At 64.9% G+C, this 457,226-nt stretch carries 402 protein-coding genes, 2 tRNA genes, 19 pseudogenes, 1 CRISPR repeat array, 4 riboswitches and 1 other annotated feature (2 of these 429 running past the window's edge); of the genes and pseudogenes, 261 read left to right on the forward strand and 162 right to left on the reverse strand.

Features of this window, described 5'->3' with window-relative positions:
- The 3 genes from AC6IW9_RS07620 to AC6IW9_RS07630 form a co-directional block, all read right to left on the reverse strand.
- A protein-coding gene (locus AC6IW9_RS07620) for a sensor histidine kinase (protein WP_497772464.1) crosses the window boundary here: on the reverse strand, positions 1-1,182 show its 5' portion. It extends 378 nt beyond the left edge of the window; the window shows 1,182 of its 1,560 coding nt (coding positions 1-1,182); its start codon is at positions 1,180-1,182; its stop codon lies off the left edge, out of view.
- A 71-nt stretch (positions 1,183-1,253) separates the two neighbouring features.
- The gene (locus AC6IW9_RS07625) at positions 1,254-1,949 is read right to left on the reverse strand and encodes a response regulator (RefSeq protein WP_497770957.1); all 696 of its coding nucleotides are present in this window, start codon (positions 1,947-1,949) and stop codon (positions 1,254-1,256) included.
- A 10-nt stretch (positions 1,950-1,959) separates the two neighbouring features.
- Positions 1,960-3,480, reverse strand: coding sequence for a DUF4153 domain-containing protein (locus tag AC6IW9_RS07630; RefSeq protein ID WP_497770960.1), 1,521 nt, complete (start codon positions 3,478-3,480; stop codon positions 1,960-1,962).
- A 664-nt stretch (positions 3,481-4,144) separates the two neighbouring features.
- Here AC6IW9_RS07630 and AC6IW9_RS07635 point away from each other — a divergent pair.
- From AC6IW9_RS07635 to AC6IW9_RS07660, 6 genes and pseudogenes are all read left to right on the forward strand, one after another.
- On the forward strand, positions 4,145-5,701 hold the full coding sequence (locus AC6IW9_RS07635) for a nitrogenase component 1 (protein WP_497770963.1): 1,557 nt from the start codon (positions 4,145-4,147) through the stop codon (positions 5,699-5,701).
- A gap of 150 nt (positions 5,702-5,851) precedes the next feature.
- Positions 5,852-8,056 (forward strand): TonB-dependent siderophore receptor, encoded by a 2,205-nt coding sequence (locus AC6IW9_RS07640; protein WP_497770966.1) that lies wholly within the window; start codon positions 5,852-5,854, stop codon positions 8,054-8,056.
- Positions 8,057-8,107: 51 nt separating this feature from the next.
- Entirely contained in the window at positions 8,108-9,193 is a 1,086-nt protein-coding gene (locus AC6IW9_RS07645; protein ID WP_497770970.1) for an AAA family ATPase, read from the forward strand.
- Positions 9,194-9,268: 75 nt separating this feature from the next.
- Entirely contained in the window at positions 9,269-10,411 is a 1,143-nt protein-coding gene (locus AC6IW9_RS07650) for an ABC transporter substrate-binding protein (RefSeq protein ID WP_497770973.1), read from the forward strand.
- A 14-nt stretch (positions 10,412-10,425) separates the two neighbouring features.
- A complete protein-coding gene (locus AC6IW9_RS07655) occupies positions 10,426-11,220 on the forward strand; it encodes an iron chelate uptake ABC transporter family permease subunit (protein WP_497770976.1) in 795 nt (264 codons plus the stop codon).
- Between the two features lie 63 nt (positions 11,221-11,283).
- Positions 11,284-11,888 (forward strand): annotated as a pseudogene (locus tag AC6IW9_RS07660) (transposase); the annotation flags it as partial.
- Here the strand turns inward: AC6IW9_RS07660 and tnpB (AC6IW9_RS07665) are convergent.
- Both tnpB (AC6IW9_RS07665) and tnpA (AC6IW9_RS07670) read right to left on the reverse strand, forming a co-directional pair.
- On the reverse strand, positions 11,884-12,123 hold the full coding sequence (gene tnpB / locus AC6IW9_RS07665; RefSeq protein WP_497770979.1) for an IS66 family insertion sequence element accessory protein TnpB: 240 nt from the start codon (positions 12,121-12,123) through the stop codon (positions 11,884-11,886). The pseudogene AC6IW9_RS07660 and the gene tnpB (AC6IW9_RS07665) sit on opposite strands and share 5 nt — an antisense overlap.
- A complete protein-coding gene (gene tnpA, locus AC6IW9_RS07670) occupies positions 12,120-12,548 on the reverse strand; it encodes an IS66-like element accessory protein TnpA (protein ID WP_497770982.1) in 429 nt (142 codons plus the stop codon). The genes tnpB (AC6IW9_RS07665) and tnpA (AC6IW9_RS07670) overlap by 4 nt, the downstream gene beginning before the upstream one ends.
- 99 nt (positions 12,549-12,647) lie before the next feature.
- On the opposite strand from tnpA (AC6IW9_RS07670), the pseudogene AC6IW9_RS07675 reads away from it, so the two are divergent.
- From AC6IW9_RS07675 to istB, 4 pseudogenes are all read left to right on the forward strand, one after another.
- A pseudogene (locus tag AC6IW9_RS07675) lies at positions 12,648-12,862 on the forward strand (transposase); the annotation flags it as partial.
- 126 nt (positions 12,863-12,988) lie between these two features.
- Positions 12,989-13,772 (forward strand): annotated as a pseudogene (locus AC6IW9_RS07680) (integrase core domain-containing protein); the annotation flags it as partial.
- Positions 13,275-13,391, forward strand: a sequence feature (AL1L pseudoknot). It overlaps the preceding pseudogene by 117 nt.
- Before the next feature lie 38 nt (positions 13,773-13,810).
- Positions 13,811-14,671 (forward strand): annotated as a pseudogene (locus AC6IW9_RS07685) (Mu transposase domain-containing protein); the annotation flags it as partial.
- 2 nt (positions 14,672-14,673) lie between these two features.
- Positions 14,674-15,401: pseudogene (gene istB / locus AC6IW9_RS07690) on the forward strand (IS21-like element helper ATPase IstB).
- A 172-nt stretch (positions 15,402-15,573) separates the two neighbouring features.
- On the opposite strand, the pseudogene AC6IW9_RS07695 reads toward istB, so the two are convergent.
- From AC6IW9_RS07695 to AC6IW9_RS07705, 3 genes and pseudogenes are all read right to left on the reverse strand, one after another.
- Positions 15,574-15,828, reverse strand: a pseudogene (locus AC6IW9_RS07695) (hypothetical protein); the annotation flags it as partial.
- 144 nt (positions 15,829-15,972) lie between these two features.
- Entirely contained in the window at positions 15,973-17,088 is a 1,116-nt protein-coding gene (locus tag AC6IW9_RS07700; RefSeq protein WP_497770985.1) for a ribonucleotide-diphosphate reductase subunit beta, read from the reverse strand.
- On the reverse strand, positions 17,079-18,983 hold the full coding sequence (locus AC6IW9_RS07705; protein WP_497770988.1) for a ribonucleoside-diphosphate reductase subunit alpha: 1,905 nt from the start codon (positions 18,981-18,983) through the stop codon (positions 17,079-17,081). Before AC6IW9_RS07705 ends, AC6IW9_RS07700 begins: the two co-directional genes overlap by 10 nt.
- Before the next feature lie 100 nt (positions 18,984-19,083).
- Positions 19,084-19,283, reverse strand: a riboswitch (cobalamin riboswitch).
- 101 nt (positions 19,284-19,384) lie between these two features.
- Positions 19,385-19,592: riboswitch (cobalamin riboswitch) on the forward strand.
- A gap of 130 nt (positions 19,593-19,722) precedes the next feature.
- Here AC6IW9_RS07705 and AC6IW9_RS07710 point away from each other — a divergent pair.
- The 6 genes from AC6IW9_RS07710 to AC6IW9_RS07735 all read left to right on the forward strand — a co-directional run bounded on the left by AC6IW9_RS07710 (position 19,723) and on the right by AC6IW9_RS07735 (position 25,190).
- Positions 19,723-21,762 carry a TonB-dependent receptor plug domain-containing protein gene (locus AC6IW9_RS07710; RefSeq protein ID WP_497770991.1) on the forward strand — a complete coding sequence of 680 codons (2,040 nt, stop codon included), beginning with the start codon at positions 19,723-19,725 and terminating at the stop codon, positions 21,760-21,762.
- A gap of 133 nt (positions 21,763-21,895) precedes the next feature.
- Positions 21,896-22,444, forward strand: coding sequence for a hypothetical protein (locus tag AC6IW9_RS07715; protein WP_497770994.1), 549 nt, complete (start codon positions 21,896-21,898; stop codon positions 22,442-22,444).
- 68 nt (positions 22,445-22,512) lie between these two features.
- Positions 22,513-23,082, forward strand: a complete 570-nt coding sequence (locus AC6IW9_RS07720) for a DUF7676 family protein (RefSeq protein WP_497770997.1) — start codon at positions 22,513-22,515, stop codon at positions 23,080-23,082.
- A 133-nt stretch (positions 23,083-23,215) separates the two neighbouring features.
- A complete protein-coding gene (locus AC6IW9_RS07725) occupies positions 23,216-23,797 on the forward strand; it encodes a DUF7676 family protein (RefSeq protein WP_497771000.1) in 582 nt (193 codons plus the stop codon).
- Positions 23,798-24,118: 321 nt separating this feature from the next.
- Positions 24,119-24,436 (forward strand): hypothetical protein, encoded by a 318-nt coding sequence (locus AC6IW9_RS07730; protein WP_497771002.1) that lies wholly within the window; start codon positions 24,119-24,121, stop codon positions 24,434-24,436.
- Between the two features lie 67 nt (positions 24,437-24,503).
- A complete protein-coding gene (locus tag AC6IW9_RS07735; protein ID WP_497771006.1) occupies positions 24,504-25,190 on the forward strand; it encodes an adenosylcobinamide amidohydrolase in 687 nt (228 codons plus the stop codon).
- Positions 25,191-25,214: 24 nt separating this feature from the next.
- On the opposite strand, the gene rraA is transcribed toward AC6IW9_RS07735, so the two are convergent.
- Both rraA and AC6IW9_RS07745 read right to left on the reverse strand, forming a co-directional pair.
- Positions 25,215-25,730: a ribonuclease E activity regulator RraA gene (gene rraA, locus AC6IW9_RS07740; protein WP_497771015.1), complete on the reverse strand. Its 516-nt coding sequence runs from the start codon at positions 25,728-25,730 to the stop codon at positions 25,215-25,217.
- A gap of 18 nt (positions 25,731-25,748) precedes the next feature.
- Positions 25,749-27,179 carry a short-chain fatty acyl-CoA regulator family protein gene (locus AC6IW9_RS07745; RefSeq protein ID WP_497771019.1) on the reverse strand — a complete coding sequence of 477 codons (1,431 nt, stop codon included), beginning with the start codon at positions 27,177-27,179 and terminating at the stop codon, positions 25,749-25,751.
- Positions 27,180-27,340: 161 nt separating this feature from the next.
- On the opposite strand from AC6IW9_RS07745, the gene aceA reads away from it, so the two are divergent.
- The 8 genes from aceA to AC6IW9_RS07785 all read left to right on the forward strand — a co-directional run bounded on the left by aceA (position 27,341) and on the right by AC6IW9_RS07785 (position 37,121).
- Positions 27,341-28,639 carry an isocitrate lyase gene (gene aceA / locus AC6IW9_RS07750; protein WP_497771022.1) on the forward strand — a complete coding sequence of 433 codons (1,299 nt, stop codon included), beginning with the start codon at positions 27,341-27,343 and terminating at the stop codon, positions 28,637-28,639.
- Position 28,640: 1 nt separating this feature from the next.
- A complete protein-coding gene (locus AC6IW9_RS07755; protein WP_497771025.1) occupies positions 28,641-28,964 on the forward strand; it encodes a hypothetical protein in 324 nt (107 codons plus the stop codon).
- Complete coding sequence (locus tag AC6IW9_RS07760; protein ID WP_497771028.1) at positions 28,961-30,520, forward strand: MmgE/PrpD family protein; 1,560 nt, start codon at positions 28,961-28,963, stop codon at positions 30,518-30,520. The genes AC6IW9_RS07755 and AC6IW9_RS07760 overlap by 4 nt, the downstream gene beginning before the upstream one ends.
- Before the next feature lie 10 nt (positions 30,521-30,530).
- Positions 30,531-31,703: a bifunctional 2-methylcitrate synthase/citrate synthase gene (gene prpC, locus AC6IW9_RS07765; RefSeq protein ID WP_497771031.1), complete on the forward strand. Its 1,173-nt coding sequence runs from the start codon at positions 30,531-30,533 to the stop codon at positions 31,701-31,703.
- A 29-nt stretch (positions 31,704-31,732) separates the two neighbouring features.
- Entirely contained in the window at positions 31,733-32,143 is a 411-nt protein-coding gene (locus tag AC6IW9_RS07770) for a GlcG/HbpS family heme-binding protein (protein WP_497771034.1), read from the forward strand.
- An 84-nt stretch (positions 32,144-32,227) separates the two neighbouring features.
- Positions 32,228-32,439: riboswitch (cobalamin riboswitch) on the forward strand.
- Positions 32,440-32,552: 113 nt separating this feature from the next.
- Complete coding sequence (gene metE / locus AC6IW9_RS07775) at positions 32,553-34,913, forward strand: 5-methyltetrahydropteroyltriglutamate--homocysteine S-methyltransferase (RefSeq protein WP_497771037.1); 2,361 nt, start codon at positions 32,553-32,555, stop codon at positions 34,911-34,913.
- Positions 34,913-35,695 (forward strand): acyl-CoA thioesterase, encoded by a 783-nt coding sequence (locus tag AC6IW9_RS07780; RefSeq protein WP_497771040.1) that lies wholly within the window; start codon positions 34,913-34,915, stop codon positions 35,693-35,695. Before metE ends, AC6IW9_RS07780 begins: the two co-directional genes overlap by 1 nt.
- 7 nt (positions 35,696-35,702) lie before the next feature.
- The gene (locus tag AC6IW9_RS07785) at positions 35,703-37,121 is read left to right on the forward strand and encodes a DUF6513 domain-containing protein (protein ID WP_497771043.1); all 1,419 of its coding nucleotides are present in this window, start codon (positions 35,703-35,705) and stop codon (positions 37,119-37,121) included.
- A gap of 96 nt (positions 37,122-37,217) precedes the next feature.
- On the opposite strand, the gene AC6IW9_RS07790 is transcribed toward AC6IW9_RS07785, so the two are convergent.
- The gene (locus tag AC6IW9_RS07790) at positions 37,218-37,403 is read right to left on the reverse strand and encodes a FecR domain-containing protein (protein WP_497772465.1); all 186 of its coding nucleotides are present in this window, start codon (positions 37,401-37,403) and stop codon (positions 37,218-37,220) included.
- 1,020 nt (positions 37,404-38,423) lie between these two features.
- A complete protein-coding gene (locus AC6IW9_RS07795) occupies positions 38,424-40,139 on the reverse strand; it encodes an ABC transporter ATP-binding protein/permease (protein ID WP_497771046.1) in 1,716 nt (571 codons plus the stop codon).
- 524 nt (positions 40,140-40,663) lie between these two features.
- Between AC6IW9_RS07795 and AC6IW9_RS07800 the strand changes: the two genes are divergently transcribed.
- A complete protein-coding gene (locus AC6IW9_RS07800; protein ID WP_497771049.1) occupies positions 40,664-42,127 on the forward strand; it encodes an MltF family protein in 1,464 nt (487 codons plus the stop codon).
- 217 nt (positions 42,128-42,344) lie between these two features.
- Here the strand turns inward: AC6IW9_RS07800 and AC6IW9_RS07805 are convergent, their stop codons facing one another.
- The 3 genes from AC6IW9_RS07805 to AC6IW9_RS07815 all read right to left on the reverse strand — a co-directional run bounded on the left by AC6IW9_RS07805 (position 42,345) and on the right by AC6IW9_RS07815 (position 44,855).
- Positions 42,345-43,136, reverse strand: coding sequence for a hypothetical protein (locus tag AC6IW9_RS07805; protein WP_497771052.1), 792 nt, complete (start codon positions 43,134-43,136; stop codon positions 42,345-42,347).
- Positions 43,137-43,367: 231 nt separating this feature from the next.
- Positions 43,368-43,826 (reverse strand): PRC-barrel domain-containing protein, encoded by a 459-nt coding sequence (locus tag AC6IW9_RS07810; RefSeq protein ID WP_497771055.1) that lies wholly within the window; start codon positions 43,824-43,826, stop codon positions 43,368-43,370.
- Positions 43,827-44,054: 228 nt separating this feature from the next.
- The gene (locus AC6IW9_RS07815) at positions 44,055-44,855 is read right to left on the reverse strand and encodes an N-formylglutamate amidohydrolase (RefSeq protein ID WP_497771058.1); all 801 of its coding nucleotides are present in this window, start codon (positions 44,853-44,855) and stop codon (positions 44,055-44,057) included.
- Between the two features lie 95 nt (positions 44,856-44,950).
- Here AC6IW9_RS07815 and AC6IW9_RS07820 point away from each other — a divergent pair.
- The 5 genes and pseudogenes from AC6IW9_RS07820 to AC6IW9_RS07840 form a co-directional block, all read left to right on the forward strand.
- Positions 44,951-45,130 (forward strand): annotated as a pseudogene (locus tag AC6IW9_RS07820) (transglutaminase N-terminal domain-containing protein); the annotation flags it as partial.
- A gap of 276 nt (positions 45,131-45,406) precedes the next feature.
- Positions 45,407-45,859, forward strand: coding sequence for a transglutaminase-like domain-containing protein (locus AC6IW9_RS07825; RefSeq protein WP_497772466.1), 453 nt, complete (start codon positions 45,407-45,409; stop codon positions 45,857-45,859).
- 118 nt (positions 45,860-45,977) lie between these two features.
- A complete protein-coding gene (locus AC6IW9_RS07830; RefSeq protein ID WP_497771061.1) occupies positions 45,978-46,793 on the forward strand; it encodes a transglutaminase-like domain-containing protein in 816 nt (271 codons plus the stop codon).
- Positions 46,794-47,012: 219 nt separating this feature from the next.
- A pseudogene (locus tag AC6IW9_RS07835) lies at positions 47,013-47,666 on the forward strand (IS701 family transposase); the annotation flags it as partial.
- Positions 47,611-47,850, forward strand: a complete 240-nt coding sequence (locus tag AC6IW9_RS07840) for a hypothetical protein (protein ID WP_497772602.1) — start codon at positions 47,611-47,613, stop codon at positions 47,848-47,850. The pseudogene AC6IW9_RS07835 and the gene AC6IW9_RS07840, both read left to right, overlap by 56 nt.
- 220 nt (positions 47,851-48,070) lie before the next feature.
- Here AC6IW9_RS07840 and AC6IW9_RS07845 read toward each other — a convergent pair whose 3' ends face one another.
- From AC6IW9_RS07845 to AC6IW9_RS07900, 12 genes and pseudogenes are all read right to left on the reverse strand, one after another.
- Positions 48,071-50,131: an acyltransferase family protein gene (locus AC6IW9_RS07845; RefSeq protein ID WP_497771065.1), complete on the reverse strand. Its 2,061-nt coding sequence runs from the start codon at positions 50,129-50,131 to the stop codon at positions 48,071-48,073.
- 354 nt (positions 50,132-50,485) lie between these two features.
- Positions 50,486-51,079, reverse strand: a pseudogene (locus AC6IW9_RS07850) (IS3 family transposase); the annotation flags it as partial.
- A 125-nt stretch (positions 51,080-51,204) separates the two neighbouring features.
- A complete protein-coding gene (gene tnpC, locus AC6IW9_RS07855) occupies positions 51,205-52,842 on the reverse strand; it encodes an IS66 family transposase (RefSeq protein WP_497763766.1) in 1,638 nt (545 codons plus the stop codon).
- A gap of 49 nt (positions 52,843-52,891) precedes the next feature.
- A complete protein-coding gene (gene tnpB, locus AC6IW9_RS07860) occupies positions 52,892-53,245 on the reverse strand; it encodes an IS66 family insertion sequence element accessory protein TnpB (RefSeq protein ID WP_497763765.1) in 354 nt (117 codons plus the stop codon).
- Positions 53,242-53,649, reverse strand: a complete 408-nt coding sequence (tnpA, locus tag AC6IW9_RS07865; protein ID WP_497763764.1) for an IS66-like element accessory protein TnpA — start codon at positions 53,647-53,649, stop codon at positions 53,242-53,244. The genes tnpB (AC6IW9_RS07860) and tnpA (AC6IW9_RS07865) overlap by 4 nt, the downstream gene beginning before the upstream one ends.
- Before the next feature lie 98 nt (positions 53,650-53,747).
- Positions 53,748-54,348 (reverse strand): annotated as a pseudogene (locus AC6IW9_RS07870) (transposase); the annotation flags it as partial.
- A gap of 27 nt (positions 54,349-54,375) precedes the next feature.
- Complete coding sequence (locus tag AC6IW9_RS07875) at positions 54,376-54,576, reverse strand: hypothetical protein (RefSeq protein ID WP_497771068.1); 201 nt, start codon at positions 54,574-54,576, stop codon at positions 54,376-54,378.
- A 139-nt stretch (positions 54,577-54,715) separates the two neighbouring features.
- Positions 54,716-55,222, reverse strand: a complete 507-nt coding sequence (locus AC6IW9_RS07880) for a hypothetical protein (RefSeq protein WP_497771071.1) — start codon at positions 55,220-55,222, stop codon at positions 54,716-54,718.
- Positions 55,223-55,302: 80 nt separating this feature from the next.
- Positions 55,303-55,530, reverse strand: a complete 228-nt coding sequence (locus tag AC6IW9_RS07885) for a type II toxin-antitoxin system VapC family toxin (protein WP_497771074.1) — start codon at positions 55,528-55,530, stop codon at positions 55,303-55,305.
- A gap of 63 nt (positions 55,531-55,593) precedes the next feature.
- Complete coding sequence (locus tag AC6IW9_RS07890) at positions 55,594-55,719, reverse strand: hypothetical protein (protein ID WP_497771077.1); 126 nt, start codon at positions 55,717-55,719, stop codon at positions 55,594-55,596.
- Positions 55,719-55,961, reverse strand: coding sequence for a type II toxin-antitoxin system Phd/YefM family antitoxin (locus AC6IW9_RS07895; RefSeq protein WP_497771079.1), 243 nt, complete (start codon positions 55,959-55,961; stop codon positions 55,719-55,721). Before AC6IW9_RS07895 ends, AC6IW9_RS07890 begins: the two co-directional genes overlap by 1 nt.
- A 28-nt stretch (positions 55,962-55,989) precedes the next feature.
- Positions 55,990-56,133: a hypothetical protein gene (locus AC6IW9_RS07900; protein ID WP_497771082.1), complete on the reverse strand. Its 144-nt coding sequence runs from the start codon at positions 56,131-56,133 to the stop codon at positions 55,990-55,992.
- 437 nt (positions 56,134-56,570) lie between these two features.
- Here AC6IW9_RS07900 and AC6IW9_RS07905 point away from each other — a divergent pair, with 437 nt between their 5' ends.
- Positions 56,571-56,762 (forward strand): hypothetical protein, encoded by a 192-nt coding sequence (locus AC6IW9_RS07905; protein WP_497771084.1) that lies wholly within the window; start codon positions 56,571-56,573, stop codon positions 56,760-56,762.
- Between the two features lie 6 nt (positions 56,763-56,768).
- Here AC6IW9_RS07905 and AC6IW9_RS07910 read toward each other — a convergent pair whose 3' ends face one another.
- From AC6IW9_RS07910 to AC6IW9_RS07925, 4 genes and pseudogenes are all read right to left on the reverse strand, one after another.
- Positions 56,769-57,098 carry a hypothetical protein gene (locus AC6IW9_RS07910; protein ID WP_497771087.1) on the reverse strand — a complete coding sequence of 110 codons (330 nt, stop codon included), beginning with the start codon at positions 57,096-57,098 and terminating at the stop codon, positions 56,769-56,771.
- Positions 57,099-57,110: 12 nt separating this feature from the next.
- Positions 57,111-58,442 (reverse strand): NAD(P)/FAD-dependent oxidoreductase, encoded by a 1,332-nt coding sequence (locus AC6IW9_RS07915; RefSeq protein ID WP_497772467.1) that lies wholly within the window; start codon positions 58,440-58,442, stop codon positions 57,111-57,113.
- A 149-nt stretch (positions 58,443-58,591) separates the two neighbouring features.
- The gene (locus tag AC6IW9_RS07920; protein ID WP_497771089.1) at positions 58,592-58,801 is read right to left on the reverse strand and encodes a hypothetical protein; all 210 of its coding nucleotides are present in this window, start codon (positions 58,799-58,801) and stop codon (positions 58,592-58,594) included.
- Positions 58,783-59,442, reverse strand: a pseudogene (locus AC6IW9_RS07925) (TonB-dependent receptor domain-containing protein). Before AC6IW9_RS07925 ends, AC6IW9_RS07920 begins: the two are co-directional and overlap by 19 nt.
- Before the next feature lie 689 nt (positions 59,443-60,131).
- Here AC6IW9_RS07925 and AC6IW9_RS07930 point away from each other — a divergent pair.
- The 13 genes and pseudogenes from AC6IW9_RS07930 to AC6IW9_RS07990 all read left to right on the forward strand — a co-directional run.
- Positions 60,132-60,509: pseudogene (locus AC6IW9_RS07930) on the forward strand (nucleoside-diphosphate sugar epimerase/dehydratase); the annotation flags it as partial.
- Between the two features lie 117 nt (positions 60,510-60,626).
- The gene (locus AC6IW9_RS07935) at positions 60,627-61,466 is read left to right on the forward strand and encodes a sugar transferase (protein ID WP_497772468.1); all 840 of its coding nucleotides are present in this window, start codon (positions 60,627-60,629) and stop codon (positions 61,464-61,466) included.
- A gap of 337 nt (positions 61,467-61,803) precedes the next feature.
- Positions 61,804-63,159 carry a nucleotide sugar dehydrogenase gene (locus tag AC6IW9_RS07940; RefSeq protein WP_497771092.1) on the forward strand — a complete coding sequence of 452 codons (1,356 nt, stop codon included), beginning with the start codon at positions 61,804-61,806 and terminating at the stop codon, positions 63,157-63,159.
- Positions 63,160-63,259: 100 nt separating this feature from the next.
- A complete protein-coding gene (gene asnB, locus AC6IW9_RS07945; protein ID WP_497771095.1) occupies positions 63,260-65,149 on the forward strand; it encodes an asparagine synthase (glutamine-hydrolyzing) in 1,890 nt (629 codons plus the stop codon).
- The gene (wecB, locus tag AC6IW9_RS07950) at positions 65,149-66,312 is read left to right on the forward strand and encodes a non-hydrolyzing UDP-N-acetylglucosamine 2-epimerase (RefSeq protein WP_497771098.1); all 1,164 of its coding nucleotides are present in this window, start codon (positions 65,149-65,151) and stop codon (positions 66,310-66,312) included. Before asnB (AC6IW9_RS07945) ends, wecB begins: the two co-directional genes overlap by 1 nt.
- 26 nt (positions 66,313-66,338) lie before the next feature.
- Positions 66,339-67,613, forward strand: coding sequence for a glycosyltransferase family 4 protein (locus AC6IW9_RS07955; RefSeq protein WP_497771101.1), 1,275 nt, complete (start codon positions 66,339-66,341; stop codon positions 67,611-67,613).
- Complete coding sequence (locus AC6IW9_RS07960) at positions 67,610-69,328, forward strand: heparinase II/III family protein (RefSeq protein WP_497771104.1); 1,719 nt, start codon at positions 67,610-67,612, stop codon at positions 69,326-69,328. The genes AC6IW9_RS07955 and AC6IW9_RS07960 overlap by 4 nt, the downstream gene beginning before the upstream one ends.
- On the forward strand, positions 69,325-71,457 hold the full coding sequence (locus tag AC6IW9_RS07965) for a bi-domain-containing oxidoreductase (RefSeq protein WP_497771106.1): 2,133 nt from the start codon (positions 69,325-69,327) through the stop codon (positions 71,455-71,457). The genes AC6IW9_RS07960 and AC6IW9_RS07965 overlap by 4 nt, the downstream gene beginning before the upstream one ends.
- Positions 71,454-72,410 carry a glycosyltransferase family 2 protein gene (locus tag AC6IW9_RS07970; protein WP_497771109.1) on the forward strand — a complete coding sequence of 319 codons (957 nt, stop codon included), beginning with the start codon at positions 71,454-71,456 and terminating at the stop codon, positions 72,408-72,410. Before AC6IW9_RS07965 ends, AC6IW9_RS07970 begins: the two co-directional genes overlap by 4 nt.
- A 102-nt stretch (positions 72,411-72,512) precedes the next feature.
- Positions 72,513-73,301 carry an FkbM family methyltransferase gene (locus AC6IW9_RS07975; protein WP_497771112.1) on the forward strand — a complete coding sequence of 263 codons (789 nt, stop codon included), beginning with the start codon at positions 72,513-72,515 and terminating at the stop codon, positions 73,299-73,301.
- A 15-nt stretch (positions 73,302-73,316) separates the two neighbouring features.
- A complete protein-coding gene (locus tag AC6IW9_RS07980; RefSeq protein ID WP_497771115.1) occupies positions 73,317-74,516 on the forward strand; it encodes a glycosyltransferase family 4 protein in 1,200 nt (399 codons plus the stop codon).
- Between the two features lie 64 nt (positions 74,517-74,580).
- Positions 74,581-75,921, forward strand: coding sequence for a glycosyltransferase family 4 protein (locus AC6IW9_RS07985; protein ID WP_497771118.1), 1,341 nt, complete (start codon positions 74,581-74,583; stop codon positions 75,919-75,921).
- Entirely contained in the window at positions 75,902-76,963 is a 1,062-nt protein-coding gene (locus tag AC6IW9_RS07990; protein ID WP_497771121.1) for a CgeB family protein, read from the forward strand. Before AC6IW9_RS07985 ends, AC6IW9_RS07990 begins: the two co-directional genes overlap by 20 nt.
- 23 nt (positions 76,964-76,986) lie before the next feature.
- Here AC6IW9_RS07990 and AC6IW9_RS07995 read toward each other — a convergent pair whose 3' ends face one another.
- Positions 76,987-77,901: an FkbM family methyltransferase gene (locus AC6IW9_RS07995; protein ID WP_497771124.1), complete on the reverse strand. Its 915-nt coding sequence runs from the start codon at positions 77,899-77,901 to the stop codon at positions 76,987-76,989.
- 102 nt (positions 77,902-78,003) lie between these two features.
- Between AC6IW9_RS07995 and AC6IW9_RS08000 the strand changes: the two genes are divergently transcribed.
- The 9 genes from AC6IW9_RS08000 (at position 78,004) to AC6IW9_RS08040 (ending at position 89,450) form a co-directional block, all read left to right on the forward strand.
- Entirely contained in the window at positions 78,004-78,735 is a 732-nt protein-coding gene (locus AC6IW9_RS08000) for a class I SAM-dependent methyltransferase (protein ID WP_497771126.1), read from the forward strand.
- A 268-nt stretch (positions 78,736-79,003) separates the two neighbouring features.
- Positions 79,004-80,434, forward strand: a complete 1,431-nt coding sequence (locus tag AC6IW9_RS08005; RefSeq protein ID WP_497771129.1) for a hypothetical protein — start codon at positions 79,004-79,006, stop codon at positions 80,432-80,434.
- Between the two features lie 17 nt (positions 80,435-80,451).
- Complete coding sequence (gene asnB, locus AC6IW9_RS08010) at positions 80,452-82,389, forward strand: asparagine synthase (glutamine-hydrolyzing) (protein ID WP_497772469.1); 1,938 nt, start codon at positions 80,452-80,454, stop codon at positions 82,387-82,389.
- Positions 82,390-82,469: 80 nt separating this feature from the next.
- Positions 82,470-83,600: a glycosyltransferase family 4 protein gene (locus tag AC6IW9_RS08015; protein WP_497771132.1), complete on the forward strand. Its 1,131-nt coding sequence runs from the start codon at positions 82,470-82,472 to the stop codon at positions 83,598-83,600.
- On the forward strand, positions 83,587-84,450 hold the full coding sequence (locus AC6IW9_RS08020) for a class I SAM-dependent methyltransferase (RefSeq protein WP_497771135.1): 864 nt from the start codon (positions 83,587-83,589) through the stop codon (positions 84,448-84,450). The genes AC6IW9_RS08015 and AC6IW9_RS08020 overlap by 14 nt, the downstream gene beginning before the upstream one ends.
- Positions 84,451-84,764: 314 nt before the next feature.
- Positions 84,765-86,198, forward strand: coding sequence for an MATE family efflux transporter (locus tag AC6IW9_RS08025; protein ID WP_497771138.1), 1,434 nt, complete (start codon positions 84,765-84,767; stop codon positions 86,196-86,198).
- Positions 86,198-87,196 (forward strand): Gfo/Idh/MocA family protein, encoded by a 999-nt coding sequence (locus tag AC6IW9_RS08030; RefSeq protein WP_497771140.1) that lies wholly within the window; start codon positions 86,198-86,200, stop codon positions 87,194-87,196. The genes AC6IW9_RS08025 and AC6IW9_RS08030 overlap by 1 nt, the downstream gene beginning before the upstream one ends.
- Positions 87,197-87,204: 8 nt before the next feature.
- Complete coding sequence (locus AC6IW9_RS08035) at positions 87,205-88,275, forward strand: NAD-dependent epimerase/dehydratase family protein (RefSeq protein WP_497771143.1); 1,071 nt, start codon at positions 87,205-87,207, stop codon at positions 88,273-88,275.
- Complete coding sequence (locus AC6IW9_RS08040) at positions 88,275-89,450, forward strand: acyltransferase family protein (RefSeq protein ID WP_497772470.1); 1,176 nt, start codon at positions 88,275-88,277, stop codon at positions 89,448-89,450. Before AC6IW9_RS08035 ends, AC6IW9_RS08040 begins: the two co-directional genes overlap by 1 nt.
- A 10-nt stretch (positions 89,451-89,460) precedes the next feature.
- Here the strand turns inward: AC6IW9_RS08040 and AC6IW9_RS08045 are convergent, their stop codons facing one another.
- Together AC6IW9_RS08045 and AC6IW9_RS08050 are read right to left on the reverse strand one after the other, a co-directional pair.
- A complete protein-coding gene (locus AC6IW9_RS08045) occupies positions 89,461-90,321 on the reverse strand; it encodes an FkbM family methyltransferase (RefSeq protein WP_497772471.1) in 861 nt (286 codons plus the stop codon).
- 629 nt (positions 90,322-90,950) lie between these two features.
- A complete protein-coding gene (locus AC6IW9_RS08050; RefSeq protein ID WP_497771145.1) occupies positions 90,951-91,844 on the reverse strand; it encodes an O-antigen ligase family protein in 894 nt (297 codons plus the stop codon).
- A 129-nt stretch (positions 91,845-91,973) separates the two neighbouring features.
- Here AC6IW9_RS08050 and AC6IW9_RS08055 point away from each other — a divergent pair, with 129 nt between their 5' ends.
- From AC6IW9_RS08055 to AC6IW9_RS08075, 5 genes are all read left to right on the forward strand, one after another.
- Positions 91,974-92,321 (forward strand): hypothetical protein, encoded by a 348-nt coding sequence (locus tag AC6IW9_RS08055; protein WP_497771148.1) that lies wholly within the window; start codon positions 91,974-91,976, stop codon positions 92,319-92,321.
- 510 nt (positions 92,322-92,831) lie between these two features.
- Entirely contained in the window at positions 92,832-93,803 is a 972-nt protein-coding gene (locus AC6IW9_RS08060) for a tyrosine-protein phosphatase (protein ID WP_497771151.1), read from the forward strand.
- Positions 93,804-93,876: 73 nt separating this feature from the next.
- Positions 93,877-94,482: a polysaccharide biosynthesis/export family protein gene (locus tag AC6IW9_RS08065; protein WP_497771154.1), complete on the forward strand. Its 606-nt coding sequence runs from the start codon at positions 93,877-93,879 to the stop codon at positions 94,480-94,482.
- A 42-nt stretch (positions 94,483-94,524) separates the two neighbouring features.
- Positions 94,525-96,807 (forward strand): GumC family protein, encoded by a 2,283-nt coding sequence (locus AC6IW9_RS08070; RefSeq protein ID WP_497771157.1) that lies wholly within the window; start codon positions 94,525-94,527, stop codon positions 96,805-96,807.
- Between the two features lie 622 nt (positions 96,808-97,429).
- A complete protein-coding gene (locus AC6IW9_RS08075; protein WP_497771160.1) occupies positions 97,430-98,794 on the forward strand; it encodes a hypothetical protein in 1,365 nt (454 codons plus the stop codon).
- Positions 98,795-98,950: 156 nt separating this feature from the next.
- On the opposite strand, the pseudogene AC6IW9_RS08080 reads toward AC6IW9_RS08075, so the two are convergent.
- Both AC6IW9_RS08080 and AC6IW9_RS08085 read right to left on the reverse strand, forming a co-directional pair.
- A pseudogene (locus AC6IW9_RS08080) lies at positions 98,951-99,305 on the reverse strand (IS6 family transposase); the annotation flags it as partial.
- Between the two features lie 16 nt (positions 99,306-99,321).
- Positions 99,322-99,558 (reverse strand): annotated as a pseudogene (locus tag AC6IW9_RS08085) (IS630 family transposase); the annotation flags it as partial.
- A 1,204-nt stretch (positions 99,559-100,762) separates the two neighbouring features.
- Between AC6IW9_RS08085 and AC6IW9_RS08090 the strand changes: the two are divergent.
- From AC6IW9_RS08090 to AC6IW9_RS08105, 4 genes are all read left to right on the forward strand, one after another.
- On the forward strand, positions 100,763-102,103 hold the full coding sequence (locus AC6IW9_RS08090) for an exopolysaccharide biosynthesis polyprenyl glycosylphosphotransferase (RefSeq protein WP_497772472.1): 1,341 nt from the start codon (positions 100,763-100,765) through the stop codon (positions 102,101-102,103).
- Positions 102,104-102,261: 158 nt separating this feature from the next.
- Complete coding sequence (locus AC6IW9_RS08095) at positions 102,262-102,948, forward strand: polysaccharide biosynthesis/export family protein (protein WP_497771163.1); 687 nt, start codon at positions 102,262-102,264, stop codon at positions 102,946-102,948.
- Positions 102,949-102,990: 42 nt separating this feature from the next.
- Positions 102,991-105,330 carry a GumC family protein gene (locus tag AC6IW9_RS08100; RefSeq protein ID WP_497771166.1) on the forward strand — a complete coding sequence of 780 codons (2,340 nt, stop codon included), beginning with the start codon at positions 102,991-102,993 and terminating at the stop codon, positions 105,328-105,330.
- Positions 105,323-106,024 carry a hypothetical protein gene (locus tag AC6IW9_RS08105; protein WP_497771169.1) on the forward strand — a complete coding sequence of 234 codons (702 nt, stop codon included), beginning with the start codon at positions 105,323-105,325 and terminating at the stop codon, positions 106,022-106,024. The genes AC6IW9_RS08100 and AC6IW9_RS08105 overlap by 8 nt, the downstream gene beginning before the upstream one ends.
- 641 nt (positions 106,025-106,665) lie before the next feature.
- Here the strand turns inward: AC6IW9_RS08105 and AC6IW9_RS08110 are convergent.
- Entirely contained in the window at positions 106,666-106,935 is a 270-nt protein-coding gene (locus tag AC6IW9_RS08110) for a hypothetical protein (RefSeq protein WP_497771172.1), read from the reverse strand.
- 57 nt (positions 106,936-106,992) lie between these two features.
- On the opposite strand from AC6IW9_RS08110, the gene AC6IW9_RS08115 reads away from it, so the two are divergent.
- From AC6IW9_RS08115 to AC6IW9_RS08205, 19 genes and pseudogenes are all read left to right on the forward strand, one after another.
- Positions 106,993-107,262, forward strand: a complete 270-nt coding sequence (locus AC6IW9_RS08115) for a hypothetical protein (RefSeq protein ID WP_497771175.1) — start codon at positions 106,993-106,995, stop codon at positions 107,260-107,262.
- A gap of 58 nt (positions 107,263-107,320) precedes the next feature.
- Positions 107,321-107,827 carry a hypothetical protein gene (locus AC6IW9_RS08120; protein WP_497771178.1) on the forward strand — a complete coding sequence of 169 codons (507 nt, stop codon included), beginning with the start codon at positions 107,321-107,323 and terminating at the stop codon, positions 107,825-107,827.
- 138 nt (positions 107,828-107,965) lie between these two features.
- Entirely contained in the window at positions 107,966-109,258 is a 1,293-nt protein-coding gene (locus tag AC6IW9_RS08125) for an O-antigen ligase family protein (RefSeq protein WP_497771181.1), read from the forward strand.
- A gap of 180 nt (positions 109,259-109,438) precedes the next feature.
- Positions 109,439-110,242: a WecB/TagA/CpsF family glycosyltransferase gene (locus tag AC6IW9_RS08130; protein ID WP_497771184.1), complete on the forward strand. Its 804-nt coding sequence runs from the start codon at positions 109,439-109,441 to the stop codon at positions 110,240-110,242.
- Positions 110,239-111,732, forward strand: a complete 1,494-nt coding sequence (locus AC6IW9_RS08135; protein ID WP_497771187.1) for an oligosaccharide flippase family protein — start codon at positions 110,239-110,241, stop codon at positions 111,730-111,732. Before AC6IW9_RS08130 ends, AC6IW9_RS08135 begins: the two co-directional genes overlap by 4 nt.
- Positions 111,732-113,000: a glycosyltransferase family 4 protein gene (locus AC6IW9_RS08140; RefSeq protein WP_497771190.1), complete on the forward strand. Its 1,269-nt coding sequence runs from the start codon at positions 111,732-111,734 to the stop codon at positions 112,998-113,000. The genes AC6IW9_RS08135 and AC6IW9_RS08140 overlap by 1 nt, the downstream gene beginning before the upstream one ends.
- A gap of 170 nt (positions 113,001-113,170) precedes the next feature.
- Positions 113,171-113,920 carry a class I SAM-dependent methyltransferase gene (locus tag AC6IW9_RS08145; protein WP_497771192.1) on the forward strand — a complete coding sequence of 250 codons (750 nt, stop codon included), beginning with the start codon at positions 113,171-113,173 and terminating at the stop codon, positions 113,918-113,920.
- Entirely contained in the window at positions 113,917-114,735 is an 819-nt protein-coding gene (locus tag AC6IW9_RS08150; protein WP_497771195.1) for a class I SAM-dependent methyltransferase, read from the forward strand. Before AC6IW9_RS08145 ends, AC6IW9_RS08150 begins: the two co-directional genes overlap by 4 nt.
- Positions 114,736-114,745: 10 nt before the next feature.
- Entirely contained in the window at positions 114,746-115,543 is a 798-nt protein-coding gene (locus AC6IW9_RS08155; protein WP_497771198.1) for a glycosyltransferase family 2 protein, read from the forward strand.
- Positions 115,540-116,487: a glycosyltransferase family 2 protein gene (locus AC6IW9_RS08160; protein WP_497771200.1), complete on the forward strand. Its 948-nt coding sequence runs from the start codon at positions 115,540-115,542 to the stop codon at positions 116,485-116,487. The genes AC6IW9_RS08155 and AC6IW9_RS08160 overlap by 4 nt, the downstream gene beginning before the upstream one ends.
- The gene (locus AC6IW9_RS08165) at positions 116,484-117,305 is read left to right on the forward strand and encodes a glycosyltransferase family 2 protein (protein WP_497771203.1); all 822 of its coding nucleotides are present in this window, start codon (positions 116,484-116,486) and stop codon (positions 117,303-117,305) included. Before AC6IW9_RS08160 ends, AC6IW9_RS08165 begins: the two co-directional genes overlap by 4 nt.
- A 467-nt stretch (positions 117,306-117,772) precedes the next feature.
- A complete protein-coding gene (locus AC6IW9_RS08170) occupies positions 117,773-118,591 on the forward strand; it encodes a hypothetical protein (RefSeq protein ID WP_497771205.1) in 819 nt (272 codons plus the stop codon).
- A gap of 16 nt (positions 118,592-118,607) precedes the next feature.
- Complete coding sequence (locus AC6IW9_RS08175; RefSeq protein WP_497771208.1) at positions 118,608-119,786, forward strand: glycosyltransferase family 4 protein; 1,179 nt, start codon at positions 118,608-118,610, stop codon at positions 119,784-119,786.
- A gap of 287 nt (positions 119,787-120,073) precedes the next feature.
- Entirely contained in the window at positions 120,074-121,216 is a 1,143-nt protein-coding gene (locus tag AC6IW9_RS08180) for an acyltransferase family protein (protein ID WP_497771211.1), read from the forward strand.
- 10 nt (positions 121,217-121,226) lie between these two features.
- A pseudogene (locus AC6IW9_RS08185) lies at positions 121,227-121,454 on the forward strand (hypothetical protein); the annotation flags it as partial.
- 200 nt (positions 121,455-121,654) lie between these two features.
- Positions 121,655-122,575, forward strand: a complete 921-nt coding sequence (locus AC6IW9_RS08190; protein ID WP_497771213.1) for an FkbM family methyltransferase — start codon at positions 121,655-121,657, stop codon at positions 122,573-122,575.
- A 387-nt stretch (positions 122,576-122,962) separates the two neighbouring features.
- Positions 122,963-124,246, forward strand: a complete 1,284-nt coding sequence (locus AC6IW9_RS08195) for an efflux RND transporter periplasmic adaptor subunit (protein ID WP_497771216.1) — start codon at positions 122,963-122,965, stop codon at positions 124,244-124,246.
- A 52-nt stretch (positions 124,247-124,298) separates the two neighbouring features.
- Positions 124,299-127,400: a multidrug efflux RND transporter permease subunit gene (locus tag AC6IW9_RS08200; protein ID WP_497771218.1), complete on the forward strand. Its 3,102-nt coding sequence runs from the start codon at positions 124,299-124,301 to the stop codon at positions 127,398-127,400.
- Positions 127,397-130,693, forward strand: a complete 3,297-nt coding sequence (locus tag AC6IW9_RS08205) for an efflux RND transporter permease subunit (protein WP_497771221.1) — start codon at positions 127,397-127,399, stop codon at positions 130,691-130,693. Before AC6IW9_RS08200 ends, AC6IW9_RS08205 begins: the two co-directional genes overlap by 4 nt.
- A 44-nt stretch (positions 130,694-130,737) precedes the next feature.
- Here the strand turns inward: AC6IW9_RS08205 and AC6IW9_RS08210 are convergent, their stop codons facing one another.
- Genes AC6IW9_RS08210 through AC6IW9_RS08220 form a run of 3 tightly spaced genes read right to left on the reverse strand, consistent with a single transcriptional unit; the run spans position 130,738 to position 134,635 of the window.
- Positions 130,738-131,490 (reverse strand): ABC transporter ATP-binding protein, encoded by a 753-nt coding sequence (locus tag AC6IW9_RS08210; protein ID WP_497771225.1) that lies wholly within the window; start codon positions 131,488-131,490, stop codon positions 130,738-130,740.
- A complete protein-coding gene (locus AC6IW9_RS08215; protein WP_497771232.1) occupies positions 131,478-132,221 on the reverse strand; it encodes an ABC transporter permease in 744 nt (247 codons plus the stop codon). Before AC6IW9_RS08215 ends, AC6IW9_RS08210 begins: the two co-directional genes overlap by 13 nt.
- Positions 132,218-134,635 (reverse strand): DUF3604 domain-containing protein, encoded by a 2,418-nt coding sequence (locus AC6IW9_RS08220; RefSeq protein WP_497771238.1) that lies wholly within the window; start codon positions 134,633-134,635, stop codon positions 132,218-132,220. Before AC6IW9_RS08220 ends, AC6IW9_RS08215 begins: the two co-directional genes overlap by 4 nt.
- 118 nt (positions 134,636-134,753) lie before the next feature.
- Here AC6IW9_RS08220 and AC6IW9_RS08225 point away from each other — a divergent pair, with 118 nt between their 5' ends.
- The 6 genes from AC6IW9_RS08225 to AC6IW9_RS08250 all read left to right on the forward strand — a co-directional run bounded on the left by AC6IW9_RS08225 (position 134,754) and on the right by AC6IW9_RS08250 (position 140,505).
- On the forward strand, positions 134,754-135,755 hold the full coding sequence (locus tag AC6IW9_RS08225) for an ABC transporter substrate-binding protein (protein ID WP_497772473.1): 1,002 nt from the start codon (positions 134,754-134,756) through the stop codon (positions 135,753-135,755).
- A 313-nt stretch (positions 135,756-136,068) separates the two neighbouring features.
- Entirely contained in the window at positions 136,069-137,280 is a 1,212-nt protein-coding gene (gene soxC, locus AC6IW9_RS08230) for a sulfite dehydrogenase (RefSeq protein ID WP_497771241.1), read from the forward strand.
- The gene (locus AC6IW9_RS08235) at positions 137,267-137,797 is read left to right on the forward strand and encodes a c-type cytochrome (RefSeq protein ID WP_497771244.1); all 531 of its coding nucleotides are present in this window, start codon (positions 137,267-137,269) and stop codon (positions 137,795-137,797) included. The genes soxC and AC6IW9_RS08235 overlap by 14 nt, the downstream gene beginning before the upstream one ends.
- Before the next feature lie 187 nt (positions 137,798-137,984).
- A complete protein-coding gene (locus tag AC6IW9_RS08240) occupies positions 137,985-138,905 on the forward strand; it encodes a S41 family peptidase (RefSeq protein WP_497771246.1) in 921 nt (306 codons plus the stop codon).
- Between the two features lie 11 nt (positions 138,906-138,916).
- Positions 138,917-139,924 (forward strand): XdhC family protein, encoded by a 1,008-nt coding sequence (locus tag AC6IW9_RS08245; protein WP_497771249.1) that lies wholly within the window; start codon positions 138,917-138,919, stop codon positions 139,922-139,924.
- Positions 139,921-140,505, forward strand: coding sequence for a nucleotidyltransferase family protein (locus tag AC6IW9_RS08250; protein ID WP_497771252.1), 585 nt, complete (start codon positions 139,921-139,923; stop codon positions 140,503-140,505). Before AC6IW9_RS08245 ends, AC6IW9_RS08250 begins: the two co-directional genes overlap by 4 nt.
- On the opposite strand, the gene AC6IW9_RS08255 is transcribed toward AC6IW9_RS08250, so the two are convergent.
- From AC6IW9_RS08255 to AC6IW9_RS08280, 6 genes are all read right to left on the reverse strand, one after another.
- Entirely contained in the window at positions 140,502-142,679 is a 2,178-nt protein-coding gene (locus tag AC6IW9_RS08255) for a xanthine dehydrogenase family protein molybdopterin-binding subunit (protein WP_497771255.1), read from the reverse strand. The genes AC6IW9_RS08250 and AC6IW9_RS08255 overlap by 4 nt on opposite strands.
- Positions 142,680-142,690: 11 nt before the next feature.
- Complete coding sequence (locus AC6IW9_RS08260) at positions 142,691-143,140, reverse strand: (2Fe-2S)-binding protein (RefSeq protein ID WP_497771257.1); 450 nt, start codon at positions 143,138-143,140, stop codon at positions 142,691-142,693.
- Positions 143,141-143,224: 84 nt separating this feature from the next.
- The gene (locus AC6IW9_RS08265; protein ID WP_497771261.1) at positions 143,225-145,204 is read right to left on the reverse strand and encodes a cytochrome c3 family protein; all 1,980 of its coding nucleotides are present in this window, start codon (positions 145,202-145,204) and stop codon (positions 143,225-143,227) included.
- Positions 145,201-147,474: an arylsulfatase gene (locus AC6IW9_RS08270; protein WP_497771265.1), complete on the reverse strand. Its 2,274-nt coding sequence runs from the start codon at positions 147,472-147,474 to the stop codon at positions 145,201-145,203. Before AC6IW9_RS08270 ends, AC6IW9_RS08265 begins: the two co-directional genes overlap by 4 nt.
- 311 nt (positions 147,475-147,785) lie before the next feature.
- On the reverse strand, positions 147,786-148,460 hold the full coding sequence (locus tag AC6IW9_RS08275) for a DUF938 domain-containing protein (RefSeq protein ID WP_497771268.1): 675 nt from the start codon (positions 148,458-148,460) through the stop codon (positions 147,786-147,788).
- 43 nt (positions 148,461-148,503) lie between these two features.
- Complete coding sequence (locus tag AC6IW9_RS08280) at positions 148,504-149,547, reverse strand: alpha/beta fold hydrolase (RefSeq protein ID WP_497771271.1); 1,044 nt, start codon at positions 149,545-149,547, stop codon at positions 148,504-148,506.
- 209 nt (positions 149,548-149,756) lie between these two features.
- On the opposite strand from AC6IW9_RS08280, the gene AC6IW9_RS08285 reads away from it, so the two are divergent.
- Positions 149,757-150,071 (forward strand): YdhR family protein, encoded by a 315-nt coding sequence (locus AC6IW9_RS08285; RefSeq protein WP_497771274.1) that lies wholly within the window; start codon positions 149,757-149,759, stop codon positions 150,069-150,071.
- 71 nt (positions 150,072-150,142) lie between these two features.
- Here AC6IW9_RS08285 and AC6IW9_RS08290 read toward each other — a convergent pair whose 3' ends face one another.
- From AC6IW9_RS08290 to AC6IW9_RS08300, 3 genes are all read right to left on the reverse strand, one after another.
- Positions 150,143-151,609: an MBL fold metallo-hydrolase gene (locus tag AC6IW9_RS08290; protein WP_497771277.1), complete on the reverse strand. Its 1,467-nt coding sequence runs from the start codon at positions 151,607-151,609 to the stop codon at positions 150,143-150,145.
- Between the two features lie 105 nt (positions 151,610-151,714).
- Positions 151,715-152,038 carry an acylphosphatase gene (locus AC6IW9_RS08295; protein ID WP_497771280.1) on the reverse strand — a complete coding sequence of 108 codons (324 nt, stop codon included), beginning with the start codon at positions 152,036-152,038 and terminating at the stop codon, positions 151,715-151,717.
- A 26-nt stretch (positions 152,039-152,064) separates the two neighbouring features.
- Entirely contained in the window at positions 152,065-153,456 is a 1,392-nt protein-coding gene (locus AC6IW9_RS08300; protein WP_497771283.1) for an aryl-sulfate sulfotransferase, read from the reverse strand.
- Positions 153,457-153,756: 300 nt separating this feature from the next.
- On the opposite strand from AC6IW9_RS08300, the gene AC6IW9_RS08305 reads away from it, so the two are divergent.
- Positions 153,757-154,689 (forward strand): class I SAM-dependent methyltransferase, encoded by a 933-nt coding sequence (locus tag AC6IW9_RS08305; protein WP_497771286.1) that lies wholly within the window; start codon positions 153,757-153,759, stop codon positions 154,687-154,689.
- Here the strand turns inward: AC6IW9_RS08305 and AC6IW9_RS08310 are convergent.
- A pseudogene (locus AC6IW9_RS08310) lies at positions 154,650-155,090 on the reverse strand (cytochrome b); the annotation flags it as partial. The gene AC6IW9_RS08305 and the pseudogene AC6IW9_RS08310 overlap by 40 nt on opposite strands.
- Positions 155,091-155,267: 177 nt before the next feature.
- On the opposite strand from AC6IW9_RS08310, the gene ribA reads away from it, so the two are divergent.
- The 6 genes from ribA (at position 155,268) to AC6IW9_RS08340 (ending at position 168,326) form a co-directional block, all read left to right on the forward strand.
- Positions 155,268-156,404, forward strand: a complete 1,137-nt coding sequence (ribA, locus tag AC6IW9_RS08315) for a GTP cyclohydrolase II RibA (protein ID WP_497771289.1) — start codon at positions 155,268-155,270, stop codon at positions 156,402-156,404.
- Positions 156,405-156,618: 214 nt separating this feature from the next.
- A complete protein-coding gene (locus tag AC6IW9_RS08320; protein ID WP_497771291.1) occupies positions 156,619-158,124 on the forward strand; it encodes a PepSY domain-containing protein in 1,506 nt (501 codons plus the stop codon).
- Positions 158,125-158,170: 46 nt separating this feature from the next.
- Complete coding sequence (locus tag AC6IW9_RS08325) at positions 158,171-159,481, forward strand: MdtA/MuxA family multidrug efflux RND transporter periplasmic adaptor subunit (protein WP_497771294.1); 1,311 nt, start codon at positions 158,171-158,173, stop codon at positions 159,479-159,481.
- On the forward strand, positions 159,478-162,582 hold the full coding sequence (locus tag AC6IW9_RS08330; protein WP_497771296.1) for an efflux RND transporter permease subunit: 3,105 nt from the start codon (positions 159,478-159,480) through the stop codon (positions 162,580-162,582). Before AC6IW9_RS08325 ends, AC6IW9_RS08330 begins: the two co-directional genes overlap by 4 nt.
- The gene (locus tag AC6IW9_RS08335; RefSeq protein ID WP_497771299.1) at positions 162,579-165,788 is read left to right on the forward strand and encodes an efflux RND transporter permease subunit; all 3,210 of its coding nucleotides are present in this window, start codon (positions 162,579-162,581) and stop codon (positions 165,786-165,788) included. Before AC6IW9_RS08330 ends, AC6IW9_RS08335 begins: the two co-directional genes overlap by 4 nt.
- A gap of 159 nt (positions 165,789-165,947) precedes the next feature.
- Positions 165,948-168,326 (forward strand): arylsulfatase, encoded by a 2,379-nt coding sequence (locus AC6IW9_RS08340; RefSeq protein ID WP_497771301.1) that lies wholly within the window; start codon positions 165,948-165,950, stop codon positions 168,324-168,326.
- Between the two features lie 35 nt (positions 168,327-168,361).
- On the opposite strand, the gene AC6IW9_RS08345 is transcribed toward AC6IW9_RS08340, so the two are convergent.
- From AC6IW9_RS08345 to AC6IW9_RS08355, 3 genes are read right to left on the reverse strand one after another with little or no spacing between them, the layout of a single operon-like run.
- Positions 168,362-169,741 carry an ABC transporter substrate-binding protein gene (locus tag AC6IW9_RS08345; RefSeq protein WP_497771303.1) on the reverse strand — a complete coding sequence of 460 codons (1,380 nt, stop codon included), beginning with the start codon at positions 169,739-169,741 and terminating at the stop codon, positions 168,362-168,364.
- Positions 169,742-169,775: 34 nt separating this feature from the next.
- Positions 169,776-170,591 (reverse strand): ABC transporter permease, encoded by an 816-nt coding sequence (locus AC6IW9_RS08350; RefSeq protein WP_497771306.1) that lies wholly within the window; start codon positions 170,589-170,591, stop codon positions 169,776-169,778.
- Positions 170,588-171,433 (reverse strand): ABC transporter ATP-binding protein, encoded by an 846-nt coding sequence (locus tag AC6IW9_RS08355; RefSeq protein WP_497771308.1) that lies wholly within the window; start codon positions 171,431-171,433, stop codon positions 170,588-170,590. The genes AC6IW9_RS08350 and AC6IW9_RS08355 overlap by 4 nt, the downstream gene beginning before the upstream one ends.
- 76 nt (positions 171,434-171,509) lie before the next feature.
- On the opposite strand from AC6IW9_RS08355, the gene AC6IW9_RS08360 reads away from it, so the two are divergent.
- The 3 genes from AC6IW9_RS08360 to AC6IW9_RS08370 are packed head-to-tail and all read left to right on the forward strand — an operon-like array spanning position 171,510 to position 174,464.
- Positions 171,510-173,267 carry a fumarate reductase/succinate dehydrogenase flavoprotein subunit gene (locus AC6IW9_RS08360; protein WP_497771311.1) on the forward strand — a complete coding sequence of 586 codons (1,758 nt, stop codon included), beginning with the start codon at positions 171,510-171,512 and terminating at the stop codon, positions 173,265-173,267.
- Positions 173,254-173,487, forward strand: coding sequence for a 4Fe-4S dicluster domain-containing protein (locus AC6IW9_RS08365; protein ID WP_497771314.1), 234 nt, complete (start codon positions 173,254-173,256; stop codon positions 173,485-173,487). The genes AC6IW9_RS08360 and AC6IW9_RS08365 overlap by 14 nt, the downstream gene beginning before the upstream one ends.
- A gap of 5 nt (positions 173,488-173,492) precedes the next feature.
- The gene (locus tag AC6IW9_RS08370; RefSeq protein WP_497771317.1) at positions 173,493-174,464 is read left to right on the forward strand and encodes a HEAT repeat domain-containing protein; all 972 of its coding nucleotides are present in this window, start codon (positions 173,493-173,495) and stop codon (positions 174,462-174,464) included.
- A 75-nt stretch (positions 174,465-174,539) separates the two neighbouring features.
- Here AC6IW9_RS08370 and AC6IW9_RS08375 read toward each other — a convergent pair whose 3' ends face one another.
- The gene (locus AC6IW9_RS08375; protein ID WP_497771320.1) at positions 174,540-175,910 is read right to left on the reverse strand and encodes an amidase; all 1,371 of its coding nucleotides are present in this window, start codon (positions 175,908-175,910) and stop codon (positions 174,540-174,542) included.
- Positions 175,911-176,006: 96 nt separating this feature from the next.
- Positions 176,007-177,458 carry a DUF1501 domain-containing protein gene (locus AC6IW9_RS08380; protein WP_497771322.1) on the reverse strand — a complete coding sequence of 484 codons (1,452 nt, stop codon included), beginning with the start codon at positions 177,456-177,458 and terminating at the stop codon, positions 176,007-176,009.
- A 409-nt stretch (positions 177,459-177,867) separates the two neighbouring features.
- Between AC6IW9_RS08380 and AC6IW9_RS08385 the strand changes: the two genes are divergently transcribed.
- On the forward strand, positions 177,868-178,293 hold the full coding sequence (locus AC6IW9_RS08385; protein ID WP_497771324.1) for a hypothetical protein: 426 nt from the start codon (positions 177,868-177,870) through the stop codon (positions 178,291-178,293).
- A gap of 577 nt (positions 178,294-178,870) precedes the next feature.
- On the forward strand, positions 178,871-179,917 hold the full coding sequence (locus AC6IW9_RS08390) for a hypothetical protein (RefSeq protein WP_497771327.1): 1,047 nt from the start codon (positions 178,871-178,873) through the stop codon (positions 179,915-179,917).
- A gap of 426 nt (positions 179,918-180,343) precedes the next feature.
- Here the strand turns inward: AC6IW9_RS08390 and AC6IW9_RS08395 are convergent.
- Positions 180,344-180,417 (reverse strand) — tRNA-Gln (locus AC6IW9_RS08395).
- A gap of 185 nt (positions 180,418-180,602) precedes the next feature.
- Here AC6IW9_RS08395 and AC6IW9_RS08400 point away from each other — a divergent pair.
- From AC6IW9_RS08400 to coaA, 11 genes are all read left to right on the forward strand, one after another.
- A complete protein-coding gene (locus tag AC6IW9_RS08400; RefSeq protein WP_497771329.1) occupies positions 180,603-181,745 on the forward strand; it encodes a DNA cytosine methyltransferase in 1,143 nt (380 codons plus the stop codon).
- Positions 181,742-182,176 carry a very short patch repair endonuclease gene (locus tag AC6IW9_RS08405; protein WP_497771332.1) on the forward strand — a complete coding sequence of 145 codons (435 nt, stop codon included), beginning with the start codon at positions 181,742-181,744 and terminating at the stop codon, positions 182,174-182,176. Before AC6IW9_RS08400 ends, AC6IW9_RS08405 begins: the two co-directional genes overlap by 4 nt.
- Before the next feature lie 129 nt (positions 182,177-182,305).
- Positions 182,306-182,899 carry an imidazoleglycerol-phosphate dehydratase HisB gene (gene hisB / locus AC6IW9_RS08410; RefSeq protein WP_497771335.1) on the forward strand — a complete coding sequence of 198 codons (594 nt, stop codon included), beginning with the start codon at positions 182,306-182,308 and terminating at the stop codon, positions 182,897-182,899.
- 17 nt (positions 182,900-182,916) lie between these two features.
- Positions 182,917-183,381 carry a DUF2628 domain-containing protein gene (locus AC6IW9_RS08415; RefSeq protein WP_497771338.1) on the forward strand — a complete coding sequence of 155 codons (465 nt, stop codon included), beginning with the start codon at positions 182,917-182,919 and terminating at the stop codon, positions 183,379-183,381.
- Positions 183,378-184,028: an imidazole glycerol phosphate synthase subunit HisH gene (hisH, locus tag AC6IW9_RS08420; protein WP_497771341.1), complete on the forward strand. Its 651-nt coding sequence runs from the start codon at positions 183,378-183,380 to the stop codon at positions 184,026-184,028. The genes AC6IW9_RS08415 and hisH overlap by 4 nt, the downstream gene beginning before the upstream one ends.
- Entirely contained in the window at positions 184,016-184,765 is a 750-nt protein-coding gene (hisA, locus tag AC6IW9_RS08425) for a 1-(5-phosphoribosyl)-5-[(5-phosphoribosylamino)methylideneamino]imidazole-4-carboxamide isomerase (RefSeq protein ID WP_497771344.1), read from the forward strand. The genes hisH and hisA overlap by 13 nt, the downstream gene beginning before the upstream one ends.
- A gap of 62 nt (positions 184,766-184,827) precedes the next feature.
- Entirely contained in the window at positions 184,828-185,145 is a 318-nt protein-coding gene (locus AC6IW9_RS08430; protein ID WP_497771347.1) for a hypothetical protein, read from the forward strand.
- A complete protein-coding gene (locus AC6IW9_RS08435; protein ID WP_497771349.1) occupies positions 185,142-185,435 on the forward strand; it encodes a hypothetical protein in 294 nt (97 codons plus the stop codon). Before AC6IW9_RS08430 ends, AC6IW9_RS08435 begins: the two co-directional genes overlap by 4 nt.
- Positions 185,435-186,208, forward strand: coding sequence for an imidazole glycerol phosphate synthase subunit HisF (gene hisF / locus AC6IW9_RS08440; protein WP_497771352.1), 774 nt, complete (start codon positions 185,435-185,437; stop codon positions 186,206-186,208). The genes AC6IW9_RS08435 and hisF overlap by 1 nt, the downstream gene beginning before the upstream one ends.
- Positions 186,205-186,531: a phosphoribosyl-ATP diphosphatase gene (locus AC6IW9_RS08445; RefSeq protein ID WP_497771355.1), complete on the forward strand. Its 327-nt coding sequence runs from the start codon at positions 186,205-186,207 to the stop codon at positions 186,529-186,531. Before hisF ends, AC6IW9_RS08445 begins: the two co-directional genes overlap by 4 nt.
- Complete coding sequence (coaA, locus tag AC6IW9_RS08450; RefSeq protein ID WP_497771358.1) at positions 186,528-187,490, forward strand: type I pantothenate kinase; 963 nt, start codon at positions 186,528-186,530, stop codon at positions 187,488-187,490. The genes AC6IW9_RS08445 and coaA overlap by 4 nt, the downstream gene beginning before the upstream one ends.
- A gap of 196 nt (positions 187,491-187,686) precedes the next feature.
- Here the strand turns inward: coaA and AC6IW9_RS08455 are convergent, their stop codons facing one another.
- Both AC6IW9_RS08455 and AC6IW9_RS08460 read right to left on the reverse strand, forming a co-directional pair.
- Positions 187,687-189,135 carry a class I SAM-dependent methyltransferase gene (locus tag AC6IW9_RS08455; RefSeq protein WP_497771361.1) on the reverse strand — a complete coding sequence of 483 codons (1,449 nt, stop codon included), beginning with the start codon at positions 189,133-189,135 and terminating at the stop codon, positions 187,687-187,689.
- A gap of 14 nt (positions 189,136-189,149) precedes the next feature.
- Entirely contained in the window at positions 189,150-191,348 is a 2,199-nt protein-coding gene (locus AC6IW9_RS08460; RefSeq protein WP_497771364.1) for a glycosyltransferase family 2 protein, read from the reverse strand.
- Between the two features lie 273 nt (positions 191,349-191,621).
- Here AC6IW9_RS08460 and AC6IW9_RS08465 point away from each other — a divergent pair, with 273 nt between their 5' ends.
- The 5 genes from AC6IW9_RS08465 (at position 191,622) to AC6IW9_RS08485 (ending at position 196,644) form a co-directional block, all read left to right on the forward strand.
- Positions 191,622-192,275, forward strand: a complete 654-nt coding sequence (locus tag AC6IW9_RS08465; RefSeq protein WP_497771367.1) for an ABC transporter ATP-binding protein — start codon at positions 191,622-191,624, stop codon at positions 192,273-192,275.
- Between the two features lie 9 nt (positions 192,276-192,284).
- On the forward strand, positions 192,285-193,559 hold the full coding sequence (locus tag AC6IW9_RS08470) for a KpsE/RkpR family capsule polysaccharide export protein (RefSeq protein ID WP_497771369.1): 1,275 nt from the start codon (positions 192,285-192,287) through the stop codon (positions 193,557-193,559).
- A gap of 267 nt (positions 193,560-193,826) precedes the next feature.
- Positions 193,827-194,159 (forward strand): helix-turn-helix domain-containing protein, encoded by a 333-nt coding sequence (locus AC6IW9_RS08475; RefSeq protein ID WP_497771372.1) that lies wholly within the window; start codon positions 193,827-193,829, stop codon positions 194,157-194,159.
- Between the two features lie 277 nt (positions 194,160-194,436).
- Entirely contained in the window at positions 194,437-194,724 is a 288-nt protein-coding gene (locus tag AC6IW9_RS08480; protein ID WP_497771375.1) for a hypothetical protein, read from the forward strand.
- Positions 194,725-195,045: 321 nt separating this feature from the next.
- Positions 195,046-196,644, forward strand: coding sequence for a methyl-accepting chemotaxis protein (locus tag AC6IW9_RS08485; RefSeq protein ID WP_497771378.1), 1,599 nt, complete (start codon positions 195,046-195,048; stop codon positions 196,642-196,644).
- A gap of 212 nt (positions 196,645-196,856) precedes the next feature.
- Here the strand turns inward: AC6IW9_RS08485 and AC6IW9_RS08490 are convergent, their stop codons facing one another.
- The gene (locus AC6IW9_RS08490) at positions 196,857-197,153 is read right to left on the reverse strand and encodes a hypothetical protein (RefSeq protein WP_497771381.1); all 297 of its coding nucleotides are present in this window, start codon (positions 197,151-197,153) and stop codon (positions 196,857-196,859) included.
- On the opposite strand from AC6IW9_RS08490, the gene AC6IW9_RS08495 reads away from it, so the two are divergent.
- Positions 197,154-199,388, forward strand: a complete 2,235-nt coding sequence (locus AC6IW9_RS08495) for a putative bifunctional diguanylate cyclase/phosphodiesterase (protein ID WP_497771384.1) — start codon at positions 197,154-197,156, stop codon at positions 199,386-199,388.
- A 198-nt stretch (positions 199,389-199,586) separates the two neighbouring features.
- A protein-coding gene (gene prfB, locus AC6IW9_RS08500) for a peptide chain release factor 2 (protein WP_497771387.1) occupies positions 199,587-200,718 on the forward strand; the annotation gives its coding sequence in 2 pieces (ribosomal slippage) (positions 199,587-199,655 and positions 199,657-200,718; 1,131 coding nt in all).
- 256 nt (positions 200,719-200,974) lie between these two features.
- Here the strand turns inward: prfB and AC6IW9_RS08505 are convergent.
- The 3 genes from AC6IW9_RS08505 to leuC form a co-directional block, all read right to left on the reverse strand.
- Positions 200,975-201,553 (reverse strand): transglycosylase SLT domain-containing protein, encoded by a 579-nt coding sequence (locus tag AC6IW9_RS08505; protein ID WP_497771390.1) that lies wholly within the window; start codon positions 201,551-201,553, stop codon positions 200,975-200,977.
- Between the two features lie 398 nt (positions 201,554-201,951).
- The gene (locus tag AC6IW9_RS08510; protein WP_497771393.1) at positions 201,952-202,374 is read right to left on the reverse strand and encodes a metallopeptidase family protein; all 423 of its coding nucleotides are present in this window, start codon (positions 202,372-202,374) and stop codon (positions 201,952-201,954) included.
- Between the two features lie 4 nt (positions 202,375-202,378).
- Positions 202,379-203,788 carry a 3-isopropylmalate dehydratase large subunit gene (gene leuC / locus AC6IW9_RS08515; RefSeq protein ID WP_497771395.1) on the reverse strand — a complete coding sequence of 470 codons (1,410 nt, stop codon included), beginning with the start codon at positions 203,786-203,788 and terminating at the stop codon, positions 202,379-202,381.
- A 149-nt stretch (positions 203,789-203,937) separates the two neighbouring features.
- Between leuC and AC6IW9_RS08520 the strand changes: the two genes are divergently transcribed.
- Genes AC6IW9_RS08520 through AC6IW9_RS08530 form a run of 3 tightly spaced genes read left to right on the forward strand, consistent with a single transcriptional unit; the run spans position 203,938 to position 205,823 of the window.
- Positions 203,938-204,945, forward strand: a complete 1,008-nt coding sequence (locus AC6IW9_RS08520) for a small ribosomal subunit Rsm22 family protein (RefSeq protein WP_497771398.1) — start codon at positions 203,938-203,940, stop codon at positions 204,943-204,945.
- Positions 204,942-205,367 carry a VOC family protein gene (locus tag AC6IW9_RS08525; protein WP_497771400.1) on the forward strand — a complete coding sequence of 142 codons (426 nt, stop codon included), beginning with the start codon at positions 204,942-204,944 and terminating at the stop codon, positions 205,365-205,367. The genes AC6IW9_RS08520 and AC6IW9_RS08525 overlap by 4 nt, the downstream gene beginning before the upstream one ends.
- 15 nt (positions 205,368-205,382) lie before the next feature.
- A complete protein-coding gene (locus AC6IW9_RS08530; protein ID WP_497771402.1) occupies positions 205,383-205,823 on the forward strand; it encodes a nucleoside deaminase in 441 nt (146 codons plus the stop codon).
- Here the strand turns inward: AC6IW9_RS08530 and AC6IW9_RS08535 are convergent.
- The gene (locus tag AC6IW9_RS08535) at positions 205,808-206,680 is read right to left on the reverse strand and encodes a patatin-like phospholipase family protein (protein WP_497771405.1); all 873 of its coding nucleotides are present in this window, start codon (positions 206,678-206,680) and stop codon (positions 205,808-205,810) included. The genes AC6IW9_RS08530 and AC6IW9_RS08535 overlap by 16 nt on opposite strands.
- A 291-nt stretch (positions 206,681-206,971) precedes the next feature.
- Here AC6IW9_RS08535 and AC6IW9_RS08540 point away from each other — a divergent pair, with 291 nt between their 5' ends.
- Positions 206,972-207,208: a (2Fe-2S)-binding protein gene (locus tag AC6IW9_RS08540; protein WP_497772474.1), complete on the forward strand. Its 237-nt coding sequence runs from the start codon at positions 206,972-206,974 to the stop codon at positions 207,206-207,208.
- Between the two features lie 33 nt (positions 207,209-207,241).
- Positions 207,242-207,718 (forward strand): bacterioferritin, encoded by a 477-nt coding sequence (gene bfr / locus AC6IW9_RS08545; protein ID WP_497771408.1) that lies wholly within the window; start codon positions 207,242-207,244, stop codon positions 207,716-207,718.
- A 55-nt stretch (positions 207,719-207,773) separates the two neighbouring features.
- On the opposite strand, the gene AC6IW9_RS08550 is transcribed toward bfr, so the two are convergent.
- Both AC6IW9_RS08550 and AC6IW9_RS08555 read right to left on the reverse strand, forming a co-directional pair.
- Positions 207,774-209,036, reverse strand: coding sequence for an MFS transporter (locus AC6IW9_RS08550; RefSeq protein WP_497771411.1), 1,263 nt, complete (start codon positions 209,034-209,036; stop codon positions 207,774-207,776).
- Between the two features lie 3 nt (positions 209,037-209,039).
- Positions 209,040-209,657, reverse strand: a complete 618-nt coding sequence (locus tag AC6IW9_RS08555; RefSeq protein ID WP_497772475.1) for a helix-turn-helix domain-containing protein — start codon at positions 209,655-209,657, stop codon at positions 209,040-209,042.
- Between the two features lie 177 nt (positions 209,658-209,834).
- Here AC6IW9_RS08555 and AC6IW9_RS08560 point away from each other — a divergent pair, with 177 nt between their 5' ends.
- On the forward strand, positions 209,835-210,668 hold the full coding sequence (locus AC6IW9_RS08560; RefSeq protein WP_497771413.1) for a UDP-2,3-diacylglucosamine diphosphatase: 834 nt from the start codon (positions 209,835-209,837) through the stop codon (positions 210,666-210,668).
- The gene (locus AC6IW9_RS08565) at positions 210,668-211,756 is read left to right on the forward strand and encodes a glycosyltransferase family 4 protein (protein WP_497771416.1); all 1,089 of its coding nucleotides are present in this window, start codon (positions 210,668-210,670) and stop codon (positions 211,754-211,756) included. The genes AC6IW9_RS08560 and AC6IW9_RS08565 overlap by 1 nt, the downstream gene beginning before the upstream one ends.
- On the opposite strand, the gene AC6IW9_RS08570 is transcribed toward AC6IW9_RS08565, so the two are convergent.
- Positions 211,706-212,332, reverse strand: coding sequence for a hypothetical protein (locus AC6IW9_RS08570; protein ID WP_497771419.1), 627 nt, complete (start codon positions 212,330-212,332; stop codon positions 211,706-211,708). The genes AC6IW9_RS08565 and AC6IW9_RS08570 overlap by 51 nt on opposite strands.
- A gap of 129 nt (positions 212,333-212,461) precedes the next feature.
- Between AC6IW9_RS08570 and AC6IW9_RS08575 the strand changes: the two genes are divergently transcribed.
- Positions 212,462-213,244, forward strand: coding sequence for a HesA/MoeB/ThiF family protein (locus AC6IW9_RS08575; RefSeq protein ID WP_497771422.1), 783 nt, complete (start codon positions 212,462-212,464; stop codon positions 213,242-213,244).
- On the opposite strand, the gene AC6IW9_RS08580 is transcribed toward AC6IW9_RS08575, so the two are convergent.
- The 6 genes from AC6IW9_RS08580 to AC6IW9_RS08605 form a co-directional block, all read right to left on the reverse strand.
- On the reverse strand, positions 213,228-213,578 hold the full coding sequence (locus AC6IW9_RS08580; protein WP_497771424.1) for a RidA family protein: 351 nt from the start codon (positions 213,576-213,578) through the stop codon (positions 213,228-213,230). The genes AC6IW9_RS08575 and AC6IW9_RS08580 overlap by 17 nt on opposite strands.
- Before the next feature lie 127 nt (positions 213,579-213,705).
- Positions 213,706-215,031: an MFS transporter gene (locus tag AC6IW9_RS08585; protein ID WP_497771427.1), complete on the reverse strand. Its 1,326-nt coding sequence runs from the start codon at positions 215,029-215,031 to the stop codon at positions 213,706-213,708.
- A 91-nt stretch (positions 215,032-215,122) separates the two neighbouring features.
- Entirely contained in the window at positions 215,123-216,724 is a 1,602-nt protein-coding gene (locus AC6IW9_RS08590) for a glycosyltransferase family 4 protein (RefSeq protein WP_497771429.1), read from the reverse strand.
- 278 nt (positions 216,725-217,002) lie between these two features.
- Positions 217,003-218,442: an ATP-binding protein gene (locus tag AC6IW9_RS08595; RefSeq protein ID WP_497771431.1), complete on the reverse strand. Its 1,440-nt coding sequence runs from the start codon at positions 218,440-218,442 to the stop codon at positions 217,003-217,005.
- Complete coding sequence (locus AC6IW9_RS08600; RefSeq protein ID WP_497771434.1) at positions 218,439-219,158, reverse strand: response regulator; 720 nt, start codon at positions 219,156-219,158, stop codon at positions 218,439-218,441. Before AC6IW9_RS08600 ends, AC6IW9_RS08595 begins: the two co-directional genes overlap by 4 nt.
- A 167-nt stretch (positions 219,159-219,325) precedes the next feature.
- On the reverse strand, positions 219,326-220,573 hold the full coding sequence (locus AC6IW9_RS08605; protein WP_497771437.1) for an NAD(P)/FAD-dependent oxidoreductase: 1,248 nt from the start codon (positions 220,571-220,573) through the stop codon (positions 219,326-219,328).
- A 178-nt stretch (positions 220,574-220,751) separates the two neighbouring features.
- On the opposite strand from AC6IW9_RS08605, the gene AC6IW9_RS08610 reads away from it, so the two are divergent.
- Together AC6IW9_RS08610 and AC6IW9_RS08615 are read left to right on the forward strand one after the other, a co-directional pair.
- The gene (locus tag AC6IW9_RS08610) at positions 220,752-221,240 is read left to right on the forward strand and encodes a tellurite resistance TerB family protein (RefSeq protein WP_497771440.1); all 489 of its coding nucleotides are present in this window, start codon (positions 220,752-220,754) and stop codon (positions 221,238-221,240) included.
- Position 221,241: 1 nt separating this feature from the next.
- The gene (locus tag AC6IW9_RS08615) at positions 221,242-222,030 is read left to right on the forward strand and encodes an SDR family NAD(P)-dependent oxidoreductase (protein WP_497771443.1); all 789 of its coding nucleotides are present in this window, start codon (positions 221,242-221,244) and stop codon (positions 222,028-222,030) included.
- A gap of 114 nt (positions 222,031-222,144) precedes the next feature.
- On the opposite strand, the gene rpmF is transcribed toward AC6IW9_RS08615, so the two are convergent.
- From rpmF to mgtE, 3 genes are all read right to left on the reverse strand, one after another.
- Complete coding sequence (gene rpmF / locus AC6IW9_RS08620) at positions 222,145-222,333, reverse strand: 50S ribosomal protein L32 (RefSeq protein WP_003609948.1); 189 nt, start codon at positions 222,331-222,333, stop codon at positions 222,145-222,147.
- Positions 222,334-222,485: 152 nt separating this feature from the next.
- The gene (locus tag AC6IW9_RS08625; RefSeq protein WP_497771449.1) at positions 222,486-223,457 is read right to left on the reverse strand and encodes a glycoside hydrolase family 25 protein; all 972 of its coding nucleotides are present in this window, start codon (positions 223,455-223,457) and stop codon (positions 222,486-222,488) included.
- 82 nt (positions 223,458-223,539) lie between these two features.
- A complete protein-coding gene (mgtE, locus tag AC6IW9_RS08630) occupies positions 223,540-224,952 on the reverse strand; it encodes a magnesium transporter (protein ID WP_497771452.1) in 1,413 nt (470 codons plus the stop codon).
- Between the two features lie 115 nt (positions 224,953-225,067).
- Between mgtE and AC6IW9_RS08635 the strand changes: the two genes are divergently transcribed.
- Positions 225,068-225,955: a polysaccharide deacetylase family protein gene (locus AC6IW9_RS08635; protein WP_497771455.1), complete on the forward strand. Its 888-nt coding sequence runs from the start codon at positions 225,068-225,070 to the stop codon at positions 225,953-225,955.
- Positions 225,956-225,987: 32 nt separating this feature from the next.
- Here the strand turns inward: AC6IW9_RS08635 and AC6IW9_RS08640 are convergent, their stop codons facing one another.
- Both AC6IW9_RS08640 and modA read right to left on the reverse strand, forming a co-directional pair.
- A complete protein-coding gene (locus tag AC6IW9_RS08640) occupies positions 225,988-227,526 on the reverse strand; it encodes a TldD/PmbA family protein (RefSeq protein ID WP_497771458.1) in 1,539 nt (512 codons plus the stop codon).
- Between the two features lie 141 nt (positions 227,527-227,667).
- Entirely contained in the window at positions 227,668-228,474 is an 807-nt protein-coding gene (gene modA / locus AC6IW9_RS08645) for a molybdate ABC transporter substrate-binding protein (protein ID WP_497771460.1), read from the reverse strand.
- Between the two features lie 307 nt (positions 228,475-228,781).
- Here modA and AC6IW9_RS08650 point away from each other — a divergent pair, with 307 nt between their 5' ends.
- From AC6IW9_RS08650 to AC6IW9_RS08660, 3 genes are all read left to right on the forward strand, one after another.
- A complete protein-coding gene (locus tag AC6IW9_RS08650) occupies positions 228,782-229,648 on the forward strand; it encodes a substrate-binding domain-containing protein (protein WP_497771464.1) in 867 nt (288 codons plus the stop codon).
- 50 nt (positions 229,649-229,698) lie between these two features.
- Positions 229,699-230,121 carry a group III truncated hemoglobin gene (locus tag AC6IW9_RS08655; RefSeq protein WP_497771469.1) on the forward strand — a complete coding sequence of 141 codons (423 nt, stop codon included), beginning with the start codon at positions 229,699-229,701 and terminating at the stop codon, positions 230,119-230,121.
- A 115-nt stretch (positions 230,122-230,236) separates the two neighbouring features.
- Entirely contained in the window at positions 230,237-231,037 is an 801-nt protein-coding gene (locus AC6IW9_RS08660) for an ABC transporter permease (RefSeq protein ID WP_497771472.1), read from the forward strand.
- 17 nt (positions 231,038-231,054) lie between these two features.
- On the opposite strand, the gene AC6IW9_RS08665 is transcribed toward AC6IW9_RS08660, so the two are convergent.
- From AC6IW9_RS08665 to AC6IW9_RS08685, 5 genes are all read right to left on the reverse strand, one after another.
- Positions 231,055-231,669 (reverse strand): hypothetical protein, encoded by a 615-nt coding sequence (locus AC6IW9_RS08665; RefSeq protein ID WP_497771475.1) that lies wholly within the window; start codon positions 231,667-231,669, stop codon positions 231,055-231,057.
- Between the two features lie 232 nt (positions 231,670-231,901).
- Complete coding sequence (locus AC6IW9_RS08670; RefSeq protein WP_497771478.1) at positions 231,902-232,315, reverse strand: c-type cytochrome; 414 nt, start codon at positions 232,313-232,315, stop codon at positions 231,902-231,904.
- Complete coding sequence (locus AC6IW9_RS08675; protein ID WP_497771481.1) at positions 232,312-232,629, reverse strand: c-type cytochrome; 318 nt, start codon at positions 232,627-232,629, stop codon at positions 232,312-232,314. The genes AC6IW9_RS08670 and AC6IW9_RS08675 overlap by 4 nt, the downstream gene beginning before the upstream one ends.
- Before the next feature lie 48 nt (positions 232,630-232,677).
- Positions 232,678-233,895 carry an LL-diaminopimelate aminotransferase gene (locus tag AC6IW9_RS08680; RefSeq protein ID WP_497771484.1) on the reverse strand — a complete coding sequence of 406 codons (1,218 nt, stop codon included), beginning with the start codon at positions 233,893-233,895 and terminating at the stop codon, positions 232,678-232,680.
- 127 nt (positions 233,896-234,022) lie between these two features.
- The gene (locus tag AC6IW9_RS08685; RefSeq protein ID WP_497771488.1) at positions 234,023-234,382 is read right to left on the reverse strand and encodes a hypothetical protein; all 360 of its coding nucleotides are present in this window, start codon (positions 234,380-234,382) and stop codon (positions 234,023-234,025) included.
- A gap of 220 nt (positions 234,383-234,602) precedes the next feature.
- On the opposite strand from AC6IW9_RS08685, the gene AC6IW9_RS08690 reads away from it, so the two are divergent.
- A complete protein-coding gene (locus AC6IW9_RS08690; RefSeq protein WP_497771492.1) occupies positions 234,603-236,918 on the forward strand; it encodes a PHA/PHB synthase family protein in 2,316 nt (771 codons plus the stop codon).
- A gap of 45 nt (positions 236,919-236,963) precedes the next feature.
- Here AC6IW9_RS08690 and AC6IW9_RS08695 read toward each other — a convergent pair whose 3' ends face one another.
- Positions 236,964-237,566, reverse strand: coding sequence for a hypothetical protein (locus AC6IW9_RS08695; protein ID WP_497771495.1), 603 nt, complete (start codon positions 237,564-237,566; stop codon positions 236,964-236,966).
- Positions 237,567-237,815: 249 nt separating this feature from the next.
- Between AC6IW9_RS08695 and AC6IW9_RS08700 the strand changes: the two genes are divergently transcribed.
- On the forward strand, positions 237,816-239,180 hold the full coding sequence (locus AC6IW9_RS08700) for an N-acetylmuramoyl-L-alanine amidase (RefSeq protein ID WP_497771498.1): 1,365 nt from the start codon (positions 237,816-237,818) through the stop codon (positions 239,178-239,180).
- A gap of 154 nt (positions 239,181-239,334) precedes the next feature.
- A complete protein-coding gene (locus AC6IW9_RS08705; protein ID WP_497771502.1) occupies positions 239,335-241,749 on the forward strand; it encodes a penicillin-binding protein 1A in 2,415 nt (804 codons plus the stop codon).
- Between the two features lie 287 nt (positions 241,750-242,036).
- On the opposite strand, the gene ccmB is transcribed toward AC6IW9_RS08705, so the two are convergent.
- On the reverse strand, positions 242,037-242,708 hold the full coding sequence (ccmB, locus tag AC6IW9_RS08710) for a heme exporter protein CcmB (protein WP_497771505.1): 672 nt from the start codon (positions 242,706-242,708) through the stop codon (positions 242,037-242,039).
- Positions 242,705-243,370: a heme ABC exporter ATP-binding protein CcmA gene (gene ccmA, locus AC6IW9_RS08715; protein WP_497771508.1), complete on the reverse strand. Its 666-nt coding sequence runs from the start codon at positions 243,368-243,370 to the stop codon at positions 242,705-242,707. The genes ccmB and ccmA overlap by 4 nt, the downstream gene beginning before the upstream one ends.
- 543 nt (positions 243,371-243,913) lie before the next feature.
- Here ccmA and AC6IW9_RS08720 point away from each other — a divergent pair.
- The 6 genes from AC6IW9_RS08720 (at position 243,914) to AC6IW9_RS08745 (ending at position 250,864) form a co-directional block, all read left to right on the forward strand.
- The gene (locus AC6IW9_RS08720) at positions 243,914-245,149 is read left to right on the forward strand and encodes an aminotransferase class I/II-fold pyridoxal phosphate-dependent enzyme (RefSeq protein ID WP_497772476.1); all 1,236 of its coding nucleotides are present in this window, start codon (positions 243,914-243,916) and stop codon (positions 245,147-245,149) included.
- Between the two features lie 110 nt (positions 245,150-245,259).
- Positions 245,260-246,447, forward strand: coding sequence for a GNAT family protein (locus AC6IW9_RS08725; protein ID WP_497771510.1), 1,188 nt, complete (start codon positions 245,260-245,262; stop codon positions 246,445-246,447).
- Positions 246,444-247,439, forward strand: coding sequence for a fatty acid desaturase (locus tag AC6IW9_RS08730; protein WP_497771515.1), 996 nt, complete (start codon positions 246,444-246,446; stop codon positions 247,437-247,439). The genes AC6IW9_RS08725 and AC6IW9_RS08730 overlap by 4 nt, the downstream gene beginning before the upstream one ends.
- Positions 247,440-247,445: 6 nt before the next feature.
- Positions 247,446-248,090, forward strand: coding sequence for a sterol desaturase family protein (locus tag AC6IW9_RS08735; protein ID WP_497771518.1), 645 nt, complete (start codon positions 247,446-247,448; stop codon positions 248,088-248,090).
- A gap of 147 nt (positions 248,091-248,237) precedes the next feature.
- Positions 248,238-249,812 carry a sensor histidine kinase gene (locus AC6IW9_RS08740; protein ID WP_497771522.1) on the forward strand — a complete coding sequence of 525 codons (1,575 nt, stop codon included), beginning with the start codon at positions 248,238-248,240 and terminating at the stop codon, positions 249,810-249,812.
- 32 nt (positions 249,813-249,844) lie between these two features.
- Positions 249,845-250,864 carry a sensor histidine kinase gene (locus AC6IW9_RS08745; RefSeq protein ID WP_497771525.1) on the forward strand — a complete coding sequence of 340 codons (1,020 nt, stop codon included), beginning with the start codon at positions 249,845-249,847 and terminating at the stop codon, positions 250,862-250,864.
- Positions 250,865-250,905: 41 nt separating this feature from the next.
- Here AC6IW9_RS08745 and AC6IW9_RS08750 read toward each other — a convergent pair whose 3' ends face one another.
- Entirely contained in the window at positions 250,906-251,247 is a 342-nt protein-coding gene (locus tag AC6IW9_RS08750; RefSeq protein ID WP_497771528.1) for a hypothetical protein, read from the reverse strand.
- A 126-nt stretch (positions 251,248-251,373) separates the two neighbouring features.
- Complete coding sequence (locus AC6IW9_RS08755; protein WP_497771531.1) at positions 251,374-251,652, reverse strand: TonB-dependent receptor plug domain-containing protein; 279 nt, start codon at positions 251,650-251,652, stop codon at positions 251,374-251,376.
- 166 nt (positions 251,653-251,818) lie between these two features.
- On the opposite strand from AC6IW9_RS08755, the gene AC6IW9_RS08760 reads away from it, so the two are divergent.
- Together AC6IW9_RS08760 and AC6IW9_RS08765 are read left to right on the forward strand one after the other, a co-directional pair.
- Positions 251,819-253,591, forward strand: a complete 1,773-nt coding sequence (locus AC6IW9_RS08760; protein WP_497771534.1) for an acyl-CoA dehydrogenase family protein — start codon at positions 251,819-251,821, stop codon at positions 253,589-253,591.
- A 43-nt stretch (positions 253,592-253,634) separates the two neighbouring features.
- Complete coding sequence (locus AC6IW9_RS08765; protein WP_497771536.1) at positions 253,635-254,399, forward strand: enoyl-CoA hydratase-related protein; 765 nt, start codon at positions 253,635-253,637, stop codon at positions 254,397-254,399.
- 35 nt (positions 254,400-254,434) lie between these two features.
- Here the strand turns inward: AC6IW9_RS08765 and AC6IW9_RS08770 are convergent, their stop codons facing one another.
- Positions 254,435-254,920: a hypothetical protein gene (locus tag AC6IW9_RS08770; protein WP_497771539.1), complete on the reverse strand. Its 486-nt coding sequence runs from the start codon at positions 254,918-254,920 to the stop codon at positions 254,435-254,437.
- Positions 254,921-254,932: 12 nt separating this feature from the next.
- Between AC6IW9_RS08770 and AC6IW9_RS08775 the strand changes: the two genes are divergently transcribed.
- Entirely contained in the window at positions 254,933-255,766 is an 834-nt protein-coding gene (locus tag AC6IW9_RS08775; RefSeq protein WP_497771542.1) for an SOS response-associated peptidase, read from the forward strand.
- A complete protein-coding gene (gene arfB / locus AC6IW9_RS08780) occupies positions 255,763-256,182 on the forward strand; it encodes an alternative ribosome rescue aminoacyl-tRNA hydrolase ArfB (protein ID WP_497771544.1) in 420 nt (139 codons plus the stop codon). The genes AC6IW9_RS08775 and arfB overlap by 4 nt, the downstream gene beginning before the upstream one ends.
- A 45-nt stretch (positions 256,183-256,227) precedes the next feature.
- On the opposite strand, the gene AC6IW9_RS08785 is transcribed toward arfB, so the two are convergent.
- Both AC6IW9_RS08785 and gap read right to left on the reverse strand, forming a co-directional pair.
- Complete coding sequence (locus AC6IW9_RS08785) at positions 256,228-257,418, reverse strand: phosphoglycerate kinase (protein ID WP_497771547.1); 1,191 nt, start codon at positions 257,416-257,418, stop codon at positions 256,228-256,230.
- A 24-nt stretch (positions 257,419-257,442) separates the two neighbouring features.
- Positions 257,443-258,450: a type I glyceraldehyde-3-phosphate dehydrogenase gene (gene gap, locus AC6IW9_RS08790; RefSeq protein WP_497771550.1), complete on the reverse strand. Its 1,008-nt coding sequence runs from the start codon at positions 258,448-258,450 to the stop codon at positions 257,443-257,445.
- Positions 258,451-258,718: 268 nt separating this feature from the next.
- Between gap and AC6IW9_RS08795 the strand changes: the two genes are divergently transcribed.
- Both AC6IW9_RS08795 and AC6IW9_RS08800 read left to right on the forward strand, forming a co-directional pair.
- Positions 258,719-259,009, forward strand: a complete 291-nt coding sequence (locus tag AC6IW9_RS08795) for a DUF4164 family protein (RefSeq protein ID WP_497771552.1) — start codon at positions 258,719-258,721, stop codon at positions 259,007-259,009.
- Between the two features lie 10 nt (positions 259,010-259,019).
- The gene (locus AC6IW9_RS08800; RefSeq protein WP_497771555.1) at positions 259,020-259,403 is read left to right on the forward strand and encodes a cell division protein ZapA; all 384 of its coding nucleotides are present in this window, start codon (positions 259,020-259,022) and stop codon (positions 259,401-259,403) included.
- A gap of 306 nt (positions 259,404-259,709) precedes the next feature.
- On the opposite strand, the gene AC6IW9_RS08805 is transcribed toward AC6IW9_RS08800, so the two are convergent.
- Positions 259,710-260,330: a DNA-3-methyladenine glycosylase I gene (locus tag AC6IW9_RS08805; protein WP_497771557.1), complete on the reverse strand. Its 621-nt coding sequence runs from the start codon at positions 260,328-260,330 to the stop codon at positions 259,710-259,712.
- A gap of 192 nt (positions 260,331-260,522) precedes the next feature.
- Here AC6IW9_RS08805 and AC6IW9_RS08810 point away from each other — a divergent pair, with 192 nt between their 5' ends.
- Both AC6IW9_RS08810 and AC6IW9_RS08815 read left to right on the forward strand, forming a co-directional pair.
- A complete protein-coding gene (locus AC6IW9_RS08810) occupies positions 260,523-261,071 on the forward strand; it encodes a hypothetical protein (RefSeq protein WP_497771560.1) in 549 nt (182 codons plus the stop codon).
- A gap of 137 nt (positions 261,072-261,208) precedes the next feature.
- Positions 261,209-261,604, forward strand: a complete 396-nt coding sequence (locus AC6IW9_RS08815) for a DUF3126 family protein (protein ID WP_497771566.1) — start codon at positions 261,209-261,211, stop codon at positions 261,602-261,604.
- Here the strand turns inward: AC6IW9_RS08815 and AC6IW9_RS08820 are convergent.
- Positions 261,598-262,269, reverse strand: a complete 672-nt coding sequence (locus AC6IW9_RS08820; protein WP_497771569.1) for a hypothetical protein — start codon at positions 262,267-262,269, stop codon at positions 261,598-261,600. The two genes, AC6IW9_RS08815 and AC6IW9_RS08820, sit on opposite strands and share 7 nt — an antisense overlap.
- A 328-nt stretch (positions 262,270-262,597) precedes the next feature.
- Between AC6IW9_RS08820 and purL the strand changes: the two genes are divergently transcribed.
- The 3 genes from purL (at position 262,598) to grxD (ending at position 265,460) form a co-directional block, all read left to right on the forward strand.
- On the forward strand, positions 262,598-264,835 hold the full coding sequence (purL, locus tag AC6IW9_RS08825; RefSeq protein ID WP_497772477.1) for a phosphoribosylformylglycinamidine synthase subunit PurL: 2,238 nt from the start codon (positions 262,598-262,600) through the stop codon (positions 264,833-264,835).
- The gene (locus tag AC6IW9_RS08830) at positions 264,816-265,046 is read left to right on the forward strand and encodes a BolA/IbaG family iron-sulfur metabolism protein (protein WP_497771571.1); all 231 of its coding nucleotides are present in this window, start codon (positions 264,816-264,818) and stop codon (positions 265,044-265,046) included. The genes purL and AC6IW9_RS08830 overlap by 20 nt, the downstream gene beginning before the upstream one ends.
- A 72-nt stretch (positions 265,047-265,118) precedes the next feature.
- Entirely contained in the window at positions 265,119-265,460 is a 342-nt protein-coding gene (grxD, locus tag AC6IW9_RS08835; protein ID WP_497771574.1) for a Grx4 family monothiol glutaredoxin, read from the forward strand.
- A gap of 73 nt (positions 265,461-265,533) precedes the next feature.
- Here the strand turns inward: grxD and AC6IW9_RS08840 are convergent, their stop codons facing one another.
- Both AC6IW9_RS08840 and tlpA read right to left on the reverse strand, forming a co-directional pair.
- Positions 265,534-266,103 carry an NUDIX hydrolase gene (locus AC6IW9_RS08840; RefSeq protein WP_497771576.1) on the reverse strand — a complete coding sequence of 190 codons (570 nt, stop codon included), beginning with the start codon at positions 266,101-266,103 and terminating at the stop codon, positions 265,534-265,536.
- Positions 266,100-266,771, reverse strand: a complete 672-nt coding sequence (tlpA, locus tag AC6IW9_RS08845) for a thiol:disulfide interchange protein TlpA (RefSeq protein WP_497771579.1) — start codon at positions 266,769-266,771, stop codon at positions 266,100-266,102. The genes AC6IW9_RS08840 and tlpA overlap by 4 nt, the downstream gene beginning before the upstream one ends.
- Before the next feature lie 24 nt (positions 266,772-266,795).
- Here tlpA and argH point away from each other — a divergent pair, with 24 nt between their 5' ends.
- The gene (argH, locus tag AC6IW9_RS08850) at positions 266,796-268,187 is read left to right on the forward strand and encodes an argininosuccinate lyase (protein WP_497771581.1); all 1,392 of its coding nucleotides are present in this window, start codon (positions 266,796-266,798) and stop codon (positions 268,185-268,187) included.
- Between the two features lie 64 nt (positions 268,188-268,251).
- Here the strand turns inward: argH and carA are convergent, their stop codons facing one another.
- On the reverse strand, positions 268,252-269,451 hold the full coding sequence (gene carA, locus AC6IW9_RS08855; RefSeq protein ID WP_497771584.1) for a glutamine-hydrolyzing carbamoyl-phosphate synthase small subunit: 1,200 nt from the start codon (positions 269,449-269,451) through the stop codon (positions 268,252-268,254).
- Positions 269,452-269,540: 89 nt separating this feature from the next.
- Here carA and AC6IW9_RS08860 point away from each other — a divergent pair, with 89 nt between their 5' ends.
- Together AC6IW9_RS08860 and AC6IW9_RS08865 are read left to right on the forward strand one after the other, a co-directional pair.
- Positions 269,541-269,990, forward strand: a complete 450-nt coding sequence (locus AC6IW9_RS08860) for a GatB/YqeY domain-containing protein (RefSeq protein ID WP_497771587.1) — start codon at positions 269,541-269,543, stop codon at positions 269,988-269,990.
- A 117-nt stretch (positions 269,991-270,107) separates the two neighbouring features.
- Positions 270,108-270,422 (forward strand): hypothetical protein, encoded by a 315-nt coding sequence (locus tag AC6IW9_RS08865; RefSeq protein ID WP_497771590.1) that lies wholly within the window; start codon positions 270,108-270,110, stop codon positions 270,420-270,422.
- A gap of 13 nt (positions 270,423-270,435) precedes the next feature.
- On the opposite strand, the gene truA is transcribed toward AC6IW9_RS08865, so the two are convergent.
- Both truA and AC6IW9_RS08875 read right to left on the reverse strand, forming a co-directional pair.
- Complete coding sequence (gene truA, locus AC6IW9_RS08870; RefSeq protein WP_497771593.1) at positions 270,436-271,176, reverse strand: tRNA pseudouridine(38-40) synthase TruA; 741 nt, start codon at positions 271,174-271,176, stop codon at positions 270,436-270,438.
- A 49-nt stretch (positions 271,177-271,225) separates the two neighbouring features.
- The gene (locus AC6IW9_RS08875; RefSeq protein WP_497771595.1) at positions 271,226-271,549 is read right to left on the reverse strand and encodes a DUF1476 domain-containing protein; all 324 of its coding nucleotides are present in this window, start codon (positions 271,547-271,549) and stop codon (positions 271,226-271,228) included.
- Positions 271,550-271,850: 301 nt separating this feature from the next.
- On the opposite strand from AC6IW9_RS08875, the gene purC reads away from it, so the two are divergent.
- Positions 271,851-272,645: a phosphoribosylaminoimidazolesuccinocarboxamide synthase gene (gene purC / locus AC6IW9_RS08880; protein ID WP_497771598.1), complete on the forward strand. Its 795-nt coding sequence runs from the start codon at positions 271,851-271,853 to the stop codon at positions 272,643-272,645.
- Positions 272,646-272,849: 204 nt separating this feature from the next.
- On the opposite strand, the gene hemA is transcribed toward purC, so the two are convergent.
- Together hemA and AC6IW9_RS08890 are read right to left on the reverse strand one after the other, a co-directional pair.
- Complete coding sequence (gene hemA, locus AC6IW9_RS08885) at positions 272,850-274,136, reverse strand: 5-aminolevulinate synthase (protein ID WP_497771601.1); 1,287 nt, start codon at positions 274,134-274,136, stop codon at positions 272,850-272,852.
- Between the two features lie 414 nt (positions 274,137-274,550).
- Positions 274,551-275,474, reverse strand: a complete 924-nt coding sequence (locus AC6IW9_RS08890) for a LysR family transcriptional regulator (RefSeq protein WP_497771604.1) — start codon at positions 275,472-275,474, stop codon at positions 274,551-274,553.
- A gap of 192 nt (positions 275,475-275,666) precedes the next feature.
- On the opposite strand from AC6IW9_RS08890, the gene amoC reads away from it, so the two are divergent.
- From amoC to AC6IW9_RS08920, 6 genes are all read left to right on the forward strand, one after another.
- Positions 275,667-276,443, forward strand: coding sequence for a bacterial ammonia monooxygenase, subunit AmoC (gene amoC / locus AC6IW9_RS08895; RefSeq protein ID WP_497771607.1), 777 nt, complete (start codon positions 275,667-275,669; stop codon positions 276,441-276,443).
- A 414-nt stretch (positions 276,444-276,857) separates the two neighbouring features.
- Positions 276,858-277,181, forward strand: a complete 324-nt coding sequence (locus tag AC6IW9_RS08900; protein WP_497771609.1) for an AtpZ/AtpI family protein — start codon at positions 276,858-276,860, stop codon at positions 277,179-277,181.
- Positions 277,182-277,248: 67 nt separating this feature from the next.
- Positions 277,249-277,989, forward strand: coding sequence for a F0F1 ATP synthase subunit A (locus AC6IW9_RS08905; protein ID WP_497771611.1), 741 nt, complete (start codon positions 277,249-277,251; stop codon positions 277,987-277,989).
- Between the two features lie 49 nt (positions 277,990-278,038).
- On the forward strand, positions 278,039-278,266 hold the full coding sequence (locus tag AC6IW9_RS08910) for a F0F1 ATP synthase subunit C (protein WP_497771614.1): 228 nt from the start codon (positions 278,039-278,041) through the stop codon (positions 278,264-278,266).
- A gap of 76 nt (positions 278,267-278,342) precedes the next feature.
- Positions 278,343-278,945 carry a F0F1 ATP synthase subunit B family protein gene (locus tag AC6IW9_RS08915; RefSeq protein ID WP_497771616.1) on the forward strand — a complete coding sequence of 201 codons (603 nt, stop codon included), beginning with the start codon at positions 278,343-278,345 and terminating at the stop codon, positions 278,943-278,945.
- A 14-nt stretch (positions 278,946-278,959) separates the two neighbouring features.
- Complete coding sequence (locus AC6IW9_RS08920; protein ID WP_497771619.1) at positions 278,960-279,436, forward strand: F0F1 ATP synthase subunit B family protein; 477 nt, start codon at positions 278,960-278,962, stop codon at positions 279,434-279,436.
- 161 nt (positions 279,437-279,597) lie between these two features.
- Here AC6IW9_RS08920 and AC6IW9_RS08925 read toward each other — a convergent pair whose 3' ends face one another.
- Positions 279,598-280,071: a hypothetical protein gene (locus AC6IW9_RS08925; protein ID WP_497771621.1), complete on the reverse strand. Its 474-nt coding sequence runs from the start codon at positions 280,069-280,071 to the stop codon at positions 279,598-279,600.
- A 174-nt stretch (positions 280,072-280,245) separates the two neighbouring features.
- Between AC6IW9_RS08925 and AC6IW9_RS08930 the strand changes: the two genes are divergently transcribed.
- Entirely contained in the window at positions 280,246-281,421 is a 1,176-nt protein-coding gene (locus AC6IW9_RS08930) for a lytic murein transglycosylase (RefSeq protein WP_497771623.1), read from the forward strand.
- Positions 281,422-281,424: 3 nt separating this feature from the next.
- On the opposite strand, the gene AC6IW9_RS08935 is transcribed toward AC6IW9_RS08930, so the two are convergent.
- Entirely contained in the window at positions 281,425-283,107 is a 1,683-nt protein-coding gene (locus AC6IW9_RS08935; RefSeq protein ID WP_497771626.1) for a glycosyltransferase family 4 protein, read from the reverse strand.
- A gap of 764 nt (positions 283,108-283,871) precedes the next feature.
- Between AC6IW9_RS08935 and AC6IW9_RS08940 the strand changes: the two genes are divergently transcribed.
- Positions 283,872-286,004 (forward strand): FAD-dependent oxidoreductase, encoded by a 2,133-nt coding sequence (locus AC6IW9_RS08940; RefSeq protein WP_497771628.1) that lies wholly within the window; start codon positions 283,872-283,874, stop codon positions 286,002-286,004.
- A gap of 51 nt (positions 286,005-286,055) precedes the next feature.
- Complete coding sequence (locus tag AC6IW9_RS08945; RefSeq protein WP_497771631.1) at positions 286,056-286,922, forward strand: hypothetical protein; 867 nt, start codon at positions 286,056-286,058, stop codon at positions 286,920-286,922.
- Positions 286,923-286,961: 39 nt separating this feature from the next.
- On the opposite strand, the gene bcsS is transcribed toward AC6IW9_RS08945, so the two are convergent.
- Positions 286,962-287,786, reverse strand: coding sequence for a cellulose biosynthesis protein BcsS (gene bcsS, locus AC6IW9_RS08950; RefSeq protein ID WP_497771633.1), 825 nt, complete (start codon positions 287,784-287,786; stop codon positions 286,962-286,964).
- Between the two features lie 302 nt (positions 287,787-288,088).
- Here bcsS and AC6IW9_RS08955 point away from each other — a divergent pair, with 302 nt between their 5' ends.
- Complete coding sequence (locus tag AC6IW9_RS08955; protein WP_497771636.1) at positions 288,089-288,466, forward strand: hypothetical protein; 378 nt, start codon at positions 288,089-288,091, stop codon at positions 288,464-288,466.
- Here the strand turns inward: AC6IW9_RS08955 and AC6IW9_RS08960 are convergent.
- Positions 288,438-289,475, reverse strand: a complete 1,038-nt coding sequence (locus tag AC6IW9_RS08960; protein ID WP_497771638.1) for a GNAT family N-acetyltransferase — start codon at positions 289,473-289,475, stop codon at positions 288,438-288,440. The two genes, AC6IW9_RS08955 and AC6IW9_RS08960, sit on opposite strands and share 29 nt — an antisense overlap.
- Positions 289,476-289,902: 427 nt before the next feature.
- On the opposite strand from AC6IW9_RS08960, the gene AC6IW9_RS08965 reads away from it, so the two are divergent.
- The 3 genes from AC6IW9_RS08965 to AC6IW9_RS08975 all read left to right on the forward strand — a co-directional run bounded on the left by AC6IW9_RS08965 (position 289,903) and on the right by AC6IW9_RS08975 (position 294,194).
- Entirely contained in the window at positions 289,903-290,802 is a 900-nt protein-coding gene (locus AC6IW9_RS08965) for a PIG-L deacetylase family protein (RefSeq protein WP_497771641.1), read from the forward strand.
- A 68-nt stretch (positions 290,803-290,870) separates the two neighbouring features.
- Positions 290,871-292,280, forward strand: coding sequence for a glycosyltransferase family 4 protein (locus AC6IW9_RS08970; RefSeq protein WP_497771643.1), 1,410 nt, complete (start codon positions 290,871-290,873; stop codon positions 292,278-292,280).
- 45 nt (positions 292,281-292,325) lie between these two features.
- Positions 292,326-294,194, forward strand: coding sequence for a glycosyltransferase family 4 protein (locus AC6IW9_RS08975; RefSeq protein WP_497771646.1), 1,869 nt, complete (start codon positions 292,326-292,328; stop codon positions 294,192-294,194).
- Positions 294,195-294,213: 19 nt separating this feature from the next.
- On the opposite strand, the gene phhA is transcribed toward AC6IW9_RS08975, so the two are convergent.
- Both phhA and AC6IW9_RS08985 read right to left on the reverse strand, forming a co-directional pair.
- On the reverse strand, positions 294,214-295,101 hold the full coding sequence (gene phhA, locus AC6IW9_RS08980; protein WP_497771648.1) for a phenylalanine 4-monooxygenase: 888 nt from the start codon (positions 295,099-295,101) through the stop codon (positions 294,214-294,216).
- A 109-nt stretch (positions 295,102-295,210) separates the two neighbouring features.
- Positions 295,211-296,581: a tryptophanase gene (locus tag AC6IW9_RS08985; protein WP_497771651.1), complete on the reverse strand. Its 1,371-nt coding sequence runs from the start codon at positions 296,579-296,581 to the stop codon at positions 295,211-295,213.
- A 98-nt stretch (positions 296,582-296,679) separates the two neighbouring features.
- Between AC6IW9_RS08985 and AC6IW9_RS08990 the strand changes: the two genes are divergently transcribed.
- The 5 genes from AC6IW9_RS08990 to AC6IW9_RS09010 all read left to right on the forward strand — a co-directional run bounded on the left by AC6IW9_RS08990 (position 296,680) and on the right by AC6IW9_RS09010 (position 301,730).
- Positions 296,680-297,411: a cytochrome c biogenesis CcdA family protein gene (locus tag AC6IW9_RS08990; RefSeq protein WP_497771653.1), complete on the forward strand. Its 732-nt coding sequence runs from the start codon at positions 296,680-296,682 to the stop codon at positions 297,409-297,411.
- 6 nt (positions 297,412-297,417) lie between these two features.
- Positions 297,418-298,143, forward strand: a complete 726-nt coding sequence (locus tag AC6IW9_RS08995) for a class I SAM-dependent methyltransferase (protein WP_497771656.1) — start codon at positions 297,418-297,420, stop codon at positions 298,141-298,143.
- A gap of 371 nt (positions 298,144-298,514) precedes the next feature.
- Entirely contained in the window at positions 298,515-299,696 is a 1,182-nt protein-coding gene (locus AC6IW9_RS09000) for a PA0069 family radical SAM protein (protein WP_497771658.1), read from the forward strand.
- Between the two features lie 93 nt (positions 299,697-299,789).
- Positions 299,790-300,392 carry a ribonuclease HII gene (gene rnhB, locus AC6IW9_RS09005; protein WP_497771661.1) on the forward strand — a complete coding sequence of 201 codons (603 nt, stop codon included), beginning with the start codon at positions 299,790-299,792 and terminating at the stop codon, positions 300,390-300,392.
- Positions 300,393-300,557: 165 nt separating this feature from the next.
- On the forward strand, positions 300,558-301,730 hold the full coding sequence (locus AC6IW9_RS09010; protein ID WP_497771663.1) for a site-specific DNA-methyltransferase: 1,173 nt from the start codon (positions 300,558-300,560) through the stop codon (positions 301,728-301,730).
- A 3-nt stretch (positions 301,731-301,733) separates the two neighbouring features.
- Here the strand turns inward: AC6IW9_RS09010 and AC6IW9_RS09015 are convergent, their stop codons facing one another.
- Both AC6IW9_RS09015 and AC6IW9_RS09020 read right to left on the reverse strand, forming a co-directional pair.
- A complete protein-coding gene (locus tag AC6IW9_RS09015) occupies positions 301,734-303,170 on the reverse strand; it encodes a glycoside hydrolase family 15 protein (RefSeq protein WP_497771665.1) in 1,437 nt (478 codons plus the stop codon).
- Between the two features lie 75 nt (positions 303,171-303,245).
- Entirely contained in the window at positions 303,246-303,539 is a 294-nt protein-coding gene (locus AC6IW9_RS09020; protein ID WP_497771668.1) for a BolA family protein, read from the reverse strand.
- Between the two features lie 107 nt (positions 303,540-303,646).
- On the opposite strand from AC6IW9_RS09020, the gene AC6IW9_RS09025 reads away from it, so the two are divergent.
- From AC6IW9_RS09025 to AC6IW9_RS09035, 3 genes are all read left to right on the forward strand, one after another.
- Positions 303,647-304,255, forward strand: coding sequence for a J domain-containing protein (locus AC6IW9_RS09025; protein WP_497771671.1), 609 nt, complete (start codon positions 303,647-303,649; stop codon positions 304,253-304,255).
- A 90-nt stretch (positions 304,256-304,345) separates the two neighbouring features.
- Positions 304,346-305,344, forward strand: coding sequence for a cobaltochelatase subunit CobS (cobS, locus tag AC6IW9_RS09030; RefSeq protein ID WP_497771674.1), 999 nt, complete (start codon positions 304,346-304,348; stop codon positions 305,342-305,344).
- 172 nt (positions 305,345-305,516) lie between these two features.
- Entirely contained in the window at positions 305,517-306,539 is a 1,023-nt protein-coding gene (locus AC6IW9_RS09035; RefSeq protein WP_497771676.1) for a hypothetical protein, read from the forward strand.
- Positions 306,540-307,022: 483 nt separating this feature from the next.
- On the opposite strand, the gene AC6IW9_RS09040 is transcribed toward AC6IW9_RS09035, so the two are convergent.
- The 3 genes from AC6IW9_RS09040 to AC6IW9_RS09050 all read right to left on the reverse strand — a co-directional run bounded on the left by AC6IW9_RS09040 (position 307,023) and on the right by AC6IW9_RS09050 (position 311,893).
- Positions 307,023-308,306, reverse strand: coding sequence for a M16 family metallopeptidase (locus AC6IW9_RS09040; RefSeq protein WP_497771679.1), 1,284 nt, complete (start codon positions 308,304-308,306; stop codon positions 307,023-307,025).
- 14 nt (positions 308,307-308,320) lie between these two features.
- Positions 308,321-309,694: a M16 family metallopeptidase gene (locus tag AC6IW9_RS09045; RefSeq protein WP_497771681.1), complete on the reverse strand. Its 1,374-nt coding sequence runs from the start codon at positions 309,692-309,694 to the stop codon at positions 308,321-308,323.
- Positions 309,695-309,943: 249 nt separating this feature from the next.
- Positions 309,944-311,893: a PhoX family protein gene (locus tag AC6IW9_RS09050; protein WP_497771684.1), complete on the reverse strand. Its 1,950-nt coding sequence runs from the start codon at positions 311,891-311,893 to the stop codon at positions 309,944-309,946.
- Positions 311,894-312,090: 197 nt separating this feature from the next.
- Here AC6IW9_RS09050 and AC6IW9_RS09055 point away from each other — a divergent pair, with 197 nt between their 5' ends.
- Positions 312,091-312,879: an NAD kinase gene (locus AC6IW9_RS09055; RefSeq protein WP_497771686.1), complete on the forward strand. Its 789-nt coding sequence runs from the start codon at positions 312,091-312,093 to the stop codon at positions 312,877-312,879.
- Between the two features lie 25 nt (positions 312,880-312,904).
- Complete coding sequence (locus tag AC6IW9_RS09060; protein WP_497771689.1) at positions 312,905-313,453, forward strand: EF-hand domain-containing protein; 549 nt, start codon at positions 312,905-312,907, stop codon at positions 313,451-313,453.
- Between the two features lie 8 nt (positions 313,454-313,461).
- Here the strand turns inward: AC6IW9_RS09060 and AC6IW9_RS09065 are convergent, their stop codons facing one another.
- Positions 313,462-314,349 carry a hypothetical protein gene (locus AC6IW9_RS09065; protein ID WP_497771692.1) on the reverse strand — a complete coding sequence of 296 codons (888 nt, stop codon included), beginning with the start codon at positions 314,347-314,349 and terminating at the stop codon, positions 313,462-313,464.
- A gap of 170 nt (positions 314,350-314,519) precedes the next feature.
- On the opposite strand from AC6IW9_RS09065, the gene AC6IW9_RS09070 reads away from it, so the two are divergent.
- From AC6IW9_RS09070 to AC6IW9_RS09085, 4 genes are all read left to right on the forward strand, one after another.
- Entirely contained in the window at positions 314,520-314,843 is a 324-nt protein-coding gene (locus AC6IW9_RS09070; RefSeq protein ID WP_497771694.1) for a hypothetical protein, read from the forward strand.
- A gap of 155 nt (positions 314,844-314,998) precedes the next feature.
- On the forward strand, positions 314,999-315,706 hold the full coding sequence (gene lexA / locus AC6IW9_RS09075) for a transcriptional repressor LexA (RefSeq protein WP_497771697.1): 708 nt from the start codon (positions 314,999-315,001) through the stop codon (positions 315,704-315,706).
- A gap of 135 nt (positions 315,707-315,841) precedes the next feature.
- Positions 315,842-317,773 carry an AsmA family protein gene (locus tag AC6IW9_RS09080; RefSeq protein ID WP_497771700.1) on the forward strand — a complete coding sequence of 644 codons (1,932 nt, stop codon included), beginning with the start codon at positions 315,842-315,844 and terminating at the stop codon, positions 317,771-317,773.
- Between the two features lie 105 nt (positions 317,774-317,878).
- Positions 317,879-319,258 carry a class II 3-deoxy-7-phosphoheptulonate synthase gene (locus tag AC6IW9_RS09085; protein ID WP_497771703.1) on the forward strand — a complete coding sequence of 460 codons (1,380 nt, stop codon included), beginning with the start codon at positions 317,879-317,881 and terminating at the stop codon, positions 319,256-319,258.
- Positions 319,259-319,263: 5 nt separating this feature from the next.
- Here the strand turns inward: AC6IW9_RS09085 and AC6IW9_RS09090 are convergent, their stop codons facing one another.
- From AC6IW9_RS09090 to AC6IW9_RS09100, 3 genes are read right to left on the reverse strand one after another with little or no spacing between them, the layout of a single operon-like run.
- Positions 319,264-320,139 carry an alpha/beta hydrolase gene (locus AC6IW9_RS09090; protein WP_497771706.1) on the reverse strand — a complete coding sequence of 292 codons (876 nt, stop codon included), beginning with the start codon at positions 320,137-320,139 and terminating at the stop codon, positions 319,264-319,266.
- Positions 320,140-320,141: 2 nt separating this feature from the next.
- Positions 320,142-321,002 carry a tetratricopeptide repeat protein gene (locus AC6IW9_RS09095; RefSeq protein ID WP_497771708.1) on the reverse strand — a complete coding sequence of 287 codons (861 nt, stop codon included), beginning with the start codon at positions 321,000-321,002 and terminating at the stop codon, positions 320,142-320,144.
- 7 nt (positions 321,003-321,009) lie between these two features.
- Positions 321,010-321,609, reverse strand: coding sequence for a thiamine phosphate synthase (locus AC6IW9_RS09100; protein ID WP_497771711.1), 600 nt, complete (start codon positions 321,607-321,609; stop codon positions 321,010-321,012).
- A gap of 205 nt (positions 321,610-321,814) precedes the next feature.
- Here AC6IW9_RS09100 and AC6IW9_RS09105 point away from each other — a divergent pair, with 205 nt between their 5' ends.
- The gene (locus tag AC6IW9_RS09105; RefSeq protein WP_497771714.1) at positions 321,815-323,113 is read left to right on the forward strand and encodes a glycosyltransferase family 4 protein; all 1,299 of its coding nucleotides are present in this window, start codon (positions 321,815-321,817) and stop codon (positions 323,111-323,113) included.
- A gap of 137 nt (positions 323,114-323,250) precedes the next feature.
- Here the strand turns inward: AC6IW9_RS09105 and mdoH are convergent, their stop codons facing one another.
- Both mdoH and AC6IW9_RS09115 read right to left on the reverse strand, forming a co-directional pair.
- Complete coding sequence (mdoH, locus tag AC6IW9_RS09110; RefSeq protein WP_497771717.1) at positions 323,251-325,461, reverse strand: glucans biosynthesis glucosyltransferase MdoH; 2,211 nt, start codon at positions 325,459-325,461, stop codon at positions 323,251-323,253.
- Positions 325,449-326,984, reverse strand: a complete 1,536-nt coding sequence (locus AC6IW9_RS09115) for an OpgD/OpgG family glucan biosynthesis protein (RefSeq protein WP_497771720.1) — start codon at positions 326,982-326,984, stop codon at positions 325,449-325,451. The genes mdoH and AC6IW9_RS09115 overlap by 13 nt, the downstream gene beginning before the upstream one ends.
- A 215-nt stretch (positions 326,985-327,199) precedes the next feature.
- On the opposite strand from AC6IW9_RS09115, the gene glmU reads away from it, so the two are divergent.
- A complete protein-coding gene (gene glmU, locus AC6IW9_RS09120) occupies positions 327,200-328,570 on the forward strand; it encodes a bifunctional UDP-N-acetylglucosamine diphosphorylase/glucosamine-1-phosphate N-acetyltransferase GlmU (protein ID WP_497771723.1) in 1,371 nt (456 codons plus the stop codon).
- Between the two features lie 9 nt (positions 328,571-328,579).
- On the opposite strand, the gene AC6IW9_RS09125 is transcribed toward glmU, so the two are convergent.
- On the reverse strand, positions 328,580-329,716 hold the full coding sequence (locus AC6IW9_RS09125; RefSeq protein WP_497772478.1) for a ceramide glucosyltransferase: 1,137 nt from the start codon (positions 329,714-329,716) through the stop codon (positions 328,580-328,582).
- Positions 329,717-329,940: 224 nt separating this feature from the next.
- On the opposite strand from AC6IW9_RS09125, the gene AC6IW9_RS09130 reads away from it, so the two are divergent.
- A complete protein-coding gene (locus tag AC6IW9_RS09130; RefSeq protein WP_497771726.1) occupies positions 329,941-331,287 on the forward strand; it encodes a glutamate--tRNA ligase in 1,347 nt (448 codons plus the stop codon).
- Between the two features lie 9 nt (positions 331,288-331,296).
- Here AC6IW9_RS09130 and AC6IW9_RS09135 read toward each other — a convergent pair whose 3' ends face one another.
- The 3 genes from AC6IW9_RS09135 to nth all read right to left on the reverse strand — a co-directional run bounded on the left by AC6IW9_RS09135 (position 331,297) and on the right by nth (position 334,682).
- The gene (locus AC6IW9_RS09135) at positions 331,297-331,641 is read right to left on the reverse strand and encodes a hypothetical protein (protein WP_497771729.1); all 345 of its coding nucleotides are present in this window, start codon (positions 331,639-331,641) and stop codon (positions 331,297-331,299) included.
- A gap of 544 nt (positions 331,642-332,185) precedes the next feature.
- Entirely contained in the window at positions 332,186-333,685 is a 1,500-nt protein-coding gene (locus tag AC6IW9_RS09140) for a hypothetical protein (RefSeq protein ID WP_497771731.1), read from the reverse strand.
- Positions 333,686-333,977: 292 nt separating this feature from the next.
- Positions 333,978-334,682 (reverse strand): endonuclease III, encoded by a 705-nt coding sequence (gene nth / locus AC6IW9_RS09145; RefSeq protein ID WP_497771734.1) that lies wholly within the window; start codon positions 334,680-334,682, stop codon positions 333,978-333,980.
- Positions 334,683-334,726: 44 nt separating this feature from the next.
- Here nth and AC6IW9_RS09150 point away from each other — a divergent pair, with 44 nt between their 5' ends.
- From AC6IW9_RS09150 to AC6IW9_RS09160, 3 genes are read left to right on the forward strand one after another with little or no spacing between them, the layout of a single operon-like run.
- A complete protein-coding gene (locus AC6IW9_RS09150; RefSeq protein WP_497771736.1) occupies positions 334,727-335,221 on the forward strand; it encodes a DUF2244 domain-containing protein in 495 nt (164 codons plus the stop codon).
- Positions 335,222-335,258: 37 nt separating this feature from the next.
- Positions 335,259-335,870, forward strand: a complete 612-nt coding sequence (locus tag AC6IW9_RS09155; protein ID WP_497771739.1) for a cysteine dioxygenase family protein — start codon at positions 335,259-335,261, stop codon at positions 335,868-335,870.
- Between the two features lie 10 nt (positions 335,871-335,880).
- Positions 335,881-336,567 carry a spore coat biosynthesis protein F gene (locus tag AC6IW9_RS09160; protein ID WP_497771742.1) on the forward strand — a complete coding sequence of 229 codons (687 nt, stop codon included), beginning with the start codon at positions 335,881-335,883 and terminating at the stop codon, positions 336,565-336,567.
- Between the two features lie 12 nt (positions 336,568-336,579).
- Here the strand turns inward: AC6IW9_RS09160 and AC6IW9_RS09165 are convergent, their stop codons facing one another.
- Both AC6IW9_RS09165 and AC6IW9_RS09170 read right to left on the reverse strand, forming a co-directional pair.
- A complete protein-coding gene (locus AC6IW9_RS09165; RefSeq protein ID WP_497771744.1) occupies positions 336,580-336,918 on the reverse strand; it encodes an integration host factor subunit alpha in 339 nt (112 codons plus the stop codon).
- A gap of 222 nt (positions 336,919-337,140) precedes the next feature.
- A complete protein-coding gene (locus AC6IW9_RS09170; protein ID WP_497771746.1) occupies positions 337,141-337,965 on the reverse strand; it encodes a carbon-nitrogen hydrolase family protein in 825 nt (274 codons plus the stop codon).
- A gap of 171 nt (positions 337,966-338,136) precedes the next feature.
- Here AC6IW9_RS09170 and AC6IW9_RS09175 point away from each other — a divergent pair.
- Positions 338,137-338,213: transfer RNA gene (locus AC6IW9_RS09175), tRNA-His, on the forward strand.
- 270 nt (positions 338,214-338,483) lie between these two features.
- Positions 338,484-338,689, forward strand: a riboswitch (cobalamin riboswitch).
- 74 nt (positions 338,690-338,763) lie between these two features.
- A pseudogene (locus tag AC6IW9_RS09180) lies at positions 338,764-339,132 on the forward strand (DUF6513 domain-containing protein); the annotation flags it as partial.
- 17 nt (positions 339,133-339,149) lie between these two features.
- On the opposite strand, the gene AC6IW9_RS09185 reads toward AC6IW9_RS09180, so the two are convergent.
- Positions 339,150-339,764, reverse strand: a complete 615-nt coding sequence (locus AC6IW9_RS09185) for an NADPH-dependent FMN reductase (RefSeq protein WP_497771749.1) — start codon at positions 339,762-339,764, stop codon at positions 339,150-339,152.
- Between the two features lie 188 nt (positions 339,765-339,952).
- On the opposite strand from AC6IW9_RS09185, the gene AC6IW9_RS09190 reads away from it, so the two are divergent.
- The 7 genes from AC6IW9_RS09190 (at position 339,953) to pheA (ending at position 351,049) form a co-directional block, all read left to right on the forward strand.
- The gene (locus AC6IW9_RS09190; protein WP_497771751.1) at positions 339,953-341,731 is read left to right on the forward strand and encodes an FAD-dependent oxidoreductase; all 1,779 of its coding nucleotides are present in this window, start codon (positions 339,953-339,955) and stop codon (positions 341,729-341,731) included.
- An 86-nt stretch (positions 341,732-341,817) separates the two neighbouring features.
- The gene (locus AC6IW9_RS09195) at positions 341,818-342,744 is read left to right on the forward strand and encodes a LysR substrate-binding domain-containing protein (RefSeq protein WP_497771754.1); all 927 of its coding nucleotides are present in this window, start codon (positions 341,818-341,820) and stop codon (positions 342,742-342,744) included.
- Between the two features lie 230 nt (positions 342,745-342,974).
- Positions 342,975-345,083 carry a TonB-dependent receptor family protein gene (locus AC6IW9_RS09200; protein ID WP_497771756.1) on the forward strand — a complete coding sequence of 703 codons (2,109 nt, stop codon included), beginning with the start codon at positions 342,975-342,977 and terminating at the stop codon, positions 345,081-345,083.
- A 112-nt stretch (positions 345,084-345,195) separates the two neighbouring features.
- Positions 345,196-346,242 carry a methyltransferase gene (locus AC6IW9_RS09205; protein WP_497771760.1) on the forward strand — a complete coding sequence of 349 codons (1,047 nt, stop codon included), beginning with the start codon at positions 345,196-345,198 and terminating at the stop codon, positions 346,240-346,242.
- 74 nt (positions 346,243-346,316) lie between these two features.
- Positions 346,317-349,088 carry an AMP-binding protein gene (locus tag AC6IW9_RS09210; protein ID WP_497771763.1) on the forward strand — a complete coding sequence of 924 codons (2,772 nt, stop codon included), beginning with the start codon at positions 346,317-346,319 and terminating at the stop codon, positions 349,086-349,088.
- A gap of 14 nt (positions 349,089-349,102) precedes the next feature.
- A complete protein-coding gene (locus tag AC6IW9_RS09215; protein ID WP_497771766.1) occupies positions 349,103-350,056 on the forward strand; it encodes an NAD-dependent epimerase/dehydratase family protein in 954 nt (317 codons plus the stop codon).
- Positions 350,057-350,086: 30 nt separating this feature from the next.
- Positions 350,087-351,049: a prephenate dehydratase gene (gene pheA / locus AC6IW9_RS09220; RefSeq protein ID WP_497771768.1), complete on the forward strand. Its 963-nt coding sequence runs from the start codon at positions 350,087-350,089 to the stop codon at positions 351,047-351,049.
- 39 nt (positions 351,050-351,088) lie between these two features.
- Here the strand turns inward: pheA and AC6IW9_RS09225 are convergent, their stop codons facing one another.
- Both AC6IW9_RS09225 and AC6IW9_RS09230 read right to left on the reverse strand, forming a co-directional pair.
- Entirely contained in the window at positions 351,089-352,408 is a 1,320-nt protein-coding gene (locus AC6IW9_RS09225) for an MFS transporter (protein ID WP_497771770.1), read from the reverse strand.
- Entirely contained in the window at positions 352,405-353,460 is a 1,056-nt protein-coding gene (locus tag AC6IW9_RS09230) for a glutathione S-transferase C-terminal domain-containing protein (RefSeq protein WP_497771772.1), read from the reverse strand. The genes AC6IW9_RS09225 and AC6IW9_RS09230 overlap by 4 nt, the downstream gene beginning before the upstream one ends.
- A gap of 179 nt (positions 353,461-353,639) precedes the next feature.
- Here AC6IW9_RS09230 and AC6IW9_RS09235 point away from each other — a divergent pair, with 179 nt between their 5' ends.
- The 3 genes from AC6IW9_RS09235 to AC6IW9_RS09245 all read left to right on the forward strand — a co-directional run bounded on the left by AC6IW9_RS09235 (position 353,640) and on the right by AC6IW9_RS09245 (position 359,284).
- Entirely contained in the window at positions 353,640-354,035 is a 396-nt protein-coding gene (locus tag AC6IW9_RS09235) for a nuclear transport factor 2 family protein (RefSeq protein WP_497771774.1), read from the forward strand.
- Between the two features lie 775 nt (positions 354,036-354,810).
- Positions 354,811-357,825, forward strand: a complete 3,015-nt coding sequence (locus AC6IW9_RS09240) for a two-partner secretion domain-containing protein (RefSeq protein ID WP_497772479.1) — start codon at positions 354,811-354,813, stop codon at positions 357,823-357,825.
- 493 nt (positions 357,826-358,318) lie between these two features.
- The gene (locus AC6IW9_RS09245) at positions 358,319-359,284 is read left to right on the forward strand and encodes a FecCD family ABC transporter permease (protein ID WP_497772480.1); all 966 of its coding nucleotides are present in this window, start codon (positions 358,319-358,321) and stop codon (positions 359,282-359,284) included.
- 357 nt (positions 359,285-359,641) lie between these two features.
- On the opposite strand, the gene AC6IW9_RS09250 is transcribed toward AC6IW9_RS09245, so the two are convergent.
- From AC6IW9_RS09250 to AC6IW9_RS09265, 4 genes are all read right to left on the reverse strand, one after another.
- Positions 359,642-360,658, reverse strand: coding sequence for a hypothetical protein (locus tag AC6IW9_RS09250; RefSeq protein WP_497771777.1), 1,017 nt, complete (start codon positions 360,656-360,658; stop codon positions 359,642-359,644).
- A gap of 3 nt (positions 360,659-360,661) precedes the next feature.
- Positions 360,662-361,711 carry an ABC transporter substrate-binding protein gene (locus AC6IW9_RS09255; RefSeq protein ID WP_497771779.1) on the reverse strand — a complete coding sequence of 350 codons (1,050 nt, stop codon included), beginning with the start codon at positions 361,709-361,711 and terminating at the stop codon, positions 360,662-360,664.
- A 122-nt stretch (positions 361,712-361,833) separates the two neighbouring features.
- The gene (locus AC6IW9_RS09260) at positions 361,834-364,080 is read right to left on the reverse strand and encodes a TonB-dependent receptor (protein ID WP_497771782.1); all 2,247 of its coding nucleotides are present in this window, start codon (positions 364,078-364,080) and stop codon (positions 361,834-361,836) included.
- A gap of 120 nt (positions 364,081-364,200) precedes the next feature.
- On the reverse strand, positions 364,201-365,742 hold the full coding sequence (locus AC6IW9_RS09265) for a nitrogenase component 1 (RefSeq protein ID WP_497771785.1): 1,542 nt from the start codon (positions 365,740-365,742) through the stop codon (positions 364,201-364,203).
- Positions 365,743-366,081: 339 nt separating this feature from the next.
- Here AC6IW9_RS09265 and AC6IW9_RS09270 point away from each other — a divergent pair.
- The 8 genes and pseudogenes from AC6IW9_RS09270 to cas2 all read left to right on the forward strand — a co-directional run.
- A pseudogene (locus tag AC6IW9_RS09270) lies at positions 366,082-366,404 on the forward strand (DDE-type integrase/transposase/recombinase); the annotation flags it as partial.
- 202 nt (positions 366,405-366,606) lie between these two features.
- Positions 366,607-368,772, forward strand: coding sequence for a CRISPR-associated helicase Cas3' (gene cas3, locus AC6IW9_RS09275; RefSeq protein WP_497771787.1), 2,166 nt, complete (start codon positions 366,607-366,609; stop codon positions 368,770-368,772).
- Positions 368,773-368,816: 44 nt separating this feature from the next.
- A complete protein-coding gene (gene cas5c / locus AC6IW9_RS09280) occupies positions 368,817-369,482 on the forward strand; it encodes a type I-C CRISPR-associated protein Cas5c (RefSeq protein ID WP_497771789.1) in 666 nt (221 codons plus the stop codon).
- Positions 369,479-371,230, forward strand: a complete 1,752-nt coding sequence (cas8c, locus tag AC6IW9_RS09285; protein WP_497771791.1) for a type I-C CRISPR-associated protein Cas8c/Csd1 — start codon at positions 369,479-369,481, stop codon at positions 371,228-371,230. Before cas5c ends, cas8c begins: the two co-directional genes overlap by 4 nt.
- A complete protein-coding gene (gene cas7c, locus AC6IW9_RS09290) occupies positions 371,227-372,183 on the forward strand; it encodes a type I-C CRISPR-associated protein Cas7/Csd2 (protein ID WP_497771793.1) in 957 nt (318 codons plus the stop codon). The genes cas8c and cas7c overlap by 4 nt, the downstream gene beginning before the upstream one ends.
- A complete protein-coding gene (cas4, locus tag AC6IW9_RS09295; protein WP_497772481.1) occupies positions 372,180-372,857 on the forward strand; it encodes a CRISPR-associated protein Cas4 in 678 nt (225 codons plus the stop codon). Before cas7c ends, cas4 begins: the two co-directional genes overlap by 4 nt.
- On the forward strand, positions 372,854-373,885 hold the full coding sequence (gene cas1c / locus AC6IW9_RS09300) for a type I-C CRISPR-associated endonuclease Cas1c (RefSeq protein ID WP_497771795.1): 1,032 nt from the start codon (positions 372,854-372,856) through the stop codon (positions 373,883-373,885). Before cas4 ends, cas1c begins: the two co-directional genes overlap by 4 nt.
- A gap of 3 nt (positions 373,886-373,888) precedes the next feature.
- Complete coding sequence (cas2, locus tag AC6IW9_RS09305; protein WP_497771798.1) at positions 373,889-374,179, forward strand: CRISPR-associated endonuclease Cas2; 291 nt, start codon at positions 373,889-373,891, stop codon at positions 374,177-374,179.
- Between the two features lie 207 nt (positions 374,180-374,386).
- A CRISPR array of direct repeats spans positions 374,387-377,607; the repeat unit is 32 nt; unit sequence GTCGCGCCCTTCGCGGGCGCGTGGATCGAAAC.
- A gap of 479 nt (positions 377,608-378,086) precedes the next feature.
- Here cas2 and AC6IW9_RS09310 read toward each other — a convergent pair.
- The 7 genes and pseudogenes from AC6IW9_RS09310 to AC6IW9_RS09340 form a co-directional block, all read right to left on the reverse strand.
- Entirely contained in the window at positions 378,087-378,605 is a 519-nt protein-coding gene (locus AC6IW9_RS09310) for a carboxymuconolactone decarboxylase family protein (RefSeq protein ID WP_497771801.1), read from the reverse strand.
- A gap of 201 nt (positions 378,606-378,806) precedes the next feature.
- Positions 378,807-379,739, reverse strand: coding sequence for a helix-turn-helix domain-containing protein (locus AC6IW9_RS09315; RefSeq protein ID WP_497771803.1), 933 nt, complete (start codon positions 379,737-379,739; stop codon positions 378,807-378,809).
- A gap of 90 nt (positions 379,740-379,829) precedes the next feature.
- Entirely contained in the window at positions 379,830-380,291 is a 462-nt protein-coding gene (locus tag AC6IW9_RS09320) for an NAD(P)-binding protein (RefSeq protein WP_497771806.1), read from the reverse strand.
- Entirely contained in the window at positions 380,281-380,781 is a 501-nt protein-coding gene (locus AC6IW9_RS09325) for a hypothetical protein (protein ID WP_497771808.1), read from the reverse strand. Before AC6IW9_RS09325 ends, AC6IW9_RS09320 begins: the two co-directional genes overlap by 11 nt.
- A gap of 5 nt (positions 380,782-380,786) precedes the next feature.
- The gene (locus tag AC6IW9_RS09330) at positions 380,787-381,377 is read right to left on the reverse strand and encodes a cupin domain-containing protein (RefSeq protein ID WP_497771810.1); all 591 of its coding nucleotides are present in this window, start codon (positions 381,375-381,377) and stop codon (positions 380,787-380,789) included.
- A gap of 383 nt (positions 381,378-381,760) precedes the next feature.
- A complete protein-coding gene (locus AC6IW9_RS09335) occupies positions 381,761-383,470 on the reverse strand; it encodes a thiamine pyrophosphate-dependent enzyme (RefSeq protein WP_497771813.1) in 1,710 nt (569 codons plus the stop codon).
- A 346-nt stretch (positions 383,471-383,816) separates the two neighbouring features.
- Positions 383,817-384,530, reverse strand: a pseudogene (locus tag AC6IW9_RS09340) (alpha/beta fold hydrolase); the annotation flags it as partial.
- A gap of 4 nt (positions 384,531-384,534) precedes the next feature.
- Here AC6IW9_RS09340 and AC6IW9_RS09345 point away from each other — a divergent pair.
- Both AC6IW9_RS09345 and AC6IW9_RS09350 read left to right on the forward strand, forming a co-directional pair.
- Positions 384,535-384,717, forward strand: coding sequence for a hypothetical protein (locus tag AC6IW9_RS09345; protein ID WP_497771815.1), 183 nt, complete (start codon positions 384,535-384,537; stop codon positions 384,715-384,717).
- Between the two features lie 148 nt (positions 384,718-384,865).
- Entirely contained in the window at positions 384,866-385,021 is a 156-nt protein-coding gene (locus AC6IW9_RS09350; RefSeq protein WP_497771817.1) for a hypothetical protein, read from the forward strand.
- 351 nt (positions 385,022-385,372) lie between these two features.
- Here the strand turns inward: AC6IW9_RS09350 and AC6IW9_RS09355 are convergent, their stop codons facing one another.
- Positions 385,373-386,161, reverse strand: a complete 789-nt coding sequence (locus tag AC6IW9_RS09355) for an SDR family NAD(P)-dependent oxidoreductase (protein ID WP_497771819.1) — start codon at positions 386,159-386,161, stop codon at positions 385,373-385,375.
- Between the two features lie 240 nt (positions 386,162-386,401).
- Between AC6IW9_RS09355 and AC6IW9_RS09360 the strand changes: the two genes are divergently transcribed.
- The 3 genes from AC6IW9_RS09360 to dusA all read left to right on the forward strand — a co-directional run bounded on the left by AC6IW9_RS09360 (position 386,402) and on the right by dusA (position 389,127).
- Positions 386,402-386,671, forward strand: a complete 270-nt coding sequence (locus AC6IW9_RS09360) for a hypothetical protein (RefSeq protein ID WP_497771822.1) — start codon at positions 386,402-386,404, stop codon at positions 386,669-386,671.
- Between the two features lie 146 nt (positions 386,672-386,817).
- Positions 386,818-387,777 carry a DUF5996 family protein gene (locus tag AC6IW9_RS09365; RefSeq protein ID WP_497771825.1) on the forward strand — a complete coding sequence of 320 codons (960 nt, stop codon included), beginning with the start codon at positions 386,818-386,820 and terminating at the stop codon, positions 387,775-387,777.
- A 336-nt stretch (positions 387,778-388,113) separates the two neighbouring features.
- Entirely contained in the window at positions 388,114-389,127 is a 1,014-nt protein-coding gene (dusA, locus tag AC6IW9_RS09370) for a tRNA dihydrouridine(20/20a) synthase DusA (protein WP_497771827.1), read from the forward strand.
- A gap of 93 nt (positions 389,128-389,220) precedes the next feature.
- On the opposite strand, the gene cobS (AC6IW9_RS09375) is transcribed toward dusA, so the two are convergent.
- Positions 389,221-389,997: an adenosylcobinamide-GDP ribazoletransferase gene (cobS, locus tag AC6IW9_RS09375; RefSeq protein WP_497771830.1), complete on the reverse strand. Its 777-nt coding sequence runs from the start codon at positions 389,995-389,997 to the stop codon at positions 389,221-389,223.
- Positions 389,998-390,178: 181 nt separating this feature from the next.
- Here cobS (AC6IW9_RS09375) and AC6IW9_RS09380 point away from each other — a divergent pair, with 181 nt between their 5' ends.
- On the forward strand, positions 390,179-391,162 hold the full coding sequence (locus AC6IW9_RS09380) for an SPFH domain-containing protein (protein WP_497771833.1): 984 nt from the start codon (positions 390,179-390,181) through the stop codon (positions 391,160-391,162).
- Positions 391,163-391,172: 10 nt separating this feature from the next.
- The gene (locus AC6IW9_RS09385) at positions 391,173-391,649 is read left to right on the forward strand and encodes an NfeD family protein (protein WP_497771836.1); all 477 of its coding nucleotides are present in this window, start codon (positions 391,173-391,175) and stop codon (positions 391,647-391,649) included.
- A 133-nt stretch (positions 391,650-391,782) separates the two neighbouring features.
- Here the strand turns inward: AC6IW9_RS09385 and bufA2 are convergent, their stop codons facing one another.
- The gene (gene bufA2 / locus AC6IW9_RS09390; RefSeq protein ID WP_497771838.1) at positions 391,783-392,043 is read right to left on the reverse strand and encodes a BufA2 family periplasmic bufferin-type metallophore; all 261 of its coding nucleotides are present in this window, start codon (positions 392,041-392,043) and stop codon (positions 391,783-391,785) included.
- Positions 392,044-392,305: 262 nt separating this feature from the next.
- Between bufA2 and AC6IW9_RS09395 the strand changes: the two genes are divergently transcribed.
- The 3 genes from AC6IW9_RS09395 to AC6IW9_RS09405 are packed head-to-tail and all read left to right on the forward strand — an operon-like array spanning position 392,306 to position 395,254.
- Positions 392,306-393,181 carry a chorismate mutase gene (locus AC6IW9_RS09395; RefSeq protein WP_497771841.1) on the forward strand — a complete coding sequence of 292 codons (876 nt, stop codon included), beginning with the start codon at positions 392,306-392,308 and terminating at the stop codon, positions 393,179-393,181.
- 2 nt (positions 393,182-393,183) lie between these two features.
- Positions 393,184-394,305 (forward strand): histidinol-phosphate transaminase, encoded by a 1,122-nt coding sequence (gene hisC, locus AC6IW9_RS09400; protein ID WP_497771843.1) that lies wholly within the window; start codon positions 393,184-393,186, stop codon positions 394,303-394,305.
- The gene (locus tag AC6IW9_RS09405; RefSeq protein WP_497771846.1) at positions 394,298-395,254 is read left to right on the forward strand and encodes a prephenate/arogenate dehydrogenase family protein; all 957 of its coding nucleotides are present in this window, start codon (positions 394,298-394,300) and stop codon (positions 395,252-395,254) included. Before hisC ends, AC6IW9_RS09405 begins: the two co-directional genes overlap by 8 nt.
- A 314-nt stretch (positions 395,255-395,568) precedes the next feature.
- Here the strand turns inward: AC6IW9_RS09405 and AC6IW9_RS09410 are convergent, their stop codons facing one another.
- Entirely contained in the window at positions 395,569-395,733 is a 165-nt protein-coding gene (locus AC6IW9_RS09410; protein WP_497771849.1) for a hypothetical protein, read from the reverse strand.
- Between the two features lie 186 nt (positions 395,734-395,919).
- On the opposite strand from AC6IW9_RS09410, the gene AC6IW9_RS09415 reads away from it, so the two are divergent.
- Together AC6IW9_RS09415 and AC6IW9_RS09420 are read left to right on the forward strand one after the other, a co-directional pair.
- The gene (locus AC6IW9_RS09415) at positions 395,920-396,345 is read left to right on the forward strand and encodes a group II truncated hemoglobin (RefSeq protein ID WP_497771851.1); all 426 of its coding nucleotides are present in this window, start codon (positions 395,920-395,922) and stop codon (positions 396,343-396,345) included.
- Positions 396,329-396,919 carry a hypothetical protein gene (locus tag AC6IW9_RS09420; RefSeq protein ID WP_497771853.1) on the forward strand — a complete coding sequence of 197 codons (591 nt, stop codon included), beginning with the start codon at positions 396,329-396,331 and terminating at the stop codon, positions 396,917-396,919. The genes AC6IW9_RS09415 and AC6IW9_RS09420 overlap by 17 nt, the downstream gene beginning before the upstream one ends.
- 115 nt (positions 396,920-397,034) lie before the next feature.
- Here the strand turns inward: AC6IW9_RS09420 and AC6IW9_RS09425 are convergent, their stop codons facing one another.
- From AC6IW9_RS09425 to AC6IW9_RS09440, 4 genes are all read right to left on the reverse strand, one after another.
- Positions 397,035-397,292, reverse strand: coding sequence for a hypothetical protein (locus AC6IW9_RS09425; protein ID WP_497771856.1), 258 nt, complete (start codon positions 397,290-397,292; stop codon positions 397,035-397,037).
- The gene (locus AC6IW9_RS09430) at positions 397,238-397,795 is read right to left on the reverse strand and encodes a 4Fe4S-binding leucine-rich repeat protein (RefSeq protein WP_497771859.1); all 558 of its coding nucleotides are present in this window, start codon (positions 397,793-397,795) and stop codon (positions 397,238-397,240) included. The genes AC6IW9_RS09425 and AC6IW9_RS09430 overlap by 55 nt, the downstream gene beginning before the upstream one ends.
- A gap of 23 nt (positions 397,796-397,818) precedes the next feature.
- Positions 397,819-399,582, reverse strand: coding sequence for a nif-specific transcriptional activator NifA (gene nifA / locus AC6IW9_RS09435; protein WP_497771862.1), 1,764 nt, complete (start codon positions 399,580-399,582; stop codon positions 397,819-397,821).
- 126 nt (positions 399,583-399,708) lie between these two features.
- The gene (locus AC6IW9_RS09440; protein WP_497771865.1) at positions 399,709-400,188 is read right to left on the reverse strand and encodes a hypothetical protein; all 480 of its coding nucleotides are present in this window, start codon (positions 400,186-400,188) and stop codon (positions 399,709-399,711) included.
- Between the two features lie 358 nt (positions 400,189-400,546).
- Here AC6IW9_RS09440 and nifB point away from each other — a divergent pair, with 358 nt between their 5' ends.
- The 14 genes from nifB to AC6IW9_RS09510 all read left to right on the forward strand — a co-directional run bounded on the left by nifB (position 400,547) and on the right by AC6IW9_RS09510 (position 408,489).
- The gene (nifB, locus tag AC6IW9_RS09445; protein WP_497771867.1) at positions 400,547-402,106 is read left to right on the forward strand and encodes a nitrogenase cofactor biosynthesis protein NifB; all 1,560 of its coding nucleotides are present in this window, start codon (positions 400,547-400,549) and stop codon (positions 402,104-402,106) included.
- 127 nt (positions 402,107-402,233) lie between these two features.
- Positions 402,234-402,467, forward strand: a complete 234-nt coding sequence (locus tag AC6IW9_RS09450) for a 4Fe-4S dicluster domain-containing protein (RefSeq protein ID WP_497771870.1) — start codon at positions 402,234-402,236, stop codon at positions 402,465-402,467.
- The gene (locus AC6IW9_RS09455; protein WP_497771872.1) at positions 402,464-402,814 is read left to right on the forward strand and encodes a HesB/IscA family protein; all 351 of its coding nucleotides are present in this window, start codon (positions 402,464-402,466) and stop codon (positions 402,812-402,814) included. The genes AC6IW9_RS09450 and AC6IW9_RS09455 overlap by 4 nt, the downstream gene beginning before the upstream one ends.
- Positions 402,815-402,831: 17 nt before the next feature.
- Positions 402,832-403,377 carry a hypothetical protein gene (locus AC6IW9_RS09460; RefSeq protein ID WP_497771875.1) on the forward strand — a complete coding sequence of 182 codons (546 nt, stop codon included), beginning with the start codon at positions 402,832-402,834 and terminating at the stop codon, positions 403,375-403,377.
- Positions 403,367-404,179: a 4Fe4S-binding leucine-rich repeat protein gene (locus AC6IW9_RS09465; protein WP_497771878.1), complete on the forward strand. Its 813-nt coding sequence runs from the start codon at positions 403,367-403,369 to the stop codon at positions 404,177-404,179. Before AC6IW9_RS09460 ends, AC6IW9_RS09465 begins: the two co-directional genes overlap by 11 nt.
- Entirely contained in the window at positions 404,176-404,472 is a 297-nt protein-coding gene (locus tag AC6IW9_RS09470; protein ID WP_497771880.1) for a nitrogen fixation protein NifZ, read from the forward strand. The genes AC6IW9_RS09465 and AC6IW9_RS09470 overlap by 4 nt, the downstream gene beginning before the upstream one ends.
- Complete coding sequence (locus AC6IW9_RS09475) at positions 404,469-404,696, forward strand: nitrogen fixation protein NifZ (protein WP_497771883.1); 228 nt, start codon at positions 404,469-404,471, stop codon at positions 404,694-404,696. Before AC6IW9_RS09470 ends, AC6IW9_RS09475 begins: the two co-directional genes overlap by 4 nt.
- A gap of 84 nt (positions 404,697-404,780) precedes the next feature.
- Positions 404,781-404,984 (forward strand): putative nitrogen fixation protein NifT, encoded by a 204-nt coding sequence (gene nifT, locus AC6IW9_RS09480; RefSeq protein WP_497772482.1) that lies wholly within the window; start codon positions 404,781-404,783, stop codon positions 404,982-404,984.
- A gap of 2 nt (positions 404,985-404,986) precedes the next feature.
- Complete coding sequence (locus AC6IW9_RS09485) at positions 404,987-405,250, forward strand: DUF6129 family protein (RefSeq protein WP_497771886.1); 264 nt, start codon at positions 404,987-404,989, stop codon at positions 405,248-405,250.
- A 4-nt stretch (positions 405,251-405,254) separates the two neighbouring features.
- Positions 405,255-406,406, forward strand: coding sequence for a DegT/DnrJ/EryC1/StrS family aminotransferase (locus tag AC6IW9_RS09490; RefSeq protein WP_497771889.1), 1,152 nt, complete (start codon positions 405,255-405,257; stop codon positions 406,404-406,406).
- 229 nt (positions 406,407-406,635) lie between these two features.
- Positions 406,636-406,941, forward strand: coding sequence for a 2Fe-2S iron-sulfur cluster-binding protein (locus tag AC6IW9_RS09495; RefSeq protein WP_497772483.1), 306 nt, complete (start codon positions 406,636-406,638; stop codon positions 406,939-406,941).
- A gap of 19 nt (positions 406,942-406,960) precedes the next feature.
- Entirely contained in the window at positions 406,961-407,176 is a 216-nt protein-coding gene (locus AC6IW9_RS09500) for a hypothetical protein (RefSeq protein WP_497771891.1), read from the forward strand.
- Between the two features lie 35 nt (positions 407,177-407,211).
- Positions 407,212-408,111 (forward strand): SIR2 family NAD-dependent protein deacylase, encoded by a 900-nt coding sequence (locus tag AC6IW9_RS09505; RefSeq protein WP_497771894.1) that lies wholly within the window; start codon positions 407,212-407,214, stop codon positions 408,109-408,111.
- A gap of 45 nt (positions 408,112-408,156) precedes the next feature.
- The gene (locus tag AC6IW9_RS09510) at positions 408,157-408,489 is read left to right on the forward strand and encodes a (2Fe-2S) ferredoxin domain-containing protein (protein WP_497771896.1); all 333 of its coding nucleotides are present in this window, start codon (positions 408,157-408,159) and stop codon (positions 408,487-408,489) included.
- Positions 408,490-408,590: 101 nt separating this feature from the next.
- On the opposite strand, the gene AC6IW9_RS09515 is transcribed toward AC6IW9_RS09510, so the two are convergent.
- Complete coding sequence (locus tag AC6IW9_RS09515) at positions 408,591-409,019, reverse strand: response regulator (protein WP_497771899.1); 429 nt, start codon at positions 409,017-409,019, stop codon at positions 408,591-408,593.
- A 404-nt stretch (positions 409,020-409,423) separates the two neighbouring features.
- Here AC6IW9_RS09515 and nifH point away from each other — a divergent pair, with 404 nt between their 5' ends.
- The 20 genes from nifH (at position 409,424) to AC6IW9_RS09615 (ending at position 427,578) form a co-directional block, all read left to right on the forward strand.
- Positions 409,424-410,311: a nitrogenase iron protein gene (nifH, locus tag AC6IW9_RS09520; protein ID WP_497772484.1), complete on the forward strand. Its 888-nt coding sequence runs from the start codon at positions 409,424-409,426 to the stop codon at positions 410,309-410,311.
- An 83-nt stretch (positions 410,312-410,394) separates the two neighbouring features.
- Positions 410,395-411,861, forward strand: coding sequence for a nitrogenase molybdenum-iron protein alpha chain (gene nifD / locus AC6IW9_RS09525; protein WP_497771902.1), 1,467 nt, complete (start codon positions 410,395-410,397; stop codon positions 411,859-411,861).
- Between the two features lie 124 nt (positions 411,862-411,985).
- Positions 411,986-413,545 (forward strand): nitrogenase molybdenum-iron protein subunit beta, encoded by a 1,560-nt coding sequence (nifK, locus tag AC6IW9_RS09530; RefSeq protein WP_497771904.1) that lies wholly within the window; start codon positions 411,986-411,988, stop codon positions 413,543-413,545.
- Between the two features lie 144 nt (positions 413,546-413,689).
- Entirely contained in the window at positions 413,690-415,360 is a 1,671-nt protein-coding gene (gene nifE, locus AC6IW9_RS09535; protein WP_497771907.1) for a nitrogenase iron-molybdenum cofactor biosynthesis protein NifE, read from the forward strand.
- A gap of 9 nt (positions 415,361-415,369) precedes the next feature.
- Complete coding sequence (gene nifN / locus AC6IW9_RS09540; RefSeq protein WP_497771909.1) at positions 415,370-416,767, forward strand: nitrogenase iron-molybdenum cofactor biosynthesis protein NifN; 1,398 nt, start codon at positions 415,370-415,372, stop codon at positions 416,765-416,767.
- A 17-nt stretch (positions 416,768-416,784) separates the two neighbouring features.
- Complete coding sequence (nifX, locus tag AC6IW9_RS09545) at positions 416,785-417,195, forward strand: nitrogen fixation protein NifX (RefSeq protein ID WP_497771912.1); 411 nt, start codon at positions 416,785-416,787, stop codon at positions 417,193-417,195.
- Positions 417,188-417,655 (forward strand): NifX-associated nitrogen fixation protein, encoded by a 468-nt coding sequence (locus tag AC6IW9_RS09550; protein WP_497771914.1) that lies wholly within the window; start codon positions 417,188-417,190, stop codon positions 417,653-417,655. Before nifX ends, AC6IW9_RS09550 begins: the two co-directional genes overlap by 8 nt.
- Positions 417,656-417,674: 19 nt before the next feature.
- The gene (locus tag AC6IW9_RS09555) at positions 417,675-417,875 is read left to right on the forward strand and encodes a CCE_0567 family metalloprotein (RefSeq protein WP_497771917.1); all 201 of its coding nucleotides are present in this window, start codon (positions 417,675-417,677) and stop codon (positions 417,873-417,875) included.
- Positions 417,875-418,192, forward strand: coding sequence for a ferredoxin III, nif-specific (gene fdxB / locus AC6IW9_RS09560; protein WP_497771919.1), 318 nt, complete (start codon positions 417,875-417,877; stop codon positions 418,190-418,192). The genes AC6IW9_RS09555 and fdxB overlap by 1 nt, the downstream gene beginning before the upstream one ends.
- A 5-nt stretch (positions 418,193-418,197) precedes the next feature.
- The gene (locus tag AC6IW9_RS09565; RefSeq protein WP_497771922.1) at positions 418,198-418,875 is read left to right on the forward strand and encodes a nitrogen fixation protein NifQ; all 678 of its coding nucleotides are present in this window, start codon (positions 418,198-418,200) and stop codon (positions 418,873-418,875) included.
- Positions 418,876-419,094: 219 nt separating this feature from the next.
- Positions 419,095-419,415, forward strand: a complete 321-nt coding sequence (locus AC6IW9_RS09570) for a HesB/IscA family protein (RefSeq protein ID WP_497771924.1) — start codon at positions 419,095-419,097, stop codon at positions 419,413-419,415.
- Between the two features lie 23 nt (positions 419,416-419,438).
- Positions 419,439-420,464: a Fe-S cluster assembly protein NifU gene (gene nifU / locus AC6IW9_RS09575; RefSeq protein ID WP_497771927.1), complete on the forward strand. Its 1,026-nt coding sequence runs from the start codon at positions 419,439-419,441 to the stop codon at positions 420,462-420,464.
- A gap of 10 nt (positions 420,465-420,474) precedes the next feature.
- On the forward strand, positions 420,475-421,674 hold the full coding sequence (nifS, locus tag AC6IW9_RS09580; protein ID WP_497771930.1) for a cysteine desulfurase NifS: 1,200 nt from the start codon (positions 420,475-420,477) through the stop codon (positions 421,672-421,674).
- A gap of 15 nt (positions 421,675-421,689) precedes the next feature.
- Positions 421,690-422,862: a homocitrate synthase gene (gene nifV / locus AC6IW9_RS09585; protein ID WP_497771933.1), complete on the forward strand. Its 1,173-nt coding sequence runs from the start codon at positions 421,690-421,692 to the stop codon at positions 422,860-422,862.
- The gene (gene cysE / locus AC6IW9_RS09590) at positions 422,859-423,602 is read left to right on the forward strand and encodes a serine O-acetyltransferase (protein ID WP_497771935.1); all 744 of its coding nucleotides are present in this window, start codon (positions 422,859-422,861) and stop codon (positions 423,600-423,602) included. The genes nifV and cysE overlap by 4 nt, the downstream gene beginning before the upstream one ends.
- The gene (nifW, locus tag AC6IW9_RS09595) at positions 423,599-423,934 is read left to right on the forward strand and encodes a nitrogenase stabilizing/protective protein NifW (protein WP_497771938.1); all 336 of its coding nucleotides are present in this window, start codon (positions 423,599-423,601) and stop codon (positions 423,932-423,934) included. The genes cysE and nifW overlap by 4 nt, the downstream gene beginning before the upstream one ends.
- Positions 423,935-423,974: 40 nt before the next feature.
- Positions 423,975-424,826: an electron transfer flavoprotein subunit beta/FixA family protein gene (locus AC6IW9_RS09600; protein ID WP_497771940.1), complete on the forward strand. Its 852-nt coding sequence runs from the start codon at positions 423,975-423,977 to the stop codon at positions 424,824-424,826.
- A 13-nt stretch (positions 424,827-424,839) separates the two neighbouring features.
- The gene (locus AC6IW9_RS09605) at positions 424,840-425,946 is read left to right on the forward strand and encodes an electron transfer flavoprotein subunit alpha/FixB family protein (RefSeq protein WP_497771942.1); all 1,107 of its coding nucleotides are present in this window, start codon (positions 424,840-424,842) and stop codon (positions 425,944-425,946) included.
- 16 nt (positions 425,947-425,962) lie between these two features.
- Complete coding sequence (locus AC6IW9_RS09610; RefSeq protein ID WP_497771945.1) at positions 425,963-427,270, forward strand: FAD-dependent oxidoreductase; 1,308 nt, start codon at positions 425,963-425,965, stop codon at positions 427,268-427,270.
- 14 nt (positions 427,271-427,284) lie between these two features.
- Positions 427,285-427,578, forward strand: a complete 294-nt coding sequence (locus tag AC6IW9_RS09615) for a ferredoxin family protein (protein ID WP_497771947.1) — start codon at positions 427,285-427,287, stop codon at positions 427,576-427,578.
- A gap of 259 nt (positions 427,579-427,837) precedes the next feature.
- Here AC6IW9_RS09615 and AC6IW9_RS09620 read toward each other — a convergent pair whose 3' ends face one another.
- The 8 genes from AC6IW9_RS09620 to rpmH all read right to left on the reverse strand — a co-directional run bounded on the left by AC6IW9_RS09620 (position 427,838) and on the right by rpmH (position 436,851).
- Positions 427,838-430,552, reverse strand: coding sequence for a valine--tRNA ligase (locus AC6IW9_RS09620; protein ID WP_497772485.1), 2,715 nt, complete (start codon positions 430,550-430,552; stop codon positions 427,838-427,840).
- A gap of 97 nt (positions 430,553-430,649) precedes the next feature.
- A complete protein-coding gene (eno, locus tag AC6IW9_RS09625; protein ID WP_497771950.1) occupies positions 430,650-431,933 on the reverse strand; it encodes a phosphopyruvate hydratase in 1,284 nt (427 codons plus the stop codon).
- 114 nt (positions 431,934-432,047) lie between these two features.
- Entirely contained in the window at positions 432,048-432,740 is a 693-nt protein-coding gene (locus tag AC6IW9_RS09630) for a pyrimidine 5'-nucleotidase (RefSeq protein ID WP_497772486.1), read from the reverse strand.
- A gap of 104 nt (positions 432,741-432,844) precedes the next feature.
- Positions 432,845-433,729: an acetylglutamate kinase gene (gene argB, locus AC6IW9_RS09635; protein WP_497771952.1), complete on the reverse strand. Its 885-nt coding sequence runs from the start codon at positions 433,727-433,729 to the stop codon at positions 432,845-432,847.
- 59 nt (positions 433,730-433,788) lie between these two features.
- Positions 433,789-434,448, reverse strand: a complete 660-nt coding sequence (yihA, locus tag AC6IW9_RS09640) for a ribosome biogenesis GTP-binding protein YihA/YsxC (protein ID WP_497771954.1) — start codon at positions 434,446-434,448, stop codon at positions 433,789-433,791.
- Positions 434,445-436,265: a membrane protein insertase YidC gene (gene yidC / locus AC6IW9_RS09645; protein WP_497771956.1), complete on the reverse strand. Its 1,821-nt coding sequence runs from the start codon at positions 436,263-436,265 to the stop codon at positions 434,445-434,447. The genes yihA and yidC overlap by 4 nt, the downstream gene beginning before the upstream one ends.
- Complete coding sequence (gene rnpA / locus AC6IW9_RS09650) at positions 436,262-436,678, reverse strand: ribonuclease P protein component (protein WP_497771958.1); 417 nt, start codon at positions 436,676-436,678, stop codon at positions 436,262-436,264. Before rnpA ends, yidC begins: the two co-directional genes overlap by 4 nt.
- 38 nt (positions 436,679-436,716) lie before the next feature.
- Positions 436,717-436,851, reverse strand: coding sequence for a 50S ribosomal protein L34 (gene rpmH, locus AC6IW9_RS09655; RefSeq protein WP_497771961.1), 135 nt, complete (start codon positions 436,849-436,851; stop codon positions 436,717-436,719).
- Between the two features lie 555 nt (positions 436,852-437,406).
- On the opposite strand from rpmH, the gene ctrA reads away from it, so the two are divergent.
- The gene (gene ctrA, locus AC6IW9_RS09660; protein ID WP_004448313.1) at positions 437,407-438,108 is read left to right on the forward strand and encodes a response regulator transcription factor CtrA; all 702 of its coding nucleotides are present in this window, start codon (positions 437,407-437,409) and stop codon (positions 438,106-438,108) included.
- 12 nt (positions 438,109-438,120) lie between these two features.
- Here the strand turns inward: ctrA and AC6IW9_RS09665 are convergent, their stop codons facing one another.
- The 6 genes from AC6IW9_RS09665 to chpT all read right to left on the reverse strand — a co-directional run bounded on the left by AC6IW9_RS09665 (position 438,121) and on the right by chpT (position 444,446).
- Positions 438,121-439,038, reverse strand: coding sequence for an alpha/beta fold hydrolase (locus tag AC6IW9_RS09665; RefSeq protein ID WP_497771965.1), 918 nt, complete (start codon positions 439,036-439,038; stop codon positions 438,121-438,123).
- Positions 439,039-439,129: 91 nt separating this feature from the next.
- Positions 439,130-439,972, reverse strand: a complete 843-nt coding sequence (locus AC6IW9_RS09670; protein WP_497771967.1) for a CheR family methyltransferase — start codon at positions 439,970-439,972, stop codon at positions 439,130-439,132.
- Between the two features lie 109 nt (positions 439,973-440,081).
- Positions 440,082-440,447 carry a response regulator gene (locus AC6IW9_RS09675; RefSeq protein ID WP_497771969.1) on the reverse strand — a complete coding sequence of 122 codons (366 nt, stop codon included), beginning with the start codon at positions 440,445-440,447 and terminating at the stop codon, positions 440,082-440,084.
- Positions 440,444-440,977, reverse strand: a complete 534-nt coding sequence (locus tag AC6IW9_RS09680; RefSeq protein ID WP_497771974.1) for a chemotaxis protein CheW — start codon at positions 440,975-440,977, stop codon at positions 440,444-440,446. Before AC6IW9_RS09680 ends, AC6IW9_RS09675 begins: the two co-directional genes overlap by 4 nt.
- The gene (locus tag AC6IW9_RS09685; RefSeq protein WP_497771976.1) at positions 440,974-443,526 is read right to left on the reverse strand and encodes a hybrid sensor histidine kinase/response regulator; all 2,553 of its coding nucleotides are present in this window, start codon (positions 443,524-443,526) and stop codon (positions 440,974-440,976) included. Before AC6IW9_RS09685 ends, AC6IW9_RS09680 begins: the two co-directional genes overlap by 4 nt.
- 233 nt (positions 443,527-443,759) lie before the next feature.
- A complete protein-coding gene (gene chpT, locus AC6IW9_RS09690) occupies positions 443,760-444,446 on the reverse strand; it encodes a histidine phosphotransferase ChpT (protein ID WP_497771979.1) in 687 nt (228 codons plus the stop codon).
- Between the two features lie 225 nt (positions 444,447-444,671).
- Between chpT and AC6IW9_RS09695 the strand changes: the two genes are divergently transcribed.
- Positions 444,672-445,595: an extensin-like domain-containing protein gene (locus AC6IW9_RS09695; RefSeq protein ID WP_497772487.1), complete on the forward strand. Its 924-nt coding sequence runs from the start codon at positions 444,672-444,674 to the stop codon at positions 445,593-445,595.
- 81 nt (positions 445,596-445,676) lie between these two features.
- On the opposite strand, the gene AC6IW9_RS09700 is transcribed toward AC6IW9_RS09695, so the two are convergent.
- Positions 445,677-450,011: a DEAD/DEAH box helicase gene (locus tag AC6IW9_RS09700; RefSeq protein ID WP_497771981.1), complete on the reverse strand. Its 4,335-nt coding sequence runs from the start codon at positions 450,009-450,011 to the stop codon at positions 445,677-445,679.
- Between the two features lie 230 nt (positions 450,012-450,241).
- Between AC6IW9_RS09700 and AC6IW9_RS09705 the strand changes: the two genes are divergently transcribed.
- From AC6IW9_RS09705 to AC6IW9_RS09720, 4 genes are all read left to right on the forward strand, one after another.
- A complete protein-coding gene (locus AC6IW9_RS09705) occupies positions 450,242-452,503 on the forward strand; it encodes a response regulator (RefSeq protein WP_497771982.1) in 2,262 nt (753 codons plus the stop codon).
- 86 nt (positions 452,504-452,589) lie between these two features.
- A complete protein-coding gene (locus AC6IW9_RS09710) occupies positions 452,590-453,711 on the forward strand; it encodes a sensor histidine kinase (RefSeq protein ID WP_497771983.1) in 1,122 nt (373 codons plus the stop codon).
- A gap of 157 nt (positions 453,712-453,868) precedes the next feature.
- Positions 453,869-454,372: a YciE/YciF ferroxidase family protein gene (locus AC6IW9_RS09715; RefSeq protein WP_497771984.1), complete on the forward strand. Its 504-nt coding sequence runs from the start codon at positions 453,869-453,871 to the stop codon at positions 454,370-454,372.
- A 22-nt stretch (positions 454,373-454,394) separates the two neighbouring features.
- Positions 454,395-455,303, forward strand: coding sequence for a manganese catalase family protein (locus tag AC6IW9_RS09720; RefSeq protein ID WP_497771985.1), 909 nt, complete (start codon positions 454,395-454,397; stop codon positions 455,301-455,303).
- Here AC6IW9_RS09720 and AC6IW9_RS09725 read toward each other — a convergent pair.
- Positions 455,278-456,147: a dimethylarginine dimethylaminohydrolase family protein gene (locus AC6IW9_RS09725; RefSeq protein ID WP_497771986.1), complete on the reverse strand. Its 870-nt coding sequence runs from the start codon at positions 456,145-456,147 to the stop codon at positions 455,278-455,280. The genes AC6IW9_RS09720 and AC6IW9_RS09725 overlap by 26 nt on opposite strands.
- Before the next feature lie 239 nt (positions 456,148-456,386).
- Positions 456,387-457,226, reverse strand: partial view of an ornithine--oxo-acid transaminase gene (rocD, locus tag AC6IW9_RS09730; protein WP_497771987.1) — the 3' portion only. It continues 390 nt past the right edge of the window; only the last 840 of its 1,230 coding nucleotides appear in the window; its start codon lies beyond the right edge, outside the window — the gene reads right to left on this strand; its stop codon occupies positions 456,387-456,389.

Genomic DNA, 457,226 nt, shown 5'->3' on the forward strand with positions numbered 1-457,226 from the left:
CGCCTCGACATCCAAAGTCGCGAAGGCCGAACGCAGATCGGCGACAGCCTCGGCGATCGTCGTCTCCCCCGAGATCGGCGTCGTTTCGGCCCAGGCGAGCTCGCGCAGCCTCCGCACGACCGCCGTCAGCCGCCCTGCGTCCGCAATGATATTGTCGAGAAAGCGGCGCTTGTCCTCGGCTGTCATGCCCTGCGCCGTCGGATCGAGATCGTCGCACAACAGCTCCGCCGCGCCCTGTATAGACGTCAGCGGCGACTTCAGCTCATGCGAGACATGGACGGCGAAGGTCGCGATGAAATCCGACCGGTTCTGGAGATTCTCCGCCATGTCGAGAAAGCTCTGCGATAATTGCGCGAGCTCGGCGGCGCCGTGATGCGCGAGCGGCCGCAATGCATTGCGATCGCCGCGGCCGATCGCGGCCGTGCGACGCGTCAGCTCCCGCATCGGCCGCGTGATCGCGCGCTGGAACACGAAGCCGATCAGCGAAGCGAGGCTCACGACGGTCAGGGCCGCGAGCGTCACCTTCCCGCGCTCGTCGTAGAAGCTCTTGAAAATATTGCTCGGCGTGCGCGAGGCGTAGACGACGCCGGCGACGCGGCCGCGCGCCACGACCGGCATGGCCGTGAAGATGCGCACGGCGGTCCCACGGCTCAGGGAATAGAGCGGCGGCGGCTCATGTTTCAAAACCCGCGAGCGCATGACGCTGCGGAACCGCCCCTGGAGCGCGTCGGCGACCTCCTCGACATGGGCGAGCGACAGGCCGAGCTCCTCACGCCCGGCGATCACGACGCCTCTGAGGTCGAGCAGCCGAAAGCCGGCGAGTGTGACCCGCTGGATTTCGACGAGGGCAGGCGCCAGCCGCGCGCCGAGCGCGACGAAGGCGGGGTCCGCGGGAGCCGCGGCGGTCCGTGCCTCGGGCCGTCGTCCCAGCGTGACGTCGGTGGACAGATCGAGCGTCGGCAGGATCGGCGCATAGGGCTCCGTGGGGTCGGACGAGGGCGCCGGAGCCAGCGCGCCCAGCGGAGCGCTTTCCGGGAAGCTCGCTTCGATCTCGCGCCGCATGATCGCGGCGACCGCTGCGCTCTGGCCGATCAGCTCGGATTCCGTCTGGTGTACGAGCTGGTTCTCGTAGATGCGGAAAAAGAACAGGCCGGCGAGGGGCAGCGCCAGCGCGGCGGCCATCACCAGCGACACGATGAGCCCGACGCTCGGACGCCATTTACGCGGGACCTGAATTTTCGATGGTCCGCGGGTCAAGCGATCGTCTCGCAGCGGCCGATCCGGAAACCCACGCCATGCACCGTATCGATCGCATTGTCGCAATGGAGGGTGGCGAATTTCGCGCGGATATTGCGAATATGGCTGTCGATCGTGCGATCGGCGACATGGATTGCGCCGCCATAGGCCGCATCCAGAATCTGGTCGCGCGAGAATACCATGCCGGGTCGCGCCAGCAGCGTCTTCAGAATCGCGAACTCGATCGACGTCAATGCGACCGGTCGCGTCCGGAAGGTCGCGGCATGCGCGTTCGCATCGAGGATGAGGTCGCCGCGCGACATCTGCGCCGCCTCCGGCGGCGGACGCGTCTGCGCGCGCTTCAATATGGCGTTGACGCGCGCCACCAGCTCGCGCGGGCTGAAGGGCTTGGTGACGTAATCGTCGCCGCCGATCTCGAGGCCGATCACGCGGTCGATTTCTTCATCGCGCGCGGACAGGAACAGGATCGGCGCCTCCGAGGTCTTGCGGATGCGGCGGCACACCTCGAGACCGTCCATCTCCGGCATGCCGACGTCGAGCACGACGAGATCGGGCGCCGCCTCGCCGAAACGGCGCAGAGCCTCCGCGCCGTCGCGGGCGGCAACCGTCTTCATGCCGGCCTTTTCCAGCGCGAAGCAGATGATGTCGCGGATGTGGGAATCGTCGTCGGCGACGAGGATGCGGTAGGCCACGGAAGCGCGCCTATGAGTTGCCCGAGACGTCGCCGTTCGTCGGCGTCGCCTCGGGATGTGTATCGAAATATTGCTTCAGGCGCCAATCGCGAAAGGTCCAGCGGCGCCAGTCGAGATCGGCGACGGCGCTCCGGGCGGATGCGCGGGCCCAGCATTCGTTCCTCGGCGCAGGCCGGCGGTCGCCCGACCGTTCGGCGACGAGCCGGACATAGCGATCATAGGCAGGCATCGCCTGCGGCCCGAGCGAAAGGAGGTAATCCATGTCGAGCGTCCGGCCCGCGTCGCTCGCTTCGAATTGCGCGACATTGTAGCTTGCGACGACATAGGGAAAATTGACGAAGCAGCAGATGTAGAGAGTCGCAGCCGCGGCGAGGGCGTTGGCGTCGAGCAGCCATTTGTTCGATTTTCGCCAGGCGATCTGAACGATGATCAGGATCAGGCCGACGCCGACCAGCCCCATCCAGATCATGGCCGAAAGCCGCAGTTCGGTCAGCGAATAGGCGGCGACATAGAGCCCTGTGCGAAAAATCGACGACAGGACCAGCATGATGTTCTGCGCGACAAAGACCAGCACGAGGGGCTTTATGCTCGGCGATGTCTCGGCGGGTCCGCCCGGACGCATCGCCACCAGGACGAAGCCGGCGGCGAGCAGCGCGGTCGCCAGCAGAGGATAGGCGCCGCGATGCGCATATTCCGCATAGGTGAGCCCATTGGGCAGCGCGAGCCCGCCCCAGAGATAGGCCGCGTCCAGCGAGGTTTGCAGCGCGAACAGGAGGTTGCACGCGACCAGCGAACGCAGCACCGCGTCTTTGCCGAGCAGCGCATCATCGTCACCCTTCCGGCACGGCGATGCGGGCGTCGACCGCGACGGTAGGCGCCGGCGGCGGAAGTGGACGAACGGCCATGTCAGACACGCGATCGACAGCCAGAACGCCGCTCGCCACGGCGAGACCAGATCTAGAATGCGCCTCGGATCCATGACCCGCACCCATTCGTCGATGAGCGGATTGGCCGACGCAAACAGCGAGAGAAAGAGGAGAAACAGGACGAGCGGCACGAGCCAGGCGACGAGCGCGGCTGCGCGCCAGCGAGGCCGGCGCCTCATCCACGACAGTCTTCGCGCACGTAGAACATCACCGAGCAGCAAGAATGGTCCAACGAAAAGCTGGCGCGACGCATGGCGCAATTGCAGGAGCCAGCCAGCGGCGTCCCCTGTCGTCATGACCTGCGTGAACAGCAGCGTCCCTCCAACAGTAACGAGAAACGACAGCCAGGAGACGTCCTCGACTATAGCCAGAAGCGCGAGAACGAAGGCGGTCGCGGCGACGATCCGCAAGCGCATCTCCGCGCGGACCGGATTGGCGATAATCGCCATAACGCCGCATGCGCTCAGAAAGACGGCGAGCGACAGGCCGAGGCCGCGACGATCGAAAAACAGCCAATCGGCCAATGCCGCAGTGGCGGCGGCGAGAACGAGCCGGCGCGCGAGCCATTGCATGGGAGAGCGGGAGGACAATGAGAGCTCGATCATCGCGGGCATTCCTTTGGAGATGGGCGATCGGGAAATGAAATGACATTGCAAGGCCGCCGCTCACGGACGGCGACGATCGGGCGGGCTGCGGAGGGCCGGTCAGGCGGGCGGGCGAGCCACCAGCCGTCGTTCACGAGCCGGCGCGGTAGGCATACAGCGGGTAATGGAAGGGAGACGACGTCGGCCATGCTCGGAACATGCGCCGAGGCTTTGCAGTTCGCTCGCGGCCGGCTCTCAGATTTCCAGGATTATTTTGCAGCTTTCGTGCAGGCGGCGGGGAGGACCGTGGCCGGCGTCGATGGAAGATGCCGCAATGGCGCCGTCCCGAGTCGATGGGAGGGACAGCGGCTTGTTTCCCGCATGATGATGAAACGGGGCTTTGCCCGAGATTGGCCCCCAGGCAAGCGGCTCGGAGACTAGCTAAGACCCGCTTCGATCCAACCGGATCGCTTGTCCGCTTTGGGGCCATCGTGTCGGAGACAGCGCCCGCAAAGAAAGCAAACTATGATGTCGGCATGAACGCGATGCTTTGTCAGAAAGCATCAAAGTGATTGTACGATTACAGACAACTGAAATGTCGATAATTGACAAATAAAAAATTCTTGACGGAACTCGGCGAGCATGGCGTGATGTAGTTGAACTACATATAAAAAGGGCGTCCGCTTTGCGTAAGAGCTCACCGAATCCCCTGCTGCCGAAACGACAAAGAACGCTCGCCATCCATTGGCGGGCAGGTTCTTCAGCGGGGATGGTAGGTCTGTCTCATGTCCCGCCCGTCGGATCGGAACATCGCGCAGAACCGCTCGGCCAGAGCGAGTCGTCTTCTTACAAGAAAGATCCGCGCGGCCGGAAGCCGAAGAGCGAGAATCCCAAGCCCAAGGAGCCCGCGCCTCGTCCGGTTGACCCTCCTTTGGTTTCGTTTGTCCAGGCGAACCCAGCCGCAGGATGTTTGAGCCACAACGTCGGCTCCTTCTTCATGCAGTACAATTCCGGTTGGGGAAGCAATCTCGACATGTTGGCGCTTGCGCACGGCCCTATCGGTTGTGGCGCATTCACTCAAGCTGCGCGTTTTAACGTGCCAGGATTTGTGCAAGGCGTGGAAACCTTCACCGCGCTTCATGCGTGCACGAACCTTGTAGCTGAGGACCTCGAGGACAGCGGCGACGCAAAGCTCGCGCGCGCCCTCGATGAATTGCAGCAACTCTTCCCGTTGGCGAACGGCATCACGATCCTGAGTGAAGACCCGATCGCACTCCTCGACACGAATGCCAAAGGCGTCGCCAAGGCGAAGGCGAGCGAACTCGGCAAGCTGATCGTGCTTCGCTCATGCGAATCGATTCGCATGGCATGGCCAGTAGCAGAGGCCGCCGGAGCATTTAAGGCCGCGTCGCACCATGTGAAGCGCGGAGAGCCGACGAATTACGAAGTCGCATTGCCCTTTTTTCGGGAAGCGGCAGGACTTGTTTGGCTCGTCGACAGGCTCTTGCGCGATATCGGGCTCGATCCCGTTCATGAACTGACTGGCTCCTCGGCGAGCGACATGGCCCGCATCGGCGAATGCAAGCTCGTCGTGGGATTTGCTGACAGGCTCGATGTGCCGATTGATTATCTCCTTCATGGAGAAGCGCATCGCTTGAAGAATTGGTTCGATATTCCGCTCGTATGGAGTTGCTTCGAAGGTCCTTCGGCGACCGACGCTTCGCTGCGAGCGATCGCCGCGCGATTCGACTCGACAATAAGATGCCGCGCCGAACAGATAATTGACGCCAATCGCAAGAAGATCGATGCGATCGTCGCTCGCTATCGTCCTCGTCTTCAAGGCAAGCTGGTCGTTCATTTCTATCCGATGACGGAAGAGCAGCTCGAGCCCTATCGGCTGCTGGGCTTGAGGATCGGCAACGCCAGTGGATGGCCGGGCAAGTCGGGCGTTTGGCGCAGGCCGCGTCTCGTCTGCGACTCCGGCGAGCCGAGCGACAAGGCCTTGGTTTCTTATCTCGCCGAAGCCAAGCCGGACCTCGTCCTTCACATCGGACGCGACGAATACGAGTGGCGTAAGCGCGGACAGAAAGTTCTGCCCGTGACTCCCTTTTCCGATCGGCGGGGTAACGTGTTCTGGACATACGACGGCTTCGCTTGTCTAGCCGCCGCGCTCGATTGGACGATGAATTCTCCATGGTCGAAATTCGTCAAATCGCCCTGGGCGACCGGAGGCGGACGATGAAAATCTGAAGCTCTCCCATTTTTCAGACAATGTTCGAGATTTCGCGCGTCGTCGACTGTGTCGAGCGTCGACGATGAACTGCGACTTGAATCCGGATCCCTGCCAAGACGATCCGCGCGCTCGACAACAACGGATAGACGGAACAGGACGATGAAGCAACTTCTCATGAACTCGAGCGCGATCGCAAATTTCCTGTGTTTGGGATACGGGTCGATCGCGTTGCTCGCAACGTGCCAACCAGTTCGTGCGCAAGAGGTGACGCCGGTGCCGGACATCAGCGTGACCGATAGCCGCGAACGGGCGCCCGGGAACAAGGTGAAAGCGAAGGTGAAGGAAGGGAGCGCGGAAGTAGGATACAAGCCGGAGACCGCAAAGACAACTGGTCCGTGGGGCGACAAGCCTATTCTCGACACGCCGTACTCGGTCCACTCGACCTCGTCCGAGTTGCTGGAAAATATAATCTCTGGCTCGACGGATCAATTCCTCAAGTTCAATCCGCTTGTTAAAGCGGAATGGAACTCGACTTTGTTCGGTAACCTGTCGACCTCATTGCGAGGTTTTTCGGGTCTTCAAGTGACGCGGGATGGCGTACCGATCCGCTATTCATGGCTGAGCTCGAACGTCGAGGATCTAGATCGTATCGAGGTTCTCACCGGACTTTCCGGCTTTTTGTACGGATCGGGCAATGTCGGCGGATTGGTCAATCAGGTCACCAAACGTCCGACCAAGGAGCCCCTGGCTAATTTGACCGGCGGAAACTACGGAGGCAGCCAATATTTCGTGCATGCCGATCTAGGCGGCCCTATCGATAAAGGAGGAAGATTTGGATACAGATTCAATTTTGTCAATACCGACGGCAATACGCCGATAGCAGGCCAATCATTGAACAGAAAGCTCATCAGCGGAGCCTTGGATTGGCATGTGACCGACAATTTTCTGCTTCAGGTCAACGCCTCTCACAGTGAATATAAGATGTTCGGATGGGCTGGCCTCTTAGCGCTGGCGGGCCTTCAGCAATATCCGCCCGCATCCTATTTCGACAATACAAAACCTCTGGGTCCGAACTGGGGATTTCAGAACATAAATGCTAACCGAATCGGCGTAAACGGCCAGTGGGATATCGACCGTGCGACGGCCCTACGCGGTGGATACTTGTATTTCGAAGAGCGAAGGAGCTTCGCGCTTCCGGCAGCGATATTACTTCAATCAAACGGATCTGTCTTGTTGACAAATCAGAAATTCCTTGACGATCTTGGCCAGGCGACCGGCGGATATGTCTACCTTGATCGAAAATTCGAAACTGCCTTCATCGAGCACAAATTGACAATTGGGACGAATTTCAGTGGATATGAGAGGTGGCCTCATCAAGACTCGACATTTACGTCTTATTCGGTCTACCCAAACATTCTTGAAACGTTGAACGCTCCTGAATACGCGTGGCCCGTGCTCGGGTCAAAACCGCGTTATCTGCTGACGAAATTCGACAATACAAATATCGCTATGGGTGATGATATCAGAATAACTGACGAGATTTCTGCTCTTGTTGGGCTGAATTATGCAAATATTTCGTCAACATCCTATGATACGACAGGAAAGCTGACGAGCAAATATGACAAGTGGGCGCTCACGCCGACAGCGTCGCTGGTTTACAAGCCATGGAGAAACATATCGACATATTCTACATATATCGAATCGATGGAGCCGGGGCGGGTCGTGTCGGACAGCGCGATACCCCGCTATACGAATGGTGGACAAGTATTAGCTCCGACTATAAGCAGACAGATCGAATTCGGCGCGAAAGCCGAGATCGGCCGCACCCTCGCCACCGCGGCGATATTCGAGATCGACAAGGCAAACTACTACAACCAATACAATTTGGATGGGACTCGAACGCTCACTCAGGAAGGGCGCCAAATCCACAAAGGAATTGAGCTGACCGCGACCGGAAAAATTACGGACGATCTAACGATCTTCGGAGGGGCTATGTTCCTCGACGCTCATATCAAAAAGACCGATAGTTCGACAGAGTTAGGAAAGACACCTGTCGGGGTGGCGAGAAAGAAAGCGTCACTTTATACAGAATATCGTCTGCCGTTCTTGGATGCCCTCTATCTGACTGGCGGCGTGAGTTACACGGGTGATATCTTTCTCGATACGCCAAATGGATACACAGTTCCCGGGTTCGTCGTCGGAGATGCTGGATTGCGCTATGAAACAAAAGTATATGACAAGACCCTGATCGCTCGTTTGAATGTCTCTAACGTTGCCGACAAGCACTATTGGGTCGGCAGCGGTTCGAGCGTCAGCATGGGTTTGCCCAGGGCGGTCAGCTTTTCTGCAACGATCAAATTTTGATGCCCCACTGTCCGACAAATGTCTGAAATGTATCTAGTAGAAGAGGGAGCCATGGAACAGCTTGGTCAAAACACCGAAGGTAACAAAACGCTGGCGGGAGTTGGTATCTACATTCGTAATATACCGCACTTCCACGATACTCCAATGACGCTTTTCTTTCGTGAAGTTCAAGGGAAACCTCTTCGCCATGTTGCGAAAGCAAAAATATCTGTCAGCAGCTGGTCGGACGAAATGTTGGGGGAGCTTGGCCAGCTTCTGGAGGCAAGTGAAAGTAGTGACGGATTTCGTACGACATGGCTGCTCCGGCATCAGGATGATTTAATTTCATGTATACAGCTTAGTGGCGGCTGGGCTGATATTTCCTCGGCAGGCAAGAATATCGTCGCTGCGAAACAGGCTTGCGCCAGCGTTGCGGATCAAATTGCCAGTCCGGTTGATATCGAGACCATTCCATTGACCTTTTGGGCTCGGGACCCTGAGAAAATACCGCAGCCGCTGATGCGCAGGCTGGAGGCGCCGCAGTGGAATAATCTGTCGATGAATTACGAATCCTGCGTCCTCGAAGGCATGGAACGCTTGCTGGCCCTCGAGAGCTGCCCAAAGGAACGGTTGATCCTGTGGCACGGGCCCGTAGGAACCGGCAAGACGCACGCTCTGCGCGCTTTGATCCGCGAATGGCAGCCATGGTGCGATGCTGCGTTTATCACGGACCCTGAGGCGTTTGTCGGAGGATCGCCGACCTACTTGTTCGATGTCTCGAAATTCGGAGCAGGAAATGCGTTCGAAAAATCGGCCAAGCGCAGCAAATTGATCATCATGGAAGACGCCGGAGAACTGATGACGCTGGAAGCGCGCGCGACTACCGGCCAAGGTCTCTCCCGACTACTGAACTTGACGGATGGTCTGATGGGGCAAGGGCTCAATGTAATGGTGCTGATCACTACCAACGAGCCGCTCAGTTCTATGCACCCGGCGGTCGTTCGTCCTGGTCGTTGCCTGTCCGAAATGGAATTCGGCATGCTCTCACCAACGACCGCTAGTCGCTGGTTGCACGAGCACGGTTCGGTTGTCGTCGTAGACAAACCAACCTCACTCGCTCAGCTATATGCGATCGTCTCCGGCCGTGACTCACGGTAGTGTCCTTTTAACCGGATCACGGGGCTTCTTGGACGCTGAACAAGGATCTTATGAAATGCGCTCAGGAGTCCGCGAATGACGCGTCTGTCAGTCCCACTGTTTGGCGGCTTCGTATTGGTTGTGCTCTCTTTGGGCTTGCTTCCAGGCGAAGTGATCGTAGGAGCAGTGTCGAAGCAGAGCACAATCGTCATTGAAGACATGACTGGCGACAAGGTGGGTTTCGAGCGCTACCCCGAGCGCGTGGTCATCTATCCACCTTTTCAGATCGCTTTCATTGCGATCGACGGGGGGGCGGAACGACTCGTTGCGATACCTGACTATTTTCATTCAATGGTGCGGAAGACGGCGTTAGAGAGAGTTGTTCCTCGATTAAAGCAACTACCTTCGAGCGGTCGATACGCTATCCCGGAGCCAGAGCGCTTCTTGCTCTTGCATCCGGAGTGTGCCGTCATCTGGCCGCTGACCGACAACATTCTGAAGAAAATTGGTGCAAGGGGCGTCATTGAGATCGACTACTCGAAGCACGATTACCGGACCGCACAGCTGAACATGTGGCGTCTCCTGGGGGCTATCGCCGGCAAAAATGAACGGGCTGCGGAACTGCTTTCGGTGCGTCCGACGAGTGCGTCGCGAATTCTCGACCGTATATCGAAATCGGACGAGAGACCGGTGAGCGTGCTCTGGGTATGGAGTTACGGCGACAACCGCTGGGCCTTCGTATCCGCTCGAAATCCTCTGGGCGATTTCATTCATTCAGCAGGCGGAGTCAATGTCGCTGACAACGTGGCCCTCCAATTTAACGCCGGGATAGAGCAGATTATTCGTTATGATCCGGACGTCATTCTCGTGGATTCGCCGATCGATGCGCGTAGCCCAGTTCCGCAGACCCTCTATGATGCTCCGGTTTGGCGATTGCTACGCGCTGTTCGCGAGCGTCGAGTGTACGCTGTGCCCAGGTTTTTCAAGGACAATCCCGCTGTTGATGACCCGTTACTCGTGACGTGGCTTACCGAAGTTCTACACCCGAACACGGCGCCTCGATTGACCCGAGACGCCTATCGGAATCTATACAAAAAAGCCTATGGATACGAAATTAATGAAGGAGAAATCGATGAAATGTTGTTTTTCGCCGAAAACATGAAATCGTCAGGATATGATCGCTTTTCCAGGGCGAGTTCAGTGGATCTGAATACAGATATGACGATGAGCAAGGATTAGGAATCTTGTTCACCATGATCTCTCTCGATAACATACGTATCGCTCGCCGCAACATGATCGACTTCATGCCTATTATCCTCTTCGGCGCGCTCGTCCTACTGATGCTGTACTCGCTGACACTCGGGCGCTATCCCGTGCCCTTCGCGGAGGTCGCGCGCATTGTCTTCACGACCTTCCCCATCAATGCGGTCGGCGATTACGAGAACGCGCCCTGGGTGGTCGTCGAGATCGTGCGAATGCCACGCATCCTGCTCGTGACGCTCTGCGGCATGGGGCTCGCGATGTCGGGCGCGGCCATGCAGGGCGTTTTCCGCAATCCGCTCGTCGGCCCGGAGATCGCCGGCGTCTCCTCCGGCGCATCGCTCGGCGGCGTCGCCGCTATCATGTTCTCCTGGCCCCCGCTCGGCATCGTCGGCCTCGCCTTCGGTTCCGGCATCGCCGCGCTCGATCGTTTCGGCATGGCGGATTTCGCTGGGAGGCCGTTTCACGCGATGTCAGGCGGCCAGCGGCAGCTCGTCATCTTCGCACGGGCGCTCGCCACGGAAGCTGAGATTTTAATTCTCGACGAGCCGACGTCGGCGCTCGACCTCGAGAACCAGGCCATCGTGCTCGAGCGCATCGCATCGCTGTCGCGCGATGGCCTGACGATCGTGATGACGACGCATCATCCCCATCATGCGCTCGCCGTCGACGACGACGACGTCCTGCTGATGCGTGGCGTGGAAGATTATCTGATGGGACCGGCCGCGGCGGTTCTGACCGAGGAAAATTTGACGCAGCTTTACGGCCACCGCTGGAGGAAGTGCTAAAAAGTCTTCCGCCACATAACGCGGGAGGCGACTGATGGAATTTTTTTGGGACTGGACGTGTCGATGGACGAAACGGCGGTATGCGTCGTCGACGGCAAGGGCGAAGTGCATCTGCAGACGTGGGTAATGACCGATCCGGAGGCGCTACGCGCCGTTCTCGAGCCGTATCTGGGCCGGCTGCGGCGTGTCGGCCACGAGGCGGGGGCGTTACGCCGTGGCTGCATCCGAAATTGCTGAAGCTCGGCGTGCCGGCCATCTGTCTGGAGACGGTGCATGCGCGCGCGGCGATGTCGGCGCAGCGCAACAAGACCGACAAGGCGGACGCCCATCTGATGCGCACAGGCTGATTCCGCCAGGCCCACATCAAGTCGGCGGACTGTTATCGGACGCGGCTCTTGCTGACGCACCGGCGCAATTTGAAAGCGAAATTCCTCGATCTGGAAAACGTCATCCGTCATTCTCTGAAGTCGTTCGGCATCCGCCTGGGCAAGGTCGGACGCGGGGCTTTCGAACAGGCGGTGCGCGAGGCGACGGCCGGCGATGCGCTGACGAGCGAGCTGATGGACGCGATGCTGAAGGCGCGCGCGGCGCTGTGGAAGCAATACTGCCGCCTGCACGATCTCGTCGTGAAGTTCGTCGCCCGGAGCGAGCTGGCGCGACGTTTCATGGACAACGGAACTCGCCATCCTCGAGACGCTCGGCGAACAGACACACGCCCGCGCCGTCCCAGAAAACCAGTTTGATGCGGTCGGCGCGCTTGGCGCGGAAAACGTAAATCGCGCCGTCGAAGGGATCGGCCCTCATCGTCTCGCGGACCAGCGCCGCCAGACCCTCCGCGCCCTTGCGGAAATCGACCGGCTTCGTCGCCACCATCACCCGCACCGCGCCGGTCGGACCGATCATTTGGCGGCTCTCAACGCCCGGATCACCGCAGTGATGGTCTTCGCTTGCGCGCCGCGTCCGACCCGAACCGTGACGCCATCGACTTCGAGTTCGATCGTCGGCGCCGAATCGATTTCCTGGCGCAGGGCTCGTCGTTCGCGTTTCGCCGGCGGCGCGGGCTCAGGCCCTTGCATGACTGCGGGAACGAACAATGGCGGCGCGCCTGCGTCCTCGCGAGCCTCGGTCTCTTTGCGCGCCCGACGACGCCACGTAAAAAGCTGCTGCGGCGTCAGACCATGCCGCCGCGCCACTTCACAAACGCTCGCGCCCTCCGCGAAGCTCTCAGCGACGATCGCCGCCTTCTGATCCGCGCCCCACGTCCTCCGACGCCCCGCGCCCGTGAAGACCTCGATCCGCCGCGTCGGAGCCCCTTCAGGCTCCGACATATGTTTACGCTCTGAAATCGACATGTGTCGGAGCCCCTATCGCTCCGATTATCGTCGCCCTCGCTCGCTCAAAACAGGTGGGACCAGAACAACGCTTACGATCCGTCGCGTTTCCGCCGTTCACGAGATGTCGCGGCCTATTTCGGATTGACGTCGCGGCGCTGGCAATCCGCCACTTCGATCGATGTTCAGGGACGCATCTCGAAGGCCGGCGACCCGGATGTATGACGTTCGCTATACGAGGCGGCGTCGGCGCTGATGACGCGATTCCGGGGCAAGGACAAGCTCAAACCTGGGGTGAGGCGCTGGCCAGATCCGCCGCACGTACCGGCTCATGGCTGTTTCTTCCGTAGCCTCACACCCGGCCCCTCGCCATTCTCGTCGACGAAGTGAACCGCCCCGGGTATGCCGGAGGCCCCAACTCTTGAGAGACTGGGGTCATGGAAGCAAAGAAGACGACGAACAAATTTTCATCTGAGGTCCGCGAACGGGCGGTGCGGATGGTTCAGGAGCATCGCGGCGAATATCCGTCGGAATGGGCGGCGCTGAACTCGATCGCCTCGAAGTTCGGCTGCACCGGGGAGACGCTGCGCAGTGGGTCCGGCAAGGGGAGCGCGACGCCGGATCGCGCGCCGGTCTGACGACCGACGAAGGGGCGCGCTTAAAGGCGCTGGAGCGGGAGAACCGCGAACTCCGGCAGGCCAACGAGATTTTGCGCAAGGCGTCGGCCTATTTTGCCCAGGCGGAGCTCGACCGCCGGTCGAAGCCATGATCGCCTTCATCGACGAGAACCGCGACAGCTACGGGGTCGAGCCGATCTGCGAGGTCTTGCCGATCGCCCCGTCCAGCTATCGGGCGCATGCGGCGCAGCGGCGTGATCGCCGGCCTGTTCGCGGCGGTCTCGTGCATCACTCGGACCGAGGCGTGCAATATGTCTCTATAAAATACACGGAGCGCCTCGCCGACGCTGGCGTCGAGCCGGCCGTCGGCAGCGTCGGCGACTCTTACGACAATGCGCTCGCCGAAACGATCAACGGGCTCTACAAGGCCGAGGTGATCTGGCGATGCGGACCGTGGCGCAGCCTCGAGCAGGTCGAGTTCGCCACGCTCGAATGGGTGGACTGGTTCAACAACAAGAGACTGCTGGAGCCGATCGGAAACATCCCCCCGGCCGAAGCCGAAGCGCGCTACTATGCGCAGATCAAAGAGCACGCCATGGCGGCGTGGCTCAAACAAAACGGCCTCCGGCAAACCCGGGGCGGTTCAATCGTCGCTTTCTCCAGATGTGCGGGCACTATCTCGTCGAACCCGTGGCCTGCACGCCGGCGTCGGGTTGGGAGAAGGGCCAGGTCGAGAATCAAGTGGGTTTGGTGCGCGAGCGCTTCTTCACGCCGCGTCTGCGGTTCAAGAGCTATGACGAGATGAACGCCTGGCTGCTCGACAAATGCGTCGCCTATGCCAAAGCGCATCGTCATCCGGAAGCCGCCGACCGAACGATCTGGGAGGTTTTCGAGGAAGAACGCCCCAAGCTCGTTCCGCTGCGGGGACGCTTCGACGGCTTCCATGCGGTGAGCGTCGCGGTGTCGAAGACCTGCCTGGTTCGTTTCGACAACAACAAATACTCGGTCGAAGCGAGAGCGGTCGGCAGGCCTGTCGAGGTTCAAGCCTATGCCGACCGCGTCGTCATTCGACAGGACGGGGTTGTCGTCGGCGAACATTGCCGTCGCTTCGGACGCGAAGAAACAGCCTATAATCCTTGGCATTACGTGCCTGTCCTTGCGAAGAAGCCCGGCGCTCTGCGCAATGGCGCGCCGTTCAAGGACTGGGTCCTTCCCGCCGCTATGGAAAAAATCCGGCGCAAGCTCGCCGGCTCGGCCGATGGCGATCGGCAGATGGTGAAAATCTTCGCCGCCGTTCTCGACGACGGGCTGCCGGCGGTCGAGGCCGCCTGCGCCGAAGCGCTGGATCAGAGCGTTCACTCCGCCGACGTCATTCTGAACATACTCGCACGGCGCCGCGATCCCGGTCCGCCAGTGACCATCCTCACGCCGGACGCGCTGCGACTGAGGCGCGCGCCGCGCGCCGACTGCTCGAGATACGACCAACTGAGGAGGTCCGGATGATGATGGAGCGCACGCAAATCTTCGATATGATGGGAGAGCTGAAGCTCTTCGGCATGAGGAGCGCTTACGATGAGACGCCGGGGGTCGGCTCGAGCGGCAACACGAGCCGCCGCAGATCGTCGGGAGCCTGCTGAAGGCGGAAATCGCCGAAAAGCAAGCGCGCTCGATCAAATATCAGATGACGATCGCCAAGCTTCCTCTGGCCAAGGACATCGACGACTTCGACTTCGAAGCCGCCGACGTCAATGAGATGCTGGTTCGCGATCTCGCCGGCGGCGTCTTCGTCGCTCATCAGCGCAACATCGTGCTCGTCGGCGGAACCGGCACCGGCAAGACTCATCTCGCCATAGCCATCGCGCGATGCTGCATCCGCGTCGGCTTGCGTGGCCGCTTCTTCAACACCGTCGACCTCGTCAATCGGCTGGAGGCGGAAACACGTGCCGGACGTCAAGGTCGCATGGCCGACTATCTCACGAGAATGGACTTCGTCATTCTCGACGAGCTCGGCTATCTGCCCTTCGCGCAAGCGGGCGGACAATTGCTGTTCCATCTCGTCAGCCGGCTCTACGAGCGCAGCTCGGTGATCGTCACGACCAATCTCGCTTTCGGCGAATGGCCGAGCGTCTTCGGCCACGCCAAGATGACGACGGCGCTGCTCGACCGCCTCACCCATCACTGTGACATCGTCGAGACCGGCAACGAAAGCTGGCGTTTCAAGAACCGGGCCTGAGGCGGTCATCCGGTCGAGCCGCCGCGGTTGTCGGCGTAACTGCGGTCGGGCTACGCCCGCCCTCCGTCACGCCGACAACCGCGGAAAGCGCACACTCGAAAGGGGTCCCTTTTGGATGCAAATGCGGGGTCCCGTTTCGATGGCGTTTGACAATCCTGCATCAGCCGCACACCGGGCGGAAGGCGATCTCGCGCCCCGCCTTGCCCTTCTCGGCGAGCCATTTCGAGAAGCCTTCGATATGCTCCTTGGTGACGGAGCGCCCGTCCTCGTTGCGCAGCAGATTCTCGAGCAGCACGCGCAGCGAATAGGGCAGGCGCGAGACGCCCTCGATCCCATTGGCCTCGGCGGCCTTCAGCGAGAAATAGTGATAGGCGTCGTCTTCGACCTCTAGCGTCTCCAGGGATTTGAAACTGTCGAGCGATGTCATCCGACTTTGTCCTTTACGCGCCTTCGGGGCGACAGCGGTTTATGGAAGCGCTCTGTCCGAGCGACATGAGCGATGACGACCACCGAGGTGCGTCTCTGTCGCATCCTCGTTGCTGTATAGGGCGACTGCGCCAATGGCGTTACGCTATCTGGTCAGCCGACGTATCGCCGATCGTTCGACCCGATCGAACGCGGCCCAGACGCCATCCGGTCCTTCCCAGCTTCCTCGCGTGGCGCCTTTCGAATATTCGGTCGACCGCTGCTCGAAGAAATTGGCGTGCTCGACGCCGTTGAGAATTTCCGTGATCCAAGGCAGAGGATGCGGCTCGATCTGCCTTTGCTCTTCGTCGCCGGAAAAAAATCCGAAGAGCCCGGGCAATTTCAATTGCGCCAGCCGCCAGTCGGCGATGAAGCGCACATATTTCTTGATGTCGTCCGCGTTCATGCCTTCGACGTCGCCCAGAGCGAAAGCGAGATCGATGAAGCGCTCCTCGAGCCCGACCATGGTGCGGGCGACATCGAGGATATCGTCGCGCACGGCGCGGGTCACTGCTCCGGTTTCGTGGCTCCATTCATGGAAGAGCCGAATGATTCCTTCGCAATGCAGGCTCTCGTCCCGCACCGACCAGGTGACGATCTGGCCCATGCCGTTCATTTTGCCATGGCGCGGGAAGTTGAGGAGCATGGCGAAGCTGGCGAAGAGCGCCATGCCTTCCGTGAAGGCGCCGAACATGGCGAGCGTGCGCGCCACATCCGCGACCGTGTCGACTCCGAATGTGTGCATGTAATCGGCTTTCGCGCGCATTTCGGCATAGTCGCGAAAAGCGGCGAATTCGGTCTTCGGCATTCCGAGCGTCTTCAACAGGAGCGCATAGGCGTCGATGTGCACGGTCTCCATATTGGAGAACGCCGCCATCATCATCTGGATTTCGAGCGGCTGGAACAGAGGAATGTAACGCTTCAGGTAGTTGTCGCCGACCTCCACGTCCGATTGCGTGAAGAAGCGGAATATCTGCGTGAGCAATGACCGTTCGGCGTCGCTGACGCGTTCCGACGCCCAATCCTTGATATCGGCGCCGAGCGGCACTTCCTCGCCCATCCAATGGGTCTGCTGCTGGCGCTTCCAGAAATCATAGGCCCAAGGGTAGCGCTCGACGTCGTAGGAGCCGGTCGCCGTCAGCAGGCCGACGCGCCCCGAGCCGATGAGCGAGCGCGGATCGGCGTCGGCGAGCGAGAGGCCCGAGAGCTCGATCACTGGCATGAGAGGCACTCCTCGTAGTCGCGGCGAGGAGCGGAATGTCCGGCGGAGGCGGCATTCTCGATGCGGCCGGCGAATCCGGCGCGGCTCAAGGACTTCGAGCGACAATAATAGAGGCTCTTGAGGCCGAGCTCCCACGCCTTCCAATGCAGCATGTGCAGGTCCCATTTGTCGATGTCGGCAGGCAGATAGAGATTGATCGACTGGCTCTGGCAAATAAACGGGGCGCGATCGGCGGCGAGCTCTATGATCCATCTCTGGTCGATCTCGAAGGCCGTGCGGAAGACGGCTTTCTCCGCATCGCTCAGCGCGTCGAGATGCTGCACGGATCCTTCCTGTTCGAGGATCGAGCGCCATGTCGCTTCCTTGTCGAGTCCCTTCGCTTCGATCAGGCGCTCGAGATGGGGATTGCGGACGCTGAAGGCGCCGGAGAGCGTCTTGTGCGTATAGATGTTGGCTGGGACCGGCTCGATGCAGGCGCTCGTTCCGCCGCAGATGATGCTGATCGAAGCGGTCGGCGCGATCGACAGCTTGTGGCTGAACCGCGCCCGCATGTCCCGCTCGGCGGCGTCCAGGCAGGCCCCGCGCTCTTCCGCGAGGAGGACCGAGGCGGCGTCGGCTTCGACGCGTATCTTTCGGAAGATCGCCTTGTTCCAGGATTTGGCGGCGACGCTCTCGAACGGAATTCCGCGCGCCTGAAGAAAGGAGTGGAAACCCATCACCCCGAGCCCGACGGAACGTTCGCGCAGGACCGAATAGCGCGCCCGCGCGAGCGTGTCGGGCGCGCCGTCGGCAAAAGCGGTCAGCACATTGTCGAGCATTCGCAGCACGTCTTCGACGAACCTCGGGTCGCTCTCCCATTGATCCCAGGTTTCGAGATTGAGGGAGGCGAGGCAGCAGACGGCCGTGCGCTCTTCGCCGCGATGGTCCTCGCCGGTCGGAAGAGTGATCTCGCTGCAGAGGTTCGACGTGGAGACGCGCAGGCCCAGATCGCGCTGATGCTTCGGCAGGGCCCGGTTCACCTGGTCGATGAACAGCAGGTAGGGCTCGCCGGTCTGGATGCGCGTCTCGAGGATGCGCTGCCATAATTGCCGCGCGTCGACCGACCTGACCGTCTCGCCGGTCTTCGGGCTCCTGAGCGCGAAGGGCGCTCCGGCGGCGACGGCCTCCATGAAGGCGTCGGTGACATTGACGCCATGATGCAGATTGAGGCCTTTGCGGTTGAAGTCGCCGGTCGGCTTTCGGATTTCCAGAAACTCCTCGATTTCGGGGTGATGAATGTCGAGATAGACGGCCGCGGAGCCTCTTCTCAGCGACCCCTGGCTGATCGCCAGCGTCAGGCCGTCCATGACGTGAATGAACGGAACGATGCCGGACGTCTCGCCATTGCCTCTCACCTTTTCGCCGATGGACCTCACGCGCCCCCAATAGGTGCCGATGCCGCCACCGTTAGAGGCGAGAGCGACATTCTCGTTCCAGATCGCGACGATGCCTTCCAGCGAATCTGGAACCGAGTTGAGAAAGCAGGAGATCGGCAGGCCGCGCGTCGTGCCGCCATTGGAGAGAATCGGCGTCGACGGCATGAACCAGAGACGCGACATGGTGTCGTAGAGGCGCTGCGCATGGGCTGCGTCATCCGCATAGGCGCAAGAGACGCGGGCGAACATATCCTGATAGCTCTCGCCCGGAAGCAGATAGCGATCGTCGAGCGTCGCCTTGCCGAAGGGCGTCAGAAGAGCGTCGCGCGAATGGTCGAGCCGAAGATCGCCGGGCGTCGGCGGCTTGGCCAAGGGTTGCGGCGGCGGGGAATGCAAGGCGCGAATGTGCGCGCTCTGTCGCGTCGGAAATATCTTTACGAGATGGCCGTGCTTGTCGAAATCGAACGCCGCCTGCGTCATGCGATGCCCCGCTCGCGTGAGGACGGACGCAGGAAGCAGCGAGCATCGTCCGTGCGATATAGAGCGCAGGACCGCCAGCGACCTCCGGACGCCCCGCCCGTGGACGAAAATGTTCGCGGCAGGTCTCCTGGCTCGCGGGTCGCGGCGCGATCAGCCTTCCCAGCGCATTCGCGCCAGTGGCGTCTTTGATCGCGCTCACCGCTCACAGTTGCGGGGGCAGCTTCGGATTCGCCTTTCGGCTCACCGAATTCCCTCTTAGCTCTGGAAACGAATCCAGAGACCGAGAACATCTATATGTTGGGGTCGGTTCGATGCAGCTGTCAATAGCTGGCTGAACAATATTGCTTCGAGCGATCTGTCTCGAGCGATCTGTCGCGGGCTTGACTGATTCTGCGTTCGACGGTTACATGATCGGCGATGGTTCCCTTTAAGGGATGAAAAGTGAATGCGGTGCGCGCGCTTCCGGGCGCGCAATGCCGCGGCTGCCCCCGCAACTGTGAGCGGCGAGCCGAGGACGAACGAAGCCACTGGGGTTCCATGCGACCTTGGGAAGGCCGTCCGAGGCGACGACCCGCGAGCCAGGAGACCTGCCATCATTCGTGGTCACGCGCGAAGGCGTCGGGCGGGGTGCACCGAGGCGGCCGAAACCCGCTGACATGCGCGCCTCGTGCGCGTGCGCACGGGTGGAGACCTTTCGCAGTGACGGTCCACGTCTGCTGCTGGTCTCGAACTCATGCACATGCAAGTCTCGCGAGCCGTCATCGACGGCTCGGTCGCGCACGTCCTGCGCGCGTCCACCATTTTCTCCGCCTTCGTCCTCGCCGCTCTTACGTCCCCAACGCAGGGGCAGGAGGTTCTGCCGGAAATCGAAGTGGGCACGGTCGTGACGCCCGACCGCGTCGAGGAGCCGGCCACGCGCACGGCCGCCTCCGTGTCGGTCGTGACGCCCGCCGAAATCGAGAAGCGCGGCTCGCTCGGATTGACCGACGTCCTGCGCGGCGTTCCGGGTCTCGATATCTACGGCTTCGGGGGACCAGGCGCGCAGTACAATGTCGTCCTGCGCGGCTCCACGCCGAGCCAGACGCTGCTGCTGATCGACGGCGTCCGCATCGGCGATCCTTCGAGCGGCGGCGGCGAGGCCGATCTCGGCGGCTTTGCAATTCTCGACCTCGAGCGGATCGAGGTTCTGCGCGGCCCGCAATCGGCTCTCTACGGCTCGGACGCGATGGGCGGCGTGATCAACCTCATCACCCGCAAAGGCGCAGGCAAGCCGCGCGGCTCCGTGCTCGCGGAAGGCGGAACCTACGGAACGGCCCATACGCGCGCCGCGGTTTCGGGCGGGGAGGGCGATTTGTCCTACGCCTTCGCCATCGACGCGCTGCACACCGACGGCTTTCCCCGCTACGGCTATCGCATCGCGCGGCCGCTGACGATGGCGGATCGCGTGACCTCTCTGCCGCCTCTGCCGGCCGGCGACCCCACCAATCGCGGCGGCGCGAGCGCTCGCCTCGGCTATCGCTTTTCCAACGACTTCTCCGTCGAAGGCGCGTTCAACGGGCATGACGCATCGATCCGCTTCGACAATCCGAGCGCGTTTGACCCGACGAACGTCTACAGTCCGAACAATCATCAGCACGCGTCATTCGCTCAAGGCTATCTGCGCGCCGATCTTGATCTGTTCGACCATCGTTTGCACAACCGGCTCACCCTGTTCCGCAATGTCACGAACAGAGACGTCTGGGTGACGGAATCCTGCTACGACTTGTCCTGGAACTCCTTCGACTGCCGGCTCGGCTATCGCGGCGGCCGGCGCGGGCTCGAATATCAGGGCGATTTGAAGCTCGAAGAGTTCGGGCTCGTCAGCTTCGGCGCGCGGAACGAGACCGAGTCGCTGCACACCTCGCAGGACCCGGCGCCTCTCGGAACATTCACGCCGACGGATGCGGCGCAGACGACGCATTCGGGATTCGCGCAACATCAGTTCACGGTGCTGGACCGATTCGACTTCACCACGAGCGGCCGCATCGACGCGGTCGACAACAACAGCACCTTCGCGACATGGCGCGCGACCGCCGCCTACCGTCTCGAGGAGACCGGCACGAAATTCCGGGCGACGGCGGGAACGGGCGCGCGCGTGGCGTCGCTCTTCCAGCGGTTCAGCCAATATGGCGACCCGAAGCTGTTGCCGGAGCGGAGCACGGGATTCGACGTCGGCGTCGATCAGAAGCTGTTCTCGGGGCGGGCGCTGCTGTCGGTCAGCTTGTTCGACAGCCGATATCAGAATCTCATCGGCTATGGGGTTTCGTCGGGCTGCACGGCGGTTCAGATCGCCGCTTTCGGCGGCTGCTATTACAATGTCGGACGCGCGGAGATGAAAGGCGTCGAATTTTCGGGCGAGGCGGTGATCGTCCCGGACGAATGGCGCGTGCGCGGGTCCTACACGCATCTCGCCGCGATCGACCGCGCCAAGGATCAGACGCTCACGCTGCGGCCGCGCGACAAGGGATCGGTCTCCGTCATCTACACCGGCATCCCGAAGCTCGAGCTCGAGGCGCGCGTGGTCGCGACCGGCGCGGTTCCCGCCACCGACTGGGTCTATTCCAAGCGCGTCTCGCTCGCGTCCTATGCGAGAGTGGATCTGTTCGGCAGCTATAAGTTCGACGACCTTTTCTCGGTTTTCGCCCGCATCGAGAATATCGGCGATACACGCTATGAGGAAACCAATAATTATGGAACGACGGCGCGGGCGGTCTATGGCGGCGTGAAGCTCACATGGTGAGTGGAGCGCGTCGCTCCGCTATTCGCCTTTGCGCATCGGCGGCGCGCGAGCCGTCCTTCGACCCGCCGCCGACAGAGAGTCGAGCCGGCTCCGATTTGACTTCATCGTATCGATCGACCAACAAAGGAGACGAATGATGCTCTACCGAATTCACGCACGAGCCCTTTGGATCGCGCTGCTGGTCGCGAGCGCGGCGCTGCTCAGCGGCGCTCTCGCCTGCGCGGCGCCCTTCGCGGCTTTCGCCGCTCTCGCGGCGATCACCCTGCCGAGGCGCGACGCCGCGCTCGTGGCGGCGTCTGCGTGGCTCGCCAATCAGCTGGTCGGCTTCACGATGCTGAATTATCCGGTTGCTTTCGACTCGCTGATCTGGTCCGCGATACTGCTCGCTTCCATGGTCGCGACTGCCGTAGCCGTGCAGACCGTCGGCGGCGGCCTGGCGCGGTTCGGGGCCGCAGCGGCGATCGTCGCGGGCTTCCTCGTGAGCCAGATCGTCTTCCGCGGTCTCATGATCGTCGCGGCGTCGCTCATGGGAGGAGTCGAAGGGTTCACGCTCGACGGTCTGGCCTATCTCTCCGCGCTCGATTCCGCGACCTTCGTCGGATTGCTCGCGATCGCGGAAATAGCCGCTTTCGTCGGGCGGTCGCTCCTCGCTCCTGTCCGAATGGCGCAGCCACGCGCCTGAGGAAGGACGGATTCGATCTTTGCAGGGACGCCGCAGCGCGGCGTCCCGCCTTTACCGGAGAAAGTGGAATGGCAGGTCTGGCTGCTCGTCACGAGCTGATCGACAATCCGGACGGTTCGCAGACACGCTACAGTTATTTCGACGCCTCGGAGGAGACTCTCGCTCGGCTCGTCCAGGAGCTCTTTGGAGATCATTGGCGGCGGCTCACCGTCGGTCCCTGGGTGCTCGGCGCGGTCTTCGAGCTCACCTTCGATCACCCGCCGAAGGTGACGATCCAAAACGGCTATCTGACCGTGGACGCAGGCGCTTGGCATTTTCATCTCTGCGTCGCGCAGTACAGAGGAAGCGGCTCGCCGGAGTCGCATCTCTTGCGTCGCGTGTCCAAGATCGCTTTCTATGATTGGCGAGGCGACGGCTCGATCAAGGAGCGCAGCTCCGGCATCCGCATGTGGAACGGCTATGGCGAGCAGATGACGACCATTTTCTTTCCGCATGTCCTGCTCGGCGAGACGCCCCATACGGTAGGCCCGCCGAACTGGGAAAATCTACGACTCTACTACGAATTCCGCCGGCGCTATCTGGACGAGCCCGTTCCTGCGGATCTGGAGGCGGCCGGACGCGCCCGATTGTGCGCCTAGCCTTCTGCTCAGGGCTCAGTGCGGCGCTATCCTCGTCGGCGACGACCGCTTTCTGAGCGGATCGACCCCTTCGCCCTACTTCGGGAGCGTGAAGTTCACCTGGTGACGTCGGTCCGAAGAAGGAGGCGAGAAGATGAGAGATTCGGCGCGGGCGACGCCCGAACGGAGAACGGACCCGGACGGGACGCCGGTCGACGTCTTTGCGTTGCCGGCCGATGCGGAAAGTCTCGAAGAGCTGCTTCGCGATCTGTTCGAGCGTCATTGGGAAGAGATCGTGTTCGGCCCGATCATCCAGGGGGCAGCCTTCGAGATCTATCCCGATCAGGCGCCGTCGGGGATCGGCCTGCTCGACGGATATCTGACCATCGCATTCGGGCGTACGCATTTTCACGTCTGCATCGGCGAAACGAAGGGACCACGCAGCCGGCCGACGCCGCCCGATCTCGCGCGCCACAGGCGAACGGCGCGCGCCGAACTGCATCGCCGCTTCGCGGGAACCTGCGTGCCCATGTCCTGGAGCCTTCAGCTCTTCAACGGCGCGGGCGAGCAACAGCTCGCCGTGCTCTTGCCGAATCCTTTCCTCGACCATGAGACGGGGAGATTTCTGAAGGAGCCCGACTGGTCACGGCTCGCTTTGTGGGATGCGCTGCGCGCGCGCTGGCTCGGCCTGCGTGAAGCCGATCCCGTCGATCGGTCCGCGACCCGCGGCCGCTAGAAGCGAACGATTCATTTCGCCGGCGGCGAGGAGCCGACGGCTTCGGACTTCTCGCCCTCCGGAAAACGCAATGGCGAGCGGAGCAGGCGGCGGAAGGATATGACGTTTTCTGCTGTCCGCGTCACCTGAGAGGAGACTTGTCATGACTGCATCTTCTTTCGTTTCGCCGGGATTGTGCCGGGCCATATGGATGTTCGCGTTGGTTGCGGGCAGCGTGCTCTTCACGTTCGGCTTCGCCTGCGCCGTTCCCTTCGCCGCCTTGGCGGCAATCGCCGCCCTGACGCTCGGCCGACGCGACGCGCTTGCCGCGACCGGCGCCGTGTGGCTCGCCAATCAGGCGGTGGGCTTTATTTTCCTGCATTACCCGACGGACAATGTGACGCTCGCCTGGGGCGCCGCGCCGGCGTCCTCGGCGTTGGCGCGGCCTTCCTCGCGGCCTTCGCCGTCTACGAGGGCTCGATCATCGCCATCGATGTGGCGATCGGCTACGAAGTCGTCGCTCTCGCGCCGGAGATCATCGCGCGCATTTTCCTCATCAACGCCGGCGCCTTCGGCGGCCTGTGGATATTGACGGCGGCGGCTTCGGCTCTCGCCGCCGCTCGCAAGCCATTGGTCGAGCTGGCTCCGCGCCACGTCTGAACGACGCCTCGCGCGACGAAGGGCCGATCGCGGCCCTTCGTTTTCCTTCATTGGACTTTTCGAGCGTATGATGCAGCTTCCGTTCAGGCTCGAATGCGATCCGCCTTTTCTCGTCCTCCGCTTCCCCGAAATCCACGACACGCTCGGTTGGTCGATCAACCGGCCCGGGTTCGCGGAGACGCGCGAGATCGTATGGCTCGAGGTCCGCGACAGAGAACTGCCTCTCGGCCTCGATCCGGCCGCCTTTCTTCGAGCCAGGCTATCGTCCTTCGGACTCGACGAAAACGTCGTCGCCTTCATGACCTCGCGGGACATTCGGCGGCGCCATATGTCTCGAGCCCATGTCGGGCGCGTCGCTGCGACCTGCGTGACCACCGTCGGTCTCTCGAACGGCGAGAGAGTCGGCGCTCGACGTCGGGAAGAGCCGAGAACCTGGGGCACGATCAACACTCTCGTCCATGTTTCCCGACCATTGTCGAACGGCGCTTTCGTCGAAGCGGTCTCTATCGCGACGCAGGCGAGGACGGTCGCGATTTTGGAAGCGCAGGATCGGCCCTCCGAAGCTTCAGTGACCGGCACGGGAACCGATTGCATCGTCGTGGCGGCGCCGAGAGGCGACGAGGTCGAGCAATGCGCAGGCCTTCACACCGAGATCGGAGAGGCGATCGGCCGCGCCGTCTATGATGCGACGTTCGAAGGCGTGCAGACATGGAGCGCCGATATCGTCGATATACGATCCGGCGCCTATCCGTGAGTCCTCTCGGCTCGCCGGATTTGCTCAACCTTCGTCCCCGAGACTGGCGGCCTGCTCACGGGTCAAAACGATTACGCCATCCTCGTCGGCGTAGAGCGTGTCGTCATCGTCGAAATGGACGCCGGCGAAAAAAATGCGCAGATGTGCGGCTCCTTCGCCCCGCCGCACGGATTTCCGCGGCGTGACGCCGAGCGCCTTCACGCCGATGTCGAGCTCCGCCAATGTGGCGCAGTCCCGCACATAGCCGTGAACCACGACGCCTTCCCAACCATTCTGGACGGCATCTTTGGCGATCACATCGCCGAGGATCGCGCAACGGCTGCTGCCGCCGGCGTCGACGACGAGGACTTTGCCTCGTCCGTCGGTCGCGAGCAGTTCCTTGATGCGGGAATTGTCCTCGAAGCACTTTACTGTCACGATCGTTCCGTGAAAGCGCCTCCTGCCGCCGAAGTCGCGAAACAGCGGAGAGAGCGTGCGCGCCTCGTCGAGAAATCGATCATAGAGGCCGCAAGTGCTTTCGAGCGCACCAATGTCGTTCATGATGTCTCCGGTCCGAGGTCATTTGACGGGATAGGGGGCGAATCGCCGCTCATTCTCATCGATGGCGAGGCGCTGGCCTATGTTGGGGAAAGCGCGCTGCGGACAGCTCGGGCGTTCGCACACCTTGCAGCCGACGCCGATCGGCGTCGCCGCCTCCGGGTCGGAAAGATCCAGGCCTTTGGAATAGACGAGTCGCGAGGCGTGACGGATGTCGCAGCCGAGCCCTATGGCGAAAGTCTTTCGTGGCGCGCCATAGCCGCCGGAGCCGTGCGACACGGTGCGCGCGACCCAGAGATAGGCGCGGCCGTCCAGCATGCGCGCGAGCTGTGTCGATATGATGTCCGGCCGCGCGAACGCCTCGTAGACGTTCCACAACGGACACGAGCCGCCGACTCGCGAAAAATGGAAGTCTGTCGCCGATTGGCGTTTCGAAATGTTTCCCGCACGATCCACGCGAATGAAGAAGAACGGCACGCCGCGCGCCTCGGGACGCTGGAGCGTGCTCAATCTGTGGCAGACCGTCTCGAAGCCGACGCCGAAGCGATCGCCGAGCCGTTCGATGTCGTAATGCAGTTCCTCCGCCGCAAAGAGGAATTGCCCATAGGGCATGAGCAGCGCGCCAGCGAAGTGATTGGCGAGGCCGATCCGCGCGAGACGGTAGGTTTCCTCCGCCTCGCCCGCCGCTTCTCGGGCGAGGCGATCGATCGTTTCACCCATTTCCAGAAAGGCGAGCTGCGTCGCCATCTGGAATGCGCGCTGGCCTGGATCGAGCCGCGCCGACAGCCGCAACAGCCTGTCTTCCGGCTGGTAGAGCCGTTGCCGAGGATCGTTCATGTCTGCTTGCGAGCCGGCGTCGAACACGACCGTCACACCTTGACGACGGCGCAAGTGCTCGACGAGGCCGGCGGCGACGTCGCCGCCAACGAGCTTCGCCGTCGAGAACAGCGCTTCGGCGGCTTCGTCGAGCTCGGGAAAATAATTGTGATGCGCGTAGAAGAAATCGCGCACCCGCTCGTGCGGCTGCAAGGACGCCGAAGACGGCGCGCCGTCCTCGCCGAGGCCGAGAGCCGCGACCATGGCGTCGAGGCGTTCCGCCGCATCGCGATAGCGACGATGCAGGGCGACCAGGGCGTGCCCGACCGATGGCATGTTCGCGACGATTTCGCGCAGCTCGCTCGTCGCGGCTCGCTCCGTCAGAACCGGATCGGCGAAAACGTCCTTGAGATCGGCGAGAAGTCGCGCTTCGCCTTCGGCCGAGAAGAGCTGCACGTCGACGCCGAAGGTCGCGTTGATCCTCAGCAAGAGCGGAACTGTCAGCGGCCTCTGATTCTTCTCGAGCTGGTTGACGTAGCTCGCGGAAAGATCGAGCGCCTGAGCGAGCGCGAGCTGTGTCAGCCCGCGCTCCTCGCGAAAGCGCTTCAACCGTCCTCCCATGAAGGCCTTCTTCATGACGTTCGGTTCCTCCTGGACGAGCGAATTCGCAGCATTCGCAAATTCTCGTCCCTTCGCTCGCAGAAATTCACTTTTTCAGTGATTTTCAATCACTTCTGCTTTCGCAATATTGCGATATCCGCAGCCTGACGCAAGCCGGGAAACAAGGAGAAATCGCAATGAGCATGTTCGAGATCATGATGTCGGCGCCGCCGGGCCGCTTCGACGGAATCGAGCGTCCCTATTCGCACGAGGACGTGCGGCGTCTGCGCGGATCCGTGGTCTTGCGGCACACGCTCGCCGACCTCGGCGCGAAGCGGTTGTGGGAGCTGCTGCACGCCGAGCCTTTCGTTCATGCTCTCGGCTCGCTCTCGGGCAATCAGGCGATGCAGATGGTGCGCGCCGGATTGAAGGCGATCTATCTGTCCGGCTGGCAGGTCGCCGCCGACGCCAATGTCGCCGGCGCGATGTATCCCGATCAGAGTCTCTATCCGGCTAATTCAGGACCGGAGCTCGCGCGCCGCATCAACCGGACGCTCCAGCGCGCGGACCAGATCGAGCATGCCGAAGGCAAGAAGAGCGTCGACAGCTGGTTCGCGCCGATCGTCGCCGATGCGGAAGCGGGCTTCGGCGGGCCGCTCAACGCCTTCGAGATCATGAAGGCTTATATCGAGGCCGGCGTGGCGGGCGTGCATTTCGAGGATCAGCTCGCATCCGAGAAGAAATGCGGCCATCTCGGCGGCAAGGTGCTCATCCCCACCTCGGCCCACATCCGCAATCTGAACGCCGCGCGCCTCGCGGCGGATGTGATGGGCGTCGCAATGCTGATCGTCGCCCGCACCGACGCTGAAGCGGCCACATTGCTCACGTCGGACATAGACGAGCGCGACCGGCCCTTCGTGGATTATGGCAAGGATCGCACGGCGGAAGGTTTCTTCCATGTGCGCAACGGCGTCGAATCCTGCATCGCGCGTGCGATCGCCTATGCGCCGCATGCGGACCTCATTTGGTGCGAGACGTCGAAACCCGATCTCGAACAGGCGAAACGTTTCGCCGACGGCGTGCACAAGGCGCATCCGGGCAAGATGCTCGCCTATAATTGTTCGCCCTCGTTCAACTGGAAGAAGAATCTGGACGATGCGACGATCGCGCGGTTCCAGCGTGAGCTCGGCGCGATGGGCTACAAATTCCAGTTCATCACGCTCGCGGGCTTCCATCAGCTGAACTACGGCATGTTCGAGCTGGCGCGCGGCTACCGCGACCACAACATGGCGGCCTATTCGACATTGCAGCAGGCGGAATTCGCGGCGGAAGCCGACGGCTATACGGCGACGCGGCATCAGCGCGAGGTCGGAACCGGCTATTTCGATGCGGTGGCCTTGGCGATCAGCGGCGGCGTCTCCTCGACGACGGCCATGAGCCATTCGACGGAGACGGCGCAATTCTCCGAGGGACTGGCAGCGGTCGCGGGAGAATGACATGCGCGCGCTTCGCGAAGACGACGTCAACAAGAGCGGGGAGGCCGGCGACGACCAATTCCGGGTGGCCGGCCGCGCCGAGCGCTCCGATCAGGAGAGGATGATTCGCCGTGTGGCCGAGGCGGTTCATCAATTGAACGAGCTCGTCACGCGCGCCGTGAAGGCGGGAATCAGCATCGAGCTCGTTCGTGGCTCGCGCTGGCACGACGGCGCGGGCAATTGGGGGGACCAGATGGTCCCCCTGATCCGCCAGCGAACCGCGCCGGCCCCGACAAAGCAAACGGAGAGCGGAACCACCGAAAGCAGCGAGGGAGCGGCGCCGTGAAGCCTCATAGGGTGAGGAGCTGCGCTTCGGCGGCGAATTTGCCGCGATCGGAACAGCTTGCCTGGAAGATCGCCGCCGTCGCCGCCGATCCGGCTCCCATCGACGACAACGTCGTCGAGATGATCGGCAATCGCATCATCGACAACGCCGCCGTGGCGGCCGCGTCCTTGCGCCGCCGCCCCGTCGTCAATGCACGGGCGCAGGCGGCGGCGCACCCCTATCGTCTCGGCGCCACGGTATTCGGCCTCTCGCCGCATTTCCGCGTCTCTCCCGAATGGGCCGCTTGGGCCAATGGGGTCGCCGTGCGGGAACTCGATTTCCACGACACGTTTCTCGCGGCGGATTATTCCCATCCGGCGGACAATATCCCCCCGATTCTCGCGGTCGCGCAACACTGCGACCGCAGCGGAGCCGATTTCGTCCGCGGTGTCGCCTGCGCCTATGAGATACAGGTGGCCCTGGTCAAGGGCCTCTGCCTGCACGAGCACAGAATCGATCACGTCGCCCATCTCGGTCCAGCAGCGGCGGCGGGGATCGGCGCCATGCTGGGGCTCGAGACTGAGATCATCTATCAGGCCGTGCAGCAGGCCTTGCATGTCTGCACCACGACGCGGCAGTCCCGCAAAGGCGATATTTCGAGCTGGAAGGCCTATGCGCCGGCGTTTGCGGGAAAGATGGCCGTCGAGGCGATCGACCGCGCGCTGCGCGGAGAGGGCGCGCCGTCGCCCGCCTATGAAGGAGAAGACGGCTTCATCGCCTGGCTGCTCGGGGGACCCGAGGCTGAATATGAAGTCTCACTGCCGGAGGCGGGTGAGCCGCGGCGAGCCATTCTGGAGACCTATACGAAAGAACATTCGGCCGAATATCAGAGCCAGGCGCTGATCGATCTGGCGCGCCGCCTCGGGCCGAAGATCGGAGACGATTCCGAAATCGAAGAGATCGTCATTCATACGAGTCATCATACGCACAATGTGATCGGCAGCGGCGCGCGCGATCCGCAGAAGATGGATCCGCATGCGAGCCGCGAGACGCTCGACCATTCGATCATGTACATCTTCGCGGTCGCGTTGCAGGATCGCGGATGGCATCACGAGCGCTCCTATGCGCCGTCGCGCGCAGCGCGTCCCGACACGGTCTCTCTTTGGAGGAATATCCGCACGGTGGAGGATCGGGAATGGACGCGGCGCTATCACAGCCGTGATCCACGCGAGAAAGCGTTCGGCGGTCGCGTGGTCGTCACCCTCCGGAACGGGCGCGTCATAGAGGAGGAGATCGCCGTCGCGGACGCGCATCCTCTCGGCGCACGGCCGTTCGAGCGGCGAGATTATATCGCGAAGTTTCGTCGCCTCGCCGAGGGCGTCGTCGAGCCTGCCGAGCAGGATCGCTTTCTCGCGACCGTGGAACGATTGGAAAAGCTGAACCCGGACGGATTGGCGGGCCTGTCGCTCTCGACGCCTCCCGGCCGTCTCGCCGGCGCGAAAGCGAGAGGCGTCTTCGACTGGCGTGAAGAGACCGCGGTGGCGCCCCCGCATGAAACACTCGCATGCATAGCCTGAGGAGGCGAAAATGATCGAAACGAAGCCGGCTCCGAAAAAATCTGTCGCTCTCTCCGGCGTCGTCGCCGGAAACACCGCGCTCTGCACAGTCGGGCGCGGAGGCGACTCTCTCCATTATCGGGGCTACGACATATTGGAGATGGCGGAAGCCTGCGAGTTCGAAGAAATCGCCCATCTGCTCGTTCACGAGACTCTGCCAACAGAGTCCGAACTCTCGGCTTACAAGGCGAAACTCAAATCCCTGCGCGGCCTGCCGCTCGCCGTTCGGCAGTCTCTCGAGGCTCTGCCGGCCGCCGCCCATCCGATGGACGTGCTGCGCAGCGGCGTGTCGGCGCTCGGCTGCGTGTTGCCGGAGGCGGCCGACCACAATCACTCCGGCGCGCGCGACATCGCCGACCGCCTGCTCGCTTCGCTCGGTTCGATGCTGCTCTACTGGCATCACTATGCGCACAATGGCCGTCGGATCGACATCGAGACCGATGATGATTCGATCGGCGCGCATTTCCTGCACCTTCTGCACGGCCGGCCTCCTGCGGAGGCGCATGTGCGGGCGATGCATACGACGCTCGTCGTCTATGCCGAGCACGAGTTCAACGCCTCGACCTTCACCGCGCGCTCGATCGCCGGCACCGGCGCGGACTTGTACTCCGCGGTGACAGGCGCCGTCGGCGCTCTGCGCGGGCCCAAGCACGGCGGCGCGAATGAAGCCGCTTTCGAAATTCAGAAGCGCTATGCGAGCGCCGACGAGGCGGAGGCCGACATACGCCGGCGCGTCGAGGCGAAGGAAGTGATCATCGGTTTCGGCCATCCCGTCTACACGACCGTCGATCCGCGCAACAAGGTGATGAAGGACGTGGCGCAGCGGCTCTCCGCGGACGGAGCGTCCATGAAGATGTTCGAGATCGCCGAGCGCATCGAGGCGGTGATGGCCGAGAGCAAGCGCATGTTCGCCAATGTCGATTGGTTCAGCGCCGTGTCCTATCACGCCATGGGCGTGCCGACGGCGATGTTCACGCCGCTGTTCGTGATGGCCCGGACGTCGGGCTGGTGCGCGCATATCGTCGAGCAGCGCGTCGACAACAAGATCATCCGGCCGTCCGCCAATTACGTCGGGCCGCAGAGGCGCCGCTTCACGCCGATCAAGGACCGTGGCCTGCGCTCGTCGCCTTCCTGGGCGGCGTGACCCGGGCCGATTTTTCGAGAGGACCGACGATGAAGACCAAGTACTCGCTCGTTTTTCAGGACGCGAAGCGAATCGCCGAGGCGGCCGAAGCGGAGGCCTCGCGGAACGGATGGAGCGTGGCCGTCGCGATCGTAGACGACGGCGGGCATCTCGTCTTCTTGCAGCGGCTCGACGGAACGCAGGCGGCATCGAGCGAGATCGCGATACACAAGGCGAGAACGGCAACCCTGTTCAAGCGGCCCACGAAAGCTCTCGAAGAGGTCATCGCCTCCGGCCGTGTCGCGACGCTGAATCTCCCGGGCCTCACGCCGGTCGAAGGCGGGGTTCCGCTCGTCTTTCGCGGCGATATCGTCGGCGCGATCGGCGTTTCCGGGGTTCAATCGTTCCAGGACGGGATCGTCGCCCAGGCTGGAGCCGACGCCGTCGAGCAAGGCGCGTGATCGTGCCGGGCACGAAACGTCGGCGCTGATATAATGATATTCAGATATCTTTATATCATGATTGACAAGCGCCCGCCAAATCGAAAGAATGCTTTTCGTCGTGGTTCTCCGGCCAATTCCTGGTCGGAGCCAAGAGGGAATTCGGTGAGCCTTCGGGCGAATCCGGAGCTGCCCCCGCAACTGTGAGCGGCGAGTTCCGCGTCCATCTCGTGTCACTGGAGCCGCAAGGCTCCGGGAAGGCCGGACAGGAACGACGACCCGCGAGCCAGGAGACCTGCCGCGACGTCATGAAATCCTCGGGCGGGGCGCCCCGGTGGATCGCTCGCGGCCGTCGGAGACGTTCTCCGACGGGGTTTTCCGCTCGCGACCGCTCGGCCTTTTGCCCCCAATGCGAATGGGGTCTGCCGAAATGTCGAATGAAAGAACATCTTCCGCCATCGCCGTCGCGACGCTCGGCGCGCCGCGCATCGGTCCGCGCCGCGAACTGAAGTTCGCGCTCGAGAGTTTTTGGGCGGGCAAGTCCGACGCCGAGGCGCTCGCGAAGACAGCTTCGGAGCTGCGCGCCGCCAATTGGGCGCGTCAAGCGATGCTCGGGGCGACCGTCGTCCCTTCGAATGATTTCTCTCTCTACGATCATGTGCTCGATGTGAGCGCCATGGTCGGCGCCGTGCCGGAGATCTACGGATGGCGCGGCGGCGAGGTTCCGCTCGACGTCTATTTTGCCATGGCGCGTGGATCGTCCGGCGCCGCTCCCTGTAGACATGCTCATCATCAGGGGCACGGCGCGCCGGCGCTCGAGATGACCAAATGGTTCGACACCAATTACCATTACATGGTTCCCGAGTTCACGCGCGGGCAGGTATTCGATCTGTCGTCGCAAAAGCCGATGAATGAGTTTTCGGAAGCGCTCGCGCTCGGCTATCGCACGCGGCCCGTCCTTCTCGGACCCGTTACTTATCTCCTGCTCGGCAAGAGCAAGGACGCGTCCTTCGAGCCGATCGATCTGATCGACGGCCTCCTTCCCGTCTATGTCGAAACGCTGAAGCGTCTCACGGAAAAGGGCGCGGAGTGGGTCCAGCTCGACGAGCCCTGTCTCGTCCTCGACCTCGACGAGAAGGTGCGCAAAACGCTGCTCCGCGCCTATTCGATCTTCGCGCGCGAAATTCCTTCGCTGAAGATCATGCTGACGAGCTATTTCGGCGGCCTCGGCGACAATCTCGAAACCGCCGTCGCGCTGCCGATAGCCGGCCTGCATCTCGATCTCGTTCGCGCGCCCGGCCAGCTCGACGCCGTCTCGGCGAAGGCGCCCGGCGATCTCGTCTTGTCGCTCGGCGTCGTCGACGGCCGGAATGTATGGCGCGCGAACCTGCCTACGATCGTCGATCGGCTCGAATCCGCGGTCGCGTCTCGCGGCGCGGAGCGTGTCGAAGTCGCGCCCTCGTGCTCGCTCCTGCATGTTCCGGTCGATCTCGCGCTCGAGGATACGCTCGATCCTGAACTGAAGAGCTGGCTCGCTTTCGCTGCGCAAAAAGTGTTGGAGCTCGCGACGATCGGCCGTGCGCTCCGAGACGGGCGCGAGGCGGTCGCAGACGCGCTCGAGGCCTCCGGGGCCGCCGCAAGGGCGCGCAGGTCGTCCGACAAGATTCATGATCGCGCCGTCGCTGGGCGCGTCGCGTCGCTGACGCCGGAAATGTCGCGTCGCGGCCTCCCGTTCGCAGAGAGGCGTGGTCTTCAGAAAGACCGCTTGCGCCTTCCATCATTCCCGACCACGACGATCGGCTCCTTTCCGCAGACGGAGGAGGTGCGCAAGGCGCGCGCCGCCTATCTCAAAGGCGCGCTGAGCTATGCGCATTATCACGCTTTTCTGCGAGAGAAGATCGAGGACGCCGTACGCTGGCAGGAAAGAATCGGCGTCGACGTGCTGGTGCATGGCGAATTCGAGCGCAACGACATGGTCCAGTATTTCGGCGAACAGCTCGCAGGCTATGCTTTCACCAAGAATGCATGGGTGCAGAGCTACGGCTCACGTTGCGTGCGGCCGCCGATCATCTATGGCGACGTATCGCGGCCCGAGCCGATGACGGTCGAATGGACGGCCTACGCCCAATCTCTGACGAAGCGGCCGGTGAAGGGCATGCTCACGGGGCCGGTGACGATGCTGCAATGGTCCTTCGTGCGCGACGACGTGGAGCGATCGCTCGTCTGCCGGCAGATCGCGCTGGCGCTACGCGACGAGGTCGTCGACCTCGAGAAGGCCGGCGTACGCATCATTCAGATCGACGAGCCGGCGCTGCGCGAAGGTCTGCCCTTGCGGCGCACAGATTGGCAGGCCTATCTCGAATGGGCGGTCGAATCTTTCCGCATCGCGGCGTCCGGCGTCGCCGACGAGACGCAGATCCACACCCATATGTGCTATTCGGAGTTCAACGACATCATCGATTCGATCGGCGCGCTCGACGCCGATGTGATCTCGATCGAGACCTCGCGCTCGAAGATGGAGCTGCTCGACGCTTTCGTCAGCTACAACTATCCTAATGAGATCGGTCCGGGTGTCTACGACATTCATTCGCCCCGTGTTCCGTCCGTGGAAGAAATGGCGGACCTTCTCGCCAAGGCCAAGGAATGGCTCTCGATCGATCAGATCTGGGTCAATCCCGACTGCGGCCTGAAGACCCGCAGATGGGAGGAGGTCGAGCCCGCGCTCGTCAATATGGTCGCCGCCGCGCAACGGCTGCGCAGCCTCGCCGCTGTGCGGCAGGGAGGGGGATGATGAGTGAGCGAGCAGCGCCGCCGATCACGACCCTGGTCGACATCGTCTTTCCGCAGGACACGAACCACCATGGAACATTGTTCGGCGGCGTCGGTCTCGCGCATATGGACAAGGTCGCCTTCATCACGGCCTCCCGCCACGGGCGCGTCGACTTCGTCACCGCCTCCTGTGAGCGTGTTGATTTCGTGGCGCCCGCTCATCTCGGCGATCTCGTCGAGCTGACGGGCCGGATCGTCCGCGTCGGGCGCCGCTCGCTCGGCGTCGAGGTCGATCTCGTCGCCGAAGCGCCGCTTTCCGGCGAGCGGAGGCGCTGCGGAAGCAGCGTCTTCCACATGGTCGCCGTCGGAGGGCTGGAAAAAAGCGGCGGCGTTCTGCCGCCGCTCCAGCCGCAGGAGGCCTTTTTCGATCGACACGAGCTCCGCATGGTCGAGCTGGTGTTCCCCGAACAGACCAGCCATTACGGCAGCCTGTTCGGCGGACATGCGCTCGCCGCCATGGCGAAGGCGGCCTTCGTCGCCGCGACTCGGCGAAGTCGCGCGGCGGTCGTCCTGGCGGCCTCGCCGCGCGTGGATTTCAAGAGCCAGGTCCACAAGGGCGAGGTTTTGGAGCTCTCGTCACGCATTGTCCGCACGGGTCGAAGTTCGATGACAGTGGAGGTGGAGCTCTGGGCCGAGAACCTGCTGTCTGGCGAGCGACGGCACGCGGGCGGCGGCGCCTTCGTGATGGTCGCCGTGGGGCCGGATCATCGGCCCATCGTGATCTGCGAGCCGTCGGGCGGATGAGAGAACAATGGCCGAGCGCGTCGTTCTCGTCACCGGCTCGCTGGCCGAGCCGCGCTTGAAGCGGGTCGCCGAGGAACTCGTCGACGAGAGCGGCTCCGAGTTCGTCGTCTCCAATATCGGCGTGAAGGTCGCGGCGCTGATGACGACGGAAATCGTCCAGCGCCGTCTGACGTTGCCGGAGGGAACCGATCGGGTGATCATGCCCGGACGGTTTCGCGGCGATCTCGAACGTCTGTCGGACTTTTTCGGCACGCGCTTCGAGCGCGGGCCGGACGAGCTTGCCGACCTGCCGGAGTTCTTCGGCAAGGCTGGAAAAGCCGTAGACCTGTCGCGCCATGACGTTCTCATCTTCGCCGAGATCGTCGACGCGACGCTGATGACGCCAGCGCAGATCGTCGAGCGTGCACGCGCGCTGCGCGCCGAAGGCGCGGACGTCATCGACCTCGGCTGCCTGCCGGATAGCCCCTTTCCGCATCTCGAGCAGGCGATCGAGGCGCTGCATAGCGACGGCGCCCGTGTCAGCGTCGACTCGTTCAATGCAGAAGAGCTGGCGCGCGCCACGCGCGCCGGCGCCGACTATCTTCTGAGCCTCAGCGAGAAAACGATCGGAGTCGTCGACGAAGGCCCGGCCGTCCCGATCCTCGTCTCCGCGGGATCGGCCGACATGGCGTCGCTCGACCGCGCAATCGATCTGATGATTGCGAGAGGCAGGCCCTATTACGCCGATCCGATCCTCGATCCGATCCATTACGGCTTCGCCGAATCGATCGCTCGATACGTCGAACTGCGCCGCAGACGGCCCGACGCGTCCATTCTCATGGGAATCGGCAATGTCACGGAGCTCACGGACGCGGATACGACCGGCGTGAACGCGTTGTTGATGGGCCTCGTCTCCGAGCTTCACATCACAGCGGTGCTCGCCGTGCAGGTGAGCCCGCATTGTCGAACGGCGATCCGTGAGTTCGATCGGGCTCGACGCGAATACTACGCGGCTCGCGAGGCGAGAGCGCTGCCGCAAGGTTTCGGCGACGGGCTGATGGCGCTCCGCGACCGTAAGCCCTATGCCACGACGCCTCAGGATATCGCGACGCTTGCCGCACAGGTGCGCGACCAGAATTACCGCATCGAAGTGGCCGAGGATGGAATCCATATCTACAGCCGTGATGGCCACCACGTCTCCGATGATCCTTTCGAGTTATTTCCGAGGATCGACACACGAGGAGATGTCGGTCACGCCTTTTATCTCGGCGTGGAAACAGCGCGAGCGGAAATCGCTTTTCGCCTCGGTAAGCGCTACGCACAGGACGAATCGTTGTCTTTCGGCGTCGTCTCCAAGACCGGAACTGCGGCGGAGGAGGCTCATCTTCTGGCGTTCGAGGAGGCGGGCCGGACTCTCCAGAAGCGAGCGTCCCCAAAAGCGGAGTGACAGGCAAACGTCCATGCGGAGGTCATGGAGAAGAAACGTCGAACGAAAGCAGGTCCAGGAATTGAGAAAATACAAATTTGATTTGTTCGGATAAATTCATGAGCGCAGAATGGTCCGACGCGGCTTCACTTCGCCGCCTGTTGGCGACACTTCCGTGCGCTTTTTGTTTATCGAAACGTCGAACGCCGTGCCGAGCGCCTTGATCTCACCTCCAGCGGTTTCGACGACGAACGGTCGGCTCGCGTCTTTCTCGACTTTGAACCAAGCTTCGCTGCGAGCAATACGAGTCGCCGCTTGTCACCCGAGTAATCGAATTTCAAAGCGGAATCCGCGTTCAAATGGGCGCGCGGACCATCTGGCAGGGCGACTGTTCTGAGTTCGCCTGTCCACGTCCGGACATTTGCGCTCCACCAAATCCAAAGATCTCCTGCAAAGATGGCCACGGTCGCCGCGGTCAACGCTCCGACGATCGCCGCCGAATACAAACGACGGCGGCGCTTCGGTCGGCGTTTCGAGGCGGCATAGGCGCGCACGGAAGATTTCGGCAACGCCCCAAAAATCACACGTCTCCTCTAAGGCCGCAGAAGGCCACCAACGCCGACTTGTTCGATCACTTTGAACAGACCCGTCGAGTTCTCGTCTCCCGCCACAAGCGCCCGCGCCCAACACGCCGCTTTGCGCTACAAGGCGATGAGACGCGCTTTCCCCATAGCGGCTAACGACCCGCGCCTTCGTTTAATCCGGCTTATATGAGGTCCGCTTCCCGCGAGCCGAAAAATTGCGTCGCGGACCTCACATAACCCTCCAGATTCATTCGACATCTTCTCGCGGATTCGAACAGCGGCTTTTTCGTCTCGCGTAAGAACAGCAAGTGCGAACAGGGCATCCGCGCTTCAATCGATCTGGGAGCATCGAAGCAAACGGCGGACTTTCTGATCGTGTTACGATGGTTTCTTTCGGAGCGTTTCGCGATCGCCGTTGTTCGACACCTGCATGGGCCATCGCATGTCGTCTCCTTCGCGTCCTCCGCCCGACTCTTGCGGACGAGGCAGATACGAGTTCGATCAGAGGCAAGCGGCGCCGCGCGCGCATCGAAGCCGGGCCGCCATTGAACTCATTCGAACTGAGTTTACCAGTCGACGCCGGGCAACCGGATCAAGGCGCGCATTGCTGCGTGAGCGCCGGTCGAGAACCCAGACGGGCGTCAACTCTCAGGCTCGATGACGACGGGCGCGCACAGCGGAGTCGCGACGATTGGTCTTCACCCGATCGCACCGTAGCATATCGGGATGACGGCCACTCTCAGGACCCGGCAATCATAGGGTCCAGGCGGCTCGGCGCCTCGCGTGAGTTCGGCAGAGAATCAGATGACGACGCCGGTCGAACATCATCTGCTCGTCGGACCCGCGATGCGGCTCTCGCCTCGAGGCGAATCTCGCGGTCGTAGAAACCCTCGTCCATGTTGCGGCGCGCCGCATGGATGATTGTCGAGCCCGGCGCCTCTTCGCGGAGGAGCTCCATCATCCGCGTCCGGCTGAGGTCGTCGAGGGCCGAGGTGGGCTCGTCCATGATGATGATGTCGGGCCGCTTCAGCAGCACGCGTGCAAAGCCGAGCTGTTGCTGTTCTCCGCCGGATAGCACATCGGACCAGTTCTGCTCCTCGTCCAGGCGCGGAACGAGGTGAGCCAAGCCACAGGCGGCGAGGATCTTCTCGGTATGCGCGGGGTCGGGCGGCGCGCTGTCGCGGGGATAGTCGAGAGCATCGCGCAGCGCCCCCCGCGGCATGTATGGCTGCTGCGGCATGAAAGCGATGCGCGCATCCCTCGGACGTAGAATACGGCCGCTGCCCCAAGGCCACAAACCGGCCATGGCGCGGATCAGCGTGCTCTTGCCCGCGCCGGAATCTCCCTGCACGAGAACCTTCTCACCGCGTCCGATCACCGCATCGGTGTCCGCGAGCATCAGCGCGCCGTCATGCTGCGCGATCGAGAGCCCGCAAAGATGCAATGCGCCATCGTTGCTGAAGGCGAGATCGATCATCTTGTCCTCGGCTCCGATGGCGAGCTCGTCGAGGTTGTCGAAGACGAGGTCGAGCGCGGCGACGCGCCGGGCCGAGGCGAACCAGTCCGCGAGGCGCAGCGAATTGTCGGCCAGCCAGTTGAGCGCCAATTGCACCTGTATGAAGGCCGCCGCCGCCTGCATGAGATCGCCGAGCGACATGTCGCCGGCGAGATATTTCGGCGCGCCGAGCATGAGCGGGATGACCGGCGCCAGCACATTGTTGCCGCTCGAGAGGAAGAGCATGCGCGCCTGCCGTCCGATCACCGCGACCCAGCGCATCGCGACCTGATCGAATCTCGCATAATGCCTCTCCCGCTCGTCGTCGTCGCCGCCGATGAGCGCGATCGTTTCGGCGTTCTCGCGCGTGTGCGAGAGTTCGAAGCGAAAGTCCGCCTCCGCGACCGCCTTCGCCTCGACGCGCGCGATGAGCGGACGGCCCAAAAGCAGCATGCCGAAGGAGGTGGAGGCGGAATAGATCACGACCGCGATCACGAGATAACCCGGGATCGTCATGCCCCCGAAGGTCAGCGAGCCGCCGATGAACCACAGCACGCCGACGAAGGAGACCGCTGTGAGCAGGGCGTTCGTGACGCCTGTCGCGAAGTCGACGAAGAGTTCGATGGCGATCCGGCCGTCCTCGGCGATGCGCGCTTCCGGATTATCGACGAGCCGAAGGACGCTGAGCTGATAAAAGCGGCGGCGCTCCATCCAGCGCCGCACGAGCGTCCGCGTCAGCCATTCGCGCCAGCGCAACTGGAAGCGCATGCGCGCCTGCAGCAGGGCGACGCTCGTCAATGCAGAGACGAGCGCCAGCGCCAGCATGAGGCCGATGCTGAAAAGGATCAGGCGCTGGTCTTTGTTCTGCAGTGCGTCGAAGAAGTACTTGTTCCATCGGTTCACCGCGATGGCGGGGGCGAGGTTCAGGAGCAGGCAGCCGAAGAGCCCCAGCGCGAACAAGGTCGCCTTGCGGCGCGTCGGGCCGGTCCAGAAACCGAAGGACAGATTTACGAAGTGGCGCAGGAGCAGCGGATCGACCTCGGTTGGGATAAGGACTTCGACTATGTTCGTTATTAAAGCTCGAATTGGGATTATCGACGAGCCGGGACCGACCTGTCGAGGAGTTCACCGCTCGCTGGGCGCCGCGGTTCGCCGCCGGGCTTCTCCCCGCGCTTCCTCGCGGATGCGCGACGCCCGAGCCTCAGCCCTCGGTGACTGTGAAACAGACGATGCGCTGGCGAAGACTTCAATCGATCTGTATCGGTTTCTTGCTCGACAGAGCTGTGATATTTCATATCGACGCGCTGGCCGCAGGGCGAATGAAGGAGCCGGAAGCGCGCGCAGTCGAAGAGTCGCGGCGGGTCGACAAGCCGGCGGCGAACAGCCCGGGTTCGCCGATGGTCCAATCCATTGCGAGATGTAGAGTGTCGAGCATAGCCTTTGAAGAGCGCGCCAATCTTCGGCTTGTCGCCGGAGCAGGGCCGGTGCGCGCCCGAATCGCCATTCTTCTCGGTCTCATTGCTCTCGCGATCGGAGCGATTTCGCCCGCGCTGGCGCAGAACCTGACCGGCCAGCGTTTGGCGCTTCCGAGAGCGCGCGATTGGAGTGGCGATTTTTCCGCCATGCTGAAGCGAAAGACGCTCCGCATTCTCGTCCCCTACAGCAAAACGCTCTTTTTCGTGGATCGCGGCCGTCAGATGGGCGTCGCCGCGGAGTTCGGCCGCGCGCTCGAGGACTGGATCAATAGGCGGTACAAATTCAAGACGCCCCGCTTCCATGTCACATTTCTTCCCTCCGCCCGCGAACGCCTGTTGCAAGCTTTGAACGAGGGCAGAGGCGACGTCGTCGCAGCCAATTTGACGATCACGCCGGAGCGTCTGGCCGTCGTCGACTTCGTCGATCCATGGCTGAAGGACGTCAAGGAGATCATCGTCACCGGCCCCGCCTCTCCCGAACTCGACTCGATCGAGAGCCTCAGCGGGCGCGAGATTCGCGTGCGCCGTTCCAGCAGCTATGCGAGCCATCTCGCCAGGCTGAGCGACGCCTTCATCGCCAAGGGCTCGAAACCGATCGCCATCATGCCGATCGACGAGAACCTGGAGGACGAAGACCTGATCGAGATGGTGAACGCCGGCCTGCTTCCTTATATCGTCGTCGACGATCACAAGGCCGCGATATGGTCCCGGATATTTCCCAATGCGATTCCGCGCGGCGATCTCGTCGTCAGCGAAGGTGGGGACATCGCCTGGGCGATTCGCAAGAACAGCCCGGAGCTGAAGTCCGAGCTCGACGCATTCATCGACGAGCATCGCGCCGCCACCAGCTTCGGCGCCACGATCCGGCGGCGCTATTTTGTGGACAAGCGGATTGTGAAGAACGCCCTCGACGAGAGCGAGGCCAGAAAGTTCGTCGCCGTCATCGACCTCTTCCGCCGTTACGGCGCGCGGTACAATTTCGATTATCTGATGATCGCCGCCCAGGCCTACCAGGAATCTCGGCTCGACCAGTCGCGTCGCGGCGCGGCGGGAGCGGTCGGCCTCATGCAGATCAAGCCCTCGACCGCGGCGGGCAAACCGATCGGGATCACCGGCGTCGACCGCGATCCCGATCGCAATGTTCACGCCGGATGCGCCTATCTCCGCTATCTCGCCGATACTTATGTTTCGGATCCTGCGATCGATCCGATGAACCGGACGTTGATGAGTTTCGCCGCCTACAATGCCGGCCCCGGCAAACTGCGCAGGTTCCGCGCCGCCGCACGGCAGGCGGGGCTCGATCCGAACGTCTGGTTCGGCAATGTCGAGCTGGGCGCAGCCAAAGTCGCGGGGCTCACACCCGTCCAATATGTCGGCAACATCTACAAATATTACATCTCCTACCAGCTCGCCGTCGAGCGCCTCGAAGCGAGCAGGAGAGCTCGTGAGGATACGGGCGCCGAGAAACGATGATGATGTGTCGCCGTGTCGCGGCGCCCTCAGGGACGGAACGACGTCGCCGCTCACGACTTTCGTGCTGCGTCTTCCGCGATTTTGCGAGATCATCCGTGAACCCTACTTCTCTAGCGGTGTTGCAAGAGAGCGAGCAGGATAATGATCGGGATCGGCACGCCCAGCAACCAGAGAAGAATCGAACGACCCATGACGCTTCCTTTCATATCAGCTCATATCAGCGTGACGATAGACTGTGCATGATTTTTTGGTAGCTCCAGGTTCCGTCGCGGAGACCTCCTCCCTCCGTCGCTGCGAGACTCGCGGAGAAAGCGCCGAACAACAGGGATGCGGTCAACCAGAGGGCAAATCGCGCGCCGGTCTTGCGCGCTCTGTCGACGGCGCTCTCGGCTTGCACGATCACATCGGACACACGCTGTTCGGCATCCGTCTGGTTCAATTCCGCGCTCGCCTCGACGACCTGCGCCAAATAGCTTCGGTCTGCCGGAGAAAAATCGTTACCGGAGCCGAGACGGGAAGTGAAAAGGCGATCGAGTTCGCCACGCACGGCGGCAGTGTCGCCCGCGTCGCTTCGCGTCGCAGCGGGACTTGCGCGCAACAGCAAGTCCACGAAGCCGGCCGCGGGCCCAGCCGATTGGCCCGCCATGGATCCGTTCGCTTTGATGAAGCCGGCCGCCGCGCCGCCGATGAAGCTCGTCGCCGCGGAAGTGAGAACCGCCACGCCGAGGACCGTGGCGAACGCCCAGGCGAGAAAGCCGTGCGCCGTGTCACGAAAATAGACTTCATGAGTGTGAACGCCGACCCATCTGGTGCGCAAGCGTCCCGCGAGATAGCCGCCGATGCTGGAAGCCAGCACTGAGACAATGACGAGGTATACGCCGGCGCCGATATCGAATGTCGCGGAGGAAATCCCTGAATTCGACCAGGGCGAGACGGCCGACAGACCGATACCCGCGCCGAACGCCAGCAGCAACAACGTCAAGGCTGCGGAAGCAACGCTGCCCGCCACGATTGCAGCCCATGAAACGGGAGAGACTCGAGCGTCTTCGGTTCCGGAATGAAGTTCGGGACTCGATATGTCGACCATGGCCTCTCTCCCGGGCTCGCCAGAACCTATTGTGTGATAAAGTCGAGACGACTTTGTCCTCGAGCCGCTTCCAATTTCCTCGAATCTGATCTCAATTCATCGGAAATCTCCTCGGTTGGGAAATCCATGTCGCAATCGAGTCCGATCCGCGCATCACTTGATCGAGACGGCGCCCAGTATCCAAGTCGACGTCTTCGAATCGTATTTGAGGCCTCGCGCGACGCGCAGCGCTTCCTTCGTCGTGTGAATTGTCGGATAGTTCTTATTGTCTCTCACAGTCCAACTGACTTCATTGAACGCGACAGCGACGTCCTTTTCCCCAATGCCGAGGAAGCCGCCGACTCCGATGATCAGGGCGGTGATTTTCCCGTCGGTCGGCGACACCAGCACATCGGCGATATCGCCGATCTTGGTGTTCGTCGTGTCATAGACGCTCTGCTTGTACCAATTGGTGATGGACAGACTGCCCGCCGGCGCGGTCGTCAGGAATTCGGCCGGGAGTGCGGGGGTCGGCGCCGCATTCGGCTGAGCGGCGGGAAGCTGCTGCGCCGTCGCGGCGCCCGTCGTGATCAGCAACCCGAGAGCAGCAGCTGTGATGAGATTGTTTTTCATTTGGTCGTTTCCTTCAGATCGCTGGCAAATCGCCAGGCACGGCACGGGAAATACTGGAACGCATTTCCCACTAAGGGTGACGATACTGCGCGGCAATCTCGGAAAGTAGCTTCGGAAACTACCCAGCCCTACGCTCTCGGAGGCTGTCGCGTCCGAGAGCCGCGTCTCTCGAGTCGTGATGGAGCTCGATGCCGAATTGACGATGTCGTGATGCGACGCCCATTTGCGTCATTTGGGCCCGAACGCCTCGGCGGCCTCCAGCGTCCGATAGGCCTGCGGCAGAAGGCGCGCGAGCAGTTCTCCCCACGCTTGCTGACCGGCGCCGTCCGTGATCAGGTCCTGGCGGATCTCCAGCTCGACATGAGGCAGGCCACGGCGCTCGCCATGCACAGGGATCGTGTAATCCGATGCATCGCTCACGCTGTAGGGCTCATTGTCGCCGACGACGAGCCCTTCTCGGCGCCTCAGCAGGGCCAGGAGGATATGGGCGAAACGCGGATCGCGATTGTAGAGGACGCCGACTCGCCAGGGCCGCGCCACGCCCATGAAAACCGGCGTGAAGCTGTGCATTGCGATCAACGCCGCCGATCGGCCCAGTCGTCGCCTGCGGTCGAGTTCGGCTTCGATCCGATCATGGTAGGGCCGGAAAATCTGGCGCAGGCGCGCGGCCTTCTGGCCTTCGCTCAGGCCGATGTTTCCAGGTATCGGGGTCAGTTCGCCGATTTCGGGGATCGAGGTCTCCGAACCCGGGGCGCGGTTGCAGTCGATGACCAGCCGCGAATAGTTCTGCTGGATGAGCGTGGCGTCGAGCACGTCCGCCAAGACGCGAGAAACCTCGGCGATCCCGATATCCCAAGCGATGTGGCGCTGGCGCTCGGCCTCCGGAATGCCGAGCCCGTCGAGCGCGCGCGGCGTCAGATTGCCCGCGTGATCGACGACGATCAGAAACGGCGACGACCCGTTTTCATTGCGCAGGGTGACCGCTGCTGGTTCATCGGCCGCCAACAAGCTATGCTGGGCCTCATTCATCGGCGCTCACGCTTGTAAACAGCGGCGACCTCGAGCGTCAGCTCGCCGTTGACGGTACGGAAATTGCTTGGGACTGCCGTCATCGTGGGACCGCAATGCCGATTCTCACCGTCAGACACGTCACGTCGTACCTCTACAGGCAACCGGTCGCCTTCGGCGAGCACCGGATGATGCTGCGTCCCCGCGACGACGACGATCAGAGAGTAATCAAATCCGAGCTCGAAATCACGCCGGCGCCGAGCCAAATCTCCTGGACGCGGGATATTTTCGGCAATCATGTCGCGACCGCCCGTTTCGCGGAACGGGCTTCGGAGCTTCGGTTCGAAAGCGCCATTCGTCTCGACCATGCGCCGGTCGGCTTCCACGCCGCCGATATCGAGAGCTACGCCCGGACCCATCCGTTCGTCTACGCCGAGGAAAAACGGGCCGATCTCGCGTGTTTCCTGGCCCCGCTGTTCCGGCGCCCCGAGGTCGATCATTGGGCGGCCAGGTTCCTCCGAGAGGACGGATCGGCCGAAACTCACCAGCTTCTCGTCGACATGACGCAGACCATGAAGAAGACCTTCAGGCACGTTGCGCGGCATGAGAAGGGCGTTCAGGATCCGGCGCGGACGCTGGAACTCGCCAGCGGGAGCTGTCGCGACCTTGCCGTGCTCATGATCTCGGCGCTGCGATCGCTCGGATTCGCCACGCGGTTTGTGTCCGGATATCTGCATCTCGGCGATGAAGACGACGATTGTGTTGCTGGCGGCAACACCCATGCCTGGGTCCAGGTCTATGTCGCCGGCCCGGGCTGGGTCGACCTCGATCCGTCGAGCGGCATGGTCGGAAATCAGAACCTCGTGCGCGTCGCGGTCGTGCACGACCCGCGCGAAGCGATCCCGCTGCAAGGCACCTGGATCGGGACCGCCTCGGACCATCTCGCCATGAAGGTCGCGGTCAAGGTCAGCGCGGCCGCGGATGCCGGCGCCCGGCGTATCGCTCGCTCCGGCGTGGGGCGATGATGCCCCGGTCCGCGACGATTACGGCGGCGCCATATTGGCGGCGGCCGAGCAATTTGGTCTTCTTGCGCTCGAAGCCTGCCGGCCAATATAGGAATTGTGCAGGCAAGCGAGGTTGCCCATGAAGATTCGCGCCGGCTACGAAATCTCCTATGACTGCCCGCAGCCGACGCCCATGATCTTGACGCTGAGCGTCCATCCGTCGCGCTTCGCCGATCTGCTGACGCCGGATCGCATGCGGCTCGACCCGCCCATCCCAGTCAACACTTATCACGATAGTTTCGGGAATTTCTGTCATGTGATCCGCGCGCCAGCGGGCCGGTTGACCATGTCCGCGGACTTCCTGGCGCAGGACGACGGCGAGCCCGACGCAATCGCGCCTCAGGCGGTGCAGCATCCGTTGGAAGAGCTGCCTGTGGAGGCGCTGATCTATCTGCTCGGCAGCCGCTACTGCGAGACCGATCGTCTGTCGGATACGGCATGGTCTCTTTTCGCGCAGGTTGCAAAGGGCTGGCCGCTGGTGAAGGCGATCTGCGACTATGTCCACGATCGCATCACATTCGGATATCAGTATGCGAGTCCGACCAAGACAGCATGGGACGCCCATATCGAGCGACGCGGCGTATGCCGCGATTTTGCTCACCTCGCCATCACGCTGTGCCGCTGCATGAACATTCCTGCGCGCTATTGCACCGGCTATCTCGGCGACATCGGCGTGCCGCCCGACGTCGCGCCGATGGATTTCAGCGGCTGGTTCGAAGTCTACCTCGGCGGGCGCTGGTACACGTTCGACGCCCGGCACAACGAGCCGCGCATCGGTCGCATCCTGATGGCGCGCGGACGCGACGCCACCGACGTCGCGATCGTGACCTCGTTCGGTCCATGCACGCTCGCGAGTTTCAAGGTGATCACCGAGGAGGTCATGACTGTCGGCTGAAAGTTTCAGAGGGCCGAGATCGCGAACCTTGCATTGCTCTCCTGACGCAACCGCGTAATCAGGAGCTTCGATGAGCCGATCGAATAACCGAGGGCTCGGCTCAGTGACAACCGCCGCGGTAATGTGGCGCGTGTTGATCTGCCCCTGAAAATTCCACTGGCATCGATTAGCATTACAATTGCGTATTCTGACGATTTCTGACTTACTGAGCCACCATGTTCGGTTCGGGGATCATGGGATATCGGGAGCTTCGATCGAGACGACGCTGGAGTTGTGGGCGTCGTCGCTGCGTGACGTGAAACGTCGAATGCAACCGCTGTTCACGCAAGAACGCGTGGCGCGATCGGCAGAAGCTTTCCTCGACGGCCTGCTCGGCGAAGAGCGGCGCAAGACCGGCTGGATGCGGGGGGCCCTGGCGTCAACCATTCTTGGCCGACGACGATGCGGTTCTCGTCATCGACGAGACCGGCTTTCTGAAACAAGGCAAGGCAGCTGCATGATTGGGCTTATTTCGAACTCGCCGATCTCGCCGGCGGCGAATATGACGAGGCGCTCGACGGCCAGGTCTGGACACGCGGACTGCTGATCCGTCGCAAGATCGTCGACGGCGATCTCGCCTTCTTCACGACATGGGCGCCGATTGGAACGACGATCGAGCGGCTCACGAAAATCGAAGACCATCGTTGGGCGATCGAGGACAGTTTCGAAATCGCCAAGAGCGAGCTCGGTCTCGATCACAACGAAACGCGCGCCTAGCATGGATGGCGACGTCATGTCTCGCTCGTCATGCTGGCTTTCGCCATGACGGCGACGATACGTGTTCACGCGAATGCATCGGCCGCGCCACCCCAAAAAAGATCCGGCGCGCAATGACGACAAAAGCTGCGCGGGCTCCATCGACGGCGAACTGATCCGTTGGTCGATGCAGGAGATTCGACGCATCGCCACGCGTCTCGCACGAAAACGAATTCGTCCCGAGTTCGTCATCGCATGGTCGCTCTGGCGACGAGCACATCAAGCCGAAGCAAGGTGGGCCCATCTCAAAAAGAAACTGTAATGATAGGGATGGGTTGGCCCCCGAATCAGCTCTTTCGAGTCCTGCTCAGGCTTCACTCGCGTTACGGCCCGTTGGATCGCTCAACCGCCCAAGGCGGCCTTTGTCACGAGGCTTCGGCAGAACGATTGCTCGCACCCTAAAATTCGGTATAGCTCCTTCTGACGCATTGAGATATGCAACCGCCGTCAGCCTTCAGAAGGTCCAAATGCAGAATATGGTCCTACTCGCCCGAAACACGAACCATAGTCGCCTTTCTTTCCATATCTTCTCTGAGCTCTGAAAGCGCTTTGTCGAGCCGCCCCGCCAACATTGGACCGATCGTTTTCATATAGGTCGCAGATATGTGCCGATCATCATTATAGACGACTATATTGTCGCGCGTCGCCCAGCAATGACGATCGTCGCAGAATGCATCTGTCATATCGAGCATCGAGACGCCGGTCGGGGCGTTCCTCCTTATTTCCGCGAAAGCGGCATCATCCAACACATGCGCGCGGTTAGCTCCGCAGCTGTCCAGACGGTTCGGTTCGCGGGAGAACACGCAACCGGGAACATTGCCCGGCATCGTCGGCGTGTTCCTGATCGCCACCACCGGAATGCCTTCTGCCGTAAGCTTCTCGAACCAGGAGACATAGCCATCCGGCATCCGCTCGGTCAGACGATCCCCGAGGCCAAACGAAGTCCCGAGCGTCACCACGAGATCCGGGCGCATCTTTACGATCTTCTGCAATGCCGCCCTAGTCCAATTCTTGCACTTTGCATCGAACAGCTCGCCCAAGTCGGCAGGGTCGGAAAACGGGCAAGCGGATTTGGTCATGTTGACCACTCGCCATCCCTTGACTCCCGCAGTCGCCTGCAATGCGGGCAACCAATGACCCGCGCGAGAATTGCCTACCAGGACAATGGTCGTCGAAGCGGCCTCGTCGCCGAAGGCGCAAGTGACCGCTTCTTCCGAATTGTTCACTTGATTGCATTCGGTCAGCACCGGTTCGGGAAGGTCGAAAATAATAGCGAGCGGACCAGGACGATACCCTTTCGAATCGATGCCCAATCGGGCCTCTATAGTGACGCCGTGCTTTTCTACTGCGCGCTGCGCCATTTTGGCGGCGACGCCAACGGAAAGCAAACCGAGAACCACGGCGAAAGCTCCATAGGGAGCTTTGATGAAGCTTCCAACGCCAGAGGCCAAGCGGTCGACGAATGTCTTCGTCGCCACGGCGACAACCACTGTGGCCACGACGACGCCGAGCCCTTGGGCGAACGACAGGGTTGCGCCGCGAGCCGTTTCGATCATCAGAACGAACAAAGGCCAGTGCCAGAGGTAGATGCCCAAGGATATGCCGCCGAGCAGCGTCAGCGGCGCTGCCGCCAACATCCAGCCGGCGTTGCGGCGATCGTCTTCACGGCTGGCGAGCAGTATGAGCGCGGCGGCGGCAACCGGCCAGAGCGCAGCATAGCCGGGAAATTGGCCCTTGGAGCCTATGAGAAATCCGCAACTCAGGAGCAACGCCACCCCCAGCCAGGAAAGCATGGCCGCGTGATTTCGCTGGAAGAGATCGCGACATTGCGGCGCTTGGCCGATGAGCGCGCCGACACCGAATTCCCAGAACCTGCTGAACACGTCGAAATACGCGCTTTTCGGATTTGTCTGCGTCAGCCGAAGACCCCAGACGAACGACGAGGCGACGAGGATTCCAAGCAGACAAGTCAATGTGACGGTCGACGAATATTTCGACTTCCGCGCGATGAACGTCGCTGCCGCGGCAATGAGCGGCCAAATGAAATAGACTTGGCCGATCGCCGACATCGCCCAGAAATGCTGCACGAAGCTCACGATTCCGTCACGGGTGAAATAGTCGTCCCCGCGCAAGATCAGATGAAGGTTCTCAAGATATGCAGCGCCTGCGGCAATGTCGCTGAACATATAATTCCATTTGAAAGGATTTACGAAGAAGGGCCAGATTAGGAGAATGCACGCAAGGGTCAAGACCGCTTGCGGCGCTACTCGCGTAAGAAAGCCTTGATAGCTCAAGAGTACGTCGATACGCCGATTTCGCCTGAGAAAGCTGGAGGCCATCAAATATCCGGAAACGACGAAAAACACGTCGACGCCGCCCGACACACCGCCGAACCAGATATGAAAAGCGACGATCAGCAGCGCCCCTATTGCCCGTAACCCTTGAATGTCACGACGAATATATTGTCTGTCTCGAACGCTCACATTCGGCCTTTCATAAGCATTTCGAATCTGCGAAAATAAAACCGTGATCAAATTTCTCATAATTGGCTATCCGCGTACAATGGGGCACAATGCTTCTTGCACCGGAAAAAGAGTCATTCGACTAGAGCGGCCCGATGCGGAAATTTTGAGACAGCAACGCGCTACACGCGGGACCAAACTGAATGTTCGGCCTATTCTGATGCGATTGGCATGGAACAATCGCCGGGTTCGCAACCGGCAGACTTCACCCGAACATGCCCGTACATCCGGTTCGCGACAACTCGTGGTCTTCCCGGAGCGATCCCCGAGCGACAATTTTCAAATTCCCGCTCTGAGGTGAACTCCATATTGCCATCACAGTGGATATTTCCGATGAGCGTGGGACTTCACGTCCGCTGACCTGCCCCCGAAGTTTCATCCAGCGGCGAGTTGAGTCCCGGCGGTTGATACGCCCGCGGGCGTGGGGTGAGCAACAGGCGATCGGCGGCGCTGGTCGGGGTTGCGCAGCCGATCGCCTGTTGCGGTGAGCGCGGCCGCATAGTCCGCCGGCGTCGCATAGCCGAGGGAAGAATGCGGTCGCCGGTGGTTATAATCGTGCGCCCAAGAGCGAACTTTCTCTCTCGCGTGGTCGAGCCCGAAGAACAGCGTCTCGTTGAGCAGCTCGTCCCGCATGCGGCCGTTGAAGCTCTCGCTGAAGCCGTTCTGCATCGGCTTGCCCGGCATGATGAAATGCCATTCGACCTTGTTCTCCTCCGACCAGGAGAGGACGGCGTTCGAGGTGAACTCCGTCCCATTGTCGGAAACGATCATGCCGGGCTTTCCGCGTCTCGCGATCAGCGCCGACAGCTCACGAGCCACCCGCTTGCCGGAGATCGACGTGTCCGGGATCGCCGCCAGGCATTCGCGCGTCACGTCGTCGACGATGTTCAGGATCCGGAACCGTCGGCCGCTGGCGAGCTGGTCGTGCACGAAGTCGAGAGACCATCGCGCATTCGGCTTCGCTTCGACGTAAGCGCCGTTGTCGTCCCATTGCCGCTGGAATGGAAGAATAGCTTGCAATTCGTTGCGACAAGGCATTGCAAGCCTTTGGCGCAAAGCTTTGTCAGCGATTGGTTCAGCGCAATGGTGAGCGATCAGGCGGCTGGCGTCGGCGACGAGGATTTGAAGGCCCAGGGCATCAGCTCGTCGATGCGCGACTGCGGATGGCCATCGGCGATCGCCTCGAGCGTCGCCTTCATCCAGGCATAGGGATCGACGCTGTTCAACTTGCATGTCGCAATGAGCGAAGCGAGACGTGACCAGGAACGTCCACCTTCATCGTGCCCCGCGAATAACGCATTCTTGCGCGTGAGAGTCAGCGGCCGAATCTGATTTTCGACGAGGTTGGTGTCCATCTCGACGCGTCCATCGTCGAGGAACAGGGTCAGCCCGGCCCAATGATTCAGAAGATAGGCGACCGCCTTGCCCATGTCGCTGCGGCCGGAGAGGCGAGCGGCCTGGGCGCGCAAAAACTCTTCGAGCTCGACGACAAGAGGCCGCGACCGCTCGGCGCGAACGCTCTGCCGGATCGGCGCCTCTTTGCCCCGGATGTCCGCCTCGATCGCATAGAGCGCGGCGATGCGCGCCAGGATCGCCTCGGCGATGGGCGAGCCCGCTTTCGGCGTGGCGGCGATGATCTCGCGCCTGCCATGGCTCCAACACCAGGCGAGCCGCAGTGGGGCGCCACCTTTGCGCTCGGCGCGCGCCAGACGATGATAGCCGCCATAGCCGTCGACCTGGAGAACGCCGTCGAATCCTTCGAGCATCCGCTCGGCGTGCTCGCCGCTGCGACCCGGCGCGTAATGATAGACCACGATCGGCGGATCGGCGCCGCCGTGCCCGCGGTCGTCGCGCAGAACCGCCCAGAGATAGCCAGTTTTCGTCCGGCCGCGGCCGGGATCGAGAACCGGCGCCCGAGTCTCGTCCATGAATAGACGGCCGGACAGCTTCATCAGCGCGCTCATGCGCTCGACGATCGGCGCGAGGTGGAAGGCCGTCGTTCCCATCCAATCGGCCAGAACGGCGCGGTCGAGCATGATCCTGTGGCGCGCGAAGACCTGCGATTGACGGTAGAGCGGCATGTGCTCGCTGAACTTGGCGACCGCCACTTGCGCCAGCAGCGCCTCGGTGGGAACGCCGCCCTCGATCAGATGCGCAGGAGCCGGCGCCTGGGCGACGCCCGCGCATCCTGTCGGACAGGCGTAGCGGGGCCGCACGGTCTCGATGACGCGATATTGCGCCGGCGTCACGTCGAGGCGGCTGGAGCGGTCCTCGCCGATCCGAACCATCAGGCCGCAGCCGCAGGGACAGGCGAGGCTTTCTGGCTCGATCACGCGCTCGACGCGCGGCAGATGAGCAGGAAAGGCGCGCGCGGCGCGGGCGGCGCGCTCCCTGGTCGCCGGGCGCCCCGAGCGGCGCGCGCGATCGTCTTCCCGCTCCTGGACTTCGGCAATGGCGATCTCGATATCTTCCAGAACGAGCTGTAACTGATCGGGATCGAGTTTCTCCGAACGCTTGCCGAAACGCGCGCGTTCATATTCCTTGACGAGCAATTGCAGACGTTCGACCGTCTCCTTCGACGCTGCGAGCTCGCTCTCGGTGTGAAGGCGCGCGGCGAGCTCATGATCGGCGCGGATGCGTTCGGCTTCGAGCATGGCGCGCTGAGCTTCGAACAATGCGCGTAGTTCGGCAGGCAGCTCTGCGAGTCTGGAGGGATCGAAGCTCGGCGTCACGTCGGCGAATCTATCGCAAGCGAGGCGCCGAATGAAGCCGAAGTTGCGATCAGTTCGCCGCGGTCGGCGTCGCCACGATCCGCTCGCCGACGCGCTTCCAGTTGAGCCCGTCGAATAGAGCTTCGAATTGCACCCGGCTCAATTGCAGGACGCCGTCGCTGATCTGCGGCCAAGAAAAGCGGCTATCGCCGAGACGCTTGTAGACGAGCACGAGTCCGGTTCCGTCCCACAGCAAAATCTTCAAGCGATCCATTCGCTTCGAGCGGAACACGACGATGAGCCCGGAATGCGGATCGAGTCCGAGCTTGTTTTGCACGAGAGCGGCCAGCGCGTCATGCCCGCAGCGGAAATCGACGGGACGCACGGCGAGCACGATCCGCAACCCTTGCGACGGAATGATCACGCGCCGCGCTCCAGCGCCGTCATGATCTCGGCGATGCGCGTCGACGCGGTGTCCTGATCCAGCCGTAACACGACCTTGCCGACGACGATCTCGATCTTCGCATCGCTCTCGTTACGAACGGAGGGCTGCTCGAGCTCGATCTCCACGAACTCCGCGGGACCGTCGGTCACCAGCGCGAGCCGCCCGGTGCGCGCCTGGCGGCGCCACTGCGTCAATTGCTGCGCGCATATCCGATATTTGCGGGCCACGTCGGCGACGCGCGCTCCAGGCGCGAGACTCTCTCGTACGATCCGGCCCTTCAGCTCCTTCGACCACAGCCGATTGCCCGAACGTGAACGACGAAAATCCACACGTCCGACAAATCCTGCGCCAAAAGCCGTTTCGATCGTCGCATTCTCGTTCATCTTCGGATCCTTCCAGAGACATGGCTGTCCCTCAGAAGAATCTCACATCCGAAAATCCTTCCGAACCCGAAGAATCAATGGGGTCGCAACGGCGCTTACGCTTCGACCAGGATCGGCGCCCGTGTTCCCACGGCGCGGCGGCGCGCGCGGCGTTTCCTCACCGCCAGCCCTTCCTCGCGGTAGAGCCGATAGATGCGGTTCTTGCCCGAGCGCTCGCCCTGCTGCCGAAGTAGGATGAACAGCCGCCGGTAGCCGAAGCGCCGACGCGCATTGGCGAGATCGCGCAGTTCGGCGCGAAGCTCGGCGTCGGCCGGGCGCTTCGACGTGTAGCGCGCCGTCTTGCGATCGATGGCGACGATCCGGCAGGCCCGACGTTCCGACAGGCCCATCACGGCCCGAAGGTGCGCGACGGCGTCGCGCTCGAGGCGGGCCCTACCATTTTTTTGACAAGAGCTCCCGAAGCGCCGCCGCGTCGAGCATCTGATCGGCCAAGAGCTTCTTCAGACGCGCGTTTTCCTCCTCCAGCGCCTTCAGCCGCTTGGCCTCGGAAACGTCCATGCCGCCGAACTTGGCCTTCCAATTGTAGAGCGTCGTCTCCGAAACCGCGTATTTGCGCGCGAGGTCCGCCGCCTTCGCGCCGGCTTCCTGCTCCCGCAAAATCCCGATGATCTGCTCTTCCGTGAACCGTTTCTTCTTCATTGTGTCCGTCCTGCAATCGGCCGGACTCTAATCGATGCTGGTGGGATTTTTCAGGGGCAGGTCACCGCCGATGTTGCCCCATTTGTCGATCGGTCGAAACACCGGGCCCGCATCGATCTTCACGAAAGCGAGCTGCGCGCGTAACGCTTCGACGGGGCGGCTGACAACGAGCACGCTCTCGCCGGCTTCGGCAGACGACGTTTTCGTGCGCCGCAGTCGAATGGCCATGAGAGGACGCTTCTCGTCGTCCGGCGCGTCGGGTTCGGCGGCGATCGCCTCGCGGTCTTCGATATCCTCGACCTCGAGCCGCGCGATTTCCGATCGACGTCGCCCGCCCGAACCGAACGCGAGGAGCAACAGCGCGCGATCACGGAGGTCGACCGCTCTGTCCCTCCCGCAGGTCCACGAGCAAACGATCCAGAACGTCGCGCGTAATCGCCGAAGCGTTCTTGCGGGGCCGTGGACGATCGGAGGCGCGGACGGCGAGCCGCAGCGCGTTGCGGATCGACGGATTGCCGAACGGTCCTTCGATTCCGCGCCAGCGATGCAGGCTCGACCAATGCGCGAGGCGGCGCCGCACCGTCTCCGGCGCGTGCGGCCCGTCGGATTTCAGTCGTCCCTCGGCGCGTAGCGCCGCGGCGACCGCTTCCGGCATGCCGTGCTCGGGATTTCTCTCGCGCTCCGCCTCGTCCCAGAGACGATGGGCGATGAAACGCAGCACTGTGGCCTCCGACGCGGGCCAGACCAGCGGCGCCCCCGTCGAGGCGCGCGCCCATGCCTCGAAGTAGCCGAGATTGCTCGCCAGCGCGCGCAGTGAATTCGGACCGGCGCCGGCTTTGGCGAGGTGCGTCAGCGTGTCGATTTCAGACGGCATCAGCGTCTCGGCCAGCCGATCACACGCCGCCAACGGTAAAAATCCGGCGAGCGCGTCGATCGCAAAGTCGTCGCCGATTGTCATGACGCGCCCAGCGGTCCCAGCACGGTAACATTTTCCGCACGGGCGGCGGCCGCGAGTTTCATGTCCAGCGTCGCGAGCGGTAGCTTTTCGACGACGGCGAGCGTGAGATAGCTCGCGTCGTAGCCTGACAATCGATGCCGTCCGGCGAGTATGATGACGAGCCGGTCGTTCTCCGTCCCGTCGTCCATGATCGGGAACCCGCGTAATTGCGCCATCGTCGCCATCGCTTCGCCGGGCGCGAGACGACCACGCCGTTCGGCCATGACGAACAGATTGCGCGTTTCGAATCAGAACAGCGACGGCGCCCGGCCGGGATTCTTGTCGAGCCCCGCCATAACGCGGTCGGCCGCATCATTCTGCTCGTCGGGTAGGAACCACGCCGCGGCGAACGAAGCGTCGACGACGAGCGCCATCAGAACCGGCGCCCTTCATCGCGCCAGGCAAGCAATTTCTCTGCCGTCGTTTTGGCGCGGTTGGCGCGGGCGGCTTTCACCTCGGCGACGAGCGCGGCAAAATCCTCGGCCTTGGGAATGTGCGTGAGGCGCGCGATCGGTTCGTGTCCGCGGGCGATGACCACCTCTTCGCCGGCTTCGATCTTCGCGAGCAGTTCGGAGAGCCGGGTTTTGGCTTCGCCGACTTTGACGGTGAGCGACATGCTTCGACGCCTTTACCCATTCCCATGATCAGTAGCGATGACCTTCGTGGCGCCAAGCGAGGATTTCCTCGCGGGAGACGGGTTCGAGCTCGCCGCTGTCGCGTAGCGCCAACATCGCGTCGATCGCCGCGCGACGACGCGCTTGCTCCTCGGCGGAGATTTCTCGCGCCAAGGCGTCGCTCGACCTTTCGTCGACCGACGGGCGCCCCTCAGAAGGGGATTTATTGTCTTCAACGCGGGGGACATGAAGACCTCTAAATAAGGAAGGCCAGCGCTGTTTCCGGCTCGCCAGTGAATTCAGGCAGTTCGGCTATTCTTTTCCCTTGGTCAAGCATTGGTTTTCTGACAATCGATATAAGGTATTTATCGATTGTTATACCTCTCGTCCCCTGATGGGACACGGCGCCAAGGGCGCTGGTGCGCGGGATGTCGGCCACCAGACCTTTTACGCGCTCGACTGATGCGAAATCGCACTTGGCGCGATCCCGTTCATCCTGGTGCGGCGAAGCCCCGGAAACCGCTTCCGCTGGCGCTCACCGGCTTCGACTCTTTCATTGCTGCCAGACTACTGGCTGATTCCGACGCTGGATGCGCGCGTCGGCGTTATCCTTGGGGGTCGACGTCGGCGTGCCTTCCCCGCTTCGCACGGTCCATGTGTTCGCCGAGGCCGCGAAGCTGCTGGCGCTGATTATCCTGGGCTGGCTCGCCATGCAGGCCGTACTCGGCTCATCGGCGGATGTCGTGCCGAAGGCGTCCTCGCCCTGGCGGCAGGACGAGCCTCGCCCGGCTCAGAATCCGTAGCGCTCATCAGCCCAGCGCAGCAGCGCCTTCGCATCGTGATCGGGCAGTCGCACGCACCCCAGGCGCAGGCCTTGCGCCGCCGTGCTTCTCGAGCTCGGCCGTCATCCATGGCCAAAGCTCGGCGATGCGAGCGCCGTCCGGCGCGAGAACCGACCGCGTGTCACGCCAATAGGGATCGTCGACGCTGGCGGCCGAGAACGAGAAGCCCGGAAATATCCGCGTCAGCGCTGTCGCAAGCATCGCCTCGTCGGCGCCGGCTGGCAGGGCGGCCAGAGTCGCCTCGACGATGGCGCGGTCCGGTAGTTTGACGAGAGCGTTCTCGGAAATCTCAGCCATGCAACCATCTTATCATTTCGGGCTGCCCTGGCACCCGTCCGGCTTCGTCGAACCGCCCGCGGCGCTGCCTTGGGTGATGAGCCGTGAGCTGCGCTGATCGCAAGTGTATATCCAGAACCAGCTCAGCGCCACGCTCAATCGGTTGCGGACGCCGATGAGGAAGTAGATGTGGGCAAGCCCCCATATCCACCACGCGAGTGCGCCGCGCAGCTTGATGCGACCGAAGTCGATCACGGCGAGCCGCTTGCCGATCGTCGCGAGACTGCCGGCATGACGATAGACGAACCGCGCATCCTCACCCGTGCCCGCGAGACGCGCGCGGATCGTCGCCGCGACATGCTTGCCCTGCTGCTTTGCCGCCGGCGCGATTCCGGGCACGGGCTTGCCGTCGGGGCCGTCGACGATCGCCGTGTCGCCAATGACGAAGATCTCCTTGTGCCCCGGCGCAGTCAGATCGGGTTCGACTTGCACGCGCCCGGCCCGGTCGGCCGGTGCGCCAATCCATTGGGCGGCCCTCGAGGCCTGCACGCCCGCGGCCCAGATGATCGTCGCGGCCGCGAGGGTCTTGTCGCCATAGACGACACTCTCCGCCGAGCAGGCGGTCACGGCCTGACCAAGCTCGACCTCGACGCCGAGGTTCTCGAGAGCGCGCTGCGCATAGGCGGACAGATCCTCGGTGAACGCCGCCAGCACGCGCGATCCGGCCTCGATCAGCACCACGCGGGATTGCCGCGTGTCGATACTGCGGAAATCGCCGACGAGCGTCCTGCGCGCCAATTCGGCGATCGTGCCGACGAGCTCGACGCCGGTCGGACCCGCGCCGATGATGACGAAGGTCAGAAGCGCGGCGCGCCGCTGCGGATCGGTCTCGCGTTCTGCCCGCTCGAACGCAAGCAGGATGCGGCGGCGGATCGTCGTCGCGTCCTCGAGCGTCTTCAGCCCTGGCGCGAACCCCTCCCAATCGTCATGGCCGAAATAGGCGTGACGCGCGCCGGTCGCGAGGACGAGCGTGTCGTAGGACACGGCCGTGCCGTCATCGAGGAGGACACGCCGCCCCTCCTTGTCGACGCCCTCGACCGAGGCGAGCAAGGTCGCGAGCTCCTTGCGCTTGCGCAGGAGATGCCGGATCGGCCAGGCGATCTCGGAGGTCGGCAGCGACGCCGTCGCGACCTGATAGAGCAGCGGCTGGAACAGGTGATGATTGCGTCTGTCGATCATCGTGATGCGCACCGGCGCGCCGGCTAGACGCTGCACAGTCTCCAGGCCGCCGAAGCCGGCGCCGACGACAACGACATGATGACGATCATGGTCGGTGTCGGCACAACGGTCATGACCGACCTCCATTATTTCCTCTCGTATCACGAAGCTGGATAGACCGGCCATGCACGGTTCCGTGAGGCCAGAGCCTATCGCGTTTCGAGATGTCGCGCCATGGGGAGGCCGCGAGGGGCGTCGGCGACGCCGCTGCGCGTCCCCGCCGACGCTCGTCTCGTTCAGAATTTGAACTTCACTCCGCCCTGTATCGCGCGCGGCTGGCCCGCATAGATCGAGCCCGTCGAATTTTGCGCGAGCATGAAGCCGGGATTCCGAAACCCAGAGGTGAGCGAATTGGCGATGACCGTGGCGGAGGCGACATAGGTCCTGTCGAACACATTGCGCACTTCGACGAAAGCGGAGATGTTCTTCAGGAATCCGATCGACACTCGCGGTCGTAATGCAGGTTGAGATTGACGAGCCCATATCCCGGAATTGTGAACTGACGCCGCTCGACGAAATTCGTGAAGATCTGATTGTTGTAGGAGTAATTGGCGAGCAGCCGCCAACCATCGAAAGGCCGCCGATCGAGAAGGAATTCCGCGCCGCGATGGACGGAGCCCGGCGCATTATAGGTGTAGTTCTCGAGGCCATTGCCCGGAGACTGGGTCAGCATCTCGTCCTGATACCATTCGTAAAAGCCGTCGAGCGTCACTTTGAGCGTCTCCGTCGGCGTCTAGTCGAAGCTGGCGTCGAAGCCCGAATTGCGCTGCGACTTCAAATTGGCGTTATTGCCGTCGAGACCCTGCTGGTTGACGAAGAGAAACCCATATTGCGGCGTTCCATAGCCGCTCGAGGCGCGCGCATAGAATTTCCACTCGCGGTCGGGACGCCAGGTGACCGAGGCTTCCGGCGCGAAATTCCAGAAGGTGCGATTGGCCGGCACGATGGTCAGCGCGCCGGACGGATAGGACATGGAGGACGAGAGCGCCGCGACCTTGCTCATCTCGCTCGCCAGCGCGATCACGCCGGTCACGGCCGGCGCGAGCTCGAGCTCCTCGCGGAAACGGCCGCCGAGATTGGAGTGCATGATGTCTTGCTTGTTGGTGAGCAAGGGCCCGAGATCGCCATTGCCCCAACCGAGGAGATTTTTCGTGTAGGTCGTGAAGCGCGCGTGATTGTACGAGGGGCCGATATTGCTGGTGAGCTCGCGGCCCTGCAGAGCGCGGTGATTGGTGAACCGACCTGCGATAAAAATTTGCGACAGAGCCGATTATTCAATATCCCCTCTCTGGCACATCGAGGCCGTCGGAGGCGTTCACTCCATCAGAGCCCTCGCACAGGCGAGCCCTTTTCTCGGCGCGCAGACAGCAGATCCGGCTTATGACGTAATGTTGCTCAAGATACACCGTACGTAAATTTTTTCGCCGTCCACAATGCGTAAAATTCCTAGCGAGCGCGGCAGCCAAATCTGCCGTATCAACGATGGCAGAGCAGTAGTTAGTCTATCCAAGTGATTCGCGACCGCCGCTCGGCTGTCAACCAATTTAAATATTGCATTGATTCAAGGCTGCATTGATGAATCAAACTCGTTTGTTATTTATTGATCTCCTTTTGACAGCGATCGCCACTGTCATGGCGCTCGCTTTGCGGGATAATTTCGAAATGTCGAGGGAGAGGCTGGAGGAGTTCCTGCCTTACCTCCTCTGCACGCTCGCTGCCGCCACGGTGATGCTCTCGGCTTTCCAGACGAATCGCTCCGTCTGGCAATTCACGTCGATGTCGGACTATCTGCGAATTCTCGCCGCGACGGTGGCGGTCGTCATCAGCGCCGTCGCGCTCGGCTTCACCTTGAACCGCATGGATGGAATAGCGCGCGCGCTGCCCGCCCTGCAGGGCCTGTTGATCCTGTTCGGCCTCGTCGGCGCGCGTGTCCTGATGCGCCTTTGGCGCGTCGTGCTGGAACGACCCCGTCGAGCCGAGGCCGCCGAGCGAACCTACAGCTGCAAGACGGTGCTCGTCGTAGGCCTCGGCGAACTGGCCAGTCTCTATTGCCGTTCGATCGTCCGATGCGCGCCGGATCGCATTCGCATCGCAGGGTTCCTCGGCCATGACGATCGTCATGTCGGGCGCTCCGTGCAGGGACATCCGATATTGGGGACGCCCGAACAGGTTGCCGATGCGCTACGCACGCTCGAGATTCATGGCGTCTTCGTCGACAGCATCGTCGTGACCGTGCCATTCGAAAGACTGTCGCCGCCGGCGCAACGCGCCTTGCTGGATATAGAGACGGAGTCGAATATCGAGATCGAGTTCTTGATCGATCGGATGGGGCTTGGCCCGCGTCCCGCCGCCGACGCCGCGATTGCCGGTGCCTCGGATAAGCTCGCGGCATTTTCCTTCGACGCCGACGAACTCGTGACATTGATGCGGAGGCCCTATTGGAGCATCAAGCGAGCGGTGGATTTCGTCGGCGCTTCCGTACTGCTGATCGTCCTTGCTCCACTCGCTCTGCTGGCGGCGCTTCTCGCCGCGATCGACGTGGGTTGGCCCATCACCTTCTGGCAGCAGCGTCCCGGTCGCAACGGGCGGCCTTTCAAGCTCTACAAGCTGCGCACTATGGCCGCCGCGCATGACGCTCGCGGCCAACGTGTGCCCGATGAGCGCCGCGTGTCGGCCATCGGCAGCTTCTCGAGGCGACTGCGATTGGATGAACTTCCGCAACTGCTCAACATTCTCTCGGGCGAGATGTCGTTCGTCGGTCCCAGGCCGTTGTTGCCGATCGATCAGCCGGCCGCCTATTCGGCGCGGCTCCTCGTTCGGCCGGGCCTGACCGGCTGGGCACAGGTCAATGGAGGCCGCGAGATTTCGGCCGCCGACAAGGCCGCGCTCGATGTCTGGTATGTGCGCAACGCATCGCTGGCGCTCGATTTCGTGATCGTCCTACGCACCGTGTCGATGGTCGTCTTCGGCGAGCGCGTCGATGCGCGCGCGATTCGCCGCGCTTGGCGTGAACTACGGCAGGCGGGGGTTTACAAGGTGACGGAAGCCACCCCCGCACAATCTGCCTCGGTCGCGTTCTTGAGCGCGACACGCGGAGAGCTGCCGACCTGAGGCGTCCGCCGTAGCGCGAAATTGGATTTTGCACAGCCCAGGCCGTGCGAGAGATCGCTCTGAGAATCCTATGGCGCCGAGAGAAGGGCGCAGACCGCTCGGGGCCGTGAAAGACGCAGGATCGGGTGAAACGCTTCACCCGAAGTGCGGTAGCGTCCGCGAGGCTTTTGCGAACGCGGAACATAAGGAAAGTAACTGACTTTATATTTCCCGAATACGCGCTTTCAACTCCTTGACTTGGACGGTCGTTTTGATCGCGTGCATTCGTAACGCAGCTTCGAGAAACGAGAAAGCGCATCCTCGAAGCGACCTTTCCTCGGCAGAGATGGACAGCACAATGCTCAATATCGCACAGAGAGACCGCGCGCCCCTGCAAATTCTCGAGGAGCGTTTGAGACAGAAGGACGCGCTGATCGGCGTCATAGGGCTCGGCTATGTGGGATTGCCCATTTGCATCGCCGCCGGCGAATCGGGATCGAAGGTTCTGGGTTTCGACGTCGATCCGGAAAAGCCCAAGGCTCTCGCCGAAGGAAAAAGCTATCTCAAACATATTCCAGATGATCGCATCTCGGTTCTAGTGAAAGAGAAGCAGCTGAGCGCAACGACGGATTTCGATCGTCTGTCCGAACCGGACGCGTTGTTGATTTGCGTGCCGACGCCGTTGAGCCCTCATCTCGATCCCGATCTCTCCTTCGTTGTCGCCACGGGAGAGCAGATCGCCGCCCGCCTCAGGCGAGGCCAAATCGTCGTCCTCGAATCGACCACCTATCCGGGTACGACCGCCGGAGTTCTTCGTCCGATATTGGAGAGGAGCGGGCTCGTCTGCGACCAGGATTTCTATCTCGCCTTTTCGCCGGAGCGAGAGGATCCCGGCAATCTCGAGTTTTCCACGTCGCGCATTCCCAAGGTCGTCGGAGCCGATAGCGCCGATGCGCTGAATCTGGCGACGGCTCTCTACGATCAATTCGTTCCGAGGACTGTGCGGGTGTCCTCGAGCGCCACGGCCGAGGCGGTCAAGCTCACCGAGAACATCTTCCGCGCCGTCAATATCGCGCTCGTCAACGAACTGAAGCTCGTCTACGGCGCGATGGACATCGATGTCTGGGAAGTGATCGAGGCCGCCAAATCGAAGCCGTTCGGCTACATGCCCTTCTATCCCGGTCCAGGTCTCGGCGGGCACTGCATTCCGATCGATCCCTTCTATCTGACGTGGAAGGCGCGTGAATATGGCGTCGCCACAAGGTTCATCGAACTCGCCGGGCAGATTAATTCCGGCATGCCGCAACATATCGTCAACGAGTTGGCGCGGGCATTGGACACGAACCGCGGGCGTGGCCTCACGCGCGCCCGCATCCTCGTCCTCGGCGTCGCATATAAGAAGAACGTCGACGACACGCGAGAAAGCCCGGCGTTGCGGCTCATCGAGCTGCTCGAAGCACGCGGCGCCGAGGTGCGCTTCTACGATCCCTTCGTCAGGGTCATTCCGGAAACGCGTGAGCACAACTCGCTCTCGGGTCGGCGATCGGAGCTTTGGGATCCGGCGGAGTTCGGCGGCTATGACGCGATCCTCGTCGCCACCGACCACGACGATGTCGATTACGCCGCTCTCGCCGCGCACGCGCCGTTGATCGTCGACACGCGCAATGCTTGCCGCCGAGCAGGAGTGACGAGCGCGAATGTCGTGTCGGCCTGACTCGGGTGTAGCCGAGCGCATCCGAAGCGGCGCCGGACCGACCGTGGCGTGCTGCAAGGCCCGCGTCTTTACCCGATAGCAACAAGGAGCCGTTCACAGCATGTGTGGAATCAACGGCGTCTATGCATACCGTCCTACGGCTGCGCCCATCGATCGGGACGCGCTCATCGCCACGCGTGACCATATGTCGAAGCGCGGACCCGACGGCAAGGGTGAATGGATCGCTTCCGATGGTCGCATCGGCTTTGGCCATCGCCGGCTGTCGATCATCGATCTCTCGCAGGCGGGAGCGCAGCCGATGATGAGCGCGGACGGTAAGAGCGTCGTGACCTTTAACGGCGAAATCTACAATTATTGCGAGTTACGCCGGAGGCTCGAAGCGCGTGGCCGCGTGTTTCGCAGTCGAACGGACACCGAAGTTCTGCTGCACCTCTACGCCGAGATGGGCGAAGCCATGGTGAGCGAATTGCGTGGAATGTTCGCTTTCGCCTTATGGGACGCGGATCGGCGCGGGTTGCTGCTGACGCGCGATCCTTACGGCATCAAGCCTCTCTATTATGCGGACGATGGCCATACCCTGCAATTCGCATCGAGCGTCAAAGCGCTGCTCGCGGGCGGCCGAACGTCGCGTGAGCCGGACGCCGCGGGCGTGGTGGGATTTTACTTGTTCGGCAGCGTGCCGGAGCCGTTTACGACCTACCGATCGATACGCTCCGTTCCGGCCGGCGCGACGATCATGATCGACGCCGATGGGCCGCTCCAAGCCAGGCGCTATTATTCTATTCCCCATGTACTCAGGGAGGCCGAAGGCGCCGCGCAAGATCTGTCGAGTGGCGACGTCGACGAGCGATTTCGTGACGCCATTCTCGACAGCGTGCGTCATCATCTCATCGCCGACGTTTTCGTCGGAGCTTTTCTGTCGGCGGGCGTCGATTCCGGCGCGCTGGTGGGGCTCATGCGAGATCTCACCCAGACCGACATCAGGACGATCACGCTCGAATTCGCGGAGTTTTCCGGCGCCGGCGCCGATGAGGCGCCCTGCGCCGAGCGGCTGGCGAGACGTTACGAAACGAAGCATGTGACGCGGAGGATCGGCGCGGATGAATTCAAGCGCGATCTGCCGCAGATCATCGCGGCGATGGATCAGCCGAGCATCGACGGGATCAATTGTTGGTTCGTCGCCAAGGCGGCGAGCGAACTCGGACTCAAGGTGGCGGTCTCGGGCGTCGGCGGCGACGAACTGCTCGGTGGCTACAGCACGTTTCAGAATATGCCGCGCTGCGTCAAATTGTTTGGTCGCGCATCGCGGATCGCCGGCCCCGGCGCCTTGGATCCGGCGATCGGCCTGGCGCGCATGCTGGGCGTGCGCGTGCATCCCAAGGCCGCCGGCTTGCTCACCTATGCCGGAAGCATCTCCGGCGCCTATCTGCTCTATCGCGGATTGTTCTTGCCGCTCGAACTCGGCGAGGTTCTCGGCGACGCGGACTTCGTTCGCGACGGTCTGGAAAGGCTCGATCCGCTCGAGCACATCCGCGCCGCGCTGCGAGACGGCCCGAAGTCGCCATACGGCGAAGTCGCGGCGCTCGAGTCGAGCTTCTATCTCCGCAACCAGCTGTTGCGCGACGCCGATTGGGCTGGCATGGCGCATTCGTTGGAAATTCGTACACCACTCGTCGACAGCGTTCTCCTGCGGCGCGTCGCGCCCATGCTCGCCCGCGGCGACGGGCCTAGCGGCAAGTCGCTGCTCGCGAGAGCGCCCAAGCGACGTTTGCCGGCCGAGATCGTGAACCGGCGGAAGACAGGCTTCGGCATACCGATCCGAGTATGGGCGCGTGAGGCCCTGCCTGCGATGCAGCAGACCGACGACGCTGGCGGGTTGTGGAGCCGCTCCTGGGCTCGAAGTGTTTCGGCGATGCACGCGAGGGATGGAAATCCGTGGCAAGGGCCGATCGAGCCAGCGCGTCGGAGTGAAGAGATAGGGGGGCGGTGATGTTGTATGTTCGACCGAGAGTGATCGACTGCGTCGTCGGCGCTCGCCCGAATTTCGTGAAGATCGCGCCGATCATGCGCGCAATCGCCGCACGCGCCGGGCTTTCGGCGCGGCTGGTCCATACCGGCCAGCACTACGACGTCGCCATGAACGCCGTGTTCTTCGAGGAACTCGGCATTCCGCGGCCGGACATCAACCTCGAGGTCGGTTCCGGCACCGGAACCGAGCAGACCGCCCGCATCATGCTCGGCCTGGAGCCGGTGCTGTCGAATAGTCCGCCGGATCTTGTTCTCGTCGTTGGGGATGTCAACTCCACGGTCGCCGCCGCGCTCGTTGCCGCGAAGCTCCGCATTCCGCTCGCCCATGTCGAGGCGGGGCTGCGCAGCAGGGATCTTTCGATGCCGGAGGAAATCAATCGGCTCGTCACCGATCGGTTGTCCGCTATTCTGTTCACCACCGAGCACTCGGCCTTCGACAATTTGATCAAGGAAGGAATATCGGCGCGCTGCATCGTCTTTGTGGGCAATGTGATGATCGACACGCTGCATGCCTGTCTCGAGCGTGCGGTGCCTGCGCGCACGACGCTTTTGGAGCTCGGCGCGGCGCCGGAGCTCGCCGCGGACATGTCGGCGCGAGGCTTCGCGCTCGTCACGCTGCATCGCCCGTCCAATGTCGACGACGCCGACCGACTCGAGGCGCTTGTCGAGACCTTGGCGAAGATCGCGCAAAAAATCCCCTTGGTGTTCCCATTGCATCCTCGGACCCAGGCGATGATCCAAAGCGCCGGCCTCGATCGCATCTTGCGCGCCGCATCGATCATCGTGGCGCCGCCGCTCAGCTATCTGCGGGTGATCGGGCTCATGCGCGACGCGCGCTTCGTCATCACCGACAGCGGCGGCGTGCAGGAGGAGACGACGGCCTTGGGAACGCCTTGTCTGACAGTGCGGGACACCACCGAACGACCGATCACCATCGAGCAAGGAACTAATGTTCTCGTCGGGACCTCGCTCGACGCACTCATCGCCGCTGTCGACGACCTTCTCGAAAAAGGCGGCAAGAAGGGCAGAACTCCTGCGTTGTGGGACGGCAAGGCGGCTGAACGTATCGCCGCGGAGATCGATGCATATCTCAGCGGCAGCCGTGTTCCGATGATCGCGTCTTAAAGATAGGTCCATGGGAGCGTCATCGAATGCGAATCGTCTTCTTCTCGCATTACTATCCGCCCGAGGTGAACGCGCCGGCTTCCCGAACCGCGGAACATGCGCGCCTTTGGGCTCGCGGGGGCCACGACGTCATCGTCGTGACATGCGCTCCGAACCATCCGGCGGGCAAGCTCTACCCCGGCCATGCCAACGCCCTCTACCGCACCGAGACGATCGACGGCGTGAGCGTCGTGCGCATCTGGACGTTCATTGCCGCCAATGAGGGCTTTCTGTTTCGCACGATCAATTATCTGTCCTACGCCGTGTCGGCGACATTGGCGATGATTTGGCTCGAGCGGCCAGATGTCGTCGTCTCCACCTCGCCGCAATTCTTCTGTGGACTGGTCGGGCTCGTCGCCAAGACGATAAAGCGAACGCCTTGGGTGCTCGAAATTCGCGACCTGTGGCCGGAGAGCATCGTGACCGTCGGGGCGATGCGTAAGGGCTTCCTCGTGCGCGGTCTCGAGCGGCTCGAAGCGCTGGCCTACCGCCGGGCGGACAGGATCGTTTCGGTAACGGAGTCGTTCGTGCCCCATATCGTCGCGCGCGGCGGGACGCCGGCGAAGGTTTCGGTGATCAAGAACGGCGCCGACCTCGACTTCTATGTCTCGTCCGATGATGGGCGCGAGGTCAAACGAGGTCTTGGTCTGCAGGACCGCTTCGTGGCCGCTTATGTCGGCACCCATGGGATGGCTCATGGCCTCGATACGATCCTCGACGCCGCCGAACTCTTGATCGACGCGCGCGAAATCGTCTTCCTGCTGGTCGGAGACGGAGCGGAGCGACGCCGCCTCGAGCAACGCAAGGCGGAGCGGGGCCTCGACAATGTCGTCATGCTGGGCCAGCAGCCCAAGGCGGCCATGCCTGGCGTGTGGGCGGCCACGGATGCGAGCCTCATTCTGTTGCGCCGCGACGATCTCTTCAAGACGGTGCTCCCGTCCAAAATGTTCGAGGCGATGGCCATGCGCCGTCCCATCATTCTCGGTGTCGAGGGTGAGGCGCGCGCATTGCTCGAGGCAGCGGGCGCCGGCATCGCGATCACGCCACAGAGCGCCGAGGAATTGGCCGCGGCGGTGAGCCGGCTCGCCGCCGACCGTGAACTCTGCGCGCGCCTCGGCGCCTCCGGCCGCGCGCATGTGAGCGAACATTACGACCGCGCCAAGCTGGCGACGCGCTATCTCGACCTGCTCGAGAGCGCCGCTCGCGCGGCGCGACCGTCGCGCGGTCGAGACGCGGCGCAACTCGAGACCGTTCGCCGATGAAGGACCACGGACCCTTTCGAAGCGTGGCGCGAGCGATCGCCTTCGGGCGACACGTGCCGCTCGCCAAGATCGCGCGCCGCATCGAACTCGATGTGAAGCGGCGCGTGGCGCGCCAAATAGGAGCGGCGGGGCCGCTCCGCGGCGCCGTGCCGCCTCTGTCGAATTGCCCGCCGCTTCCGCTTTTCGAGCCGAGACGTGGAAAACTCCAGCGGCGCGACGAATATTTGCGCTTCACCTTTCTCGAACATTCCCGTGAGACCGCCGCAACGGTCGATTGGAGCGTCGGGAGCCGAGAGCCGCGAAGCCAGCTCTGGCGCATGAATCTTCACTATATGGAATATTTGGAGGAGGTCGACGACAGGCTTTTCGCCGATCTCGTTCTCCAGTGGATCGACGGCAATCCGCCCTATGTCCCGGGATATTGGAAGGACAGCTGGAACAGCTACGCGCTTTCGCTGCGCGTCGTGGTGTGGATGCAGCAGTTCGCCTCGCGCGCCGACAGATTGGAGCAGCCGACCCGCGCGGCGATGACCGCATCCGCCGCACGGCAAATTCGCTTCCTCGAAGCCAATCTCGAAACCGACATCGGCGGCAATCATCTCGTCAAGAACATCAAGGCGCTGATCTGGGCCGGGGCGTTCTTCGCGGGACCCGAGGCGGATCGTTGGCGCGCGCTCGGCTTGCGGCTCATGCGTGATGAACTGCCGCGACAGATATTTGTGGATGGAATGCATTACGAACGCTCGCATTCCTACCATTGTCAGGCATTCGCAGATTTGCTGGAGTGCCGCCACGCATTGGGCGCGGACCCTCTCGACGGCGCGCTCGACGACGCGCTCGCCCGCATGGGCCGGGCGGCGGCGGATCTCGTCCATCCCGATGGCGGCGTCGCGCTCTTCAACGACGCGGGCCTGTCGATGGCCTATGCGCCGCAAGAGTGCCTCGACGCCTATGAACGCTTGTTCGGCCGTCGGCCGGCGCCGCGCCGCGTGTTTGCGCTCGCGGACGCCGGCTACTTCGGGCTGCGGGCCGGGGCAACCTATTTCGTCGCGGATTGTGGCCGCATCGCCCCGGACGATCTGCCCGCGCACGGCCATGGCGACGTCTTCGGCTTCGAACTGTCTGTCGAAGGGCTGCGCATCATCGTCGATCAGGGTGTCTTCGAATATGTCGCCGGGGAGCGGCGCGGAACCGCTCGAGCCGCAGCAAGTCACAATACGCTCTGCCTCGACGACGCCGACCAGGCGGATTTCTTCGGGGCTTTCCGCTGCGGCGCGCGGCCGAATGTGACGCTTTGCGCATATGAATCGAGGAATGACGGTTTCCGGCTCGAAGGCGCGCATGACGGCTTCGCGCGTCTGCCCGGAGCGCCGATCCATCGGCGCCGATTCTCGGTCGACCCGGCCGAGATCGTGATCGAGGACCGGCTCGACGGTTGCTCGGACCGGCCGGCGGCCATCGGCTTCCTGTTGCATCCCGAAGCGCGGGTCGACGTGTCGGGCGTCGTCGCGCGGATCACGCGCGGCGACGCCGAGATCGAAATGACATGCACGGCTCCGATCGACATGGAGGATGCGGTCTGGTGGCCCGACATGGGTTGCGAAATTAGCACGAAACGGTTGCGAGTCAGGCTTGCGGCGGGTATCGGCGACGCTGTTACCCGGTTGCGCGTCGTTTCGCGTTCGGCGGTGGGTGAGGATCGGAGATCGGTGTGAAACAAATCGAGCAGAACTACCGAACCGGCGAATTGAAGGTCGCCGAAGTCCCGGCGCCGCAGGCCGACGAAGGCGGAGTGCTGGTCGCGACGCGGGTGTCGCTAATCAGTTCCGGCACCGAAAAGCAGTTGATCGATCTCGCCAAAGCTTCGCTGGCGGGCAAGGCGCTCGCGCGTCCGGATCTCGTGCGTCGAGTGGTGCGCAACATGCAGCGTGACGGCTTGAAGCCGACGATCGAGAAAGTGTTCGCCAAACTCGATACGCCGATCCCGCTCGGCTACAGCCTGGCAGGAGAGGTGATCGAGGTGGGACGGCGAGTGGGCGGCTACGCGGTCGGCGATCGCGTAGCCTGCGCGGGCGCCGGACTCGCCAATCACGCAGAGTTCAACGCTGTGCCGAAGAATCTCACGGCGGCGATTCCGGCGGGCGTCGATGACGAGGATGCGAGCTTCGTCACGCTCGGCGCCATCGCGCTGCAAGGGGTTCGGCTCGCCGCTCCGACGCTCGGCGAGCGAGTGCTGGTCATGGGGCTAGGTCTCCTGGGTCTGCTGACGGTGCAACTGCTCAAGGCCAATGGCTGCCGGGTGCTCGGTTTCGACCCCAACGCCGCCCGCGTAAAATTGGCGGAGCAACTCGGCGCCGACGCCGCCGTCAGCGACGGGCTGCGCGAGGCGGCGGCGGGGTTCACCGGCGGATATGGCGCCGACGCCGTGATCGTCACCGCCTCCAGCAAATCCAACGAGCCGATCAATGTCGCGGCCGAGGTGAGCCGGCTGAAAGGCCGCATCGTCGTCGTCGGCATGGTCGGCATGACGATCGACCGCGAACCTTTCTACAAACGCGAACTCGAGTTGAAACTTTCGCTTTCATATGGTCCCGGCCGCCACGATCCGGCCTATGAGAAGAGCGGCGTCGATTATCCGTTGTCATATGTGCGTTGGACCGAGCAACGCAACATGGAAGCCTTCCTCGCCCTCGTTGCCGAAGGCAAGGTGACTCCGAAGCGGCTCGTCACGCATCGCTTCGCCATCGCCGAGGCCGAAAAGGCCTATGCGCTGATGGAGAGCGACGCGCCGCATCTGGCCATATTGATCGCTTATCCGGAGGCTTCTGGACGCTCCCTCGAGCGTCGAATTCATCTCGCTCCGGTCCCGCGCCGCAGTGATGGGAACGGCGTCGCCTTTGTCGGTTTCGGCAATTATGCGAAAGGCGTTCTGTTGCCGGCGGTGCGCAAAGCCGGCGCAGCCTCGCTCACCGCGGTGGTCACGGCCACCGGCATCAGCGCGGCCCATGCCGCCAAAAAGCATGGGTTCGCCGTGGCGGCGACCGATCCGTCCGCGGCGCTGGACGACGCCGACACGGACACGATTTTCATCGCCACACGCCATGACACCCACGCAAGCCTTACAGCGGCGGCATTGCGGGCCGGCAAAAACGTCTTTTGCGAGAAGCCGCTCGCTATCGACGCTTCCGGACTTGCGGACACGATTGCGGCGGCCGAATTCGCCCCCGGCGTTCTCGCCGTGGGTTTCAACCGCCGCTTCGCGCCGCTCCTGCAGAAGGCGAAGCGCGCGCTTGAGCCGCGAACCGGTCCGCTCGTCATGCTCTATCGCATCAATGCGGGCCCGATACCTCGAGACAGCTGGATTCAGCGGGAAGAAGGCGCGGGCCGGATCATCGGCGAAGTCTGCCATTTCATCGATGCTCTGACTTATCTTTCCGAAAGTCTGCCCATCGAGGCGCAAGCGATCGCGGCGCGCGACCATGCCGACGCGGTTTCCATCCTCATCCGCTTCGCCGACGGTTCGACGGGCTCGATCGTCTATTCGTCGCTCGGCGACACCAGCGTGTCCAAGGAATATATCGAGGCCTTCGCCGATGGCATCGTGATCCAGCTCGACGACTTCCGCCGGCTCACAGTGACCCGCAACGGCAAGAGCGCTGTCAGCAAGAGCGCTCAGGACAAGGGTCAGCAGGCCCTGGTCGCCGCCTTTCTCGACGCGACGAGAGGAAAAGGCCACGCGCCGATTCCATTGCCGGAACTCGTCGCGGTCTCGAAGGCGACTTTCGCCATCGAGACCTCGCTGCGTTCAGGCGAAGCTGGCGTTATCCCGGGGGTGACGACTTGACCGAGACACTCGAAATCTCCGAATCGCACAGGCCGGTTCCGGAAAAGAACTCGATCACCGCGATCATCCTCACGATGAACGAGGAAATCCACATCGAACGGTGTATCGCACGCGTCGCACCTCTCGTCGCGCGCGTCGTCGTGGTGGATAGTGGTTCGACGGATCGCACCGTGGATATAGCGACACGCCTCGGCGCCGACGTGGCTCGGCACGCCTTCAAGCACCAGGCCGACCAATTCCAATGGGCGCTCGATCATTGCGGCGTGCGTACGGAGTGGGTGCTGCGCCTCGACGCCGACGAATATTTAGAAGAGACGCTAATCGCCGAAATCGAGGAACGCGTGGCGCGCTTGCCAGCGGAGGTCACCGGACTCGCCTTCAAACGCAAGGTCATCTTCCGCAAGCGTTGGATTCGCTTCGGAGCCTATTATTCGACAATTCTCACGCGCATGTGGCGAGTCGGCGCCGGCGCTTACGAGCAGCGTTGGATGGACGAGAAGCTGGTGTTGAAGCATGGTCGGTTCGAACTTTTCAAAGGGGGCGACCTCGTCGACGAGAACCTCAAGGACATCGATTGGTGGACCGACAAGCACAATCGCTACGCCACGCGGCAAATGGTCGATTTCATCAATCGCGAATACCGACTGTTCCCGATGGATGAAGCGATCGACCCCAACGCCCCCGCGCAGGCGCGCTGGATTCGCTTCTTGCGCAATCACATATTCGCCAATGCGCCGCTCTATGTGCGCAGCGTCTTGTATTTTATTTATCGGTACATCTTCAAGTTCGGCTTTCTCGATGGCAGACAAGGCTTCGTGTTCCATGCGCTGCACGGATTCTGGTATTTCATGCTGATCGACGCCAAGATCGACGAGGCGCGCGGCTTTATCCGCAAGAATGGCGTCGAAGCCTTCCGTGAACATCTCGCGCGCCGCCACAAGATCGCTCTCTAGTGAGACATTTTTCCTTCTGAATTTCGGCTGCTCCAGCCGGCGCGAACGCTATGGGCGCGGCTCGCCTGATATGAGCGGCCAATGTGTGTGAGGAATCGATTCATGATCGCCATACCCGGAGTTGCGCGCCGTATCGTAGAGCGGGCCATGCGAGACCGCGTCATCAAGCGACATCTTCCTTCCGAGTTCGGAGCGCGGCCCATTTATGTCTCGCCCGACGCGGCGCTCCGCTACCTCCTTCCCGGGGCGTCCGGCTTCGATCAGAGCCTGCTCGCGCTCGCCGACCGATATGTGCGTCCGCGATCGGTTGTTTGGGACATAGGCGCGAATGTCGGAGCCTTTGCATTTCCAGCGGCTGTGCGAGCCAGCGAGGGGCATGTCCTCGCCGTCGAGCCGGACCCATTTCTGGTCTCGTTGCTTCGCAGAACGGCGGGACTGCGGGCCGGGGCCGATCTCGACGTACGCATCGTCCCGGCAGCAATCTCCAAGATCGACGGCGTCACGGAACTCACATTGGCGGCGCGCGGCCGAGCCGCCAACACGATCAGCGGCGCCTTCGTCGGTTCGCAACGCGGCGGGTCGAGAGGCGCGTTCACAGTGCCGACGCTCCGGCTCGACACACTGCTCAACCATTACGCTCCGCCGCATCTCGTGAAGATCGATGTGGAAGGCGCCGAGGTTTTCGTGCTCGAGGGCGCCAAAAAACTCCTGACGGAAGCAAGGCCCATTCTCTTCATCGAAGTCGCGAGCGAAAACGAGGAGCAGGTCCGCAATCTGCTCACCGCCGCGCGCTACCGGTTCTTCGACGGCGCCGATTTGCGGGCCGGCGAGCCAGCGACGGAGCGGTGCGAATGGGCGACTCTCGCCAAACCGATCGAGTCGGCAAACTAAAAGGAGTAGGCCGTCGTGATCCTCACGCATCGCGCCGCGCCGAGCTCGAGCGGCAGGCCCGTCGTTCTGGTGCTGCTCGGGGCCTATTGGCCGGGAAACGACGCGACAGGCCCCAATCAGAGTTTCGTGGCTCTATGTCGCGCGCTCGCCAATGAGTTCGCGTTCCATGTCTTGGCGCGCGACCGCCCCGTCGGTTCCCGCCGCGCCATTGCTCCGAGCGGGCGTTGGGTCGATCTGGGGCTCGTGAAGGCTCGATATTGTCCTGTCGCTCGCCTCGGGGCGGAGGGACTAGGCGATATCCTGCGCACGACGCCATACGACCTGCTGATGATGAACGGCTTTTTTGACCATGAGTTCACGATCCCGGCGCTACTGTTGCGCCATTTCGGCCGTGCGCCGCGAAAGCCCACGATCATATCCGCGCGAGGCGAATTCGCCAGCGGCGCTTTGTCTCTCAAGTCAGGCCGCAAGCGAGCCTATCTCGCGCTCGCGCGAGGACTCGGCCTCCACAGCGATGTCTGGCTGCAAGCATCCGGTCCGCGCGAGGCGGAGGATATCCGGCAAGTCTATCCCTTTGCGCGCGGCGTGCTCGTCGCGCCCAATGTGCGCGACCTCGGAGCGGCGTTCGCGCCGCGCGCGGCGGGAGCGCCGCTTCTGCCGCTGCGAATCGTCTTCCTCGGCCGTATCGCGCGCGTCAAGAACCTCGATATCGCTCTTCGAGTGTTGCGCTTGGTGAAATCGCCAGTGGTGTTCGACATTTTCGGTCCGATCGCGGAACCCGATCATTGGGATGAATGCCGAAGGATCATCGCTAAGCTGCCGGCCAATGTGATCGTTGCGCACAAGGGGGAGATCCCTAACGCCGCCGTCCCTGAAACGCTCGCCGGTTACGATCTTTTCTTCCTGCCGACGCGTGGCGAGAATTTTGGCCACGCGATCATGGATGCTCTTACCGCCGGCCTACCCGCGCTGATCAGTGACCGCACGCCGTTCAAGGACCTCGAAGGCGAAGGCGCCGGCTGGAGCCTGCCGCTCGACGAGCTGAGCCGGTTCGCCGAGGCCATAGAAGCGATGGCCGCAATGAGCGAGGAGGAGCGCGGACGACGCAGACTCGCCGCGCGACGTCTCGCCGAGCGGACCATCGAGGACAACGACGCCGTGACCTCGAATCGAGAGATGCTCACGAATCTATTGGCCGCGGCGACGACCCGTTGAGCAGGGCTGGAACGGCGTCTCCATTATGCTCGACTGAGTGACGACTCGACGTCGCGCGACGACAATGGGCGCATCCTCGGCTTCGCATTCGATCGATAGTTCGCCGGCTGACCGCCGACGTCTCTCCCAGAGAATAGGAAATCAAGGAATGGCGAAGCAAACCCGTCTCGCGGTGGTGGCCTCTCATCCGATCCAGTATTACGCGCCTTACTATCGCGCGCTGGCGAGACAAGGCGATCTTCATGTGCGCGCCTTTTTTGCGTCGCGCATCGGCCTCGACAAGATGCTCGACGCAGGCATGGGTGTGGAAATCGAATGGAAGATGGATCTCCTCGGCGGCTATGAGCATGAGTTTTTGAAAGGCGCCGAGCACATCAGAACCACGGGACCGCGCGAGATCGACAATCCAGACGTGGGCGCGGCTATCGAGCGGTTCCGGCCGGACGTGGTGCTGTTGCACGGCTATGCGCAAATGACGATGCTCAAGGCGCTCGTCTGGTGTCGGCGGGAGGGCGTGCCGGTCTTGATGATCTCCGACAGCTCGCTGCATGCCGGCACCGGAACGATGATGCGGCGGCTGAAAAGCGCTGTCCTCCCCTTCGTTTTTCGTCAGTTCGACGCGTTTCTCTGCATCGGGGATGCGAATGCGAAATATTTCGAGACATTCGGAGTGCCGAGCGCGCGGCGGTTCCGCGTTCCCACCATGGTGGATGAGAGCTTCTGGGCCTATCGCGAACGACGAACCGACGCGCGCGCGGCGATGCGCGCCGAGCTGGGATTGAGCGAGGACGATTTAGCGGTGCTGTTCGTCGGCAAGTTGATGGCCCGCAAGCGCCCCGGCGATCTCCTCGAGGCTCTACGGCGGCTCCAGGAACTGCCGCCGACGCGCAAGCGTGTGCAGTTGCTTTTTGCCGGAGACGGCGAACTTCGCGCCGAACTCGAAGCGGCGGCGACGCGTCATGAATTGCCGGCGCGCTTTCTGGGCTTCGTCAACATCGACAGGCTGCCTGCTTATTACTGCGCCGCCGATGTGCTGGCGCATCCAGCGGAGATCGAGACCTTCGGGGTGATCGTGCTCGAAGCCGCCATCCTCGGCTTGCCTCTCGTCTTGAGCGAGAAAGTTGGCGCGATCGGATCGAGCAGCGTTGCGCGACCGGGGAAAAATGCGCTCATTCATGCGTGCGGCGATGTGGCGGCGTTGAGCGGGCTGCTCGCGCGGCTGGCCGGCGATCCGGAGACTCTGGCGCGACTGGCGGCGGCGTCCAGCGAAATCTCGACAGAACACGACGGCCGCGCCAGCGTCTCCGGTACGCTGGACGCAATCAAATTCTGTCTTCGAAGAAGGCCGGGGAACCATGCCCCGAACGTTTGGGAGGGTGTCCGAGATGGCGGCAGCTATCTTTGATGACGATAGCCGACGCATCGTGTTGGCGTCCGAGTTCTGGTTCGGCAACACCACAGATGGAATCGCGCATGGATTGCGCAAGATCGGCTGGGACGTCTTTCCCGTCGACACACGGAATCATTTCCTTGGGGCGCGCTCGTTCAGCCTACGGCTGCTGTCGCGAGCAGTCCAGCCTGTCAGCGCCGCCTCTTACAATGCAGCGGTCCTCGACGCGGTCGAAACGCTGAGGCCGAAGGCGTTCCTGACTGTGAAAGGCCTCTATCTTTCTACTGAAACGCTCGACGAAATTCGGCGCCGCGGGGTCATGACGATCAACTACTATCCCGATTTTCACTTCGACTACCCCGGATTGGAACAGCGGACGCTCGACCTATACGATCGCTTTTTCACCACCAAGTCATTTCAGCTGCCCTTTCTGAGGGAGAGGCTCGGACCGAGCCGAGCCCGCTTTCTTCATCACGGCTATTCGTCACTCGTGCATCGCCCACGCGTCGAGCGGGTCGAGGAGACGGACTTTGTGGCCGATTGCGCCCATGTCGGCAGCTACTCTCCTTGGAAAGCGCGTTGGCTAGAAGCGATCGTGCGCGCCTTGCCGGAAGTCGAGCTGATGATCATCGGCAGTGGCTGGAGAGAGCATACGAAGAACACAGTGCTGGAGGCGAGTGTGCGAGGGCATGTCCTGCTCGGTGATTTCTACAGTCGGTTCTTGCAACAGGCGCGCGTCAATCTCGCCTTTCACACAGGCCCCTCCGGACGCGGCGACTGGCAAGACCTCGTCTCGACTCGAACCTTCGAGATTCCGGCCTGCAAGGGCTTCATGCTGCACATCGACAATGACGAGGTGCGGGAGCTATTCGAACCGGGCGAAGAAATCGACGTATTTTCGACCGCGGAGCAGCTCTGCGATAAGCTCGTCTATTATCTCGCGCGACCCGCTATGAGGAAGGAGATGATCGAGCGGGCCTATGCTCGATGCGTGCCGGCTTATTCCTACGATGCGAGAGCAGAGGTCGTCGCCGAGGTGATCGAAGGCCGGCAATGACCGCGGCCTTCGACCCGATGGCGTCAGAACGAGACGCCGAACACCGAAAAGGACGGCGCCGTCGCAACGCGCTGACGCGCCGCCTCAATGTTGCGGATCATGAGGACGTTATCGGAGACGCCATTCGTATAGGCGAAATCGACGCTCGTGAGCGTGCGTCGCGTCGCGTCATAAGCGTAGGGTTCGAAGCCCGCGTCACGGAGGAGGGCCTCGAAGGCGCCGCGATCGACGCCATAGGTCGTGACGCCATCGTTCACCTCCATGATGATGGCGTCGAGAGACGGATTGGCCAGGACCTGGGCAGCGCCTTCTAGAACCGCGTATTCATAGCCTTCCACGTCCATCTTGATCAAAGCGGGCGCAATGCCGGCGAGCTCGATGTCGAGCGTCGATTGTGGAACGTCCCGGCTGGCCTTCCCCGTCTCGCCATCCGCCGCGACCCGACCGACGGTGTCGTTGTCCAACGCGTCGAGGAACCGCACAGTGCCGGGCTGTGCGCCCAGCGCGATGGCGCGAATGTCGACGCGGTCGACAATGTCGTTGAGACGAAGCTGGTCCTTCAGTTCGACGATCATTGCTTCGACCGGCTCGAAAGCAATGCACCGCGCGCCGCATACGCCAGCGGCGAGCACAGTGTAGCTGCCCATGTTGGCGCCTACATCGACAAACATATCGTGAGCGCGCAGGTAATGGAGCAGGAACGCCATCTCATGCATGTCCGCGAGACCAAAATATATGTTTCCTGTCAATCCCGTCTGCCCTCTGGCGACGACGAGTCGCGTGGGATGGACGAAAGGCGCGACAAGCTTGCCCCGATGCAGCCGAGACGCGAGTTGCCAGGTCGCGAACCTGCGCAACGAACCGACCGGATTGCCGCGCGTGACGGGATGATTTCGTGAAATGCGCAATAGGTCGTTCAGAGTCGTCGTAAGGCTCATTTAAATGCTCCACGTCGGATAACGCACCGCACGTTCACCGACCGAGCTCGATTGTCAAGTGAGGTTACTTACGCCATGCATTCTCGAAGGAGCAGGCGCATCATGACGAAGGCTGTCCAGGAGACGGTTGCCTTGGAACCGTCGAGAAAACTCTATGAGGGCTATGAAAACTGGAAAGGTTGGACGGAGCCGTTCATATGCACGGCGGAGGAAGCGAGCTATTTCGCGGGTGAAACGAGCGGCGCGAAAATCGCCGACGCCGATGTGCTGGAAATCGGCTTTGGATCGGGCAGCTTCGTCGCCTGGGCGCGCGACCAGGGCGCGCGAATTGCCGGAACCGAGATCAATCCGGTTCTGCTCTCGGCCGCTCGCGCCTTCGGCGTCGAATTGCTGGAGGCCGATCTGGAGACGGTAGCGGACAGTCATGCGGGTCGCTTCGACACCATCGTCGCCTTCGATGTCTTCGAGCATTTCACGTTGGACGCGGTGATGGTGCGGCTCGCGGCCGCGGAGACGATGTTGAAGCCGGGCGGGCAGCTCATCATGCGCTTTCCCAATGCGCAGAGCCCGTTCGGGCTCACGGCCCAGAACGGCGACTCGACGCATGTAACGGCATTGTCACGCGATGTCGTCGAGCAGCTGACGCGAGCGACGCGACTCGAGGCCGTGCGTTACGCGCCCTCCTTTCGCATTGCCGGAGGAGGGGCGGCCAAAGCCCTGGCAAGGCGCCTGCGCTATGCGGCGCGCGACGTGATCTCTCTTTGTCTCAACGCGATCTATTCCCAGAATATCCCCTGGGATGCGGTGGTCGTGTTGGTGTTGCGCAAGAGGTGACGAATTGGAACACGATCAAACTGCGTCCTCGAGCGGCGAGCCCTCGGCGGAGCTCGACGCAGCTTGCGTATGGTCTTCCATTTGGGAGCGAGTCGAAAGTGAACAATCGGTAGCTCCGCGCCGGTTGGGGGAAGGCAGGTCGATTGATTCGCGCGTTCGCAAAGAGACCAAAGTCTATCCGAGACCGGCGTCGCGCGCCGTCGACGCGAGAGTCGCGCTGGCCTCGCGACCGTCGTACTCCGACTGCTTGCGTCCATCGGGTTGGGAAGTGGTCGGTCTCGCTCTGCTTCTGGTCGGTTATCTGCTTTCGGAACAAGTGCTGGGACGGGATATCCATGCCGCGACCAATATCGTGGGGCCTCTAGGATTGATGGGATTACTCGCCTTTGGCCTCACGCGCATGGTGCGTATGAACCCGAATGCAATTTGGACAGCGCTGTTCTGGTTCCGCCTCGCGACGGCGGTGTATTTTGGATTGGGCTGCCTCGTGCCGGTGTTCGCAAATGCCGAGACGCGGGCCTATATGGAGGCGTTTTTCATTTTCGACAGTGACGATCTCGCCAAAGTGAATGTCCTCACGGTCGCGAGCACGCTCGTCACGCTCGCAACAGCCTATGTCCTTGTTCCATCATTCATCGTCGGTAATCGAGTCGGCGCTATGGCGTCGGACCGCGGCAATGGAGCGGCGCAAGGCAATCTGCTATTGATCGGAATTGCGTTCTTGGCCTTCGGCGCCATCGTCAAATATTTCGTGATCCTGCCTCATCAGTTCAACTTGACGCAAGATACGCTCGAAGGATCGGTCGGGACGCTTTCTGGTCTCGTTCTGATAGGCATCTTTTTTCTGTCCGCCTGGGCCTTCGAGTATTCTCAGCGCTGGGTGCCGCTAATCATGGCGCCGCTCCTGATCGATATGATGGTAGGCGTTCTGACTTTCGCGAAGTCGGAGGTCATGTTCGCTCTGATCATGTTCTTTCTCGGGATGCTGCGACGGAGCGTGACGAAGCCCCGTCTGGTCATCGCCGTGACGACCATTGTCCTGACCTATGTGCTCGTGACTCCGATCACGAGCTATGGACGGGCGGAACTCGTCCGGACCAGGGGGGCTATCTCCGCACCGGCCAGCCTCGGTGAGCGCGCGTCGATCATCGCTTCTTATTTCGAAGGCGGCGCTAGCGTGGCCGAGGGCGAGCAGATCGACTGGGCGTGGGTGCGCATCTCTTATGTCAATGCCGCGGCCTATGCGGTCCACCTCCGCGATACCGGCATGACGAGTCACTCATTGGCGACTTTGCCCGCCGTGCTTATTCCGCGGTTCTTGTGGCCGAACAAACCGATCATCACCCAAATAGGCGTCGACTTCAATTCGGCGGCGACAGGCAATGACCAGTCGGCTTCCAGTCCCGGTCTATTCGCGGAAGCCTATTGGAATTTCGGTTGGCTCGGCGTCGGAATATTGATGATTCCCCTCGGCGCCATTTTGAGCGCGATGAGCGCCTTTGCTCTGCGTGTGCTGCGCGACGAGAGCTGGTTGTTTTTTCCCGTCGTCCTCCTCGGTATGAAGATGGGACTTCGCGTCGACGGGTACTTCGTCGCCGATATAGCGGGAGCGGCGGTGATCGCCGTTGCCGTCTATGTGGTGCTCGCCCTGCTCATTCGATTGGCCAATTGCATATTCCGACCGTCTCGGTCGGCGTGAACCACGGAGCGGACCCAATGTGTGGAATTGCCGGCTTCTTGGGATCTTGGCCGCCCGCAAATCTCGAAGCCATGGGGGCTGGCGTCCGCCACCGTGGTCCCGACGGCCACGGGGTTTGGTGGAACGAGGCCGATCAAATCGGCTTGGCGCACCGCCGCCTGGCGATCATCGATTGCACAGCCGCCGCGGCCCAACCTATGGCGAGTTGCGCCGGCCGCTATCGCGTCGTGTTCAATGGGGAGATTTACAATTTCCGCGCATTGGCCGCGGAGTTGAAAGAAAAGGGCTATACGTTCAACGAGCGGTCCGACACCGCCGTTCTCGGACCGATGTATGATCTGTACGGCCCCGAGATGCTCGATCGCCTCAACGGCATATTCGCCTTCGCGATCTGGGACAGAGAGAAGCGCCGGCTGTTCGCCGCCAGAGACGCCCTCGGCGTCAAACCGTTCTACTATGCGGCGACTGGCCGCGGGTTTGCCTTCGCCTCGGAGATCAAGGCGCTTCTCCCGATCGCTGGGATTGACCGTTCGATCGACAAGGCGGCGCTTCGCGACTACCTGGTGCACTTGTGGAGCCCCGGAGCGCGAACGATGTTCGAAGGCGTCAAGAAGCTCTTGCCGGGGCATTATATTCTGGTGGAGGACGGAGCGGAGCCGCAATTTCATGCGTGGCGTGGGCAGTCGCTCGAAGCACGGGATCGCTGGCGGAGTGAACGACCGACCTCGAGGAATGCGAAAGCCGAGCTTCTCACCGTGTTCGATGAGGTGGTCGCCGATCAATGTCTGAGCGACGTGCCGATCGGCGCGTTTCTTTCCGGGGGCGTCGACTCCAGCGCGATCGTCGCCAGCATGGTGGCCACTGGGCATCGCCCCGCCAAAACCTATTGTGTCGGCTTCGATGGCCTCGGCCTGGAGGAGGAAGGTTTCGGCGACGACCTCACATTTGCCCGCCGCTTTGCGGCCACTGTCGGCGTTCCACTGGAGGCGATTGTCGTCCAGCCGATGGAGGGGGCGGATCTCGAGCGGCTCGTCTACCAGTTGGAAGAGCCACAGGCCGATCCGGCGCCCCTCTATGTCGAGGCGATATCGAAGGCGGCGAGGGCGGATGGCATCAAGGTCATGATGAGCGGGGCCGGCGGCGACGACATATTTTCTGGCTATCGTCGCCATAGCGCGGCGGCCTTGCGAGCACAAGCGGGTTCGTTCGGGCCCTGGGCGGGAAAGCTCGCCACTAAGACGGCGCTCCTATCGAGAGGGTCGCTCCGGCGTCAACTCACGAAGATCGGCTATATGCTCGACGGCTCCGACGAGGAATTTCTAATCCGCGCATTCGAGTTTACGCCGCTCGCCGACGTCGAAGGCTGTCTCTCCGCCGAGCTGCGGCGCAGCCGACCGACGGCGGGACAAAATGAACTCGAGAGGGCGCTCGCACGCTCGGAAGGCGCGCATTTGCTCGACCGTATGCTTCTCATGGAGCGGGCGGGCTTTCTACCCGATCACAACCTCAACTACACCGACAAGGCGTCGATGTCGGCGGGCGTCGAAATCCGTGTGCCCTTCCTCGACGAGCGGCTCGTCGCCTTTGCCGGCCGCATGTCGCCCAGTCTCAAGGTGTGTCGAGGTCGAGCCAAATGGCTCCTGAAAGAGGCATTGCGCGGTCGGCTTCCCGACACGATTCTCGATCGGAAGAAGACCGGCTTCGGCGCGCCGGTGCGCCATTGGGTCGTCGGCCCCATGCGCCCGATGATCGAGGACGTCTTCGCGTCGGCGTCTTTCCGCGAACGTGGCTTGTTCGATTTGCAGGGGGTAAGGAAGCTATTCGACGACACGTTGTGCGGCCGGCGCGATGGCGCCTATCTCATCCTCGCGATCGTCATGGTCGAGCTGTGGCTGCGAAGATTCAGCGATCTTTCCATCCACCGGCAAGAGCTGCAATGTCACGACGCATTGTAATCGATTTGTTTCATGAATTGCGATTCACGCATCGGCCTCGCGGCGCGTCGCCAAGAGCCCGACAGATTTGGAAATCGAGCATGACCTTTGATCGAACTGTCCCTCGCGTGTTCCTCGGCGCCGCGACGCTCACCGCAGGCAATGGAGGCATTTCGCGCGTCGCGCGCATGTCGGCCAGAGCGCTGATGGAGGCGGGCCACAGCCTTTCGATGGCCTCCTATCTCGATGTCGAACCCGTGGTGATCGGCGCGGCGACCGCCTCGATCGCTCATGGCAGCAAATTGCGCTTCGTGGCGTACTGCCATCAAGCCGCTTTGCGGCACGCTCGCTTCCTCTATGACACACCCGGCGTCGCGCGCGCGCGCCCACGCCTCCCGGGTTTGCGACGCCCATACGCTGTCTGGATGTGCGGGGTCGAAGGATGGGAGCGGCTGACGCCGACGAGCGCACGCTCTTTTGCCGACGCCGATCTTGTTTTCACGACCTCGAAATTCACGCTCGAGCGCCATGAGGCATGCCATGGTCATCTCCCCAATGCGCGCGTGTGCTGGTTGGCGACGGAGCAGGACGCCCCTCCGGCGGCGATGGCCGATCTTTCGGGGCCGCCGTCGGTGCTCATCGTCGGACGGCTCACCGCCACCGAGGGCCTCAAAGGACACAATGAGCTGGTCGACTGCTGGCCCAAGGTCGTCGCCGCGGTCCCTGACGCCAGGCTGATCCTCGCTGGAGGCGGCACGGGACTCGACCGCATGCGCGAACGCGTGCGCAAATCATCCGCAGCCGCCAACATCGACGTTCTCGGCTTTGTGCCCGAGCATCGATTGCCGGCGCTCTACGAAAGAGCGCATGTCTTCGCCATGCCCAGCAGGCAGGAAGGTTTCGGCATCGTTTATGTCGAGGCCATGCGTTACGGCTTGCCCGTCATCGCATCGACGCATGATGGAGGACAGGAGGTCAATGTCGATGGCGAGACCGGATTCAATGTGGATCTCCGCCGCAAGGACGAACTTTCCGAAAGGCTGATTTATCTCCTGCGCGACCGGGATCGCGCTTTCGCCTTGGGGCGGGCCGGGTTCGAACGCTGGCGACAGCATTTCCGCTTCGGGTGTTTCGAGAGGCGGTTCCTGCAATGCTGGCAGAAGTTTCCGTCGTCGGCGGCCGATGGCGTCGAGTTGAGACATCGAGAGGGAGCGTTGGATGCAAGCCGATGAAAAACGACGGACTGCCGAATCCGAACTCGAGAAGATCCAATTCGGAAATCGGCAGTGGTGGACCGACCAGACAATGTCCTATGACTGGACCGACAAGGTCCAGCTGGAGCGTTTCAGCGAGGCGTGGTTCGACGAGATCGATCGCCGCTTCATTCACGGCGCGCGTCTCTTCGCGCACGACAAGACTCCGTTCGACAAGATCATCCCTTTCGAGCGACTACAGAGTCGAGACGTCCTCGAGATCGGATGCGGCATGGGGCTGCATTCCGAATTGATCGCGCGGGCCGGCGCAAATCTCACCTCGATCGATATTTCTGATACGAGCATCGAGGCGACGAGGCGTCGGCTGACATTGCGCAAACTGCCCGCCAAGGTATTGCAGATGGATTCTCGCGTGCTGGAGTTTCCGGACGCCTCATTCGATTTCGTCTGGTCGTGGGGCGTTATTCATCACTCCGCCCAAACGGCGGTGATCCTGAAGGAAATCCATAGAATTCTACGGCCCGGCGGGCAGGTCGGGTTCATGGTCTATAATATTGCCGGCATGAGCGCTTATGTCACGATCGTGCGCGACTACCTTCTCGGCTTCTGGCGTGGGCGATCGCTCGACGAGTGCTTGTGGAAGCGCTCGGACGGTTTCATGGCGCGGTACTATTCGGAGGACGTGCTCGGGGACATTCTCCGCCTCTTCTTCTCCTCGGTCACAGCCGAGACTTTCGGGCAGGACGCCGATGCAATCCCACTCCCTCGCCGCATCAGATTGCCGCTCTTGCGATTGATGTCGATCAAGGCGCAGAGCCGACTGGCCAATCAACGCGGTTCGCTGCTGTTCATGACCGCGACGAAGTGAAAAGCCGGAGCGCATTCATATTTCCGTGAAACGTGAATGCGCTCCAGCAGGCGTCGTCGCGAGGATGCGTGAGGTCGCGCGCCCGGCCTATCCGCGCCGCTGCCGAGAGTCGCGCTCGCGGTTGTAAGGCGCCTCCCGTCTCGCCGAAGCCTCCACAATCCCATCGCCAGCCTGCAAGGAAGAATTATGGCTCATTTGCCCCGATTGATGGCGGAACAAGCCGGAAATATTTTTTTCATGGCCGCCTCTCTCGGCGATCGCGTGCTGCTGACTTCCATCCTCTATCGCTATTGGGAGACTTCCCTTTTCGAACAATGGGCGTCCTGTCCGCCGCGGCTGCGCTCGTCAGCATATTCGACCTGGGCTTCAGCCTCTATTTCGCCAACCGCATCGCGATCGAAATAGAACGGCGAAACGTCGACGCCGCGGTCAGGCTCTACAAAATCTGCAATTTCATTTCCTTTCTGACGGCGATGCTCGGCTTTCTATACGCCGCGCTTTCCGTCTTCGTCATGAGAGGCGAGAGCGCCACGGGATTCACGGAAAGCGAATTGAGCCTTGCTCTATTGTGCGCCGTTCCCGCATTGCGAATAATGACCAACGGTCCGTTGGCGCTGTATCGGGCCAACCGACAATATGCGCATCAGCTGACGCTGTCGGCCGTGGGGGAAATCGCGAGAGTGTTCATTTGCGTGGCTGTGGCGCTCGCCGGCGGACCTCCACTCTATGTCGCCTTGGCCGCCTTTTTCATTTCGATCGCCATGCAGGTCGGCTATATTTGGTACGATTCGTTGAAGCGTTTCGAACCACATCATTTCGCGGCCGCGCCGCCGACGCTCGACGAGTTTTGGGCGGCGTCGACCGTTTCCTTCGGTTTTCTGATGCAGACCATTCCGATCCAGCTTTTGACCAACGCCTCGGTGATCCTTCTCACCCAGATGACGGCGGAGGCGGGCGTTGTCGCCGCTTTCGTCTTGACGCGCACTCTCGTCAACCTGCCTCGGTCCCTCCTGCAAACCTTCGGCGTGGTCATGGGAATGGAATGCGCGCGACGATACGTCTGCGGCGATCTCGAGGGGGCGCGGACGATGTGGGGCCGATCGGCGCGAAGCCTGGCGGCATTGAGCGGTCTCGCCGGCGGTTTTATCCTGGCGGCGGGGTCGGACTTGTTCACATTGTGGACGGGGAACGGCGGCTCCTACAACGCCGGATACGTTCTCGTCTTGATGTTGCCGATGGTGCTCGGGGCCGGCTCGGCGCTCAACCACAATGTGTTGGCGGCGGCGAATTCGACACGGCTTCCCGCCGCGGGACGATGCGCGCAACTGATCGTCAGTCTCGCCCTTTTCTGGGGGCTGCCGATTTCCGACGTGGGTCTGCGCATGGCGGCGGCGCTTTCGGCCGGAGAGATCCTCGGATTCATGCCGCTATCGATCGTCGCGATGCGTCGACTCGTGCCGAGCGTGGACGTGAAGCTCGAACTCCAAGCTCTCTTCGTATCCGCCATTTCGATGGCCGCGGCGGCTGTCGTCATGTGGTCTTTGGCCATGATCATAGGTAGAGGTTCGACGGCGCAATTCATCGTCGCATCGGCAATCGCCGGCCTGATATGCGGCATGCTGTTTCCGTGGCTCGGCGTCGATAGACAGTCGCGCAAGGCGATCCTGGCGACCATTGTGCAAAAATGGCAGGACATCGCGCGTGAAGATTTGTTGAAAATGGTTTTCACTCTGCGGCGAGGTTCGTGATGTCGGATTCGTCACTCTCGGTCGGTGTCGTCGGCGCGGGCTCCATCGCCGCGAATATTCACATACCGGTGTTGAGAAGCATGCCGGAGTGCGAGATCGCCTGGATTCTCGACGCGCATGTGGGAAGAGCGCGAGGCTTGGCCGCGGCCAATGGCCTTCCCGCGACGCGGGCGCCGGCCAGTCTGGCCGATGCGCCGCCCTGCGATATTGTGCTTCTGGCCTTGCCGTTGCCTCCGCGCGCAATGTATTTCGATGCGCTGCAGGCGACGCCGACCGCGTTCCTGGCCGAGAAGCCTTTGGCGACGCTGGCGAGCGAGCATCGCGCGCTCGCCGAAGCTTTCGAGCCTTGGCGTTTGGCGGTCGGGTTCCAGCGACGGCGTTACGCGGCCAATGTTTTCATGCGTCAGGCGATTTCCACCGGCCTTTTCGGTCCGCTGCTCGAGGTCCGCGTCAGTGAAGGAGCGCGATCGACGAGGACAGGCGGGTTCGGTGGCTATGTGGACGCTTCCGTGGCCGATGGCGGCGGCATCACCAAAAATCTCGGATGCCACAGCCTCGATCTCCTCATCTGGATGACCGGCGCGCAAGGCTATGAGATCGCCGACCGACAGATCGAATGGGACGGTGATACGGATCGCCGCGCCAATGCGAGCATCAGGCTGAAGAGCGCAACAGGGGCGAGTGGCTACGATATCGTCGTCCACTGGACCGTCAGCTGGCTGGATTCGCAGAGCAACGTCATGGAATTTCGCTTCGAGCGCGCGCGCTTGCGCGCCCCGATCGGACCGAGCGATCGATTGACGCTGGTCGACAGCGAAGGAGTTCGGCTGGCCGAGTTGCAAACGAAGGGGACGGCTGGAGCTGTGACGGTTCCACAAGCCTGTTACCTGCAATGGGACGAACTGTTTTCAGCGATGCGCACGAGGCAGGAGCCTTCGCATTCGGCGAAGGCTACGCTGCTCGGCGCCGAACTCATGGACGAGTTACTGAACAAATGAGCAAGCCCATGAAAATCGTCGTTGTCGGCGGAAATGGCCAAGTCGCTTCGGAAGTCTCGCTCATTCTGGCGAAGGCCGCGGGCGTCGACGTGCGCCCGATCAGCCGGACACGGCACGGATCGGCGTTCTTGCGATATGCCGGCCTGCCCGTTCTCCATGGTTCGATCTCGGAGCCGGAGGAGGCGCGGAAATTGCTCGCGGGGGCCGATGTCGTCGCCAATTTCGCGCTAGCGCTCGGCACGCCCGCCGCCGCGCTGAAGGATAATGCGGCGGTCATCGAACAGACATTCGCAGGCGCCCCGAAAACGGCGAAGATCGTCTTCTTCTCGACGGTGGCGGTCTACGAAGTCGATCGGCCCAGAAGGTTTGTTCCCATTCGCGGCGCCTATGCGAATCTCAAGCTCGACAATGAGCGTGTCTTCCGCGAAGCGGCGCGCAGACATGGGCGCGAAGGCTATGTGCTCCGGCTCGGTCATGTCGCGGGCCCATTCCAGACGATCACGCAATTGCTGAGGGAGGAGGTGAAATCTGGCGTCGTGCGCGTGCCGGATCCCGAGCGCGGCTCCAATGTGACTCATACGGCGACCATCGCCGAGGCTCTGCTCGCGATCGGAGAAGGCCGCGCAGGTCCGCCCGGTGTCTACGATCTTCTCGACTGCCCGCAATGGTCCTGGCGTCAGGTTTATGAGCACGAAGCGCGCCAAATTGGCGTGGAGATACGCATCGAGGCCATGGCGACACCGGAAATCGGCGGCCGAGCTGCTATGATCGGATGGGCGCGCCGCTTTCTGGCGAACATCGTGACCGATCCGAAATTGCGTCACGTTTTCGATCGAGCTCTGGCTCTTGCGCCTTTGGCGGTGAACGACTACGCGAAGGCGAGGTTTCATGCCGACCGCACCCGCAGGGAGATCGCCGCGCTTTCGCCGGCGCCTCCCGACCCGAATGCCGCTACGCTATGGCCGGCGCTCGAGCCCAGGGTGCTATCGGGTCTGAGAACGACCAGCGAGATCATCGACCTCGAAGCGTTTCAACCTACCACCGAGCTAGGGCCGCGATGGCCCATGGACGCTGCCTGATGCACGGGGGAAGAGCGTCTACCGAAAGGTTTTCGAGCCTCGATAGCCTTCGTGGAATGAGCGCAATTCTCGTTGTGCTTTTTCACGTTCCGTGGATAAGCCACTTCAAGCTTTCACCCCTGGTCGTGAACGGGTGGGCGTTTGTCGATCTGTTTTTTGTATTGAGTGGATTTGTCATTTCTCATAGCTATCTAGAAAAACTGAACAATCAGGTGTCGCTACAGAAATTCTTGATAAAGCGCCTTTTTCGCCTTTATCCCCTACACCTTTTCTCCATGGCCACGACATTGTCGATCGTCGTGGGCATGAATCTCATTCGTGAAAGGGAGATCTACGCCGGCATCAACGGCTCGGCATATGACTTTCTGGCCTCGTTGTTTTTGGTTCACGCCCTGGGGTTTTCGCACCCATTCGTAAATACTCCGAGTTGGAGCATCAGCGCCGAATTTATCACCTATCTGGTGTTCGCGGCCATAACCGTCCTCACGTCCACGCCCATGCGCTGGATGCTCGCTATCGGCTTTCTCGCGCTCACGGGTCTGCTCTGGGCGAACGGCGACAATGGACTGATGACAGCGCTGGAATACGGCTTCCCGCGCTGTCTCGTCGGGTTTTCGATCGGCGTCGGTCTCTGCTGCTTGCGCAAGAGATACGCCTACATGACAGGCGGAATGATAGCGAGCGGTCTCTATTTGCTATCGATCGCAATCATCTATATCTCGTTCGAGCAGAGTGAGGCGGGTCCTGTTCTTCGCTCGTTGCTGCAACTGATGTCGTTCGCGCTCCTTTGCTTCGTCGCGACGGCCGACAGAGGCTCACACGTCAAGAACGCCTTGACGACGAAAACCCTGAGGCGAATCGGCGAGCTCTCTTATTCGATCTATATGATGCATGTGACTATTCTCATGTTGACGAGTTCCGTCGTCACGAAATTCGCACCGTTTTTGAAGCTTGGTTTTCTCCAGGGCGCCAACGTTTCGCAGTTGCATCTCTTCTTAGGCGATATCGTCACGATTCTGTTCCTCGGCCTGTTGATCGCGGTTTCAGCGCCCATCTATAAATATCTCGAAATGCCGGCGCGAAATTTCGGTGCCCGGCTGGCGAATGAAATCGGGAGACAAAAAGGCTTTTCCAAGCCGTTCACTGAACGGGCGACGCAAGAGCGGACGACTTGAGCCGTTTGGTTCAAGAATAAGTATTGGAACCGTCGAACCGCCCTTCGTGCATGCCGAACCAATCCAAGACGTCGTCGCGCACGATCAGATAGTTTGCCTCGAAATAGCGCTCGAGTTCGGGATGCCAGCCATCGAACGCCTCGATGTGGGCAGGCATGATGCGGGCGAGGCGATAAGGCATTCCCTCGATCAGTTCAAACACGTCCTTCAAGAAAGAGCGCGAGAACACCCAGCGATGGTTGTATTCGAACTGGAACACGTCGATGCGGCGCTCGGACAAGAGTTCGCGCGCACCGCGCAAAACAGCCAGATCGTGTCCCTCGGCGTCGCATTTGGCGAGGTGAATATGGCCGATCGCCTGCCGCCGGCAAAAATTGGAGAGCGTGTCTGTCTCCACGTCGATCCAGCCGCCGGGCGGAGCGCCAGCAGCATGATCGAAATGAAGTGAATTGGAGCCGCCGGTCGCGCTCATCAAAGCGAGTCTCACCTTGCCGGCGCGGTCGGACATGGCGAGTTGGTGGATCTCGGTGACAGGCTCGACACCGGCCTCCGAAAGGGCGTGGACCAAAAGCTCGGCGGTCGTCGGCGTCGGCTCGAAGAGGTCGATCTTGAAGTCGCCGTCGGCGCCGCGCTCGAGCGCGATCGCCCGGAGTAGCGACAACGTCCACTCGCCTTGATTGGCGCCGATGTCGAGGGCGCGAAGCGTCGAGGCGAGCGGAACGGCTCTGGCGACGCACGTCTGTACATACGCCTCGCCATTGCTCGCGATATCATTTTCTCTCGGCTCGCCGCGCGCGGCGCAGTACAGACGGCGCCCCAGACGCCAAGTGAATCGTCTGACCGAGGGAGAGACGGCGATGGTTTGGTGCATCGGTTTGCGCAAGGATGTATACCTTCTTTAATCGTGTCCGCGCCGGAAGAGGACGGCCGCCCTGGGCAGGCGAGCCACGCTGTAGGTCGGGGTCGAGCCGCACGAAGAGATAACCTGGAAGCAAGGCGGCTCGACACGAGCTCCGAGCGCCGCGCATGTCTGATGCGCTTGCGCAGGAGCGGGCAATAGGCGCCGAATGCTTGACGCAATAAACGCTCGAGCGCGATACGTGCACGATATGGCCGGGTGCTAACCACGACCCATGCGCCTTGATGCGAACAATGAAATCTGTCTGCATGATTTCCGCACTATAAAAGCGGGCGCCGTCGAGGCTTTGAGCGCGAGCGGCAAACCATGATAATAATCGTCGCGCCGCCGCTGCAACGCAAGAGATTTTTTCGTTGGAACGTCGGTCGAACGGCGAGTCATCCGTTCGCATCGGCGAAACTTTGTCGACAGGAGTTCAAGTGGCCGATATCGATCAGATTCATCGCGCAAACTCGGCAAATCTCGCGAGTGCGGCGCGCCGTGAGCGTTCGAATAGAGAGAGCGGTGCGCCGTCGTCGTGATGTCTCGAGACGCGCGCGAGGCGAGGGTTGAAAGCGCTTCGTCTTCTTCCATTTGCTCGGCTATTTTCCCCGCCATTGCTCGGGCCATTCGATTTCCTGCAGACCTCCGCCTTGCGATGGCGGCTCTGGCCACGGAGTCGGCGGCTTGAATGATGACGCGGGCGTCTGAACGACGCTCGGCGGAGCAACTGGCGCCGGGCTGCGTTCCACGTATGACGATGACGCCTGTCTCTCCCGATGCATTGCTTCATGGGCGTCGGATGGGCGCGCGTCGTCGCGCGGCGCGGCCGGGATCGGTGTCGGCGGGTCGGTCATCAAGGCGCAGGCTAAGGCGAAAAACGTCATCATCGCGGCTGTCCGGAGCGGATAGTCGACAAACGAATGCGCCAGCAGAAGCGCTATGATCAATGAAGCGGCGCGCGCGTAAGGCTGCTCGACATCGGCCGATGAATCGGCGGAGCGACACCATAGCTGCAACGTTCTCGACACCCACCACGCGGCAAAGGCGATAATCAGCCCAATCCCGAAAATCCCGCTCTCCAACCAGAGTTCCAGAAAATCATTGTGCGCACGATTGACGTAGGCATCGCGCAGAGTGTCCTCGGGACGTTCGAAGGCCGTGTAGACTGGAACGAATGTGCCGATGCCGGCGCCGAACGGAAAATAGGCTCTGGCGGCTTCGATCGTGCGACGAGCGATCGTCCATCGAGCGTCCTCCAGCAAATCGGCGTCGAAGCGTCCGAGGATGCGGGACAAGGTGAATTGCAGCGAGAGCACGATGGCGAACGCGATCGCCCCGAGTAGCAATTTGTATGAGGAGACGCTCGATCGATTGTGGCGCTTGTCTGAATAGGCGAAGGTGAAAGAGCCTATCAATGCGACGAGGGTGAGAGCGATCCCCGCGCGAGACCTCGCCATTGCCTGCCCGGCGAGGAGAATGACGATCGTCGTCATGCCGATGAGAATGGCGATGAACGACGTCGCGTCGAGTCCGATTCTCGAATCCAAATTCGCGCTCGCCATGGCCGAATCCGAGATCCATGCGGCGGCGAGAACGATCGAGCAATAGAGAAAAGCCGCGAAATGGTTTCGGTTGGCGAAGAAGCCGACAGCTTCGGTGGGATTGGTGACGCTGAAGAAGCGGAGCGAGCTGTCGGGGCCTTGAGCGACCTGGGCGAGGCCGATCATGACGCTGACGACGCCGACAGGCAGAAGCAGCAAGATCAATCGTCGACGCTCGCGTCGATCGAGGTTCGATATCGCAAAGAAGATAGCCAGGGGTGGGATGAGCGACAGCAGGCTCGATCGCGTCATGAAGGGAGCAACGCTGATCGGCTTCCACGGCAGTGGACGATCGATCAATTGGAAGGCTTCGATAATGGGCTTTCTCTGCGGAAGCGCCGTCCAGATGGCGGGTGGGAGTGGCAGTAGCTGCATCGAGAAGAGCAATGCGATCGAGACGCAAAGCGGCAAGACCCAGCGCGGTCGTCGATCGGAGGGAATTTCGAGCCAACGCCACAGAGCCATCAGGAAGAGCGGCAGGGCGAGAAGTTGAAGAACGGCGTCGGACAAAAAGCCCGCTCTCGTGCCGCCGCCGAGCAAGAGGCTCGCGACGGCGATGAACGCAGTGGTGACGAATAGGAAATTGATTCGCATGGACCAAATGTATCTAGCGAGGCGTCAATGGGGAGAGACTAGCGCTACGTCGGAGCACAGTAAACGCCCCTAGCCGGAGCGAAGGTGGCAGGGCGTGTGCTCACGCTCGCAATGCCTTTGAAAAGCCGCCGAGATGCACGCGCCTCGTAATATCACGTATGGACTTTCTGGTGTGGAACGTTTGAAAAAAAGGGCCGCTCGGCGCGCGATGCGAGCTATTTTGAATGATATGGTCCGATTGGACATAGAGACGTTCGCGAAGCGCCGTGCATTTGAGAGCGGCGTGTGTTCGCGTCGAAAGCGAATCAAAGTTCGAAATTGCGTCGTCGTTTATTTTGTCGACAAATCATTCCGCAGATTTGGCTCATGATCGATCTTCATTCTCATATTCTTCCCGGCGTCGATGATGGCGCGACCGACCTCCGGACCGCGCTCGAGATGGCGCGCATGGCCGTCGCCGATGGAGTCGAGGTTCAGGCCTGTACGCCGCATATCCTTCCGGGTCTCTATCACAATACGGGGCCGCAGATTCGTGCCGCGACCCGAGAACTTCAGCAACGTCTCGACGAAGAGGGCATTCCCTTGCGGCTCGTCGCGGGAGCGGACGTCCGCTTGGCTCCCGATATGGCCGAAGGGCTTCGTTCCGGTCGAATCCCGTCGTTGGCCGACACGCGCTATGTGTTGCTCGAGCCTCCGCATCACGTCGCTCCGCTCAGGCTCATCGAGTTCTTCTTCAGCGTCAGCGTCGCCGGCTACGCGCCCATCCTGACCCATCCGGAGAGATTGTCGTGGATCGAAACGCAATACGCGGAGATCGAGCAATTGTTTCACGGCGGGGTGTTGATGCAGGTCACCGCGGGATCGCTCACGGGGGCGTTCGGGCGCGTGCCTCGCTACTGGGCTGAGCGAATGCTCGATGAAGGGCGCGTTCACATTCTTGCTTCGGATGCGCATAGCGTCGGGCGGCGGCGCCCGAATCTCGCGGAAGGGCGGGACGCCGCGGCGAAGCGTGTCGGCGAACAAGAGGCGATTCACTTGGTCGTTACGCGGCCTCGGGGAATTTTGGAGAACCAACCTCCGTCCAAGCTGCCGGCGCCGCCGGTCCGGGCCTCCGTGGAGATGAGCCGCGACGAAAGAATTAGGCGTTCGAGGAAACCAAACGGTGGCGCACATGCGAATTTTGTCGACCATGATCATGACGGCGTTGCTGGTGGCCGGCTCGATTTCATTGGCCGGGTGCGAGCAATCTTTCGATGATGGAGCGCGAGGCGCGAGCGCGTCTTTTGCGGATGGCGCGGCAAGCGACCCTCCGTCTGACGAAACCAAGAAATTGGCGCAGTCGGTCGGGGAGTTCGTCGCGGCGTCGACGCCAGGCAATACGGCTTACAAGGTCGGCGCCCAGGACGTTTTGGAAATTGTCGTCTTCAAGGTTCCAGAACTGACCCGTAGCGTTCAGGTGGCGGACTCCGGGACGATCAATCTGCCGCTCGTCGGCGAGGTGCCGGCGGCGGGCAAGACGGCGCAGCAACTCGAGCGCGATCTGACCGCGCGGCTCGGCGCCACTTATCTCAAATCCCCTCAGGTTTCGGTCTACGTAAAAGAGTTCAACAGCCAGCGCGTCACAGTCGAGGGCGCGGTCAGGAGGCCCGGCGTCTATCCGATCCGAGGCAAGAATTCTCTTCTCCAGTTTGTCGCCGTCGCCGAAGGGGTGGAGCGGGATACGGCGTCGGGCACGGTCATGGTGTTTCGAACGGGCGACGGCCAGCGTGTCGCCTCGGAATTCGATCTCGACGCCATTCGCGAAGGACGGGCTTCGGATCCGGCGATTCAGGACGGGGACATCATTGTCGTGCCGACCTCCGCCGCAAAAGTGGTTTTCTCGTCATTCTTGAAAGTTACGCCCGCGATCGCGGCGTTTCGTCCGACCATATGGTAGGCCGCACGGATTTTTGTCGAACTTATTCGGGGTCACGTTGACATGCAGGACAAAGCCGCGAACTTTGAAGACGCGGGAACGCTCGTTCCCAAGACGACGGCCGCACCGTCGTACAGCGAGGTGGATTTCCCTGGCGGATATGCAGGACATGCTGTTTCGGCGTCGGAGGATTTCACCGCGGGGACCTACGAATATTGGCGCATTCTGCGCAAGCACAAATGGCGAGTCCTGGCGATCACGGCCGTCTTCGCCGTCTTGGGCCTGCTTCTGACGCTGATGATGACGCCGCGCTTCACGGCGGCGACCAGGCTTCAGATCGACCGAAATGTCGCCAAGGTCGTGGAGAGCGGCAATATCACGCCTTTGGAAGGTTCGGATTTCGAGTTCCTTCGAACGCAATACGAGCTTCTGCACGGAACGTCGATCGCCGAACGCGTCGTGTCGGCGCTCAGGCTCGGGGAAGACGCCGACTTTCTCAATCCGACGGAATTCAGCGTCCTCGGCTATCTCAAGAGCTTGCTGACATTCAAGTCTCGTTCCGACAGCGCCGCCGACAAGGCGGCATTGGAGCGGGCAGCGATCGGCATTGTCTTGGCCAATCGCTCGATCAAGCCGGTGAGCGGGTCCCGTCTCGTGGACATAACTTATACCGATCCGAGCCCCGCGCGAGCGCAGAAGATCGCCGCCGGTCTCGCGCAAGCCTTCATCGATTTCAATGTCGACAAGCGTTTTCAAGTCAGCGCATTCGCCAAGTCGTTTCTCGAGGATCAAATCAAGCAATTGCAAATACGGCTGAAGGATTCCGAGAAAACGCTCGTCGACTTCGGACAGAAGGAACAGATCATTACGACCAATGAGAAGGCGTCGATTGCCGAAAACAATTTGTCGGAAGGCAATGCCGTGCTCGGCAGCCTCGTGGCCGAGCGCATCAAGAATGAACAATTGTTCAAGCAGATCGAGAATGCTCGAGCGATCAACCTTCCGCAATTTCTGACCAACAAAGTTATAGAAGGCCTGCGAGACAAGCGCAATGAGCTCGTCACCGAGTATCAGGAGAAACTGGAGACCTTCAAGCCGAGCTATCCGGGGATGATTCAGATCAGCAACAAGCTGAAGGAAGTCGATCATCAAATCAACTCGGAGGTCAAGACGATCAAGGATGCGCTCAAGGGGGCCTATCTGGCGTCGCTGAGCCAAGAAAATGAAATGAAGGCTCGGATCGAGACTCTGCGCGCCGAAGTGCTCGATTTGCAAAAGCGCAGTATCCAATACAATATTCTGAAGCGAGAGGTGGATACGAATCGATCGCTGTATGAGAATGTGTTGCAACGCTATAAGGAAGTCGACGTGGCGAGCGGCGCCGGCGCGAACAATATTTTCGTCGTCGAAAGAGCCGAACTGCCGAAATCCCCATCGTCGCCGCAAATGACGCGCAATCTTTTCATCTCCCTGTTCTTGGGCGCCATCGTGGCCGCCGGCGTCGTCTTCGTTTTCGAGCGGTTCGACGATACGGTCAGCTCGGCCGAGGAGCTCGAGCGAGTGACGGGGCTCGCGACGCTGGGCTTGATCCCGCAGATCGACGGCGATAGGACGATCGAGCAGGAGCTCGCCGAGCTTCGGTCTGGGGTCTGCGAAGCCTATCGTTCATTGTGCACGTCGCTGCATTTCGCAACGGAGAGCGGGCTGCCAAAAAGCCTGTTGGTCACCAGCTCGGGCCAGTCGGAAGGCAAGTCCGTAACGGCCCTCGCCATAGCTCGCCATTTCGCTACATTGGGGCTGAGGGTTCTGATCATCGACGCGGATCTTCGTCATCCCTCGCTGCATACGCGGCTCGGTCTCGAGAATGGCCCGGGGCTGAGCAATTACCTGACGGGCGGCTGTTCGCCCCCGACGGCGATGCAGAATACGACGACCAACAATCTCGTGTTCATGTCGTCCGGGCCGATCCCTCCCAACCCTGCCGATCTATTGGCGAGCTCACGCTTCATGACGCTGCTTTCGGTCGGCGCTGAAGTCTTCGACTTCATCGTCATCGACAGTTCCCCGGTCTTGGGGCTCGCGGATGCGCAGCTGCTCTCCAATGTCGCCGCCGCGACGATTTTCGTCATTCGCTCCGGCGGGACGCGCAAGGCGCAGTTGAGAGATTCGTTGAAGCGCTTGAGATTTGCGCGCGCCAACATCATCGGAGCGGTGCTGACGCGGCAAGATACGAAATCTGGCGGATTTGGGTACGGATACGGATATGGCGCGGACGAAGTATATGGTCGGTTGGCCTTGGAGACTGATCGGCCTGCTGAAGTCGCGGGCGAACGAATGAGCGCATGACGACAGATCCCTCGGCTTTGCCATTGGCGATCGATCTATTGCATGCGCCCTCGCGCGTACGTCCGGCGCGGTCGCGTCCCTTGCCGGGAGGCGTCGTCCTGCTGCTTCGTATCGTCGCTCGCGAGGAGGCGGCGGAAATCGAAGCGGCGGAGGTGAGCGGAAGACCAAGATATGTTGTCCGTGAAGCGGCGATGTTTTTCGTCGAGCAGTGCGGTTCGGCCCCGAGTCCGACAATTACCGCATACTCGGCGTCGACCTTCATGCGCAAGCCGTCGAGCTGAGGCGTAACATGGCGCTGCTGTTGAAAAGCTTTCATCCGGACCTCGAACGAGATCGGGATCATTCGATGCCGGCATGCCGAGTGATACAGGCGTGGGAAAATCTCAAGACGCCTCGGCGCCGGCCTATTTATGATCAAAGCTTGATCGAGATCGACAGCAGGAGGTCGTCGTTGGGATCATCGCATGGAGCGAATGGCGGCGACGCGCGTCATGGCCACGCCAAACGTTCGCAACTGCGCCAGCGATCACTCCGAGAGCCGGTCGGCGAACGACCGGGCGGCCTATCGTGCACGATATTGTCGGTGTTCGGGCGCGGCGCGACGCGCAGCGGGGGGGCGGTCATGAACGACCTCGTGAGATGGCGAGATCGGATCGACGCTGGCTCCTGGAAGCGCGCCTTGCGCGTTCTGGCGTTCGGAGCCAGCGGTATGGTTCTGCTCTGGCAAATCGTCGCGACCAGTTTCGTTGCGCATTTGGCGGTTGTCGCGCCGGAGACGGCTTTGTCCCTGGCGCCCACCGATCCCCTCGCGCTGCTCGAGCTGGCGGATCGAAAGCTCAATGCGGATTTCGCGTCATGGGTCCCCGCGCGGGCGGGCGCGCAAACGATCGTCGAGCGGCCCGAAAGCGCGATCCAATCCTTGTCCGCCGCCGAACGCGACGCGGTCAGAGCCTTGGCGGAAGACGCATTGCGGCAAGCTCCGCTCGACGCGCGCGCCATGCGCATCCTCGGTCAATTGGCGTCGGACGATTCGGCCGAGAAATTCATGGAGGCGGCGGTCCGCCGTTCGCTGAACGAGAGTCGAGCGATCTTTTGGCTCTTGCAGGATCGTTTCGAAAAGCGCCGTCACGCCGACGCGGCCCAAATTGCGGACATTCTCTTGCGAACGCGTCCGAATCTCGTCGAATTCGTCACGCCATCGCTCGCGCGCATGGCGGAGGACGAGGAGGCATTCGTCGATGTCGGTCGGTTGATGGCGAGCGCGCCTCCCTGGCGGGAGGCTTTTCTGGCCTATGTCTGCGACCATGTCTCAGACGCGCGAACGCCGTTGCGTCTCATGCTGGCTTTCAAGAAGACCCGGTCGCCGCCCACGGCGGGAAGCCTGCACACATATCTCGCTTTTCTGTTTCGGCATCGGTTCTATGACTTCGCCTATCATGCTTGGCGGCGGTTCGCGCCGCCCGAGCGATTGCAGGCGGCCGGAAACCTGTACAACGCCGATTTCGAATTTCCGCCGACCGGCCTGTTTTTCGATTGGACGATCGTCAATGGGAGCGGGGCGACGATTGATATCGTTCCGCGCCCGGGCGATGAAAATCGACGGGCGCTGGTGATCGAATATGATCGCGACCGCGCGGCGCCGCACGGGGTCTCGGAATATGTGAAGCTCTCGGCCGGCGCCTATCGAATGACCGGGCTGCAGCGCGGCGAACTCATCGGTCGCCGGGGGCCGAGATGGCGCATTGTCTGCGCGGGCGCGAACGTGGAAATCGGCGAGAGCGAAATGGCCATGGGCCGCATGTCCGATTGGCGGCGGTTTCAATTCGATTTCGTGGTGCCGGACGAGGATTGCGTTCTACAGCAGGTGCGGCTGGACCTCGACGCCCGCTCGCCATCCGAGTGGATGGTCTCCGGCAAAATATGGTACGCCGATCTGAAAATCGAGCCGGTGGAGGCGGAAACGAGCGTCATTCGCTCGTCGAGGTGAAGCGGAGCGCGCGGATGATCTTGCTCGGCGCGGGTCGTCCACATTCGCCGGCGTGCAGCAGACGGCCCAGCGTGTCGACCGCCATATGGAATCTCGATCCACATTTGCGTTTGCGCCGTCGTAGCCTGTACGCGGGCCACTTTCCCTCGCCCGCGACTGTCCCTTTCGGATCATATGCATTGAGTTCGATCCCAGAAAGTGTCGCCGCTGCCGGTGGAAATGATTTGAAACCGAGCATTGGTCGCGTCACTCGCTTCACTGCTCGATGATCCTGTTCGACGATATTGTTGAGATATTTGATGCAGCGGATATCGATGTCCGCTTCATGCTCGGTATTTGTAGCTTTCGATTGCCGCCGTTTTGGCGTGCTCTTATCGATCGTGATCTTCTCCGGCACGCCATGCTGCCCGATCGCCTTGCGCAAGAAACGTGATGCGGCTTTGCAATTTCTCTTTGCCGTCAACAGGAATTCGACCGTCGCGCCCGCCTTATCGACCGCCCGATAGAAATATTTCTAGTGGCCCGAGTCACTGGAACTGCGGGTATAGGAATTTCAGCTTGCAGCGAGCGTCGCTGGTCGTGAATTGCCAGTCGGCCTTGACGTGACGTCTGTTGCGGTTTTCCTGCCAAGCGGCGACCTCGCGGGTCAGTGTCTCCTTGTCGGGGATGCGGCGATCGAGACATTGGGTCGCGAGGGCCGCGAGTTCGGATTCGGCCATGTCGAGCCAGCTTCCATGCTTTGGCGTGTAATGCCATTCGAAGCGTGCTACGAACGCGACGCCCGAAATCCAACCGACGCTGGGGCGGTTCAAAGCGGCGGCGGGACATTCGATGCTCTCACCCTGGGAGGTCTGCATGGGTCCGTTTCGAACGGTAGGCTGGCAGGAGGTGAGCGACGACCGATCGATGCTTGTGCAGAAGTCGGATCCCTACCATAGTAGCGAGGAAGCCGGTGAAAACCGGGGGAGTGAAGGATAAGGGATGGATTGAGAAGGAGGGGTCCCCGCCAATCGAGCCTCGTGTTCGCCGAGAGCCCGATGGTTGTCAGTTCACTTGTATTCGCCTTCCTGTTCCACACCTGACGCCTCCTGGCGTCTTTTCCGAGACGCTCACGCCCCAGGCTCTTGACCCGCGCTGCGCACAGTGGTTTCCACCTGCTCCTACAAGCCGATGGCGAGGGACCTACCCTCATCTCGTACGCCGCTCGTTGCGGCAAACTGAAATCCGACGGCCGCAGCGCATTGGGCCGCGGCGCCTTGGACCGCCGATTCACCTTGTCGAGCGGGCAGGGCGTCAGAGCCGGCGCGCGAGCGTGATGTGAAACGCATGCGTGGATGACGCGCAGCCTACGAAACTCACCGGATAGATATCACGGTGTCGACCACGCTATGTGCAGTCGACGCATGCGCGCGTCTGAGCTGCAGCGAGGTCGAGTGTCCACTCACCGGCCGTGCGGTAGCGTGGTCGCACGCTCGTCAACGAAGCCGACACGCGCTCTTGGACCATGACGCCCGCAAGCTGCTCATGATCATCGCCGACAGGCTTCGCGCATTCTTCTCGACCCATGCGTCGACGCCGAGCGTTACAGGCGTTGGCGCTCGTGTAGGCGAAAGCCTCGTCATCGGTCGTCGATGATGCTCGCGCGTCTCCACCACGCGCCGCGGCGGCCCCTTAAGGGTTCGGTATCCTTGTTCGCGTGGCCGGTGGATGGCATCGTCGGCCTTGCCGCCGCAGACTTTCGATCGAGGCGATGTACGGTGCCGTTTCAGGGGAAGTGCTTTCATGAATTTCCATGCGATCGACCCGCGACGAAACGCATTGACCCGAGGCGAGCAGGACTCGGCCCTTTCCGAGGATATGACCGCGTCGCGGGCCTCGCCTCTCTTGCGACGGGCCGAGCGCGAACCAGTCATAACCAATGCAGAATCGCGATCCTGGATCGTTTCCTCGGGGGAGTTCCTCGCATTGATGGTCGCAAGCGCCTTCAGTGGAGCGGTCTATGGAATTCTCGCGCTCGGACCGCCGGACAGCGTCTCCGAGTTTCTCGCCATCGGAACGACGGCCGGTCTGCTCAATTGGGGCGCGAGCAACGTGCTCGGCGCGGGAAATCCGCGCGCCATCTCGAAATTCGAGACACGCGTTCACGGGGCGTTGTCGTCATGGTTCGCCGCCTGCGCGATGCTGCTGCTGATCATCTTCGTATTGAAGGCCGGCCACCTTCTCTCGAGAGGGACGATACTGACCTTCTTCGCGACGGGCCTCGTGGCGGTGGTCTCGGTGAGAGGGCTTCTCGCTCCGACTCTCGTCCAAATGACGCGCAGAGCCGCCGTTCGTCGGCGCAGCGCCCTCGTCATCGCCGATATGCGCAACGCCTCGCTGCCCGCAGTCGTTCGAACTCTCCGCGACGCCGGCTACGATTCGCCCATCGCCGTGACGGTCGACGTCTCCGGACCGCCCGAGCGTTGGGACAAAGAGCGTCGGCGCGCGCTGGACCGTGTCGCATCCTGCGCGAAGACCATGAAAGCCGGGGAGATGTTTCTCTGCGCATCCGGCGTTCCGGCCGACCGCTTGAAGAGCCTCAAGACCGGCCTCAGCCTCATCCCGCGTTCCTTGTTCTTCGTACCCGACGAATCGGTCTCCAGAGTGCTGAGAGGCCGGCAGATCAGCGAGCTCGGAGAGCATGTGACCGTCGAGGTCCAGAGAGAGCCTCTGTCGCAAATGGAGCGCGCCGTAAAACGGATGATCGATCTGGTCGGCGCAGTGGTCTTCCTGATCGGGCTTCTGCCTGTCTTCGTCGTCGTCGCGATCGCGGTAAAGCTCGACAGCCCGGGTCCGATTCTGTTCCGCCAGGCGAGACTGGGGCTAGGCGGGCGTCCTTTCGACATACTGAAATTTCGGACGATGTATGTCACCGAGAACGGGTCGAATGTCCGGCAAGCGCGACGCAACGACGTGCGCGTCACCGAGGTCGGACGTCTGCTGCGACGAACGAGCCTCGACGAGCTGCCGCAGCTGATCAATGTCATCAAAGGCGAAATGTCGCTGGTCGGACCGAGGCCGCATCCCGTCGCCCTCGACGAGGAATTCACTAAGATCATCGAGAACTACGACATTCGCCAGCATGTGAAGCCGGGCATAACCGGCTGGGCTCAAGCCGCGGGGCTGCGCGGCGAGACTCCTTCGCCGGAGCTCATGGCGAAGCGAATTGACGCCGACATCTGGTACGCCACCAACGCCAGCATTTGGCTCGATGTGCAGATCATCGTCCGAACCGCGATGTCGATACTAACGGAGCGCAACGCCTATTGACGCTGGTCAGCCCCCAACGCACCGGCCGACGCGGATATTCCGTCGCAGCGTCGCCGCCGCCGACTTCTCGCCAAGGATTTCACTGTGTGGCTCTCACTGAAGGTTTGCCGATGAGATGGGGGCATTTTCCGAGGAGCTCGCTGCTCGCGTGGCCCGCGATGGTGTGCTCGATTTTCCTGGTCGGCTGCTCGACGACCGAGGTCGGCCTCGATTCGACGCCTACGCACTCGATCGAATCGTCCGCGCTGCCGGAGCCGGACAGCCTGAAGCCGGACTCGGACTTCACGAGCGCCGAATATCGTATTTCCGCGCAGGACTTGTTGCAGATCGACGTCTTCGGGTTCCCGAGCCTGAGCAGGACGGTGCAGGTGGACGGCTCGGGCCGCGTTTCCTATCCGTTGATCGGCGCGGTGACGGCCGGCGGGCGGACATTGAGCGAGTTCGAGACGGAGCTCGCCAATAGGCTGGGCGGGCGATTTCTTCGATCGCCGCAAGTGAGCGTGCTCGTCAAAGAGTCCGTGGGGTTTCGCGTGACCGTCGAGGGAGCGGTCAGGAAGCCCGGAATCTACCAGCTGAGAGGGAAGACGAGCCTGCTGCAAGCGCTGGCGATGGCGGAAGGCATCAATGACGTCGGTGACTACACCGTGTCCTTGATCAGAGTGTCCGGCCAGAGGCGGCTCGCCGCGAAATACGACGTTTCCGCAATTCGCGAGGGACGAACGGAAGATCCGTTGGTCTACGGCGGCGATACGATCGTCGTCGAGGAATCGGCGGCGCGCACGGGGCTGCAGATTTTGAAGAGCACGGTTCCCACGATGATGAGTATCGGAGCGAGGCCATGGTGACGGCGTCTGAGATCGTTCGTCCGCTTGAGGAGAACTGACCGAATGAATCGAGAGCGGAGATTTGGCGGGGATGTGCCCGCCGTCATCCTCGAGCAGACGTCGGCCGAGCGGGGCGTCGCGGCGGCGGCTTCCGCGCTTCCCGGCTTTCGCGACGACGGCTTCGGGAGCCTGCCGGACGACATCGAGGCCCCTCCGTTCTTGAAACTCTACGATGTGATCTTGAAGTACAAGAGGCAGATCGCAACCATATGCTCTGGATTCCTGGTCGCCGGCTTCGTGGTGACGTTTCTCATGCCGAGATTCTACACGGCGACAACGACGATACAAATCGATCGGGAAGCGGCCAAGGTGCTGCGCATACAGGACACGGTCGTCGAAAATCATTCCGATCCGCAATTTTACGCTACCCAATATGAGCTGCTGAAGAGCAGAGCGCTCGCCGAGCGAGTCGTTTCGTCCCTTTCGCTGGCGGACAGGAAAGGCTTCTCGGAGGGCGAGAGCTGGTCGATTTTCCGGGTGTTCGGGAGATTTTTTTCGCGAAAGGACGATGCCGCGGATTACGAGAAGCTGCGCGAGCACGCCGTCGAAACGGTGATGAACGGATTGACGATCCAGCCGATCGCGATGTCGCGCATCGTGAAGGTCGGATTCAGCTCTCGCGACCCTGCCGTCGCGCAGGCGGTGAGTTCCGCGATCGGCCAGAATTTCGTGGCGATGACATTGGATCGCCGCTACGGAGCTTCCGCCTATGCGAGAGAGTTTCTCCAGGAGAAGCTTCAACAGGTCAAGCTGAAGCTCGAGGACTCCGAGAGGCAGGTCGTCGATTATGCGCAGAAGGAAGGGATAGTGAATGTCGACGACAAGATTTCGACCGCCGGCGCAAATCTGAAGTCGCTCAATGACTCACTGGCCGCAGCGACCGCGGAGAGAATCAAGAGCGAGCGGCTATGGCTGCAGGCGCAGGGGGGGAACAGCATCGGGTTGCCGCAAGTGCTGGAGGATCGCAACATCCAATCGGCGCGGGAGCGGCGCGCGCAGCTGATGGCCGAGTTCCAGGACAAGCTCGGAGTCATGAAGCCGGATTTTCCCGAAATGCGCCAGCTTCGAGCACAGATTGCGGAATACGATCGCCAGATCGCCGCTCAGGTGTCTCTCATAAAGCAGGCAATCAAAGCGCGCTACGAGGCGGCCCGAGATCAGGAGATTTCGTTCGGCCAGCAGATCGAGAAGCTGAAGGCGGACGTCCTCGATCTCCGTGGCCGAAGCATTCAGTACAACATTCTTCAAAGAGAGGTCGACACCAACAGGTCGCTCTATGAAGGGCTCTTGCAGCAATACAAGGAAGTCGGCATCACTAGCGCGATTGGAACGAACAATGTTTCGATCATCGACAAGGCCGAGCTGCCGAAGAGCCCTTCCAGTCCGAAATTGCTGCTCAATCTCGGCCTCGCGCTCACGCTCGGTCTCTTGACATCCGCCAGCGCCATCATCGTGGGCGAATATCTCGACGACACGTTCAAAGTGCCGGAAGAAATCGAGGAAGTTCTCGGCCTCGCCGTCCTCGGAGTCATCCCCATGTGGGAAAAAGCGAGCGAGACCGGCGCGCTGGCGCGGATGGTGGTCGATGCGCCGTTCTCGGGAGCCGCCGAAGCCTTCCGCAGTTTGTCCACCTCGCTCCAATTCTCGACGGAATCGGGAGCGCCGAGAACATTGCTCGTCACCAGCGCTCAGGCCGACGAAGGAAAATCGACGACATCCGTGTGTGTGGCGAGCAACTTCGCCCAATTGGGCATGCGCGTCCTGCTGATCGACGGCGACTTGCGCAAACCGTCGGTGCACAAGATCCTCGGAATCGACAATAGCGCCGGGCTGTCCAATGTGTTGGTCGGATCCGCCGAGGCCGAGGAAGTCGCTATCCAGAATTGCTTGAACGGAGCGACTGTTCTTCTGACGGGCCCCGTGCCGCCGAATCCCGCCGAGCTTCTCGCTGGGCCGCGCATGGGGGCGCTCCTGGCGACGGCCAGGGAGAATTTCGACATCGTCGTCATCGACGGTCCGCCGGTCGTCGGTCTGGCCGACGCGCCGTTGATCGGCAATCTGGTGGATGGAGCGATGCTCGTCATCGGCTCGAATCGCACGCGTCGGCGCGTCGTTCGGACGGCGATGAAGCGCCTATGCCTCTCGAGGACGCGGCTCATCGGCGCGGTGATGAACAACTTCGATGCGACGAAGGTCGGTCATTCCTACGGCTACGGCTATGGCTGTGGATATGGCTACGACGCTTATAGCTCGAACTATTATGGTTATGGAAAATTGTCGCACGACGCCGCGGAGGACGAGAAGGAGCAGGTCTCCTCTGCGAGGGATCATCGACTTGCGTAGCGGTAATGCGCTGGCGCAAGCGCTGGATCTCGCGGCGACGCCGCAGCTGGCGGCGCAATTACGTCGGATGCCTTTGTCGGACGACGTTCTCGAGGTGATCCGCATCGCAGCGGGGTGCGAAGAGGCTCTCGACAGGGCCGTGGCGAGCTCCCGCAGGCAGAGGCGATTCGTGAAATCCGCTGCCGAGCTCTATGTCCTGCAAATATTGTTATATCCCGGCGCGGATAGCCGCCGCGCTCTCGGCATCCGCGAAGACGCTTCCCGGGAGGAGGCGCGAACGCATCTCAAATGGCTGCTCATGTGGCTGCATCCGGATCGCTCGGGACTGGAATGGCAGACCGCTTATGCGCCGAGGGCGCTCGCGGCGTGGCGGGAAATCGATCGCGGCGGCGCAACGGCCGAAGACAGCGTCCACGGCAGAACCGAAAATCGGATGATCGGCTTGCCGCACCGTCCGCATCGCATGCGGGTTCCAGTCCGACGTCGACGCTCCGCGCGGCCGGCGCGGTGGATCGCCGTAGCGGCGGCGCTGCTGGTGATGTTCGTCCTATTCGGCCTGCCGAGATGGGATGATTGGGGAACGACGCAAGCGGAATCTTCGATCGTGAAGCAGCCGACCGACAGCGCGCCGGCGATCGAGGAAGACTCCGCCAAAACGATCGGGAACTCTCGCGAAGCGAAAAAAGGATGGTGAGGGGCCTGGACCCGAGTCTTCTCGCTCGACTCGCCGCGGTCTTCGTCTCGTTGCTGCTCGGTTGGCCCATCCTGCGCCACGCGGCCGCGGACGTCCTCGTCGACGAACCACGAGCCGCGCTGTTCTGGGACGCGAATGATCCCCGCGCGCTTTCGGTGCTCGTGCGAATGCAGCTGGGAAAATCCGGCGGAGAGAACGCTGCGGTAAAGCCTGCGGCGCGTCTCCTGTCGGTCGATCCCTTAGCGTTCGAAGCGCTTTCCTTATATGGGACGGCGCTCGCGCGCCTCGGGCGCATGGCTCGCGCGGCGGACGTCTTTTCGACTGCGGCGCAGCATTCGGCGCTCGATCAGATCGCGCACGGAGAAATGTTCTCGCGGTCGGCGGAGGCCGGGGATTTCGGCAAGGCTTTCAGAGAAGCCGATATCTTGCTGCGGGGGCGTCCACAACTCGGAATTGCTGTCTACCGATCCGTGAAAGCCCTAATCCGAACGAATGCGGGAGCGGAGGTCGAACTCGGACGCTTGCTGGCTGCGCAGCCTCCCTGGCGCGCCGAGATTCTCGCATACTTGTGCGCAGCTCTCGATCGATCGGATGTCCTCGTGAGGCTCTTTCAGCAATTGCGCGTATCCGGCGCCCCTCCTTCAACGGATGAGATGCGGCCCTTTCTCGAACGACTCGTACGGGATGGGCGGATAGACGAGGCTTATTTCTCTTGGCTCGGACAGCTGCCGCAGAGCAGGCTGGCGAATCTCGGTTATTTGTACAATGGCCGCTTCGAGCATCCGGTGTCGGATCTTCCGTTCGATTGGCGTTTCGTTCCCGCTCGCGGAGCCAAGATCGAGGTCGTTTCGAGCGCTAGAGAGCGTGTTCTCAGAGTCCAGTTTTTCGGTGCGCGAGTGGCGTTCGCGCATGTGATCCATCTGTTGGCGCTTCCGCCGGGGACCTATCTTCTCTCGGGATCCGCGAAATTGGACAATATCGAAAATGAACGGGGATTGCGTTGGCGGATCTATTGCAACGAAACGAGAGCGACGCTGGCGGCGACCGATCTGCTCGTCGGAACGAGGCCATGGACCCCGTTCCACGAGAAATTCGTGATCGATCCGTCCGACTGCCCGGCCCAATGGCTCGTGCTCGAAATTCCGGCGCGCTCCGCAATGGAGAGGGACGTCAGCGGCGAAGCGCGTTACAGGGATCTGGATATTACGAGGCTCGACACTGCGGTCGATCGGCTGTAGTGCTGACGCGTTGCAAAACGCCTGTTCCTAAACTCTCCTACTTGAGGGGGTCTTTTCCATGAAGAAAGCTCTGGCCACGATCGCCGCGCTGAACTTGTTGACGTTCGACTCTGCCGTCGCCGAAGAGAGGATCGCGCGGGTCGAAACCAAGAAATCGAACAAAGTCTGCGCATCGGGCCCAGCCCGATTGAAAGGTGTGAAAGGAACGGTGCTGCTTTCGCGCGGCGGTTCGTTCTCGCAAGCGTCCGAAGGTATGCGATTGGCGGCGGGCGATCACATTATCGCGCGAGACGGGTTCGCGCAGGTGGTGATCGGAGGCGCTGTCCTATCGGAGGTGAGCGACGGCGTGATGGTGACGATCCACGAGACGGACGCCTCTGTCTGTGTCGCTCGCGTGTCGGCGAGTCCGTCGGCGGTCGGACAGGCGCAAGGGGGCATCGATACGCAGGAGCTTCTCATACTGGGCGGGGTCGTGGCCGTGACCGGCGCCGGGCTCGGCGTCGGAATCTCCAACACGAGCGGCAATGGCCCGAATTATACGTTTCCGCCTCTGCTGAGCCCCTGACGCGAATTGGGCGTGAGAGCGCTCGAACTATCGTGCGGCCTCGCTATCGCTGCATCGCTCCTGTTAGGAGGAGCGACGCAAAAGGGCGTCGCATCGGATGATTTCGTTCAGCTCGCCTGTCTCCCGCTTCTCGGATATGTGATCCTCGAATACTCGTCGCGTGGAAGGATCGGCGACAGGGCGCTCCTCGCCTGCGCGATCGTGGTTGCTGTTCCTGCGCTTCAGCTGATCCCGCTTCCGCCGGCCGTTTGGACGGCGCTGCCGGGCCGGGCGCCGATCATCGATACATATCGCAGCGCGGGATTAGAGCTTCCCTGGTCGAGCCTCTCGATCAGCCCATGGGCGACGACGAGAACGGCGTTCGCTCTGCTGCCGCCCGTCGCGATTTTTCTCGGCGTGCGGATGTGCGAACGTCATGAACGGCTGCGACTCGCATTGCTCGTCCTGACGTTCGGCGTTGCGACGGCGCTCCTCGAGATGATGCAGATCGTGCAGGGGCCGGGAAGCGCCTTACGATTTTTTACGGTGACCTCTCGAGACGTCGGCGTGGGGTTCTTCGCCAATCGAAATCACACGGCGGCCTTCCTCTACGCGACGATTCCGATGGCGACCGTCGCTTTGGAGCGCTTTCTATGGGACGGGCGAGGATCTCGCGTCGCGATCTTGTTCGGATATATGCTGACGGCCTGGCTCGGGCTCATGATGACTGCGTCGCGCTCCGCGCTGCTGATCGGCGTGGTTTCGACGATCGGCGCTTTCGCCTTGCTCGCGCATGGACGCATCGGAACGCTGAAGCGGCTGCGAACGACCCACTATATGGTCGCGGGCGTTCTTCTGGCGGCGGCGAGCGCGCTTGCGACGTCGTTCGGGCTGTTCGGCATTCTCGCTCGGCTCGGCGATGAAAAAATAGCGGCCGACGCGCGTTGGCCCGTCTTCCGAGTGTCTCTTTCGGCCGCCGAGGCGTTTTTTCCGTTCGGATCCGGCCTCGGCGCCTTCGATCGAGCATATCCCTTGTTCGAAAGTTCCGGCAGGATCATCCCCGCGGTGGTCAATCACGCTCACAACGATGTTCTCGAGCTCTTGATCGAGACCGGCGTCGTGGGAGCGATCCTCATCGTCGGCGCGATCACTTCCGCGACGTTCTGCGCGCGTCGCTGCATCTTGCGAGATGATCCGGCCGAGACCAAGGAGCGATTGGCGGCGCTTTTCGTCACAGCGCTTTTGTTCATTCATTCGCTTTGGGATTACCCCTTGCGCACGTCGGCGGTCGCCGCCGTGTTTTCGTTCTGCTGCGCGATCCTGTGCGCAATTCCGGGCGCCGGGCCCAGCGACGCGGGCAGCCATGCAGGGCGGGGCCGTCGAGATTCGCGTGGAACTCTCGGACATTCACGGCGAGACATGGGCAGGCGGTCGTTCGACGTCGTCCGATGACGGCTTTGCCGCCTCGACCCGGTGATACGGCGAAATTGCGTGACACTCGGACATCGGCGACGGCGTCGCTGAGGCGTCGTGCGCGAGCAAATGGACTCTTCGGGCATCTATGTCTTCAACGACAGGTTCCACATGGCGTCGAAGAGCCGCTCGGGGCGTGCGTGCGCTCGGAGACGATGCATGAATGGCGCGACGTCGGTCACGTCTTCGGAGGAGCCGGTCGCTCGCTTCCTCGTTCTGGGGATTCCCGTAAGCATTTTGACGATGGAGCGATTGGTGGCTGCCGTCATGGCCTGGGCGTCCGAAGCACGTGCGAGAACCGTCTTCGTGCGCGACGTGGCCAGTCTGATGGCCGCCGTCGAGGAACCGCGGTTGCGCGCGCTTCATCACGAAGCGGATTTGGTGACGCCGGATGGCATGCCGCTCGTCTGGACGGGAAGGCTGCGCGGCCATGACGTGCAAAGGGTCGCGGGACCGGACCTGCTGTCGGAGGTATGCCGACAAAGCGTGGCGCTCGGCCTTCGTCACTATTTCTACGGCGGCCGCGCGGGCGTCGCCGAAAAGGTCGCGGCCAATCTTGCGCGGAGCTATCCGGGGCTCGAGATCGCCGGAAGTTTCAGCCCGCCCATGCGCGAGGTCGGTCCGGATTTTCAATTGTCCGACGACATTCGCGCGGAGCTGGACGTCATTCGGGAGAGTGGCGCCGATTTCGTCTGGATCGGAATTTCGAGTCCCAAGCAGGACTATTTCATCATGAAGGCCGCGCCCTATGTCGGCCGCGGCGTCTTTTTCGCCGTCGGCGCGGCGTTCGACTTTCATTCTGGCCGGCTGAAACGTGCGCCATTGTGGATGCAGCGCAGCGGCCTCGAATGCGTGCATCGACTGCTCAGCGAGCCTCGGCGCCTCTGGCGCCGCTATTTGATCAGCGCGCCGAAATTCCTTTGGCTCGTGGCTTTGGAAAGCCTAGGAGAACATCGGGCATGATCGCCGCAGTGAGGAATCTGCTGGAGGAAAACGGCCGCTCGCTCGCATTGGGCGTCGCGCGCGTCGGGCGGCGCGAAGGACTGATCCGGGCGGCGCTGTTCGATTCGGCGGGCGGCTTCGCAATTCGCGTGGCCCTGACAGGCGTCAATTTCCTGCTGATGGTCGTCTTGCTGCGAATGCTGGGCAAATCGGACTTCGGCGTCTACTCCTTCTCCATCGCCATACTGAGCCTGACGACATTTCCGGCGATGCTGGGCTATGACGGCTATCTGGTCCAAAAAATCAGCGGATTTCTCGCCGACGGCCGTGTCGCGGACGCGGCGCGCTATATCCGCTCCGTCTTGGCGATCTCCATCTCGGCGTCCTTGCTGATCGCGTTTGCCGGAGGCGCGTTGTCGAAATTGATCTCTCTCTCCGGGGAGAGCGTTCCGGTCACGGCCGTGGTCCTGGCTTTCACATGTCTTCCACTCGCGGCGGCGCAGAAGCTGATCTGCTCTGCTCTTCTCGCATTCGGCCGGCGGCTGGCGGCGCTCGTTTTCGACGAGCTCCTGGCGACTGTTCTCACGCTCTTCGCAATCGGCGTCATTTGGATCGGGCCATGGCCGGAGATCGATCACCGAATTGCGCTGCTTTCGAGAATGGGGGCGATGAGCGTCAGTCTCGCGGCGGGACTGGTCGCGCTTTCCAAGCTCATGCCTCTTTTCGACCTCGCCGAACCGCGAGCCGACGGCGTTCGGCCGAGCCTGATCGAATGGCGACGCAAAGCCATGCCCTTCATGCTCAGCTCGACCATCGCCATGTGGCACAGCTCCATCGGCGGCTTCCTGCTGGGGGTGCTGGCGGGAACGGATGCCTTGGGCCAATTCCAGCCGGCGCAAAGGCTCGTCGGCCTGCTGAGCTTCGCGATGATGGCGACCAATTTCGTCATTCAGCCGACGATCGCTCGATACCATGCCCAGCGCAGAATCTCGGAGCTGCAACGCCTCGTCACCATCACGGCGCGAGCCTCCTTCCTGTTTTCCACCGTGCTCGCCTTGGTCTTCTTCCTGGCGTCCGAGCCCATCCTGCATGCGATGTCGAAGGAGCTCATTTCCTCGGCCACGGCTTTGCGCATCATGCTCGCGGGCACATGGTTCGCCACTGCGATGCCTGCCGGCGCGACGATCTTGCTGATGTCGGGACATCAGCAGATCGCCGCCGGCCTAATGCTTCGAGCGCTGCTCGGCGGCGCGATCCTCGATTTCCTGCTCGTTCCCGGCATGGGCGTCGAAGGTGTCGCGCTCGTCGCTGCCGCTGTCTCCCTATGGCTGTATACCGCCTTGTGGCGCTACGCACGTCGCATGACCGGATTGGATGTGTCGATCTTCGGATGTTTTTCCTCCCATGCGGAAACATCCGCGGCGCGTTCGAGCTCCGTCGACGGAGCGCATGGCATCGACGATCCAGCAGTGGTCGATGGACGAAGTCCGGTAGAAGGTAAAAGAATCTGATGCGGCGTATCCTGCATGTCACGGAATCGGCGACGCTCGGCGGATCGTCGCGGGTGATCGAAAATCACATGCTGGCGCGGCGAAGCCGCGATTCGACGTTCATCGCGTTCAGAGGCGATGAGGCCTATCTGCGCGATCTCCGCAACCGCGGCGCAGAATGCCTGCTACTGAAGACCGAAGAGGAGCGATCCGTCTTTTTCGATCGTCAGGACGCCGAACAGACCGGAATCGTCATTCATCGCAGCGGATTCGAGACGCCGGAATGGAACGGCCTGCTCGCCATGCTCGCGGAGAAAGGATTTCATCGCATCGTGGAGTGCAATATCTTCGGCTATCGCGACACCGGGGCGGCTGCCCGACACATAAGGAAAATCTGCTTCACATCGATGCATTGTCTCTGGCGTAGCTGGCGAGCGCTCGGCGCGCCGCCGATCGACGAATTTCTGGAGCGCAACTGCGTCCTCTACAATCCCGTATTGATCGCTCCCGAGGCGGACGAAGTCTCGCGCCTCGGACGGGCGGCGCGCGAACGATATGGCGTGCCGCAGGACGCCTTCGTCATCGGCGACGTTTGCCGCCCGGATCCCAAGAGGATCGACGCCACGCTGCTCGGCGCCGCGGGCGCGCTGCTGCGCAGCATTCCCAATCTGTGGATCGTGACGCGGCGCTATCCGGAGTCGATCGCTCGCATAATGAAATGGCGACTCGGCGCGCGCTATGTGAATCTTCCCGTCACGCCCGATCCGCGCGAAGTCATGGAGACGCTGTGCATGATGGACGCTTTCGTGCACATTTCCAGCATGGGCGAAAGCTTCGGCATGGCCAATCTGGAAGCGATGCGCTGCGGCATCCCGGTCGTTTGCAACGAAACGCCCGAAGCGAACTGCTGCAACGCCCCGAGAGAGCTGATCCGTGACGGCGTGACGGGCTTCTTCGCCAATGATCCGATTCGTCTCATCGAGGTGCTGCGCAAGCTGGCGAGCCGCCCGGAGACGGCGCGCGAGATCGGCATATCGGCGCGGCGCGAGAGTCGGATGGGCGCGCTAGACCCGCGAGTCATCGAAGCCAACCTCGAGCAGCATCTCTTCGCGGATGGCTCGGATGGGGACTGGCCGGCGCCGAGCAAGAAGGAGCTCGCGGCCTATCTCGAAAGCTACGACGAGGCGTTTCTCGTCCCCCCGCGTCGGTCGTTTTCGCCGCTCGCCTTGTCGACATGGGCGTATCGGTTCGGATGGAGGGCGTATCGGAAGATGTATGGAGGATCATGATGACGATGAGCCGTAGGACCTGCCCATGTTGCGGCGCAGATGTTCATTCGCGTTATGGCGTCTTCGATCATTATGGGTATGCGCGCTGCCTGCAATGCGGATTATTGTTCGTGCATAATCCGCCGCGCGAGACGGACTCGATATATTCGGGGCAAACTTTTTCATATTATATGGAGCAGGAAGACGGGCTGCAGGAAAAATACGAGTGGCTGTTCGATACGTATTTCAAGAACGTCATTCCGTCTTCGGCGAAGGTCTTGGACATCGGATGCGGCGCCGGAAATTTTCTGCGATACGCCAAGAGAAAGGGTCTCCAGGCGACAGGGTACGAGATCGACGAATCGCGGGTCGCGTTTTGTCGCGAGCAAGACCTCGCAGTCATCGCCGAGGCGTTCACCTCTGCCACATCGGAACGAGAGTCGTGCGACATGGTTTGGATGAGCCATGTGCTGGAGCATGTCGTCGAGCCCCGCCAGCTCGTTCGAGACGCATGGCGGGCCATCCGGCCCGGGGGCGTCTTGTCTATCTTCGTTCCGAACACCAGCTCGATCTCGACGCGCGTCTGCGGCTTGCATCAATATAGCTTCATTCCGCCTTTTCATCTCACCCATTGGGACGAGAACAGCTTGCGAACGCTGTGTCAGGAGGCCGGGTTCGAGCCTATTCGAACCTTTTCCTTCGGCGGAGCGGGGCAGACGAGGGAAATAACCGCGTTCTTTTTCCGTGGGCGGTTCCGGCGCACGCCGGGCCGGGGGTCGCGAGACACGCCGGCCCATAAATCGCCCCATTCGACCGTGCGCACGGCGTCGCGGATCGTCGAGGCCGTGGACGCGATGCTGGCTCCCGCCTTGTCGAGGATCGGGGGCACGGAGCTCATCGGTATTTTTCGCAAGCCGCCCCGCAGCGAGGTGACAAAATGATCTTGGCTAGCTCATATCATAATAGCCGGGCGGATATTTTGTCCTTTCTGAAGCGCGTCAAGGCCGAGCGGCCCGACTTCCGAATCATCGACGTCGGCGGCGCGGCGAGCCCTTGGTGCGACGAGGTGGTCGACGCCTATCTCGACGTCGTGACATTCGAGACGAAGAAGACGACCTATACGGGAGACATTTGTCAGGAGAGCACTTGGCGACATATTCCGGAGAAGGCGTTCGATTTTTCGATATGCACGCATGTTCTCGAGGACATTCGTGATCCGTTGACCGCCATTCGCGGACTGGAGCGGATCTCGAGAGCCGGCTTCATTGCGACGCCCACGAAATGGCGCGAATTGTCTCCGATCGAAGATGTGTTGTGGCTGGGGAATTTTCATCATCGCTGGATCTTCGATTTCAATTCGAGCCGAGGAATTACCGCTATTCCCAAATCGGTGGCGACGAATCGATTTCTGCTGCACGGTCGATTGTTGTATGCGGCGAATCCGGTCACGATCGCGCGACGCTTGCTGTCCTTCTCGAACATCAGACAATCAGGATGGCTGCTCGGTCCTGATTTGGATCGAGCGAATCTGCGTCCGCTCCCCAGCTCGAAGCAGGAGCTGTCCTTCGTCTGGCGGGAGCAAATCCCGATCGATTTTCACGACTGGTATATGGGCGCTCGCTCTTTCTTGGATCATTGCCGGGAAATCATGAAACGTGACAATCGTTTCGCCTTCGAGCCGATCGACGTCGGGGCGCTCGACGCATTGTTCGAGGCGTCATGCGAAGCTGTCGACCAGGGCGTCCCCGGCGAATGAGGCGCATATCATGTCCACTCCAGGCGACGGGTCCATAAAAATTTCGGCAGTCATCAAGGCGAAGAACGAAGAGCGAAATATCGTCGATTGCATCGGCTCGCTGGCGGATTTTCCGGATGAGATCATCGTCGTCGACGACCAGAGCGACGACGCCACGCGTTCGCTCGCGATCGCGAAAGGCGCCCGCGTGCTCGAGGCGCAAAGCCGGGACGGCTATATCAACGTTTTGGACAAGATCGGCTTCGAGGCCGCAAAAGGAAAATGGCTGCTGCGACTCGACGCCGACGAGCGCATGACGCCTACGCTCGCGGCCGCTTTGAGAAAAATCGCGGAAGACGACGAATTTGCCGGTGTGCGGTTCGCTCGGCGCAATGTGATGTTCGGCGATGTGGCGTGGGGCGGCGGCTGGTTCCGCGCCGATCAGTTGCGGTTCTTTCGGTCGGACGCCTGGGATCGGAGCTGGTCGGCGGCGCCGCATACGCAGACGGACGTTTCCGGCAAGGTGCTGACCCTTCCAGCGCGCCGAGAATTTTCGACGCTTCATCTCGATTACGACAGCGTGGAGCAGTTCGTGCGGCGAACCCTGCTCGGCTACGCTTGCGTCGAAGCGTCGACGAAGCAGCGGGCGGGCGAGAGATTTTCATTGGCGCGTCTGCTGTTGCGGCCTCCGAAAGTATTTCTCGGCCGCCTTGTCGTTCGTGCGGGTTGGCGCGACGGCGTCAGGGGCGTGATCCTGGCGGGGCTGCTCGCCTGCTACGCTTTTCTGATCGAGGCGATGTTGTGGGATTTACAAAGGAGAGATCGATGAAGCCGTTCATCGCCGTCGTCTTCTTTTTTATTGGCGCCGTCGATATCGGCGCCGGTCTCGGCCGCATCATCGCCCAAATAGTTCGGCAGGATCGAAATGGAATTGCTCGTCAGAGCACTGGGTCCTTGTCGGAGGACGTGGATGTGGCGACGCCTCGAAATGAGACGAGCATTAAAATCTCCGCCGTGATCAAGACTAAGAACGAGGAGCGCAATATCGTCGATTGCATCGCTTCGCTCGCGGGCTTCCCGGACGAGATCATCGTCGTCGACGATCGGAGCGTCGATTCCACGCGTGCGCTCGCGATCGCGAGTGGCGCACGCGTGATCGAGGCGGAGAGCCGCGACGGCTATATCGACGTCCTGGACAAGATCGGGTTCGAGGCGGCAAAGGGCGCATGGCTCTTGCGCATCGATGCGGACGAGCGGATGACGCCGACTTTGGCGGTCGCGTTGAGCAAAGTCGCCGAAGACAACGAGTATGCCGGCGTGCGGTTCGCGCGCCGCAATGTGATGTTCGGCGATGTGGCGTGGGGCGGCGGCTGGTTTCGCGCCGATCAGATGCGATTCTTTCGCGCCGACGCCTGGGATCGAAGCTGGTCTGCGGTGCTTCACACGCAGACTGGCGTTTCCGGCAAGGTGCTGACTCTTCCGGCGCGAGAGGAATTTTCGACGCTGCATCTCGATTACGACAGCGTGGAGCAGTTCGTGCGGCGAACCCTGCTGGGCTATTCGGGCGTCGAAGCATCGACGAGGCAGCGAGGGGGCGAGAGATTTTCATTGGCCCGCTTGCTGCTGCGGCCGCCAAAAGTGTTTTTCGGCCGCCTGATCTTGCGCGCCGGCTGGCGCGACGGGGTCAGGGGCGTCGTCCTCGCCGGCCTGCTCGCCTGCTATGCTTTTCTGATCGAAGCGCGACTGTGGGATTTGCAGAGGATCGATGCATGAAATTTTCCGTCGTCGTCCCCAATTTCAACGGGGCCGCCCATATCGGCGCCTGTCTCGACAGCATCATCGCGCAACAGCGCGACGGCGTGGATATGGAGATCATCGTCATGGACGGGGGATCGGCCGATGAGAGCCGCGCGCTCATCGAGGCGCGAAGCGCGCATATTCATCATTGGGTTTCGGAGAAAGACGGTGGCCAGTCGGACGCGCTGAACAAGGGCTTCGCGCAAAGCCGCGGCGAGATCATGGCTTGGCTCTGCAGCGACGATCTCTATCTGCCTGGCGCCCTGCGGAAGGCGCAACGCTATTTCGAGGACCATCCAGACATCGACTTCGTCTATGGCGACATGTGCTGGATCGACGTGGAGGGGCGGCATTTGCGGGCGCAGCGGGAAATCGACTTCGACGAGGAGATCTTTCTATGGGCCTATAATTACATCCCTCAGCCGGCGACATTCTGGCGGCGCAGCTTGTGGACCCGCTGCGCCGGGATCGATACGTCCCTGGTCTGCGCGATGGACCGCGACCTCTGGCTCAAATTCGTGCGCGCCGGCGCACGCATCGGCCATTTGCCGGAATATCTGGCGGCCATGCGTACTTATCCGGAGCAAAAGACGAGGCGGCTCCGTCGACAGAGCGCGATCGAGGATCGACAGGCGTGCGCCGCCTTTCTAGGCCGGCCCGTGAAGGGCGTCGAGCTCTTGACGAAGGGCGCTTGGCATCGATTGCGGCGCATCGCCAAACGATTGCGCCTCGGCGCCTATTGGGCGCCGTTTCCCGAGTCGGTTGCAGCTCGCGCCTCGATCGAAGCTCCATGACCGCTGTTCGTCCTCTCGGCGCTCTCCGGACGTCGATCGCGAGCGCGCTGATGGGAAGTTGGCGGCGGGCGCGCGGGACAAGGCCGCACGGAGACGTGTTTTTCCTCGTGATGCTGATTTTCTTCAGCCTCTCGCCGCTCATTCGCGATATGGGCGGCGCCTTGTATGTCGCGATTTTGTTTGTCTGCATCGGCTGCGTCATCGCGCGGGGCGCCTGGATCTCCGATTCGTCCTTTCTGATATTCTGCGCCATAGGAGTCTTCTACACGCTCGGCTCCTATGTGAGGATGTTTCCCGCCGCGTGGACGATGATGTACGATCGTAGCGCCATTCCTCAGCAGGCGGCGTTCGTCGTCGGCTTCTATTTTTCCGTCGCCGCGGGCCGCGTGTTCTGGATCGATCTTCTCGCCGCTGACGATATGGTCCGGCGCTTGTGGCTGCTGTCGATCACCGGGTTTCTGTCGCCGATGCTGATCGCGGTGTTCAAAGGCGATCTCGATTTGGAAAATGCATTGGGAGGATTTTTCAGCTCGCTGTCCAATTCCACGATGATGGGCTATCTCGGCCTGGGGCTGCTAGTGATGCTGCGCCATGCGAGACGCGCTCGGCTGATCGCCGCGGCGCTGACTCCGTTCATGGCGATATTCACGCCCTTTGCGCAGAACACTTTCGCCGCGCTCGCGTTTTTCGGCTTGATTTTCACTCCTTGGCCTCGGCTGTCGCTCATGGCGGCGGTCACTGCTTTTCTTCTCCTGTGGACCCTCGGCTTCGGATTTAGAGATGTATTGATGGAAATCGACCCGACATGGACGGTTCGGATCAATTTCGCCTCGGACGCGCTCTCTGCGCTTCGAGATAATCTCGGCGTGGGAATCGGCTTCGGTACAGAAGCGGTGACGCCGATCTCGATGCTCGGCGCCGAGGCCTTTTCGTCCGGAATTGCGCCTTGGGAAGTCGATCAAGGCTGGATCTACATCAGCACCCACAACAGTTTCGTTGCGACATTCTTCAGACTGGGAATTCTCGGCGGGCTTACTTTTCTCGTCGTATTTTTCGGTTATCTCTTTCCCCGCTCGATCGACGACATTCGCTTGGAGCGGGTCTCCTGCTTCGCTTATTTCATTCTCTTCCTCCTGTTTTTTTCAAATCCTGGGCTAGAGAGCCCAGCCTATCATGTGGGCGCGGGCTTCGCCGCCGGACTGGTCTTGGCCTTGCGCCGTGATGCGAGTCTAGCACAGCCGGCGACCGCGCGTAGACGCGCTCCGTCGCCGGCATGCGGCGCGTGAGGCCGTTCCATCGCGCATGCGCATCGTTCTCGTTCACAATTCTTATCAGGAAGCGGGCGGGGAGGACGCCGTCGTCGCCGCCGAGGCGGAGCTATTGCGCGACGGCGGGCATCATGTACGCATAGCGAGCGTGACGAACCACTCTATCGCCGGCTTCGCCGCAAAGGCGCGAACGGCGCTGGCTGCGCCCTATGATCCAGCGCGAAAGGATTGGATGCGGGCGCTGATCGCGCGTCATGCGCCCGATGTCGTGCATGTTCATAATTTCTTTCCGCTGCTTACGCCCGCCGTTCACGAGGCGGCGGCCGAGCGCGGCGTCGCCGTTGTGCAGACGTTGCACAATTATCGTCTGCTCTGCGCCGGAGCGCTGCTCATGCGCGAGGGCGCCACATGCGAAAAATGCCTCGGAGGGAATAATCTCTGGAGCGTCGCCAACCGCTGCTATCGCGGTTCGGTCCTGGGCTCGCTCGCCGTGGCGCGAATGCAGAGGTGCGCGCGTCGAAGAGACATGTGGCGGCGCAATGTCCATCGCTTCATCGCGCTCACCGAATTCGCCAGAGAGAAATTCGTGGCGGGCGGGCTGATGGCCGAGCGCATCGCGATCAAGCCGAATTTCGTCTCCGATCCCGGGCTGGCGCTCGGGGTGCGTCGGGAGGGCGCGATATTCGTCGGCCGTTTGTCGCAGGAAAAAGGCGTCGATGTCTTGATCGAAGCGTGGAAGCGCCTGCCTCTCGTTCCGCTTCTCGTCGTCGGCGACGGGCCAGAGCGCGGTCGGCTCGAAGCCATGGCGTCCTCGCATGTGCGCTTTCTTGGACGACGCTCGCCAGAAGACGTACGCAGGCTGATGACCAATGCGGGGGCGCTGGTCATGCCGTCGCTCTGCTACGAGACATTCGGCATGACGATCGTCGAAGCCTTCGCCTGCGGTCTTCCGGTCGTCGCTTCTCGGCTCGGCGCGATGGCGGAACTGGTGGAAGACGGCGAGACAGGCGTCCTTTTCAAATCCGGCGACGCCGTCGATCTCACGGCCGTCGCCGGTCGGGCTTTCGCCAATCCGGCGCACCTCGCCGTCATGGGCGCGAAGGCGCGCGAGACATATGAGCGTCTCTACACGCCGAAGCGTAATTTGGCGATGCTGGAAGGGATCTATCGGGACTCTTTGGCGGAGGCGTCGAACCGCGTCGATCTCGGATGATTCGCGCGGGCGCGGTTGCACGCCGCTCCGGCGCGGCGGTTCCTGTCGCTGCAATCCGACGTCGCCGTAATCGCCCCTCGGTCATCCGCGGCGCTTTTCGAGAATGCGAAGAACCTCTCGGCGCAGAGAGCCCGCCGCCCGCGCGAAACGCGTCGAAGACGAGTGTCGCGGGTCTCTCCACCGCGAATTCCGCACCGCTTCTGCGCTGATCGCTCGGGTCTTTCGACGGCCGAGCGCTCGAGCCGGGCGCCGGCCTCGCCGAAAATCTGCTCGAGAGGATGAACAAAATGGGCGCGATTCGAACCCTTCTCGCCTTGTCCGTCGTATTTGCCCATACGTATGGGTACGTATTCGTCGGCGGCCGCCTGGCTGTTCAATTATTCTATATTATATCAGGCTTCCTGATGTCCTACGTATTAACGGAATTAAATAGCTATAGAACAATATCCGATTTCTATTTGAACCGGGCTCTGCGGCTGTTTCCTTTGTACTGGATAGTCGGAATATTGACGTTGCTCATGTGGACCGCTGATTATTTTCTGACGAAAGACGTGGCGTTTTTTCAGGTCTATCGTGATATTAATGCCTTTGGCGTCATGTCCCTCGTGCTGTCCAATATTTGTCTTGTCGGACAAGACTGGATCATGTTCACAGGAGTTCACGACGGAATTTTTCAATTCGTCTCTAGTCACCGGGACAGTGAGATCGCTGTTTGGAAGGGCCTGCTCGTGCCACAGGCTTGGACATTGGGAGTCGAATTGACTTTTTACCTGATTGTTCCGTTTATCATTGCGCGCAGAAAGACGATTGTCGTTCTACTATTACTATCTATTTGCGTCAGGATTTATTTGATAGCAATCGGATTTGGTTTGTCTGACCCTTGGTCATATAGATTCTTTCCGAGTGAATTGGCATTGTTCCTCCTGGGAGCGCTTTCTCACCAGATATTGATGCCATTGTATACGAAACTGAAGCTTCCCGTACTGGGCATTGTTTCTAATTCCGCAACGGCTGCGATCTTCATATATTGTGTCATATTTTTTATGATTCCATATACGGCAATAAATACATTCATATTGGTATTTTTGTTCATCTTGAGTTTGCCGGCGTTGTTTATCTTTCAGTCGAACAATAAATTTGATGTTCGTGTCGGCAACCTTTCCTATCCCATCTATATTTCTCATTATATGCTTATTTTCCCTGTCGGTGAAATATCGAAGCGAATGTATGATGGAGAACACTCGAAGCTGATCGAAGCTTTTGTTGTGATAGCCGCTACTATATGCGTAAGCTACGTCTTGGAAAGGGTCGTCAGCGAACGTGTCGAGCTGTTGCGCCGGCGGCTGAAGGGGGCAGGCCGCAAAGCCGCCGGCTCCATCCGCGATCGGGCGGATGCCGAGGCGCGTTCGAAGGGACTCGCGCCGACCTGAATTGGACACGCGGACGTCGAACCCGATCGAGAGCGTATTCGCGGCGCGCCTCATGGAGCTCATGATGGCGACGTCGAAGAACCGGGGGCGACTGAAAGGACAAAATCAGTTGCCGAAACTCGTCGAAGGCGTCACATTCCTCGACGGAATCGAGATCGCCCGCGAAGCCGAAGCCGCCGCTCGATCCGCGCGTCACCTAGATCTAAAATCCGGCATAGCTCGTTGGGCGCGCCAGTGAAATCTACAGACGGCGACAGGTTGTGGGACGACGCATCGCGATCGGCGCGACTCGACGGTTGCGCGACTTTCGCCTCGATCGGCCATGGGCTATGAATTCATGGGCTATGAATTGGTGAGTTTTGTCGTTTCCCGGGAACGTCCCCGAACGAGAAATCGATTCCTTCATGAAGCCTCGGCGGAGAATTGAGCATGTATGCTTTGAACGCCCTCAAGAAAAAATTGTCGTCATACGAGACGCTGAAGGCCGCGCGCCGCGCATGGACCGATTTCCGGTTCAAGCGGCAAGGCGACATCCACTTCAAAGTCGGCAAATTCGATATTCTGATGCCGTCCAGACATCCATTGCCCGAGCTGCTGAAGAGACAACCCTACCGAGACTTGTGCATCGGGATTTGCGCCGAGCACGTCGGAAGGAAATATCCGGACGCCGCCGTGCTCGACATCGGCGCCAATGTGGGCGACAGCGCCGCGATCATCGCAAGCTTCTGCGAGAATGATCTCATTCTCGTCGAGCCCAGCTCTTTTTTTTTCCGATACCTAGAGAAGAACGTCCAGAAAATCCCCAATCGCTCGCGCGTCGAACAGCTGTTCATCTCTCCCGAAGACAGCCTGCGAGGCCGGCTGGTTCACTGGGGCGGCACAGCCTTCTTCGAAAGCAATGCAAAGTCTCCCGCGCTGACGACAAAGCGTCTGTCGAGCTTCGATCCTGGCATCTGCATGGTGAAGATCGACACCGACGGACACGATTTCGAGATTATCAATCGTGAGATCGATTGGTTTTCTAAATCTTGCGCTGCAATAATATTCGAAAATCAAATAATGTCGTTGCGGGATCTGGAGGCGTCGGCCGCCGTTCTCGACAACCTGCTGCAGGTCGGCTATAGATATTTTATCGTATTCGACGACGCAGGATTTTTCATTCTATCGACCTGCGATGTCGACGTTGTGAAAAATCTAAACCGATATCTTTATAGCATATGGCGCGAAGCGAGCTCGTCGAAAAAGAGCATTTCAAACTATGACATCATCGCGTTGCACGCCAAGGATCACGATGTCCACGAGCGCATCGTCGATTTTTACGATAAGAAACGCAGCGTAGCCGCGTTCGAGACGATTTGAGGCGCCACGGCGTCCCACCGCCTCCTCGCCCCTTCAGGCCCGGCTTGCTCGGAACCTCCGAGGCTTTCGCGGATTTCGTCGAGCGCCTCGCGTCGCGCGACTCGCCCTCTCATGCGCCGTTGAAGCGGCTGGCGGCGCTCTACGAGGCGGCGGTCGCCGAGCTCTATGGCGGCACGTCGGTCCGAAAGCGCAAGGCCGACGTCGGCCGGGCCTTTGCGCGGCAAGACGGGCGCAAACGAAAGAGCCGGACTATGCGAGCTCGACTGCAAAGCTGAAAAATCCCAATAAATACCAGCAGTTTAGAATAATTTTTTTGTAGACCTCGCCACGCAGACGGCTTACGTTTTGCGTGCTCACGCTCACGTTGCGCCATAGGATGCGCAGCGTATGAGCGACATTCGCCGACCTTCGAACAATACGTCGATAACAATGCGTCTATTCGGTGAAGCGATGGTTTCGGAAATCGACAGCGCGCGGAGATCGATAGGCCGGAAGAGCCTCTTGCGGCCGGCGCTCGGCGGCGCGGCCGCCGTGCTGCTCCTTCTCGGCGCATATCAGCTTTACAAGCTGTTTTCGCCCGTTCAGCGCACGAGCCGGGCGCAGCCTCCGCTTCCGGTGCGGGTCACGACGGTGGGCCGCGGCGATATCCGCCTGTTCGCAACCGGCCTCGGAACTGTCACGCCGATCGCGACGGTCAATGTCGTCACGCAGGTCAACGGACAGATCACGCAGATCGCCTTCCGGGAAGGGCAGACCGTCAAAAAGGGCGATTTCCTCGCGCAGATCGATCCTCGCCCTTACGAATTCATGCAGGCCCAATACGAAGGGCAGCTCGCGCATGATCAAGGCCTGCTCGATCAGGCCAAGGCCAATCTCATCCGCTATCAGGCGCTGTTGAAACAGAACGCCATCGCCCGACAATCGGCCGAAGACCAGGCGTTTCTCGTCAAGCAGTACGAAGGGTCGGTCAATCTGGATCGCGCTCTCATCGAACAGCAGAAGCTCAATCTCGCTTACGCGCATATCGTTTCCCCGATCGACGGCCGCGTCGGACTTCGCCTCGTCGACCCCGGCAACTATGTGCAGGCGTCGTCCAACAACATCCTCGCGGTCGTCACGCAACTCCAGCCGATCACCGTGATCTTTCCGCTTCCCGAGGACATGCTCCCCGAAATTCTCCCGGCGATCACGGAGGGGACTCCATTGCGGGTCGCAGCGTTCGATCGGGCCAACATACGACAGCTCGATACAGGCGAGCTGATCACGGTCGACAATCAGATCGACACGACGACCGGAATGGTGAAGCTGCGCGCGAAATTCGAAAACAGCGAAGGCAAGCTCTTTCCCAACCAGTTCGTCAATGCGCGGCTGCTCGTTCGCACGCTGCGCGATGTGACGACGATTCCGTCCGCCGCGATACAGCACGGCGCGCCCGGCCCTTACGCCTATGTCGTCGACGCGCAGAACAAGGTCGCCGTTCGCTCGCTCACTCTCGGCCCTTCCGAAGGCGATCGCACCGCCGTCGCCTTCGGCGTCAGTCCGGGCGAGAGCGTCGTGACCGAAGGCACCGATCGTCTGCGCGACGGCATGGAGGTCTCGCCGACGGCGGTCGAGGGCGCTGGCGGGGGCGAAGCCGAGAACGACGCCCCGATGAAACCAGTGAAATCGTGATCGCCGTCGACAACCGCTCCTCGACGCGGCGGCCGAACCCGAACCGAGATCGATGAACGTCTCCGAGCCTTTCATCAAAAGACCGGTCGCAACCTCTCTGCTGATGGCGGCGATCCTGCTGACGGGCTTCGCCGCCTTCGGTCAGCTGCCCATCGCGACCTTGCCGGAGGTCGAATATCCGACCATCCAGGTGCAGACCTTCTATCCCGGCGCGAGCCCCGAGGTCATGACCTCCTCGGTGACGGCGCCGCTCGAGACGCAGCTCGGCCAGCAGCCCGGCCTCGATCGCATGATCTCGACGAGCTCCGCCGGCGCCTCGACCATCACCCTGCAATTCAGCCTGGATGTTTCGCTCGATGTCGCCGAGCAGGAGGTGCAGGCTGCGATCAACGCGGCAAGCAATCTGCTGCCGGCCGACCTTCCGACGCCGCCCGTCTATTCCAAGGTCAACCCGGCCGACGCGCCGATATTGACGCTGGCGCTCACGTCGAAAAGCCTGTCTCTGATCGATCTCGAAGAGCTGGCCGAAACGCGCCTCGCCCCGCGAATCTCCCAGCAGCCCGGCGTCGGCCGCGTGACGATCGGCGGCGGCAGCCGGCCCGCCGTGCGCGTGCGACTCAATCCGCGCGCGCTCGCCGCCTATGGGCTCGCCATCGACGATGTCCGCACGATTCTCGACAATCAGAACGTCAACATGCCCAAGGGCTTTTTCGACGGCCCCGACAAGTCCTACACGATAAACGCCAATGATCGGCTGACCGGCGCCGAGCAATATGGGCAAGTCGTCGTCGCTTATCGCAACGGCAATCCCGTCAAGCTGTCCGACGTCGCCGAGATCGTCCGCGGCCCGGAAAACGCCAAGCTCGCCGCCTGGCACAACGAAACTCCGGCCATCATCGTCGATATCAGGCGTCAACCGGGCGCCAATGTCATCGAAGTCGTGGATTCGATCAAGGCGCTGCTGCCGCAGCTCGAGGCCGGCCTGCCCGCCGCTGTCGACCTCCGCCCGATCAGCGACCGCACGACGACGATTCGAGCGTCGGTCGAAGACATCGAATTCGAGCTCGGTTTCGCCGTCGTGCTGGTCGTGCTGGTGATCTTTCTGTTCCTGAGGACCTTCGCCGCGACGATCATTCCGAGCCTTTCCGCGCCGCTCTCGCTCGTCGGCTGCCTCGGCGTCATGTACCTGCTGCATTTCAGCCTCGACAATCTGTCGCTGATGGCGCTGACGATCGCCACGGGTTTCGTCGTCGACGACGCCATCGTCATGATCGAGAACATCGCCCGCTATGTCGAAAGCGGCAGAAAGCCGATGGAAGCGGCGCTCGAGGGCGCCGGGGAGATCGGCTTCACCATCATCTCGCTGACGATCTCGCTGGTCGCCGTGCTGATTCCGTTGCTGTTCATGCGCGACATCGTCGGCCGGCTGTTCCATGAATTCGCCATCACGCTGACGGCGACGATCGTCATCTCGGCCATCGTGTCGCTGACGCTCGTGCCGATGATGTGCGCGCGGCTCATACATCATCGGCGCGATTCCGAGCGCAGCCGCCTCGACTTGGCCGCGGAGCGCGGCTTCGAGTGGATCATCGCCGGATATGGCCGCGCGCTCGAGGTCGTGTTGAGGCATCAGCCGCTGACGCTTTTCGTCGCGCTGGCGACATTGGCGCTGACGGCCTTCCTCTATGTGATCATTCCCAAAGGCTTCTTCCCCGTACAGGATACAGGCCTCGTCCAGGCGATCTCGGTCGCGCCGCAGGACGTGTCCTTCGGCGAGATGGCGCGGCTGCAGAGCGAACTCGCCAAGGCGATCCTGAAGGAGCCGGACGTCGAGAGCCTCAGTTCCTTCGTCGGAGTGGACGGCGTGAACCCGACGCTCAACAACGGCCGTTTCCTCATCACGCTGAAACCGCTCGACAGGCGAAGCCATTCCGCGACGGAGATCATTCGGCGACTGGAATCCGAGGTCGCGGGCGTCACGGGCGCGAGCCTCTACATGCAGCCCGCGCAGGATCTCACGATCGACGCGAGCGTCACGCGCTCGCCTTATAAATTCGTCATCGAGGATCTGCGCGGCGGCGAGCTCCAGAATTGGGTCCCGAAGATTGTCGAACGCCTCTCGGAGCAGCCGGAGGTGACCCATGTCGCGAGCGATCTGCAGCACGGCGGACTTGCGGTCGATTTGGAAATAGACCGCGCGACGGCCTCGCGCTTCGGCATCACGCCCGCGACCATCGACAACGCTCTTTATGATTCGTTCGGACAACGCGTCGTTTCGACCATCTACACGCACAATAATCAGTACCGCGTGATCCTCGAAGCCGATTCATCCGTTCAGACGCATCTCGACGGTCTCTCGGCGATCTATCTGCCGTCGTCCACGTCGGCGGCCGATGGGCAAGTGTCTCTCGGGGCCGTCGCTCACGTCTCGCAGCGCACGGCGCCGCTGCTGGTCTCTCGCTTCAGCCAGTTTCCGGCCGCGACGATCTCCTTCGACGTCGCCCCCGGCGCCTCGCTCGGCGCCGCCGCGCAGGCCGTCGAGACGGCGATCGCGGACACGCGGCCGCCGAAGAGTTTCATCATCGCCTATCAGGGCGTTCTGCAAGCCTTCCGGTCGTCGCTCACCAGTCAGCTGCTGCTCATTCTCGCGTCGATCGCGGCCATGTATATCGTGCTCGGCGTGCTCTATGAGAGCTATATTCACCCGGTCACGATCCTGTCGACGCTTCCCTCGGCCGGAGTCGGCGCGCTGGTCACGCTGATGATCTTCGGCTATCCGCTCGATGTCATATCGATCATCGGCATCATCCTGCTCATCGGCATCGTCAAGAAAAACGCCATCATGATGATCGACTTCGCGCTCGACGCGGAGCGAGACGACGGCAAGCCGCCGCGCGAGGCGATTTTTCAGGCGTGCATGCTGCGTTTCCGTCCGATCCTCATGACGACGATGGCCGCCATCATCGGCGCCGTGCCGCTGATCGTCGGCGCCGGCGCAGGCTCCGAGCTGCGTCGTCCGCTCGGCTTCGTCATCGTCGGCGGCTTGATCGTCAGCCAGATACTGACGCTGTTCACAACGCCGGTCATCTATCTCTTTTTCGACCGCCTTGCACGGCGCCTCGGCCGCGCGGCGCCTCCCGAGGCGCGGCCATGAACATATCCGCGCCCTTCATCGCGCGTCCCGTCGCCACCACGCTGATGACGATCGGGATCGCCGTCGCCGGCGCGCTCGCTTTGTTCAAATTGCCCGTCGCGCCGGTTCCGCAAGTCGATATTCCGACCGTGACCGTCTCCGCGCAGCTGCCCGGCGCCAGTCCCGACACGGTCGCGACCAGCGTCACCAGTCCACTCGAGCGCCATCTGAGCCGGATCGCCGACGTCACGGAGATGACGTCGGCGAGCGGTCTCGGCTTCTCGAACATCACCCTGCAGTTCGGCCTCGATCGGGATATCGACGGCGCGGCGCGCGACGTGCAGGCGGCCATCAACGCGGCGCGGGCCGATCTGCCGACGAATCTGCCGGCCGATCCGATCTATCACAAGGTCAATCCGGCCGAAGCGCCGATCATTATTCTCGCGTTGAAGTCCAGCACGCTGACCCAGGGCCAGCTCTATGACGTCGCGAGAACGGTTCTGCAGCAGCGGCTATCGCAGCTCGAGGGCGTCGGCCAGGTCTTCATCAACGGCGCGTCGCTGCCGGCCGTGCGCATCGAGCTCGGCGCGGACGCTCTGAACAAATTCGGGCTCGGCGCGGAGGACATCCGCGCGGCGGTCGCCTCCGCGAATGCGAACAGTCCGAAGGGCTCCATCGAGGAGAACGGACGCAGTTTTCAAATCTACGCCAACGATCAGGCCGTCAGGGCGGCGGACTATGCGCCGATCGTCGTCGCTTATCGCAACGGCAACGCCGTTCGCCTGTCCGACGTCGCCAATGTCACGGATTCGATCGAGGACGTCCGAACCGCCGGCTTCTTCAACGAGGATCCGGCCGTCACCGTCGTCCCGCTGTCGCTGCCGGGCGCGAATATCATCGACACTGTCGAGCGGGTCAGAGCCGAGCTGCCGGCGCTCGAGGCCGCCATGCCCGCGGATGTGAAGCTCATTGTGGCCGGCGACAAGTCGCTGACCATCCGCGCCTCGCTCGCCGACACCGAGACGACGCTCGTCCTCGCCATCATTCTCGTGATCCTGGTCGTGTATTTCTTCTTGCGCGATCTTCGCACGACGATCGTTCCGAGCATCGCCGTGCCGATTTCGATCGTCGGCTCCTTCGCCGTGATGTATCTCGCCGGATTCACGCTGGACATCCTCTCGCTCATGGCGCTGACCATCGCGACGGGCTTCGTCGTCGACGACGCCGTGGTCGTCGTCGAGAATGTCTCTCGTCACATAGAGACCGGAACGGCGCCGCGAGACGCGGCCTTGCTCGGCGCGCGCGAGGTCGCATTCACGGTCCTCGCCATCAGCCTGTCGCTCGTCGCCGTCTTCACGCCCATCTTGTTCATGGGCGGCGTTTCCGGTCGGCTTTTCCGCGAATTCGCGACGACGCTCTCGATCGCGATTCTCATCTCGCTGGTCATTTCTCTGACGACCACCCCCATGCTCTGCGCTCTCTTGCTGCGCAAGACGTCGGCGGACGAGCGCCCGAAGCGGCGGACCTTCTTCGACCGAATGCACGGCGCCTATGAGCGCAGTCTCGTCGTCGCGCTACGTCATCCGCGCAAGGTCGTGCTGGTCCTGTTCGCGACGATCGCGCTCAACATCGTGCTGATCGACGTCATCCCCAAAGGCTATTTTCCCCAGCAGGACACGGGACGATTGGTCGGAGCCCTGCGCGGCGACCAGAGCATTTCGTTTCAGGCGATGAAAAAGAAGCTCGTGGAAGCGATCGCGCTCGTGAGGCGGGATCCGGCCGTGGACAATGTCATCGGCTTCGCGGGAGGCGGGGGGATCGGCGGCGACGGGAGCGCCGTCAACACGGCCACGATTCTCGTCAATCTGAAGCCCCTGGAGGAGCGGCGCGAGAGCGCCGACAGCGTGATCGCTCGTCTGCGGCCCGTCCTCGCGAAGGTTCCCGGCGTGGGAGCGTTTCTGACTTCCATTCAGGACTTCCGCGTCGGCGCGCGACAATCCAATGCTCAATATCAGTATACGCTGCTCGGTGACGACGCCGAACTCTACGAATGGACGCCCCGCCTCGTCGAGGCTCTGTCTCATGGCGACGTGCTGCGGGACGTGAGCTCGGATTTGCAGCGGAAAGCGCTCCAGGCCGATGTGACGATCGATCGGGACGCGGCCTCGCGGCTCGGCGTCACCGCCGCGCAGATCGACAATGCTCTCTACGATTCATTCGGCCAGCGGCAAGTTTCGGTGATCTACAAGGCGCAAAATCAATATCACGTCGTGATGGGCGTCGACCCGCGCGGCGCGCGCCGGCCCGAGTCGCTGAAGGATGTGTATGTCTCGACCGCCGGCGCGCCGGCGCGCGGCGCCGCCGTGACCAACGCGCCCGCGGGAACGGCTGTCGCGAGGGCGACGAGGACGGTCGCGCCGTCCTCCGGTTCGGCAGGCGCCGCCGTCGACGCCGCGGCGCGCAATGCCGCGACCAATTCGCTCGCGGTCGTCGGCAATGGGGCGCCGTCGACGGGCTCGGCGGTCAGCACCGGCGTCGAATCCATGGTTCCCCTGTCCGCTATCGCCAGCTTCGCCTCCCGTCCCACGGCGCTCGCCGTCAATCATCAAGGCCTTTTCGTCGCGACGACCATCTCGTTCAACCTCGCCGAAGGCGGTTCGCTGAGCCAGGCGTTGGAAGACATTCAGCGCGCCTCGAAAGAAATAGGCGTGCCGACGACCGTCATCGGCGCGCTCGCAGGCACGGCCGGACTCTTCACCCAGGCGCTCGAGAGCGAGCTGCTGCTCGTCGGCGTGGCGCTCGCCGCAGTCTATATCGTGCTCGGAATCCTCTATGAAAGCTACATCCACCCGATCACGATCCTATCGACCTTGCCGTCCGCCGGAATCGGAGCGGTGCTCACGCTGCTCTTGTTCCACACCGAATTCAGCCTCATCACCTTCATCGGCGTCATCCTGCTCATCGGAATCGTCATGAAGAACGCGATTCTCATGATCGATTTCGCGATCGACGCCAAGCGCGCGCGCCATGCGTCGTCCTATGAGGCCATTTTCGAAGCTTGCGTGCTGCGCTTCCGGCCGATCATGATGACGACGACGGCCGCGATCCTCGGCGCCGCTCCGCTGGCTCTGAGCTTCGGCAATGGCGGCGAAGTTCGCCGGCCGCTCGGCATCGCGATCGTCGGCGGCTTGATGGTGAGCCAGATCCTGACGCTCTATACGACGCCGGTCGTCTATCTTTATCTCGACCGCTTCGGCGAATGGGCGGCGGCGCGAGGACGGAGCGCGCTCCTACGCATGGCGGGCGCGCGCTGAAGCGCCGGCGGGCGTCTCGCGACGGCTCCGCCGTTTCGCGCGCATCAATCGATGCGCAATTTCGATTCCACGAGCGACGCCAGCGCATGCAGGCGCGGGTCTGCGCGCCGTCTCGGACGCGCGACGTCGATCACGACGGATGCGCGGACTTCGCCCGGCTTGCCGCCGAGCGCAAGGACGCGGTCGGCGAGATAGACTGCTTCGTCTATGTCATGCGTCACGAAAAGGATCGTCTTGCCCGTCTCGCGCCAGAGCGCGAGGAGATCGTCCTGCAGGCGTCGCCGCGTCGGCGCGTCCAGCGCGGAAAAAGGCTCGTCCATCAGCAGCAGGGCCGGCCGCACCGCGAGCGCGCGGGCGAGAGCGACGCGCTGCCTCTGGCCCCCGGAGAGCTGATGGGGAAAGCGCTGCCCATAGCCCTCGAGCCCGACGCCGCGCAGCGCCTCCTGCGCGCGGGCGCGGCGCTCGTCCTTCGAGAGCTTCGTCTTCTCGAGGCCGAGCGCGACATTGGCCTCGACGCGGCGCCAGGGAAGCAGGCGCGCGTCCTGGAACACCAGCGCCATCGTGCAATCGGAATCTTCGTCGAAGCGAAGGACGCCGGCGGAGGGCGCGGCGAGGCCGATCAGCACGCGCAGCAGCGTCGATTTGCCGACGCCCGACGATCCGAGAATCGCTACGAACTCGCCGCACGCGATGGAGAGATCGAGCCGCTCGAGCACGGCGACATGCGCGCCCTCGTGCTCATAGCCGAGCGCCAGTCCTTCGATCTCGATGAGCGGGCGCGCCGTCACGCCTTCCATGTCAGGAGCCTCGATTGCGCGAATATGAAGGCCGTGTCGATCAGGCCGTAGAGCGCCGCCATCGTCAGCATATAAACGACGACGATATCGGTCGCGAGCAGGCTGGAGGCCTGACTCATGCGCTGTCCGAGGCCGGCGACGCCGAACAATTCCGCCGCGACCACGGCCATCCACGCCTGGCCGAGCGAGGTGCGCACGCCGACGAGAATGCCGGGCAGGCTCGCGGGAAACTGCACCTTCACCAGCTTCTCCCAGGCGCTGTCGAAGCCGAAGGCCGCCGCCACCTCGACGAGATCGCGATCCACATTGCGAATGGCGCCATGGGCCGAGAAATAGACGATCCAGAAGACGCCGATCGCGATGATGAACACGGCCGCCTTCTCCTCGACGCCGAACCAGAGGATCGCGAAGGGTATCCAGGCGAGGCCGGGAATGGGCCGAAGGATGCGCGTGACCCAGGCCGTCGCCCACTCGAATGGAGGATGCGCGCCGGTTGCGACGCCCGCCGCCACGCCGAGCGTCGCGCCGGCGAGAAGTCCGACGAGATAATGCGACAGGCTCGCGCCGACGCAGGCGAGCCAGGCGCCGTTCTGCAATTCGCGCCAGAACGCCCCCGGCAATTGGCTCGGCACGGGCAGCAGCGCGCGCGTTCCCGGCGTGAAGGCGGGGACCAGCTCCCATACGCCGAGGAACAAAGCGAGGCCGGCGAAAGCGGAAAAGTGACGCTTCATGACGCCTCTCGCTCGCGCGGCGCATCGAGGAATGTGATGAACAGCGCGGACGACCAGACCTTCGCGTCGTCGCGTTGGCGGCCGAACAGATAGACGGGCCGGAAGCCGAACGGCCCGTTGCGCGGCGCCAGCGTGAAGCGCCCGGCGAGGTCGCGCGGAAGCGGCGCGTCGGCGAGACGCTCGAAAGCCAGGAACAATTCGACGCCGCCGAGTTCGAGGCGCAGCTCGCTTTTCTCGATCAGCTCGCGGCCCGTCGCCTCCCAGCGAAACTCCGGCGCGTGGACGAAGGGCGCGGGAAAGCGCGGATCGCCCACCTTCACGAAGCCGCCGATCGTTCCCTCGACGAGGAAGCGCGCGGCGGCGAGATCGTCGATCTCGAACTCCAGAGCGTCGGAGTCGCCGTAGGTCTCCGAGCGAAAGCCGATGTCGGTCGCACCGGCGCGCCAGGCGTTCTCTTCATCGTGCTCGAAGCCGACGCTCGTAAAGCTGCGCAGGACGGCGCCCTGCACGCGCAGACGCCCGTTCCAGCTCGCCCAACGATAGCGGTCTCTTATGCGCGCGCCGCCCCAGCGCAGGCGCGCGCGCGTCCTGGAGAAGCCGAACTCCGCATGGAGATTGCGGCGCCAGAGCAGGCCGTCATGGTCGAAAGCGGCGATCTCCTCGAAGCCCGCATCGCCGAGGAATCGATAGTCGATCTCGGCCGGGCCGTCATGCTCGAAAGCGTCGCCTTGGATGTGGTCGCCACATCGAACGATGAGAGCCGCGCGCTCGCCGGTCGTCGCGAATGTGCGGCGCGCGCGCAGAGCGCGGCCGATCGCGGCGCGGTCGAGGCTGTCGGCGAAGACGCCGGTGAGGCCGCCGCGCACGCCGAACACCTGCACGCCGGGCGCGCCGCCGCCCGGCCGTCCGCGATGCTCGTCGCTGTTCGCGCAGACGCCGAGCTTGTAGCCGCGCGCGATCACATCCTGGTAGAGCCAGGAGAAATGCCCCCAGGCCGAAGCGATCTCGACGAGGCGCTCGAGCTCTGGATGATGCCAATCGGCGATATAGCGGCGCCCGCCGACATGCGGTACGACGAGATGGGTTTCGGGAGAATGGCCATAGGCGTCCCACAGCTCGTTCACCGGCCAGCGGCCGAGCTCGACCTCGGGCGACTTCATGTCCTCGTTCCAGGACAGGGTGCGATTGTGCCGCCCTCGAGCGTCATAGGGAAAGGCGGGCGCCTCCTCGCCGAGGAAGATGACTTTGTGATCGCCGCCCGCCGTCGACCCGCCGCACCATTCCTGCACCGGATAGGTCACGAAGCGCCCCGGCGCGTTCAGCGCATTCACCGCCGCGACGCCGTCGCGCCAGTTCGCGTCGGTGATCTGAAAGTCGTTGGCCGTATAGCCGAACACGTCGACGCCGCCGACGTCGCGCGCGAAGGCGGCGTTGTAGGACGGACTGTTCGTGCCCACGGTGTCATGCGCATGGACATGCAGATCGGCGTAGAAGGCGCGCGGCGCCGGCGCCTCGGCGAGGACGGAGAGAAAGGCTTCCGCGGCGGGAACGCCGCGGGCGTCGAGCTCGGCGACGAGACGCAGATCGCCGCGATCGGTCGCGACATCCGCGATGGCGACGCTCGCCCAGCCTTGCTCGGGAAAGGCGATCTCGCGAGAGGCGACCCTTTCGGCGCCCGCAAAGATCGAGATGCGGACGCGGCCGGGAAAATCGCCGATGATATTGCCCCAGCGATCGAGCGCGGAAAGACGAAACGGCGCCGGAGCGCCCGGCCTCGCGAAGCGCGGACCGACGAGCGACAGCCGCGCCGGCGCGCCGGCGACGATACGCAGCGAGACGTCGCCCGGCACGGCGACATAGCGCGACGTGCCGAGCGGGTCGACATAGGCGCGAAAGCGGAAATCGTCATCGACGAAAGTCTGGACGCGCGTGCCGGGCCCGCCGGCGCGGCGATCGCCCAGCCGAATGACGATGTGATCGCCGATATTGAGATAGCCGTCGATCACATCGACGATCAATGCTTTCTGATAGGGCCGCTCATGTCCCTTCTGGTCGAAGCGGACCGAAAGATGCTGCACGCTCGCCGGCGACTGTCCCGACGCGAGCGGACCGGCCTGATATTCCGCGCTGACATAATCGGCGCCCTTCGGATCTGCGGTCTGGAACAGCGCCCAGTCGGAATAGAATTTGAAGGTCGCCTTGAACGTCGCGCCGTCGGCGACGCCGCTCGAGCCCACTTCGTAATCGAGCACGATCTCGCGCCAGGAGCCGGCCTCCGCCTGCTCGACGCTGCAGCTCAGCCGCCCCGCGAAGGGCGTCTCCTTCATTTTCTCGTAGAGCCCCGCCGGCGTGACCGGCGCCGCGAAGCCCGGATCCGATTGCGACGTCCGCGCCCGATCCTCTTCTTCCGACAATTATCATCCCCTCTGGTCTATCGCGACCATAGACTAAATTATCCGTGTGGAGCAAACTCTCCTCCTCGCAGTCGAAATCTGGGGAGGATCGAGAGTGGCGCCGAAAAAGCTCGTCGCGATGGCCGTGGCCATCGCCTTCCACGCAACGGCCGCGCGAGCCGAGACGGTGACGGCGCGGGTGGGCGTCATCCCCGTCATCGGCGCGGCGCCTCTGTTCGTGGCGGAGAAGGAGGGCTGGCTCCGCGAAGGCGGACTCGAGCTCCAGACGAAAATTTTCGAGAGCGGGCCGAATATCGTGCAGGCGGCCGCGAGCGGAGGCGTGGACATCTATGTGGCGGGCGTCGCGCCTGCGGCGGCGGGTCGGGCCAAGGGCGTCGACCTGCGCGTCGTGGCCGCCCTCGCCGTGGATGAGAATGTCCTCGTGGGAGGACCCAAGCTCAGAGCCTTTTTCAAGAAAGGCGTCGCGCCGGCGGCGGCCTTCAAGGCCTTCCGCGCCGCCAATGGCAGGCCCGCCAAGATCGCCACTCAGCCGCCCGGCTCCGTGCCGGCGGCCAATCTGCAATATTGGCTGCGCGAGGCGACGCATACGGATCCGGCCGATGTCGAGATCATCTCCATCGGCATCGACGCGACGCAGCAGGCGCTGCTCGCCAACGCCGTGGAGGCCGCGACGGTGCGCGAGCCGACGCTGACGATCGTGCAGAAGGCCAATCCCGAGATCGCTTTGCTCGCCGGCGGCTCGGAACTCTTCCCCGGTCAGCCGGGCACCGTGGCGGCGGTCTCGAAGGACTTCCTCGAGAAGCATCCGCGACAGGTGCAGGCGCTGGTCGACGGCCTCGTCCGCGCCGTCGAGGAATTGCAGAAAAAGCCCGACCGCGCCGCGCCGCATGTGGAAGCGGCGCTGTCCAAGGGCATCGTCGACGGCGCGACGATCCGCAAGTCGCTGTCGTCGCCGGCCGTTCATTTCGTCGTCGACCCCAAGGCCATCACCGAGTCGACGAGAGCCCTGCTCGCCTATCAGGTGACCCTCGGAGTCGCCGACAAGGCGCCGAGCGTCGACGGCCTCTTCGATTCGACCTTCTTCGAGAAGGTCAGAAGCGAGAAATCATCCAAGAAATGAGACGACGCGATCGGTTCTTTCGATTGCGCGCCTTTGGAAAATGACCCGGCTGCGCAAAGCGTGGCCGAGGCTCTCTCGCAGCTCCGGCCTCATCGGCTCCGCCACGCGATCGGCTCTTGCCGGCATCGCATCCGGCAGGATATATCTAGTTATCTTGTAGAGTTATGAGCCGGCAGAACTTCCTTCATGCGCGCAAACCCCGCAGTCGCTCGCCGTTACGGCGGCGGTGACCTCGATGTTCCGGGACGATGAGATGAGGCGTCGGCAACGGGCGCCTACGCCCAGTCTCGAACCCGCCGCCGGCAACGGCCTCATGGATCGGCGAGCGTTCGTCGCCGGCGCCGCGTTCGCCGGCGCGGCCGCCGCGGACCCGGCGCGCGCCGAAGCGCTCGCCGTCGAGCCGTGGATGTCTGCCCCGGGCTCGCCCTTCGCGGCCTATGGCCAACCCTCGCGCTTCGAGGCGAGTGTCGCGCGCGTCTTCGCCAATCCGCCGAATGCGCCGGGCTCCGGCGCCTCGCGCACGCCGCTGCATCGGCTCGCCGGGACGATCACGCCCAACGGGCTGCATTTCGAGCGCAGCCACAGCGGCGTTCCGGATATCGATCCGGACAAGCACCGCCTGCTCCTGCATGGTCTGGTCACGCGTCCGCTGGTGTTCTCGCTCGACGCTCTGTCGCGCTATCCGATGGAGTCGCGCATCGCCTTCATCGAATGCGGCGGCAATAGCGCGCAGCTCTATCAGTCGGAGGCGCTGGACGCCGACGCGCAGCGGCTGCACGGCCTCGTCTCCTGCGCCGAATGGACGGGCGTGCCGCTCTCCCTTCTGCTGGACGAGGCGGGCGTCGACCCTGCCGCGCATTGGGTCCTCGCCGAGGGCGGCGACGCGGCGGGCATGAGCCGCAGCGTGCCGCTCGCCAAGGCGATGGACGACGCGCTGATCGCGCTCTACCAGAACGGCGAGCGCATCCGCCCCTCCAACGGCTATCCGATGCGCCTGCTGCTGCCGGGCTATGAAGGCAATATGCAGGTCAAATGGCTGCGCCGCCTGAAGCTCGTCGAGCGGCCGGTGATGACGCGGGACGAGACCGCCAAATATACGCTGCTGCGGCCCGACGGATCGGCGCTGCAATTCGTCTTCGCCATGGAGGCGAAATCGGTGATTACGCAGCCTTCTCCCGAACTGTCCTTGAAAGAGCCGGGGCTCTACGAGATCTCCGGCCTCGCCTGGTCGGGCGCAGGACGGATCGCCAAGGTCGAAGTCTCGGCGGACGGCGGCCGCAGCTGGGCGGAGGCGGCGTTGCAGCAGCCCGTCCTCTCGAAAGCGCTGACGCGCTTTCGTCTCGCCTGGCGCTGGGACGGCGGTCCCGTCGTGCTGCAGAGCCGCGCCGCCGACGAGGAAGGCAATGTTCAGCCGACGCGCGAGGCGCTGCTCGCGCGGCGTGGAACGCGCGCGCTCTATCACTTCAACGCGATCGCCAGCTGGGGAGTGGCTCCGGGCGGGAAGGTCACGCATGTCTATGCGTGACCCGGCCGCGCCGGCGCTGCTGCTCGCGCTGCTCTGCTGCGCGAGCGCGCGGGCCGAGGGGCCGGCGCTCGGGCGCGTCGCTGCGCCCGAGGAAATCGCGCGCTTCGATATCAGCGTCGGCCCGGACGGCGCGGGCTTGCCGCCCGGCTCGGGGACGGCGCGCGAGGGACGGCTGATTTACGAGGCGCGATGCGTCGCCTGCCATGGCGAGAAGGGCGAAGGCAAGCCGAACGACCGGCTGGTCGGCGGTTTCGGCACGCTGAAAGGCGACAAGCCCGCGACGAAGACGATCGGCAGCTATTGGCCCTATGCGACGACGGTGTTCGACTATGTGCGCAGGGCGATGCCCTTCGACGCGCCGAAGTCGCTGCGGGACGAAGAGGTCTATGCGGTCACGGCCTATCTTCTCCATCTCAACGGCGTGATCGGAGAAGACGAGCCGATCGACGCACAGAGACTGCCGAAGATAGAAATGCCGAACAGAAGCGGATTCTCGCCTTATGTCGCAGGGCGTTGAGCCGAGGCCGAACGTGTCCGATGCATGCGACATGGAGCGTCCGATGAAATCCGTTCGATCGCATGTCCTCGCGGCTCGCAGGCTGTCGGCGTTAGCGGCGATTCTATCGTGGCCCGCATGCGCCGACACGGCGCCCGCGGCTGCATCGCAAGCGCCGCAATCGGATCGTCTCGCGATTCGTCGAGCGGTGGGCGAGATCGCCTCCGGATTTCGGGCCGCATATGTCGATCCGGACAAGGGCGACCGCGCGGCCGCAGCCCTCGAGAAGGCCCTCGCGGCGAAGGCGTATGACGATCTCGTCGATCGGGACGAATTCATTCGACGCATCACCGCCGACCTTCGGTCGTTCACGAACGACCAGCACATATTCGTGGTTCGCAATTTGCGGCCGCCAGGGCAAGCCGCGTCGCCTCCGCCGAATGACGCCGGATTCGAGCGGGTGGAACGCCTCGAAAGAAATATCGGCTATATTCGTCTCGGCAGATTTGCGCCTCCGGAGATATTCCGGGATGTGGCGAACAACGCCATGCGTCTCGTCGCCGACACGAACGCGCTGATCTTCGACATCCGCGGCAATCGAGGCGGTCATCCTCGATCCGTCGCCTATCTGAGCAGCTTCCTGCTCGATCCGACGCGACCGATTCATCTCGCCAGCGCCATCTGGCGCAACAAGGGAACGTTGGATTTCAGGACCGAGGAGTTCTGGACCAGCCAGACGCCCGGCTATTATCTCGACAAGCCGGTCTTCATCCTCGTCGGCCCCGAGACCTTCTCCGCCGGCGAGGGCTTCGCATATCATCTGCAAGCTTTGAGACGCGCGACAATCATCGGCGCGAAGACGAAAGGCGGCGCCCATGCGACCGAACCGGACGCGGTGGTTGCGATCGGGCCGGATTTGTTCCTCGTCGCGCCGAACGGCCGGACGGAAAATCCCGTCACGAAGAGCGATTGGGACGGCGTCGGCGTTCGACCCGATGTAGAAGTCGCTCCAGAGGCCGCGCTGGACGCCGCGATGCAGTTGGCGCTGGCGCGCCAGTCGGCTTCGACGAGCGAGGGCGCCGGCGTTGCGGTCCGGCAGCAGGCCGCCGGCGCTCCGGATCGTCGCTGACGGGCATTCGAATGGCCACGGAAGATACAGAGATATTGCTGCAGGCGCAGCTTTGGCGACGTTCGGGCCGTCGCGTCGCGATCGCCACTGTGATCGAGACCTCCGGCTCGGCGCCGCGGCCGGTCGGCTCGCATCTCGTGGTCGACGAGACAGGCTGTTTCCTCGGCTCGGTCTCGGCCGGCTGCGTGGAGAACGACGTCATCGTCGCCGCGCTCGAGGCGATCGCCGGCGGCGTCCCGCGCGTTCTCGAATTCGGCGTGGCGGACGAGACCGCCTGGCGCGTCGGCCTCTCCTGCGGCGGGCGCATCTGCGTGCTGATCGAAAAGCTCGACGATGCGGCGGCCGAGCTGCTCGACGTCTCGCTCGGCTCGATCGCGGAGCGACGCGCTCATGCGATCGCCACGCCGCTCGACGGCGGCGCCGCCCGCTACATCGGGCGAGGCGATCCGCTCGAATCCTATTCCCGCTGGAGCGGCGTCGTCACGCATGAGGCGCGGCGATGGTTCATCGAGCGGCGCGAGCCGGCGCCGCGGCTCGTGATCATCGGCGCCGTGCATGTCGCGCAATCGCTCGCGCCCATGGCGCGCATCGCCGGTTATGAGACGTTCATCGTCGATCCGCGAACCGCCTACGCCACGGCCGAGCGATTTCCCGCCGCGCGTCTCGATCGGCGCTGGCCGCAGGAGGCGCTCGCCGAAATCGGCCTCGACGCCGTGACCGCGATCGTCGTCCTCACCCATGATCCGAAGATCGACGATCCCGCGCTTCGCGCCGCGCTCGATTCGCCCTGCTTCTATATCGGCGCGCTCGGCTCGCGCGCCACTCATGCGCGCCGTGTCGAGCGTCTCGTCGCGAGCGGCGCTTCGCGGGACGCGCTGACGCGCATTCGCGCGCCGGTCGGTCTCGACATCGGCGCGCTCGGCCCCGCGGAGATCGCGGTGTCGATACTCGGAGAGATGATTCTCGCGCGCGAGCGGAAGCCCTTGCGCGCGAGCTCCGCCGTGAAGGATGTGGCATGATCGCGGCGGTCGTGCTCGCCGCAGGGCAGGGCGCGCGTTTCGCCGGGCAGGGCGCGAACAAGCTGCTCGAGGATTTCGGCGGCGCGCCGCTCATCCGCCGCGCCGTCGCCGCCGCGCTCGGCTCGCGCGCGGCCAGAACCATCGTCGTGACCGGATGGGATCATGAGCGCATCGCCGCCGCGCTCGGCGATCTTCCTGTCACGCTCGCGCATAATCCGCGTCATCTCGAGGGAATGGCGTCCTCCCTGCAGACGGGGCTCGCCGAGGCGCGTGAGGCCGACGGCGTCATCATACTGCTCGGCGATATGCCGAATGTCGGCGCGCGCATCGTCGATCGCCTGATCGACGCGTTCGAGACGACCGGCGCCGTCGCGGCGATACCGGTTCACGAGGGACGGCGCGGCAATCCGGTGCTGCTCGGCCGCGCGATCTTTCCTCTCCTCGCCGAGCTGCGTGGAGACGAGGGCGCGCGGCGCCTGCTGCAAAGGCTCGACAATATCGTCGAGCTGGAAATGACCGCCGAGGCGATCCACTCCGACGTGGACACGCGGAGCGATCTCGATCGGCTTCGCGAGAATTAAGCGAAGCCGACCTCGAGCTTCTGCAGCGGCGCATTGCGGATGCGCTTCCCCGTCGCGGCGAAATAAGCGTTGAGAACGGCGGGCGCCGCGACGCAGATCGTCGGCTCGCCGACGCCGCCCCAAAAGCCGCCGCTCGGCATGACGATCGTCTCGACCTTCGGCATATCCTTGATGCGCATCGAATCATAGGCGTCGAAATTGGTCTGCTCGACGCGGCCGTTCTTCACCGTGATCTCGCCGAAGAACAGCGCCGACAGCCCATAGACGAAAGAGCCCGAGACTTGACGTTCGATCTGCGCCGGATTGACGGCGTGGCCTGGATCGGTCGCCGCCACGATGCGATGGATCTTGACGCGGCCCGCATCCTCGATGGAGACCTCGGCGGCCGCGGCGACATAGCTGCCATAGCCCATGAAGGAGGAGAGGCCGCGGTGAACGCCGGCGGGCGCCGGCCGGCCCCAGCCGACGCGTTCGGCGACGGCGTCGAGCACGGCGAGCTGCTTCGGGTGGTTGGTCATCAAGCCGCGGCGGAAAGCGAGCGGATCGGCGCCGGCGGCGTGAGCGAGCTCGTCGATGAAGCTCTCGAGATAGAGCGCATTGTGGTTGATGTTCACGCCGCGCCAGAAGCCCGGCGGAACCGGCGGATTGCGCATGGCGTGCTCGACGAGCAGGTTGGGAATGTCATAGCCCAATTGCGCGTCGCCGGCCGCGACGAGCCCCTGCAGCGCCGCCGGATCGAATCCGTTCTTGACCGCCTCGGGCCGCACGCTGGCGAGGATCGACTGTCCCGACAGGCGAATGCGCAGACCGACGAGCTTATTGTCCGCATCGAGCGCGCCGACGAGGCGGCATTGCGTCACGGGATGATATTTCCCGTGAGTCATGTCCTCCTCGCGCGACCACAGCAGCTTCACCGGCCGTCCGGGGAATTGCTTGGCGACGAGCACCGCCTGCGTCACATAATCGGTGAAGCCGCGACGGCCGAAGCCGCCGCCGAGCATCACCTTGTGAACCTCGCATTTCTGCGGCGGCAGGCCGGACGCCGCGACGACCGCGGCGAAGGCCGCCTCGCCGTTCTGCGTTCCCGTCCAAACCTCGCATCGCTCCGGCGTGTAGAGCGCGGTGGCGTTCAACGGCTCCATAGCGGCGTGATTCTGGTGCGGATAGCTGTAGACGGCCTCGATCACTTTCGCCGCGCCGGCGATCGCCGCCTTGGCGTCGCCATTGCTGTTGCCGACGCCCGCCGGCTGGGAATCGTCGAGCCCTTCCGCCAGCCATGCGGCCGTCGCGGCGCTGGAGGCGGCGGCGTTCGGCCCTTCCTCCCAGAGGATCGGCAGAGCGTCGAGCGCCTTCTTGGCGCGCCACCAAGTATCGGCGACGACGGCGACCGCCGTGTCGCCGACGCGCACCGCGTCGACGACGCCGGGCATTGCGGCGATCTTGTTCTTCTCGAAGCTCTTCAACCGGCCGCCGAAGGTCGGGCAATCCTTGATCGCGGCGTTCAGCAGACCCGGCAGCTTCACGTCTATACCGTAGATCATCTTGCCGTTGGTCTTGTCGGCGGTGTCGAGACGCGCCAAGCCCTTGCCGGCGATCTTCCAGTCTTTCGGGTCCTTCAGCGCGACATCGGCGGGCGGCGACAGCTTCGCCGCCGCCGCGGCGACCTTGCCGAAGCCGATCGAGCGGCCCGAGGCGGCGTGAGTGATGATCCCTTTCTCCGCACGGCATTCCTTCGCCGGAACGCTCCATTGGTTCGCGGCGGCCTGAATCAGCATCTCGCGCGCCGTCGCCCCGCCTCTGCGCACATAATCCTGCGAGCCGCGAATGCCGCGGCTGCCGCCGGTCGAGAAATCGCCCCAGACGCGATTGCGCGCGGCGCTCTGGCCGGGCGTCGGATATTCGGTGGCGACCTTCGACCAATCGCACTCCAGCTCCTCGGCGACGAGCTGGGCGAGGCCGGTCAGCGAGCCCTGGCCCATCTCGGAGCGGGCGATGCGGATGACGACGCGATCGTCCGGCTCGATGACGACCCAGGCGTTGACTTCCGGCGCGCCTTCCGCCGCGAGCGCGCCCTTCGGGCCGCCGGGGATGTCGAGACCGAGCGCGAGACCCGCGCCGAGCGAGGCGCCGCCGATGATGAAGCCGCGCCGGTGAAGAGTGAAAGACTGGCTCATCTTCGTCCGCCTCACGCTTTCGCCGCGGCGTGGATCGCCTCGCGCGCCTGCTGGAAGGTTCCACATCGACAGATATTCGAGATCGCCGCGTCGATGTCCTTGTCGGTCGGATGCGGCGTCTCGGCGAGCAGCGCCGCCGCGGCCATCAGCATGCCGCTCTGGCAATAGCCGCATTGCGGGACGTCATGATCGATCCAGGCGCGCTGCAGGCGATGCCGCACGCCATTCTCGGAGAGGCCCTCGATGGTCGTGATGTTCTTGCCGGCGACATCGGCCGCGAGCACGCTGCAGGAGCGGACGGCGGCGCCGTCGATATGAACCGTGCAGGCGCCGCATTGGCCGATGCCGCAGCCGTATTTGGTTCCGGTGAGGCCGAGCTGCTCGCGGATCGCCCAGAGCAACGGCGTGTCGGGCTCCACGTCGATCGCGACTGCGCGCCCGTTCACGGTCAAAGTCGTCATTCCTGCGCCCTCTCGCTCGGTGCTCGACCGAGCTTTTCTTACCAAAGCAATAGAATTAATGGAAGCGAGACCGCGCCGCCGCGCTCACCGCGGCGGCGTCGCGAGACGATAGGCGCGAGCGACGACCGGATCGGCGGGCGCGAGCGCGAAGGCGCGGGCGATCTCGCCGCGCGCTTCCATCTCGCGCTTCTGGCGCAGCAGCCAGAGGGCGAGGGCGTAATGCGCCGCCGCGTCGTTCGGATCGAGCCGCACGGCTTCGCGCAGAGGCGCCTCGGCCTCGGCGTCGCGCCCGAGGCTGCGCAGCAGATCGGCGAGATCGAGCCGCGCCGGCGTGAATTTGGGATCGAGCCGCAGCGCCGTCTCGAAGGCTCGCATCGCCTCCTGCGGCCGGCCCTGTTCGGCGCGCAGCGCGCCGATCTCGAGATGCGTCTCCGGTCGATCGGCCGAGACGAGCTCGGCGGCGAGCCATTCCTCGGCCGAGGCGCCGGCCGCGGCGAGGAGCCGCGCCGCTTCGAGACGAATCGCCTTCGTCGAATCGGCGAGCAGCGGCGAGGCGAGGCGGCGCGTCTCGACGTCATAAGGCTCGAGCGCGCGGATCGCGCCGAGGCGCAGCAGAGGATCGGAGGAGCCGATCGCTGCGGCGATCGCCTTCAGCGCGCTCTCGCCCGGCGCGCGCGCGAGCAGCGAGAGCGCCGTCGCCCGCATGATCGGCGATTCGTCGGCGTCGCCGGCGACCGCGGCGAGCGCTCGAGCCGCCCTGGGCGCCGCTCTGCGGCCGAGGGCGATGGCGCTGGCCGCGCCGGCCCGACCGAGGCGCCGGCTTCCCCAGCCGCGCATCGCTTCCGCGGCCCAGGACGGCGGCTTGTCGGAATGGCAGTGATTGCAAGCGTTCGGAACGCCGAGCGGCGCGAGATCCGGCCGCGGGATGCGGAAGCCGTGATCATGCCGCTCGTGAATCTGCATATAGACGCGGCTCGGCATGTGGCAGGCGACGCATTGCGCCTGCCGCGCGCCCGGCGCGTGATGATGATGGCTGGAAACGTCGAAGCGCGCCGCATCATGGCAGCGGCCGCAGAGCGCGTTGCCCTCCTCCCGCAGAGCAGCGCCATGCGGCTCATGGCAATCGATGCAGGCGACGCCGGCGCGATACATGCGGCTCTGCAGGAAAGAGGCGTATTCGAAGACCTCGTCCTCGATCTGCCCGTCGGCGCGATAAAGACCTTCATCGAGCAGGACAGGCGCATAGTCGTCGAGAAAGCGCCGCGCCGCCGCCGGCGCTTCGGACAAGACTCGGCGTCGTGAGTGGCAGGGGAAGCAGACTTCCGCACGGTCGCGCGCCGCGCCGTCGCTCACCGGGGCGACGAGGCCTTTGTTCGCGCTCGCCGCCGCGCCGCCGCGCGCCCAGGCGACATGCGCCGAGCCCGGCCCGTGGCAGGCTTCGCAGGCGACGTTCACATCGGTCGACGTCGTGCGATAGGAGTCCGTCGCGAGGTCGTAATTCCTGCGCACGCCGGTCGAATGGCAATCGGCGCACATGAAATTCCAATTCTGATTGCGGCTGCTCCAATGCAGCGGATCGCCCCAGGCGATCGTCTCTTTCGGATAGAGACTGAACCAGCGCTGGCCGCCCTCCTCCTTCGGCCGCGAGTCCCAGGCGACGCCGAAGGCCTGCAGCCGTCCGCCCGGCGCCTCCACGAGATATTGCTGCAGCGGCGCGACGCCGAAAGCGTAGCGCACGCGCTCCTCGCGCGTTTCGCCTTCCGGCCCTTTCGTCTCGATGAAGAAGGCCGCGCCGCGGCGGAAGAAACGCGCGGTCTTTCCATTCTCGTCGAAGGCGACGTCGCCGAAGTCGCCGAGAACTGTGGCAGCGGTCGCCTCCTGCATGGATTGCGCATGATGCGATGTCGTCCAGGCGCGCGACTGCGCGGCATGGCATTCGCCGCAGACGACGCTTCCGACATGGCGCGCCGCTTCGTCCGCGACCGGTTGCGAATGCGCGGTCGCCGACGAGACGACGAGCGCGCAGAGGCAGAGGAGAACGGCGCGCGCGCAAACCGCGATCAACGCAGCTCCACGCGCACCGATTCGATTTCTCCTCCATAGGCGAAAGGCGACGCATAGGCGGGACTCACCGGCGCGCCGTCGTCGCGTCCGACATCGAGCGTCTCATTGTAGGAGAGCACGAGGTTCTCGATCCGCCCTTCGCCCGCCGGCGCATCGGCGACGATGAGCTTTCCCGTTCCCGCGTACGGCCCGCGCGGTCCCTTCGGCGCGTCGCCCGGCGCCGGCGTGAATTCGAAAGCGACGCGCAGCCTGCCGGTCGGGAGACGCGCCTTCGACGCGACATGTCCGGTGATGCGGCCGAAGGAATTGGCGTCATATTGCAGAAGGCCGTCCTTCACATAGAGCGTGAAGCCGCCGTAATCGCCGCCGTCGGCGAAGATGACGCCGTCGGCGCCGCCTTCGGGAACCACGAGATCGGCGACGATCCTGTGCGCGCGGCCGGAGAATTTCGGTCCGATGCGCGATGGGATATCGTCCGCGCCGGGACGATAGACGAACACGTCGCGTCCGTCGGCGGGCGAGGGCGGCGGCTTGCGCTCGGGAAGGATCGGATAGATCTGCGTGCGCTTCGCCTCCGTCTCGAACAGGGCGACGAGCTCGGCGAGCTTTTCCGGACGCTCGGCGGAAAGATCATGCGCTTGTGAAAAATCATGGGCGAGGTCGTAGAGCTCCCAAGGATGCTGACCGAGCGGCGTGAGATCGGCGCGTCTCGGCCCCCAGGGCGGCACATGGCGCGCGCCGGCCCACCAGCCGTCCTTGTAGATCGCGCGATTGCCGGAGGTCTCGAATGCTTGTAGCGGGTGGGAGCTCGGCGCGGAGGCGTCGAAGAAGCTCTTCACGAAGCTCGCGCCTTCGAGCGGGATTTGGCGAACGCCGTCGACCCTCTCGGGAAATTTCACGCCCGCCGCCTCATAGATCGTCGGCGCTATGTCGGTGATGTGCTGAAACTGCGTGCGGAGACCGCCCTTGTCGGCGATGCGCGCAGGCCAGGAGACGATCAGCGGATCGCGCGACCCGCCGAGATGCGAGGCCGTCTGCTTCTGCCATTGGAAGGGCGTGCTGCCCGCCCAGGCCCAGGCGGCGGAATAATGATTGTCGAAACGCTCTTCGCCGAAGCGGTCGGCCTGCTTCAGCCGCTCCTGCGCCGGAGGAACGGAGCCGTCCGCATCGATGAGGTCGCGGCCGTCGAGCCCGCCTTCGCCGCTGCCGCCATTGTCGCCGGCGATATAGAGGACGAGCGTGTCGTCGGCGAGCCCGTCGGTTCGCAGTGTCTCGAGGAGACGTCCGACCTCTTGGTCGGTATGTTCGAGAAAGGCGGAATAGACTTCCATCTGGCGCGCATAGAGAGCGCGCTGCTCAGGCGTGAGCGAATCCCAGGCCGGCAGCTCCGCAGGGCGCGGCGTCAGCTCGGCGTCGGCGGGAATGACGCCGAGCGCCTTCTGCCGCGCGAAGGTCTCCTCGCGCAGTCGGTCCCAGCCCTGGTCGAACTTGCCGCGATATTTCGCGATGAAGTCCTTCGGAACATGATGCGGCCAGTGCGTCGCGCCCGGCGCGAGATAGAGGAAGAACGGCTTTTGCGGCGCGATCGCCTCGTGACGCCGCAGCCAATGCACGGCGTCGTCGACGAGATCGCTCGTCAGATGATAGCCCTGCTCGATGGATTTGGGCGGAGCCGCTGGGACTGTGCCGCGATAGAGCCGCGGCGCCCATTGGCTGTCGTAGCCGGCGAGGAAGCCATAGAAATATTCGAAGCCGAGACTCGTGGGCCATCGCTCGAACGGGCCGTCCGGGGAGATCTCGGCATAGGGCGTGTTGTGCCATTTGCCGAAAGCCGCGGTGCTGTAGCCATTGTCGCGCAGCACACGGGCGATGGAGGCGGCGCTCTTCGGCCAATGGGCGTTATATCCGGGGAAAGGCGCCGCCGCATCCGCCACCGTGCCGAAGCCGGTCTGATGATCGGTGCGGCCGCTGAGCAGAGCGGCGCGCGTGGGCGAGCACAATGCGCTCACATGGAAGGCGTTGTAGCGCAGGCCCGAGCGGGCGAGTCTGTCGAGCTCCGGCGTCGCCGTCGCGCCGCCGAAGGTCGCGGTCGCGCCGAACCCCACGTCGTCGAGCAGCACCAGCACGATATTCGGCGCGCCGGGCGCCGCCTGCGGCTCTTTCGGCCAGCCCGGCGTCTCGGTTTTGGAGACGACTTGGGCGCTCGCCGTCGAGGCGGCCGCCGTATAAAACAGGATTGCGAGCGCCAGCGCGAGCGTTCTCTTCTTCATATCGAACATCCGAATGGACAGCGTGGATCGCCGCGCGGTTCTCGCCGGGAGATCGGGCGGCGGTTCGGCGCGGCGCCGCCGGTCCAGGCCTGACCGAGGGCGATTTTCATGCGAACCGAGGGCGCTGCGCGCGTCGATTCCGTGGATGGCGGGAGGAGCCCGAACTCGACCTTTCGTCGCTCGCGGGAGAGGGAGCAGACTCGGCGCTTCACAAGAGTTTTGCGAAACGTCGGCCGCCCCCTCTCCCGCGGGACGCGGCGGAGGGGAGGGAAGGGCTTTTCCGCCGTGCGTCGTTCGAATCGCTTCGACCGCTAGGCGCGGCCGAAGATCAGGATGAAGTTGTTGGCCGGAAGATCGAGGACCTTCTTCAGCGCGACGCCGTGGGCCGCCGCCGCCCTCTCGAGATCCTTCACATCCTTCAATCCCCATTCGGCGACATTGGCCGCGAGGATCTCCTTGTCGAAGGACTCGTTGGACGGCGTCGTATATTTGCCCTCGATCTTGAACGGGCCATAGATCGCGAGGAAGCCGTCCTCGGTCAGCACACGCGCGGCGACTTGGGCAATGCCGTCGGCGATCGCGACCGGCGCGACCTGGAACAGATTGACGACGAAGATCACGTCATAGAGCCGATCCTTCGGATCGGGCCAGGTGGCGGGATCGGTGAGATCGATCCGCACCGGATCGGCGACATTGGAATTGCCTGCTTCCGCGCGCTTCTTTTTGATCGTCTCGAATACGTCGACGTCATAGTCCGACGGCTGAAAGCTCAGCCCGGCGAAGTGCGGCGCGAAATAATTGATGTGGTTTCCGGCGCCGCTGGCGAGCTCCAGCACATTGCCGCTCTTCGGAAAGATGTCCTTGAACACCGAGAGAATGGGATCGCGGTTGCGGTTGCCCGCCCAGGCGACATAAGGGCTCAGCGGATAGGGATCGATCGGCGGGCGATCGGCGGGAACCGTGGCGCTCGTTGCGATGGTCGACATGGCGTTCTCCTCGGTTGCGGGCGGATGAGGGCGCGCTCGCGGCTCAGGCCGCGAGCAGTTCTTCGAGATGATGGTCGATGGCGGCGTTGTAGGCGGGGTCGGTCCCGAAGAGAGCGAGATGGCCCCATGGCGAGGAGATGCGCCGCAGCTCGCTGTTCGCGATCAGCTTCTGCTCCGCCGCAATGTCGGCGAGCGGAAAGAAGCCGTCCTCCTCTATGGCGATGACGAATGTCTTGGCGCCGATGCGTCCGAGCGCCTGCGCGAGATCGCCATTCGTCGAACGCGACACGTCGGCGTCGCGCCATTTGGACAAGAGCAGGACGAGATTATTCGGGTCCTGCGGAAGAAAATGGCCTTCGACGAAGCCGGTGAGGAAATCATCCGCCGTCGTGAAGCCGAGCTCGCTCCATCCGCGGCGGTTGAACAGCGCGGGCGTGAATCCCGACGCGGCGAAGAGCCGCGCGTGCCGTCGCAGGCCGCGATGAACGACCGCCGCGCGTTCATACCAGCCGCCATCGAAGGCCGGGTCGGAGACGATGGCGTCGATGAAGGTCGAGACCAGCAGACGATTATGGGCCGTTCCCCGCGCGAGGCCGGCGATCGGCGCGGCGCGGCGCACGGCGTTCGGAAAGCGCACGGCCCATTCATAGGTCTGCTGCGCGCCCATCGATCCGCCGAGAACGAGCGCCAGCCTTTCGACGCCGAAGGCTTCCGTCACCAGACGATGCTGGGCGCGCACATCGTCGGCGATGGAGACGCGCGGAAAGCGCGCCGCGTCGAAGGGCGGCGCGGAATTGCTCGGCGAGGAGGAGAGGCCCGCGCCGATCTGGTTGACGAGGATGATGAAATATTTTTCGGGATCGAGCGCGCGGCCCGCGCCGACATAGGCGAACTCGAGGACTTTCGACGTGCCGGAATACCATGTCGGGAACAGGATGGCGTTGTCGCGCCTCGGCGACAATTTTCCGAATGTGGCGTAGGCGAGCGTCAGGCCGCGAATCTTGTCGCCGCTCTCGAGCTCGAAGTCGCCGAGCTCGTAGGAGTCGAACGGTCCGTGCAGGGCCTGAGAGTAGTAGCTTGCCGTCACCTTGCGCGTCCTCACCGGTTCGCGCGAGACTGCAATATCATATCAATTTGGTCAAGAGACTAGCGGGACATGTGACAAATATATATTAATATCAATAATATATGATACATGTCTCCATGTTCGGCCAATCTATCTTGTTAGATGAGTAGGTTTGTGTAGGTTATTGCGATGGGCTGGCGAACGGTCGTGCTCGAGCCTCGGAGGGACAGATGAGCGTCAAGAAGATTTTTCTCTATGCCGAGATCCAGGTTTCCATTCCATTCGAGAAAATCCCGTGGAAGGAGATCGACACGGCGATGAAGAAGAACCCCGGCTTGAAGAGCAAGACATGGCTTTCGGGGATCAACACCAATACGATCGGCGGCTTCTACGAATTCGACTCGCTCGAGAATGCGAAAGCCTATGCGGTCGGCTATCTCGCCGAGGCGGCGCAGCAATTGGGCGGCTCGCTGACGGTGCGGCTCTATGACGGCGATGTCGTCGCCGAAGCGAGCAAGGCGATCCATTCGCCCTATTATTCCTGAGGCGTCGGCGCCCTCCGCTCACGGACCGTGGGGCCCGGCCGCGCGCCGCGCGCGACCGGGCGTTTCAACTGCTACTGCGCCGCGGTCTGCCGGCCGATCGCCGTCCGCAACTCGTCGAGGCTCGCCACGCGGCCGTGCAAGCCCGCGATCCGCTCCACATCGAGCCCGAGCTTCTGAATATTCTCGTAGAGATTGACCGAAAACGGATTCGGCGTCTTCGGCGCAGGCGCGCCCACGGGCCCGGGCGTATAGGCGTCCGCTTCGACGACGATCTTCTCCTTGGGCAGATAGACGAGCGCGAGATCGTCGGAATGACCGCTGCCGGCGATGTGACGCACCTCGATTCTGTGGTCGCCTTCGCCGAGCACGTGCTCGTGCTCATAGGCCTCGAATTTCGGCGCCTTCTTCGACGCCGCCAGACGATCCGGACGCAGCGTATGCGGGAACGCCCAGGCCTTTTCGTAGAACGCCTTGCTGATGGTCTGCGTCACGATGGTCGCGCCCGCGTCGACGAAAGTGCGCAGCCCGCCCGAATGATCGAAATGGACGTGGCTGTTGATCACATATTTGATCGGCTTGCCCGGAAGGAGCTCGCCCACCTTCTGGATCAGGGCCAGCGAGCGCTCTTCGTTGAGCGGCGCCTCGACGAGCACGACATGGTCCTTCTCCTCGACGGCGACGCTGTGATGCGTGCCGCCGGTCAAATAATAGACGCCGTCCGCGATTTTCTCGGATGCGACCTTGACCGCGGGGACCGGCGGGAGCCCCGCCGGTATCGAAATATCGACCGCGCCATTCGCCTTGGCCGCCGCGACGGCGAGATGCAGAACCTCATGGCCGCCTGCGCTGCGATGGATATGCGTCGGGAAATGCAGCCCGCCGAAATCCTTATAGTCGGAGAACGTCGTCTCCAGCAGCGTGTCGCCGAGCACGGGCGAGTCGATCCAGGTGCGGATCGACGCGACGTGATTATCGGCGCCGATGGTCCCGACATAGCGATGATCGCCGATCGCGAAGGAAACCTCGACATTCGCGCCAGCCGCTTCGGATTTGGCGCCATGGGTCAGCGCGGCTTTCAGAAAGCCTTGCGGCGTGGTCCATATGTCGGCGATGCGCTCTTCGACGGCGGCGGGAGCGGCGGTCGCGACCGGAGCGGCTCCGGGCGCGGCGCCCGGCGGCGGCGCGACATTCCAGGCCGTGTCGCCGAGCACGCTCCATTCGAATTTCTGCTCGACCGGCGCCGGCCGCGCGCGTCCGTCCGGCGTCTGGCTGCGCGTGAGCTGCACGCGTTCGCCCTGCTTGGCGAAATCGATCGCGGCGCTATAGGCGGACACGTCGAATTTCGGCCAATCGCCGCCCGGGACGGGCGCCTGGCCGAATTGCCGCCAATGGCCGGAGCCCGAGAACTCCAGGCTCTTGATGCTGGTCGCCGAGAGCAGCGTCGCCGCTTCCTGCAGCGAGGCCGCTTTCGCCGCGCCGGCGAAGGTCAGCGCCGAGACGCCGATGCCGGCGAGAATCCTGGCGGTCGATTTCGGCATGAACAACCTCTCTCTTTTGCGGAGCGATGCGTCCCTCGCGTGCGCTCGGAACATGATCGCCCTGCCGTCGGTCCGCGCGGCGACGGCGGGCGAAGGACGGAAATTTCAGACGGCGGGCGCAGCGACGAATCCGCTCTCGCCGCCGCCCTCGCCGAGCGCGCGCGCGTCGGCGTCCTCGATGCGGAAGGATTCGACGAGCGCGCTCGCCGGACCGAGCGCGGCGAGCGAGAGGAACTCCTCGACGGCGAGCGGCGGACCTGCGATCAGCGTCTCGACCGATCCGTCGCTGCGGTTGCGCACCCATCCGGCGAGATGCAGCCGCCCCGCCTCGCGCGCGACGAAGACGCGATAGCCGACATTCTGAACACGTCCGACGACGACGATGCGCGCGATCCGCGTCTCGCCGGTCACGGAATTCTCGTGCGGCAAGGAAGCCTCCTCGGACAGTCGGGCGGTCATTTCGCGGAGAAGAGACGGAAGCCGACATTTTCGGGCGGCGCCACCGGCGTTTCGGAATGCGGCGTTCCCGCGGGCGCCCAGTCGTATGGAACCGGCTGCGCGCGATAGACGCTGTAATCCAGCGTCGGCCGCCCGGTCTCCGCATCCTTGCCGCGGCGCGGATAGGGATTGATATATTCCCAGACGATCTCGCCTTCGGGCGTCACCTGGAAGAAGCGGCCGAACTGTCCTTCGTCGATGAAAGTGTCGCCGTTGGGCAGCCGCCGCGCATTGCTGATATGCGTGCTGCGGAAGGTCCAGCCGCGATTGCCGGAGCTCTCGCCCGTATATTGCCAGACGATCTCTCTGGTGACCGGATTGATCTCCAGCACGCGCGAGCCGCCGATGACGCTCAGCGCCGCGCGGGGATAGCCGGCTTCTCCCTGATTGTCGAAGACGAGCAGATTGCCGGCGCCGGGAAGGCCCTTCGGAATGATGTGCGCGTCATGCTGCCCGGAGATCTGGTCGACGGGCCGCGGAACCTTGCGCGCCGCCGCGCCGCCCTCCGCCGTCGCCGGCGGAAAATGGGGGCCGAGCGTCCATACGATCTTGCGCGTCTTGCGATCGATGATGGCGATGAAATTCGCATTGCGCGAATCGAAGATCAGATTGTCCGGCGCGAAGCGCTGGTCGCCTTCGTCGAACCAATGATTGGGACCGACCGGCTTCAGATTGTTGACATGCAGATAATCTGGATTTTTGGAGCTCTTGATCAGTTTCACTTCCTCGGGCGTGAAGCCGATCTCGTCGATATGGTCCGACGCCGCCCAGGTCCAGGCGATGTCGCCGTCGGGATCGACTTCATAGGCCACGTCGTCCAGCACCTGCGGCGCGGCGAAGCCGGGAAGCGGATAGGAGAGATTGGCGAGCACCAGCGTGTTCCCGTTGGGCAACCGCGCAATGTCGTGATGCTGATGCGAGCGGCCGTCCGGCGCGGATTTGCCGAAGCTCCACAGCGTCGCGCCGTCCCAGTCGACCTCGCCGACCGTCTTGCGAATGCGGGTCTGCGTGCGGCCCGGCGCCAGATCGGTTCCTTTGCCGTCCTCGCTCTCCAGCGTGACGAAGACATGTCCGCGCGCGCCGCCGACGAGCGCGGGATCGATGAAGGCGACCGGCTGGCCGGGATATTTCCACTCGTGCACGACCGCGCCGGTGAGGTCGACGAGACGCGAGACGTCGTCGCCGCCGGTGAAGAGCACATAAGAGTTATACGCCCGCGCCGGATCGTAGATCGTGGTTCCGGTCGGATAGACGCTGGGCGCGGCCAGTGTCTGCGTCGCGGCCGAGGAGACGGCGAGCGCGAGGAGTTTCGAGAGAAGAGGCTTGAATGAAGTTCGATGCGCCGCCATGGGAGGCTCCCACACTGCCACGATAATCGGCGCTTTTATCATACTCGATAGATATGATAAATGGGCCGCAAGAGGAATTTTTGATATGAAATTTATTGCGTTGTCTTGCCCTCGTATGGGAGCAACATCGATCTGATTCATGAGGTTTCGAGGTTGTTTTTTGCTGCGAGCCATGCGAAGACGGGCGCTGTCGGCGCAAAAAGACAGAGACGATGAAGGCCCGTATTCATCCCCGCGAGACGCATTGCGCCGAGACCGAGCGCGAGCGCGGTCGATCGGGGCAGCCGCGAAGCAGGCGCCGTGAGCGGTTTTTCCTCTGATTGGCTCGATCTGCGCGAAGGCGCGGACCATCGCGCCCGCAGCGTCGATCTGCGCGACGCTGCGGGCGCGCTGTTCGAAGGGCGGGACCATGTCGAGATCGTCGATCTCGCCTGCGGCGCCGGCTCCAATCTGCGCGGCTTCGCATCCGTCCTTCCGGCGAGTCAGAGATGGCGTCTCATCGATCATGATCCCGCGCTGCTCGAGGCCGCGCGGAGCCGGCTCGCCGCATGGGGCGATTTTGTCGAGAGCCGCGATCCGCTCGTCATCGCGAAGAGCGGGCGCCGCATCCATATCGAATGCCGCCTCGCCGATCTCGCGTCGGGAGTGGAGAGGACGCTGGCGGAGCCGGTCGACCTCGTCACTGCGGCGGCGTTCTTCGATCTCGTCTCGGCGGAATGGATCGCGCGTTTCGCCGCGGCGCTGGCCGCGCGCGGCGCGCCGCTCTATGCGGCTCTGACCTATGACGGCAACGAGTTCTGGTCGCCGGCCCATGAGCAGGACGCCGCCATGCTCGAAGCGTTTCACGTCCATCAGCGCCGCGACAAGGGATTCGGCCCGGCCGCCGGCCCGCGCGCCGCGGCGATCCTGCGAACGGCGTTGGAGGCGCAGGGCTATCGCGTCTCGTCCGCCGCCAGTCCGTGGCGGCTCGGCGACGGCGACGCGCCGCTGATCGACGCGCTCGCCGAAGGCGCGGCGCAGGCTGTTCTCGAGACCGGATTAGCATCGCCGGCCGAGATCCGCGATTGGCGCGCACAGAGGCGCAGGGCGTGCCGAATCGGCCATGTCGATCTGCTCGCCCTGCCGTTCAGCGCCATCCGCCGGATGACGCTTCCTTCTCCCCAACCGTGGCGCAACGCGCCGGCGACATGCAGGAGGACGAGCGCGCCGATCGCGAAAGCAGCGGTTTCGTGAATGGAAAAGAGCGTCTTCGACAGCGGCTCGTCCTTGGCGAGGAGAGTCGGTAGTTCGATCGAGCCGAACAGATTTGGCCCGAGCCCATAGGCGGACAGCGCGGCCCAGCCGACGAGCGGCGTGAACAGCAGCAGGCCATAGAGAGCGAGAGGCACGACTCTCGCCAGGGCGCGCTCGGCCGGAGGAAGAGGCGCGGGCTCCACGGCGGCGCGCAGCCGCACGAGCATGCGCGGCAGCATGAGGCCGAGCAGCGCGACGCCGAAGGATTCGTGCAGCACGAACAGGCGATCCTGAAGAGGGCCGGGGGAGAGATCGGCCATGACGAGGCCCATCGGGATCAGGGCGGCGACGAGCGCGGAGACGGTCCAATGCAGCAGCTTGGCGAGTGGGGAATACTCCATCGGACTTCCCTCGAGGATGCGCGCGCGGCTCGGCCGATGAAGCGATAATCGAACGGATCTTCGTCCGTGTCGAGGGCATCTCGCGCCGGAGCGGGTCCGCCGAGCGACAAATAGACTTGTTAGATGGGATAAACGAATTATACCTCTGGCTCATCCGTCCCTCGATCCGGAGGCTCCGTGTCGGCTCTTTCTGTTTCACGAGGCTCGCCCTGCGCGACGGGCGTCGACGTCGAACGTGCGATCGCGGAGATCCGCGCGGGTCGGCCCGTCATCCTCCGCGACGCGCCGACGCATGCGTTCGTCGCCGCCGTCGACGCGCTCGACACTGCGCTCTGCGCGCTGCTGCCGTCCGGATCGGCGCGGCTCGCGCTGACCGCGCCGCGGCTGCGGCGTCTCGGCGTCGCGACGCAGGAGGCCGGCGCCGTCGCAATCGCCGATCTCGATCCGGATCGGCTGGCGACTCTCGCGCTCGATCCGCATGCCCGCCTCGCCGAACCGCTGCAGGCCGTAACGCCTTTGGAACTGGGCGCTCTGGAGCTGATGCGGCTGGCGCAGGCGCTCCCTGGGGCGATCGTCGCCGAGGCGCCCGTGGCGGACGCCGCCTTTCCCGGCCTGCTCGGCGTCCGACTGGCGGATGTGACGGCCTATCGCATCGACTGCGCCGCGAGGCTGCGCATCGTCTCGCGGGCGAGCGTGCCGCTCGACGGCGCGGCCGACGCCGAATTCGTCGTGTTCCGCGGCGGCGAAGGGCTGCGCGACCAGACGGCGATCATCATCGGCAAGCCCGATTTCGCCGAGCCCGTCCCTGTCCGGCTGCATTCGGCCTGCCTCACCGGCGATCTCTTCGGCAGCCTCAAATGCGATTGCGGCGATCAATTGCGCCATGCCGCGCGCCATTTCGCCGAGAACGGCGGCGGCGTGCTCCTCTATCTCGATCAGGAAGGGCGCGGCAACGGACTGGGCAACAAGATCCTGGCCTATGATCTCCAGGCCCATGGCTTCGACACCTACGACGCCGACGAGACACTCGGATTCGAGCAGGACGGCCGTCGCTTCGACTTCGCCGCCGCCATGCTGAAGGCGCTCGGCGCGCAACGTGTGCGGCTGCTGACGAATAATCCCGAGAAGATCGCGGCGCTCGGCGCGGCGGGCCTCGAGGTCGTCGCCGATCAGCGCGTCTTGGGGCGGCGCAACGCGCATAACGAACGCTATCTCGCGGCCAAGCGCGACAAGGCGGGCCATCTCATCGATCTCGATCGCGCTCCGCGCGCGAACGGCCGCGTCCGCTACCTCGTCGATCGATCGCCGATCTGACGGGCGCGGCGATGAATGCCGCACGGCAAAGGAGCATTGATTATTCCTATCGATATTATATAAAATGATCGGAACGCGGCGCGCCGCCGCCGAGGTCGCCGAAACGGCGACGGCGGGCGGAGACGCGCCGCGCCGAAGCCCAAATTTCATCTGCGACGCGCCCCCGGCGCTCGGACCCCGGCCGGCGCGCGCCTCGAAGAAAGCATCGGACCCCATGAATAGTCTCATTTTTCTGCACCGCTGGATCGGCGTCGTGCTGGCGCTGTTCATGCTCGTCTGGTTCTCGACGGGACTCGTCATCGCCTTTCTCGCCGCGCCGCCGATCGCCCGCGCGCAGCAGCTCGCCCATGCCGAGAGCCTCGCGCCCGAGGCGAGCTGGCTCTCCCTCGGCGAAGCGCTCGAGGCGCGCGCGCGCGGCGGGCGAACCGGAGAGGAGGACGGCGTGATCGCCGAAGGGCGCCTCGTCCGCATCGCCGGCGCGCCCGTGTGGCTGATCGAGAACCAATTCGGCCAGCGCTCGGCCGTTTCGGCGCTGGACGGCGCGCCCATCGTCTTCTCCTCCGAGCAGGCGCGCCGCGTCGCCGACCTCTGGGCCGAGGGCGCCGAGCTCGCCTATCTCGGTTCGGAAGAGGCGCCCGTCGGCGTCCGCAACGCGGACGCGCTGCGGCCCTTCCATCGTTTCGCGGCGCCGGACGGACGCGAGATCGTCGTCTCGGCGCGCACGGGCGAGGTCGTGCAGTCGGCGACGCGCGGCGAGCGCGCTTTGATCTACGCCGGCAATTGGCTCCATCTCTTCCGCTGGCTCGATCTCGTCGGCGCCGGCGACTATCGCCGCGCGGCGCTGTCCTGGGCCGGATTCTTCGCGGCCGCCGCCGCCGTCACCGGCGTCGTTCTCGGCTTCGTGAAATGGAAGCCCGGATTCTTCGGCCGGCCCACCTATTCGCGCGGCCGCACGCAACCCTATCGCGAATTCTTTTTCGCCTATCATTTCTGGGCCGGGCTCATCGGCGGCGTCTTCGCCCTCTTGTGGGCGGCGAGCGGCTTCTTCTCCACAAATCCCGGGCAGATCTTCTCGCAGCCGACGGCGAGTCCGGAGGAAGTCGCGCGTTATCGAAGCGCCGCGGAGCCCACGGCCCTGGCGGGCGCCTCGTCCGCCGCGGCCACGGCGCTGGCGCCGGAAACGGTCGCGCTGTCCTGGAGCCGGCTCGGCGACGACGCCGTTCTCCTCGCCGTCTCGCGCGACGGCGAGCGGCGCCCGGTCGAGACGAGCCGAACCAAGGCCGCCTTCGGCGAGGACGCCCTCGCCGCCGCGGCCGCGCGCCTCGCGGGAACGACGCCGATCTCCGGCCGCGAGCTGCTGATCGACTACGACAGCTATTACTACCCCACCCACCATCAATCCCGGATCGACAAGCCGCTTCCCGTTCTGCGGGTCGATCTCGCGGACGCCGGCCACACCTCGCTCTACATCGATCCTGTCGACGGCCGCCTGCTGGCCAAGATCGACACGAGCCGGCGGCTCTATCGCTGGCTCTATTCCGCCGTCCACCATTGGGATTTCGGCGTGTTCCGCAATGCATGGCTGTGGAACGGCTGGATGGCGCTCTGGGTGTCCTTCGGCCTCGCTCTGTCGACGACCGCGGTCGTGCTCGCCTGGCGCCGGCTGCGCCGCAGCATGCCACAAAGGGAGCGGCGCGCGCTCGCAGCGCAGAAGGCCTGATCGGCGACATGGCAGGGAAATTCGTATCCGCGCGGAGTTCGATCCAATGAGTTCCGATGTCAGCGACGCCGCCTCTTCTTCGCGAGTTCCGGAGTTCGGCGTGCAGCGTATCGTGAAACGGCTCGGCGTGTCGCGCATCGTCGTCGTCGCGCTGATCGCCGGCGCGGCCTTCGCGGCCTGGCGCTATTTTCCGGGCGAAGCCGCCCGCACCGCGCCCGGCGGCGCGCGCGGGCCGGCGACGGCGGTCGCGGCGGCGGAGATCGTGCGCGGCGATTTTCCCGTCGCCGTCTCGGCGCTCGGCACGGTGACGGCGACGGCGACATCGGTCGTCAAGCCGCAAGTCTCCGGGCCTTTGTTGAAGGTGCGTTACACGGAAGGCCAGGAGGTCGCGGCCGGCGATATTTTGGCCGAGATCGATCCGCGCCCGTTCGAGCTCGCCCTCGCTCAGGCGGAGGGCCAGCTGCACAAGGACGAGGCGCTCCTCAGAAACGCCGAACGCGATCTTTCGCGTTACGAATCTCTGCGCAGCAGAATCAAGGACGGCGTCTCCGGACAGCAGCTCGACACGCAGAGAGCGCTGATCGGACAATATCGCGCGGCGGTCGACATCGATCGCGCGCTGGTCGGCCGCGCGCGGCTCGATCTCGAATATACGCGCATCGCCGCGCCGATCGGCGGCCGCATCGGGCTGCGCCTCGTCGATCCCGGAAACATTGTCCAGACCAGCGATCCGAACGGCATCGCCGTGGTGACCCGGCTCTCGCCCATCACCGTCATCTTCAGCCTTCCGGAGGCGAAGCTGCAGAGCGTTCTGAAGCGATTCCGCTCCGGCGAGAAGCTCGCCGTCGTCGCCTATGACCACGAGCGCTCCGAGCAGCTCGCCCGCGGCGCGCTCTATGCGATCGACAATCAGATCGACGCGTCGTCCGGCACGGTGCGGCTGCGCGCCGAATTCGCCAATGACGCCGAGACGCTCTACCCCAATCAATTCGTCAACGCCGAATTGACCGTCGAGACGTTGAAGGACGTGGTCGTCGCTCCCGCCGCGGCCGTTCAGCGCGGCGCCAAGGGGCCGTTCGTCTATGCGCTCGACGGCGACGACAAGGTCGCCGTGCGCGCGGTGCGGCTCGGCCCGAGCGACGGCGAGCGCGCGGTGATCGAGAGCGGCCTGGAGCCCGGCCAGCGCGTCGTCGTGGAGGGCGTCGATCGCCTGCGCGACGGCGCCAAGGTCGTCGTGACGCGTCCGCCGAAGAGCGAGCCCTCAAAGCCCGGCGAGCAGGCCGCGGCGCTCGCCGGCGGCCGCAGGGAGCCTCCGGCGGACGGGGCGCGGCGAGCAGAGAAAGCCGAGGCGCGATGAGCGCCTTCGACATTTCGCGTCCCTTCATCGAGCGGCCGGTCGCGACCACCTTGACCATGGCCGCGATCTTTCTCGCCGGGGTCATCGGCTTCCGCCTGCTGCCCGTGTCCGCTCTGCCGCAGATCGACTATCCGACGATCGAGGTCCGCACCTTTTATCCCGGCGCCAGTCCGGAGGTCGTCGCCGCGACCATCACCGCGCCGCTCGAGCGCCAGCTCGGCCAGACGCCGGGTCTCACCGAGATCGCGTCGACGAGTTCCGGAGGCGCCTCGATCATCACCCTGCAATTCAGCCTGAAGCTGTCTCTCGACGCCGCCGAGCAGCAGGTGCAGGCGGCGATCAACGCCGCGGCGAGCTTTCTGCCCACCGATCTGCCGGCGCCGCCGGTCTACGCCAAGATCAATCCCGCCGACGCGCCGGTGCTGACCCTCGCGTTGCGCTCCAAGGCCATGCCCCTGACGCAGGTGCAGGACCTCGCCGACAGCCGCATCGCGCAAAAAATCTCGCAGCTCTCCGGCGTCGGACTGGTCAGCGTCTCCGGCGGCCATCGCCCGGCCGTCGTGGTGCGCGCCAATACGGCGAAGCTCGCCGCGCACGGCCTTTCGCTCGAGGATCTGCGCGCCACGATCTCCAACGCCAATGTCAATCTGCCGAAGGGGACGATCGACGGGCGCAGCCGGCAGTTCGCCATCGACGCCAACGACCAGCTGCAGAGCGCGCGCGATTATGAAGGCCTCGTCGTCGCCTATCGGCCGGCCGGCCCGGTGCGTCTGCAGGATGTGGCCGAAGTGGCGGACGGCTCGGAAAACCGCGAGCTCGGCGCCTTCACCGATCTCGAGCCGGCGATCATCGTCGATGTGAAGCGCCAGCCCGGCGCCAATGTCGTCGCCGTGGTCGATCAGATCCAGGCGCTGCTGCCGGCGCTCGCCGCGTCTCTGCCCGCCGCCGTGGATCTGGCGGTTCTCACCGACCGCACGACGGCGATTCGCGCCTCGATCCACGACGTCGAGATGGAGCTCCTGTTCTCTATCGCGCTGGTCGTCGCCGTGATCTTCGTCTTTCTGCGCAGCCCGCGCGCGACGATCATTCCGAGCGTCGCCGTGCCCTTGTCGCTGATCGGCGCCTTCGCCGTCATGTATCTGCTCGGCTACAGCCTCAATAATCTGACGCTGATGGCGCTGACGATCGCCACCGGCTTCGTCGTCGACGACGCCATCGTCATGATCGAGAATATCGCGCGCTATATCGAGCGCGGCGAGACGCCGCTGTCCGCCGCGCTCATCGGCGCGCGCGAGATCGGCTTCACCATCGTCTCGCTCACCATCTCGCTCATCGCCGTGCTCATTCCGCTGCTGTTCATGAGCGATGTGGTGGGGAGGCTGTTCCGCGAATTCGCCGTCACGCTCTCCGCCACCATCGTCATTTCCGCGGTGGTCTCGCTGACGCTCGCGCCCATGCTGTGCGCGAAGCTGCTGACGGCCCGCGACGCCCATACGCATGACGGGAAGGACGCCCATGACTGGTTCGATCGCCTGATCGACGCCTATGCCGCCGCCCTGCGCTTCGTTCTCGCGCATTCCCGCGCCACGCTCGCCGTCTTCGTCGCGACATTGGCGCTGACCGGCGCGCTCTATCTGACGATCCCGAAAGGATTCTTTCCCACGCAGGACACGGGCCTCGTCCAAGGGTTCTTCGAAGGCGGCCAGTCGCTCAATTATGAAGCGATGACGCGCAAGCAGCTCGATCTCGTCGCGCTGCTGCTCGAGGATCCGGCCGTCGAGAATGTCTCGTCCTTTCTCGGCGTCGACGGCGTGAACCGCACGCTCGACAGCGCGCGCCTGCTGATCAAGCTGAAACCCAAAGGCGAGCGCGCCGATCCGATCGCGGTCGTCACGCGGCGCTTGCAGGATGCCGCGAGGACGCGCGCGGTCGGCGCGCTGTTCCTGCAGCCGGCGCAGGATCTCTCGATCGACGCGGGCGTGAGCCGCGGCGAATTTCATTTCGCTCTGCAGGACGCCAATCCCGCGGAGCTCTCCGACTACGCCGGCCGTCTCGTCGACGAATTGTCGCGCGCTCCTGCGCTTCGCGACGTCTCGAGCAGCGCGCGGGACGGCGGCAATGCGCTGTTCGTGGAGATCGATCGTGAAAAGGCGGCGCGCTATGGCGTCGGCGTCGCCATCATCGACAACATCCTCTACGACGCCTTCGGCCAGCGCATCGTCTCGACGCTGTTCACTCAGACCAGTCAATATCGCGTCATTCTCGAAGCTGTGACGCGCGGACGCTCCGGGCGCGAGACGCTCGCCGAATTGCGGGTCCCGACGAACGGCGGGCAGCAGACGCCGCTCGCGACTTTCGTCTCCGTCCGAGAAATCGCCGCGCCGCTCACCATCGATCACCTCGCGCAATTTCCCGCGACGACGATCTCCTTCAATCTCGCTCCCGGCTACTCGCTCGGCGCCGCGATGGAGGCGCTGCGCGCCGCGCAGGCCGCGGTCGGGACGCCGGCGAGCGTGATCACCGTCTTTCAAGGCGCGACGCAGGCCTTCAACGCCTCCTCGACCAGCACGCTGCTGCTCGTTCTCGCCGCGATCGTCACGGTCTATATCGTGCTGGGCGTGCTCTATGAGAGCTACATCCACCCGCTCACGATCTTGTCGACCCTGCCGTCCGCCGGCATCGGCGCGCTGCTCGCGCTGATGCTGGCGGGCGACGATCTCGGCGTCATCGGAATCATCGGCGTCATTCTCCTCATCGGCATCGTCAAGAAGAACGCCATCATGATGATCGACTTCGCCCTGCAGGCGGAGCGGGACGAGGGCCTCTCGCCGCGCGACGCGATCTACAGGGCCTGCATTCTGCGCTTCCGGCCGATATTGATGACGACGCTCGCCGCTCTGCTCGGCGCGCTGCCCTTGATGCTCGGCTCGGGCGAAGGCGCCGAGCTGCGCCAGCCGCTCGGCGTCTCGATCGTCGGAGGGCTGATCTTCAGCCAGATTCTCACGCTGTTCACGACGCCGGTGATCTATCTCGCTTTCGACGGCTGGACGAAAGCCGCGCCGTTTCGAGCCGCGATCGCAAGGGAGCATGAAGCGGCATGAACATCACGGCGGCGGCCATCGCCCGGCCGGTGGCGACGAGCCTCTTGATGCTCGGCCTCGTGCTCGCCGGCGTTTCCGCCTCCTTCCTTCTGCCGAGGGCGCCGGTTCCCAATATCGATTTTCCGGTGATCGGCGTCACCGCTTCGATACCGGGCGCGAGCCCGGAGACCATGGCGGCGTCGGTGGCGACGCCCCTGGAGCGGCGGCTCGGGCAGATCGCCGGCGTCACCGAAATGACGTCGTCGAGCTCGCTCGGCTCGACGCGAATCTCGCTCCAATTCGATCTCGACCGCAACATCGACGGCGCGCAGCGCGACATACAGGCGGCGATCGCCGCCGCGCGCGCGGATCTTCCCCAGGCGCTGCGCAATAATCCGACTTTTCGCACCTCCAATCCGGCGGAAGTGCCGGTGGTGATATTGGCTCTGTTCTCGGATCGACTGACGTCCGGGCAGCTGTTCGAGGTCGCGTCGAATGTGCTGCAGCCGAAATATGCGCAGATCGAAGGGGTAGGGGAGGTTTCGGTCGGCGGCGCGGCGCTGCCGGCCGTGCGGGTCGAGCTCAACTCGCCGGCGCTGTTCGAGCATGGCGTTTCGCTCGAGGATGTGCGCGCGACGCTGCAGGCGGCCAATTTCAACGGTCCGAAGGGCGCCCTCGACGAGGGCGACCGGCGCCTGACGCTCTACGCCAACGACCAGTCGCGCAAGGCGGCGGATTATGAAGGGCTCGTCGTCGCTTATCGCGAGGGCGCGGCCGTGAAGCTGAAGGACGTCGCCGAGGTCGTCGATTCGGTCGAGGACGTCCGCAACTACGGAGTGAGCAACGGCCGGACCGCCGTGCAGATTCGGATCTATCGGCAGCCCGGCGCCAATTTCATCGAGCTCGTCGACCGCATCAGGGCCTTGACTGGGCCGCTGGCGGCGGCCCTGCCGGCCGATGTCGAGTTGCGCATCGTCCAGGATCGCACGCTGACGATCCGCGCATCCCTGCACGAAATCGAATTGACGCTTCTCATCAGCATCGTTCTCGTGGCGATCATCGTCTTTCTGTCGCTGCGGGACGCCCGGGCGACCGTTCCGGCGACCGTCTGCGTTCCGGTCTCGCTCATCGGCGCATTGGGCGCGATGTATCTCCTCGACTACAGCCTGAACAATCTGTCGCTCATGGCGCTCACCATCGCCACCGGCTTCATCGTCGACGACGCCATCGTCGTCGTCGAGAATATCGCGCGCCGCATCGAGGCGGGCGAGCCTCCGCGCTCGGCCGCGCTCGTCGGCGCCCGCGAGGTCGCGCCGACGGTCCTCTCGATGAGTCTGTCGCTGGTGGCGGTGTTTCTGCCGATTCTGTTCATGGGCGGCATCATCGGCCGGACGATGCGGGAATTCGCCATGACGCTGTCCGTGGCGATCCTCGTCTCGCTCGTCCTCTCCGTCACCGCGACGCCGATGCTCTGCTCGCTCATCCTGCGCGGCCATGCGGGGTCGCCGCGCTTTTTCCTGCTGCGATGGAGCGAACGCGCCTTCTCGGCCCTGCATCGCTTCTATGTGCGCACGCTCGACGGCGCTCTTCGTCGACCGGCGATGACGCTCGCGACGCTGCTCGCGGCGATCGCTCTCAATGTCCATTTGTTCCAGATCGTGCCCAAAGGCTTCTTTCCGATCCAGGATTCGGGACGCATGCGCGGCGCCGTCGTCGCCGATCAGAGCATCTCCTTCGCCGCGATGAAGGAGAAGATGGTGCAATTCGTCGCGATCCTCGAAGCCGATCCCGGCGTCGCCTCGGCGTCCGCCGTGATCGGCGGAAGCTTCGGACCCGGCGGTCCGGTCAATATCGCCGACATGCTCGTCACATTGAAACCGCTCGACGAGCGCAAGGCGTCCGCCGACGAGATCATGGCGCGCCTGCGTCCCAAATTCGCCCGCATCGGCGGGGCGAGCCTGTTCCTGCAATCGGTGCAGGATATTCGCATGGGCGGGCGAACCGGCAATGCGATGTTTCAATATACGCTGCTCTCCGACGATCTCGAGCAATTGCGGACCTTCGCGCCGCTCATCGTCGACGCCCTGCGGCGCGACAAGACGCTCCTCGACGTGAGCTCCGACCAGCAGGACAAGGGCCTGCGCCGCGAGATCGTCATCGATCGCGCCAAAGCCGCGCGTCTCGGCCTCGCCACGAGCGCGATCGACAATACGCTCTATGACGCCTTCGGACAGCGGCAGGTGTCGACGATCTACGAGCCGCTCAATCAATATCACGTGGTGATGGAGGTCGCGCCGAATTTCCAGCAGGCGAAGGAGTCGCTCGAGGGTCTCTATATCGGCGCGAACGCCGCGGGGATGCGGCGCGTGTTCTCTCCGCGCGCTTCGGCGAGCGGGAGCAGCGCGGTCAACAGCGCGGCGGCGCCGATGATCCCGCTCTCCTCGCTCGCGCGATTCGACGATGGCGTGACGCCGCTGCAGGTCAATCATCAAGGCCATTTCGCGGCGATCACCATTTCCTTCAATCTGGCCGAGGGGAAATCGCTGGGCGACGCCGCGAGCGCGATCTCGGAAGCGATCGCCAAATCGGGCGCGCCGGGCTCGATCCAGGGCGTGTTCTCCGGCAACGCCGCCGGTTATCAGGACGCGCTCGCCAATCAGCCTCTGATGATCGCCGCCGCCTTGACCGCGGTCTATATCGTGCTCGGCGTTCTCTATGAGAGCTTCCTGCATCCGCTGACGATCCTGTCGACTCTGCCGTCGGCCGGCGTCGGCGCCTTTCTCGCTCTGCTCGCCTGCGGGACGGAGCTCAGCATCATCGCCATGATCGGCGTCCTGCTTCTCATCGGCGTCGTGAAGAAGAACGCCATCATCCTCGTCGATTTCGCCCTGGACGCGGAGCGCCGGCAGGGACTTTCCCCGGAAGAGGCGATCCGCGAAGCCTGCCGCGCGCGCTTTCGACCTATTCTCATCACGACTCTGGTCGCGCTGTTCGGCGCTCTGCCGCTCGCGATCGGCTCCGGCGAAGGGGCGGAAATGCGACGCCCGCTCGGCATCGCCATCGTGGGAGGGCTGCTCGTCAGCCAGATATTGACGCTCTACACCACGCCGGTGGTATTTCTCTACATCGACCGGCTGCGAACGAGATTCGGTTCACGCGCCGGGCGGCGCGAGGGAGCGAATGAATGCCGTCACGGCGATCCTGAAGCGGCGACAAAGTCTTACTAAGATATCGACAATATTCCAAAAAACGATATTTGCCACGAAAAATGCTCCAAAAATCCATCTTATATAGACTAAGAAGATAGACATATGTCGCCGTGCGCGCTAGCCTTCTCTCTCTTGAGCGTCCGCCGAGCGCGGCGAGCCTCAGACAGCGAGATCGAGATGCGCAAGCAGAATTGGATCGGAGCCGGGCTATTCGTCGCCGCCTTCGTCACGGGCCACGACGGGGCCCGGGCGCTCGAGGAGCTGCCGAAGCCCGCCGAGCCGTTTCGCGGAAAGATCGCCGACACCCGCGAAGCATCCGCTCCCTCCTTTCCGGCTCCCGTTCAGGCGCCGACCGGCGCGCCGAATGTGGTGTTGATCCTGCTCGATGACGTCGGCTTCGCGGCGTCGGCGACCTTCGGCGGTCCGGCCGCGACCCCCGAACTCGATCGGCTCGCCGCCGGCGGCTTGCGCTACAATCAATTTCATACGACCGCCATCTGCTCGCCGACGCGCGCCGCGCTGCTCACCGGGCGCAATCATCACCAGACGGGCTTCGGCAATCTCGCCGATGTCGCCACGGGCTATCCCGCCTACAACTCCATCTGGCCCAAGGAGACCGCGTCGATCGCGCAAGTGCTGCGGCTCAACGGCTACAGCACGGCGGCGTTCGGAAAATGGCACAACACGCCGACATGGGAGATCGGCCCGGCCGGCCCCTTCGACCATTGGCCGACCGGACTCGGCTTCGAATACTACTACGGCTTCATGTTCGGCGAGACGAGCCAATGGGAGCCGCAACTCTATCGCAACACCGTCGCCGTCGAGCCGCCGCGAAAGCCCGAGCAGGGCTATCATCTGACAAGCGATCTCGTCGACGACGCGATCCGCTGGCTGCATCAGCACGACGCCGTCGCCTCCGACAAGCCGTTCTTTCTCTATTTCGCGACGGGCGCGACGCATGCTCCGCTGCATGTGCCGAAAGAATGGATCGACAGATACAAGGGTAAGTTCGATCAGGGCTGGGACAAGCTGCGCGAGGAGTCTGTCGCGCGGCAGAAGGCGCTGGGCGTCGTTCCGGCGAGCGCCGTGCTCACCGCGCGGCCCGAAGGCCTGCCCGCCTGGGACTCGCTCGACGCGGATCAGAAGAAACTCTATGCGCATCAGATGGAGGTCTACGCCGCCTTCCTCTCGCATACGGACGACGAGGTCGGCCGTCTGCTGAAGGCGATCCGCGACGAAGGTAAGGCGGAGAACACGCTCGTCCTCTATGTCGTCGGCGACAATGGCGGCAGCGCGGAAGGCGGCCTCACCGGCTCGGAGACGAATATCGGCGTGCTTCAGGGCGCGAAGGACAATGTGTCCGAGATGATCTCGCATCTCTCCGATCTCGGCAGCCCGCTCTACGACAATCACTACGCCGCCGGCTGGTCGTGGGCGACGACGACGCCGTTCAAATGGATGAAGCAGGTCGCCTCGCATTTCGGCGGCACGCGCAATCCGCTCGTCGTCTCCTGGCCCGGGCATGTCTCGCGCTCCGAGGCGGTGCGCAGCCAGTTCGGCCATGTCAACGACATCGCGCCGACCATCTATGACGCGGCGGGGATCGTCTTTCCCGACAAGGTCGACGGCGTGACGCAAACGCCGCTCGAAGGCAAGAGCTTGGTCGCGAGCTTCACCGACCCCACGGCGAAGAGCCTGCACACGACGCAATATTTCGAGATCTTCGGCAATCGCGCGATCTATAAGGACGGCTGGGTCGCCGGCGCGCGCCGTTACGCGCCCTGGGACATGTTCGCCGACATCGGCAGAGTGTTCCGCGGCGGCTTCGAGAACGACCGTTGGGAACTCTACAATGTCGCCGAGGATTTCAGCGAGGCGCAGGATCTCTCGGCGAAATATCCGGAAAAGCTGGCGGAGCTGCGGGCGGAATTCGACAAGGAAGCGCGCCGCAACGGCGTCTATCCGCTCGTGCCGATCCCATCGCCCGCCGCGACGCCGTCGCCGATCGCCGGCAGGACGCATTTCGTCTATCGCTCCGGCGTGGACCGACTGCCGGCCCAGATCGTTCCGGAGGTCGGCGCGCGCTCCCACCGTCTCGCCGCGGAGATCGACTCGGGCGACGGCGCCGAGGGCGTGATCGTCGCGCGCGGCGGCCGCTACGGCGGCTACAGCCTGTTCGTGAAGGACGGCAAGCTCGTCTATGAGAGCAACACTTTCGGGAAGATTCGCGAAACGCTGGCGTCGTCGACGCCGCTGCCGAAGGGCAAGTCGCGCATCCAATTCCGGTTCGATGTCGACCCTTCGCTGACGGAGAGCGTCAAGGGGCTGCTTTCGACCGCGCTGCTCGCCAAGGCGCGGCCCGGAACCGCCACGCTGTTCCTGGACGGCGCGCAAGTCGCGCAGACGCATCTCAGCGACTTCGGCGGGTTCGGCAGCTCGATCACCGAATCCTTCGACGTCGGCAAGGATAGCGGCTCGTCCGTGTCGAACGCCTATGAGGGACCGTTTCCATTCACGGGAAAAATCGACAAGGTCGAGATCGACGTCGCGCCCTGAGCGCGGCGCCACATTTTCTCACAGCGATCCGCGCTTCATCGGGCCGAGAGCGCGGCTGCCGACTTCGCCGCGGCGAAATCCAGCGTCGCGCCGCCCGTTCGCCGCGCGCGCTCATCCGCTTCGACCCTCGACAAGAACGCGTCGAGCCGGCCGGCGGGATCCGCGACGAAAGACGCGCGATCGGCGAACAGCCGGACGCCGCTGATCGCGTCCTGTACATAGATCGCGCGGGCCCGCTTTCCCTGCCGCTCGAAAGCCGCGAGAGCGCGGAGAGCGGCTTGCGGCGACGCATAGCGGCGCGTTTCGCTCTCGTCCGCGAGCCAAATCTCGGCGACGCGCGCATCGTCCTCCGCTGCGGCGCGCGCCGGCGCCTCGAGCGTCGCGTCATAATCGAGCCCGGACTCTGCGAAAGCCTCGCGAATGAAGCGCTCGTCGATGAAGGCATTCGGATCGAGCGGCGCATCCACCCGCTTCAGCAGCAGCAGCGTTTCGATCGAGGTCGCGAGATCGCGGCGATATTCCTTCCTCCATGTGAGATCGCGCGTCTGCAAGCCGTGCGGACCGAGGAAGAGATAGATGACCGGCGCCTCGATCCCGGTCACGCGCGCGATCAGCTCGCTGTATTTTTCCGGCTCGCGTGAAAGAAGACGATTCGCCTCGATCGCCGCGCGCAGATAGGCCGTCACGATCTCCGGATATTTGTCGGCGAAGGCGCGGTCCACGAGCGCGCCGTGGAAGGTCGGAACGCCCGCCTGCGCCCCGTCGAAGATCTTGCGCGCGAAGCCGCGATAGGGAAACAACTCGGCGAAGGGAACGAAATCCGCATGGGCGTCGATCTGGCCGCTCTGCAGCGCCGATCCGGCGACCTCCGGCGCCTGCGCGATGATCTTGACGTCCTTGTCCGCCGTCCAGCCGAGATCGGCGATCGCGCGCAGCAGCATGCCGTGCGCGGTCGAGGCGAAGGGAACGGAAATGGTTTTCCCTTTCAGATCGGCGAGCGTCTGGACGCGGGAGCCGGAAGGAACGACGATTCCGTTGCCGCTGCCTCTCTCGCTGCCCGACAGCACGACGATGAAGCTGCTGCTCCTCCCCGCCTTGCGCAAAGCGACGCTGTTCAATGCGCCCGGGAAGTCCGCCATCACGCCGAAATCGAGCTTGCCCGCGACCATCTCATTGGTGATCGGCGCGCCGCTGGTGAAATTCTTCCATTGGATGTCGTAGGCCGCGTCCTTGTACTTTCCCTCGCGCGGCAGATATCGTTCGAGCAGGCCGAGCTCCCGGATCAGCAGGCCTCCGGCGGCGCAATTGATCGTCGTGTCCTGGACGCCGATCGCCACTCGAATCGTCTCGGCGCGCGAGGGATGCGCGAACGCCAGAACGCAGAGGAGAAGCGAGTAAATTCGAATAGCGCCCATTGTCGGTCGATCCTCTTTACCCGCGCCCGCGCGGTCATCGCCCTCTTCGCCAGGGCATGAGCAGCGAGCCGATCGCGCGTATCGATGCGCTGCTCGCCGAACCGAGCAGGCCGATGAGCAGCATGCCGACGACGATGTCGGGATAATTCTGCAGCGTATAGGACTCCCAAGTGTGGTAGCCGACGCCGGATTGGCCCGAGATCATCTCCGCGGTCACGAGGCAGAACCACGACGTCCCCATGCCGATCGTCAGGCCCGTGAACACGCCCGGGAGCGCGGCCGGCAGAACGATTTCGGCAATGATCGTCGTCTCGCTCGCGCCGAGCGTTCGCGCCGACGCGATCAATCGCTCGTCGACCTCCCGCACGGCGTGGATCGTGTCGAGGAGGATCGGAAACAGAGCCCCGGTGAAGATGATGAAGATCATCGACGCTTCCGATGACGGAAACATCAGAATGGCGAGCGGTATCCAGGCCACTGCAGGAATGGGCCGCGCCAGCTCGAGGGAGGGGAGGAGAAGGTCTTCCGCCATGCGACGGCGAGCGATGAGCGCGCCGAGCGAGAGTCCGGCGAATGCCGCCGCCGTATAGCCGGCGAGCACGCGCGAGAGGCTGCTCGTCACATTGGCCGCGAGCTTTCCAGAGCCCGCCATGTCGACGAAGGCGCCCCAGACCTCGTCCGGCGCGGGCAGGAGCGCAAAAGAGACGAATGGCAGGCGGAGGCCTGTCGCCGACGCCCAGCGCCAGAGCAAGGCGGCTGCGACGAGCGACAGGATGCGAAGGAGCCAGCGCGGCGCGGCGCCGTTCGCGAGGGCCGATTCGACGCGCGATGATTTCGCGGCGAGCGTCATGGGCGGGGCGCCGCCTCGAATATGCGCCCGCTTTCGCGACGGATCAGCTCGAGACATTGCGCTTTGGCGGCGTTGAAGGCGTCGCTCGCATAGACGTCGCGCGGGCGCGGACGCGGGAGATCGACAGGCAGGTCGAGCAGGATGCGCCCCGGCGCCGCGCTCGACACGACGACGCGGTCGCCGAGGAACAAGGCCTCGTCGACGTCATGGGTGACGAAGACGATCGTGCCGCCGACCTCGCGCCAGCGTTCGAGCAGATGCTCCTGCATCAATGCGCGCGTCTGCGCGTCGAGCGCGCCGAACGGCTCGTCCATCAGCAGAACGGACGGCCGATTGACGAGCGCCCGCGCGATCGCGACCCGCTGCTGCATTCCGCCGGAGAGCGTCGGCGGATATTTGTCCGCATAGCGCGCGAGCCCGACCGCGGCGAGATAGTCGGCCGCCTCGCGGCGCGCTTGCGCACGCGCGCGGCCCTGCATGCGCAGGCCGAATGCGACATTGTCGAGCGCGGTCATCCAGGGGAATAGTGAATAGTGCTGAAACACGACGCCTCTGTCGGGGCCGGGGCCCCGCACGGCGACGCCGTCGACGCGCGCCTCTCCCGCGCTCGGCCGCACAAAGCCGGCGATCACATTGAGCGCAGTCGATTTTCCGCAGCCGGAGGGGCCGAGCAGGCAGAGGAACTCTCCGGGCTCGACCACGAGGCGAAGCTCGGCGAGCGCCGGATGCGCGCCGTAACCGACCGTGATGTCGAGTAATTCGATCCGCCCGCGCGCGACGGTCTCCTGCGTGGGCGGGCCGGGGCGCTCGGCCGGCGTGCGGAGGCGGCTAGCAGATATCATATCTTTTATATAGACTAATAAAGATGATGAAGGCAACGTGGCCGAGCCGGCGAAGCGGCGCCGGCGGGAGCGCCCAGTGACCGATATCGACGACGCCGCCACCCGATTCGACGCCGATGTGCTGGTCATAGGCGGCGGAACGGCCGGGCCTCTCGCGGCCTACAAAGCGAAGACGGCGAATCCCGCGCTGAAGGTCGTTCTATTGGAGAAGGCCAATGTGAAGCGCTCGGGCGCGATCGCGGTCGGCATGGACGGGCTCAACAACGCCGTCGTGCCCGGCTTCGCGACGCCGGAGCAATATGTGCGGGAGATTACCATCGCCAATGACGGCATCGTCGATCAAAAGCCGATCCTCGCCTATGCGGAGCGCGCGTTCGACATGATTCGCGAACTCGACCGTTGGGGCGTCGAGTTCCTCAAGGACGAGAACGGCGATTTCGACGTGAAGAAGGTCCATCATCTCGGGACCTATGTGCTGCCCATGCCGAGGGGCGAGTCGGTCAAGAAGATTCTCTACAGGCAGTTGCGCAAGGCGCAGGTCCTCATATCGAACAGATTCATGGCCACGCGTCTCCTCGGCGGCCGCGACGGGCGGATCGCCGGCGCGATCGCCGTCAACAGCCGCAGCGCCGAGCTGCTGATCATCCGCGCGAAAGCCGTCGTCCTCGCGGCCGGCGCGGCGGGGCGCCTCGGCCTGCCGGCGTCGGGCTATCTCTGGGGCACCTATGAGAATCCCGCCAATTCGGGCGACGGCTATGCGATGGCTTTTCACGCGGGGGCCGAGCTCTCCAATCTCGAATGCTTCCAGATCAATCCGCTGATCAAGGACTATAACGGGCCGGCCTGCGCCTATGTCGGCGGGCCGTTCGGCGCCTATACGGCCAACAGCCGCGGCGAGCGCTTCATCGAATGCGATTATTGGTCGGGACAGATGATGCTCGAATTTCATCGCGAGCTGGAGAGCGGACGCGGCCCTGTCTTTTTGAAGCTCGACCATCTCGCTTCCGAGACGATCTCGGAAATCGAAAATATTCTGCACCGCGTGGAACGGCCTTCGCGAGGCCAGTTCCACGCCGGACGCGGAACGGATTATCGCCGCGACATGGTCGAGATGCATATTTCGGAGATCGGCTTCTGCTCCGGCCACAGCGCATCCGGCGTGTTCGTCGACGAATTCGCGCGCACCAGCGTCCCCGGTCTCTATGCGGCGGGAGACATGGCGAGCGTGCCGCATAATTATATGCTCGGCGCCTTCGTCAACGGCGCGATCGCCGGCGAGCATGCGGCGCGCTTCGCGGGCGAGTTCGATCTCGTAGATCATGACGAGGAGCAGATCGAAGCGGAGCGCGAGCGAACGCGAATTCCTCTGCGCAACGAGAAGGGCCTGCCGCCCAATCAGGTGGAATACAAGATCCGCCGCTTCGTCAACGACTATCTGCAGCCGCCGAAGTCGACGCGCAAATATGAGATCGCGCAGAAGCGCTTCGCGGAAATCCGCGAAGACTTGCCGCGTCTCGTCGCGCGCGACGCGCATGAGCTCATGCGGGCGCTCGAAGTCCATTCGATCCTCGATTGCGCGGAGATGGCCGCCGCCGCCTCGCTCTTCCGCGAGGAGAGCCGCTGGGGCCTCTATCATCATCGTCTCGATTATCCGGAGCGCGACGACGCGAACTGGTTCTGCCATGTGCAGCTCTACAAGGACGCATCCGGCGCCATCGCCTGCCGCAAGCGCGCCGTTCCTCCCTATGTCGTTCCCGTCGAGACGGCGGAGCGCGACGCCTATCATCGTCTGCGCATCGCCGCGCCGAGCCGAGGTTCCGATGTCCTTCGCTGAAAACCCGTCCGAATTTCCCGTCCAGGTGAATGCCGAGAGATGCATCGCCGACAAGGGCTGCACGATCTGCGTCGACGTCTGTCCGCTCGACGTCCTGCGCATCGATCCGGCGACCGGAAAAGCGCATATGCGCTACGACGAATGCTGGTATTGCCTGCCCTGCGAGCTCGATTGTCCGACCAAGGCGATCACCGTCTCGATCCCCTATCTGTTGCGGTGAGAGCGATGGCGAAGGACGGTATTTTCGAGGATCGGGACGCCGATCTCGCCGAGATCGAGACGCGGTTCTCGAGCCCCGATGCGGATGCGCGCCGCGTCGCCGTCATGGAGCTCGCCGAGAGCGGCGAAGCGGCGGGGAAAGCGCTGCTTGTCCGCGCCTTGGGCGACCCGGATCCGGGAGTGAGGCGCGCCGCGGCGCTCGGCCTCGAGCAGTTCGACGGAGCCGATGCCGCGCGAGCGCTCGCCGCGGCGCTCACCGATGAGGACGAGGACGTCGCCGCCGCCGCCGACGCCGGCATTCGGCGCCTGCGCGCCGCCGAGGCGGCGGAGCCGCTGCTGGCGCTCGTCGGCCATGAGCGCGCGGATGTGCGCGCCGCCGCTTGGCGCGGGCTCAAGGAGCTGCGTCTCGAGGCGCATCTTTCGCCGGCTCTCGACGCGCTCGCCGACGGCGACGCACGGGTGAGGCGCGAGGCGGTCGGCGCGCTCGCCTATCTGAAGAACGAGGCGGCCCTGCCGGCGCTGATCCGCGCCGCGCGCGACGAAGATGTCGACGTGCGCCGCGCCGCGATCTCGGCGCTCGCATTCGCGCCTCCCGCGCGCGCTCTCGACGCGATCCTCGTCGGCGTCGAGGATGCGCATTGGCAGGTGCGGGAAGCCGCTGCGGCGCTCGCGGGAAAGATGCGCGTGAGGGGCGCCGAGGACGCCCTCGTCCGCGCCCTGTCGGACGCGGCGTGGCAGGTGGCGCTGGAAGCGGCGCGCGCGCTCGGACGACTCGGCGCCGTCGGCGCCGTTTCGGCGCTCGGCGCGCTGACGGCGCATCCTGTCTCCAATCTGCGCAAGGAGGTCGCCGCCGCGCTCGGCGAGATCCGCAGTCCCGACGCCTTGACGTTTCTGGAGCGCGCGGCGCAGGACCCCGATCCCGACGTGCGCAAGGTCGCTCGCTGGTCCATCCATCTGATCGAATCGGCGGCGGGCTGACGCCCGCCGCTCTCTCGCTTTTCGTTTGGAGCGAATTCTGATCGCTCGAACGATTCTGTTCGAGCGGAAAGCGCTCTAGAGCTTGCTCAGCGATTCGAGATGCGGAGTCGCGAAGGGCTGCAGCTTCTCGAAGGCGCGCGCGAAGCGCAGCACCCGCGCGTCCTCGAACTGCGGCCCGACGACGTGAAGCCCGACCGGCAGTCCGTGCTGATCGAATCCGGCGGGAACCGAGGCGCCGGGCTGCTGGGTGAGATTGAACGGGAAGGTGAAGGGCGTTGCGGGCGCCGTGCCGACGAGCGGGACCGGTTTCGACTGCACGGGGGTGAGGAGCAGGTCGTATTTTTCGTGAAAGCGCCGCAGGCGTATGCCGAGCTCGGTGCGCCGCTCCGTCGCCTCCACCACTTCGGCGAGCGTGCGTTGGGCGAGACTTTCGACCCGCTTGCGAATGCCGGGATCGATCAGTTCGAGTCCGGCGTCGCCGAGCTCCTTGCGCAGCCGGATCGCGCGCTCGGCGTTGATCGCGTCGATGATCGCGGACGGGTCCGAAAATCCCGGGTCCGCCTCCTCGACGACGACGCCGAGCTCGCCGAGCCGCGCGACGGCCTTGTCGACGATCGCGAGAATGGCGGGATCGACGTCGAGATAGCCGAGCGTGCGGCTGTAGGCGACGCGCAATCCTTTGACGCCGTCGTCGAGGCCCGCCGTCCAGTCGCGTCCCTCGCGCGGAAGGCTGGTCCAGTCGCGTGGGTCCGGGCGCGCGATGACATCGAGGGCCAGCGCGGCGTCGGCGACCGTGCGCGTCAGCGGGCCGATGTGGAACAGAGTGCCATTGTGCGGATAGCCGGCGACGCGGCCAAAGGTCGGCTTGAATCCGAACACGCCATTGACCGCCGCGGGGCTGCGGATGGAGCCGCCGCCATCCGTTCCCACCTGCAAGGGGCCGAGACCGAGCGCGGCGGCGACGGCCGCGCCGCCGCTGCTGCCGCCGCTCGCATAGCGCCGATCCCACGCGTTGGGCGTGACGCCCGAGAGCTTCGTCTCGGTCAATCCCTTGAGGCCGAATTCCGCCGTCTGCGTCTTGCCGAGGAGAATGGCCCCGGCCTCGCGCAGACGCGCAGCGGAAGGCGAATCCTCCTGCTGAATGGCGTCGGACGTAGCGAGGCTGCCCTTGCGCGTCGGAAAGCCTCTCACATGGAGCAGATCCTTGAAGCCGACGGGAACGCCGTCGAGCAGTCCCGCGGGCGCGCCCTTCGACCAGCGCGCTTCGGACGCCTTCGCTGCAGCGAGGGCGCCCTCGGCGTCGATGGCGCGATAGGCGTTGAAATGCGGCTGCAGCTCGGCGATTCGCCGTAATGTCGCGGCGACGACATCGACCGGCGAAAGCGTCTTGGCGCGATAGGCGGCGATCAGTTCGCTCGCCGACAATTGAGTCGGATCGGTCGCCATCGTGGCTGTCCCATGGTTGGCGGGCTCTTCGTCGAGCCTTCGAATTCGAATATGCGAATGTGCGGCGAGCGTCGGGGCGATCGCTCGCCGAACGCATCAGGCGAGAATGTCCTGCACGACCTTGCCGTAGACGACCGTCGGCCGCTCCGAGCGCCCGCCGCGGAGGTAGACCGTCTTCAGATGGTCGAGGCCGAGCAGCTGCAGGACCGTCGCATGCAGGTCATAGGTGTCGACCGGGTTCTCGACGGTCCTCAGGCCGATCTCGTCCGTTTGACCATGAGTGAGGCCATGCTTCAGGCCGCCGCCGGCGAGCCATTGCGTATAGCCCCAGGGATTGTGATCGCGCCCATTGCCGCTCTCGCCGTAGGACGTGCGGCCGAACTCCGAGGTCCAGACGACCAGCGTGTCGTCGAGGAGGCCGCGCGACTGGAGATCGGCGAGGAGTCCCGCGATCGGCTTGTCCACCGCGCGCGCATGCAGAGTGTGGTTTTCCTCGAGCTTCCGATGCGCGTCCCATGTCTGGAGAAGATCGTCGACGCCGTCGATGGCTCCGGAGATCACATGCACGAAACGCACGTTTCGCTCGACCAGCCGGCGCGCGCGCAGCAGCAGCGTTCCCATGTCGCGCGTCGCATCGTTGTCGAGACCATAGAGGGCGCGCGTCGCCGCGCTCTCCTTGGAGAGGTCGACGGCTTCCGGCGCCGAGGCCTCCATTCGATAGGCGAGGTCATAGGAGCGCGTTCGCGCCGCGAGCTCGGAGTCCTCCGGCCGCCGCACGCTCTGTATGTCGTTGAGGCTCCGCAGCAGATCGAGGCTCTCGCGCTGCTGCTGCAGTGCTACGAGCTCGGGCGGCGCATCGTGGAGAATGGGGCGCTCCGTCGGCCGGAACGCCGTGCCCTGATAGACCGCCGGGAGGAATCCCGAGCTCCAGTTCACGGCGCCGGCCGACGGCTCGCGCTTTCCGCCATACAGCACGACATAGGGCGGCAAATCCGGATTGGCCGCTCCGAGCGCATAGGAGATCCACGCGCCGAGCGACGGGCGGCCGGGGCTCACATCTCCGGTATTGAGTTTCAGAATCGAAATGTCGTGGGTCGCGCCGATGGTGACGCTCGATTTGATGAAAGTGAGCTTGTCGGCGTGGCCGGCGAGATTCGGCAGGAGATCGGAGAACCATGCGCCGCTTTCGCCGTGCTGCTTCCACTCCCTCTTGGTCGCGAATAACTTGCCGACGCCGCCCTGCGTGCTCGTCTTGATCCCGGAAAGGAAAGAGGGAGGGACGTCCTGCCCCGCCAGGCGCAGGAGCTCGGGCTTGTAGTCGTAGAGCTCCAGGGTCGACGGCGCGCCGTTCATGTGCAGCCAGATCACAGATTTCACTTTGGGCGCGAAATGCGGCGGCTTCGGCGCGAGCGGATCGGCGAAAGCGGCGGCGCTCGCTTCCGGCACGCCGAGCCAACCGCCGCCCGGCATGATTCCGCCGAGCGCATAGCCTCCCAGGCCATATGCCGCTCCACGCAGCCATTCACGACGTGACGTTTTCAAGAGCATGGCTTGCATCCCCATGTGCGAGCTGAGCGAGAATTATATTAATACGATCTAAATAATAGACAAAATGCGCCGTGTCTACGGCAATCTGCGCCGTTGCCGCGGCCGATCGGAACCTCGGAAAGCGGATGCGCCTACGCCGGTCCGCCACGCTTCGTTCCAGCCCCGAAAAGACCAATGGTCGGCCCATCCGAGGCTGAATCTGCGCCTTCGCGCGCGCCGCCGCCTTTGCTCGTCGACGAAGGCATCAACCGTAGATAGCAACGGCGAGCGGCCTGAAATAATGCGTTTTTTCTGGCGCTGGCTCGACTACAATGCGGCGGTCATTTCATATATCTAGTTATCAAGTATGAAATGAGCCGATGCGTCGAGGAACGAGATCGCTCTTGCTGTCGAGCGTGCGGCTGGCGCCTTGGGCCGTCATCGGAGGCGCGAGGGCGGGGCCTGCGGCTCCGGCGCGACGCAGGAGGCTCAGGCGCAAGTCGACATCTCCACCGGCAATTACAGCTATGTCAAAGCCAAGGCGAGCGCCACGGGCGTGATCGGCGGCAGCGACCAGTTCGCCTATCGCCTGTCCGTTTTCACCTCCGACCGCGAGGGCTATGTCTTACGATTGGCGCGACAAAGGCGTTCGGGCGCAGATCCTGTGGAGCCATCGGCCGATCTGATCGTGCGCGGCGTCCTCGATTATTCGCATGTCAAATCAGGCCTGCTGCAGCGAACTCTTCAATGGAGCCATCACGTATTACGCGAATGGCAATCCGATCGGGCCAATTTCTACCGAGCATCTCAATTCACTGCGGCGCCGCCTCGGCCGTCGGCGCCGCGAGCACAGTGAGGTCCGCGCGCTCAGCGCACCGAGGAGGAAGCGCAGTTCGTCGCGATTGTCGGGGCCGGCTCTCCGTCGGCGCGGCTCTGTAATTCTGCGCCGCAGCGATTGACAGGAGTCCGTTTCTTTATTTAAATAAGGTAAATAACGGAAGCGCCTTGTTTGAGTTGAGGAAACCGGGCTCGCGGTCCCCGAGTGTCGACTGATATCGTCCAGCGGACGCTCGATCGGATCGGTAGGGTTCGTCGTCTGCGTCGGGCCGCGACCTCGCACGCAGAAGACCGAAATACGGGCCACCGATTAGGAACGAATGATGAATATCTACCGACGCCGGCGTCTTATCGGCGCCGAATGTCTCGGCTCCTGCCGTCGTTCACCACCTTCGACCTCGGGTTTCGCTATGAAACTCGTGTGGAAGAGGTTCCTGTGACCGCAAGGTTCAACGCCTCCAATGATCACGAACGAGCTATTGGATGAGCTGGCGCTTTATCGGTGAGCCACGAATTTTCAAATTTATCGGAGGGGAAGCCCTGAACTTCATCTTCAGTCGATGGGGACGTGGGGACAAACCGCGGGATCGTTGGAAATGGGAAGCCGGCCGCTGAAGTTCAGCTCACTCCTCGTCAATGTCAGGCTCGTCGCATGCGCGCACAGCTGCCGTTATTGTTCCATGGGAAAGAAAAAACTGGCGGATGTATCGGTCGGCAGAGTAGCTGCGTTGATCGAGAAGTTCCTCACCTGGGAGGAATCGAACCGCAGAGAAATGCCGGTTGGCTACGTTCTGAACTATACCGACAATTATGATCGCCCCACGCTCGAAGCGCTGCGAGGATTGGCCAGGCGCTTTCCGCGCGAATACGAGCCTCTCAAGCGCATCACCCTCGGCGGTCTGCCGAAGTGGTCCGATGCCGAGATAAGCAGCTGGCTCGCCGAGCGAAAGGAATTCGGCTGCATCTCCGCTCATGCATCCTTTGTCGGAACGGACGCGGTGCACGATTATTGGAACGGGCAGACGGGAAATTTCGAATCGATCATGAAAATGCTGCGAACGGCCGGGGAGTTGGGCATGGCTTTGGGAGCACGATTGTTCGTTGCCAAGAGCACTTTGTCGAGCCTCGAGAAACTGAACGCCATGTTGGACGATCTGCCGCATCACGAGAATAATTGGCGATATGCAATGCCTTTTTTCTATACCGGCTGGGGCGCACGCATGGAGGAGGAACGTATCGACGAGAGCATTCGGGACGAATTGCCGGGTTGGCTCGCGGAACTCATTCGCGGCACGCCACCCGCGTCGGACGCGATGCTTTCGGAAAGGGAATGGATCGAGGCTATTCGCACATCGCCGCGCGAGCCCGACGATACGACGCTCGTCCTGCAGGTAACGAATGAAACCATCGATAAGTTGGAGGAGCAGAGCTGTGACGAGGTCGTCGACGCCCTGAAGATCCGAACGACCGCCGCTTACGATGCGGTTCCGCCAGTGGAAGACTTGTGCGAGAAATACGGCGACCGCAATGGAACGAAGATCTATTCCCTGCAGCGATGTCTTGAAACGAAGTGGTTGGATGCGCATTTGAGGGACAATCCCACAGATTTCGAGCGGAGCCTGACGTCGTTCCAGCTCGGATGAAAGCGAAGGCTGGACGACGTTCTGGCGGCGAAAAGCGACAGGGCGCGCCGTGAGCGCGCCGGACCCCTGCATGAGGCAAGCTTTGCGCGCAAGGCTCCGCGCCGGAGGAAATGTTCGGCGTCGCGGTTCCGCAAGGCGCGCTCTTCTATGGCGAGACACGGCGCCGTGTCTCGGTCGCCTTCGACGCCGATCTACGCCGATTGACCGACTACGCCGATTGACCGAGCAAACCGCCGCCTCTGCACGAGCGATGATCCTTTCCGCGAACAGGCTGGCGAGGCCGCGCAGCGGCACGCGTTCGATCGTAGGTCCCGCCGGCCCCTCCGACTCGTCTGCCGATATGCCGATCTCGGCGCAGGCGCTCTTCATGGCGCGAACGCCTAGCCCTTTCGTAAGGGTTTGGAGTTTCAGGGATTTTTCGGAGTGTGGCTGGGGGACCTGGATTCGAACCAAGATTAACGGAGTCAGAGTCCGCTGTTCTACCGTTGAACTATCCCCCAACGTCCCGCTCTCGCGGGATTCGCGGCGTGGGGCGACGATGTAATGAGCGCTTCCGATCGTGTCAACTCGACTTCTGCCGTCCGCCGGGACGATGGACGCCGAACGCGCAGAGCTTGACAGATGAGAGCCCGTGCTCGTCAATCGCCGGCGTGAGATATCGTCGAATCGATCGCTTCCCGAGCCCATGAAAATCGTCGGCCTATTCGCCGGGATCGGCGGCGTCGAGCTGGGCCTCGCCCGCGCCGGCCATGACTGCCTGCTCTTCGCCGAGAATTGGCCGCTCGCCGCACGCGTGCTGGCGACCCGCTTTCCCGGCGTTCCCAACGCCGGAGACGTCGCTTCGTTGCGGCGCCTGCCTGCGGGCGCGGAGCTCGTCGCCGCCGGCTTTCCCTGCCAGGACCTGAGTCAGGCCGGCCGCACCGCCGGCATCGAAGGACAAAAATCCGGCCTCGTCGCGCATGTCTTCCGTCTGCTCGACGCCGGCCGCGCGCCCTTCGCTCTGCTCGAGAATGTCTCGTTCATGCTGCGCCTCGACGGCGGGAGGGCCATGGCGCGGCTCGTCGCGGGCTTCGAGGAGCGCGGCTATCTCTGGGCCTATCGCGTCGTCGACACGCTCGCCTTCCTGCCGCAGCGCCGCCAGCGCGTGCTGTTCCTCGCCTCGCGCGCGGGGGACCCCGCCGACGTCCTGCTCGTCGACGAGGCGGCGCCCGCGCCCCGTCGCGCGGCGCTCGGCACACATGCGCACGGGTTCTATTGGACGGAAGGGGTGCGCGGCCTCGGCTGGGCGCCGGACGCCGTGCCGACCCTGAAGAACGGCTCGACGCTCGGCATCGCTTCGCCGCCCGCCATTCTCCTGCCCGGCGGCGGGGTCGTCACGCCGGACATTCGCGACGCGGAGCGGCTGCAGGGATTTCCCGCCGATTGGACGGCGCCGGCCGAAAGCCTCGCCCGCGCCTCCTGGCGCTGGTCCCTCGTCGGCAATGCGGTGAGCGTCCCGGTGGCCCAATGGGCGGGCGAGCGTCTGGCTGCGCCCGGCCGCTACGACCGCGCCCGCGACGGCGCGCCGCTCTCGGCGGGCGCGCGCTGGCCCCGCGCGGCGCGCTTCGACGGAAGCGCGCGCCGCGCCGTCGCGATCTCGGATTTCCCGCTGTGGGAGGAGCGCGCTCCGCTGCATCTCTTCCTCGATCATCCCGGCAAACCGCTCTCGGCGCGCGCCAGCGCCGGCTTCCTCTCCCGCACGGAGCGCGCGCGGCTACGCTTCGAGCCGGGCTTTCGCGAGGCGGTCGCCGCACATCTCGAGGCGATGCGGTCGCCGGGATCGCGATGAAGACGCCGAAAGCCGCCGATCCCGCCCGTTCCGCGCTGATGAAGCGCGTGCGCCAGGCGCGCACCTCGGCGGAGGAGGCGGTCGCCGTCGGCCTCAGGCGGGCTGGCCTGTTCTACCGGCGCAATTGCAAGGCGCTGCCCGGCGCGCCGGACTTCGCCAACCGTCGCCGCAAATGGGCGATCTTCGTCAACGGCTGCTTCTGGCACCATCACAAGACCTGCCGGCGCGGCACGATCCCGAAGCAGAACCGCGCTTTTTGGCTGGAGAAATTCGCCGCCAACCGCGCTCGCGACGCGCGCAAGGCGAGGCTGTTGCGGGCGCGGGGCTTCTATGTCGCCTTCGTCTGGGAATGCGAGGCCTTCGACTTGGAGCGGCTGGAAAGCCGAATCGCGCGGCTGCAACGGAGAGCCGGCCGGCGCGGCGAGGGGTAGGCTCGGCCCCGAAGCGGCGTCCGGGGCTCGGCTCCGCTTCTGGCAAAGCGGCCGGCAAATTGCTACAAGCCGCGGACGGCCCGTCTATATACCCATGCGGCCCTTCGAGATTGCGAGACAGGTCGACCCATGCGCAGCGCCAGCATCGAGCGCAACACGAAAGAGACCCGAATTTCCGTCGCCGTCGACCTCGACGGCGAAGGGCGGTCGAATATCGCCACGGGAATCGGCTTCTTCGACCATATGCTCGATCAGATCGCCCGCCACGCGCCGCTCGATCTGACGGTCGCGGCGCAGGGCGACCTGCATATCGACGGCCATCACACGGTCGAGGACGTCGGCATCGCCCTCGGCCAGGCCGTCGACAAGGCGCTCGGCGACCGCAAGGGCGTCGCGCGCTACGGCGACGCCCATGTGCCGCTGGACGAGGCGCTCGCCCGGGTCGTCGTCGATATTTCGGGACGGCCCTTCCTCGTCTTCGACGTGGCCTTCCCCTCGGCCAAGATCGGCGAGTTCGACACCGAGCTCACCCGCGAGTTTTTCCAGGCTTTCGCGACCAATGCGCGGATCGGCCTGCATGTCGAGGCGCTGCGCGGGGTCAATTCGCATCATATAGCCGAGTGCTGCTTCAAGGGCTTCGCCCGTGCGCTCGGCAAGGCCGCGGCGCTCGATCCGCGCCGCGGCGGCGCCGTTCCCTCGACGAAGGGCACGCTCACCAGCTGATGAGGAGAGGCGGGCCGATGGCCGTCTATACCGTGCATGTTCCGCGGGGCCGGTGGGGCGAGACGCCGACTCCCGACAGAATCGTCTTTCTGCGCGACGGATTTTCGTTCGCGGCTTTCCTGCTCGGGCCGTTCTGGCTGCTGTGGCGACGGGCCTGGCTGCCAGCGGCGCTGTGGACGGTCCTGCTCGGCCTCGTCGGCGCCCTCGCGGCGACGGGTCTCTCGGCCGAGGCCGTCTCCGTGCTGGAGATCGCCCTCGGCGCGCTGCTCGGCTTCGAGGGGTCGCGTCTCGTCGCCTGGTCGCTGGCGCGCCGCGGCTATGCGGAGAGCGCGGTGGTCGTCGGCGACAATCTGGACGAGGCCGAGGCCGTCTTCTTCGCCACGCTCCAGCAGGGCGGCGCGAGCGCGGCGGGACCGGCGGCCGGCGGGCCGGCGGCGACGCGCCACGCCCTCGGCGGATTGTTCGAGGAGTTGAGGCCGTGACGACGGCGATCATCGATTACGGCTCGGGCAATCTGCACTCCGCGCTGAAGGCCTTCGAGCGGGCGGCTCGCGAGAGCGGCTCCGCCGACGAAATTCGCGTGACCGACGATCCGGAGGTCGTGCGTCGGGCCGAGCGCGTCTGCCTGCCCGGCGTCGGCGCCTTCCGCGACTGCCGCGCGGGCCTCGCGGCGCGGCCGGGGCTCGACGAGGCGCTACGCGACACGGCGATTGTGCGCGGGCGCCCGTTCCTCGGCATTTGCGTCGGCATGCAGCTGATGGCGACGCGCGGCCTCGAGCATGGCGAGGCGCCGGGGCTCGGCTGGATCGCCGGCGATGTGGCGGCCATCGAGCCGAAGCACCCCGGCCTCAAGATCCCGCATATGGGCTGGAACACTCTGGATCTCGCGCGGCCGCATCCGCTGTTCGAGGGGATCGCGACCGGAGCTGCGGGCCTGCACGCCTATTTCGTGCATTCCTATCAATTCGTGCCGGCTTCGCGCGCGCATGTCGTCGCGACGACGGATTACGGCGACAGCCTGACGGCGGTCGTCGCCCGCGACAATCTCGTCGGCACGCAGTTCCATCCCGAGAAGAGCCAGACGCTCGGCCTCGCTCTGATCGGCAATTTTCTGAGGTGGCGTCCGTGATCCTGTTTCCCGCGATCGATCTGAAGGAAGGTCAATGCGTGCGCCTCGTCGAGGGCGAGATGTCCTCGGCGACGGTGTTCAACGACGATCCGGCTGCGCAGGCCGCCGCCTTCGAGCGCCAGGGCTTCGAATATCTGCATGTGGTCGATCTCGACGGCGCCTTCGCCGGCGCGCCGATGAATGCGCTCGCGGTCGAGGCCATTCTCGGGACGATCGAGATTCCCGTGCAGCTCGGCGGCGGCATCCGCGAGATGCGCACGATCGCGCGCTGGCTGGAGAAAGGCGTTTCGCGCGTCATCATCGGCACGGCGGCGGTGCGCGATCCGGCGCTGGTGCGCGAGGCGGCGCGGCTCTATCCCGGCCGCATCGCCGTCGGCGTCGACGCCAAGGACGGCTTCGTCGCGGTGGAGGGCTGGGCGCGGCGCACCCATGTCTCGGCGCAGGACCTGGGGCGCAGCTTCGAGGACGCCGGCGTCTCGGCGATAGTCTATACGGATATTTCGCGCGACGGCGTGCTGAAGGGGCTGAACATAGAGGCGACGCTGGCGCTCGCCGACGCGCTGACGATTCCCGTCATCGCCTCGGGCGGCCTCGCCTCGCTCGCCGATATCGAGCGCCTGCTGCAGCCGGACTGCAAGAAGCTCGCGGGCGCGATCACCGGCCGCGCGCTCTATGACGGGCGGCTCGACCCGGCCGAGGCGCTGGCGCTGATCCGGGCGGCGAAGGAGGCGGCGTGAGGCCGGAAGACATTATTGCGGGCTTGACCTCCCGCGCCAGCGTCGTGCGAGTTCGAAATGTCATGAACCATGTCCTGTGGTTCATGATCGTCGGAACGTCCACGTTCGTGACGGCGGCCTATCTGTTCCAGAACGATCCGATTTTGAAATATGTTTTCGCCTTCTTTTCGCTGGTCCCGACGCTCGTGTTTTCCGTATCGCATTTCTTCTTTATGCTGAAGAGCCCAGATCGCCTTCAATCCGAAGAGTTCGTCGTGCGACAGCACGAGCTGCGGATCGAATCGCGAGGCAAGAGCGGTTTGCCTCAAAAGATCGAGGGAGAGGGCTCGGAGCTTCCGAATGTGATCGAAGTGGATCCGAGCGAAGGAGAGCAACAATGAACGCTTTTCTCCTGGTTTACGACAGTTCGAAAGCTCCGCGTGACCGCGTGTCCAGACAGCTGGATCGGATTGCGGAGATCACCAACTGGTACGCAGTGTTCGACAACACCTTCTGCATCTCGTCCGAGCGCGACGCGCGTTGGCTCGCAGCGCAGATCAGAGAAAAAGTGTTGCCGGAGGTGCGTTTCATCGTCACGGAGATCGAGACGACGAAGAAGGGCGGCTGGCTTCCGCGGATCATATGGGATTTCATCAACCGCCCTCGATCGCCGGAATCATCGGCCGCCTGATGCTGAAATCCCGCCTCATCCCCTGCCTCGACGTCAAGGAAGGCCGCGTCGTCAAGGGCGTCAATTTCGTCGATCTGCGCGACGCCGGCGATCCGGTCGAATGCGCCATCGCCTATGACGCCGCGGGCGCCGACGAGCTCTGCTTCCTCGACATCACCGCGAGCCACGAGAATCGCGGCGTCATGCTCGATGTGGTGCGGCGCACGGCGGAAGCCTGCTTCATGCCGCTCACCGTCGGCGGCGGCGTGCGCGCCGAGGACGACATCCGCAATCTGCTGCTCGCCGGCGCCGACAAGGCCTCGATCAATTCGGCCGCCGTCGCCGACCGGCAGTTCGTGCGCCGGGCGGCGGAAAAATTCGGCTCGCAATGCGTCGTCGTCGCCATAGACGCGAAAAAGGTCGGCGACCATTGGGAGATCTTCACCCATGGCGGGCGCCGCCCGACCGGCATAGACGCGGTCGAATATGCGAAAGAGGTGACGGGCCTCGGCGCGGGCGAGATTCTGCTCACCTCGATGGACCGCGATGGCGCCAGGAGCGGCTTCGACATCGCGCTCACTCGCACGGTGGCCGACGCCGTCGACGTGCCTGTCATCGCCTCGGGAGGCGTCGGAACGCTCGACCATCTGGTCGAAGGCGTGCGCGACGGCCATGCTTCCGCCGTTCTGGCGGCGTCTATCTTTCATTTCGGCGAGTTCACCATCGAAGAGGCGAAGCTCCATATGGCGAAAGCGGGAATTGCGATGCGTCTCGACGTCTCGGGCGCCGCATGAGCGGGTTTTCCCTCGCCGATCTCGAGCGGATCATCAAATCAAAGCGGAGCGCCGAGGCGGCGCAGTCCTATACGAAGACCCTGTTCGAGGCGGGAACGCCACGCATCGCCAAAAAATTCGGCGAGGAGGCGATCGAAACTGTGGTCGCCGCCATGCAGGGCGACAAGCGCGCCTTGACGTCGGAAGCCGCCGACATGTTCTATCATCTGCTGGTGCTGCTCGTGGCCGGCGGCGTCGGGCTCGAGGAGGTGCTCGCCGAACTCGAGCGACGCACCGGCCAGTCCGGCCTCGAAGAGAAAGCGTCGCGCGGAGCAAAGAAATGAACGCCGAGGCTCATGTCCCGGCCGCCGCCGTTCTCTCGCCCTATCGGCGCTTCACCCGCGCCGAATGGGCGAGCCTGCGCGCCGATACGCCGCTGACGCTGACGCTCGACGATCTGACCCGGCTCAAATCGCTCGACGATCCGATCTCGCTCGAAGAAGTCATCGAGATCTATCTGCCGCTCTCGCGTCTGCTCGCGCTCTATGTCGCGGCGACACAAGGGCTGTTCAAAGCCACTCAGCGCTTCCTCGGCGCCGAGGACGGCAAGATGCCCTATATCATCGGCGTCGCCGGTTCGGTGGCGGTGGGCAAATCCACCACCGCGCGCATTCTCAAGGCCCTGCTGTCACGCTGGCCCAATACGCCCAAAGTCGAACTCGTCACCACGGACGGCTTCCTCTATCCCAACGCCGTGCTCGAGCGCGACGGCTTGATGGACAAGAAGGGCTTTCCCGAGAGCTACGATAATCGCGCCCTGCTTCGCTTCCTTTCCGACGTGAAGGCCGGCCAGCGCAATGTCGCCGCGCCCGTCTATTCGCATTTGACCTATGACGTCGTGCCCGGCGAATTCTTCTATGTCGATCGTCCCGACATTCTCATCGTCGAGGGCGTCAACGTCTTGCTCGCCAGCCGGCCGCGCGACGGACGCGAAATTCCCTTCGTGTCGGACTTCTTCGATTTCTCGGTCTATCTGCACGCCGAGGAGGACGTGCTCGAGCAATGGTATGTGGACCGCTTCCGCCGCCTGCGCGAGACGGCTTTCCGCGATCCGCGCTCTTATTTCAAGAAATACGCCGATTTCGACGACGCGGAGACGGTGCGCGTCGCCAAGGACATTTGGACGCGCATCAATCTCGAAAATCTCCGCCGCAACATCTCGCCGACGCGCCCGCGCGCGAGCCTGGTGCTGACCAAGGGCGCAGATCACCGCATAGAGGAAGTGGCGTTGCGCAAGCTGTGATGCGACCTCCGCCCGTCATTGCGAGGAGCGCAGCGACGAAGCCATCCAGAGCCGCCCCACGACTCTGGATCGCTTCGCTCCGCTCGCGATGACGGTCGAGCGCATGCGCAGCGAGCGTCTCGAAGGGTCGCGCCGCGGCGTCCTCTGGAGCATCCTTCGAGACGCTCGCCGCGCGGATTGTTTTGCGTTCACGATTTCAAATCGCGGGCGTCGGCGCGCTCCACAATTCCTCGACATAGCCGCGGCGTATCCAGCTGCGGAAGCGATAGCGCCGCACGAAACCGAATTCCGGCAGCAGTTCGCCGACCACCGACTGCCGCTCGCCGGAATCGCCGACCTTGCGATTGGCTTCCTGATTGATGCTGAGCAGCAGCGGCGCCCAGCCGCCGATCCTGCCGAAATAGGAGCGGCACACCGCATCGCCCATCTCGGGAAAAGAATCGCAATTCACGACGATGTCGGCGGCGAGCTTCGCGCTCGCGTCGACGAGCGGCGCGAAGACGAGCTCCACTCCCGACTCGCCGGGCTCGTCGGCCGGATGGCGGAAGGCGACGCGCGTCTCGGGCAGCGCGCGACTGAGAAAGAAATATTGCATCGCCGAGACCGTCGGCAGATCGACGATCGCATAACGGCGCGCGCCGCGCATCAGCGCATAGCGCGCCACCTTGCCGAAGCCGCCGCCGATCTCGCAGACGCGCGGCGCGGAGAGGCCGCTCGACTCGATGAGGCGCAGCGCCGCGTAGAGCGCTTGAATGTCGCGCCCGTCGAGCACGCGGTCGCCGACGGCGAGCCCGAATAATCCGTCGAACACATTCGGCGGCGCAATGTCGAAGCCGAGCGCGCTCTCGATGTCGGCCGCGAGCGCGCGCGAGGCGGCGAACAGCGTCTCGCCCATGAAATTCTGCTCGGCGCATTCGGCGTGCGCCAGCCCCATATATTGCGCGAGCGAGGCCAGCATGTCGTGATAGGGCGCGACCGCCGCCCGGCGCCCCTTCGGCGTCGCGGCGCGAAAATCGCGATAGGCGCGTTTGCCCTGCTCGAGGCCTTCGGCCGCCGACGTCTTCTGCACGTCGACGAGATAGACGGCGAGCGCGCGCGGATCGCGGCCGCCGAGCAGGCGGAGCAGCCGGCGATGGCGATCGGCGACGATGGTCGTCCACATGGCGCCGCCGCCGCCGAGGCCGCGTGTTTTCCATTCGCCGACGCGCGCCCGCCATTCGCGCTGCAGCCGTTCGGCGATTTCGACGTCGCGCTCGTCGGCCATGCGCAGGGACAGGGTCGGCTCCAGCAGAGGCAGCCCGCGGCCCGGCGCGTTCATCAGCTGCGCGCCGGCGCCCTTCGTGGCGGCTTTATTCACGAGCCAGAATTCGCCGTCTTTCACACGCGCGGCGAGAGTCTCTTCCGGCACGCCTTGCGACAGCTCGAAACGGAACCCGTAGCGGCCGTCGCCGATCCCGGCTTCGACCAGATCGGCGCGTGGCGCATCGGCGCGGACGACGCCGACGACGGCGCCGGCGGAGCAGATTTCGACATGCAAGCGCGCGCTCGGCCGCGAACGGTCGTAGACCCATCCCGCGACGCTGCGGGCGCTCCTCCCGTCCACATAGCCGATGAACTCTTCCGGGCGCTTTGGTTTGAACCACATGCTCGACTCCCGGCTCAGCTCCGGAAGCGGCGCGGCTGCGGCAGCCGCGCGGGAAGCGTCAGGCGAGGCGCGGCGTTGTCGCGGCTGTACCAGGGATTGAACGCGGGATCGTCATAATCGAGCAGCCCGTATTTGGCGCGCAGCGCCTCCTGCTCGCGCTTGAAGCGGTCGATATTGGCCTTCGTCTCGTCGCTGCCGCGGCTCGCCGATTCGTGATGATAGAGCGTCGCGAACGGCGTCCAGACGGTTCGATAGCCCGCGCGGCCCGCGCGCAGGCAGAAATCGATGTCGTTATAGGCGATGGCGAAAGCCTCTTCGTCCATCTCTCCGACCGCCTCGAAGCAGGGCCGCGAGATCAGCAGGCAGGCGCCGGTCGCCGCGGCCAAGGATTGACGGACCTTCAGCCGCGCCATCGGCCCGGGATAATCCCCCGGCATGCCGCAGAACCAGTGTCCGGCGACCGAGCCCAGTCCGACGATGACGCCCGCGTGCTGCAGCGAGCCGTTGGGATAGAGCAGGCGCGCGCCGACGACCCCGGCCGAGGGATAAGAGAGGCACGACGCCATCTCCTTCAGCCAGCCGGCGTCGATCACCTCGATGTCGTTGTTGAGCAGCAGCACGCAATCGCCGCGCGCGGCGCGCATGCCGCGATTGACTTGACGAGAGAAGTTGAACGGCGCCTCGACGATGTCGGCGCGAAACGCCGGATGGGTCCTGCGCATCTCCTCATAGAGCGCGAGGACGCGCGGATCGGTGCTGCCATTGTCGACGACGATGATCTCGAGCGCCGGATAATCCGTCTTGCGCGTCAGATCGCCCATGAGCCGCGAGATCAGCGGGAAGGCGTCCTTGTTCGGCACGACGACCGATATCAGCGGCCAGTCGTCGCCCGGAGGACCGAGGCGCACGCGATGGAGATTGGCGTCGAGCGCCGGCTCCACGCGCGCCGGCGCCCCGTTCTCCGCATAATTCTCGGCGAGCGCGCGGCGCGCGTTCTCCGTCGCGCGGCCGAGGAAATTCGCCGAATAGCTCGACCCGTCGCGCCGCCAGAGATAGGCCGGATAGGGGAGATGGACGATCGCGTCGGGCGAGAGGCCGCGGACATAGCGCAGCAGCAGGTCATAATCCTGCGATCCGTCGAAACCTGGCCGCAGGCCGCCGAGCTCCATGAGGCGGGCGCGGCGAAAGAGCGAGAGATGATTGACGTAATTGACGCCGGACAGCAGCACCGGGTCGAAGGCCGGCTTCAGCACATAGGATTTCGGGCGCAGTCGGCCGTCGGTGACGAGCTCGTCCGTATAGACGCATTGCGCGTCGGGGTTCTGCTCGATCGTCTCGACGACCGCGTCCACGGCGAAAGGCGTGAGCGCGTCGTCATGGTCGATGAAGGCGGCCCATTCGCCGGACGCGGCGGACAGAGCGGCGTTGGTCGCGGCGGCGATCCCGCCATTGGCCGCGGCCCGCAGGATTTTCAGCCGCGGATCGCCGGCGTGACGATCGAGCCAGGCGACGGTTTCCGTCGCCGTCGAGCCGTCGTCGGAGAGGATCAGCTCGGCGGCGCCGGGCCGCTGGAGGCGGAACGAATCGAGCAGCTGGTCGAGATAGAACGCCTTCGTGTTATACACGGGCGTGAGGAAGGAGATCAGCGGACGCTCTCCGGCCCAGGGCTCCGCGTGGCCATAGCGGCTGCTCGCCATGGCGATCACCTGATCGAAATGCTGGGGAACGCCGCGAATCTTCGTCGCGCGCGGGCCGAGGGCGGCGAGATTGCCGGCGCCGGCGCGCGCCACGACCTCGCAGCGGGGAGCCGCGCGTCCGCTCATCGCCGCCTCGCGCAGCTTGCGCCCGACGAACGCTCGGACGGATTTCTCATCGCGCGCGGCGAAGGCGCGGAAGGCGAAGCGCGAGGGGAAGGAGGAGGGGTCGAAGCGCACGCGCCGCACGCGGCCGAAGCTTCTCACGGCGACGACATAGACGCCCTCGCGCGTCTGCCGCAGCTCGATCTCCTCGCCGCGCTCGAAATCCTCGCCATAATCGAGGAAGACGCGCGGATCGAGGTCACGATCGGCATTATCGATCTCGAACACGAGGAAAGCGGCGCCGACGAGCCAGGGCGCGAATATGAATTGCGGATCGGCGTCGATCGCCCGCCATCGCTCCCATCCGAGTCTTCGCAAGCCCGCATGTCTCACGCAGGGAAATCTGAACAGCAAGGCCGGGTTTCCAATCGCCCTCGGATGCGTCGCGCCGTTCCGGCTCCCCGTCGGTCGGCAAGTCGACGCTTCTATACGCGAGGCGCGGCGAATAAGCCAGACGCCGGGCGCAGGGCAATCGAGTGAAGGACCAGAGTCCTCGCCCTCATGCCGGGGAGCCTTCACCCGATTGTCCCGACGCCGGGCGCGTCCGACATGGACGAAATGGAAAGCGGGAGGTATAAGGCCTCGTTCCGCGCGTCTGGGGGGATTGATCGGAGCCGAACTTCAACAATGATCCAGTTGAACAAGGTCTTCAAATTCTTCAGGACGGAGAGGCATACCAAGGTCGTCCTCGACCATGTGTCGACGGTCTTCGACACGAGCTATTCCTACGGGATCCTCGGCGTCAACGGCGCGGGAAAATCGACCACGCTGAAAGTCATCGCCGGCACTCAGCTGCCGAACTCGGGTCGGGTGATCCGGACCGTTCGCGTGTCTTGGCCGCTGGGCTTCGCGGGCGGGGTGCATCCGCAGCTGACGGGGAGGGAGAACGTACACTTCGTCGCGCGCGTCTATGGCGCCGACCCGCGCAAGGCGGCCGCCTTCGTCGAGGATTTCGCGGAGCTCGGGGACTATCTCGACGCGCCGGTCAGGACCTATTCCACCGGCATGGCGGCGAAGCTCAATTTCGGAATGTCGATGGCCATCGATTTCGACGTCTTTCTGATCGACGAGATCACCGGCGTCGGCGATGCGCGCTTTCAGAAGCGCTGCGCGGAAGTGTTCGCGGAGCGACGCAAGAACACGAGCGTGATCTTCGTGTCGCATTCCATGCACTCCGTGGCGCGATATTGCGACCGGGCGGGCGTGCTGGTCGATGGGCAGCTGCTGATGTTCGACACGGTCGGCAAGGCCGCCGAGTTCTATAATCGGATGAACAGATAGCGGGACGACATGAACGACGACGCGCCGAAGCCGCCGGAACTGCGCTCGCCCAATCCCATGGAGCGGGCGGAAGCCGTTTCGCGGTTCCTCGCGGACGCGGCGCGGCGCGCCCGCTTCTCCGCGCGCGTGCGCGGCGCCTACAAGGACAGCAGCTTCGCCGCGCGCCGCGGGGCGCGCGCGTTGCGCATCGTCTTCGTGGCCCTGTTCGTCGTTCTGGTCGCCGTCCCGAATGTCCTGAGCGTCGTCTATTACGGCTTCATCGCCTCCGATCAATATGTCGCGGAGGCCAGATTCACGGTGAGCGGCTCCGAGACGCCGCGGCCCGACGGAGGCGGCGCGATCGAGTTGCCGATGATGATGATCATGCAGGACACGCTGATCATCACCAATTTCCTCGAGAGCCGCACGCTGGTCGAGCAGCTCGAGCGACAGGTCGGTCTGCGTGCGGTCTACAGCGCGCCGTCCATCGATCGGTGGGCGCGGTTCGACGCGAGCAAGTCGATCGAGACCTTCGTCGACTATTGGGCGAAAATGGCCGAGGCGAAGATGGGCGTTCCCTCCGGTATCGTCACTCTCCGAGTGCGCGCCTTCTCGCCCGAGGACGCGCGACGGATTGCCGACGCCGTCATCGACGACTGCGACGAACTGATCAACAATCTCAACGAGCGCATGCGCGAGGACACCGTCAGAGCGTCGGAGCAGGACGTCGCCCTCGCCGTGGATCGTCTGAAGACGGCCTGGCTCGAACTGGAGCGGGCGCGCAACGACGAAGGCCTGATCAACGTCGATCTCGCGAGCAAGTCGCAGACCGACGTTCTGTCGGGCCTCGAGAGCGAACTGCTGGCGGCGCAGAAGGAATATCAGATCCGCAGCCACTACCTCGAGGAGTCGGCTCCGCAGCTGCGCGTGATGCGGCGGCGCATCGAGGCGCTGGAGAGCCAGGTCGCCGAGCGCAGGGCGCAGATGACGGCGCAGGAAAGCAGGGGCGTCGCCGCGCTCGCGCAGCGCACCCTGTCGGGCAAGATGACGAAATTCGCCAGTCTCGACCTCGAGCACAAGATCGCCGAAGCGCGCTACCAGGCGGCGACCGCGGCGCTCGACGCCGCGCGCCAGCTGAGCGCGAGAAAGATGCTTTATCTGCAAGTCATCGAATGGCCCGCGACGCCACAGGCGCCGCGCTATCCCCGGCGCGTTCTCTATATCGGTTTGATTTTCGTCGGAGCGCTGGCGCTCTGGGGCAGCTTGGTGGGGCTCATCACCTTCGTGCGCAATCACATGGCTTGAGCCTTTCGCGCGCCGCCGAGGGCGCCTCTCTCCGCTTCGTGAGCGGGGCCGCCGACCGCGAACGTCGCCACGGCTCGGCGATTCGGCGTCATGCCGAAAGTGCGCGCCGCCGTCGGATGCGTTATTTGTACCAACACTGGCTATGCTTTATAATTTTGAAATTGCGTGAGGTTCCATAGTTACTTACAATTTTTTTCTCCTTCCGTAACTGCCGTCACTGTCGAGCTCTGCGGGTTCCCCGTATCAGTCGGCTCCGGAGGTTTTTGAATGGCCGACTTACGGAAACGATTCGGACTACTCGTCGCGACTCACCGGCGGCGGCGCGGCATGACGCAGGAAGCTCTCGCCAAGGCCGCGAATCTCAGCCCCGACATGGTCGGAAAAATCGAGAGCGGCACGAGCGGCGCGCGATTTCCGGTGATCGAACGATTGGCGCATGCTCTGGACGTGGATCCCGCCGAGTTGTTCACGCCGGACTTGCCCAACGGATCGCTTCGGCGCGGGGTGTACGGCGAAATCGTCATCCATCTAGCAGGACTTTCAGAAGCCGAACTCAAGCGGGTTCTGCGCGTGCTCGAAGCCGTCGCGTCTTCGAATTGAACTGTTGCGCCGCCCGGCGGCGGAGGGCGCATGTCCTTCCAGTCGCCATCGGATCCGCCCGGCAAGCATAGCCGACGACGCCTCATCGAGCACACTTCTTGTATAATGTGAAAACACGTCATGTTATAATGTCGGGGCATTCTCCGTGCGCGGCGTTTTGTCACCCTTATGCGTCCCCGAAATCGGCCATGGGCCCACATATGTCCAGTAGAGGAAGCAATTCGAAGTGGACGAGGGGAGTATGGCAAAATCGTGCATATTGTGCGTAGACGATGGGATGAGGAAGGTCGTCGAGGGCTTGACGACTGAAGCAGGCCTCAGCGACATCGATTCGATAATCCTCAGCTATCTCATGCGTCATCAGGACACTTATATCGACGGCCACGAGCTGAAGATGATCATCATCGCCATGCTCGAAGAGCCGCCTGAAGTTATCGATATAATGGATAAAGTTCATGAATTGCGGCGCCGTCTCGTTTGCAGCTTGAGCGTCAATCTGATCGAATTCGATCCAGATCGAGGGTTTAAAATTTCGAATATGTGCAGTTTGTTACACAAGAGCTGAAGGCGGCCGTTCTGTTTCGTCAAAGTCGCAGGGGCGATCGCGCCGATGGTCGGCGCTCATTTGCTGGCTGGGCGGCCTCGTCGCGCGAGGGGCGTCGTCAATCCCGAAATCCAAAGCCCCGAACCGCCTGCGTGCGAACGATCGAAGGCGAAAGCCAGTAAATAGTTTACCGAAGCAAAATAGATCGGTAAACTAACTTTCAACTTTTCGCGTGCAATTGTCGTGCGCATGCGTCGACTTGTCGCAGACGTCCGGCTTGACCGAGGCCGGAAAGCTGCCGTCGCGGATTATGAATTTGGACCAAGGCCGATAGGGGGACGAATGAGCGAGTCGCCTTCCAGCAATGCTCACATGCTCGCGGATCGCTTGGAGTTCCTGACCTTGGGGGCGGCCGAATGCGACGCCATTCGAGCCTTGAAGCCGGTCATCGATCGCGAGCTTCCCGCCGCTCTCGACAAATTCTATGCAAAGGTCGGCATGTCTCCACACTTGGCGAACCTGTTCCGAGACGAATCCCACATGTCGCGCGCAAAGAGCGCACAGATCGGACATTGGGCGTCGCTCACCGCAGGGAAATTCGACGAGCATTACGCCGCAAAGGTGCAATCCGTAGGCGAGACGCACGCGCGTATCGGCCTCGAACCGCGCTGGTTCATCGGCGGCTACGCGCTCGTCATCGAACATCTGATCAAGGCTCTCATCGATGAATGGCGCCCGGACGGTTGGTTCAGTCTGCGAAAAAAACGATCCGAAAGGGTCGTGGACGGACTCGGCGCTCTGATGAAGGCGTTGATGTTGGACATGGACCTCGTCATTTCTGTCTACATCGAGGCCGTCGAACAGGCGCGGGTGCATGGAGAAGCGAAGACCAAGGAACAAGAGAGAAAATTCGTCGCGGCGACATTCGGCGCCGCGTTGAGTCGGCTCGCCGCCAAGGATCTCGCATTCCGAATGCGGGAAGACTTGCCTGAGAGTTATCATCGACTGCAAACGGACTTCAACGCCGTGCTCGAGCACCTCGACGCGACCATGAAGCGCGTCTCGTCGAGCGCCGAGGGAATACACACCGGCTCCAAGGAAATCTCGACGGCTTCGTCGGATCTCTCGCGGCGCAATGAGAAGCAGGCCGCAAATCTCGAAGAAACGGCCGCCGCCCTGAGTGAGATCACGACGACGGTGAGGAAGACCGCCGAGGATTCGGGTCGTGCGCAGACCATTGTCGCGACAGCCAAGAGCGCCGCGGAAAGCGGAGGCGCCATCGTTCAGCAGGCCGTGGCGGCGATGCACAAGATCGAGGACTCGTCGCGGCAGATAAACCAGATCATCAATGTGATCGACGAGATCGCGTTCCAGACCAACCTTCTCGCGCTCAATGCGGGCGTCGAGGCCGCGAGAGCAGGAGAGGCCGGACGCGGCTTTGCGGTCGTCGCCTCGGAGGTGAGGGCGCTGGCCCAACGTTCGGCCGGCGCCGCCAAGGAGATCAAAGCGCTCATTTCGGCGTCGTCCGCGCATGTCGGCGAGGGCGTCGATCTGGTGATTCGGACTGGCGAGGCTTTGGGGCGGATCGAGGCCGAAGTGACGGCGATCGATGGGGCGATAGCCAGCATCGCGGGCGGCGCGCAGGAGCAATCGATGGGGCTTCAGCAGCTCGACGAGGCTGTGAGACAGCTCGATCATGCAATACAGCAAAACGCCGCAATGTCGGAAGAACTCACCGCTTCCGCCCGTTCCCTGGCGCAGGAGGGCGAACAGATGGCGGAGCTGGTCCGCCGGTTCGAGATCAGCGACGGAGCGACCAAAGAACCGGTTCGGCGCATTCCGACGCGTGAACCGCCGGTAAGAGCCGTTCCCATGATTGCCGCTTCCACGCGCGGAGCCGCCGTCGCGCCGGCGGCTCCTCCCGAGCCGCGAGAAGGGTGAGAATTCTGAAGTCGAGCCCACACCCGGAACGATATCGAAATCATCCTGTGGAGCAGCGACCGCGACCCCCCATGCGTCGGTATTCCGAGGATCGAGACCGGTAGTCGTTGCTTCCCAGAGAGCCGAAGATGTCGATAGATGCCACTCGGATCAAACAACATCGCAATTATCACGTAATCGATGTCGTCACAAAATCCCTTTTTCGCTGGGCGTTATTCATCTTCATCACGATCATTTGCATATGTGTCTTCGGCGCCGCTTATAATTGGAGACAATTGTCGGCCGAGCGGACATTGACTCTCGCCAATTTCGACTATCAGCGCAATTTGGCGGGTTTGATCTCCAAGCTCGGGATCACGCAGAAGGAGATCGAAATCGACCTTTTTGAAATGCGGCGATTCCTGTTCGATCTCGCGACGACGCGTAACCAGGGCGATCGGCCCGGCGCCCTCGCCAGCGCAGAAAACATCAAAGCAAGACTGCTGTCCGACATCGGCGTCGCCAAACAATTGAGCGAAGCGCTCGACAGTCCGCGCAGCGTCACGGCTCTAGACGAAATAGAAAAGGAGATTCCGGCGCTGTGGCGTCTAGGGGTGGAGGCGGCCGAGGAACAGGTCGGCCGTGACAATTTCGGCAACGAACTCATGGCGGATTTCGATCGGCTCGCGGCGGAGATGCGGGCCAAAATCGAAAGGCTGAATTCACTCGGACAAACGGCGATCAACGCTCAGGAGCAACTGGCCGAATACACGAATTGGAAAATCGACTGGATCCGTACGAATTCGGCGATGAACGGCGTCTTCACGACCCTTTCGACGGTGCTCGCATGCGTGTTCGGCGTCGGCGCCGTATGGGGGTGGGTCACCTATCCACTCGAACAAATCACCAGAGCCCTGCGCAATCTCGCCCAAGGGAATACCGATCAGGCGATCGAGGGCACGCATCGTTCGGACGAAATCGGCGATCTCGCACGTGCGTACAGCGAGTTTCGCAAAATCATCCTCGAGCGCATGGAGGCGCAACAAAGAATCGCCGAGCAACAGGCGATCGTGGAGCATGAGCAGCGTCAAACCTCCATTCTCGCGAAGCGATTCGACGCAGCGCTCAGCAATATGCCTCTTGGTCTGATCATGCTGAATCGCCGACGTCGCGTCCTCGTGGCAAACGCGAAATTCGGTGAGTTGCTGGGCGTCGCCCCCCGTGACCTCAAAGCGGGGACGGCATTGCCGGAGCTGTTGCGCCGCGCCGTTCGGTCCGGTTCGCTCGCCTCGAAACGCGCCGATCGGGTCGGCGAGGCATTCGACGCATTCTCGACGAGTCGGAAGACAGAAGAGCTCCGCCTCGAAGTGAATTCCGAACGTGTCCTCGAATTTTCCTTCCATCCGATCGTCGACGGCGGAACTCTGATCCTCTTGGAGGACGTCTCCGAGCAGCACGAGGCCGAAGCCGCAATTCATCGTTTGGCTTGGTTCGACCCGCTGACAGGCCTTCCCAATAGGCGATGGCTCTGCGATGCGGTCGAAAAGATGCTCGCCGGAACGAAACCCGGCGTGCCGTTCGCGCTCCATTTCATCGACCTCGATCACTTCAAACAAATTAACGACACGCAAGGTCACGGCTCGGGCGATGAACTCTTGCGCCGCGTCGCCGATCGTCTGAGGTCCATCGTCCGCGACGTCGACTGGGTGGGGCGTCTCGGCGGCGACGAATTCGTCGTCCTTCAAAGAGAGGTCTCGCGCCAAGACCAGATCGAATCGCTCGCCGAGAGAATCGTCCACTCGTTCCGAGAGCCCTTCCAGCTCGCCGAACGCGAGATACGTGTCACCGCCAGCGTCGGCGTCTCCAAATCGGGCCGCAAGGGGATCGACAAAGAAACTCTTTTGCGCAACGCCGATACGGCGCTGTATCGCGCGAAGGCCGCCGGCCGCAACACGTGGCGTTCTTTCCGGTCCGAAATGTACGCGGAAATCGCGGCGCGCCGGTCCGTCGAGGAGGAACTGCGGCAGGCTCTATGCGAGAGGGCTTTCGACGTCCATTTTCAACCGATATTGCAAGCTGTGAGCGGTGAGATATCCGCCTTCGAAGCGCTTGCTCGCTGGCGCAGACCCCGGCGTCGTCTGGCGTCTCCCGCCGAATTCGTTCCCCTCGTCGAAGAAATGGGCCTCATCGCCGAATTCGGAGAACTGATCATGGCCAAGGCATGCGAGGCGTGCGCCAAGTGGCCGAGCCACATCAGAGTCGCCGTGAATGTGTCGGCGCTGCAATTCAAGCAAGGAGATATCATCTCCTCGGTCGAAAGGTCGCTGCGAGAATCCGGCTTGTCCGCCGATAGGCTCGAGATCGAGATCACCGAGAACGCATTGGTTCAGGATCAGGAGCGCGTCAGGGTGACGCTCCAGCAATTGCGCCGGATGGGCGTGACGATCTCGCTCGACGATTTCGGAACCGGCTATTCGAGCTTGAGCTACCTGAACTACTTCCCGCTCGATCGTATCAAGATCGACCGATCGTTTCTGCGCGAGGCCGAGACGAATGGCGGCTCTCTGACCCTTCTGCGGGGCATGCTGCGAATGAGCCACGACCTGGGTCTCCGCGTGATCGTGGAGGGTGTGGAGAAAAGTTATCAGCTTCAACTCGTAAGGGACGAATGGCCGCGGGCCGAGGTGCAAGGTTTCCTGTTCAGCCCGGCGGTGCCCGCCGACCGTGTCCGTGTCTTGCTCTCTTCTGTTCGCGTTGCGGCGTGAGCCGGGATCGCGGCCGGAGGCTTTCGGGACCGCCATCGCGATCGATGTCCGCCGTCCAGGCTGGAGCCCCGGTCTCGACGTGGGGCTTCAACTTTTGTGTCCGATGCTTTATCACCGACGCCCCAACGCCGCGGGAAGAATGGGCGAGGCGAGAGCCAACGCTCGCCGTCCGATGATGACGAACGATAGAGAGGCCAGATGCGCGCCGAGCCGCTAGCGCTGAAAGAGCAGATCGAGCAGTCCATGGGACTGCTGAGGAGGCATCTTTGACGTCGAGACCGCGACCCGCCGTCTCGCCGAACTGAACGCCCGCGTCGAGGACCCGGCCCTCTGGAACGACGCCGACGCTGCACAGAAGATCATGCGCGAGCGCACCGGGCTCGAGGGGCGGCTCGGCGCCATCACGCGCCTCGAGCGCGACCTCGAGGACGCGCTGACGCTCGTCGAACTCGGAGAATCGGAGAATGACGAGGCCACCGAGAAGGAAGGCGTCGCCCAGCTCGAGGCGGTGCTGAAAGAGGCGCGCGAGCGCCAGATCGAGGCGCTGTTCTCGGGCGAGGCCGATGGCAACGACACTTTCATCGAAGTGCATTCGGGCGCCGGCGGCACCGAGAGCTGCGATTGGGCGCGCATGCTGTTCCGCATGTACGCCCGATGGGCCGAGCGCAAGAAATTCAAGGTCGAGGTGATCGAGGAGACGGCCGGCGAAGAGGCGGGCATCAAATCGGGCACGCTGCTCGTCAAGGGCGGGAACGCCCATGGCTGGGCCAAGACCGAATCGGGCGTGCATCGGCTCGTGCGCATCTCGCCTTTCGATTCGAACGCCCGGCGGCACACGAGCTTCGCCTCGGTCTGGGTCTATCCGGTCGTCGATGACCGCATCGACATCGAGGTCAACGAATCCGACTGCCGCATCGACACTTATCGTTCCTCGGGCGCGGGCGGACAGCACGTCAACACGACCGATTCGGCGATCCGCATCACCCATATTCCGACCGGCATCGTCGTCGCCTGCCAAGCGGAGCGGTCGCAGCACAAGAACCGCGCCACCGCCTGGAACATGCTGCGCGCGCGGCTCTACGAGATGGAGCTCGAGAAGCGCGAGGCGGAGGCCAATGCGATGGAGGCGTCGAAGACCGACATCGGCTGGGGTCATCAGATCCGCAGCTATGTGCTGCAGCCCTATCAGCTGGTGAAGGATCTGCGCACCGGCCACACCTCCGGCACGCCCTCGGAAGTGCTGGACGGCGAGCTCGACGACTTCATGCAGGCGTCGCTCGCGCAGCGCGTGCTCGGCGGCGGCCCGGAGAAGGTGGAGGACGTGGAGTAGGGCGGACGGCGCGGCGCCTTCTTCCGCATCGTACGGCTCATGGACTTCGGGGCCGAGGGATGTCGCGGGCGGCGACATCCCAGAACGTGGCAGGACGGCCCCGCGCACATGAGCGTGCGCCAGTGAATACGCGGGCGGCGACATCCCAGAACGTGGCAGGACGGCCCCAACCCTCCGCCCGTGTCGGCGACACGGCGTTCTCTACGGCGTCACCTATAGCCGGCGGGATGGGTATCGGTTCAAATAGGTCCGATGCTCACTGAGCGGAGGGAGCGGCGCTCTCGGCCGATGCTCCCGCGTCGGCGATCGTCGCGAGCTGTTCGGACGCCTTGGGCGCGGCGTCCCCGGCCATGCGTATCTTGCCGAGCAGGCCCTTGCGCTTCGCCTCGTGGTAAAAGCCCGTCGAGTAGAGCCTGATGGCGCGGGAAATATCGCCCTCGGCGACACGATAGGCGTTGGCGAGATAAGCGACGCCGTAATTGAGATTGGTCTCGGCGTCGAGAAGGCCCTTGGCCGGTCCGTTGTAGCCGACGCCGCGCGCCGTCGCATAGCTGATCTGCATCAGGCCCCAATAGGGTCCGTGCTTGGCGGCGGGATTGTAATTGCTCTCGCGGCGCACCGCCGCATGAATGAGAGATTCCGGAATGTCGTAGGCCATGGCCTTGCGCGTTATGCTCGCCTCGAGCTTCTGGCGCGGCGTGAGGGTGATGGGCTCCGGCGGCGGAACGGGCTCGTCCGGCGCCTTGGCGACGAATCCCCTGTCCTGCACCGCGCTGCTGCAGCCTGCGAGCGCGACGATCCCGAGCGCCGCTGCCGCGTGAATCGCTTGTTTCATTCTGGGCCCTCCCTTCAGCGCAACCCTAACCGCCGAGCCGACGATTGTCGACTGGGGCGATCGCCGAAAGGAAAGAGGCGCAGCGCGTCGCCACGCATGACGACATCTTCCTATTTTATCTATAAACTTCAATCTATTACATAGATATCTTGAGAGGAAGGGCGGCCCCTTCTCCCCACTCGTGGGAGAAGGCAGCCTCGCGAAGCGGGGTCGGATGAGGGCCGATGACGCGCCCGCATGTAAGAAAAAAGAGCGACGCCGGCTCGCTCGAGTCGACTTGATTTCCTGCGAACCGCAGCAACCCTCGTCCGACCCGGCTTGCGCCGGGCCACCTTCTCCCGCGAGCGGGAGAAGGAAGCGCCCTTCCTTTCTTCTGCGCGGCCTCGAAAGAGCCGTCCTCACCCCGCGCGCTGCTCGATCTCCTCCATATCCTCGTCCGAGAGGCCGAAATGATGGCCGATCTCATGCACGAGGACGTGGGTGATCACCTCTTGCAGAGTGTCCTCGCCGTCGGCCCAATAATCGAGGATCGGGCGGCGGTAGAGCCAGATCATGTTCGGCGGCTCGCCGGTGCGCGACACGGCCTCGCGTTGCGCGAGGCCCTGGCCGCGGAAGAGGCCCAACAGATCGAACTCCGTCTCGCACTCCATCTCCTCGAGCACGTCCTCGTCGGGGAAATCCTCGACATGGATCACGAGCCCCTCGCACAGGCGCGTGAAGCGCGACGGCAGCGAGGCGAAGGCGGCGTCGGCCAGCACCTCGAGGTCCTCGAGCGTGGGAGCCCGCAGCTGGGCGAGAGCGCTGTCGTCGAGCGGGGCCATGGCGCTATCTCCAGTTGCGCACGTCGACGAAATGGCCGGCGACCGCCGCCGCCGCCGCCATGGCGGGCGACATCAGATGCGTGCGGCCCTTGAAGCCTTGGCGGCCCTCGAAATTGCGGTTCGAGGTCGAGGCGCAACGCTCGCCGGGCGCGAGGCGATCCGGATTCATCGCGAGGCACATGGAGCAGCCGGGCTCACGCCATTCGAAGCCGGCGGCGACGAAAATCCTGTCGAGCCCCTCGGCCTCGGCCTGCGCCTTGACGAGCCCGGAGCCGGGGACGACGATGGCGTTGACCCGCTCATTGATCCTCTTGCCCGCGATCATCGCCGCGGCGGCGCGCAAATCCTCGATGCGGCCATTGGTGCAGGAGCCGATGAACACGCGGTCGATGGCGATGTCGCTCGCCTTCTCGCCGCCCTTCAAACCCATATACTCCAGCGCCCGCGCGATCGCCGTGCGCTTGGCCGGATTGGCGGCGCTGTCCGGCGTCGGCACCGCGCCGGTGATCGGAATCACATCCTCGGGCGAGGTGCCCCAGGTGAGGGTCGGCGGCAGGTTCGCCGCGTCGAGCACGATCTCGCGGTCGTAATGCGCGCCCTCGTCGGTGCGCAGCGTGTCCCAATAGCGGCGCGCCGCGTCGAAGACCTCGCCCTTCGGCGCCTTCGGCCGGCCGCGCAGATAGTCGTAGGTCTTCTCGTCCGGCGCGACGAGGCCGGCGCGCGCGCCGCCTTCGATCGACATGTTGCAGACGGTCATGCGGCCTTCGATCGAAAGGTCGCGGATCGCCTCGCCTGCATATTCGATCACATGGCTGGTGCCGCCGGCCGTGCCGATCTCGCCGATGATGGCGAGGATGATGTCCTTGGCGGTCGCGCCTTCGGCGAGCTTGCCCTCGACGCGCACCAGCATATTGGCGGCCTTCTTCTGGATCAGCGTCTGCGTCGCCAGAACATGCTCGACCTCCGACGTGCCGATGCCATGGGCGAGCGCGCCGAAAGCGCCATGCGTCGAGGTATGGCTGTCGCCGCAGACGATGGTCGAGCCGGGAAGCGTGAAACCCTGCTCGGGCCCGACGATATGGACGACGCCCTGCCGAGTATCGTGCTCATTATAATATTCGACGCCGAATTCGGCGGCGTTCACGGCGAGCTGCTCGACCTGCGCCTTGCTCTCCGGATCCTCGATCGGCTTGGAGCGGTCGGTCGTCGGCACATTGTGGTCGACGACGGCGAGCGTGCGCTCGGGCGAGCGCAGCTTGCGGCCGGCGACGCGCAGCCCCTCGAACGCCTGCGGGCTCGTCACCTCATGGATGAGATGGCGGTCGATATAGATGAGGCACGCCCCGTCCTCCTGCCGATGGACGACATGATCGTCCCATATCTTGTCGTAGAGGGTGCGCGGGCGTCCGGTCATCGTTCTTCTTCCTCGCGGCGCGAGAGGCGGTCGCCTGAGCGGTTCCGGCCTCTCGCGAAATCGTCGTATTGTCGGGTCCGGTTCTACCCGCAACACGGGCGGCTTGGAATATCTAATCTCGGCGTCGCCGAAGCGGGAGGCTCACCGACGTGACACGGTTTTCGACGCCGCCGCCGGCCGATGTTTCGGCGGCCGTCGCGCGCCTGCTGGAGGACCGCTCGCGCCGAGAACTGGCCGAGCGCGCCGCGCGCATCTCCGCGATCTATCGGGCGGAAGGCCGCACGGCGCAGGCGATCGCGGACGAGACCGACGCGCTCGCCTATGCGTTGACGCGGCTTCCGGCGACCTATGCCGCGACCATCGACGCGTTCGGCCGCCTCGCCGAGCAGGCGCCGGAATTTCGCCCGCGCCGCATGCTCGATCTCGGCGCCGGGCTCGGGACCGCGAGCTTCGCCGCGAGCGAAGCGTGGCCCGAAATCGAAGATTTCACGCTCGTCGACCGCAGCCGCGCCTTTCTCGAGACCGCGCGACGGCTCGCCGCAAGCGGGGTCGGCGCGCTCGCGCGGGCGCGGCTTCTCGAAGCCGATCTCCTCTCTCCGCCCGCGCTCGAGCCTTTCGATCTCGTCGTGGCGAGCTATGCGCTGACCGAAATCGCCGAGGACGCGCTTCCGGGGGTCGTCGACGCCGCCTGGGCCGCGTGCCGCGGCGCGCTGGTCGTCGTCGAGCCGGGGACGCCGCGCGACTATCGCCGGCTGATGGCCGCGCGTGCGCGGCTCGTCGCGGCCGGCGCGCGCATTCTCGCGCCCTGCCCGCATGCGGCGCCCTGTCCGATCGCGCCGCCCGACTGGTGTCATTTCTCCGTGCGGCTCGCCCGCTCGCGCGATCACAGACTGGCGAAAAGCGCGGACGCGCCCTTCGAGGACGAGAAATTCGCCTATCTCGTCGCCGCGCGCGAAAGCCTCGCCGCCGGGCCCGCCGCGGCGCGGGCGCTCGCGCGGCCCGCGGCCCTCAAGCATGGGTTAAGGATAAAGCTTTGCACGAAGGCCGGAATCGAAGAAGCTGTGTTCGAAAAGCGCGATAAGCGCAGATTCGGTCCTATAAAGAAAAAGGGCTGGGGCGACGCGCTCGTCCTGGAGGAAAGGCCGGCCGAGCCATGACCATGCAGCGCCCGAGGGTCGCTCCCTATCTCACCGTTACGCCGGCCGCCGGCGCGATCGCCTTCTACACGGCCGCTTTCGGCGCGCAGCAGCGCGCGCTGATGCCGTCGGTCGACGGGCTGCGCATCGCCCATTGCGAGCTCACGATCAATGGCGGCTCGGTGATGCTCGCCGACGCTTTCCCCGAATTCGGCCACGCCCGCACGCCGCTGCCGGGCGAGCAGGTGACCGTATCGATCAGCCTCGAATATGAGAAGGCCAAGGACGTCGACGAGATCGTCGCGCGCGCCGGCCAGCTCGGCGCCAAGATCGAGACGCAGCCGACCAATTCCTTCTGGGGCACGCGCTATGCCGCGCTGCGCGATCCCTTCGGCCACAGATGGATCTTCAACGCGCCGCTCGACGCCTCGCCGACGAGCTGAGCCGCGACGACGCTCGTGACCGACCCGCTCTCCGCCGCCTTCGACGCCGCCCGCGCCGCCTTTGCGGCCGAGGAAGTTCCCGTCGGCGCGGCGGTGGCGCGCAATGGCGCGATCATCGCGGTCGCCGGCAACCGCACGCTGCGCGATCGCGATCCGACCGCCCATGCGGAGATGCTCGCCATTCGCGCCGCCTGCGCGGCGCTCGGGACCGAGCGGCTCGCGGATTGCGATCTCTATGTCACGCTCGAGCCCTGCGCCATGTGCGCGGCGGCGATCTCCTTCGCGCGCATTCGCCGGCTCTATTTCGCCGCCGAGGACCCCAAGGGGGGCGGCGTCGAGCATGGCGCGCGGTTCTTCTCGCAGAAGACCTGCCATCACGCGCCGGAGGTCTACGGCGGATTGCGCGAACGCGAGGCGGTCGAGCTGCTGCGCGCCTTTTTTCAGGCGAGGCGCTGAAGCGAAAGCCGCGCCGCCGCGCGGCGCAAACCATCGGCCACTTGCTCGCGGCAGGCGTCGCCGGCGGCGAAGATATGCTTGGCCTTGAACAGATCGAGCGCGAGATATTGGGTGACCGCCGGCGAGACGAGCACGTCCGGCGGCTGCTCGGCGAGCATGCGCGCGCTGATGGCGTTCATCATGATCTGGCTCGCGACGATGATCGTCTCGAAAGGGGAAGGGGGCCGGCCCCGCTCGCGCCCATTGCTCGAGCCCGAGACGTCGACCGCGACGATGATGTCGGCGCGCCCGGCGAGATGATTATAGGGAAGCGGATTCACGAGGCCGCCGTCGAGGAGATAGCTGTCGCCATAGGCGACCGGCCGCACGAGGCCCGGTATCGCCATGGAGCCGGCGACCGCCGTCCACAGCGGGCCCGACGAGAGAACCGCCTCGCGGCGCAGGCGGAAATCCGTCGCGACGGCGAGGAAAGGGATCGACAGCTCCTCGAAGGTCGGCGGAATCCCCTGCGGCCAGAAGGCGTCGAGGAAACGCTCGGCGTCGAGGAGCGCCGGATGGGCGAAATCGGAGAAGGTGCGCGCGCGCCGGCGGGCCCGCGAGCGCAGCAGCCGGCGCGCGAGGCGCATACGGTTGCGGAACAGCTCTTCGGCATAGCCGCGCAGCTCGGCGCCGGAAAAGCCCGCCGCATAGGCGGCGCCGACGATGGCGCCGATCGACGTGCCGGCGATGGCGCAGGGGCGCACGCCCAATTCGTCGAGCGCCTCCAGCACGGCGATATGGGCGAGGCCGCGCGCTCCGCCGCCGCCGAGCGCTACTGCGACGCTGAAGCCGAAGGCGTTTCCCGTCCCTGGTTCCATGGGAGACGATCAACAATAAAGTTCGCCGAAGCGCAATCTCCGACGCTGCGTCCGGGGCGGAGCCGCCAGAGCGTAGGCGTTTCTCTCCCTCCCATGCCTTGTTTTGGAATCTTTCCACAGTATTTATTATGAGGCATGGGTGAGAGACCGTGGCGTGCGATTTGCGTCGTCTCCGCACTCCGGCGGCTCGATGTCGGGATGTCGACAACGAGCTGCTGGAAAAATTGGAACCGGTCGGGTAAGCTACTGAAATCACAGCTAGTTTACAACCTTTCCAAACTAGGTGCGGAGATGATCGTCTGCTCTTGCAACGTGCTCTCGGACGGGCAGGTCCGCGAGCTCCTCGGAAGAAGATCGGATCGGCCGAGCGTCGGAGCGGTCTTTCGCCACATGGGATGCGAGCCGCGTTGCGGAAAATGCGCGCGAAACATCAGCGCGATCGTCGATCAGCACGCGTCCTCGCTCTCGGATCATTGCAGCGGCGCCGGCGAATGCGATAATTGTCGCGCAGACGAATTGGCGGCGTAGTTTGATCCGCACGACGATTGGAAAGGGGCTGTCATGCGCGGCGACGCGAAATTGATCGAATATCTGAATCGTGGCGTCCGCGCCGAGCTCACCGCGATCAACCAATATTGGCTGCACTATCGCATCCTCGACAATTGGGGCTTCAAGGAGCTCGGCAAGAAGTGGCGCGCCGAATCCATCGAGGAGATGGAGCACGCCGATCATTTCGTGCATCGCATCCTGTTCCTCGAAGGCTTTCCCAACATGCAGAGCCTCGATCCGCTGCGCATCGGCCAGTCGGTCGAGGAGATCATCCGTCTCGATCTCGCCACCGAGGTCGACGCCCGGGCGCTCTATCTCGAGGCGGCCGATTACGCGATCTCGATCCAGGACCGCGTCTCCAAGCTGCTGTTCGAGGACGTCGTGAAGAGCGAAGAGCGTCACATCGACTTTCTGGAGACGCAGCTCGAGCTGATCAAGCAGCTCGGCGTCCAGCTCTATTCGCAAAAGCACGTCGGCGATCTCTCCTGATCCGCTGTCGCTGCTGCGACCGACGCTTTCTTCGCTCGCAATGAGGACGCCGATGTTAGGTGGCGCCGCTGTGCTGGGGCTCCGCGGAGGGAAGGCGCCCCGCGGCGCGCCAGTCGCCGGCGAGGCGGGCGACGCCGAGCGACAACAGCGTTCCGGCGAAAGCGAAACCGGCCATGGCCAGATAGGCGTGCTCGCCCGTCGCAGCGTAGAGCGGACCCGACAGCAGCGTGAACAGACTATTGCCTCCGGCGACCGCTGCGGCGAGCCATGCCTGCGCTTGCGCCTGACGCTCCTTGCCGCCGAGCGCGGCCAGCAGATAGGCCGGCCCGATCTGAACCGCCGCGCATGAGGCGCCGTGCAGCGCCTGGGCGAAGAAGATTCCGGCGGGGGGCGGGTCGAGGGACATCAGCATCCATCGCAACACAGCGGCGACTCCGCCGGCCACGAGGAAGGAAACGGCCCGCGCCTCGCCGCCGAACCAGCGGCCCGCCATCAGAAAGGCCGCGACCTCCGTGGCCAGAGCGACGACCCAGGCGAAGGCGACGAAAGTGTCGCTATGGCCCATCTGCTTCCAATGCAGCGCGCCGAAGGCGTTGACCATGGAATGCGAGCTCTGGACGAGCGTCGCCGCCGCGATGAGGAGGATGACGAGGCCAGGCCGTTCGATCGGAGCGCTGCGGCGCAGCGCGCAGCTCGGCGCCGCACGGCCGAGCCCGATGAGCGCGGCGAGGCTCCACAAACAGGCGAGAGCGCCGACGCCGGTGAGCAGCCAGATGATGTCCTCGGCCGGAAGCGCGCCGGCGATCGGCCCGCTCGCCGCGAGGAATACGAGGATCGACACGGACCCCCAGCCGCGCACCCAGGAATAATGCAGCTGAGGCAGCCCGGCCTCGCGCCGACGCCGCGCTTCGGCGAAGCTGATGCCGTCGGCGAGCGGCGCGATCGGCCCCTGCGCGAGCGCGACCATGGCGACCGCGCAGAGAATGGCGGCAAAGCCGTGGGAGAGACCTGTGACGGCGTAGCCGGCGGCGATGCCGGCGGCGCAGGCGACGAGCAGCGGCCCGTGATCGCCGCGCCGATCCGCACGGCGCGAGGCGACCAGGGTCGAGCCGATGCGGATCACCGGCTGCACGGCGAGAATGGCGGCGATCTGCAGAGCGTCGAGCCCGCGCCCGGACAGCCAGATCGAGAAGAACGGCAACTGCACGCCGACGATGGCGTAGATCGCCGCGAACAACAGGGACAGGCGCAGCTCGGCGTGGCGATCGTCCGCATGCTCGATCGTCGCCGCGGCGTCGCGGCCTTGCGTCTCCGACAATATTCACTCCATCGCCGCTGCTTTGAGAATGACGACCATCGTCGCCTGAGCCGTGGTCGCGCCGACGTTGCGGATCACATGCGGACGGTCGCAGCGATAGCGCAAGGTTTCGCCCGCTCGCACGACGGCCCGCGCTCCGGCCACCTCGACCTCGAGCTCGCCCTCCCGCGACGACAGGCTCTCGACCGAACCGCGCTGATGCGCCTCCGACTCCAGCATGCCGCCGGGATCGGCGGAGAACTCATAGCATTGCAGCCATTCTACGGTTTTAATCCAGCCGATTATGGCCAACCGGCATTTTCCGTCGTCGGAGACGAGGATCGGCGTATCGGATTTGCTCGTCTTCTCCAAAAAGGGCTCGTCCTCGGTGGTCTGGAGGACGCGCTCGATCGATACGTCGAGCGCCTGGGCGAGGCGCCAGATCGTCGCGAGCGTCGGATTGGTCTCGTTGCGCTCGATCTGGCTGATGATCGACTTGGCGACTCCCGACTGCTGCGAGAGCTCGGACAGTGATAAATTATAGGCCTTCCGCAGCCGCTGGACAGTCGCACCGAGCTGCCCGGTCAATGCCAGCGCTCCAGCCTCGAGAATTTTCTGCCTGTCGCGGCCTTCGACGCCCATGCGGGTCTCCTCGAGTGGACCGGAAAGATATTCGAAGGCGTTCGAAATATCGAACGAGAATTTCACGCCGGGCCGAGGCCGCCGCCGTGGGCGGGGCGACTGTCATCGTCACGCAACAAGAATCTGGTGGGAAGACGCGGCGGCGAAGGGCGGCATCAGAAGAGGCGACGCGTCGAAATGACCGCAACGGATCCATCGGCCGACTCCCGAGAAGCCCGGCGCTTCCGGACCTTGTTCCTGTCGGACCTCCACCTCGGCACGCGCGGGCTGCAGGCCGAGCTTCTGCTCGACTTCCTCAAGCATCACGACGCCGACACGATCTATCTCGTCGGCGACATCGTCGACGGCTGGCGGCTGAAGAACGGCTGGTATTGGCCGCAGTCGCACAACGACGTGGTGCAGAAGCTGCTGCGCAAGGCGCGCAAGGGCGCGCGCGTCGTCTATGTGCCCGGCAATCATGACGAGTTCGCCCGCGACTATGCGGGCATGGTGTTCGGCGGCGTCGAGGTGACCGAGACCGATATTCACGAGACCGCCGACGGCAAGAAGATGCTCGTCATCCATGGCGATCAGTTCGACATCGTCGTGCGCCACGCCCGCTGGCTCGCTTTCCTGGGCGATTGGGCCTATGAGCTGGCGCTGTTCCTCAACATCTGGAACAATCGCATCCGCCGCCTGTTCGGCGTCGGCTACTGGTCCTTCTCGGCCTGGGCGAAACTGAAGGTCAAGAAAGCGGTGAACTTCATCGGCGATTTCGAGGAGACGCTGGCCACGGAGGCGGCGCGGCGCGGGGTCGACGGCGTCGTCTGCGGCCATATCCATCACGCGACGATCCGCCGGATCGGCGACACGCTCTATGTCAACACGGGCGATTTCGTCGAGAGCTGCACCGCTGTGGCCGAGCATTCGGACGGAAGCTTCGAGATCATCCACTGGCAGAAGACGGCGCGGGAGCAGCACGCCGCGGCGGAAGACGCGAATGTGGCCGCGCCGGCGAGGGCCGCCGCCTGATGCGAATTCTGATCGCGACGGACGCGTGGCGTCCGCAAGTCAATGGCGTCGTGCGTTCCCTCGAGGCGATGGCGGGCGCGGCGAGCGCGCTCGGAGCGACGATCGAATTCCTGACGCCGCAGGATTTCGCCTCGTTTCCGATGCCGACCTATCCCGAGATCCGGCTCGCTCTGGCGTGGCCGGGCGCGGTGGCGCGCCGCCTCGCGCAAGGCTATGAGCATGTCCATATCGCGACCGAGGGGCCGGTCGGGCTCGCGACGCGCGCCTGCTGCCGGCGCGAGGGCCGCCGCTTCACCACCAGCTATCACACGCGCTTCCCCGAATATATTCACGCCCGCTCCCGCCTGCCCGTCGGCGTGACCTATGCGCTGCTGCGCCGCTTCCACAACAGCGGCTCGGGGACCATGGTCTCGACGCAGACGCTGGCGCAGGAGCTCGCGGGACGCGGCTTCCGCCGGCTGATGCGCTGGTCGCGCGGCGTCGACCACGAGCTGTTCAATCCCGCCGCCGCGGCCGATCTCGGCCTGCCGCGGCCGATCTTTCTCTACGCCGGGCGTCTCGCCGTGGAGAAGAATGTCGAGGCCTTTCTCTCGCTCGACCTGCCGGGGACGAAGCTGGTCGTCGGCGACGGGCCCGCGCGCGCCGCCCTCGAGGCGGCCTTTCCGGCGGCGCGCTTCGTTGGCATGAAGACCGGCGCGGAGCTGGCGATGGTCTATGCGAGCTCCGACGTCTTCGTATTCCCGAGCCGCACCGACACTTTTGGAATGGTGCTGCTCGAGGCGATGGCCTGCGGCCTGCCGGTGGCGGCCTTTCCGGTCGCCGGCCCGCTCGATGTCGTCGGCAGTGGCGCCGGGGTGCTGAGCGAGGATCTCCAGGCGGCCTGTCTCGCGGCGGCGCAGGCGCCGCGCTCCGTTCCTCGCGAACATGCGCTGACCTTCACCTGGGAAGCGAGCGCGCGCCAGTTCCTCGACAATGTCGCCGCCGCGCACCAGGCCGGCGAGGCGGAGCTCCAGGCGGCCGCCCCCGGCAAGACGGCCTCAGCCGAACAGCCGAAGCTTTTCGTGCGGGGAGAGATGATCAAGCCGTGACAGCGCCGCAAGGCGCGGGTCGAGGACGATCACATCGGCCCGGACTTCTTCCGCCTGCGGCTGTAGAGTCCCCGTCGCACGCGCCTCGGCGGCGAAATCCTCGGACCATTCGGCCTCGTCGCGCGCGGCGTCTTCGGCGATGACGAAATGCTCCTCCGCGCGAGCAGCGGTCTCGATCTCCGGATTTGCGGGGACCGGCGTCTCCTCGCGCGACGCGGCTGCGGCGTAAGCGGCGAATTGCTCCGCCAGCGCATCCGCCTGCGCGCAGAATTTTCCGTCGAGTCCGCCGGCGCGCAGGGTCTGCGCGAATTCACGCGCCCGTTCCGCGAGGCGTTGCGGCAAGCGCCAGTCGCCGCCCGGCTCGGCCGCAGGCGCCGCCTGCCGGTCTTCGACGCGCGCGGCGACGTAACGCTCCAGCCGGTCGACCGCCTGCACGAGCCGCTCGGTCTCCGCGGCCCGCTGGCGCCTCGCATATTCGAGCAGAAACCAGCGCCCGCGCACGGTCTCCATCACCGCGGCTTCGATTCTGTCATAATCTTCCGGGTAGAGCCCGGTGGGCGGAGCCGGTAGGTTCATGACTGTCCTCGCGAAGCCGGCGCTGCGAATCGGCGCCCGCTCAGCAAAGGCGCGGATCGCGTCTTATGCAAGCCTTATTCGCGCAAAATCGGCGGGACTGCGCCGTCGCCGGAGGAAAGGAGCGGAGCAATGAGTTTTTCGGCGGAGGAGATCGAGCGCTACGCGCGACATATCGTGCTGCGCGACGTGGGCGGGCCGGGCCAGCAGCGGCTGAAGGCGGCGCGCGTGCTCGTCATCGGCGCCGGCGGGCTCGGCGCGCCGCTGCTGCAATATCTCGCCGCGGCCGGCGTCGGCGTGCTGGGCGTCGCGGACGACGACGAGGTCTCGCTGTCCAATCTGCAGCGGCAGGTGATCCATGGATCGATGGATGTCGGCCGCCTCAAGGTGGAGAGCGCGCAGGACGCGCTGGAGCGGCTCAATCCCAATGTCCTCGTCGAGCCGCATGCGCTGCGCGTGACACAGCACGACGCGCGCGCCCTCGTCGCCGACTATGACATCGTCGCCGACGGCTCCGACAATTTCGCGACGCGCTATGTCGTCTCGGACGCATGCTTCCACGAGAAGAAGCCGCTCGTCACCGCAGCGGTCGGCGGCTTCGACGCCTCCCTGACCACTTTGCGTCCCTTCGAGGCCGGCGCCGACGGAACGCCAAATCCCACCTATCGCTGCCTGTTTCCCGCGCCGCCGCCGCCGGGCGCCGTGCCGAGCTGCGAGGAGGCGGGCGTGCTCGGCGCGCTCACCGGAATCGTCGGCGCCATGATGGCTCTGGAGGTCATTCGCGAGATCGTGGGATTCGGCGAGGGGCTCGTCGGGCGGCTGCTGCTCGTCGACGCGCGCATGATGCGCTTCGAAACCTTGCGCTACGCCTATGATCCGGACAATCCGCTCTCGGGCGTCACAGCGCCGCGATGACCGCGATCTCGACCTTATAGGCCGGCGCGACGAGCCTCGCCTCGACGGTGGCGCGCGCGGGCGGAGCGTTCTTGTCGACCCAGGCGTCCCAGACCGAATTCATCTCGGCGAAGGTCGCGATGTCGGCGAGATAGATCGTGGCCGAGAGAATCTTGGCCTTCTCGCTGCCGGCTTCGTTCAGAATTGTATCGACGAGGCCGAGAATCTCGCGCGTCTGCTCGGCGACGGAGCCGCCCTTGGCCGCCTCGGCCACCTGGCCGGCCGTGTAGATCACGCCGCCATGGACGACGGCCTTGCTCATGCGCGCTCCGGCGCCGATCCGCTTGATGGACATTCTCGCTCCATTCGTTCGATCCGCGGGAGGCATAGGCCGGGGCGGCGTTCCGAGCAAGGGCGCTTCGCCGTCGCGCCCGCGCCACGCGGGGTCGGCGGAAACTCCCCGGACCGGACCCGCGGCGGACTCAAGAGGATCGATCCGCGTCCAGACGCGAGGTCTTCTTCGTGTCCGCCATGCCCGCATAGACCAGCAACGAGCAGAAGATCACCGCGGTCGCATACCAGTAGAAGCCGCTCTCATTGCCGGCGTTCTTGAACCAGAGCGCCACATATTCCGCCGATCCGCCGAAGACCGACACGGCGATCGCATAAGGAACGGCGACGCCGGTCACGCGCACCGCGGCGGGAAAGAGCTCCGCCTTCACCACGGCGTTGATCGACGTATAGGCGCCGACGACGAGCCAGCCGGCGCAGACGAGCGCGAAGGCGGTCCAGGGATCGCGCGCGTCATGCAGCGCCGTCATCAGCGGAACCGTGAACAATGTGCCGAGCACGCCGAAGGCGAGCAGCAGCGGGCGCCGGCCGATGCGGTCCGACAGCGCGCCATAGGCCGGCTGCAGGCACATTGCGAAGAGGAGCGAGCCGGCGCTGACCCATGTCGTCTGCGCGTCGGTCAGCCCCGCCGACAGCTTCAAGAATTTCTGCACGTAGGTCGTGTAGACATAGAAGGCGAGCGTGCCGCCCATGGTGAGCCCGACGACCGTCAGAGCCTCGCGCGGAAACGCCGCGAGCTGGGCGAGCGCGCTGCGGCGCTTTCGCCTCTTCGCCGCGGCGAATGCCTCCGTCTCGTCGAGATCGCGGCGCATCACGAAGGCGAAGAGCGCCAGCGCGGCGCCGATCGCGAAAGGAATGCGCCAGCCATAGGCGCCGAGCTCCTGTGGCGTGAAGACGAAGCTCTGCAGCGCGAGCAGAACGAGCAGCGCCAGCAGCTGGCCCCCGATCAGCGTCACATATTGAAAGCTCGAATAGAAGCCGCGCCGGCCGGGCTCGGCCATTTCGCTGAGATAGGTCGCGCTCGATCCATATTCGCCGCCGAGGCTCAGCCCCTGCAGCAGCCGTGCGAACAACAGGAGCGCCGGCGCCGTCTCGCCGATGGCGGCATGGGTCGGCGTCGCCGCGACGATCAGCGAGCCGAGGCACATCAGCAGGACGGAGAGCGTCAGCGCGCGGCGTCGGCCATAGCGGTCGCCGATCTCGCCGAACAGCGCGCCGCCGACCGGCCGCATGAAGAAGCCGAGCGCGAAGACGCCCGCCGCCGACAGCATCTGCGCCAGCGGATCGTCGCCGGGAAAGAAGGATTGGGCGAAATAGAGCGAGAAGGCGGAATAGACGTAGAAGTCGTACCATTCGACCAGATTGCCGAGCGAGCCGACGAGGATCGCTCGCAGCCGCCGCGCCGTATCGGCGAGGCTTTCGCGGGCGCCTCCGATTTCATCGCCGCGCGCGTGCAATCGTCCCCGTTCCGCCTCGAGACTCCATAGCGGAGACTATGAAGCAGCGGCGCTCGCGACGCAAACCGTTCGCCATCATCGGCGCTATGGATCAGGGAAGGGTGTGGGTCCAGTCGTCTCGGGCGATGACGTCGACGATGCGTCTTGCGGCCTCGGACCAGGAGGAGCGGCTGATCGCGCCCGGGTCGCCGCTCGCGCGCCCGTCCAGCAGATCGGCGACGCGCTCCGCCAGCGCCTGCGGGTCATTGACCGCGAAATAGAGCGCCCCCGCGCCCCCCACCTCGCGAAACACCGGAATGTCGCTGCAGATCGTCGTCCGGCCGCGCCGCGCCGCCTCCGCGATCGGCAGGCCGAAACCCTCCGCGAAGGACGGCGCCAGCGCCGCCGCCGCATGATCGTAGAGGAAAGCGAGGTCGTCGTCGCCGGCGTCATCGAACCAGAACAGCCAGCGCCCGAACTCCGCATGGCCGGCGATCTCGGCGCAGACCGCCTCCTCATACCAGCCGCGCCGCCCGACGAAGACGAGCCGCACGTCGCGCCCCGCGCGCCACAGCGCCTCGAAGGCGCGCAGCGCCACCCTCTGCCCCTTGCGCGGCTCGATCGTCCCGACGCAGAGGAACAGAGGCGCACAGCCGACGGCGGCGGCGATCTTTTCGCGCGGCGCCGCGGAACCGGAGGAAATGTCCGAGCCGAGCGGGAACCAGCCGATCTTCAGCCCGCGCCGATGCGGCAGCCCGCGCCTCTCGACATGATCGGCGAGCTCCTGCGCGACCGTGCGCGAGATGGCGATGAAGGCGTCGCTCTCGATGAGCGCGCGGGCGAGCCAGGCCTCGTAGCGCGGCGCCGTCGTCTCGTGGCAGGCGAAAGGATGCAGCGCCGGAATGAGGTCGAAGACGCAGGAGACGACGGCGCCGCCGCCCTCGTGGATGCGGTCGAAGACGTCGGCATAATCGTCGAGCACGTTCCATGTGTCGGCGAGGGTGAGGAAGCGGTCGCCCGGCTCGATGGCGACTTCCTCGTCCGCGCCGGCCGCGCCGCCGCAGAGCGCGGCGACGAAGCGCCGGCAGGTGAGGAGGCGTCCGCCTTCGCAGCGCACGGCGACCGCGGGAATGGCTCCCCCGCCGTCGCGATACAGCGCTTGCGTCACCTTCTTCACCACCCGCTGGATGCCGGTGTTGCCGTCATATCTCGCAGTGGCGGTGACGTCGACGAGCAGACGGCGCGCGGCGACCTTCCGGACGATCGCGCAAGTTCTCCGCGCCGCCGCGACAGGCGGCGGCGCGGCGGCGACCGAGGGCCGGGCGCGACGCAGCGCGCCGCGCAACGCATGGAACAGCTCGACGATCCGTGCTTCGATGCGGCGCAGAGGTCGATAAATATGCCCGGCGACCGAATAGGTCATGAGATCGCGCGCATGAACGAGATGGAGCATTTCGGCGCGCAGATAACCGAGCTGATGCTCGAGGAGCCGGATGCGCGCCGCGAGCGCGGAGCGATCCTCGGCGGACAGGGGCGGCGCGGTCTCGCGCTCGCGCAAGCTCGATGGCCGCACAGGCGTGACGGTGCGGCGCGCATTCTCCGCCGGGACCGATCGGCGCTCTGGTTCCGCAGGGAGCTCGGCGGCGCAGAGCCATTGCCCGTCGTGGCGGGCCTCGAACGCCGAAGGAGCAGCCATGCGGGCGGAAAGGTCCATGCGTCTTCCCCGGAAGTCTCGAGCTGCAAAAGCCGCCGGGAACGCCGCACGGCCTTTGTGGAGCCTCGTTTTTCTCCGGCCGGGATGTCCGAATGTCGTCTGATTTGTCGCTGATGTTTCCGCAACGGGAACGAGCGGCGCCGGAGGCGACGGTCGAGCCGCGCGCCTCATCCTCGAGCGCGCGCGGCGACGCAATGTCGGCCGGCGTCCGGCCGCTTCCCTCTGCGCGCGGAATCCCTTTCCGGCCTCGGCGACGCAAACCGTCAGCCGGCCGTCTTCTACTGCGCTTCGCCCGCCGAAAGCAGCGTGACGCGCGCGATCAGACCATGCGGCTCGCGATCGATCAGCTCCAGCGCGCCGCCCGCCTCCTCGAGCAATGCGCGCACGATGGAGAGGCCGAGGCCGAAGCCGCCATGCTCGTTCATGTTGCGCGCCGGCCGGCCGCGCACGAAGGGCTCCAGCACCTTCTCCTTGTCCTCGGCGGCGATCCCCGGCCCGTCGTCGGCCACGTCGACCCGCACGATCCCCGGCGAGGGCCGGTCGACGGAGACGATGATCTGCTGGCCATGGGCGGCCGCGTTCTCTATCAGATTGGCGAAGATGCGCTGGAGGTCGGTCACAGAACCCCTGACCATCCGCCCGCCGCCGTTCTCATAAGCGACCTCGCGGCCGACGTCGGCGAACTGGTCGGCGACGGTCTGCAGAACGCTGTCGAGATCGACGACGCCCTGCGCGGGACGCCGGCCGTCGTTTCGCAGATAGACCAGATTCTTGCAGAGCATCGAATCCATGAGCTCGGCGTCGTGCAGCATCTTGGCGCGCAACGCCTCGTCTTCGATGAACTCGGATCTGAGGCGCATCCGGGTAATGATGGTGCGCAGATCATGGCTGATCGCGGCGAGCGCGTGCGACCGCGCGGAGATCATCGAAAAGAGGCGATCCTGCATGCGGTTGAGCGCCCGCGTGAGGTCGCGCACCTCCTGCGGCCCCTTCTCGGCGAGGAGCTCGCGTTCGCCCGCTTCGGCCGGAAATTTTTCGGCCCGGCGGGCGAGCTCCACGAGTGGCGCGACGACCGCGCCGGACGCCCAGACGGTCAGGATCGCCGCGCAGAGCAGAAAGAACAGTCCCGAGGCGACCCAGACGCCGGGAGGGGGAAGCATGGTCGCATTGCCGGGGGGCGGCCCGCGCGGTCCCGGCGGGGGCGGTCCGCCGCCGGGAGGCGCGCCATAGGGCGGCGCGCCCACGCGCGGCCCCGGTCCGAGGCCAGGTCCAGGTCCGCCCCATCCCGGCGGCGCGACAGCGATGGTGAGATAGCCGCCTTTGCGCAGGGCGACCGCGACGGCTCGGCCGGCGGGCGCCGTCGCGAAGAGCTCGGCCTGCGGCCAGAGATGCGCCCGCAGATCGGCGAGCTGCGCTTCGGGGATCGCGCCCACGGCGACCGGCGGACGTTCGTCGTGCAGCGCGAAACGCAGAAGCCGGCTCGCGCGCGACACCTCGGCGAGAAGCTGCCCGCGGTCGGCGACCGGCGCGAAATCGATCGCCGAAGCAACCCCGGCCGCCTGCTCCCACCGCGCTGCGGCGCGCGCGCCCTCATTCCGATCGAGGAGATTGAAGGCGATCGTCGCCGCGAGATGAAACAGCGCGATCGAGACGAGGACCAGAAGAGCGATCTGGCCCGCGAGATGGTCGGGCCGCAGCCGCCGCCAGAAGCGTCTCACGCGCGGGTCACCTGGGGGGCGAACAGATAGCCCTCCGAGCGCACGGTCTGGATCAGCTTGGGATTTTTCGGATCGTTCTCCAGCTTCTGCCGCAGCCGGCTGATGAGCACGTCGATGCTGCGCTGGAAGGGGCTCGCCGTGGACCCGTGAGTCAGGTCGATGAGCTGGTCGCGCGTCAGCACGCGATTGGGCCGCTCGCAGAGCGCATAGAGCAGGTCGAACTCCGCTCCGGTCAGCGCGATCTTCACGCCCGTCGGCGCGGTGACCTGATGCGCCATGACGTCGACGCGCCAGCCGTCGAACCGATAGAAGCGGCCGCCCGCGGCCTCTGTTGTCTGGACGGCGGCGCGGGAGCGGCGCAGCACCGAGCGCACGCGCGCGAGCAGTTCGCGCGGATTGAACGGTTTGACCATATAGTCGTCGGCGCCCATTTCGAGACCGATGATGCGGTCGACGTCCTCGCCCTGGGCGGTGACGATGATGATGGGCGGATTGCGCCCGTCGCGCAGCCGGCGGCAGATGGAGAGGCCGTCCTCGCCCGGCAGATTGAGATCGAGGATCATGAGATCGAAATCGCGCGCCGCGAGCGCCGCGTCCATCGCGCGGCCGTCGGGGACGACCGTCGCCTCGATCTGATGCGTCGCGAAATAGCGAACGATCAGCTCGCCGATCTCGGCGTCGTCCTCGACGAGCAGAATGGCGTCGGTCTTCGTCACTTTTCCCGCATCCCACGCGGCGCGTTCCGCGTCGGACGAAATCTAGTGGGCAAATTTGTCCTGATTGTTTCCGCAGCGTCTCGAATTGCGGAGCGCGAGGCGGCGCGAACGACCGGCAGGCGAGGGACGATCGCCCGCGGATTTCGAGATGCGCGAAGCGAATGCGTTCAAAATCTCTCCACCCTGTACGGCGTCGGATCGGTGAAGGGCTCCTCGCCGGTCATCATCTCGGCGAGCAGCCTTCCGCTCACCGGCCCCAGGGTGAAGCCATGGTGCTGGTGGCCGAAGTCGAACCAGAGCCCCTGGTGCCGCGGCGCCTTGCCGATCACCGGCAGCATGTCCGGGAAGCAGGGCCGGCAGCCCATCCAGGGTTTCGGATCGAGCCGCTCGGCGAGCGGAAACAGCGTCCGCGCCAGCGCCTCGTCGCGGTCCACCTGCACGGGGGTCGGCGGCGCGTCGCGGCGGGCGAATTCGGCGCCCGTCGTCAGCCGCACGCCGCGCGTCATCGGCGCGAGCACATAGCCATTATCCGCGTCGAGCACGGGATGCGTGAGGCGCGCGCCATTCGCGACGCCATAATGCATGTGATAGCCGCGCTTGACGGCGAAGGGCAGGTCATAGCCGAGCGGACGGAAAATCTGGTCCGACCAGGGGCCGAGCGCGACCACGAGGTCGCGCGCGATCAACGCGCCATCATGCGTCGGCACGCTCCAACGCCCGTCGCGCGTCTGCTGCAGGCCGCGCACGTCTCCGGCGAGGAAGCGGCCGCCGCGCCTCTCGAACAGATCCGCATAGGACTGCGCCACCGCGCTCGGATCGGCCACAGAGGCGGTGTCGAGGAAATGCACCGCGCCTTTCACCGGCGAGAGGTCGGGCTCCAGCGCCGCCAGGGCTGCGGCGTCGAGCGCTTCGATGCGCAGCGCGAAGCTGCGCAGCGTCTCGGCGTCGGCGATCCCTTTGGCGAGCGTCTTCTCGCTGCGGTAGAGCTTGATCCAGCCGATGCGCCGCACGATGTCGCCGGCGCCCGACAGCTGGATCAGCGCGTCGTGCTCCTCGAGGCAGCGCTCGACGAGCGGCAGGGCGTCGCGCGCGTGGCGCTCGGCCCGCTCGGGCGCGCTCTCCGCGAAGTAGCGCCACAGCCAGGGCGCGATGCCGGGCAGGGCGGAGAAATGATAATGCGCCTGAGGCGAGAGATTGAGCGCATAGCGGAAGAGATCGCCGAGATCGCGCGGAAAGAGATAGGGAAATATGGAGGCGCGCTCAATGAGCCCCGCATTGCCGAAGCTCGTCTCGAGCCCCGCGGCCCCGTGCCGGTCGACGAGCGCCGTGTCGCGACCGCGCGCCTGCAGATGGAGGGCGGCCGAAACCCCGACCATTCCGGCTCCGAGCACGGCGACGTCGGCGGTCTGCTGCATGAGAATTCTCCGAAGAAGCGGAATAGGCTTGGAATATGGCCGCGGCGCGCCGGAAACGCCAGCGCGGGCGCAGGTTCATGCGCAGCAATAATCCGGCCGGCCGCGCGTCGGCGTGTCCCTAGGCATATGCGGCAGGCGGCCTTATACGGAAGTCTCGTCCTCGACCACGGGAGCCCCGATGCTCGACGCCCTTCGCGCCTTCCTCGACGAAATCTCCGGCGCGCCGTCTCGACCCCGTCCTTTCGAAGCGTCCGACTATCGGCTCGCCGCCGCGGCTCTGCTGGTGCATCTTGCTTCGGTCGACGGCGTCTATGACGCCGGCGAGAAGCGGCTGCTCCAGCGGCTCGTCGAGGCGCGTTTCGAGCTCGACGCCGCCTCTGCCGGCGCACTCATCGCCGCCGCCGCGGAGAGCGAGCGAGAAGCCGTCGATCTCTATCGCTTCACCAGCGTGCTGAAACGCACGCTGGACGAGGAGGGCCGCCGCGCGGTCATCTCCATGCTGTGGGAAATGGCTTATGCCGATGGCGAGATTCACGAATTCGAGGAAAATGTGATCTGGCGAGTCGCCGAGCTGCTCGGCGTCTCGACGCGCGACCGGGTGGCGCTGCGGCAGGCGGCCAAGGACGCAGCCCGGCCGATCCAGCCCCCCGGGCCTTGGGGAGGATAGATTGAGCGAGAACAAGACGGCGATCGTGACCGGCGCTTCGGACGGCATCGGCCTCGAGCTCGCCCGCATCTTCGCCCGCAAGGGCCATCATGTGACTTTGGTCGCGCGGCGCGGCGACCGTCTCGAGGCCCTCGCGGCCGAGATCGTCGCCGCGGGCGGCGAGCCGCCGCTCGTCGCCGCGCTCGACCTCTGCGCCGAAGGGGCGGGCGAGCGGCTCGAGGCTGCGCTCGCGCAGGCGGGACGCTCGGCCGAGTTTCTCGTCAATAATGCGGGCTTCGGGCTCATCGGCCGCGCCGCGGATCTCGATCCGGCGGAGCAGCTGGCGAGCGTCGATCTCAATATTCGCGCGCTGACGGCGCTCACCCTGCGCTTTCTGCCGTCCATCGTCGCGGCGCGCGGCGGCATATTGAACGTCGCCTCGGTCGCTTCCTTCATGCCGGGGCCGGGCTTCGCCGTCTATTACGCCAGCAAGGCCTATGTCCGCTCCTTCAGCGAGGCCCTGGCCGAAGAGCTGAAGGACGCGGGCGTTCGCGTCACCGCGCTCTGCCCCGGCCCGGTGCGCACCGGCTTCCAGGCGCGCGCCGGCTTCGATTTCAAGGGCGAAATGGCGGCGATGCGGCCCGCGCTGCTGCCGGCGGGCGAGGTCGCGCGCCAGGGCTATGAGGCGCTGGCGGCCGGCCGGCGCGTGGTCGTGCCGGGGTTCGTGAACAAGTTCTTCGTGCTCGTGGGCCGGGCGGCGCCGCGCGCCCTGCTGCTGCCGCTGCTGGCGCGGGCGCAGCGGGCGCGCTGAAAACCGCGAACGCGGGCGCGGAGTCATTGCGAGGAGCGTAGCGACGAAGCAATCTCGGAGCCGCCCCGCGGCTTGGATTGCTTCGCCTGCGGCTCGCAATGATGGATGGCGGAATCAGGCTTCCTGAGCCTTGACCTTCAGCACCTGCCGGCCGCGATACATGCCGGTCTTCAGGTCGATATGGTGCGGACGGCGCAGTTCGCCCGAATCCTTGTCCTCGACATAGGTCGGCGCCTTGACGGCGTCGGCGGAGCGGCGGAACCCGCGCTTCATCGGCGAGGTTTTTCTCTTCGGAACGGCCATGGTTTTTTCGATCTCCGGCTCCCCGCGCCGAGGCGGGCGAAAACTCGTGCGGGGCGCATACACCAAAACCGCGCGCCTGGCTACCCTCGCCCCGGAATGGAAACGCGCGCCCGGCCTCCGCCTACGATCGCAGCCGGGACTTCGGCCGCTGCTCATTGCGAGCCGGAGGAGAGCATGACGCCTGCCGGAGGCGCCATGGCCGGATCGTCCTCGATCAGTCCGCCCGCGCTGCGGTCGTCGATCGGCCGCGCCGCCGCGACCGGCGCCGCCTGCAGGCCGGTGACCGAGGCGAGCCATTCCTTCCACTGCGCATGGCTGCCGTGGAAGGCGTTCTGGTCCACCGCGCCGGTTATGCCCGGCACATTTCCATCGGAGCGGTATTGCCAGAAGGTCCATTTGCGGTCGCCGTAGCGCACCGTCGGATGATATTTCGTCGAGCGCACCCAGATCGGATAGTCCGACAGGGCGCCCGAATGCAGGATCGCCTGATAGAAGTCGACCGAGCTGTAGATGATCGGTTTCTTGCCATAGTGCCGCTCCATGTCCTCGAGCATGACGCGCATGTCGCGCAGCACCTCCTCGCGATAGAGCGTGCGCTTGCAAGTCCTCGAGGTCGGCGTCGCCTCGACGTCCAGCACCGGCGGCAGAGCGTCGGGCTCATTGGGCACGACGGATTTGAAGAAAGCCGTCTCCTGGTGCGGCGGGCGGCACCAATAGACGAAATGATAGGCGCCGCGCGGAACGCCGGCGGCCTTGGCCCCCGTCCAGTTACGGTAGAATTTCGAATCGAGCGCGTCGCCGCCTTCCGTCGCCTTGATGAAGGCGAAGGAGACGCCGGCGTTCTTCACCGCCTGCCAGTCGACATCGCCCTGATATTTCGACACGTCCACGCCATGGACCGCATATTCGGCGCTGCGCGTCGCCGGATAGGCGTGGAGCTCTGACTCGGGCACCGCATAGGCGAGCCAGCTCGGATCCTTGCGCTTGTTGAGGATCGGCGGCGAACTGGTGGCGAAACGCGGCCTGTGCGTGGCGGTCGGATCGAGCGCGCCGCCGCAGCCGGAGAGCACGGTCGCGAGAAGGGCGGCGGCGGGCGCCGCCAGGATGAGGCGGTAGGGACGCATCGCGTGAAATTATACCCCGACCGGTAACGAAGCGTTAATCGCGGCGTCGCCGCTCGCGCCGGGGCTCGAACGATGTGCGCCGCTAGCCCAAGCGGAACCATATTGTCGCGATTCCGAGGAAGGCGCCATAGCCGGTCACGTCGGTGACCGTCGTCACGAAGGCGCTCGACGAGACCGCCGGGTCCACGTTCAGACGATCGAACAGCATGGGCACCAGAATGCCGCCGAGGGCGCCGGCCGTCAGATTGGTGAGCATGGCCAGGGCCATCACCTGGCCGAGACCGACATTCTGGAACCAATTGGCGGCGACGAGGCCGGTGATGAGCCCGAAGGCCGCGCCGTTGAGCGCGCCCGTGGCGAACTCGCGGAAAATGATGCGCAGCGCATTGGCGCGGGAGAGCTCGCGCGTCGCCAGCGCGCGCACGGTCACGGTCATGGTCTGCGTCGCGGAATTGCCGCCCTGACTCGCGACGATCGGCGCGAGCACCGCGAGCGCCACCATCTGCTGGAGCTGGTTTTCGAAGGATTTGAGCACGCTGGCCGAGATGAAGGCCGTGCCGAGATTGACGAACAGCCAGACGAAGCGGCTCTTGACGATCCACCAGAAATTGTCGGTCAGCTCCTCGTGCGGATTGACGCCGCCGAGCGCCTTGATCTCCTCCGAGGCCGCCTCCTGCATCACGTCCACCACGTCGTCGATGGTGATGACGCCGACCAGCCGCTCGGCCTCGTCGATGACCGGCGCCGAGACGAGATTGTAGCGCTCGAACAGTCGCGCCACCTCCTCGCTCTCCTCGTCGAAGCGGACACGGCGGCGGTCCGCCTGCATGATGTCTTCCACGCGCGTCTTGGGATGGGCGCGCACCAGAGCGTCGAGAAAGACCGTGCCGAGCAGGCGATAGGCCGGATCGACGACGAACACCTCGAAGAAATTGTCCGGCAGGACATCGGGCTCCGTCTCGCGGAAGAAATCCAGCACCTCGCCAGCGGTCCAGAAAGGAGGAACGGCGACGAGGGTCGTCTGCATCAGGCGGCCCGCCGTGCCCTCGGCGGCGTCCAGCGAGCGGCGCAGCACGACCCGCTCATGGGCCGGCAGCGCCTCGAGCACTTGCGCCTGCTCCTTGGGCTCGAGCATTTCGAGCAGGGCGACCGCGTCGTCGCTCTCGAGCTCGCGCATCGCTTCGGCCAGCGTCTCGACCGGCAGCTCCTCGAGAATGTCCTCGCGGGTGGTCTCGCCGACCTCGGTCAGGGCGGCGAAGTCGAAGTCCTCGCCCATCAGTTCGACGAGCTTCGGCCGCGCCTCATGGCCGAGCAGTTCGATCAGCGCGCCGAGATCGGCCTCGTGCAGCGGCGCGACCAAGGCGTGGACCGCGCCCGCGTCCTCGGCCTCGATCGCGGCCTCCACGGCCGCGACGAAATCGGCGCGAGGCTCGCCGGTCTCCTCATCGCGGAAACGTCTTTCGCGGGGCGCCGATTTTTCATGGTCGTGCGACATATGGAGCCCCGATGCTGCGACAAATTCCTCCCCGGACAAAATCCGGTAGCGAGGGGTGCATAACGCGCCGAGCCCGGAAAGCAAACTGCCGATGCCGCTGAAAAATGGACTTCTAATGATCGCCTTGAGCCTTTTCGCCGCGACCGCGGCCGCGGCCGGGCCGAAGCGCGATTGCGGGCCGCAGGCGCTCGGCGTCTCCCGCGAGATCGTCGTCGACGGGAGGGAGAGGCTGGCGCTCGGCCTCGAGACCTATCCGCGCACGCTCGCTCTCGCCGACCACGAGGTCGTGCTCACCTTCGACGACGGGCCCGTCGCCGGGACGACCGCGCAGGTTCTGGACGCGCTGAAGGCCGAATGCGCGCGCGCGACCTTCTTCCTCGTCGGCAGCCACGCCGCCGAGGAGCCGGCGCTGGTGCGGCGGATCGTGGCCGAGGGCCATAATGCCGGACATCATTCCTACAGCCATCCGGCGCGGACGCTGCGGCTGATGAGCGATCAGGCCGCGCGCGCCGACATCGACAAGGGTTTCGCCGCCGTGGACGCGGCCGGCTTCGGCGCGGCCGGGCCGGCGCCGCGCACGCCCTTCTTCCGCTTTCCCGGCTTCGCGGATACGCCCGAGCTGGTGCGCTGGCTCGAGGATCGGTCCATCGCCGTGTTCGGCGCCGATCTCTGGGCCTCGGACTGGCAGGACATGACGCCGCAGGCCGAGCTCGACCTCGTGATGAGCCGGCTCGAGGCGGCGCGCAAAGGGATCGTCCTGTTCCACGACACACGCGCCTCGACCGCCCGCATGATGCCCGAGTTTCTGCGGATGTTGAAGGCGCGCGGCTTCGAGCTCGTGCATCTCGTTCCGGGCGCGGGCCCGACGCCGCTCGAACAGGCGAAGCCCGGCTGGACGTCGACCACGGAAGCGATCATCGCCAAGACGCTCGGACCCAAGGCGCAGAGACGAGAGCCGCAGGAAGGCCGCGGCGTGAAGACGAATGACGACTCGGCGCGCTGATTCGGGCTCCGTCCGCGATGACGGCCCCGGTCTCAGCGCTCTGTGTTCAGCACGGCGAGACGGCGAAAGCGCGCCGCCGGCGCGCCGTGGGAGACGGGCGCGAGCTGCATCGGCTCGGCCTTGCCGCAGGTGAACGTGCCGCAGAGGCGATAGGTCGAGGCGTCGCCGAGCCCGTCGAGCGAGTTCCAAAACGACAGGGTGCGGCCCTGATAGGCGGCGTCCCGCACCATCTCGCCGAGGCGCCCATCCCTTATTTCGTAGAACAATTGGCCGCCGAACTGGAAATTGTCGCGCTGCTGATCGATGCTCCAGCTTCCCGCGCCGACAATGAAGAGCCCCTTCTCGACGCCGCCGATCAGCGCGTCGAGCGGGCAGGGCGCGGGATTGGGCGCGAGCGAGATATTGGGCATGCGCTGGATCGGAAAGGCGGTCGGATCATCCGCATAGGCGCAGCCGTTGGAGCGTTCCGCGCCGATGAGATGGGCTTGACCGAGCGCCATCTGGAAATTGCGGAACACGCCCTTGGACACGATCTCGAATTCGGCCCGCTCGCGCGGGGAGCCGTCGTCGTCGAAGGCGACGCTGGCGAGGCCGCCCTCCTGCGAGCGGTCGGCGCGGATCGTCATCAATTCGCTGCCGAAGCGCAGCTCGTTCAGCATATGCGGCTTGACGAAGGACGTGCCGGCGAAATTCGCCTCCCAGCCGAGCGCGCGGTCGAGCTCGGTCGAATGGCCGACCGTTTCGTGAATCGTCAGCCAGAGATTGGTCGGGTCGAGCACGACGTCCATCACGCCGGCCTCGACCGGCTTCGCATGGAGTTTTTCGCGCGCCTGCTCCGCGGCGAGCTTCGCTTCGTCGGCGAGATCGCAGGAGAGCGCATAATCCCAGCCGGCCGCGCGGGCGGGGGAGAGACATTCGCGTGTCGCGAAACGACCGGAGCCCGTCTTGTCGACGACCGTCGCGACGAAGGAGGGCTGGGTGCGCGTGCGCGACTGGAAGATGCGGCTGCCGCGGCTGTCGGCGAAGAGGCGATCCTCCTGCGCGAAGGCGAGGGAGGAAGAGCAGTAATCCGCGCCCGTCTCCCGCGCCGCGGCGTTCGCCGCGAGCAGAAGCTCGACCTTCTCGCGCGCCTCGACCGCGAAAGGATCGACGCCCATGGGCATGATCCATTCCGCCTCCCGTGGCTGCGTCTCCTCGACGACGATCGGTCGCGCCTGTATCGGCGCCACGGCGCGGGCCTGCGCGACGGCGCGGCGCGCAGCGTCGGCGACGGAAGCGGCGTCGAGCCTGCGCGCGCCGTAAAATCCCCAGCAGCCGTCGACCAGCACGCGCAGGCCGAAGCCGGGCGACAGGCTCTCGGAAAAATCGTCGAGCCGCGCCTCCCGCGCGCGGATGGATTGGCGCCGCGTCGCGCCGAGACGGATATCGGCATGGCTCGCGCCTGCCGCTCGCGCGGCGGCGAGCGCGGTTTCGGCGAGATCGGCGAGCCGGGCGCGGTCCAGGCGAAAATCAGGCGCTGATCCCGGCGCCGCCGGCTCGGCTCGATCCTGGCGGAGAAGGCGCGGCGTCATCGGGGTCTCCTCGGGCGGTTTGCGCGGCCAGCGCGAGATTAGCGCCGAAGAGGCATCGAGGAAAAGGCCGGCGTCGAGCACGAGCGCAATGGGAAGGGCGGCCGTGCGCCGGCCGCCCACGCGATATCGATCCGCAGCCGCTCAATGGCGGCGCGAGAGCACGGTGAAGCCTTGCTTGGTGAAGAAAGTCGCGGCGGCCGGGCTGTCGAGGAAGGCGAGCAGGTCGGCGGCGGATTTGCTCGTCGAGGAGGCGGTCAGCGCGATCGGATAGACGATCGGCGGATGCGAGGAGGGCGGAAAGGTCGCGACCACGACGACCTTGGGATCGGCATTGGCGTCGGTCTGATAGACGACGCCGAGCGGCGCCTCTTCGCGGGCGACGAAGGTCAGAGCGGCGCGCACATTCTCGGTGAGGGCCAAGCGCGGCTCGAGGGCCTCCCAGACGCCGAGGCTGGTGAAGGCCGCCTTGGCGTATTTGCCGGCCGGCACGGAGGCCGGGTCGCCGACGGCCATGCGGCCGCTCTCGCCGAGCGCCGCGAGCAGAGCCCCTTTCTCGAGCGCGACCTTCTTCACGCCCGCGGCCTTCGGCGCGACGAGGACGAGGCTGTTGCCGAGCAGGTTCTTCTGCGTGCCCTCCTTCAGCAGGCCGCGCGAGGAGAGATAGTCGGCCGAGGCCGTGTCGGCGGAGATGAAGAGATCCGCGGGCGCGCCGGCCTCGATCTGCTTGGCGAGCGGCATCGACGCCGCATAGCTGATCGTGACCTCGGTTCCGCTCTTCTTCTTGAACGCCGCGGCGGCCTCGTCGAGCGCGTTCTTGAGGCTGGCGGCGGCGAAGACGGTGACCGTCTTGACGCCCGTCGCCTTGTCCGTGGCGGGCGACTCGGCGCGGGCGGGATGAAGATTGAGCAGAAATGCGGCGACGAGCGCCAGGCTGGCGATTTTTTCCATTTGAATGTCCTCGTGAACAGGCCGGCGAGCGGCTCGGCGCATTTATGCATGATAACTCACGCTCGGGAATAATCACATGAGTTTGCGCTTCTGCCCGGCGTCGAGGAGAAAAGAGCATCCGCCGACATGCGCCAGCCCCTTTCGCGCTTCGCCCGAGAGGGGCGACGCGGCTCCTCGGCGAGCGTCCCCTTTTCAGCGAAGCGGGGGCGCGCGAGGAAGGGAGCCTCACGGCCCCGACCGTGGTCGACGCGATTGCCCGGTCGGGCCGTCCATGTTAATTTTACGACTGTATCGGAAAAAATGCACAATGTCTGAATTCCTCACCACCCGCGAGCTCGCCGCTCTGCTGCGCGTCAAGGAGCGCAAGGTTTACGATCTCGCCGCCGAGGGGGCGCTGCCGGTGCGTCGCGTCACCGGCAAGCTGCTGTTTCCACGGGGAGAGATCGAGGAGTGGCTGGAGGCGAAGCGGCGCGGGGCGCCGGCGGCGCGGCCGCTCGTCGTCGCGGGCGGCCATGATCCGCTGCTCGAATGGGCGTTGCGCGAGTCGCGCTCGGGGATAGCCGCCTTGCTCGACGGCGCGCTCGACGGATTGGAGCGCGCCGCGGCGGGCGGCTGCATCGCCGCGGGCCTGCATATTCCCGAGCCCGGCGAGGACGCCTGGAATGTCGGGACCGTGGCGGCGCGTCTTTCCGGCGAGCCGGTGGTCCTGATCGAATGGGCGAAGCGCACGCGCGGCCTGATGGTGCGCAGGGACCTCGGCCGGCGCGTCGAGCGGCTCGCCGACGCGCGCGGCCTTCGCTTCCAGTCGCGGCAGCCGGAGGCCGGCAGCGAGCTGGTGCTGTCGGCCCTCCTGCGGCGCGAGGGCATGAGCCGCGAGGATCTGCAGCTCATCCCGGCGGTCGAGCGATCCGAGACCGATCTCGCCGCGGCCGTCGCGGCGGGACGCGCCGACGTCGGCCTCGGCCTCGAGGCGAGCGCTCGCCAATTCGGCCTCGAGTTTTCGCCGGCCGTCGTCGAGCGCTTCGATCTCGTCGTCTGGCGCAAGGCCTATTTCGATCCGCCGTTCCAGAAGCTCGTGCGCTTCAGCGCGAGCGAAGCGTTTCGAGAACGCGCGGCGACGCTCGGCGGCTATGACCTCTCGCAATTCGGCGCCGTGCGCTTCAACGCCGAATGACGCGCTTCGGCGCCTCGCTTGCTATTCATGCCATGAAACAGGAGGAGACGATGTTCGAATTCCCCGAAATTCACGACGAGGCCGAACGCGCCGAGATCGAATCGGCGATTTCGGCCTGCGTGCGCGCTTTCTATGACAAGGGCCTCGCCGATCCGCTGATCGGCCCGGTGTTCTCCGCCATTCCCGATCTCGACGGCCATCTCGCCATCGTCGAAAATTTCTGGTCGAAATCCCTGCTGCGCACCGAGCGCTACGAGGGGCATCCCTTCGCCGTCCACATCAACCTGCCGCTCGAGCCGGAGCATTTCACCCGCTGGGTGGAGCTGTTCGTCGCGACCGCGCGCGAGACCTTGCCGCCGACTCAGGCCGAGCAGGCGATCGCCAAGGCCACTCATATGGCGCAATGCTTCCAGGGCGGGCTCTTCCCCTTCACCGGCGCCGACGGCCGCCCGTCGCGTCATCCGCCGGCGTGAGCGGGCCGCGCTCCGCGTCGACGATGGTTCGTCTTGTCCATTGTCCGCCGCTGGTTATATTCCGCGGGCCAGCACGGACTTCGCTGCGCTGCGCAAGACGATGGGAGTCTGACCTATGCTCTTGAATTCCGATGAAGAGGTCGGACTGGGCGCGGCGCTCCGCCGCCAGCGGCGCGTGATTTTCGCGCTGATGCTGCGCAACATGCGCACCCGATACTTCGGCAGCGGCCTCGGCTTTCTGCTCGCGATTGCCTGGCCCTTGTCGCACATCATGATCTTCGTCGGATTGTCGGTCTACCACGGCCGCCAAGTGCCTGTCGGGGAGAGCGCCGCGCTGTTCTTCGCCACCGGCTCGGCGACATTCCAAGCATTCAGCTATCTCGCATTGTTCACGATGAGATCCATGACCGCGACACGCCCGCTGCTCGGCTTTCCGTCGGTCAAGATGCTCGACGCCATGTACGCCGCCTCGCTGCTCGAGATTCTCTCGAGCTGCACGGTGACGCTGATCGTCATCCTCATCGGAGTGTCCTTCGGCGTCGACGTCATGCCGCGCGACGTCGAGCAGGCGGCCTGCGCCTACGGCTCCGCGATCCTTCTCGGTCTCGGCGTCGGGATGCTCAACTCCGTCATGGTGATGGTGGTGCCGATGTGGATGGTGATGTTCAGTCTCAGCCGCATTCTCTTGTGGCTCTCTTCGGGCGCGATCTTCCTGCCCGAACGGCTTCCCGAGCCGTTGCGCACCGCGATGAGCTATAATCCGATCGCACAATCTCTCGAGTGGATGCGTTCCGCCTATTTCGAAGGCATCGGCGTCGGATTTCTCGACAAGGCCTATGTGTTGAAATTCGGCGTCGCCACGGTCTTCCTCGGCCTCGTGTGCGAACGCTTCATGCGCGGCTATCTGTTGCGCTGATCCGAGAGCGGAGCGCTCTAATCGATCGCCGCTTCGATCGTGCGCGCCAGGGCGCCGAGCCGCTGCTCGATCAGCGCGGGCGTCTCGCAGACATAGGAGAGCGCGTGACGACGCTCGTCGAACACGCGCAAGTCCCATTGCAGCGCTTCGCCGGCTTCCGTGATCTTCTGCGCGTCCTGCGGCGTCTTGTCCTGCTCGGCGCGCAGCGCCCGGGTCTCCTCGCGCAGCTTCTCGGCGAGCCGCCTCTGCTTCGCGCCATAGCGCTCGAGCCCGTCGAGCACCTCGCGGCGCTCCGCCTCGAGCCGCTCATAGACGCCGGCGAACAAAGCCGTGAGCCGCTCCTTGCGCTTCTCGCCCGCCGCTCCGGCGAAATCCTGCACGAGTTTTTCCGCCTCCTCGATCGGCGTGCGTCGCGCGCTGATCCGCGCGACGAGCTCGCCGAGCGCCGGATCGTCGCGGGCGGTCTGCGCCGCGCCGTCGATGGCGGGGCCGGTCCATATGCCGGCTACGGCGACGCTCGGCACCTTCACCTGCGGGCACGGCCAGTCGCCGCTCGCCTGGGGCTCCGCCGCGGCCTGCGCCAGAAGACCGAGAAGCGAACTCGTTGCGACGATGAAGATGGCGCGATACATGAGCGGCTTCCTGAAGCGCGAGGTCCAATCAGCCCCCTCTCGGGCGGACGCCGCACGCACTAGAGCGCGTTCCGCTCGAACGGAATCGTTCGAGCGATCAGAATTCGCTCCAAACGAAAAGCGAGAGCAGTTTCCGATCCGATCGGATCGGAAACTGCTCTAGAACGATCCGTCGCCCCGGGCAATGCCGTGCTGTCGCGAGCGCGCGCCGTCGGCATATGCGGATGGCGTCTCACTTTCGCTGGATCGTCGCCAGATAGGCGAGCAGCGCCTCGATCTGCTCGGGCGAGAATTGGAAGCGCGGCATGTCCAGTCCGCCATGGCCGACGACGATGCCCTCCGCCAGCGCCTCCTCGAGATTCTCCAGCGGATATTTGCCGGCGAGCGCGCGGAAGGGCGGGGAGGCCGGGTTGGGGCTCTTCCCCGTCTTGCCGATCGCATGGCAGCGGCTGCAGCTGGCCTCGGCGATCCTGCGGCCGCGCGCGACGCCGTCGCTCGCCAGGGCGGCGCAAGAGGTCGTCATCGCAAGCAAAATGCAGGCAAGGCGCATCGCGTCACGCTCCCTCGCTGTCGCGCCGGCCGCGGGGTCGCGCCCGGCGTCTCCCAAGGTCGTCGCGACGGTCGACCGGCGCCAGCGGCGCTTCATCTCATCGTCGCCATATAGCCCGCCAGAGCCTGGAGCTGCCCATGCGTGAGCGCGACACGCGCCATCTGGGCGTGGCCGGCGACGGCGTCGCTGAAAATCTCGTCGAGATTGTCGAGCGAGAGGTTTCCGACGATCTCGCGGAAGGGCGGCGCGTCCGGATGCGGGCTCGCGCCCATCGGGCCGATGGCGTGGCAGCTGCCGCAATAGGAGGCCGCGATCGCCTGGCCCTTGGCGACGAGGCTCTTGGCCGCGAGCGCCTGCGGAGCGGCGGCGAGGGTGAGCGAGGCGAGGAGAATGAGACGAGTAAAACGCATGGGACGAGCTCCTGACGAAAAAACGCCGCCGCGGCTCGCGACGGCGGCTCACCCACGCGCCTGCAGCGGCACGACATTGTGCAGCATCTGATCGGCGCTCTCGAAAAAGCGCCGCAGATTGCGCGCCGCCTGGCGGATGCGCTGCTCGTTCTCGACCAGCGCGAGACGCAGGTAGCCTTCGCCATGTTCGCCGAATCCGACGCCCGGCGCAACCGCGACATCGGCCTTCTCGATGAGCAGCTTCGAGAAGTCGAGGCTCGTCATTCCCGCGAATCGCTCCGGAATCGGCGCCCAGGCGAACATGGAGGCCGAGGGCGCGGGAATGCGCCAGCCCGCCTGTGCGAAGCTCTCGACCATGACGTCGCGGCGCTTCTTGTAGATCGCGCGCATCTCCTTGATGCAGTCGTCCGGCCCGTTGAGCGCCGCCGTCGCGGCGACCTGGATCGGCGTGAATGCGCCGTAATCGAGATAGCTCTTCACCCGCGCGAGCGCCGCGCACAGGCGCTCGTTGCCGACCGCGAAGCCGATGCGCCAGCCGGCCATCGAATAGGTTTTCGACAGCGATGAGAATTCGACGGCGATGTCGATCGCGCCCTGAACCTGCAGGATCGAGGGCGGCGGATCGTCGTCGAAATAGACCTCCGCATAAGCGATGTCGGAGAGCACGAAGATGTCGTGTTTCTTCGCGAATGCGACGAGGTCCTTATAGAAGTCGAGCGAAGCGACCGTCGCCGTCGGATTGGCCGGATAGCAGACGACGATGGCGATCGGCTTCGGAATCGAATGGGCGACGGCTTTCTCCAGCGCATGGAAGAGCTGCGGCGTCGGGTCGGCCGGCACCGAGCGGATGACGCCGCCCGCCATCAGAAAACCGAAGGCGTGGATGGGATAGGAGGGATTGGGCGCGAGGACCACGTCGCCCGGCGCGGTGATCGCCTGCGCCATATTGGCGAAGCCCTCTTTCGAGCCGAGCGTCGCGACGATCTGCGTCTCGGCGTCGAGCTTCACGCCGAAGCGGCGCTCGTAATAGCCGGCCTGGGCGCGGCGCAGGCCGGCAATGCCTTTGGACGCCGAATAGCGGTCGGTGCGCGGGCGGCCCGCCGTTTCGACGAGCTTCTCGATCACATGGCGCGGCGCCGGCAGGTCGGGATTGCCCATGCCGAGATCGATGATGTCGGCGCCGGCGGCGCGCGCCTTGGCCTTCAGCCGGTTGACCTGCTCGAAGACGTAAGGAGGAAGGCGCTTGATGCGATGGAAGTCGGACATGGCAGACGACGATCCGCTCGGGGTTCGCCCGGACCTGCGCCTCGCGGCGCTCCCGGGATGAAACGAAGATCCGTCGGCCCCTTTCGGGCCGAAAGGGCGATTATTGCACGAAAGCCTTTCGAAATAGCTAGGGCCGTCGCGCGGCGCCGTCTCGTGGTTTCGCCGGCGCGTCGGGCGTCTTGACGCGCGCTGCGCGGGCGCGGGCCGTCGCGCCCGCAGTCTCCAGCTCCTTCCGCCGGGCGTCGGCCTCGGCGTCGATCTGCTTCCGGTCGACACGCGGCTCCTTCGTCGCAAAGGGCGCATAGTCGAGATCGGCGGGACGCGAGCGCTCCACGAAATCGGCGCGCGGCGGCGGCGCATTGCGCAGTCCGACGCCCTCGAAGAGGCGGCCGATCGTCTCGCCGACCGAGGAAGGCCCGTCGTCGGCGGCGCGCGCGGGCGCCGCGAGCGTGGCGATGATCGGCAGCAGCGCGAATATCGGTCTCATATTTCCGTCAATAGTGCGACAATGCGGCTTTGATAAGTGCGGCGCGTCGGCGCGCATCGGACGATCCGCGATCTTCCGTCGCGGCCATGCCGCGCTTAAGTATCGAAGGAGCAGATTTCCGGCGTCGAGCGGCTTCCCGAACCTCTTCGGGATATGCTCTAAGGAGATGATGAAAGGGCGGCTCGACGAGGGCCGCCCCGGCGGGCGACAGGACGACGATATGACCGCAGGACGCCGCTCAGCGGCCGGAGCCAAACGGCGGCCGCCGCAAATTCGCGAGGGGGCCGGGACGAAGGTCGCGACCGAGGCGCCGGCGCCGGCGAAGAATTCGGATATCGCCCTGCTGTCCGGCGGACGCGAGCGGGCGGACGCCATCGGCGCAACGCGCGAGATCGCCGCCGAGAATGTCCAGCCGAAAGCGCGATCCAAGAAGAAGAACGGCAAGGGAGTCGGCGGAGCCGAAACGAAGCCGCGCGCGGGCGCCGACGCCTCGAGCCGAGCCGCGATCTCCGCCGCGCCGCCGCCCGCGGAGCCGACGGCGGAAGAGCGCCGCCGGCGTGAGCTCGAGGCCGCCGCCGCGCTGGTATCGGGCGCGGTTTCCGAATTGACCGAGGCGCAACGGCGCGGCCTGATGGGGCGATTGCAGGCGCTGGAGCCCACGCCGCAGGCCGCGGAGCCGACGCCCCCTCCGACAACTCCCGCCGCTCCGCCCACGATCCTCCCGCCGCGTCCTCCCGCGCGAAAGGACTCCACCGCGGACGGCGAGGCGGCGCATGATTTCGAGATCATCGCCGAGAATCTCGCGCGGCTCGTCGATCAGGGACGCAAGGCGCTCGCCGCCGCCATCGGCGGCATGGAGCCGGGCGACACACGCAGCGAATTGGCCAGCAATGTCGCCGACGCGACCAAGACGCTCGGCGCCGTCGCCGAGCGCTGGCTGGCGAAGCCCGAGCAGGCGGTCGCGGCCCAGGCCGATCTTCTCACCGGCCTCAGCGAGATCTGGAGCCAGACCTTGCGCCGCTTCTCCGGCGCCGACGTGCCGCCGGTCGTGCCGCCGGACCCGCACGACAAGCGCTTCGCCGCGCCCGAGTGGCGCGACAATCCCTTCTTCGATTGCCTGCGCCAGTCCTATGCGCTCACGACGCGTTGGGCGGGCGAGGCGGTCGAGCGCACGGAAGGGCTCGACCCGCAGACGAAATCCAAGGCCGCCTTCTACACGCGGCTCATCGCCAGCGCGCTGTCGCCGTCCAATTTCGTCGCCACCAATCCCGAACTCTTGCGCGCGACGCTCGACGCGCGCGGCGAAAATCTCGTGCGCGGCATGAAGATGCTGACCGAGGACCTCTCCGCCGGGCGCGGCATGCTGAAGCTGCGCCAGAGCGACGAGAGCAAGTTCGAGCTCGGCGTCGACATGGCCGCTACGCCGGGCAAGGTCGTCTTCCGCAACGAGGTGATGGAGCTCATTCAATATGCGTCCTCGACCGAGACGGTCTATGCGCGTCCGCTGCTGATCGTTCCGCCCTGGATCAACAAATTCTACGTGCTCGATCTCAATCGCGAGAAGAGCTTCGTGCGCTGGGCGACGAGCAAGGGCCTCACCGTCTTCGTGATCTCCTGGGTCAATCCCGACGAGAGCCAGGCGGAGAAAGGCTTCGACGCCTATATGAAGGAAGGCGTGCTCGCCGCGCTCGACGCGGCGCAGAAGGCGACGGGCGCGAAAAAGATAGCCGCCGCCGGCTATTGCGTCGGCGGCACCATGCTCGCCGCAACGCTCGCCTATATGGCCGAGAAGGGCGACGACCGCATCGACAGCGTGACCTTTCTCGCGACGCAGGTCGATTTCACCGACGCCGGCGACATGCAGGTGTTCATCGACGAGGCGCGGCTCGCCGCGCTCGACGAAGCGATGTCGCGCACCGGCTATCTCGAAGGCGTCAAAATGGCGACGACCTTCAATCTTCTGCGGCCGAACGAATTGTTCTGGACCTATTTCGTCAACAACTACATGAAGGGCGTCGAGCCCGCGGCCTTCGATCTCCTCACCTGGAACTCGGACTGCACGCGCATCCCCCGCGCCAATCACCTGTTCTATCTCCGCTACTGCTATATCGAGAATGCGCTCTCGCAGGGACGCATGGTGATCGACGGAGTCACACTCAATCTGCGCAAGGTGAAGATCCCGATCTATGAGCTCGCCGCCAAGGACGACCATATCGCGCCGGCGCGATCCGTCTTCACGGGCGCGAAATATTTCGGCGGCGACGTGCGCTATGTGCTCGCCGGCGCCGGTCACATCGCCGGCGTCGTCAACCCGCCCGACAAGAACAAATATCAATATTGGACGGGCGGAGCGCCGACCGGCGCCTATGAGGATTGGGCGAAGTCGGCGAAGGAGACCAAGGGCTCCTGGTGGCCGGACTGGCTCGCCTGGATCACCGCTCAGGCGCCCGAGCAGGTTCCCGCGCGCATCCCCGGCGACGGAGCGCTGAAGCCGATCTGCGACGCGCCGGGAGATTATGTGCGCGTGCGGGCGTGACGAGAGCCGCAGCCTCGAAGACGAGGACGCCGATCCTCGTCTTCGTCAGTCGCCGAACACGCGGCCGATGAGCGCGCCGGGGTTCCACCAGTCCGAGGACTTCTCCGAATCCGGGACGCCCTTGCCGCCCGCCACTTTCTGGCGGTAGGCGGCCGGCGGTTCCGTGAGAAACGCGCGGGTCGACGATTGTCCGGCCGCGCGCGTCTTCGGACCGCCGCCGCCGAGAATGGGATCGTCCGCCTCCGTGGCGACGGCGCACCGGCCCTCGGGGGCGGCGGCCAGACATTTGGTCGGCCCGCGCCCCCCGCCGGGCCCGTCGGGATTTTCGTTCCCTGCCTGCGGCGCCGGCGTCTGCGCGCCTCTGCGCCGCGCGACTTCCTGATCCACCGGCCAGGAGGCGGGACGGGCGGAGTCGCGCGCCTGTGGCTCGGGCAGCGCCCGACCGCCCGGCGGCAGCACCAGATTGGAGCGCTCGCGATAGACGATCTTCTCTTGCTCCTCGTCGCCGGCGCCGAACAGGGAGAGCATGGAGCTGAGGGTCGTGGTGTCGTCATAGGCGCGCGCCGGCGCGCCGCCCGAAAGGGTCACAAGAGCGAAGGCCAGCGCTCCGCTCGTCGACGCCCGGCCCACCTTCGTCGCCCGTCTCATCGTCTCCACCTCCATCCTTCGGGCTCCCTCGCCCTCGCTTCTTCCGCACCGTGCAATTACGTCCCGCTTCCCGGCATTTTAGAGGCGCCGTCCGCAGCTCGCCACACCAAATCGCGGCCGGCGCCGCGTCGACCCGCCCGAGCTCGGCCTAACGGGCTGTTAACCGAGACGCAGCAGATAGAATTTGCTCTCGCCGGCCGGCGCGGGCCGCGCCATATTGGCTTCGGGAGCGATCGGGGCGACGTGGGGATGGGCTGGAGGCGATCGACGGGAGCCGGTCTCGAGCGCGGCGGAGCGCTGCGACCGCGCGCTTGCGCGACCCTTTCCCTCTTTTTCCTGCTGCTGTTCGCCGTTCCTGCCGCCGCTACGCCGGCCGGGCCGGCGGGCGAATCGCCGCCGGGACAGCGGGCCGCGGCGACGAAGCCTCCCGTCGTCGAAGCCATAGCGGCGCGGCTCGAGGAGAAAAACGGCCGCGCCCGCCTCGTGTTCGAGATCACCGCCGCGGTCTCGGTCACGGCCTTTCCCGTGGCGGATCCGCCCCGCATCGTCGTCGATCTGCCCGAGGTCGCCTTCCGCATCGACCCCGGCGTCGGCCAGCCGGCCTCGTCACGCCGCCATGGCGCGACGGAGCGCGACGGCGTGGTGCGATCGTTCCGCTTCGGCCTCTTTGCGCCCGGCCGTTCGCGCATCGTCGTCGATCTCGCCCGGCCTGCGGCGATCGTGCGGGCCGAGAGCGAGGGAAGTCAGCGTGATCCGCGCCTCGTCATCGAGCTCGAGCAGACCGATGCGGCGAGCTTTGCCGCCGCCGCCGCGGCGCGCGCCCGGCCTTCCGCGCAGCTGGCGGATACGGCCGCGGCCTCGCCCCGGCCCGGCGACAAGCCGGTCCTGGTCATCGATCCGGGACATGGCGGCGTCGATGTCGGCGCGACCGGCGCCCATGGCGAGCAGGAGAAGACCCTCGTCCTCGATTTCGCCCGCACGCTCAAGGCGAAGCTCGAGGCGTCCGGCAAGCTGCGCGTCGTGCTGACGCGCGAGGACGATGTGTTCGTCGCGCTCGACGAGCGCGTGCGCGTCGCGCGCCGCGCGGGAGCCGAGCTGTTTCTCTCGATCCACGCCGACACGCTGGCCGAGACGAGCGTCGAGGGCGCGACCGTCTATACGGTCTCGGCTCACGCTTCGGACGCGGCGGCCGCCAGGACCGCGGAGAAGGAGAATCTCGCCGACCGCGCCGCGGGCCTCGACGCCGCGGCGGCGGAGGAGGAGGCGGCCGGCGTCGGCGACATTCTCTATGATCTCGCCCGCCGCGAGACCCGCGCCTACAGCCGCGTCTTCGCCCGCACGCTGGTGGCCTATTGGCGGAAATTCGGCCATCTCAACAAGAATCCCGACCGCTCCGCTGGATTCGTCGTCCTCAAGGCCTTCGACGTGCCCTCCGCTCTGCTCGAGCTCGGCTATTTGTCGAGCGAGCGCGATCTCGCGCGCCTGACCTCGGCCGAATGGCGCGAGCACGCCGCCGAATCGACCGCGCAGGCGATCGACCGCTATTTCGCCGAGCGCAACGAGGCCGAGGCGGAGCCGGCCAAGGCGGTCGCCACGACCGCGCGCCCACAATAAAACACAAAACGCGCCGATAAGCCGCGGCAGCGGCCGGCCGCGCGACGATTCGCCGAACGGCTTGCCGCGGCGGCGAATTATGCTCTACACGGGACGCCGACGGCGCGGCGCGCGCCAGATGATGACGTGGCGTGTCCTCGAGGGATGAATATTCATGCGGCTGTTCGCCCGCTTCCTGGGATTTGTCTTCGCGACCGGCGCCATCGTCTTTTTGATCGGCGTGACGGCGGCGGCGGGAATCGTCTACGTCTTCTCGAAGGACCTTCCCGACACGGCGCAATTGCGCAATTACGAGCCGCCGGTGACGACCCGCGTCCATGCGAACGACGGGTCGATCCTCGCCGAATATTCGCATGAGCGCCGCCTGTTCCTGCCGAGCGCCGCGATACCGCCGCTCGTCAAGCAGGCCTTCATCTCGGCCGAGGACAAGAACTTCCACACGCACAACGGCGTCGACTTCGAAGGCATCGCCCGCGCGCTGTCGATCCTCGCTCAGGGCGGTCGCCACATGCAGGGCGCCTCGACCATTACCCAGCAGGTCGCCAAGAACTTCCTCGTCGGCAACGAGCGCAGCATCGAGCGCAAGATCCGCGAGGCGCTGATCTCCTTCCGCATCGAGGCGGCCTATTCCAAGGACCGCATCCTCGAGCTCTATTTGAACGAGATCTATCTCGGCCTCGGCAATTACGGCGTCGCGGCGGCGGCGCTCAATTATTTCAATAAATCGGTCTATGAGCTGACCATCGCCGAGGCGGCCTATCTCGCCGCGCTTCCCAAGGCTCCGAACAATTACCATCCATTTCTCCATCGCGAGCGGGCGATCGAGCGGCGCAATTATGTGATCGACCGAATGGTCGCCGACGGCGTCATCGCGCAGAAGGAAGGGGACAAGGCGAAGACCGAGCCGCTCGGCGTCAATCCGCGCGTCACTTCGCCCAATACGTACGTCGCCGGCTTTTTCGCCGAAGAGGTGCGGCGGGAGCTGTACGAGAAATATGGCGACAAGAAGCTCTACGAGGGCGGGCTGTCGGTGCGCTCGACGCTCGATCCCAAGATGCAGGCCGTCACCCGCAAGGCGCTGGCCGACGGCCTCGTGCGCTTCGACGAGGCGCATGGTTTTCGCGGGCCGATGCGCCATATCGACACGTCCTATGATTGGGGCCTGCCGCTCGCCGAGATTCCGGCGCTCGGCGATGTGAAGCCCTGGCGCCTCGCCGTCGTGCTCGAGACCTATGACTCCTACGCCCGGATCGGGCTGCAGCCCGGCCGCGAGAAATCGGGCGACGTGGCGCGCGAACGCGAGACCGGCCAGCTGACCCAGGAGGGCATGCGCTGGGCCGGCCGTGTTCGGACGGCGCTCTCGCCGGGCGATGTGATCTATGTCGAGGCGATGGCCGGCAAGCCGGGCCAGTTCCGGCTCCGGCAGATTCCGGAAATCTCCGGCGCCATGGTCGCGATGGACCCCTATACGGGCCGCGTCTTCTCCATGGTCGGCGGCTTCTCCTATGATCAGTCGGAGTTCAACCGCGCCACGCAGGCGCTGCGCCAGCCGGGATCGTCCTTCAAGCCGTTCGTCTACGCCACGGCGCTCGACAATGGCTATACGCCGTCATCGTCGATCCTCGACGAGCCGATCACGATCGTGCAGGCGAACGGCGAGAGCTGGACGCCGGAGAATTTCGAGGGCGCGCACGGCACCGGCGCGCATCCGTTGCGCTATGGCGTCGAGCACTCCAAGAACATGATGACGGTGCGTCTCGCCAAGGATGTCGGCATGCCGCTCATCGCCGAATACGCGAAGCGCTTCGGCATCTATGACGACATGCCGCTCTATCTGCCGATGGCGCTCGGCGCCGGCGAAACCACCGTGCTGCGCATGGTGACCGCCTATTCGATGCTGTGCAACGGCGGCAAGCGCATCAAGGCGACGCTGATCGATCGTATCCAGGATCGCTGGGGGCACACCATCTACAAGCACGACGAGCGCCAATGCCTCGGCTGCGACGCGCCCAAATGGGAGAATCAGAACGAGCCCAAGCTGATCGACAAGCGCGAGCAGGTGCTCGATCCGCTGACCGCCTATCAGATCACCTCGATCATGGAAGGCGTCATCGAGCGCGGCACCGGCCAGTCGATCAAGGCGGTCGGCAAGCATCTCGCCGGCAAGACCGGCACGACCAACGACGCCAAGGACCTCTGGTTCGTCGGCTTCTCTCCAGATCTCGCGGTCGGCGTCTATATCGGCTACGACCGCCCGCGGCCGGTCGGCGAAGGCAAGAGCGCGCAGGCGGCGACCTATGCCGCGCCGATCTTCCGCGATTTCATGACGGTGGCGCTGAAGGACAAGCCGGACGTGCCGTTCCGCGTGCCGCCGGGCATCAAGCTCATCTCGGTCGATCCGCATTCGGGGCTGCGCAGCAAGGGCCAGGGCTCGATCCTCGAGGCGTTCAAGCCCGGCACGGCCCCGCCCGACTCCTATTCCGCGGCCGGCGCAGACGGCGGGCTGCGCTCCGGCGCGCAGGATGTGGACACGCAGCTCGGCGGCAGCGGGACCGGCGGACTGTATTGAGCGGGGCGGGGGCTATGTTCCGCTCATGACGAACACGATCGATCCGATCATGACGGCCCTGCCCTTCGAAATGGGAGCGTATCGACAGCGCACGGGGCTGATGGGAGAGCTGCGCCGCGAGGCGTCGATCTGTGACGCCGGAGGCGGCCGATTATCTCGAGAAGGTCGCCGCTCGATCCTACGGCGCTCGGGCCGGCGCAGGCGTCGCGATGGAGCCATCGCGATCGCACGCGCTTCGTCGATTGCATCGCTGCGTTTCTGGTCGAACCGCGACAGTGAGGCGTCCTCTACTCCCCCAAATGCCGCAGCGCCGCCGCCGCGGCGAAGGGGCAGAGGGCCAGAGCGGCCAGCGTGATCGCGCAGAGAATGGCGAATGGCGCGGCGAAGGGCACGGCTCCGCCAGACGCCGCCTGCGCCGCCGAGACGCCGAAGATCAGCACGGGGATCATCAGAGGCAGCGCGAGAAGCGCCATCAGCAGGCCGCCGCGGCGCAAGGTCACCGTCGCCGCCGCGCCGATCGCGCCGATGAGGGTCAAGGCCGGCGTGCCCGCGAGCAGCGTCGCCGTCACGGCGGCGAGCGCCGTCTCGTCTTGCTGCAGCATCAGGCCGAGCACGGGCGCGGCGAGCGTCAGCGGCAGGCCGGTCGTCACCCAATGCGCGGCGCATTTGGCCAGAACGACGAGCTCGAGCGGCGTCGGCGCGAGATGAAAGAGATCGAGCGAGCCGTCCTCCATATCGGCCTGGAACAGCCGGTCGAGGCACAGGAGGCTCGCGAGCAGGGCGGCGATCCACAAGATCGCCGGGCCGATCCGGGACAGGAGATTCGGATCGGGACCGATGGCGAAGGGCACGATCGTCACCATCACCAAAAAGAAGACGACGCCCATCGTCGCCGAGCCGCCGACGCGGCGGGAGACACTCAGATCGCGCAGGAAAAGCGCCAGTAGCGAAGAATTCACCTTCTGCCTCCCAGCGCCAGCTCGCGCGCGCCGGCGAGGCCCAGCGGCTCGTGGGTGGCTGCGACGATCATGCCGCCCCCGGCCAGATGCTCGCTCATCATTCGCGCCAGCCGGTCGCGGGAGGCGCGGTCGAGCGCGCTGGTCGGCTCGTCGAGCAGCCACAGCGCGCGATAGGCGACGAGCAGCCGCGCGAGCGCGATGCGCCGCTTCTGGCCCGCCGAGAGAATGGCGACCGGCGCCTCGCCGGCATGGGCGAGCCCGACGCGCTCCAGCGCCCGCGCGGGCGGGAGGCTCCGGCGGCTGTCGCCGCCGAGAAACCGCGCCCAGAATTCGAGATTTTCCCGCGCCGTGAGAGGCGCTTTCAGCCCGTCGGCATGGGCGAGATAATGGAGGAGGGCGGCGGCCTCCTCGCCTTGCGCCCCGTCGATCGCGACGCCGCCGCGCCGCGCCGGCAGCAGGCCGGCGATCGCCCGCAGAAGCGTCGATTTTCCGGCGCCGTTGCGCCCGGTGACGACGAGCGCCTCGCCGCTCTCGAGCGCGAAGCCGAGCCCGTCGATGACCGGCCTCCCGCCGCGCTCGACGCAGAGATCCTCGACCCGCAGGCGCAGCGGCGAGGAAGTCGCCTCGACGGGGCGCGGTGAAGGAGGCGGTTCGGCGCTCATGGGCACAAGGCAATAGCCATATCGCCCGGCAGTGGGAAGAGCCCCTGCTTCGGCCTTCCCTCGCGGGCGCGCGGCCGTCCGGGGAAAATTGTGGAGCAACGCCAAGGAGTCTTCGTTGCGCAGCCTCACGAGAAAGGGCGCGTCCCTCTCTCGGAAGGACAGCATGGCCGCGGAGCGGCGGGCGGGGCCTACGGCGCCGGGCGTTCTCGCGGAATGCGGCATTCCCCTCATCCGACCCGCTACGCCGGGCCGCCTTGCTCCCCATGGGAGAAGGAGTCGCGCCCGATCGTGACTGCTCTTCTCGGGGCGCCGACGGTATCGCACGCATGGCTTGCAGCCGAAAGGCGCGGGCAGTGGGGCTTTTTCAGTCTCACGGACCAGCCGACGAGCCCGGCGCGCCATGACGGATCGCTGGCGCTCCGAGGCCGAAGAATGCTAAGCCTGAAGGCCGATGCGGGCGCCTCGAGGAATCGGGCGCCCGCTCATCGTGAGGCGGCCGCTCGCCCGGAGGCGGGCGGCGAAAGATCGGGACGGCGCATCAAGGTGGCGAAGCACAACAGCCTTTCGGATTACGCATCGAGACGATTTCGTTTCGCCGGCAATGCGCTCCTGCAGTTCCATGACCCGTTCTTCGCGCAGATCGATCGTCTGCGGGCGGAGTTCGAGGCGAAAGGAACGCATTTCGTCAGTTTCGCCAATTATGACTATCTCGGCCTCGCCAATCATCCGCAGATCCTCGCCGAGGCGGATCGCGAGCTGCATCGGCTCGGCGTCGGCGCGCTGGCCTCGCGCCTCGTCGGGGGCGAGCGCTCGACGCACAAACCGTTCGAAGCGGAGATCGCCGAGTTCTTGCGGATGGAGAGCGCGCTGACGCTCGTCTCCGGCTATCTCGCCAATGTCACGACCATCTCCTGGCTGCTCGGCAAGCGCGACGCGCTGTTCATCGACGAACTCGCCCACAACAGCATCGTCGCCGGCTGCGAGGGCTCTCCGGCCGAGACGATCAAGTTCCGTCACAACGACTTCGATCATCTGGAGCAGCTGCTGCGGCGCCGGCGCGGCGATTTCCGCCATGCGCTGATCGTCGTCGAAGGCATCTACAGCATGGACGGCGACACCGCGGATCTGCCGCGCCTCGTCGAGATCAAGGAGCGTCACGACGCCTGGCTGATGGTGGACGAGGCGCATTCGCTCGGCGTGCTCGGCGAGACGGGACGCGGCCTCGCCGAGCTGCAGGGCGTCGATCCCGATCGCCTCGACCTCGTCGTCGGCACGATGTCGAAGACGCTCGCCTCCTGCGGCGGCTTCGTCTGCGCGAAGAAGCCGGTGATCGACTGGTTCCGCTACACGCTGCCGGGATTCGTCTACAGCGTCGGCCTGTCTCCCGTCATTCTCGCCTCGGCGCGCACGGCGCTGCGGCTGATGCAGGAGGAGAATTGGCGCGTCGGCAAGCTCGCGCGCAACGCCGAATTGTTCCGCGACTATGCGCATGCCAACGGGCTGAGCACCGGACCGGCGATCGGACGCGGCGTAGTGCCGATCCTCTTCCAGGACAGCGTCGAGACCATGTGGGCCTCGCAGCATCTCCTGGAGAAGGGGTTCTACGTGCCGCCGATCGTGCAGATCGGCGTGCCCAAGGATCAACCGCGGCTTCGCTTCTTCCTCTCCGCCAATCATTCGGAGGAGGAAATTCGCGGCGTGATCGACGCGCTGCGCGATCTGCCGCCCGTCGCCGCCGAAGCGCATGAATTGGTGAGAAAGGCGATGGCTGGCGTATGAGGGAGCGAACAGAGAGCGGCGAGTAGCGGTTGGTCCCTATTCGCTATTCGCTCTCTCCCGCGTCGTTATGCCCGCTTCCGCTCGTCCCGAGAGACCGATAGGTGTTCGCAATGGCCGGCATCGAAATCCTTCCCGTCGATAGCCTCGCGAGGTTTCTGACCTTCTGCAAGCTGCCGCGTCTCGTTTATAAGGGCGAGAAGGGTTTCGCGCCCTCGCTCGACGCGGAGCGCTGGACCGTCTACGGCCACAAGCTCAATCCGCATTTCAAGCTGGTCGAGGCGCAGGAGTTCTTGGCGCGCAAAGACGGCCGATGGGTCGGCCGCATCGCCGCGCAGATCTACAAGCCGCCGGTCGAGCCGGTCGGCGCCTCCCGCGCGCAATGGGGCTCGCTCGACGCGATCGATGATCCGGAGGTGGTCCGCGCGCTGACCGAGGCGGCGGAAGCTTGGCTCGGCGCGCGCGGGGCCGAGCGCATCAGCGGCCCGTTCTCGCCGTCGATCAACGCCGAATGCGGCATGCTGGTCGAGGGATTCGACGCGACGCCGATGATCTTCATGCCCTGGCATCCGCCCTATCTCTCGCGCCATGTCGAGGCGCTCGGCTATGTGAAAGCGCGCGATCTCATCTCCTATCGCTACATCACCGCCGAGCATGATTTCAGCAATAATCTGCGCATCGCCGAGCGGCGCGAATGGCGCAATCGGCTGAAAGTGAGGCAGCTGAACCTCGAGCAGCTGAAGAAGGGCGAGACCGCGCTGATGGCGGAGCTGTTCAACGACGGCTGGCGCGACAATTGGGGCTTCGTCCCGCTCGGCAAGGACGAGCTCGATTCCTCGGCGGATGTGCTGAAATACATCATGCCGCCGGAATTCGGCATCGTCGTCGAGCTCGACGGCGTCCCGCAATCCTTCGCGATCACCCTCCCCAATCTCCACGAGATCACCGCCGATTTCGAAGGAAGTCTGCTGCCCTTCAATCTGCCGCGCCTCGTCTCGCGATTCCGCAATCACAAGTTCCGCACGGCGCGACTCGTGTTCCTCGGCACGCGCAAGGCGTTGCAGAACAGCGCGACGGGCGGCGCGATCCTCCTGTCGATGATCGAGGAGATGCGCCAGCGCGGACGCAACGCCGAGATCGTCCAATTCGAGGCCGGCTGGGTGCTCGAGGACAATATGGGCATGCGCAAGCCGATCGAAATGTTCGGCGGCAAGATCGACAAGATTCATCGCATCTATGAAAAGCGCCTCTCGGGCGCGACAATGATTTCTTCGCCTGTCACGGAAGAGGCGACGCCATGAATGTCATCTCCATTTCTGCGACGTCCGCCGCCGACCGCTCACATGTCGAGCGCCGCCGCATGATCCTCGAGGCGCATCCCGAGGTGAAGACGCTGTTCGGCAAGGACGACATCACCTTCAAGATCACCGCCGCGATCTTCGCCGGACAAACGCTCATCGCCGCTATTCTCGGTTGGCTCGGCCTCTCCTATTGGCCGCTCGCCCTGCTGCTCGCCATTTGCGTCGGCGCCTTCGCCAATCACGCAAACTTCGTCGTGATCCACGACGCGATCCACAATTGCGTGTTCGAGAGCCCGCTACGCAACAAGCTCACGGCGCTGCTCGCCGATCTGCCCAACGCCTTTCCGACCGCGATGGGCTTTCGCTGCTATCACATCAAGCACCATTCGCATCTTTCGGCCTATGATTACGACGCCGACATTCCGAGCCGGTGGGAGGTGGAGTGGGTCGGAAACAGCACATGGCGCAAGGCGCTGTGGCTGTTCTTCTTCCCGGCCGTGCAGCTCGCCCGCCTGTCGCGGCTCAAGGGCACGGTGCCGATCATGGGCTTCTGGACCTATGTGAACGCCGTCGTCATCGCGCTCTTCGACGCTTTCGTGCTGTGGGCCTTCGGCCCCAATGCGCTGCTCTATCTCATCCTCTCCTTCTGGTTCTCGGTCGGCGGGCTGCACCCCTTGAGCGCGCGCTGGGTGCAGGAGCATTTCGCCTTCGGTCCCAACCAGGGCACGTTCGACTATTACGGCCCGCTCAACAAGCTCGCGCTCAACATCGGCTATCACAACGAGCACCATGATTTTCACGAGATCCCATGGCGCCGCCTGCCCGAGCTGACGAAGATGGCGCCGGAGTTCTACGAGCCGCTCGCCTGCCATCGCTCTTGGGTGGCGCTGCTCGTCACTTTCGTGTTCGACCCGCGTTATTCGCTCGAGACGCGCTCCGAGAATGTGGAGCGCGCGAGCGCCGCGCAGGCCATTCCCGCCCCTGCGGAATAAGGACCCATGACAGCGACCGAAAACGATGCGCTCGCCGCCTCTCCGCGCCTCTTCGAGAGCGACATTCTGGACAAGTTCTCGCGCGTCCATCACCTGACGCCGCCGCTCGTCTATGGCCCGATCATCCTGTGGCTTCTCGCCTATGCGAGCGGCTATGCGGGCGCGGGCGAGATTCTCTTCGCTTTTCTCATCGGCTATGTGGCCTGGACGCTCACCGAATATTTCGGCCATCGCTTCCTGTTCCACACGGTGTTCCCGCTCCCCTTCGGGCTCGGGCCGCGCTTCCAGTTCCTCATCCACGGCGTGCATCACATCTATCCGAGCGATCCGCTTCGGCTGGTCATGCCGCCCCTGCTCTCGGCTCCGATCATGCTGATCGCGCTGACGCTGATCCGGCTGCTCGTCGGCGGCGCCTTCGCCTGGCCGATGCTCGCCGGCTTCATCGCCGGCTATGTGCTCTATGATTGCGTGCACTATTGGACGCATCATGGCCAGCCCAGGTCCAAGCTCGGCTATTTCGTGCGCCGCCTGCACATGCTGCACCATTTCCGCGATCCGGAGCGCGGCTTCGGCGTTCACGCCATCTGGTGGGACTATGTCTTCGGCACGGCCTATGAGAAGAGCCAGACGCCGGGATCGCGCGCTCTGTGAGCGCGGGCGCGCGTTCCCGCGTCAAATCCGCGCTCTACAATAATCTGCGCCGCGGTCATAAATGAGCCGGGAAAGAAACGCATGCCGGCGTCTCAGCGCCGGAGTCGGGCCGTTCGCATGTCGCATGTCGAAAATTCGGAGAGTTCCGTGGCGGCGCCTCCGAAGCTCCTGAGAGAGGGAAGAGGCCGCCTTCGCGCGTTCGCCTCCGCAGTCGCGGCCCAGCTCGCGAAATGGTATCGCTCGCCACCGTCCCGGCGCATCGCCATCGGCGGCGTCGCGGCGCTCGCCGGCGTGCTGTGGCGGCTGCTCATCGGCGGCGACGCCGGCAGCCACGTCTATGTCGCCTTTTATCTGCCGGTTCTCGCCGCCTCTTTCGCCGGCGGCGCCGTGTCCGGCTCGGTGGCGCTGCTGCTCGGCGCCCTCGCGGCGCAATTCTGGTTCGCTTCGATGGCGGGTCTGCAGGACACGCTGGCCCTGCTGACCTTCCTCGCGACGAACAGCGCCATCATCATCGTCGGCGAGGCGTTCCAGCGAACATTGACTCATGTCGACAATCTCGAGACGCGCCACACGATGGAGCGGCTCGCCGTGCAGAATGCGATGCTGGTCGAGCAGTTCGGCAATGTGGCTCTGGCGGCGCCCGGCGTCGTCTTCTCCTTCCGCCTGGACGCCGCCGGCTGGGGCTCCTGCCCCTATCTCGCCGAGAATGTGCGGACCATTTTCGGCGTCACGCCCGAAGAGATCGAGGGCGACGCCGCGCCCATGCTGCGCCGCGTCCATCCCGAGGACGCGGATCGCATGCGCGCGAGCTTCGCCGCCTCGGCCGCGCATATGACGCTCCTGCGCGAGGAGTTCCGCTACGACCATCCGGGAAAAGGCCGCATCTGGCTCGAGACGCAGGCGCGGCCGGTGCGCCAGGCGGACGGCGCCATCGTCTGGTACGGCTACGCCCAGGACGTCACCGAGCGCAAGCGCGAGGAGGCGGCGCGGCGCGACGCCGAGAAGGCGCTGGAGCAGCGCATCGTCGAGCTCGAGCGCGCCAATGAGCGCCTCGCGCGTTTCGCCTATGTCGCCTCGCATGATCTGCAGGAGCCGCTGCGCAAGATCGTCGCCTTTTCGCAAATGCTGGACGCCGCCGTCGGCGCGGCGGATTACTCGGATGTGGCCCATGCGGGCGAGGTGATGCGCCGCTCGGCGCTGCGCGCGCGCGAGCTCGTCGACGATCTGCTCGTCTATTCGCGGCTGACCGACGCACCGCTGAAGCTGCAGCGGCGCGACCTGCGCGTCGAGATCCAGTCGGCGCTGACGGACCTGTCCGAGCTGATCGAGGAATCGAAAGCGGATATCCATCTCGACGTGCCGAATGTGGAATTCTCGGTCGACCCGCCGCAATTCGCGCGGCTCATGCACAATCTCGTCAGCAATGCGATCAAGTTCCGACGTCCGGGCGAGACGCCGCGCATCGCCATCTCCTCCCATGTCGCAGACGGCATGCTGCGGCTTTCCGTGTCGGACGAAGGCGTCGGCTTCGAGGCGAAATATGCGCAGGCGATTTTCGAACCGTTCAAGCGGCTGCACAGCAAGGCGCAATATCCCGGCACGGGCATCGGCCTCGCGATCTGCAAGACCATCGCGGATCGTCACGGCTGGACGCTGACGGCCTGCTCGCAACCGCAGCAGGGCGCGACCTTCGAGCTGGCGATGCCGGTGGAGGCGGAATGATCCGAGAGACGCGGCCGGGGCAGGAGGAAATCATGCACGAGCTTCTCCTCCTGGCCGCGAGAAGCAGGACTTGGCCGCGCTTTGGACGCTATGCCGGAGCGTCCGGCCTCGCGCTGCTGGGATGCGCCGCGCAATATCTTCTGAGAAACGATCTGCCTCCCGGTCATCTCGTCGTGATGGTTCCGCCGATCCTGCTCAGCGCCGTGCTGTTCGGCGGAAGCGCAGGAGCGTGGTCGGTCGCGCTCGACGCCGCCCTCGCAGCCTATATTTTTTTCGAGCCGGAGGGATTTGCGGTCGCCGATCCCGCCCATGCGCTCGCGCTGCTGGTGTTCATCGTCACGGGACTGCTGATCGTCCTGGTCGTGGGGGAGCTCCAACGCGCTCTCGACCAGCTCGAAGACGAGTCGACCGCCGTCCGAGAGGGTCTCACGCAGGCGGCGAAAGGCGGCGAGTTGAAGGATCTGCTCCTTCAGGACATGGCGCATCGGACCAAGAACGATCTGCAATTCCTCTCGTCGATGCTTCAGATCGAGGCGCGTGCGCTCGACGGCGAAACCGGCAGAGCGTCCTTGCTCGCGGCCGCGGGCCGCGTCGCCGTCGTCGGCCGGGTCCACTCGCTTCTGCAGAGCTGCGAGGCGAAGACCGTTCGGATGAAGCCGCTGATCGAGGATCTCTGCGGCGATCTGAGGCTGTCGCTCGTGGGCCTGCATCCCGTCGCGCTCAGAACCGACGTGGCGAATTGCGCTTTTCCTCTCGATGTCGCGCGCGCCACCGCGCTGATCGTCAACGAGCTCGTCACCAATGCGCTGAAATACGCCTTTCCGGACGATCGTCCCGGGACGGTGAAAATTCGCTTGGCCGAGGAGAGGAGCGAGATCGCGCTGCTGGTGGAGGACGACGGCGTCGGCTTCGGCCCGGACGCGCCGCCGAAAGGAACCGGCTTCGGACAGAAGCTCGTGCGCTCGCTCGCGCAGCAGCTGGGCGGCGCGCTCACGATCAGCGCCGCGCCGATGGGAACGCGATGCGAGCTGCGCTTTCCGACGCCGGCGTGATGCGACGCGAGAGGCGATCGGCGCCTCGACTGCTCCTTTGCTTACGGCCGCTCCACGGACGGACGGCGGTCCGAATGCTCGGAATAGGCGGAGATCGCCTGCGAGATCGTCGTGGCGGACGAGGCGGCGGTCTCGGCGCCGCCGAGTGTGAGCTGCCGCAGCCGGCCGAGCAGCGCGTCGATGCGATCCCACGCCTCGTCGGCGGCGGAACCCGTCGTCGCTCCGCTCGCCGAGCCCATGGTTTGCGCGCGCAAATCCTGCGACGCGAGGCCGGCGCCGTTCGATGCGCGCTCGACCTTCGGCGACAACGATATCCGCTGCAAGGACGCGTCGAGCGGCGCACAGGACGATGCGGCGACGAAGCCGGAAGGAGAAAAAGGCATGGGCAGGTCCCGCTCGGGTGATCGAGACGCCCAAGATCGAGCATGCCCGTTTATTTTCCGGGCTCCGAAAGAAGACAATTCCCGACGCCGCGTCAAACTTTCTTTAACCATCCGCCGCCGCCCGCGTCAGCGGCCGACGGTGACGCCGGGCGCGAAGCGGAGCGCGTCGCCGAGCGTGGTCGCCTGCACGTCGTCCATCATCTTGCGCGAGACCACGGTGACGCTTCCGGGAATATCCATCACGTCGCGCTTCTGGCCGGCCGGCCCGGTGACATATCGCACGTAATAGCCGTCCTCGGCCGGCGGCTTTGTCGCGCGCCGGTTCTTGGCCGCCGATTCGGCGAGCGCTGCGGTCGACGCGAATGCGAGCGCGACGCTCGCGGCGATAATGCGTGAAATCGGCATAACGAGACCCTCCTCATCTGCGACAAGAGCTCGGAACGCGCCACGATACGATATAATCGTCTCTTGCGCATGATCTTTCGATCCGTGAGCGAAGGGTTGTGCGAGCGGTCGCTGGCGCCCGCCGGAGACTGCGCTAAACTTCCGAGAGATTCGCCGGGAGACTCCGATGGCCTATCGCGCCCCGCTCGACGACCTTTTCTTCGCCATGCGCCGGGCGGCCGGAGAAACCACCTTCGCGGCGAGCGGGCTCTACGCCGATTGCGACGAGCAGACCGTGCGCGCGACGCTGGAGGAGGCGGCGAAATTCGCCGAGGGCGTCCTGCTGCCGCTCGATTCCGTCGGCGATCGCGAAGGGCTGCGCTTCGTGGGCGGCGAGGTGGCGACGCCCCCCGGCTGGCGCGACGCCTATCGCCAATGGGTCGAGGGCGGCTGGAACGCGCTCGCCGCCGGCCCCGCCCATGGCGGCATGGGCCTGCCGCTGCTGCTCGCCGCGGCCTGCACGGAAATCTGGAACGCCGCCGATATCTCCTTCGCGCTCTGCCCGCTGCTCGGCCAGGGCGCGATCGAGGCGATGGAGGCGCATGCGAGCGAAGAGCTGAAGGCCGCCTATCTGCCGAAGATGATATCCGGAGAATGGACGGCGACGATGAATCTGACCGAGCCGCAGGCGGGCTCCGATCTCGCGCGGCTGCGCGCCCGCGCCGAGCGCGCCGGCGACGGCTCCTATCGGCTGTTCGGCCAGAAGATCTTCATCACCTATGGCGAGCACGATCTCGCCGAAAACATCGTGCATTTCGTGCTCGCGCGCCTGCCCGACGCGCCCGCCGGCACGCGCGGGATCTCGCTGTTCCTCGCGCCGAAATTCCTGCCCGACGCCGATGGAAATCCCGGCGAGCGCAACGATGTGCGCTGCGCCGGCGTCGAGCGCAAGCTCGGCATCCACGCCGCGCCGACCTGCACCATGGCCTATGGCGAGCAGGGCGGCGCGCGCGCCTTTCTCGTCGGCGAGGAGAACGCCGGCCTCGCCTGCATGTTCACCATGATGAACAATGCGCGGCTCTCGGTCGGCCTGCAGGGCGTCGCCCTCGCCGAAAGGGCGACGCAGGCCGCGCTCGCCTATGCGCGCGAGCGGCTGCAGGGCCGCGCGCCCGGCGGCCCCGATCCGTCGCCGATCGTCGCCCATCCCGATGTCGCGCGCATGCTGCTGACGATGAAGGCGCAGACCGCGGCGTCGCGCGCGATCTGCTTTCTCACCGCCGCCTCGCTCGACCGCGCGCGACGGCTCGACGGCGAGGCCGCGCGCGAAGCGGAGGAGCGCGCCGGCCTGTTGACGCCGCTCGCCAAGGCCTATTCCACCGACATCGGCGTCGAGGCGGCCTCGCTCGGCATTCAGGTCCATGGCGGCATGGGCTTCATCGAGGAGACCGGCGCGGCGCAGTTGCTGCGCGACGCGCGCATCACGCCGATCTACGAGGGAACCAATGGCATTCAGGCGATCGATCTCGTCACGCGCAAGCTGCGCCTCTCGGACGGCGCGGCGGTGCGGCGCGAGATCGACGACATGCGCGCCGATATCGACGCGCTCGCGTCGGCCGACGTGGTTTTCGTCCATATCGGAGAACGCGCCGCGGCGGCGGTCGACGCCTTCGAGCGCGCGACCGACTTTCTGTTCTCGATCGGCGAGCCGCGCGGCGTCGAGGAGCTCGCGGCGGCGACGCCCTATCTGAAGCTGTTCGGCCTCGCGCGCGGCGTCACTCTGCTCGGCGCGGACGCGCTCGCCGCGCATCGCGCCGGAGACGCCGCCGCGGAGGAGAAAATCGTGCTGGCGCGCTTCTTCGGCGACAATCTCGCCGTGGGCGCGGAGGGATTGGAGCGGGCGGTCGTCGCCGGCGGCGATTCGGTCGCCGCCGCTCTTCCGCTGCTCGCCGGACGCCGATAACGGAGACGGGCGGCGGCGCGCCGTCGGAACGAAAGGAAAGCGGATGCAAGGCGCCGAAATCGTCGCGCTGCGCGACGGTCACGTCATGCGGATCGTCATCGACCGGCCGAGCAAGAAGAACGCGCTGAACAAGGCGATGTACGAGCGCCTGATCGCTCTTCTCGCCCAAGCGGACGCGGACGACGATACGCGGGCCGTCGTCGTGAGCGGGGCGGGCGGGATATTCACCGCCGGCAACGACCTCGAGGATTTCCGCAAGCCGTTCGACAATATGAAGGAGTTCCCGGCGCTGCGCTTCGTGCGCACGCTCGCCGGGCTGCATACGCCGATCGTCGCGGCGGTCACGGGCGACGCGGTCGGCGTCGGCGTGACGATGCTGCTGCATTGCGATCTCGTCTACGCCGCGCGTGGAGCGCGTTTCAGATTGCCTTTCGTCGAGCTCGGCGTGCTGCCCGAGGCCGGCTCGACTCTGCTGCTGCCGCATCGTATCGGCCTCGCCAAGGCGAGCGAGTTCATGCTGCTCTGCGACGCCTTCGACGGCGAGGAGGCCCTGCGGCTCGGCCTCGTCAATCGCCTGGGCGCGGGCGAAGAGGTCGAATCCATGGCGCTCGAGGCGGCGCGTCGCCTCGCCGAGAAGCCGCGCGCCGCGCTGGCCGCGACCCGCCGGCTGCTGCGCGGCGATACGGCTGCGGTCGCGCAGCGCCTCGAGGAGGAAGGGGCCCTGTTCGCCGCCGCGCTGACGACCCGCGAATTCCGCGCGCGTCTCGAAGCCTTCTTCGCCCAGCATCCGCCGGGCGGCGGCGACTGACGATCGGCGTCGGTCGGCCGATTCGACTCCGGCGGCTATTCGTCGCCGTAATTGCCGTAGTTCACGAGCCGCGAGCAGCGGACGAGAATGGCGCGCATCTTTTCGCCGGCGCGCGCGCATGTGCCGGCGACGCGGCCGAGATCCTGCGGCGCGCCGTTGCGATAATGCAGCCGAACCGCTGCGACGCTGGCGACGGCGATCGTGTCGAGCTCCGCCACATAGGCCTCGAATCGTTTGCGGAACGTCGGGTCGAGCCGCTCATAGGCGGCGAGGGCGCCATGGCGGCCGGTCAATTGCGATTTCTCGAAATATTCCCGGTAGCTCACCGGACGCCAGGCCAGGAGATCGTCGATCAGCTCCGGCATTTGCGGCAGCTGCTCCAGCATCATCACCAGCTCGTTGAACAGATTGAGATAATCATTGGCCAGTCCGGACACCGGATTGACCAGCGGCTTGGCGGCCGGCGCCGAACGGTCGCGTGCGAATTGATCGATAGCGGCAAATTGCACGTCAGCGGTCATTATGGAGTCTCGATGTGGCTGGACCACTATCCCCCCCAATTGATAACAATCTATTTCCAAGGCTACGTGACGAGTGGGAGAACATTCGTCTTTTCCTCGGCTTCCGCCGAGGCCGGGAGACGAGCGACGGCGATGTGCGGGCGTTATGCGATCACTCTGCCGGCGGAGGCCGCGCGGGATTACTTCGGCTATGTCGACGAGCCGAATTTTCCGCCGCGCTACAATATCGCGCCGACGCAGCCCGTTCCCATCGTCCGGCTGGAGCGCTCGGGCGCCGGCGGTTTTTCGCGACGATTCCGGCTCGTGCGCTGGGGCTTCCTTCCAGGTTTCGTCAAAGATCCGCGCGAGTTTCCGTTGCTGTTCAACGCCCGCGCCGAGAGCGCGCCGGAGAAGCCGAGTTTTCGCGCGGCGATGAGGCGGCGGCGTTGCTTGTTCATCGCCGACGCCTATTACGAATGGCGACGCGAGCCGGGCCGCGGCCGGTCGTCCCGCGCCGGCGCGCCTTTTCTCTTTCGCCGAGCCGACGGCGCGCCGCTGGCGCTCGCCGGCCTCTACGAGACTTGGAGCTCCGCGGACGGCAGTGAGATCGACACCGCCTGCATTCTGACGACATCCGCCAATGGCGCGACCGTCGCGATTCACGAGCGCATGCCGGCGCTGCTCGAAAGCCGAGACTTCGACTTATGGTTGAATTGCGAGGACGAGCGCGGCGCCGAAGACGCCTGGCGGCTGCTCGCGCCCGCGCCCGACGATGCATTGGAGTTCTTCGAGATCGGACCCGATGTGAACAAGGCCGAAAACGACGGGCCGTCGATTCAGGCGCCGCACAGGAGCAGGCTGCTGTGATCCGCGTCACGCCCTTTCTCTCCATCGACGAGAGCGAGTTGGAGGAAACGTTCCTGCGCTCTTCCGGCGCCGGCGGGCAGAATGTGCAGAAAGTCGAGACGGCCGTGCAGCTGCGCTTCGACGCGCGCCATTCGCCGAGCTTGCCGCCGCCGATGCGCGCGCGGCTCGAAAAGCTCGCCGGCAAGAGGCTGACGAAGGACGGCGTGATCGTCATCACCGCCCAGCGCCACCGTACACAGGAGCGCAACCGCGCCGATGCGCGAGAGCGGCTGCTGGCGCTGATCTTCGCGGCCGCCGCGCCGCCGCCCCCGCCCCGCCGCGAGACGAAGCCCACCTACGCCTCCAAGCTGCGCCGCCTCGAGGGCAAGAAGCTGCGCGCCGGCGTCAAGTCGCTGCGCGGCAAGGTGGAGGAGTGACGGCCAGCGCCGACAGCGAGCCTGCTCGAGGCGCGCCCGCTTCACCTATTTGCGCAGCGCGGCGACGCCGGGCAGTTCCTTGCCTTCCAGCCATTCGAGAAAGGCGCCGCCGGCGGTCGAGAGATAGGTGAACTCTTGCGCCGCATGGGCCTGGTTCAGCGCAGCGACCGTGTCGCCGCCGCCGGCGACCGAGAGCAGCCTGCCCTCGCAGGTGAGCCGCGCCGCCGCCTGCGCGACGGCGTTGGTGCCCTCGTCGAAAGGGGGAAGCTCGAAGGCGCCGAGGGGGCCGTTCCAGACGAGCGTCTTGGTCTTCTCCAAAAGGCTCTCGATGTGGGCGACGGATTTCGGCCCGAGATCGAGGATCATGTCGTTTTCCCCGATATGATCGACCGAGACGATATGCGCCGGCGCATGCGCCTCGAATTTCTGCGCGACCGTGGCGTCGGCCGGCAGAACGATTTCGCAACCGGCGTCCTTCGCCTCGGCGAGAATGACACGCGCCTTGTCGAGCAGATCGTGCTCGCACAGAGACTTGCCGATCGCCTTGCCCTGCGCGGCGAGGAAAGTGTTGGCCATGCCGCCGCCGATGACCAGCGCGTCGACCTTGCGGATCAGATTGCCGAGCAGCTCGAGCTTGGTGGAGATCTTGGCGCCGCCGACCACCGCCATCACCGGATGCTCGGGATGCTCGAGCGCCTGACCCAGCGCCTGCAGCTCGGCCTGCATGGTGCGGCCGGCATAGGCGGGCAGCACATGGGCGAGGCCCTCGGTCGTCGCATGGGCGCGATGGGCGGCGGAGAAGGCCTCGTTGACATAAAGGTCGCCGAGCTTCGCCACTTCGGCGACGAAGGCCGGGTCGTTCTTCTCCTCGCCCTTGTGGAAGCGCGTGTTCTCGAGCAGCAGAATATCGCCGTCCGCCATTCTGGCGATCGCCTCGCGCGCCGGCTCGCCGACGCAATCCTCGGCGAAGGCCACCGGGCGTCTGATCGTCTCGGCGAGGGCCGTCGCCACCGGGCGGAGCGATTCGTCCTCCTTGCGCTCGCCCTTCGGCCGGCCGAGATGGGCGAGCAGAATCACCTTGCCGCCCTTGGCCGAAATCTCCTCGATCGTCGGCAGGACGCGCTGGATGCGCGTCCTGTCGGTGACGACGCCGTTCTCCATCGGCACGTTGAAGTCCACGCGCAGGAGGACGCGCTTGCCTTTCAGATCGGCGGAATCGAGCGTGTTGAAGGTCATGAGGAGACTTTCAGCTGGAAAAGGTCAGAGCGTTTTCGCGATCGTCGCGGCGACATCCGTCATGCGGCCCGAGAAACCCCATTCATTGTCGTACCACGAGAGAATGCGCACCAGCGTTCCATCGATGACCTTGGTCTGATCGAGATGGAAGGTCGAGGAACGCGGATCGTGGTTGAAGTCGATCGAGACGTTCTTGTCGTCGGTATAGCCGAGAATATCCTTCAGCGGCCCCTCCGCGGCGGCGATCACGGCGGCGTTGACCTCCTCCTTGCTCGTCGTCTTCTTGGCGACGAATTTGAGGTCGACCGCCGAGACATTGGGCGTCGGCACGCGGATCGCCGCGCCGTCGAGCTTGCCCTTCAGCTCCGGCAGCACCAGGCCCACCGCCTTGGCCGCGCCGGTCGATGTCGGAATCATCGACAGCGCCGCGGCGCGGGCGCGGTAGAGGTCCTTGTGGAACGTGTCCAGCGTCGGCTGGTCGCCCGTGTAGGAGTGGATCGTCGTCATGAAGCCCTTCTCGATCCCGATCGCCTCGTGCAGCACTTTGGCGACGGGAGCGAGGCAATTGGTCGTGCAGGAGGCGTTGGAGACGACGAGATGCTCTTTGGTGATCTTGTCCTCGTTGACGCCATAGACGACGGTGATGTCGGCGCCGTCCGAGGGGGCGGAGACGAGCACGCGCTTCGCGCCGGCGTCGAGCAGCGCCTTCGCCTTGTCGCGCGCGGTGAAGAGGCCGGTGCATTCGAGCGCGATGTCGACGCCGAGATCGCGATAGGGCAGCTCGGCGGGATTCTTGATCGCAGTCGCTTTGATCGGACCGAGCCCCACGTCGATCATATCGCCCTCGACCTTCACCTCGCGCGGAAAGCGGCCGTGCACCGAATCATAGCGCAGCAGATGGGCGTTGGTCTCGACCGGGCCGAGGTCGTTGATCGTCACGACCTCGAGATCCGTGCGGCCGGTCTCGACGATATAGCGCAGGATGTTGCGGCCGATGCGCCCGAATCCGTTGATCGCCACCCTCACGGCCATAGTCGTTCCTCCTCGACTCGATTTCAGAGCGCCGGAGCGCGGCGCTCCCTTGCCGGATCTGCCGCCGAACAGGCGCTCGAGGCGGCGACATGCGCAATTTCCCGTCGGCGTGATAACAGTTCGGGCGCCCCTGTCAACGCGGCGTCCCGCCTCGGGCGCGGCGGCCGCGCGGGTTGGGATTTGCGCGATTCGTGCTAGTACGTCGGCGTCGACTCGCCCGCGGCCGGCCCGCCGGCGACCATGTAATCGTTTCCGGCGCGGTTTCCATATGACGGGCTCCAAACGACTCGATGATGCGCTGCGGCGGCTCTCGGCCGCGCTCGACGAGCTCGAGACGACGGTCTCGCGCCGCCTCGAGGCGGAGCTGTCGCACGCCGACCTCGAAGAGGAGCTCGCCGTGATGCAGGACGACCGCAGCCGGCTGGCGCTCGAGCTCGACGCGGCGCTCGCGCACAAGAGCGCGCTCGAGAAGGCGCGTGACGAAGTGCTGACGCGTCTCGACCGCACGACCCTCGGCATTCGCGCCGTGCTCGGCGACGACGGCCCGGCCGAGGATTAGGAGACGAGCGATGGCGCATGTCGTGGTGACGATCGCCGGCCGCACCTATCGCATGGGCTGCGAGGACGGCGAGGAGGAGCGCCTGCACGAACTGGCGAAGCGAGTCGAAGCCAAGATCGTGGCGCTGAAGGGAGGGTTCGGCGATATCGGCGAGCAGCGCATCATCGTGATGGCCGCGCTCACTCTCGCGGATGAAGCAGATAGCGCGGCCGGGCGCCTGCAGGCGACGGAGGCCGAGCTCGCCGCCGCGCAGCGCCGCGAAGTGGAGTTGCGCGAGGCGGAAGCCGCGCTGCAGGAGAAGGTCGCGGGCGCGCTCGAGGACGCCGCCGCGCGCGTCGAGCGGCTCGCCGGGGAGCTTCGCCCCGGCGGCGAGCCGGGACCGATCCTCTCGTGACGAGCGGCGGAAAGCCGTCCGTTGAAGAAAAGGGCGCTCGCTTCTCACGCTGTGCGGGAAGCGAGGGTCGGATGGGCCGGCAGGCCCGCGCGAGGACCGGCTGTCTCCCTGACGCGCCGCTGTAAGAAGCTCAACTTTCCCGGCGTCGGAACAGCCTACATATGACGCGCTTCTCCGATCTCGCCGACGAGACCACACTTCCGGCCAGCATGAGCGCCGTCGCGCCTGCCAAATGAAACAGCGAAGCGACACGAGGCTCGCCCTGCGATCATTTCCCGGACGCCAGTAATCGCCGACGCTCGACGCTCAGGCTCGCTGCGCGCAGCAGCAATCGGCGAGATGGTCGTCGACCATGCCGACCGCCTGCATGAAAGCGTAGACGATGGTCGGCCCGCAAAAGGCGAAGCCGCGGGACTTCAAATCCTTCGAGAGCCGGCGGGAGAGATCGGTCTCGGCCGGTATCTCCGCCGTGGTGCGCGGCCGGTTGACGATCGGTTCGCCATCCACGAAATCCCAGAGATAGGCGCTGAAGCCCTGCCGCTCCTCGATCTCGAGAAAGGCGCGGCCGGAGGCGACGGCGCCTTCGATCTTGGCGCGATTGCGGATGATTGCCTGATTTTGCATCAAAGCTTCGACGCGGCTGGCGTCGAAGCGCGCCACGGCGACGGGATCGAACCCCTCGAATGCGGCGCGGAATCCGTCCCGCCGGCGCAGGATCGTGATCCAGGAGAGACCGGCTTGAAAGCCGTCTAGGATCAGCTTCTCGTACAGCGCGCGCGAATCGCGCTCGGGGCGGCCCCATTCCTCGTCGTGGTAGGCGACATAGAGCGGATCGATCCCGGCCCAAGGACAGCGGGCGAGACCGTCTTCATGAAGGATCGCCGCCGCATCGCGCCAGGCGCGCGGATTTTTACGCTCTTTCACCATGTTTCGCGCCTCCCGTCTCTTTCCGCCCGCCGAAAGAGCGTTTCATAACATCCTCATTGTGCGCCCGGCGAGCTTGCGGCCAATGTGTCGTTGGCCGACAATTGGCACAGGCCGTGCTCGCGTCGCGGCCGTCGGGAGCCGTTCGCGCCGATGAACCTCTTCGGCCACGGCGCTCACCAGGGGAGAAATTTTATGTCGATCCGTCTCGTCTCTTACGTCGCGGCCGGCGCTCTCGCGGTCGGAATCGCCGCCGGCTCCGCGAGTGAAGCGAAAGCGCAGGCGAATGTCCTCAAGGAATGCGGCGCGCAATATCAGGCCGCCAAGGCCGCCAATGAATTGAAGGGCAAGAGCTGGCAAGACTTTTTGAAGGCTTGTCGCGCCCGCCTCGCCGAGCCGGCGGCGGAGACGCCGGCGCCCGCCCCGGCTGAAGCCGAGCCGACTCCCGCTCCCGTCCCTGCTCCGGCCCCGACCGCCGTAGAGCCTCCGCCCGCCGCTCCCCCGTCGTCCGAGGCTCCGAAGCCCGCCGAAGCCGCTCCGACCGAAGCCGCCCCGACCGAAGCCGCCCCGACCGAAGCCGCCAAGCCCAAGCCTGACACCAAGGCCGCCCAGGCGGCCCGCCAGAAGAAATGCGGCGCCGAGTGGAAAGCGAAGAAGGCCGAGCTGCTCAAGGCGAATCCCAAGCTCACCTGGCCGAAATTCTGGAGCGAGTGCAACAAGCGCCTGAAGTCGGGCGGCGAATAAGCCGGACGCGAGACGGACGGTCGAACCGTCCGGCGCGCGCCGCGCCGGGCGGTTTCGCAGCGACCGCCCCCTTGCGGCGCAGCGGCGATTCGTGGCACAGGCTGCGGGCCGCACGGCAGCAACAGGGGGAAGCCGCATTGGACAAGAGCGAGTTGCGCAAGCTGCAGGCGTTCTTGCGCCAGTCGCTGGGGAACGAGGGGATCAAGGTGACGCCCGATCCCCAGAACCCGGACGACGGCGCGGTCCATCTCGGAGAGCGCAAGATCGCCGCCATCACCGTCGACGACGAGGACGGCGACCGCTCCTTCGCCTTCTCGATGAAGCTGCCGGTCGGGCGCGAGACGCTGCAGTCCTATCTGCGCAAGCTGTTCGAAAACGACAAGCTCATCCTCGCGCCGCATGGGCGTAAGACCGATTCGGTCGAGCTCAACAGCGGCGAGGATTTCCTCGGCGTCATCTCCGCCGACGACGCCAAGCGGCAGAGCTTCACGCTGCAGATCGCCATCCTCGATTTCGATCTCGAGGATTACTGAGCGCGTCGAGCGGCGTCGGCCTCGATGCGGCGCAGAAAGCCGAGCGTCCCTTCGACCAGCCGGTCCCAATGCTCGAGCAGAGCGGGCGAGAAGCGCACCTCCACGTCGAGGGCGCCCCGGCGCAGCGCCCATAGGCAGGCCGCCGCGCCCATGAAGCCGGCCTCCTGTTTCGGACAGCGCGCGAAGAACAGGGCGCCGTCGGGCGGGGCGAGATAGAGCTGCTCCAGCTCATAGGGCGAGCCGGCCTCGAAGCGGCGCAGCATCAGCCCGCCGGGCCCGCCGAACACTTCGCTCTCGAGAAAGCGCGCGTAGAGGCGCGATGGCCGTTCGGCCGGATCAATCGTCTCGTCCTTGGGCGCGACGACGATGAAGACGAGATTTTCGTCCTGTTCCCGTGCGGCGCGCAGCTCGGGATCGGCGCTCGCCGGCGGCGCCGCGGCGAAATCGGGGAAGACGGCGAGAAAGGCGAGATGGTCGAGATGATCTCCGCCCATGCGCGTCGTCCCGTCGCGGGCGAAGGACAATGGATAAGTGAATTGCGCGCCGTCGAGGCTCGCCTCGACGAATGTGGGGCCGCTTCCAGCGCCGCGCCGTGTGGCGCGATAGGCGCCGGCGGCGAGAAGCGCGACGAGAACCACGGCGAGAGAGGAAAAGAGAAGGCGCATGGATCGAACGGCCCGCCACTCGATGCGCGCCGTTCGAAGGAGCGGCGCCGAATCCCTCCTGCGTCATTTCGGCCGAAGTGAAAAGGCCCCGCATCGGCGGCGGCGCGATGCGAACCGCTCTCCTTGCGCAGCGGGAGGGCTGGGGAGAGAGCTCTGCGAGCCGGCCGAGAGGCCGGCCGCCGGTTGCCTTCGCGCGGCACGGGCATTAATCGAGAGGCGGTCTTTTCGGACGGCCTTGTGGCCGCGACCGAAAGCGCAGCGCGCAACGCGCGCATTTCGAAGGTGCGACCATTTGACAGCTTCGACCGACACGAACGACAGCGAGGCCATGCGCGCGGCGGCGCTCGCCCATGGGCTGAAGAACGACGAATACGACCGGATCCTCGCCCTCGTCGGCCGCGCGCCGAGCCTCACCGAGCTCGGCATTTTCTCGGCCATGTGGAACGAGCATTGCTCCTACAAATCCTCGCGCATCCATCTGCGCAAGCTGCCGACCGAGGCGCCCTGGGTGATCAGGGGGCCGGGCGAGAACGCCGGCGTCATCGACATCGGCGACGGCGACGCCTGCGTCTTCAAGATGGAGAGCCACAACCACCCCTCTTTCATCGAGCCCTATCAGGGGTCGGCGACCGGGGTCGGCGGCATTTTGCGCGACGTGTTCACCATGGGCGCGCGCCCGATCGCCTGCCTGAACCTGCTGCGCTTCGGAAGGCCGGAGCATCCGAAGACCCGCCATCTCGTCGGCGGCGTGGTGGCGGGCGTCGGCGGCTATGGCAATTCCTTCGGCGTGCCGACCGTCGGCGGCTCGACCGAGTTCGACTCGTCCTATGACGGGAACATCCTCGTCAACGCCATGGCCGTCGGCCTCGCCAGGACCGACGCCATTTTCTATTCGGCGGCGGCCGGCGTCGGCAATCCGATCGTCTATCTCGGCTCGAAGACGGGCCGCGACGGCATTCATGGCGCGACGATGGCGTCGGCGTCCTTCGAGGCCGACGCCGAGGAGAAGCGCCCGACCGTGCAGGTCGGCGATCCCTTCTCCGAAAAGCTGCTGCTCGAGGCATGCCTCGAGCTGATGGCCTCGGGCGCGGTCATCGCCATTCAGGACATGGGCGCGGCCGGGCTCACCTCCTCGGCCGTCGAGATGGGCGCCAAGGGCAATCTCGGCGTGGAGCTCGATCTCGACGCCGTCCCCTGCCGCGAGCCGGGCATGACCGCCTATGAGATGATGCTCTCGGAGAGCCAGGAGCGCATGCTCATGGTTCTGCGCCCCGAGCAGGAGAAAGAGGCCGAGGCGATCTTCCGCAAATGGGGGCTCGACTTCGCGATCATCGGCCACACGACCGACACTCTGCGGTTCGTCGTGAAGCACAAGGGCGTCGTCGAGGCCGATCTGCCGATCAAAGAGCTCGGCGACGAGGCGCCGGTCTATGACCGGCCGCATGTGGCGACGCCGAAGCCGCCCGTCCTCGATCCCGGCTCGGTCGCGCCGCCCTGTTCGAACGGCGCGGCGCTGCTGGCGCTGCTCGCGACGCCGGACCTCTGTTCCAAGCGCTGGGTGTGGGAGCAATACGACCATCTCATTCTCGGCAATAGCGTGCGCACGCCGGGCGGCGACGCGGCCGTGGTGCGGGTGGGCGAGGGGCCGAAAGGCCTCGTTCTGACGACCGATGTGACCGCCCGCTATTGCGGGGCCGATCCGGTCGAAGGCGGACGACAGGCGGTGGCGGAAGCTTGGCGCAACATCTCCGTGCGCGGCGGAACGCCCTTGGCGCTCACCGACAATCTGAACTTCGGCAATCCGGAAAAGCCCGAGATCATGGGACAGTTCGTCGGCTGTCTCGAAGGGATCGGCGACGCGGCGCGCACGCTCGACTTTCCGATCGTTTCCGGGAATGTCTCGCTCTACAACGAGACGCAGGGGACCGGCATTCTGCCGACGCCGGCGATCGGCGGGGTCGGCGTGATAGCGGATGTCGCGTTCGCCTCGACGCTCGCTCTGCCCGACGGCGGCAAGACGATTCTCCTCCTCGGCGAGACCTGGGGCCGGCTCGGCCAATCGGCCTATCTGCGTGACCTCTGCGGGCGTCGCGAGGGAGCGCCGCCGCCGGTCGACCTTGCCGCCGAGAGGCGCAATGGCGATTTCGTCCGCGGGCTCGTGCTTGCGCGGCGCGTTCTCGCCGCGCATGATCTTTCGGACGGCGGCCTCGCCGTCGCGCTCGCGGAAATGGCGCTGGCCGGCGGCGTCGGTGCGACGATCCAGCGGTTGCCGGCGGGTCCGGCGCATGCGGCGCTGTTCGGCGAGGATCAGGGCCGATATATCGTCGTCGCCGAGCCAGCCGAGGCGCAGAAAATCATCGAGGAGGCCGCCGCGGCCGGCGTCGCCGCGCTCGCGCTCGGCGCGACCGGCGGAACCTCGTTGATTCTGCCCGGCGAGGCGCCGATATTGCTAAGCGTTTTGCAACATGCGCATGAAGCGCCGCTGCCGGCCTATATGGCCGGGGACGATGGCGTCTTCGGCGGGTCTCGAGGAGGTCGACGCGCAAATGGCGATGGAGAAAAGTGAAATCGAGCGTCTCATCAAGGCGGCTATTCCGGACGCCGTGATCGAGATCACCGCACTCGCCGACGACGGCGACCATTGGGCCGCTTCGGTGAAGTCGGAGGCTTTTCGCGGGAAGAGCCGCGTGCAGCAGCATCAGATGGTCAACAAGGCCTTCGGCGATCGCCTCGGCGGCGAGCTTCATGCGCTGGCGCTGACGACGATCGCTCTCTAAATCATTTCACGTCCGGCGGGATCGCCGGGCCGCCTGCAACGGAACCTTGAATTCCGCTCGAAAGGAAATCCCATGTCGGACATCACCACCGCGATCAAGAACGAGATCGACAGCGCCGACGTCGTGCTGTTCATGAAGGGCACGCCTCAAGCGCCGCAATGCGGCTTCTCCATGCAGGTCTGCCAGATCCTCGGCCATGTCGGCGTGCCCTTCAAGAGCATCAATGTGCTCGCCGACGGCGCGATCCGCGAGGGCATCAAGGCCTATTCGCAATGGCCGACCATTCCCCAGCTCTATGTGAAGGGCGAGTTCGTCGGCGGCTGCGACATCACCCGCGAGATGTTCCAATCGGGCGAGCTGGTCGCGCTGTTCGACAAGGAAGGCATCCCGCACAAGCAGGCGGCGAAGGCGTAAAGGGCGCTTTCTCGGCGTTCTCCCTTCTCCCGCTTGCGGGAGAAGGGGCGCGAACTTTCTTTGTTCTCACCCTTCAACCGATCTTCACGCCCTTGACCTGCGCCAATGCGATGACCAGCAGCCCGACGTGCTGGACATGGATCATGCCGCCGCCGAGCGCCATCTCCAGCGCCTCGCGCCAGGGCATGACCTCCACGGCGATGTCCTCGGAGCTGTCGAGCTTCAACGGCGCGACCGCACGCGCGCCCTCGGCGTAGAGCACATGCACGCGATTGGCGTGCGAGGCCGGATTCGGCGAGAGCCGCGTCAAATGTCGGATCGACGCCGCCTCATGTCCGGTTTCCTCCAATAGCTCGCGCGCTCCGGCAGCGACCGGGTCGCTCTCGTGCGGGTCCATCACGCCGCCGGGAAGCTCCAGTGAGATCTCGCCCGCGCCATGGCGATATTGGCGCACCAGCAGCAGCCGGTCCTCTTCGTCCAGCGCGACGACATGGACCCAGTCGCGATATTCCAGCACATAATAGGGGTCGAGCACGACGCCGCGCTGCGTCACGCAATGATCGGCGCGAAGGCTGATCCAGCGGTCGTGGATCAACGTCCGGGAAGCGCGCACCTCCCAGGGCCGCAGCGGATCCTCGCTCACGGAGTAGGAGTCGACGAGAGCTCGGCGGTCTGCGTCACCAGCGAGCGGCCTTCCTCCGAATCCCACTTGGCCGGCCCCTGCATCAGGCCGATCTGACAGCCTTTGCCGTCGATGAGGAAGGTGGTCGGCAGACCGAGCGCCTGGCCCGTCTGCTTCAGCTGGAAGAAGATCTCGGCCTTGGGATCGGCGTAGAAGGCGAGGCTCCTGGCGCCGATCTCGTTCAGAAAGGTCTTGGGCCGGTCGAGCTTCGACGTGTCGACATTGACCGTCACCACCTCGAATTTTTCCGACCCCGCCTCCTTCTGCAGCCGGTCGAGCGCCGCCATCTCGTTGCGGCAGGGCACGCACCATGTGGCCCAGAGGTTGAGCAGCACGGTCTTGCCCTTGAAATCCTCGAGCTTGCGCGGCGCGCCGTCGGGCCCGGTGAAGGTCAGCTCCGGCATGGGCTCCGGCTCGCCGGCGATCGACATGGCCGCGACCTCGCCCTTGGCGAGAGAGGACACGCGCTGCGACGTCTCGCGCGAGGCGGCGCAGGCCGTGCCGGAACCCTTCTTGCCGCTCGGACCGCCGTTCACGTATAGAACCCCCGCACCGGCGGCGAGAACGAGCGCGGCTGCGGCGACTGTCGGCAGGCGGCCTCGGCTGGGTTTTTCTGTCTGGTCGGTCATCGGTCGGTTCTTCCGAGAGGCTTCATGACGAGCAAAATATGGGGCGGCCGCTTCCAGAGCGCAAGCGACGCGATCCTGGAGGCGATCAACGTCTCCATCGACTTCGACAAGCGGCTCGCTCCGCAGGATGTGCGCGGCTCTCTCGCTCATGTCGCGATGCTCGCCGCGACGGGCATCCTGTCGCAGGAGGACGCCGCCGCCATCACGCGCGGATTAGAACGAATTCGTGGCGAGATCGAGGAGGGGAGCTTCGCCTTCTCGCGCGCGCTCGAGGACATTCATATGAATGTCGAGCAGAGGCTCGCCGAGGTCATCGGCCCGGTCGCCGGACGCCTGCATACGGCGCGCTCGCGCAATGACCAGGTCGCGACGGATTTTCGCCTGTTCATTCGCGACACGGTCGACGACATAGAATCGCAGCTCGCCGATCTGCAGAGCGCCCTCGCCGAGAAGGCGCTCGAGGAGGCCGGCAGCGTGATGCCCGGCTTCACCCATCTGCAATCGGCGCAGCCGGTTACCTTCGGCCATCATCTTCTCGCTTATGTCGAGATGCTCGCGCGCGACCGCGGGCGTTTTCAGGACGCGCGCAAGCGGCTCGACGAATGTCCGCTCGGCGCGGCGGCGCTCGCCGGCACCTCTTTCCCGATCGATCGCGAGATGACCGCGAAAGCGCTCGGCTTCGCGCGGCCGACGGCCAATTCGCTGGACAGCGTCTCCGATCGCGACTTCGTGCTGGAGACGCTGTCCGCGGCGGCGATCGCGGCGACGCATCTCTCGCGCTTCGCCGAAGAGATCGTGCTGTGGACGACGCCGCAATTCGCTTTTGTTTCCCTGTCGGACAAGTTCACCACCGGCTCCTCGATCATGCCGCAGAAGCGCAATCCCGACGCGGCGGAGCTGGTGCGCGGCAAGACTGGGCGCATCATCGGCGCGCTGCAGGCGATGCTGATCGTGATGAAGGGCCTGCCGCTCGCCTATTCCAAGGACATGCAGGAGGACAAGGAAGGGACGTTCGACGCGCTCGACAATTTCGCGCTCTGCGTCGCCGCGATGGCCGGCATGGTCCGCGACATGAGCGTCGATCGCGCGCGCATGCGCAAAGCCGCCGCCGCCGGCTATGCGACGGCGACAGATCTCGCCGACTGGCTGGTGCGCGCGCTCGGCCTTCCCTTCCGCGAGGCGCATCATGTGACCGGACGCATCGTGGCGATCGCGGCGGAGCGCAACATCGGGCTCGAGAAGACGCCGCTCGACGTGATGCAGAGCGTCGAGCCGCGTATCACGGAGGATGTGTTCAGCGTGCTCGGCGTCGACAAATCGGTGAAGAGCCGCACGAGCTATGGCGGCGCGGCGCCGGAGAATGTGCGCAAGCAGGCGCGGCGCTGGCTGAAGCAGTTGGCCAGAGAGAAAGCCTAAAAAGAAAGGGCGGCGCTCCCTTTTCCCACTCGTGGGAGAAGGAGAGAGCGGCGAGAGTCCGGCTTCAGACTTTTTCGAGTTTCGCCTTCTCCATCATCTCCACGAAGCGCGCGAAGAGATAGTGGCTGTCCTGCGGGCCGGGCGAGGCCTCGGGGTGGTGCTGCACGGAAAAGGCCGGGCGATCGGTGAGCGCGATGCCGCAATTGGAGCCGTCGAACAACGAGCGATGCGTCTCCACCGCATTCGCCGGCAGACTGTCGCGGTCGACCGCGAAGCCATGGTTCATCGATACGATCTCGACCTTGCCGGTGGTGAAATCCTTCACCGGATGATTGGCGCCGTGATGGCCCTGCGGCATTTTCTGCGTCTTCGCGCCGACGGCGAGCGCCATCATCTGATGGCCGAGACAGATGCCGAACACCGGCGTCCTGCGCGCCAGCAACTCGCGGATCACCGGCACGGCGTAGCGGCCCGTCTCGGCCGGATCGCCCGGTCCGTTGGAGAGGAACACGCCATCCGGCCCGAGCGCGAAAATCTCCTCGGCCGTCACCGTCGCCGGCGCGACGATCACCTCGCAGCCCGCCTCGGCGAGCAGACGCAGGATGTTGCGCTTGACGCCATAGTCGATGGCGACGACGCGACGCTTCGCGCCATTGCGCTTGCCATAGCCGGCGCCGGAGCGCCACAACGTCTCGTCCCACTCGTAACGCCCCGCCGCGGTAACGGATGGCACGAGATCCATGCCGTCGATCCCCGGCCAGGCGGCGGCCTCGGCGCGCAGCTCATCCAAATCGAAGACGCCGTCCGGCGCATGCGCGATGACGGCGTTCGGCATGCCCCTTTCGCGGATCAACGTCGTCAGCGCGCGCGTGTCGATCCCGCTGAGCCCGACGATTCCCCGCGCGACGAGCCATTGCGCGAGGGGGCGCGACGCGCGATGGTTGGACGGATCGCCCGAGGGCGCGCCGATGACGACGCCGCGCGCGCCGGCGCAATGGGCGATGTCGACGGTCTCGACGTCCTCGTCGTTGACGCCGACATTGCCGATATGCGGAAAGGTGAAGGTGACGATCTGCCCGGCATAGGACGGATCGGTCAGAATCTCCTGATAGCCGGTCATGGCGGTGTTGAAGCACACTTCGCCGACGGCCGCGCCCGCGGCGCCGAAACCGAAGCCGAATATCGCCTCGCCCGTCGACAGAACCAGGACCCCGGTGTGGACCGGCGCGGTCCAGCCGGCCGCTTCGTCTTGATCCGATCTCATCCGCGCTCTATGCCTTTCCCAACATTCGCCGGGGGCGCCTCGCGCGCCCGCGGCTTCCCTAGAACATTTCACTGCGAAGTGGAAATACAATGCGCGAACGGTTCACCGCCGACCTCAAGTCGGCCATGAAGAGCGGCGACAAGGCCAGGGTCGAGACGATCCGCATGATCACCGCCGGGCTCAAGGACCGCGACATAGAGGCGCGCGTCACGGGCAAGATTCTGTCGGACGACGATATTCTGGCTCTGCTGCAGAAAATGGTGAAGAGCCGGCAGGAATCGCTCGACATCTATGAGAAGGCCGGCCGCGCCGACCTCGTCGAAAAAGAGCGCGCGGAGATCGAGGTGATCTCGTCCTATCTGCCGCAGCCGCTCTCCGAGGCCGAGGTCGCGGAGGCGATCGAGGCCGCGATCGCCGAGACGGGCGCCGCCTCGATCAAGGACATGGGCAAGGTAGTGGCCGCGCTCAAGGCCAAATATACGGGCCGCATCGATTTCGGAAAGGCCAGCGCCGCGGTGAAGGCCGCCCTCTCGGGCTGAACTCCCTCCCTTTCTCGATACGATTCCGAAAGTCCACCCCCCACGACGGCACAGTGCTTGCTATGCTCTACGCGGCCCAGGACCGGCCTGATTCAACAAGCATGAGCAGATAGACCGATGCAAAAGACGTTCATCCGAGAGACCTCCGACGGCCGAAAAGTCGAGGTCATAGGCGCTTTCGTCTGTGTCGATGGCCAGCCGGTCGCCGACCAGGTCGTCGACGTCAAGGACCATCCCAATCGGCGCGCCATTCTGCACACGCTCCCCAACGCCGCCTTCATGGCCGGGCCCATCGTGCTGACGGCCGAGGAGGCGTCGTTGGTGCGCGGCGCCTTGCTGATGGCCAAGCCGTCGCCGACCGATCCGGTCGCGATCAACGATCAGCTGCGCAAGGCCATCAATGCCCGCAACCGCGAAGCCGGCATAGAGTGAGCGCCGGCGGCGCTCAATAATCGACGGCGACGAGGTAGAGCCCGTGCGGCGGAGCGACTTGGCCGCAGCGGGCGCGATTCTTCGCGTCCAGCGCCGCGCGCAGATCCGCGGCCGTCCAGCGGCCGGAACCGACATGCTCCAGCGATCCGGCCAGCGAGCGCACCTGATTGTGCAGGAAGGAGCGCGCCGACGTCACGATCTCGATGCGCGAGCCGTCGCGGCGCACATCCAGCCGCTCCAGCGTGCGGATCGGCGAAGAGGCTTGGCATTCCGTCGAGCGGAAGGTCGTGAAATCATGCCGGCCGACGAGAAGCTGCGCCGCGGCGTGCATCGCCTCGGCGTCGAGGGGGCGCTTCACATGCCAGGCGCGACCGAGCTGCAGCGTCAAAGGCGCGCGGCGATTGTCGATGATGTAGCGATAGTGTCGGCGCGCCGCCGAGAAGCGCGCCTCGAAGCCCTCGGCGACGCGCCGCGCCTCCAGCACGGCGATCGGGTCCGGACGCAAATGGGCGTTGAGCGCGTCGCGCAGCCGATCCTCGCGCCAGTCGCGCGTCAGGTCCACATGGGCGACCTGTCCCAGCGCATGCACGCCGGCGTCGGTGCGCCCGGCGCCATGAACGACACGGCGCGCGCCGCCCTCCAGCGCCGCGACCGCCTCTTCCAGCCGCTGCTGCACCGCGACCCCGTTCTCCTGGCGCTGCCAGCCGACGAAGGGACCGCCGTCATATTCGATCGTGAGCGCGAAGCGGGGCATGGGACCGTGAGAGGAGAGGCCGGCCGCCGGCCTCTCCCGAGCGTGATCGTCAGCCCGCCTTGATCTCGGCCTTGGCGGTCTCCAGCAATTCATCCAGCGTGCGGCGGATCTGGTGGTCCGACTGGTCGACGCTCGCCGCCTCGAAGTCGGCCTTCACCTTGGCGAACACCAGCTCCGTCGCATCGGCCGACGCGGCCTCGGCGACGACGAGGGCCTCGGCATAGGCCTCGGCCTCGGCGCCGGTCTTGCCGAGCTTCTCGGCCGCCCACAGGCCGAACAGCTTGTTGCGCCGCGCCTCGGCGCGGAATTGCAGCTCCTGCTCGTGAACGAAGCGCTTTTCGAAAGACTCCTCACGATTATCGAACGTGCTCATCTCGACCTCGACTGTTTCGGCCGCGCGAAGCGGCGCGCGCGGGGACATGCGCCCTATATTCGCAATTAGGGTGAAACGCCAATGTCGTTCATGCGAATTGCGAAAATTTCAGTCAAGTTGTAACCGCTCGTCGATTCGGCTAGTCTGGCGCTGCGGGTTGTAACCGCCGCAGGAACAGGATAGGACCCCGTTCCATCCGCGGCCACTGCGAACGCCGCTCCGGGCCGACGCCCCGTCCGCCGCCGAAAGGCCGTCCGGAGGCGCAGCCGAGAGCCGAACCGAGGGAGCCACGGCCCGACAGATGGACTTTCTCAAGCCCCGGTTGATCCCCATGAACCGCCGTCGCCGCATCTACGAAGGCAAGGCCAAGGTCCTCTACGAGGGTCCCGAGCCCGGAACCCTGATCCAGCACTTCAAGGACGACGCCACCGCCTTCAACGCCAAGAAGCACGAGGTGATCGACGGGAAGGGCGTGCTCAACAACCGGATCTCGGAGTTCATCTTCCAGCATCTGAACGACATCGGCGTGCCGACGCATTTCATCCGCCGGCTCAATATGCGCGAGCAGCTGATTCGCGAAGTCGAGATCGTCCCGCTCGAAGTGGTCGTGCGCAATGTCGCCGCCGGCTCGCTGTCGAAGCGTCTCGGCATGGAGGAGGGCACGCAGCTGCCGCGCTCCATCATCGAATTCTATTACAAGAACGACGCGCTCGACGATCCGATGGTCTCCGAGGAGCATATCACCGCCTTCGGCTGGGCGACGCCGCAGGAGATCGACGACATCATGGCGCTCGCCATACGCGTCAACGACTTCCTCTCGGGCCTCTTCCTCGGCGTCGGCATTCGCCTCGTCGATTTCAAGATGGAGTGCGGCCGCCTCTGGGAAGGCGATATGATGCGCATCGTCGTCGCCGACGAGATTTCTCCCGATTCGTGCCGGCTGTGGGACATCAAGTCCAACGACAAGCTGGACAAGGACCGCTTCCGCCGCGACATGGGCGGCCTCGTCGAGGCTTATACGGAAGTGGCGCGCCGTCTCGGCATTCTGCAGGAGAACGAGACGCCCCGACCGACCCAGCCCAAGCTGGTGCAATAAAGGGTGGAAAGATCGGGCGCTTCCCTTCTCCCGCTTTGCGGGAGAAGGTGGCCTCGCGGAAGCGAGGTCGGATGAGGGCTCGTCCCGCCGCAGCGACCTCGAAGCTTTCTTCCATCCCGCGAACCGCAGCCGCCCTCATCCGCCCCGACTTCGTCGGGGCGCCTTTCTCCCGCGAGCGGGAGAAAGGAAGCGCGAACCTTCGTTTTACTGCGCCGCGAGCTTGATCTCGGGATAGGTACAGCGCTCGCGGCTCTCGGGATCGATATGGAGATGCTGCGGCGGCTCGACGAAGGCGATGCCGAGCGTGTTCCAGACATCGACCATCGCTTCGACCAGAACCATGATGTGCTCGGCTGTATGGCGCGGCGTCGGCGTGATGCGCAGGCGCTCGGTCCCGCGCGCGACGGTCGGATAGTTGATCGGCTGAATATAGACGCCGTGCCGCTCCAGCAGCATGTCGCTCGCCGCCTTGCACAGCTCGGCGTCGCGCACCATCACCGGCACGATATGCGAGCCGTTCTCCAGCACCGGCAGTCCGGCGGCGGCGAGCGCATGTTTGGTGATATGCGCGGCGCGCTGATGGGCGGCGCGGAGATCCGGCCGCACTTTCAAGAGGCGCACCGCCGCCGTCGCCGCCGCGGCGACGGCCGGCGGCAGGGCGGTGGTGAAGATGAAGGAGGCCGCATAGCTGCGGATCGCGTCGATGACGACGCGATCGCCGGCGATATAGCCGCCGAGCGTGCCGAATCCTTTGGCGAGCGTGCCCTCGATCACATCGATGCGGTCCATCACGCCCGCCTGCTCGCAGACTCCGCCGCCGCGCGCGCCATACATGCCGACCGCATGGACCTCGTCGATATAGGTCATCGCGCCATGGCGCTCGGCGAGAGCGGCGATCTCGGCGACCGGCGCGATATTGCCGTTCATCGAATAGAGGCTCTCGAAGACGATCAGCTTCGGCCGATCGCCGGCTGCGGCGAGCAGCTCCTCGAGATGGGCGAGATCATTGTGGCGGAAGATCTTGCGGTCGGCGCGTGAGCGCTTGACGCCCTCGATCATCGAGTTGTGGTTGGAGGCGTCGGAGAAGATGATACAGTCCGGCAGCAGGTCGGCGATCGTCGAGATCGCCGCGAGATTGGAGATCCAGCCCGATGTGAAGACGAGCGCGGCCTCCTTGCCGTGGAGATCGGCGAGCTCTCTCTCGAGCTCCACGATCGCATGGCTGGTGCCGGAGATGTTGCGCGTGCCGCCGGAGCCCGCGCCGACGCGGCCGGCGGTCTCCACCATCGCGGCGATCACATCCGGGTGCTGCCCCATGCCCAGATAGTCGTTGGAGCACCAGATCGTCACATCCTGCGTCGAGCCGTCGCCCCGATGCCAGAGCGCGCGCGGAAAACATTCGACGCAGCGTTCGAGATGCGCGAATACTCGATACCGGCGCTCGTCCTGGAGACGTGTGATCGCCGTCTCGAAAAAGCGCCGGTAATCCATGTGACGGTCCTTCATGCCGCTGTACGGGGGGACGCGGAACTCTCGCCCCTCGCGGTGTCAGCGCGCCGCCGCGCTGCTTCCGCTTTGTGCGTTTTGCTACATAAACCATCCGGCTCGGCTTGGCGAGGGGCAGATCGTCGCGCCGAGCGGAAGTCACGAAATGGCCGCAAATTTTTCGCTGCGCCGCGGCGGCCATGCTGCGGCGCCGCATGAATCATGCCGGCTCGCGCGCCCGTCGAGCGGCAGATGTCCTTCGAGCCGCGCGCCGCGCGGCGAGGACCAGTTCGCCGTGGAGCCCGCGGGTCGCGCCGGACGGCGCGGCGCCGGCGTGGCGAACCAGGGGGGCGCCTCGCCGATGATGAGCGCCGATGGATCTGGCGCCCATCGCGATCGAGCAGCGTCTCTCCCGAGAGATCACTCGTGCGCGAGATCGCGGCAGATGGAGACGATGGTCCGGCGCAGCCAGGCGTGGGCGGGCTCCTTGTCCTGCAGCGAATGCCAGACCATCAGCAGATCATAGGTCGGGAATTCGATCGGGATCGGCACGATCTCGAGCGGCGCGAGCCGCACGAAATGCTCCGCGATGCGCAGCGGCAGCGAGAAGACGAGATCGGTGCTGGCGACGATCCACGGCGCCGAGAGGAAATTGGGCACGACGAGCGAGACCTTGCGCGCGAGGCCGCGCGCCTCCAGCCAATCGTCGATGAGGCCCGTGCCCGCCTCGCGGCGTGACATCAGCATGTGTCTCGCCGCGATGAACCGGTCGAGCGAGACCTCGCGCTGCGAAAAATCCGGATGGCCCCGCCGCACCAGCGAGACGATGCGGTCCGTGGAGAGCCGCTCGCGATGCAGATAGGGGACCTGATCGAGAATCACGTCGAAGCCGATGACGAGGTCGAAATCGGCCGCTTCGGCCGCGGCGCTGAGGGAGCCTTGCGTCTGCACGAGATGGATCTCGATATTGGGCGCCTCCCGGCTGACGATCTGCATCAGCGGCGGCAGCAGGCAGAACTCGACATAGTCGTTGGTGGCGATGGTGAAGCGCCGCTGCGTCGTCGCCGGCGAGAACTCTTTGGAGCTGCGGATCACCTGCTCGACCTCGGCCAAAAGGGCCGAGATCGGCTCGACCAGCGACAGCGCGCGCGGCGTCGGCCGCATGCCCTGCGGCGTCTTGACCAGCACCGGATCGTCGAGCTGCTGGCGCAGGCGCTGCAGCACATGGCTCATCGCCGACTGGCTGATGAACATCTTCTGCGCTGCGCGCGAGACGCTGCGCTCCTCCAGCAGAAAGTTGAAGGCGACCAGCAGATTGAGATCGAAGTTGCGCAGTTCCGTCATGTTTTCCCACCGTCGTCCGCGCGGACAGCCTCGCTCGTTGCAATGGCGCCAGAACGACAGGCGCCAAGCCACTGAATAATTTCGATAGGGTAATGAAAACTATGCATTTTACGAAGCCGCATGGCGACCTTACCCCTTCTCGGCCGCTCCGTGGAAGAGGCGCGGGGCGTGAAAACCTCGAGGAGAGAAAACATGAGTCTCACGACGGAAGCCGCCGGCCGTCAGGCCGCCGTGGACGATGCCGAGCCGATCGTCGATCTGAAGCCGTTCTGGTGGGGCGCCGGCGCCCTCTGCACTTTCTATCTGATTGTGCGCATCTACGAGCAGATCTACGGCTGGCGCGCCGGCCTCGACTCCTTCGCGCCCGAGTTCCAGACCTATTGGCTGTCGATCCTGTGGACGGAGATTCCGCTGGAGCTGGTTTCGGGCCTGGCGCTCGCCGGCTGGCTGTGGAAGACGCGCGTGCGCGACATGTCGACGGTGACGCCGCGCCAGGAACTGCGCTCGCTCGTCGACAATATGAAATGGCTGACGATCTACGGCATCGCCATCTACTGGGGCGCGAGCTTCTTCACGGAGCAGGACGGCACCTGGCACATGACGGTGATCCGCGACACGGACTTCACGCCGTCGCACATCATCGAGTTCTACATGAGCTATCCGATCTACTCGATCATGGCGGTCGGCGCCTTCTTCCATGCGAAGACGCGCATTCCCTACTTCTCCAAAGGATTCTCGCTGGCCTATCTCATCGTCGCGATCGGCCCCTTCATGATCATTCCGAATGTCGGCCTCAACGAATGGGGTCACACCTTCTGGTTCATGGAGGAGCTGTTCGTCGCGCCGCTGCACTGGGGATTCGTGTTCTTCGGCTGGATGGCGCTCGGCGTGTTCGGCGTCGTGCTGCAGCTCCTGATGCGCGTGAAGGCCGTGCTCGGCGAGGAAGGCGTGAAGGCGGTCATCGGCTGATGCTCTGACGTCCCGAATGCTCCCAGGGATTCGACGAGCAGGACCGTCCCTCCGGCCGCGCCGGAGGGACGGCTTTTTCGCAACCGGCTCGATCATGACGCGCGTCTTTGGGCCTCGTTTCTGTGAGAGTTCTTTCGCAGCCGCGAGAAAGCCCGGCGCCCGAGATTTGCGCAGTCTCAAAATACACTTTTGTTTTCATAGAGATGTGCGCGGCAGCGGCGTCTTGACACGAAACCGCCTCGCCCATATGTTGCGCGCGGCTCGAACGAGTTGGCCGCCCGGCCCATATCGCGTCGCGTCGAATTCCCTTCCGTCGCCCCTGTCCGGGCGTTTCTTCGGCGATCATCTATGAAGCTCGCGCATGTGTTCTAGACCGCGCGGGGAGATCGATCGATGAGAGACGCCGAGAAGAATGTGAGCGACGCCGAGCTTCGCGCCCGCCTGGAGCAGCTCCAGGCCGCGTTGCGCAAGCAGGAGGAGGATCGACGCGAGCAGACGAAGTCCGGCGGCGGCTTGCAGATCGGCGGGTCGTTCGGTCGGGCGATGAGCGTTGGCTTCACCGTCCTTTCGGAATTCGTGGCGGCGATCATCGTCGGCGCGCTCATCGGCTGGCAGGCGGACGTTTGGGCAGGCACGAAGCCGTGGTTGCTGGTCCTGTTCCTGGGCCTCGGCGTCGCGGCGGGGTTCTGGAACGTGTTTCGTCTCTCGGCGCCGAACGGAGCCGAAGACGGCGGGTGACAACTGGCGGGCCGACTCCTTCGGCTCCGCGGAGACGAAGGGCCGGACGAGACGTCCGGGACAGGCGATGAATCCTATCGAGCAGTTCGAGCTCCAACGCATTGCGCCGTACAACATCGGCGGCGTCGACGTCTCCTTCACCAATTCCTCTCTCTATATGCTCCTCGCCGCGACGGCGGCCGTTCTGCTGACCATCGTCGCCACCTCCAGGCGCGCGCTGGTTCCGGGTCGCGGCCAGGCGGCGGCGGAGGTTCTCTACGAATTCGTCGCCAATACGGTGCGTCAGACGGCGGGCAAGGAGGGGATGCGCTTCTTCCCCTTCGTCTTCACGCTGTTCACCTTCATCCTGATGTCCAATCTGATCGGCCTCGTTCCCTATACTTTCTCTCTGTCGAGCCAGATCGTCGTCACTTTCGCCTTCGCGGCCTTCGTCATCACGCTCGTCGTTCTCTACGGGCTCTACCGTCACGGCGTCGGCTTTCTGAAGCTGTTCGTGCCGCATGGCGTGCCGGCGCCGGTGCTCGTGGTGCTGATCCCGATCGAGATCATCTCCTTTCTGTCGCGGCCGATCTCGCTGTCGGTTCGTCTCTTCGCCAACATCCTCGCCGGCCATATCACGCTCGCCGTGTTCGGCGGCTTTGCGGTGATGCTGCTCGGCGCCGGCGCCTGGGCGGTGCTGTCGCCCATTCCGGTGCTGGCGGTCGTCGCGTTGTATGCGCTGGAGTTGCTGGTCAATTGCCTTCAGGCGTTCGTCTTCGCCGTCCTCACTTGCGTCTATCTGAACGACGCGATTCACCCGGGCCACTGATAAACATCCAACAATAAATAGTCGCCCACTCGAGAGCAGGAGTTCCAAAATGGCTGATGCTTCCGGATATCAACTGATCGGCGCGGGCCTCGCCGCGATCGGCACGGGCGCCGCCGCGATCGGCGTCGGTCTCATCTTCGGCAATTTCGTCAATGGCGCGCTGCGCAATCCGTCGGCTGCCGCCGGCCAGTTCACCAACGCCATCATCGGCGCGGCGCTCGCGGAAGGTCTCGGCATCTTCGCGTTCCTGATCGCGATCCTGCTCTACCTCAAGTAATTGCTTTCGAAGGCCCGGCCGCAGCGGCCGGGCCTTCTTCCGTCCGCGCAGACTCGAGAAAAGCTTCGGAGCCGACATGGCGAATATCGTTCTCGCCGCCGCCGAGGAAGCGGCGCCGCACGAATCCCCCGCACAAGGCGCGACGAACCATGGCGCGACGCAGGGAACCGTCGAGCATCACGGCGGGGGCGACTTTCCGCCGTTCGACGTCAATAACTTTACGCCGCAGCTCGTCTGGCTCGCGCTGACCTTCGGCCTGCTCTATGTGCTGATGTCGCGCATCGCGCTGCCGCGCATCGGCTCGATCCTCAGCGACCGCGAGAGCCGCATCGAGAGCGATCTCGCCGCCTCGCGCGAATTGCAGGCGAAGGCGCAGGCCGCCGCCGCCGAGCATGACGAGACCCTGCGCGCCACCAAGGCGCAGGCGCAGGCGATCGGCCGCGACGCGCAACAGCAGGCGGCCAGCGAGACGCATGCGCGCCGCTCCGCGCAGGAGGCCGAATTCGCCGCGAAGCTGGCCGAGGCCGACGCGCAGATCTCCTCCGCAAAGGCGCAAGCGCTGTCGCATGTCGAGGAGATCGCCACCGGGGCGGCGGGCTCCATCCTCGAGAAGCTGACCGGCGCGCGCATCGCCGCCGACACGCTGCGCGGCGAGTTCCAGAACATCAAGGCGAGCTGAGGAAAGTCAGACCCATGCATTTCGACGCTGAACTCTTCGTCGCCGTCGGTTTCGGCATTTTCGTCGTCGTTCTCGGCTGGGTCGGCGCACATAAGAAGCTCGCGGCCGCGCTCGATTCACGTGTGCATCGCATCAAGAGCGAGCTCGCCGAGGCCGAGCGCCTGCGCTCGGAGGCGGAGACGCTGCTCGCTTCTTTCGAGAAGAAGCGCGAGGAGGCCGAGGCCGAGGCCAAGGCCATTGTCGCGCAGGCCAAGACCGAGGCCGAACTGCTCGCGCAGGAGGCTCGCCAGCGCCTCGAGGAATATGTCGCGCGCCGCACCAAGCAAGTCGAGCAGAAGATCGCTCAGGCCGAGGCGCAGGCCGCCGCCGAGGTGCGCGCCAGCGCCGCCGACGCCGCAGTGAAGATCGCCGAAGCCGTGTTGCGCAAGGGCGTCGCTGGAACGGATTTCGTCTCCGCCGGCATCCGGGAAGTGAAGTCGCTGGCGCACTGAGCAGGGGTCGCGGACCCGGAAGAGGACGCCGCGGGGCGGCCGAGAGGGGTTTTCCCTCTCGCCGATTTTCGCGCGGGAGTCCCGGCCGCGCCGGGCTCCTTCTCCCATCGGGAGAAGGGTCGCGCCCGATCATGACCGCCCTCCGCCGAGTGTAGATATTTTTACTGCGTGTAGACCTTTCCGTCCGGACCCTTCCAGCCGTCGCCCTCGGCGTAGAAGCGATATTCCTCGTCGAAAGCGATGGTCGAGCCGGGGGCGACATATTGCTTGCCCTTGGGGTCGCTGCTGCGCGGCGCCGTCACATAGAATTTGCTCGGCGAGCAGCCTTCGGGAAACTTGCCGGCGTCGTCCGGCTTGCACTCGAGATTGGCGCCTTCGGGAAATTCCACCGAGGCGTTGAAGAACAGCTCGAAACCCTTCTCGCCGGTCGCATGCATCTCCAGACGCTCGGTCATGGTCTGCTTGAAGGACAGCACCTTGCCGGGCTTGTCGAAACGGGTCTTCAACAGATTCTCGAAGATCTGGCGCGCCTGCGCCTCGGTCGGATCGGGGCAGCCGAACCAGCAGAACGCCTGCGCGCGATCCAGGGTCAAAGGCGCGGCGACGAGCGCCAGCGCGAGAATTCGGCGGAGCATGGGGGTCCTCTCTTCATGGTGTCTGGTCGCGCCGCGCCGATTGCGCCGCGGCTGTCGAGACCCGTCTTGCAGCGGGCTTGCGCCACAAATTAGCCGATCTCGGCGTCAAAATGAACCAGGACGACCGGGGCGACGCCAACCTTCCGCTTACCATCGGCCGCTAAAATTCCGCTCATGAAGACGTCCTTCCTTTTCACGGCGATTCTCGCCGGGCTGCTCTGCGCCGCGCCGGCGCGGGCCGATTTCGCTTCCTGTCTCTCGGGCCTGCGGCATGCCGCCGCCGCGGCGGGGATCTCCGCGCGCACGATCGAGGGCGCGACGGATGGCCTCGAGCCCAATGACGCGCCGAGCTTCATGGACAAGCAGCCCGAGTTCAAAACGCCGATCTGGGACTATATCGCCGGCCTCGTCGACGAGGAGCGGGTCGAAGAGGGCCGCGCGCTGCTGCGCCGCTACGCCGGCGCGTTGCAGACGGCCGAGCAGCGCTATGGCGTCGATCCGGCGACCGTGGTCGCGGTCTGGGGCGTCGAATCGGATTTCGGCAAGAATTTCGGCAAGCGCAGCGTCGTGCAGTCCTTGGCGACGCTCGCCTGCGAGGCGCGCCGCCGCAACGACTACTTCCGCGGCGAGTTCATCGCCGCGCTGAAGATCCTCGACGCCGGCGACATCGCGCCTCGAGAGTTCTACGGTTCGTGGGCGGGCGCTTTCGGCCATACCCAATTCATGCCCTCGACGTTCCTGCGCACAGCTGTCGACCTCGACGGCGACGGGCGGAGGAACATCGCGAGCTCGGCCGTCGACTCGCTCGGCTCCACCGCCAATTATCTCCGCAAGAGCGGCTACCGGCCCGGCCTGCGCTGGGGCTTCGAGGTCCGCATTCCCGAGGGCTATTCCGGCCCCTCCGGGCGGACCGCCCGCCAGCCCATGTCGGCCTGGGCGAGCCGCGGCGTGCGCCGGCTCGACGGCCAGCCGCTCGGCGAAGGCTCCGCCGCCCTGCTGCTGCCGGCCGGCCGCAGCGGGCCCGCCTTTCTCGTGACGCAGAATTTCGACGCCATTTACTCCTACAACGCCGCCGAATCCTACGCACTGGCGATCTCCGTCCTGTCCGACCGTTTGCGCGGGCGCGCGGGGATAGCAGCGCCCTGGCCGACCGACGATCCCGGCCTCTCGCGCGCCGAGCGCCGTGAAGTGCAGGCGCTGCTCGCGCGCCAGGGCTATGAAGTCGGCGAGCCCGATGGCGTCATCGGCGCCAAGACGATGCAGGCGATCGCCGACTTCCAGGGCCGCGCCGGCATGCACGCGGACGGCCGCGCCGGCCGCAAGACGCTGAACGCGCTGCGGGACCGCTGACGCTCAGGCGGCGCGGGCGCCATCCGCCTTCGCTTCGACGATCGTGAGGCGGCTCAAGAACAGTGCGAGCTCGCGCGGGTCCGGCGACTCCCCGAGCGCGGCCGGCGCAACGGCGCGCATATGCTCGAAGCGCAGCCGCATACGTCCCGAATCATCCGCGACCACGATTTGCATAGAGCGCCTGTGCCGTCCCGGCGCAGCGACGCGCCAGAAGGCGGCCGGCTCGTCATCGACGAACACATAGGTCTCCTGTCTGGGGCAGGCGGGGGAGAGATAGGCGCCAACCTCGAATTCGAGCTCGAGCCTCTGGCCTTTGCAGGCGTTCGTCCGCAGCAGCAACGTCGAGGACGGCCCGCTGCTCCAGACGCCTTCCGCCTCGCTGATCGACCAGCCGTCCTGCAGCGCGTTCCATGCGACGGCGGGGTCGGTGAAGTCGATGGCGCAGCCGATCGGGACGACCGAGCGCCGATAGCAACGCGCCGATTCGTCCGCCTGTGACCTCGTCGCGATATCGCCGAGCAGGGACGCATAGGACGCCGCCGCCCGCTCGAGGCGAAATCCATTCGCGCGGTCGCGTCCCGCCTCGGCGAGGCGCATGCGCAGCAGCTTGTCGCGGCTCAACCGATCGATCGCCTCGGCGATCGCGACGACGGCTTCGTCCTCGTCGAGCGGCAGCAGAATGGCGCAGTCCTCGTCGATCAGCTCGAGAATGCCGTCGACGCCGGTCGCGACGACGGGCGTCCCTTTCGCCATCGCTTCGATGATCGACAGCGATGTCGCCTCGGATTTCGAGGGGAGAATGAAGACGTCGCTCGCATCGAGCAGATCGACGACGTCGGCGCGCGGACCGAGCGTCAGCACGCGCGCCGCGAGCCCGTTGCGCGTGATTTCCCGCTCGAGCTCGCACAGATGCGGCTCCGACCCTCCGCCGGCGAAGACGAGGCGCACGCCCGCGCCGAGCCCACGCCGCTCCAGCGACGCCAGAGCCCGGACGATCAAATGCTGCCCTTTGTGCGGCTCTATGCGCGCGGTGGTGAGGCAGACGAATGCGTCCTGCGGCAGGTTCAGCTCCCGCCGCAGCCGCTCGCGCACAAGCGGATCGCGCCGCGCGAAGAATCGGTCCGGCCGGCTGTTGAGAATGATCCGCTGCGGCGCCGGATGGCCGGGGAGAATACGTCGGAAGCGCCGGCGATGGGCTTCGCAGGCGAAGACGATCGCCTCCGCTCGCGCCAGCACGGCGACGAGAGAGTCGTAGCCGGAGCCGAAGCGGCGCTCGACGTTTTCGAGCAATATGTTGATGACGGTGACATAGGGAATGCCGCACTGTTTCGCCGCGGATTTGAGCGCGGCGAAGGAGAACAGCTCGGCGGCGTCGAAGGTGAGCAGCAGATCGGGATCGCTCGCCTCCAAGAGATCGAGCGCCTGATCGACGGAGTAGAGACTCTTCAAAGGATTGCGCCAGGGCGCGCTCCCGTCGATCTCGTAAGGGATGAATGCGACGCCTTGCCGCGTGAGCTCGTCGAGCGCGCGCGCGTTCACCGCATTGCGCCGGCCGGCGAAGCGGACGTCGAATTCGCCGACGAGCGAAGAGGCGATCTGATAGGCGACCTGAGCTGTGCCGCCGGCGGCGGTGTCGTCGGTCGCGACGAGCAGGCGCGGCTTTGCGCGCGGGAGGGAGAATGGCATGACTCGACGATCCATGAAATTTTGAAAGGAATGTCTGTTTCAGCTTATCGCTGTCCATCGCGGACGGCAAATTATGGGCTCCGTGACGGCTCGACGCCGATGCCGCCAAACTCACGAGAAGGTGGCGGGAGAGTTGCGTTTTCTACCGTCCAGAGGTCGGCGCATGCCCTCGAGGTATCGGATTGGGCTCTGAGGCGGCGCTTCCAACCCCGGGGGCCGAGTCACAAACCACCGGCAAAATGTTTCGGCCGTCCCAATTTCTCGACACAGGCCGCTCCCGAGGCGGCTCACCGAGCGGATTCACTGAAGTCGGGTCTTGCGGAACTTTAGAGAAATTATCAATTCTTGCAGTAAGAACGAAAATTTTTCCGAACCAGTCGCTGCCGTAGAGAACAGGATTTACCCACACATTCTGGTGAGGAGTGATCCAGACGGCACTCGCTAGAAAACCACGGCATCCCCCAGTCGGGTTATGCGTCGGCGGATCCCCTTCACCGATCGCTAACCTTTCTCGTCGCGCGCGTTCACTCCGACGATTGTCCGGCCGCCGCCCGGCGCCAGTTCTCCTCGTGCTCTACCAACGAACAGCCAGAACCCTTTTCTGACGACGCACGACTGTGGACTAGCGGATCATTTCGCCATTTCGGCCCGCGAAGGCGATCCCCGCAGACGTATGCGCCCCGTGGCGCGAGGTTCGACCTCGACGTCACGCGAGGATCTCGTCTGCCTCCGCGTCCACCGAGACATCAATAGGAGAGACACGTATGAATGTGCAGTTCGATCCGACGTCTTTGCCGCACAAGAAGCGGGTCGCCATCATCGGCGGCGGACCCGGCGGACTATTCACCGCCCGCCATCTCGCCGCCAAGGCCGGCGACGCCTGCGAGGTCACCATATTCGAGGCGAGCGAGCGACCGGGCGGAAAGATCGTCACGCGGGAATTCCCCGGCGTCGGCCCCTACGAGGCGGGCGTCGCCGAAATCTACGATTATTCGGGCCGTGGCCCGGATCCGCTGCGCGAGCTGATCGTCGACGAGCTCGGGCTCGAAATCAAGCATATCGCAGGCGGTCCCTGTGTCGTGAACCGCAAAATTATCCTTTCGCCCGAAGACCTCGCGCAGAACTTCGGAGAGCGGACGCGGGACGAGGTCGTCGCCTTTCGCGCCAAATGCGCGGAGATGCTCAGCCCCGACGCCTTCTATCTCTCCGTCGCCGAGGCCGACAACGTTCATCCTTGGTCGCAGATTTCCGCCGAGGCTCTGCTCGCGCGCGAGATCGGCGACGAGACGGCGCGCCGCTATGTGCGCGCCATGGCGCACAGCGACGTGGCGGCGGCGCCGCATCAGACCAACGGCCTCACTTTTCTGAAGAACGTTCTGATGGACGTCGACGGCTACATGGACATCTATTCGGTCATCGGCGGCAATGAGCAGATCGTCGAGCGCCTCGTCGACGATCTCGACGCCACGCTGCGCCTCAACTCGATCGTTCGTTCGGTCGAGCCGCTCGGCGATGGAACCTACGCCCTCGAGATCGACTCGAACGGTTTCGTCGAGACGCAGATCTTCGATTATGTCGCGCTCGCTTTGCCCCTCACGGCTCTGTCGATGATCCATTGGCGCTCGATTCTGCTGCAGGAGACGATCGACCGCCACATCGCCTATTTCGACCGGCCCGGCCATTATCTGCGTGCGACGCTGCTGTTCGAGCGGCCGTTCTGGCGTGAGCATATTCCGGCCGACTGGTTCATGCTCGACGCGTTCGACGGCTGCTGCGTTTACGACGAGAGTGCACGCCATGACTTCGGCAAGCTGGGCGCGCTCGCCTTTCTCATCGCCGGCAACGCCGCCTTGAGCCTCGCCAATGTCGCCGACGAGCGCATCGAGAGATTGTGCCTCGACGCGCTGCCGCCGCAACTGTCCGAGGCGAATGACCTCTTGCTCGACCGGCGCGTTCATCGCTGGATGGCCTCGGTCAATGCGTTGCCGGGCGGATTGAGGACGCGGCGACGCGCCGTCAATCATCGCCCGGAGCCGCGCAAGCTCCCCGGCATATTGATGGTCGGCGATTACATGTTCGACGCCACGTTGAACGGCGTGCTCGATTCGGCCGATGCGGCGACCGACATCATTCTGAGGGATCTTCTGTGGTCGCGCCGCACGCTGAGCGTCGGCGCGCCGGGCGCCGAACAATGGTCGAACGCCGCCTCGACCGAGGAGACTCTCGAACGATTCTTCCCCGCCGATTCGCTCGCCGATATGCTGCGCATCGCTTGGGGCGTCGACAAGGGCTCCTCGATTCTCCACATCGGCTCGGCGTCGGGACGCACGGTCGCCGCGCTTCGCGCCCTCGGCCTCGACGCCTACGGAATCGAATCGAATTGGCTCCTGCACGCCGCGACTCCGCCGGAGCTCCAGCGTTACAATCTGCTCGGCGATCCGACCGATCTGCCGTTCCAGGACGGCGCCTTCGACGTCGTCGTCGAGACCGGCCTCGACCGCCTCGAGCCGCAGCAGACCACGCGCGCCATCGCCGAGATTACGCGCGTGTGCCGACGCGGCATGCTGCTCGGCGCGGTGACGACCGATCTGCCGATCGATCTCATCGAGCGTCACAATCTCCTCGACGGCGTGCGCACTCTCGCCTCGCGCTGGGACTGGTCCGAGAAGCTCTACGCCGCGGGCTTTTCGCATGCGCTGATGGATCATCGGCTGGATGAAGTCTGGAAGCGCGCCGTGGAAGCCGGCGCCGGCGCCGGCCATTGGTACGAGGACGCGGAATCGGTCCTCTACTGCTTCTATCAGCGCGGCGACGCCCCGGCCGCCGCGGCGGAGATCGAAGCACTGTCCGAGATTTCCATCGAGCGAATCGCGCTCGCGGCGCCTGGAGCCGCCTGACGCCGGCGCATCGCGAGAGCCTTTTCCACGAGACGAGATTGGAGTTGCATCATGGGTACCGCATTGACGCAGAAGGAGCAGAAGGTGGTCGCCGCGCGCGCCTGGCGCGTGTGCTTCGATGGACGCGAAGAGGGCGCCGAGACGATTTTCTTGCGCGAGCCGCGCGACGTCGCCGTCGTCCTGAAACCCATCGAAGCGCAGGACGCGCTCGCGCAGCACGCGCCGGCGGAGGATGGTTCGCTGGACATCATATGGATGCCGCCCGGCGCCAATTTTCCGGACAATGTCGAGCGCGAGGCCGAGGCTTGGCTCGACGACGCCGTTACGCCGCTGCGCCGCTATCCCGTGCGCGCGGGGATTCGCACCGTTCGCGTGTTCTGGCACGACGCCCGCGCGCTGCTCTACGCCAATCCGGAGCAAGTGAACGACGCGATCGACGCGATCATTCGTTTCACTTCGACCGAGCGAGAGATCGTCGCGCTCGAGACGGCGATCGCCGCCAATTGGGCGACGATCGAAGCCGACGCCGCGCTCACGCACGATGTCGACCGCCGCGATCAGCGCCGTCAGCCGCATGTCAACGAGATGACTCAGCGTGCGACCCGCATGCAGATGGCGCGGCTGCGCGTCGAGCGCGCCTTGGAGCAGCTCGATCCGCGGCTCGTCGAATCGTCGAAGCGCCTCTACGCCGAGCTCTCGCTCGCCGCCGCCCAGTACGACCGGCTCGATCAGATCGACGAGCCGATCCAGTTCACGCTGGATCACTACGAGCTGGCCAACACGCGGCTCATCGAGGCGAAGAACACGTCGAAGGACCGCGCTCATTATTTGGTCGCGAACGCGCTCGAAGTGGTGATCGTGTTTCTGCTGCTCGCGGAGCTGATCGTGACCGTTCTCGCGACCCGCGTTACGAGCTGACGCCGGCAGAAGGCGCGGCGCCCGGAGGACGTCGCGCTTTCAGAAGCGCACGGAAGTCTCGATCAGGCCATAGGCGCCGGACTTGTTGTATTGGTCATAGGCGTAGCCGCCGGCGAAAGTCGCATGGAACGGACCAAATTCGGAAATCGTCAGATGCGCGCCCACCTTCCACATATAATCACGGGCATTGGACTCCCAGACGCCCTGTGGCCCCAGATAGACGTTCGTCGCCGAGATGAAGCTTCCGAGATTGAAATGCTCGAAGACGAGATAGCCGGGCCGCACGTCGACATAGCTGGTCTGAAACGCGGTGTTATACGTGCCATAGCCGTAGAACATGGTCTGATCGGTCGGATTGGCGTCGACCTGGACGGCGACATTGAAGCCCCATCTCGTGCCCCGCGCCGGATTTTCGGGATCCGGTTGCGACAGGCCGTGATGCACCACTCCGCCGCCGATGAGGCCGAGCACGGCGTAACGATCGGTGACGAATTCATAGCCGACGAGAACGACGCCTTCCTGATAGCGTCCGGAAATCTTGCCGAACTCGCGGACCCAGGGAAGGCCGAAATCGCTGAACGGAACATCCGCATCCTCTCCAGTGATCGGATAGTCGTAGCGGCCGAAGCCGAGTCCGAGACGCGTGCGAAAGCCCGACTCTTCCAAGTTGCCCTGCAGCGCGAAGGTTCCTTCGAGATATTGATCCCAGATGCGCCGAGTCGTCGCAGTCGAGTACGAGGTGATCTCGACTGTAGGCGGAATCGTCGGCGCGTGCGCAGGCGGAAGGAGAGAATCGGCCGCGCTCGCGCCGAAGCTGGCGATGCATGCGCAGAACGGCAATGCCGCATGACAAATCCGTTTCACGATGGTCTCTCCGAAAGGCTCGCGATGAAACGAGATCGAAAAACGCACGATATCGATGACTCAGCATACGCGTCGCGTTCGCTTTTTGCACTCCGCGCGACCCGGAGCAGGCATGAGTATTTCTACAGAAATTCCTATGGCGCGCGTTTGCGTCTCGACGCCGCGCATCGAAGACCCGGCGTGCCCCGGCCAGGAGAGCCGTCGCCGTCATTGCCCACGCCGAAACGTCTCGGCGTCCTCGATCCGGCGCCCGAGGCGACTGCGCGCCTTTTCGTCCATCCTCGAAATCGTGGAGAAGCCGCATGCGTATCGCCATCGCCGCCCTCGCGGCCGGCATGATCGTCTCGCCCTGCGTGGTCGAAGCGCAGCCTCTGTCGAACGATGCAGAAATCAGGAGCGTCTTTGCCGGAAACACCGTCTCCGGGGAGGAGAAGGGTCAGACCTACGTCGAGTATTTCGCGCCCGACGGACGCATCTCGGGCGTCAATCACGAAGGTCCCTACAAAGGCTATTGGCAAATCTCCAAGAACCGGATGTGCGTGAGCTATGAAGAGGACGATGGCAAGGCGAGCGCCTGGGACTGCTCACATGTCGGACTGAGCGGCGCACAACTGAGTTGGTCGGAGGACGGAGAGACGTCCTATTCGACGATCACCGCCGGCAATCCGCGCGGCTTGTGACGATTCGCCGAAACGGCGCGCCGTCGCTCGTCCCCGGGACGAGCGACGGCCGGCGTCGGCGCAGCAGCGACATCATGTCGCCGAATATTTGCGGCGGCGCCCATCTGGGCGCCGGCGCCGCGAGGCGATAGACGGCCGTCTCGTAGCACCACAGCCGCTTGTATTCGGCGTTGTTGCGGCCGAAGGAGTAGCGGAGCGTTTTTCCTTTCGCCTCGGCTTCGCTCTCGAAGTTCTCCAGATTGCGAAAGGACAACACGGCCCCGGGCGAAAGCTGGCAATGACGCAGGTCGACGCCGCGGTTGACTCCATTGGCGAGCAGATAGAGCGGCGTTTCGGTGCGATAGAGCAATTCGAACGCCGCCGGCTCGTCGTCGATCAGCAGGACGTCTCCGAACATCATGTCGCCGAGCTCTCCGAACACGGTTTCGAGCAGCGCTTCGCCGAGGACGGGAAATCCCCAGCGGCGTTCGAACAAGCGCGCATAGATATGCGCGGCCTCCTTGGCGGGGAAAGCGCGGACCGGCGCGAAACGGCCGCCGGCCTCGAGCAGGCGTCGCCGTTCGCGCCGCCTGCGCGCCTGCGTCTTGGCGGATAATCCGTGCTCGGCCCGCAGGCCTTTGGCGAGCGTCAAGGCGAATTGGTCCTCGCGGCCGAGATTAACGATCTGCTGCACATGCAGAGGCGAGACGAGGTCGGCCTTGAAGGGCAGCTCGATTCTCTCGTCCGGCGCGAGCGGCAGCACGACTTCCGAATCGCCGACATCGATCAGATGAGCGCAACCGTGATCGGCGAGTGCGAGCTGCGTCGCGACGACATGCTCGCCCCATAGAGGAACAGCGGCGATCCATTCACCCCGGCGCTCATAACCGACATAGCGGACCTCGCGCGCCGCCAGCGCGGTGAGGAGCGACACGACGCGAGGATGAACGGCGAAGGACCCGCCGAAGCGATCGAAAATCGTCTGATATTCCGCCGCCGAGATCGTTCTCCAAGCGCCGCGCGTCAGCATGGGCGCAACTCGCAGCGGTCCGCTTCCACGATCATGGCGATGCTCCCTGTCGGCGTGGCCCTTTCGTTTCGACGCATACGCGTACGGCGGGTCCGTCTGCGTCCCGCCGCCTGATCGGGAGCCGGCGGGATGATAATCGGCGGCTTCCCCCGAATGGGGCGCCGAAGTTATGCGGGACGACGATCGTCGTCGTCAAGGCGATACGCCGCGTCGGCGCGCAGACCGCGGGGAGCGATCGCGCCTTACGTAAAGCGCAGCGGGGATTTGTCGCACGTTCCGCAGTTTCCCGCATTTCTGCCTGCGATCGGATCGTCGATATTAACCAACATTATTGCTTCGGTGACTTTGACGATGGCGAGCTGCATTGCTGCGCCTTTCTGGTCCGCGCCGGCTGCGCCGCAGTCGCCATTTCTCGAGGAGGCGCTTCATGACGAGCTGCGTCGCGCAATCACGGAGCCTCCCCACGGAAGATCGTGAAAGCGACCGCGCAGCCTCGCTCCTGCGCACGCTCGCCGACATTCATTCTTCCGCGGTGATCGAATCGCGCGACGTCGCGATCGTGATCGCCCATCCAGATGACGAGACTATCGGCTGCGGCGCGAGTCTGCCGCGGCTCGCCGGGGCGTCGATCGTCGTGGTCACGGATGGCGCCCCGCGCAATGGCGCCGACGCCACGCGCGCCGGCTTCGCCTCGCCGATAGAGTATGGCGCGGCGCGCGCGGGAGAGCTGCGCGCGGCCCTCGCCGCCGGCGGCGTCGATGCGAGCCATGTCGTTCCGCTCGGCGTCGCCGATCAGGGCGTCTGCTATTCTCTTGCGCCGATCGCTCGCCGTCTCGCCTCCATCTTCGAGAGCCTCGGCATCCGTGTCGTCCTCACTCACGCTTTCGAAGGCGGCCACCCGGATCACGACGGCGTCGCTTTCTGTGTCGCGGCCGCTGCGAGGCTGCTCGGCCCACGCGCGCCGGCGATCGTCGAGATGCCTTTCTATCATCTCGCGTGCGATGGATCGTCGCTCGCGACGCAGCGCTTTTGCGACGACGAGGACGATCTCGTCGTAGATCTGACTTTGCCTCGACGGCAGGCGAAAGCGGCGATGATGGCCGCGCATGCGAGTCAGGCGGATACGTTGCGATCCTTCGGCTGCGAGGCCGAGCGCTTTCGCCGAGCCAAGACCTATGATTTTCGTTCGCTTCCGAATGGCGGACGAATTTTCTATTCGACATTCGATTGCGGATTCTCCGCGGCCGGCTGGCCTGGGGCGGCGCGCGACGCGCTCGAACGCTTGGGGCTCGAACGCGCGTCACGCAAATGGTTTTCGTTCGTCTGAAGGATTCGCAAGTGGTTTCTTCGCCGTCCGGCTCGTCCGCCGGCGGCACTGCATGAAAGCGCCTCGTCATGAACGCTCGCACGATCAATTGCTATATCGCCTGCGAATTGCACAAGGAGATCGGCGAGCTCGAGAGACGCGTCGCGGGCCTCGAGTTCGAACGGGGAAGGCGCCTTTCGCGCCGGCTCGCCGCGCTCGGAGAAAGGATCGCCGGCCGCGGACGCTCGGCGATGGTTGCCGGGCGCGACGACGCTGCGGCGCACCGGCTGCCGCAGGAAGACGACGCCCGCAGAAAACGCATGGCGCGACCGGGCGGGCGTCTGCTCGTCGACATGACCAATACGATTCGCTGCGATTACGTCAGCGGCATTCAGCGCGTGGTGCGCCGTCTCGCCGCCGAGACGACGCAGACGGGAGCCGGACTCGCGGTCGTGTTCGAGGACGGCGAGCTCTACGCCTGCGCCGACTCGTCGCATCGCGACAAGGTGGAGATCGTGGCCGGCGACAAATTCGTCATGGCGGATGCGGGCTGGCACGACGTGCGCGGCTGCCGGAAGGCGATGGAGCAGGTCTCGCGCCGCGGCGGCTCGAATATTCTCGTTCTGCACGACATCCATCCTCTGCTCTATCCGGGGCTGTTTCATCCGCAGAACGTCGAGATCTTCTCCGCTTGGTTCGACGAAGCGGCGATCGCGAGCGACGCTCTGGTCGCCGTGTCGCGCAGCTCGGCGGAGGAGTTTCTCGATTATGCGATCGCGAACGGCAAGAGCGTCAATCCGGAGATGCGCATCGGGTGGAGCCATCCGGGCGCCGACGTCGACGCGGATAGCGAGAGCGATGCGTCGATCGAGGTCGCCGCGATCTGCGCGAGCGCGACGCCCTTCTTCTTGAGCGTCGGCACGCTGGAGCCGAAAAAGGGCTATTCGATCGCGCTCGACGCCTTCGAACGCGCCTGGGCCGGCGGCGTCGATGCGCGCTATGCGATCGTCGGACGCCGCGGCTGGAATACGCGAGCGCTCGAGCGCAGCATTCTGTCGCATGCGGAGTTCGGCCGGCGCTTGTTCTGGTTCGATTCGGCCGGCGGCGCCGATCTCACGCATCTCTATCGGCATGCGCATCGGCTCGTCGCCGCATCCGTCGCGGAAGGATTCGGCCTGCCGCTCGTGGAGGCGGCCCATTTCGGCCTTCAGGCGATCGCGAGCGATATTCCCGTGTTCCGCGAGGTCGGCGGCGACGCGGCGGCCTATTTCGATGTGGCCGACAGCGCGAGCCTCGCGACGCGCATTCGCGAAGCTTGCGCGCGGCGTCCGACCGTAGTGACGTTGCCGCGACGGCGGAGCTGGCGCGAAGCGGCGGCCGGCCTCTTCGAGCTCATCCGTGACGAAGACTATCAATTCGGCTCCTTCGCATGGCGCCTCGCCGGATCGGTCGGTCAGGACGCCGGCGACCGGCCGCGCGCGCTGCGCGCCGTGACCTGAGCGACCGGCGGCGAAGCCTGCTTTTTCTGACGAGACATCGACCACATGACAAAGCGCAAGCTGCTGATCGTCACCGACGACGCCAATATGGGCGGAACCTATCGGGTGGCCGAGCAGCTCGTCGCGGGCGCGACGTCGGCGTTCGACTTGCGTTTCGCCTGCGCATTCGAGGCGAAGAACGCGACGTCGCGCGAGAAGATCGAAGAGAGCGGCGTCGCGCTGTTCGATTATCGCGCCAGCGAGCGCAATCCGCAGCGCGCGGCTTTCGCTCTCGAGGACGCGCAACGGCTGCTCGACGCCGCCGATCCCGATGTGATTCTGCTCGTCGAAGGGGGCGAGATCTGGTCGCTGCTCGCGTTGAAGCAGGTCGCGGCGGCGCGCGGCGTTCCTTATGTGGTCTCGATCAATCTACTCACCGAAGATTGCGTGCGGCGTTTCGCCGAGCTGCGCGAAAAAGCGATCGAGACGCTGCGCGCGGCGCAGGCGATCGTCTTCGTCTCCGAGGCGAGCCGGCGGCGCTTCGAGGCCCTGCTCCCGCACATCGACAGGCCGAAGCATGTCGTCGCCAACAGCCGGCCGGCGCATTACTTCGAGATCTTCGGCGCAGGAGCGCGACGAGCCGCGCGCGACTCGCTCGGCCTGCGCGAGGACGAGACGATGTTTCTCTGCGCCGCGCGCATCGAGCCGCGCAAGGGCCAGACGCTCTGCCTGGAGGCGCTCGAGCGGCTGCGCGCGCAGGGACGTTCGACGAATTTGCGTCTCGTGCTCGCCGGCGGCGGCGCGGGCGGCGATGTCGAAGCGCTGCATCGGGCGATTCACGACAAGGGGCTCGGCGAGCATGTGCTCGCGCTCGGCGCGCGCGACGACGTTCCGAGCCTGCTCGAAGCCTGCGACGCCTTCGTCCTTCCCTCTTATTCGGAAGGAATGCCGCTGTCGATCATCGAGGCGATGGCGAAGGGGCGCGCAATCATCGCCACTGCGGTCGACGGCGTTCCCGAGCAGATCGATCGCCTGTCGGGAATTCTGCTTCCGTCGCCATCGCTCTCGCGCGAAGGCTGTGTCGCGGCGTTCGCCGAAGCCATGGCCTCGCTGCGCGACGATCCGCGCGCGCGGGAGGAGATGGGGCGCTGCGCGCGGCTGCGCGCGCTGGAACTGTTCGATGAAGCGCGCATGATCGGCGAATATGAGGCGATCGTCGCGCGCGCCGCCTCGCATGTGCGGCCGAACCGGCTGTTCGAAACTCTGCGCGCGCATCCTCTCTTGCGCGAAGCGCTGAACGGCCGCGAGCGCGAGGCGCTGCGCGGGCGGGCGCCGAGCCTGTTGCGGCTGCTGCAATGGACCGACTCGCGCACGCGCCGAGCGCTGGCGCGGACGCGGGCGGTGAGGCGCGACCTGCGCGAGGGGCTCGCGCCCGGCTCGGCGATCGAGCTGCATGATCCGGCTCAGTGCTGGAGCTGCGCGCGCGACGGTTGGGACGTCGCAGAGGAGGTCGGCGTCTGGAACGATGGCGCGGTCTCGACGATTCGGCTGCGCCTGCGCCGGCCGATGCGGAGGCTGCGCATTCAATTCGATCTCACGCCTTTTGCGCCGTCAGGGCGCCGCCAGGAGACGGATGTGTTCGCGGATGGCGCGCTCGTCGCCGGCTGGAGCTTCGACGCGCAGGTCTGGGAGCGATGCGCCGTCGACATTCGCCGACGCGAGGGCGGTCGGATATTGGAGCTGCGCTTCGTTCACAAGACGAGTTGCTCGCCGCGCGCGGCGGGCCTCTCCGACGACGCGCGCGAGCTGGCGATTTTCCTCCATCGCATCGAGATTCGGCGCATCCCGTTGCGCGAGCGATTGGGCGAACTCTTCCGTCTCGACGCGAGCGCGATCGAGAGTTGGCGCGGCGTGAGGCGCGCGCCCGCCGAATGAGCGGGACGTGGGCTCAGGATCAGGCGGCGTGGGCCTTTGCGCGGAAATAATGAAAATCGCCGCGCGTGACGATCCGATCGCCGGGCGCGATCTCGCGCGGCTCCAGAGTCGGCAGCGCGAGCAGGCGATCATAGATCGGCCCGAAATCCCGATAGCAGGCGTCGAGCAGGCTCTGGAAGCTCTCGATGACGAAATAGCTCTGCTGGAAATCGTCGATGATGTAGCCCGTCCGCATCACGCGTTCGAGATCGAAGGCGATGCGGTTGGGCGACGTATCCTCGATCGAGAAGACGCTTTCGGCCGGCGAGGAGAGTATGCCGGCGCCGAAGATGCGCAGTCCCGACGGAGTCGAGACGAGACCGAACTCGACCGTATACCAATAGAGCCGGGCGAGCTCGGCGAGCTGCCCGCGCGCCAGCGCCCGCCGTCCGCCCTCGCCATAGGCCTGCAGGAAGCGGGCGTAGATCGGATCGGCGAGCAGCGGCACATGGCCGAACACATCGTGGAAGACGTCCGGCTCTTCGAGATAGTCGAGTTCTTCCTCCGGGCGGATGAAGGCGCTGGCCGGAAAGCGCCGCTCGGCGAGATGGTCGAAGAAAACGTCGTCGGGCACGAAGCCCGCGACCGGAACGACGCCCCATCCGGTGAGCGCGGAAAGGCGCGCGCTCAGCTCGGAAAAATCCGGCACGCCGCTCTGCGACAGCCGCAGCCTGTCGAGCGCCGCGAGAAATTCGTCGCAGGCGCGGTCGGGCAGCAGCGCCGCCTGGCGCGCGTAGAGCCGGTTCCAGCGGTCGTGCTCGGCCTCGCTATAGGACGGCCAGTCCTGGTCGATCGTCCAATCGGCGCGCTTGGGCGCATCGGCATAGCGGTTTTTCGGCGGATGCGCCGTGTCGCGATCGGTCTGCATTCGCTCTCTCCAGCGGGCGGCGCCAAGCCGCCGGGAGAAAGATATGTCGCGTTCTCCTCCTCCGCAAAGGCGCGAGGCCGAGCAAGGCCGCCACGGTAGAGCGTCCCAGTCACGCCGGCGCGAAATGCGCGGTGAAATGGCGCAGGAAGGGCGCCTGCCATAGGATGCGATAGGGCGGGATCGCGGCGCGGTCGCGAAACACGCTCTCGATCGTCTCGATCACATAATCGAAATGGCTCTGCGTGTAGACGCGGCGCGGAAAGGCGAGGCGCACCAGCTCGCGCGGCGCCGGCGTCTCGCTTCCGTCCGCATTGCGGCGGCCGAACATCACGCTGCCGAGCTCGACGCCGCGCACGCCGCCCTCGAGATAGAGCGCGTCGACGAGGCCGACGCCGGGGAAGTCGGCGGGCGCGAGATGCGGGCAGATGCCGGTGGCGTCGAGGAAGACCGCATGGCCGCCGGCCGGCCGCACGATCGGGACGCCGCGCGCGATCAGCCGCGATGCGAGATATTCGACGGTGGCGTGGCGATAGCGCTGATAATCCGCCTCCAGCGCCTCCTTCAGCCCGATGGCGATCGCCTCGAGATCGCGTCCGGCGAGGCCGCCATAGGTCGGAAAGCCCTCGGTGAGGATCAGCAGATCGCGAAAATCCTCCGCCCATCGCGCATCATTGCAGGCGAGGAAGCCGCCGATATTGGCGAGGCCGTCCTTCTTGGCGCTCATCGTCGCGCCGTCGCAGAGCGCGAACATGTCGCGCGCTATGTCGAGCAGCGGGCGGCCCGCCTGGCCGTCCTCCCATTGCTGGATGAAGTATGCGTTCTCGGCGAAGCGGCACGCGTCGAGCATCAGCGGAATTCCATGGCGGGCGAGCAGGGCCTTCACCTCGCGCATATTGCGCAAGGACACGGGCTGGCCGCCGCCGGCGTTGTTGGTCGCCGTGACCATGCAGAAGGGAATTTTCCCCGCGCCTTCGCGCTCGATCAGTCGCGCCAGCGCTTCCACATCCATATCGCCCTTGAAGCGCTCGTCGGAATGAATGTCCCGGCTCTTCGGCGAAGGCAGATCGACGGCCTTCGCGCCGACATATTCGATATTGGCGCGCGTCGTGTCGAAATGGCTGTTGTTGGGGACGATGTCGCCCGGCTTCAGCCGCGTCGCGGCGAGGATGCGCTCGGCGGCGCGGCCCTGATGCGTCGGGAAGATATGTGCGAAGCCGGTGATCTCGCGCACCGTCGCCTCGAAGCGGCGCCAGGAGCGGCTGCCGGCGTAGCTCTCGTCGCCCTGCATCATCGCCGCCCATTGCCGGTCCGACATGGCGCCCGTGCCGCTGTCGGTCAGAAGATCGATGGTGACGTCGTCGGCGTCGAGCAGGAAAATGTTGTAATGCGCCGCAGAGAGCCGCCCGGCGCGCTGCTCGCGCGTCGTGATCGGCAGAGCTTCGGTCATTTTGATCCGAAACGGCTCGATGATCGTGCGCATGATCTCCTCCTTGCCGCTCCCGTCGAGATAGGGCGGCGGCGCCTTTTGCGTCGGCGGCCCGGCTGTGGCACAAGGTCGGCGCGAAGCGAGGAGACTCTATGGCGGCCGACGTGACTTTTCCCGCCGCAGCGGCGGCGGGCGTTCTCTCATTCCTGAGCCCCTGCGTTCTGCCGCTGGTGCCGCCCTATCTCACCTTCATCGCCGGGGCGACCCTCGAGGAACTCACAGTCGAGGGCGCGCCGCGCGCGCGGCGCGATGTGCTCCTCGCCGCTCTGCTGTTCGTCGCCGGCTTCTCCACCGTCTTCGTCGCGCTCGGCGCGACAGCCAGCGTGTTCGGCAAGGTCGTGCGCGCCAATCTCGACATCCTGTCGATCGCCGCGGGCTTCGCTATCATCCTGATGGGCCTGCATTTCTTGGGCGTGTTCAAGATCGGCCTGCTCTATCGCGAGAAGCGCTTCGAGGTCGGCCGTCCGGTCGGCCGGCTCGGGGCCTATGTAATGGGCCTCGCCTTCGCCTTCGGCTGGACGCCCTGCATCGGTCCGATCCTCGCCGCCATTCTCGCCGTCGCCGGCTCGCAGGAGACGGTCGCGCTCGGCGCCGCTCTGCTCGCCGTCTATTCGGCCGGCCTCGGCCTGCCCTTCCTCGCCGCGGCGGCGGCGATGGGGCCGTTCATGGGCTTCATGCAGCGCTTCAAGCGGCATTTCGGCAAGGTGGAGAAGGTCGTGGGCGTCCTGCTGGTCGTGACGGGCCTCGCATTCCTGACCGGAGCGATGCAGAATATGTCCTTCTGGCTGCTGCAGACCTTCCCCGGCCTCGCGCAATTCGGCTGAGCGACCATGTCCCGACCCCTCGACGAGAATCTCTTCACCGGACCGATCGGCGCCGAATATCGAATGCTGGAGCTGATCTGTCCCGACGCCGCCGTGCTCGCCCGCCGCGTCGCCGAGCGCGTCGCCCAATGGCGCGAGGGCGAGGCGCTCGAAGCCTTCGAGATCGGCTGCGGCTCGGGCGTGAGCACCTTGCCGCTGCTCGCCTTTCGCGACGATCTCCATCTCACCGCCATCGACAGCGCGACCGAGATGCTCGACCAGGCGCGGTCGCATCTTTCCGGCTATGTCGAGGCCGGACGCGTGCGCTTCGTCGAGGCCGACGCGCTCTCCAGCCTGCGCGCCCTGCCGGAGGCGAGCCTCGACGTCGTCTCCTCGAACTACGCCATTCACAATTTCCTCGACGACTATCGCCACGAGACGCTGGCGGAGGCGTTCCGGGCGCTGAAGCCCGGCGGCCTCTTCGTCAATGGCGACCGCTATGCGATGGACGACCGCGCGGCGCATCTGGCCGCGACGCAGGCCGAAGTGCGGATCTGGTTCCAGAAGTTCGGCGCGATCGGGCGCTACGACCTCCTCCAGGATTGGGTCGCGCATCTCTTCAGCGACGAATCGCCCGAGCATGTGATGTATCTGACGCCCGCGCTCGAGCGCCTCTCGACGCTGGGATTTGCGCGAGTGCGCGTCGAATATCGCGAAGGCGTCGACACTCTGGTGACCGCGGTCAAGCCCTGAGAGGGGCAATGCGGGTTCCCGAAAAGAAAAACGCCGGACGTACCTCCGGCCCGGCGTTCGAGCCGCCGCGGCGCTGACGTCCTCGGATGCTCTCCGATCAGAGGTAATTCGAACTCGTGACCGGACAATGACCGGACGAACGCGGCGCGAAAAATTTTTCGCGCCGGGTGGACGGCGCTTGACCACAGCCAGAATGTTCCATATATGTTCTATTGTTCGGTAAATGTTCCGTCCCACAGTAAACGCGTCCCCTAAAGTCCTCAGTAGTCGAGCGTAGTCGCGTCGGGCCCGTGGTCGCTTTGCGCCGAGCGTCGCTTCGCGGCGCATCGCCGACTGCGGGCCGCCGAGCGGGCGAGCACGGGAGGTTGGCTATGGCGAGCGCCGCGAAACGTCTGATCGAACGAGCGAAACGGGCCGACTGGCAGAGCGCGGCGCAGCGGAGTCGCGAGGCGATCGGCGCCGTCGTGGATTTTCCGTCCGAGGAACGCCCGATCGTCGATCCGGCGCGGAGGCGCGGGCGCGGCGCCTTGTCTAACGAGAGCGGACGATACGAGCGCGAGCGGCGCGTGGCCGCCGACGACGGTTGGAATTCGCTCGACGAGGCCGAGGCGCTGCACACCAATATTCACATCGAGCGGGCGCGGACCATCGTCACCCGCAACGAGTCGCCGGACATTTCCTTCGACCGTTCGGTCAATCCCTATCGCGGCTGCGAGCATGGTTGCGTCTATTGCTATGCGCGGCCGAGCCACGCCTATCTGGGCCTCTCCGCCGGCCTCGATTTCGAGACCGAGATTTTCGTCAAGGAAGGGGCGGCGCAGCTGCTGGAGCGGGAGCTCTCCGCGCCGGGCTATTCGCCGAAGACCATCGCCATCGGCGCCAATACGGATCCCTACCAGCCGGTCGAGAAGCGCTATCGGATCACCCGCGGCTTGCTGGAGGTCGCGAGCCGCGCCGACCACCCGGTCGGCATAGTGACGAAATCTTCGCTCGTCGCTCGCGATATCGACCTGCTCGCGCCCATGGCCCGCAAGGGGCTCGTCAAAGTGGCGATCTCGGTGACGACGCTCGATCCGGCGCTGGCGCGGGCGATGGAGCCGCGCGCCGCCTCGCCAGAGCGGCGCCTCGCGACGATCGAGAGGCTCTCTGCGGCGGGAATCCCGGTCGCCGTGCTGGTCGCGCCGATCATTCCGGCGATCAACGACGCCGAGATCGAGACGATCCTGACCCGCGCCCATGCCGCCGGCGCGCGCGAAGCCGGCTATGTGATGCTGCGCCTGCCGCTGGAGCTCAGGGAAGTGTTCAGCGAATGGCTCGTCACCCATTTCCCGGCCAAGGCCAGGCATGTGCTCTCGCTCGTGCGCTCGGCGCGCGACGGCAGACTCTATGATCCGTCTTTCGAGAAGCGCATGACCGGGGAGGGGCCCTATGCCTGGATGATCGGCCGGAGATTCGAGGTTGCGGCGGCTCGGCTCGGCTTTTCTCACACGCGCCTGCGCTCCGACCTGTTCCGTGCGCCGCGCTGCGGGGCCGAGCAGCTCAGCCTGTTTTAGCAGTCTGTCCGGGACCTATCCGCCGGCGCGCAGTTGCCGCGCGCCTCTCTTCATGATTTCTCCCGGGCGGCCCGATCGACAGGACGACAGCCGATGCCCCCGCATTTTCGTATCGAGAAGCGTTTGTTGCGTGACGGCCTGTGGCCGGTCGCGGGGGTCGACGAAGCGGGGCGCGGGCCGCTCGCCGGTCCGGTGGCGGCGGCGGCGGTGATTCTCGATCCGAGGCGCTTGCCGGAAGGCGTCGACGATTCGAAAGCGCTCACTGCCGAAGCGCGCGCCGCCGCCTTCGAGCGCATTGCGGAATGCGCGCTCGCCATCGGCGTCGCCTTCGCGAGCGCCGCGGAAATCGACGCGATGAACATCAGACGGGCCTCTCTCGCGGCAATGACGCGGGCGGTCGCCGCGCTCGCGCTCGCTCCGCGCCATGTGCTGATCGACGGCAATGACCCGCCGAGCCTCGTCTGCCCGGCCCAGGCGATCGTCAAAGGCGACGCGTCATCGTTGTCGATCGCCGCCGCCTCCATCGTCGCCAAGGTGATGCGCGACCGCCAGATGCGCCGGCTCGCCGAGCTCTATCCGGACTATGGATTCGCCACCAATGCGGGTTACGGCACCAAGGAGCATCTCGCTGCGCTCGTCGCTCTGGGGCCGACGCCGCACCACCGCATGAGCTTTGCGCCGATGCGCCGGAAATAGTCTCCGAAAAGCCGCCCGGACATTCGGTAAATACCTCGTAAACAAATGATTTTGTTAACTGAGCCGTGCGGAAAAGGGACAGCGCCGCGCGGCCCCCCTAAACCCGCTTTTTACTCCGCTCGGGGCAATGTGCCGGCGTTGGTAGCGTAGCCGGTGTCGAGTTCCATGAGTAGCGCGCGCGTCGGGGCGGCCCGCTCCCATTCCCAGCTGAAGGTCACGCGTACTGGGTCCCCGAGCTTTCGGTCGCCCGACGCGCCGCGCAACTCTATCCTCCTCGGCGACAGCGTCGAGCTCATGGCGGGCCTGCCCGCCGAGAGCGTCGACCTCGTCTTCGCCGATCCGCCTTATAATCTGCAACTCGCCAATCGGCTGACGCGGCCGGACCAGAGCCTCGTCGACGCGGTCGACGACGATTGGGACAAATTCGCCGATTTCTCCGCCTATGACGCCTTCACCCGCAACTGGCTCTCGGCGGCGCGCCGGGTGATGAAGCCCAACGCCACGATCTTCGTCATCGGCTCCTACCACAACATTTTCCGCGTCGGCGCGCTGATGCAGGATCTAGGCTTCTGGATCCTCAACGACATCGTCTGGCGCAAGACCAATCCGATGCCGAATTTTCGCGGCCGGCGCTTCACTAACGCGCATGAGACGCTGATCTGGGCCGCCCGCGACTCTGCCTGCCGCGCCTATACGTTTCATTACGAGGCGCTGAAGGCCGGCAACGAAGATTGCCAGATGCGCTCCGATTGGCTGCTGCCGATCTGCACCGGCGGCGAACGCCTCAAGGATGCGGCCGGACGCAAGGCCCACCCGACGCAAAAGCCCGAGGCTCTCCTCGCGCGCGTCATGCTCGCGGCGTCCAATCCCGGCGATCTGGTTCTCGATCCCTTCTTCGGCAGCGGCACGACCGGCGCCGTGGCCAAGAGGCTGGGGCGGACCTATCTCGGGATGGAGCGTGACCCTGCATACGCCGACGCGGCGCGCGCGCGGATCGATGCGATCGAGCCTCTATCCGACGACGCCGTCGCTGCGGCGCCGACCCGGCGCTCGGCGCCGCGAATCGCTTTCGTGAGCCTCGTCGAAGCCGGCCTCGTCGCGGCCGGCGCGACGCTCACCGACGCGCGCCGCCGCCACAAGGCGATGGTGCGGCCCGACGGCGCGCTGGCGCTCGGCCCGATCGTCGGCTCGATCCACAAGATCGGCGCGCTCGCGCAGGGTCTGCCCGCCTGCAACGGCTGGACCTATTGGCATATCGAGACTGGCGACGGCGCGCTCGCGTCGATCGACGAACTCCGCGCGGCCGCACGCGCGCGCTTCGGCGCCGCGGCCGAATAGAGCTCAAGCGAGCGCGGCCTCCCGCGCCGCGACAGCGAAGACATGCGCCGCATAGCTCCAGGCGAGATTGCGCGCCGACGCCGGCGCGCCGGTCGCCTTGTCCAATTGCTCCGGCATCTCGCCCGAGCCGGGCAGAAGCGCGGCCAGCCGGCTCAGAATGGAATCGCCGCGATCGCGAAACCGAGCGGCGACCGCGCGTCGCATGTCGCCCTCTGGCAGGAAAACGTCCGGGCCGCGGTCGGCGAGCGCCGGCAATCCGCACCGCCCGAGGAATATCCGGTTGTCCGCGTCGGCGCGAAACGTCCCTTCGGCGTGGATATGGCCGGCGAGCCGGTAGTAGAGCTCTGCGGCGGCGAAGGCGACGAAGAGAAAGACGCCGCCGCCGTAATAGCCGTCGCCGCGGAACCGGCCGAGCAGAGGCGCCGCCTCCGGCGGGAGGGCGCGATTGATCGGAAATTCGCGCGCGAACAGCTCCTCGAGCCGCGCCAAAGTCGCCTGGACGCGCGGATCGAGCGCGCTGTGCCGCCCATCGGCGAGTCCTGCCTGCGCGACGGCGAGGACGGCCGCGGAATCGAGATCGGCGTCGGAAGGCGTCTCTGTCCCCTTGATCGCGGACAGATAGAAGCCGCGGTCGGCGTTCCAATGATGGTCGAGGTCGCGGCGCAGGCGCCCCGCCGCCGCGTCGCATCCGGCGGCGTCGATCCCGACGCCGGGGTCCTGCGCCAGCGCGGCCGCTCGCTCCAGCGCCGCGAGGCAGACGAGGCGCGTGTGATAATGATGGCCGAAGCGATATTCCCAAACGTCGTAGCAAGGATCGTCGAAGCGATCGAGGAGGAAGGCGATGTCGCCGCGCAGCAGCGCGCGCGCCTCGTCCGGTCGATCCTGTTCGAACAGCGTCCGGCGGCGCAGCAGTGCGAGTGCGCGCAGCGCCGGGCCGTCGATCTGCGGACGCGCCCATTTCAGAATGTCGAGCGTCGCATCCGGATTGACGCGCGCCTCGGCGAGGGCGCGGTCGCCGCCGATCGTCTCCAGCTCGTTTTCGCTGCGCAGGTAACGCGCGAGCTCGGGGTCGGTGGTTTCGCCCGCGCCTTGCGACGCGAGGCGGGCCGGGCCGTCGAGACGGCCGATCTCCAGGCTGAAACGCACGAAATCGCCGAGATCCCTCATGCGCTCGCGGTCGGTGCGGCCGCGCTCGATCGCCAGCGCGAGCGCCTCGACGACGACGGCGGAATCGCGCAGCCAATGAAAGAAGTAGTCGGGCTTGGCCGAAGCGCCGACCGTCGGCGAGGCGACCACCGATCCGCGGCGGGGAGAGATCGACTGGCGGAACTCGGGCCGGATGTGCGTAAGGCCGATGGCGGAGATCGACCCTACCATATGTTCGAGCGAGACGCGCAACCGCCGCCGCGTCCACAGGTCGAGATCGACGCCTTCGGTCATGACCGATCCTTCAGGGAATGCGGCTCTTACCCGCCTTCCCCGCCGCCGGCAACCCGATCTCTCGGCGCCGGCCGGTCACGACCCGTCGGGAGCGCGCGCATCGATCGCCAGCGCATGCACGCCGCCCGCCAGCTCCTCGGCCAGCAGAGAATTGACGAGCCGGTGCCGCTCGACCCGGCGCTTGCCGGCGAAAGCCGCGCTCACCACCTCGACGCGAAAGTGAGTCTCGCTCCTGTCGTGATGGTGGCCGGCATGGCCGGCGTGATGATGCGACTCGTCGATCACATTCAGCGACAGGGGCGCGAGCGCCGCATTCAGCTTGTCGCAGATGCGCGCGCGAACGGCGCCCGAATTGCCTGTCTCGGCCATGTTCGATCCTCCTCTCGCGGAGCGAAGCAAATTTCCCGCCGCCCGATGGGGAGTTTGTCGGCGGGTTCCGCTTGCAGCCCTCGCCCAGTCCACCATAATGCAGCGCCATGGATTTGAATTCCCCCCTCTTCGACCGTATCCGCGTGAAGCCCGAGCCGCGGCAGGAGCGCCGCGAGCCGCGCTTTCGCTGCGACGCGCCCGGCTGCGAGGCGGAAGGAGCCTATCGCGCGCCGATGGGGCGGCAGCGCGAGGGGCAATATTTCTGCTTCTGTCTGGAGCACGTTCGCGAATACAACAACTCCTACAATTATTTCAACGGAATGAGCGACGCCGACGTCGCCCGCTACATGAAGGATGCGACGACCGGCCATCGCCCGACCTGGGCCATGGGCGTGAAGCGAGGCCAGAACGCTTTTCGCGAGGATCGCGCCCGGGACGGCGATTTCGCCGATCCGCTCGGCCTCTATCGTCAGCGCTTCCATCGCGGCCGCCCGCATGCGGAGACGGCCGCGCCGAGCCATTCGGCCGTGACCTTGAAGGCGCTGAACGCGCTCGGCCTCGAGGAGACCGCCGGTGCGGAGGCGATCAAGACGCGATATAAGGAGCTGGTCAAACGTCACCATCCGGACGCCAATGGCGGAGACCGCTCCTGCGAGGAGCGGTTGCGGGAGATCATCCACGCCTACAAGACTCTCAGGGCGGCCAAACTCGTGTGACCGCAAGCGCGTGTGACGGCAAGCGCGTGTGACGAATTGTCGGACCGGGCCGACGCGGATGCGCCGCGCGGCCGGCGGAACGGAGGATGAATGTTACTCGATAGCGACAAGGCCGCAGGGGGCGCGCCTCTGCCGGATCTGAAGGTCTCTGTGCGTCAGCTGTTCGGCATCGACACGGATCTCGAGGCGCCGGCCTATTCGGAGCCCGACGAGCATGTCCCCGACACCGACCCCGACTATCTGTTCGACCGCGACACGACGCTCGCCATTCTCGCCGGCTTCGCCCGCAATCGCCGCGTGATGGTGACGGGCTATCACGGCACGGGCAAGTCCACCCATATCGAGCAGGTCGCCGCGAGGCTGAACTGGCCTTGCGTTCGTGTGAATCTCGACAGCCATGTGTCGCGAATCGATCTCGTCGGCAAGGACGCGATCGTGCTGAAGGAGGGCAAGCAGGTCACCGAATTCCGCGACGGAATTCTCCCCTGGGCGCTCCAGCACAATATCGCGCTCTGCTTCGACGAATATGACGCCGGCCGTCCGGATGTGATGTTCGTCATCCAGCGCGTGCTCGAGGTCTCCGGCCGTCTGACGCTTCTCGACCAGAATCGCGTCATCCGCCCGCATCCGGCCTTCCGCCTGTTCGCCACCGCCAATACGGTCGGGCTCGGCGACACATCGGGACTCTATCACGGCACGCAGCAGATCAATCAGGGCCAGATGGACCGCTGGTCGATCGTCACGACGCTCAACTATCTGCCGCACGACGCCGAGACCAATATCGTGCTCGCCAAGGTGAAGAGCTTCCAGACGACCAAGGAAGGCCGCGATACGGTCAACAAGATGGTGCGCGTCGCCGATCTCACCCGCAACGCCTTCATGGCGGGCGATCTGTCGACGGTGATGAGCCCGCGCACCGTCATCACCTGGGCGGAGAACGCCGAGATCTTCGGCGATGTCGGCTTCGGATTCCGCCTCACTTTCCTCAACAAATGCGACGAGCTCGAGCGACCGCTGGTGGCGGAGTTCTATCAGCGCTGTTTCGGCAAGGAGCTGCCCGAGAGCGCCGTCAATGTCGTCATGACGTGAGAAGAAGCTGCATTTTTCGCGTCGCGATTGCAAATCTATCCAAATGGCGTCAGTCTGGCGCCGAGAATCGAGTTCGGCTTCGTCCGGCCTCCTCGTCGGCATCGCTCCGCCTCGTCGCGGCCGAACCGCGAGGCTTCGTCGCGTGACGCCGGAGAGGGCCGCAGGCAGCCGCTTGAACGATCTTGTGCGACGCTTCGCCCATGTTCGCGGAGGGCCCCTGCCGGGCCGACTGGCCGTCGGGGTGCTCTCGGCGCTCGTCGGCGCGATCGCCTTTCATGCGATCGGAAGGCTCATCGACGATTGTCACGCCTATGCCGCTTTCTATCCGGTCATCCAGATCGCCGGGCTCGCGGGCGGCCTTGCCGCGGCGGCGACCTCGGCGCTGCTGTCGACTGTGATCGTCCATTTCTCGGCCGAGCGTCTCGCGGAGTTCTGGGCGGGCGCCGTTCTGCTTTTCGCGAGCGCGGCGCTGGCCGGGCTGGCGGGGGAGAGATTGCGCTCGCCGTCGGATGGCGCAGCCGACACGGCCGGGCGCCGGGAAGGGGCGCGCGCCGAGGGTCGCGCTTCCGAGACTCGAACCTTGGAGTCGATCGCGGCGACGATCACTCACGACATCACTCAGCCCCTGGCGGCCGCCGTCGCCTATTTGCAGACCGTTCGTCGCCTTCTCTCGATCGAGGCGGGCGAGCGCGCTTCGTCCGTCGTCGCCACTGTGGACAAGGCCGCCGTGCAGCTGGGGCGGGCGGGACGGCTCGTGATGCGGCTGAGGGAATTCCTCGCTCAGGGCCCGCCGCGGCTCGCCTCGGTGCCGCTACATGCTCTGATGCTCGACGCCATCGGCCCGCATCGCCGCGACGGCGCGCCGTGTCTGCGGCTCGACGCCCGCCACGACCTCGTCTCGGCTGATCCGGCGCAGCTCGAGCAGCTTCTCGCCGAGCTGCTGCAAGCGGCGGCGACGGGCGTGCGGCCGCCGGCGGATCGGCCGACGATCGCCACATCGTCCGACGAGAAATTCGTCACCGTGACGATCGCCCTCGGCGATGTCGACCCGGACGCGCCCGATGGCCGGAACGTCGATCTTTCGCTCTGGCGCGCGATGGTCGAAGCCCATCGCGGAGCCTTCCGAGTCGGGCAGGCGGAGGAGGGCGGTCTCCTGATCGAATTCACGCTTCCGCTCGCCACGCGCGGTGAATAGCGGGGATCACGCGCCCGATTCGCTTGCGGAGCGCTCCGCGCCATGCACAATTTCCGGCCACGTTTTGGCTCTCGCGCAGCGGCGATTGACAAGTCAAATCGACAGCGAGAATAAGTCGTTGAAAACAACGAATCTGGCGTTTCGACTTCGTAGTTATACTATAGTAGTCTTACTACAGTACCAGTACTAATGTTGCCAGGGAGCAACATGTCTAGTCTTTCTTTCGTCGCGCCAAATTAGGTTGTTTTCTTTAGGCGCGTTCCGGGCTAAAGAAGAGATGTAGTCGATCGATAGTCGATCAATTTGCTCCCGGTGAATTTCAGAGGCGCGGGGTTCGGCGTGCGCCGGACCCCTTTTTCATGGACCCGGCCTTTTCCTCCTGGCCGATATCGTCGAGTATTTCGACGCTCGAAAACGAAAATCCCCCCTCGTGATCTTGCCATCACGAGGGGGGATGACTTCGTCGAACCCAGAAGAAACTGTTCAGAGGCCTCGTGGCCGGCCGGCGATCGACACCAGCAGCTCGCCGCCGCCGAGCAGCCGCTTCGCCACGCGCCGCGCGTCCTCCATCGTCACCGCATCGATCTTGGCGTTGCGCTCGTCGAGATAGGACGGCTCGAATCCGTCGAGCTGCAGATTGACGAGCTGGCTCGCGATCTTCGTCGAGGTGTCGAAGCGCAGCGCATAGGAGCCGGTCAGATATTTCTTGGCCTTGTCCAACTCGTCGGCGGTCGGGCCTTCGGAGCCGAGAGCGGCGAACTGGCTCTGAATCACGTCGAGCGATTCGCGCGCCCGCTCGTTCTTGGTGGCGGCGCCGCCGACCAGCATGGCGCTATGGTCGTATTCGTTGAGATGCGAATAGACCGTATAGGCGAGTCCGCGCTTCTCGCGCACCTCGTTGAAGAGGCGCGCCGTGAACACGCCGCCGCCGAGGATGTGATTGACGACGACTGCGCCGAAGTAATCCGGATCCTTGCGCTCCAAGCCCGGCCGGCCGAAACGGATCGTCGACTGCGGCACGTCGAGATCGACGATCAGGCGCTCGCCGACGCGATGAATGTCGATCTCGGCAACGGGGTCGAGGCGCGCCTGCCGCGGCAGCGCGCCGAAGACGAGGTCGAGCTTTCTTGCGAGCGTCGCCGCGTCGATCGCGCCGACGACGGCGATCTCGAGATCGCTCGTCGCCAGCATGCGGCCGCGCAGAGCCTCGAGGTCGTCGCGCGTGACGGTCTCGAGGCTCTCCGGCTCGCCGCGCACCGGCCGGCCATAAGGATGGCCGGGGAACGCCGCCTCGCGAAAGGCCTTCGCGACCAGCGCGTCGGGATCATTGGCGTCGCGCTTCAGCCCGGCGATGACCTGACCGCGCACGCGGTCGATGGCTTCGCCGTCGAGCCGCGGCTCACAGACGGCGAGGCGCAGCAGCTCGAAAGCCGGATCGATGTTGCGCGACAGCGTCTGCAGATGGCCGGAGACCGTATCGCGATCGCAGCCGAAGCCGAGCCTGATGGCGAGATCCTCGATTGCGCGATGGAAGGCGCGCGAGTCATAGGGGCCGGCGCCTTCGTCGAGCAGGCCGGCGAGCAGCGTCGAAAGTCCCGCCTTGCCGGCCGGGTCCTGAGCGGCGCCGCCGCGCATGGCGAATTCGAGCGCGACGAGCGGAACGGCGTAGCTCTCGACGAGCCACGCCCCGATTCCTCCCGGCGTAACGATGCGCTGAATGGTCTCGGCGCGGCTCTTCGCGGGCGCGACGGCGGCAGGGGCTGTCATTGTGGCGATGCTCCTCACGCGGCGAGTCCGGCCGGCTCGCCTTGCTCGTCCGACTGCAGAAAGCCGGTCACGGCGCGGCGCTTCTGCAGCCACCTCCTGGCGGCCTCGGCGACGTCGGCCGCGGTTACGGCGTCGATGCGGTCGGGCCAAGCGGCCACATCGACGACGCCGAGACCGGTGGCGAGCGATTCGCCATACCAGCGCGCGAGCGACACCTGGCTGTCCTGCGCATAGACCGCCTCGGCGACGAGCCGCGTCTTGGCGCGATTGAGTTCGTCCGCGCCGACTTCCTCGGCCGCGAAATCGGCGAGCGCCGCGTCCAACGCTGCATCCAACTGTTCGAGCGTCACCTCGGGGGCAGGGGTCGCGAACACCCAGAGACGCGTGTCGTCGACCGCCGAGCCCATGTAATAGGCCCCGGCGTTGACCGCGACCTTCTGCTCCACCACCAGCGCGTCGTAGAGCACGCTCGACGGACCGCCGCCGAGCACATGGGCGAGCACTTCGAGCGCTTCCGCTTCGCCGGGCGCCGCCGTCGTGTAGGAGGGCACGAGAAAGACGCGCTCATGCGTCGGCTGCTCGACCTTCTCGTCGGCGAGCGTCACCAGGCGATGGGCGCGCGGCTCCGGCTCCCGCGGACGGCGGCGTGCCGGCGCGTCGGCACGGGCGGGGATGCGGCCGTAGGTTCTTTCGGCGAGCGCGACGACGGCGTCCGCCTCGACGTCGCCGGCGACGATCAGGATCGCATTCTCCGGCGTGTAGAAGCGATGGTAATAGGCGAGCGCGTCCTCGCGGCCGAGCGTCTCGATCTCATGGCCCCAGCCGATGATCGGCGTGCCATAGGGGTGATGCGGGAATAGCGCCGCCTGCACGGCTTCGTCCAGCTGGGCGGAAGGGTCGTTCTCGGTGCGCATGCGGCGCTCTTCGAGCACCACGTCGCGCTCGGGGCCGACCACCTCGTCCGAAAGCACGAGATTGGTCATGCGGTCGGCCTCGAACGCCATCAGCGTGCCGAGATGCTCCTTGCCGATCCGCTGGAAATAAGCGGTGTAGTCGTAGCTGGTGAAGGCGTTCTCCTGGCCGCCGAGCTCGGAGACGAGATTGGAGAATTCGCCCTGTGGATGCGCATGCGTTCCCTTGAACATCAGATGCTCGAGGAAATGGGCGATTCCCGACTTTCCGAGCGGATCGTCGGCGGAGCCGTTGCGATACCAGACCATATGCGTGACGACCGGCGCGCGGCGGTCCGGGATGACGACGATGTCCAGCCCGTTGGCGAGGCGCGTGTGGACGACGCCGGCGGCGCTGGTCTCGCCCGTGGCGGAGGCGTGAATCCTAGCGGCGTCGGTCTTGGCCGCGCTTCCCTCAGCGAGGGCTGGCTGTGTCATCTGCGTTAGGTCCTTCCTGAATCGCTGGCGACGCGTCCGTCTCGGAGCGCCTCGATTTCGCGCCGAGAGAAAGCGCCAAGAGAAAATGGCGCCAATCGGCTGCGAGCGCTGCGACGTGAGCATTCGGCCTATATAAGCGCGAAAGCGCGCCGTGTCAGGCGCCGCCGGCCGCTTTGCCGACCGGGCTGGAACGCGAAAGGGCGGCCCGAAGGCCGCCCCCGCGTCATTGCCGTCGTTGCGAAGGTTTCGTTACGCGATTCTGCCGCCGCCCTTTTTCGTGATGGCGACGACCGAGGGACGCGGCGGGACGCCGTCCTTGAAGTCGGGCCAGCGGGTCGACGGATTGGAGAAGGTTCCGCCTTCGCCCGGATGCTGGATCGCGACGAACAAGGTCTCGAGGTCCGGCGTGAAGCGCGGCCCGCAGAGCTCGGCGCCGAGCGGGACGCGGTAGAAGTGCTTCGCCGTCCCGCGCGCCGCGCCGGCGGTCTCGAGCGCCCACAGTCCATCGGCGCGTCCCGTCGAGCTCGCGTTCTGGCCGTCCGTCGCCACCCAGAGCCGGCCCTTTGCGTCGACCGCCACATTGTCGGGCATGCCGAACCAGCCGTCCGCCGTCGTCGCGGGATTGAAGCTCGCTCCGACCGCCGGATCGAGATGATTGCCGCACTTCACCAGGACGTTCCAGGTGAAGGTCGTCCCGGCGTGATCGCCGTCGTCCGGCTGGAGCTCGATGATATGGCCGTAGGCGTTGTTCGCGCGCGGATTGGCGGCGTCGACCTGATCCTGCGTGCGCCGGGTGTTGTTGGTCAGAGCGACATAGACCTTGCCGGTCTTCGGGCTGGCCTCGACGTCCTCGGGACGGTCCATCTTGGTCGCGCCGAGAAGATCCGCGGCGAGACGCGTATTGATCAGGATATCGCCCTGATTCGCGAAACCGTTGGCCGCGGTCAGCGGACCGCGCCCGTGAACGAGCGGGAGCCAAACGCCCCGGCCGTTGGCGGAGAATCTCGCCACATAGAGCACGCCGTGGTCGAGCAGATCGCGATTCTTGGCCCGGTCCAGCGTGTCGACCCGGCCGCGGGTCACGAATTTGTAGATATAATCGAAGCGCTCGTCGTCGCCCGAATAGATGACCACCCGGCCGTCGCGGTTCACGACCGTCTCGGCGCCTTCATGCTTGAAGCGGCCGAGCGCGGTGCGCTTGATGGGAGTGGAAGTCGGGTCGAAGGGATCGATCTCGACGACCCAGCCGAAGCGATTGGCTTCGTTGGGCTCCTTGGCGATGTCGAAGCGGTCGTAGAAGTTGCCCCAGGCATAGGCGTTGCCCGGCACGCCCAAGCGGCGGAAGCCGGCCTCGTTGGGATGGCCGGTCAAGGACGACGAGGGATCGATGAAATAGCCGTTGAAATTCTCCTCGCAAGTGAGCCATGTGCCCCACGGCGTGACGCCGCCCGCGCAATTGTTCAACATGCCGCGGACAGCGGCGCCAGTCGGGTCGGCGCTGGTCTTCAGCTTGTCGTGGCCCGCGGCGGGACCCGAAAAGCGCATCGACGTCGTTCCCGTGATGCGGCGCGCATAGACGCTGTTCGCGACGACCTTCCACCGGCCGCCGGCCTTCTTCACTTCGAGGACGCTGCCGCCATGCGCCACGATCTCGACGTCGACGATCTTCTTCGTCACGGGCGTGGGCTTCGCGAACATCAGCTCGGAGTTCGTGTATTCGTGATTCACGACGAGAAGGCCGTGATCGCTCGCGCCGGAGCCGCCGCCCCATCCGAAATCGCGGTGACGCGGATCGAGCGGGATATAGCCGATGAAGTCGTTGTTATAGCCGAACTGCTTCGCCTGGGTGGCCGCCGACAGATTCTTGGGGTCGAACGCCGGCGCGCCGGCGACGACCTTGTCGCCCCAGCGGACGAGAATATCGGCGTAATAGCCTTCCGCGACGAGGTGCCGCACGCCGAGGCCGGCTTTCACCTCGGGGAAATTGAAAGACGGGGTCGTCGAGACCGCCGCCAGAGCGTGCATCGGCTCGATCGCCGCGATCGCGGAAACCGCCAGGAGACCCTTCGCCAGGTCGCGGCGCGACATCCGCTCGGCGATGATGTCCCCCATCGTCGGATTGTCGCTCCGATTTGCGCCGATATCGTCGGAGAGCTCGCCCGGCTTGACGCTGCGAGAGAAATTGGAACCGTCAGTCATGAAACGCCCCCTTCGCCACATTGGCTGTCCGGGCGGATACACGGCTTCGATGAAGTCGAGATGACATTCGAATTGTTTTGAATCTCGAGAGCGAAGCGCCGCCTCCGGCGCGCGGCCTTCCCTCGCCGGCCTTCGCGGGTGTATTCAAGCGGCGTCCATGCGCCGGCCGACCAGCGGCGCCAAGTCCGGGTGCCTCGATGTCGGACGCCGGCGAAACGCCGAACAGCTTCAAGCGGCTCGCCTTCCTCTCCTCGGGCACGCCGGAGGCCGACGAGGCGCGCACGCGGCTCGTCGCCAAATATGGCGACGTGCCGCCCGAGGACGCCGATTGCATCGTGGCGCTCGGCGGCGACGGGCTCATGCTGCGCACGCTGCATCGGTTCATGGGAGCGGGCAGGCCCATCTACGGCATGAACCGCGGCTCGGTCGGCTTCCTGATGAACGAATATCGCGAGGGGAATCTGCGCAAGCGCATCGCCGGCGCCAAGCCTTCGATCGTCCATCCGCTGCTGCTGCGCGCCACCAACACCCATGGCGACGAATTCACCGCCCACGCCATCAACGAAGTATCGCTGCTGCGGCAGAGCTCGCAGATCGCCAAGATCAGAATTCTGGTCAACGGTCAGGAGCGCATGCCGGAGCTCGTCACCGACGGCGTGCTGGTGGCGACGCCCGCGGGCTCGACCGCCTACAACCTCTCCGCCAACGGCCCGATCCTGCCGCTCGACGCGCCGCTGATGGCGCTCACGCCCATTTCCGCCTTCCGTCCGCGGCGCTGGCGCGGCGCGCTGCTGCCCGATGTCGCCAAGGTGCGGCTCGAGGTGCTGGAGGCCGAGAAGCGCCCGGTCTCCGTCGTCGCCGACCACGACGAGTTCCGCGACGCTCTTCGCGTCGATGTCGAGATGGATCATGGAACCGATCTGATCCTGCTGCACGATCCCGGCCATTCGCTGGAGGAGCGCATTCTGCGGGAGCAGTTCGGTTGACGGCGGGCGGAGTGGAGGCGTCGAAATGCATCAGCGACGGATATTGTTCGCCCTCGCCGTTCTGGCGGTTTCCTCGGCCGCCTCGCTCGCGCAGCAGCGGCCGCACGGCGGCTTTCCGGGCGGGGCCGGCCGAGCGCCCGAGGGGCAGGACGCGGTTCTCGCCACGGCGAGCGAATGGGGCGGCGCGCAGGGCGTCTACACCTGCGAGCAATGGCGGCAATATCTGCAGCGCATGTACAACGTCGCCGACAAGCGCCGCCGCGGCTTTTTCGACGCGCGGGATTTCGAGACGGTGCGCCGCATCAGCCCGGTTTTCCGCAGCGCGAGCTTCGATTATTTCGACATGGCCGGCAAGGGCAAGGTGACGAAAGAGGAGTTCCTCGCCTTTCCGAGCCCCTTTTTCGAGCGCTACGACAAGAGACGGACCTGCCGCGTCACGCAGGAAGAGATCGCCCGGGCGCGCACGCCCGCCGGCGCCGGCGGGCAGCAGCCGTCGGACAGCGGGCCGGGATTTCCGGGCAAGGGACGTGGAGGATTCGGCGGCGGCTATGGCGGCGGCGGCTTCGGACGCTGAGGGCGCGCTCAGCGCGGATCGGCGCGCCATTTCGGCGCGTCGGGCGCGGTGAAATCGAAGGTCCAGAGGAACGGCCGCAGCGCATTGACGCCGAGGATCAGCGGCGCGTCGCGCCCGAGCGCGCTACGCAGCGGGCCGAAATCATAAGCGATCACATAGAGGTCGCGCAGCGCGCGCCCCTCGCCGAGATCGATCGCCGCGATCTTGTAGAGCTTGGCCGAGAGCGCCGCGCCGCCGGCGTCGCGCGCATGCGCCTTCTCGCGCACGGGCTTGAACAGCGATTTGTGACGCTCGACGAAGCGGCGGTCGACCGCCGAGAGCTCCGCTCCGCTGTCGATCAGGCCGATCGCCCTGGTCCGGCCGAGCCGCGCCTCGACGCCGACCAGGCGCCCGCCCGGCCCGAGGCGGCGCAGAGGCGCGAGCGGGCCCGCGGCGCCCGGAAACGCCATGCGCCCTCCCTCGAGATCGAGCGTGAAGCGGGCGTTGCGGAAGAAATCGAGCCCGAGCAGATCGTCGCCGGCGCTCTCCTCGCAGCGCGTCACGACATATGTCGCCCGGCCGATGTTGTTTCCCTGCTCGGCCACGAGCTGCACATTCTGCGCCTCGACATCCTCGCAGCGCGTCGTCAGGCCGGAGGCCGCCTCGGACTCGCTGCGGCCGACGAGCGGGAGCTGCGCGTTCCAGGGCGCGACGCGCAAGCGCGTGCTGGAGGCGCCCGTGTCGAGGCGCATCGTTCCGAGCACATTGCCGAAGCGCGCCGAGACATGGACGCGGCCGCCGCCGTGCTCGCCGTCCGTCACGGCGAGGGCGACGACGGAGCCTTCGGCGGCGAGCGCCGGCCGGCTCGGCGCGGCGAGGCAGGCGAGCGCGGCGACGACGGAGCGAAAGAGAGTCATGGCGAAAATCCCGGCGCGAAGTCCGGCGACAGTTTCCGCCATTTCGGCGCATCCGCAAACGGTCGCCGGAGCTTTTGGCGTCCGCCGCCCCATGGTCACGTTTTCGCCGTTGATTTCGTTCGAGATGACGGCCGACGCCGCGCCGCGCCGGCGCGATCACGGAGACAGCCATGGGCATCAGAACGGCAAGAACACTCGCAGGCGCTCTCGCGCTCGCTCTCGGGGCCGCGCCGCTCGCGACGGCGACGCCCGCCGAAGCGGGCGATCCGGGTGCGGCCATCGCCGCGGGGATCGGCGGCTTCGCGCTCGGCGCCCTCGCCGGAAGCTCGGCGCGACCGGCGCCTCCGCCGCCGCCTTATTATGGCGCGCCCGCCTATTATCCGGCCCCCGCCTATGAGGCGCCGCCACCCTATCGCTGCTGGCGCGAGCGTCGCCCGATGTTCGACGAATATGGCGTCGTCATCGGCTATCGCCGGGTTCGCGTCTGCGAGTAAGCCGGACGCCGAGGGCGAGCGCCCCCTCCTCACGTGAAATTTCGCTGCGCCCTTGCGGAACGCACCGCGAACGCATAGAGTCGCGTTCATGATTTGTTTATGAACGCTCGTCACTATGCGCCGCGCCGCGGTTCGGCGCCACCGGGGGCCACGCAATGCTGACCAAGAAACAAAGCGACCTGCTGCGCTTCATCCATGAGCGCTTGAAGGAGACCGGCGTGCCGCCCTCCTTCGACGAGATGAAGGACGCGCTGGATCTGCGCTCGAAGTCCGGCATTCATCGGCTGATTCTCGCCCTCGAGGAGCGTGGCTTCATCCGCCGCCTGCCCAATCGCGCGCGCGCTCTCGAGGTGCTGCGCCTGCCCGAATCGGCGACGCCGCGCGCCGCCGCCCGCGGCGGCAAATTCTCCCCTTCCGTCATCGAGGGCGCGCTCGGCCGCGTCCGCCCGATGGCCGAGCGCGCCGAGAGCGAGGCCGATCAGCAGGTCGCCGTGCCCGTCATGGGCCGCATCGCCGCCGGCACGCCGATTTCCGCGTTGCAGAACCGCAGCCACACCATCGCCCTGCCGTCCGATCTGCTCGGCAGCGGCGAACATTTCGCTCTCGAAGTGCGCGGCGATTCGATGATCGACGCCGGCATTCTCGACGGCGACGTCGTCGTCGTGAAAAAGCAGGACAGCGCGGAGACCGGCGACATCGTCGTCGCTCTCATCGACGACGAGGAGGCGACGCTGAAGCGGCTGCGCAAGCGCGGCGCCTCCATCGCGCTGGAGGCGGCCAATCCCGCCTACGAGACGCGCATTTTCGGCCCCGATCGCGTGCGCATCCAGGGCCGGCTCGTCAGCCTGCTGCGGAAATACTGACGCAGCCGCCGCAATCGCGCCGCCACGATCTCGCCGCCCTTTTTCGCCATCGTCCGAGTTCCCGAGCCGGCGCCCGCCGCTGCTTCGCGCTGCGGCGCGGCTTTCCGTGGGCGCGTGCTCTGCCTGGACTGGACAATGTCGCATTCGACCGGCCTTTCGCGCGAGCTCGACCGCTTGAAGATGGGCGTGCGCCGCTGGCGTCTCGCCTTGCGTGGACTCTCTCGCGGCTGGATCGCTGCGATGCTCGCGGCCGCCGCTCTCGCTCTCGCCGCGGCGATCGCGCCCTGGACCTTCTCGACCGGCGCCATGCTCGAGGAGATCGCCGGCCAGATCGAGGCCTCCTCCGGGCTTCGCGGGGCGGCCAAGGGGCGATCGACCTTCTCGCTGCTGCCGCGTCCGCACATTGCGATAGAGGACGTCGCCTTCGCCGATCCGTCTTTCGCTTTGACCATCGAGGCCGAGCGGCTGCGGGGAAACGTCCGGGTGCTTCCGCTGCTCGCGGGCCGGCTGGAGCTCGCCGACATCGAGCTGCTGCGCCCCCGCATCCAGATCGCGCTCGATCGCCGTCCGATGACCGGGAGCGGCGCGGCGGCGCGCGCGGCCGCCGCCCGGCCGTCGACGCCCGAGGCGGAAAAGGCCGATCGCGCGCCGCTCGGCTCCGTCGCCGTCGTGTCCGGCGTCGTCCGCGTCGTCTCCGGCGAAGACGGGCGCGAGGAGCGGATCGAGAATGTCGACGCGACGCTCGACTGGACCTCCGTCGGGACGCCGGCGACCCTCGACGCCGCCTTCTCCTGGCGCGGCGAGCGGCCGCGGGCGATGCTGTGGGTGCAGAAGCCCGGCGCGCTGCTGCGCGGCGAGACCTCGCCGATGATGATGCGAATCGATTCCGACAGCCTGCGGCTCGAGGCGGAGGGCGTCGCCCAGAGCGGGCCGAAGCCGCGCTTCGCCGGCCGCCTCTCCGGCTCCTCCCCTTCCTTGCGCAATGCGCTGCGCCTCGCCGACGTCTCGGCGCCTCTGCCCGGACCTTTCGAGAATGTGCAGCTTTCCGCCAAGGCCAGCGTCGGGCTGCGCGATTTCCAGCTCACAGAGCTGCATTTCTCCGCCGACGAGAACGACTTCGAAGGCGTCTTCGGGTTGCGCCACGACGGCGATCGGCCGATCCTGCACGGCACGCTCGCCAGCAGCTTCGTGTCGGTGAAGCCGATGATCGCCGCCGCGCCGACGCTCTCCGGGCCGGACGGCCAGTGGAGCCGCGAGCCTTTCGTGCTTCCCGATATTCATGGCGCGGACGTCGACCTGCGACTCTCCGCAGCGCGGGCGCGCGTTCTGCGGCTCAACATAGAAGACGCCGCGATCTCGCTGATGCTGCGAGCCGGACGCGTCGAGATCGCGCTCAACGAAGCGCAGGCCTATAAGGGAACGATCAAGGGCCGCGTCACGCTCGCCGCCAATGCGGCCGGCGCGGTGGAGCTCCACGCCAATGTGCAGACGCAGGCGGTGGACGCCGGGGCGCTCGCCTGGGATCTCGCGGCGCGGCCCGACCTCGGCGGCAATCTGGACGCCGGCGTCGTGCTCGACGCCGCCGGCGACAGTCCCGCGGAAATGATGCGCGACCTCGACGGGCGCGCGAGCCTCGTCCTGAGCGAGGGCGAGGTCGGCGGCATCGATCTCGAGCGCGCGCTGCGGCGCGTCGACAAGCGCCCTCTGTCGAGCGCGTTGGACATTCGCTCGGGGCACACTCTGGTCGACCGCGCCGCCGCGACGATCAAGATCGCCAAAGGCGCCGCCGCGATCGAGGACGGCGAGGCGCATGGACCGGGCTTCTCGCTGGCCTTCGCCGGCTCGGCCCGCATCCCCGAGCGCAGCCTCGCGATCAAGGCGCAGGCGCGCGAGGCCGACGCCGCCGGCTCGCCGCGGGACAATGGCGTGCAGATCGGCTTCGGACTGTCGGGCGCCTGGGACGAGCCGTCCTTCGCGCTGGACGCGGCCGCGCTGATCAAGCGCTCCGGCGCCGCGGCGCCGCTGCTGCCGCGCGCCGAGCCCGAGTCCCCTACGGCGGATCGCTGAGAGCCGCGAGCGGAGCGCGGAGGGGGCAAAAAAGTCGCCTCCGGCGCGCCGCTCCTGTATAGATCGGGCGGCGGGCGCCGCCGCGCCGCGCGGGAGTGACGAGCCGTGGATCATTGGACGCCGGGAAGTTGGCGGGAGAAGCCGATCGAGCAGACGCCGGTCTATGCGGACCAGGGCGCGCTCGCCGATGTGGAGCGCCAGCTCGCCGGCTTTCCGCCGCTCGTCTTCGCCGGCGAGGCCCGCAGCCTGAAGCGCGCGCTCGCCGAGGTCGCGGCAGGGCGGGCCTTCCTGCTTCAGGGAGGCGACTGCGCCGAGAGCTTCAGCGAGCATTCGGCCGACAACATCCGCGATTTCTTCCGCGTCTTCCTGCAGATGGCGGTGGTGCTCACCTATGCGGCGGCCTCGCCGGTGGTGAAGGTCGGGCGCATCGCCGGGCAATTCGCCAAGCCGCGCTCCGCGCCTTACGAGAAGCAGGGCGACATGGAGCTGCCGAGCTATCGCGGCGACATCATCAACGATATCGAATTCACCGCGAGCGCCCGCCGGCCGGACCCGCAGCGCCAGCTGATGGCCTATCGCCAGTCGGCGGCGACGCTCAATCTCATCCGCGCCTTCGCCACGGGCGGCTACGCCAATCTCGAGAACGCGCATCGCTGGATGCTCGGCTTCGTGCGCAACAGCCCGCTCTCGGAGCGCTATTCGCAGCTCGCCGACCACATCAGCGAGACTTTGGGCTTCATGCGCGCCATCGGCCTCGATCCGGAGCATCATCCCGAGCTGCGCCAGACGGATTTCTACACCTCGCACGAGGCGCTGCTGCTCGGCTATGAGCAGGCGCTGACCCGCGTCGATTCGCTCGAAGGCGGCTATTTCGCGACCTCCGGCCATTTCCTGTGGATCGGCGATCGCACCCGCCAGCCGGACGGCGCCCATATCGAATATATCCGCGGCATTCAGAACCCGGTCGGCCTCAAATGCGGGCCGAGCCTGAAGCCCGACGCGCTGCTGCGCCTCATCGACGCCATCGATCCGCAGAACGAACCCGGACGGCTGACGCTCATCTGCCGCTTCGGCGCCGAGAAGGCGGCCGACGCGCTGCTCGCGCTGCTGCGCTCCGTCTCGCGCGAGGGGCGCAATGTCGTGTGGTGCTGCGACCCGATGCACGGCAACACGATCAGCGCCGGCGGCCGCAAGACGCGGCCCTTCGACCGCGTGATGTCCGAGATCCGCGCCTTCTTCGACGTCCACCGCGCCGAGGGGACCTATGCCGGCGGCATCCATCTCGAGATGACCGGGCAGGACGTCACCGAATGTATCGGCGGCGCGCGCGACATATCCGAGCGCGAGCTGCATATGCGCTACGACACGACCTGCGATCCGCGCCTCAACGCCGAGCAGGCGATCGAGGTCGCCTTTCTGGTCGCCGAGCTGCTGAAGGCCGAGCGCCTCGCGCGCGGCGGGCGGGACCAGGAGGCGGCGGAGTAGGGGCGTCAGCGCTCGGCGCGGCCGGCCAGAAACGCGGCCGCCTCGGCGAGCGAGCGGCGCGCCTCGGGCATGAAGGCGGCGCCCATCTGCCAGCCGTGCGGGACGACCGGCCAGATTTTCAATTCGACCGCGACGCCCGCGGCCGCCGCGCGTTCGGCGAGGCGGCGCGAATCGTCGAGCAGCAGCTCGTCGGCGCCGACATGCAGCAGCAACGGCGGCAATCCCGCGAGATCGGCGTGGAGCGGCGAGGCGAAAGGATCGCGCGCGCTCGCGCGGCCGAGATATTGCCGGGCCGCAAGCCTCAGGGCGCGGCGCGTGAAGATCGGGTCCGCGTCTTCATTGTCGCGAACCGAAGCGCCGGTCGCGGCGAGGTCGGTCCAGGGCGAGAACAGCGCGAGCGCGCGCGGCGAGGGCGCGCCGCGGTCGTGCAGGCGCAGGGCGAGCGCGAGGACGAGGCCGCCGCCGGCCGAGTCTCCCGCGAGCACGATGGGCTTGGCGTTTCGCGCAATGGCGTCATAGGCCTCGGCGACATCCTCGACCGCGGCCGGGAACACATGGGCCGGCGCGAGCCGATAGGCCGGCGCGAAGACGTCGAAGCCGGCGCGCGCGAAAAAACCGGTGATCGCCCGGCGCCCGCGCGGCGAGCCCGCGAAATAAGCGCCGCCATGCAGATAGAGCAGCGTCGCGACGGGCTCCGCGCGGCCGGAGCGCGTCCATTCGCCGGGAAGCCGCGGGTCCGTCTCGCGGCGCGCCCCGTCCGGCCAGGGCCAGCCCATGTCGAGCGCGCGCGCCGCCGCCTCGAGGCCGAAATCGCCGGAAAGCCGAGGGCGCAGGCGCCGGCGCAGAAAGGCGCGCGCGAGATGCGCCGCGAGGCTCGCCATGTCTATTTCGCCGCGGAAGCCTGCAGCAGCGCGTCGAGCTTGGCGTCGACGAGCCCCGCGGCCCGGGCGCGATTGTTCCAGCGTGTCGCCTCGGCGAGATTCTTCTCGACGCCGAGCCCCTCGGCGAGCAGGCGGGCGAGGCGATTTTCGGCGACGGCGTTGCCGGCCTCGGCGGCGCGACGCAACAGGGTGACGGCGTCGGCGCGGTCGCGCGCGACGCCCGCGCCGTTGAACTCCATGATGGCGAGTTCGACCATGGCGGCCGAATGCCCGGAGGCGACCGCGCGGCGCAGCCATTGCGCCGCCTCCTTCGCATCCTGGCCGACGCCGCGGCCGGTCTTGTAGAGCAGGCCGAGCGCGTAAGACGCGTCGGCGTCGTCGAGCGCGGCGGCGCGGCGGAAAAAGCCGATGGCGCGGGGGAAATCGGGCGCGCCGCCGTCGTTCTCCAGAGCGAGTTCGCCGAGCAGGTTCAGCGCCGCCGGATGGTTCTGCGCGGCCGCCTTCTCGAGGTAATAGCGGGCGCCGTTGCGGTCCTTGGGCGTGTCGCGCCCGGTCAGCGTCGCCGCGCCGAACAGATAGGCTGCGTCCTTGCCGCCGGCGTCGGCCGCGCGGCGGAACCATCTCATCGCCTCGGCCGGATCGCGCGCGACGCCGGCGCCGTCGAGATGCAGCCGGCCGATCAGAGTGAGCGCGGCGGTGTCCCTGGGGTTGGCGGCGAGGCGCTTTTCGGCCTCGCCCCTGGCGGCGACATAATCGCCGCGCTGATAGGCGCCGAAGGCGAAATCGAGCGCCGGCGGTCCCTCCGCGCGGACGGCGGCGGCGGCCAGAAGAGCGCAGAGCGCGACGGGGAAAACGACTTTCATCTCGCCCTCATGCCGGCGTTTTCGCGGCGAGGCGGGCGGCGGCCTCGCGCATCGCCTCGGCGGGGCCGCGCGGATCGCTCCACACTGCTTCACCTATCATCACGAATTCGGCGCCGGCGGCGGCGAGCGGGCCGACCTCTTCGAGCCGGCGCGCGAGCGCGACGCAGGGCGTCTCGAAAATCTCCGCCCACCAGGCGGCGCGCTCGAGAGTCTGCTCGAAATCGGCGTCGAACAACAGATAGTCTGCGCCGGCCTCGCCCGCCCGCATCGCGTCGTCGCGCGTCGCGAGGCCGCCGACGCCGACGATATGATCCGGATGCAGGCGCTTCAGCGCGGCGACGAGGCGCTTCTCGTCATAGGGAAGATGCAGCCCATCCGCGCCACTGCGGGCGACGCGATCGCTCTCGCCTTCGAGCATCAGCGCGACGTCGCGCTCCTGCGTCAGCGCGGCGACGGCGCCGATGATCTCGTCCGCCTCGCCCTCGCCGAGACGCAGCAGCAGGCTCGCCACATCGGCCGCCTCCAGCGCTTCGCGCAGCGCGGGTGGAAAGGCGTCGGCGGCCGTGACGATCGGCGTCGCGAGATAGAGACGAGCGGGTTCGGACATGGGCTCTTCCTTAACGGCGAGCGCGGCGGGATTCAAACGAGGCGGACTGCTTAATCTTTTCCTCGCCCGTGATCGCGAGCCGAACGCGCCGCCAAATCGTGAGCGAAAGCATCGTAACCGTAACTCGGCGTTGCGCGCGTCGCGCTTACGGCCGCTTAAGCCATTTTCGGTCAAGCTTTGCGCGCAACATCTCTCGGAGTCCGCCATGGCCGCCCGCTATCCGACCGTCGTCATCTGCGTCGATCACGCTTTCGTCTCGGGCGGCCAGGCGAAAGTGGCGATCGAGAGCGCGCTGGGGCTCGCGGCCCATGGCGCGCGGCCGATCCTGTTCGCCGCCGCCGCGCCCGTCGACGAGCGCCTGGCGAGGGCGGGCGTCGAGGTGGTCTGCCTCGATCAGCATGATCTGCTCGGCAATCCCTCGCGCGCGGCCGCCGCGCTGCAAGGCGCGTGGAATCTTCGCGCCGCGCGCGCGCTCGCCGATCTGCTGGCGCGGCTGCCGCGGGAGGAGACCATCGTCCATGTGCATGGCTGGGCCAAGGCGCTCTCGCCGGCCATCGCCGCGCCGATCCGCGCCTCCGGCCTGCCGGCGCTCTACACGCTGCACGAATATTTCCTGTTCTGCCCCAATGGCGGCTTCTATGATTATCAGACCAACGAGGTCTGCCGGCGCACGCCCTTGTCGCCCTCCTGCTGGGCGACGCATTGCGACAGCCGCAACTATCCGCGCAAGCTGTGGCGCAACGCCCGGCTCACCGTGGCGCAGCGCGTCGCGCGCCTGCCGGAGATTTTTTCGGATTTCGTCTGCATCTCCGATTATCAGCAGCAGATCGTCGCGCCCTTCCTGCCGAAGGGCGCGCGTCTGCATCGCGTCTCCAATCCGATCGATTGCGAGGACCTCGGCCGCAAGAGCGAACCGGCGTCCGGCGAGGCGATCTTCGTCGGGCGCCTCTCGGCCGAGAAGGGCGCTTTCCTCTTCGCGGAGGCTGCGGCGCGCGCCGGGCTGCGTCCGGCGTTCATCGGCGACGGGCCGATCGCGGAAGAATTGCGCGCGCGCTACCCCGACGCGCATTTTCTCGGCTGGCTGCCGCCGGCCGAGGTTCGCGCGCAGATGCGGGCGGCGCGCGCGCTGGTGTTTCCCTCGCTCTGGTACGAGGGCCAGCCGCTCACCGTGCTGGAGGCGAAGGCCATGGGCACTCCGATCGTCGTCTCCGATATCTGCGCCGGCCGCGAGGAGGTGGAGGACGGCGTGAGCGGCCTGTGGTTTTCGAGCGGCGACGTCGGCTCGCTCGAGGGCGCGCTCATGCGGCTGAAGGACGATGCGCTGGTCGCGCGCCTCTCCAACGGCGCCTATGACGCCTTCTGGCGCGATCCGCCGACGCTGGACCGCCATGTGGAGCGCATTCTCTCGGTCTATGCGGAGGTGAAGGAGCGCAGGCGCCTGACGGCTCGCGTCTCCTTCTCCCATTCGTGGGAGAAGGTGGCCCCGCGAAGCGGGGTCGGATGAGGGCTCTATCCGGTACAGAGATATTGAAACCATTCAAAAATTCTGCAAACCGCAGCGACCCTCATCCGACCTCGCTTCGCGGGGTCACCTTCTCCCGCAAGCGGGAGAAGGGACGCGCGTCGAGACTCGGCGAGCGTTCAGGCTGCCGCCGGCTCCCCGGCTTGCTCCCGATGCGGCAGGCGCGCCAGCATGCCGAGCAGCGCACGGTCGCTCAGCACCACCAATCGCTCGCGGCGATCGAGCCATTCGACGGCCTCTTCCAGGGTCAAGGCGTCGGCGAGCTTGGCTTCGGCCATGGCGCGATCGGCGGAAATCTGTCCGCGCACGCGCGGCGGACGGGCCGGCAGCCAATCCTCGTGCAATGCACGCAGCTCCGGATCGGCATGAAGGGCGACGAGGCCGTTCATCTCGTCCTGGCCGGCGCGGGCGAGCAGCCGGTGCAGCGCCCGGCCACGCCGCGCGATGGGCGGCGTCGTCGTCTCCTCGGGCGTCACCAGCACGCCGGCGCGGCGAAAGACGAGGCCGAGCCAGCGCTGGCCGGTGATCCAGGAGATCAGGATCGCGAGGATCAGGCCGGTGATCGTCGGCGACATCCAGGCGACGAGCGAGGGCGAGATCATGAGGCCGGCGACGAGCGTCAGCAGGCCGAGCGCCACATGCCACTGATGCCGTTTGACGATCGCCTTGAACGGCACCGAGCCGTCATCGCGCCGCTGCGGGTCCCAGCCGGTGTCGAAGCCGAACAGAATATGGAACACATGGCCGGTCTGGATCAGCATCATGATCGGCGCCAGCAGCGCCGACATCAGCACTTCGAACAAGGTCGAGACGAGCAGCATGAAGACGCCGCCGGAGCCGCGCCGTGTCTTCGTGTCGATCAAGGCCAGCGCGAGGCCGAAGGCTTTCGGGGCGAGCAGGATCGCCATGGTGAGCGCGAAGAGGGCCAGCGAGCGCTCCGCGTCGAAGCGCGGCCAGACCGGAAACAGAGTGAATTGCGAGGTGAAATATTCGGGCCGGAAATAGCTCGCCTGGAAGACGAGCGCGATGCCGACCAGCAGCTGGCAGAGCCACAGAGGCGAGGTGAGATAGCCGAAAATGCCGGTCAGGAAATGCTGGCGCGAGGCCCAATGGAAGCCGCGCGCCCATAAGACGCGCGAATGCTGCAGATTGCCCTGGCACCAGCGCCGGTCGCGGATCGAGAGGTCGATCAGCGAAGGCGGGCTCTCTTCATAGGAGCCGCCGAGCGTCGGCATCATATAGACGGCGTAGCCGGCGCGGCGGATCAGCGCCGCCTCGACGAAGTCGTGGCTGAGGATGTGGCCGCCGAAGGGCGGGCGGCCCTTCAGATCCGGCAATCCGCAGTGATGGGTGAAGGCCTCGGTGCGGATGATGGCGTTATGGCCCCAATAATTGCCGTCGCGTCCCATCCATTGCGAGAGGCCGGCGGCGATGACGGGCCCATAGATGCGCGCGGCGAATTGCTGCACGCGGGCGAAGAGCGTGTTGCGGTTGATGATGAGCGGCAGCGTCTGGATGACGCCGGCGTCGGGATCGGCCTCCATCGCCGCGGCGAGCCGCACGATCGTATCGCCGGCCATCAGGCTGTCGGCGTCGAGCACCACCATATGTGCATAGGCGCCGCCCCAGCGGGTGACGAAATCGGCGATATTGCCGGCCTTGCGGCTGACGTTCTTCTCGCGCCTTCTGTAATAGATGCGCGCTTGCGGACCGAGACGGCGGCGCATGGCGATGAAGGCCCGCTCCTCGGCGATCCAAATGTCGGGATTGGTCGTGTCGGACAGGAAGAACCAGTCGAAATGCGCCCCCAGCCCCGTTGCCTCGACGTCCTGCAGGATCGCCTGCAGCGCGCCGAACACGCGGCTCGGCGCTTCGTTGTAGATCGGCATCACCACCGCGGTGCGGGCCTCGAGCCGCTCCGGCATGGCCGGCGGCCGGCGCGAAGCGAGCAGAGCGAAGAAGCCCACGACCGCGCTGGCGAAGGCGAGCGCGATCCAGGAGAAATTGAGCACGAACAGCGCCAGCAGCGCCCATTTCAGCGTGGTGACGCCGCCGACGTCGATCACGCGATACATCTCATAGCCGCCATAGACGGTGAGCGCCAGCCCGCCGCCGAAGGTGACGAGACGCGAGATCCAGGGCGTGCGCCACAGCGCGGGAGCCGCGAGACGCCGCCGTTTGCGCGCGTCGAAGCGCCACAAGGATTGCGTCGGCATGTCGAGCCGACGCTCCGGCGGCATCGGCGGGGCGGCGGCCGGATCCGCGGGGGTCGGGGCGGGCATGTCCTCGACCGGCGGCGGCTCGATCAGGGTGAGGGCTACTGCGTCCATCGATAGAGCCAGGTTTCACTGAGCGGCTCGTCGCCCGACCGGAGCACGAGGCGCATCTCGCAGAAGGTCTCGCCGGCGGGGTCGACGTCGAAGACGACGCGGCACGTTTTCGCCTGCGGGTTGCAGAAGGTTCGAACGTTGGTCGCCGATCCGGGCGATGTGGTCAAGGCCGCTCGGACATTCGCCGCGCGCTGCGGATCGGCCAGAGCATCACCCGTGAAAACGACGATAAAGCGGCGCATTTTGGGGAAGGGCGAGCGCCCGCCCCGCGCCGTCGCGGCGATGGCCAGCGGCGGCCGGGCCGGCGGGCTCCAGCACCAGAACTGCCGGTAGGCGTAGGTCGCCTCCTTGCCCACCGCGAGCGGCTGCTTGGGCCGCCAATAGGCGACGATATTGGCGTTGATCTCGGACTCGGAGGGGATTTCGACGAGTTGCACCGATCCCTCTCCCCAATCGCCGATCGGCTCGATCCAGAGCGACGGACGGCGCTCCCAATGCTGCACATCGTCCTGATAGGCGTCGATGTCGCGCTCGCGCATCAGAAAGCCCAGGCCCTTGGGGTTGGCGTCGACGAAGGCCGATATCTGTAATGTGTCGCGGTTGGAGACCGGGCGCCACAGCCATTCGTCTTTCCCGGTCAGCATCTGCAGGCCGTTGGTTTCGGCGACCGCCGGCCGCGCGTCGTCGGCGCGGCGATTGTCGAGCGGCGTGAACAGCGAGGACGCGGCGGCGCCGGCGAGCCCGAAATGGTCGACCGCCGCGCGCGGGACCAGCGTCAGCTCGGTGTCGATCAGCGTCGCCTCGCCGGGGCGCAGAGTGAAGCGATAGGCGCCGACGACGCTCTGCGACTCGAGCAGAGCGTGGATGACGAGCGCGTTCTCGGCGAGGGTCGGCTTCTCGATCCAGAAAATGCGGAAGGCCGGGAACTCTTCGCCGCGCGGATCGGCGGTGCGGATGGAGAGGCCGCGCGCCGTCACCCCGAGCGTCTGTCCCGGCGCCACGGCTCGATAGAAGCTCGCGCCCTGAAACAGAGCGAGCTGGGTGTCGCGGCCGTCCTCGCGCCGGCCGAGCACGCGAAAGCCGGAGAAGCCGACGTCGGGGACCTTGTCGCCGACCTTCAGCGCGCCGTAGTCGAAGGTCGACTGGTCATAGGGGACGCGCCGCGCGAGATTGTCTTCGACGACGAACAGCTCGACCGGCGCCGCGAAGATGAAGCCGCGATGCAGCGGCTCGATCGCGAAGCCGCGGTTCTCGCCGCTCCATATGGCGGCTCCGGGCCGCGTCTTGATGCCGACATATTGCTCATAGCTCAAATTGGCGAAGGGCTCGCGCAGATCGGTCGGCGGCGGGGCGAAGGGCCGCTTGGCGACGGCGCGGGCGATGTCGAGGACCATATCGCGGTTGAAGGGAGCGGGAGCGCCCGGCGGGGCGGCGGGCGCGGGCTGAGCTGCGCCGCCGCCCGGTCCGACGCTCGCGGCGAGAGTGGCCAGGGCGGCTTTCAAGACGTCTCTGCGTTCGAGCATTGGGAGGCCGGAACCGGGGATGGCGGAATAGGTAAATCGGAGGAAGAGGCGCGCGCGCCAGACGGGTATACCCGAAAGATCGCCGTTCGGAATGCGATTCTTTGTTCCTTGGTTGCACGATTGAAAGGCTTCCGTCCTAGTCGTTCGGACCGAAGGCGGAAACGCCCCCTCCAACCCTCGAGCCTTCGGGCTCGTCAGCAGATGCGCGGAGCCTCATGACAGAAGACAAGCGATCGACCGACAGGCGCGCTCTCGCCGTGATCCTCGCAGCGGGGGAGGGGACGCGCATGAAATCGCGCCGTCCCAAAGTGCTGCACGAGGTGGCGGGGCGCTCGATGCTCGCCCATGTGCTGGCCACGGTCGCGGCCGCTGGCGTCGAGGCTGTGGCCGTCGTCGTCGGCGCCGGCCGCGAGGACGTCGCCGCCGAGGCGCGCCGCCTCAGTCCCAAAGCGCGGAGTTTCGTGCAGGAGCGACAGCTCGGCACCGCCCACGCCGTGCTGGCGGCGCGCGAGGCCATCGCCGAAGGCTATGACGATCTGATCGTGCTCTTCGCCGACACGCCGCTCGTCTCGCCTGCGACCGTTGCGGCGTTGCAAGCGGGGCTCGCTCAGGGCGCGGGCGTCGCCCTTCTCGCTTTCGAGGCGGCGAACCCTTTCGGATATGGACGCGTGCTTCGGGACGCCGATGGCGGCGCGCTCGCCATTCGCGAGGAGAAAGACGCGAGCGAAGAGGAACGGCGCGTCACACTCTGTAACGCCGGATTGATGGCGATCGACGGCGCATGCGCGCTCGCTCTGCTCGAGGGCGTCGGCTCCGTCAACGCCCAGGGCGAGTTCTATCTCACCGACGTCGTCGAGCGCGCCGTCGGCGCGGGCTTGTCGACCCGGGTCGTCCTCGCAGCGGAGGAAGAGGTGCTCGGAGTGAACGACCGCGCGCAGCTCGCCCGGGCGGAAGCGGTCGCGCAGCAGCGGCTGCGCCGCGCCGCGATGCTCGGCGGGGCGACGCTGATCGCGCCGGAAACCGTGTTCCTCTCTTTCGACACCGAGATCGGCCGCGATGTGACGATCGAGCCGCATGTCGTGATCGGGCGCGGCGTTGCGATCGGCGACGGCGCGACGATCCACGCCTTCTCCCATCTCGAGGGGGCGAGCGTCGGCGCCGGCGCCCAGGTCGGTCCTTATGCGCGGCTGCGGCCGGGGGCGCGGCTCGCGGCCGAGGCGAGGATCGGCAATTTCGTCGAGATCAAGGCCGCCGACATCGGAGAGGGCGCCAAGGTCAATCATCTGAGCTATATCGGCGACGCCTCGGTCGGCGCTCGTTCCAACATCGGCGCCGGGGTCATCACCTGCAATTACGACGGCTTCTTCAAATATCGCACGGTGATCGGCGAGGGCGCCTTCGTCGGCTCCAATTCGGCGCTGGTCGCGCCCGTCACGATCGGAAACGGCGCCTATGTCGGCTCCGGCTCGGTGATCACGCGGGACGTCGCGGGCGACGCGCTCTCGGTCGCGCGGGGGCGTCAGATCGAGAAGGGCGGCTGGGCGAGCGCCTTCCGGGCACGGCAATCGGAAAAGAAGAAGGGCTGAGCCTTACGCTCAGCCCGTGGTCTGCTCTTCCTGCTCGCGCACGGTCATGGCGTTGCCGTGCCAGACGAAATCGTCGAAGAGGCAGGCGTCGACGAACATCACCGGCAGAAGAAGGTCGCGCGTCAGATGTGCGAAGGGGCTGCGCCAGGAGAGCCGCCAGCCGGCGACGCGGGCGAGCGCGAACTCGGCGCCATAGAGCGTCGCCAGAATCGCGGCGACGACGAGCGGCACGTTCACGTCGAGCAGATGGGCGGCATAGGCGCCCGTCAGCACCGGCGCGAAGCTGCCGTTCATGAACTCCGGCGCGAAATAGGCGGGGAAGGTCACGCGCCGCAGCCGCGCCCAGCGCACATGGCGCGAATAGACCTCGTGGGCCGTGCGATGGCCGAGCGGCTGCTCGAAGGGCATGTCGACGAGCCGCACCTTCATCTTCTGCGCGCGGATGATCTTGGTCGAGGCGGCGTCCTCGGCGATCTCGGCGCCGAGCGCTCTGATGCCGCCGGCGCGCTCCAGCACCTCGCGCCGCCACATCATGTTCTTGCCCTGGGCGAAGCCGATGCCGACCGCCTCCGCGCCATATTGCCAGCGCGCCTGGAAAGTGTTGAGGAAGGCGCATTCCACCTCGGCCCAGAAACCCTTCGGGCGCGAACCGATCGGCATGGAGATGACGAGCGCCGTGTCCCCGCGGAACGCGGCGAGCATGGTCTGGACATAGTCCGGCGGCAGCAGCGCATTGGAATCGGCGAGCACGACCCAGTCGTGGCGCGCCGCGTCCCAGCCCTTGACGCAATTGTTGAGCTTGGGATTGGCGCTGACGTAATCGTCGCCGACCAGCAGCCGCGCGGGAATATGGGGATGCGCCGCGATGAGCCGCTCCACTAGGCCGATCACCGGATCATTGGCGCATTGCACGCAGAACAAAATCTCATAACGGGGATAATCGAGCGTGAAGCTCGAGCCGAGCGTCTCCTCGCTGAAGGTTTCGAGGCCGCGCAGCGGCCGCACGATGCTGACCGGCGGCGCCGTGGGCGGGGCGGGCAGCGTGCGCGGGCGGGCGCGGCAGCGGAAGGCGGCGATGGCGATGGCGGCGAGGTTGAGCGAAACCATGGCCGCGCAGAGCGCGGCGCACGCATAGGCGGCGATGATCATTCGTGTTCTCTGCCTGTCACTTGCGGGAGTCGAGAGGAAGCGGAGCCGGGGCCGGGGCCGCTTTCGCCGGCGCCGGCGGGCGGCGCCGGCGGCGCAGACCCGGGGCCGGCCACTGCGATATTCCACCTGACAATTCCTTCGGGTCTTGGCAAAAGGGCGGCGGCGCGAGAATCTTGTCGCGTCGCGCGACGCCCCCCGTCTCCTCCTGCCGAACTATGGCCATGACCGCTCCGATCGTTCGTTTCGCGCCGTCGCCGACGGGCCGCCTTCACATCGGCAATGCGCGGCCGGCGCTGCTCAATTATCTGTATGCGCTCGCCCACAATGGAAGATTCGTGCTGCGTTTCGATGACACCGACGTCGTCCGCTCCAGCGAGGAGTTCGCGCAGGCGATCGAGGTCGACCTCGCCTGGCTCGGCGTCGCGCCGGACCTGACGCTGCGCCAGTCGCAGCGCGTCGGGCTCTACGAGACCGCTGCGGCGGCTCTGCGCCACGCCGGCGCGCTCTATCCCTGTTACGAGACGCCGGAAGAATTGGAGAAGCGCCGCAAGCTGCAGCAGGCGCGCGGCCTGCCGCCGATCTACGACCGCGCCGCATTGCGTCTTTCGCCGCAGGATCGCGCGCGGCTCGAGGCGGAGGGACGCCGGCCGCACTGGCGCTTCCGGCTGGAGCCCGGCGTCGTCGAATGGCGCGATCTCGTGCGCGGGCCTTGCGCGATCGACTGCGCCTCGCTGTCCGATCCGGTGCTGCTGCGCGAGGACGGCAGCTTTCTCTATACGCTTCCCTCGGTGGTGGACGACATCGACCTCGGCATCACTCATGTGATCCGCGGCGAGGACCATGTGACCAATACGGCGGTGCAGATCCGCCTGTTCCAGGCGCTCGCGCCGGGACATCATCCGCCCGTCTTCGCCCATCACAATCTGCTCGTCGGCTCGTCCGGCGAGGCGTTGTCCAAACGCAGCGGCGCCTTGTCGATCGGAGCCTTGCGCGAGGAGGGCTATGAAGCGCTGGCGGTGGCCGCGCTCGCCGTGCTGACCGGCTCCTCGGACAGCGTGCATCCGATCCGCTCGCTCGCCGAACTCGCGAAAGAATTCGACCTCGCGCATCTCTCGCGCAACGCCGCGCGCTTCGATCCCGCCGATCTCGGCCCGCTCACCCACCGCACTCTGGCGCGGCTCGACTATGAGGACGTGCGCGAGCGGCTCGAGGCGCATGAGATCGTCGGCTTCAAGGCCGAGCCGTTTTGGCGCGCGGTGCGCGGCAATCTTCCGGCCTTCGGCGACGTGCTCGACTGGTGGCGGGTGGTCGAGGGCGAGATCGCGCCGGTCCGCGAGGACGCGGAGCTGCTCGCTCAGGCCCTCGCCTCTCTGCCGCGGGAGCCTTGGGACGAGACGACCTGGGGCTCATGGACCGCCGGGCTGAAGGCGAAGACCGGCCGCAAGGGCAAGGCGCTGTTTCACCCGCTGCGGCTGGCGCTGACGGGCGCCGAGACCGGGCCGGAACTGTCGCTGCTGCTGCCGCTGATCGGCCATGCGAGGGCGGCGGCGCGGCTCGCGGGCGGGTAGGCTTCCGCGTCAGAAGCACCTCACCTGCGCCTCGGCCTGGGCGCGGCGCAGATTTTCCAGCGCATCCTTGGCGATGCGGGAGTTGCGGAACATCGAGCCGATCTGGCCGACCTGCTGGTCCATGCTCGCCACCGTCTCGGCCGCCACATAGCGGTCATAAGGCAGGATCGAGGCGATGACGTCGATCGAGCAGGAGCATTGCTCCAGCGCCTGCCGCGTGTCGCCATTGGCCTTCATGCAGCCGAACACATAATCGGCGCGCGCGGCGGTCGGATAATCGTTGAGATCGGCGGCGTCCGCCGGCGCGGCGGCGAGGAGCGCGCAAAGGAGCGGCGCGGCGGCGAAATGGCGCATCGAAGTCTCCCTCCGCCAAGTTCGGGGGAAGGCCGGGGTAGCGCAGGGCGGCGGAGGGCGCAAGCGGAGGATCGGATGAGGTCGCCGCGTGCTTCGGCTCCTTCGGAGCCTCTTCGGCATGAGGAGCCTTCGCCGGATCGCCCTCGGCCTCGCCCGCCGCAGCCTTGCGGCCTGCGGACCGTCCGGCTATATGTCGAAAATGTTGCGAATTATCGACATGTCGCAACGACATGTCGATGCTCGCGACATATCGTTGCGATCTGTCGAAATTTTTGGGATTTCACGCTATGAACTTCCGACCGGATCAGCCTTTCAACGCACTTTCCCTGCTCCCCCCGACGGGCGAAGTGGAAAGCCGGCGGGTCCTGAAAATCTGTATCGAGGCCCGTCGCGAGTTGGACGCTGATACCGATTTCCGCTTCTACTCCGTGGCCCGACGGCTGCTCCTCGGCCCGAGGGCGAGCCCCATATTGGCGCATGCTGCCCGTTGTCGCCCGCCGGATCGGTGCGTTTCGTCGCGGCTGCGGGTGGGGCCGTCGCGCGATCAGGGAAGCAGCTTGGTGAATCCGTAAGGGTTCGAGCCGACCACCGACGGCGCGATGTCCTTGATCTTCGTCGTCGTCGCGGCCGTTCCGAGGCTCGACCAGGGCTCGGAGTCGAAGAAAGACGGCGGATTATCGGCCGAGCGCCTGTCGGCGGCGGAGAAAACGATTCCAGCGCCGACAGCCGTGAAAGAGTTGCTACGATCAAAGCGATCATAGGTCGAATTGATGTCTTTGACCAACTGCAGGGCCCCAGACGAAATATTGTATCTGTATAGTGCGTCATTGCAGAGATGAAGTTCTTCAACGGGCTGGCGGCGACAGCCCGGAATGTCGTACGGCATGGCGCCCGTATAGAGCCACCCGCCCGCGATCGCGCCGCGGTCCATGATGAGCAGTTCTTTTCCCTTGATGATGAACGGGATTCTTTTCGTACCCGTCTTCGTGCCGTCGGTGACGAACAGACTCATGCCGCGATTATCTTGCCGGCCGAAAACAACGTTGGGCACGACGAAATAGGCTTTCGTCCCATAGGCCATGATGCGTTCGTCCAAGTAAGTTCTGTTCCAGGCGTCGTATCTTGGAAAACTTGTCAACCGAACCGTGCCGGCGCTCGTCCCATCGCTCGCCCACAGCTCCGCTCCATTGACCGGGTCGGTTGCGGGGAAGATCAACCTGCCGCCGGCGACGATCGGATTGGTCGTCAGCATATCTTCCATGCTGCTCGTCTGACCCGGGTAGATCGCCTTGAGCAGGCGTTTGCCCGCATTCGTGCCGTCGGTCGTCCACAACTCCACGCCGTGCGTTCTGGTCCAATTGGCGAAGAGCAGGTGATTCCCGATCTGCGTCTCCCAACCCACGCAGCATGATGATAGTGGGTTGGGATCGAGCGAGTAGTCGAACGCGCGGACAAGGCGGGAGCCGGCGATCTTATAGGCCGACGCGGTGGCTCCGGCGAAATAAGCCGTCACATAATCCGCGCCGTTGAATCTGAAAACACGCCCGAATCGTCGATTCTCGGCGCTCCCGACGACCTTTGTCGACGCGGATGTGCCGCGGCTGGAGTAGAGGAATTGTGTCCCCTCGATCTGCACCGTGAGATAAGCCGTCGAACCGCTTTTCTGGCAGCCGACAATAGCGGATTCGAACGGCGCCCGCCAATTGTCCAGTTTACCTTTCGAATCGACGAATGAAATATAATATTGAGGTGTCTGGTCGAAGGTAGCCCAGCAAATCGCGACCCTCCCCGGCAGCGCCAGTAATTTCACGATGCCTATCGGCGAGGCCGGAAGCGGAATTCGCTTCGTTCCGGCTGAGGTGCCATCCGTTATGTAAGGTTGATATCCGACGCCGGTGCTGTTGTCCGCGAGAAAGACGACCTTTGCATTCGCGGGAAGAGCCTGTGCTTTTGCGCTCTCGGCCCAGCAAAATCGGGGAAGCAACGCCGTCACGCAGCTCGTCACGAGATAGAGGATCGCGAATCCGATTCGTGTGCGGAACATGGCCGACTCCTGAAAATCATAGCGCTGCGCGATTCTGAATAAACCAGAGCTCGGTCGAGAAGCTAACGCCCGAGCGTGGCCAAAGCAATACTCCCGGCGCGCCTTGCAGGGCGATCGGGTGAAGGCTCCCTCATGCCGAGGAGGCTCCGAAGGAGCCGTCTCGAAGCACGCGGGAACCTTGCATTCCGCGATCTGGAACTCGCCCCCGTGCTTCGAGACGCCCGCTTCGCGGGCTCCTCAGCATGAGGGCGAGGACTGTGGTCCTTCACCCGATCGCCCCGGCGCGGCCTCCTCAAATCGTCTTGCCCGAAAAACGGCAGAGGTCGGCGATGATGCAGCGTTCGCATTCGGGCCGGCGCGCCTTGCAGACATAGCGGCCGTGCAGGATGAGCCAGTGATGGGCGTGAAGCTTGAAGCGCTCCGGCACGATCTTCTCGAGCCCCGCCTCCACCTGCTCCACCGTCTTGCCTTCGGCGAGCGGCAGCCGGTTCGACACGCGGAAAATATGCGTGTCGACGGCGATGACCGGCACGTGGAAGGCGATGTTCAGCACCACATTGGCGGTCTTGCGGCCGACGCCCGGCAGCGCCTCCAGCGCCTCGCGGTCGCAAGGAACCTCGCCGCCGTGCGTTTCGATGAGCTGCCGGCTCAGAGCGATGACATTCTTCGCCTTGGTCGGATAGAGGCCGATGGTCTTTATATACTCTTTCAGCCCCGTCTCGCCGAGCGCGACCATCTTCTGCGGCGTGTCGACGACCTGGAACAAGGCGCGCGTCGCCTTGTTGACGCCGACGTCGGTCGCTTGCGCCGAGAGCACGACGGCGACGAGCAGAGTATAGATATTCACATGTTCGAGCTCGCCTTCGGGATGCGGATCGGCCGCCTCGAGGCGCGAGAATATCTCGACGATTCGCGCGGCCTCCCGACTGCGCGGCGACGTCTTCGGCCGCGACGATATCCGCCGCGGCTCGGCGGGCGCGCTCTTTCCGTTCGGCATGGATGCGTTATAACTCGACGATCAGCAGAACGAAAGGCGTGGACGTGACCGAGGCGCCCGCGACGAACGCGATCTATCGCACGCGGCTGACGCCGTATCGCTCGATGACGCCCGGCGCGTTCAGGCGCTTCATCGTGCTGTTCGGCGCGGGGACCTTCGCTCTCTCGCTGCCATTCTACGTGATGGGCGCTTGGCCCGTGGTCGGCTTCATGGGGCTCGACGTGCTGGCGCTCTACATCGCCTTCCGCGTGAGCTTCTATTCGGCGCGCGCCTTCGAGACGCTCGACCTCTCGCCCTTCGAGCTGCGCTTCGTGAAGACCGCGGCCAATGGCGGGCGCGCCGAATGGCGCTTCGACACTTATTGGGTGCGGCTCGAGCAGGAAGTCCATGAAGAGTTCGGCACGCAGCGCGTGATATTGGTCGCGCGCGACGAGCGCGTCGAGATCGGCGCCTTTCTCGGTCCCGACCAGAAGGCCGAGCTGGCCCAGGATCTGACCAAGGCGCTCGCCGTCGCCAAGCGCGGGCCCATTTTCGGGTGAAAAGCTCTGGCGCATTGCTTGCATTTCATCGCGCGTCATGACCAGCGCAGCGATCGAGGCCACAGAGCCGACGAGAGTCCCGGTTCCACCCGCTCTGAAGCGGTTCATCTGGGACATTCAATCCATGGTCGAGCTCGCCGACAGCGAGCGCGAAATTCTTCTCATCGGCCGCGATCTGATGACGCGGCTCGTTTCGAGCGACGACTGGCTGCCGCAGGTTTTCGCCGCCGCGCCGGCCGGGCAGGCGCGGCAATTTCAGCTCTATAGCGACGGCATGGCGCGTTTCGCCGTCGTCGCCTCGGTCCTTTCGGGCGGCGCGTTGCTCTGCGTCGAGCAGCCGGGAGTCTGGGAGATCGTCGGCGCGCTGCGCGGTAGCCTCGCGCGCGGCGTCGCGGAGGGAGCGCCGCGCGCGCTCCCGCGGGGAGCCGTCGAGGCCTGTCGCTCGGCGAGCGAAGCCGCCGTCCGCCTCGCGGATGCAGCGGCCGGCGATGTCGCGATCGCCATCCATGTCTATGGCGGAGAGATCGGCGGCCTCCTGCGCCGGCCGGTCGCGGCCGATGGAGAGGCGGGCGAGCCCATGGGCTACGCCAATGCCGAGAACGCTCCGCCCTACGACATTTTCACCATTCAGACGGAAATCCGCGATTGAGGCGGCGCCGATGAACGTTCTCGCCGTGGTTTCCGCCGCCATGATCCGGGACGGCCGCGAGACCGGCGCTCTGGCGCCCCTCGCCGGCGAGCCGCTGCTCGACCTCCTGCTGGCGCGAGTCTCGCGCGCCGACAAGCTGACCGGCATAACGGTCACGATCGGCGACGAGGGGGAGGACGAGCCGATCCGCGCCTTTTGCGCCGCGCGCGGCGTCGTCTGCGAGACGGGCGGGCGCGACGATCTCATCGGCCGCCTGCTCGCGGCCCTGCGCGCCGCCGGCGCGCAGGGCGGGGTGCTGATCGACGCGCGCAATCCCTTGATCGATCCGGCGCTGGTGAACCACGTCGCCGAGCTTCTGCAACTGACCGACGGAATGCTCGACTGGATCGGCAATACGCTCGCGCCGACCTATCCTCGCGGCATGGAGATCGACGGCTTCACTCTTGCCGCGCTCGCCGAGGCCGAGGCGCGCTGCGGCGAGCCCGAGCAGCGCCGCCGCGGGCCGGCCTTCCTGCGCGAGAACAGCCGCATCTATCGCCCGCTCAGCCTGAAGGCGCCGCCGGAGGCGGCGCGTCCAGAGGCGCGGCTCGACGTCGAGAGCCTCGACGACCTGCCGCGGATCGAGGCGATCGTCCGGCGCTTCGAAGGCCGGACGGATTTTACCCTGGCCGAGCTGCTCGCCGCGGCCGACGCCTGAGGCGCGCGGCGCTCAATCGGCCTCTTCGAGATGGGCGGTCGACTGTCCGTTGACCTGCGCGATCAGCACAGGCGAGGCCTTGAACGTCAAGACCTTGCGCGAGCAGATCGGCGCCTCGACGCCGGTCTTGGGATTGCGGCCGACGCGCTCTCGCTTGGCGCGCACGTTGAAGCTGCCGAAAGAGCGCAGCTTCACCGGCTCGCCGCGGACCAGCGCGTCGCTGATCTCCTCGAAAGTAGCGTCGAGTATCTGGCGGGCTTCGGCGCGCGACAGCGTCGGGCAACAACTGTAGACGGCCTCACGCAGGGCGGCCCGCGTCAAAGTGTGCCCTGGCTCGATTTTCTTGGTCATGCTATCGGTGCGGGCGCAAACGTGCCCGCCTCGCGGTTTTTCGGACGCGACGCCATGATTTTTGCTCCCCCCGCTGCCGGCGCACATTTTCGGCGCCCATCCTGTTTCGGATTGTAAGCAGACCAATATTTTAGCCATAATTTGCCGATGCGCGCAAGAGCGTGCGGGAATTCCGCTGGCGGCTCCGCCAGTTATGCGTCTTCGGGGGAAGGGGAGAAGGCGTCAGGCCGGCAGCGCGACCTTGTGGGTCGCCACGGGGATCATCGCTCTCACCTTGCGGATGCGCTCGGGGTCGATTCGCGTCGAGACGATGCCGACGCCGTCCGACGCGCGGGCGACGACATGGCCCCAGGGATCGGCGACGAGCGAATGGCCATAGCTGACGCGTGTCTCATGGCGGGTCTTGTGGGCGCCGGTCTGGTCGGGAGCGACGATATAGGTCTGGCTCTCGATCGCCCGGGCGCGCAGCAGCACCTCCCAATGATCCTTGCCGGTGACCATCGTGAAGGCGGAGGGAAGAGCGATGAGGTCCGCGCCTTTTTCGGCGAGTTTCTGGAACAAATAGGGGAAGCGCAGATCGTAGCAGATGGCGCAGCCGATGGTGAGCCCCTCGCAATCATAGGTGACGACGGCGTCGCCCGGCTTGAAGGCGGCGCTCTCGCGATATTGCGCGCCGTCCGGCGCGGTGATGTCGAACATATGGATCTTGCGGTAGCGGGCGACCTCCTCGCCGCGCCGGTCGAAGGCGACCGTGGTGTTGTGGAGGCGCTCCTCGCCCTCGACCTTTTCGAGAATGGAGCCGGCGTGAATGAAGACGCCGTGGCGGCGGGCGAGCTCGCTGCACAGCGAATAGGCGGGCCCACCCGGCAGCGTTTCGGCGGCGGCCGCCTTGTCGGCGCGGTTGCCGCCGATGAAGTCGAACACCTCCGGCAGGCAGATCCAGTCGGGCCGCTCCTCGCGGACGGCCTGCTCGATCAGCGCGCTCGCGGCAGTGAGATTGGCGGCCTTGTCGCTGACGGAGTTCATCTGGATCAAAGTGATTTTCATCGGCGGGCGGTCCTCGCGGGGCCGCGGGCGAGAGGCATGCGGCGCGCCCCATGTTAAGCAGAGATTCGGACATCGGCCAAGGCGAGGCGGCGCCGCCCGGATTTCGCGCGCCGTGGCGATATTCGCATTGCAAAGAAGCGGCGATGCTTCTAGTTTCCCGCCCGCTGACGGGCCGCCATAGCTCAGTTGGTTAGAGCACCAGATTGTGGATCTGGGGGTCCCCCGTTCGAGCCGGGGTGGCGGTACCATACAACTCACTGAAAAACCGAAATGTTTTGAAACCTCGGCGGGGCCGGTCATGGCCCTGAAAGGGAACAAGACATCTCAAAGTCCCGGAATGGGCGCATAGGGTCCCGGAAAATTCCCGGAACGTGTTCACATGCCGTTCCTGTGCCAGCTCGCGAACTGGATAGCGCCGCTCTATCGTTCCAGGATGGGATCATCGCCCAGGCTGGAGCCGACGCCGTCGAGCAAGGCGCGTGATCGTGCCGGGTGCTCGACAAGCGCCCACCAAATCGAAAGAATGCAATCGTCGTGGTTCTCCGGCCCATTGCGGGCCGGAGCCGAGAGGGAGTTCGGTGAGCCTCCGGGCCGATGCCGAAGCTGCCCCCGCAACTGTGAGCGGCAAGTCGATTATGCGCCACTGGAGCCACGAGGCTCCGGGAAGGCCGGACCGGGACGACGACCCGCGAGCCGGGAGACCTGCCGCGACAACATCGAAGTCCTCGGGCGGGGTGTCCCAGGGGGATCGCTTGCGGCCGCCGGGCGTTTGCGCTCCGGGGCGTCCTCGCATGCGACCGGCGCAGGGATGCGCCGATCCTGATGGGGATCGACAATGTCACCGAGCTGACGGACGCCGACACGACCGGCGTCAATGCGCTGCCGATGGGGCTCGTGTCCGAACTCCACGTCACGGCCGTTCTCGCGGTGCAGGTGAGTCCACACTGCCGGACGGCGATCCGTGAATTCGACCGGGCGCGCCGCGAATATTACGCGGCGCGCGAGGCGAAAGCGCTGCCCCAGGGCTTCGGCGGCGGACTGATGGCGCTGCGAGACCGCAAGCCTAATGCGACGACTCCAGAGGACATTGCGACACTGGCCGCGCAGGTGCGTGATCCGGACTATCGCATCGAGGTCGCCGAGGACGGCGTCCATGTCATGGAGAAGCCTGATTTCGCCATGTCTTACCGTATGAGCGACAAAAACTCACGCCAGGGGATCGCGGCGTGCTCTCCCGCCTTGTCGATCGCGGCGCGATGGAGCGACTTCAACAGCAGCTCCAGGGACGAGCGCGTCCGCGCATCGACAAATCGAAGAGCGCCGAGCTCGTCGACCGCCAGCCGCTCGTGCGCGCGCTGGATGCAGACTTCTGGCGCCGGCACCACGAAGCCACCGAGATCGCGCAGAATGCGCGCGAGCTCCGCCATGCCGCGATGACCGCCATGGCCCTGGCTCGCCACCGCGAGCGCCGAGACCTTGCCCAACAGAGCCGCCGCGCCGAGCGGACGAGAGGCCCAGTCGACGAGATTCTTCAGCACGCCCGGAACCGAATGGTTGAACTCGGGAAAGACCCAGAAGACCGCGTCCGCCTCCATGATCTCCCGGCGCAGCGAACGCACCGCCGGCGGCGGCTCGTCATGGTCCAGATCCTCATTGTAATGCGGCAGATCGGCAAGATGTTCGTAGACGGCGATCTTCATTCCGCGGGGCGCGAGCGCCTGCAGGCTTTCTGCGATCTTTCGGTTGTAGGACGCCCTTCTCAGCGAGCCCGGAATAGCGAGAACACGAATCTCCGACATGAGCGATCCCCTCACGGCCATTCTCCGTAGCGGCCGTTCCAGCCGCGCGAGAATAACGTTCCTCGCGAGGATGATCGCGAGGCCATGATGGAACGCTGCGTTCCGCAGCATGCCTCTTTCGATGCGAGCCGAACGGCGCATAATCTACTTTAACAATCGGCATTATAGATTTATATAGGAGCGCGACCATGACCGATGATGCGGCGCGGGGCGGCCGGAGCGAGGAAGCGGATGTCCTGATCGTCGGGGCCGGGCCGGTCGGATGCGCGAGCGCGCTGCAGCTCGGCCGGCTGGGCCATCGAGTCGCGCTGTTCGAGCGCCGCGACAGCCTGTCCCGGCATCCCAAAGCGGGCGGCATCCACGCCCGCACCATGGAGATTTTCCGCCGATGGGGCGTCGCCGGCCGCATACGCGAGGCGAGCCGCGGCGTGCTGCCGCCGGGCGCGCGGACATCGGGCTTCGCGTGGATGACGCGCCTCGCCGGCATCGAGCTCGGGCGGATCGACTTCGGCAGCGCCGCGGACATCGAATTGTGGAGCGCGCTGTCGCCGGAAGGCCCCTGCTTCTGCGGCCAGGACCTCTACGAGCCGATCCTGTTCTCGCAGATCGAGGCGCATCCGAATGTGCGCGCCGAATTCGGCAAGCGCGCCCAATTCCTCGCGCAGACCGACGAGAGCGTGTTCGTCGACGTGCTCGACGAGACGACCGGCCGCCGCGAGACGACCGTCCGCGCGCGCTATCTGATCGCCGCCGACGGCGTCCGCAGCCCGACGCGACTGGCGCTCGGCGTCGGCGAGAGCGGGTCGGGCGCCTTCGGCAATTCGATCAATGTGCAGTTCCGCGCCGATCTCGAAAGGCATCGCGCCGGGCGCCATTACGGCCTGTTTTGGGTCGTCAACGCCGAGACGCAGGGAGCCCTCGGCTGGCGGCGACAGACCAACCGCTGGTCCTATAATTTCGAGGCCGCGCCGGACGAGGACCCGCAGAGCTATACGCCCGAGCGGTGCCGCGACATCATCCGGCTCGCCGTCGGCGACCCGGAGGCGGAGCTCGAGATCACGAGCATCCTGCATTGGAAGCACGACCAGGCCGTCACAGACCGCTGGCGCATCGGCCGCGTGTTCTTCGTCGGCGACTCCGCCCATCGTTTTCCGCCGCACGGCGGCTTCGGCATGAACTCCGGCGTGCAGGACAGCGTCAATCTCGTCTGGAAGCTCGATCTCGCGCTGCGCGGCCGGGCCGACGACGCGTTGCTCGACACCTATGAGGCCGAGCGCAAGCCGGTCGCAGAGTTCAACGGCGCGCAATGCCTCGAGAACACACGACGGATGGAGGAGACCGGATGGCTGCTCCGCAATCCGGAGATCCTCGCCGACATCGAGAAGGACACGCCGGCAGGACGCGCGCTGCGCGCCAAGATCGCCGAGTCGATTCCGCGTCAGCGCGAACAATTCTACTCTCAGGGACAGCAATTCGGAACGATCTATCGCTCCGGCGCGGTGATCCCCGACGGCACGGAGCCCGAGCGATCGACGGTGAGCGACTATCGCGCCACCGCCCATCCGGGCGCGCGCGCGCCGCATCTGTGGCTCCGCGACTCGGAGGGGCGGGAGCTTTCCACCATCGATCTCTTCTACGACGGATTCGTTCTCGTCACGGGTCCGAAAGGAGAAGCATGGATTTCCGCGGCGCGGCGCGCTGCGGAGACGGAGAGCCTGCGGCTTCGCGCCTATCGCATCGGAGAGGGCGGCGACTTCGTCGAGCGCGCGGATCAACCGACAATGACGCAGATCTATGGGATCGACGCCGACGGCGCGGCGCTCGTGCGGCCCGACGGGCATGTCGCATTCCGCTCGCGTCGGGCGCCGGCCGATCCCGCGAACGCCCTGCTCCACGCCTTGCGCAGATTCGCGCGCGGTTCCTTTTCGATCTCCGCCGACTCGGAGCGCACGCCCTTGTCCGCCTAGCGCGCCGGCGAAAGGCGCGCCTTGATTGCGGTGAGATGTCGTGACAGCCTGTCGCGGTCGAGACGAACCGATCAGGAATCGTCGCATTGTCCGCGCTCAATCTGAGAGACATCGAGGATCTGTCCGATTTTCTGCTGTTCGCCGCGATCGTCGAGCAGGGCGGCATCGCCGGCGCCAGCCGAAGTCTCGGCATACCGAAGAGCCGGCTGAGCCGCCGGCTGGCCGATCTCGAAGACCGCTTCGCGGTGCAGCTCATCCATCGCACGTCGCGACGTTTCGTCGTGACCGAGCTCGGACAGTCGTTCTACGAACGCTGCAAGGAGACATTGGAGAGCTCGCAGGCGACACGGGCCTTCATCACACAGGCGCAGGCGCGGCCCAAAGGCCTGCTGCGCGTCGCGGCGCCCGCGCCTCTCACCAATTACTGGCTGGCGCCGCTCCTGCCGAAATTCCTCACGCGCAATCCGGAGATCGCGCTCGAGCTCGACGCGCGAAACTGGTCGATCGACATGATCGGCGACCGCATCGATCTCGCGATACGCATCCGCCCGACGCCGCTCGACGATTCCGATCTGATCATGCGGCGTCTCGGCGTCAGCCGCAATGTCCTCGTCGCGTCGCCCTCTTTCCTCGCCGCCGAGCAGCCGCGCTCGCCGGAGGACCTGCGGCGCCTTCCTCTACTCTCGGTGCCTGCGACGCAAAGGCAGTTGACTTGGCGGCTGCGGCGGCGCGACGGAGTCGTCCAGGAGCTCGCCGTGTCGCCGCGCCTCGTCACCTTCGAGCTCGCGGTGCTGCGCGCCGCCGCCGAAGCAGGAGTGGGGATCGCACTGCTTCCCGCTCATTTCTGCAAAGAGCAGATCGAGAACGGCGCGCTCGTGACGATCCTCGAGGATTGGTGCGGACCGACCAATGACATCCACGTCGCTTATCTCTCGCGCAAGGGTCTTTCCGCGAGCGCACGCGCGTTTCTCGATTTCCTCGTGGAAGAATTGCCTCGCGGCGATCAGAACTGAGCCGTCCGCGAGATTCGACGCGATACGCCGCGACGCGCGCCCCTCCTCGCGACTCGGAACGCAGCGTTCCACACGGCGCAGGTGACATCACGCTGCGTCACACATATCCTACTTAATATATCTAATTTGTAGCAGTCGGTGTTCCGATTGCGCGTCCATGCCGGGGAGTCTGGTCAATGGCGTCCAAAAGATCGCGTATGCATGCGCACGCATTGGGTGGAGGAGCCTCGTTGCTGATCATTGCGCTCGCAACGGCCGCTTTCGCGGAAGACGTCGTGCTTCCCGATGTGCAGGTCCGCGCCAAGCAGCGCACCGAGAGGCAGAAAGCGGAAGCGGAGGCCGAAAAAACACCGGGCGGCGTCAATTTCGTCACATCGGAGGAGATCGAGCGCGGCCGCGCGGGAAATCCCGCGGACATTCTCTCGCGTGAGGCCGGCGTGTTCGCGCAATCGACATCCGGCGGCGAAGCGATACGCCTTTCCATCCGTGGCTCGGGCATTCAACGCAGCCCTCTCAATTATCTCGCCGGCCTCTCCATTCTGCTCGACGGAATCCCGATCACGACGTCCACGGGCGTGCCTTGGGAGCTCGTCGAGCCGCTCGCGGCCGATCACGTCTCCATCTTCCGCGGCGCGAACGCCTTCGAGCGCGGCGCGCTGACGTTGGGCGGCGCGATCGACTACGTCTCGCACACGGGATACGACTCCAAGCCGTTTCAGGCGCGTGTCGAATCCGGCAGCTTCGGCTTTTGGCGCGGCCAGGTCAGCTCCGGACAGGTGATCGGCCCGCTCGACTATTATGTGAGCGCGACCGGATTCAAGCAGGACGGCTTTCGCGCGCAGTCGCAGGCGAGCAGCGTCCGTCTCGTCGCCAATGTCGGCTACAAGGTCACGCCGGACCTCGACACGCGCTTCTACTTCCGTTTCGCGCACGAATATTTCCAGGTCCCCAACACTCTGACATGGGCCCAGCTGCAGGCGGATCCGAGGCAGGCCGCCTTCGCCGCGCAAGCCAATCGCTGGTACAAGGTCATCCCGTCGTCGGTGTTCGTCGCGAACAAGACCAGGCTGCGCATCGACGACTCCTCCTCGGCGCAATTCGATTTCTCCTACAAGCGATTCCCTCAGAGCGGCGCCGGCGGCCCCTTCGTGCGATGGGAGGCGAGCGACATCAGCGCGTCGCTGCGATATTTCCGCGACGACGATATCGAGGGGCACAAGAGCGCGACGACTCTCGCGGCCCTGTCGTCGACGGCGCTCGATCCCAATCTGAAGCTCGAAGGCTGGACCGGCTTCTTCGTGAAGAACCAGCTCCTCAACTATGTGAACTTCTCGGGCGCGGATGTCGTGGTCTTCGGTCACAATGATTTCGAGGTGACGCCGGAGCTCTGGCTCACGACCGGATTCGCTCTCAATTACTCGCCGCGCACGAGCGAGTACATCTATCCGGTTTACGACAAGCTCACCAAAGACTATTTCAGCTACGCCCCGCGCGTCGGCGCGCGCTACTATCTCACGCCGGACGTGCAGCTGTTCGCCAATGTGAGCCGCTCGGTGGAGCCGCCGACCAACTGGTCCTTTCCGAGAATTCTGCTTCCGGCGCCGCTGCTCGGGAACCAGAACCTGGATCTGCAGACCGCATGGACGACCGAGGGCGGAGTGAAAGGCAAGTTCTCGGCGTTCAAATGGGATGTCGCCTATTATCATTCCTGGGTGAACAACGAGTTCCTCAGCGTATTGCTGCCTGGCACGGCGCTGACCACGACAACCAATGCTAGCAAGACGCGGCATCAAGGCGTCGAGCTCACTCTCGACACGCTCCTGTGGCGATCGGTCGCGCCCGGCGCGGCCGTCCAGCCGAGCGAGGCGCCCGGGACCGCTCTTCTCAATTCCACGCTCGCCGAGCCGGACCAGCAAATCTCGCTGCGCCAAGCATATACCTGGAACGATTTCCACTATGCGAACGATCCGCTCTACGGGACCAACCGCCTGCCGAGCATTCCTCTGCATTTCTACAAGGCCGAGCTCGAATATCGGCATCCGATCGGCTTCTACGCAGGCGTGAACGTCGAATCGAGCATGGTCTCTTATCCCATCGATTATGCGAACAGTTTCTATTCCCGGCCCTACGCGATCATCGGAGCAAGGATCGGCTATATTCGTCCGAAGGAAGAGGACGAAGCCTTTCAATGGGAGGCCTATCTCGAAGGCCGGAATCTCGCGAATGTGAAATATGCGGCTGTGGTCAATCCGATCTTCAACGCGAGCGGCCGCGACGCGGCGGTGTTCTACCCGGGCGACGGCGCCGCGATTTATGGAGGCGTGACCGTACGTTATTGACGCGAAACCTCGCGCCGGCCGCCCGGCGCGAGGTTTCTTTTTGCGCGGCCGTGAGAGCGGCCGACACGACGACTTACGACTTCTCTGACGTTTTTTCATGGGAGCCATCCCGATGAGCCTTTTGGAAACGACGATCGAGACCGCGCCGCTCGGGCGGCCTCCGCAAGCGCTCATGTTCGAGCTGATCATCGGCAAATGGGTGTCGCAGGCGATTTATGCCGCCGCGGAGATCGGCGTCGCCGACGCGCTCGACCTCGGCGAGCAAAGCGTCGAGGAGCTGGCGAAGGCTGTCGAGGCCGACGCCGACTCGCTCTACCGCCTGCTCCGCGGATTGAGCAGCGTCGGAATTTTCCAGGAAGACAGTGAACGGCGGTTTCGCAACACGCCGCTGAGCGAGACGCTGCGCCGCGGAAAGCCGGGTTCGATCCGCGGCTTCGCCCGGCTGATGGGCATGGAGATGGCGTGGAAGGCGTGGGGCGAACTCGTCTACAGCGTGAAGACGGGCCGTCCGGCGTTCGACCATGTCGCCGGCCGATCGGCCTTCGAGTATATAGGCGACCGTCCCGATCAGGCCGAGATCGTCAACGAAGCGATGACGAGCCTCAGCGAAATGGCGTCGCGAGCGGTCGTCGAGGCTTATGATTTTTCCGACGCCCGCGTGATCGTCGATGTCGGCGGCGGACATGGGCTGCTGCTCGCGACTATTCTGTGCGCGCACCCCCGCGCGAGAGGCGTGCTCTACGAGCTGCCGCACGCCGTGGAGGGCGCGACGCGGCTGTTCGCCGAGCGGGGCCTCGCCGATCGTGTCGATGTGATCGCGGGCGACGCGCTCGAGAGCGTTGTTCCGGGCGGCGACGTCTATCTGATGAAGCACATCCTTCACGACTGGGACGACGAGCGGTCGCTGCGCTTTCTCCGCAATTGCGCCGCCGTCCTGCCGGCCGACGGCAAGCTTCTCGTCATCGAGGCGGTTCTCACGCCGCCCGGCGCGCCGCATTTCGCCAAGCTGCTCGATCTCGAGATGCTCATCATGAGCGCCGGCGGCCGCGAGCGCACGCTCGAGGACTACCGCCGCCTCTATGCGGCCGCGGGTCTCGAGCTCACGAGCGAACATCCGACGAGCGGGCCGCACAGCGTCATAGAAGGCGTGAGGCGCTAAAGCGCCTCACTCGCGGCATTCGCACTCGGGACATTCGATTTTTCTTTCTTTCATCCAATCGTCGAGGTGATTCGATGACAGTCACTCTGCCGGTCTCGTCCGTTCCGGAGATCGAGCGGCGCCACGGGCGTCCCTCCACTCTCGCTCAGCTTCTCCTGCGCGCCGCCGAATGGCGCCCGTGCGCGGGGCTGCGCCTCCTCTCCGCCGATGTCGACGAAGAGCCGAGCGCCAAATCCTATTCGGCGCTGCTGGACGAAGCCCGGAGCATAGTCGGCGGGCTGCGTGCGCGCGGCCGCGCGCCGGGCGGAAGGATCCTTCTCGTCCTGGAGCGCGCCGAGGACTTCGTCCCGGCCTTCTGGGCGAGTGTGCTCGGCGGCTATGTCCCCTGTCCGGTGACGCCGATCAGAAACGATCCGCAGCGCTGGGCCGCCCATCTCGCTTATCTCGACGCGCTGCTCGGCCATCCCCTCGCGATCGTCGCGCGCGCAGGCGACGCCCCCGGCGTCGAATTCGTCACGCTCGACGCGCTGCGCGTGGCCGCACGCGACGACTTTACCCATCACGCCGAGCCGGAGGACGTCGCGCTGCTCGTGCCGACCTCCGGCTCGACGGGCGCCGCCAAGGCGGTCGCGCTCACTCATGGCAATCTTCTCGCCTCGCTTCCAGCGAAGGTGGAGCGCCAAGCTCTCACGGCCGCGGACGTAACATTCAATTGGATATCCTTCGATCATGTCGCCGCGCTGATCGAGACGCATCTTCTGCCGACCTATGTCGGCGCGACGCAATTCCACGTGGAGTCGGCGCCGATCATCGCCGATCCGCTCGCCTTTCTGCGGGCGATCGATCGGCGCCGCGTGACGATGACCTTCACGCCGAATTTTCTCCTGGGGCAGATCGTCGCCGGGCTCGAGACCGGGCGCGGCGCGACGCGTTTCGATCTCTCTTCGGTGAAGCGCATCATTTCCGGCGGCGAGGCGGTGGTCGTCGAGACGGGACGCAAATTCCTCTCGCTGCTCGCTCCTCACGGCCTCGCGCCGACGGCCTTGTGGCCGGCCTTCGGCATGACGGAGACGTGCGCAGGCAGCGTCTACTCGCGCGAGTTCCCCGACGCCGATCGGGGACGCGAGTTCGCTTCCCTCGGCCGGCCCGTCGACGGACTGCTGATTCGAATTGTCGACGAGCGCGAGGCGCCGCTCCTGGAGGGCGAGGCGGGAGAGTTGCAGTTGCGCGGGCCGATGGTGTTTTCCGGCTATTTCGGCAATGAGGAGGCGACGCGCGCCGCCTTCACCGCCGACGGCTGGTTGCGCACCGGCGATCTCGGACGCATGGAGGACGGCCGCCTTTCTCTCGCCGGGCGCAGCAAGGATAGCATCATCGTCAATGGCGTGAATTATTTCAGCCATGAGCTCGAGACGGTCCTCGAGCGGCTGGGCGGGGTGCGGCGCTCCTTCGTCGCCGCTTTTCCAACTCGACCGAAAGGCGCCGACACGGAGCAGCTCGTCGTCGCCTTCACGCCCTCCTTTCCGCTCGCGAACGAAGCGGAGCTGCATCGCCTGATCATCGCCATCCGCAACGAGACGATCCTCTCGTGGGGCTTCCGGCCAGCGGAGATCCTGCCCTTGCCCGAGGACGCCTTTCCCAAGACGAGCCTCGGCAAGATCCAGCGCTCGCTCCTGCGCAAGCGTCTCGAAGCCGGCGAGCTCGACGCGCATCGCGCCTATGCCGCCGGCGTCGCCGAACGGCAGCTCGGCGGCTTTTCGCCCGTGCGAGGGCCGATCGAAACGATCATCGCCGGAATCTACGCCGAGATGTTCGGCGTCGCGCCGGCGGCGATCAGCGCCACGGCGAGCTTCTTCGATCTCGGCGGCACGTCGCTCGACATTCTGAAGCTCAAGCGCAATCTCGACAAGCGTCTCGACATGGGCGAGATCGCCATCGTCACGATTCTGCAGAATCCGACCGTGCGCCTTCTCGCGGCGCGCATCGCAGCCGGCGACGGCCCGCGCGCGGCCTATGATCCGATCGTTCCGCTGCAGCTCACCGGATCGAAGACGCCGTTGTTCTGCGTGCATCCGGGCGTCGGCGAGGTGCTCGTCTTCGTCAATCTCGCGAAATATTTCGTCAACGAGCGCCCCTTCTACGCGCTTCGGGCGCGCGGCTTCGACGAAGGCGAGACCTATTTCGAAAGCTTCGAGGAGATGGTCTCCATCTATGTCGCGGCGATCCGCGAGCGGCAGCCGCACGGCCCTTACGCGGTGGCGGGCTATTCCTATGGCGCCGCGGTCGCCTTCGAGATCGCCAAGCGCCTCGAGGCGCAGGGCGAGCGCGTCGATTTCGTCGGCAGCTTCAATTTGCCGCCACATATCAAATATCGGATGGACGAGCTCGATCCGATCGAAGGCGCGGTCAATCTCGCCTTCTTCCTCTCGTTGATCGACAAGACGCAGGCCGCCGATCTGCCGGCGCAATTGCGCGAGAGCGCGCCGAACGAATTCTGCGCGCGGCTGATCGCCCTCGCGCCGCCCGAGCGATTGACGGAACTCGCTCTCGATCTCGAGAAATTCACCGCATGGGCGGGGCTCGCGCAATCGCTGATCGCGCTCGGCCGTACTTACGTTCCGTCGGGAAAGGTCGAGCGGCTGAGCGTGTTCTACGCCATTCCGCTGCGCGGAACAAAGGAGAGATGGCTGAACGAGGAGCTGCGGCGCTGGGACGATTTCGCCCGCGCCGAGAACCGTTACATCGACGTGGACGGCGAGCATTACACGCTGATGGGTCCGAAGCATGTCGGCGCCTTTCAGGCGGTCTTGCGCGCGGAGCTCGACCGCGCGCTCGGCGGAAAATGAACGCTCGCATCGAAATGAAAGGGTTCGTCATGGCCGAGGATTTCGCAGGCAAGAAGATACTCGTCACCGGAGCGACCGGACAGGTCGCGCGGCCGATCGCCGAGGCGCTCGCGGCGGACAACGAGGTCTGGGCGCTCGGACGTTTCGGCGCGCCGGGCGTCGAGGAGGCGCTGCAGGCCAAGGGACTGCGCACATGGCGCTGGAACATGGGCCGTGACGGCCTGAGCGGATTGCCCGACGACTTCACGCACGTGCTGCATTCCGCCGTGGACCGCGGCGAGGACGGCGACTTCGACCGCGCGATCGAGATCAACGCCGTCGCCGCCGGCCAGATCATGACCCATGCGCGCAACGCGGAGGCGTTCATCTATGTCTCGACCGGATCGCTCTATGCGCGCCGCACTTTGGATCATCTCTACAAGGAGACTGATCCGCTGGACGGCGTCGCGCAATGGATGCCGGCCTATCCGATCGTCAAGATCTCCTCCGAAGGCGTCGTGCGCGCCTACGCCGCGACGCTCGGCCTGCCGACGGTGATCGCGCGGCTCAATGTCGCCTATGGTCCCTATGGTCACGGCGGCGTGCCGGTGCTGCTCTATCGCCAATTGCTCGCCGGCAAGGCGATTCCGGTTCCGCGCCGCGGACAGAACTGGGCGTCGTTGATCCATACCGACGATCTCGCGCGGCAGGTCCCGCTGCTCTGGAAGGTTGCGACCTCTCCGGCGCTGATCGTCAATTGGGGCGGCGACGAGGCCGTCGGCATTTGCGACTGCCTCGAATATATCGCCGAGATCACCGGCGTCGAGGCGCGCTTCGAGCAGAGCGAGGTGACGAGAGAGACCTATGCCTTCGATAACTCCAAGAGGCGCGCGCTGATCGGCGATTGCGAGGTGCATTGGAAGGACGGCGTCCGCCGCACGATCGAAGCGCATTTCCCGGGCGCGGTGAAGATCGGCGCGCCCGCATGATTCTCCCGCTCCCGATCGAGGAGGCCGCGCATGTCCGCCGAATTGGAGAGTCTTCGAGCCATTCGTGAATCGTCGCGTCGCGACGAACGCCCGCGGCGCTACGCCTATCTCGGACCCGAAGCGACCTTCACCGAGGCGGCCTTGCGCTCCCTCCCGGAAGCGGCGGAGGCCGAGCGCATTCCCTTTCCGACTGTCGCGGCGGCGCTCGGCGCCGTTCGCGACGGCGCGGTCGAAGCGGCGATGGCGCCGCTCGAGAATTCCGTCGAAGGCCCGGTCCCCGCGACTCTGGCCGAGCTCGTCGCGAACGATCTCCATATCGTCGCGGAGACTCACGTGCGCGTCGAATTCGCGCTGGTCGCCGCGTCCGGAGCGCGTCTCGACGATGTGCGGACCGTGCTCAGCCACCCGCACGCTTTGGCGCAATGCGGCCGCTGGCTGCGCCAATGGCTGCCGAATGTGCGGCTGGAGACCGCCTCCTCCACCGCCGCCGCGGCGCGAAGCGTGGCCGAGGCGGGCGCGGGGTCCGGGCTCGCGGCGATCGCCGCGCCGCTCGCCGCCGAGCGCTACCGGCTCGAGGCGCTCGCCGTCGACATCGGCGATCGCGGCGACGCCATCACGCGCTTCGTGCTGCTGCGCCGTCCCGGTCCGCCGGCGCCGCGCTCCGGCGCCGACCGCACGTCGATCCTCGCCATGGCCGATCGGGATCATCCCGGATGGCTGCGTGACGTGCTCGATTCATTCGCGAGCCGCGGCGTTCCGGTGACGCGCATCGATCCGCGGCCGAGCGGCGGCGGCCTCGGACGCTATCACTTCCTGATCGACTGCGAGGGCCATGTGTTCGACCGCCCGGTCGAGGACGCGCTGAAGGGCGTCGAGCGGAACGGCGCCGCGGTCCGATTTCTCGGCAGCTATCCGCGCGGCGCCTGGCCGTTGCCGCGGGCCTGCGTCGATCGGCGGGCGAGACTGTCGCGCGCCGCGCCATCCGCCCGCTGAGCGGACGGCGCCTCGCCGTCGCCGGCCCTGTCGCGATGATTATCGCGAAGCTCCACGCGCACGATCGGCGAGCGCGAGCAGCGCGAGCGCCGCGACCGCCAGAAGCGTCGTTGCGGCGCCGATATAGAAGAGCTCGCCCGTCGCAAATTTGCGTTCGAGCAGCAGGCCCGTGAAGGCCGGCCCGACGATCGCGCCGATGCGTCCGGCGCCCATCGTCCAACCTATGGCCGTCGCGCGCAGCGCGCTCGGATAATAGGCGGCGACGAGAGTCGGAAAGCACATTTGCGCGCCGATGAAGAGGAAGCCGGCCGAAAAGATCGCCGCGACGACCAGGTCGCTCTGCATGGGAACGGCGCCGATCGCCGCGACCGAGAGAGACGCGGCCACAAAGGCAGGGAGAAGAATCTTGTAGACGTCGTGCGCGTCGGCGAGCGCGGCGAAGAACATCGCGCCGAGCATGCCGCCGCCGCTCAGCACGACGCCGCCGATCACCGCCATGCCGAGGGCGACGCCGGCCTGATTGAGAATAAGCGGCAGCCAATTGGTGAGCGAGATCGACACCAGCAGGCTGACGAAGCTGATGAAGGACAAAAGGAGCGTTCCATAGAGGCGCCCCTCGGCGAAGAGTTGCGCAGAGGCGGCCGCCGAAGCGGCGCCGACCGCGCCGATCGTCCGCTCGGCGGGCGCGTCGACGCCGATTCGGGTCAGTATGGCGCCGATGCGCTCGTGCGCGCCCGCCCGCGTCGCGAGGAAAGCGAGCGATTCCGGGATCAGCAGCCAAGCCGCGGCCGAGAGCGCCAAGGGCAGCGCTCCGGCGAGGTAGAAGACCGAGCGCCAGCCCCAGGCCGGCAGAATGGCCGCCGTCGCCATGCCGCCGAGCACGCCGCCGAGCGGTATGCCGCAGAACATCGCCGTGACGAAGGTGGAGCGGCGCCGCTTCGGCGTATATTCCGAGGTGAGCGCGAAGAGATTGGGCAAGGCGGCGCCGAGGCCCACACCGGCCGCAAAGCGCAGAACGACGAGCGTATCGGCGGTCGAGGCGACGACATACAGCAGAGAGGCGATGCCGACGAGGACGAACGCCGCGAGCATGACGGTCTTGCGTCCGAGCCGATCGCCGAGCGGACCCTGCGCGACGACGCCGGTCAGCGAGCCGAAGGAGCCGGCCGCGAACACGGCGCCGAGTTCCGCCGGCGGAATGCCGAATTCGTCGACGATCGCGGGAGCGGTGAAGGCGATCGCCTGATTGTCGAAACCATCGGCCATCGCCAGCAATCCACACAGTGCGACGATCACGATCTGTCGGCGGCCGATGGCGTTCTCGTCGATCAGGCTCTCTATGGAGACGACGCGATTCATGGGGTCGCTCGAATATGCCCGGCGCTGTCCGCGGGCGAAAAAGCGGACGCGCGCGCCGCCGCATCACGTCGCGGGTCCTGCGTCCAATCGGCGTCGGGCGGCGCCGCGTCGGGCGGCGACGACGGGAAATTGCGGATGTAATCGCTCCGGTATCGCTCGAACTCGGTGGAGTCGCGAAAGGCCGGAATTCGGTAGAGGTCGCGCGCATAGGCCCAGAGATCGGGAAAGTCGACCAGCCGCTTCAGATCGACGCGGAAGACCGGGTAGTAGGCCGCGTCGAAGCGCGCGAGAGTGACGAAGAGGCGAATGTCGCTCACCGTCAGCCTGTCGCCGAACAGGAAGCGGCTTTCGCGAAGACGCGCGTCGAGCGTCTCCAGAAAATCGAAGATGCGCCGCACCCGGACCGCATGCTCGCTCTCGCTCCTCGCCGAGCCGGCGAGATAGACGCCGAAATTGAGCTCGGCCTCGAGCTGCGAATCGAATGTCTCGATCTCGGCGCGCAGCGCCTCCGGACAGAGATCGAGAGGCGCGCGCGCGAAGCGTATGAATTGCGTCGCCAGATCGACGAGAATATCGCCGGAATGATTATTGACGATCCGCCGCGTCTCCCGGTCCCACAGCACGGGCGCGGAGATATGGCCGTCGAAACCAGGGTCACTCGCGCGATAGGCTTCGGCGAGGAGACGAAAGCCGTTGACCGGATCGGCGCCGCGGCGGGCGCGGAACGCCCAGCCGCGTCCGTCGCGCTCGTCGTCGACGAAGGAATAAGAGATCACGCCCTCGAGCCCGAGGAGACGCAGGGCGATCAGCACGCGATGGCAGAAGGGACAGCCCGCGGCGAGATAGAGATGGTAGAGCCCGGCCGCCGCCGCGAAGGGCGTCGCGCCGCTCGCGTCGATCCGGTCTCGAAAAGCGGAGAGCGAAAGATAGGCCGAATAGAGCGAATCGGCGCCGGCCTTCAGCGCGTCGTCCAGCTTCGTCGCGCTGACATAGCGGCCATAGGTCTCGTAATCGACGTCGCTCGCATATGCCGCGCCGGGCGCATCGGTCATGCTCGCCTCCATGAGGCCCGCGCCCTCGACAATCCTCGGAGGCGGTGTGATATCGGCAAGAAATAGATTTCGTCCGGAAACCGCGTCAATCGCAGTTTCCGCAACGCTGCGTTCCGCCGGCGCCGGCTTACGCGGCGCTGGCCGGATCGCATAGAACGGCTGCGACCGGGAGCGCCGTCATGTCTTCTCACATCGACACGATCAGAGCATCGTATGACGCGTTCCATCGCCGCGATCTCGACGGCGTGCTCGCCGCCCTTGCGCCGGACGTTTCCTGGGTGCATCCGGACGGGCTGAGCGTCATCGGTCTCGGCGGCGCAAAGAAGGGACATGCCGAGGTCGCGGCCTTCATCCGGCGCGTGCCGACCCATATTTCGCGAATGACGCTCGATCCGCGCGAATTCATCGAGTCGGGCGATCGCGTCGTGGTGTTCGGCGTGCGCGTAGTGGTCGCGGCCAATGGCCGCGAGGGGACCTTCCGCTTCGTGCACTCCTGGACCTTCCGCGACGGCAAGGCGATCGAATTCGAGGATTATTTCGATACCGCGCAATTGATCAGCCTGATTTCGGATTGAAGCGCAGCGCGCTCCCACTCCTCAACGGAATCGTAACCCGCCGCTCGCTCGGCCATTCGGCAATATTCATGCGCTTCGCCTCGCCGACGGGCTTCAGGACATGCAGGTCAAAGCGACCGAACACTCGTGAACGGAAGCCGAGAGTCGATCGCGCAGACCGGACGCGGGTCGCGAGAATGGCGCCGCCGTCGCAGGCGCCATAATCGCGCGGCGAGTCTCGGGGGGATTACGCCTTCCATCGATCGCACGAGTCGAGTGTTGCAGGTCCCGCAACCGTCGATTATTGCAATCTACCAAAACCCGCTCCCATTCAGGGCGGGGTTTTTCTTGCACGATGCAAGCGGTGGCGTCGCCGCCGGATCTCCCCGCGCCGCATGCTCCGGCCAGGCGCCGGCGTCACTCGACGAGCGCGCCGGAGACGTCCGCGGACTCGGCCTTTCTCTCACCGCTTGCGGGCGTTCGTGGAACGCACGGGAAATCTCGATTTCTTGTTGCTGCTGAGCGTCTCGAGCTGAAGATGGCCAGCATTTGTTCGAACTGCCTAATTTTCCGCCGCACCGATCAGCCAATAGCGATATATATATTAATTACATGTTAGCCTGCTCGGTGTGCGAGCGTCACGCCGAGATACCCTGTTCGATAGGATGATCTTAAAATGTGCATCCGAATCGGTAAGAGTCGCCGGGCGGACGAGAGCTTTCGCCTACTTCGAAAGATATCCCGCCGATGGTCCCGCAATTCTCTACGAAGCGGGTCATTCTCTACATTGACGGCGGTGGCCGCGCTGCTTGCCGGCGTCCGGCCGGTCGCGACCGCGCCGACGGGGGGGACGGTCGTCGAAGGCGGCGCCTCCATCTCGCAGAACGGCCCCGCCACCAACGTCGATCAGTCCACCAATCGCGCGATCATCGATTGGCTGGGCTTCTCCGTCGGCGCCGGCGAATCGGTCAACTTCTATCAGCCGACCAATCTCTCGGTGACGCTCAACCGCGTCATCGGAAACGAGACGAGCGTCATCGCCGGCGCGCTCAACGCCAACGGCCGCGTGTTCATCGTCAATTCCAACGGCGTGCTGTTCACCAGGGACGCGCAGGTCAATGTCGGCGGCCTCGTCGCCTCTACGCTCGACATCTCCAATTCCGATTTCATGGCCGGGAACTACCGCTTCTCGGGCTCCTCCACCGCCGGCGTCGTCAATCGCGGCAATATACGCGCGAGCGACGGCGGCTATGTCGCTCTGCTCGGGCGCACAGTGTCCAACGAGGGCGCGATCATCGCGACGCTGGGCTCCATCGCCCTCGCGTCCGGCGACAAGATCACGCTCAATTTCGGCGGCGACTCCCTCGTCGACGTGACGGTCGACAAGGGGACCTACAAGGCGCTCGTCCAGAACAAGGGATTGATCCAGGCGGACGGCGGCCGCGTGGTGATGACCGCGAGGGCCGCCGACGCGGTTCTGTCGGCGCAGGTCAACAACAGCGGGATCGTGCGGGCGCGCACGCTCGCCGATCTGACCGGCGGCGCGGCCTCGCAGGGAACGGTGCGGATCGGCAAGATCAAGCTCCTCGCCTCGGGCGGAACGACGAAGGTCTCGGGCAGGCTCGACGCATCGGCGCCCCATGGCGGCCGCGGCGGCGAGATCGACACGAGCGGCGACAAGGTGAAGATCGCCGACAGCGCGGTCATCACGACCAGGGCGGCGAGCGGCCGGCATGGCGACTGGATCATCGATCCGGACGGCTTCACCATTGCGGTCTCGGGCGGCGACATCACCGGCGCGGCGCTGAGCCAGCAGCTCGAATCGAACAATGTGACGATCTTTTCGACGCAAGGGAGCGGCGTCAGCGGCGATATCGACGTCAACGACGCGGTGAGCTGGGCGGCGAACACCACGCTCACCTTCAATGCGACGAAGAACATCAACATCAACGACGCGATCTATGCGAGCGGCGAGAGCGCCGGACTCGTGCTGAACTACGGCGATTTCGCCAGAACCGGGGCAGCCGCATCGAGGACCGATTATCACATCGCCAGCCTCACTACGAACGAAGACGGCTCCATATCGGCAGGTCCCGCCTCCGTGACATTGAGCGGATCGAACGCCTCCTTGACCATCAACGGCGTGTCCTACACGCTGATCCACGATATCGACGCGCTCGCGACGATCAGCGCGCCGGTCCTCGACGCAAACGGGAGCCAAGTCTACAGCGACTGGGACGGCACGCCGGTCTTCCAGGCGGCGACGGGTCATTACGCTCTGGCCGGGGATATCGACGCGTCCGGAAGAAGCTTCTCGGGCGCGGTGGTCCATATCTTGGCCGGAACCCTCGCCGGGCTCGGACACGAGATCTCGAATGTGTCGGTCGTCGACGTCGCCGGTTACGGAAACAACGGTCTGATCGGGATGCTCGGCTCGACTTCGGTCGACACGACGACCGGCGTCGTCACGGTAACCGGCGTCGGCATTGTTCGGGATTTGGGATTGGCGAACGCTTCCATCACCGATCGGGTCGACGGCAGCGCCTTCGTCGGCGGCATGGTCGGCTCGAGCTGGGACGGCAGTCGCATCGGCAACGTCTATGTGACCGCTTCGACCATCGTCGGCGTCATCAATGTCGGCGGCCTCGTCGGGGCCAATCGCGGGATTATCGGGGACGCCCATGTCGTCGCAACCGTGACCGGACGAACGAATGTCGGCGGGATCGCCGGCACGAATTTCGGCTCCATTGCCCGCTCCACCTTCAAGGGCGGCGTGATTGCCGCAGGAGTGAGGGAAGGCGACGGGTTGCTGGGCAGCGTGAATGTCGGCGGCTTCGTGGGGATCAATTTCGGCTCCATCGCCGATTCGCGGGCCAATGTGGCTTTGATGACGGAGAACAGCTCGAACGTCGGCGGACTGGTCGGGACGAATGCTTCGGGCTCCATCGTCGATTCCTCCGCCACGGGAACGTTGACGGCGACATGGGACAACGGTCAAATCAACGGCCAGAACTATGGCGGGCTGGTCGGGCAGAATTCCGATGGCTCGATCTCTGGCTCGTCGGCGTTCGTGGATGTGACCGTGAGCGCTCTGGCTGGGACCTTCGCCGATGGGTTTGGCTATGACAGTTTCGTGGAGAGTGTCGGCGGCTTGGTCGGAAGGCAGGAGGGAGGATCGATCGGCAATTCGTCCTCGTCGGGACGCGTGACGACCCATGGCCAGGCGTACGGCGTCGGCGGCTTCGCGGGCCAAGTCATCTACGGCGACATTATCGATTCCTCCGCCAGCGGACGTGTGACGGTAGAGACGGACTTCGGCAACGTCGGCGGATTTATCGGCAGCTTCTGGAATGGAGGCGGCGCGATGAGCGGCAATTCCTGGAATATCGATTCGACAGGCCAGGACAAGAGCGTGGGCGCGGGCGAGTCGGCCGGGATCACAGCGTTGCGTAATCCGACGCCTGTCGCCGAGACGGCTGCTGCACAGGCGGCCTCGCGCGCAGCGAATGTGATCATGACGGGCGGGCAAACGTCCACGATTTCCGAAAAATCTCCCGACGCGTCGGCGGCCGCCGGCAAGCGGGCTGTCGCTGCGCTGAAGAGCGCCGATCTCGAAGACCGAATCACCGTGCAGGAGCCGCCGTCGCCGCGCGCCGTCGAACGGCCTCGCTCCACCCGTCGTGTGGCTGCAGCGTCGCGACCGAACGTCAAGCGCCAAGGCGGAGGCTATGGCACGAAAATTCGCAGCATCGACGTCGATGGGCAGCGCTACGAGCCGAACAATGACGGCGCTGCTCCGAGGCGTCCTTGACGCCGCCTCGACGGAGGTCTTCCTTGTTCATTGCCATGCTCGTGCGCGTCCAATGATCGAGCTCTGCTCCAGGATCTACGGTCTCCTACTCTGGAGCGAAGTTCCGACGGCGGCGTCGCAGGACTGAAGCATGACGCTTTACGACCCGTGATCGGAGCGAGCGATCTCGGCCGCTCTAGCGTGAAGGAAGCCCTCTTCGATCGCATCTTCGGCAACTCGGGTTCGCCCGATTGCCGGAGAGGCGTCCTTGTGCGATTCGGCGGTCTCGGTCGCAGATCGGTGGGTCGCAGGACGAGTCGCCTTCACCGTATCGATGAATCGGGTCTCGCTCCGATATGGAGAGTTCTCGGCGTTCGATCGCGAGGCCTCGGATGAGCTTTTCATTCGGAAGAACGAGAGAGGATGCGAAATCGTGTTGCAGGTGAGAAAACCGAAGAACCGCAACGTCGGCGACGCGCTTTCGGTCGCTCTCTTCGTCGCGCTCGCGCTTCTCATGCTCTTTTCGCTGACATTGGGTCGTTATCCTGTCCCTCTGGCCGACGTCGCTCGCATCGTTTTCACCACTTTTCCGATCGCCGCCATCGGCGACTATGACAACGCGCCCTGGGTGGTGGTCGAGATCGTGCGTATGCCGCGCATTCTGCTCGTCACTCTCTGCGGCATGGGGCTCGCAATGGCGGGGGCCGCAATGCAAGGCGTCTTCCGAAATCCGCTCGTGGGGCCCGAGATCGCCGGCGTTTCCTCGGGCGCTTCGCTCGGCGGCGTCGCGGCAATCATGCTCTCCTGGTCTCCGCTCGCCATCGTCGGCGTCGCTTTCGGCTCCGGCCTCGGCGCGCTCGCCGCGGCCTTCGCATTGGCGCGCCTCTCGGGGCGCGCCAGCACGCTGGCGCTCGTGCTCTCGGGCGTCATCGTCGGCGGGTTCTGCGGTTCTCTCGTCGGCCTGCTGCAGACTTTGGCGGATCCGATGGTGAAACTGCCTTCCATTGTCTACTGGTTGCTCGGCAGCTTCGCCGGCGCGACCTATGAGAAAGTCGCGATCGTCGCCGGGGTCACCCTCGTCGCCGGGACGACGCTGCTCGCGTTGAGCTGGCGCATCAATCTTCTCTCGCTCGGCGAGACCGACGCCCAGGCGCTCGGCGTGAACGTCGACGCTCTGCGCTGGGGATTGATGGGGCTCGTCGCGATGATCGTCGCCGCGCAGGTCTCCGTCTCCGGCGGCGTCGGCTGGGTCGGGCTCATCGTTCCGCATCTCGCCCGCATGCTGGTCGGGCCGGAGCACAGGCGGCTGCTGCCGACGTCGGCCGTTCTGGGCGGCATCTATCTCCTCGCCATGGACGACATCGCCAGAAGCGTGACCGAGCAAGAGATTCCGATCGGCCTGCTGACCAGCGCGGTCGGCACGCCGATCTTCGCCTTTCTCTTCTGGAAGACGCAATCGAAAGGCTGGATGAGTGAGTGAGCCGGCGATCTCGCTTCGTGACCTCGGCTGTTTCTACTGGCCGAACGTCTGGATTCCCCGCCACTGCGAGGCGAAGGAATCCTTGCCCCAATGGGGGGATCGCCTTTGTTCTGCAACTCTTCGAGTGAGCTTCGACTCCGCCGCCCTCGACATGGCGTCGATGGGTCGCGCGCGAAAAATCGCTCTCTTCTCTCAGCCTTCGCGCGTCGACGAAGAGGCGGCGCTCGCCGCGCTCGATCGTTTCGGCATGGCGGAATTCCTTCGATCTGACCAGGTGCGGCGTGCAATGAACGGCAAGGTCGTCGTCTCGGGGCGCGGAGCCCCTAGCCATTGCTCGGCGACTGCGCCGCATCATGCTCAAGAAAAATGAGTAGAGCGAAGGTCGAACTCGCACTTGTTCGACATTCGATAGCGGTCGAACCACACCCTCTCCATTTGTCCGACACTGAAATAGACTTTTTCATTGCCGCTGTCCCCGGACGTTTCGCACAACTGCCTCCGCGAGGGAGCGACGCGATACGCCCGCCGCCATTTTTCGGACAGCTCGGCAACGATGTCGTCGCACGATCGCGCTTCCGCCCAGCTCAGCGTCTCGGGGTCGAGACGCAGGTCGACGGCGATCTCCTCGGGCTCCTCAGGATCGGCGAGGACATGCTCGCCCCATCGTCTTTCGCTGCGCCAATTGGCGCGATCCGCACGCAGGCTGCTCTCGATGCGCGGCGGCAGTGAATCGAGCTCGTTCTGCGTCAAGCGCTGGTCCTCCAAGCGACGGGCGATTCCCGAATAGAACAAAGGGATCGACCAGCGTTCGAAATCGGCGTCGCCGATGGCGTCGAGATCGTCGAACAATCGTTCGAGCGAGCCGAGCGAATCGCGCAGGAGAAGCACGCGTTGTTGGATACGGAAGCCCATGTCTCTCGCCAAGTGGAGAGTCTCGAGCTGAAACTGGTAATTGCCCACTTTATTGTTCCAATAATCGTGCTTTTCCCCGTGCCCGCTGAAGGTCGCAGCGACGATCTCGACGCCCAGCCCGCGGCGCATCTCCAGCCAATCCCGCATTTCGGCTCGCGATCTGTGAGCTATTCCGCCGAGCAGAGCTATGCGGAGCGGCCAGTTCTGCATCTCGTACAATCGATGAACCCCCGCTGTCGTCTCGTCGCCGTGATCGTCGCTGTTGCCGTACCAAGGCCAGATCTCGAATTCCGGACGATGCCGCATCCGCCATGTGATGAAGCGCTCCACGAGCGCGAAATAGCGTTCGAAGGACACGTCGGAGGTCTTGAACGACCTCAATTGACAGTAGCGGCAATGATGGAAGCACGGCGTTGCGTTGGCGTGGAGCGTGACGCCTGTGACGATGATCTCTCGACCCATCTCTTATCGCCTTTCTTCTCGGAAGTCCTTTGCGAACCGGCCGGCGTCGCTCGACCGCTCGTTTTCTCGCAGGGCGAGCGTTTCGTCGATGGCCGCGTCGGTCGGCGCCACATCGAACGCCTCCAGATAGGCGCGGCGGAGCATGGCGCGAAATTTCGGCGGCGTGTCCCTCGGATAGAGGATTTCGGCGAGCCATTGCAGCATCAGCGGCTCTTCGACCAGTCCTTCCATTCGGGCTCCTCCCCGCGGCTGCCGATACACGCGCTTCGCCTTGACCGCGGGGAGAGAGCGAAGCGCCGGATCGGCGAACACGGCTCCGACCGCGTCTCCATCGATGAACCCGGACAGCACGATCACATCCGGCGCGAGAGCGATGAGCTCCTCCTTCTGCGGAAAGCGGGCCGTGGTCACGACGTTTCGGGCGTGCAGCATCTCGAGCAGCCCGGTCACGCGCGTCCATGCGACGGCGAGGACGATAGGTTCGAGCTGATAGAAATAAGCGACGCGTGGGGATTCGGCCGTCTTTGGAACAGTCGCGAGTATGTCCGCGATCTCCCGGTCATAACGCTTCGACAAGGCCTCCAGGCGGTCCTGCCGCCCCGACAAGTCTGCGAGAACGCGCCACAAGCCGGTGGTGTGCTCCGTGGGCGGGAGAGCGGCGCCTATCTCCAACGGAACGAGCGGCGCGCCGAGGACCCGCAACGAGTTCGACAACCAAGACCAGGAGAGAACGGCGTCGGCGCGGAGAGCCAGTAGAGCCTCTGGATCGCCGGGGATCGCGCTCTGGCCTCTCGTCGGCGCGCGGGCTATCGCTGCGGCGTCGGGAAAGACGAAGCGCATGAGATCGCGGCCGAGCTCGTTTCCGCGCGTGTCGCCCGAGACGCCGGCAATGTGTCCGATGCCGTCGAGCGTCGCATAAATCTGAGAGACGGGCGCGTAGACGACGACGCGGCGCGCCGGCGCGTCGATCGGAATAGGCGCGCCGCTCATGCTCTGGATCGTTCCTGCGGCCGAATGCGGCGCCACGGTGGGGCCGCCGATCGACCAGGCCAAGCAGAAGAACGCCAGGGCGGCGAAGCAAACCGACGCATGGTCGCGACGGCGCGGAGCGCGTTCGCCGGTCTCGTGGCGTCCCCGTGTCCTCCACGCCCTCGACGACATGCCGGACACCCCGCTCAAAACTTCGCCGCGACGGAGAAGGCGACCGTTCTCGGCGCGCCGAGATATCCGCTGGTCAGCCAATAATGCGTATCGGCGACATTGTTGACGTTGAGGCGGAAGGTCAATGGAATCTCGGCGACGTCGGTCTGATAGCGAAGTCCGAGGTCGAATGTCGTATAGCCGGGAATCTTCAGCGTGTTGGTGGCGTCGCCGTAGAAGCTGCCGACATGATTGACGCCTCCCGTCATCGTGAGGCCGCGGAGCCAGGGCGTATCGTATTCGGCGTAGAATTTCACCATATGGTCGGCCACGTCCCACGGCCGCTTGTTCTCGAGCCGCGGAGTCGAAGCGCCGGTCACGCGCGGGTCCATGATGGTCACGCCGCCGAGGAGCGTGAGGTTCTCGAGGACCCTGCCGGAGACGCCGAGCTCGACGCCGGTATGGCGTTCGCGGCCGTCCTGAACGAAGGTGCGCGTTCCGCCGCCATTGGCGCGGAGGAAGGCGTAGGCGCGCTCCGTGTCGAAATAATTGAAGGTGAGCAGCGCGCCGCCGAACTTCGCCTTTACGCCCGCCTCATAGCTGGTCGAGCGCGTCGGCGGCATGATTTCGCCCGCGTTGGTGGCGTTGTTGGGCGCGACCTGGCCCTGATCGAGTCCTTCGAGATAGGAGAAATAGGTGGAGAGCCAGTCCATCGGCTTGACGAGGATCGACGCCGCCGGAACCCACATGCCCTTGTCGTAGGCGGCCTGTCGCGCGCCGGTCTCGGGATTGAAGGTGTCCTGCGATATCCCGGCTCTCGTCACCCCGGCCATGATGGTCACGAAACTGGCGATGTCGATCTGGTCGCCGATGAAGACATTGAGATTCTGTGTCTTCTGCCGCAGCTTCTGCGACGCGTCGAGACTGGCGAAATAGTTGGGCTTGGCCGTGTACGTCGGACCGAGCCACACATTGCCGAAGTTCGGAGAATAAGGAATTTCCTTGGTCCACCAATTGAACGGCACGGTGAAGTTCTGCGATACGCCGTTGAGGCCGAGCGTGAGCGAATGCTCGGCGCCGAACGTGTCGAATTTCAGATCGAGATATTGAAATCCCGAGGTCGTCGATCTGTGGAATCCGTCCGACGGCCACGCCGTCTGATCATAGGTTCCGTCGGCGGCGACGAAATCATTCTCCGTCCCGAGGAACGACGACCATTGATCGGCGTAGCGGAACCCCGACCGCGAGGTCAGGAAGGGCGCGACTTTGACGGTCAGCATCGTGCCGGTATGGTAGATCTGCGAATGATTGTAGCTCCATTTTTGACTCCAGTTTCTGGAAGGGTCGGGGGCCGCGGGATAGTTCGGCGTGTCGTAATAGACGCCCCATGAGGCTTCGAGGGCGCGAATGACGTTGTTGCGGAAGCCCGCCTCGACCTGCCAGAGAGCGTCGGGCCCGAGATGAATGTCGACGGCGCCGGTGGCGAGCTGGCGGCCGACCGTCTGATCGGCCATGTAGGTCGGCCCATATTGCTCGACGAGATTCAGGCGGTAGCCGATCTCCGGATGTCCCGGCACGGGGCCGCCGAAATCCCCGTGGACATAGCCGGACGCATTGTTGAACGCGCCGAGCGTCACATTGGCGAGCGGCGCCGCCGTGGGACGCTTCTGCACGTAGTTGACCATGCCGCCCGGCGAGTTCTGGCCGTTCAGGAATCCGGTGACGCCGGTCACGACCTCGACGCGCTCCTTGTCTTCGAGGTCCTGCACATGGGCGCCCAGAATCTTGAAGCCGTCCTGAGTCTGGAGCACGCCGCTGCTCGCGCCGAAGCTCGCCGTGCCGAATCCGCGGATCGTGACGCCGGCCGAGTCGGTGTAGCTCGCCGGCACATAGTTCTGGAGGAAGGGTGAGACCTTGGCGAGATCGGTGAGCGTATACACCTGGAGATTGTCGACGAGTTCGTGCGGCAGGACGCTCACATTGAGCGGCGTGTCGAGAATGCGCCTCTGGCCGAGCGGGCCGAGTCCGGACAGCAGGGAGGCCGCATAGCCATCGGCCGCCGATCCGTCGCTCTGCAACGCCTGCGAGGGCTGCAAGGCCGGAGCGCCGATGTCGATCGGCGGAAGCGGCGTTGCCTCGGCCGTTTCCGGATCTCGGTCGGATCGAGCATGAGCATCGATCGGCGCAGCGGCGCTCACGACGGCGGCCGCGAGACAAGCGAAGCCGAGCGCGCGCCGCGCCGTGGCGTCGACATCATGTGCGTTGGGGTTCCTGCTGGACATGTTCTCCACCTCTTTCGGCATTTCGTCGATTGCGTTCGAGCGAGCGCCGTCCCTCGACGCGTGGAGGAGTCCGCGTTCGCTCGAAATTCATGCTCGTGACGGCGTGTCAGTTCGGCGGCGTCACCAGGGCGGCTCGACCATGCGCCGCCAGGTCGCGTTCATCGCCTTGTCCAGCGCGGCGGCGAGGCAGGCGAAGCCGTCATATCCCCAGAAGGCGTTGCCCTTCCGATCGAAGAAGGGCGAGAAAGGCAGCGCGAGCTGTCCGCGCTTGCGCCATTCATATTCGCCGCGCGTCTCGCCATAGCCGAAGTGGAGCACGAGATCGGGCTTGGCTTCCGCCAGATAGGCGTCGACGGCGCGCTCGTCGGGGCGGGCGGCGTCGCATCTGATGCGCGGCGTGCGTTGCTTTCCGGTCTTTCCCGTCCATCCAGACGCATCGCCGATGCGCAGTCCGAGGAGACGATAAGGTTCGAGCTGCGCCTCCGTCATGGGCCGGAAATGTACGACGAGCTTGCCCTCGAGGCGCGGCCGGAAGCGCTCGATCGTTTCTTCGACCAGAGCCTCGCCTCTCGCGATCACCTGCTCCGCCCGTCTCGTCACGCGGCGATCGAAGCGCTCGGAGATTGCGCGCAGAGAGGCCGTCGTCGTGGAGGGGCTCTCGAAACAGGTCCAGATGATCGGCGTGGCGAACCATTGCCGCAGGAGATCCGCATAGCCGCCCCGCATCTCCTCGTCCGAAATGTCGACCTTGCTCGCGAAGCCGACGACGAGCGCGCATTTGTTCATGCGGGCGAGATCGGAAGTCGAGGATTGCGTCATCTCATGCACAGGATCGAGGCCCATGTCGGCGAGCAATTTGCCGACGATCCAGACGAGAGCCGTCGCCTCCCGCGAGTAGGGGAGCGCCACTCTTTTCTTGCTCCCGCGGCATCCCGGGTAGAAGAGATTCGCGGCCCGCAGCGTCGCCGCCGTCTCGATCGCCCAGGATTTATACGCCGAGAGCGGCAGGACGAGTTTTTGCATTTCCTGCGTCTTGGCTTTTGCTATTCCTTTGACGTTCGTGTCGAGCAGGGAGACGGGATCTTCGCTCGACACGGCGATTCCCCGCGCCAAGGGAAAGAGCGCGCCGATCTCGTCGATAGCGCGTTCGAGGCGGCGGTCTCCGGCGACTTCTATATCGCTCCATCCGAGGTCGGTGCAGAAATGAAGCGCGCTGAAGCTCTCGATCCCCTGGAGAAAGCCTTGCGCATGCAGCCGCATGCTTTGACCATAGGCGCCGCAGCCCACCGGGCCATGCATGAGCGCGATCATGTCGAGCGCCGAAGTCCAGCCGGCGACGGTGCGACCTTCGAGCCCCCCCGAACAGAAATCGATTTTTCCGGCGTCGGGATAGGAGGGCGGAGCCGGGAGCTCGGGCAATTCTCGCATGTCTCTGATTCGGACGACGAAAGCGTTTCCTCCCTCCATCGTCTTCGACTTCGACTTCGGCTTTCGGCCGCGCGCGTCCTTCGTGTAGATATTTTCCATCCCGGCATGGGCGGCGGTCGGCGATGGCGCCGGCGGGATCGCCAACGGAGGGATGCCGATCGTCCCTTTGACGCCTCCGACACGCCAACGGATCGGCTTCTTCGGCAAGGTCGGGAGGAAGGGGTTGTGAGGCATGGGCATGCTCGAACAACATGGGCTGTGCTATATACGACACGGAACGGCAGGAAAGGGTCAACACTTTTTTATTTGATTGAAAAGTGACATAGTTTTTGTCGGGTAGAGAACATGAGCTCTGTTCCGGAGGGCGCGGATTTTCAGGCTGGATATCCAACCGAATTTTATTTGTCCGAATGTTGACGCAACCGGACGGGCAACCGCCGGCGCCTGTTGCGGCGACAGGATGCACCCAACCGCCGACGGCGCCGGCCGCACGCGGCGGGCCGCCCGGCGTGCGGGCTTTGCCACGACGCCAGCGTTGCACGCGCCTCGATCATCGTCGGGAACACGGGCGCCGTTCTCGTCGAGACGAAGCCGAATGCGCGATGGTCTCTCGGCTTCGTGCATGACCAGTTCGCTGGCGGCCGACGGTTCGCCTTCTGAACATCGTCGACGACGTGACGCGCGAATGCCTGGCGGCGATCCCCGATACCTCGATCTCCGGCAGGCGGATGGCGCGCGATCTGTCGACGCTGATCGAAAGACGCGGCAAGTCCGGCATGATCGTTTCCGACAACGGAACGGAGTTCGCCTCGAACGAGAATAAGGTCGAATGGCATTTCATCATGCCGGGCAAGCCGATGCAGAACGGCTTCTGCGAGAGCTTCAACGGCCGTATTCTGCCCATCGATGTCTCGCCTCGGACAGGCGCAAACGACCTCGATCGGGGCCGCCTCGTAATATCGCCTACGCTGCACGACACAAAAAGGCGGCGCTATGCCTCGCGGCTCAAAACCAAAAATAACTCCGAGGATCACAATGTGGTACGCGCATTCCTTACCAGAATCTCCCAAATCTCAATGGCAATCGCTGGCCGAACATTTGACCGCTGTCGCGGAACTCTCGTCGCGTAGGGCGGAAAAATTCGGCGCTGGACAGGCCGGCGCGCTCGCCGGACTCCTTCACGATCTCGGCAAATATACTCCTGAATTTCAGGCGCGGCTGGAAGGCGGCGCATCAGTCGATCATGCGACTGCCGGCGCACGTGAAGCCATCGCGCTGGCGACAAAGGTCGATGACCGTCGCATCGCGGAGATCATTGCCTATGCCATCGCCGGACATCACGCCGGCCTGCCAGACAGCGTCGGTTCCGACGCATCGCTCGACGCGCGCATGAAGAAGCGACTCCCGGCGCTCGATCCGGCATGGCGTGACGAAATCGCGCCTGTCGGGGATCGTCTCGTGCCCTTGGAGTTTCATTGGAGCGGTCACGCGCTGGCGCGACAAATGGCTTTTTTCGGAAGAATGATCTTCTCCTGCCTCGTCGACGCGGATTTTCGCGACACGGAAGCCTTTTATGCCCGGGCAAAAGGAGAAACACCGGCGCGCGACTGGCCCGCCCTGCCGGCGATCGTCGAAAAGCTGATTGCGCGCTTCGACGATCATATGGAAGAAAAATGCGCCAGCGCGCCATCGACGTCGGTCAACGCTCTGCGCAGTGAAGTTCTTGCGCATGTGCGCGGGCGCGCGACAGCGAGGCGCGGGTTGTTCACGCTCACCGTGCCGACGGGCGGCGGCAAGACGCTCGCCTCGCTCGTCTTCGCGCTCGAGCACGCAAAGACGCATGGGCTGGAGCGCATCGTCTACGCCATACCCTTCACCTCCATCATCGACCAGACGGCGGCGATTTTCCGCAACGTGCTCGGCGACGATATCATCCTCGAGCATCACTCCTCGATCGACGAAGACAGGCTGCGCGCACGGGAGGCGGCCGACAAGCTGAAACTGGCGATGGAGGACTGGGCCGCGCCGATCATCGTGACGACCAATGTACAATTGTTCGAGAGCCTTCACTCCAATCGACCGTCGCGCTGCCGCCGCCTGCATAATCTCGTCAATTCCGTCATCATTCTCGACGAGGCGCAGACCATTCCGTTGCCCGTGCTGCTTCCCTGCCTCGCGGCGCTCGACGAGTTGGCAAGAAATTACGGCGCTTCCATCGTGTTGTGCACGGCGACACAACCGGCGGTCGCGGTTTCGGACAGCTTCAAGCAAGGTTTGCCGTTTACGCAAGACAGCGAACTCGCGCCGGATCCCATGCGGCTGCATCGGCTCTCGAAGCGCGTGCGACTGGAGTGGATCGGCGAGAAGAACGACGACGAACTGATTGTGGCGCTGCGTGAAACACGACAGGCGCTGGTGATCGTCAACAGCCGCGCCCATGCGCTCATGCTCTATCGCAAGGCGCGGGAGGCTGGCCTCGACGACGCTTTGCACCTCACCACGCGACAATACGCCGCGCATCGGCGTCGGATTCTGGAGGACGTACGCAGGAGGTTGGAGAGCGGCGCGCCATGTCGGCTCATAGCGACATCGCTGGTCGAAGCCGGAGTCGATCTCGATTTTCCGCATGTCTGGCGCGCGGAGGCCGGGCTCGATCAGATCGCGCAGGCGGCAGGCCGCTGCAATCGGGAAGGAAAAAGGTCGATCGAAGAGAGCATCGTCTTCGTGTTCCGTTCGACGGAGCATAAGCCGCCGCGGGAGATCGCGCAGCTTTCCGCCGACATGGGCCGCATGATGGGCAAGCACGCGGACCTGCTGTCGCCGGAAGCGATGCAGGATTATTTCGGCGAGGTCTATTGGCGCAAGGGGGAAGCGCTGGACAAGCACAAGGTCATGGAGGCCTGGAGGATTTCGGCCGGGAAACCGTTTTTCGACTATCGCGCCGTGGCGGAGAATTTCCGCATGATCGAAAGCGGCATGGCGCCGGTGATCGTTGCGACCGAGAAACCCGCGCAAGATGCGTTGGCGGCGCTACGCGGAGGCTTGCCGCCAGCCGCCGCCACACGGAAGCTGCAGGCTCATGTCGTGCAAGTTCCGCCGAAGGCGCGCGATCTGCTGATACGGAATGGGCATGTGCGGTTCGTGAAGGAAGAGGAGTTCGGCGATCAATTCGCAGTGCTGCAAAGTGCGAGCTTCTATCGCGAGGAAGAAGGGCTGATTTGGGAAGATGCGGACTATGTGGGGGTGGAAGGTTGGTTGGTTTGATCACCGAGATGGTTAGAGACTAAAAAATTGGGGAGCGAACCGCCATGGCCTATGGCGTCAAGGTTTTCGTTTCAGGTGAATTTGCTCTGTGGACTCGTCCGGAGATGAAGGTCGAGCGCGTCTCCTATGACGTGATGACCCCTTCGGCGGCGCGCGGGATCATCGAATCGATCCACTGGAAGCCGGCGATCCGCTGGATCGTGACCGCGATCCATGTATTGAAGCCGATTCGATTCCAATCGATCCGGCGCAACGAAGTGGGTCACAAGGCGCCGGTCGCTTCGATAAGGAAAGCGATGAAAGCGCAGGATCTGACCGATCTCGCTCTCATCGTGGAGGATGATCGCCAGCAGCGCGCCGCGACGGTGTTGCGCGATGTCGCCTATATCATCGAGGCGCGTTTCGAACTCACCGAAAAAGCCGGTCCCGACGACAACGAGGGCAAGCATCTCGACACATTCAATCGCCGGGCGCGCAAGGGGCAATGCTTTCACCAGCCCTGCCTCGGGACGCGCGAGTTTCCTGCGCATTTCTCCTTGATAGAGCCAGACGCGCCGCTGCCTGCGACGAACGGAGAGACACGCGACCTCGGCTTCATGCTCTACGACATCGACCATGCCGGCGACCGCTCCTCACTATTCTTTCGCGCAAAGCTGGAGAACGGCGTCATGCGCGTCCCGGCGCCGAACTCGCCGGAGATTCGCAGATGAGCGCGCTCGCTTCGCTGGTCCGCGCCTACGATCGAATCAAGGACGCGCCGCCCTTCGGCTACTCGTTGGAGAAGATCGGATTCCTCGTTTCCTTGAACGAGGACGGCTCGCCCGCAGGCCCGCCGATCGATCTGCGCGAAGGGGAGGGAAAGAAAAAGACTCCTCGATCGATGCCGGCGCCGCAGCCCGCCAAGCGCACATCCGGCGTCTCGCCGAACTTTCTATGGGACAAAACTTCCTACGCCCTGGGCGTCACGGCCGGAGAAGGCAAGCGGACCGCGGAAGAGCATGCGGCATTTATCGCCAAGCACGGACAGGCGCTGCAAGGCGTCGAAGACGAAGGCTTGCAGGCGTTGATGCGTTTCCTCGAAAACTGGCGTCCGGAAGACTTCGTCCGCCTCGGTTGGCCCGAGGAGATGAAAGACCAGAACATCGTCTTTGCGCTCGAGAGCGACAGGCGCGCCACTATCCGCATCCATGATCGGCCGGCGGCGCGTGCGCTCTGGGCGCGGCTCGCCGCGCAGGGCGACAAGACCGAAGCCGTCTGCCTCGTCAGCGGCGAGCGTGGCCCCATAGCCCGACTGCATCCGGCGATCAAGGGCGTCTGGGGCGCTCAATCGTCGGGCGCTTCGATCGTCTCCTTCAATCTCGACGCTTTCGCTTCTTATGGTCACGAGCAAGGCGAAAACGCCCCTGTCTCGGAGGCGGCGGCTTTTGCCTACACCACGGCGTTGAACCGTTTCCTGGAAAAAGCAAGCGGCCATCGCATCCAGATCGGCGACGCCTCCACGGTCTTCTGGGCGGACGCGTCCGAGGCCGAAGCCGGCGAAGCGGAGGGACTTTTCGCCGCCCTGCTCGGCGCGGATGGCGTCGACGAGACGGCGGAAGCAAAGAAGATCGCCGCCATTCTCGACGCGGTCCGCCAAGGCAAGCCGCTGGAAACGCTGACGCCGGATTTTCCGCATGGCGTGCGCTTCTACATTCTCGCGCTGTCGCCCAACGCCGCACGTCTCTCGGTGCGCTTCTTCGTCGAGGACGATTTCGGCGAAATCGCCGAGCGCTATCTCCAACATGTCGAGCGCATGCGCGTCGAGCCGCCGCCACGGGATCAGGCTCCTTCGATCTGGCGGCTGCTGATCGAGACCGCATCGCAGCGCAAATCCGAAAACATTCCGCCGCAGCTTGCCGGCGACTGGCTGCGCGCGATCCTCGCCGGCGCACGTTATCCGCTCACGCTATTCTCGACCGTGCTCATGCGCCTGCGCGCCGATCACGATGTGAACGCGTTGCGCGTCGCCATGCTGAAATCCGTGCTCATTCGCAATTTCGAAAAGGAGGCTCCGGTGGCGCTCGATCCCGACAACGACGACCCGGGATATCTGCTCGGTCGGCTATTTGCGACCTATGAATATGCTCAGACGCAAGCGCTCGGTGGTAATGTCAACGCGACGATCCGCGATCAATATTATGGGACTGCATCGGCGACGCCACGTTCCGTCTTCCCTCTGCTGCAGCGCAAGGCCACCCATCATCTTTCCAAGTTGCGCAAAGAAAAACCGGGTCTCGCCGTCGTTCTCGACCGCAAGATCGGCGAAATCTGCGAGCTCGCGAACGCCGATGACTTGTTTCCCTCGACGCTGAGCTCGAAGCGGCAAGCGCTTTTCGCGATCGGCTATTACCATCAACGCAATGATTTTTACCGCGTGCGTGACGACGCGACGACCTCGTCTCAGGAGAAACCTCGATGACCGCGCTTTCTCACCGCTTCGATTTCGTCTTTCTCTTCGACGTGACGAACGGCAATCCGAATGGCGATCCGGATGCGGGCAATCTGCCGCGCTTGGATCCAGAAACCAATCAGGGTCTCGTCACCGACGTGTGCCTCAAACGCAAGATCCGCAATTATGCCGAAATCGCCAAGGGCGGAGAGGCCGGCTTCGCGATCTATGTCCAAGAGGGCGCCATCCTCAACGAGAAGCACCGTGAAGCCTATAAAGCCGTCCGCCCGGACGATCCGAAAGTGACGAAGGGCGACGGCAAGCTCAGCCCTCGAGACGACGGCGAATTGAACGATCTGCGCGGTTTCATGTGCCGGAACTTCTTCGACGTGCGGACCTTCGGCGCCGTCATGAGCACCGGGATAAACTGCGGCCAAGTACGTGGTCCGACACAGCTTTCCTTCGCACGCTCCGTGGAGCCGATCCTGCCGCTCGAAATCTCGATCACCCGCATGGCCGCCACCAATGAAGCGGAGAAAAAGAAGCGCGAAGAAGGCGACGACGAAGATCAGCGCACGGAAAATCGCACCATGGGCCGCAAGCATGTCGTGCCATACGGACTCTACCGCGCTCATGGCTTCGTGTCCGCCAAGCTCGCCGAGCGCACCGGCTTCTCTGACGAAGATTTGATCTTTCTCTGGGATGCGCTGAGGAATATGTTCGAGCACGACCATTCGGCGGCGCGAGGAGAAATGGCGGCGCGCAAGCTCGTCGCCTTCGAGCATGATTGCGCACTGGGCCGGGCCCCCGCGCATGAATTGTTCGAGCGCGTGACCATCGAACGCGTTCATGACGGCGCGACCTACGCGATCGGCGACAAGCGCCTCGACAATGCGCCGCCGGCGCGGCGCTTCGCCGATTATCGCGTGTTCATAAATCGCGAGAATCCGCCGGAGGGCGTGACGATCCGAGAACTGCTCTGACGAAAGGAGCGAGGGAGATGGACGACGATGAATTCGTTGAAAATCCGATCCCTCTCTCGGCGCTTCAACATGCGGTCTACTGCTTGCGGCAGGCGGCGCTGATTCATGTCGAACGGTTGTGGGAGGAGAACCGCTTCACGGCCGAAGGACGCGTGTTGCATGCCGTCGTCGATCGACAGGGTCAGCGCTATTCGCGCGGCATTCGGCGAGTCGGCGCATTGCCGCTCGTCTGCCGCCGGCTGTCGCTCGCCGGCGTCGCCGATCTCGTCGAATTCCACAAGACGGCGGCCGGCGAGACGCCTTACCCCGTCGAATACAAACGCGGCAAGGCCAAACTCCATAGGGCGGACGAAGCGCAGCTCTGCGCTCAGGCCCTGTGCCTGGAGGAAATGACGGGAGGCGACGTGCCGGAAGGCGCGCTCTTTTATGAACAGACGCGCCGCCGCGTCGTCGTGCGATTCGACGCGGAACTGCGGGCGCTGACCGAAGAAACGGCGCGCGCGTTGCGAGATACGATAGCGAGCGGAGTCACGCCGCCTGCGCATTATGAAAAGCGCAAGTGCGACGCCTGCTCGCTGATCGAACTCTGCCGGCCGAAGATTTCGGGTCGCTCCGCCAAGGCCTGGCGCGACCGCGAGATCACGACGCTGATGAGCGACAGGGGCGGCGCATGAAAAAACTGCTCAATACGCTCTATGTGACGACCGAGGGCGCCGCCTTGCGAAAGGATGGCGAAAATCTCGTGGCGGAAATCGAAGGCGAAGAGCGCGTCCGCGTCCCTTTTCACATGATCGCTTCCGTCGTGGTTTTCGGCGCGGTCCTCTTATCACCGGCGCTCGTGCAAGCGTGCGCCGGGCGCGGAATCGTCATCGTGCTGCTCGATCGCAACGGCCGTTTCCAAGCGCGGGTCGAAGGGCCCACTACCGGCAATGTCTTGTTGCGTCGCCAGCAATATCGGGTCAGCGAGCGGCCGGGGATCATCGCCCAGAGCTTCATCTGCGGAAAAATCGCTAATCAGCGCTCGGTGCTGCAGCGCGCGTTGCGCGACTATGGCGAGGAAACGCCGGAGCCCGTCAAGTCGGGGATCGAGGCCGTCGTCGCTCGGCTCGGCGGCCTGCTCCGCGCTGCGCCGCTTTGCGACGATGTCGATACGCTGCGCGGTATGGAAGGCGAGGCGGCTCAGCTTTATTTCGGCGCGTTCGACAGCCTCGTTCGGTCTCCCGACAGCGAGATTCGCTTTCGTGGCCGCTCGCGCCGTCCTCCGCTCGATCCGGTCAATGCGCTGCTGTCTTTCCTCTACACGCTTCTCACTCACGACTGTCGCAGCGCGGCGGAGAGCGTCGGGCTCGACCCCGCCGTCGGCTTTCTGCACAGGGACCGGCCGGGCCGCCCGAGTCTCGCGCTCGACCTGATGGAGGAAATGCGGCCTGTTTTTGCCGACAGGCTCGCCTTGTCGTTGCTCAACCGCAGGCAAATTCGCATTCAAGATTTTCATGTCCATGAAAATGGCGCCGTGCTGCTGACGGACGAAGGCCGAAAGACGGTGTTGACCAGCTGGCAGGAGCGCAAGAAAGTGGAGCGCAAGCATCCGTTCTTGGATGAAACCGCGCCGCTCGGCCTCGCGCCCTTCTTGCAGGCGCAGTTGCTGGCGCGGCATCTGCGCGGCGATCTCGACGCGTATCCGCCCTGGTTTTGGAAGTGACGCATGCTGGTTCTGGTGACCTATGACGTGAGAACTTCGCAGCCGAACGGCGCAAAGCGACTGCGTCGAGTCGCGAAAGCCTGTCAGGACTTCGGTCAGCGGGTTCAATATTCGGTCTTCGAAATAGAGGTCGATCCGGCGCAATGGGCATTGCTGCGTGCTCGGCTCGAGGCGATCATCGACCAAAAGTCGGATAGTCTGCGGTACTATTTCCTGGGCGCCGACTGGCGTCGCCGCGTCGAACATGTCGGCGCTAAGCCGGCGACGGATTTCGGCGCGCCGTTGATCGTGTGAAGGCGAATGGCGGCGCTCTGCAGGCTCGGCGCGAACCTGAAGCGCGTCCAGAAGAGCCGCGAGGTTCGCGCCGCTCGTATCCCTTTGTTATCTCTGCAACACATCCGTGAGAGCCATCGGCGAGATCCGCTGCGTTGCGGCCCAAAGGATCGAGTTCGCGCAATTCATACACTTTCCGCAAGAACAATAATATTTTAGAGAAAAGCGGTCGCGCCCTTCGCGGGCGCGTGGATCGAAACAATCTCCCCGGCGCTTGCAATCGAGTCCGCGAGTGGTCGCGCCCTTCGCGGGCGCGTGGATCGAAACTCCGAACCGTCGACGTGCGACGAATAAATCATCATGTCGCGCCCTTCGCGGGCGCGTGGATCGAAACTAGATATAACGCGAAATATACATCTATTATATGAGTCGCGCCCTTCGCGGGCGCGTGGATCGAAACGACGCCTTCGTCGGCGAGTTGCGGCGGCTCGGCTGTCGCGCCCTTCGCGGGCGCGTGGATCGAAACATCCCTTCCTAGTCTCAATCGATCCTGATCTTGATGTCGCGCCCTTCGCGGGCGCGTGGATCGAAACCGCATACGTGCGGGATACGATGGCTCGCGCCTCGAGTCGCGCCCTTCGCGGGCGCGTGGATCGAAACCGCTATGTGCGCTGGGCCGAATGGCCGCGCTGGTCGTCGCGCCCTTCGCGGGCGCGTGGATCGAAACGCCTGCTCATCCCCTCGCCTCCATCGTCCGGCTCGTCGCGCCCTTCGCGGGCGCGTGGATCGAAACGATTTCGCGACGTCCTTGAGGACGGCGGCGCGGGAGTCGCGCCCTTCGCGGGCGCGTGGATCGAAACGACGATCAGCGTGAGGCGCGACGCCCAGCGCGGCGTCGCGCCCTTCGCGGGCGCGTGGATCGAAACGAGGCCGTCTTCGTCGGCGCGGATCAGCCGAATGGTCGCGCCCTTCGCGGGCGCGTGGATCGAAACAATTTCGATGTTCCGATGGCGCTCGTCGTGGTGCGTCGCGCCCTTCGCGGGCGCGTGGATCGAAACCGACGCATCGGTTCCGCGCTCACCATCCCGGCGGGTCGCGCCCTTCGCGGGCGCGTGGATCGAAACATGCCTAGGGTTTGTGAGTGCTAAGAACAATCTGGTCGCGCCCTTCGCGGGCGCGTGGATCGAAACTATTGCGAGAACTGCGGGAAGGACAATGCGGCGACGTCGCGCCCTTCGCGGGCGCGTGGATCGAAACCACGAATAATCGGCAATCAAATCCTCCGGGCAATGTCGCGCCCTTCGCGGGCGCGTGGATCGAAACCGGGCAATTGCCGAAGAGAATGGCGAGGACGCCGAGTCGCGCCCTTCGCGGGCGCGTGGATCGAAACGATTTTATATGTCGTCATAGGACAGACTCCAGGTCGCGCCCTTCGCGGGCGCGTGGATCGAAACCCAATAAGTCGGCGCGATCTCGTCCGCATAAACGGTCGCGCCCTTCGCGGGCGCGTGGATCGAAACCTACGTCGCCCCTATGGCCTATCGCCCGCGCCCTGGTCGCGCCCTTCGCGGGCGCGTGGATCGAAACGCTGTGAGGTCGTTCGCGCGCCGCTCGACAAGCGGTCGCGCCCTTCGCGGGCGCGTGGATCGAAACGTGACAAACCACCATTTCGAGTCGAGATAATCCTGTCGCGCCCTTCGCGGGCGCGTGGATCGAAACATCTTGCAGCGGACGGGGATATGTCAAAGGTCAGAGGTCGCGCCCTTCGCGGGCGCGTGGATCGAAACGGCATGGTCGCAGACGGGGCGGACGTCTACAATTGTCGCGCCCTTCGCGGGCGCGTGGATCGAAACCACCAATCCCACTGTTTGTCGCGGATCAGTTTCGAGGTCGCGCCCTTCGCGGGCGCGTGGATCGAAACCGCTCACCATGAGTACGCTGGAGATTGCTGGGCGTCGCGCCCTTCGCGGGCGCGTGGATCGAAACGCCTGCGTTGCGGCGGCGAGAGCCGAGAGGAGGCGGTCGCGCCCTTCGCGGGCGCGTGGATCGAAACGCTCGCGGAGTCGCGCGGGCGCACCCGAATCCTGGTCGCGCCCTTCGCGGGCGCGTGGATCGAAACGCGAACAGAATAGCCTATGGCATGAGCATGGGAGGTCGCGCCCTTCGCGGGCGCGTGGATCGAAACATCGTTCCGGTGACGCATGCTGGCGACGCGCGCGTGTCGCGCCCTTCGCGGGCGCGTGGATCGAAACAGTATGTGCCCTGAAAAACCGACTGTCGGTTTTCCCGGTCGCGCCCTTCGCGGGCGCGTGGATCGAAACAATTCGCGGCGGAAATCGACGCCGCGGTCCAGGGTCGCGCCCTTCGCGGGCGCGTGGATCGAAACATCGTCCTCCAATTCATCGTCCGCAGCGTCATGGGTCGCGCCCTTCGCGGGCGCGTGGATCGAAACATGGCCGAGTTCGGAAGCGAGGAATTTCGGCGCAGTCGCGCCCTTCGCGGGCGCGTGGATCGAAACGCGGTACCGAATTCGTCGCTACCGATCATCCCGAGTCGCGCCCTTCGCGGGCGCGTGGATCGAAACTATGTTGTCGGGCTCCTCGCGGCGATGGTCATGGCGTCGCGCCCTTCGCGGGCGCGTGGATCGAAACCGCTCACCATGAGCACGCTGGAGATTGCTGGGCGTCGCGCCCTTCGCGGGCGCGTGGATCGAAACAGCTCCGCTATCAGATCGACCACGGCGCCACGCTGTCGCGCCCTTCGCGGGCGCGTGGATCGAAACCATGGGCAGTCAGTCCCCAATCCCTCATCGCAAGGTCGCGCCCTTCGCGGGCGCGTGGATCGAAACATCGCCGATTCGATGATGATGAGATCGGGACGGGTCGCGCCCTTCGCGGGCGCGTGGATCGAAACAATTGCCTCGTCTACGCGATCGCCATGTCGAACAGGTCGCGCCCTTCGCGGGCGCGTGGATCGAAACGCCTCGACGACGCGCCCGTCCGCGAGCCGCCCGGTCGCGCCCTTCGCGGGCGCGTGGATCGAAACCGCGCAATCCGCATGGACGCATTCCCGTGATCGAGGAGTCGCGCCCTTCGCGGGCGCGTGGATCGAAACTGCTGCGAAAGCAAATCATTTGGAGGAATTACAATGTCGCGCCCTTCGCGGGCGCGTGGATCGAAACACGGCGTCCTGCGCCTGCCGATTCCCTTGCCCGAGTCGCGCCCTTCGCGGGCGCGTGGATCGAAACCATTGCGAGACGATCGACCATTATCGCCGCCACGGGTCGCGCCCTTCGCGGGCGCGTGGATCGAAACCACCCCGACCGCGAGCCGCCGGCGCTCGTCTCCTAGTCGCGCCCTTCGCGGGCGCGTGGATCGAAACTATTTGGCCAAAGGCTTTCGCGTCGTGGCAGTGGAAGTCGCGCCCTTCGTGGGCGCGTGGATCGAAACGTGCTCGTAATCACTGCCGCGGTCGCGCGTCTCCGGCAGTCGCGCCTTCGCGGGCGCGTGAATCAAAACCATTCTCGGCATCAGGGGCCGCGGCGATCTTCGAGAAGCCGATTTACAATTTCAACAGCTCATCCGCAATGCACGCGCCGCCGACCGAATCCTCATCACCGACCGAGCCGGCGGGCGCCGAAACGAGTGATTTGAACCTATGACGCAAGCAGCTAATTTGGCGTAAGGGAGAAATTGAAACCAACACGATGTTGGCCTCAATGTATTGATGTTACATATGATTTTGATCTAGTTGGCGATCACGGCCCGGCTCTCGGCTTCGCGCCTGTGCGCCCCCCATTTTTTCCTCGATACGGAGCGAGAATGCGGCCCATGATTGAAACGCTACCGAACTTGCCTCGCCAGCGACCAGATTTTTCAGCGCATCTCGGCGATGGCGGGCTTGGGTCGAGACCCCTCTCTATCGGGGCTCAGGGGTCGGCGTCAGGCGCCGGCGCATCGAAGCAATTCAATAGCATCGAAATGAGGCAGTAGCCGCCGATCAGGAACACGAGCTCTCCAACGCCGTCGCGTCCGAGAATGCTCACCGCCCGTCCATACGTCGAGGCAGGCAGGATGTGTCCTGTCGCCAGCGCTCGAGCCACCTCATGGGCGATTGCCTCCTCGTCGCTCAGATCGACGGGACGCCCGCCGGCTGCGAGCGTGGCGATCTGAGCATGCGCCAGACCGACGGCCGCCGCTGTAAGTTCGTGGGCATAGAGTTCGTAGCGCGCATTGAAGGTTGCGCCGACAGTCAGGATCGCAACCTCGCGCACCGTCTCGGGAAGACGAGCTTCGGAGTTCATGGCCGCAAGAAAGTTCAAGGCCGGAATGCCGAACTGGGGGAAGTGCAGCATGGGCGGAAAGGGACCGATCAGTGCGCCTTTCCCATCGAGCACGACAATTTCCGGCTGACCTCGCGCGACGAGATCGGCGATCGTGTCATGCACCTTGCGAAGCTCGGGACCGAGCGTTTCGGGCGGCAGCGGAGGCAAGCGCATGGAAAGGTCCGATCGTTCGAAGCGTCGGGGCGGCAGTTCGCCGGTCGGCCTATGCAAAAGGACGAGCAGGCTTCGACGGCGTCGGTCCTCCGACAGTTAGGAATCTTAAACATTACATGAAGAGGCCGTATTGCAGAATCTTGCTTTTGTTCATGCGAGACTGCGGCGGTATTCGCCGGGCGTCATGCCGAGGCCGCGTCGAAACGTCGTGGTCAAATGCGCTTGGCTGGAGAAGCCGCAGGCTGCGGCCACATGCTCGAGGCTGCTTCCGCCACGATCGAGCATCTCCTGCGCCCGCCGAATGCGCCGCGAAAGCACATAGGCGTGGGGGCTCATGCCGACCGTCTCCTTGAAGCGGCGGGCGAAATGATAGACGCTCATCGCCGCGACGCGGGCCAGCGACGCCAAGTCGAGATCCTGATCGATACCGGCTTCGATATAGTCGATCACATGCGCGACGCCCCGGGCGGGAATCTTTCCGAACGATGTGCGCACATGCCTTTCGGCATGGCTCGAGAAGCGCCGCACCAATATCTCCGCGAGGATCAGCGCCCAGCTGTCCAGGATGAGGTTGGTAGGCTCGATCGAAGAAAGGCCGTATCGAACCGCGCGCGCAGCTCTGCACAGCCTATCATCCCGGCTGCCCGTCGGCATCCGCAGTTCGGCGTGTGCGAGCTCCCGGTCGAAGAGGCTTTCGCAGACGGCGCCGACGAGACTGAAAGGCACATGAAAGTGGACGAAACTGACAGGATGCTCGAACCGCCAATGCGCGCCCTCGAAGGGTAGCATTGCAATGGCTCCGACCTCGGTGGGCGTCGCCTCGTTGTTGCGCCAGACGCGTCCGCCGCCCGTGTTGAGGGCGATGCTGACGAAGTCGAGGTCGCCGGTCTGTGGCGTTTCCTCGATGGTGGAATGCCAGAAGGTCGCCTTCAGCGTGGTGTTCGCGCCGAGACCGATCGTTCGGATCGGCGCGATGGTGTCGCCCTCGAGATATCTCGGCGCAGCGTCCGACGCCGCCGCGCCGCAGAAGGCGAGGCCCCGTGCGGCACATGCATCGTGCAGGCGTGGCGTGGTCTGGCCCATGCGGCGGTCTGCATTTGCTGTGCCGAAGCGCTCGAGCGCCGGCTCCGACGGCGCGCAGTAGGGCGCCCGGCGTCATGCCGAGGCTGAAGTCTAACCGCGCCCGGCAGGAAACGCCAGTCGAGAAAGCGTCCCAGTGAGCGATCTCACCCCGCGCGAGGCCTTGCCTACAGTGGCGAAAAAGCGGTCGATGGCGCCGGCCTCCTCCGGAAATCGAGCCTTCAGGCGCTCGCGAAACATGGCCTCCGATGCGGGAACGGCAAAATCGAAGCCCGGGAAATGGGGAATGTCATAGTCGGCGGGCAAGGGGTGGTATTGCGCCCGGCCATCGGCCGGATAGTTCAACACCGGGCCGGGCTCTGCGGCCAGATAATGCACGCCGGTTCCGAAATGATACCGGCCTTCTCTGGAAAATTCGTGCGTCATGCCGCCGAGCGTGTAGTATCGCTCGAGGACGAGAACGCGCTTCTCGCCGAACTCGGCGAACATGCGGGCCGCCGACAGTCCTCCAATTCCGCATCCGATCACGACGACGTCGAAATCTTCATCCGGCATCGTCGAGCGCGCTCCCGCCGATCTTCCGCTCGATGTCCTTTGCGAAGAGCGGCGTCTCTCCCTCCACATGCCGGCGCAGGAAGAGCGGCAACAGCGCCGATGTCGCTAGAAGCGTCAGCAGCATGGGCATGCGCGTCTCGACCGTGCAGCGGAACAGGGCGCTCTCGCTGTCCCTGCGCTCCACGTCGAGCGTCCAGATCACCTCGATGGCGGCGGGAACGAGGTGCATGACGTAAACGCGCGTATTCCTCGAATGCATGACGACATGGTCGGGCGCTGACTGTGTGGCGAGGTAATGGTGGACCAGCAAATGGCCGCCGACGCTTTCGACATTGACCGTCCCGAGCGTTCCGTTCTCGCGGAAGGCGCCGGCCGCGCGATGGCCGGGCGAGCACGCCTGATATTCACGGTCGGACAGGTTCGCGAGCCACGTCACGAGGTCGATGCGTTCCGCCGGGCGATCGATCGAGGTCTCGCATGAGGCCTTCATCGTCTTCACAATCCGTCCGTGAACCGGCCGTCGATCAGGATGAACGCCATACGACAGTTCCTTCCGGATCGGTTCGCCCAGGCGTGGTTCGTGCCGCGCTGGATGACGATGTCGCCGACGCGGATCGTCGTTTCGGCGAGATCCATGACCAGCGTCATCTCGCCCTCCAGCACGATTCCGTAATCGATCGTCTCGGTGCGGTGCATGAGCGGGTGCGGAGCGCCAGCTTTGGATTGCGACGCCTCTGCGCCGCCCATCTCGCCGAAGTGCGCGCGCGCCTCGGCCTCGCTCAACCGACGAATTTCGTCGCCCTCGGGCGGGAAGTCGATTACGCGAATCCGGGTGCCTCCCTTGGGAGGCGCCAGCGCCAAGCCGTTCTCGGCAGGTTCGCCGGACCGCCGGTCGATCAGGGCCGGCGTCTCGTTCGTGCTCCAGATTTCGAAGAACGTCGGGCCGCCGGGCCCGCCCACTTGCACGATGCGTGCGGGCGACGCATCGGAAATGACGACGGCGCTCCCGGTCTCATCGTGACCCGTCACGATCCGCCTGAATGGTCTTTGCATCTCGCCGTCGTCCTTTCGCAGCTTGCGCCGCACTGCGAGCATTGGCGCGCCGGTGCGTGCTCATGGGACGGCCGGCGTCGGCGGAGGGCGTCCACGCGCGAGCAGAGCCGTCCAAAAAAATCGGGCGCCCCATGTTTCAGGTGATCTCTGGCGCGTATCGACCACTAGCATTTCGTAGCGCCGGAAATCTATCCGCTCAGAAAATCCGGCAGCAAAAAAGCAAGAATTTGAAAAGCCGGCGCGCCGCGTATCCGGTCCGAGATGGGCGCGCCAATCGGAACGAAAAGGCTCCGACACATGTCGGAGCTCGAGCCGGCGACATGCTGTCTCGCGATCGGCGAATCCACATGATGGGACATGACGCTCCCTCCCGATGTCGGTTGCGGAGGACGATGGTCCACGACGCGCTCGGGCGCCTATGTCTCCAACGCCCCTTTCGCCAAATCGATGACGTCGTCGGCGCGCCCGGCCAGAATCGCCTTCGCCGAATAGAGCGCGGCGCCGAGCACTTGGCTGACTTCGATCTTCGGCGGCATGACGAGCTCATTGCGAGCGACCACCACATCCAGCAGAGCCGGGCCGGGCGCCGAGAGCCAGGCGCGGACGGCCTCGTCCACGTCGGCCGGATTCTCGACGCGGCGGCCCCATAGGCCGATCGTCTCGGCTACGCGCGAGAAATCCGGATTGCGCAGGTCGGTATAGGTGTCGAGCAGGCCTTCCACTTTCTGCTCGAGCTCGACGAAACCGAGCGCGCCATTGTCGAAGACGCAGATCTTGATCGGCAGCTTCTCCTGTATGGTCGTGAGCAGGTCGCCCATCAGCATGGCGAGGCCGCCGTCGCCGGAGAACGAGATCACCTGGCGGCCGGGATAGGCGGCTTGCGCGCCGAGCGCCTGGGGCATGGCGTTCGCCATGGTGCCGTGGCTCAGGCTCGTGATGGTGCGGTTTGCGCCCGTCGAGGGCACATGGCGCAGGCACCAGACCATCGGCGAGCCGCCATCCGCCGTGTAGACGGCGTCGGCGGCGGCATGTGTCGCGATCGTTTCCGCGAGATATTGCGGATGGATCGGACCGCCGCTCGTGGCGCGCCGTTCGAACTCGGCCTCGCCCTTCTCGGCCTCGGCCAGCAGGGCGTCCAGGAAACGGCGATCAGTCCGCGCCTTGATCTTCGGCAATAGCGCTGCGAGCGTCGGCGCTATGTCGCCGACTGCGGCAATGTCGACCGGATGGCGACGGCCGAGATGCGCGCCGTCGATGTCGATCTGGATGATGGTCGCGCGCTCGGGGTAGAATTGCCGCCAGGCGAAGTCGCAGCCGAGCAGCAGCAGCGTGTCGCATTCCGTGAGCGCGCGATAGCCGCCCTTCGTGCCGAACATGCCGGTCATGCCGACGTCATAGGGGTTGTCGTGCTCCAGGAAATCCTTGGCGCGCGAAGTGCGGGCGACCGGAGCCTGGAGCCGCTCGGCGACGGCCACGACCTCGTCGTGCGCCTGCGCGCAGCCGGAGCCTCCATAGATCGCGATGCGGTCGCCGGCGTCGAGCGCATCCGCGATGCGGTCGAGCTCCGCGTCGCTGGGGCGCACGACCGGCTTCGCATGGTGCACGGCGAAGTCCGGTTCGTCGGGGGCTGCGGCATGCGACACGTCGACCGGCACGATCAGCACGGCGACGCCCTTCCTGGATAGCGCCGCCTGCGCCGCCATCGCGGTCATCCGCCGGGCCTGGCTCGGCGTCCTGATCTCTTCGCAGAAAACCGTGCCCTTGGCGTAGACGGCCTTGAAGTCGACTTCCTGCGGAAATTCGAAGCCCAGTTCGTCGCGCGTGATCTGGCTGGCGATCAGCACCACCGGCGCCCGGTTGCGATTGCTCTCCCAGAGACCGTTGATGAAGTGCAGGCCGCCCGGGCCGCAGGAGCCGGCGCACAGCGCGAGCTCGCCCGTCAACAGCGCGTCGGCGCCGGCGGCCATGGCGCCCGCTTCCTCGTGGCGGACGTGCACAAAGCGCAGCTCGGAACGCCGCACCGCATCGGTGAAGTAATTCAGCGTATCGCCGGGGACGCCATAGCAACGCTTCGCGCCCGCTTTGGATAGCGCTTCGATCATCACGTCGGCGACTCTGCGTGTCATACGCGCCTCCTCCCGCTTCGAGAGCCGGTCTCGATGAAGCCGTAGTGCGCGAGAAGCCCGTTCGCGGCGTGCGGCGTCGCCATTGGTACGGGCCCCAGCTCGGCTTCGATCGCCGCAGCCAGCATCTCGTTCACGCTCCGACATGGCGCGCTGCGCCTTCACCGGAGGGCGGTCACGAGATGCGCCACCAAGAAACTCGTCCTCCGGATAGTCGCCCACAAGATGCGCGGCTCTCGAAATCGTCCGGCCCGACGCAGCCGGTGATCGGGCCTCGGATCGCGGTGAAGCGCGCGCGGAAATCCAGCACGCCTGCGCCCATAAAAGTCGAAGCCGACAGCCTTTCGTATCAGCTCCGGATAAACGCCAGCAGATCGGCGTTGAGCCGATCCTGATGCGTGACCGGCAGACCGTGCGGGGCTCCGGCATAGACCTCGAGCGCCGCGTTCGGCGCGATCTCGGCGGAACGACGGCTCGCCGCATCGATCGGCACGATCTGATCGTCGTCGCCCTGGATGACGAGCGTCGGCACGGTCATCTTCTCGAGGTCTCCGGTGAAGTCCACTTCGGAGAATTCGTGGACGCAGTCGTAATGGCCTTTGACGTCGCCCATCATGCCCTGCAGCCAGAAGGATTCACGAACACCCTCGGAGATCGCGGCGCCGGGGCGGTTGTAGCCGAAGAACGGCAGGGTGAGGTCCTTGTAGAACTGCGGACGATTGTCCGCGATGGCCTTGCGGATGCCGTCGAACACTTCGAGCGCGGTCCCCAGCGGATTGGCCGGCGTCTTCAGCATCAGCGGCGGAACGGAGCTGACGAGAACTGCTTTGGCGACACGTCCGACGCCATATTTGCCGATGTAACGCGCGACCTCGCCTCCGCCCGTCGAGTGGCCGACGAGCACGGCGTTCTTCAGATTCAGCTTCTCGAGCAATTCGGCAAAATCGTCGGCATATTGCTCCATGGTGTTGCCACCCCGGCTCTGCTCGGAGCGGCCGTGGCCTCGCCGGTCATGAGCGATCACTCGGAACCCCTCGGAGCCGAGGAAGAGCATCATCTTCTCCCCTATGCAGCGTCGCGTCCCCTATGTAGCGTTGTTGCGCGTGGCGTTCGGCGCCGCGCCGTCGGTCGACTGCCTGCGGGCCCGGCCGATCGGCTCTGGGATCGACGATTTCGATTGGCGGTCCGCGACGACGGGCCAGGCATTGCTCCAGCTGCGCCTGCCGGGTTTCGTCGAGGGCGGACTCTAGGCATGACAATCAAGGCGGTTCTTGCGATCGGCTCGAGGGCTCGCTCCAGGTCGTCGGCGAACGGGGCGCTGTTCGAGCACGGAGTTCGCCATACGTCGCCTTCCGCGGCATCGACTGCCGGCGTCGGCCGTTCCCGTGATGGACTGGATTGAAAGCCGTCGAGACGATTGCCGCCAACATGGACGAGGCGATTGCAGCACTCGAAGCCGAACTGCCGGCCAACTTCCCGCAAGAGCTGCATGAAGCCGTGAAAGCCGGCATTCGAGGCCGCATGCGGGTGCTCGAAGGAGGGCTCCACAATTAGCATTACAGTTGCTTTCTGAGGCGGGCCCGCCTTGCTTCGGCTTGATGCGCTCTTCGCCAAGTCGACCATGCGATGACAAACTCGGGACGAATTCGTTCTCGTGCGAGACGCGTGGCGATGCGTCGGATTTCCTGCATCGACCAGCGGATCAGAGGGTCGTCGATCGAGGCCGCGCAGCTTTTGTCGTCATTGGGCGACGCGTCTTTTTTTAGGGGCGGCGCAACAGCGACGCCGCCATACGGAGCTTGCTGCCGAGACGATCCATCATCGTTTTCAATTCGACGCGCTCGGGGTCGGCAAAAGCGCTCCCATGGCGTCGACCCGTGACGCATCCTGCTGCCGAGCGTTCCGCTATGCGATCGTATCGACCACGCCGCCATCGACTCGTAGCGCCGCGCCCGTGGTCGCCGACGCTCGAGGAGAACACACATACACGACCATATTGGCGACTTCCGTCGGCGTGGCGGGGCGCTGGATGATCGAAGAGGGCCGGTTCTGCCGCACGAACTCCACGGCCGTCTCGTCGATCGGCTTCGTTCCGTCTTTGGCCTTCAGCATAGCTTTCACCCCTTCTGTCATGGTCGGGCCGGGAAGCACCGAATTGACCGTGACCGCGCTGCCCGCCACGCGCTTGGCTAGGCCGCGCGAAATCGACAGCACCGCTGTCTTGGTGAAGCCGTAGTGAATCATGTCGGCTGGAATGTTCAGCGCCGATTCCGACGACAGGAAAACGACACGCCCCCAGTCGCGCGCCAGCATTCCTGGCAGATAGGCGCGCGACAGGCGAACGCCCGACATGACATTGATCTCGAAATAGCGAGTCCACTCGCTGTCGGGGGTGTCGAAAAAGTCGCGCGGGCCGTATATGCCGGCGTTATTGACGAGAATATCGATGTTCGGCTCGGCTTTCACCAGCAGCGCGCACTGTTCGGCGCTGCCCACATCGGCCGTGACGCCGCGGACTTCGGCGCCGGGCGCGATGCTCCGGAGTTTTTCCACCGCCTCGTCGACGGAGGATTGCGTGCGGCCGTTCAGCACGACCGCCGCGCCGCTTTCGGCGAGACCCTGCGCGATGGCGAAGCCGATCCCTGCGGTCGATCCGGTGACGAGGGCGATCTTGTTCGAAAGATCGATGTTCATGAGGGGCCTCCCGATTTCGATCTACTTAGGGTCGGTCGTCGCTCGAGGAGAGCGAACTCGACCATTCGGAAAAGCGCGCCGAGCCTTCGACTTTCAGCAGCTTCGGCCACGGGGGCAACGACCTCGGCGCCACTTTTGGGGGGCCGATGGGGACGCAGAAGCGATCAGCGACATGAACGAGAAACTTGCGTCACTGCAAAGTTCGTGTAGGTGTCGTCATCCTGATTCGGGAGTGAACCTATGGCGCTCAGCAAACGTCAAGTTAGCCAGTTACAAAAGATCGTCGAAACTGTGCAGGCGATCCTTGCGGCGGAACAGAAGCAGGGGTCCCGGCCGAGCAAGCGGAAAACGGCTTCACGCGATTCTGCCGGTAAGACGACCTCCCGACGGTCCGGAAAAGAACTCGCGGCTTTCCGCAAGGCGTTACGCGCGGAACGTAAGAGCGGCGTTCCCGTCGCCGAGATCGCCAAGCGACACAAGGTCAGCAAGTCCTATATCTATCAGCTCTAGCTGAGGATGCTCGGAGCCGGCGCGCGTCGCCCCTTGCAATCCTATGTGGAGCGCGACTGTTGTCGTATTTCGAATATCGTCCTTCTCATCGGTGCAACTCGCCCTACGTGACGCCGTGTTTCCCGTCATTTTCGTGAGAGGCCGACGTGGCGGCGTGCGACGGAAATCGAGAATGTTGGCCGGAACTCCCATACGAGCTGTGGCGAGACACCTGCTCGACGCTCCAGCTGAAATCCCAGATCATAGGCAAAATTCGACTTTCGCATACGCCATGGCTCAATCACTCCTGGCATGTGACGCTCTATGTAACGGGGCGTGGCCTGACGACGTCCCCGATTCCGCTCGGCGAGGGCGTTTTTCAAATCGACTTCGATTTCGTCGATCATCTGCTGCGTCTCGAAACCAGCGACGGACGCCGCCTCGACATTCCTCTTCGCGAGCAGTCGGTCGCCGAATTTTTCGCGACCGTCATGGCGGCGTTGACCGATCTCGGTATCGGCACGAAAATCAACGAATGGCCGAACGAGATTCCGGACCGGATTCGTTTCGGTGAGGATCGAGCGCACTCGGCCTATGATCCTGAATATGTGAACCGGTTCTGGAAGGCCCTGGTACAGATCGATCGCGTGTTCGAGTTTTTCCGCACGGGCTTTATCGGCAAGTGCAGCCCGGTTCATTTCTTCTGGGGCAGTTTCGACCTCGCAGTGACCCGATTTTCCGGCCGCCGCGCGCCCCTTCATCCGGGCGGCGTTCCAAATCTTCCGGACAAAGTCACGCGCGAAGCTTATTCCCACGAGGTGAGCAGCGCCGGCTTCTGGCCGGGCGGCGGCGGACCCGTCGAATATCCGGCGTTTTATTCTTATGCCTATCCAGAGCCTGCGGGATTCCGTGACGCCGTCGTCCGGCCGGAGGGCGCGTTCTACAGCGAGCAGCTACGAGAGTTTATTCTCCCTTACGATGTCGTGCGAACCGCCGCGTCGCCGGACAAGACGCTGCTCGAATTTCTAAGGAGCACGTATGAAGCCGCGGCCGATGCCGCGGACTGGGACCGAGCGGCGCTCGAATGCCCACTGGGTGAAGTCGGCGTTCCACGCATGGTCTCTTGAACACGAAACCAGACCAGGCAAGACGGGCGAATTCACTCCCGTCTGCGGACGAGGCGTCGCTTGCAGCGAAAGGACATTTGCAAGTGATTTCCTTTCACCGATCGACGCAACTCCTATTCGTCGCGGCGGCCCACACGATGCGATGATGAAACATCTCGTCGACGTATTTCCCTTTGCGTCGAACTTGAGCGCGCCAGGAACCGGACCCGAGCCTCGTGAAGGTCGCCATCGCGTGTGCGCTCTGTGTGCGCCGAGAAAGTCGAAAAGGAGCGAAAAGTGTCGTATCGAGGCGTGCCGGAGAGTGCGCATGAACCGACCTATGGCCTTGAGACTAAAATGAAATCGCTTATAGATCAAGATATTAGATTCGCCGTGGCGCCTATGATGGAATGGACCGACCGCCATTGTCGGTCCTTTCATCGGCTGATGTCGCGCCGCGCACGGCTCTATACGGAAATGCTCACCACCGGCGCCGTGATCTTCGGCGATCGCGAGCGGCTGCTCGGCTTCGATCCCGCCGAGAAGCCGCTCGCGCTGCAGCTCGGCGGCGCCGATCCGGCGGAGCTCGCGAAAGCCGCGCGAATCGCCGCGCCTTTCGGCTATGACGAGATCGACCTCAATGTCGGCTGTCCCTCCGACCGCGTGCAGAACGGCGCCTTCGGAGCCTGTTTGATGCTGCGTCCCGATCTCGTCGCCGGTTGCGTGAAGGCGATGAAGGACGCCATCGACCTCCCCGTCACGGTCAAGTGCCGCATCGGCGTCGACGACCAGGAGCCGCGGACGGCGCTGTTCGAACTGGCCGAGCGCGTCGTCGGCGCGGGCTGCGACGCGTTGATCGTCCATGCGCGCAAGGCCTGGCTCTCCGGCCTCTCTCCCAAGGAAAATCGTGACGTTCCGCCGCTCGACTACGCGCTCGTGCATGAGCTGAAGCGCGCCTTTTCGTCCGTTCCGATCGCCGTCAACGGCGGGCTCGAAACGATCGCTCAAATGCGCATGCAGCTCGAGCATGTCGACGGCGTGATGGTCGGCCGCGCCGCCTATCGGAACCCGGAGCTTCTGCTCGAGGTCGATCCGGCGCTGTTCGGCGAGGAGGCGCCGCTCGCGGACAGCTTCGCGGCGGTCGAAGCTTTCGTCCCTTATATCGAAGCGCAGCTGCGGCGCGGCGAGCGGCTCTCGTCGATGACGCGACATATGCTCGGTCTCTTCGCCGGCAAACCGGGAGCGCGCGCCTTTCGCCGCCGCCTCGCTTGCGAGGCCGTGCGTCCAGGCGCCGGGGTCGACGTCTTGCTGTCGGCTATGGGCGAGGTGCGCCGCGCGACCCAGCGCATGGCGGAAGCCGCGGCGATCTGATCGGTTCGAACGCCGCGTGCGGGGCTCGTCGAGAAAGCCGCCTCATTCGAAGAGCAAATCCCCGCCGCGCGCTGTGGCTTTCGCGGCCGGGAATCAGGCCCACCGCGCCGCGAAGGCGAGCAGCGCCACGATCTCCGCCGCCTGCTGCGCGGCGCCGAGCACGTCGCCGGTGAGGCCGCCGATCTGGCGCTCGGCGAGCTTCGCCGTGGCGCAGGCCGCGCCCGCCGCGCCCGCCGCCGCGAGCAGAGCGCCCCCGAGCGACGCGCCCATTGCGAGCGGCAGCAGGGCCATCGCGGCGGCGAGCAGCGCCGCCGTCCGAAGCGCCTGCTCGAACGGCCGCATGGCCGCCTTGCCGGCGCCGTCGCCGCGGGCGGGCGCCAGCATCATGATCGGCGCGAGCCCCGCCGTCCGCGACAGCGCCGCCGTGAACACGAGGACCGCCGCAGCCTGAAAGACGGAGCGTTCGGCCACGGCCGAGAGCGCGCCGACGCGCAACATCAGCGAGAGCGTCAAGGCGATCGCCCCATAGGAGCCGAGCCGGCTGTCGCGCATGATCTCGAGCTTCTCTTCGCGCGTCGCGCCGCCGCCGAACCCGTCGGCGAGATCGGCGAGCCCGTCCTCGTGCAGCGCTCCGGTGACGAGGACGAGCGCGCCGACGGCGATCGCGGCCGCGAGAAAAGGCGGCAGCCCGAGCGCGCGTGCGGCGAGCAGCGCCGCCGCCGCGCAGGCGCCGATGAGCGCGCCGGCCAGCGGCAGCGCCCGCACCGCCGTGCGGAAGTTCGGCATCTCGTGCCCCCCCGGCGCGGGCGCCGGCAGGCGGGAGTAGAAGCGAAGACAGGCGAAGAGATCGTCTCGAATCGCGCGTTCCATGACGCCCTCATGGAGCCTGATCCGCGATTTGTCGAGCGGTTCGCGGTCGCGCGTGGTAGCCTGCTGAACAAGAGCGCGGCGGCAAATGCAAAAAGCGAAAGATGTGCGCTTGCGCACATCGGGCGCCGGCGCCGGCCGCTAGGACCGAGTTCGCCTCTCGAAGTCGTCAGGGAATATCGTCATGGGCTCCTCGCTTCTCATCGTCGGCGTCGTCGCCATCGCTCTGCTGATTCTGGATCAGAGCCTCGGCCTCGGCCTGCCGCTCGGCCTCCTCCACAGTCCCGTGTTCTGGTTCGCCTATGTCGCGGCGCTCGCGCTCGCCACCATGGTGCGCTTCGTGCGCCAGCAGACAGTGCTCGTCATCGAGCGGCTCGGCCGCTACAACCGGACGCTCGGCGCCGGCGTCAATTTCGTGTGGCCGATCGTCGAGCGCGCCGCCTATACCTTCGATCTGCGCGAGCAGGTGATCGACGTCCCCGAGCAGGCCGCGATCACCAAGGACAACGCCACGGTGACGATCGACGGCGTGCTCTATTACAAGATCGTCAACGCCAAGGACGCGGCTTACGGCGCGCAGGACATCAACCGCGCCATCATCAATCTCGCCCAGACCAGCATGCGCTCGGCGATCGGCTCCATGGAGCTCGACAAGACCTTCGAGAATCGGAGCGAGATCAACGAGCGCGTCGTGCGCGCCGTCTCCGACGCCGCGCAGCTCTGGGGCGCGCATGTGACGCGCTACGAGATCAAGGACATTACGATGCCCGAGTCGCTGCGCCAGTCGATGGAGCGGCAGATGAAGGCCGAGCGCGACAAGCGCGCCGCCGTGCTCGAATCGGAGGGCGTGAAGCAATCCGAGATCAATCGCGCCGAGGGCGAGAAGCAGGCGGCGATCCTGCGCGCAGAAGGCCAGGCGCGGGCGATCGAGCTGGTGCGCCAGCAGATCAGCGAGCAAGGCGGCGACAAGGCCGTGCAGCTGGAAGTGGCGAAATTCGCCATCGAGCAATATGGCCGCCTCGCCAAGACCGGCAATTCGCTGGTGCTGATGGGGGAGGGCGCCGATCCGGCCGGCTGGGTGGCCAAGGCCATGGCCGTGCTGAAGACGGCGAGCGTTTCCGGCTCCGCGCCGCAGAGCGCTGCGCAGCCTTGGCGCAAGAGCGAGTGAGACCCCGAGAATGGAGCCGACTTTCCTCTCTGATCCCGCCAATCTCGCCCTCGTCGTGGGCCTCGCGCTGCTCGCGCTCGACATCGCCGTGATCGGCCTGTCGCCGCTGATGTTCTTCGCGATCGGCGCGCTCGCGGCCAGCGCGCTGCTCTATCTCACCGGTTTCCGGCCGTCGCTGATCGAGACGGCGGCGCTCGCCGCCGCGCTGAGCCTCGTCATCGCGCTCGTCGGCAAGAAGCCGCTGCAGCGCTTCCAGAACGCCGATGTCGAGGAGGACAGGAGCAGCGATCTCATCGGCCGCGAGCTGACGACGACTCACGAGGTGACGAAGTCGGGCGGAATCGTCCATTGGTCCGGCGTCGACTGGCGCGCGCGCCTCGCGGCGGATGCGGCGGCCGACAGTCTCGCGCCTGGCGTACGGGCGCGAGTGACGGCGATCGAGAATCTCACGCTGGTGCTGACGCCATCCTCTCCCGAGCGGGGCTGAGCATGGCCGCACGTCTTCGCGCGCTGCTGGATCCGTTCGAATTCGGAGCTTTCTGACGCCGACAACACCGGGGCCGCGACTACGTTGCGGCGCATCGCCCACGCCCGAGCGGGGGGCCCGCGCGACGCCCCCGTCAATCCAGCGTCTTGCCGCCCGCCGCCTTGCAGGCCTCCGCGGATTCGGCATACACCCAGCCCTTGCCCTTGCAGGCGTTCGCGCCCTTACAGGCGTTCTTGGGGCTGTGGCAATCGCTCTTGCCTTGGCAGGCGTTGGCGCCGAGGCATTGCACCCGGCCGGGGGTCGCCGCCTGGGCTGTTGTCGCCGCGGCGCCGGCGAGGGCGAGAGAGACGGCCGCCATGGCCAGGGCCGATCCGTTGCGAATCTTGTCGTGCATTGTTTCCTCCCGAGGCGCGCGTCGCCGGCGGCGGCGTCGGCGCGCCTATTTGACCCGCTTCATCGCGCTCGGCAAGCGCAAAGGCGCCGCGGCCGGGGCAATCGGGTGAAGGTTTCCGCGCGCTTCGAGACGGCTCCTTCGGAGCCTCCTCAGCGTGAGGGAACACTCACTCGCTCGTCCGCTGGCCGCGCTCGCATTGCCTCCCGCCTTGCGGCGCCCTAAGAGGAGCCTTCCGCCTTTTCCGCCGCCGACGCCCGCGCCGATGCGAGACGACGCCTTGCCGAAGAACGAGACCGAGACGCTGGAGGACCTGCGCGCCGAGATCGATCGGCTCGATCGCGACATGCACGAGCTCCTGATGCGGCGCGGCGAGATCATCGATCGGCTGATCGCCGTCAAGGGCCAGAGCGGCGCCTCCGCCTTCCGGCCGGACCGCGAGGCGCAGATGATGCGCGCCCTCGTGTCGCGCCATCGCGGCCTGCTGCCGGTCGACACGGTCGAGGGCGTTTGGCGCATCATCGTCTCCACCTTCACCTTCATGCAGGCCGAATACAGCGTCCACGCCGACGATTCCGGCGGCGACGCCGCCATGCGCGACAGCGCGCGCTTCCACTTCGGCTTCACCGTGCCTTATGTGACGCATCACGGCGCCGGCGCCGTCGTCGCGGCCGTGGCCGCGTCCAAGGGCGATCTCGGCATGGTGCGCTCCTCCGGCGCGCAGGACGAAGGCGCCTGGTGGACGCGGCTCGCCGGCGCGAACGCGCCCAAGATCATCGCGCGATTGCCTTTCGTCGAGCGGCCCGACCATCCGGCCGGCCTGCCGGTGCTGATCGTCGCCAAGCCGCTCGCCGAGGCGGCCTCGCAGGATATCGGCCTGCACGCCGTCTCCCTGCCGCAATGGAGCCATGCGGCGCCGGGCGCGATCGGCGCGATCGCCGGCGAGATTCTCGCCGCCGCGCCCCATGCGGGCGAATTGTCGCTGCTCGTCGCCGCGCCCGGGCGTATCACGAGCGCGCAATTCATCGAGGAATTGCAGCGCGCCGGCGTCGGCCGCGCCGCCGCGTCGCCGGTCGGCAGCCATGCGGCGCGTTTCGAGCTGGACCGGGCGCGCAGCGGCGTTTTCGCCCCGAGGAGTTGACGATGACGAGACCTGTCGTGCGGCCGAACGTGCTGGCGATCGATCCTTATGTGCCCGGCAAGAGCGCGGCGCCGGGCGCGGCGCGCGTGTTCAAGCTCTCGGCCAATGAGACGCCGCTCGGGCCCTCGCCCAGGGCGATCGAGGCGCTGCGCGCGCTCGCTCCCGAGATCGCCGCCTATCCGGATGGCGCGGCGACGCGGCTGCGGCAGGCGATCGGCAAGGCCCATGGGCTCGATCCCGAGCGCATCGTCTGCGGCGCCGGCTCGGACAATATTCTCGCTTTGCTCGCTCTGGCCTTCGTCGGCGAGGGCGACGAGGGGATCTACACCGAGCACGGCTTTCTCGAATATCGTATCGTCATTCTCGCGGCGGGCGGCGTTCCCGTCGTCGCGCCGGAAAAAGATTATCGGGCGAGCGTCGACGCCGTTCTCGACAAGGTGACGACTCGCACGAAGATCGTGTTCCTCGCCAATCCGAACAATCCGACCGGAACCTTCCTGCCCAAGGCGGAGATCGAGCGGCTCGCGAACGCGCTGCCGCCGCATGTGCTGCTCGTCATCGACGCCGCCTATGCGGAATATGTGCGGCGCGAGGATTATTCGCCGTCGCTCGAGCTCGCGACAGCGCGCGAGAATGTCGTGACGACGCGAACCTTCTCGAAGATCTACGGGCTCGCGGGCCTGCGGCTCGGTTGGGGCTACGGTCCGGCGCATGTCGTCGACGCGCTGAACCGCATTCGCGACCCGTTCAATGTGAGCAGCGCGGCGATCGCGGCGGGCATAGCGGCGGTCGAGGACGGGGCGCATCTCGCCGCGGCGGTCGCGCATAACGAGCGCTGGCTGCCGTTGATGACGCGGGAGATCGAGGCGCTCGGGCTCGAGGCGCTGCCGAGCGTCGCCAATTTCATCGCCATTCGCTTTCCCGAGGAGGCGGGCCGCACGGCGGCGGACGCCGATCGGTTCCTCACCGCGCGCGGGCTGGTGCTGCGCGCGATCGGCGCCTATGGCATGCCGCAGTTCCTGCGGCTGACGATCGGCTCGGAGGAGGCCAATCGCCTCGTCCTCGCGGCGCTCGGCGAGTTCGTCGCCTCCTGGCGCGCGACGCCGCGGGCTGCGCATGGCTGAACAGGCGGGCGCGTCGGCGCCGATCTTCGACAGCGTCGCGCTGATCGGACTGGGCCTCATCGGCTCGTCGATCGCGCGCGCCGCGCGCGCCTATGGCGCGGCGCGGCGCATCGTCGCTTTCGACGCGTCGGCCGAGGTGCGCGCGCGCGTGTGCGAGCTCGGAATAGCCGACGAAACCGTGGAGGAGATCGCCGAGGCCGCGCGCGGCGATCTCGTCGTTCTCTGCGTGCCGGTCGGCGTCTGCGGCGAGGTCGCGCTCACGCTCGCGCCGCATCTGCCGCCCGGCGCGATCCTCACCGACGTCGGCTCGGTGAAGGCGGCCGTCGTCGCCGAGGTGGCGCCCCATGTGCCGGGGGGGGTGCATTTCATTCCCGCCCATCCGATCGCCGGCACCGAATATTCCGGCCCGGACGCGGGTTTTGCGACCTTGTTCCAGAATCGCTGGTGCATTCTCACGCCGCAGCCCGAGGTCGATGCGGCGGCGGTCGAAAAGCTCGCGGCCTTCTGGACGCGGCTCGGCGCCAATGTCGAGACGATGACCGCCGCGCATCATGATCTGGTGCTGGCGGTGACGAGCCATCTGCCGCATCTCATCGCCTACAACATCGTCGGCACGGCCGCCGATCTCGAGGAGGTCACGCAGTCGGAGGTCATCAAATTCTCGGCGAGCGGCTTTCGCGATTTCACCCGCATCGCCGCCTCCGATCCGACGATGTGGCGCGACATCTTCTTGAACAACAAGGAAGCCGTGCTCGAGATGCTCGGGCGGTTCGACGAGGATTTGACCGCGCTGCGACGTATGATCCGCAGCGGCGACGGCGACGGCCTGTTCGCGCTGTTCACGCGCACGCGCGCCATCCGCCGCAGCATCGTCGCTCAAGGGCAGGACACGGCGGCGCCGGATTTCGGCCGCGCGGCGGCGAAGGCCGATCCCGCGACGCGGCGCTGACGTGGCGTCGAATTTCATCTCATACTTTTCTATAGTTTTCTCAGCGCGCGACGGCGGCATGTGGCGTATCAATGCACGTTTTCCGAGTTGCGTCGTTCTCACCCGTCCGTTTCGGCGTCGAGCCGACAGCTTTCGTCGACCGAGGCCCGCCCCTGGGCGAACTGGAGCAGGCCGAGCGCTTGCCGCGGCGAGAGGCGCCGGCAGCAGCAGAAGCAACCGGCGCTGCTCGCGCGGCAGGCATTACGCGCAAAGAAAGACCGCCAGCGGCGCGATCGCCGCGAGCAGGCTCGCGCACGTGAGGTGCGGATCGACGTTCATCGCCATCCAGGGCGTCGCGCGCCATGCGCCGAGAAGTAGGGCTGGAAGGGCGACGAGTTCGAGGACGGCGTCGACAGAAGGCCGCTGCGGGCGCCCCCGCCGAGCAGCACGCCGGCGGCGAGCGCGACGCCGGCCGCGCCGAAGAGCAAATGATCGGGCATTGGAAAAATACTTTCGTGATGGCGAACGCCGCCAGTCTACCGCTGCGCGCCGAGTGCGTAGACGAGCGGAAGCCCCCGAGGATCGTTCCAGCGAGACCCGAAACGCCGCGAAGCCGTCTCGAGAAAGCGCTTGCCGGGCGCCGAAAAATGCGTCCCATCGGCATATGAATTGCTTGCTCTGGAGGCATGACTGTGGACGCCGTGCAATCGACCAAGACCGCATTCGACATCATCGGAGGCCAGGAGGCGGTGAATCGTCTCGTCGAGACCTTCTACCGCAATATGGACGTGCTGCCGCAGGCGCGGACCATCCGCGCCATGCACGCCGAAGACCTCGGCCCGACCAAGGCGGTTCTGAAGCTCTATCTGGCCGAATGGCTGGGTGGGCCGAAGATCTATTCGGAACAGCGGGGCCATCCGCGATTGCGCATGCGTCACATGGGCTTTGCGATCGGCCCTGCCGAGCGCGACGCGTGGATGGCCTGCATGACTGGCGCGCTCGAAGAGGTGGTCGATGATGTGAGACTGCGTGACGCACTGAAGCAGAACTTCGCCAAACTGGCGGATTGGCTACGTAACGATCCGGATAATCGACATGACAAGCATCACTGAGACGGCGTTTGCGACACTCGAGCAGCAGAAGCGGCTGCTCAGCCCTGTTCACAAGGGACCGACCGACAAGGCCGGGCGCTTCGGCTTCCGCGGCATGTTCGCCCTGAAATTCGCCCAGCAGCTCGCCGACGAGGCGCGCCCGCCGGAACTCTGCGCCGATCAGGTGATCGCGGTCGCCGAGGCCGGCAAGCCCACCTTCGACTTCATCGCCTTGTGGCTCCTCTCTTTCGAGCATCTCGGCACTGTCGCCGAAGTGCTGAAGGGCCTGCTCAGCCCCACCGGCAAATATTTCGTCTTCGCCAACAATATCGACCTGCTCAGCAAATATCAGGTCGAGATCGACGGCATCAATTATTATGTGCTGCCGATCGACGAGGCGACCGTCTACAATGAGCTGCTCGAGCTGTTCTACATCGAGAAGAACGATCTCAAGAAGCTGTCGACTGCAGGCAAGATCGACGCTGTCGCCAACGCCGGCATCGCCTTCGACGGGAAGTTCGAGAAGATCACCTTCGAGAAGGGCCTCGAGGTCATGGGCCCGGTGCGCAATCGCAACGAGAACCGCCCCGTCTGACGAAATCCGTCATTGCGAGGAGCGAAGCGACGAAGCAAATCCAGGGCCGCTCCGCGACTCTGGATCTCTTCGCTCCGCTCGCGACGACGGGTCACCGGTTACGGGCGCTGCGCGATCAGACTTCGTCGTCGAGACGCGCTCGAGCGCAGGCGCGCACGAGTTCGTCCTCGTCGTCGAGCAGAGCGTTCAGCATATCTTTCGGGCAGCGCTCGGCGACTGTAAAACGGACGCGCAGATCCTCATCGCACAGCAATGCATGAAGCCGTTCGGCCGGCAGCCGTTCGGCGACGACGAGGCGAACCATCGGCTCCGGATCCTTCATGAGAAGGTGCAGGCGTTCCAGCGGCGTGCGGCGTGCGACCCAGCGGCGCACCTCCGGATCTCGTCATGCGCGGCGACGGCGAGCAGCTCCGGCTCCAGGCGCCGCACGACATGGATGCGCACCAGATAATCAGGGTCTGCATACATCGAGAGCAGAGCGGCGCCCTCGAGACGATTGGCGACCGCGATCCGCACGCGCGTTTCGGGATCTTTCGCCAGCGGCGCGACCCTGGTCGCCGGCAGCCGTGAACAGACAACGGCGCGCACCTCGGGCTCCGGATCATTCAGGAGCGGCGTCAGGCGCATCACGCTCGCGTAACGGGCCGCGCGCGCGCGCACCTCGAAATAGGCGTGGTCGAGATAGGAATCGGCGAGTTCCGGATGCGCCCGAAAGAACAGATCGACGCGCCTCGCGCGCCGGTCGCGCACGCAGGACGCGCCTTTCCGGCACAATCCCTCGCGATTGAGCGCCACATGGGAGCATTCACGGCATCGAATCGGCCGGCCGCGCCAATCCAACGGGTCGTCGTCGATTCGTTCGGGTTCTGCGGCCATCGTCGCGTCGTTTGTTGCAGTCGTCAAAATTTCTTTACCGGAATTTCGTGCTTCTGCAAGGCGTAGCCGATTTGCCGCGGCGTCAGGCCGAGCAGGCGCGCGGCTTTCGCCTTCACCCATCCCGCCTGCTCCATCGCCTCGATGAGTTTCTCGCGATCGGAGCGCTGGTCGGCCTCCACCGCGCTACAGTTCTCGGCGCCGGGGCAGGCGCCGCCAGGAGAAGCGGCGACGGCGGCCGGTGGTTCCTCCGCCGGACGAACCGGAGGACGCGCCGGAGCCGCGGGCTGGACCGGCCGCGACACGATCGGCAAAGGCGTGAAGCTCGGCGGATGCGGCCCGGCTCCGCCTCCCTCGCGAGAGCCGTTCCACAGCACGGAGGAGAGGCAGCCGTCGTTGCGGCAGGAAAAGTCGCGATCGACGATCGCCTCGCCCCGCGCCAGAGTCGCCGTGCGATAGACGCAATTCTCCAACTCGCGGATATTGCCCGGGAAGCTGCAGTCCGAGAGCACCTCCATCGCCGAGTCCGAAAGTGTCAGATGAACGTTCTGCTCGATGTTGAAGCGGCGCAGAAATTCCTTGGCGAGCGGCGCCAGATCGCCTTTGCGCTCGCGCAGCGGCGGCAGGAAGATCGGCACGACGCTGATCCGGTAATAGAGATCGGCGCGGAACTCGCCCTTCTGCACCGCCTCCTCGAGATTGCGGTTGGTGGCGCAGACGAAGCGCACGTCGACCTTCATCGTGCGGGAGCCGCCGACGCGCTCGAACTCGCCTTCCTGCAGGACGCGCAACAGCTTGGCCTGGAAGGCGGGAGTGACGTCGCCGATCTCGTCCAGGAACAGAGTGCCGCCGTCTGCGAGCTCGAAGCGCCCCTTGCGCAGGCCCGCTGCGCCGGTGAAGGCGCCCCGCTCATGGCCGAACAATTCCGATTCGAGCACGCTCTCGGGCAGAGCCGCGCAGTTCAGCTTCACGAAAGGCTTGCCGTGGCGCGGGGAGAGATTGTGAATGGCCGCCGCGAACAATTCCTTGCCGGTGCCCGATTCGCCGCGCAGCAGCACGGTCGACTTGGCCTTGGCCACGATACGGATCTTCTCGACGACGGCGCGCACCGCCGGGCTCTCGCCGACGATGCCCTTGATGTTGTCGTAACGCGCTTCGGCGTGCGTGGGCCGCTCGGCCTTCTCGAGCCGCGCCTTCTCCTGCATCAGCCGCTCGCGGTCGCGGGCGATCAGCTTGTGCAGCCGCAGCGTTTGGCCGACCATATTGGCGACCATTGTCAGGAAACGGACGTCGTGGTCGAAGCGCACGGAAGAGCGGTTGCCGTAGACGCGGTCGACGGTCAGGGTGCCGACCACCTGCTCCCCGTCCTTGATCGGCACGCCGATGAGCGAGAAGGGCTGGCCGTCGGTCGGCCCCCATTCGGAGAGGTCCGACCCCTCGAACAGGGGCGAGGCCGCGACATTCTCGACCACGAGCGGCATTTTGGTCGCGACGATCTGGCCGACCGCGCGCTCCGGGAGGTGCTCGAAGAATTTCTTCGCGTTGCCCTCGCTCCATCCGGAGCCCACGACGATCTCCGGATCGCCGTGGGAGTCGAGCAGCGCGATCAGACCGTGCCGCATGTCGAGAAAGCTCGACAGCAGCGCCAGCACCCCGGCCAGCGTTCGCTCCAGCCGGTTCGGCGACGCGAGCAGCTTCGAGATTTCGTAGATTCCGACAAGAGCCGATTCGCTCGGGTCGAACGAACGAGCCTGAGCCGTGTTCATGCTGGTCCCAGCTTCGTATCCCATCGACATGCCTCGAGACGTGCGCGGGAATCGATAAGTCAGTCTGGAAATCTTAGCAACTAATGTGCCGTCGATGTGGCGAATTCTGCAACGCGCGACGTTGCGCCGCGCCCCGCGACGCCGTCGGAATCAGGCAACGCCTTGCGCCAATTCGTAGATTACTGTCCAGCCGACCGCGCCGCGCGGATCGATGGCCTTTAGAATTGCCAAATTGTCCAACGCCTTGGCTTTGTAGCCTCGCTTGAGCTCGATGAAGCTCAGCGCCTTCAGAGTGTACAGGGCGAAGCGTTCCGCCGAGCCCGGCGCCGTTTCTTTCAGCGGCCATTCGCGTGGATCGGTCGACCAGCCCGCCTGCCGGGTCGCCTCCTCCAGGCCGAGAACGGCCATGGCGAAGGCCACTTCGAGGTTCCCCATATAAGTGTGAATTTTGTAGAGGCAATAATAGGCGGGCAGCTCGTGCGGCGACAGTTCCAGCGCCTCGCGGAACAGCTGATCGGCCCGCTCCGGATCGCGCCGATAGGCCGCGACCCCTTTCTGCAGGAGCTCGTTCACAGCCGGCGACAGCTCGCCGAAGTCGATGATGTCGGTTTCGCGCGTGAGATCGTTCATGCGCGCGGCCGCAGGCAAATGCCGCGCCAGTCGACCACTTCGTCCCGGCCCCGCCGGAGGCGGCTCCGTCATCCGCATCGGCGCGAACCGGGAGCCCGGCGCACGCGGCGAAGTGTCGCGTTGCCGACAGCCGCGACCGCTTCTTTCCGACAAGTGTCGGCATTTGGACAGCTTCCAAACATTGTAGTTTCATCTCGCAATATCAAGCAATTATCCCGCGGCGACGCCATGGCATGCTTGTTGCGAACCTGCTCGCCGGACACCGCTTCCGCGACAGCGCCGGAGCACTGGCAGACGGATATGTCGCGACTGCGTTCCGCAAGGGTTTGAAACTCTTCGACTCGTGAGGAACCGAAAAATGGAATCTCTCAACTCCGAAACAATGGACGTCGGGCAGGCCGAATCGCTCGACGCCGTGATGCAGAAAATCGCCGAGCACAAGGGCTGCGGCACTTCGGGCGGCAGCGGCAAGGCGAGCTGCGGCTCCGGCGCCGGCGAAAACGACCTGCCGCAGGAAATCTGGGACAAGGTCAAGAACCATCCTTGCTACAGCGAGGAAGCGCATCACCACTACGCGCGCATGCATGTCGCCGTCGCGCCCGCCTGCAATATTCAGTGCAACTACTGCAACCGCAAATATGATTGCGCGAACGAATCGCGCCCCGGCGTCGTCTCCGAGAAGCTGACGCCCGAGCAGGCCTCCAAGAAGGTGCTGGCGGTCGCGTCGACGATCCCGCAGATGACCGTGCTCGGCATCGCCGGCCCCGGCGACCCCCTCGCCAATCCGGAAAAGACCTTCAAGACCTTCGAGCTGATCTCTCAGACCGCTCCCGACATCAAGCTCTGCCTGTCGACGAACGGCCTCGCCCTGCCCGATCACATCGACACGATCGCCAAATACAACGTCGATCACGTGACGATCACGATCAATATGGTCGATCCGGACATCGGCGCGCAGATCTATCCCTGGATCTACTGGAACCGCAAACGCATCTTCGGGCGCGAGGCGGCCGCGATCCTGACCGAGCGGCAGCTGCGTGGCCTCGAGATGCTGACCGAGCGCGGCATTCTCTGCAAGGTCAATTCGGTGATGATCCCCGGCATCAACGACAAGCACCTCGTGGAAGTGAACAAGGCCGTCAAGTCGCGCGGCGCGTTCCTGCACAACATCATGCCGCTCATCTCCTCGCCGGAGCACGGCACCGTGTTCGGCCTCAACGGCCAGCGCGGCCCGACGGCTCAGGAGCTGAAGGCGCTGCAGGACTCCTGCGAAGGCGAGATGAACATGATGCGCCATTGCCGCCAGTGCCGCGCCGACGCGGTCGGGCTGCTCGGCGAGGATCGCAGCGCGGAGTTCACCACCGACAAGATCATGGCGATGGAAGTCACCTATGATCTCGAGTCGCGCCAAGCCTATCAGGCGCAGGTCGAGATCGAGCGCCAGAAGGTGGCCGCGGCCAAGAACGCCGAGCTCAACACGCTCGCCGGCGAAGGCAATGAGGACATCAAGATCCTGATCGCCGTCGCGACCAAGGGCTCGGGCCGCGTCAACGAGCACTTCGGCCACGCCAAGGAGTTCCAGATCTACGAGCTGAGCACCAAGGGTGCGAAGTTCATCGGCCATCGCCGCGTCGACCTCTATTGCCAGGGCGGCTACGGCGAGGAGGACAGTCTCGAGACGATCATCCGCGCGATCAATGATTGCACGGCCGTATTCGTCGCCAAGATCGGCGGCTGCCCGAAGAACGACCTGGTCAAGGCCGGCATCGATCCCGTCGACGAATTCGCCTTCGAGTTCATCGAGCAATCCGCGATCACCTACTTCAAGCGCTATCTCGACAAGGTGAACAGCGGCGCGATCGAACACAAGGAGCGCGGCGACGCGACCATCCGTCAGGGCGCCTTCATCTCGGCCTGACGCGGAACGATCGGCGTCCGCCGGCGGCGAAGCGCGCTTCGAGTCGTCGGCGGACGCACGAATATGCGACGTGTCGGGATTGTTCGAATTCCCGACGCCGATCAAAGCTCGATGGAGGAGCAGACAGATGACCTATAAGATCGTTGCTTCGCAATGCACGTCCTGTTCGGCGTGCGAAGCGGAATGCCCCAATGTGGCGATCTCCGAGAAGAACGGAACCTTCGTCATCAATCCGAAGAAGTGCACCGAGTGCATCGGTTATTTCGATGTGCCGCAATGCGTCGCGGTGTGCCCGGTCGACGACACCTGCGTCATCGACACGTCCTATCCGCGCTATCAGGCTGCCGGAGGCGCGGCATGAATATCCAATTCACTCCCGCCGCGGAAAAATTCATCCGTCGCCTCGTCATGTTCGACGGCGGTCCCGGCTATGGTCTGAGCCTGCTAGTCTCTCCGGGCGGGTGCTCGGGAATGTCGGCGGAATTCTCGGTCCAGCCGGCGCCGCGCGAAGGCGAGCAGGCGTTCGACTTCCCGAGCTTCAAGCTGTTTCTGCCGGCGCAGAGCCGCTTGCTGCTCGACGGCGTGACGATCGATTTCAAGGAGACCGCGACCTCCACCGGCTTCTCCTTCATCGATCCCAAGGCGAAGGCTTGCGGGTGCTCCTCGACGCAGACCATCGTCGAGCTTCCGGACACGACCGTGGCGTAAGTGAATAGGGACGCTTCATGTCGACCGGAGATGGCGCAGTCGGTAACGAGACATTCGACGCGGGGGCGGACGAGATCCTCTCCTCTCCCGTGTTCGGAGTCGGGCTGCCGGCGGAAGCAGAGCGCCATCTCCGGGAAGCGGCGCTCTCCTATCATCTCGGCGACGTCGCCGAGCGGCATTTGTTCGAAGCGCGGCGCATCGCGCCGACGCATGTCGCGGTGCTGATCGGCCTCTATCGATTCTATTTTTACAAGAATCGCCTGGAGAACACGCTCGAGATCGCCAAGAGCTGCCTGACGCGCGCGGCCATCGACAATTCGCTTCCGCTCGACTGGCGCGACGTGCGGCCGGGCGACGCCGATTTTGCTTCCTACGAGGCCGTGCTGCCGCGCTTCTTCATGTTCGTGTTGAAGGGTTATGCTTATCTGCAGCTGCGGCTCGGCGAATACGAGGAAGGCCGCGAGGCCGCCGGCAAGCTGCTGGAGCTCGACCCGAGCGACAAGGTCGGGGCCGGCCTTCTCATCTCCGTTCTGGACCGAATGGAGGCCGAGGATGTCGACTGACGAGATCGACGAGGCGATCGATTGGCTCGGGGAGCCGGTCGTCTGCGAGACCTGCCCGCACAAGCATTTGCTCGAGCAAGAAAAGTGCAAGCCCTTGCGCGCTTGCCTCTTCGACCGCTATGCGCGGCGCATCGATCGCTTTTTCGACTGGAATCCCGAGATCGCGCGCGACTATCTCCAGCATTCCTATTTCGAGGTGCGCGCCTGCGCGGCGAAGGTCGCCGAGATTTTCCTGTTGCCGGCAATGCTCGACGATGCGGAGGAGGCGGTGCGATGGAGCGCCGCGCGGCGCCTTCCGAACCGTTACTTGCTCAAGCTGCGCAATGATCCGCATCGCGAAGTTCGCATCCGCGTCGCGCATCGGCTCGATCCGATCGACCTGCTGCCGATGATCGAGGATCGCGATTATTATGTGCGGCAGGTGGTGGCGCGCCGCATCGCGCCCGATCTGCTCATTCTGATGATCGACGACAGCGATATCGAAGTGCGGCGCGTAGTGGCCCAGCGCATCTCGCCTCAGGCTTTGAAGCGGTTGACCGCCGATGGCGATCCCGAGGTTCGCTATGAGGCCGCGCAGAGGCTGGAGCCGGCCCGGCTCGCCGACCTCGTCGACGATCCAGACTGGCGCGTGCGCTACGAGGTCGCGCGGCGCGCAGAGCCGAAAGACATCGGCCGGCTGGTCGCCGACGAGGATCCGATCGTGCGCGAGACGGCCGAGGCGCGGATCGGCAAGACCGCGGAGGCGTCGCGCAAGTCGCAGAATTTCGACCACAATCCCACGCATATCGAGGAACGGATATGAGCAACATCAGCCGTGACAGCGAAATCGTCGAGCTCAACGATCCGCCGGCCTTCAACTACGGCGAAAAGGTGAAGTCGAAGAAAGTGGTGCGCAACGACGGCACCTTCGCGGGCAAGGACGTCGGCGAAATTCTCGTCAAAAAGGGCGAGATCGGATATGTGAGCAGCATCGGCACTTTTTTGCAGCAGTTCTACATCTACGGCGTCGAGTTCGTCGAGACCGGCTATAAGGTCGGCATGCGCAAGAAAGAGCTCGAGCCCGTCGAGGTCGTCGTGGAAGAGGCGAAGAAATGACAGGACGATACGACTGGGGCATGCGCGTGCGCGCGACCGTCGATCTGTTCAACGACGGCTCCCATCCGGGACACGAGCCGCAGGCTCTGCTCGTCAAGGCCGGCGATCCGGGCGAAATCGTCCAGATCGGCGAGCATGTCGAGACCGACACGCCGATCTATATCGTCGAATTCGCTCAAAATCTCATCGTCGGCTGCTTCGAGGAGGAGATCGAACCGGCGTGAGCCGGACGCCCCGTCGCGGCGCGCGGTATGAAGATTGCTTTCGCAAGCCTGTCAATTGAACCAGCGAGGCGCGACGTGAAAGTCATGATCCGTAGAGGCTCGGACGGGGTGCTTTCGGCCTATGTGCCGAAGAAGGATTTGGAGGAGCCGATCGTCGAACAGGAAAATCCCCAATTGTGGGGCGGCACGGTCACTCTCGCCAATGGCTGGAAGCTGCAGCTCCCCGAAATGGCCGCCGAAACATCGCTGCCGATCACAGTCGAAGCGAAGAAGCTGAGCGGAGAGTGAGCATGGGCATCGCGCCGGAGCTATTCGAAGCGATCGACGCGACGCTCGCGACCGCGGCGGCCGACCCGGCGGTCGTCGTGGCCTTGCGCAAAATTGCGCCCGGCGTCCATGCGATCCGTTGCGACAAGGCCGACATTCAGGACGAGACGCCGTTCCGCAGCTATGAGAAATGCGATCTCTTCCTCCTCGACGGCCGCGACCATTGCGTGAAGATCACCTCCGACCCGACGGTCGCGACGGGTCTGGTGGTGGCCCCGAAAAGGTGAGCGAATGCAAACGACCTTTCTGCCGATGAATGATCCTGACCTCGCCCAGAGCGATCTGGACCTGGTCGTCGAAACGCTCACCTCGCCTCGCCTCTCCGCAGGGCCCATGGCGGAGCAGTTCGAAGCGGAATTCGCCAAATATCTCGGCCGCAAACACGCGATCGCGGTGTCGAGCGGAACCATCGGGCTGCTATTGATCCTGCGCGCCTATGGAATCGGTCCCGGCGACGAGGTCGTCGCCTCGCCGCACTCCTTCCGCGAGACCGCACACGCGATCGCCCTGTCGGGCGCACGGCCGGTTTTCGCCGACATCGATTATTGGGCCGGGACGCTCGAGCCCGAAAAAGCGGAGAAGGTCGTCACGGAGCGGACGAAGGCGATCGTCGCCTGCAACACCAATGGCCATCCCGCGCCTTGGGACGCGTTCCGCCGCCTCGTGGAGACCAAGAAGCTCGCCCTGTTCGAGGACTCCACCGAGGCGATCGGCTCGATCTACAAGGGCAAGCTCGTCGGCTCCTTCGGCGATTGCGCCGTCTTCGATTTTTCGCAGCCGAGCGTGATCGCCTGCGGCGAAGGAGGCATGATCGTCACGGACGACGACGACAAGGCCTCGATCATTCGCAATCTGCGCAGCCGACGCGTGCAGGAGCGGTCGTCCGTCGTGCTCGGCGCCTATCCTCCCATGCAGGCCGCGATGAGCGACATCACTGCGGCGCTCGGCCTCGCCCAGTTCCGGCGGCTCGAGCTCCTGCTCGCGCGGCGCACGCGCGTCGAGCGCTGGTACTATCAGTACGTGAAATCCTTCGAAGGCATCAAGGATCCCTATATCGCGCCCGATGTCGAGGAGGTGCATTGGTTCCTCTATGTCGTGCATCTCGGCACACGCTTCTCGCGCTCCAGCCGCGACGCCATCGTCGAGGACCTTCATACGGAAAAGATCGACGCTGCAGCCTATTCGCATCCGCTGCACCTGCAGCGCTATTATTTCGATCTCGGCTATCGGCGCGGAAATTTTTTCGTGACCGAAAAAGTCTCCGATCGGGCCGTGGCGCTGCCGTTCCATGCGCATCTGACGGAAAACCAGATCGCCTTCATCGTCGGCACGATGAAGGATGCGTCCATCAATATCGGTGCGGGCTCGGCCATCTATCTGTGATTACCGCCGCCGGCGCGGCGATTTCAAATCATAATCATTGTCGAAAAACCGACGCGCCGCATCGAAGATTCAGGCGCGGTGGATGCGGATGCGGACAAGACCCAGAATGGACGTCGATTCAATTCATTACGTTCCTGTCCGCATGTTTGCGCGCGCCAATTTGGAGTGGTTCGAAACTTGCTCATTGCTCGATGTGAGGACCATGGCATTGGCAAGGAGGACGAGCGACATGCCGGTACTGACCATTCTGCCGTCAGGCAAAACCATCGAGGCCGAGCAGGGCAGCAGACTTCTGGACGCGATCATCGCCGCCGGAGAGGCGATTCTCAGCAAATGCGGCGGCGAGGCGAAGTGCGGCACGTGCCACGTCTTCGTCCAGGAGGGCAAGAAAACCCTGTCGAAGACGACGCGCGCCGAAAACGAGCGGCTCGATTCCATCGTCGGCGTCGGCTCCAAGTCGCGGCTGGCCTGCCAAGCCAATTTCGGGACCGAAAATGTGACGGTCGAGCTCCTGGGCTTCGACTCGGGTCGCTGACAAAGGACGGAGAAGCAAGATGAGCGAGAAATCTGTCGTGATCCATGTTCGTTTCTATCCCGACGGCGCCGTGTCGGAAATCGGCGAGCGTCCGGTCAGCCTGTCCAACCAGCAATGGTTCGACAAGCTGAGCAACGCCTACGCCATGGATTTTACGGCCCTCTCCGGCGGCCGCGGCGCGTTCAAGCTCACTCCCGAAGAGCTCGATACGGTGAAAGCCGGCGCTCTTCAATAAATGATCGACCGGGTTCGGCGAGAGGAGACTGACAAGTGCTGAGCGCAATCGAAACGGGCCTCGAGCGCGGCCGCGTGATTCCCTATCTCGGACCCGGCGTGCTGGCGCTGGCGCGCGAAGGGGCGCCCGTGCCGGCGTCCCCCGAGGAACTGGTCGGGCATTTGACCAGCATTGCCACCGTGCCGCACAAGATCCGCAATAATCTCACCGCGGCGGCGCAATATATCGAGAACTTCAAGCATCGGAAGACGGTCGTGGCGGGGATGGGCAAGGCCTACGCCCATCCGACCGAACCGAGCGCGCTGCACAAATGGCTCGCGGCGCGTCCGCAGTTGCCGTTGCTGGTTCACGCCTGGTACGACGATCTTCCACAAAAGGCGCTGGCGCAACGCGCCAATTGGGGCCAGGCGCAAGGCGTGTCGCAAGCCGAACACTTCGGCTATTGGGTCGATTACTTCCGTCCCGACGGTTCGCTCGTGCCGAAAAAGGCCTTCGTGCAGGACGGCTCCGGCGCCAAAGCCCCGGCCGAGGCGCCGCAAGAGACGCTCGGCTGGGATACGCTGCTCTATCAGCCGCTCGGCTCGGTGACGCCCGCCGCCAATTACATCATCTCCGACTCGGACTATGTCGAGGTTCTGACGGAAATCGACATTCAGACCCCGATTCCAGAGACGGTGCAGTCGCTCCGCAAAGACCGCAGCTTCCTGTTCCTCGGCTGCCGCTTCGTCACGCAGCTGGAACGCGGCTTCGCGCGCCAGATCATGAAGCGTTCGAGCGATCGCCATTGGGCGGTGATCGAGGGCGCGCTCACCAAGAACGAAGCGAAATTCCTACGTGAGCAGAATATCGAACGGATCGACGCGCCGCTGGCCGAGTTCGTCGCTCGGCTGACGGGCGGCGCCGCGAGCGTCAAGGCGGCCGAAGCGGCCGCCTGATCACGCCTCGGCAAGGGAGAACGGCGTCGACGACAAGGAGCCGAAATGCTCGAAGACCTTCCGGTAGTGTTCAAATATCACGTGTTCACCTGTTTTCAGCAGCGCCCGCCGGGACATCCGCGCGGCAGTTGCACGACCTCCGGCGCCAAGCCGCTCTGGGACCGGTTGCAGGCCCGACTCGGGACGCAGCCGCTGCCCGACGTCTCGATGACGGCGACCGGCTGCCTCGGCTTCTGCCGAGCAGGCCCGCTGATGGTCGTCTATCCGCAGGGAGTCTGGTATGCGCCGCGCTCGCCGGAGGATATCGACGAGATCGTCCAGTCGCATTTCATCGACGGCAATCCGGTGGAGCGATTGATCATCGTCCCGCAACTCTGATCCGGCCGACGAAACGAACACGCCCGCGGCTGGACCGCGGGCGTGTTCGTTTCGGCTCCCGGCTCACCGGATCGTGACTGCGGCGACCCCCCGGCCGATCATCAGCCCAGAACGTTGAGCGGAATGGAGACGCCCTGGCGGCGGCCGAGCAGCACGTCGACTTTTTGCCGCACGAACTCGACGGTGAGCGGCTTGACGAAATAGCCGTGCGCGCCGGCCGCCTGCGCTTCCTTGCCGAAGCCGTTCTGCAGGGAGTCGACCACGACCAGCGTCTTAGCGCCGGGCATGCGCTGCAGGATGTCGCCGAGGACGGACAGGCCGGCGGCGCGCACCACGCTCTCCGACAGGATCACGAGGTCGGGCTTCATCGCCTCCCCCTTTGCGAAGGCTTCGGCCAGGCTCGCGACCTCGTGAGTCTCATATTCGTCATGCAGCATGAATTGAAGGGCCGCGCGAATGATCTCGTCGTCGTCGACGACGAAGATGCGCTTGTTCTCGACCGCCCGGGACGTTTCGACGCCGATCTGCATGCCGTCTTCTCCGTGTTTCGCGTGTCGCAAACGAAGCAATCGCTATGCCGTCACGGCCCGGGCGACTGCCGCCGCGCCGGCTCTGCGGCCGAAAAAGCCGAGACGAAGACGGCCGCGGCTCTGTTCGTATGATTCCGCGCAACACTGTCGGCTTTGACACACGTTGCCCGCAAGACTGCACGAAAAGACGAAACATATATCAATTCAAACAATTAATGAATGACAAATGGCTTGGCACGACGCTTGCGACAAAGGGCCCGCAAGGCGAGTGGCTGCGGAATTGGGCGGCCCCGAACATCAAGGGGGCGATCCGCAACCGGCGCCGGGCTCGGTCGGGAAACACGACTTCGGCCTGCGCGCCGTGCGCGCCGATCGCAATGAAACGGTATCTTAAGGAGACAGAAATGTCAGAACTTCGACAGATCGCGTTCTACGGCAAGGGCGGTATCGGCAAGTCCACGACCTCCCAGAACACCCTCGGGGCTCTCGCCCAGATGGGCCATAAGATCCTCATCGTCGGCTGCGACCCCAAGGCCGATTCGACCCGCCTGATCCTCCACGCCAAGGCGCAGGACACCATTCTGTCGCTCGCGGCCGAGGCCGGTTCGGTCGAGGACCTCGAGATCGAAGACGTCATGAAGATCGGCTTCATGGACATTCGTTGCGTCGAGTCCGGCGGTCCGGAGCCGGGCGTCGGTTGCGCCGGCCGCGGCGTCATCACCTCGATCAACTTCCTCGAGGAGCAGGGCGCTTATGAAGGCGTCGACTACGTCTCCTATGACGTGCTCGGCGACGTGGTCTGCGGCGGCTTCGCCATGCCGATCCGCGAGAACAAGGCCCAGGAGATCTACATCGTCATGTCCGGCGAGATGATGGCCATGTATGCGGCCAACAACATCTCCAAGGGCATTCTGAAATACGCCAACTCCGGCGGCGTGCGCCTCGGCGGGCTCGTCTGCAACGAGCGCAAGACCGACAAGGAGTACGAGCTGGCCGAGTCGCTGGCGAAGAAGCTCGGCACCAAGCTCATCTACTTCGTGCCGCGCGACAATATCGTCCAGCACGCCGAGCTGCGCCGCATGACGGTCGTCGAATACGCGCCGGAATGCGAGCAGGCTCAGCACTACCGCAACCTGGCCGAGCGCGTTCATGCGAACAAGGGCAACGGCATCATCCCGACCCCGATCACCATGGACGAGCTCGAAGACCTCCTCATGGAGCACGGCATCATGAAGGCGGTCGACGAGTCGCAGGTCGGCAAGACCGCTGCGGATCTCGCCGCGATCGCGTAATCCGTTTGAAAGCTTACGGCCCGGCCTCGCACGGGGGCCGGGCCGATCTTTCAGACAAAGACTAATCAGAAAGGGATGGCGTCATGAGCCTCGCTCAACCCGAATCCATCGAAGACCTCAAGGCGCGCAATAAGGCGCTGATCAAAGAGGTCCTCGAAGTCTATCCTGAGAAGACCGCCAAGCGCCGCGCGAAGCACCTCGGCAATTTCGAGGACGGCAAGCCGGACTGTGGCGTGAAGTCCAACATCAAGTCGATCCCCGGCGTGATGACGATCCGTGGCTGCGCTTACGCCGGTTCGAAGGGCGTCGTGTGGGGCCCGATCAAGGACATGATCCACATCAGCCACGGCCCGGTCGGCTGCGGCCAGTATTCCTGGGCGTCGCGCCGCAACTATTACATCGGCACGACGGGCATCGACACTTTCGGCACGATGCAGTTCACCTCCGACTTCCAGGAGAAGGACATCGTGTTCGGCGGCGACAAGAAGCTCGCCAAGCTGATCGACGAGATCCAGGAGCTGTTCCCGCTGAACAAGGGCATTTCCGTCCAGTCCGAGTGCCCGATCGGCCTCATCGGCGACGACATCGAGGCGGTCTCCAAGGCGAAGACCAAAGAGTACAACGGCCACACGATCGTTCCGGTGCGCTGCGAGGGCTTCCGCGGCGTGTCGCAGTCGCTCGGCCATCATCTGGCCAATGACGCGATCCGCGACTGGGTGTTCGACAAGGCCGAGGGCAAGCCGGCTCTGTTCGAGGCGACCCCTTATGACGTCGCGATCATCGGCGACTACAACATCGGCGGCGACGCCTGGTCTTCGCGCATCCTGCTCGAGGAGATGGGCCTGCGCGTCGTGGCGCAGTGGTCGGGCGACGGCACGATCGCCGAGCTCGAAGCGACGCCCCGCGCTAAGCTCAACGTGCTGCACTGCTATCGCTCGATGAACTACATCTCCCGTCACATGGAAGAGAAGTACGGGGTTCCGTGGGTCGAGTACAACTTCTTCGGTCCGTCCAAGATCGAGGAGTCGCTGCGCAAGATCGCCAGCCACTTCGACGACAAGATCAAGGAAGGCGCCGAGCGCGTCATCGCCAAATATCGTCCGCTGATGGACGCGGTGATCGCGAAGTACCGCCCGCGCCTCGAGGGCAAGAAGGTTATGCTCTACGTCGGCGGTCTGCGTCCGCGTCACGTGATCGGAGCCTATGAGGATCTCGGAATGGAGATCGTCGGCACCGGCTACGAGTTCGCGCACAACGACGATTATCAGCGCACGACCCACTATGTGAAGGACGGCACGCTGATCTACGACGACGTGACCGGCTACGAGTTCGAGAAGTTCGTCGAGAAGATCCAGCCTGATCTGGTCGGCTCGGGCATCAAGGAGAAGTACGTCTTCCAGAAGATGGGCGTGCCCTTCCGTCAGATGCACAGCTGGGACTATTCGGGCCCGTATCACGGCTATGACGGCTTCGCGATCTTTGCTCGCGACATGGACATGGCGATCAATTCGCCGGTCTGGAAATTCGCCAAGGCGCCCTGGGCGGCTTGATCGATCGAGTAGCAGACGCTCTTTCGCGAACGGGGGCGACCCCGTTCGCGTTCGAGAGGGCCGACGTCGACGAGCCGGCCAGGTCTTGGAGAGCGGGCGCTCGCGGACAACGAGGGGAACCGACATGCCACAGAATGCAGACAACGTTCTCGATCACTTCAACCTATTCCGCCAGCCGGAATATAAGGAGATGTTCGAGAAGAAGAAAAGAGAGTTCGAGAACCACGTCCCTGACTCCGAAGTCGACCGCGTTCGCGAATGGGCCAAGACCAAGGAATATCAGGAGAAGAATTTCGCTCGCGAGGCGCTGACCGTCAATCCGGCGAAGGCCTGCCAGCCGCTCGGCGCGGTGTTCGCGTCGCTCGGCTTCGAGCAGACGATTCCCTTCGTCCACGGCTCGCAGGGCTGCGTGGCCTATTACCGCTCGCATTTCTCGCGTCACTTCAAGGAGCCGACCTCCTGCGTCTCCTCCTCGATGACCGAAGACGCCGCGGTGTTCGGCGGCCTCAACAATATGATCGACGGCCTCGCCAACACTTATAATATGTACAAGCCGAAGATGATCTCCGTCTCCACGACATGTATGGCGGAAGTCATCGGCGACGACCTCAACGCCTTCATCAAGACTTCGAAGGACAAGGGATCGGTTCCGGCGGAATTCGACGTTCCGTTCGCGCATACCCCGGCGTTCGTCGGCAGCCACGTCACCGGCTACGACAATGTCATGAAGGGCATCATCGAGCACTTCTGGGACGGCAAGGCCGGCACGGCGCCGAAGCTCGAGCGCGTTCCGAACAACAAGATCAACTTCATCGGCGGATTCGACGGCTTCGTCGTCGGCAACATGCGCGAGATCAGGCGCATCTTCAACTCGATGGGCGTCGAGTACACGATCCTGGGCGACCCGAGCGACGTGTGGGATACGCCGACAGACGGCGAGTTCCGCATGTATGACGGCGGCACCACGCTCGAAGAGGCTGCCGATGCGGTCCACGCCAAGGCGACCTTCTCCATGCAGCATTTCTCGACCGAGAAGACGCTGCCGCTGATCGAGTCGCATGGACACGAAGTCTATTCCTTCCATCATCCGATCGGCGTTCGCGCGACCGACGAATTCCTGATGAAGGTCTCGGAAGTCACCGGCAAGCCGATCTCGAAGGAGCTGACCCGCGAGCGCGGCCGCCTCGTCGACGCGATCGCCGACTCCTCGGCGCATCTGCACGGCAAGCGCTACGCGATCTACGGCGATCCGGATCTCTGTTATGGGCTCGCCGCCTTCCTCATGGAGGTGGGCGCCGAGCCGATCACCGTGCTCGCCACCAATGGCGGCAAGGCGTGGGAAGCCAAGATGAAAGAGCTGTTCGCCAGTTCGCCGTTCGGAAAGGGCTGCACAGCCTATCCGGGCAAGGACCTCTGGCATATGCGGTCGCTGCTGTTCACGGAGCCGGTCGACTTCCTGATCGGCAACACCTACGGCAAATATCTCGAGCGCGACACGGGCACGCCGCTCATCCGCATCGGCTTCCCGATCTTCGACCGCCATCACTATCACCGCTTCCCGGTGTGGGGCTATCAGGGCGGTCTCAACGTCCTCGTGTGGCTGCTCGACAAGGTGTTCGACGAGATCGACCGCAACACCAATGTCGTCGCGAAGTCGGACTACAGCTTCGACATCATTCGCTGATCGCGAAAATTTCCGCCGGGCCGGCGTTTGCATATTCGGCCCGGCGAAACAACGAGAACACGAGCCTAGTCGAGCGGGTCGATCGCCGCGCCGGCGCCATGATGCGCAAGTGTGGGAGGCGATGGCCTTCGCAGGAGGTGCGAAATGAGCTCTGTCGCCGCCAAGATTCAGGATGTCTTCAACGAGCCGGGATGCGATAAGAACAAGGGCAAATCCGAAAAGGAACGCAAGAAGGGTTGCACGAAGCAATTGGCGCCGGGCGCCGCGGCGGGCGGCTGCGCTTTCGACGGAGCCAAGATCGCTCTCCAACCCATTACCGACGTCGCGCATCTCGTTCACGGACCGATCGCCTGCGAAGGCAACTCCTGGGACAATCGCGGGGCCAAGACCTCCGGCTCGAGCCTCTATCGCACCGGCTTCACCACTGATATTTCCGAAACCGACGTGGTGTTCGGCGGCGAGAAGCGCCTCTACAAGTCGATCAAGGAAATCATCGACAAATATGATCCGCCGGCCGTGTTCGTCTACCAGACCTGCGTGCCCGCGATGATCGGCGACGACATCGACGCCGTCTGCAAGGCCGCCAGCAAGAAATTCGACAAGCCGGTCATTCCGATCAATTCGCCAGGATTCGTCGGCCCGAAAAACCTCGGCAACAAGCTCGCGGGCGAGGCGATCCTCGATCATGTGATCGGGACGCAGGAGCCGGACTATACGACGCCTTATGACATCAACATTATCGGCGAATATAATCTCGCCGGGGAACTGTGGCAGGTGAAGCCGCTGCTCGACGAGCTCGGAATTCGCATTCTCGCCTGTATTTCCGGCGACGCGAAATATAGCGAGGTGGCGTCCTCGCATCGCGCCAAGGCGGCGATGATGGTCTGCTCCAAGGCGATGATCAATGTCGCCCGCAAGATGGAGGAGCGCTACGACATTCCATTCTTCGAGGGATCCTTCTACGGCATCGGCGACATGAGCGACAGTTTGCGCGAGATCGCTCGCCTGCTCGTCGAGCGTGGCGCGCCCGTCGAGCTGAAGGATCGGACCGAGGCGGTCATCGCGCGTGAAGAGGCGCGCGCCTGGGCGCGCATCGCGCCCTACCGCGAGCGTCTTCTCGGCAAGAAGGTGTTGCTGATTACCGGCGGGGTGAAATCCTGGTCGGTGGTCGCCGCTCTGCAAGAAGCCGGCATGGAGCTCGTCGGCACCAGCGTGAAGAAGTCCACCAAGGAGGACAAGGAGCGCATCAAGGAGTTGATGGGGCAGGACGCCCACATGATCGACGATATGACGCCGCGCGAAATGTTCAAAATGCTCAGGGACGCGCAGGCGGACATCATGCTCTCGGGCGGCCGTTCTCAGTTCATCGCGCTCAAGGCGAAAATGCCATGGCTCGACATCAATCAAGAGCGCCATCACGCTTATGCCGGCTATGAGGGAATGGTCGAGCTCGTCCATGAAATAGACAAAGCGCTCCACAATCCTGTGTGGGAGCAGGTTCGTCGTCCGCCGCCATGGCAGGAGAAAAGCTGGGAGGAGCGGGCCAACGAGGCGATTGCGGCCGAAGCCGCCGCTCTCGCGGCCGATCCGGTCAAGGCCGAGGCTGTCCGTCGCGAGAAGCGCGTGTGCAAATGCCATAATGTGAATGTGGGGCAGCTCGAAGACGCGATCCGCGACGGCAAGCTCGCCAGCGTCGATACGATCGGTGAAACGACGCACGCTGGAACGGGTTGCGGCGGATGCAGAGGAACGCTCGAGACGATGCTCGAGGCGTCGAATGCGAGTGGCGCGGTTCCTGCTTCCCTCGCGGCGTGAGGCAACGCCATGGCGAAAGTCGAAATCACGAAAAAGGCGTGCGCGGTCAATCCGCTCAAGATGAGCCAGCCGATCGGCGGCGCGCTCGCCTTCATGGGCGTGCAGAGCTGCATGCCGCTGCTGCACGGATCTCAGGGCTGCACATCATTTGGGCTGGTGCTGTTCGTGCGTCACTTCAAAGAGGCCATCCCGCTGCAGACGACGGCGATGAGCGAAGTGGCGACGGTCCTCGGCGGCTTGGAGAATGTCGAAGAGGCGATCGTCAACATCGCCAAGCGCGCGAAGCCCAAAGTGATCGGCATTTGCTCGACCGGCGTCACCGAAACGAAGGGCGATGACGTCGATGGCTATATCCAGCTGATCCGGCAGCGCCATCCGGAGCTGGATCACATGGGCATCGTCTATGTGTCCACGCCCGACTTCAAGGACGCATTCCAGGACGGTTGGGAGAAGGCGGTCGCCAAGCTGATCGAAGTTTTCGTTCCTGAGAACAAGACCCCGCCGCAACGCGCGCCGCAACGGGTCAATGTTCTGCCCGGATGCCATATGACGCCCGGCGACATCGACGAGCTGCGCGACATCATCGAGAGTTTTGGGCTGGAGCCAGCGTTTCTGCCGGATCTTTCGGGCTCTCTGGACGGTCACCTGCCGGAGGATTTCACGCCGACGACGCTCGGCGGAACGTCGCGCGAGACAATGGCTGCGATGGGTTCGGCCGCCTGGACGATTGCGGTGGGCGAGCAGATGCGGCTCGCCGCGACAACTTTGGAAAAACGCGCCGGCGTGCCTTTCGTTTTGTTCGAACGTTTGACCGGGCTCGCGCCCAACGACGAGATGATGGCCTTCTTGTCGCGGATCAGCGGGCGGCCCGTGCCGCTGAAGCTGAAGCGGCAGAGAGGCCAGCTCGTCGACGCGATGCTCGATGGGCATTTCCATTTCGGCGGCAAGCACGTCGCTATCGGCGCGGAGCCGGATCTCCTCTTTGCGATCGGGTCCTGGCTGACCGAGATGGGGGCGCATCTTCAGGCGGCGGTGACCACGACGCAGTCGCCCTTGCTCGAGAGGCTGGCGATCGACGAGGTGCTGATCGGCGATCTCGAGGATTTGGAAATGCGGGCAAAGGGCGCCGATCTGCTGATGACGCATTCGCACGGCCGTCAGGCGTCGGAACGGCTCGGCGTTCCGCTGTTCCGTCTCGGCCTGCCGAATTTCGACCGACTGGGCGCCGGCCATGAGCTGACCGTCGGCTATCGCGGCACACGCAATCTGATCTTCACCGTCGGCAACATGTTCATCGCCCAGGCGCATGAACCGAACCCAGACACCTGGCGTCAGACCGACGAACACATCCATCATTTCGGCGGCGCCGCGGAGCAAGAGCTCGTGCAGCTGACGCCGATGGCCTGACCAGCGAGGAGGGCAGCATGAAAGTCGCATTCGCCACGCAGGACCTCGAACGGGTCGACGCCCATTTCGGCTGGGCCAAGAACATCGCGATCTACGATCTCACGGCCGACGGCTACTCGTTCCTTAAATCCATCCAGTTCACCGGCGATCTGCAGGAGGACGGAAACGAAGACAAGCTGCAGCCCAAGCTCGAGGCGATCAAGGATTGCGCGATCCTCTATGTCGCTGCGATCGGGGGCTCCGGCGCCGCGCGCGTCGTAGCGCAAGGCATTCATCCGATGAAAGTTCCGCAGCCCGAAAGCATCACCGATCTTTTGGAGAAGCTCAAAGTCGTGCTGCAAGGCGCGCCGCCGCCTTGGCTGCGCAAAGTGATGACGAAGGGCAAGGAGAGGTCCTTCGACTTCGAGGAAGAGGCTGCAAATGGCTGAGATCGAGACGATCACCGCGACGGACGCTGAAAACTCCGTCTTCATCAAAGAGCTCATCAAGCAGTGGCGCGCGCAGGACACGCACGGCACGTGGGACAACAAGAAGGATCTCGATCTTCTCAAGCCCTATATCGTCGACAAGGAGGCCCGCAAGCAGATCCCGATCATCGGCGATCCCGATCCGGAGACGCTCTGGCGCATCGAGCTGTTCTACAGCGCGGTCGGCCTCGCGATCGAGCGCGCCTCCGGCGTCATGGTGCAGCCGATGATGAAAATGAGCCATGAAGGATTCGGACGTCAGGTGCTCATCGCGGGACGACTGATCGTCGTCAATAAGCAATTGCGGGACGTCCATCGTTTCGGTTTCGAGACGCTGGAGAAGCTCGCCGAGGAAGGAACCAAGCTCGTCAACGCCGGGGTCGAGATGATCGAGAAATTCCCGGAAGTGGCGCGCTACTGAGACGGAAAGGGACGAAACGATGAGCTCCGTCGAAGAGCTGAAGGCCGAGATCAAGAAGCTCTCCGCCAAAGCCACGAATATGAAGATGAACCTGCACGACCTCTCCGAGGAACTGCCGGTCAATTGGACGAAAATCATGGAGATCGCGCAGGACACGCACGACGCCTATGCGGCGCTGGAGGCGGCCCGGCAGAAGCTCAAGGAATTGGAGACGGCGTGATGGGGGCTTTCAAAACGAGGGGCGGCGCCGATTGGACGCCGTCCTATCTGACGGATATCAATCCGGCCACTTGCATCGGCTGCGGGCGTTGCTTCAAAGTCTGCCCGCAGAACGTCATGGCGCTCTACGGCGTGGACGCGGAAGGGACGATCCTCGGCATCGTGACCGACGACGACGACGATGATTTCGACGGCGAGCTCAACCGCAAGATCATGAAGGTGGAGCGCGAGCAGGACTGCATCGGCTGCTCGGCGTGCGCGAAAGTCTGTCCAAAAGACTGTCAGACGCACGTTCCGGTCGATCAGCTGGTCGCCTGACGACAATGGCCTTCCTCTCCGAAGATCGGCGTTCGGAGAGCGGCGTCGCCCCACCGGCGACCGACGCAGCCGAAATTTATTCGAGGCTGCGCGCACGCCCCGGCGAAAGGGAAGCGCGCGACCCTTTCACCGGGCATGTCTTCGCTTGCGCGCTCGCGATCTGCTTGTCGGAGACTTTGGAGCAGGGCAAGGATTTGGGGCCGGCGCTCGGTTTGGGCCGGAGCGACCTGCATCGTCTCGTGCGCGCCTGGGCGCCGGAAGCGGAGCGATATATCGAGTTCGACGCCGAGCCGGAGACCGTGACGTTCGACGAGGAAGAAGATCAGATTCGCGAATTGCTCGAGCGCTATAAAGGTGATTCTTCCGATGAGACCCGCTGGATCGCCGCGATCGTCACCAAACGCGCCATGTCGCCGAGGCATTTGTGGCAGGATCTCGGGCTTTGCGCGCGCGACGAACTCGGACGGCTCATGGGTCAGCGCTTTCCGGGCTTGGCGGCGCGCAACTTCAACCACATGAAATGGAAGAAGTTTTTCTATCGGTCCTTGTGTGAGCTCGAAGGTTTCGTGCTCTGTTCCTCGCCGACCTGCCGCGAGTGCGGCGATTTCAATGATTGCTTCGGCGACGAGAGCGGCGAGAGCGCCCTCGCGCGGCTCGGCCATCCCGGCCCCCGCGATCACTGAAAGCCCAGCGATCCTCCCCCTCCGGTCCTTTCGCCGCCTGTCTCAAGATCGAATGCAGTGACCTTTTTCGCTGCTGTTGGCCAATCTTGTACGATCTCGGACAATGTGGGTTAGCGGACAGCTTCCGCGGCGTGGAATCACCTGATTCTGAAAGTCGGGCCGGCTTGGCATAGCGGTTGCTAAAACACCGAGGGACATTTCCGCAAAGGGGTTCAACAGATGATCGAGCTCACAGACAGCGCCTTGAATGCGGTGCGTTCGGCCATTGCGGGCGCCGGCCAGGAGGTCGAGGGCCTCCGCATAATGGTCGAGGCCGGGGGCTGCGCGGGGTTCAAATATATGATGGGTCTCGTCAACGAGACCAATCCGGCCGATCACGTGTTCGAGCGCGATGGCGTCAAGGTCTTCGTGGAAGAGGGCTCGCTCGCCTACCTCGACGGCACCAAGGTCGATTTCGTCAACGGCCTCGAGGGATCCGGTTTCACCTTCGATAATCCGCAGGCCAAGTCGAGCTGCTCCTGCGGCAAGTCGTTCGGCTGACGCGGTCGAGGAGGGGCGCGGCGATGTGGGGATATTCGGACAAGGTCAAGGAGCATTTCTTCAACCCGAAGAATGCGGGCGTCCTCGAAACGGCCAATGCGGTCGGCGAGGTCGGCGCGCTCGCTTGCGGCGACGCGCTGAAGCTCATGCTCCATATCGACCCGGTCACCGAGATTATTCTCGACGCGCGCTTCCAGGCCTATGGATGCGGGTCGGCCATCGCCTCCTCTTCCGCGCTGACGGAACTCGTCATCGGCAGGACCGTGCAGCAAGCCGCCGCCATCACAAATCGCGATATCGCCGAGTTTCTCGACGGCCTGCCGCCGGAGAAGATGCATTGCGCGGTGATGGGCTACGAAGCGCTGCAATCGGCGATCGCCCATTTCCGCGGCGAATCGCGGACATATGATTTCGAAGAAGGCGCGCTGGTGTGTCGCTGCCACGGCGTCGACGAAAAAACGGTCGAGAGCGCGATTCGCGCGCATCAGCTCACATCCGTCGAACAGGTGACGGCGCGCACGATGGCCGGCTCCGGCTGCACGACCTGCTACGAGCGCATCGAGGACATTCTGGTGCGCGTGACCGCCGAAGGGCTGCGCGCGAAAGAGGAGGCGCGGATCGCCGCCGAGGCCGCCGCGGCGAAATCCAAGGCGGCCGCGCCCGGGACCGTCACCCTGTTGGCGGCTCGCCCGCGTCCGAGCGCGCCGCCGCGGCCCGAGACGCCGCGTTCCGCGCTCGTCGCCGTGGAAACGTCGCCCCTGACGCCTGCGTCGCCGCTGCCGCCACCTTCGGCGGGCATGACCAATCTCAGAAAAATTCGCCTCATCGAAGAGACGATCGAGGATCTTCGCGTCTATCTGCGCAAGGATGGCGGCGACTGTGAGCTGATCGACGTCGACGGCTCCAATGTCCTCGTCAGCCTCACCGGCGCCTGCGTCGGCTGTCAGATGGCCAGCGTCACGGTTTCCGGCATTCAAGAGCGGCTCATCGCCAAGCTCGGCGTTCCCGTGCGGGTCATCCCCGTCGGGCGCAGCGGCCACGGACATTGAGGAGCGCGACATGACCGCGATCTATCTCGACAACAATGCCACGACTCGGACCGATCCGGCCGTCGTCGAAGCCATGCTGCCGTATTTTACAGAGCATTTCGGCAATGCGTCCTCGGCGCATTCCTTCGGCGCGAGCATCGGCGAGGCGGTGAAGGCCGCGCGCCAGAAGCTGCAGGCGCTGCTCGGCGCGGCGCATGACCACGAGATCATCTACACCTCGGGCGGCACGGAAAGCGACAATGCGGCGATCCTCTCCGCGCTCGAGGCGACGCCGGACCGCAATGAAATCGTCACCAGCAAGGTGGAGCATCCCGCGATCCTGTCGCTCTGCGAGCATCTCGAGAAGACCGGCCGGGCGAAAGTCCATTTCATCGGCGTCGACAGGGTGGGGCAGCTCGATATCGATGCCTATCGCGCGGCGCTTTCGGACAAAGTGGCGATCGTCTCGCTGATGTGGGCGAATAACGAGACCGGGACGATCTTTCCGATCGAAGGGCTCGCGGAGCTCGCCAAGCAGCATGGCGCCTTGTTCCACACCGACGCCGTTCAGGCGGCAGGCAAGACGCCGATCGTGCTGAAGGACAGCGTGATCGACATGCTGTCGCTCTCCGGACACAAGCTGCACGGGCCGAAAGGAATCGGCGCGCTCTATGTGCGGAAGGGCGTGCGCTTCAAGCCGCTCATCCGCGGCGGTCATCAGGAGCGGGCGCGGCGCGGCGGCACGGAGAATGTTCCGGCCATCATCGGTCTCGGCAAGGCCGCCGAGCTCGCCCTGCAGCATATGGCGGACGAGCAGGGGCGAGTGAAGGAGATGCGCGACCGTCTCGAGAAGGCGGTGCTGCAGCGGGTGCCCAATTGCATCGTCAACGGCGATCGCAACGACCGGCTGCCCAATACGCTGAACCTCGCCTTCGAATATGTGGAGAGCGAAGCGATCCTGCTGCATCTCGATCGCTCGGGAGTGGCGGCGTCTTCCGGCTCCGCCTGCACCTCGGGCTCGATGGAGCCGAGCCATGTGCTCAAAGCCATGGAGGTGCCCGAGGCTGCGCTGCATGGCGCGGTGCGCTTTTCCTTTTCGCGCGACAACGTCGCGAGCGACGTCGATCGCGTGATCGAAGCGCTGCCGCCGATCGTCGAGAAGCTGCGCGAAATGTCGCCTTTCTGGGCGGATGCCGAGAAGAAGGCGAACGACAAACCCGTATTTGCGTGACAGGCCCGAATCCCCGTGAGCGAGCAGCCCCGCATCTTCATCAATGACACGACGCTTCGCGATGGCGAGCAGGCGCCGGGCGTTGCCTTCACGGCGGCGGAGAAGCTCGCGATCGCGCGCGCGCTCGCCGATGCGGGCGTCGACGAGATCGAGGCGGGCACGCCCGTCATGGGACGCGACGAGATCGAGGCGATCGGCGCGATCGCCGCGGCGGGGTTGTCGTGCCGCGTGATGGCCTGGTGCCGGCTCGACGAACGCGATGTCGATGCGGCGCTCGCCGCCAATGTCGCGCATGTGAATATTTCTTCGCCCATGTCGCGGCTGCAGATCGGCGTGAAGCTCTCGACCGACGTCGAGGGCGCGGCGGAGCGGGTCGAACGCGTCGTGTCTTACGCTCGCGGCAAGGGATTGAGCGTCGCGCTCGGGGGCGAGGATTCCTCGCGCGCCGATCCGCGCGATATCGGCCGAATCGCATGTGCGGCGGCGAAGGCCGGCGCGACGCGTTTTCGCTACGCCGACACGCTCGGCATTCTCGATCCCTTCACGACCTATGAATCGATCAAGCGCGTGCGCGAGGAGACCGATCTGCCGATCGAGTTCCACGGCCATGACGATGTCGGCCTCGCGACGGCCAATACGCTCGCCGCGGTGCGCGGCGGCGCGACGCACGCTTCGGTCACAGTGCTCGGCCTCGGCGAGCGCGCGGGCAACGCCGCGCTCGAGGAGGTGGCTGTGGCGCTCGGCCATGTCGCGCACGGCTGTACGAGCGTCGATCTGAAGCGCCTTCAGGGCCTCGCAAAGCTCGTCGCGCACGCGGCGCGCCGCAAGATCGGGCGCAACAAGGCCATTGTCGGCACCGACATCTTCACCCACGAGTCCGGCATTCATGTCGCCGCGCTGATGAAAGACGTGCGCACCTATCAGGGGCTCGACCCGGCGCGCCTCGGCCGGCGGCATCGCATCGTCATCGCGAAACATTCCGGCATGAGCGCGATCCAGAAGAAATGCGACGAGATCGGCGTCGATCTCGATCGCGAGACCGCCGCGCGCGTGCTCGATCACGTGAAGAGCAGAGCGCTCGCCCAGAAGGGGCCGGTCAAGCGCGGCGAGTTCATTCGCCTCGTCGACCGCGCGCTGGAGGAAGTCGCGGCGCATCATGCGGCGCAGACCGCCGGGAGCCCGTCATGAGCGAGCTGTCGATCGCCGCCTCGCCTCGCCTCGCCTCGACGAAAGGGCTCATGTCGCTCATTCGGGAAGACGTCGCCTGCGTGCCCCAGCGCGATCCCGCCGCTCGCAGCACGCTCGAAGTCGTGCTGTTCTATCCCGGCGTCCATGCGCTCATCTGGCATCGCGTCGCCCATCGCCTCTGGCGCGCCGGCCGTAAATTCTCCGCGCGTGGTTTGTCCTGGTTCGCGCGTCTCGTCACCAATATCGACATTCATCCCGGCGCCACGATCGGTGAGCGTTTCTTCATCGATCACGGCGCGGGGGTGGTGATCGGCGAGACCGCCGTCATCCGCGACGATGTGACCATGTATCACGGCGTCACTCTGGGCGGCACGTCCTGGTCGCCGGGCAAGCGCCATCCGACGGTCGAGGACGGCGTGCTGATCGGCGCCGGCGCGAAAATACTCGGGCCGATCACAGTGGGCCCGCGCGCGCGGATCGGGGCCAATTCGGTGGTCATCGAGGATGTGCCGCCGGAAATGACCGTCGTCGGCATTCCCGGGCGCATCGTGCGCGAGCAGCGACGGCGCTCCGGCGTCGACGGCCGCATCGATCTCGAGCATCATCTCATTCCCGATCCGGTCGGAGACGCGATCTCGGTGCTCATCGACCGCATCGATTTTCTCGAGGCGCGGTTCGCGCATCTGCAGCAGCGTCGCAACGACGCCGTCCATCGTCCATCCGGAGACAGCACGCCATGAGCATTCTCGACGATCTGCGCAAATTGTCCTCGGCCGAGGAGTTTTTCGATACGCTCGGCGTCGAATACGACCCCGCCGTCGTGCGCTTCGCGCGGCTGCATATTCTGCGGCGCATGGGCGAATATCTGCACAAGGCCGCGCCCGAGGGCGCCGACGACGCCGAGGTGCGCGAAGCCTGTCGCGTCTTCCTCACGCAGGCCTATCAGGATTTCCTCGTTTCCACGCCGATCGAGCAGCGCCTCTTCAAGGTGCACAAGGATGCGGTGAAGCCCGTCGAGGAGCCGAAGAAGCCATTCGTCCCGCTCGGCAACCTCACGGTGTCGAACGGATGATGATTGCGAAAGCGCGTCGGGATCGCGAAAGGATCGACCCATGAAGATACTCGTCTGCATCAAGCAAGTTCCCGACAGCGCTCAGATACGCGTGCATCCCGTCACCAACACGATCATGCGGCAGGGCGTGCCGACGATCATCAATCCTTATGATCTGTTCTCGCTCGAGGAGGCGCTGAAGCTGCGCGACAAGTTCGGCGGCGAGGTCACTGTGCTGACCATGGGTCCGCCCATGGCGGAGGCGGCGCTGCGCAAGACGCTGGCGATCGGCGCCGATCGCGCGATTCTGCTCACCGACCGTTTCTTCGCCGGCGCCGACACTTTGGCGACGACCTATGCGCTCGCCCAGGCGATCAAGAAGATTCAGAAGACCTGGGGCGATCTCGATCTCGTCTTCACCGGCAAGCAGACGATCGACGGGGATACGGCGCAGGTCGGCCCGGGCGTCGCCAAGCGCCTCGATCTCTTGCAGCTCACCTATGTGTCCAAGATCGTCGACGCCGATGCGGAGAAGCGCGAGGTCGTCATCGAGCGGCGCGCCGAAGGCGGCACGCAGGTGCTGAAGACCAAAATGCCCTGTCTCATCGCCATGCTCGAGGGCACCAACGAGGTGCGGCGCGGCTCGATCTCCGATTCGTTACGCGCCGCGCGCGCTGAGATCATCACCTGGAGCGCCAAGGACGCCGAGATCGAAGACCTTTCGAAGTGCGGACTGAAGGGCTCGCCGACGATCGTCAAGAAAGTGTTCGCGCCGCAGCCGCGCACGGAGCGCGCCGCTTTCGTCGAGCCCGGCAAGACCGCCGGCGAGTCGGCGGATGCGATTCTCGAGGCGATCTTCGAGCGCCATCCGGCGCTCGAGGAAGACATGACGAAATTGGCCAGTGGGTTCTAAAGGAGAAGCGAAAATGTCCGACAAGCCCGCCCCCGCCGCGCCGCCGCCGAGCCGCGCCAGCGCGAAGAAGGAGCTCCCGGAGCATTTCCGCGGCTATAAGCATGTGTGGGTGTTCGTCGAGCTCGAGCGCGGCGTCGTTCATCCGGTCTCCTGGGAATTGCTCGGCGCCGGCCGCAAGCTCGCCGATCAGCTGAAGGTGGACCTCGCCGCCGTGGTGCTGGGCGCGCCCGGAGACGCGACGCGCAACGCCGTGAAGGAATCCTTCTACTACGGGGCCGATCTCGCTTATCTCGTCGAGGATCCGATTCTCGGCGATTATCGCAACGAGCCTTTCTCCAAAGCGGTCACGCAGATCGTCAACACGCACAAGCCGGAGATTCTGCTGCTCGGCGCGACGACGCTCGGCCGCGACCTCGCCGGCTCCGTCGCGACGACTCTGCTCACCGGCCTCACTGCGGATTGCACCGAGCTCGCGGTCGACGCCGACGGATCGCTCGCCGCGACGCGTCCGACTTTCGGCGGCTCTCTGCTCTGCACGATCTATACGCTGAACTATCGTCCGCAGATGGCGACGGTGCGTCCGCGTCAGATGCCGACGCCGCCGCGCGACGAGACGCGCACGGGCCGGGTGATCGAGTTCAAGGCCGATCTCGACGAGGACAAGATCATCACCAAGCTGCTGAAGTTCATCCCCGACCGCGAGTCCGCGAAAAGCAATCTGGCCTTCGCCGACGTCGTCGTCGCCGGCGGACTCGGCCTGCAGAGCGCGGAGAATTATCAGCTCGTGCGCAATCTCGCCTCCGTGCTCGGCGCCGAGTTCGGCGGCTCGCGTCCGCTCGTGCAGAAGGGCTGGATCACTTCCGATCGTCAGATCGGCCAGACCGGCAAGACGATCCGTCCCAAGCTCTATATCGCCGCCGGCATTTCCGGCGCGATCCAGCATCGCGTCGGAGTCGAAGGCGCCGATTGCATCGTCGCGATCAACACCGACAAGAATGCGCCGATCTTCGATTTCGCGCATATCGGCATCGTGACCGACGCCATTCGCCTGCTGCCCGCGCTGACCGAAGCCTTCCGCAAGCGGCTGTCGCCCGAGAGCGCCGACCGGCTCGCCGGTTGAACCCGAGGAGATTGACATGATCGAAGAAAAATTCGACGCGATCGTCATCGGGGCCGGCATGGCGGGAAATGCGGCGGCCTATACGATGGCGTCGCGCGGCATGAATGTGCTGCAGCTCGAGCGCGGCGAGTATCCGGGTTCGAAGAATGTGCAGGGCGGCATCCTCTATGCCGAGATGCTGGAGAAGATCATTCCGGACTTCCGCGAGGAGGCGCCGCTCGAGCGGCATCTCATCGAGCAGCGCTTCTGGATGATGACGGACCGCTCGCATACGGGCATGCATTATCGTTCGGACGATTTCAACGAGGAGCGTCCGAATCGCTACACCATCATCCGCTCGCAATTCGACCGCTGGTTCAACAAGCAGGTGCAGGCGAAGGGCGCCATCGTCATCAGCGAGACGACGGTCACCGAACTCGTCAGCGACGCCTATGGCAAGGTCATCGGCGTGCGCACCGACCGCAGCGGCGGCACGGTGTTCGCGGATGTCGTGGTTCTCGCGGAGGGCGTCAACGGCCTGCTCGGCGCGCGCGCCGGCCTGAGGCCCACTCCCAAGCCCGAGCATGTCGCGCTCGCGGTGAAGGAGATGCACTTCCTGCCGCGCGAGACGATCGAATCGCGCTTCAATCTGAATGGCGACGCAGGCGTCGTGATCGAAGCGGCCGGCACCATCTCCAAGGGGATGACCGGCATGGGTTTCGTCTACACGAACAAAGAGAGCATTTCTGTCGGTATGGGATGTCTCGTATCGGATTTCGCCGAAAACGAGGAGACGCCCTATGGCATGCTCGAGGCGTTCAAGAAGCATCCGTCGATCGCGCCTTTGATCGAAGGCTCGGAAGTGAAGGAATATGCCGCGCATCTCATTCCCGAAGGCGGCTACAAGACGATTCCGGAGCTGTTCGGCGACGGCTGGGTCGTCGTCGGCGACGCGGCGCAGCTCAATAACGCCATCCATCGGGAAGGCTCGAATCTTGCTATGACCTCCGGGCGGCTCGCCGGAGAGGCGATCTTTCAGGTGAAGTCGCGCAAGGATCCGATGACGAAGCAGAATCTGGCCCTCTACAAGAAGTTCCTCGACGACAGCTTCGTCATGAAGGATTTGAAGAAATACAAGGACATGCCGGCGCTGCTGCATACGCAGGCGCAGAACTTCTTCCTCGACTATCCGACGCTGGTGTCGAAGGCGATGGAGAATTTCCTGCGGGTCGACGGAACGCCGAAGATCGAGAAGGAAAAGGCGTCGGTCCGAGCCTTCCGCGAGAAGCGCTCGCTGACGGGATTGGTCGGAGATGCATGGCGCTTGGCCCGCGCTTGGCGCTGAGAGGAGGATTTGCGATGTCGACGCAAGTTGCGCGAGTCGAGGAGAAGCTGTTCCAGAACCGCTATCTCGTCGACCAGGGAAAGCCCCATATCGTCGTTCAACCGCACACGACGCCGTCCAAGAATCTCTTGGCGATGACCAAGATCTGTCCGGCCGGCTGCTACGAGCAGAATGCGTCCGGCCAGGTCGAGATCACGCCGGACGGATGTCTCGAATGCGGCACCTGCCGTGTTCTCTGCGAGCCGGCAGGCGATATCGTGTGGAATTATCCGCGCGGCGGCTATGGCGTGCTGTTCAAATTCGGTTGAGCGGCCCTGCTCGGAACCGTGGTGAAAACGACAGGCCGTCATTGCGAGGGGCGCAGCGGCGAAGCAATCCAGAGGGCCCAGGGCCGTTGCTGGATTGCTTCGCGTTGCTCGCAATGACGAGGGGACGGGGCGCGGCCTTCGACGCGAAGCTTGTGACAGCGTCGTAGACAAACCGACACGAATGAATCGAAACGCCCCGCTAAGGCTGCGCCATGCGGGGCGTTCGCATTTCAGGTGTGGCGCGCGCAGCCGCTCGGTCTCAGCCGAGTCGCTTCGATGCCGCCGCGAGCTTCTCGATGCGCGCGCGCAGGTCGTCCAACCGATCACGATTTTCCTCGATCACTTCCTCCGGCGCACGGGCCAGGAAGTCGGCGTTGGCGAGCTTGGCCTCGATCTTTTTCACATCGCCTTCGAGCTTGGTCGTCTCCTTGGCGAGCCGCGTTTTTTCCGCGGCGAAATCGATCATGCCCTCGAGCGGAATGGCGGAGAGGGCGCCGCGCACCAGCAGCTGAGCGCTGCTCTCGGGCGCGGAATCGGCGAAGCCGATCGAGGAGAGCCGCGCGAGCTTGCGCATCGTCTCGCCCCAGACGGCGACGCGCGCCTCGACATCCGCGCCGACCCCCAGGAGGACCAGCGGGACCTCGGCGCCCGCCGCGAGATTGAGTTCCGAGCGCACGGAGCGCACTTCGGAGACGAGATCGACCACCCAGCCGATTTCCGCCTCGGCGGCTTCGTCGCGAAGCCCCGAGAGGTCCGGCCATGCGGCGAGCGCCAGTGGCGATTCGCGCGGCGGTCCCTCGAAGCCCTTCACGCCCCATAGTTCCTCGGTGAGAAAAGGCATGAAGGGATGAAGCAGCGCATAGATCTGATCGAGCACGAAAGCCGTCGTCGCGCGCGTCTCTTGCTTGGCGGCGCCGTCCTCGCCTTGCAGCAAGGGCTTGGCGAGCTCCAGATACCAGTCGCAGAAGACATTCCAGACGAAGCGATAGGCGGCGCCCGCCGCTTCGTTGAAGCGATAGGCTTCGATCGCCGCGCCGATGTCTTCGGCCGCGCGCGCCGCTTCGCTCACGATCCAGCGATCGAGCGTGATCGCATTGGCCTTCGGATCATAGCCGGCGACGCGCGCGCAGCCGTTGATCTCGGCGAAGCGCGAGGCGTTCCACAGCTTGGTCGCGAAATTGCGGTAGCCTTCGACGCGCTGCGTCGACAGCTTTATGTCGCGTCCCTGCGCCGCCATTGCGGCGAGCGTGAAGCGCAGCGCGTCGGCGCCATAGTCGTTGATGAGATGCAGAGGGTCGATCACATTGCCCTTCGACTTCGACATCTTCGCGCCCTTCTCATCGCGGACGAGCGCATGGATATAGACGTCGCGGAAGGGAACCTCCTTCTTGAAATGAAGGCCCATCATCATCATGCGGGCGACCCAGAAGAAGATGATGTCGAAGCCGGTGACGAGCACATTGGTCGGATAGAAGCGTGCGAGCTCCTTGGTCTCGTCCGGCCAGCCGAGCGTCGAGAAAGGCCAGAGCGCCGAGGAGAACCAAGTGTCGAGCACATCCTCGTCGCGGGTCAGCGTCACATCGTCGCCGCGCTTGGCGCGGGCCGCGGCGAGCGCCGCCTCCTCGCTCTCCTCGACATAGATATTGCCGTTTTCGTCATACCACGCCGGAATGCGATGGCCCCACCACAGCTGGCGCGACACGCACCAGGGCTGGATGTTCTCCAACCAGTCGAAATAGGTCTTCTCCCAATTCTTCGGCACGAAGCTCGTGCGGCCGGAGCGCACGGCCTCCAGCGCCGGCTGCGCCAGCGTCTTCGCGTCCACATACCATTGATCGGTGAGGCGCGGCTCCAACACGGCGGCGGAGCGGTCGCCATGCGGCACCATATGCTTATGGTCCGACACTTCGGCGAGCAGTTCGCGCTCCTCCATCATGGCGACGACGCGCGCGCGCGCGGCGTTGCGGTCGAGGCCGTGGAGGGCGGCGACGGTCATGTCGAGCTCGGGTGAAGGCGCCACATGCTCGAAGAAGTCGTGATTGCCGACGAGCGTTACGCAGGCTTCGGCGTCGAGCACATTGATGAGCTTCAGTCCGTGCCGGCGGCCGACCTCGAAATCGTTGAAGTCGTGCGCCGGCGTGATCTTCACGGCGCCCGTGCCCTTCTCTGGATCGGAATACTCATCGGCGACGATCGGAATGAGGCGGCCGACCAAGGGCAGGCGCACATTGCGGCCGACGAACTTCTTGTAGCGCTCGTCCTCCGGATGCACGGCGACCGCGGCGTCGCCGAGCATGGTCTCGGGACGCGTCGTCGCGACGGTGATGAATTCGCCGGTCGGCTGGCCGTCCTGATAGACGATCGGATAGCGGAAGTGCCAGAGATGGCCCTTCACCTCGATCTGTTGCACCTCGAGGTCCGAGATGGCGGTGAGAAGCTTCGGGTCCCAATTGACGAGGCGCTTGTCCTTGTAGATCAGCCCGTCGCGATAGAGCTGCACGAAGACTTTCACGACGGCGCGCGACAGGCCCTCGTCGAGCGTGAAGCGCTCGCGCGACCAGTCGCAGGAGGCGCCGAGGCGCTTCAGCTGTTCGACGATCACACCGCCCGATTCCGCCTTCCAGGCCCAGATTTCCTCGAGGAATTTTTCGCGGCCGAGCGCGCGCCTATGCTGCTGACGCTCCATCAGCTTGCGCTCCACCACCATCTGCGTCGCTATGCCCGCATGGTCGGTGCCCGGCTGCCATAGCACGTCTTTGCCGCGCATGCGGTGATAGCGCGCAAGAATGTCTTGAAGCGTGTTGTTGAGCGCGTGGCCCATATGCAATGAGCCGGTGACATTGGGCGGCGGGATGACGATGGAAAAAGGCTCGGCGCCGGCGCGCTCGGGCCGGCCGGCGCGAAAGGCGCCGGTCGCTTCCCACAGCTCGCGCATCCGCGCTTCTATGGCGGAGGGGTCGAAGGTTTTTTCCATTGGCATGGGGATAGCCGGGATTGGGCGGTAGGCAGTCGGCAAATGGGAGAGGGCGGTCGATCGCGACTGCCGACCGCCTACGGCTCTAGACCGCCGATCAAGCGAGCCCCTTCAACGCGTTGCGGCCGGCATAGATCGCCGCCGGACCCAGTTCCTCCTCGATGCGGATGAGCTGGTTGTATTTTGCGACCCGGTCCGATCGGGCGAGCGAGCCGGTCTTGATCTGGCCGCTGTTCGTGGCGACCGAGATGTCGGCGATGGTGGCGTCCTCGGTCTCGCCGGAGCGATGCGAGATCACCGTCGTATAAGCGGCGCGATGCGCCATCTCCACGGCGGCCAGCGTCTCGGTCAGCGTGCCGATCTGATTGACCTTCACCAGCAGGGAATTCGCCACATCCTCGTCGATGCCGCGCGAGAGGCGGTCGACATTGGTGACGAAAATGTCGTCGCCGACGAGCTGGATCTTGTCGCCGAGCGTGTCGGTCAGGAGGCGCCATCCCTCCCAATCGTCCTCGGCCATGCCGTCCTCGATCGTGGCGATCGGATAGGCCTCGACGAGCTTGGCGAGATAGGCGACCTGCTCCTCGATCGAGCGCGTCGCCTTCTCGCCTTCGTAGACATATTTGCCGTCCTTGAAGAATTCGGTCGAGGCGACGTCGGCGCCGAGATAGATGTCCTCGCCGGGAATGAAGCCGGCCGCCGCGATCGCCTCGACGATGATGTCGAGCGCGGCCTCGGCTGAGGGGAGATTCGGCGCGAAGCCGCCCTCGTCGCCGACCGAAGTGGAGAGGCCCGCCTTCTTCAGCGAGGCTTTGAGCGTATGGAACACTTCCGCGCCCCAGCGGATCGCCTCGCGCACGGTCGGCGCGCCGACCGGCAGGATCATGAACTCCTGGAAGTCGATCGGATTGTCGGCGTGCACGCCGCCATTGATGATGTTCATCATCGGCACGGGCAGCACGCGCGCCTGCACGCCGCCGATATAGCGGTAGAGCGGCAGGGAGGCCGCATCGGCGGCGGCCTTGGCGACGGCGAGCGAGACGCCGAGAATGGCGTTGGCCCCGAGGCGCGACTTGTGCGGCGTGTCGTCGAGCTCTATCAGCGCCTCGTCGATCGCCGCTTGCTCCTCCGCCTCGAAGCCGACCAGCTCGCCGGCGATCTCGTCGTTGACGCTCTGCACGGCGCCGAGCACGCCCTTGCCGAGATAACGCTTCTTGTCGCCGTCCCGCTTCTCCACCGCCTCATGGGCGCCGGTCGAGGCGCCGGACGGAACGGCGGCGCGGCCGAACGAGCCGTCCTCCAGCGTGACTTCGACCTCGACCGTGGGATTGCCGCGCGAATCGAGAATTTCACGGGCGTGAATATCGATGATTTCGGTCATGCCGGGCCTCATGCGTCGTGCTGACGGAATTTCGCGCCTTGTAGACCGATCCGCGCCCAGGCGAAAGCCTCGAATGCCGTCGGCCGAGCTTTTGCGCAGGCGTCGGCGGTGCGGCTATCCGTCCGTGAGGCCTTTCAGAAAGGTCGCGAGATCGCTGGTCGAGAAATCGACATGCGGCTCGCGTCCATGGGCGATCTCCCAGGGCTCGCGGCGGTCTTCGCCGCCGGGCTCGGGCGTCACCAGAACGGTTGTCATGCCGCAGGCGTGGGGAAATGCGAGATTGCGGGCGAGGTCCTCGAACAAGGCCGCGCGCTTCGGCTCCACGGCATGTCGGCCGAAGAAGCGCCGATAGGCCTCTTCATGCGGCTTGGCGACGAAATCGGCGGCGATGATGTCGAACACATCCTCGAACACATGATCGATGGCGAGGCGCCGCGCCGTCTCCAGCGCATGGTCCCGAGAGCCATTGGTGAGGATGAGCTTGCGGCCGGGCAAAGCGCCGATGGCTCCGGCCAGCGACGGATCTGGCAGCAGACAGGAGCGGTCGACGTCGTGGACGAAGGAGAGAAACGCGTCCGCGTCGATCCCATGCTCGGTCATGAGCCCGCGCAGGGTGGTCCCGTAGCGATGGTAATAATGCTTCTGCAAGGCCCGGCAGGAGACGCCGTCGAGCCCGAACATGCGGATCATGTAGAGCGTGATCCGGTGGTCGATTTTCGGCCACAGGTCGCAGGAGGCCGGATAGAGCGTATTGTCGAGATCGAACACCCAGGTATCGACATGGGCGAATCTGTCGGCGTTCGTCATTGCGAGCGCAGCGAAGCAATCCAGAGCCGCGGCCTCGGTCTGGATTGTTTCCTCGCCCTGCTCCTCGCAACGATGGGTCAATGCCTTTTCCTCGCCATGCCGACTCACCGCGTGATCAGCGTGCCCGCGCCGTGATCGGTCAAGAGCTCGATCAGCACCGCATGGGGCAGCTTGCCGTCGAGGATCACGACGCCCTCGACGCCGCGCTCGATCGCATACATGCAGGTCTCGACCTTCGGGATCATGCCGCCGGTGATGGCGCCGTCGGCGACGAGGCCGGGAATGTCGGAAACCTTCAGCTCCTTGATGAGCTCTTTGTTCTTGTCGAGCACGCCGGGCACGTCGGTGAGGAACAGCAGGCGCTTGGCGCCGAGCGCGCCGGCGATGGCGCCGGCGAATGTGTCGGCGTTGATGTTGTAGGTCTCGCCGTCCGCGCCTTGCGCGACCGGCGCCAGCACCGGGATCAGCTCGCGGCCGAGCACCTGGTCGAGCACGGTGGTGTCGACCTTGGCCACTTCGCCGACGAAGCCGAGGTCGACCGATCGGCCGTTCTCGTGATTGGGGCGCGCGAGCTTCTCGGCGATGACCATGCGGCCGTCCTTGCCGCAGAGGCCGATGGCGCGGCCGCCTTCCGCATTGATGAAGCCGACGATCTGCTTGTTGATATAGCCGGCGAGCACCATTTCGACGATTTCCATCGTCGCCTTGTCGGTGACGCGCAGGCCGTCGGCGAATTCCGACTTGATGCCGAGCTTGCCCAGCATGGAGCCGATCTGCGGCCCGCCGCCGTGGACCACCACCGGGTTGACGCCCGATTGCTCGAGCAGGACCATATCGCGTGAGAAGTCGCGCGCGACCTTGTCGTCGCCCATGGCGTGGCCGCCATATTTCACCACCACGATCGCCTCGTCATAGCGCAGCATGTGCGGCAGCGCCTGCATCAGGATGCGGGCTTGCTGGAGCGCGCTGTCGGCCGAGTCTTCGGTCATAGGGCTGGCCTTCGGGTGAGATAAGCTCGACGCTGTTAGAAAGGACGCGCCCGCAATATTCAAGCGATTCGTTCGGCGAGCAGGCGGGCGATGCCTCCGCGCAGCTCTTCTATTCCCTCGCTCGTGCGCGAGGAGGTTGCGGCGACCTGCGGAAAGGCGGCTGGGCGTTTCGCCAGCGCCGCCTCGACCGCCGCGAGCGCGGCCGCGCGCTCGGCGAGCTTCAGCTCGTCGCGCTTCGTCAGCACGATCTGATAGGAGACGGCGGACTTGTCGAGCAGATCGAGCATGGACTCGTCGATATCCTTGATCCCGCGGCGGCTGTCGATCAGCACGAAGACACGCGCCAGCGACGCGCGCCCGCGCAGAAAATCCTCCATGAGCCGCGTCCAGCTCGCGACCTTCTCCTTGCCGACGGCGGCATAGCCATAGCCCGGCATGTCGACGAGGCGCAGAGGCTCGGCGCCCGGCGCGCCGCCGACGGCGAAGAAATTGAGCTGCTGCGTGCGTCCGGGCGTGTTGGAGACGCGCGCCAGCGCCTTGCGGCCTGCGAGCGCGTTCAGCAGGGAGGATTTGCCGACATTGGAGCGGCCCGCGAAGGCGATCTCCGGCGGGCCGATCGGCGGCAGGTCCGAGGATTTCGCGCTGGCGAAAATGAACTCGCAAGGGCCGGCGAAGAGCCGCCGGCCGCTTTCGACGAAACCCGCGTCCGCCTCGCTCACGCGGCCTTCTTGAAGGCGAAGGTCTTTTTCAGATTGTCCCACAGCTCGAACTTCACTCCGGCGCGGCGCATGATGTACCATTGCTGAGCGACCGAGAGGATATTGTTCCAGGTCCAGTAGATGACGAGGCCCGACGCGAAGCTGCCCAGCGAGAAGGTGAAGATCACCGGCATCCAGGCGAAGGCGACGCGCTGGATCTCGTCGGTCGGCTCCGGATTCATTTTCATCTGCACCCACATGGAGACGCCCATGACGATCGGCCAGACGCCGAGCCACAGGAATGGGCCGAACACCGGAATATGGGTGGGATCGAAGGGCAGGAGGCCGAACAGATTGAAGAGATTGGTCGGGTCCGGCGCCGAGAGGTCCTTGATCCAGCCGTAGAAAGGCGCGTGGCGCATCTCGATGGTGATGACGAGCACCTTGTAGAGCGAGAAGAACACCGGGATCTGCAGCAGCATCGGCAGGCAGCCGCCGGCGGGATTGATCTTCTCGCGCTTGAACAGCTCCATCTGCTCCGTGTTGAGCTTGTGCTTGTCGTCCTTGTATTTCTCCTTCAGCGCCTGAATCTTGGGCTGAACCTCCTTCATTTTGGCGACCGCCTGATAGCTCTTGTTGGCGAGCGGCAGAAAGGCGATCTTCACGAGCACGGTGACGGCCAGAATGGCGAGGCCGAAATTGCCGAGCAGATGAAAAAGCTGGTCGATGATCTTGAACATCGGCCGGGTGAGGAAGTGGAACCAGCCCCAGTCGATGAGCCGGTCGAACAGCCTGATGCCCTGCTCTTCATAGGCGTCGAGCATGTCGACGACCTTGGCTCCCGCGAAAATACGCGCCGAGACGGCTCCCGTCGCGCCCGGCTCTATCGTGACCGGAGGTTCCGTCGTGTCGGCCTGATAGGCCTTCGTCTTGGCGCCCCCGGCCGAAAAACGGGCGTTCAGCGGCTGGCTCTGATCCGCGATCAGCGCCGTCGCCCAATATTTGTCGGTGATGCCGATCCATCCGCCGGTTCCGGTCAGGGTCTTCGTTCCTTGCGGCTCCTTTTCGACCGACTCGTATTTGAACTCTTGAACGCCGCCTTCCTGGCCCACGACGCCGACGAAGCCCTCATGCAGCGCCGCGTAGCCGGCGCTCGGGGGCGTGCCGATGCGCACGACGCGCGAATAAGGGTAGAGCGTGACCGGCTTGTTGCTGCCATGGTTTTCGACGCTGTCGGCAACGGTGAACATATAACGGTCGTCGACCGAGATCTTGCGCCTGAAGGTCAAGCCCTGGCCATTGTCATAGGTCAGGGTCACGGGCTGCGCGGCCGTCAGCGCCGTCTGATCGGCGGTCCACGAGGTCTCGCCGTTCGGCAGGACGGCCGCGTCTTCGCCGCTCGCGGCGAGGAAGCCCGTCTCCGCGTAATAGGGCTCGGGCGAATGCTCCGGCGAGAGCAGGACGATGATCGGGCTCGTCGGGTCGACGGTCTCGCGATAGTTCTTCAGCGAGACGTCGTCGATGCGCCCGCCCTTCAGCGAGATCGAGCCGAGGATGGCGGGCGTGTCGATCGAAACGCGCGGGCTCTCCGCGAGCGCGGCCTCGCGCGTTTTTTGCACGGGCTTCTGCGCGACGGCCGGGCGCTGCTGGGGCTCGGCGGCGGGAGCTTGCTTCGCCTCGGGCGCCGCGGGCTGGTGCGCCGGGGCCGTCTTCTGCTGCTCGAGCTGCGCCTGCCGCTCCCGGTCGAGCTTGGGGAAAGCGTAGAAATAATCCCAGGCGCCGATGAACAGCATCGACAGGCCGGCGGCGATGATCACATTCTTGGTGTATTCGTTCATGGCGCCGGAGGCCCGTTTGCTCGAGAGTTGCGCGGATGCGGGCCGCGCGCGCGCGGCCGCAGCGTCGCCAGCGCCTCGGTCATCTGCGCGGCCAGCTCCGGGAAGGGCATGGTCAACGCTCCGGGGCGGGCGATGAAGACATAATCATAGCCGGGAAGCGCTCCCGCCGAGCCGCCGAGCCGCAACGCTTCCTTCAGACGCCGGCGGATGCGGTTGCGCCCGACGGCTCCGGCGACCTTCTTCGTCACCGTGAAGCCGAAACGGGGCGGGTCCCCGTCGCGGCCTTCGCGCGCCGCCGCCTGCAGTTTGAAGGCTCCGGCGCTGCGGTGCAGCCCGCTCTGCGCCGCGCGCAGAAACTCGCGCCGTCGCCGGAGCCGCTCCGGTTGCGCTTTCGTCGTCCCGGCGGGGGCCATGCGCGCGCCTCCGCGTGTTCCGACGACTGCGGGAGGAATCAGGCCGAGAGGCGCTTGCGTCCGCGCGCGCGGCGCGCGTTGAGGACGTTGCGGCCGCCCACCGTCGCCATGCGGGCGCGGAAGCCGTGGCGGCGCTTGCGCACGATCTTGCTGGGTTGAAAGGTTCTCTTCACCTCGAGGTCTCCGCTCGCTTCTAGGCCGCCGACGTCGTTCGTCGCCGCCGTTCCGGGCGCCGAAGGCCGAGCGCGCTTCGCTCCGCCGTGATCTTCGCTTCGGCTCCGCCGTGGTCTTCAATTGTCGTAGGACGCCGATCCGCGGCCGCGTCCTTACGTCGCGCGGGCGCAACACCCCGCGCTGGAACCGCCGCTCGACGCCGCGCGTCGCATATACGAAAAAGCCCGCGCATTAGTCAATCGTGCGGCGGCGGGCTCCGGGCTTTCCCGAGGCTGTCCTCGCCGTCCGGCTACGCTTCTAGGCGGCCGGGTCGGGAGGTATAAGAGAAAACGCCGCCCGATTCGCGACGCGTCCGACGCCCGTCGGACGGCCGCGACGCCCCGCGCCGGCGACGTCCGAACGATGGCCGGGGTCGAGATCAGGGTTTGTTAACCATTACCGCTTAGCGTTTCGAGAAAGGGACATTCGATCGAGCGGGCGCCTCGAGAAAATCGGGCTCGCCGTCGCGCGGGCGAGGCGACGCCCGTACGTGGAGCTGGGGTGGGGACCTTAAAATGCGCGTTTTACTGATCGAGGATGACAGCGCGACCGCTCAGAGCATCGAGCTCATGCTCAAGTCCGAAAACTTCAACGTCTATGCGACCGATCTCGGCGAAGAAGGGATCGATCTCGGCAAGCTCTACGACTACGACATCATCCTGCTCGATCTGAACCTTCCCGACATGTCGGGCTATGAGGTGCTGCGCACCTTGCGCGTCGCCAAGGTCAAGACGCCGATCCTCATTCTCTCCGGCCTCGCCGGCATAGAGGACAAGGTGAAGGGTCTCGGCTTCGGCGCCGACGACTATCTGACCAAGCCCTTCCACAAGGACGAGCTCGTGGCGCGCATCCACGCCATCGTCCGCCGCTCCAAGGGCCACGCCCAATCCGTCATCATCACAGGAGATCTCGTCGTCAATCTGGACCAGAAGACGGTGGAGGTCTCCGGCTCGCGCGTGCATCTGACGGGCAAGGAATATCAGATGCTCGAGCTGCTCTCGCTGCGCAAGGGCACGACGCTCACCAAGGAGATGTTCCTGAACCATCTCTATGGCGGCATGGACGAGCCGGAGCTCAAGATCATCGACGTGTTCATCTGCAAGCTGCGCAAGAAGCTCGCCAACGCCAGCGACGGCCGCAACTACATCGAGACGGTGTGGGGGCGCGGCTATGTGCTGCGCGAGCCGAGCGAGGCCGACGAGCGCATCATCGCCTGAGCGCCGTCCGTCCTAGCGCACAGGAGCCGTCGTCGCGCCGGCGCTCGTCTCGAGGAAGCGCCCGACGGCGGTCCTCACCTCGTCGATATGCGTGAATAAAATCATGTGCTCTCCGCCCTCGATCGCCAGCAGCTCGGCGTGAGGCGCGCGCGCAGCGACGGCTTCGGCCTGTTCGAACGGGACGAGCCGGTCGTCCGCGCCATGCGCCAGAAAAATCGGCGCCGATATCGTCTCGAAAGGAATGGGATCGAGGCGCGAGAAAGCCTCGATGTCGTTCGATGTGCCCGGCAGGCGCCGTCCGAGACCGTCGAAGACGTCCGCCTGAAGGGCGCGCATCGCGGGGCCCGCCGCCGGATGACGCAGGGTTCGCGCGCGCAGCGCCGCGTCGCCGATCGAGCGGCGCGCGGCCCGCTCGGGATTCGCGCGTGCAAGTCGGCTCATGACCGCGATCGCGAAAGGCGCGAGCGCGATCAGCTTCATGAGGCCGAGCCGCCAATTCAGCAGCGGGGGAACGCGCAGGCGCCCGCTGCAGGCCGAGATCAGGACGAGCGCGCGGCATCGATCCGGGCGTCGCACGGCGAATCGAAGGGCCGAGGGTCCGCCCGCCGAGACCGCGGCGATGACGGCCGTGGAAACGCCGAGCGCGTCGAGCAGCGCCGCCATGGCGTCCGCCTGCTCGTCCGGCGTGCGGCCGACCTCGAGCGGCGTCCCGAGATAGCCGGGACGCGATACGGCGATGACGCGCCAGCCGCCGGGATCGGCGAGCAGGCAGGACGCGAGCAGGAGCGACTGGTCGTATCCGCCCATGCCGCCGTGCAAGGCGACGAGGACCTTCTCGCCCTCGCCGCAGACGGCGTATTCGATGGGCCCGAGCGCCGTAGCGGCGATTTGGACAGGAATGCTTGGTTCCCGCGAAAGGAATGGGCTCAAAGGGGCCTCCCGATTTTTCCTGGGTCGGAATCCGCCCGCGAGCGTCGAGGCGCCCGATCGGCGCGGCCTCCTCGGCGAACAGGCGTCGCGCTCAGGCGCCGACGGCCCGGCCCCGTTTCGCCGCGCGCCGCCGTTGCAGGAGCCAGGAATGCGCCGTCGATGCGGGAGCGAATTGCCGGCGCGCCTCATTCGCGCCTTCGGCGGCTCCGAGGATCAGCCAGCCGTCCTCGGCCGTCGCGGCGGCGAGCCGCGCCAGCACGTCCCGCTTCACCTCCGGCGCGAAATAGATCAGCACGTTTCGGCAGAAGACGATGTCGAATTGCCCGATCTCGCGAAAGCCCGACAGAAGGTTCAGCGGCCGGAAGGCGACGCGCGCGCGCAGCCGATCATTCGCCCGCCAATTTCCCTCGTGCTGATCGAAGTGTCGCAGCAGCCGCTGCGTCGAGAGTCCGCGTTGGACCTCGAACTGGCTATAGACGCCCCGACGCGCGGTCTTCAACGCCGTCTCGGATATATCGGTCGCCAGCAGCTCTATGGTCCAATCCTGCAGCTTCGCCCCTTCCTCCTCGAGCAGCATCGCGAGCGAATAGGGCTCCTGTCCAGTCGAGCACGCAGCGCACCAGATGCGCAGGCGGCGCTTGTCCTTCCGCCGTTCCATGAGTTCGGGCAGAAGCTCGCGCTGGAATATTTCGAACGGCGCCCGATCGCGAAAGAAGAAGGTCTCGCTGGTGGTCATCGCATCGATGACCGCCTGGAGAAACTGCTCGTCGCCCGAGCGCTCGATCCGGCGCATCAGATCGGCGAGATCGATGTCGCCGTTCTCGAGCATGATCGGCGCGAGTCGGCTCTCGGCGAGATAGAGCTGGTCCGCGTCGAGCGCGATGCCGGAGACGGAGAGGAGAAGACGGCGCAGCCGCGCGAAGGCGACGGTCATCGCGTCCTCCCCGAGGCCGGTTCGCGGGCGGAGCGCCGCAAGGCGCGTCCAATGGTCGATGGCCGCATTTCACTCATACACGGAACTCGTCGAAAGGCGGAGCCGGCCCTCAGATGAAGCCGATCTCCTCGAATTTGGAGCGGACGATCTGCTGGTCGAAGGGTTTCATGATATATTCGTCGGCGCCGGCGTCGATCGCCGCGGCGATATGGCCGGCCTCGTTCTCCGTCGTGCAGAACACGACCTTGGGCTCGCGTCCGCCGGGCATGCGCCGCAGCTCGCGCAGGAATTCGAATCCGTCCATCTCCGGCATGTTCCAGTCGAGCAGGATCGCGTCCGGCATGGCGGCGGCGCAGGCGGCGAGCGCCTTGCGGCCGTCGCAGGCTTCGCTCGTGCTGAACTCCAGACCTTCGAGAATGCGTCGTGCGACCTTGCGGATCACCGCCGAGTCGTCGACCACCAAAATCTGTTTCATCTTTCTCCTCCTCCCGTGGCCTCTCTCTGCTGAGCGGCGTCGGACTGTCTGGACATGCGCTTGAGCAGAACGTCTATGTCGAGGATCGGCAAAAATCCGTCGCCGACTCGGTAGCAGGCGTTGGTCGCCTCGGCCAATTGCACGCCGGCATGCGTCGGATAGGCGATCCGGTCGCGTTCGTCGCAGGTCACGACGTCGCCGGTTTCGTCGATGAGAAGCGCATATCTCTCGCCATGCTGCTCGATTCCGACGGCGAGGGCGCCCGGCGCGCGGTCGACCTCGCCGTCGAGCTTGAGGCAGCGGTCGAGATGAAGCGCGGTCACGATGCGCCCGCGCAGATTGGCGAGGCCTGCGACCTCCCGCGGCGCGAGCGGCACCGGCGTCAGCGCGTCGATATGAAAGATCGTCTTCACGCATTCGACCGGCAGGCCGAAAGTCTGGCCGCGCACCTTGATGGTGAAGTTGCGGCTCTGCTCGGCGGCGTCGAAGGCGCGGTCGCCGCCGCGTCGACCATGAACGGGGCCCGTCATGCCGCGAGCTCCGATATGATGCGCAGCTCGATGTCGCGCGGCGCCGTTTCCGCGGCCTCCAGCAGGCGGGCGACGCTGTCGAGCAGCGCGCGCCGGTCGAACTTGCCCGCGACGGCGGCGATGCCGCACGCCTCGGCCGCCGCCAGCACGCTCGGCGTCGCCTGGGCGGCCAGCGCCACGATCGGAAGATCGGCGAGGCCGGGAAGCCGATGCAGCGCGCGGGCGAAATTATAGCCGTCCATCTCCGGCATGTCGGTGTCGGTGACCACCGCCTGCACGACGAGCCCCTTGTGCAGAAAGGACAGCGCCTCCTGCGCCGAGCCGGCGGAGGTCACGTCATAGCCGGCCGCGGCGAGTATAGGCGCCAGCATGTCGCGGAAGAACGCCTTGTCGTCGACCAGCAGGATCTTGAGCCGCTTGTTGACGCCGCGCGCGACGGCGGCGGGGCAGGCGATCCGCATGAAATGGGTCGCGTCGAGGAATTCGACGATGCGGCCGTCGAGCTGGATCGAGCCCAGCACATGCGGCGCCGCGCTCTCCCGCTGCAGATCGAGATATTCGTCGGTCACGTCGACGATTTCCTCGACCATCAGGCCCATCGACTGGCCCGCGCCCGAGATCACGAGGATCGGGTAGGATTTCCGGTCGAGCGCGACTTCCGCGGTCGCGGGCATCACCGGCAGGAGGCTGTCGCGATAGGCCATGACGAATGCGCCGTCGGTCGCCACCAGCCGTTCGCGCTCCACCTCTTCTATGCGCAGCACGAGCGACAGCGGTAGGGCCTTCAGCGAGCCGCGGCCGGCGCGCACCAATATGATGCGAGTCTTTTCCTGAGGCGGAACGAAGACCTCGAGCCCTTCCGCCGGTCTCGACAGATCTTCGGCGAGGCGCGTCAGCCCGGCTCGCTCCATCAGCGCGGAAGGGTCGAGAATGAGCACCACCGAGCCGTCGCCGAGAATGGTCTGGCCGGAGAATACGCCGAGCCGCGCCAGCGTGCTGACCAGCGGCTCGATGACGATCTCCTGGACATCGGCGATCGCCTCCACCAGCAGCCCGAACCGCGCGAGGCCGACGCGCAGCACGACGACGAAGCCTTTCTGCGGCGGCTCGCCGTTCTGGCGGCGCAGATCGAGCGTTCCGGCGAGATCGAGCAGCGGCAGCACGTCGCTGCGCAGGCGCAGAACGGCGGCGTCGTTGATGTATTGAATGGAGTGCTCGAAGCCGACGCCGACGCCGACCAGTTCGACGACGGTCATTTGCGGAATAGCGAAGCGCATGCCGCCGCACGCCAGGATCAGCGCCGGCGTGATGGCGAGCGTCAGCGGGATGCGCAGGGTGACGACGGTCCCCTTGCCGCGGCGGGAGTTGAGCGTGATCGCGCCGCCGATCGACTGGATGTTCTCGCGAACGACGTCCATGCCGACGCCGCGGCCCGAAACCTTGGTGACGCCTTCCGCCGTCGAGAAGCCGGGCGCGAAGACGAGCTGGAACAGGTCCTGGTCCGCGAGCTTGGCGATGTCCGGCTCGGCGATGAGGCCATTCGCCAGCGCCTTGGCGTGAATCCGCTCGACATCGAGCCCGCGGCCGTCGTCGGCGATGTCGATGGTGATCTGGCCGGCGTCATAGGCGGCGCGCACCGTGATGAGGCCGGCCTCGCTCTTGCCCGCGGCGACGCGTTCGGCCGGCGATTCGAGGCCGTGGTCGGCGCAGTTGCGGATGATATGGGTGAGCGGCGCGCGGATGATCTCGATCACTTGGCGGTCGAGTTCGGTGTCGGCGCCTTCCGTGTTCAGCGCGATCTTCTTGCCGAGATCATGGGCGAGATCGCGCACGAGGCGCGGCAGCGTCGCGAACAATCGGCCGACCGGCTGCATGCGCGCGCTCATCACCGCATCCTGCAGATCGCTGGTGATGCTCGACAGTGTCTGCACCGTGCTCGTCATCGCTTCGTCGCTGCGCGTTCCGGACAGTTCGAGGAGCCGGTTGCGTGTCGAGACGAGCTCGCTCACTATGCCCATCAGCCGGTCGAGCACGCTGACCGACACGCGCACGGTCTCGCCGATATGGCCGGCGCCGGCCGCGTGCGCCTCGGCGCTCGGAAGGGGAGGCTGTGACGTCGCGCTCGTCTCCGCTCGCGCTTCCGCGGTCTCGCGCGGGCGCGTCGCGTCGGTCCGCGCCGAAGTCGTCGCCTGTTCGAGCGCGGCGATCAGATCGCCGTCGTCGCCGGCGGGCTCGTCCTCGGACTGGCCCATCTCGGCGAGAATGCCTTTCAGCCGGTCGACGGAGGCGAAGACCAGGGTGATGTGGGAGGGGGCGACGGGCGCGCCGTCGCGCAAGGCGCCGATCAGCGCCTCGGTCGCATGGGTGAGGCGCCCGACGCGCGGCAGCTTCAGAAAGCCGCTCGTGCCCTTGATCGTGTGAATGTGCCGGAATAGGCTGGCGATGAGCGCCTGATCGCTCGGGTCCTTCTCGAGCTGAACGAGCTCCATCGTCGCCGCGTCGACGTGCTCGGTCGTCTCGACTAGGAAATCGCTCAGCAGTTCGTCCATGGCGTCGCCTCTGGCCGCGCTCGCGGCAGTGACGACCTACATGACGCATTCGGGTTAAGAGATTTGAAATCCGATCGTCGAGCCGAACCGCCGCCGTGCGGAGCGGTCGACGATGTTCGAGTGCGCCGTGATAGCGAGCGGAGCGAAGCGACCCAGAGCCGTGGGGCGGCCTCTGGAGCGCTTCGTCGCTGCTCCTCCGCAATGACGGCGGCGGCGAACGGACGAAAACCGTATCAGGCGTCGATCTCCGCCTGCTCCTCGGCCGAATTGCGCATGCGGGCGGCAGGCCGGGCGACGATGGTGACACGGTCGGCCTCTGCGGAAATCTCCACCGAAAGGCCGCTCGCCTCGGCGACGAGGCCGGCGTAATAGGCCTGGATGGCGCGCGCGTCGACGGCGTCGTCCTCCGGCGTTCCGGCGAGCAGGGCGGGGACCGCCGCCGCGACCCGCGCATTCGGTCCCTTGGCCTCGATAGTGAAGGAGACGTCCTCCTCCTCGCCGGACGAGGCGACGCTGATGACGCCTCCGCGCGGAATCGTGGCGTCGGCGATCAGGCACAGATTGAGCAGCAGCTTCACCTTGTTCTTCGACATCAGCACGCGCGGGACGCCCCATTCGAGCTTGGTGCGCTCGTCGGCGATGAGCTGGCGGGTCACATGCTCGGCGTCGCCGGTGTCGATGGCGGCGCCCTTGGAGCCTGCGGCGCCGAAGGCGAGGCGGCAGAACTGCAGCCGCGCGGAGGCCTCGGCGGCGCTCGATTTGATGAGGGCGAGGGCGTGGCCGCGCATCTCGGCGTCCTTCTCCTCCTCGAGCACTTCGAGCCCATTGACGATCGCCCCGACGGGAGAGATGACGTCATGGCAGACGCGCGAGGAGAGAAGAGCCGCGAGATCCATGGGGTCGAGCGCGAATTTGGTCATGAAGCGATCCAGCCTTCCGCGAGCGCGGGATGTCGGTCGATGATCCGCTTCAGGCCGGCTCCGGCGGAGCGCGGGCCGAGCGAATCGCTCGCGCGAATGGTAGCGAGGCCAGGCGGGAATGGGAAGCAGAGCGCTGGCCGGTTCGGCGGCGAAGGTCGATCGGACGCGTCTCGTTAACCACATCTCTCGACCGGGCATTAACGATCCGCCGCCATTGTCGTGGGCATGGCGCCCCGCGTTTCTCCCTATGCGCTCGTCCTGCTGACCCCGCTCGCGCTGGCGGCGCTCACGGGCTGCTCCTTTCTGGCCAAGCCGGAGAGGCCGGCTTGGCGCACCCAGGCGGAGAACGCCTGTCTCGCCGAGAAGCGCGTGCAGCCCTCCGCCTATGCGCGCATCGTCGAGGAGATCGACGGGCCCGGGATTTGCGGCCTCACCCGGCCGTTCAAGGTTACGGCGCTGCAGAACGGCGCGGTCGCGTTCAACGCCACGGCGACGCTCGATTGCTCCATGGTCGCCGAACTCGACCAATGGCTCGCCGAGATCGTGCAGCCGGCGGCGCAGGCGCGCTTCGGCCAGAACGTCGCCCAGATCAATTCCATGGGCTCTTATTCCTGCCGCGGCATGAATGGGCGGAGCGGCGCGCCTCTGTCGGAGCATTCCTTCGGCAACGCCCTCGACATCGGCGGCTTCGTGCTCGCCGACGGACGCGAGATCTCCATCGTGCGCGACTGGACGCGCGGCGACGAGCCGACGAAGGATTTTCTCGCCGAAGTGCACGGCGGCTCCTGCCGGCATTTCACCACCGTGCTGGCGCCGGGGTCCAATCCCTTCCATTACAATCACATTCATGTCGATCTCGCGATGCACGGCCGCGGCGGGACGAAGCGCATCTGCAAGCCGGCGCCGCGCGACGTCGCGCCGCCGCCCGGAGAGCCGCTGATCGCCTCCCACGGCCCGATCGACATCGACACGGATCTGCCGGGCCCGCCGCCGCGCGCCGCCTTCGACATTCAGGCCTCGCGCGGCGGCGGGGACGGCCTCGCCATAGCGGCGCCGCCACCGCCGCCGCGCCCGCCCGCGCGAGCTTTCGCTCCCGAGAGCGGTGCGAAGGATTGGGAAGTGACGTCGAGCATCCGGCCTCGGCGGTAGACGCGCGCGCCGCTCCGCGAGAGCTTTGTCCGCGCGTTCCGAGAGACGCCATATTCCGCGCATGACGGAGCAGTCCTCCGCTCACGCCAGATCGGCCATCTGCCCCCGCGCCGCGGAGCGCAACAGCCGTTTCTCCGCCTCCCATTGCATCGTCTCGTCGAGGCTGCCGAAAAATTCGATTCTGCCGCCGGCGAGGGCTGCGACTGGCAGCCCGTCGCGATAGAGCAGGCGGTTGCCGGTGAGTGCGGCGAGCTTCGCCCCCGGAGTCAGCACGCCGATGAGATTGAGCGGATCGGCCGCCGAGAGCGAAACGAATTCGCCCGAGGCGGGGCGCCGGCGAATTTCGCGCAACAGGCCCACAGCCTCGGGAAGCGCATATTGCTCGCCGGAAAAGCCGGCGACGAAGCGCCCGCCGCGAATTTCGCCGCGCGCCTCGAGCCGGCGATAGACGCGCAGGAGATCGCGCCAGGGCGGCAGGGCGCCGGCCTCGCGCGCCAGCAGGCGCCAGAACACGACGCCATAGCGGCGCAGCAGAGCGAGAGCCGCATGCTCCACGGCCGCCGCCCGCGCCTCCGATCCCGCGTCGGCGGCGGCGCGGCGGATCGGCGACCAGCGGCCGGCGCTTTCCATGCCGAAGGAGAGCACGCGGCCCTTGCGCCGCGCCGCGCCGTCGATCGGCTTGCGCTTCTCCGAAGGCACGAGCAGCGCCCGCAATCCGCCGAAACTGTCGGAGGTCACGAGACCGAGCGCGGAGAGCTCGCCGAGCGCCGTCTCCAGCTCCGTGCGCAACAAGCGCGACGCGTCGGAGAGCTCGTCGAAGAACAGCGCGCCTTGGTTTCGCAGCGCCTCGAGCGCGGCGAGCGCGCGAGCGCTCGGCTGCGGCGCTTCGGCGGGCGACGCCGCGACCGACATCCAGTCGCCGAGCCGGCGGCGCTCGACGAGCGCGATCGGCGAGCTTCGCACCGGCGTTCCGGCGCGGCCCTTGGCGGCGGGGGGAGTCAGCCGCGCCCAGGCGGTGCGCCCGGAGAGGCACAGCCGATCGAGATAGGAGGGCTCGTAATCGGAGAGCCGCGCCGGCAGGATTTCGGTCTCCCACGCGCCCGCCGGCGCCTCGAAGCCTTCGAGCCCGTCGAGCGCGACGTTCAGAGCCTCCGGCCCTTCCAGCCGCGCATCCTCGGCGACATGCTGCCAGTCGAGCAGGAAGCGCAGGAAGTCGCGCGCGGCGACCGGCTCGATCTCTGCGCGCAGGCGCTTGATCGTATAATGATGGATGCGCGCGAGCAGGCGGCGGTCGCACCATTGCGCCTCCTCGGCGCCGGGCAGGAAGCGCCCGCGCATGATCGTGCCCTCGGCCTCGAGCGCGAGCAGAGCGGTGGCGATATCCGCCGGCGCGAGGCCGAGCGCCGCGGCGAGCGAAGCCTCGGCGACGGGGCCGAGGCCCTCGAGTCGTCCGCGCAGGATTTCGATGAGCGCCTGCTCGGCCGACCAGAGTTGCGTTTCGCCTTCGGGCGGCGCGATCTTCGGCGCGAGCCGCGCCTTCGGCCAGACGGCGCGGAACTGGCTCAGCCGCTCCGCCGCGATCCACAATGTCGTTCGCGCGGTTTCGAAACGCGTCGCGCGCCTGTCGCGCGCCAGCGCCGAGAGCCAATCGGCCCATTGCGGCGCGGCGGCGGCCTCCGCCTCGGTCAGGCAGCCGATCCACAGCAGCGCGTCGTGCAGCTCCTCGGCGTCGGCCGGCTCGGGCCAGGCCTCGGATCTCACGCGGTCGATCGCTTCCCCGTCGAGGCGGCCGAGGTCGGAGGCGCTCTGCGGATCCTGCCAGCGGCGCGCCATCACCGCCTGGGCGCGGCGCTCCTCGAGCGGCGCATCGTCGAGAAAGGCGTAAGGCCGCGCCGAGAGAACTTCCAGCGCCAGCGGCGAGGGCTGCGTCAGATCGCAGGCGACGACGCGCATATCGCCCGCCTCCAGGCGGCGAAGCAGTCGTTCGAGCCCGTCGATGTCCATCGCCTCGTGCAGGCAGTCCCAGATCGTCTGATCGGTCAGCGGATGCGCGGGGATTTCGCGCTCGCCGACGATGTTTTCCGCGCAGGCGATCTGATCGGGAAACACCGCAGCGACGAGATCCTCCGCCTGCATGCGCAGAAATTGCGGCGGCGTCTTGCGGCCGCCCTGGTAGCGCGGCAGGGCGAGCGATATGCCCGCCGTCCAGCGCCAGCGCGTCATGAACATGGGCGCGGCGAGCATCGCCTGCACGAGAACGCCGCGCACGCTCGCCGAATGCAGATAGCGCGCGACCTCCGCGAGCTCGAAGCTGTGCGCCGTCGTCAGCGAGAGGAGGATATCGTCCTCGGTCGCCGCCGCCTGCAGCTCGAAATTGAACTTGCGGCAGAAGCGCTTGCGCAGAGCGAGGCCGAAGGCGCGGTTGACGCGTCCGCCGAAGGGCGAATGCACGACGAGCTGCATTCCGCCCGCTTCGTCGAAGAAGCGCTCCAGAATGAGCGCGTCCTGCGTCGGCAGCGCGCCCAGAGCGCCGAGCGCCGCGGAAAGATAGTCGACGAGCTGCTCGGCGGCGGGCGGCGAGACCCCGACCTCCTCCATCAGCCAGCGCAAAGCGGCGCCGCCGCCCGCATCCTCGCGCAGCCTGGCTTCGATCGCGGCGCGCAGGCGCGAGACGGAAAACGACAATTCATCGGTGCGCGCCGGCGCCTCGCCGAGCCAGAAGGGAATGGTCGGCGGCTGGCCCTCCGCGTCCTCGACGCGCAGCACGCCGCGCTCGACGCGTTGGATACGATAGGAGGCGTTGCCGAGCTGGAAAATATCGCCGGCCATGCTCTCGACGGCGAAATCCTCGTGCACCGTGCCGACGATGTGATTGTCGGGCTCCAGAAGCACTTGGTAATCCGCGGTCTCCGGGATCGCGCCGCCCGAGGTCAAAGCCGTCATGCGCGCGCCGCGCCGCCCGCGCAGAACATGATTGACCGCATCGTGATGGATGAGCGCGCCGCGCCGTCCGCGCCGCGTCGCGAAGCCTTCGGCGAGCATGCGCACGACCGCGTCGAAATCCTCGCGCCCGAGATCACGATAGGACCAGGCGCGGCGGAAGCGCTCGTAGAGCGCGCTCTCCGGCCAGCCCTGCGCCGCGACCTCGGCGACGATTTGCTGCGCCAGCACGTCGAGCGGATGCGGCGGAACGGAAAGGCGGTCGAGCTCGCCGCGCCGTACGCAGTCGAGCAGCGCCGCGCATTCGACGAGATCGTCGCGCGAGAGCGGAAACAGCCGTCCCTTGGGCAGGCCGCCGACGACATGGCCGGAGCGGCCCACGCGCTGCAGAAAGCTCGCGATCGAGCGCGGCGAGCCGATCTGACATACGAGCGTGACATCGCCGATGTCTATTCCGAGCTCCAGAGAAGCGGTCGCGACCAAGGCTTTCAATTCGCCACGCTTCAGGCGCTGTTCGGCGGCGAGGCGATGCTCCTTCGCCATGCTGCCGTGATGCGCCGTGACCGCGGCGTCGCCCAGCCGATCGGACAGTTCGCGCGCGATGCGCTCGGCGAGGCGCCGCGTATTGACGAAGACGAGGGTGGTGCGATGCGCTTCGATCAGCGCGGCGAGGCGGTCGTAGACCTGCGTCCAGACCTCGGCCGACATCACGGCTTCCAGCGGCGCGCCGGGAACCTCGATCGCCAGATCGCGCGAACGGTGATGGCCCGAGTCGACGATCGCCGCCTCACAGGCCGGCGCGCCGTTCGGCGCCGCGCCGACGAGGAAATGCGCGACGGTCGAGATCGGGCTTTGCGTGGCCGACAGGCCGATGCGCGACAGTTTGTCGCCGCAGAGCGCGGAGAGGCGCTCGAGCGTCAGCGCCAAATGGGCGCCGCGCTTGTTGGGCGCGACGGCGTGAATCTCGTCGACGATGACCGTGCGCGCCGTCGCCAGAGTCTTGCGGCCCGACTCCGATCCCAGGAGAACATAGAGCGATTCCGGCGTCGTCACGAGAATATGGGGCGGGCGCCGTCTCATGCGCTCGCGTTCCGAAGAGGGCGTGTCGCCGGTGCGCACGAGGGCGCGAATCTCGACGTCGGGAAAGCCTGAAAGTCTCAGCTTCTCGCGCACGCCGGCGAGCGGCGCCTCGAGGTTGCGGCTGATATCATTGGACAAAGCCTTGAGCGGCGACACATATACGACGCGCGTCTCGTCTTCGAGCCGCCCCTCGAGCCCGAGGCGGACGAGATCGTCGATCGCCGCGAGAAAGGCGGCGAGCGTCTTGCCGGAGCCCGTCGGAGCGGCGATCAGAATATTTCGTCCGGATTTGATTTCTGGCCAGGCTTCGGCTTGCGCTGGCGTCGCATTGCGGAAATGATCGGCGAACCACGCCGAAACCGCCGGATGAAAAAGGTGAGAGAGGTGCATGGCCATCAGGAGAGGAAACGCCCCCGACGCCGCGCGGACGATGCGCTCGGGCGGAAGACCAATGGCGAGATGTAATCCTCGTCACGAGACGACACAAGGCCGCGCGCGCCGTCGCCGGCGCTCGCGGTCGTGAGCCTCGTGGATCGCGCGATCTCGAAGCTTCGAGGCCGGCGCCGGCGACGAGGCGGCTGACGGAAAGCGATGCGCGGACTCGTCACCATTGCCGGGGGAGGTCAATGCGGAACAGGTTCATCGACAATTCGGCTCCGATCTACGTCGGCTTTGCGATGCTCGCGGCGTCGCTGTTCGCGGCCTTCGCTTTCGTCGGCAAGCAGTCGGCCGAATATCGAGGCGTGCGGCAGCTGATCGCCGAACGCAAGATGCAGCGCGAGCTGCTGGTCTCGCTCCACGCGGCCGAATCCGGCCAGAGAGGCTTTCTGTTGACCGGCGACCGCTCTTATCTCGAGCCTCATGAGCAAGCGCGTGCGCAGATCGACGGCGATTTCGACGCCCTGGCGAAGGCGGGCTCGGAGGACGAGCGCGACGCGATGGCGGAAATCCGCAGGCTCGCGGACGAAGAGCTGCGCGAGCTGAAGAAGAGCATCGATCTTCAGATGGAGGGTCGTCGCGACGAGGCTCTGGCGCTCGTCCGCGAAGGCCATGGCAAGGCGCTGATGGAGCGGATCCGCACGGCGCTCGACGCGATGATCGCGCGTCAGCAGAAGCTCATCGACGACCAATCGCGCGATTTCGAACGGAGCGGCGGGCTGCTGAGGTTCGGCGCGGCCGTCGCTCTGGCGATGACGATGGTGGTCGGCGCGGCCGCGATCGCGCTGCTGCGCAGCCAAGTGGAGGCGCTCGCCGCGGCGCAGTCCGATTTGCGCGCCGCCAACGAAGCCCTGTCCGCCGAGGCGGCGGAGCGCGAGACCCTCGCCGAGCAATTGCGGCAATCGCAGAAAATGGAGGCGATCGGCCAGCTCACGGGCGGACTCGCGCACGACTTCAACAATATGCTCGCCGTCGTCATCGGCAGCGTCAATCTCGCCAAGCGGCGCCTCGGCGGCGATCAGGCGGACGCCGTCCGCTATCTCGACAGCGCGCTCGAGGGCGCCGAACACGCCGCGACGCTCACGCATCGGCTGCTCGCCTTCTCCCGCCGCCAACCGCTCGCGCCCGAGCCGCTCGATCCCAACAAGATGGTGTCGGGAATGGCCGAGATGCTTCGCCGAACGCTCGGCGAACAGGTGCATCTCGAAGCCGTCTTCGCCGGCGGCCTATGGCGCGCCTTCGTAGATCCGAGCCAGCTCGAGACCACGATCCTCAATCTCGCGCTCAACGCGCGCGACGCCATGCTCGAAGGCGGCAAGCTCACCATCGAGACGAGCAACGCTTATCTGGACGAGGAATATGCCGCACGCGAGGTCGGCATTCCGCCCGGCCAATATGTGCTCGTCGCCGTCACCGACACCGGAACCGGCATGAGCCGCGAGGTGATCGAACGCGCGTTCGATCCCTTCTTCACGACCAAACCCGCCGGCCGCGGCACCGGCCTCGGACTGAGCCAAGTCTACGGCTTCGTTCGACAGTCGGGCGGCCATGTGAAGATCTATTCGGAGCCGGGCCATGGCACGACCGTAAAAATCTATCTGCCGCGCCATCACGGCGTCTCGGAGGCGTCGGATACGCCCACGCCGCATGCGCGGACGACGCCGCGCGGCGAAAAGAAGGAGACCATTCTCGTCGTCGAGGACGATGTGCGCGTCCGCTCGCTCACCACCGACACGCTGACGGAGCTCGGCTACAGCGTGCTCGAAGCAGAGAGCGCCGCAGCCGCTCTGCGCCAGCTCGAGATGAACCCGAATGTCGATCTGCTGTTCACCGATGTCGTGATGCCAGACGCGAACGGCCGCCATCTCGCCGACGAGGCGCGTCGTCGGCGACCGCAGCTGCAGATCTTGTTCACCACCGGATACACGCGCAACGCCGTCGTGCACAATGGCGTGCTCGATCCCGGCGTCGAGCTGATCGTGAAGCCCTATTCGATCGATCGGCTGGCGCGGAAGGTGCGCGAATTACTCGACCGCCGCGAGGCCGGCGCGGAGCCGCCGGGCGCCGCAGGACTGAAGATTCTCATCGTCGACGACGATAACGCCGTCGGCGAGGCCATGGCCGAGCTGCTGAGGCTCGACGGTCATGACGCACGGATCGCCACGAGCGGCGAAGAAGCCATCGCCCTGGCGCAGAGCTTTCGGCCGGAGATGGCGCTGCTCGATCTGAGCCTGCCCGGTATGGACGGCTATGAGACGGCGCGGCGAATTCGCGCTGTTCCCGAGGGGCGGGATATTCTGCTGGTCGCCTCGACCGGATCGGGCGGCGAGACCGTCCGCCTGCGCTGCGAAGCCGCCGGCTTCGACCAGCATCTCGTCAAGCCGACCGATCTCGACGCGTTGAAGAGACTTATCGACGCACGCCGTCTCCGCCCCTCGCGTTCGACGTGACACGCTCCCATATAGCCGTCACATCACGATCTGCGAAGCGACGCCTCGGTCGGGGCGCCGCCGCGGTCGCGTGACGGAAAGCGGCGATGTCGAATATGACTCCCGAGCAGCTGCGCATGGTCGTCGAGACCGCATTCGCGGCCCGCTTGCTGGTCGACGCCGACGATCGGATCGTCTACGTCAATCAGGCCGCCGAGGACATGTTCGGCTTTTCCGCCGGAGATCTCGTCGGCGGATCCGTCGATATTCTGCTGCCGCCCCGCGTGCGCTCCTTTCATCGCGACGTACGCGAAGCCTTCTATCGAAGCCCGAGCCGCATGATGATCGGCCTCGATCGCGATATCTTCGCGATCCGCAAGAATGGTTCCGAATTCCCCGTGCATGTCGGGCTCGCGCCCATCCGGGACGAGAAGGGCGATCTCTTCGTCGCGGTCACGGTCTTCGATGTTTCTCATCACAAGGAGATCGAGCGCCAGCTCGTCGAGCGCGCGCGCGAATTGGAGCTCGCCAACGAGCGTCTCGCGCGCTTTGCCTATATCGCGTCGCATGACGTGCAGGAGCCGTTGCGCAAGATCGCGGCCTTCGCCCAAATGATGGACCAGGCGCTTGCGCGCAACGATGTCGCGGAGGCCGCGCATGCGAGCCGCGTGGTGCGCAGCTCTGCGCTGCGGGCGCGCGAGCTGGTGGACGGTTTGCTCACCTACTCGAGGCAGGTGTCGACGCCGCCGCGATTGGAGGCGCTCGATCTGCGCAGCGAGATCGAAGCGGTCGCGTCGGATTTTTCCGAGCTCATTCGACAGACCGAAGCGGAGGTGACCATTGCGATTCCGTCGGGCGTGGAGGTGAGAGCGGACAAGGCGCAGTTCGAGCGCTGCCTCGCGAGCCTCTTGTCCAATGCGATCAAATATCGCAAGCCGGGCCGGCGGCCGCGCATCGCTTTTTCCGTCGCGCAGGGAGACGAACTGCGCCTCTCGGTCGTCGACGACGGCATCGGCTTCGAGCCGAAATACGCCGAGGCGATCTTCGAGCCGCTGAAGCGTCTGCACCGCTTTTCGCAATATCCCGGCGCCGGCGTCGGGCTCGCGCTGTGCAAATCCACCTGCGACCGGCACGGCTGGCGTATCGAGGCGGCTTCGCAGCTTGGCGCCGGAGCGACATTCACCTTGTCCATTCCACGCGAAGCGCCGCCCACGATGGGGCTGCATTGATCGCGAAGCGCCGCAGCCGCTCCACGAGACGTCGGTGGGCGCAAATGAGCCGCTCGGCGCGGAACCAGAAATAGTCTCGCGGGTTGTCGTGCGCGGCGAGTGTCGTCGCGACAGTCGGGAGCTCCAGGCTCCCGGGTCCGAAGAAGGGGATGGTCTCATGGGCCTGTTCACTCGCGACATCCACAATCTGGACGAGCTGTTCCTTCACCAGCTGAAGGACATGTATTATGCGGAGCATCAGATCCTGAAAGCGCTGCCGACGATGGTCGACAAAGCGACCGCTCCGCAGCTGAAAGAGGCGCTCGATACGCATCGGCGCGAGACGGAGCGTCAGGTCGAGCGTCTCGACGAGGTGTTTCGCATGGCGGCGAGCGCGCCCGAGGGCGTGAGCTGTCCGGCCATCGACGGCATCATCGCGGAAGCCGAGGATGTGAGCGGCGAAGCGGCGGATCAATCCGTGCAGGATGCTGCGATCATCGCTTCCGCTCAGGCCGTCGAGCATTACGAGATCGCTCGCTACGGAACCTTGATCGCCTGGGCCGAGCAGCTCGGCAAGGGCGACTGCGCGCGGCTGCTCGCGCAAAATCTCGAGGAGGAGAAATCGGCCGACAAGAAGCTCACGGCGCTCGCCGAGCAGCAGATCAACCGACGCGCCGCCTGACGGCGCGCGAAAGAGAGGGTCCATGTTCACGCATAACAAGAAATTGCAATATACGGTTCGCGTGTCGGAGTCCGATCCGGTGCTCGCGAGCCTCATCCTCGAGCAGTTCGGCGGACCGCAGGGCGAGCTCGCGGCGGCGATGCGCTACTTCACCCAGGCGCTCGCCGAGGAGGACGCCGGGCGCAAGGACATGCTGCTCGACATTGCGACCGAAGAGCTCTCGCATCTGGAGATCATCGGCAGCATCGTCGCCATGCTCAATCGCGGCGTCAAGGGCGAGCTGGCCGAGGCGCGCGAATCGGAGGCCGAGCTCTATCGCTCGCTCACCAAGGGCGGCGACAGCCACACCCAGGCGATACTCTACGGCGGCGGCCCGGCGTTGACCAATTCGTCGGGCGCGCCGTGGACCGCCGCTTACATCGACACGATCGGCGATCCGGCCTGCGATCTGCGCTCCAATATCGCCGCAGAGGCGCGGGCGAAGATCATCTACGAACGGCTCATCAACATCACCTCAGATCCCGGCGTCAAAGAGACGCTCGGCTTTCTGATGACGCGTGAGATCGCCCATCAGATCTCTTTCGAGAAGGCGCTCTACTCGATCGAGAAGAACTTTCCGCCCGGCAAGCTGCCCGGCATGCGCCCGTTCAGTAATCTCTATGTGAACACGTCGCAGGGCGAGGGCGACGCCGACGGGCCGTGGAACCGCGGCGCGCAATGGGAGCGGCTCGACGATGTGGTCGGCGCCATTCCGCTCGGCGGCGGCGACGGCGGGGCGAGCGTCGCGCTCGACTCGAACGAGGAGCGCGACGTGAAGACTTTCGCGGCGCGGCTCGAGTCCGATCCCGCCTCCAATCCGATGACCGGAGCGGAGCTCGGCGGCGACGGCCACAAGCGTGGCGGGGCTAAGGCTCCGCGAGCTTCAAGGTGAGGCATTTCGCAGCGCCGCCGGCCTTCATGAATTCGGACAGCGGCGTCAGCACGGGCGTGAAGCCGGCGGCGACGAGGCGCTTCTGCAGCGCCAGCGAGGCGTCGTTCACGACCACCGCGCCGTCGAGATCGACGGCGTTGCAGGAAAAGCGCATGGCGTCGTCCTCGCCGATCTCGATGCGCTTCTCGCGTGGCGTCTCCCGCTCGATCGCCGCGAGCGATTCGTGGTCGAAGGCGGGCGGATGATACATCAGAAAGCCGCCGGAGAGCGGGCAGAAACAGGTGTCGAGATGATAGAAGCGCGGATCGACGAGCCGCAGGCCGATCGTTCTGCGCTGGAACAGCTTCTCGAGCGTCTGCGGCGCTGCTGCGTCGGAGCGCATGCCATAGCCGCACCACACGAGCGGCTGCGCGCGATCGAGCAGAGCGTCGCCCGCGCCTTCGAACGCGACATCTTCCGGCCAGGGCGCGAGGCGAATGCCTCGCGCGGCGAAGAAGGCGCGAAACAAAGGCTCCTCGGCGCGCCGCTGCTCGGCGCGAAAGCGGCTGACGACCGCCGTGTCGCCGATGACGAAGCCCGCGTTGGCGGTGAACACCATGTCGGGCAGTCCCGCGGCCGGCGTGACGAGCTCGATCTCGGCGGATTGCGCCAGCGCGCGGCGCAGAGCGTTCCATTGTTCGCGCGCCAGCGAGCGCGTCGCCTTGCCGATCTGGCGCTCCATCCACGGATTGATGACGTAGCGCACGTCGAAATCGTCCGGCGCGCACATCAAGATGCGCTGCCCGGCGCGGCGCGCTTCATGAGCGCCGGCGTTCTGCGCCAAAGCGGCGAGCGGCTTGGTCATCTCTCGTTCCTCTCTCGGTCCTTGCTCGGCATATGTTTTATTCGCCGACCGTCGACGCGCGTCCCTTCTCCCACTCGTGGGAGAAGGTGGCCCTCGTCAGCGAGGGTCGGACGAGGGCGCCTGTGGTTCGACGAATTTTGCGGCGCTTCACATTGCGGGCCCTCATCCGACCCGGCTTCGCCGGGCCACCTTCTCCCGCAAGCGGGAGAAGGGAGCGCCCTTAGTTCATGCGTTCTCGCTCAGCCGACGGCGCGGCGCGGCGCGCGGCGCGCGACCATTTCGGCGAGCGTCTCCTCGAGGCGATCGAGCGCGAAGTCGAGATCCTCGCGCGCGATGACGAGCGGCGGCGATAGACGCACGACCTGCTGATGCGTCACCGTCGACAGCACGCCCTTTTCGCAGAGCCGCTCGCAGATCTCGCGGCCGGTCGCATAGAAAGGATCGATCTCGACGCCGGCCCAGAGGCCGATGCCGCGCGCCTCGCGCAGAGCCGGGCTGTCGATCGCGCGCAAACGGTTCAGCATATGCGCGCCGAGATCGCGGCTGCGCTCGACGAGCTTCTCGTCGCGCATCACATGCAGCGCCTCGAGCGCGACCGCCGCGGCGAGCGTGTTGCCGCCGAAGGTCGAGCCGTGCGAGCCGGGCGTGAACACATCCATCAGCGCGCGCGCGCCGACGAAGGCCGATACGGGCAGCACGCCGCCGCCGAGCGCTTTGCCGAGCATCACGCCGTCGGGCTTCACCTTCTCGTGCTGGAACGCGAACCAGGCGCCGGTGCGGCCGAGCCCCGCCTGCACCTCGTCGACGATGAGCAGCAGGCCGCGCTCGTCGCAGAGCTTGCGCAGGCCGGCGAGCCAGCCCTTGGGCGGCACGATCACGCCGGCCTCGCCCTGCACGGGCTCGACCATGATCGCGACCGTGTTCGGTCCGATCGCCTGTTCCGTCGCGGCGAGATCGCCGAATGGAACGGCGTGGAAGCCCGGCGCGAAGGGGCCGAAGCCGTCGCGATAAGAATCCTCCGACGAGAAGCCGATGATCGTCGTCGTGCGGCCGTGGAAATTGCCGGCGGCGACGATGAG

Source organism: Methylosinus sp. shoA (assembly GCF_059718125.1).

Coding starts and splice junctions, on each gene's coding strand:
- AC6IW9_RS07630 (WP_497770960.1), bottom strand. CDS start 3,480: ATGATCGAGCTCTCATTGTCCTCCCGCTCTCCCATGCAATGGCTCGCG.
- AC6IW9_RS07640 (WP_497770966.1), top strand. CDS start 5,852: ATGAAGCAACTTCTCATGAACTCGAGCGCGATCGCAAATTTCCTGTGT.
- AC6IW9_RS07645 (WP_497770970.1), top strand. CDS start 8,108: ATGGAACAGCTTGGTCAAAACACCGAAGGTAACAAAACGCTGGCGGGA.
- AC6IW9_RS07650 (WP_497770973.1), top strand. CDS start 9,269: ATGACGCGTCTGTCAGTCCCACTGTTTGGCGGCTTCGTATTGGTTGTG.
- AC6IW9_RS07655 (WP_497770976.1), top strand. CDS start 10,426: ATGATCTCTCTCGATAACATACGTATCGCTCGCCGCAACATGATCGAC.
- tnpB (WP_497770979.1), bottom strand. CDS start 12,123: ATGATCGGTCCGACCGGCGCGGTGCGGGTGATGGTGGCGACGAAGCCG.
- tnpA (WP_497770982.1), bottom strand. CDS start 12,548: ATGTCGGAGCCTGAAGGGGCTCCGACGCGGCGGATCGAGGTCTTCACG.
- AC6IW9_RS07700 (WP_497770985.1), bottom strand. CDS start 17,088: ATGCCAGTGATCGAGCTCTCGGGCCTCTCGCTCGCCGACGCCGATCCG.
- AC6IW9_RS07705 (WP_497770988.1), bottom strand. CDS start 18,983: ATGACGCAGGCGGCGTTCGATTTCGACAAGCACGGCCATCTCGTAAAG.
- AC6IW9_RS07710 (WP_497770991.1), top strand. CDS start 19,723: ATGCAAGTCTCGCGAGCCGTCATCGACGGCTCGGTCGCGCACGTCCTG.
- AC6IW9_RS07715 (WP_497770994.1), top strand. CDS start 21,896: ATGATGCTCTACCGAATTCACGCACGAGCCCTTTGGATCGCGCTGCTG.
- AC6IW9_RS07720 (WP_497770997.1), top strand. CDS start 22,513: ATGGCAGGTCTGGCTGCTCGTCACGAGCTGATCGACAATCCGGACGGT.
- AC6IW9_RS07725 (WP_497771000.1), top strand. CDS start 23,216: ATGAGAGATTCGGCGCGGGCGACGCCCGAACGGAGAACGGACCCGGAC.
- AC6IW9_RS07735 (WP_497771006.1), top strand. CDS start 24,504: ATGATGCAGCTTCCGTTCAGGCTCGAATGCGATCCGCCTTTTCTCGTC.
- rraA (WP_497771015.1), bottom strand. CDS start 25,730: ATGAACGACATTGGTGCGCTCGAAAGCACTTGCGGCCTCTATGATCGA.
- AC6IW9_RS07745 (WP_497771019.1), bottom strand. CDS start 27,179: ATGAAGAAGGCCTTCATGGGAGGACGGTTGAAGCGCTTTCGCGAGGAG.
- aceA (WP_497771022.1), top strand. CDS start 27,341: ATGAGCATGTTCGAGATCATGATGTCGGCGCCGCCGGGCCGCTTCGAC.
- AC6IW9_RS07755 (WP_497771025.1), top strand. CDS start 28,641: ATGCGCGCGCTTCGCGAAGACGACGTCAACAAGAGCGGGGAGGCCGGC.
- prpC (WP_497771031.1), top strand. CDS start 30,531: ATGATCGAAACGAAGCCGGCTCCGAAAAAATCTGTCGCTCTCTCCGGC.
- AC6IW9_RS07770 (WP_497771034.1), top strand. CDS start 31,733: ATGAAGACCAAGTACTCGCTCGTTTTTCAGGACGCGAAGCGAATCGCC.
- metE (WP_497771037.1), top strand. CDS start 32,553: ATGTCGAATGAAAGAACATCTTCCGCCATCGCCGTCGCGACGCTCGGC.
- AC6IW9_RS07780 (WP_497771040.1), top strand. CDS start 34,913: ATGAGTGAGCGAGCAGCGCCGCCGATCACGACCCTGGTCGACATCGTC.
- AC6IW9_RS07785 (WP_497771043.1), top strand. CDS start 35,703: ATGGCCGAGCGCGTCGTTCTCGTCACCGGCTCGCTGGCCGAGCCGCGC.
- AC6IW9_RS07810 (WP_497771055.1), bottom strand. CDS start 43,826: ATGAAAAACAATCTCATCACAGCTGCTGCTCTCGGGTTGCTGATCACG.
- AC6IW9_RS07815 (WP_497771058.1), bottom strand. CDS start 44,855: ATGAATGAGGCCCAGCATAGCTTGTTGGCGGCCGATGAACCAGCAGCG.
- AC6IW9_RS07825 (WP_497772466.1), top strand. CDS start 45,407: ATGAAGAAGACCTTCAGGCACGTTGCGCGGCATGAGAAGGGCGTTCAG.
- AC6IW9_RS07830 (WP_497771061.1), top strand. CDS start 45,978: ATGAAGATTCGCGCCGGCTACGAAATCTCCTATGACTGCCCGCAGCCG.
- AC6IW9_RS07845 (WP_497771065.1), bottom strand. CDS start 50,131: ATGAGAAATTTGATCACGGTTTTATTTTCGCAGATTCGAAATGCTTAT.
- tnpA (WP_497763764.1), bottom strand. CDS start 53,649: ATGAACGAGAATGCGACGATCGAAACGGCTTTTGGCGCAGGATTTGTC.
- AC6IW9_RS07875 (WP_497771068.1), bottom strand. CDS start 54,576: ATGGCCATTCGACTGCGGCGCACGAAAACGTCGTCTGCCGAAGCCGGC.
- AC6IW9_RS07880 (WP_497771071.1), bottom strand. CDS start 55,222: ATGCCGTCTGAAATCGACACGCTGACGCACCTCGCCAAAGCCGGCGCC.
- AC6IW9_RS07885 (WP_497771074.1), bottom strand. CDS start 55,530: ATGGCGACGATGGCGCAATTACGCGGGTTCCCGATCATGGACGACGGG.
- AC6IW9_RS07890 (WP_497771077.1), bottom strand. CDS start 55,719: ATGGCGCTCGTCGTCGACGCTTCGTTCGCCGCGGCGTGGTTCCTACCC.
- AC6IW9_RS07895 (WP_497771079.1), bottom strand. CDS start 55,961: ATGTCGCTCACCGTCAAAGTCGGCGAAGCCAAAACCCGGCTCTCCGAA.
- AC6IW9_RS07910 (WP_497771087.1), bottom strand. CDS start 57,098: ATGGCTGAGATTTCCGAGAACGCTCTCGTCAAACTACCGGACCGCGCC.
- AC6IW9_RS07915 (WP_497772467.1), bottom strand. CDS start 58,442: ATGGAGGTCGGTCATGACCGTTGTGCCGACACCGACCATGATCGTCAT.
- AC6IW9_RS07940 (WP_497771092.1), top strand. CDS start 61,804: ATGCTCAATATCGCACAGAGAGACCGCGCGCCCCTGCAAATTCTCGAG.
- asnB (WP_497771095.1), top strand. CDS start 63,260: ATGTGTGGAATCAACGGCGTCTATGCATACCGTCCTACGGCTGCGCCC.
- wecB (WP_497771098.1), top strand. CDS start 65,149: ATGTTGTATGTTCGACCGAGAGTGATCGACTGCGTCGTCGGCGCTCGC.
- AC6IW9_RS07955 (WP_497771101.1), top strand. CDS start 66,339: ATGCGAATCGTCTTCTTCTCGCATTACTATCCGCCCGAGGTGAACGCG.
- AC6IW9_RS07960 (WP_497771104.1), top strand. CDS start 67,610: ATGAAGGACCACGGACCCTTTCGAAGCGTGGCGCGAGCGATCGCCTTC.
- AC6IW9_RS07975 (WP_497771112.1), top strand. CDS start 72,513: ATGATCGCCATACCCGGAGTTGCGCGCCGTATCGTAGAGCGGGCCATG.
- AC6IW9_RS07985 (WP_497771118.1), top strand. CDS start 74,581: ATGGGCGCATCCTCGGCTTCGCATTCGATCGATAGTTCGCCGGCTGAC.
- AC6IW9_RS07990 (WP_497771121.1), top strand. CDS start 75,902: ATGGCGGCAGCTATCTTTGATGACGATAGCCGACGCATCGTGTTGGCG.
- AC6IW9_RS07995 (WP_497771124.1), bottom strand. CDS start 77,901: ATGAGCCTTACGACGACTCTGAACGACCTATTGCGCATTTCACGAAAT.
- AC6IW9_RS08000 (WP_497771126.1), top strand. CDS start 78,004: ATGACGAAGGCTGTCCAGGAGACGGTTGCCTTGGAACCGTCGAGAAAA.
- asnB (WP_497772469.1), top strand. CDS start 80,452: ATGTGTGGAATTGCCGGCTTCTTGGGATCTTGGCCGCCCGCAAATCTC.
- AC6IW9_RS08015 (WP_497771132.1), top strand. CDS start 82,470: ATGACCTTTGATCGAACTGTCCCTCGCGTGTTCCTCGGCGCCGCGACG.
- AC6IW9_RS08020 (WP_497771135.1), top strand. CDS start 83,587: ATGCAAGCCGATGAAAAACGACGGACTGCCGAATCCGAACTCGAGAAG.
- AC6IW9_RS08025 (WP_497771138.1), top strand. CDS start 84,765: ATGGGCGTCCTGTCCGCCGCGGCTGCGCTCGTCAGCATATTCGACCTG.
- AC6IW9_RS08030 (WP_497771140.1), top strand. CDS start 86,198: ATGTCGGATTCGTCACTCTCGGTCGGTGTCGTCGGCGCGGGCTCCATC.
- AC6IW9_RS08035 (WP_497771143.1), top strand. CDS start 87,205: ATGAAAATCGTCGTTGTCGGCGGAAATGGCCAAGTCGCTTCGGAAGTC.
- AC6IW9_RS08040 (WP_497772470.1), top strand. CDS start 88,275: ATGCACGGGGGAAGAGCGTCTACCGAAAGGTTTTCGAGCCTCGATAGC.
- AC6IW9_RS08045 (WP_497772471.1), bottom strand. CDS start 90,321: ATGCACCAAACCATCGCCGTCTCTCCCTCGGTCAGACGATTCACTTGG.
- AC6IW9_RS08050 (WP_497771145.1), bottom strand. CDS start 91,844: ATGACGACGATCGTCATTCTCCTCGCCGGGCAGGCAATGGCGAGGTCT.
- AC6IW9_RS08055 (WP_497771148.1), top strand. CDS start 91,974: ATGGTTTCGGTTGGCGAAGAAGCCGACAGCTTCGGTGGGATTGGTGAC.
- AC6IW9_RS08070 (WP_497771157.1), top strand. CDS start 94,525: ATGCAGGACAAAGCCGCGAACTTTGAAGACGCGGGAACGCTCGTTCCC.
- AC6IW9_RS08075 (WP_497771160.1), top strand. CDS start 97,430: ATGAACGACCTCGTGAGATGGCGAGATCGGATCGACGCTGGCTCCTGG.
- AC6IW9_RS08090 (WP_497772472.1), top strand. CDS start 100,763: ATGGTCGCAAGCGCCTTCAGTGGAGCGGTCTATGGAATTCTCGCGCTC.
- AC6IW9_RS08095 (WP_497771163.1), top strand. CDS start 102,262: ATGGTGTGCTCGATTTTCCTGGTCGGCTGCTCGACGACCGAGGTCGGC.
- AC6IW9_RS08100 (WP_497771166.1), top strand. CDS start 102,991: ATGAATCGAGAGCGGAGATTTGGCGGGGATGTGCCCGCCGTCATCCTC.
- AC6IW9_RS08110 (WP_497771172.1), bottom strand. CDS start 106,935: ATGCGCGAACGCCACTCGCGCACCGAAAAACTGGACTCTGAGAACACG.
- AC6IW9_RS08120 (WP_497771178.1), top strand. CDS start 107,321: ATGAAGAAAGCTCTGGCCACGATCGCCGCGCTGAACTTGTTGACGTTC.
- AC6IW9_RS08130 (WP_497771184.1), top strand. CDS start 109,439: ATGAATGGCGCGACGTCGGTCACGTCTTCGGAGGAGCCGGTCGCTCGC.
- AC6IW9_RS08135 (WP_497771187.1), top strand. CDS start 110,239: ATGATCGCCGCAGTGAGGAATCTGCTGGAGGAAAACGGCCGCTCGCTC.
- AC6IW9_RS08140 (WP_497771190.1), top strand. CDS start 111,732: ATGCGGCGTATCCTGCATGTCACGGAATCGGCGACGCTCGGCGGATCG.
- AC6IW9_RS08145 (WP_497771192.1), top strand. CDS start 113,171: ATGGAGCAGGAAGACGGGCTGCAGGAAAAATACGAGTGGCTGTTCGAT.
- AC6IW9_RS08150 (WP_497771195.1), top strand. CDS start 113,917: ATGATCTTGGCTAGCTCATATCATAATAGCCGGGCGGATATTTTGTCC.
- AC6IW9_RS08155 (WP_497771198.1), top strand. CDS start 114,746: ATGTCCACTCCAGGCGACGGGTCCATAAAAATTTCGGCAGTCATCAAG.
- AC6IW9_RS08160 (WP_497771200.1), top strand. CDS start 115,540: ATGAAGCCGTTCATCGCCGTCGTCTTCTTTTTTATTGGCGCCGTCGAT.
- AC6IW9_RS08165 (WP_497771203.1), top strand. CDS start 116,484: ATGAAATTTTCCGTCGTCGTCCCCAATTTCAACGGGGCCGCCCATATC.
- AC6IW9_RS08170 (WP_497771205.1), top strand. CDS start 117,773: ATGCTGATCGCGGTGTTCAAAGGCGATCTCGATTTGGAAAATGCATTG.
- AC6IW9_RS08175 (WP_497771208.1), top strand. CDS start 118,608: ATGCGCATCGTTCTCGTTCACAATTCTTATCAGGAAGCGGGCGGGGAG.
- AC6IW9_RS08180 (WP_497771211.1), top strand. CDS start 120,074: ATGGGCGCGATTCGAACCCTTCTCGCCTTGTCCGTCGTATTTGCCCAT.
- AC6IW9_RS08195 (WP_497771216.1), top strand. CDS start 122,963: ATGAGCGACATTCGCCGACCTTCGAACAATACGTCGATAACAATGCGT.
- AC6IW9_RS08200 (WP_497771218.1), top strand. CDS start 124,299: ATGAACGTCTCCGAGCCTTTCATCAAAAGACCGGTCGCAACCTCTCTG.
- AC6IW9_RS08205 (WP_497771221.1), top strand. CDS start 127,397: ATGAACATATCCGCGCCCTTCATCGCGCGTCCCGTCGCCACCACGCTG.
- AC6IW9_RS08210 (WP_497771225.1), bottom strand. CDS start 131,490: ATGGAAGGCGTGACGGCGCGCCCGCTCATCGAGATCGAAGGACTGGCG.
- AC6IW9_RS08215 (WP_497771232.1), bottom strand. CDS start 132,221: ATGAAGCGTCACTTTTCCGCTTTCGCCGGCCTCGCTTTGTTCCTCGGC.
- AC6IW9_RS08225 (WP_497772473.1), top strand. CDS start 134,754: ATGGCCGTGGCCATCGCCTTCCACGCAACGGCCGCGCGAGCCGAGACG.
- soxC (WP_497771241.1), top strand. CDS start 136,069: ATGGATCGGCGAGCGTTCGTCGCCGGCGCCGCGTTCGCCGGCGCGGCC.
- AC6IW9_RS08235 (WP_497771244.1), top strand. CDS start 137,267: ATGTCTATGCGTGACCCGGCCGCGCCGGCGCTGCTGCTCGCGCTGCTC.
- AC6IW9_RS08245 (WP_497771249.1), top strand. CDS start 138,917: ATGGCCACGGAAGATACAGAGATATTGCTGCAGGCGCAGCTTTGGCGA.
- AC6IW9_RS08250 (WP_497771252.1), top strand. CDS start 139,921: ATGATCGCGGCGGTCGTGCTCGCCGCAGGGCAGGGCGCGCGTTTCGCC.
- AC6IW9_RS08255 (WP_497771255.1), bottom strand. CDS start 142,679: ATGAGCCAGTCTTTCACTCTTCACCGGCGCGGCTTCATCATCGGCGGC.
- AC6IW9_RS08260 (WP_497771257.1), bottom strand. CDS start 143,140: ATGACGACTTTGACCGTGAACGGGCGCGCAGTCGCGATCGACGTGGAG.
- AC6IW9_RS08270 (WP_497771265.1), bottom strand. CDS start 147,474: ATGAAGAAGAGAACGCTCGCGCTGGCGCTCGCAATCCTGTTTTATACG.
- AC6IW9_RS08275 (WP_497771268.1), bottom strand. CDS start 148,460: ATGTCGACCATCGCAACGAGCGCCACGGTTCCCGCCGATCGCCCGCCG.
- AC6IW9_RS08285 (WP_497771274.1), top strand. CDS start 149,757: ATGAGCGTCAAGAAGATTTTTCTCTATGCCGAGATCCAGGTTTCCATT.
- AC6IW9_RS08290 (WP_497771277.1), bottom strand. CDS start 151,609: ATGCCGAAATCGACCGCCAGGATTCTCGCCGGCATCGGCGTCTCGGCG.
- AC6IW9_RS08300 (WP_497771283.1), bottom strand. CDS start 153,456: ATGGCGGCGCATCGAACTTCATTCAAGCCTCTTCTCTCGAAACTCCTC.
- AC6IW9_RS08320 (WP_497771291.1), top strand. CDS start 156,619: ATGAATAGTCTCATTTTTCTGCACCGCTGGATCGGCGTCGTGCTGGCG.
- AC6IW9_RS08325 (WP_497771294.1), top strand. CDS start 158,171: ATGAGTTCCGATGTCAGCGACGCCGCCTCTTCTTCGCGAGTTCCGGAG.
- AC6IW9_RS08330 (WP_497771296.1), top strand. CDS start 159,478: ATGAGCGCCTTCGACATTTCGCGTCCCTTCATCGAGCGGCCGGTCGCG.
- AC6IW9_RS08335 (WP_497771299.1), top strand. CDS start 162,579: ATGAACATCACGGCGGCGGCCATCGCCCGGCCGGTGGCGACGAGCCTC.
- AC6IW9_RS08340 (WP_497771301.1), top strand. CDS start 165,948: ATGCGCAAGCAGAATTGGATCGGAGCCGGGCTATTCGTCGCCGCCTTC.
- AC6IW9_RS08345 (WP_497771303.1), bottom strand. CDS start 169,741: ATGGGCGCTATTCGAATTTACTCGCTTCTCCTCTGCGTTCTGGCGTTC.
- AC6IW9_RS08350 (WP_497771306.1), bottom strand. CDS start 170,591: ATGACGCTCGCCGCGAAATCATCGCGCGTCGAATCGGCCCTCGCGAAC.
- AC6IW9_RS08355 (WP_497771308.1), bottom strand. CDS start 171,433: ATGATATCTGCTAGCCGCCTCCGCACGCCGGCCGAGCGCCCCGGCCCG.
- AC6IW9_RS08365 (WP_497771314.1), top strand. CDS start 173,254: ATGTCCTTCGCTGAAAACCCGTCCGAATTTCCCGTCCAGGTGAATGCC.
- AC6IW9_RS08370 (WP_497771317.1), top strand. CDS start 173,493: ATGGCGAAGGACGGTATTTTCGAGGATCGGGACGCCGATCTCGCCGAG.
- AC6IW9_RS08375 (WP_497771320.1), bottom strand. CDS start 175,910: ATGGCGACCGATCCGACTCAATTGTCGGCGAGCGAACTGATCGCCGCC.
- AC6IW9_RS08380 (WP_497771322.1), bottom strand. CDS start 177,458: ATGCTCTTGAAAACGTCACGTCGTGAATGGCTGCGTGGAGCGGCATAT.
- AC6IW9_RS08390 (WP_497771327.1), top strand. CDS start 178,871: ATGGGAAGCCGGCCGCTGAAGTTCAGCTCACTCCTCGTCAATGTCAGG.
- AC6IW9_RS08400 (WP_497771329.1), top strand. CDS start 180,603: ATGAAAATCGTCGGCCTATTCGCCGGGATCGGCGGCGTCGAGCTGGGC.
- AC6IW9_RS08405 (WP_497771332.1), top strand. CDS start 181,742: ATGAAGACGCCGAAAGCCGCCGATCCCGCCCGTTCCGCGCTGATGAAG.
- hisB (WP_497771335.1), top strand. CDS start 182,306: ATGCGCAGCGCCAGCATCGAGCGCAACACGAAAGAGACCCGAATTTCC.
- AC6IW9_RS08415 (WP_497771338.1), top strand. CDS start 182,917: ATGGCCGTCTATACCGTGCATGTTCCGCGGGGCCGGTGGGGCGAGACG.
- AC6IW9_RS08430 (WP_497771347.1), top strand. CDS start 184,828: ATGAACCATGTCCTGTGGTTCATGATCGTCGGAACGTCCACGTTCGTG.
- AC6IW9_RS08435 (WP_497771349.1), top strand. CDS start 185,142: ATGAACGCTTTTCTCCTGGTTTACGACAGTTCGAAAGCTCCGCGTGAC.
- hisF (WP_497771352.1), top strand. CDS start 185,435: ATGCTGAAATCCCGCCTCATCCCCTGCCTCGACGTCAAGGAAGGCCGC.
- AC6IW9_RS08445 (WP_497771355.1), top strand. CDS start 186,205: ATGAGCGGGTTTTCCCTCGCCGATCTCGAGCGGATCATCAAATCAAAG.
- coaA (WP_497771358.1), top strand. CDS start 186,528: ATGAACGCCGAGGCTCATGTCCCGGCCGCCGCCGTTCTCTCGCCCTAT.
- AC6IW9_RS08455 (WP_497771361.1), bottom strand. CDS start 189,135: ATGTGGTTCAAACCAAAGCGCCCGGAAGAGTTCATCGGCTATGTGGAC.
- AC6IW9_RS08465 (WP_497771367.1), top strand. CDS start 191,622: ATGATCCAGTTGAACAAGGTCTTCAAATTCTTCAGGACGGAGAGGCAT.
- AC6IW9_RS08470 (WP_497771369.1), top strand. CDS start 192,285: ATGAACGACGACGCGCCGAAGCCGCCGGAACTGCGCTCGCCCAATCCC.
- AC6IW9_RS08475 (WP_497771372.1), top strand. CDS start 193,827: ATGGCCGACTTACGGAAACGATTCGGACTACTCGTCGCGACTCACCGG.
- AC6IW9_RS08480 (WP_497771375.1), top strand. CDS start 194,437: ATGAGGAAGGTCGTCGAGGGCTTGACGACTGAAGCAGGCCTCAGCGAC.
- AC6IW9_RS08485 (WP_497771378.1), top strand. CDS start 195,046: ATGAGCGAGTCGCCTTCCAGCAATGCTCACATGCTCGCGGATCGCTTG.
- AC6IW9_RS08505 (WP_497771390.1), bottom strand. CDS start 201,553: ATGAAACAAGCGATTCACGCGGCAGCGGCGCTCGGGATCGTCGCGCTC.
- AC6IW9_RS08510 (WP_497771393.1), bottom strand. CDS start 202,374: ATGGCCCCGCTCGACGACAGCGCTCTCGCCCAGCTGCGGGCTCCCACG.
- leuC (WP_497771395.1), bottom strand. CDS start 203,788: ATGACCGGACGCCCGCGCACCCTCTACGACAAGATATGGGACGATCAT.
- AC6IW9_RS08525 (WP_497771400.1), top strand. CDS start 204,942: ATGACCATGCAGCGCCCGAGGGTCGCTCCCTATCTCACCGTTACGCCG.
- AC6IW9_RS08535 (WP_497771405.1), bottom strand. CDS start 206,680: ATGGAACCAGGGACGGGAAACGCCTTCGGCTTCAGCGTCGCAGTAGCG.
- AC6IW9_RS08540 (WP_497772474.1), top strand. CDS start 206,972: ATGATCGTCTGCTCTTGCAACGTGCTCTCGGACGGGCAGGTCCGCGAG.
- bfr (WP_497771408.1), top strand. CDS start 207,242: ATGCGCGGCGACGCGAAATTGATCGAATATCTGAATCGTGGCGTCCGC.
- AC6IW9_RS08555 (WP_497772475.1), bottom strand. CDS start 209,657: ATGGGCGTCGAAGGCCGCGACAGGCAGAAAATTCTCGAGGCTGGAGCG.
- AC6IW9_RS08560 (WP_497771413.1), top strand. CDS start 209,835: ATGACCGCAACGGATCCATCGGCCGACTCCCGAGAAGCCCGGCGCTTC.
- AC6IW9_RS08565 (WP_497771416.1), top strand. CDS start 210,668: ATGCGAATTCTGATCGCGACGGACGCGTGGCGTCCGCAAGTCAATGGC.
- AC6IW9_RS08570 (WP_497771419.1), bottom strand. CDS start 212,332: ATGAACCTACCGGCTCCGCCCACCGGGCTCTACCCGGAAGATTATGAC.
- AC6IW9_RS08575 (WP_497771422.1), top strand. CDS start 212,462: ATGAGTTTTTCGGCGGAGGAGATCGAGCGCTACGCGCGACATATCGTG.
- AC6IW9_RS08580 (WP_497771424.1), bottom strand. CDS start 213,578: ATGTCCATCAAGCGGATCGGCGCCGGAGCGCGCATGAGCAAGGCCGTC.
- AC6IW9_RS08590 (WP_497771429.1), bottom strand. CDS start 216,724: ATGGACCTTTCCGCCCGCATGGCTGCTCCTTCGGCGTTCGAGGCCCGC.
- AC6IW9_RS08605 (WP_497771437.1), bottom strand. CDS start 220,573: ATGCAGCAGACCGCCGACGTCGCCGTGCTCGGAGCCGGAATGGTCGGG.
- AC6IW9_RS08610 (WP_497771440.1), top strand. CDS start 220,752: ATGCTCGACGCCCTTCGCGCCTTCCTCGACGAAATCTCCGGCGCGCCG.
- rpmF (WP_003609948.1), bottom strand. CDS start 222,333: ATGGCCGTTCCGAAGAGAAAAACCTCGCCGATGAAGCGCGGGTTCCGC.
- AC6IW9_RS08625 (WP_497771449.1), bottom strand. CDS start 223,457: ATGCGTCCCTACCGCCTCATCCTGGCGGCGCCCGCCGCCGCCCTTCTC.
- mgtE (WP_497771452.1), bottom strand. CDS start 224,952: ATGTCGCACGACCATGAAAAATCGGCGCCCCGCGAAAGACGTTTCCGC.
- AC6IW9_RS08635 (WP_497771455.1), top strand. CDS start 225,068: ATGATCGCCTTGAGCCTTTTCGCCGCGACCGCGGCCGCGGCCGGGCCG.
- AC6IW9_RS08640 (WP_497771458.1), bottom strand. CDS start 227,526: ATGACGCCGCGCCTTCTCCGCCAGGATCGAGCCGAGCCGGCGGCGCCG.
- modA (WP_497771460.1), bottom strand. CDS start 228,474: ATGGAAAAAATCGCCAGCCTGGCGCTCGTCGCCGCATTTCTGCTCAAT.
- AC6IW9_RS08650 (WP_497771464.1), top strand. CDS start 228,782: ATGTCTGAATTCCTCACCACCCGCGAGCTCGCCGCTCTGCTGCGCGTC.
- AC6IW9_RS08655 (WP_497771469.1), top strand. CDS start 229,699: ATGTTCGAATTCCCCGAAATTCACGACGAGGCCGAACGCGCCGAGATC.
- AC6IW9_RS08660 (WP_497771472.1), top strand. CDS start 230,237: ATGCTCTTGAATTCCGATGAAGAGGTCGGACTGGGCGCGGCGCTCCGC.
- AC6IW9_RS08665 (WP_497771475.1), bottom strand. CDS start 231,669: ATGTATCGCGCCATCTTCATCGTCGCAACGAGTTCGCTTCTCGGTCTT.
- AC6IW9_RS08670 (WP_497771478.1), bottom strand. CDS start 232,315: ATGAAGCGCCGCTGGCGCCGGTCGACCGTCGCGACGACCTTGGGAGAC.
- AC6IW9_RS08675 (WP_497771481.1), bottom strand. CDS start 232,629: ATGCGTTTTACTCGTCTCATTCTCCTCGCCTCGCTCACCCTCGCCGCC.
- AC6IW9_RS08680 (WP_497771484.1), bottom strand. CDS start 233,895: ATGTCCGACTTCCATCGCATCAAGCGCCTTCCTCCTTACGTCTTCGAG.
- AC6IW9_RS08685 (WP_497771488.1), bottom strand. CDS start 234,382: ATGAGACCGATATTCGCGCTGCTGCCGATCATCGCCACGCTCGCGGCG.
- AC6IW9_RS08690 (WP_497771492.1), top strand. CDS start 234,603: ATGACCGCAGGACGCCGCTCAGCGGCCGGAGCCAAACGGCGGCCGCCG.
- AC6IW9_RS08695 (WP_497771495.1), bottom strand. CDS start 237,566: ATGAGACGGGCGACGAAGGTGGGCCGGGCGTCGACGAGCGGAGCGCTG.
- AC6IW9_RS08700 (WP_497771498.1), top strand. CDS start 237,816: ATGGGCTGGAGGCGATCGACGGGAGCCGGTCTCGAGCGCGGCGGAGCG.
- AC6IW9_RS08705 (WP_497771502.1), top strand. CDS start 239,335: ATGCGGCTGTTCGCCCGCTTCCTGGGATTTGTCTTCGCGACCGGCGCC.
- ccmA (WP_497771508.1), bottom strand. CDS start 243,370: ATGAGCGCCGAACCGCCTCCTTCACCGCGCCCCGTCGAGGCGACTTCC.
- AC6IW9_RS08725 (WP_497771510.1), top strand. CDS start 245,260: ATGGCCGGCATCGAAATCCTTCCCGTCGATAGCCTCGCGAGGTTTCTG.
- AC6IW9_RS08730 (WP_497771515.1), top strand. CDS start 246,444: ATGAATGTCATCTCCATTTCTGCGACGTCCGCCGCCGACCGCTCACAT.
- AC6IW9_RS08735 (WP_497771518.1), top strand. CDS start 247,446: ATGACAGCGACCGAAAACGATGCGCTCGCCGCCTCTCCGCGCCTCTTC.
- AC6IW9_RS08745 (WP_497771525.1), top strand. CDS start 249,845: ATGCACGAGCTTCTCCTCCTGGCCGCGAGAAGCAGGACTTGGCCGCGC.
- AC6IW9_RS08750 (WP_497771528.1), bottom strand. CDS start 251,247: ATGCCTTTTTCTCCTTCCGGCTTCGTCGCCGCATCGTCCTGTGCGCCG.
- AC6IW9_RS08755 (WP_497771531.1), bottom strand. CDS start 251,652: ATGCCGATTTCACGCATTATCGCCGCGAGCGTCGCGCTCGCATTCGCG.
- AC6IW9_RS08760 (WP_497771534.1), top strand. CDS start 251,819: ATGGCCTATCGCGCCCCGCTCGACGACCTTTTCTTCGCCATGCGCCGG.
- AC6IW9_RS08765 (WP_497771536.1), top strand. CDS start 253,635: ATGCAAGGCGCCGAAATCGTCGCGCTGCGCGACGGTCACGTCATGCGG.
- AC6IW9_RS08770 (WP_497771539.1), bottom strand. CDS start 254,920: ATGACCGCTGACGTGCAATTTGCCGCTATCGATCAATTCGCACGCGAC.
- AC6IW9_RS08775 (WP_497771542.1), top strand. CDS start 254,933: ATGTGGCTGGACCACTATCCCCCCCAATTGATAACAATCTATTTCCAA.
- AC6IW9_RS08785 (WP_497771547.1), bottom strand. CDS start 257,418: ATGACCTTCAACACGCTCGATTCCGCCGATCTGAAAGGCAAGCGCGTC.
- gap (WP_497771550.1), bottom strand. CDS start 258,450: ATGGCCGTGAGGGTGGCGATCAACGGATTCGGGCGCATCGGCCGCAAC.
- AC6IW9_RS08795 (WP_497771552.1), top strand. CDS start 258,719: ATGACGGGCTCCAAACGACTCGATGATGCGCTGCGGCGGCTCTCGGCC.
- AC6IW9_RS08800 (WP_497771555.1), top strand. CDS start 259,020: ATGGCGCATGTCGTGGTGACGATCGCCGGCCGCACCTATCGCATGGGC.
- AC6IW9_RS08805 (WP_497771557.1), bottom strand. CDS start 260,330: ATGGTGAAAGAGCGTAAAAATCCGCGCGCCTGGCGCGATGCGGCGGCG.
- AC6IW9_RS08810 (WP_497771560.1), top strand. CDS start 260,523: ATGTCGATCCGTCTCGTCTCTTACGTCGCGGCCGGCGCTCTCGCGGTC.
- AC6IW9_RS08820 (WP_497771569.1), bottom strand. CDS start 262,269: ATGCGCCTTCTCTTTTCCTCTCTCGCCGTGGTTCTCGTCGCGCTTCTC.
- purL (WP_497772477.1), top strand. CDS start 262,598: ATGCGCGCGGCGGCGCTCGCCCATGGGCTGAAGAACGACGAATACGAC.
- AC6IW9_RS08830 (WP_497771571.1), top strand. CDS start 264,816: ATGGCGATGGAGAAAAGTGAAATCGAGCGTCTCATCAAGGCGGCTATT.
- grxD (WP_497771574.1), top strand. CDS start 265,119: ATGTCGGACATCACCACCGCGATCAAGAACGAGATCGACAGCGCCGAC.
- tlpA (WP_497771579.1), bottom strand. CDS start 266,771: ATGACCGACCAGACAGAAAAACCCAGCCGAGGCCGCCTGCCGACAGTC.
- argH (WP_497771581.1), top strand. CDS start 266,796: ATGACGAGCAAAATATGGGGCGGCCGCTTCCAGAGCGCAAGCGACGCG.
- carA (WP_497771584.1), bottom strand. CDS start 269,451: ATGAGATCGGATCAAGACGAAGCGGCCGGCTGGACCGCGCCGGTCCAC.
- AC6IW9_RS08860 (WP_497771587.1), top strand. CDS start 269,541: ATGCGCGAACGGTTCACCGCCGACCTCAAGTCGGCCATGAAGAGCGGC.
- AC6IW9_RS08865 (WP_497771590.1), top strand. CDS start 270,108: ATGCAAAAGACGTTCATCCGAGAGACCTCCGACGGCCGAAAAGTCGAG.
- truA (WP_497771593.1), bottom strand. CDS start 271,176: ATGCCCCGCTTCGCGCTCACGATCGAATATGACGGCGGTCCCTTCGTC.
- AC6IW9_RS08875 (WP_497771595.1), bottom strand. CDS start 271,549: ATGAGCACGTTCGATAATCGTGAGGAGTCTTTCGAAAAGCGCTTCGTT.
- purC (WP_497771598.1), top strand. CDS start 271,851: ATGGACTTTCTCAAGCCCCGGTTGATCCCCATGAACCGCCGTCGCCGC.
- hemA (WP_497771601.1), bottom strand. CDS start 274,136: ATGGATTACCGGCGCTTTTTCGAGACGGCGATCACACGTCTCCAGGAC.
- AC6IW9_RS08890 (WP_497771604.1), bottom strand. CDS start 275,474: ATGACGGAACTGCGCAACTTCGATCTCAATCTGCTGGTCGCCTTCAAC.
- amoC (WP_497771607.1), top strand. CDS start 275,667: ATGAGTCTCACGACGGAAGCCGCCGGCCGTCAGGCCGCCGTGGACGAT.
- AC6IW9_RS08905 (WP_497771611.1), top strand. CDS start 277,249: ATGAATCCTATCGAGCAGTTCGAGCTCCAACGCATTGCGCCGTACAAC.
- AC6IW9_RS08910 (WP_497771614.1), top strand. CDS start 278,039: ATGGCTGATGCTTCCGGATATCAACTGATCGGCGCGGGCCTCGCCGCG.
- AC6IW9_RS08915 (WP_497771616.1), top strand. CDS start 278,343: ATGGCGAATATCGTTCTCGCCGCCGCCGAGGAAGCGGCGCCGCACGAA.
- AC6IW9_RS08920 (WP_497771619.1), top strand. CDS start 278,960: ATGCATTTCGACGCTGAACTCTTCGTCGCCGTCGGTTTCGGCATTTTC.
- AC6IW9_RS08925 (WP_497771621.1), bottom strand. CDS start 280,071: ATGCTCCGCCGAATTCTCGCGCTGGCGCTCGTCGCCGCGCCTTTGACC.
- AC6IW9_RS08930 (WP_497771623.1), top strand. CDS start 280,246: ATGAAGACGTCCTTCCTTTTCACGGCGATTCTCGCCGGGCTGCTCTGC.
- AC6IW9_RS08935 (WP_497771626.1), bottom strand. CDS start 283,107: ATGCCATTCTCCCTCCCGCGCGCAAAGCCGCGCCTGCTCGTCGCGACC.
- AC6IW9_RS08940 (WP_497771628.1), top strand. CDS start 283,872: ATGAATGTGCAGTTCGATCCGACGTCTTTGCCGCACAAGAAGCGGGTC.
- AC6IW9_RS08945 (WP_497771631.1), top strand. CDS start 286,056: ATGGGTACCGCATTGACGCAGAAGGAGCAGAAGGTGGTCGCCGCGCGC.
- AC6IW9_RS08955 (WP_497771636.1), top strand. CDS start 288,089: ATGCGTATCGCCATCGCCGCCCTCGCGGCCGGCATGATCGTCTCGCCC.
- AC6IW9_RS08960 (WP_497771638.1), bottom strand. CDS start 289,475: ATGCTGACGCGCGGCGCTTGGAGAACGATCTCGGCGGCGGAATATCAG.
- AC6IW9_RS08965 (WP_497771641.1), top strand. CDS start 289,903: ATGACGAGCTGCGTCGCGCAATCACGGAGCCTCCCCACGGAAGATCGT.
- AC6IW9_RS08970 (WP_497771643.1), top strand. CDS start 290,871: ATGAACGCTCGCACGATCAATTGCTATATCGCCTGCGAATTGCACAAG.
- AC6IW9_RS08975 (WP_497771646.1), top strand. CDS start 292,326: ATGACAAAGCGCAAGCTGCTGATCGTCACCGACGACGCCAATATGGGC.
- phhA (WP_497771648.1), bottom strand. CDS start 295,101: ATGCAGACCGATCGCGACACGGCGCATCCGCCGAAAAACCGCTATGCC.
- AC6IW9_RS08985 (WP_497771651.1), bottom strand. CDS start 296,581: ATGCGCACGATCATCGAGCCGTTTCGGATCAAAATGACCGAAGCTCTG.
- AC6IW9_RS08990 (WP_497771653.1), top strand. CDS start 296,680: ATGGCGGCCGACGTGACTTTTCCCGCCGCAGCGGCGGCGGGCGTTCTC.
- AC6IW9_RS08995 (WP_497771656.1), top strand. CDS start 297,418: ATGTCCCGACCCCTCGACGAGAATCTCTTCACCGGACCGATCGGCGCC.
- AC6IW9_RS09000 (WP_497771658.1), top strand. CDS start 298,515: ATGGCGAGCGCCGCGAAACGTCTGATCGAACGAGCGAAACGGGCCGAC.
- rnhB (WP_497771661.1), top strand. CDS start 299,790: ATGCCCCCGCATTTTCGTATCGAGAAGCGTTTGTTGCGTGACGGCCTG.
- AC6IW9_RS09010 (WP_497771663.1), top strand. CDS start 300,558: ATGAGTAGCGCGCGCGTCGGGGCGGCCCGCTCCCATTCCCAGCTGAAG.
- AC6IW9_RS09015 (WP_497771665.1), bottom strand. CDS start 303,170: ATGACCGAAGGCGTCGATCTCGACCTGTGGACGCGGCGGCGGTTGCGC.
- AC6IW9_RS09020 (WP_497771668.1), bottom strand. CDS start 303,539: ATGGCCGAGACAGGCAATTCGGGCGCCGTTCGCGCGCGCATCTGCGAC.
- AC6IW9_RS09025 (WP_497771671.1), top strand. CDS start 303,647: ATGGATTTGAATTCCCCCCTCTTCGACCGTATCCGCGTGAAGCCCGAG.
- cobS (WP_497771674.1), top strand. CDS start 304,346: ATGTTACTCGATAGCGACAAGGCCGCAGGGGGCGCGCCTCTGCCGGAT.
- AC6IW9_RS09040 (WP_497771679.1), bottom strand. CDS start 308,306: ATGACAGCCCCTGCCGCCGTCGCGCCCGCGAAGAGCCGCGCCGAGACC.
- AC6IW9_RS09045 (WP_497771681.1), bottom strand. CDS start 309,694: ATGACACAGCCAGCCCTCGCTGAGGGAAGCGCGGCCAAGACCGACGCC.
- AC6IW9_RS09050 (WP_497771684.1), bottom strand. CDS start 311,893: ATGACTGACGGTTCCAATTTCTCTCGCAGCGTCAAGCCGGGCGAGCTC.
- AC6IW9_RS09055 (WP_497771686.1), top strand. CDS start 312,091: ATGTCGGACGCCGGCGAAACGCCGAACAGCTTCAAGCGGCTCGCCTTC.
- AC6IW9_RS09060 (WP_497771689.1), top strand. CDS start 312,905: ATGCATCAGCGACGGATATTGTTCGCCCTCGCCGTTCTGGCGGTTTCC.
- AC6IW9_RS09065 (WP_497771692.1), bottom strand. CDS start 314,349: ATGACTCTCTTTCGCTCCGTCGTCGCCGCGCTCGCCTGCCTCGCCGCG.
- AC6IW9_RS09070 (WP_497771694.1), top strand. CDS start 314,520: ATGGGCATCAGAACGGCAAGAACACTCGCAGGCGCTCTCGCGCTCGCT.
- lexA (WP_497771697.1), top strand. CDS start 314,999: ATGCTGACCAAGAAACAAAGCGACCTGCTGCGCTTCATCCATGAGCGC.
- AC6IW9_RS09080 (WP_497771700.1), top strand. CDS start 315,842: ATGTCGCATTCGACCGGCCTTTCGCGCGAGCTCGACCGCTTGAAGATG.
- AC6IW9_RS09090 (WP_497771706.1), bottom strand. CDS start 320,139: ATGGCGAGCCTCGCGGCGCATCTCGCGCGCGCCTTTCTGCGCCGGCGC.
- AC6IW9_RS09095 (WP_497771708.1), bottom strand. CDS start 321,002: ATGAAAGTCGTTTTCCCCGTCGCGCTCTGCGCTCTTCTGGCCGCCGCC.
- AC6IW9_RS09100 (WP_497771711.1), bottom strand. CDS start 321,609: ATGTCCGAACCCGCTCGTCTCTATCTCGCGACGCCGATCGTCACGGCC.
- AC6IW9_RS09105 (WP_497771714.1), top strand. CDS start 321,815: ATGGCCGCCCGCTATCCGACCGTCGTCATCTGCGTCGATCACGCTTTC.
- mdoH (WP_497771717.1), bottom strand. CDS start 325,461: ATGGACGCAGTAGCCCTCACCCTGATCGAGCCGCCGCCGGTCGAGGAC.
- AC6IW9_RS09115 (WP_497771720.1), bottom strand. CDS start 326,984: ATGCTCGAACGCAGAGACGTCTTGAAAGCCGCCCTGGCCACTCTCGCC.
- glmU (WP_497771723.1), top strand. CDS start 327,200: ATGACAGAAGACAAGCGATCGACCGACAGGCGCGCTCTCGCCGTGATC.
- AC6IW9_RS09130 (WP_497771726.1), top strand. CDS start 329,941: ATGACCGCTCCGATCGTTCGTTTCGCGCCGTCGCCGACGGGCCGCCTT.
- AC6IW9_RS09135 (WP_497771729.1), bottom strand. CDS start 331,641: ATGCGCCATTTCGCCGCCGCGCCGCTCCTTTGCGCGCTCCTCGCCGCC.
- AC6IW9_RS09140 (WP_497771731.1), bottom strand. CDS start 333,685: ATGTTCCGCACACGAATCGGATTCGCGATCCTCTATCTCGTGACGAGC.
- nth (WP_497771734.1), bottom strand. CDS start 334,682: ATGCCGAACGGAAAGAGCGCGCCCGCCGAGCCGCGGCGGATATCGTCG.
- AC6IW9_RS09155 (WP_497771739.1), top strand. CDS start 335,259: ATGACCAGCGCAGCGATCGAGGCCACAGAGCCGACGAGAGTCCCGGTT.
- AC6IW9_RS09160 (WP_497771742.1), top strand. CDS start 335,881: ATGAACGTTCTCGCCGTGGTTTCCGCCGCCATGATCCGGGACGGCCGC.
- AC6IW9_RS09165 (WP_497771744.1), bottom strand. CDS start 336,918: ATGACCAAGAAAATCGAGCCAGGGCACACTTTGACGCGGGCCGCCCTG.
- AC6IW9_RS09170 (WP_497771746.1), bottom strand. CDS start 337,965: ATGAAAATCACTTTGATCCAGATGAACTCCGTCAGCGACAAGGCCGCC.
- AC6IW9_RS09185 (WP_497771749.1), bottom strand. CDS start 339,764: ATGTCGGAGATTCGTGTTCTCGCTATTCCGGGCTCGCTGAGAAGGGCG.
- AC6IW9_RS09190 (WP_497771751.1), top strand. CDS start 339,953: ATGACCGATGATGCGGCGCGGGGCGGCCGGAGCGAGGAAGCGGATGTC.
- AC6IW9_RS09205 (WP_497771760.1), top strand. CDS start 345,196: ATGAGCCTTTTGGAAACGACGATCGAGACCGCGCCGCTCGGGCGGCCT.
- AC6IW9_RS09210 (WP_497771763.1), top strand. CDS start 346,317: ATGACAGTCACTCTGCCGGTCTCGTCCGTTCCGGAGATCGAGCGGCGC.
- AC6IW9_RS09215 (WP_497771766.1), top strand. CDS start 349,103: ATGAAAGGGTTCGTCATGGCCGAGGATTTCGCAGGCAAGAAGATACTC.
- pheA (WP_497771768.1), top strand. CDS start 350,087: ATGTCCGCCGAATTGGAGAGTCTTCGAGCCATTCGTGAATCGTCGCGT.
- AC6IW9_RS09225 (WP_497771770.1), bottom strand. CDS start 352,408: ATGAATCGCGTCGTCTCCATAGAGAGCCTGATCGACGAGAACGCCATC.
- AC6IW9_RS09230 (WP_497771772.1), bottom strand. CDS start 353,460: ATGACCGATGCGCCCGGCGCGGCATATGCGAGCGACGTCGATTACGAG.
- AC6IW9_RS09235 (WP_497771774.1), top strand. CDS start 353,640: ATGTCTTCTCACATCGACACGATCAGAGCATCGTATGACGCGTTCCAT.
- AC6IW9_RS09245 (WP_497772480.1), top strand. CDS start 358,319: ATGCTCTTTTCGCTGACATTGGGTCGTTATCCTGTCCCTCTGGCCGAC.
- AC6IW9_RS09250 (WP_497771777.1), bottom strand. CDS start 360,658: ATGGGTCGAGAGATCATCGTCACAGGCGTCACGCTCCACGCCAACGCA.
- AC6IW9_RS09260 (WP_497771782.1), bottom strand. CDS start 364,080: ATGTCCAGCAGGAACCCCAACGCACATGATGTCGACGCCACGGCGCGG.
- AC6IW9_RS09265 (WP_497771785.1), bottom strand. CDS start 365,742: ATGCCTCACAACCCCTTCCTCCCGACCTTGCCGAAGAAGCCGATCCGT.
- cas5c (WP_497771789.1), top strand. CDS start 368,817: ATGGCCTATGGCGTCAAGGTTTTCGTTTCAGGTGAATTTGCTCTGTGG.
- cas8c (WP_497771791.1), top strand. CDS start 369,479: ATGAGCGCGCTCGCTTCGCTGGTCCGCGCCTACGATCGAATCAAGGAC.
- cas7c (WP_497771793.1), top strand. CDS start 371,227: ATGACCGCGCTTTCTCACCGCTTCGATTTCGTCTTTCTCTTCGACGTG.
- cas1c (WP_497771795.1), top strand. CDS start 372,854: ATGAAAAAACTGCTCAATACGCTCTATGTGACGACCGAGGGCGCCGCC.
- cas2 (WP_497771798.1), top strand. CDS start 373,889: ATGCTGGTTCTGGTGACCTATGACGTGAGAACTTCGCAGCCGAACGGC.
- AC6IW9_RS09315 (WP_497771803.1), bottom strand. CDS start 379,739: ATGGGCCAGACCACGCCACGCCTGCACGATGCATGTGCCGCACGGGGC.
- AC6IW9_RS09320 (WP_497771806.1), bottom strand. CDS start 380,291: ATGCCGGATGAAGATTTCGACGTCGTCGTGATCGGATGCGGAATTGGA.
- AC6IW9_RS09325 (WP_497771808.1), bottom strand. CDS start 380,781: ATGAAGGCCTCATGCGAGACCTCGATCGATCGCCCGGCGGAACGCATC.
- AC6IW9_RS09335 (WP_497771813.1), bottom strand. CDS start 383,470: ATGACACGCAGAGTCGCCGACGTGATGATCGAAGCGCTATCCAAAGCG.
- AC6IW9_RS09345 (WP_497771815.1), top strand. CDS start 384,535: ATGCAGCGTCGCGTCCCCTATGTAGCGTTGTTGCGCGTGGCGTTCGGC.
- AC6IW9_RS09355 (WP_497771819.1), bottom strand. CDS start 386,161: ATGAACATCGATCTTTCGAACAAGATCGCCCTCGTCACCGGATCGACC.
- AC6IW9_RS09360 (WP_497771822.1), top strand. CDS start 386,402: ATGGCGCTCAGCAAACGTCAAGTTAGCCAGTTACAAAAGATCGTCGAA.
- dusA (WP_497771827.1), top strand. CDS start 388,114: ATGAAATCGCTTATAGATCAAGATATTAGATTCGCCGTGGCGCCTATG.
- cobS (WP_497771830.1), bottom strand. CDS start 389,997: ATGGAACGCGCGATTCGAGACGATCTCTTCGCCTGTCTTCGCTTCTAC.
- AC6IW9_RS09380 (WP_497771833.1), top strand. CDS start 390,179: ATGGGCTCCTCGCTTCTCATCGTCGGCGTCGTCGCCATCGCTCTGCTG.
- AC6IW9_RS09385 (WP_497771836.1), top strand. CDS start 391,173: ATGGAGCCGACTTTCCTCTCTGATCCCGCCAATCTCGCCCTCGTCGTG.
- bufA2 (WP_497771838.1), bottom strand. CDS start 392,043: ATGCACGACAAGATTCGCAACGGATCGGCCCTGGCCATGGCGGCCGTC.
- AC6IW9_RS09395 (WP_497771841.1), top strand. CDS start 392,306: ATGCGAGACGACGCCTTGCCGAAGAACGAGACCGAGACGCTGGAGGAC.
- hisC (WP_497771843.1), top strand. CDS start 393,184: ATGACGAGACCTGTCGTGCGGCCGAACGTGCTGGCGATCGATCCTTAT.
- AC6IW9_RS09405 (WP_497771846.1), top strand. CDS start 394,298: ATGGCTGAACAGGCGGGCGCGTCGGCGCCGATCTTCGACAGCGTCGCG.
- AC6IW9_RS09410 (WP_497771849.1), bottom strand. CDS start 395,733: ATGCCCGATCATTTGCTCTTCGGCGCGGCCGGCGTCGCGCTCGCCGCC.
- AC6IW9_RS09415 (WP_497771851.1), top strand. CDS start 395,920: ATGACTGTGGACGCCGTGCAATCGACCAAGACCGCATTCGACATCATC.
- AC6IW9_RS09420 (WP_497771853.1), top strand. CDS start 396,329: ATGACAAGCATCACTGAGACGGCGTTTGCGACACTCGAGCAGCAGAAG.
- AC6IW9_RS09430 (WP_497771859.1), bottom strand. CDS start 397,795: ATGGCCGCAGAACCCGAACGAATCGACGACGACCCGTTGGATTGGCGC.
- nifA (WP_497771862.1), bottom strand. CDS start 399,582: ATGGGATACGAAGCTGGGACCAGCATGAACACGGCTCAGGCTCGTTCG.
- AC6IW9_RS09440 (WP_497771865.1), bottom strand. CDS start 400,188: ATGAACGATCTCACGCGCGAAACCGACATCATCGACTTCGGCGAGCTG.
- nifB (WP_497771867.1), top strand. CDS start 400,547: ATGGAATCTCTCAACTCCGAAACAATGGACGTCGGGCAGGCCGAATCG.
- AC6IW9_RS09450 (WP_497771870.1), top strand. CDS start 402,234: ATGACCTATAAGATCGTTGCTTCGCAATGCACGTCCTGTTCGGCGTGC.
- AC6IW9_RS09455 (WP_497771872.1), top strand. CDS start 402,464: ATGAATATCCAATTCACTCCCGCCGCGGAAAAATTCATCCGTCGCCTC.
- AC6IW9_RS09460 (WP_497771875.1), top strand. CDS start 402,832: ATGTCGACCGGAGATGGCGCAGTCGGTAACGAGACATTCGACGCGGGG.
- AC6IW9_RS09465 (WP_497771878.1), top strand. CDS start 403,367: ATGTCGACTGACGAGATCGACGAGGCGATCGATTGGCTCGGGGAGCCG.
- AC6IW9_RS09470 (WP_497771880.1), top strand. CDS start 404,176: ATGAGCAACATCAGCCGTGACAGCGAAATCGTCGAGCTCAACGATCCG.
- AC6IW9_RS09475 (WP_497771883.1), top strand. CDS start 404,469: ATGACAGGACGATACGACTGGGGCATGCGCGTGCGCGCGACCGTCGAT.
- nifT (WP_497772482.1), top strand. CDS start 404,781: ATGATCCGTAGAGGCTCGGACGGGGTGCTTTCGGCCTATGTGCCGAAG.
- AC6IW9_RS09485 (WP_497771886.1), top strand. CDS start 404,987: ATGGGCATCGCGCCGGAGCTATTCGAAGCGATCGACGCGACGCTCGCG.
- AC6IW9_RS09490 (WP_497771889.1), top strand. CDS start 405,255: ATGCAAACGACCTTTCTGCCGATGAATGATCCTGACCTCGCCCAGAGC.
- AC6IW9_RS09495 (WP_497772483.1), top strand. CDS start 406,636: ATGCCGGTACTGACCATTCTGCCGTCAGGCAAAACCATCGAGGCCGAG.
- AC6IW9_RS09500 (WP_497771891.1), top strand. CDS start 406,961: ATGAGCGAGAAATCTGTCGTGATCCATGTTCGTTTCTATCCCGACGGC.
- AC6IW9_RS09510 (WP_497771896.1), top strand. CDS start 408,157: ATGCTCGAAGACCTTCCGGTAGTGTTCAAATATCACGTGTTCACCTGT.
- AC6IW9_RS09515 (WP_497771899.1), bottom strand. CDS start 409,019: ATGCAGATCGGCGTCGAAACGTCCCGGGCGGTCGAGAACAAGCGCATC.
- nifH (WP_497772484.1), top strand. CDS start 409,424: ATGTCAGAACTTCGACAGATCGCGTTCTACGGCAAGGGCGGTATCGGC.
- nifD (WP_497771902.1), top strand. CDS start 410,395: ATGAGCCTCGCTCAACCCGAATCCATCGAAGACCTCAAGGCGCGCAAT.
- nifK (WP_497771904.1), top strand. CDS start 411,986: ATGCCACAGAATGCAGACAACGTTCTCGATCACTTCAACCTATTCCGC.
- nifE (WP_497771907.1), top strand. CDS start 413,690: ATGAGCTCTGTCGCCGCCAAGATTCAGGATGTCTTCAACGAGCCGGGA.
- nifN (WP_497771909.1), top strand. CDS start 415,370: ATGGCGAAAGTCGAAATCACGAAAAAGGCGTGCGCGGTCAATCCGCTC.
- nifX (WP_497771912.1), top strand. CDS start 416,785: ATGAAAGTCGCATTCGCCACGCAGGACCTCGAACGGGTCGACGCCCAT.
- AC6IW9_RS09550 (WP_497771914.1), top strand. CDS start 417,188: ATGGCTGAGATCGAGACGATCACCGCGACGGACGCTGAAAACTCCGTC.
- AC6IW9_RS09555 (WP_497771917.1), top strand. CDS start 417,675: ATGAGCTCCGTCGAAGAGCTGAAGGCCGAGATCAAGAAGCTCTCCGCC.
- fdxB (WP_497771919.1), top strand. CDS start 417,875: ATGGGGGCTTTCAAAACGAGGGGCGGCGCCGATTGGACGCCGTCCTAT.
- AC6IW9_RS09565 (WP_497771922.1), top strand. CDS start 418,198: ATGGCCTTCCTCTCCGAAGATCGGCGTTCGGAGAGCGGCGTCGCCCCA.
- AC6IW9_RS09570 (WP_497771924.1), top strand. CDS start 419,095: ATGATCGAGCTCACAGACAGCGCCTTGAATGCGGTGCGTTCGGCCATT.
- nifU (WP_497771927.1), top strand. CDS start 419,439: ATGTGGGGATATTCGGACAAGGTCAAGGAGCATTTCTTCAACCCGAAG.
- nifS (WP_497771930.1), top strand. CDS start 420,475: ATGACCGCGATCTATCTCGACAACAATGCCACGACTCGGACCGATCCG.
- cysE (WP_497771935.1), top strand. CDS start 422,859: ATGAGCGAGCTGTCGATCGCCGCCTCGCCTCGCCTCGCCTCGACGAAA.
- nifW (WP_497771938.1), top strand. CDS start 423,599: ATGAGCATTCTCGACGATCTGCGCAAATTGTCCTCGGCCGAGGAGTTT.
- AC6IW9_RS09600 (WP_497771940.1), top strand. CDS start 423,975: ATGAAGATACTCGTCTGCATCAAGCAAGTTCCCGACAGCGCTCAGATA.
- AC6IW9_RS09605 (WP_497771942.1), top strand. CDS start 424,840: ATGTCCGACAAGCCCGCCCCCGCCGCGCCGCCGCCGAGCCGCGCCAGC.
- AC6IW9_RS09610 (WP_497771945.1), top strand. CDS start 425,963: ATGATCGAAGAAAAATTCGACGCGATCGTCATCGGGGCCGGCATGGCG.
- AC6IW9_RS09615 (WP_497771947.1), top strand. CDS start 427,285: ATGTCGACGCAAGTTGCGCGAGTCGAGGAGAAGCTGTTCCAGAACCGC.
- AC6IW9_RS09620 (WP_497772485.1), bottom strand. CDS start 430,552: ATGGAAAAAACCTTCGACCCCTCCGCCATAGAAGCGCGGATGCGCGAG.
- eno (WP_497771950.1), bottom strand. CDS start 431,933: ATGACCGAAATCATCGATATTCACGCCCGTGAAATTCTCGATTCGCGC.
- AC6IW9_RS09630 (WP_497772486.1), bottom strand. CDS start 432,740: ATGACGAACGCCGACAGATTCGCCCATGTCGATACCTGGGTGTTCGAT.
- argB (WP_497771952.1), bottom strand. CDS start 433,729: ATGACCGAAGACTCGGCCGACAGCGCGCTCCAGCAAGCCCGCATCCTG.
- yidC (WP_497771956.1), bottom strand. CDS start 436,265: ATGAACGAATACACCAAGAATGTGATCATCGCCGCCGGCCTGTCGATG.
- rnpA (WP_497771958.1), bottom strand. CDS start 436,678: ATGGCCCCCGCCGGGACGACGAAAGCGCAACCGGAGCGGCTCCGGCGA.
- ctrA (WP_004448313.1), top strand. CDS start 437,407: ATGCGCGTTTTACTGATCGAGGATGACAGCGCGACCGCTCAGAGCATC.
- AC6IW9_RS09670 (WP_497771967.1), bottom strand. CDS start 439,972: ATGACCGTCGCCTTCGCGCGGCTGCGCCGTCTTCTCCTCTCCGTCTCC.
- AC6IW9_RS09675 (WP_497771969.1), bottom strand. CDS start 440,447: ATGAAACAGATTTTGGTGGTCGACGACTCGGCGGTGATCCGCAAGGTC.
- AC6IW9_RS09680 (WP_497771974.1), bottom strand. CDS start 440,977: ATGACGGGCCCCGTTCATGGTCGACGCGGCGGCGACCGCGCCTTCGAC.
- AC6IW9_RS09685 (WP_497771976.1), bottom strand. CDS start 443,526: ATGGACGAACTGCTGAGCGATTTCCTAGTCGAGACGACCGAGCACGTC.
- chpT (WP_497771979.1), bottom strand. CDS start 444,446: ATGACCAAATTCGCGCTCGACCCCATGGATCTCGCGGCTCTTCTCTCC.
- AC6IW9_RS09695 (WP_497772487.1), top strand. CDS start 444,672: ATGGCGCCCCGCGTTTCTCCCTATGCGCTCGTCCTGCTGACCCCGCTC.
- AC6IW9_RS09700 (WP_497771981.1), bottom strand. CDS start 450,011: ATGGCCATGCACCTCTCTCACCTTTTTCATCCGGCGGTTTCGGCGTGG.
- AC6IW9_RS09705 (WP_497771982.1), top strand. CDS start 450,242: ATGCGGAACAGGTTCATCGACAATTCGGCTCCGATCTACGTCGGCTTT.
- AC6IW9_RS09710 (WP_497771983.1), top strand. CDS start 452,590: ATGTCGAATATGACTCCCGAGCAGCTGCGCATGGTCGTCGAGACCGCA.
- AC6IW9_RS09715 (WP_497771984.1), top strand. CDS start 453,869: ATGGGCCTGTTCACTCGCGACATCCACAATCTGGACGAGCTGTTCCTT.
- AC6IW9_RS09720 (WP_497771985.1), top strand. CDS start 454,395: ATGTTCACGCATAACAAGAAATTGCAATATACGGTTCGCGTGTCGGAG.
- AC6IW9_RS09725 (WP_497771986.1), bottom strand. CDS start 456,147: ATGACCAAGCCGCTCGCCGCTTTGGCGCAGAACGCCGGCGCTCATGAA.